A 461,373-nucleotide genomic window follows, 5' to 3' on the forward strand; every position below is an offset into this window, starting at 1 on the left:
CCGCGATGACCGTCGTCCCCCTGGTTCCGCCCGACGATTCGTTCGAGCCGAGCGCCGTTCCGTTTGCACTGCCGTTCGTCGCCATGAGTACCTCGCAGCGAGAGATCTGAGAGGGGCAAACCAGATGTGGCAGATGATTCCGCCACTCGTGCCCCCTTCCACCGTGCTCCAAGATCCCCACGTACGCCATTCGAGTGTCCCGGCGGCGCAGCGCATTCGGGCCGGCCTCCCCGGGCTCCGCCCTCAGACACGCGGCAGGAGGGAGCCCAGGGGCCCGAGGTCGAGGTTGAGGTCCTCCGGCCGTACGCCGTGCTGCTCGCAGAGCTCTGCCATGCGCTGATCGAGCATCATCAGGGTCGTGCCGATCCCATCGGTCTGTTCGTCGGTCAGGTCACCTTCGTCGATGCGCCGCGGGGCCTGCCGCTCCATCAGCTGCCTCAGCAGTTCGACCACCGTGAGGACCAGGGTGACCAGATCGCGCCCCATCTTCTCGAAATCCAGGTCCACCCGTGAGCTCGTCACAGCGGCCCGCTGTCGGCCCAGGGGGCGGGAACACGCTCGTTGACCGACGACAGCAGCGCATGGAGTGAGACCCGTACGAGGGGTACGTCGGCGATCGCGATGACCAGGTCACCGATCACGACCACCCTGTACCCAGGACACGGTCCAGCAGATCGACCAGTGGCACGCCGATCGGACCGCTCAAGCCGCCGGGGGTGTCCCACGGAACTGCTTCGTGCGTCACGGACTTACACCTCTCCCACGAAGGAATAAGGCACCCAGGGCCCCGAGACCTCGATGTGCGCACCGGTGCGTTCTCGCAGGCCGGCCACCAGCAGGTCCAGCTCTGCGGCCCGGTCCCCCTCGACCAGGTAGGTGGCGTTCAGGACCTGCACGCGGTGGTCGTCACGGGCTCCGTCGCCGTGCGGACGCAGGCGACGGGATTCCGTGGCGAGGCGGCTCACGTCCGCGTCCACGGCATCCGCGAGCCGCAAGGAGTCCACCTGTCGCCGCTCACGCCGCGACTGCAGGTTGCGCTTGCGCTCCAGGTACGCCCTGCCCGCTCCGGGGGCCGGACCCGTCCCGTCCGCCGGCACAGCCGTCCGTTCCCCGGCGGAGTCATCGCCCGCGCTCCGCGAGAGGGGCGCGTAGACCTTGATTCCCCATTCGGCGTGATGTGCGATACGCGTCAACGCCCTGCGGAAGCGTGTCGACTCATGGGCGAGTGCGAGCGCGGCCCTCTCGTCCCCGTTGTACAACGTGGCCAGCGGCAACGGGACCGTGGGAAAGCGTGCGGCGACCGACGAGACGACCTCATGGTGGGCACGCGCGTACCGTTCGAGTTCGGCCTCGTCGGTCAGCCGGGTCTGCCAGGCCTCGTCCGTGAAGTCAGCCCCTCGAACGGTCTGCACGATCGCCGTGAGCGAGCCGGTGCGGAGACAGCGCACCGGTCCGTCCCGCGAGACCCCGGCGAGACCGTCCACGTCGGGGTTCCCCTCCGTGTGGCAGACCGCGAACACGTAGGTGGCGTTCGTCTCCGATGTCCCTGTGCTGCACTCCGTCATGAGCCCCTGTTCTTCCTCTCCGTGGCCCGTCGCGGCTCCAACGATGTTTCTTCGCTGCGCGATTCAAGTGCCTCAAGCCGCGCCCGCAGCTCGCGGTTCTCGTCTTTCAGCGCGTCCCTCGCCGCGTGGGAGCTGAGCGCGGGGTCGGTCTCCCACCAGTCGATTCCGGCCTTCTTCACCGTGTCCACGGACGCCACGAAGAGCCGCAGGCGGATGGTGAGCAGTTCGATGTCGAGAAGGTCGATCTTGATGTCCCCGGCGATCACGATGCCCTTTTCGAGAACGCGCTCCAGGATGTCCGCCAGGTTCGTGTTCTGCGGTCCGGCTACGGGATAGGAAGCATCCTGTCGGAAGTCGAGATCAGTCACTTCGTGCTCTCCGTGATCGCTGCTTCGCGGACCCGGTCCGCCTTCTACGCGGTGCCTCTTCTTCCTCGTCGTCCTCGTCGGTCAGTGGTTCCTCGTCCTCGCCGTCGTCCTCTTCATCCCACTCGTCTTCGTCCTCGTCTTCGTACTCCTCTCCCTCCGGGTCTTCCTCCTCGCCCTCTTCTTCCTCGTTCTCCGCCTCTTCCTCTTCCATGGCCTCTTCGTGAGATACGACTACTTCTCCGTCGCGGATCTCACCCCGCCACCCGTCGGGCTCCTCTTCCGTGAGCGTGACGTATCGCTGGAAGTGCTTGAAGTCGAGACGGATCCGGCGTCCCTGCACACGCCAGAGGTTGCCGGTCTTCTCGAAGAAGCCGGACGGGTAGTACTCGATGACCAGCACGATGCGCGTGAGGGACGGTGCCAGTTCGTGGAAGCTCACCGCGCCTCGCGTCGTTCCCTTGGCGCCCTCCGATGTCCAGACGATGCGATCGTCAGGGACCTGCTCCTGGACCGTTGCCTTGAAGCTGCGCGAGGAGAGCCCCACCTTGACCTTCCAGTCACTCGACATCTCCTCGTCCATCGAGACATCGCGCACGCCCTTGGCGAAGCTGCTGAACTGGTCGTACTGGGTCCAGTGGTCGTACGCGGTGCGGAGCGGCACTCCCACATCGAGGACCTCGATGATGTTCATGACCTTTCCGCCGCTCGCCTTACGGTTGCCCTTGCCACCGCCGCCACCGAAGGTCTCCTTGGCCTTGTCCACGACGTTGTCCTTGACACCCTTGGCCTTCTCCGAGACGAACGTCTTCACCGGGGAGTCGCCCTGGAGAATGCGGGAACCGATGGCCGGCAAAGAGCCGCCGTTCTCAGCTACATCTGTCAACTGACCGGTGACATCGGTCAGTTTGTCCCCCGCCTTCTCCGCGAGTTTCTCCACCTGCGTGCTGAGGAAGTGGGACAGCTCACCGCTGAGTTTGCCCATTCCGGACTCTTTGGTCTCTTCTGCCTCTTCGGTCTCTTCCGAATCAGGGGCTGCCTTTTCCGTCCTGGCCATGACTCGCTACCTCCGACCGCTGGTGCGCTTGGATGCGGCCCGCTTCGGCGATGACTTGCCCGCTGCCGTCTTCTTGGCCGCCGCCTTCTTCGCCGGAGCGGTCCGCTTCGCCGAGGACTTGTCGGTCCGAGAACACCTTCTCGGCTGCTCCTCCTCCGGCTCCTCCTCGGGTTCTTCCTCCGCCTCTTCTTCGTCCTCGTCCTCGTCCTCTTCTTCGTCTTCGTCCTCTACTGGCTGCTCACCCTCGTCGTCGTCCTCCTCCGGTTCCTCCTCGTACTCTTCGTCCTCGTACTCCTCGTCCTCTTCTGCGGGTTCCTCGTCGTCCTGGTCCTCGTACTCGTCTCCCTCGTCCTCGTCGCTCGGGGGTTCAAGGAGACGGGCCGTGCGCTCGCTGATCGAGCCGGCCAATGTGCTCATGCTCCGGTTGGCGGCGGCGGTCACGGCCTTGCGGCCCGCATCGAGAACCTCGCCCCTGAGCTGTTCCTGAAGTTCAGCGACCTGGGAGACCTCGCCGAGTCGGCGCATGCCCTCTGCGGCGAGTTGGCGGGGTTCCAGACCGAAACGCCGGCCGGCGAGATAGGTCGCGACGCTGAGAGCCACTCGCCCTTTTTTGGTCCGGCCCAGCACATAGCCGCCGACTACTGCGACCGCGAGGGTCAACTTCGTCTGGTCTTCCATCAGATCGTCACCTTCGATCGCTCTGTGCCGGGCCGACCCGTACGGCGTGCAGGCGGTCAAGCAAGCGTTCCTCTTCGCGTTCGAACTCCTCCAGACCGATGTCTCCGAATTCCAGTTCCTGGTTGAGTACCGCCAACTGCGTACGCAACACGGCAGGGTCGTGCAGCTCGCGCTCGGCAGCGTCGTTGAGCTTCTCCGCCACCCAGACCACGCCTCGCACCGGCGCGATCGGGAGCGTGAGCAAACCGGTGATCAGCCCCATGTCAGCTGCCGCCCACGAGCGCGGGTCGGGCCTCCGCCGAAACGAAGCTGTAGCAGGGAAGCGGGCCGACAGGCCGGATCTCCGCATGCTCCCGAAAGGCCTCACCGAGACTCCGGGCCCGCGAGAGGAAGGCCTCGCTCTCGGAGCGGTCGACGAGGAAGGACTCGTTCAGCACGCATCCCTGGACTTCCTGTCCCGGGACGGACGCCAGAGCAACAGGTGCGAGCTCGCGCAGGATCCGCTGCCCCGCGGCGGCTGCGCGCCTGGTGAGAGCGCCGGCGATGGCCTCGCCCAGCCGGAGGCTGGCCTCAGCGAGCCGCATCAGCAGGTTCTGGTGTGCCAGCAGATCGCGCCGACGGGCGCGTAGTCGCGGCGGCGCGTCGCTGACGACCGCTGCGAGCAGACCCTGACGGACGACCCTTAGGGCCATCGGTGGCGATCCGACACCGGCCGCGTCCTTCGGCAGCGCCGTCGCGGCCGGCACGATCGCGTAGACGTACACACCCTCGGTTGACGCGCTCACGCTCATGCCTCCGCGCGCCGTCGTCGGCTCTCACTGCTGCGGGCAGGTGCACGCCGCTTCTTCGGACGCTCCTGCGGCTCGTCCTCTTCCTCGGACGAGTCGTCGCCGCCCACCGCTTTGCGTACGGTGTTGCCCACGGTCTCCACCGCGTTTCGCGCCTTGCGCTTCCCGACCGACTTGGCCACACCGCCGCCCAGAAGCTCGGGAATGGTGGTGCTGCCGGAATCGCGCTCAAGGTCGAGCCGGTTGCACGCCTCCGCGAAGCGCAGATACGTATCCACACTCGCGACGACGATGCGCGCGTCGATCTTCAGGATCTCGATACCGACCAGCGAAACCCGGATGAACACGTCGATGACCATGCCACGGTCAAGAATGAGCTCCAGTACGTCGTACAACGTTCCAGCGCGGGGCGGGCAGGCCACTACTTCGTCCGAGTAGGTGGTCGCGGTCATGGACAGTCCTTCCAACAGGGAGCAAAGCGCCTCGCGATGCTCGTCAAGGCCCTCCCGCCCGGCCCGCGCCCTCAAGGACAGGTCCGAGCGGAGTCTCCGCACCATTTCGCGTGCGTCGTCCTGCGGCGCCGCCCCCTCGACGTACTCCAGAAATCCCAGCAGTGCCTGCAACTCACAGCTGCGCAGAGCCACTTCGACGATTTCTTGCTTCTCGGCGGTCAGGGCCCTCACCACACGCCTCTGACAGGCATCGATCCGCAAGGACTCGAACCGGCTGTCGTAGGACGATGATTCCGTACCGCCGCTGTCGGCGTCGAATACGGAGAGCCGCTGAAGAAGCGATCTCGGGTCCCCGTGCGGAGCGCGATAGAAGGGTCGTTCGTCGCTACCCGAGAATTCGGGGTCCAGCTGGACCTCGGAGAGGAACGCAGCCACTCGACCAGGATCCGGCGTCAGCCCGCCCCCCATCCATCGGGCCGACTCCATCAGCGTCAGACCGGACCCCTCGGGCATGCGGAAGAAGCACCACCCCGAGACGCCGCACCAAAGAAGCCCCGCGTCCCGGCTCGCACCGAACGCCTCTCGCCGGAAGAAAGGAGCGAACTCCACGCTTCCTTCCATATCAGCGCCGAACGCGTCCTGACTGGGGTCGCCATAGACCCCGTACGAGGAAATGGAGGAGACCGGAAGGCCTTCGTCGAGAAGCCTTTCCGGCGACGGCCACCATGTAGTGACCTATGGCAGCTTCGAGGTCGTCCCTCATATGCTGCGCGCCATTTTCCTTGTACCCCACGAGGGTTCTCCTGATTCGGCTCCGGCTGCGCGTCCTTCCATCTAGCGGTGGTTTGTTAAACCGGGCGGTAGAGATCAAGCGGGTGGCCTGCGCCGACAGCGTTGATCAGTGCTTGGAGTTCGGGTGGTGGCGGCTCGTTGGTCCAGGCTCGCCAGCAGCGTTGGAGGGTGGTCCAGGGGTCGAGCCAGGCCCGGACGGCGCGGATCGCGCGGGGCCAGCTGGCCGGTTGGGGCTGGTGGGGTCTGTTCGTTCCCCCTCTCAGTGGGTCCTGCTGGGGTGGAGGCCGGTGGGACTGCTGGGACGACGGCGGGCTCCTGGTCTGGCAGTCGGGCGAACCAGGTGTTCCAGCAGAAGGAGAACGCGCAGGTGACCAGGGTCTGGTGGCGGCGGATAGCGGTGTCGGAGCGGACCTGGAAGTCGGCCCATCCGAGTTCGTCCTTGATCTGTTTGTAGCTTTGCTCGATCCAGTGTCGAATGCCGTAGATCCGGACGACTTCGTGCAGGTCAGCGGCGGGTTCGGGACGTCGGCCTCGCGGGGGCCGCCGGGGCGGGGCAGGTCGCCAGGTACCAGGTGGACTGCGAGGGCAGCGTAGCCGGATCGGTGGTGGCCACGACCAGGCGGACGTTCCCGTCGGGCCCCCAGAAGCCGAGGGTGGCGTCGGCGGCCCACCAGGTCTCGGTGCGCCCGTCGCGGAAGGTCCGCTCGATCTGGGTCCAGTCTCCGGGATTCTCGGGGTCTGTCCAGGTCAGGGCCCGGGCGGCGTGGAGGGGGGTGTAGGCGTCCTTGCCGTAGGCCCAGCTGCCGTGGCTCGGTTTGAGGGCCATGACGAATGGCAGGCCCGCCGCGTAGAGCTCTCGGCGGAAGCCGTCCTGGTCGCCGTAGGCGCAGTCGGCGGCCACGGCGCGGAAGGCCGTTCCGGCCACCTTGGCGGCGCGGGCGAGTTCGACGGCGATCTGCAGCTTCGTGCGGAATCCGGGGTCCTTCTTGCCTGTCGGGAAGTGGTGAGCGGGGCTGTAGGGCACGGCGTGGAGCGGGTAGTAGAGGTTCTCGTCGGCCCAGCAGGTGGTCACGGTGACGATGCCGTTGTCGGTCTTGCCCAGCCGGCCCAGCCACTGCCGACCGATGTGCGCGGTCGCCTTCCCGTCCTTGCGGTCTCCCGAGTCGTCGATCACCAGTACCCCGCCCGCGTGCGGCGCGGTCGTCGGGTCGGCCAGCAGCAGTTCCACCCGGCGGGCGTTGACCTGTTCGTGGTCCCACGTCGACTCGGACAGAAAGAACTGCAGCCGCTGGACCGCAGCGTGCTGGGCTCCGGCCACCGGCTCGGTGCCGGCCAGGCAGGTCAGAGTCTTGTTGCGGTCCCGCGGCAGCAGCAGTCCCGCGAGGTACTCCCGGAACCCGCGGCGCTGTGCCAGTGTGGAGAAAGGGTCATCGAAGCGGGCGGCGTAGGCTTCTGAGGTTCCCCCGCTGCGCGGGAGTGGCTGACTAGCTGGTCAGGGCGGGTTGACGTGGTTTCAGGTTCACTGGCTCGGTTGCTGCCTGGTTGGCGTAGTGCTTCTCTTCGAACTCGATGGGGCTGAGGTATCCGAGTCGTTTCTGGATGCGGCGGGGGTTGTAGAAGCCGTCGATGTATTCGAAGAGTGCGAGGTTGGCCTCGGCTCTGGTGTTGAAGGTCCCGCCGCGGATGCACTCGGTCTTGATCAGCATCCAAAGGTTCTCCGCGAGGGCGTTGTCGTAGGAGTCGCCGACCGAGCCCATGGACGCCTGGATTCCCGCTCTGACCAGGCGTGTTGTGAGCTTGATGGAGGTATATTGCGTGCCGTGGTCGGCGTGGTGGACGAGTTCGCCGGGAGCGACTTCGCGGCTGGCCAGCGCGTACTCCAGCGAGGTGAGGACCAGGTCGGCGTCCGCGCGGGCGGAGGTCTCCCAGGCGACGATTCTGCGGGAGAAGGCATCTCGGATCGCCGACAGCCAGAGTGGTCCCTCCAGGGTGGAGATCATGGTCAGGTCGGTGACCCACAATCGGTTCGGTGCGGACGCCGTGAAGTCGCGTTGTACCAGGTCAGGAGCAAGGTCTGCGTCCGGGTCCCGGCGAGTGAAGCCCTTGTTCCTGCGGGGGCTGATCCCGGCCAGGCCGGCCTGACGCATGAGCCGTTCGACCCGTTTGCGGCCGACGTGGACGCCCTCTCGTTTGAGGGCGGCGTGGATCCTGGGCGATCCGTAGATGCCGCCCGAGTCCTGGTGGATCTGCCGGATCTGGCCGGTCAGCTCGGTGTCCTGGCGGCTCCGTTCGCAGGGCTCCTTTTCGGCCTGGCGCCAGCGGTAGTAGGTGGAGGAGGGGATGTGCAGTTCCCGGAGCACGGGCTCGACCCCCAGGTGCGGGTGCTCGTCGAGGAGCGCGGTCACCTGGGCCGGGTCGGGTCGAGCTGTGCGGCGAAAAAAGCCGAGGCCGTCCGCAGGACCTCGTTCGCCCGGCGTAGTTCCCGCACCTCGCGCCGCAGCTGGGCGAGCTCTTCCCTCTCCTCGGTGGTGGGCAGATCATCGCGCTCGCCGGTGTCGGCCTCGGCCTGCCGGATCCAGTTACGCAGGGCCTCGTGATGGACCCCGAGATCCTCGGCCATACGACGGATCACAGGCTTCGGCTCTGCAGTCCGGTACATCCGTACCGCACGCTCTCGCAACTCCAGCGGGTACTTCCTCGGCGCAGGCATCGTCTGGGCTCCTCTCATGAGACCCATCTGACCTGCTGTCACCATTCCCCGCATCTCGGGGGAACCTCACTTCCAGCGGGCCCGGAGCGGGCGGACACGGCAGACGACGGGTCATCACAAGCTCCCAGGCAGCGAGGCAACGTTCCTCTGCTACCGGCCTACCGCAGCCCTGACCCGCCGTCAACAAACCACCGCTAGCCGTTTCCCAGAAAACCGCAGTTCACACGGGGTGTGGCACGCCTGGCTGCGCGTCGCCGGCCGTGTCCGGACCGAGGCGGGGCCCGTTCTGCAGATCCCCCGGCTTGTGCGCATGCTGGAAGAACGACGCTGTTTCGCTCGCCCTCGGGCCGGCACCGGTTCGAGGTGGTGCACACCAACAGATGAGGCGGTGAGCCCTGTGAAGGCACTCGTCTACCAGGGACCGCGGGATGTTGCGGTTGCCGATGTTCCCGATGCCAGGATCGAACGACCGACAGACGTGCTCGTCAAGGTCACCTCGACCAATATCTGTGGGTCCGACCTCCACATGTACGAGGGCCGGACCACCATGGAGACCGGGCGGATACTCGGCCACGAGAACCTCGGAGAGGTGATCGAGGCCGGCGCCGGGGTGGACCGCGTGAAGGTGGGTGACCGCGTCTGCCTGCCGTTCAACGTCGGCTGCGGATTCTGCGCCAACTGTGAGCGCGGTTTCACCGGCTTCTGTCTCTCGGTCGACTCCGACACACCCGGCGGGGCCTACGGCTTCGCTGCGATGGGCACCTACGCCGGGGGCCAGGCGGAATACCTTCGGGTTCCCTGGGCCGACTTCAACTGCCTGGTCCTCCCGGAGGACGCGGCGGAGAAGGAGAACGACTACGTGATGCTGGCGGACATCTTCCCCACCGGCTACCACGCCACGGAACTGGCCGATGTCTCGCCGGGTGAGTCCGTCGTCGTCTACGGGGGCGGGCCCGTCGGTCTCATGGCGGCCTACTCAGCCCGTCTGCGCGGCGCGAGTCAGGTTTTCGTCGTGGACCGGCAGGCCGACCGGCTCCGACTCGCCGAGCAGGCCGGAGCCACCGCGGTCGATGATTCCGATGGCGATCACGTGGAGCGGATACTCGACCTGACCGACGGTGGGGCCGACAAGGGCTGCGAATGCGTCGGCTACCAGGCCCATGACCCGCAGGGCGAGGAAAGGCCGGAGGCGACCATGAACGACCTGGTCGCCTCCGTGAGGGCGACCGGCGCCATTGGAGTCGTCGGAGTGTTCCTCCCCCAGGACGACGGCGCTCCGACCGAGCTGACGCGCGAGGGCAAGCTTTCCTTCGACTTCGGCCAGTTCTGGTTCAAGGGACAACGGATCGGGACCGGTCAGGCCAGTGTGAAGGCGTACAACCGCTTCCTCGGCCGGCTCATCCAGCACGACAGGGCGAAGCCGTCGTTCATCGTCTCGCACGAACTGCCTCTGGACGAGGCCGCGAACGCGTACCGCCACTTCGACGACCGCGACGCGGGATGGACGAAGGTCGTCCTCAAGCCCTGACCCCACCACGCGGGGGTGCCTCTATGTCCTTCGTCAAGGCGGCCCTGTCGGGTTTGGTGTGGTTCGGGGTGCTGGGGTTATGCGGCGAGCTCGACGTCCTTCGGTGTCCGGGATTCGTAGAAGGTGCCGTCGCGGAGCATGGCGAACAGGACGCTGATGCGTTGGCGGGCGAGGCGGAGGAGAGCTTGGGTGTGGGTCTTGCCGCGGGCTCGTTGCTTGTCGTAGTAGGCGCGGGAGGAGGGGTCGGCGTTCATGCAGGCGAAGGCGGACAGGAACATGGCCCGCTTGAGCTGGCGGTTGCCGCCGCGGGGTGCGTGTTCGCCGTGGATCGAGGTCCCGGACTGCCGGGTGGTGGGTGCGAGTCCGGCGTAGGAGGCGAGGTGGGCGGCGGTGGGGAAGCCGGTGCCGTCGCCGACAGTGACCAGCAGGACGGCGGCGGTCCTGACGCCGACGCCGGGCATCGACGTCAGGACCGGGGAAAGAGGGTGGGCCTCCAGAAGCGTGCGGGTGGCCTCGGCGGCGAGGTCCTGGTCGAAGCCGACGAGCACGGTGAGTTCGGCCGTGATCTCGTCGGTCAGTTCCAGGGATCGCAGGGTGTGCGGCATGGTGCGGGCAGCGTCCGCGATCACGGCCGCGTCGCGGGCGTCGGTCTTGGCCTCGCCGGGGTAGAGGTCGGCGATCCGCCGCATCGCCAGGCCGGGCAGGTAGGCGACGCGGCAGCCGGCATCGCGGGCGACGGTCAGCGGCAGGGCACCGATCGAGGCGGGCTGGTCCACGATGACCAGGACGGTGCCGAACTTCGCGGCAAGCCTGTCGAAGACGGCTCGCAGCTTCGGCTCGCTGTTGGGCAGCGGCTTGTCGAAGACCTTCTTCCCGGCCGGAGTAAGCCCGTGCCCGTGATGAGTCGATTTGCCGACGTCCAGGCCGAGGAACACACCCACGTCTTCGATCTCGAACATCTTTCCCCTCCCAGGGGTGTTGACGGTGCCGGCCTCGGCTCGGGTGTCGCGCTCGCGCATCCACGTTATGCAGACCTGCCGCCCGCGAACCGCCCGGCGTTGCGCCGGACCGGACGGTGGCCGGACCTCTGATCAGCGTCTCCGACGAACACCCCCGAGCCCGGTGAACACCACCCCCCAGGTCATCTCGGACAGGGGGACCAAGTCATGCCGGGCCCGGAGGCCAGCGGCCCCGTTGCGGAGCCGTGGAAAACATAACGGGGGCCGGGCCCGGAAGGGCATCAGGGGTCAGGGCGGGATCGAGTCCACGTAGCCGCCGTCCACCCGCAGGGCGCCGCCCGTGGTCGCGGAGGCGAACGATGAGGCCAGGTAGACCACCATGTGGGCGATCTCCTCGGGCTCGATGAGGCGCTGGAGCAGCGACTGCGGCCGGTGCGTGCGCATGAACTCGCGCTGTGCCTCGTCCCACGGAAGGTCCTTGTCGACCAGCTCGTAGACGAAGTCCTCGACCCCGCTCGTGTGTGTCGGGCCGGCGATGACGGAGTTGACCGTGACTCCCGTGCCCGCGGCGTCCTTGGCGAAGCCGCGTGCGACGGCGAGCAGAGCCGTCTTGGACACGCCGTAGTGGATCATCTCAGCCGGGATGGCCACGCCGAGTCGCTGGCGATGTACTGCACCCGGCCCCAGCCGTTCTCCTTCATCCCCGGCAGATAGGCCCGGGTCATGCGGATCGCGGCCAGCACATTGACCTCGAAGTAGCGACGCCAGTCGTCGTCGCTGATCTCAAGCAGCCGAGAATCGTCGATTTATCACCCCACCGGCCCCTTGCGTCTCCCCCGTGGCTCCACCGCCGCCCCATGCCTCCCGCAGGCCGCAGTAGTGCACGGCCAGGACGGTGAAGCACACGGCCGTCACCTCCAGCGGGCTCAAGTAGAGGTGTTCATAAGGGCGTTCGGGGCAACCGAGGTTCAAGCCGGTCATCACCGGACCTGGCCTCAGGCCGATCACGAAGGAGTGGGTCATGACGACGCAGTACGGCAATCACCAGACCGGCCAGCAGTCCCACGGCGCACCGGGACCCGCGGCGACCGGCAACGTACTGAGCATCATCGCGATGGTGCTGGGAGTCATCTCGCTCATCTTCCTGCCGATCGTCTTCGGCGTGGTCGCCCTGGTCCTGGCCATAGTCGCCAAGACCGTCCGGCACGAGCGGCTCGCGGTGATCGCCATCGTGGTCAGCGTCGTGGGCCTGGTCGGCGGCATGGTGCTCGGAGCACTGCTGGCCTCATGACGGTCCGGACCGCGCCGGCCTCATGTCGGTCCGGACCCGCGCCGGCCTCACGACGATCCGGGAACGTGCCTCGGGCCCGCCCCGAGCCATGCCGTCCCCGGCGCGGGGGCGTGGGTCCGGTCCGCCGAGTCGGACCGGACCCACGCCCTGTGTCGGCTACCAGCCCGCCTTCACCCCGTTGTAGGCCGTGCGGCAGTCGGCGTTGGTGGCCTCCGCGGCGAGCTTCTCCATGGCGGCCTTCCAGACCTTCTTGGCCAGCGCCTCCAGGTCACGGGTCGCGGCGGGTACGTTCGGGGCGAACTTCTTGATCGACCCGATCGAGGCCTTGGCGAACTTGTTGCAGGCGGGCGCGGCGGCGTTCCGGTAGCGGGTGTCCAGGTCCGCGGCGACCGCCTGGCCGTTGTTGGTCGCCCAGGTGTTCCAGGCCGCGCACCCCGCCTCGGTGAAGGCCGCCTGGTCGGCCTCGCTCAGCCCCAGCACTTCGGCCAGCAGAGCGTTCTTGGCCTTGTCGGGGACCGTGAAGTCCACGACAGGGAACTTGTCCAGGGTTTCGAGCAGCGCCTCCTGACACGCGGGCGGCAGCGGGGCCGCCTGTGCGGCGGCCGGGGCGGCGGCGCGGGCGGCGGGCTCGGCCACGGCGCTGGAGGAGACGGTCAGCGCGGAGGCGGACAGCAGAGCGGCGGTCAGGACGGTGCGCCGGACGGTACGCGAAAGAGTCATGGAGTTGTGCTCCTTGCTCGGAAGGATCTGTCGGTCCGGGCACCGCGTCGGCGCCCGGCGGCTACAGAACGATCACCGCGCCCCGCAGGTCACAGCTCCTTTCCGCGGACCGGACGGTGGCACAAAGAGGCGTCGGGCGTCCGTGCGACAGGGACAACCAGGGCCGTGCCGGTGGTCCGGCGTTCAGGTGGGCCGTACGTGCTCCGCGGACGGTCCGGGCTCCGCCGAGGGCAGTGGCGCGGGGGTGTCCCCGGCCGTTCCGGGCCCGTGGGGAGCCGGGACCCATGGCCGCCTTTCCGGCGGCAGCGCGTTTCCGGTCCGCCGGCGGAAGACCAGGAACCCGGCCGACGCGGCAGCGACGAGCCAGAGGCACTGGATCACCAGGCCCTGGACGGCAGAGGCGTCGGAGAACGCCGCCGACATGCCGGCCTGCACAGCTCCGTACGTCGGCAGGAAGCGCACCACCGCGCTGTCGGACCCGGAGCTGGAGAGGGGGTTCTGCAGTGCGACGTCGAGGATGCTGATCATCAGAATGGCGAACATGCCCTCCACCTCGCGGCGGAGTACCGATCCGAAGACCACACCGAGCGCACCGTACGTCAGTGCCGCGCAGAACAGCGCGGCGGCGAGCATGAGGGGCTGCCGCGGCGGCCAGGAGAATCCGACGGCGACCGTGGCGTACCCGGCGATGGCGGCACAGACCAGCGTGAGCGCGGAGAGCTTGGCGAGGACGAGGTGGTAGCGGGGGTAGCCGGCCATCGCGAGCCGGCGGTCGAAGGCGCCTCCGGTGAAGGTGGCCGCGAACATCATGAAACCGGCGATCAGCGTGACCGCGTTCAGCGCGCCGGTGATCTGGGTCAGATGGTTGCCGGGCGGGGACAGCACCTCTCCGGTTGCCCGCAGCCGGAACGGGGCCGGCCGGTCGGGGATGGTCACATAGGCGAGGGCGATCCATACGGGGATGTACACGACCACCAGCAGCATCGCGAAGCGGTTGCGGGTGTGCCCGGTCAACGCGTACCGCGACGCCGTGACGAACAGGGACCAGTGCCGCCTCATGCAACCGCCTCCGCGCGCGGCTCCTGGCAGTGCAGGCGCCCGTTCTCCAGGCGCCAGAGCACGTCGAGCCGGTTGATGTCGTACGCCAGGTGCGAGACGACCAGCACCGAGCGCCCGGCGTCACGCAGCCTGGTCGCCAGCTCCCAGAAGCGCAGATACGTCTCCCAGTCGAAACCCTGGTAGGGCTCGTCCAGCAGCAGGACGTCCGGATCGTGCATGAGCGCGAGGGTCAGATTCAGCTTCTGCCGAGAGCCCCCGCTGAGCAGGCCCGCACGCTGGTCGAGGTACTCGGTGAAGGCCAGGACCTCCATCACCTCCTCGGCCAGCCGCAGGTCCGGGAGTCCGAACGCGCTCTTGAAGAAGTCGAGGTGCTGGCGGACGGTGAAGGAGTCGTCCAGGACCACGGACTGCGGGCAGTAGCCGAACCTGCCCCGGTGACGCACCGAACCCCGGTCCGGCCTGAGTTCACCGGAGACGATCTTCAGCAGAGTGGTCTTGCCCGAGCCGTTCTCCCCGACGATGCCGGCGAGGGTGCCGGGTCGCAGCCGGAGGTCGACGCCCCGGAGAACGGCGTGCCGGCGGTAGGAGTGGTGCACATCTATGACGTCCATGGTGTCGCTCCGTCGTGCCGGGTACGGCTGTTGGCCGCGGGAGTGGTCCGCGTCCTGCCGGTGTACGGGATTACGTGGGCCGGATGTTGGGTGGCGCGTCCGGCCCGCCCGTGCCCAACGAGCAGGCCGGGCAGCGGAAACGGTGCCGGAAGGAGCGCCCGCCCCGCTGCCGTCAACCCCGTGCACGACGTGTTCATCCGCGCGACGGGTCCACCGCCCAAGACCGGTTCCGGGGGCCCCGGGATGGATAACGTGACCCGCTCCGGAGCGAAGGGGCGGTCAGTCATGCGGAGAACGTGTGTGATTGGAGCGGGTCCGTCGGGTCTGGCCGCGAGCAAGGTCTTCGCGTCGCACGGTGTTCCGTTCGACTGCTTCGAGGCCGGTTCGGGCCTCGGCGGGCTCTGGCGGTACGGCAACGACAACGGCATGTCGGGGGTGTACGCGTCGCTGCACGCGAACATCTCGAAGGAGAGCATGTCCTTCTCCTCGCTCCCGATGCCGGAAACCTGTCCGGTCTTCTCGCACCACACCAGAGTCCTCGCCTACTTGGAGGACTACGCCGCGAGATTCGGTCTGCACCGCCACATCACGTTCGGCACGGAGGTCACCTCGGTGCGGCCCCTGGAAGACGGCGGCTGGGAGGTCGGTCGCCGGCGCCGCGGGGACACGGCGGCGGAGGTGACGACGCGGCGGTACACCGACGTGGTGGTGGCCAACGGGCACCACTGGGACCCGCGCCTGCCCGCCCCCGCCGTACCGGGGGCCGAGGAGTTCGAGGGGTCCGCGCTCCACTCGCACGAGTACCGCACCCCCGAGCCGTACGCCGGCCGGCGGGTCCTGGTGATCGGCATGGGCAACTCCGCGTGCGAGATCGCGGCGGAGATCTCGCGAACGGCGGCCCGGACCTTCCTCTCCGCACGCGAGGCGACACACGTGTTCCCCAAGATGCTGCTCGGCCGGCCGGCGGACCACCTGGTACGGAGCCCCCTGTCCCGTATCCCGCGATTCCTCAAGGGCCCGGCGATGGCGCTTCTCCTGAGCCTGACGCGAGGCGCCCCGGCCCAGTACGGGCTGGCCGCTCCGGTACGCGGCCCCCTCGCCGCCCACCCGTCCACCTCGGACGAGCTCCTCGTCCAGCTGGCCCGGGGCGCGGTGACGCCCAAGCCCGGCGTCAGCTCCTTCGGCCGGGACACGGCGGCCTTCACGGACGGCAGCCGCGAACCCGTGGACGCCGTGGTGTACGCCACCGGATACTCCCTTTCCTTCCCCTTCCTCGACCTCGCCGTCTTCGCGGCCCGGGGCGGCCGCACGGAGCTCTATCTGCGTACCGTGCCGCCGAGGCTCCCCGGCCTCTACTTCATGGGGCTGGCTCAACCCGCCGGCGCAGCCTTCCCGTTGCTCGAACCGCAGGCGGAGTGGGTCGCCGGACTGATCACGGGAGCGTTCGCCCTGCCGTCGCCGCAGGACATGACGCGGGCGATCAGCCGCGAGCGGCGGTCCCATGAACGGACCTACGCGCCCAGCTACCGCCACGGGATCGAGATCGACGTCCGCTCCTACCAGCGGGCCCTTCGCCGGGAGCTCCGGGCGGGCCGGCGCCGGGCACGCGGTGGCGTACCGCCCGTGCCGGTGTCGGCCGCCGCCCGGCCCGGTCCGGCAGCCGAGGTCCCGTGAACCGCTCCGCACGACGACCGGCCGCGAACGCCCTGTCCGGCTCAGACGGGCGGGGCGTTCTCCTCCAGCTCCCCCACGGCCCGCTCCCACAGCTCCGGCAGCGACTCCCCGAGCGGAAGGGCGCCATCGGCCACGAACGACACCTCTGCCCAGTCACCGAAGAACGACAGCCCCACCCCGAAGAGATGTCCGGGAACGACCAGGGGCAACAGGGCGGTGCCCGTCACCTGCGTCTCGCCCAGGCTCCCCTTCTCGGCGAGCGGCATGGAAGTGGCCATGACGTTGGTGACGCGCGGCGAGAGGACCCGTCGCAGATACCACTCGGTGGGGCGGCCCGGCATGAAGCGGACCAGGTCCTGGATGGCCTGCCGCCATGACTCGCCCCGCAACTTCCGGGTCTCCGCCATGACATGGTCCAGTCGCCGCAGTGCGGCTTCACCCCCGCCGGTCCCCTCCGGATCCTTGGTGACGGTCCGCACCGGCAGCTCCAGCGGCACGGCGAAGCAGCGGTTGCCCCACGTCTGGTCCTCGTCGGGACGGCGTGCGTCGATGGGCAGCACGGCCGTCACCCGGGGCAAGGACACGCCGGACCGGGCCGACCAGGCGGACAACGCCCCGGCGAGAGCGGCCAGATGCACGTCATGGGCGGAGCCGCCGCGTGCCGCGCCGATCCGGCGCAGGGTGTCCGCCGGTACCCGCCCGCGCCACAGCCGCCGCTCCCCGGAGGGGGCGAAGACGGCATCCGGCCGGTGGCCCCGGACGGCGAGGGTGCCCGCCATGAACTTCGTGGCCAGCCCGACGGCCGCGCCCACCCGCCGGGGCACCCCCGCCCGACGGCTCCGGCCCGGCACCGGGCGCGCCGACGGCTCCCCCTCGCCCAGCATGGCGCGGAAGGTCATGGCGGCGGCCGAACCGTCCTGGCAGGCATGACGGAAGCGGTAGCACACGGCGTACGCGTCGGGTCGGTGCCCGTGGACCAGCCACACCCCCCACAGGGCACCGGACGCGAACGGGGCGTTGAGCGCGGTGTGCAGGGCGGAGTCCCACCCGGCGGCGCCGTCGGCGACCACCTCGTGGACATGCCGGTCGATGTCGAACTCCGCGTCCGGCTGCCACCGGGACCGCCGGCCGCCCTCGACCCGGCTGGTGTGCAGGGGCAGCCCGCCCAAGCGGAAGGCCACGTACGCGCGAAGGTCCGGCAGGGCCGGGGGCGGACCGCTGAGGTACGCGACACCGCCGGCGTCCCAGCGGACGTCGGGCCGCCGCCGCTCCATGCTGAGGAACGCACGGTCGACCGAGTGCGTCGGGTGGCGGGGCGAAGGAATGAACGGAGCTGAACGCTCGGGGGACGCGGGCTCAACGGGCGGCTCGGACTGAACCGAATCGGGCTGAACCGGCTCGGGCTGAACCGACTCGGCGGATTCGGCGGATTCGGCGGACTCGGCGGACTCGGCGGACTCGGCGGACTCGGCGGACTGTTCAAGATCAGGCATGGGGATTCGGGGCTCCGATTCTGGCCGAAGGCCATGGCAGGGCGACCGCGGCGTCGCAGGTGGGCGACAGCACCAGCGGCAGAGAGGCAGAGAGACGGGGCGGGCGGGACAGGCGGGCAGACAGACACGAGCGGACGTACGGCAGGAGGGCAGCGATGCCGGGCCGTCCGCCCCCGGCCGGCCGCAGCACGACGCTCGCCCCGGACCGGCCGGACAACAGGATGGGCACCGGCCGGAGCCGGTCCGTCCGACACCCGCACGCCACGACGCCCTCGGCGCCCCGGTTCGGCTCGGCGCCCGGGGCTGTCGGCCGCAGCCGCCCCGCAGGCGTCGGTGGCCCGTGTTCCCGTGCCGTGGCTGGCCTGCCGCCCCGCGCCACCGGCAGCCGCAGCGGACACGGCAGGCCTCGCGGCAGGACCGTCCAGGACCCCCGGTCGTTCCAGGACCCTCACCGGCAGGTTCCCCCGAAAGGAGGACGACGCCGGGCGGCTCCGCCCGCGTCCTGCCGTCGCGCTCACCGGGCCGCCCGGCCAGGGGGCGAAATCCCTCCGGACCGGGCGGCGCGCACGGTTCGCCGTGTGGCGTACTTCGTTCGGGTGAGCAGGGGGAATCGGGGCTCTCGGTCCGCCCCACCGTCTGACATTGTGTGCCGTGCGCCGGAGGTCACCGGCCTGGGGAAGGCCCCGGGAAGCCCTGCCGGACGGGGCAGTCGGACCACCCACGAGCGCCGAACCGCACCGCGCGATGCCTCCGCCAGTGGCACTCCGCCTCGCAGGACGACCAGCGGCATCCCGCTCCGCCGCACCGGCGGCACCCCGCCTCCGCACCCGGTCCCGGGATCGCCCTCTCACCGCCCTTGGAGCCACACCCGTGCACGTCGCCCTCACCGGCGCCACCGGATTTCTCGGACTGCGCCTGTTACGCCGCCTGCTCGGCACGCACCCGTCCGTGACGGTTCTGGCCCACGCGGGATCGGCCGACGCGCTGCACCGCATCACCCGGTTCTTCGAACTGACCGGCTCGCCTGAGGCGTTCACCGCCGAGCTCCCCGGCCGGCTGCGGGTGGTGGAGACCGATCTGGCACAGCCCCGGCTGGGACTCTCCGGGCGGAACTTCCAGAAGCTGGCCGACGGTCTGGGCACGATCTGGCACAGCGCGGGCTCCATCAACCTGGAGGGGGACCTCCCCGAGCTGCGCCGGATCAACGTCGAAGGCACCCGGCAGGTGCTGGAGCTGGCGGCCGCGGGCCGCCGGGCGCCCCTGCTCCGTCACGTGAGCACCGCCTTCGTCGCCGGGGCGCGGCGGGACGGAGTGGCGTACGAGGACGAGCTTGACGACACCTGCGGCTTCGAGAACGCCTACGAGCGGTCCAAGTACGAGGCGGAGCTGCTGGTGCACGCGTGGTCCCGGAAACACGGCCGCCCGGCCCTGGTCCTGCGGCCGAGCATCCTCGTCACGGATCTGGCGCCGCACCCCGAACTGCCCTCCCACCCGCTGCAGGTCATCGAACGGATCCTGCGGGACGCTCGGTGTACCGCCGGTCCCGGCACGCCCGGCGGTCCGGCCGGCCGGCCGCTCGTCCGGACGGTGGGGCATCGGAACGGGCGGCTGAATCTGCTGCAGGTGGAGCACGCGGCCGAGGTCATGGTGCGGCTGGCCGGTCTGACTCCCTCGGGCGGCGTCGACACGTACCACGTCGTGCACGACCGCGATGTGCCCGTTCCCACGGTCGTGACCCTGCTGGAGCGGCTGGTCCCGCTCTCGATCGACCTGGTCGCCGCCAAGCCGGACACCCCGTCCTCGCTGGAGGCCCTGCTTGAGTTCTATCCGGGCATGACGGCCTACCTCGCCCACCGGCGGCGGTTCGACGACACCCGGGTCAGGACCCGGCTGGGGCCGTCGGCGGCCTCCGCCCCGGTCGGCCTGGACTACCTCTGGTCCGGTCTGGCCCCGAGAGGCCGGCCCCTCGCCCCGGCGCCGGGCGCTTCCCCGGCCGCCCTTCCGTCCGCCTGAGCAGCAGACCCGTACGCCTGACCGCCTGACGTCCTCTCCCGTTGGAGCCCTTGCGTGTCCGTCCTCACCGTTCCCGGCGCCTCCGCCGCGTCCCCGCCGGTCTCCTCGCCCGTCTCCTTGCCCGTCTTCTCGCCCGAGGAGATCACGGCCCGCGCCCGGCAGATCCGGAGACCCGTCCACGTCGTCAGTGCGCCGGACGGCCGGGAGCTGGGGATCGCGACCGGGCCGGTACCCGACGGCCCGGTGCTCGGGACGCTGCCGCCGCTGTACCCGGAGTGGCTCGGCGGCCGTACCTTCTGCGAGGCGCACGGCGTCCGCTTCCCCTATGTCGCCGGGGAGATGGCGAACGGCATCGCGACCACCCGGATGGTCGCGGCGATGGCACGCGCGGAGATGCTCGGCTTCTTCGGCGCAGGGGGGCTGGCCTATCCCGACGTGGAACGGGCCGTGCACACGCTCGCGCGGGAGCTGGACACCCGCGGCAACTGGGGTGTCAACCTCATCCACTCACCGGCGGAGCCGGAACTGGAGTTCCGCGTGGCCGAGTTGCTGCTGGCCGCCGCAGTCCCCCGGATCTCCGCTTCCGCGTTCATGGAGCTGACCCCGGCCGTCGTGCTGTGCTCCGCGCACGGGCTGCGCCGGGACCCGGACGGCTCCATCGTCCGGCGCACCCGGCTGCTCGCCAAGGTCTCCCGGCCCGAGGTGGCCGAGCGGTTCATCTCCCCCGCTCCGCCCGTGCTGCTGGACCAGCTCGTCGCGCGGGGGAAGCTGACCCGGCAGGAGGCGGATCTCGCGGCTCTGGTGCCGGTGGCAGAAGACATCACCGTGGAGGCGGACAGCGGCGGCCACACCGACAACCGGCCGCTGCAAGCCCTGCTGCCGAGGATCGCGGCCCTGCGCGACACCTTGTGCCGCCGGTTCGGTTACCCCCGGCCGGTCAGGCTCGGCGCGGCCGGCGGCCTCGGCACACCGGACGCGGTGGCCGCCGCCTTCGCCCTCGGTGCGTCCTACGTCGTCATCGGTTCCGTGAACCAGACGGCCACGGAGGCGGGTCTGTCGGTCGAGGCCAAGACGATGCTCTGCGACGCGGACATCTCCGATGTGACCATGGCGCCGGCGGCCGACATGTTCGAACTGGGCGTGAAGCTCCAAGTGCTCTCCCGGGGAACGATGTTCGCGCAGCGGGCCGGGCGGCTCCACTCCGCGTACCGGGCCCACGGTTCGCTGGAGGAGCTCCCGGCCGCGCTGCGGTCCTCGATCGAACGGGACGTGCTGCAAGCCCCGTTCGAGGAAGTCTGGCAGCACACCCGCGCGTTCTGGGCCCGGCGCGATCCTGCGGAGATCGCCCGCGCGGAGGCCGATCCGAAGCACCGGATGGCCCTGGTCTTCCGCTGGTACCTGGGGAGTTCCAGCCAGTGGGCGATCACTGGTGAGGCGTCGCGGCAGGCCGACTACCAGATCTGGTGCGGTCCCGCGATGGGCGCATTCAACCGGTGGGTGGCGGGCACGTTCCTGGCCGCCCCGGCGAACCGGTCCGTGGTGCAGATCGCGCTCAACCTGCTCGAAGGGGCCGCGGTCGTCACCCGCGCCCATCAACTGCGCACCTACGGCGTCCCCCTGACGGCCGGGGCGTTCAGCTTCCCGCCGCGCGAGCTGGCGTGAGCGGGACCGGCGCCGCCCCGGCGTCAGCAACGACAGACCGACCCGGAGGAGAGACCGTGCCCGGCCCACCCCACCACCAGGTCCCCGTCGCCGTGGTCGGCGTCGGGGCCCTGGTGCCCGGCGCGACGGACGCGGCCGGCTACTGGCGGATCGTGACCGGCGGCCGCGACCTGATGACCGAGGTGCCCGCCTCGCGCTGGAGCGTGGCGGACCACTACGACCCGGACCCGGCCGCTCCCGACAAGACGTACGCCCGGCGGGGCGCCTTCCTGCCGGAGGTCGACTTCGATCCGATGGCCTACGGGGTGCCGCCCACCAGCCTGCCGACGACGGACACCTCCCAGCTGCTCGCCCTGATGGTCGCCGACCAGGTACTGAGGGACGCGGGCGGGCCGGGCCGGGTGGACCGGGACCGGACCGGTGTGGTCCTCGGCGCCGCCGCCCTGGAGCTGCTCCCGCACATGTACGGGCGCGCCCAGCGCCCGGTGTGGCTCGCGGCGTTGCGGGAGAGCGGGCTCGGAGAGACCGAGGCACAGGCCGTGTGCGACCGCATCTCGGCCAGTTTCGCACCGTGGCGGGAATCGACCTTCCCCGGGCTGCTCGGCAATGTCGTCGCGGGCCGGATCGCCAACCGGTTCGACCTGCACGGCATCAACCACACCACCGACGCCGCCTGCGCCAGTTCGCTGGCGGCCCTGTCGACCTCGGTCGGTGAGCTGTCCCTCGGCCGGGCCGACCTGGTGATCAGCGGAGGCGTGGACACCGGGAACGACATCGGCATGTTCCTGTGCTTCTCCAAGACGCCCGCCCTGTCTCCCAGCGGCGACTGCCGGCCGTTCTCGGCCTCGGCCGACGGCACCATGCTGGGCGAAGCGGTCGTCATGTACGCCTTGAAGCGGCTGGCCGACGCCGAGCGGGACGGCGACCGGATCCACGCCGTGATCCGGGGCATCGGCACGTCCTCCGACGGCAGGAGCACGGCGATCTACGCCCCGCTCCCCGACGGCCAGGCACGGGCCCTGCGCCGCGCCTACGAGGAGGCGGGCTACGGGCCGGAGACAGTGGAGCTGGTGGAGGCGCACGGGACCGGCACGAAGGCCGGGGACACCGCCGAACTGGCCGCGCTCAGCGAGGTGTTCGGCGGGACGGGCCGTACCGATGGCCAGTGGTGCGCCATCGGCTCGGTCAAGTCGCAGATCGGCCACACCAAGTGCGCGGCGGGCGCGGCGGGGCTGCTGAAGGCCGTCATGGCACTGCACCACAAGGTGCTGCCGCCGACTGTGAAGGTCGACCGGCCGAACCCGGCGGCCGCCGCCGCGGACGGCCCGTTCTACGTCAACACCGAGACCCGCCCGTGGGTGCGGCCCGCCGGGCATCCACGCCGGGCAGCGGTGTCGAGCTTCGGTTTCGGCGGCAGCAACTTCCACGTCACGCTTGAGGAGTACACGCCCCGGGCCACCGGGGGCCGTACGGCTCTGCGCCACCGCTCCGCCCCGAGCGAGCTCGTCCTGTTCAGCGGCGAAGCCCCGGCGGACCTCGCGGCGCCGGGGGCCGACGACGGCCGCCCGCTGGCCGCACTGGCGCGGGAGAGCCACAGCTCCTTCTCACCGGCCGCCCGGATGCGGCTGGCCGTCGTCGCCACCGATGCCGAGGACCTGCGGGAGAAGCACGCGCAGGCCCTCGCGCTGATCCGGCGCAGCCCCGGCGACCCGTTCTCCACCCCTGCCGGTGTCCGGTACGCCTGCGGGGACGCCGGACCCGGCCGCATCGGCTTCCTGTTCCCGGGGCAGGGGTCCCAGTACGTCGGGATGGGCGCCGATCTCGCGATGCTGGCGCCGGCCGCCCAGTCCGTGTGGGACCGGCTGGGCGGTACCCGCTTCGACGGACGCCCCCTGCACCGGGTCGTGTTCCCGCCGCCCGCCTTCACCGACGGGGAGCGGGCCGCCCGGCGGGACCTGCTGGATGCCACCGAGTGGGCGCAGCCCGCGTTGGCGGTGCACGCGCTCGCGCTGCTGGAGGTGGTGGGCGAGCTGGGTCTGCAGCCGGACTGCGTGGCGGGGCACAGCTTCGGTGAGCTGGTGGCGCTGCACTGCGCGGGAGTTCTGGACGCCGGCTCGCTGGTGGAACTGGCCCGGCGCCGCGGCGAGCTGATGCGCGACGCGGCGGTCACCCCGGGCGGGATGCTGGCGGTGGCGGCGGACCGCGCGCACGTGGCTCGGGTGCTGGCCGGTGGCGGGTTCGGTGACATCTGGCCGGCCAACCACAACTCGCCGCGCCAGGTGGTGCTTTCGGGATCCTCGGAGGCGATCGCGCGGGCCGAGAAGGCGTTCTCGGCCGACGGGGCCGGCACTCGTCGGCTGGCGGCGTCGACCGCGTTCCACAGTCCGTTGGTCGGGCCGGCCGTCGAGCCGCTCGCGGAGTACCTGCGCACGGTGTCTCTCACCGGGCCCCGGACCGAGGTCTACGGCAACGCGGACGCGGCGCCGTACCCGTCGTCGCCCGAGGAGGTACGCCGCCGGATCGCCCGCCATGTCGCTTCCCCGGTGCTGTTTCAGGACCAGATCGAGGCCATGTACGCGGCCGGGGTGCGGACCTTCGTCGAGGTCGGCGCGGGCGCGGCGCTGACCGGTCTGGTCGGACAGATCCTCGGTGACCGCGAGCACGTGGCCGTCCCCCTGGACCGGCCGGCCCGGCCCGGCGCCGACACCCTGCACGCCGCGCTCGGGGAACTTGCCGTACGCGGCGTCCCCCTCGATCTCGACACCCTCTGGGCGCCGTACGCCCACGAGGGACCAGCGAAGGAGCACGAACCCCGAATGACCGTGAAGATCAGCGGAGCCAACTACGGTCAGTTCCCGCCGCCCCGCACCGCGCCCGCCGAACCGCCGCCCGCTCCGGAACAGGAGCCGGAACACCGGCCCCGGCCCGCCCCGGCCCCAGCCCCCGTATCCGCGTCCGACACCCCGGCGGTCCCCATGCCCGCGTACGTCCCCTCCCCGGTCCAGCCCGCACAGCCGTCGGAGTACGGGACGGCATCCGCGCAGTGGCAGCCGGAGCTCGAACCGGTGCCCGGGGCCGAGGCCGCCGCCGACGGCAGCTGGTACGCCGCCGTCGAGAGTGTCCAGCGGCAGACGGCGCAGGCGCACGCGGCGTGCCAACGCATGCTGACGGACAGCCACATCGCCTTCCTCCGGATGACCGAGACGACCCTGGCGGCCATGCTCGGGCAACCGCACCCCGGCGGAGCCGCGGACGTACCCGTGGGCGGGGCCGCGGAAGTACCCGTGGGCGGTGCTCCGGACGTGTACGCCGGGGGAGATCTGGACGTGTCCGTCCCCGCGCCGCCGCTGCCGCTCCCCCGCTCCTCCTCGCCGCGAACCGCACCGGCCCCGGCACCGGCACCCGTGGCTCCTTCGGCACCGGCTGTGAGCGCTGTACCGGTAACCGTCCCCGCACCTGCCCCCGCCGATGGCGATGGCGATGGCGCGATGCCCCTGTCGCCGTCCGAGCTGGAGGAGTTGCTCCTGTCCGTGGTGGCCCGGCTGACCGGCTATCCCACCACCATGCTCAACATGGACATGGAGCTGGAGGCAGATCTGGGCGTCGACTCGATCAAGCGCGTCGAGATCCTCTCCGTCATGCGCCGAGAGGTGCGCGACGTGGGAGCGGGCGACATCGGCCGGCTCGGCAAGCTCCGTACGCTGCGCGAGATCGTCGACGCGCTCACCGACGGCGCCCCGCCTCCCGGGACCACGGTGCCGGAAGCCGTAGAGCCTCCCGGATCCCCCGAAGTCACCGCGGTCGCCGCGACGCCCGCGCAGCCCGCCCCGCGCACCGGACCCGCCGAGCGGGCGCCGCTCACCAGGCTGGTCCCGCGCACCGTGGAGTCGCCGCCGTCCGGGCTGGCCACGGCGGGCCTGCTCGACGGACCTGTCGTGGTGACCGGCGGCGGGCCGTCCGGGTCCGCGACGGCCGGCCTCATCGCGCGGAAACTGGCGGAACACGGTGTGGACGCCACTGCCATGACGGAGGTGCCCTCGGACGCGCGCGCGGTGATCCATCTCGGCGCGCTCACCTCCGACGCCACACCCGACGGGGCGCGGGAGGTCCACCGCTCTGCGCTGCGCGCGGCGCGTGCGGTCTCCGCGGCACGAACGGCCGGGGGCGGCGGGCTGTTCGTGACCGTCCAGGACACCGGGGGCGACTTCGGGCTCGGGGGCGGCGAACCCGGCCGTGCGTGGCTGGGCGGGGTCGCCGGCCTGGCCAGGACCGCGGCGAAGGAGTGGCCGGACGCCTCGGTCAAGGTCATCGACTGCCGGCGCGGCGGCCGGGGCGACGAGGAGGTCGCCACCGCGATCGTGCGGGAACTGCTGGAAGGCGGAACAGATCGGGAGGTGGGCCTGCTCGCGGACGGCACCCGCACCCTGATGCGGCTGGTACCCGAGCGGGTGACGCCCGGCGGCACGCCGCGGATCTCCTCCGATTCGGTGATCGTGGCCACCGGAGGAGCCCGCGGGGTGACCGCCGCGGCCCTGCTCGACCTGGCCAGGACCCACCGCCCTCGGATCGTGCTGCTCGGCAGGACCGAGCCGGCCGCCGAGCCCTCCGGCCTGGCCTCCGCGACCGACGAACCGGCCCTCACCCGGCTGCTCGCGGAACGCTCAGGACCGGACGCGGCGGACACCTCGCCCGCCCGGATCGCGGAGCGGGCCCGGTCGATCCTGGCCGCGCGCGAGGTGCGTGCGACGGTGGCGGGGCTGGAGGCCGCCGGGTCACCCGTCCGGTACATCCGGGTGGACGCCCGCGACGGTGACGCCCTGGCGGCCGCCCTGCGCGACGTACGCGAGACGTGGGGGCCGGTCACCGGCATCGTGCATGGCGCGGGGGTACTGGCCGACAGCCGGATCGCCGACAAGACCGACGCGCAGGCCGAGCTGGTGATGTCGAGCAAGGTGGACAGTCTGCGGGCGCTCCTGGCAGCGACGGCCGACGACCCCCTGGACACGATCTGCCTCTTCTCCTCCGTGGCCGCCGTGTTCGGCAATCCGGGCCAGGGCGACTACGCGATGGCCAATGAGGTGCTCCACCAGGTCGCGTCGGCCGAGCAGTCCGCCCGCCCCGGCTCTCTGGTGCGGTGTGTGGCCTGGGGGCCCTGGCAGGGCGGCATGGTCACCCCGGCCCTGGCCGCGCACTTCGACCGGTCCGGGGTTCCGCTCATCCCCCTGGACCAGGGCGCCGCGGCCTTCACGGCCGAGCTGGACGGCACCGCCGGAGAGGCCCGCGTCGTACTGGCCGCCGGGGACGACCCGGCCGCCCTGTCCCCGGCGGGTGATCCACGTCGCGCACAGCTGCTGCTCCGCTCCGACACCCTTCCGCAGCTGGCCGACCACGCGCCCGCCGGGGTTCCCGTGCTGCCGGTGGCCATGGTCCTGAACTGGTTCGCGGCCGCGGCCTGGCTGCCGGATGCCGGACAGCTGGTTCTGCGCGATCTGCGGGTGTACAGGACGTACGCCCTGCCCGAACTGCGGGGCGCGGGCCACCGGATCACCGTGGTCTGCGGCCGGGCGCCCGGTTCGTTCCCGGAGCTGGAGGCGGAGCTGCTGGGCGAGGACGGCTCGGCACACTTCCGGGCGGTCCTGGACGCCGGGGAGGGCAGCCCCGACGCGGCCGCCTGGGAGATCCCGGACGGCCTGGAGCCGCTCGCTCGGGCCGAGTCGTACGACGGGAAGGTCCTCTTCCACGGGCCCCGCTTCCAGGCACTGCGCTCGGTGCGCGGCGTCTCCGGGCACGGCGCGGAGGCGACCGTCGCGGGACTGCGCGCCCTGGACTGGGCGGGTGAACACCACTGGCCGCTCGATCCGGCCGCGGTGGACGGCGCGCTGCAACTCGCCCTGCTCTGGGGCGAGGAGGTGCTCGGCGGGGCGACGCTGCCGATGGCCGTCTCCGAGTGCAGGGTGTACCGGCGCGGCCCGGTGGACGGCACCGTGCGGTGTGTGGTGCGGGGGCGGAAGGTCCATGACACGGGGGCGCGCTGCGACGCGGCACTGATCGACGCGGACGGGTCCGTCCGGCTGGAACTGATCGGTGTCGAACTCGTCCGCCGTCCCTCCTGACCCCTCTCCTCCTGCCCCCTCCCCTCATGACCTCTTCCCTCATGACCTCTTCCCTCATGACCCGCTCTCCCTGATCCCGTCCCCGGCCTCCGCCCTGCCGTGAAGTGAGACCCGCATGCCTGTCGAACCCATCGCCGTCGTAGGCCGGGGCTGTGTGCTGCCCCGCGCGCTCGACCCGGACACGTTCTGGGAGAACATCGCCGGCGGGCGCCTGAGCCTGTCGGCCGCCCCCGCCGACCGGTGGCGGCTGCCGCGCCAATGGGCCATGGGTTCGGTGGACGACCATCTCGACCGCACCTGGACCGATGTCGGCGGATACGTCCACGGGTTCGAATCCGTCTTCGATCCGACCGGCTTCCGGATCGCCCCGGAGCGGATCGCGTCGCTGGACCCGCTCTTCCACTGGGTCCTGTACGGGGTGCGGCAGGCGCTCACGGAGGCGGGGCGCACCGGGTCGCTGCCGCGCGGCGGCCTGGTGCTGGGGAACCTGTCGTATCCGACGCCCGCAGGGGCGGCTTTCGCCGAGCACGTCTGGCTTTCCGCGCAGCAACCGTCGCTCCGCGAAGCCCTGTTGACGGATGAGCGCGGCGCGCGCCCCGACGCCCGCAACCGCTTCTCGTCCGGGCTGCCCGCCCGGCTCGCGGCTGAGGCGCTCGGCCTCGGTGCCGGGGCGTGGTCGCTCGACGCCGCCTGTGCATCCTCCTTGTACGCGATCAAGCTGGCGTGCGACCGGCTGCACGACGGCACGGCAGACCTGATGGTCGCGGGCGCGGTGAGCCGCCCCGATCCCCTCTACCTCCACGTGGGGTTCTGCGGCCTTTCCGCGACCAGCCGCACCGGGCGCAGCCGCCCGTTCCACCGGGACGCGGACGGGCTGGTGCACGGCGAGGGCGCCGGGTTCGTCGCCCTGATGCGGCTGTCCGAGGCCCGCGCCGCCGGCCTGCCGGTGTTCGGTGTGATCCGAGGGGTGGGGCTGTCCAACGACGGTCGTGGCTCCGGGCTGATCAGCCCCTCGCAGGAGGGCCAGGTACGGGCCATGCGGCTGGCGTACGAGGTGGCGGGGGTACCGGCGGAGTCGGTGTCGCTCGTCGAGTGCCATGCGACGGGGACACCGGTCGGTGACGCGGTGGAGGCGCGCGGCATGGCGCGGGTCTTCGGGGCGGCGGACGACATGCCCATCGGGTCTGCCAAGTCGAACGTCGGGCATCTGCTGGCCGCTGCGGGCGTGGCGGGGCTGCTGAAGGTGCTCGGCGCGATGCGGGCGGGGGTCCGCCCGGCGACGCTCGGCGCACAGCGGCCACTGGACGCGCTGGCGGGCACCCCCTTGCGGGTGCTGTCCGCCGCGGAGGAGTGGTCGGGGCCCCGGCGGGCGGCGGTGAGCGCGTTCGGGTTCGGCGGCACCAACGCCCACCTGATCGTCGACCCGCCGGACGCCGTTCCCGCGTCCACCGTGCGGCGCGCGAAACCGGCCACCCCGGCCCCGGCACAGGTGGCGATCGTGGCCATCGGTGCCAGGGTCGGCGAGGGTACGTCCGCCGAGAACCTGCGCCGGGCGGTGCTGGGTGGTGAACGGCGCGGTCCCGTCACGGAGATCGCCGTGGCGCTGACGGACCTGTGCTTCCCGCCGCTGGCCCTGGAACGGGCCGTACCCCATCAGCTCCTGGTGCTGGAGGCGGCCCGGGAGGCCGTACGGAAGGTGAACCTGCCCCGCGAGCGGACCATGGTGGTCATCGGGACCGGGGTGGACCCGCAGGTGGCCCGCGCGGGGGCCCGTTGGCGGGTGCCGTTCTGGCTGGAGCGGGCGGGGGCGCCCGTCACGGGCTCTTCCGCGGATGCCGCCCGGGAGGCGTTCACTCCCCCGATGACGGCGGAAGGGGTGGTGGGTAGTATGCCGAACCTCGCGGCGAACCGCATCAGCACCCAACTCGACCTGGCCGGGCCCAGTTTCACGGTGTCCGCGGAGGAGGCGTCCGGTCCGGTCGCGCTGGAACTCGCGGTCCGGGCCATCCGTTCCGGGGAGGCCGACGCCGCTCTCGTCGGTGCCACCGACCTGTCCTGCGAGGTGGTCCACCGGGCCGCCCTGCGGGAGCTCGGCCGCGAGGACGAGCCCGGGGACGCGGCCGTCGTCCTGGTCCTCAAGCCCCTGGAGGCGGCGCGCAGGGACGGCGACACCGTCGTGGCCCTGCTGGACGATGGGGCCGTCGGGGAACCCGACATGGTCATCGGGGACGGACCGGACGCGGTGTTCGATCCGTCGTCGGTGTTCGGGCGCGCCCATGCCGCGTCCGGGCTGGTCTCCGTCGCGGTCGCGGCGCTCTCGCTCCAGCACCGCGCGGTGCCCCGCCCCGGCGGGCCTGCGGACGCCGCGGCCGTCGCCCGCACGGCGCTGGCCGTGGCCGTACCCCTGGAGGGGCCGGCCGTGAGCGTGCGGCTGCGCGCGGGGGACGCCCTGCCGTGGCTGCGGGGCACGGCGCCGCGTCTGCACGTCTTCTCCGGGGCGGACCGTCAGGAGGTGCTGGCCGCGCTGGACTCCGGTACGCGGTCCGCCGCGGGTCCGGCCCGCCTGGCGCTCGTGGCCGACGGGGACACCGTGCCGGCCGGCCGAATGGAAGCCGCCCGCCGTTGGCTGACGGAGGGCGGGGTCCGCCCCGCCGACCTGCTGTACCGGGACGGGCCGGTCACCGGGCAGACCGCCTTCGTGTACACGAACGGCTCGGCCGCGTACCCCGGGATGGGCCATGAGCTGATGCTCGCCCTGCCCGCGCTGGGCGAGGCCGTACGGGAGAGGCACCGGGAGATGACGGCCCGGCTGCGGTCACGGCCGGAGCCGGGAGTCCTCGGCCAGATCTGGGCCGCGGCCGAACTGGCGGTCTTCCACACCGTTCTCAGCCGCGACCTGCTCGGGCTGCGCCCGGACGCCGCGCTGGGATACTCCTCGGGCGAGTCGACGGCGCTGGTCGCTCTGGGGGCCTGGCCGGACGCCTCCGGGCTGTTCGAGGCCGTACGGGACAGCGGTCTGTTCACGACCGAACTCACGGGTGAGCTGCGGGCGGTCCGGCGCTACTGGCGGCAGCGGGGCATCCAGGGCTCCCGGTGGTCGAGTTACCTCCTCGGCGCACCGCTGGAAGCGGTCCGCGCGGAGCTGGCCGCGGACGCCTCGGTTCACCTGATGGCGGTGAACGCGCCCGGAGTCTGTGTCATCGGCGGCGAGTCCCGGGCATGCGCGGCCGCCGTGGCCAGGATCGGCGCCGACCGGGCCATCGAGCTGGACTACGACCTGGCGGCCCACGCACCGGAGCTGGCCGAGGTCTCCGAGGTGTGGCGCGAGGTACACCGCCGTCCCACGGTCGACGTGCCCGGGGTGCGGTTCTACAGCGGGGCCACCGGGCGGGCGTACCGGCCGACCGCCGAGCGGGCCGCGGAGGCGATCACCGCGCAGGGGGTCGGCATGATCGACTTCGCGGCCACCGTCGAGCAGGCGTGGGCGGACGGCGTACGGGTGTTCGTGGAACACGGCCCCCGGGGACTGTGCACCGGCTGGATCAAACGGGTGCTCGGCGACCGGGAGCATGTGGCCGTCGCGCTGGACGCCTCCGGGGACACCGGGCTGCGGCAACTGTGCCTCGCGGTCGGTGAACTCGTCGTCGCCGGAGTGCCGGTGCGGGCCGACGAGGTGTTCGCCCGGCTCGCCGGGGCCTCGGCGCAGCTCCCGCCGCCCGGCCCCGCCGTCACCGTTCCCGTACCACCGACGCCGTGCCTGCCACCCCTGGAGCGTGTTGTGACCGTTCTGCCGCGGGCCCCCGAGCTGGCCCCCGTGCCGGACCGGCGTCCTGTCCTGCCCACCGGTTCCCCCACCGAGGCCGACAGGACAGCCTCGCCTACCGCGATCGCCGCGCCCGCCGTCGTCGTACCCGCACCCCCCGCCCCGGCGCGCGCCGGGGTGTCCCCGCAGCCGGGGACGGCAGGAGGGGCCGGCGCCGTGGCCGCCCGGCACGGTCTCCGGGTCGCCGCGCTGCACCAGGAGGTCATGGCCGCGCACACCGAGGCCCACCAGCGGTTCCTGCGGGTGTCCGCGCTCGCCGTCAGGGCGCTGACCGCCGCCGGCACGAGGGGAGCCGGGCCCGGCTCCCCTCCGGTACGGCCACCCGTGCCACCGCCTGCGCGCGTCCCGGTGCCGGCGCCCGCGCCCTCTCCCTCGCCCTCGCCCTCGCGAGTCCACAGGCCGGGGCCGCAGTTCGACCGTGCCCAGCTGGAGCACCTCGCCTCCGGCGAGATCTCCGTCCTGTTCGGTCCGCGCTTCGCCGAACAGGACGGCTACGCGGTACAGACCCGGATGCCGGGGCCGCCCATGCTGTTCGCCGACCGGGTCACCGGCCTCGACGCGGTACCCGCGGCGCTGACGCTGCCGGGTCCGGTGCGCACGGACGGGCGGATCTGGACGGAGACCGATGTCCTGCCCGGGAGCTGGTACCTGGACCCCACCGGCCGGATGCCGGCCGGCCTGCTCATCGAGGCGGGCCAGGCCGATCTGCTCCTGCTCAGCTGGCTCGGGGTCGACCTCCTGAACCGGGGCGAGCGCGCGTACCGGCTGCTCGGCTGCGAGGTGACGTTCCACGGCACCCCGCCGAAGGCGGGCGACACCCTGTGCTTCGAGATCCATGTCGACGGCCACGCGGAGGCCGAAGGCGTCCGGCTGGCCTTCTTCCACTACGACTGCTACGTGGACGGCGAACTGCGGCTCAGTGTCCGCGAGGGCCAGGCCGGGTTCTTCACCCCGGCGGAGCTCGCCGGCAGCGGCGGTGTCCGCTGGGATCCCGCGGAGCACGCACCCGGTGACGACCTGCCGCTCGACCCGCCGGCCGTGCGCTGCGAACGGACCCGTTTCGACGCGGACCGGATGCGGGCCCTGGCTGAGGGGAGGCCCGCCGACTGCTTCGGGCCCGGCTGGGAGGCGACGGCGGCCCACGTGCGTACGCCCATGCTCGACGAGGGCCGGATGCGGCTGCTGGACGAGATCGTCGCGTTCGACCCGGCCGGAGGGCCGTGGGGGCGGGGGTATCTGCGCGCGGAGACCGCGCTGTCGCCGGACGACTGGTTCTTCACCGGACATTTCAAGAACGACCCCTGTATGCCGGGCACTCTGATGCTCCAGGGCGGACTCCAGGCGATGGCGTTCTACCTGACGGCCATGGGCTTCACCGTCGACCGGGACGGCTGGCGCTTCGAACCGGTCACCGAACACCCCTCCAGCGCGATGTGCCGGGGCCAGGCGACCCCGGAGGGCCGGCGGGTGGTCTACGAGGTCTTCGTGTCCGGTGTCTCCGGCGGACCGGTCCCGACGCTGTACGCCGATGTCCTCGGCTCGGTGGACGGGGCGAAGGCGTTCCTGGGCCGTGGCATGGCGCTCCGGCTGGTCCCCGACTGGCCGCTGTCGCACTGGCGGCACTCGGGCCCGCCCGCCGTGCAGACCGGCGGCACCCCGGTGCCGCTGCCGAGGCTCGCCGGGCTGGCCGGGCACCGGGAGGAGAAGCCGGTGGCCGTGGCCGCCGACGGGTTCCCCTTCGACTACGCCTCACTGCTGGCCTGCGCGTGGGGCAGGCCGAGCGAGGCGTTCGGCGCCATGTACGAGCCGTTCGACGGCGCCCGCAAGGTGGCCAGGCTGCCCGGCCCGCCGTACCACTTCATGAGCCGCGTCGTCTCGGTTGACGGGCCGCAGGGCGGTATGCGGGAGGGCAGCGTCGTCGTCGCCGAGTACGACGTGCCCGCCCTGGCCTGGTACTTCGAGCAGAACGGTGGCCGCGCCATGCCGTTCGCCGTCCTGCTGGAGATCGCGCTCCAGCCCTGCGGCTGGCTCGCCTCCTACGTGGGCAGCGCGCTGACCGGCGAGGCGGACCTGCTGTTCCGCAACCTCGACGGCACGGGAACGGTCACCGGCGAGGTCACCCCGGCGACGCGCACGGTCCGTACCAGAGCCGAGCTGACGCGTGTCTCGTCCGGCGGAGACATGATCATCGAGTCGTTCCGGGTGGAGTGCACGGCCGACGGTGTACCGGTGTACGAACTCTCCACGGCCTTCGGCTACTTCCCGCGATCGGCCTTCGACGAGCAGCAGGGCCTCCCGGTCTCGGCGGATGAGCGGGCCCGGCTCGACGAGCCCTGCGGCCGTACCGTCGATCTGACCGCCCGTCCCGCCCGGTACTGCGCCGGGGAGCCGAGGCTGCCGGGACCGATGCTGCTGATGCTGGACCGGATCACGGGCTACTGGCCGGACGGGGGAAGCGCGGGGCTCGGCCGGTTGCGGTCGGAGAAGGATGTACGCCCGGACGCCTGGTTCTTCCGGGCCCACTTCTTCCAGGACCCGGTTCAGCCGGGCTCGTTGGGCATCGAGGCCATGTGCCAGCTCCTCCGGTTCCATCTGCTGGAGAGCGGCGCGGCCGACCGCGTTCCCGGCGCCGTGTTCGAACCGGTGCTGCCCGGCCGCGAGTCCGTCTGGACGTATCGCGGGCAGATCACCCCGGCGAACCGGCTGATCAGGGTGGACATGGACATCGTGGCGAGCGGCACGGACACCCGGGGGCCCTACGCCGTGGCGGACGCGTCGTTGTGGGGCGACGACACGTGCATCTACCGGGTAAAGGGCCTGGGCCTGCGGGTGGTGCCGGGCGTGGAGCGCACGCCGTAACGGGTTCTGCGGGCGCGGAAGTTCCGTACCGCGGGCGGCGCGATCCGGCGTGGACGGCGGAATGCGGCGCGTGGCCGGGTCGGGGCGGTGAACCGTTCTGACTCCGCACGCCCTGCCGGTGGCCACGGCCCGCCGCCATGATGAGCGGACGGCAAGTGATCCAAGTGATCCAGATCCGACCGCCCCCGGGCAGGCGGGTCTGCGGTGGAAGGAATTCACATTGTTGCTTCTCATCTCCCCGGACGGCGTCGAGGAAGCCCTCGACTGCGCGAAGGCGGCGGAGCACCTCGACATCGTCGACGTCAAGAAGCCCGATGAGGGGTCGCTCGGCGCGAACTACCCTTGGGTCATCAGGGAGATCCGGGACGCGGTCCCGGCAGACAAGCCGGTGTCCGCCACCGTGGGGGACGTACCGTTCAAGCCCGGCACGGTGGCCCAGGCGGCGCTGGGCGCGGCTGTCTCCGGGGCCACGTACATCAAGGTCGGCCTCTACGGTTGCACGACGCCCGAGCAGGCCGTCGAGGTCATGCGAGGGGTGGTCCGGGCGGTGAAGGACTACCGGCCGGACGCGTTCGTCGTCGCCTCCGGGTATGCCGACGCGCACCGGATCGGCTGCGTCAATCCACTCGCGCTGCCCGACATCGCCCGGCGCTCCGGCTCCGACGCGGCCATGCTGGACACCGCGATCAAGGACGGGACGCGGCTGTTCGACCATGTGCCGCCCGATATCTGCGCGGAGTTCGTCCGGCGGGCCCACGAGTCCGGTCTGCTCGCCGCCCTCGCGGGCAGTGTCAAGGCGGCCGACCTCGGGGCACTGACTCGTATCGGCACCGACATCGTGGGGGTGCGCGGGGCGGTCTGCGAGGGGGGAGACCGCAACACCGGGCGGATTCGGCCGGTGCTGGTGGCCGCCTTCCGGGCGGAGATGGACCGGCACGCCCGGGAGCACGCCGCCACCGCTGCCGCCGGCGCAGCCACCGCGAGCTGACCGCCGGCATGCCGAACTGCCGGCCCCGCCGCGGGCCCGGTGCCCGCGGCGGGCGTTTCGCCGTCGTCGATCCGGCGACGGGCGAGGCCTTCGACGACTCCCCCGACCAGCAGGCGGACGAGCTGGACGCCGTCGTCGGCCGGGCCCAGGACGCCTGGCGTGACTGGCGGGCCGATGACGGCGCCCGCGCCGCCGCCCTGCTCGCGGCCGCCGACGCCGTGGAGGCGGCCGGCCCCGGTCTCGCCCCGCTGCTCACCCGCGAACAGGGCAAACCCCTCACCGAGTCGTACGCCGAGGTCGCCCGCACGGCGGCCCGCCTGCGCTACTTCGCGGGGTCCGCTCCCGGGCCGCTGCCGATCACGGACGGCCGTCCGGTGCGCAGCGAGATCCGCTGGCGGCCGCTCGGCCCGGTCGCCGCGATCGTCCCGTGGAACTTTCCGCTCCAGCTCGCCTCTGCGAAGTTCGCCCCCGCGCTCGCCGCGGGCAACACGGTGGTGCTCAAACCGTCCCCGTTCACCCCTCTCGCCACCCGGCTGATGGTGTCCGTGATCTCCGCCGCCCTGCCCGAGGACGTGCTGACGGTCGTCACGGGCCGTGAACCGCTGGGCGCTCGTCTCGCGTGCCATCCGGGGATCCGCCATGTGACCTTCACCGGTTCGGTTCCCACCGGGCGGGCGGTCGCCGAGGGCGCGGCGGCCTCGCTCGCCCGGGTCACGCTGGAGCTGGGCGGGAACGATGCCGCGATCCTGCTGGATGACGTGGACGTGGAACGGATCGCCGAACGGCTGTTCTGGTCGGCGTTCCGCAACTGCGGGCAGGTCTGCATGGCGGTCAAGCGCGTCTACGTCCCGGCCCGGCTCCACTCCGGCGTGGTGGAGGCCCTCGCGCAGTACGCGAAGTCCGTGGTGGTCGGAGCCGGGCTCGACCCGGGCACGCGGCTGGGGCCGGTCAACAACGCCCAGCAGCTGGCCCGGGTGGCGGACCGCACGGCCGAGGCCCTGGCGGACGGTGCCCGCGCCGCTGCCGGTGGCCAGCGGCTGGACCGGCCGGGCTACTTCTTCGCGCCGACGGTCCTCACCGATGTGCCGTCCGACAGTGCGGTGGTGACGGAGGAGCAGTTCGGTCCGGTGCTCCCGGTGCTGCCTTACGGAAACCTCGACGAAGCGGTCGAGGCGGCCAACGACACCCGCTTCGGGCTGGGCGGCTCTGTGTGGGGAACCGACCTCGACCGGGCGGAGGCGGTCGCCGGCCGGCTGGAATGCGGAACGGCGTGGATCAACCACCATGCCGAACTGTCCCTCGCCCAGCCCTTCGCGGGCATCAAGGAGAGCGGGGTCGGCGTCGCGGGCGGCCCGTGGGGGCTGTACGGGAACCTCAGGCCGTTCGTCGTGCACCGGCCGCAGGAGGAGGGGTGAGGATGAGGTTCGACGCGGCGGTACTGCGCTCGTACGGGGACCCGTTCACCGTCGAGGAGGTGGTCCTGGAGGAGGGGCCGGCGCGGGGCGAGATCCTGGTCAGGATCGCGGGCTGCGGGATGTGCCGGACCGATCTCGCGGTACGGCACTCGGCGGGCCGCTCACCGCTTCCGGCGGTGCTCGGCCACGAGGGGGCCGGGGTGGTGGTGGAGACGGGCGGCCCGGACACCGGCCTGAGCACCGGGGACCACGTCGTCCTTGGCTTCGACTCCTGCGGACACTGCCGGACCTGTCTGAGCGCCGCCCCCGCCTACTGTGACTCGTTCGCCTCGCTCAACCTCTTCGGAGGGCGGGCGGAGCACGCGGCGCGGTTCAGGGACGCGGCCGGTGGCGGGCTGGCTCCCCGGTGGTTCGGACAGTCGTCGTTCGCCGGGTACGCGATGGTCCCGGCCCGCAATGCCGTGCGGGTCGATGCCTCGCTGCCGGTCGAACTGCTCGGCCCCCTCGGCTGCGGCTTCCTGACCGGCGCCGGAGCCGTCCTCAATTCCTTCGGCGTCGGTCCCGGTGACACCCTCGCGGTCTTCGGTGCGGGGGCGGTGGGTCTGGCCGCGGTGATGGCGGCCACCGCCGCCGGGGCGGTGACCGTGGCCGTCGACCGGTTCCCGGAACGGCTGGCCCTGGCCGAGCGGTTCGGCGCGATCGCGCTGCGTGCCGGATCGTCCGGGCTGGCCGCCCGGATCCGGGCCCGGACCGACGGCGGCGCCCAGTACGCGCTGGACACCACGGGCTCCGCCCCGTTGATCAACGACGCGCTCCGGGCCCTGCGCCCGGCCGGTCATCTCGGGCTGGTGGCACGGCTCCGCGGCGCCCTGCCGCTCGAACCGGGCTCGCTCGACCGGGGCCGGCGGATCTCCCACATCTGCGAGGGGGACGCGGTGCCGCGGCTGTTCGTCCCGAGGCTGACCGCGCTGTGGCAGGCGGGCCGGTTCCCCTTCGATCAGCTGATCCGTATGTACCCGCTCACCGACATCAACGAGGCCGAACGCGACTGCGAGGCGGGCCGCGTGGTCAAACCGGTGCTGGTTCCGTAGACGCAGCACCGGTCTCGCGGGCGCAGGGCCGCTTTCGCGGGCGCGGGGCCGAGGGGGTATACCGGTCCACCGGCCGGCAACAGGGTTATGACCGTGGTTTGTTCGCGAAGACCCAGCGGTTGCCCGCCAGGGCGTCGTTCTCCTCGGGCAGCGGGCCGCGTCCGTGGTGGCGGGTGTAGTCGAAGGGCGTGTGGACCGATGCGGACCAGCCCTTGGCGGTCAGATTGCCGGCGGAGTCGGGTCTCGTCTCCCTGTTGAAGAGGGTGAGGAGGTCGATGCCGATCTGCTGGGTCGTCGAGGTGTAGAGGGGACTGTCGCGGTATTCCAGCAGGTCCTTGTCGAGTTTGACCTCGAACGCGAGGGCGCTTCCTGCGGCGCTCAGCCGGTCGACCGTGTCGATGAGGTGGGTCTCGGTGGCGCTGGGCAGGTAGAACAGCAGCCCCTCGGCCAACCAGACACTCGGTGCGGCCGGGTCGAAGCCGGCGGCGGTCAGTGCTCCGGACCAGTCGGCGCGCAGGTCGATCGGGACCGGTATGCGCGTCGCCTTGGGAGCGGCCGACAGCCCGTCGAGCACCTCGTGCTTGAAGGCCAGCACGCCCGCCCGGTCGACCTCGAAGATCACACAGTCCGCAGGCCAGTCGAGCCGGAACGCCCGGGAGTCCAACCCTGCTCCGAGCAGCACCACTTGGCGGGCGTCCGCGTGCACCGACCGGAGGAGGAAGTCGTCTAGGACTCTCGTCCGCAGACCGAAGTAGCGCGCGAATCGCCCCCACAGGGGGTTCGCGTCCCCGTCGGGAACCTGCTGGATGCGCACCGGCCAGCCCGCGCATGCCGGTGCGGCGAGCACGAAGTGCTCCGCGAAGACGTCCCGTGCCAGGGGGTCGTGGCGGTGGGTCTCGATCGCGCGTGCCGCGGCGACCAGAAGAGCGGTCAGACCGACACCTCCCGCCACCCCTTCCGCTTCTCCCGCCCCTTCGGATATTGCCGCCCCATTCACGCCTTCCATCCCTTCTCTCCCACTGATCCGATACTCCGCGCCGGCCAAGAACACCCTGAGACACAGGGGGCCACAGGCAGCGGCACGTTGGAGTGACACGTTGGAGTGACACGTTGGAGTGACACGTTGGAGTGACACATTGAAATAACGGGTCCGATTCCATTCGGAACGGGACCGCGATTTCAGACTGACGCACTCCCGACAAGGCAGTCACCGGGAATACCTGCTTTTTCCGGACTGTAGTAGTCCTTGATGCCGACCACCCAGGACGTGACCTCGATCCGATCGGAATCCGAAGGCCCGAAGGCATCGAAAAGGGCGTCGATGTTCGGGGGCTCGAAACCGATCGCGGTCATCAGCGCCATGAAGAGTGGCCGCTCGATGAGACCGTCGCCGTCAGGGTCGCCCAGCGCGGCGAGCGACTCGGCGAAGTCGCTGACCGCCAGGTCGAAACGCTCAGGTGACAGTACGCAGGCCGCGTACTCGTCGAAGGTGATCAGGCCGTCCCCGTCAGCGTCCAGCTCAGCGCTGAGGGTCGACCAGTACCGCCGGAACGCGGCCACCATGGCGCTCTTCGCCGTGTCGTCGGAATCGGGTGCCGCCTCGATGACACGACTCGCCATGAGCTCGAAGTCGTCCGCTTCGAGAACGCCATTGACGTTGGCGTCGAACAGCGAGAAAACAAGCCTGACCCGATTGGTTGCCTCTACACGCACAGCCCAGCCACCTTTCTTCTGACCGAACCGCTCCGGCGGCCGGAAGGAATCAACGAATGATCTGTCACCGCACTTACCGGCCTCGCCCGGATGCCCGGACTTCGGCCGCCCCTTTACTATCCAACCGGCGATCGCCCCTGCTTGAAAAATCCCCATTGATTCACCTGAACGGGTGCATTTCATCCGGATGATGTGTACCGCGGAAAATCAGGCTTTCGGAACGCGAAGAAGGCGTGAGCATCCCGCTCCGGCCCTCCGGTCAGACGCCGGCCCGACACCCCCTCAGCCGGGGTCCCCGCCGGACTCTCCGCCGGGCGGAGTTGCGGCCGGGACGCCGACGAGCCGTGGAGAGACCGTACGAATGTGCCGCACAGGGGTAGGCCGACGCCCGCTCTTGTTATACCTTCCGTCCAACAGCTTGCTAGACGCCACGTCTAATAAGCGAGGACGGTGTCCGGCGGCCGGCTGTCTCATCGAGTGGGCAGGGATGAGGCTCCGGTCGGGTGCCGTCGGGTCGATCTCCCTCGATTCAAGGAGCCGCTCCATGGCAAGCAGCACTGTTCAGCCGGAGGACCACCACCAGGACCGGTCCGCCGGGCAGGACGTCGCCCGGCGTCTGCTCGACTCGGCCGCGAAGCTGTCGTACGACCCGGCCGCCGAGGTGGACTGGGACACCCCCCTGGACCCGGACCACCACGGAGCGAGCCCCGAGTGGAGCACGCTCTACGGGACCGCTTACTGGCAGGAGTTGACCGACGCCCAGCGCAAGGCCCTGACCCGCCAGGAGGCCGCGTCCGTCGCCAGCACGGGCATCTGGTTCGAGATGATCCTGCAGCAGATGGTGCTGCGCGACATGTACGCGAAGGACCCGACCGACCTGCGGTTCCAGTGGGCACTCACCGAAGTGGCCGACGAGTGCCGGCACTCCATCATGTTCGCCCGGGGCGCGGCGAAGCTCGGCGCACCGGCCTACCGGCCGCACCGCGCGGTGGTCGAACTGGGCAGGGCTTTCAAGACACTTGCCTTCGGAGAGGCCGCCTACGCCGCGATCCTCGTCGCCGAGGAGGTGCTCGACGTGATGCAGCGCGACTGGATGCGGGACGAACGGGTCGCGCCGTTCGTCCGCACCATCAACAACATCCACGTGGTCGAGGAGTCACGGCACATGAAGTTCGCCCGCGACGAGACCCGCAGGCGGCTGCGGAACGCGGGTCCGGTGCGCCGCCACATCAACTCCCTCGTGGTCGCGATCGCCTCGTACTACATCGTCACCAGCATGGTGAACCGGGACGTCTACGCGAACGCCGGGCTGGACAGCGAGCGCGCCCGCAGCGAGGCGGGGGCCAACGAGCATCACAAGTCGCTGATGAGGTCGAGCTGTTCGGGCCTGATGGAGTTCCTGGCCTCGGCGCGGCTCCTCACCAAACCGGCCCTCTTCTTCTACAAGCGCGCCTCCCTGATCTGACCGGCGCGCGCCGACCGAACCGACCGAGCGACCGAGCCGACGAGATGCCGAGATGACCTACGCCATCACCCAGACCTGCTGCAGCGACGCCACCTGTGTCGCCGTGTGCCCCGTCAACTGCATTCACCCGACACCGGAGGAACAGGCCTTCGGCAGCACCGAGATGCTCTACGTCGATCCGGCGACCTGCATCGACTGCGGCGCCTGTGCGGATGCCTGCCCGGTCGACGCGGTCTTCCCGGTGGACAGCCTCTTCGGGGCGCGCAAGGAGTACGCCGCTATCAACGCCGCCTACTTCGAGGACCGGGAGCCGGAGCCGGTCGCCGGGCCGAACTTCCACGTCTGGGGCGCGCCGTCGTTCCCGCGCAGCCTGCCGTCCGGCTTCGCGCCGATCCGGGTGGCGGTCGTCGGCACCGGACCGGCCGGAATGTACGCCGCGGAGGACCTGCTGCTGCACACCAACGCCGAGGTCACACTGGTGGACCGGCTGCCGGTGGCAGGCGGCCTCGTCCGCTACGGAGTCGCGCCCGACCACCCCGCGACGAAGAAGGCGGGCGAGACGTTCGCGCGCTTCCACTCGCACCCCCGGGTACGGATGGCCCTGGGCGTCGAGGTGGGCCGGGACGTCACCGTGGAGGAACTCGCCGAGCACCACGACGCGGTGATCTACGCGGTCGGCGCCTCCACCGGCCGGCGGCTCGGCATCCCGGGCGAGGATCTGCCGGGCAGCATCTCGGCCACCTCGTTCGTGTCCTGGTACAACGCCCACCCTGAGACGCCGCCGGAGAGCGTCGCCCTGACGGCGGAACGGGTGGTCGTCGCCGGGAACGGCAACGTCGCGCTCGACGTCGCGCGCATCCTCGTCACGGATCCGGCCGCCCTGGCGGACACGGACATCGCCGGTCACGCGCTGACGGCCCTGCGGGACTCAAGGGTGCGCGAGGTGGTGCTGCTGGGGCGGCGCGGCCCGGAGCACACGGCCTGCACCGCCTCCGAACTGCTCGCCCTCAAGCACCTGCCGGGCGTGGAGCTGGTCGTCGACGACAGCGACCCGAGGACGGGCGAGGCGATCGACACCGCCGCGCCGGGCGAGAAGGCGGCGCTGTTCCGGGACGTGCCACGGGAGAAGGCCGGCCGGCCGCGTACGCCGGCCGCCGCACGGCGCATCGTCTTCCGCTTCCACGCGGCCCCGGCGGAAGTGCTCGGCCGGGACCAGGTCGAAGCGGTGCGGGTGACGGCCGCGGAGGGGCGGCGGGAGATACCCGCGGGGCTGTTTCTGCGGGCGATCGGATACCGGGGTCTGCCGGTGCCGGGGCTGCCCTTCGACGAGACGACCGGGACCGTTCCGCACGAGGGCGGCCGGGTCACCGGCCTGCCGGGGACGTACGTCGTCGGCTGGATCAAGCGGGGCCCGTCCGGCGGCATCGGGGCCAATCGCACCTGCGCCGCCGAGACCGTCGGCGCTCTCCTGGCCGACGCCGTCGCGGGCGTACTGCCCTCCCCCGCTCTCCCGCCCCGGGCGTTCCACCGCCTCGCCCGGAGCCGGGGCCGCGATGTCATAGACGCCAGGGGGCTGGCGGCCATCGAACGGGCCGAGCTGGCGGGCGGCCGCGAGCAGGGCCGCCCCCGGGTCAAACTCGCCACGGTGCCCGCGCTGGTCGCGGCGGCGAAGCGCGGCCGCCGCCGCAGACCACCGAACTGACCGGACGGCACGGGACCCGGCCGGCCGACGCTGGAACCCCGGGCTCAGGTCTCCCGCCGGATCAGAACTCCTCCGGAGTCGGCGCCGGGGCCGGGACCTGTCCCCTGGCCCGCTTGCCGACGACGGCGGCAGCCGCCACCGCGCCGCCCGCGAAGGCCAGGGCCACCGTCCAGGGCCGGTTGAACACGTGGCAGGTGGCCTGGTCCACGGAGTAGCGGCCGGGGCCGATCAGCCCGATCGCGGCAGCCGTGAACCCGAGGAAGGCCGGGTACTCGTAACCGCCGCCCTGCGCGAAGAACCCGGCGGGCGCGTGGACGGCCACGGCACCGGCCATGGCACCGGCGGCCGCCGCCCCCGCCGCGGGCGTGGCCAGCCCCAGGGCCAGCAGCGCGCCGCCGCCGGCCTCCCCCAGTCCGGCCGCGACCGCGCTGTGCTTCGGCGGGTGGAAGCCCATCGCCTCCATCGCGGCGGTGGTGCCCTCGATGCCTCCGCCGCCGAACCAACCCACCAGTTTCTGGCTGCCGTGCGCGGCCAGTACCGCGCCGGTGCCGACGCGCAGGAGGAGGAGGCCGAAGTCACGACGGTTCACGCTGCCCATGGGGTTCTCCGGAAGGGTTCGGGGGCCCCGGCCGGACGGAAGAGGGGCCCCGGGTGCGGTACGGATCCACTCTCCGCGCCTCGGCGCCCCGACGGGTCACGTTGTTAGGCCGTCCGGGCACCGGCCGAGGGACGGGTGACCCATGGCACAGTGCGATGTACGCCATTATGCAACTTGTTGCACAATGGCGTGCCGGTGCTCTAGAACTGGTGCGACGACACTGCGCGAGGAGCCGCCGCATGAGCCCGTACCCGCATCTGCTGAGCCCGCTCGACCTCGGGTTCACCACTCTCCCGAACCGGGTCCTGATGGGATCGATGCACATCGGTCTGGAGGAGGTCGAGCACGGCTTCGAGCGCATGGCCGCGTTCTACGCCGCCCGTGCGCGCGGCGGCGTGGGCCTCATGGTCACCGGTGGCATCGCGCCGAACGACGCCGGCTGCACCTTTCCCGGCGGCGCGAAGATGACCACGGAGGCGGAGGCGGCAGAACACGCGCGGGTGACCTCGGCCGTGCATGCCGCGGGCGGCCGGATCGCCATGCAGATCCTGCACTTCGGGCGCTACGCCCATCACCCCGGTCTGGTGGCACCGAGCGCGGTCAAGGCGCCGATCAGCGCGTTCACCCCGCACGCGCTCAGCGACGACGAGGTCGAGTCGACCATCGAGGACTTCGTCACGGCGGCCGCGCTGGCGCGGCGCGCGGGTTACGACGGCGTCGAGATCATGGGCTCCGAGGGCTACTTGATCAATGAGTTCATCGCCGCCGCGACCAATCACCGCGACGACCGCTGGGGCGGCTCGTACGAGAACCGCATCCGCTTCCCGGTGGAGATCGTGCGCCGGGTCCGTGAGCGGGTCGGCCGCGACTTCATCCTCATCTACCGGCTCTCCATGCTGGACCTGGTGCCCGGCGGTTCTTCGCTGGAGGAGGTCGTGCTGCTCGCCAGGGAGATCGAGGCGGCCGGGGCGACGATCATGAACACCGGTATCGGCTGGCACGAGGCGCGGATCCCGACCATCGCGACGTCGGTGCCGCGCGGCGCGTTCACCTGGGTCACGGAGAAGGTGCGCGGCGCCGTCTCCGTACCGCTGGTGACGAGCAACCGGATCAACACCCCGGAGGTCGCGGAGGGGATCCTCGCGGCGGGGCGCGCGGACATGGTGTCGATGGCCAGGCCGTTCCTCGCCGACCCCGACTTCGTGGTGAAGGCGAGCGAGGGCCGCGCGGACGCGATCAACACCTGCATCGGCTGCAACCAGGCCTGTCTGGACCACATCTTCAGCGGTCAGGTCACCTCCTGTCTGGTCAATCCGCGGGCCTGTCACGAGACGGAGCTCACGCTGTCACCGACCAGGACCCGCAAGCGGGTCGCGGTCGTCGGCGCCGGCCCCGCCGGGCTCGCGTGTGCCGTGACGGCGGCCGAGCGCGGCCACGAGGTGACGCTGTTCGACGCGGCGGAGGAGATCGGCGGGCAGCTCAACGTGGCGCGCCGGGTGCCCGGCAAGGAGGAGTTCGACGAGACGCTGCGCTACTTCCGTACCCGGCTGGCGGAGGAGAAGGTCGGGGTCCGGCTCGGTGCCGCGGTCGCCGCGGAGCAGCTCGACGGCTTCGACGAGATCGTGCTGGCCACCGGGGTCACGCCGCGCACCCCCGCGATTCCGGGCGTCGACCACCCCAGCGTGGTCAGCTACCTCGACGTCCTGCGCCACGGGGCGCCGGTGGGCGACCGCGTCGCGCTCGTCGGGGCGGGCGGGATCGGGTTCGACGTGGCCGAGTTCCTGACCGACGGCGGGGACGCGGCGAGCCTGGACCCGGAGGCGTTCTTCCGGCAGTGGGGTGTGGACACGGAGTACCGGGAACGGGGCGGGCTGGGCACCGCAGAGCGCCCGAAGGCGCCGCGTACGGTCCATCTGCTCCAGCGCAAGGCGAGCAAGGTCGGCGCGGGGCTCGGGAAGACGACGGGGTGGATCCACCGCACCGAGCTCCGGCACCGAGGCGTGACCATGCTGGCGGGCGTGGGCTACGAGCGGATCGACGACGACGGGCTGCACGTCACGGTCGACGGCGAGCAGCGGCTGCTGCCGGTCGACACGGTGGTGCTGTGCGCGGGCCAGAAGCCCCGGCGGGAGCTGTACGAGGAGCTGCTCGCCGCGGGCCGGCCGGCGCATCTGATCGGCGGCGCGGACGTCGCGGCCGAGCTGGACGCCAAGCGGGCGATCCGTCAGGGCACGGAGCTCGCGGCCGCGCTCTGACCGCGCGTGTCCGGGGCCGGGTGTCCGAACGCCCGGCGCCCGGCCGTCTTTAGGATGCACCCCATGTCACTCCCGCACGCGATCCTCACCGCCCTGCTCGAAAAGCCTTCTTCGGGGCTGGAGCTGACCCGCAGGTTCGACCGTTCGATCGGCTACTTCTGGCCGTCCACCCACCAGCAGATCTACCGGGAGCTGGGAAAGCTGGAGCGGGCCGGGCAGATCAGGGCGCTCGTCCCGGAGCAGCCGGCCAGGGGACAGAAGAAGGAGTACGAGGTGCTGCCGGCGGGCCGCGAGGCGCTGTCCGAGTGGGTGGCCCGTCCGGAGGACCCGAAGCAGGTCCGCGACCCCCTGCTGCTGCGGATGCGGGCGGCGGCGGTCGTCGGGGCGCCGGGGCTCGACGCGGAGCTGCGCCGGCATCTGGCGCTGCACCGGCAGCAGCTCGCGGAGTATCTGGCGATCGAGGAGCGGGACTTCCCGCCGGAGCGCACGGCGGCGGAGGACCGGCTGCGCCATCTGGTGCTGCGGGGCGGCATCGACCTGGAGAACTTCTGGATCGGCTGGCTGACCCGCGCACTGGCCGATGACGCCGCCGTCGCCCCGGCGGAACCCGGCCCGCGGTAGCCGGACCCGGGCGGGGCCTTCACCGCACGCTCGGGCCCTTCACCGCACGGTCAGGACCGGCCGGCCCTGATCCTGCGGAGGTGTCCGTGTTCCGGGCGGAGCGCGCGCGGGCTCCTGATGACCACCCGCGACGGTACGGGGGCGTCCGGCACGGCCACGGGTGCGGCGACGGGCGGCGGTCCGGCCTGTGCGCGGCTGAGCAGGAACACTCCGCGTATGGCGGCGGCCGAGCCCAGCAGCGCCGCGATCAGGCTGATCGTCCCGCCCTGGAGGCGCTCCCCGAGCAGCGCGAGGCCGATGGCCGCCGCGGCGACGGGGTTGGCGAGGGTGACCACGGCGAGCGGTGCGCCGAGGCCGCCCCGGTAGGCCGTCTGGGAGAGCAGCAGCCCGCCCATCGCGAACGCCGAGACGAGGAGCGCGACGACCACCAGGCGCCAGCTGAACAGCGGGCCCGTGGTGTGGTCGGTGACGGCGACCGTGAGCGTCTGGGTGAGCGCGGAGGCGACACCGGAGGTGATGCCGGAGGCCGCCGCGTGCCGCAGCCCTGGGCGGGCGCCCGGACGGCTGAGGCCGGCCACGACCGCCATGGTTCCGGCGCCCACGGCGAGCGCCTCGACCAGGCTGAGGGTCTGATGCGGGGCGGAGCCCCCCGCGGTCGTCAGCAGGGCCCCGAGGCCGAGCAGGGTGAGCAGGGTGCCGCGCCACTCGGTCGTGGAGACGCGGCGTCCGGCCGCGCGGGCGCCCAGCGGGACAGCGGCGACCAGGGTGAGGGCGCCGAGCGGCTGGACCAGGGTGAGCGGGCCGTACTTCAGCGCGGCCACGTGCAGCAGCGCGCCGCCCGCGTTCAGCCCGACGGCCGACCACCACGCCCCGTGCCCGAGCAGCCGGAGCGTCCCGGTCCCGGCTGCGGTGCGGCCGGCGAGCCGTGCCTGGGCGACCGCGGCCGACGCGTAGGCGGCAGCGGAGACCAAGGAGAGCGCGACGGCGATCAGGGTGGCGTTCATCGTCCGGCTCCGGACGTGGCGTAGGACGGGGAGCGGTCGCCGGACTGCGCGGGGACAGCAGCGGGGACGGCATAGGGACCGGTGGCGTACGGGCCCGCCGCGGCGGCCGGCCAGGGCTTGTGCCTGACCGGTTCCGTGCCCGGCAGGCGCAGGGCCGCCAGGGCCACGGAGAGCAGTGCGGCGACCACGATCGAGTCGAGCCAGTAGTGGTTGGCGGTGCCGACTATGACGAACAGGGTGATCGCCGGGTGCAGCAGCCACAGCCAGCGCCACCGGGAGCGGGTCGCGACGACGAGGCCGACCCCGACCATGACCGCCCAGCCGAAGTGCAGTGAGGGCATCGCCGCGAACTGGTTCGCCATCGAGTCGGTGGCGGGCGTCGCCCCGTAGACCGTCGGCCCGTACACCTGCCCGGTGTCGACGAGGCCGGTGGCGGCGAGCAACCGAGGCGGGGCGAGCGGGAAGACCAGGTGCAGGGCGAGTGCGGCGCCGGTGAGGACGGCGAGGACGCGCCGCGACCAGACGTAGTGGCGCGGGCGGCGCCAGTACAGCCAGCCGAGGAAGAGCAGGGTGGCCGGGAAGTGCACGGTGGCGTAGTAGGTGTTCGCCAGGTGGATCAGCGTCTCGTTGTGGAGCAGCAGCCTCTGCACGGTTCCCTCGCCGGGCAGGTGCACGGCGCGTTCGACGTCCCAGACGTGTCCGGCGTTGTGGAACGCCTCATCGACGTGGCCGTTGGCGGCCTGGCGGCCGAACTTGTAGATCGCGAAAAGCCCCACGACGAGAAGAAGCTCGCGGACGAGGGGCGGTCGGGCAGCGCTGTCCGGCTCCCTATCTGCGGGCCTGCTGCCGGCGAACATCACCCGGTGCCCCTTTGCTGACGAAGCGGTGTTACGGCGGCATGGAACAGCCCATGCCGTATCGATACGCCAGTGTACCGATACGCTGCCGTATCGGTACACTGGCGTATCGATGGACCTCGTCGCAGAGTCGCAGAGTCGCAGAGAGGGAACGCGCATGTCGTCGCAGGAAACCGGGCAGAAGACGGCCCCCGCGCCACGCCGCTCGAAAATCACACCGGAACGGGCCCAGGAGCTCTACACGGCCGTCCTCGACACACTCAGGGAGAGCGGCTACGAGTCACTCACCATGGAGGGCGTCGCCTCCCGGTCCCGCTGCGGCAAGTCCACGCTCTACCGACAGTGGGGCTCCAAACCGGAGCTGGTCGTCGCCGCCCTGCACGGCACCCGGCGCGGACTGCTGCCGAGGATCGACACGGGCACACTGGCGGGAGACCTGCGCGAGGCGGCGAAGGCCATCGGCGAGGGCTCGGGCCGCGACACCACGCTGATGCTGGCGCTGAGTCACGCCGCACTCCAGAGCCCCGAGCTGCTGTGCGCCCTGCGCGAGTCGCTGATCCTGCCGGAGATGGCGGCCCTCGACGCCATGGTCAGGCGCGGCGTGGAACGCGGCGAGGTGGCGGCGGACAACCCCGCCACGGAGTTCGTCTCGGCGCAGCTGCTGGGCGTGATGCGCGCCCGGCCCCTGCTGGAGGAGACCTGCGCGGACGAGAACTTCCTGGTCCGCTTCGTGGAGGGCGCCGTCCTTCCCGCACTCGGCCTGGGCGCCCCCGCGTCCGGGCCCTGACAGACGTGGGCCGTCGCCCCAGCGGATGACGGCGGCCCGCCCGCGCCGCACCGTGGGGACGGGGGCGGCGCACCGTCCGGGCGGCCGGTGACTTCTTCGGAGGTCACCGGCCGCCCGTCTTCGTATGCGCTCGCGCCACCCCACCCCCTTCTCGTCCTCTTGACGATATGACACGCCGCCCGTTATCGTCTCCATGACGAAAACAAGGGGGTCCCACCATGGCCGACATCACCAGGCGCTTCGGCTGGCGCCATCTGCGCTCCGCACCCACGGCTCACATCCGCCACCACAAGCGCGGGGTACTCGCCCACGACGGAGCGGGGCTGAGCTTCTGGTACCGGTCACTCAGCGCCGCGCTCTCCGAAGTGCCGGTCAACGACCGCGAACTGGCCATGGCCTTCCACGCCCGCACCGCCGACTTCCAGGACGTCACCGTGCAGGCCACCGTGACGTACCGGATCAGCGATCCGGCAGAGGCCGCCGCGCGCCTCGACTTCTCCGTCGACCCCGACACCGGCGTCTGGCGCGGCGCACCGCTGGAGCAGATCGCCACGCTGCTCACCGAGACGGCCCAGCAGCACACCCTGGACGTACTGGCCCGCACCCCGCTGGCCGGCGCACTGGTCGACGGCGTCGCCGCCGTGCGCGAACGGGTCGCCGCCGGGCTGGCCGACGAGCCCCGGCTGCCGGCCACCGGGATCGAGGTGGTGGCCGTGCGCGTCGTCGCCATCCGGCCCGAGGCCGAGGTGGAGCGGGCCCTGCGCACTCCCGCCCGGGAGCAGATCCAGCAGGAGGCCGACCGCGCGACGTACGAACGGCGGGCCGTAGCCGTCGAGCGCGAGCGGACCATCGCGGAGAACGAGCTGGCCAGCCAGATCGAGCTGGCCCGCCGCGAGGAGCAGCTCGTCGAGCAACGCGGCACCAACACCCGGCGCGAGGCGGAGGAGAACGCCGCGGCCGACGGTGTGCGCGCCGAGGCCGAGGCGGCGCGCAAGGTGCGCCTCGCCCGCGCAGAGGCGGAGTCGGCGCGTGAGGTCGGGGCGGCCCGCGCCGAGTCCCAGGCCGCCTGGCTGCGGGTGCACGGAGAGGTGGAGGCCGCGACCCTGCACGCGCTGGCCGCCACCCGGCTCGCGGAGAACCTGCCGCGCATCGACAGCCTCACCCTCTCGCCCGACGTCCTCACCGGCCTGCTCACCAAGCTCGGCCGGCCCGCTCCGGAGAGCCGGGCATGAGCCTGGCGCCGAGAGCGGTGCTGGTCCATCGCACCACCGAGTACGAGGAGTTGCTCGCCCGGCACGGCACGCACGGTCAGGCGGCGTTCTTCCTGTCGAGCCGGGGCCGGTCCATCGAGGAGGTCGCCCGGCGGCACGAGCGGACCCGGCAGGCGCTCAGCGATGTGGCGGCGGCCGTTCCGTTGCAGTGGCGGCAGTCCCGGGTGGAGCGCCAGGATCTGGACCGGTTCCTGTTCGCGCCCGAGGACGTGGTGGTCGTGGTCGGCCAGGACGGTCTGGTCGCCAACGCCGCCAAGTACCTCTCCGGACAGCCGGTCGTGGGCATCGACACCGATCCCGGACGCAATCCGGGGGTCCTGGTCCGCCACCGGCCCGCCGACGCGGCGGCGCTGCTGCGGGCGGCCGTGGCGCCGGGCGGCACGGCGGACGAGCTGACGATGGTCGAGGCGGTGGCCGACGACACCCAGCGGCTGGTGGCGCTCAACGAGATCTATCTCGGCCCGCCGGGGCACCAGACTGCCCGCTACCGGCTCGGCCCGGACACGGCGGACTCCCCCGCGGAACCGCAGGCGTCCTCCGGTGTCCTGGTCGGCACCGGCACCGGCGCCACCGGCTGGCTGCGCTCGCTGTGGCAGGAGCGCCGCAGCCCGCTCGCGCTGCCGGCGCCCACCGACCCCCGGCTGCTCTGGTTCGTCCGGGAGGCCTGGCCGTCACCCGTCACCGGCACCTCGCTGGTCTCGGGCGAGCTGGGGCACGGGCAGGGGCTGCGGCTGACCGTGGAGTCCGACCGGGTGGTGGTCTTCGGTGACGGCATGGAGTCGGACGCGCTGGAGCTGGCGTGGGGGCAGACGGTGCGGCTCGGCATCGCGCCCACGTCATTGCGGCTGGCCGGATGACCGAGGGCGCCCGCGCCGCCCGCCCTTAGGCTCGATGCCTTGTGGCGGTCACCGGCCGCCGATGAGTCGGAGGAGCAGACATGGACGGCGAAACGGCGCGGATCCCGGACCGCAACTCCCGGCCGCCGCAGGCCCAGGCCGCGCTGGGGGTGGGCGTGATCGTGCGGGACGACCGGGGGCGCGTCCTGCTCGGCCGGCACCACAGCGGCAGCTGGGAGCTGCCCGGCGGGAAGGTCGATCCGACGGGCGAGTCCATCGCGGCGGCCGCGGTGCGGGAGCTGCGCGAGGAGACCGGGCTTGAGGTCGCCGAGCACGGCATGAGCGTCTTCGCGATGCTGCACGACGTGGCCGGCGGCATCAACCGGGTGACGATGGCCGCCCTGGTCACCGTGGAGTCGGGCAGCCCGCAGGTGACCGAACCCCATCTGATCAGTGCCTGGCGGTGGACCCGGCCCGAGGAACTGCCGACGCCGCTGTTCGACCCCTCGGCGCAGATCCTCGCGGCCTGGCGCCCCGATCTCGGCATCGAGCACCCGCCCGCCCACCGGCTGGCCGTACTGCCCGAGGGTTCACAGGTGAACCCCTAATTCATTATTCATTTGCCTAGGGGTCGTAGGCACAGTTAGCGTCGATGTCATGAAAGCCGTGACCGAGCAGGACATCCGCACATCGTTCGTCAACTGCTCCAAGGGGGAGGCCAAGCGTCTGCCGCTCCCGCGCGATTTCGAGGAGCTGCCGTGGGAGGATCTGGACTTCCTCGGCTGGCGTGACCTGTCCGCTCCCGGGCGCAGCTACATCGTCACCGAGTACGACGGCCGGACGGCGGGCATCACGCTCCGCTTCCCCTCCCAGCAGCGCGGCTTCCTGCACCGGAGCATGTGCTCGCTCTGTCTGACCACACACCCCGGCAGCGGGGTCTCCCTGATGACCGCCCGCAAGACCGGGCAGTCCGGGCGCGAGGGCAATTCGGTCGGCCTGTACATGTGCACCGACCTGGCCTGTTCGCTCTACGTCCGGGGGAAGAAGGCCGTCCCCTCCGGCGCCCGGTTCAAGGAGTCGCTGACGGTGGAGGAACAGATCGCCCGCACCTCGGCCAACCTCACCGCGTTCGTGGCCAAGCTCTTCAGCTGAACCGGGGACCGGCCGGGCCCTGTCGGCCTGCCGGAACTCCGGCGTGATCGGGTGCGCACCGCCTCCCGTCGCGCTCCGCGCACACGCACCCGGCTATCCTGGCCGCCACACCGGACACGGGGTGCCCCGCACAGGGGCTGAGAACACACCCGTCGAACCTGAACCAGTTAGCACTGGCGGAGGGATGTCTTCATGTCATTGCCGTATGCCCAGGACGAGCGCGCGGCCACGGACCCGCGGCCCGCGTTCGACGGGCGGATGCCCACCGCCCCCGGCGATCTGCGCGTCGAGGCGCACGGGATAGCGCCCGTCCCCGAGGACCGCCGCTACGGCGGGCCCGGCCGGCTGTTCACCGTCTGGTTCGCCCCCAACCTGACCATGACCGGGGTCTTCACCGGCACCGTCGGGATCGCGCTGGGCCTGGACTTCGCCACGGCGCTCACCGCCGTCGTGCTCGGCACCCTCGTGGGCGCCGTGCCCACCGCGTATCTGGGCACCTGGGGCAGTCAGACAGGTGCCGGGCAACTCCCGCTCGCCCGGCTGGCGTTCGGCCGGGGTGTGGTGCTGCCGGGCACGCTCCAGTGGCTGTCGTCCATCGCCTGGGACGCGCTGATCGGGCTGTTCGGCGGGGAGGCGCTGGCCCAGTTGTGCGGCTGGCCCTTCTGGCTGGGAGTGCTGGTCATGATGGCGGCCCAGGGCGCGCTCGGCGTCCTGGGATACGAGGTGATCCACCGGCTCCAGACCGTGATGACCTTCGTCCTGGCCGCCGCCTTCGCGGTACTCGCCACGAAGCTCCTGGACGGGGTGCACCCCGCCGCGACCGGCAGCGCGCACGGCGCGGACCGGGCGGGCGCGTTCGTCCTGACGTGCACCATCGCCCTGAGCCTGGCACTGTCCTGGGCGCCGTACGCCAGCGACTTCAGCCGCTATCTGCCGCGCACCACGTCGCGGCCCCGGATGTTCTGGTGCACGCTGCTCGGCATCAGCGTCTCGTTCGTGGCGGTCCAGACGCTCGGCCTGTGGGGTGCGTCCGTCTTCACCGACCAGACCGCGCACGGCATCGACACCCTGCTGGGCGGGGGCGCGCTCGGAGCGTTCGGGCTGCTTGCCGTGGCGCTCGCCGCGCTGTGCAGCAACGCCATGAACGACTACAGCGGATCGCTGGCACTGCAGACCATGGGCGTCCGCCTGCCGCGCCCCGTCGCCGCCGCACTGGCCGCCGCCCTCGGCTTCCCGCTCGTCCTGTGGATGCACGCGGCAGACACCACGGCCCGCTTCCAGAACGTGCTGCTGCTCGTCGGCTACTGGATCCCCGGGTTCGTCGCGATCGTGGCCGTCGACTGGATCGTCCGGGCCAGGGCCCGCGGCGGCTCCCCCGTCGACCTGGCCGCCGAGAGCGCCCGCCCCCAGCCGTGGTGGCCGGCCCTCACCGCCTTCGCCGTCGCCTTCGCCGCGGCGGTGCCGTTCATGAGCACCGGCCTGTACGTGGGCCCGGTGGCGCGGGCGCTGCACGGGGCGGACCTCGCCTACGGGGTGGCGTTCCTCGCGGCCCTCGCCGTGTACGCCCCGCTGCGGCTGCGCCGCCGCGCCTGACGGCCTTGGCAGGGCGCGTCACGCCTTCGCGGTCTCCGTCTCGCCGTGCACGTAGCGGCCGCCGCGCAGCAGCGAGACGACCGCGGCCACCAGGCACGCCGCGATGGCGAAGTCGAAGGCCACGGAGAGGCCCTGCTCGAAGGGTCCGGAGATCAGCGTCGGGAAGAAGGCCCGCCCGGTGAGGTAGTCGGCGTGGCTGGTGGGCAGCTGTGCCAGGGCCTCCGGGCCGAGCAGGCTGCGTACCGGGTTGTATCCGAGGAGCGCCGCGAACAGCACGCCGACCGGTGGCAGGGCCGCGACGCGTGCCGCGTCGGCGGACGGCACGCTCTGCTCGGTGAGTCCGTGGGCCAGCGTGTCCGGAAGTGTACTCGCGAGCCCGGCGATCATCAGCGAGAAGAAGATGCCGATCGACAGCACCGTGGCGGAGTTCTGGAAGGTGGTGCTGATTCCCGCGCCCACCCCTCGCTGGTCCGGCGGCAGACTGTTTATGATCGCCGCCCGGTTGGGCGAGGCGAAGAGCCGCATGGCCAGACCGTTGACGAGCAGGATCAGGGCGAAGAGCCAGTAGTCGAAATCGACCGGCAGGGCCTTGAGCGCCACGAAGGTGGCGGCCGCCAGGAGCATGCCTCCGGTCGTGAACAGCCGGGCGCCGTAGCGGTCCGAGGCCCACCCGGAGAACGGACCGGCGATCAGGAAACCGATCGTCAGCGGCAGCATGTAGATACCGGCCCACAGCGGGGTCTGCTCGAAGCCGTAGCCGTGCCGGGGCAGCCAGATCCCCTGGAGCCAGATGATCAGGATGAACATCAGGCCGCCGCGCCCAAGGGACGCCAGGAGACTCGCCACGTTCCCCGCTGTGAAGGCGCGGATGCGTAACAGCGCCAGATGGAACATCGGCTGGGCGACCCGGGTCTCGATCAGACAGAAGAGCCCCAGCACGGCCAGCCCGCCGACGATAGCGGTGATCACCCCTCCGCCCACGCCCTGGAGCACCCGCATCCCGATCAGCCACAGCGCGCCGGCTGTGCCGTGCATCCAGGTCACCGAGAGCAGTACGGAGAAGAGCGTGAAGACCGCGAATGCCAGGTTGTACATCCGGACCCGGCCGTACATGTCACCCAGCCGGCCGAAGCTCACCACCAGGACCGCGGTGACGACCATGTAGCTCATGATCAGCCAGAGCAGCAGGCTCGTGTTGCCCGGCTGGAGGGGGTCCGCTCCGATGCCGCGGAAGATGTCCGGCAGCGCGATGAGGATGATCGACAGGTTGATCGTCGCGATCAGCACACCCAGCGTGGTGTTCGACAGCGCGATCCACTTATAGCCCGGACCCAGTGGGTCCTCGGCGCCGCCGAGGCGTACGGCTGTGCTCTGCATCGGACCATCCCGCCCGTCGGAGGTACCTCGGCCGCCTACGGGAGCCAAGCTATTCCCGGGCCCCGGCACAGCCAGTCCTGATACTCCGGTGAAGCACCCGCCGGATACCTCAAGGTACGAGCGGCCCGGGAGGCGTGTACTCCGCGGCCGGGGGATCGAGACCGCCGTGAGCGCCCACAACTCCGGCTGGTGGTGGGGTCCGGGCAACCCGGACGCCACCACCGTGGTGGCCATCACCCCTGGCCCCGAGCGCGGGCCCCCGCCGCCCCTGGGGAGAGATGTGGCCGGAGCTGCGCACCTACGTGTGAGAGTCCGCGACCCCCGGTGGCCTCGCGCCGCCCGAGGGCTGGTTGCGGTCCGCCGCCATCAGCACCATCAGGATCAGCCTGCGAACCGCGAGCATGGGCTTCCTCGGCATCGGAAACGGCCCCCGTGGGCTCGGGTCCGGGCGACGGCGGCCCCGACGCCGACGACGTCCGCCGTCTTGACGGCCCGCGCGCTCAGCCCCAGCCGCACATGCCGGCATCGCCTGCTCCGGGGGTCGGGGTCCAAACGACGTGTCACCAGGCAGCGGCGCCGCGAGGACCTGTTCCGCAGGCCCCTGCTCGATGAGGCGGCCGGCGTCCAGTACGGCGATCCGGGCGGCGGTCGCCGCGGTGGCGAGGTCGTGGGTGATCAGGACCAGGGCCAGTTCGGGGCGCTCGCGCAGCAGGGCCGCGAGCAGGTCGAGGAGGCGGCGCCGGGTGATCGCGTCCAGGCCGGAGGTGATCTCGTCGCAGATCAGCACTTGCGGCCGGGCGAGCAGGGCGCGGGCGAGCGCGGTCCGTTGGAGTTCGCCGCCGGACAGCAGGCCGGGTCTGCGCCGCACCAGTTCCTCGGTGAGCCCGAGGCCGGTCAGGGTGTCCAGGGCTTGTGCGAGGGCCTTCTCCCGGCCCGCCCCGCGCAGCCTTTCCGCCGTGCGCGCGACCTGGTCCAGGACCGGCCGGTATTCGTCGAAGGCGGCTTTCGCGTCCTGGAACACGTACTGGACGGCGGCCAGTTGTTCCCTGGTCCGGCCGCGCAGGCTGCGCGGCAGCGGTACGCCGTCGAGCAGGACGTCACCCGTATGGTCGCGGTGGAGACCGGCCAGGCAGCGGGCGAACGTGGTCTTGCCACTGCCGGAGCGGCCGACGACAGCCAGGCACTCGCCCGCGCGGAGGGCGAGTTCGGGGACGTGCACCACCTCGCTGACTCCGGTGCCGTCGCGGTGCCGGGCGCGGAGACCGCGCACGCGGAGGGCCACGGCACCCCCGTCACCAGTGGCACGGTCGCGTATCGTCCCTCTGTCCGCCGCCAGGAGCTCGGCCGTCCACGGATGCCGCGGTGCGAGCCAGATGTCCTCCGTGGACGCCGCCTCCACCACCCGGCCGGCACGCAGGACCAGCACCTCGTCGGCCAGGGCCCGTACGACGTCCAGGTCGTGGCTGAGCAGCACCACGGCGATGCCCTGCCGGGCCACGGCCGCGAGCTGGTCGACGATGCGCCGCTTCGTCAGCGGGTCCTGCCCCGTGGTCGGTTCGTCCGCGATGACCACCCGGGCGCCGAGGAGCAGCGCCTGCGCCAGGACGACGCGCTGCTGTTGGCCGCCCGACAGCTGATGCGGGTAGCGCCGCAACAGCATTGCCGCCTCCGGTAGTTCGGCCATGGAGAGAGCGTGCAGGACGCGGCTGCGGGCGGCGGCGCGGCGCTCGGCGCGGGGTTGAGCACCGCACCTGCTCGCGCGCGATGTCGCCCAGCAGGGCGCCGACCCGCCGCGCGGGGTTAGCACCGCGCCGGGGTGCTGGGGCACGTATCCGGCACGGCCGACGCCGAGTACGTCGCCGCTGACCCGAGCGCCCGCCGGGTACTCGCCGAGCAGGGCGAGGCCCGTGGTCGTCTTCCCGCTGCCGGAGGCACCGACCAGTGCCGTGACCTTCCCAGGCCGGACCCGGAAACTGACTCCGTCGACGATCGCGCGGCCGCCGACCTCGACACGCAGGTCCTTGATCTCAGCGATCGCGGTCACGGTGGGTCCTCCTTTCCAGTACGCCGTCGAAGAGCAGGTTGCCGCCCATGGTCAGGGCGATGATCAGCAGCGCGGGGACGATCACGGCCCAGGGCTGGACGAACAGGCCCGTGCGGTTGCGGTCCACCATCACAGCCCAGTCGGAGGCGTCCGGCGCGACGCCCACTCCGAGGAAGGCCGCCGTGGACACCAGGTAGAGCACCCCGGTGAGCCGTACGCCCGCGTCGGCGGCGAGCGTCCGCGCGATCGACCTGCCGACATGGCCGACGGCCGTGCGCCACCAGGTCTCGCCCTGCATGCGCAGCGCTTCGACGGCGGGGCGTGCGGCCGCCGCGGTCGCGGCCGCGCGGACGATCCGCGCGGCGTCGGGGACGTTGACCAGGGCCACCAGCAGGCAGAGCCCCACGGCTCCCGGCGAGAAGACGGCGGCCACCAGAAGGATGAGGAGCAGCGAGGGCACGGCGAGCAGCACGTCCAGGGGGCGCATCAGCAGTTCCTCGATCCAGCTGCGCCGGGTGAGCGCGCTGATCAGGCCGAGCGGCAGTGCCGCCAGGTAGGCCAGGGCGGTCGCGGTGAGCGCCACGAGGACCACGGACCGTCCGCCGAGCAGCACCTGCCGCCAGACATCCCGTCCGACGAAGTCGGTGCCGAGCCCATGTCCGCCGCCGAGCGTGAAGGAGGCGGACCGCGGGCCGGGAGGCCCGGCGACCAGCGGGCCGAGGACGGCGAGGACGAGGGGTACGCCGACGATCAGCGCACCGAGCACGAAGCGCTGCCTCACGCGGCCATCCCCGCCCTGGGCGCGAAGCGGTGGGCGACCAGGTCCGCACCCAGGTTGAGGACGACGGCGGTCAGCCCGAAGACCACCGCGAGGCCCTGCACCACGGGGGCGTCCCGTTCCGCGACGGCGTTCATCAGCACGGTGCCGAGCCCGGGGATCACGTACAGCGCCTCCACGACGATGACACCGCACAGCAGCCAGTCGACGGTGCGGGCAAGTTGCTGGGCGGCGGGCGCGACGGCGTTGGGCAGCGCGTGCGTGTAGCAGACGCGGGTGCCGGAGACTCCGCAGCGCAGGGCCTGGGCGACGTACGGCGAGGCCAGCGCGTCGATCATGCCCGCACGGACCAGCCGGGCCAGTGAGCACACCGGCCGCGACAGCAGTACGAGCACAGGCAGGACCAGCGCGGCGGGATGGGCGAGCAGATCGTCGCCGTAGCCGACGGCGGTCGGGGGCAGCCAGCCGAGTCGCAGGGCGAACACGGTGACGAGCAGCACGCCGAGGGTGAACTCCGGTACCGCGTACACGCCGAGCGTCACCGAACTGACGAGCCGGTCCGCGAGCCGCCCCTCGTGTCGGGCGGCCAGCACTCCGAGGCCGACCCCGACGGGCACCAGCAGCACCAGGGTGAGCGCGGCGAGCAACGCGGTGGGCCCGAAGCCGTCCGCGAGGTAGGAGCCGACCGGGCGTCCGGAGGTCAGGGACGTACCGAAGTCGCCGTGCGGGAGCCCTGCCGCCCAGTCCGCCAGGCGCTCGTGGGCCGGACGGTCCAGCCGCATCGCCTCGCGGATGGCCGCGATCCGCTCCGGGTCCGGCTGGTCCCCGGCGAGTGCCACGGCGGCGTCGCCCGGCGGCGCCTCGGTGAGCGTGAAGACGAGCAGCACGACGGCTGCCGTCTGCGCCACGCCGAGCAGCAGCCGCCGGGCGATCCAGGACCGGAGGCCGCTCACGCCAGCCAGACCTTGTCGAAGCGGGCCCAGTCCAGGGAGTTGGCGGGTGCGTTCTGCTCGATGCCCCGGACGTGGCGGGCGGTGCCGAGGATCCAGTCGGCGAATCCCCAGATCAGGAAGCCGCCCTCGGTGTGCAGGCGGCGCTGCATGCGTGTGTAGACGGCGGTGCGGTCCTCCTTGTCCTTGGTGGACTGTGCCTGTTGGTACAGGGCGTCGAAGTCGCTGTGCCGCCAGTGGGTGGCGTTGGTCGTGGACCCGGTGAGCAGGCGCTGGGAGATGTGGGTCTCGATGGGCATGGCGCCCGAGCGGTAGGACGCCAGGGTCCCGGAATCGAGGATGTCCTTCCAGTAGCTGTCCTTGCTACCGGTCCTGATCTCGATGCGCACTCCGGCCCCGGCGGCCTGGTCGCGGAAGATCGCCGCGGCCTCTGTGAACCCGGCCGCGACGGGCGAGGTGTCGAGGGTGACCGTGAGCTTCTCTGCGCCGGCCTCCTTCAGCAGCCCGCGGGCCCGGTCGAGGTCCTGTTCGCGCTGCGGCAGGCTGTCGGCGTAGTACTCGTAGCCCTTGCCGAACAGGTCGTTGCCGATCTGTCCGGCGCCGGACAGTGCGCCGTCGACCAGTTCCCGGCGGTCGGCTATCAGGAAGAACGCCTCACGGATCCGCCGGTCGTCGAACGGCGGCCGGTCGGTCTTCATGACGAAGCCCTGCATGGCGCTGTTGCGGAGCCGGACGATCTGGATCCGCCCCTTGTTCTCGTGGGCGCGGGCGGTGGCCGGGTTGAGTTCGTGGGCGTACTCGACCTGACCGCCGAGCAGGGCGTTGACGCGGGCCGATTCCTCGTTGGCGACGAGGAATTCGAGCTCGTCGAGGTGCGGGGCGCCGTCCCAGTGGGCGTCGTAGCGTGCGAGGACGGCGGAGTTGCCGGGCGCGAAGGACACGAAGCGGAAGGGGCCGCTGCCCACCGGCTCGCGGTCGAAGTCCTGAGCGCCCTCGGGGACGATGAACGCGCCGAACGCGGCCAGTACGTCGGGGAATTCGGCGGTGGGGCGCCGCAGGACGAACTCGACGGTCCGCTCGTCCAGCGCGCGGCTGGACTTCAGGTCGATGGGCTCCAGCGACGCCTTGGCCCGGAACGCCTTCGCCGGGTCGGTGATGCGGCGGTAGCTGTAGAGGACGTCCCGGGCGGTCACCGGCCTGCTGTCGTGGAAGGTGGCCTCGCGCAGGGTGACCTTCCAGCGGTCCAGGCCCCTGTTCGCCTCCCAGGCCGAGGCGAGCCGGGGCTGTGCCGAGAGGTCGGATCCGTAGTCGGCGAGCTTGTCGAAGAGGGCCTTGGCGCGGGCCGCGTCGGCGAAGAGGTTGGCCAGGTGCGGGTCGAGGGTCTCGCTCGCACCGCCGCCGGCGAAGGCGGCGCGCAGCCGCCCGCCGCGTCGGGGTCTGCCGCCCGCCGCGTCGGGGTCTGCCGTCCGCCGCGGCGGGATCGGCTGCCGTGCCGGAGCCGGCGCAGCCCGCCAGGGCGAGGGCGCCGAGTCCGGCCGCGGCGAGGAGGCCGCGGCGGCGCAGGCCGGCTGGGCGGGAGTCGTGGGCAGGGGCGTCGTTCATGAGGGATTCCTCGGTGTGTGAAGGGGTGTCTGCGGGGAGGGCGCCTGTTTCAGCGGGCGGGGGTGAGGCGGGCGACGAGGTGGAGCCGGTCGGCGTCGGCCGTGGTGTTCGGCAGGTCGCCCTCCCGCCATGGCGGCTCCGTACGGGGGCCGGGCCCGTCGTGCAGGGCGAGTGTTTCGAAGCCGTGGGCGGCGAGGACATGGCGCAGTTCCTGGGGGAAGAACAGCCGCCAGGCGGAGTGCTGTTCGACGGGTGGCGATCCGTCGTCGGCGGTCCATACCCGGGTGCGCCGCAGCAGTCGAGCGGTCCGGTCCACACGCAGCTCCGTGGTGGAGCGGTACGTGGTGCCCTGCCGGCTGAAGCCGTTGAAGGACGGCCGGTCCAGGAGTTCCGTACGGCCGAGGAAGAAGGCCCCGTTGCGCATCTCGGCGACGAGCAGCCCGCCGGGTGCCAGACAGCGGCGGCAGGAGCTCAGGAAGCCGTCGACCTCGTCGTTGGTGTGGCAGTACAGCAGGGCGCTGTCCAGGCACACCACCGCATCGAAGGGCGGTTCCGCGACATCGAATCCGCGCAGGTCCGCCCGGACGTACCGCGGACCGGGGTGGTGCTCGCGCGCATGGTCCAGCATCGCCTGCGAGAGATCCGCGCCGACGACGGTGCGGCCGGCCGCGTGCAGGTGCGCGGCGTCCCGGCCGGTACCGCATCCGAGGTCCAGGACGCGCGCACCGGCGCCGTGCCGCCTCAGGCAGTCCTCGGCCCAACGCCCCGCCAGACGCTCCTCGTCGGGGAACCGGGCTTCGTACAGGGCCGGGTTGTCGGTCAGCAGGTTCGTGCTGCTCATCCCGTCTCCTCAGGCCGGCGCCGGCAGCGGCGTCACTCGGGCGGGAAGCACACGTCGGTGGTGCAGCCATGCGACGCCGGTGGCGGAGGCCAGTCCGAGGGCCAGGCAGCAGGTCCAGGGCAGCCACGGCATTCCCGCGCCACGACCCGCGTCCATGGCCCAGCCGACCATCGCGTTGCCGACCGCCGCGGCGGTGCCGGAGAACGCGTAGAACAGACCGAAGTAGGTGCCGGAGAGCTCTGGGCGGCCGAAGTGGGCGATCAGCTCCATGACGAACGGCTGGGCGATCATGAGGCCCAGGTAGAGCAGCAGCGCCCCGGCCAGCACCGGCAGGGCGCCGAGCACCGCGTCACCCGCGCCGCCCCGGGCCGTGCCCCTCACCGTCATCGGCGGAATAAAGGCCAGCCCCATCAGCGTGAGCCCCACGCCGACCCATCTCGCCCGGCTGCCCGTGTTCTTCAGCGCCCGTGTGATGCGCAGTTGCAGCCCGAGGCCGGTGAGGGTGCCGACGAGGAGGACGAGACCGGCCGCGCCGTCCCAGCCGGTGGCCCGGCGGGCGCTGTCCGGCAGCAGCAGATACAGCTGGTTCTCCATGGTGAACATGCCGACCATGGCGAGGGAGAAGGCCACGAAGCCGCGGTTGCCGATCACCTCGTGCCAGTCCCCCAGGACGCTGTTCGTGGACGGTGTGATCGCTCGGGCGGGAAGCACGAGGGCCTGGGCGAGGGTGAGTACGGCGAAGATCGCGGCCGCGGTGAGCGCGGAGGTGCGGAAGTCGACCAGCAGCAGGGCGCTGCCGATCAGCGGGCCGATCAGGGCGCCGGTGGTCGCGAAGACGTTGAACAGGGCGAACGCCTCGGCCTTGCGCTCCCCCGCCTCCAGGGTGAGATACGCCCGTACGGCCGGGTTGAACAGCGCCCCGGCCAGACCGCTGAGCACGGACGCGGTCAGCAGCACGGTCAGTCCGTCGCCGAGGGCGAAGAGCCCGAAGCCGACGGTGCGCAGCGCGCATCCGGCGATGATGACGCCTCGCGCGCCCAGCCGGTCGGCCGCGGATCCGCCGATCAGGAACAGGCCCTGCTGGCTGAGGTTGCGTACGCCGAGCACGATACCGACGACGGTGGCCGACAGTCCGAGATCCTCGCTCAGGTGCACAGCGATATACGGGATGAGCAGGTAGAACCCGGTGTTGACGCCGAGTTGGTTGATCAGGAGCAGCCGTATCGCGAGGGGGACGCCGCGTATTTCGCGCCATGTCCTCACCGGGGGGCCTCCTCGGTGCGCGGGCGCACGCCGAGGCCGGGGCGGCTGCTGGTGCGTACGGTGCCGTCGGCGCCGCCGATGCCGGTCCACGGGTCGTGGGCGAGCAGCAGGTGTCCGTCGAGGTCGGTCCAGCGGGCCCGGCCGGCGAGGTGCACGGCGGGGGCGATCCCGAGCGTGCTGGCGGTCAGGCAGCCGAGCATCAGCTCCGTGCCGGTTCCCTCGATCAGTTCGGCGATCCGCAGTGCCGAGGTGACGCCGCCGCACTTGGCGAGCTTCACGTTGATGCCCTGGACCCGCCCGGCGAGGCGGCGGGCGTCCTCGTATCCGATCGCGTCCTCGTCGGCGATGACCGGCAGCGGTGAGCGTTGCGCGAGCCGGGCCAGCGCCTCGGGGTCGCCGGGTGGGACCGGCTGCTCCACGGCCTCGATCCCCAGTTCCGCGAGGCGGGGCAGGAGCCGCTCCGCGGTGTCGGGGGACCAGGCTCCGTTGGGGTCCAGAAGCAGCCGGGCGCGGGAGGCGGCGGCCCGTACGGCACGTACGCGGGTGAGGTCGTCCTCGGGGTCCGGGGCCCCGGCCTTGATCTTGAGGACCGTGAATCCGTCCCTTACGAGCCGGGCCGCCTCGGCCGCGGCCCGGTCCGGCGGCACGATGCCGATGGTGCGGCAGGTCGCGGCGGACTGCGGCCCGGGGGTGCCCAGCAGTTCGTGGACCGGGAGGCCCGCGCGCTTGCCCGTCAGATCGAGCAGCGCGCTCTCGACGGCGGCGCGCACGGCGGGCGGGGTGGGGCGGCTCGCGGTGCGCAGTTCCGCCAGGGCGCTCTCCGGTTCGGCGAAACGTGTCAGCCACAGGGACCCGGCGTGCAGCAGCCGCATCAGTGTGCCGGTGTCGAGGCCGTAGTACACGCTGCTGACGGCTTCTCCGCGGCCGGTCCGGCCTTCGTGTTCGATGAACAGCCAGACCGCGTCGCGGGCCGCCATCGTCGAGCGGGATATCCGCAGTGGCTCGGTGAGCTGGAGGCGCACGGTGCGCTGGGTGACCTTCACGGGCTCTCTTCCGGGCAGGGGGTCCGGCTGTGCGGCGGGGCGGTGACGGTGCGGCACCGGGTCCATCCGGTGGCCTCCACGGCCCGCGGATGGGCGATCTCGACGGGTCGCCTCGCCGCGGCGGCCAGGTCGATCCCGTGGGCGACGGCGAAGTCGTCGTCGTAGACGCTGCCGAGATAGCGGTGCGGACCGTCGGGGAAGACGGTGGCGACAACGGCTCCCGGATGGACGCGCGCGGCCCATGCGGCCACCAGCGCAACCGCTCCGGTGCTCCAGCCGCCGCTGACGAAGGCGCCCGCGGCCAGTCGGCGGCAGGCGTCCGCGGCTTCGGCCGGGCCGACCCAGTGGACTTCGTCGAACGCGTCGTGGACGACGTTGCGCGGGTGGATGCTGCTGCCCAGGCCGCGCATCACGCGCGGCCTGGCAGGCTGGCCGAAGATGGTCGAGCCGATGGCGTCCACGCCGATCAGCCGGACCCCGGGCCAGTGACGGCGCAGTGGACCGATGACTCCGGCGCTGTGGCCGCCGGTGCCGACGCTGCACACCAGGACGTCCAGATGGTCGAGCTGTACGGCCAGTTCGGCGGCGAGCGAGGCGTAACCAGCGATGTTGTCGGGGTTGTTGTACTGATCCGGCCAGTAGGCGTCCGGCAGCGAGGCCAGCAGTCCGCGCAGCCGGGTCAGCCGGGCGGCCTGCCAGCCCCCTTCGGCTGCCGGGCGGTCGACCAGCTCAAGCCGGGCGCCGTGGGCGTGCAGCAGCCGGCGCATCGAGGGCTCCAGCTCGGTGTCACCGACCAGCACGACCGGGTGGCCCAGGGCCTGCCCGGCGAAGGCCAGCCCGATGCCGAGGGTTCCTGATGTGGACTCCACCACCGGTGCTCCGGGCCGCAGTTCACCGCGCTCCTTGGCACCGAGCAGCATCGAGACGGCGGCGCGGGCCTTCATCCCGCCGACGCCGAGACCTTCGAGTTTGGCCCAGAATCCGGGCTGCGGGCAGGGCAGATCGACGGCGACGCGGGCGAGCGGGGTCCGGCCGACCAGGGCGAGCAGTTCCCTGTTGCCGACGGGGCTGAGGACGGCTGTGGTCACAGGGCGCCTCCCGGACGCTCGCCGCGGTACTGGTGGATGACGCCGGGCCCGCCGTCGAGCCAGAAGAAGGGGTACGGCTCCGCGGACACCGCGCTGACTCCGGCGCCGATGAGGCGCGGCAGCACCGCGCTGCCGGTCTGGGCGAACATCACCAGCGGTTTGCCGTGGCGCAGTGCGTGCTCGCGCAACGGCTCGAAGGTGCCGTTGCCGAGCGTCATGCCCGAGGCGAGGACGGCGTCACAGCGTTCCAGTTCTGCGAGTGCGTCGGTGCGTACCGGCTCGCCCCACTCGGTCGTGCCGCCCTTGAGGTCGCAGGGTATGCAGGTGAACCCGCGGTGCCGCAGTGCTTCCAGCAGCGAGTTGACCACGCCGACGACGAGCACGACCCGTCCCGGCGGGAGGTCGAGCAGACCGGTGACGGCCTTCGCCCGCGCCCGGGACTTCTCCAGCGACGTCCCGGCGGGAAGCGGACACGGTACGGAGCCGCTCGCCGGGCCGTGGGGAAGCACGTGCATCAGGTAGGCGTCCAGGGCGGCCACCCGTACCGCCGGCAGTTCGTGCGCCAGCAGCCGGGCCACATCCGATCCGACACAGTCGTCTACGGCACCGTCGGGAAGGGCGCCGGGCTCGACCGCGCACGAGCCGAGTGCCTCCGCCAGGCGCAGACTGAGCACTTCGTTGCGGTAGCCGAAGCTGCGCCCGTGGTGCCGCACGGCCTGGCGCGTGGTGAACGCCACGGCGATCCGCCGTGTCCTCGGGTCGGGGCCGAAGCGCCCGCAGAGCACGTCGTCGACGAGCTCCTGGTACGAGGCCGCGGTGGTGTGCGCGTGAGCGAGGGCGGTCATCGGCCGACCACCTTCGGGAGCAGAGCCGCGAGCAGCTTCTCGACCCGGTCGCGGGCCCCGAGGCCCGCGGCGTCGGAGACCATGACATGGCCCAGGTACTCGTTGTTGCTGGCCGCCGCCCTGACGGCCTTGCCGGGGCCGTCGAGCTGGAGTTCCAGCAGGCCCTCTGCCGTGCGGACGTCGTCGGCGCCGTCGATGGCGTCGAGCACTCCCTCGTTCTCCGGCAGCAGGAAGCCGATGGCCGCGCTGCGCAGTCCGGTGTCCCGGCGGCGCAGGTCCGGCTCGCGGCCGAGGGCCACGTCGACGCAGGCGGCGGCGAGGTCGATGCCCGTCACGTGGCGGACCAGTTCGGTGATGCGGTTTCCGGCGGGACGGGGGTTGACCTCCACCACCCGTGGCCCGGCGGCCGTCAGCTTGATCTCGGTGTGTGCCACGACCCCGTCGAGGCCGAGGGCGTTCAGCGCCTGAACGGCCGTCCGCTCAGCCGCCCGGCAGTCAGCCGCGTCGAGCGCGGCGGGGAACATATGACCCGTCTCGATGAACGCCGGGGCCCCACCGGTGCTCTTGTCGGTTACCCCGACCACCTGGGCCGTTCCGCCGGACGACACCGTCTCGACGCTGACTTCCGGACCCCGCAGCAACTCTTCGAGCAGAACCGCCGGTTCGCGGCGCTGGCCCCGTGCGTTGACCGGGAAGCCCGCGAGCGCCCGGTGTGCCTCCGCGAGCGCCGCCTCGTCGTCGACGCGTCGTACGAACATCCCGGCGCACAGGTCCACGGGCTTGAGCACGAGCGGGTAGCCGATCTCCCGCGCCGCGCCGACGGTCGCGGCCCAGTCCGCGCAGACCGCGAAGCGGGGCCCCGGCACACCGGCGGCGGCCAGGACACGACGGGTCGCGTCCTTCCGGCAGGCGTTCTCCACCGCCGCCGGGGAGGGGCCGGGCAGCCCGAGCCGTCCGGCGATACGCGCGGCCGCCGGGAGGTAGTAGTCGCAGGAGGTGATCACCCCGTCGAAGCGCAGCGCACCGTGGGCGCGCTCGATCAGCGGCAGCAGTGTCTCGGTCTCGTTGGTGTCGGCGGTCAGTACGTTGCGTGCCGCGAGCAGCGGGTGCACGGTGCCCTCGGGAGCGGCACGCAGGTAGTGGTGCAGATCGCGGGTGATGAAGGTGAAGTCGTGCCCGCCCTCGCGGATCGCTCTGGGCAACAGCCTGCTCATCGACCCGACCCAGCTCTCGACCATCAGCAGATGGGCCACGGATTCCTCGTCTCCATAGGCGGGTTGGACTCATGACGCCTCAGCGGCTCCCGACACGGGCCCGCTCGACTTGACGCGACCATACGCTATCGACAATCGTTTTCATTGTCATCTGAGTCCCCCTCGAAATCCCGGACGCGAGACCCCCGACATTCCCGATATCCCCCCCACAGGAGTCATCCCATGACCGAGACCCCGCAGGACGCCCCTCGCTCCCCCTTCAGCGTGCGTCCCGCCACCGCCGCCGACGCGGAAGGAGCGCGCCGGGTCATGCTCGACACGTTCTACCGGGAGTTCGGCTACGGCTACGTGCCCGAATGGCACCGCGACGTCGTCGACATCGAAGGCACCTACCTGGACGACACGCGGCATCTGCTGCTGGTCGCCGCGCTCGGTGACGAGGTGGTGGCCACGACCGGCGTGCGGTCGGCCGGCCCCGCTCATCCGCCGCACCCGCGCTGGCTCGCCGAGCGCTATCCGTCGGGCACGACCGCACAGATCGTCCGCGTCTACGTCGCACCGGAGCATCGGCGGCACGGCCTGGCACGCACCATGGTGCGCAGGGCCTGCGCCTTCGCCGCCGGCCAGGCGGGCTACGACAGCATCTACCTGCACACGAACGCACACGTGGAGGGAGCCGAAGCGTTCTGGCGGAGCATGGCCAAGGAGGTCTTCGACGCCCGGACCACCGGCGAGCACGGGCCCGGTGTGGGCACCGTGCACTTCGAGATCCCGATGCCGCGGTGACGCGACAGCCCCCCGGTCATCGGCACGGAGGTCCCCAGAAATGATCAAAGGCCGGTTTCGGATTACTCCGAAACCGGCCCTGAGCTGCGACTGTCTCCAGTCGGGACGACAGGATTTGAACCTGCGACCCCTTGACCCCCAGTCAAGTGCGCTACCAAGCTGCGCCACGTCCCGCTGCGGTTCCTCCCGGTGTTCCGGGCGGCCGCGCAGGACAAACATTACCTCACTCGGTGGACCGCATCGACGCCCGTGCCTGCTGGGCGCGGGTCGCCAGGGATTCCGCGCCGCAGGCCGTCGCCAGCTGGTACGCCCGCGCGAGCTCTCCCGGGGAGCGGGCCGCGATGCCGTGCTCGACGAGGGCGAGCGCGAACTCGTAGCCGGACGGGGACGCCTCCAGATGGCGGACCGCCTCGGCCAGCAGCTGTTCGGCCTCCTCCGGGCGGGCGAACAGCGCGACGCAGCGCAGTGCCTCACCGATCGCGGTCTCCGTTCCGAAGCGCTCGGCGTGCACCCGCGCGGAGTTGGCGATCCGGGCCGCACGGCCCGGGTCCTCCTCCGCCAGCGCGCGTGCCAGGTCGCCGGCCCAGGGTCCCCAGATGCCGTTGAACCTGCCGCGCGGTTCGAGGGCCCGGCCGGCCGCCTCCAGCTCGGTGACCGCTTCTTTCGTACGCCCCTCGGCCAGCAGCAGACGGCCCCGGACGCACGGGCCGTCGGGCAGCACCATGGCACTGGGATAGGGCGTACCGAAGTCGTACCGGTCCGCGATCTTGCGGGCCTCCGTGACCCGGCCGCGGGCCAGCAGCGTGTCGATGAGCAGACAGGCGGCGTCCCAGTGGACGGGCAGTCCGCTGCCGACCCGGTCGGCCAGGCGCAGGCCCTCGCGCAGGAATCCCTCGGCCTCCGCGAGACGCCCGCGACGGCGGTTGACCAGGCCGAGGAGGGTATGGGCGAAGGCCAGGTGGGCGCCGCTCCAGCCGGAGATCTCGAAGGCGCGCACCGCTTCACCGAAGAGCTCCTCCGCGCGGTCGAGCCGGTCGGTGAAGGCGTAGGTGATGCCGAGCAGGGTGGGGAGTTCGAAGCCCCATTCCGTGTCGGTCCAGCCGAGGCCCCGGGCCGGATGGCCGTTGACCAGGGCGCGTTCGCACAGGTCGACGATCAGCTGGGAGTTCTCGCCGCGCAGCATGGCGTCGAAGGCCCGCAGGGTGAGCAGGGCCCGCTCCGCGTTGTCCCGGCCGGTGAGGTGGTCGGCGTTGGCGGCGAGCCGGCGGGAGCGGCCCGGACCGTCGTCCTCGGTCGCCTGCATGCCCTCCCAGAGGAAGTGCGCCGCCTGGAGCCGCATCAGGCCGGGTCCCGGCGCGGTCCGCTCGGCCTCGGCCGCGAGGGCGAGCGCGGCTTCCTTCAGCTGGTTGTTGTGGGACAGCGCGGCGGCGAGCCGGAACGTGGCGTCGACCCGCAGATTGTCGGCGAGTCCCGGGAGGTCGAGCGCGGCACGCAGATGCCGCACCGTGGTGGGCGGCGAGCTGAGCAGCGTGGCACAGCCCAGCTCGTAGAGCAGGGTGGCGTGCACGTCCTGCCGCGGCGGTTCCTCAAGGGCCCGTTCAAGACAGCGGCGGGCCGCCTCCGGGGCACCGACGGCCAGGTGCTGTGCCGCGGCTGCCCGGAGTTGCTCGACGAGCTCGTGATCGTCGTCCGGATGGACTTCGAGCAGATGCCGGGAGGCAGCGGCGGGGCCGAGACCGGCCCGGGTGATGGCCCAGGCCGCCCGGCCGTGCATGGCGGTGCGGGTGGCCGGCGGAATCGAGCGGTACACGGCGGTGGCGATCAGCGGGTGGACGAACTCCAGCGGGTCGAAGCCGCTGACGATGCGGGCCTCGCGCAGCCGGGCCGTGCAGTCCGCCGCCTCCGCGGGGCTCATTCCGGCCAGCGTCGCGGCGAGGTCCTGGGAGATGTCGGTGCCGAGGACCGCGGCGGCCCAGGCGAAGCGGTTGGCGTTGGTGCCGAGCCGTTCGAGCCGGGCGACCAGTCCGCTGCCGCGGGCGGACGCGCCGAGTTCGCGCAGCAGCCCTGCGGACTCCTCCAGCGGGGCCAGCTCGCGGTCCTGGACCTTGGCGACGAGTTCGACCGCCTCGTACGGGTTGCCGCCGGTGACGGCCCAGACCTCACGGCAGAACGGGTCGTCCGCGTGTTCACCGAGGCCCGCGCGGACCAGTTCCGCGGTGGCGTCCGGGGTGAGGGCCCGCAGGGCGACCCGCACCTGCGCCGGATGCCCGCCCGCCGCGGTGCGCGCGGACTCCCGGGCGGCGAGCTCCTCGGGGCGGTGCGCCTGGACGACCAGGACGCGCAGTTCACCGAGCCGGGCGGTGAACGAGGCGAGCCAGGCGAGGGATTCGCCGTCGGCCCAGTGCGCGTCGTCGATGAGGAGCAGCAGCGGGCGGTGGCTCAGCCGGGAGGCGAGCCGTGAGACGACCCAGTCGAGGCCGTCGCGCACACCCTGCGGATCCGGCTGCGGGCCGGTCGGCTCGACGAGTCCGAGGGCGGGCGCGGTGATCTCGTACCAGGACCCGAAGAGGGCGCGTACGTCGTCGGCGGGGAGCTGTTCCAGTGCGGGCTGGAGCAGTTGGCGTACGACGTGGAACGGTACGGAGGTGACGGTCTCGCCGCCGCGTGCCGACCAGACGGTGCACCGGTCGGCCGCCATGGCCTGGATCTCGGCCAGCAGCGCTGTCTTGCCGATGCCGGCCTCGCCGCTGAAGATCAGCAGTCCGCCGGACGCCTGCGCGCCGCAGAGTGCGTCGACGGCGTGCGCGGCAGCGGCGATCTCCGGTTCGCGCTCGTACAGCGGCCGGGACGGTTGCATGCCTACCCTCCCCCAAAGTGGTACGGACAACTGTCGAGAGTAGTCGTGCGCGGGTGCCCACCGACAGTGCTTCGGGGAGTTCGCCGCAGGTGCGGGGCACAATCGAGGGGTGGACGAGACACGCAGGGACCGCGACACGGAAGGCAGGGCGCACAACGCGCGCCCCCGCGACGGGCTGGGGCGCCCCTTGCCGTACGGCTCACCGGGGGTGGAGCGGCAGCCGGAGGGAGTGGTCCGCTCCCCGCGGGAGACCGTGCGGGAGGCGCAGCGGCTGCTGGACGCCGGGATGCCGTTCCACGCCCATGAGGTCTTCGAGGACGCGTGGAAGTCGGGTCCGGTGGCCGAACGGGAGTTGTGGCGCGGGCTGGCCCAGCTGGCGGTCGGGCTGACCCATGCCGCCCGGGGCAATGTGACGGGCGGTGCGCGGCTGCTGCGGCGGGGCGCGGCGGCGCTCACGGAGTTCATGGACGGGTCGGAGTCCGTGGCGTCCGTGGACTCCGCCGACGGTGGTGCTCCGGCGCACGGGATCGAGGTCGGCGCGCTCACCGGCTGGGCGCGGGAGCTTGCCGGACGGGTGGAGGGGCCGGGTGCGGAGCCCGTCGATGCCGCTGCCGAGGCGCCACGGCTGCGGGGCGGCGGCCGGTAGCCCGGACGGTGGCGGGCACCGGGGGCGCGCGTCCTTTCCCTCCCCTTGACCGAGAGCGGTGAACAGGGCCGCGCGAAGCTATTACCATCCCGCGTCATGAGCACTTCTGACCAGGACCAGTCCGTCGACACCCCGATAGCCGCACCCGACGCCGAGGAGCGTCGGCTGACACCACGTCAGGCGAGACGGCTGCGCATCGTCCTGTCCTCGGTCGGCATGGCCGCGATGGCGGTTGTCCTGGGGCTGCGGATCGCGAGCCGGTCCTCCGTCCTGGTGGTCGGGGTGTACGGGCTGGCGCTGATCCTGTGCGGGATCGTGATCGAGCTCAGCCGGAACGGCCGTACTCGGCTGGGAAGTTGGCTGCTGGGGATCGGGCTTCTCGCGGCGATCGGTTCGGACTGGCTGCTGATTCCCTGACCCCGGGAGCGCCGCCGGCCCCCGCGCCCGGTCAGCGCATGCGGATCCGTACGGTGTCGCCGTGCGGGTCCGCCCGGTCCAGCCAGTCCGCGGACAGATGGAGGGGGACGCCGGGCCGGGCGGGAAGCAGCAGCCGCTGCCGGTGCAGCAGCCGCCCGCCCTGGCGGACCTCGAACAGCGGGGCGGCCCGGCGCCGCCCGGCGCGCAGGACGAAGCGGTTGTTCAGCGGCGGGTCCCCGTCGGGTCCGATGAGATTGGGCGCGATCCACATCAGCGGGGCCTCGACCGCGAGCGCCGTACGCCCGGTGGGCCAGGTTTCGGTGGCCAGGTAGCGCAGTACGGGGGCGGCGGCCGCCCGCCCCTCGGCCGCCGCGGTGGACGCGCTCTCCACCGCGTGCAGCAGATTCCCGATGGCGAAGACTCCGGGCTCGCCGGTCCGGTACGAGGCGTCGTGGGCGGGTCCGCGGGTCCCCGGATCCAGCGCGACCGCGCCGCGCCGGGCCAGTTCGTGGTCGGGGATCCAGTCGCCCGTGAAGACCACGGTGTCGCAGCGGAGCGTCGTGGTCCGACCGTCCTCGTGCCGCACCGTGACTCCGGTGAGCCGGCCGCGACCGGTCAGGCCGGTCACGGTGGTGCGGCTGAGCAAGGGTGCGGCTGGGCCCCGGCGCAGCGGGGCGAGGGGTCGCGGTGGACGGGCGGTCACCAGGGCGGCGACCTCGGCTCCGGCGACGCGCAGGGTGTCGGCCGCCGCGTGGGCGACGGGTTCGTCGCCGACGACCACCGCGCGGGTGCCGATGTGCTGGTGGTGGAGGTGGACGGCCTGCTGGAGCTCTCCGGTGGTGTAGACCCCCGCGGGGCGGCTGCCGGGGACGAGCCGGGCGCTGCGGGGGCGTTCCCTGGCGCCGGTGGCGAGGAGGACGGCGCGGGCGGTGATCCGTTCCAGTCCGCCGGGTCCGGTGACGTCGAGGGTGCGGGGTCCGGCCCAGCCGGTGACGGTGGTGCCGGTACGCAGGGTGGCGCCGGCCCGTTCGGCGGCGGCCACGCACCGCAGGGCGTACTCGGGGCCGCTCAGACCGCCGCCGCTGGTGGTGGTCCGGCGGCTGCCGAAGCCGCCGTGGTGGCAGTGGCGGGGGATGCCGCCCGCGCTCTGCTCGCGCTCCAGGGCCTCCACCGGTACCCCGGACGCGGCGAGTTCGGCCGCCGCGCCGAGTCCGGCCGGGCCCGCTCCGACGACCAGCACGTCGGCCGTCCGCTCGCGGCGGGTCATGTCCGCGTCCCCCCGGTCAGTGCGCGGAGCCGGGCTCCGCAGTAGAAGCCCTGGCAGCGGCCGTTGCCGGCCCGGGTCCTGCGCGCGAGTCCTTCGGCGGAGCGGGGCGGCAGTACGGAGTCCAGTGCGTCGCGGATCTCGCCCTCCGTGACGCGTTCGCAGTGGCAGACCACGGTGCCGTAGGCGGGATCCGCCGCGATGAGACCGGCGTCCAGGTAGGGGCGCTCTGTCGCCTCCCCCAGGCTCGGCATGGTGATGGGCGGCAGCTCGGCGGGGGCGCCCAGGTCGAGGCCGGCCCGTGCGAGCAGATCGGTGACGTGTGCGGCGATGGCCATGGAGGCGGTCAGCCCGGTGGACCTGATGCCGCCCACGGCGACGTAGCGCAGCTCGGGGTACTCCTTGATCCGGTAGTCCTCGTGGCCGGTGGCCGCCCGCAGCCCCGCGTAGACGGCGGTGACCTCCTCGTCGGTCAACTGAGGCAGGATGCGGCGGCCCTTCGCCCGCAGCAGCGCGAGTCCGTCCTCCGTCGACTCGGTGGCGGCCTTGTCGTCGAGCTCCTCCGCGGTGGGGCCGAGCAGCACGTTGCCGAAGACGGTCGGTGCCACCAGGACACCCTTGCCTGCGGCGGTGGGGACGGGGAGCAGGATGTGGCGGACGAGATCGCGGGCGAGCTTGTCGTAGACGATGAGCTGTCCGCGGCGCGGTGTGACGGTGAAGGCGTCGTGCCCGAGGAGGCGGTCGATCTCGTCGGCGTGCAGTCCGGCGGCGTTGATCAGCGCCCGGGTGCGGAGCGGGCCGCGGGTGGTGGTCAGGGTGTGGATGCCGGTGCCGGGTCCGCTGCGGGGCTCAGTGCCGGGCTCGATGGCCGTGACGCGGCAGTCCAGGTGGAGGTGGACGCCGGCCAGGACCGCCTGGGTGGCGAAGGCGAGCGGGGTGGTCCACGGGCAGATGACGGATTCGTCGGGAATCTCCAGCGCACCGAGCGCGCCCGGCCCCAGGTGCGGTTCGAGCGCGGCGAGCCGGTTCGCGTCCAGCAGCCGGGCCGCGTGGTAGCCGTTGCTCTCGGCCTTGGCCAACAGGCCCGGGAGTGCGTCGAGTTGTTCCTGGTCCCAGGCGACGAGGAGGGCGCCGACGCGTTCGACGGGGATGCCGGTCTCGGCCGCGTACGCGGCGAGCCGGCGCTGGCCCTCGCGGACCAGCCGGGCCTCCAGTGAACCGGGCACGGCGTCGAACCCGGTGTGCAGGATCGCGGTATTGGCCTTGGACGTGCCGTTGCCGATGTCGTCCGAGGCCTCGACGAGCGCGGTGCGGACGCGGTGGCGGGCCAGTTCACGGGCGATGGCGGTGCCGACCACTCCGGCGCCGATGACCGTGACGTCGTAGTCCTGGCCGTCGGGCAGCGGCTGCCCGGCCCTGGTGACGGTCCGGCTCATCGGCCGGTCCGGGAAGCGGTCACGACCGCTCCAGCAGGGTGCCGACAGCCGCCCGGAATCCGGCGAGCCGCTCTGCGGCCTCCTCGGGGCCGATCCTCGGCTCGTACACCGCGGCCGGCTCCCAGTCGGGCACCGCCCGGCGCAGCGATAGCCCGGGATCGAGGCCGAGCCGGGCCACGGCGCCCACGCCGAGCGCGGTGACGTCGGGCAGCGCGGACACCTCGACGGGCCGTTGCAGCAGATCGGCCTGGGTCTGCATGAGCAGTGCGGAGCGGGTCAGCCCGCCGTCGACGCGCAGTACCCCGGGCCGCTCCCCCAGATCGGCCGCCACCGCTTCGGTCAGTTCGGCCACCTGCGCGGCGATGCCCTCGCACAGCGCCCGCACCAGGTGTCCCGCGGTGGTGTCCAGGCTCAGTCCGGTCACCGAACCCCGGAGGTCTCCGCGCCACCAGGGGGCGGCGAGTCCGGCGAGTGCCGGGACGAAGGTGACGCCTCCGGAGTCGGGGACGGAGCCGCCGACCGGGTCGAGGTCCGCGGCGCCGGAGATCACCTTGAGGTCGGTGAGCCAGCGCACGGCGGAGGCCGCCGTGTAGACCTGCCCGTCCAGGCAGTAGCTGGTCCGCCCGCCGAGCCGCCAGGCCACGCAGCTGACCAGCCCGGTGGAGCTGCGGCGCGGCACCGGGCCCGTCTGGGCCAGCAGGAACGCGCCGGTGCCGTAGGTGCACTTGGCGGTGCCGGGCTCCAGCGCGCTCTGGGCCAGCAAGGCGGCCTGCTGATCGACGAGGAGGCCGGTCAGCGGCAGCTCGGGCCCGAACGCGGTCGTCGTCCCGAACGCTCCGGCGGCGTCGACCACCGACGGCAGCCGTTCGTCCCCGAGACCGAAGATGTCCAGTGCGGCGGGTGACCAGCCGACCCGGTCGAGGTCGAGCAGCTGGGTGCGTCCGGCAGTCGCGGCGTCCGTGACGAACGCACCGGTGAGCCGGTGGACGAGCCAGGAGTCGCTGGTGGTGACGGCTCCCTCGCGGGTCAGTTCGCGACGGATCCAGGCCATCTTCGGCGCGGCGAAGTAGGGATCGAGGGGCAGTCCGGTGAGCTCTCTCAACTCCTCCTCATGTTCCGCGAGTTCCGCACACAGACCGGCGGAACGGCGGTCCTGCCAGACGATCGCCTCGGTGAGCGGTCTGCCGGTCACCGGGTCCCAGGCGAGCACGGTCTCGCCCTGATTGGCGAGGCCGACGGCGACGGCCGGTTCGCCCGCCTCGGCCAGGGCCCGCCGTCCGGCTTCGACGACCGAATCGAACAGCTCGGCCGGGTCCGTCTCGACCACTCCGCCGGAACCGAACCGGGGGCGTACCGGCGCCGAAGCGGAACCGATCACGCCCCGCTCCGGACAGATCACCAGCGCCTTGGTGCCGGAGGTCCCCTGGTCCACGGCGAGTACCGGCCCTGTCATCGGCTCTCCAGCGGTACGCAAGCTCCGGCGCTTGAACGGAATCGTGATCTTCGGTGGCGGGACCCCAGAGTGGTGCAGCCCAGCGGTTGAGTCAAGCACCCCGAATACGTATGTCCGGAACCGCCCTTTGAAGCCCAAGCTCCCCTTTGCTGACGTGACTTGAAGAAGATCCACGATTCATTCGGGGGTTCGGCGCAATGGGCTCTACACTCACCGCCGAACAACAACTGGACGCTTTACAGCAGTTCATATTTCAACAGCTGCTTCACCCCCACATCCTTGAGGATCGATGAGAACGACACCATGCCCAGAGCACGTCCATGGCCAACAGTGATTTCCGGCCGGTCTACCATCCGGCCGGCCACGACAACGAACTCCGTTCCGCGTTACAGGACTTACGGACGGGACGCTGGCTCTCCATGCGCGATCTGCTGGAGAGCACCCCGGACTGGACCCTGTGGACCCAGCGCACCCAGGTGCTCGGAGCCGTCGCCGCGGGCTCGGACGCGGTACAGGCCTGGCTGACCGAGGAGCCCCGCAGCGTCGCGGCCACCGTGATGCACGCCCGGGTCGTCGTGGAACGGGCCGTCCGGGCCCACCGCGAAGGGCACGGCCGCGCACAGGAGCTGTGGCAGCAGGCCTGGGAGGCCTGCCGCTCTGCCGCCCACGCCTCGCCCGCCGACCCGGTCCCCTGGGTGTGCCTGCTGGCCCTCTCCCAGCTGGACGAGCGCCAAAGGCTGGAGGAGCACCGGCTGCGTCCGCCGGGGCCCATGCTCTTCCCCGGCCCCTGGGGCCTGCTGGCGGAGGCGGACAGACGCGATCCGTACAACCGCGAGGCGTACCACCGGATGCTCCAGTTCGTATACGCGCGCAAGGCAGGCGGTTCCCTCTCCGAAGCGGTCAACTTCGTTCAGTGGGCGGCCTCCTCCGCGCCGGAAGGGTCCGCGCTCCATGTGCTTCCGCTGTATGTGCGGGTCGAGCGCTACCGGCGCGAACGCGGCCACGAGAAGGCCCTGGACCTGCACTGGGTGACCGAGGACGCGGAGCGCGACGCCGTCCGCGCTCTGGAGATCTGGTTCCTGCGCACGCCCGCGGCCGGCCATACGCTGCTCGACCTCAACCATCTGGCGCACGCCCTGTGGGGGGCGCTCAAGTTCGCCGACGCGGCACCGGTGTTCAGGGAGCTGGGCCCCTACTTCACCTCGGTGCCCTGGGCGTACCGCACCCGCGGCCCCAAGGACCCCGGCGGCGCCGAGGAAGTCTTCCTGCGCGCCCGCGGCCGCGCCCTGGCCGCGGTCCGCGACCCCGGCAGAGGACCGCACGGCTGAGCGGGCACCCGCACCGCCCTTCCGCGCGCCCGCGCCGTCCCTTCCCTGTCCCCCGCACACCGTCCCCCGCACCATCACCGCTCACGGAGGTCCCTCCCATGTCCATATCCACCTCGCCCCACACGGGTTCCGAGGCCAACACGCCGAAGGACGAGGAGCAGCGGCTGCGCGAGCTGGGCTACCAGCCGGTGCTCGCACGCCGGATGGGCGGCTTCGGCAACTTCGCCATCAGCTTCTCCGTCATCTCGATCCTGTCCGGCTGCATGACGCTGTACGGCTTCGGCATGTCGACGGGCGGGCCCGCGGTGATGCTGTGGGGCTGGGCCGGTGTCGGCCTGTTCGTGCTCTGCGTGGGCATGGCGCTCGCCGAGGTCACCAGCGCGTACCCGACCTCCGGAGCGCTGTACTACATGGCGGACCGGCTCGGCGGCCGCAAGTGGGGCTGGTACACGGGCTGGCTGAATCTGCTCGGACTGCTCGGCGCGATCGCCGGCATCGACTACGGTGCCGCGCTGTTCACCGGGGCACTGATAAATCTCCAGTGGGGGTTCGCCCCCACTCCGGGCAAGACGATGGTCATCTTCCTCTGCATCCTGCTGCTGCACGCCGTGCTGAACCTCTTCGGTGTGCGGCTCGTCAGCGTGCTCAACTCGATCAGCGTGTGGTGGCACCTGGCCGGTGTCGCGGTGATCGTCTCGGTGCTGGCGATCGTGCCCTCGCACCACCAGTCGCCGTCCTTCGTCTTCACCGAGTTCGTCAATGACACCGGCTGGGAGAACCCGCTCTACGTGGCGGCGATCGGCCTGCTGCTGGCCCAGTACACCTTCTGCGGCTACGACGCCTCGGCCCACCTGTCGGAGGAGACCTCGAACGCCTCGGTCTCCGCGGCCCGCGGCATCGTCCGCTCGATCTGGGTCTCCTGGGTGGCCGGCTTCGTCCTGCTCGCCGGGCTGACCTTCGCGATCCAGGACTACGCGGGCACCCAGGACAGCGCCACCGGGGTGCCGCCCGCCCAGATCCTGATCGACGCGCTGGGCACCTCGGGCGCCACGGCCATGCTGCTGATCGTGATCGCGGCGCAGCTGTTCTGCGGCAACGCCGAGGTCGCCGCCGCCAGCCGGATGGTGTTCGCCTTCAGCCGGGACAACGCGCTGCCCGGCTCCGCGCTGTGGCGCAAGGTGAGTGCCCGCACCCAGACACCGGTGAACGCGGTGTGGCTGTCGGTCGTCGTTGCCGGACTGCTCGCCGTTCCGTCGCTGTACTCCGCAACCGCGTACGGCGCGGTGACCGCGATCAACGTCATCGGCATCACACCCGCCTACGCCATCCCGATCTTCCTGAAGCTGCGTGCCGGTGACCGCTTCGAGCGCGGGCCGTGGCACCTGGGCCGCTGGTCGAAGCCGGTCGGCTGGATCGCCGTGGTGTGGGTCTCGATCGTCACCGTGCTGTTCCTGCTGCCGCAGTCGTCCCCGGTGACGATCGACTCGATGAACTACGCCTCGATCGCGCTGGTCGCCGTGCTGGTACTGGCCACCGTGTGGTGGTTCGTCGCTCGGCGTTCGTACAGCACGCCGTCGGCGTACGGCAACGCCCGTGAGCAGGCGGAGATCGAGGAAGGCATCATCTGACGCCTCGGCGCGTCGCTGAACTGACGGCGACCCTTGCGGATCACCACGATCCGGAAGGGCCGCCGTCAGTTCAGCAGCAGTTGCAGGCCGCCCAGCACGGTCGCGCCGATGACCAGGCGTTCGAAGAGCGTCTGGTTGATCCGGTCCACACACGTGCGGCCGATCCAGGCGCCGGGCAGCACGAACAGCAGCATGCAGGCGTCGAGCAGCAGCGAGCGCCCGTCGATCAGTCCGAGGCCCACGCTGAACGGCACCTTGGACGTGTTGACGATCAGGAAGAACCACGCGGAGGTGCCGAGGAAGCCGAGCTTGCGGAATCCGGCGGAGAGCAGATAGAGCGACATGACCGGGCCACCCGCGTTGGCGACCATGGTGGTGAAGCCGCCGAGCACCCCGTACGAGCGGGCCTTCAGCCGCTCCGCCGTGTCCGGCGGGCCCGCGTCCGCCGAGGGCTCCCCGCTCCCGGCGGCGGTGCGGCGGCGGCGCCAGATCGTGACGCCCGCCATGAAGAGCAGGATCGCCCCGATCGAGGTGCGTACGGCGGCGTCGCCCGCCCACATCATGAACAGCGTGCCCGCCACCACGCCGACGGCGACGGCGGGAAAGAGCCGCAGCAGCGTCGGCCAGTGCGCGTGGCGGCGATAGGTGAGCACGGCGAGCACATCGCCGGCGATGAGGATCGGGAGCAGCACTCCGGTGGACTCGCGGGCGGGGAGTACCGCCGCGAAGACCGCGAGACTGATCGTGTTGGCACCGCTGACGGCCGTCTTGGAGAAGCCGACGAGCGCGGATGCCGCGGCCAGTGCCGCCAGTTGCCAGAGAGTGAGAGTGTCCATGCCGAAAACAGATCGTAATCTGTGATGATTTTCGGCCTTTACCCAGCTGGGGAGGCGGCATGGCTATGCTGCGCTCCAAGCGCTCACTGGAAGCGTTCAAACGAACAACGCGCAGCGGTACGGCAGGGGGCCAGCAGCATGCGGGAGCCGGTTGAGCTCAGGCGTCAGCGGATCATGTCGGTGGTGGAGTCGCGGGGACCGGTCAAGGTCAGCGTGCTCGCCGCGGAACTGGACGTCTCGGTGGTCACGGTCCGGCGTGACGTCGAGGAGCTGACCCGGGCCGGGCGGCTGCGGCGCGGTCACGGCGTGGCCAGGCCGCTGCGGGAACCGGCGGGCGCCGCGCCCGCACCGGCCGTGCGGGGCGACGGGCCGGCCGCTGAGGGCGGGGCGGTCGCGCTGGTCGTGCCGGAGCGGCATTCGTACCTGTACGAGACGCTGCACGGCGCTCGGAGCGTGCTGGAGGAGGCCGGGATCCGGATCGCGCTGCACATCGCACCGCAGTCGGCGGGAGCCGAACGGCCGCTGGTGGAACGGGCGCTGGCGGACGGGGCGCGCGGGCTGCTGATCGCCCCGCGATGGCGCCACGCGCTCTCCGAGGAGCTGGACTACGGCTGGCTGGCGGACGTGGGGGTGCCGACCGTGCTGATGGAGCGACGGCCCCGGCCGGGCAGCGCGCTGCACGCCCTGGACTCCGTCTGCTCCGACCACTGGTACGGGGTGCACCTGGCCGTGGAGCACCTGGTGGCGCTGGGCCATCGCCGGATCGTGCTGGCCGCCCGCGACGACAGCCCGACGGCCCGCACGGTGCGTGCCGCGTTCGCCGGGATCGCGGCCGGGCGCCCCGAGGTGGAGGACTGGACGGTCGTGCTCAGCTCATCGAACGCGGTGCCGGGCCCGGGTCCGGACGAGGCGGGGCAGGCGCCGCCCGTCTCCCCCGGGAGCGCGGGCCACGCGCCCGACCTGGCCGCCCTGCTGCGCGAGCGCGGGGCCACGGCGGCGGTGCTGCACGGCGACGTGGACGCGCTGATGCTGGTGCAGCGCCTGGCCGAGAACGGCGTGCGCGTGCCCGGGGACTGCTCGGTGGTGGCGTACGACGATGTGGTCGCGGCCCTCGGCAGCACGCCGCTGACCGCGGTGTCGCCGCCCAAGGCGGAGATCGGCAGGGCGGCCGCCGAGCTGCTGCTCCACCGGCTCTCCGGCGCGGCCGGGGCGGCCGGACCGGTGCGCCGGACGGAGCTGCTGCCGGAGTTGAAGGTCCGCGGATCGGCCCAGGCGGTCACTCTCACCACAGAGTGAGCGTTTGACCGCTTTAATTTTCTTCTGAGCGATCTATTGACCGTTACCGATCAGCCGAACAGGATTCCCCGTGTCCTCATTCAGGAGCCGCGGGAGGCGCCCATGCCCGGTCGACAGAGCCGTCGATCCATGCTCGCCACGATGGCCGCAGTACCGCTGGCGGGCGCCCTGGGCGCCTGCAGCGGTGGCGCATCGGGGTCGAAGAGCACGAGCAGGACCAGCAAGGCCGGCGGGACCGGCGGCAACGCCACGCACATCACCTTCTGGTCCGCGCTGCGCGGCAGCAAGGAGGTGGTGGACGCGTTCAACCGGACGCACCGGACGATCCAGGTCGACTTCCAGCAGATACCCTCCGGTCCCCAGGGCGGTTACGCGAAACTCAGCAACGCCTCCCGGGCCGGGAACGCCCCGGACGTCGCGACGATCGAGTACCCCCAGATCCCCGGTTTCGCCATCGACGGGGTCGCCCTGGACGTCACGGACATGCTGAGCGATGGCCTGCGCGCCAAGCTGCTGCCGCAGGCGCTGGGGCTCACCACGTTCGAGAAGCGCGTCTTCAGCCTGCCGCTCGACGTCGAACCGATGGTGATGCACTACCGCAGCGACCTTTTCGCGGAGTACGGCATCGAAGTCCCGCGCACCTGGGAGGCGTTCGAGGAGGCGTCCCGCACCGTTCGGGACAAGGCGCCCGGCCGCAGGCTGTCGGCGTTCGCCACCGACGGCGCCTTCCAGTTCGCCTCCTTCGCCTGGCAGGCCGGTGGCCAGTGGTTCGACACCCGCGGCGGCGCCTGGAACGTCTCGCTGGCCGACGCACCGACCCGCCGGGTGGCGGCGTACTGGCAGCGGATGATCGACGACGACCTGGTCGTCATGAGCCCGGTCGACAGCAGGGCCTACGACGCCCAGGTCAGCTCCGGCGAGGTCCTGGTCCGGTTCACCGGCGCCTGGGACGCCGGGGCGCAGATGAACGCCAGGCCCGGCCAGAAGGGCAAGTGGGCCATCGCGCCGCTCCCCCAGTGGGCCGGAGCGGAGCCGGCGCTCGGCACCCACGGCGGATCGACGTTCGCGGTCACCAGCAGCAGCGACCACCCGGAAGCCGCGCTGGAGTTCATCGACTGGCAGGTAGCGCACCCCGACGCGCTGCTGGCCCGGCTCTCCAGCGGAGCCAGCAGCCAGTACCCGGCCGCCCCCGGCCTCGTCGCCGTCGGCCGCAAGGCCTTCGACCGCGCCTACTACAGCGGCCAGGACATCTACACGCTCTTCGACCGGGAGGCCCACAAGATCCGGGACGGCTGGACGTGGGGACCCAGGATGACCGCCACCCAGAAGGTCATGCAGGACGGCTTCGCCCGGGTCGGCGGCGGCCAGGGCTCGGTGATCGAGTCCGTGCGCGCCGCCCAGCGGGGCACGATGCCCGACCTCAGGGCGCTTGGCCTGTCCACCACAGAAAACAGCAGCTGAGCAGCTGATCCGCGGCCCCTCCCCGTACCCGGCAGCAGACCAGCAGCCCGTACCCGGCAGCAGATCCGCGGCCCGTCCCCGATCCCAGCAGCAGAGAGGCAGGTGACACCGATGACCAGCCCGCTCACCACGCAGGCTTCCGCCCCCGTGGACGCGACCGGTTCCGCCGCGTCGCCGAATCCCACCACACCCCCGGGCAGCCCCCGCAAGTCCGCCCGGCGCCGTGAACTCGGCGCGGCCGGGGCCCTGATGACCCCCTTCTTCATCCTCCTGGTGACGGTCTTCCTGATCCCGGTCGCCACCGCCGTCTGGCTCAGCTTCTTCGCCGACGACCAGCCAGGACTCGGCTTCGGCCCCGAGCGCAGGGTCTTCGTCGGGATGCGCAGCTACACCGCCGTGCTGACCGACCCGACGTTCCTCAGCGGCCTGGGCACCGTCGTCCTCTACTGCCTCATCTACATCCCGGTCATGGTGATCGGCGCACTCGCGCTGGCGCTGCTGCTGGACTCCGGAGTGGTGCGGCTGCGCTCCTGGGCGCAGCTCGGGCTCTTCCTGCCGCACGCCGTGCCCGGCATCATCGCCGCCGTCATCTGGCTCTACCTCTACACGCCCGGACTGAGCCCGGTGGTCGACCTGCTCGGCAAGGCCGACATCACGATCGACTTCCTCGGCGTGCACACGATCGTCCCGTCGATCGTGAACATCGCCCTGTGGAGCAACCTCGGCTACAACATGGTGGTCTTCTACGCGGCGTTGCAGGCCGTACCGCGCGAGGTCATCGAGGCGTCCGTCGTCGACGGTGCCGGGCCGGTCCGGACCGCCCTCCAGGTCAAGACGCCGCTGGTGCGCTCCTCGATCGTGATGGTCGCGATGTTCACCCTGATCTTCGCGCTCCAGCTCTTCACCGAGCCGATGCTGCTGAGCCAGTCGACGCCGATGATCAGCTCCCGGTTCTCGCCCAGTATGTACATCTACGACGCCGCGTTCACCCGTAACAACTACGGCCTGGCTGCCGCCGCGTCGGTCGTCCTGCTGGTCCTCACGATCGCGCTCTCCTACGGCGTGACCCGCTGGACCAACCGCTCCAACGCCCCAGAGGAGGATGTCCGATGAGCGCGACGAGTCCCGCCCGCACCGCCGCCACCCTGCGCCCCCGGCTGCTCGGCCGCTCCGTCGTCAACCTGGTCGTCGGCATATCCGTGCTGTACACCCTGCTGCCGGTGCTGTGGCTGGTGCTCGCCTCCTCGAAGGACCGCGACGCCCTGTTCGGCAGCGATGTGCTCTCGCTCGACCACTTCTCCTTCGCGCAGAACCTCAAGGACCTGTTCGCGATGGACGGCGGTGTGTACGGGCGCTGGTACGGCAACAGCCTGCTGTACGCGGTCCTGGGCGCGGCGCTCGGCGCGCTGATCAGCATCGCCTGCGGGTACGCCTTCGACAAGTACCGCTTCCCGCACAAGGAGAAGCTGTTCGGCCTGGTCCTCGCGGCGGTGATGGTGCCGCAGACCGTGCTGGCGCTGCCGCTGTATCTGATGGCGTCCGGCACCGGCCTGGTCAACACCTTCTGGTCGGTGTTCATCCCGGTGCTCTTCAACCCGTTCGGCGTGTACCTGGGGCGGATATTCAGCCAGGGTTACGTGCCCAACGAGGTGCTCGAAGCGGCCCGGGTGGACGGGGCCGGGGAACTCACCACGTACTTCCGGGTCGCGCTGCGGATGCTCGGCCCGGGGCTGGTCACGGTGTTCCTCTTCCAGCTCACCGCGATCTGGAACAACTTCTTCCTGCCCATGGTGATGCTGTCCGACCAGGACCTGTATCCGGTCAGTCTCGGTCTGTACACCTGGAACAGCTCCGCCACCGTCTCACCCGAGTACTACCCCGTGGTCATCATGGGTTCGCTGCTCGCGGTCCTGCCGTTGATCCTCGCCTTCGCGCTGCTCCAGCGCTTCTGGAAGTCGGGGCTCACCGCGGGCGCCGTCAAGTAGCCGTACCGGTCCGCACCTCATCCCCGTACCAGGAGAAAGATGCCAAGCACCGCCGTTCCCACCCCCGCCGCCCGGCGCAGGCCGCGTGCCGCCGTCGCGATGAAGCCGGACGCCGCGGCCGCCCTGCTGGACGCTCCGTCGCTGGACGCGCTCTCGCGGGTGTGCGACCTCGCGCCGCTGCCCGTGCTCGACGACTTCACCACGGACCGGGCCCGTGCCGTCCTCGCGGAGACGGAGCTGCTGGTCACCGGCTGGGGCTGTCCGCCGCTCGACGAGGCGGCGCTGGCCGCCGCGCCCCGGCTGCGCGCGGTCGCGCACACGGCCGGAAGTGTGCGCGGACACATCACAGAGGCCTGCTGGGATCGCGGGATCGAGGTGTCGTCGGCCGCCGCGGCGAACGCCCTGCCGGTCGCGGAGTACACCGTCGCGATGATCCTGCTCTCCGGCAAGCGGGCGCTGGAACGGGCCCGCGACTACCGCGCCGAGCGCCACCGGGGCAACTGGCTGGCCACCTCACCGCAGGTGGGCAACTACGGCCGGACCGTGGGCATCCTGTCCGCCTCGCTCATCGGCCGGCGGGTCATCGAGCTGCTGCGCCCCTACGACCTGCGGGTGCTGCTGCACGATCCGTACGTCTCCGAGGAGGAGGCGGCCGCGCTCGGTGTCCGGCCGGTGGACCTCGGTGAACTGTTCGCGCGCAGCGACGTGGTGAGCGTCCACACCCCGCTGCTGCCCGCCACCCGCAAGCTCGTCAGCCGTGAACTGCTCATGTCCATGCGGCCGGACGGGGTGCTCGTCAACACCGCGCGCGGCGCCGTCGTCGATCAGGACGCGCTGACCGACGTACTGCTGCAACACCGCATCCGGGCGGTCCTCGACGTCACGGACCCCGACACGCTGCCGGCCGAACACCCCCTGTGGGACTGCGAGAACGCCCTGATCACCCCGCACCTCGCGGGTTCCCAGGGCAACGAGTGGCGGCGGCTCGTCGATCTGGCCGTGGGCGAGAGCGAACGCTGGGCCGCGGGCGACGGATTCGCCCATCCCGTACGACGCGAAAGGCTGGCTTTCCTCGCATGAACCGACCGCACCCCGACTCCCCGCTGGAACTCCCCGCCGGTGACCGGGCGAAGAGCCCGGTCACCGGCTACACCCGCGCGCACTGGGAGGCCGCCGCGGACGGACTGCTCAAGGCCGCCTGGCAGTGGGCCACCCCCGGCAGCGCGATGCTCGACCTGCCGGGGCGCCCGTCCGCGTCCGGGGTCCGCTCCGACGGGCTGGAGGGATACGCGCGCACGTTCCTCGCCGCCGCCTTCCGGGTCGCGGGCGCGGGCGGCAAGGACCCGCACGGCTGGCTGGAGCGGTACGCGGACGGACTCGCGGCCGGTACCCGTACGCCGGGCCGGGACGACGCCGAGTCCTGGCCGCTGATCCGTGACCACACCGTCTTCGGCCAGCCCATGGTGGAGTCCGCCTCGGTCGCCATCGGACTGCGGCTCACCCGGCCCTGGCTCTGGGACCGGCTGGAGCCGGCCGTCCAGGACCGCGCGGAGGAGTGGCTGCGCGGCGCCCTGCGGCACACCCCCGCGGCGAACAACTGGTACCTCTTCCCTTACTCGGTGGCCGGGTTCCTGGAGTCGGTGGGCCGGGGCGACGCGGAGACCGCGCGGGCCCGGGAGCGGGCCCGCGATCTGATGGAGGTCTGGTACCGGGGGCAGGGCTGGTACGCGGACGGCGACGGCCGCGCCTTCGACCACTACAACGGCTGGGCGCTGCACCTCTACCCGGTGCTCGACGCCCATCTCTCCGGCGACGCGGAGTTCGCCGCGCACTACGGGGCGCGCCTGAGCGAACACCTGGAGAGCTTCGGGCTGCTGTTCGGCGGCGACGGGGCACCGATCCACTTCGGCCGCTCGCTGACCTACCGTTTCGCGGCCGGTGCGGCGGTCGGGCTCGGTGCGCTGACCGGGCACACCCCGCTGACGCCGGGTACGTCGCGGCGGGTGATCAGCGGGGCGCTGCGGTACTTCCTGGACCGGGGCGCGACCGGCACCGACGGGCTGCTGAGCCTGGGCTGGCACGGTCCGCACGAGGCGACGCTCCAGCCCTACTCGGGTCCGGCGTCCCCCTACTGGGCGTCCAAGGCCTTCGTGTCCCTGCTGGCTCCCGAGGACCATCCGCTGTGGACGGCCACCGAGGAGCCGGCGCCGAGCGAGGGGCCGGACCGGGTGCTCGCGCTGCCCGCGCCTGGGCTGCTCGTCCAGTCGACCCGGGCGGACGGGATCGTCCGGCTGCACAACCACGGCAGCGACCATGTCAGGCCGCACGAGGGCGAGTCGGCGGCGCAGGACGATCCGCTGTACAGCCGTCAGGCGTACTCGACGGTCACCGGGCCCACGGCGCGGGCCAACGCCGCGGACAACCACCTGGCCGTGGTCGTGGGTGGAACCCGCAGCCGCCGCCGGGCCATCCGCCCGCTCGGCGCGGGCGGCGGCGACGGCTGGGGCTGGGCCGCCTCCTGGCACCGCCCGGTCTTCGCGAGCGGCGCCGTCACGGAGCCGGGGCTGCGGGTGGAGAGCGTGACGGTGGTCCGCGGCCGCTACGAGCTCCGGGTGCACCGGGTGCTCGGCGCGCCTCCCGGCGCCCGGGTCGAGGAGACGGGCTGGGCGACCGGCCCCGGTTCCGAGGTCACGTCCGCGCTGTACGGCCTGCACGGCTGGGAGTCACGGGACGAGATACGCGCCCCGCAGGGCACCGCGTACACGCCCTGGGCGGTGCTGCCCCGGCTGAGCGCCGGCGCGGAGGGCACGGTGGTGCTGGTCGCGCTCGCCTCGCTCACCGCGGAGCCCGGCGCGGCCGCGCTCGACGCGGTGGTCAGCGGGGTGAACGTCGACGGGGACACGGTCGAGGTGTGCTGGGCCGAGGACGCGGCGACGACCCGGATCGCCTTCGGGCCGGTGACCGTCACCCACGGCTGACGACGGACGGAAGGGGGTACGCGGCCGGTGGCCGCGTACCCCCTTTCCTTACGCGTCCGTGCGGATGACGACGGCCAGGGTGCGCGGGCCGTGCACTCCCTCCACCCGTTCGAGTTCGATGTCGGAGGTGGCCGAAGGGCCGCTGATCAGGGTCGTCGGCCGCTCGGGCACCAGCCGGGCCACCGCCTCCGGTACGCCCACCTCCACGGCCGACAGGTCGACGACGCAGACATGGAGGTCGGGCACCAGGGACAGCGCCCGCCGGCCCTGGTCGGGCGAACCGTCCAGGAAGATCGTGCCGGTCTCCGCGCAGCCGGCGGCGGACGCGGTGACGACGCCGTCGAGGGCGTCGAGCGTGGGCGCGGGAATGTCGGCCGCGTCCTGCTGGACCTGCCCGTCGTACGCGGCGAGCCACCGCGGGTCGAGCCCGGCGGGCACCCCGATCCGGCGGGCTCCCCGCTCCCGCAGCACCTCGGCAACGACCTCGGCCGTGCGCTCAGCGGTGCAGGGATGGACCTGGGCCTTGTAGTCGACGAGCCGATCGGTGAACAGGGCCAGGCGCTCCGCGTCGGGGAGCGTGCGCCCGGTGCGGTAGTCGCGTGGGATCGGGGTCTGCGCGGCGGGTGCGAGGGCCAGGGCATCCCGGACGCGGCCGAGCACCGTTTCGCGAGCGGTCGTCACTTCTCCTCCTCCTGCTGCTGGTTGCGCGTGTGTTCGTCGGCGGCCGCCCGCATCGTCGCCGCGCCCTCGGCGGAGGCCAGCCAGGAGCGGAAGGTCCGACCGGGCGGGGCCGGGGTGTCGCGGCTGTCGCTCCAGCCGTTGAACGGCGGCGGCAGGTGGGAGATCTTCCTGTCCCGTCCGGCGATGACGCGGCCGAGACCGGACGCCTTCTGCGCGGCGGTGAACAGTTTCGGCCTGCCCATCACCGCGGCCGCCGCCTTCATGGCGAGCTGTTCGGGAGTGGTGCCGGCCTGCTCGGTGTGCTGATGGCGCAGTTCGACCAGCAGCGAAGGGATGTCGATCTTGACCGGGCAGGCGTCGAAACAGGCCCCGCAGAGGCTGGAGGCGTACGGCAGCGAGCTGTTGGGGTCGTCCTTCGCGGCGTGCATACCGGCGAGCTGCGGGGTGAGCACGGCCCCGATCGGTCCGGGGTACGTCGATCCGTAGGCGTGGCCGCCGGCCCGTTCGTACACCGGGCAGACGTTGAGACAGGCCGAGCAGCGGATGCAGTTGAGCGCCTCGCGGCCGATGCTGTCCGCGAGCGCCGCGGTGCGTCCGTTGTCGAGGAGCACCAGGTGGAAGGTCTGCGGCCCGTCGCCCGGGGTGACCCCGGTCCACATCGAGGTGTACGGGTTCATCCGCTCGCCGGTGGAGGAACGTGGCAGCAGCTGGAGGAAGACCTCCAGGTCCTGGTAGCGCGGCAGCACCTTCTCGATGCCCATGACGGTGATCAGGGTGTCGGGCAGGGTCAGGCACATGCGGCCGTTGCCCTCCGACTCGACGACGGACAGGGTGCCGGTCTCGGCGATGCCGAAGTTGGCCCCGGAGACGGCGACCTTGGTCGTCATGAACTTCTCGCGCAGGTACGCGCGTGCCGCGGCGGCCAGGTGGGCCGGGACGTTGTCCAGCGAGGGGTCGACGCCCGGGATCTCCTTGAGGAAGATCTCCCGGATCTCGTCGCGGTTGCGGTGGATCGCGGGCACCAGGATGTGCGAGGGCTTGTCGTGGGCGAGCTGCACGATGAGCTCGGCGAGGTCGGTCTCGTACGGGGTGATGCCGATGGATTCGAGGTGCTCGTTGAGGCCGATCTCCTGGGTGGCCATCGACTTGACCTTGATGACCTCCTTGCTCCCGGTCTCCTTGACCAGTCGCGCGACGATCTCGTTGGCCTCGCCGCCGTCCCGGGCCCAGTGGACGGTGCCGCCGCGCTCCGTGACCTTGCGCTCCAGCTCCTCCAGCAGCTCGGGGAGGCGGTTCATGGTGTCGGTCTTGATGGCCGCGCCCGCGTCGCGCAGCTCCTCCCAGTCGGGCAGTTCGCCGGTGACGTTGAGGCGTTTGGCGCGGATGGTGTGGGTGGCCTTGCCGAGGTTGCGGCGCAGCTGTCCGTTGCCCAGGTCGTCGTGGGCCGCCGCGGGGAACTTCCGGTCGCCGCGCAGATTGCCCGTCCCGTACGGGGAGCGGGGCGGCGTCGCGGGCATGCCGAGAAAGGTGCTGCTCATCGGGCGGCCTCCGTCGGGACGTACGGCGAGGTGCGGGTGGCGGAGAGGATCTGGGCCAGGTGCAGGGTGCGGGTGCCGGAGCTGATCCGGGAGAGCCCGCCGCCGATGTGCATCAGACAGGACGAGTCGCCTGCGGTGCACACCTCGGCCCCGGTGGTGGCGATGTGGCGCATCTTGTCCTGGAGCATCGCGGTCGACGTGTCGGCGTTCTTCAGCGCGAAGGTGCCGCCGAACCCGCAGCAGGCGTCGGCCTCCGGCAGCTCGACGAGATCGATCGAGTCGACGGCCCGCAGCAGCCGCAGCGGCTTCTCACCGACCCGCAACATGCGCAGCGAGTGACAGGTGGGGTGGTAGGTGACCCGGTGCGGGAAGTAGGCGCCGACATCGGTGGCATCCAGCACGTCGACGAGGAACTCCGACAGTTCGTACGTCTTCGCCTTGACCGTGGCAACGCCCGCGCGCAGTGCCGCGTCGCCGTACCGCTCTGCGACGATCTCGTGCTGGTGGCGGACGGACCCGGCGCACGATCCGGAGGGCATGACGACGGCCTCGATGGAGGCGTCACCGAACTGCTCGGCGAAATTGCGCACCAGCGGGACGGGCTCGCGCTGGTAGCCGGTGTTGACGTGCATCTGGCCGCAGCAGGTCTGCCCCGGCGGGAACACCACGTCGTGACCCAGGCGGGCGAGCAGCACCGCGGTGGATTTCACCGCCTCCGGGAAGAGCGTGTCTCCCAGACAGGTGGCGAAGAGTCCGATGCGCATGGGTCTCCCCGATCGTTTCTCTGCACGTGATCGTCATGATCCTTTGCATGATCCCGAACGGAACCATGAACCATTGTATGGTCGGACCATAGTACGCGCGGTCTGCCGACGGAAGGGCGCGGGCACGCCCGGGTCGGCCCGGTGAGGGCAGCCACGGTCAGAACAGTTCCGCTCAGGACAGTTCCGGTCAGGGCAGTACCGGTCAGGACACCGGCTTCTCGTCGACGAGCGTTCCGTGCAGCCCCCGGATGTGCGCCTCCACCAGATCGGCGGCGCGCGCCCCCTCGCCCGCGCGCACCAGCCGCAGCAGTTCGGTGTGGTCGGCATTGAGCGCGGCGGCGGTGGCCCGCCAGTCCGCCGCGGCCTCCAGGGCGCGCAGGATGAGCGGCCGGACGGACTCCCGGACGGCGGAGGTGAGCGTGGAGGTCAGCTCGTTGCCGGAACTGCGCGCGATCTGTACGTGGAACCTGGTGTCCAGATCGTTGAACTCGGGCACGCCGACGTCCGGCGCCCCCATCCGTACGAGCAGCGCACCGGCCTCGTCCAGGTCCTCCGCGGAGGCGTGGTGCGCGGCGGCCTCGAAGCTGGACCGCTCCAGTACGACTCGCGCCTCCAGCACGTCCTCCAGGCTGTAGCTGCCGAGGGCGAAGTGGAGCCGGAGCAGGCGCCCGAGCGCGTCGTCGGGGTGGCGCACGATCCGCGCCCCTGCGTCCGGCCCCCGGCCCGGCTGCGCCACCAGCACGCCGATGGTCTCCAGCACCCGCAGCGCCTCGCGCAGGGCGGACCGGCTGACGCCGAGGACCGGCGCGAGCTCCCGTTCGGGCGGCAGCCGGTCGCCTGCCTTGAGCTCACCGGCGAACACCCGCTGCTCGATGCTCTGGAGCACCAGCTCATGGGTGCGCGACTGCCGTACGGGCTGCCATTCGACGGGCATCCGCCACTCCCTGCCCCGGCCGGAGCCGTTCCGCTGCCGACCGGTCCGGTCCGGACCGCCCACTATGTCACACACCATGTGTGGTCGGACCATAATTGACCGGCCCCGAGCCCCGCCCGTTCCGGCGCGTCCGGTGCGGCTGCGCGGACTCCATCAGCTCCCGGAGCCGGTTCAGTACGTCACCACGATGCGCCGGGCCACTCCGTCCACCCGCACCCGACCGCCGTACGGGATGATCACCTGCGGGTCCGTGTGGCCGAGGTCGACAACGAAGACGGCCATGGTGTCGGGGGCGTACTCGCTCAGGGCACGCAGCACCGCCTCACACTGCCGCTCGCGGTACCGCTGTCCGGCCCCGGGGTCGAGGGGCTGCTCGAAGGACCAGTGCTTGGCGCGCCCCATCAGCAGCGCGGGGAACCGGCTCAGCGGCCCGCGCTCCCCCATGTTCCGCAGGATCCGGTGCACCTGATCGGCGCCGGGCATCTCCTCGGACGTTTCGAGGAACAGGACCCGGCCCGCGTACTCGGCCACCGGCCGTATCTCCCGGTCCGCCATCAGCAGCCAGGACAGGATCTCCAGCTCGCCGCCCCAGCTCGCGCCCTCGACCACCCGGCCCGCGTTGTGCCAGGTCCAGCCGTCGACGGGCATCATGGCGGGTTCGTCCTCGAAGGTCCGCGGGTCCTCCCAGCGGCCGTTCACGCGGCCGCTCTCCTTCGCCGGGACGAGCTCATGGGCATCATGGGTGAACAGCGCCGCCCGCAACGATTCGGCGGTCAGCGGGTGCATCGCCCCCGGGCGTCCCAGCTCGACCATCACCGACCCACCGTGGTAACCGACGATGCCCAGGTGTTCCAGGAACACCAGGAGGTTGGTGTTGTCGCTGTAGCCGAAGAACGGCTTGGGGTTGGCCCGCAGCAGCTCCCGGTCCAGATACGGCAGCAAGGTGATCTGGTCGTCCCCGCCGATGCTGGCGATGACGGCCTTGACCGTGGGGTCGGAGAACGCCGCGTGGAGGTCGGCGGCCCCTCCTGGGGCGTGGAGCCCATCCTCCGGGTGCTCGGGTACTTCACGGGCTCCAGCCCGAACTCCTCGCGGAGCCTGCGCAGCCCCAGCTCGTACGGGAGCGGGAGGATGCCGGGAAGCCCGGACGAGGGGTACACCACGGCGACGCGGTCACCGGGCCGGGGCTTGGCAGGACAGCTGGCGTTCGTCATTCCCGGAGCGTAAGGGCTGCCCCGCTCACCGTCCCGTCAATTCTGTTCGGCCTAGGCGGCGTTGACCGGTGTGCCCTGGTGGAAGTACAGCCGCCAGCGCGACTCCGTACGCCGCCAGATCGAATTGCGCCGCACTCTGCGCCCGTCCCGCTCCGTCATGAACGTCAGGTGGACGAGGTCCGGGGCCAGCAGCCTGCCGGACATGCCGGTGACGGTGGCCGCGACGGGCGTCCCCTCGGCGTCGGCGGAGGTGATGGCGAGGATCGACGTCCTGTCGTACCGCCGCCCGGACGCGCCGAACTCGGTGAACTCCGGGTCCAGGAGCTCGGTCACCGCGTCGGGCAGGGCCCGGACCACCGGATCCAGCAGCCGCAGCTCGCCCTCGACAGCGGCCCGCACGGACCGCTCCTCCTCATCGTCATCGTTTCCGCGCATGCGAGCACCCTAGGTGCTGCCCCATTTCGATCAGGCCAGGACCAGCAGATCCATCCAGCTGACGGCCGGCCGGTCCGGCTCCTGCGCCGCGGCCCGCCGCAACCGCCGCATCCCGGACGCGAACTCCTCGTCCGTGAGGGACCGGAGCTTCGCGTCGGTGTCCCGCCGGATCCGGTCCGCGAAGCCGGACAGGCTCGGCGCGCTCTCCTGCGGTACGGCGTGCAGCGCGACCCGGGCGAAGCCGACGGCGGCGAACGCCTCGCAGGTCTGCTCGACGGTCGGGTACGTGTCGACGATGCGCGCGGTCCCGGGGAAGAACCGCACCCGCAGGTCACGCGTGCACCGGCCGGGGAAGGAGTTACGGATCAGCACCGGCGCCCCCGGCTTCAGCGCCCTGCGTATCTCCCGTGCCGCGGCGGGCAGATCCTCGATGTGGTGGACGACAGAGCCGAGCCAGGCCGCGTCCGCGCACCCGTCCGGCACCGGCAGCGCCTCGGCCCGGCCGTCCAGCGCCTCGATGTCCGCGGTCCGGGGGATCAGCGCGCGCATGGCGGCGGCCGGCTCCACCGCCAGCACCCGCGCCCCGAACCAGTCCGCGAACGCGGCCGCGAAGGCCCCGGTCCCGGCGCCGACGTCCAGCACGACCGCCCCCGGCGCCAACGGCACCTCGGCCGCTACGGCCGCGCGCCAGGCGGTGAGCCCGTCGCGCGGAATCTCCCGGGCGGTCCGGTAGTCCTCCGCGAACCGACGGTCCGGAGCGGTCGCTTCCATGTGCCCTCTCCCCTGCCGTGGCCGACGGACCGGGCGAACCGCTGCCGCCGGGCCACCGCGCTCCGTCGCGGATGCTAGCGAGCGGGCTCATCAATTGTCTAGACCACAATCGGCTTCCGGACGGGCCGAGCGGGACCGGGACCGATCGCCCAATTCATCTGGTTCATCTGATTCATAGGATTCTCACGCAACCCGGCTACGGTGGCTGCCGTGACGCAGACGAGCCCGCCCGGCTGGCATCCAGACCCCGGGTACACAGGATTTGGCCCCATCCAGGAACGCTGGTGGGACGGCAGCCAGTGGACCGATCACCTCCGTGTGCCACCGGCGGCCGTCCGCAGCCGCCGGATACGCATCGGCGCCGGCATAACCGCCGGTGTGGTGGTGCTCGCCGCCATCGGCGGTGGCGTGTACCTGCTGAACGATGACTCCGGCAAGAAGTCGGAGAACACGGCCACCGCACCGTCCAGCCCGCCCTCCCACGCACCCAGCCACCAGCCCGGCGCGCCGGATGGCAGCGATGGCGGAGGCGGCAACAGCGGCGGGGACCAGAACCCGGAGCAGCAGTTGCCGCAGACCGAGGACGGCTACGCGACGGACCTGGCGAGCGGAATCAGCATCCCGGTCCCGGACGGCTGGAAGGGCGAGTCGGGCATGGGGGCCGGGGTGACCACGGGTTCGTACGCCTGCCCCGGGGACACCAAGGAGAAGTGCGTGCGCGGCGGAGTGTTCTCCGTACCGGCAGAGGCGCTGAAGCTGAGCACCAAGACCGCGAAGGCCACCGCCCAGAAGGACATCGCCGCCAACGCGAAGGAATCGTACGGCGAGAAGATCTACGGCGGCATCACCTCGCACCAGGAGCTGAAGTCCGAGGCGGTCACGGTGGCCGGCCAGCAGGGCTACCGGGTGCGCTGGAAGGTCGTGACGAAGAACGGCGACGACGGGTACGTCGAGTCGCTGGCCTTCCCCTCCCCCCGGGCCGAGAACATGCTGATCGTCGTCCGTTCGGGCTTCGACATCAACAGCAAGGCACCCGCCCTGTCCGTCCTTGAGGACATCACCAAGGGCATCAAGGCCGCCTCGGGCGCCGGCGCCGGTTCCTCCGGCCCCGGCACGACGGCGTAGCCACTCCCCCGAGCGGCGCCGGGCGGCCCGGGTGAGTACCCGAGCCGCCCGGACTGAGTACGCCGGCCGATCCCGCACCGGTCCTCCGCTGCTCGAATGGGACCATGGCTCCCGACGCACCGCGCCCCCGCATCAAGCACGTCACCAGTGCCGGCACCACGCTGGCCGTCACCCTGGCCCCGCTGGTGATCGGCGTACTGCTGGCCCGGACGATGGCCCTGGACCCGCACAGCCCGGTCAACGCGCTGATCACCCGGGGCGGCCGGGGAGCGGGCGTCTCCCCCGCCGAATGGCGCCGCTGCGGCCGAGGAACGCTGCGACGGTGCCGCAGGGCATGCCGTTCCCGCACCCGGTTCGCCGGGCGCGGCTCCCTTCCGATGTGACACGGTCCCTGTCGCACGGTCCCTGTGACACGGCCCCGTCCCCGGACGGCCACGGACCGGCACCAGCGCGGTGTCAGCCGGAAATCCGGTTCCCCCGCCGCGCCCAACTGCCTAGACTCACAACGAAATCGCGCGCCACGCCGACGTCGGGGCGCGCACCGTGACCAGTGAGGGGAGACCTGCCGTGCGCTACCGCACCGCTGTCGTCGTTCCCCTGTCGCGGTACGAGGTGATCCTGGTGTCTACCTCCGCCCGGCGCCGGCTGCGCGGCCGGCCCCGGACACCCGAGACGAACGCCTGAACCCCACACCCTCATTGCCGAACCGTCAGAGCGGTCGCGCCCTGCGCGGCGGGCCGAGGCCGGGGGTTCCGCGGGCCTGATCACAGGCCTCCTCGTCCGGGGATCGCGCCGTCTTCTTCCGGATCACCCCGAAGGGCCACGGACCGTGCGCACCCAACTGAACCGCCGACTCACCAGCACACTCAACGGCGTTCGCAATCTGGGCATCCTCGCCCATGTCGACGCCGGCAAGACCACCGTCACCGAACGGATCCTCTACGCCACCGGAACCACCCACAAACGCGGCGAGGTGCACGACGGGACGACCATCACCGACTTCGACCCGCAGGAACGCGACCGGGGGCATCACCATCTTCGCCGCCGCGGTGAGCTGTACGTGGGCGGGCCACCGGATCAACCTGATCGACACCCCGGGGCACGTCGACTTCGCCGACGAGGTGGAGCGTTCGCTGCGGGTGCTCGACGGTGCGATCGCGGTGTTCGACGCGGTCGCGGGTGTGGAGCCGCAGAGCGAGTCGGTGTGGCGGCAGGCCGACCGGCACGGGGTGCCGCGCATCGCCTTCGTCAACAAGCTCGACCGGGTCGGCGCCCGCCTCGACGCCGCGGTCGCGTCGATCCGGGAACGGCTGCACACGGTCCCCCTGGTGGTCCAGCTGCCGATCGGGGACGAGGAGCGGTTCACCGGAGTGGTGGTCCTGCTGCGCATGCGGGCACTGGTCTGGGCCGACGGCTGTGAGACGTACGAGGAAGGGGAGGTGCCCGATGAGCTGCGGGAGGAGGCGTCACGGCGCCGGCGGCTGCTGGAGGAGGCGGTGGCGGAGCTCCACCCGGTCGCACTGGAGGAGTTCTGCGCGCGGTCCACGCTCTCCGCACAGACACTGGCCGAGGCGCTGCGCGATCTGACCCGTACCGGCGAGGGCGTCGTGGTGCTGTGCGGTTCGGCCTACCGCAACCGAGGTGTCGAGCCGCTCCTGGAGGCCGTCGTGGCCTATCTGCCCTCTCCGCTGGATGTGCCCCCCGTGCGCGGCGCGCTCGGCGGCGAGGTGGAGGAACGGAACGCGGACCCGGCGGCTCCGCTCGCCGCGCTGGCGTTCAAGGTGACCGCGACCCCGACGGGCCGGCTGACGTATCTGCGGCTGTACTCGGGCATGCTCAGGAAGGGGGACACGGTGCTGGACGCGGGTGCGCGGCGCGGCGAGCGGGTCGGCCGGATCCTGCGGGTCCAGGCGGACCGCCATGTCGATGTGGACGAGGCGGTGGCCGGTGACATCGTCGCGGTGATCGGCCTCAAGGCAGCCCGTGCCGGTGCCACCCTGTGCGCGCCTGGTGCACCGCTGGTCCTCGAACCGCCCACGGTGGCCGATCCGGTCGTCTCCGTGGCGGTCGAGGCGGGCCGGAACACCGACACGGAGCGGCTGATGTCCGCCCTGGCGCGGCTGGCCGAGGAGGACCCCTCCTTGGCGGTGCGGACGGACCCCGAGACGGGTCAGACGGTGCTCTCCGGCATGGGCGAACTCCATCTGGAGGTGGCGGCCGAGAAGATCCGCCGGGCCCATGGCCTTGAGGTCCGGGTCGGCCGGCCGCAGGTCGCCCTCAGGGAGACGGTCGTACGCGGTGTGACGGGCCTGGTGTACCGGCACGTCAAGCAGGACGGCGGGGCCGGGCAGTTCGCCCATGTCGTGCTCACCGTCGAGCCGTTGGGGGACCCCGGTGGCGAGGGCGGCGGGGGTGGGGCGGAGTTCGAGTACCACTCGTCCGTCGTCGGCGGCCGGGTTCCGCAGGAGTACGTCCGCGCGGTGGCGGCCGGCTGCCGGGACGCCCTGGCCGAGGGCCCGCTCGGCGGGCATCCGGTGACCGGGCTGCGGGTGACGCTGACCGATGGCGCCACGCATCCCAAGGACTCCTCGGAGATGGCGTTCCGCACGGCCGGGCGGTTCGCGCTCCGGGAGGCGCTGCGCGCCTGCGCGATGGTGCTGCTGGAGCCGGTGGCCGAGGTGACGGTCACCGTGCCCGACGACGCGGTCGGCGGGGTGCTCGGTGACCTGGCGGCACGGCGTGGCCAGGTGTCCGGCTCGACCGCACGGCCAGGTACGGCGGTGGTCACGGCGACCGTGCCGCTGGCCGAGCTGTTCGGCTGCGCGACCCGGCTGCGCAGCCGGACCCAGGGCCGGGGGACGTTCACCACCCGGGCCACGGGCTACGCCCCGGCGCCGAACACGGTGCCGGGCCGGTAGCGACCGGTCCCTCCCCGTGTGCGGGCTGCCCGCACACGGGGAGGGAGGGGGCCGGCCTGTCGGTTCCGCGTTTCGCCGGTGCGACCGCTCGCCGTGCTCGGTACAGCTCAGCCGCCACGAGTCGGGCCCCGGAGCGCCCTGCCCTGACCTTGCCCGCCGGCGGTCAGCGGGCGTCGGGGGCGGCGGTGTGCTGTTCGAGGCCGCCGAGGATGAGCGCGAGGCCCGCCTCGAACGCCGCTTCGTGATCGAGCGCGGGAACGTCGTCCGGCAGGTCCCCGGCGTCCGGCGCGTCCACGTCCGCCTGCTCCTCCAGTACGCAGCCGACGGTGAAGCGGCCGGCGGCCAGCATGGCCATCTGCGCCTGCCGCTCGGGCACGCCGGAGGCAACCAGGAAGGCCATCTTGCGGCAGATCCGGTCCAGATCGCCGGTCGGGGTGGTGCCGGCGTGCAGGCGGGCGCCGTCGCGGCGCATCAGCAGAGTGCGGCGGAAACTGCGGGAGTTGTCCAGGAACCAGCCCCGCCAGTCGTCCTCGGGCCCCGGCAGGGGGGCGTGGGCGTGCGGGGCCATGGCCGCCTCCGCCATCGCGGCCAGCAGGTCCTTCTTGGTCTTGAAGTGGTAGTAGAGCGACGGCTGCTCCACACCCAGGCGCTTGGCCAGCCGCCGGGTGCTGACATTTTCCAGGCCCACTTCGTCCAGCAGGTCCAGCGCCTCGGTGACGACGGTCGCACGGTTCATCTTGGTCACATTGGCAATCTATCGCTGATAGAAGAATCTGGAAAGAAATCAATCACCGATAGATTCTGGAGTGAGCCATGACGGACAAGATCGCGAAGCGTTCCCTGCGGATCCTGGTGGCCGGCGGCGGTGTCGCGGGGCAGGCGCTGGCCTTCTGGCTCACGCGCGGTGGTCACGAGGTGACCGTCGTCGAGCGGTTCCCGGCACCGCGCGCCTCGGGGGCGCAGGTGGACCTACGCGGGCAGGGCATCGACGCGGTGGCGCGGATGGGGCTGCTGGAGGAGGTGCGTGGTCAGCTGGTGGACGAGGCGGGCGTGGCCTTCGTCGACTCCCGCGGGAAGCCGAAGGCGACGATCATGGCGAACACCTCCGGCAAGGGCCGGCAGACGCTGACCTCGGAGTACGAGATCATGCGCGTCGACCTCGTGCGCATCCTGCACGAGGCGACGAAGGACGACGCCGCGTACGTCTTCGGCAAGAGCGTCGACGGCTTCGACCAGGACGCCGACCGGGTCACCGCGCACTTCTCGGACGGGACCTCGGGCGACTTCGACCTGCTGATCGGCGCCGACGGGCAGGGCTCCCGTACCCGGCGGGCGCTGCTGCCGGAGGGCTTCGACCCGTACTGGCGTGTAGGCATCCACATGGCCTACTGGTTCGTCCCGCGCATCGCCTCCGACACCAACATCCGTGACACCTACATGGTTCCGGGCGGTCGGCAGATCATGCGGCGCAGCCACAACGCGACCGAGACCCAGGCGTACTTCGTGTTGCGCGAGGAGTCCGCGGAAGCCTCCGCGATCCACCGGGCTCCCGTCGAGGAGCAGCGGAAGTTCTGGGCCGGGCGGTTCAGGGATGCCGGCCGGCAGACGGAACGGTTCGTCGAGGGCATGGAGGACAGCCCGTTCCTCTACTCCCAGGAGGTCGTCCAGGTGCGGAGCGACACCTGGTCCGAGGGCCGGGTGGTGCTGGCCGGTGACGCCGCGCACTGCGCCTCCCCCTACAGCGGCATGGGGATCTCCGGCGGCCTGGTCGGCGCCCACGTCCTGGCCGGTGAGATCAACCGGGCTCCGGACGACCTGCCGGCCGCGCCGGCGAACTACGAGCGCGTCCTGCGGCCCTTCGTCGACAAGATCCCGGGCGAGGTCAGTCCGCGCATCCTGCGCGTGGGCATGCCCCTGACCAAGCACGCCATCAGCGCCTTCCAGAACGCCACCGCGCTGGCCTGCTTCCTGCGCATCCCCGACCTGGTCGCGCGGCTGTCCAAGGAGGACCGCGGCGGCGACTGGCAGCTTCCCGCCTACGCCGACGCCGCCTGAGCGTCCGTCCGGGTCTCGGCGACCAGGGGCGGAAGCGGCCGTCACCGGCACCGCCCGGCGTATCACGGATCTGCCCGCGCGCTCATTCCACACTTTCCTCGAACGAGCGAGGGAATGGAGCAGCTCGGCATCGGCCGCGTTCCCCTCTCGCCCCTCGATCGCGACTTCCGGGCCTGTCCGCACATGGGACAGCACGACGCCTGGTGCGCGACGCCCCCGTTGCGGATGACGGTCACGGCGGAATTCCCCCACAGCGTAGGTACATGAGCAAGCGAACCACGGAAATCGTGGCGGTCGATTCGGTCGCAGGCCGGCCGGCGCAGGCCGCCGGTACCGCCTCGAACTGCGTTCACCAGGTCGCGCGTTCGGGCTCGGCGCACAAGATTCCGGAAGCGGAGCGGCGCCCCCGTCGAGCGTGGCGCGCGCCCGTCCCGGGGCCCGCACCAGCCGCCGACGCGACACACCGGCTCACCGCGACCGCTCATTTCGCGTTTGATGCGAGAATTTCGTGAGCCCGCGTACGCCGGTGGCAAATAACCGGTTCTTTCGCCGTATTGTTATGTACTTTCGAGCGTGCACGCCCAAGAGTGAAGTTGCCCGAATTTTTGGCGACCTGCTTGCCATTCGGGTGAATCAATTCACGCCGGATCCCGAGCGACGGCTCCCGTGCGCTCATTCATCAACTCACCTTCTGCCATGCGGCATTGACGTGAAAATCAGCGCTTTTCGCGAAAGACATTCGAGTGATCCCTTACACCTCGGATCCGGCGCGGTCGAGCACGCAAAGCAGTGATTGCCCCACACAACAACACCTCCATAGCGTGGCCGCGGTGACGTTTCACGATTCGGACGGAAATGCGCCTTCGCACCCCCGGAAATCGACGGGGCCGACGGACGCAGCAAGCCATCCGAGCTGTCTCAGGGAAACGCACAACCACGAATCCGCGGTCCCGCCACGAGCCTGACCGCCTCCCTCCTTCAGGAGCGGCACACCATGACCGACACAACCCACACCTTGACCGGCTGGTCTCCCGAAGCCGTCGTCTTCGACTGCGACGGCACCTTGATGGACACCGAAAGCCACTGGCAGGACGCACGCAGCCAGGTCTTCCGGGACTTCGGCATCCACCCCGCGCCGGGCTTCGCCGAGCGGGCCAAGGGCGTCCATTACATCGACTGCGGCCGACTGATGGCCCAGGAGGCGGACAAGCCCAAGCTGGCAGCGGAAATGACCCGCTCGCTGCTGCGCCACTTCATGGTTCAGGTCGCCAAGGACCCGGTCACGATGCCCGGAGCCGCCGACTTCGTACGCCGGCTCTCCGGCCGACTGCCACTCGCCGTGGCGAGCAACTGCCCTTTGCAGGTCGTGGAGTCGAGCCTCGACCGGGCCGGGCTGCTCGGCCACTTCGAGCACGTCGTGGTCCCGAGCGAAGAGAGCCCCGGGGGCGAGGACGGCAAGCACGTACGCCCGAAGCCCTGGCCGGACGTCTACGCGACGGCCGCCCGTCTCTGCGGTGCCGCACCGCAACGGGCCCTCGCCGTCGAGGACTCGATGACGGGCATCGAATCGGCCCTGCGGGCCGGGCTGCGCGTGGTCGGGGTCGGCCCGCGCCCGCGGCCCGAGGACGCGGACCGAGCCGACCTGTGGGTGCCGGTCCTGAACGCACCGGAGCTGTCGGCCTGGGTGGAGTCCTGGCCGGCTCGCGAGGCGCGGGAGTAGGCAGGCAGCCCCTCAGTCCAGCCGCGTGCTGAGATCTTCCACGACCGCTCGGGCGGAGGCGAAGAGCAGCCCGATCCCCACCGCGCCCGGATCGGGAACGCCTTCGGCGCGCTCGCCGAGGTAGCTGGAGCGTCCCATCCGGGCGCGCAGGCGCGCGGTCTCGGACACACCGGCCCAGGCGGCGTCGGCGGCCCGAGCCAGGGCTTCCGCCGGCGGGGTGTCCGCCGGGGCGGTCCGGAGGGCCTCAGCCGCCGGGCCCAGTGCGTCGACGAGGGTCTTGTCGCCCGGCGCCGCGTCCCCCACTCTGCGGATGGCCGCCAGTCCCTCCTCCGCTCCGGCTGCGAGAGCCGGCGTGGTGGCGGCCGCCGCGTCGGCCACGGCGACGGCCAGCGACTGGAACAGCAGGCCGAACAACGGCCCGCTGGTGCCGCCGACCTCGTCCAGGAAGGCGGTGGCCGCGGCGTGGAGAGGTGCGGCGGGATCGCTGCGGGACGCGGAGTTAGCGTCGAGATGGCGAAGCGTTGAATGTGCTCCGGTGCTGAGGTTGATGCCGAAGTCACCGTCGCCCACCTCTTGGTCCAATGAGGTGAGGCGGTCCTTCGTGGTCTGGACGGTCTGCACGAACCGGCGCATCCAGGCGTCGGTGGAGAACGCGTCGGGGGACGTGCTGGTCGTCATGGGGTGCCTCCCGTGCTCGGAAGAACTCTGTCGGGGACGGCAGGGTTGCCGCCGCCTCCTCACCAGTGCAGGGCGGCGGTCCGCACGGGCGCGTCGTACAGGCGCAGGATCTCGTGGTCGGCGGCGAGCAGGGTGATGGAGAAGCCGCGCATGTCCAGGGCGGTGATGTACTCGCCGACGAGGGAACGGGCAAGTTCGATACGGCGGTCGTCGAGCAGGCCGCCGAGCTCGGCGTGGACCGCGTACAGCTCCAGCGGGGTGACGGCCCCGAGACCGTTGACCAGGGCGATGACGGAGGAATCCCGGGCCGGGGAGAGCGCGTCCAGGAGCGCCAGGGCCATGCGCTCGACAAGAGGGCCGAGGGGCCCGCGGGGGACGGTCTCCCGGGCGCGCTCGCCGTGGATGCCGACGCCGTACTCCAGTTCCTCCGGATCGAGGAGGAAGGCGGGCCTGCCGGTCGTGGGCGCGGTATGGGCGGCCGAGGCGACGGCCAGGGTGCGACAGTTTGCCGCGAGGCGGGTGCCGAGCTCCTGAAGTTCGTGGAGGCCGAGGCCGGTGTCGGCCGCCGCTCCGAGTATCTTCTCGATCAGGACGGTTCCGCCCGTGCCCCGGCGGCCCGCGGCGATGTCCTCGGAGTCGGTGGCGAGGTCGTCGTCCACCAGGACGCGGGCGCAGGGCACGTCGCGGTGGGCGAGCCTTTCTGCGGCGATGCCGAAGTTGATCCGGTCGCCGGTGTAGTTCTTCACGATGTGCAGCACGCCCTGGGACCGGGCGGCGGCGAGGGATCCTTCGTACACCTGCCGGTTGTGCGGTGAGGCGAAGACGAGCCCCGGGCAGGCGACGTCCAGCATGCCCCGGCCGACGTATCCGGCGTGCAGGGGTTCGTGACCCGAGCCACCACCCGAGAGGAGGCCGACCCTCCGCGTGGGTGCCGGGTCGCGGGCCAGGAGGAAACCGTGGCCGGGGTCGAGCGTGAGCAGATCCGCGTGGCCGCGGGCGAAGCCCCGCAGGGCATCCGGCACCAGGGTGTCGTCACCGTTCTCGAAATACGATGCCATCCAGGTCCTCCGTCGTCGAGGGCCGCGAGCGGCTGGGCCGGGCCCCTCCCGCCGAGGTGATTTACATGTTGCGTCCCAGGCCATCGCAGGGCAATTCGTAGGACAGTCGGTCATTCATTCGTATGCCCCCCGGCCCCTCCGGCGGCGACTGCCCTCCGCGGGGCCGGCCGGGAGGCGGTCAGGTCCGCCGCCGGAGGTGTCCACGGGGTCACGGAGCCCGCAGCCGGGGTCAGAGCACGGGGACGGGGAAGGTCGGGTACTCCACCCCGGAGACGTGCTGGACGACCCGGACGACCTGGCAGGAGTAGCCGAACTCGTTGTCGTACCAGAGGTAGAGGATCGCGTTGTCGCCGTCGACCTGGGTGGGCCCCGCGTCCACGATGGAGGCGTGGCGGGAGCCGATGAAGTCGCTGGAGACCGCGTCCGGGGCGGTGGTGAAGTCGATCTGGCGCTTGAGCGGCGAGGTCAGCGACACCTCGCGGAGGTGGTCGAGGACCTCCGTCCGGGTGGTCTCACGGCCGAGTTTCAGGCTGAGGATCGCGATCGAGACGTCCGGCACCGGGACCCGGATGGAGCTTCCGGTGATCGTCGCGTCGAGGTCCGGCAGCGCCTTGGCCACGGCGGACGCCGCACCGGTCTCGGTGATGACCATGTTGAGCGGCGCCGAGCGCCCGCGCCGGTCGGAGCTGTGGTAGTTGTCCAGCAGGTTCTGGTCGTTGGTGAACGAGTGGATCGTCTCCACGTGCCCGCGCAGGACGCCGTACTCGTCCGCCATCGCCTTCAGCGGCGGGACGATCGCGTTGGTGGTGCAGGAGGCGCAGGAGATGATCTGCTCGTCCGGCTTGATCATGTCGTGGTTGACACCGTGGACGACGTTGGGGACGTCGCCCTTGCCGGGCGCGGTGAGGACGACCTTGGCGATACCGGGGCGCAGGTGCTGGGACAGCCCCTCGCGGTCGCGCCACCTGCCGGTGTTGTCGATGAGGACGGCGTCCTTGATGCCGTACGCCGTGTAGTCCACCGTCGTCGGGTCGTCGGAGTAGATGACCCTGATCTCGTTGCCGTTGGCGATGATCTTGTTGTTCGCCTCGTCGACGGTGATCGTGCCCTGGAACTGGCCGTGGATCGAGTCGCGCCGCAGCAGCGAGGCGCGCTTGACGATGTCCTGGCCGGCGGCCTTGCGGACGACGATGGCACGCAGCCGGAGGCCGTTGCCGGAGCCCGCCTTCTCGATGAGCAGCCGGGCCAGGAGGCGGCCGATGCGGCCGAATCCGTAGAGGACGACATCGCGCGGCTCGCGGCGCTCGATCTTGTCGGCCCCGGTGGCGCCGGCGACCGCCCCGGCGGTGAACTCCGCCTCCGAGAGGCCGCGGTCGTCGGTCCGGTACGTCGCGGCGAGCATGCCGATGTCGATCTGGGAAGGGCCGAGATCGAGGGTGGTGAGCGCCTTCAGGAACGGCAGTGTCTCGGTGACCGAGAGCTCCTCACCGGCGATCTGCCGGGCGAACCGGTGGGTCTTGAGGATGCTGACCACCGACTTGTTCACCAGGGAGCGGCTGTGCAGCAGGACGGTGACGTCCCGCTCCCGGTGCAGCTTCCCGATGATCGGGATCATCGACTCCGCGATCTCCTCGCGGTTCTTCCAGTTGGTGAACGAGTCGTCATTGACAGTCACAGGTTTATCTTTCGAGCTAGGAGGCGCTCATATGGTAACCCGCTGGTTTTCTGATCATTCAGACGGTTCCCCCGCAGGCGCCGCCCGGCCCCGTCCGCGTACACACGGCGGACACGAAGTCGTCATGAAGGAAGCGGAATGCGAGTCCAACTCGCCTGGTTCTGAACTGACATGACTGTTGGAGTAGCCATCGGTGCGACCGGCACCGGCAACCAGATCGATGCCAGCGTGCGCCTTGCCGCGGAGGCGGCGGCCGCGGGGCTGCGGTCCGCCTGGTTCGGGCAGACCTTCGGGGCCGACTCGCCCCAGCTCGCGGCGATCGTCGGCCGGGAGGTGCCCGGCATCGACGTGGGCACGTCCGCGATCCCCGTCTTCGGCCGCCACCCGCTGACCGTGTCCAGCCAGGCCCTGACCGCACAGGCGGCCACGCACGGCCGCTACCACCTGGGGCTGGCGCTCGGCACCAGACTGCTGACCGAGGGGGGCTTCGGCATCCCGTTCGAGCGGCCCATCGCCCGTCTGCGGGAGTTCCTGACCGCGCTGCGGCAGCTCACCGAGACGGGCACCGCCGACTTCCACGGCGAACTGCTCACCGCGAACACGCCGGTCCCCGCGCACGTGCCCGGGGCCGAGGCGGGCGTGCCGTTGCTCGTCGCCGCGATGGGCCCGCAGGCGCTGCGTGTCAGCGGCGAGCTGGCGGACGGGATTTTGCCCTATCTCGCCGGGCCCCGCGCCCTGGCCGAGCACATCGTGCCGGCCGTCACCGAGGCAGCGCGGAACGCGGGCCGTCCGGCGCCCCGGATCGTGGCGCTGGTGCACGGCGTGGTCACGAGTGACCCCGACGCCGCGCGCGCGACGGCCACCGAGCAGCTCGCCTTCTACGAGCAGATCCCCTCCTACGCACGGGTGGTGGAACTGTCCGGCGGGAAACGGGCCGCCGATGTGGCCGTGATCGGCGACGAGCGGACGGTCGCCGCCGAGGTCCAGCGCTACCGGGACGCCGGGGCCACCGAGGTGGTGTTCTCGGGTACGGACCTGGCCGGGGAGGCCGACCGGCACCGGACGTGGGCGCTGCTGGGAGAGCTGGCCGGCTGAGCCACCCGCGCCACACGGGGATCCCGCGAGAGGGGAGGGGCCGCGTCCGGCCCCTCCCCTCTCCGCCGCGCCACCGCGGGCACCGGTACGGGGCGGGCGGCAGGGGCCGGGCCGTACAGTCAGGACTGTATTTGTTCTGACATATATACGTACAGAGCTAGAGTCGAACGTGCGGCATACTGAGTTCGTGGCGGAACGTTCTGAGGAGCCCGACGTGGAGTCGATCACCAGGCTGATCACCATCGACCGGAGCAGCCCGGTGCCGCTGTACTTCCAGGTCGCACAGCAGCTTCAACAGCTGATCGAGTCAGGCACATTGGCACCGGGGACGCGGCTCGAGAACGAGATCGCCCTCGCCGACCAGTTCGGGCTCTCCCGGCCGACCATGCGCCAGGCCATGCAGCATCTGGTGGACAAGGGACTGCTCGCCCGCAAGCGCGGAGTCGGCACCCAGGTCGTCAACAACCGGGTACGCAGGCAGATCGAGCTCACCAGTCTGTTCGAGGATCTCAGACGGGACGGCCGGCGGCCGCGCACCGAGCTGCTGTCGATGCTGACCGTGCCCGCCTCCGACCGGATCGCCGCCGCCCTCAAGGTCGAACCCGGCGCCCCCACCGTGGCCCTGCGCCGACTGCGATACGCGGACGACGAGCCCATAGCGGTCATGGAGAACCACCTGCCGGCCGGCGTACAGGGCCTGACGGAGGAGGAGCTCACCGGACACGGCCTCTACGAGCTGCTCCGCCGGGCGGGCGTCGCGCTGCGCACCGCGGAGCAGACCATCGGGGCACGCCGGGCCACCGCGCCGGAGGCCCGGCTGCTGGGCGAGCCCCGCGGCGGCACCCTGCTCACCATGGAGCGCACGGTCCTCGGGGACGCGGGGCGCCCGGTGGAGTTCGGCTCGCACCTGTACCGGGCGTCCCGGTACTCGTTCGAGATGACCCTGACCGCACAGTGAACCGTGCACTCCGGTGCCGGGCGGCCTGGCGCATCAGGTGGTCGCGCTCCGCCAGGTCGGACGCCTTCAGGGCCGCCTCCGCGTACAGCCGTGCCGCCCTCGCGCGGTCGCCGTGGCGCTCGTGGAGGTACGCGGCCGCCGCGGTGTACCGGGGCAGCGATTCGTCCAGCTGCGCGAGCTCCGCCAGTCCGGCCCTCGGCCCGTCGGCCTGGCCCACGGCCACCGCACGGTTGAGCCGGACGACCGGGCTGTCGGTGAGTCGGGCGAGCTCGTCGTACCACTCGACGATCTGCACCCAGTCGGTCTCCCCCGCGGTGGGCGCGTCGGCGTGGAGGGCCGCGACCGCGGCCTGGGCCTGGAACTCACCCAGCCGGTCACGGGCGAGGGCCGTCTGCAGGATCCCGACCCCCTCCGCGATCGACGTGGTGTCCCAGAGCCCGCGGTCCTGCTCGGCCAGCGGCACCAGGCTGCCGTCGGACGCGGTCCGGGCAGCGCGCCGGGCGTGGTGGAGCAGCATCAGGGCGAGCAGCCCCGCCACCTCCGGGTGGTCGATCGCGGCCGCGAGCTGCCGGGTGAGCCGGATGGCCTCGGCCGCCAGGTCTATGTCGCCGGAGTACCCCTCGTCGAAGACCAGGTAGAGGACGCGCAGCACGGTGGCGACATCGCCCGGCCGGTCGAACCTCTCGCCGGAGACGGTGCGTTTGGCCCGGCTGATGCGCTGGGCCATGGTCGCCTCGGGCACCAGGTAGGCCTGGGCGATCTGGCGGGTGGTCAGTCCGCCGACGGCGCGCAGGGTGAGGGCGACGGCGGACGACGGTGTCAGGGACGGGTGGGCGCACAGGAAGTAGAGCTGGAGCGTGTCGTCCACCGCGGTCGCGGGTCCGGGCGCCGGCTGCTCCTCGACGAGGTCCTCGCGCCGCATGCGGGCGGCGTCCGCCCGGGTGGCGTCGAGGAACCGCCGCCAGGCGACGGTGACCAGCCAGCCCTTCGGGTCCCTCGGCCGGTCGGCCGGCCAGACCCGGACCGCCTCCGCCAGCGCGTCCTGGACGGCGTCCTCGTCCGCCGCGAAGTCGGCTCCGCGGCGGACGAGGATCCCGAGCACGCTCGGCGTGAGGCTCCGGAGCATGACGTCATCCATCGACGAGGTCACTCCGTGATGGTCGGCGGCTCGGTCAGGAACGGGCGCAGCTCCAGCCACTCGTGGATCGGGTTGCCGCCCGCCCCGGGCGCGGCCGACAGTTCCCCGGCCAGTTCGACGGCGCGCTCGTAGCTGTCGACGTCGATCACCATCCAGCCGGCGATGAGGTCCTTGGTCTCCGCGAAGGGGCCGTCGGTGACCGGCGGGCGGCCCTCACCGTCGTACCGGACGAACGTTCCCTCCGGTGCGAGGGCCTGGCCGTCGACGAACTCGCCGGTCCCCTCCAGCCGGGCCGCGAAGTCGTGCATGTACTTCATGTGGGCCGAGATCTCCTCCGGCGTCCACTGATCCATGCTGACGTCGTTGACGGCTGCCGGGGCGCCTCGGTAGTGCTTGAGAAGCAGGTACTTCGCCACGGTGTTCTCCTCGACACTGTGCGAGCCATTGTGGTCGCGTTCACTACGGGGACGGAGCCGGTTCCGGGTTCTCGACATCATCGGCGTCATCGGCCGGAAAAATTTTCCCACCCCTCAGCACCACGATCATCCTGAACCTCATCGGTGCTTCACCGGGTCCCGCGAGCCCCCCTCGCACTGTCCGGCGCCGGGCTCCGGCGCCCGCTGGTAAAATGGGGCTGACGCTTGCGACATCGCCGGGGCCCGTGCCGAGGAGCACGGGCCCCGGCGCGTTACGGAGGCCCCCAGCTGAGGAAGGTTCCCCATGAACGCGAAGCCGCCCGCCTCTGCCTCCGGACGCCCCGGCGGCCGCAGGAACCAGCGGGCCGAACCGGCCCGGGGCGCGCTCGGCACGCCCTCGGCGGCGGGCGCGAGCCCGGGACTGCCGCCCGCCGGATCCTTCGCGGAGCTGGGACTGCCCGAGGCACTGCTGACGGCGATGACCGGTCTCAAGGTCACCGAGCCCTTCCCCATCCAGGCGGCGACCCTGCCCGACGCGCTGGCCGGCCGGGACGTGCTGGGGCGGGCGCGGACCGGTTCGGGCAAGACGCTGGCCTTCGGGCTGGCCCTGCTGGTCCGGACCGCCGGGCGGCGCGCGGAGGCGAAGCGCCCCCTCGCCCTGGTGCTCGTCCCGACGCGGGAGCTCGCCCAGCAGGTGGGTGACGCGCTGGAGCCGTACGCGCGCGTCCTCGGGCTGGGGATGACGACGGTGGTCGGCGGGCTGTCGATGAACCGGCAGGCGGCCGCGCTGAAGGCGGGTACCGAGGTGGTCGTCGCGACCCCGGGACGGCTCTGCGACCTGATCTCGCGGCGCCACCTCCAGCTGGACCGGGTGGGGATCGCCGTGCTCGACGAGGCGGACCAGATGTGCGACATGGGCTTCCTGCCGCAGGTCTCGGAGATCCTGAACCAGGTTCGCCCCGACGGCCAGCGACTGCTCTTCTCGGCCACGCTCGACCGGAACGTCGACCAGCTGGTGGAGCGCTACCTCCACGAGCCGGTGCTCGTCTCGGTCGACCCGGCCCGCGCCTCGGTCACCACGATGGAGCACCACGTCCTCAACGTGCACGCCGCCGACAAGTACGCGGCGGCGACCGAGATCGCCGCCCGCGAGGGGCGGGTACTGATGTTCCTGGACACCAAGGCGGGCGTGGACACCTTCACCCGCCATCTGAAGAGCAGCGGAATCCCGGCGGCCGCCCTGCACAGCGGGAAGTCGCAGCCGCAGCGCACACACACGCTGGACCAGTTCAGGAGCGGCGCCGTCACCGCCCTGGTGGCCACGAACGTGGCGGCCCGCGGCATCCACATCGACGAGCTGGACCTGGTGGTGAACGTGGATGCGCCCACGGATGCCAAGGACTACCTGCACCGCAGCGGCCGCACCGCGCGGGCCGGCCAGTCGGGCAAGGCCGTCACCCTCGTCACACCGGGCCAGCGGCGGGACGTGAGCAAGCTGATGTCCGAGGCCGGCATTCGGCCGACGGTCACTCAGGTGCGCTCCGGCGAGGCCGAGTTGACGCGCATCACCGGCGCCAAGCGGCCGCCGACGACCAAACCCGCACAGACCGGCAGGCGGCCGTTCCGAGGGATGGGGGCCCAGGCCCCGAAGGAGAGCCGCCGCGCCGCCCAGTCCCGCCAGGAGGCGGAGGCCCGCAGGGCGTCCCAGGTACGCAAGGGCCGCTGACCGCCGCGAGCCCGGCCCGGCCCGTCGCCGATCCGGCCGGGCCGGGCAGGGCCCCGAGCGTCTCCGGAAACGGATCAGGGCCGGTTTCGGATTGCTCCGAAACCGGCCCTGATCTGCGACTGTCTCCAGTCGGGACGACAGGATTTGAACCTGCGACCCCTTGACCCCCAGTCAAGTGCGCTACCAAGCTGCGCCACGTCCCGATGCCCGCCTGACCTGGGGTTTCCCCCTGGCCGAACGCGCATGAGAACAATACCGCACTTCAACGGGTGGTTACGAACACCTTTGGGCGCTTGACCTCAACCATGCTTGATGTTGAACGCTGTGGCACATGACGCACACCACTGCTGCCCCCACCCACGCCTGTCGCGATCTGCACCGGCTGATGAGCCGGATGACCGGCGACGAGAAGCACGACTCCGCCGCCACCTCGACGCTCGACACCCTGTGGGTGCTCTACGACCGGGTGCTCCGGGTGTCACCGGGGACCATGGACGCCCCTGACCGCGACCGCTTCCTGCTCTCGAAGGGACACGGGCCGATGGCGTACTACGCCGTCCTCGCCGCGCACGGGTTCTTCGGTGAGGAGCTGCTGGCGGGCTTCGGCTCGTACGACTCGCCGCTCGGCCACCATCCGGACCGGGTGCTGGTGCCCGGCGCCGAGATCGGCAGCGGTTCGCTGGGGCACGGGCTGCCGCTGGCCGTGGGCACCGCGCTGGGGCTGCGGGCCCAGGGGCTGACCGGCCCTCGCGTGTGGGTGCTGACCGGGGACGCGGAGCTGGACGAGGGCAGCAACCACGAGGCGATCGCCTACGCGGCCCCGGCGGGCCTCGACCGGCTGCACACCGTGGTGATCGACAACGCCTCGGCTACGTACGGGCGCCCCGGCGGCATCGCCGGCCGGTTCGCTACCGCGGGCTGGTCGGTGGCCTCCGTGGACGGGCGGGACCACGAGGAGCTGTACGCCGCCTTCACCGCACCGCACCCCGGACAGCCGCGTGCCGTGGTCGCACGGGTCGCCCCCAAGGGCTGAGCTCCCGCGTCAGCCATCCACCGGACCGACGGACAGAAAGAAGAGGAAGACCTCCCATGGACACGATGCGGGACCGTTTCATCTCGACCACCTCACGCCTGCTCGACGAGGACCCGCGGCTGGCGCTCGTGCTGGCCGAGATCAGCCGGGACGGCTTCAGCCGGGCCGAGCGCGCCCATCCGCACCGGGTCGTCAACGTCGGCATCCGGGAACAGCTGCTCGTCGGCGCCGGGGCCGGAATGGCGCTCACCGGGATGCGGCCGATCGTGCACACCTTCGCCAGCTTCCTGGTGGAGCGCCCCTTCGAACAGGTGAAGCTGGACTTCGGCCACCAGGGCGTGGGCGGGGTACTGGTCAGCGCCGGAGCCTCCTACGACTGGCCGGCCGGCGGTTTCACCCATATGGCGCCCGGCGACGTCGCACTCCTGGACACCCTCGACGGCTGGACGGTGCACGTTCCGGGGCACCCCGACGAGGCCGAGACACTACTGCGGGAAGCCGTCACCGGGGACGACCGGGTGTATGTGCGGCTGTCGATGCAGTCCAACGAGCGGGGGCGCCCGGTCGGCGGACCCGGCGGGTTCACCACGGTGCGCGAGGGGACGGGCGGCGTGGTGATCGCCGTCGGCCCGATGCTCGACAACGTCCTCGCGGCCACCGAGGGGCTCGACGTGACCGTGCTGTACGCGACGACGGTGCGGCCGTTCGACGGGGACGGCCTGCGCGGGGCGGTGGGCGACCGACCGGCCGCCGACGTGGTCATCGTCGAGCCGTACCTCGCGGGCACGTCCACGGCAGCGGCCAATGACGCGCTCGCCGCCCGCCCGCACCGGATCCTGGGGCTCGGCGTCGCCCGCGAGGAACTGCGCCGGTACGGGCAGATGGACGAGCACCTCGCCGCTCACGGCCTGGACCCGCGAGGCCTGCGGCAGCGGATCGGCGCGTTTCTCGACCGGTGAGCGGCGCGACGGGGACAGCCGCGCTCAGTGGGCCGCCAGCAGCTCCCCGTACCACGCGAGCGTGGCGTCGACGGTCGCGGAGAGCGGGTTCGGTGCCAGGCCGAACGCCTTCTCGATGGCGGAGGAGTCGACGATCTGCGCCTCCGTGTGCTGGTAGAACATCTCGGCGTACGAGGTCATGAACTGCTCGTCGAACGGCCCGAACGGGCGGGGTTCCGAGACGACGGTGAGAGTCAGCGGACGGCCGACGCGCTCCTCGATCATCTCCAGGATCCGGCGGGTGGTGAGCGCCGGGGCGGTGGGCAGGTGCCAGACCCGGCCGTCACCGTCCGGGTTCTCCCCCAGCGTCGCGAGGCCCGCGGCCACGTCACCGATGTACGTGTAGCTGTGCGGGAGGTCGATGTCGCCGAACGCCGGTACCTCTTCCCCGGTCAGCGCGGCGGGGAACACCGCGCCGCCCAGCGTGGAGTTGAGGACACCGGGCCCCACGAAGTCGGCGGACCGGCCCAGTACGACCCGCAGCCGGCCCTCGGCGTGTGCGGCGAGGTAGCGGGCGTCGAGCTCGGCGCGCATCACACCCTTGCCGGTCGTGGCGTTCCACGGGGGTGTCCTCCGTCATGACCGCACCGTGCGTCTCGCCGTACGGGTAGAGCGTGTCGAGCACCATGAGGCGGGCGCCCTCGGCTTCGACCGCTGCGAGTACGGCCTGCTGGATGCGCGGCATGGCCTCGACCTGGAGGTGGTACGCCACGTTGACGCAGTGGTAGACGACGGCCGCGCCACCGACCGCCGCACGGGCGCCCTCCGGGGTGGCGACATCGGCGGCGAACCGGTCGATGCCTTCGAGCGCCGGGCCGTTGGCCGCCCGGTCGACGAGCCGGACCGGGTGGCCCCGGCGCACGAGTTCGACGGCGAGTGCGGTACCGGCGGGGCCCGAGCCGAGGACTACCTGAAGATCACGTGCTGCGGTCATGACGTACTCCCCGTGATGCGGACGACGATCGCTACGGCTTTTCACTTCTGTTAGACACTGTAACTCTCGCAATGACGCCTCGCAAGGCTGACTGTTAGACTCCGTAACTGAAGTGAGCTTGCCTAGCGGAAGGGGCCGGGGATGGCCGAGGCGCAACAGGGGCCGCGGGCCCGCTACCGGGAGCAGACCCGGGCGGAGATCAAGGAAGCGGCCCTGCGACAGCTGGCCGACGGGGGTGTGGCGGCGCTCGCGCTCACCCGGATCGCCAAGGACATGGGTCTGTCCGGGCCCGCGCTCTACCGCTACTTCGCCAGCCGGGACGATCTGCTGCACGCGCTGATCAGGGACGCGTACGACGATGCCGCCTCGGCCATCGGCGCGGCGGCCGCGCGTTCGGTGGACGCCGCGCAGAGCCCGCGCGAGCGGCTGCGCGCGCTGGCGGTGGCGTACCGGGCCTCGGCGGTCGGGGAGCCACACCGGTATCTCCTGATCCAGGGCGCGCCTGTGCCGGGGTATGTCGCGCTCGCCGACACGCTGGACCGGGCCCGCGCGGTGCTCGGGCCGTTCCTTCCGGTGTTCGCGGGCGGGACGCCCGGGGCGGTTGTGGCGCCGGTGGTGGCGCAGATGGCGGCCTGGCTGGACGGGGATCCGGCCGTGGGCGGCTGGGTGGCCGAGTACGCGGCGGACGCCGCCGGCCCGGCGGGCGCTGCCGGGGCGCTGGCCGGCGCTCTCCTCGCCTGGGCGCAGCTGCACGGATCCGTGGGTTTGGAGGCCGCGGGCCAGTTCGAGGGGATGGGACACACCGGGGACACCCTGCTGGACGCGCAGGTCGGAATGCTGGCGGACACCTTCGGGCTGGAGTGAGCACCCCGGGGGCCCGGGGTGCTCACTCCAGCCCGTCCCCCCGGGCGCACGACGCCGATCGCCGGACGGGCCCAGGGGCCGGTCCGGCGATCGGTGTGCGCGGTGGTGGCGGGTGTCAGGGGTGGATGAGCACCTGGGCCAGGGCCACCCGGCCCGTACCGGACTTCACGATCTTCACCGTGCGGGTCCGGCTGTCCAGGTTCACCAGCGTGGGACGCAGCGCCTTCCCGCTGACGTGCACCGTGCCGTCGTCCGTGACGACGTCGAAGTCGGCCGTCGTGGAAGAGGCGTCGTTCCAGATCTCGACCTGCCGGACGTGCCGGACGGCGCCGAGGTTTGCCTGCCACCAGGCTCCCGCCTCGGACAGCGTGCGGGTGTCGGTGTCGGTGTCGGCGTCCAGGGCGAGCTCCGCCGTCGCCGCTCCGTCGGTCGAGGACTGGGTGGCCGTGCCGGTGCGGGCCAGGTCGGTGCGGAGCTGCTCGACCGGGCCGCCGTGGGCGCCCGCCCGTGCGGCGACGGCGAGCGCCTGGGTGGGCAGCCGGTCGAGGCCGGTCAGGTTGTCCGTCATGACCGAGCCGGTTCCGCCGAGGGCGGGGCGGCGGTGTCGGTCCAGTTGCCGCGCGCGGTGTTCTGGATTCCGTAGTCCGCCCAGTTGGAGACCCACTTGTAGCCGATGCGGGTGATGACGTTGCGCTCGACGGTGATGTGCGAGGACTGCTCGTCGAGGTAGATGCCGTTCCCGTCACGTTCGGTGTTGCCGTACGCGGAGCGGTTGAGGTAGTTGCCGCTGAGGACGGTGCCGGGCTGGGCGCCCTGGGTGTAGATCGCGCCGCCGTCGTGCTGCTGCTGCGCGACCTCCATGACATCGGTGATGCGGTTGCCCGTCACCTTGTTGTCACGCAGTACGGACTTCTGGGCCTCGGGCTGGTTCCAGCCCCAGCCGACCGAGATCGCGGAGTACGGGAGGTGGTCCAGGCTGTTGTGGTCGATGCTCAGACCCGCCTCGTAACCGGCCCAGATACCCACCGAGTCGGTGTACTCGACGCCGGAGCGGCTGATGGTGTTGTACGCGACGGTGTTCCGCTCCCCCGTCAGTGACGCCTCAGGCATCGGTTCGGTGTCTCCGACGTAGACGGCGCCCGAGGACAGGTCGGTGAAGGACGAGCGGGTCAGTGAGCTGTCCTTGGTGCCGGCCTCCAGGATCGCTCCGGCCCCGCCGAGATGGCTGAACCGGCTGCTGTCGATGCGCACCTGCCGGCCACCGCGGACGGTGACCGCGGCGGCCGGCTTGGTGTAGTAGCGGCCCGCGTGGTCGACGGGGCCGGTGGCGCCGGTCAGGGTGAGACCGGCCTGCATTCCCGCGTAGCCCTCATCGGTGCCGGGCTGCCGGTACGCCGCGTACGCGAAGCCGATCCCGCTGACGGTGACGTCATGGGAGCCGTCGATGACGAGCAGCTGTTCGGTGTGCGGGGTGACGGTCCGCGCGCGGCGCATGTCCTCGCCCTTGCGCGGCAGGTAGGTGACGGTGCGGCCCTTCGAGTCCCAGACGAACTCGCCGGGCTGGTCCAGGAGTTCGGGGGCGTTCTCGAAGAAGGCGACACCGCTGTAGCGGGTGGAGTCGACTGCGGTGGAGTCCCAGGCGGGGCCGGTGCGGTCCGTGCCGCTCGCCGAGTTGGTCCAGCAGGGCTGGACGAACGTCATGGTGTCGCCGCTGACGCCGGCGATCCGGCAGTGGTAGTTCCGCCAGCGGACCCGGATGACGGCTTCGGCGTCGGTGGGGCGCTGCCAGTGGTCGATCCCGGTCGCGGTGGCGCCGGTCATGCCGGTGGCGGAGGCGCCGCAGGTGCTCGTCGCGCAGGCCTCGCCCCGGGCGCGGGTGGCGCGCTCGCCGTCGACGAAGAGCTGGCGCGGGGTGACCCCGGCGGGGACGGCGGCGCTCCAGGTGCCGTCGCCGTTGCGGTGCCAGCCGGTGATGTCCTGTCCGCCGGAGAGGACGGGGCGGGCGCCGGGAGCGGCGGCCCAGGTGGTGCCGGAGTCGTCCGGGCCGAGCTTCAGGGGCGCGTCGAGCCGGTACGTGCCGTCCTTGAGGAGGACGCGGACATCGCGCCCCTTCTCGGTGCGGGCCTGGTCGCGGGCGCCCTCCGGAGTACAGGGGCGGCTGACGGTGCAGGAGGTGCCACGGCCGTCGGGGGCGGCGTACAGGGTGCGGGCGCCGGGTGCGGCCTGGGCGGCCGGAGCGGTGAGGAGCGCCGCCAGGAACGCGGCGGTCGCGGCGGCGGCGGTTCCTCGTACGGCGTTCAGGGTGCGGTTCACGCGGTGGCCTTCCAGTCGGGGTGGCCGGGCATGGGCGGGTTGACGGCCCCGAAGAGCCAGTCGCGCAGGAACGGGTCCAGGCTCCGGTCGCCGGTCACGTCGACGGTGTGCCGGATGAACTGTTCCGTGGTGTAGGTGGAGTCCTTGAAACGCCTGACCCACTCGCGCATCACGGTGTCGAACTTCCGCCGGCCGGCCCGCAGGCTCAGGGCGTACAGCACGAGTGCGCCGCCGTCGTAGATGTTGGTGCCGCCGAGCGCCTTCGGCAGTCCGGGCGGGCCGTCGGCCGCGCGGACGGCGTCGAGCTTCTCGTACGTCGTCCTCATCTTGTCCTCGAAGACGGACCAGCCGCGCTCCTCGCCGTACAGACCGGCGTAGTACACGGCGGGACCCTCGTTGAGCCAGGCCTGCTGCCAGTCGTTCGGGGTGACGGAGTCCCCGAACCACTGGTGGACGAGCTCGTGGACCATGGTGGTCTCGTAGCCGGGCTGTCCGTCGGCGTTGAGCTTGAACCAGTTGGTGGAGAACAGCGACAGGGTCTGGTTCTCCAGGGCGTCGGTGTAGCCGTCGTAGATGTGGAGGCCGTAGACGGAGAACGGGTAGCGGCCGAACTTCGCCTCCAGCCAAGCGAGATGGTCCGGGGTGCGGGCCACGATCGGGCCGTACTTCTCCTCCTGCCCCTGGGGCACGATGTGCCGCAGCGGGAGGCCGCGGTTGCTGGTGCCGTAGAGGTAGGTGCCCTTGACTACGGCGATGCCGATGAGTTCGGTCGCCATCCGCTCGCGCAGGGCGAAGTGCCGGACGGAGGAGCCGTCGGCGCGCCGGGTGCGGTGGGTGAGTTCGCCGTTGGCGGTGGCGACGAAGCCCTTGGGCGCGCTGATGTGGAAGGTCCACGTCGCCTTGTCGGACGGGGTGTCGTTGCACGGCAGGAAGGTGTCGGCGCGCGAGGACTGGGCGGCCGAGGCGAATCCGCCGTCGGTGCCGAAGTTCCAGCCGGTGAGGCCGAGCCGGGGCGCCTTGCCGTTGCCCCGGTAGACGGTCTCGACGGTGAACGCCTGCCCGTCGCGGAGCGGGCGCGCCGGGGTGACCGTGAGCTCCTCGCCGCTCTGACCGGGCGTGAGCTCCCAGCGGGCGGGGCGGCCGGAGACGGTCACCGTGTCGATGGTGTGTCCGTCGGTGTCGAGGTTGAACGCGGAGAGGTCCTGGGTGGCCCTGGCGTTGATCTTCACGGTGCCGGAGAAGTCGTACGTGACCGGGGTGAAGTCGAAGGTCAGGTCATAGTGGAGGACCTGGTAGCCGCCGTTGCCGAGGGTCGGGAAGAGCGGGTCCCCGACTCCGTCGGCACCGGGCTTGGGGTCGAAGCGGTGCGGTCCCGCCGCGGCGGGCGAGCCGAGGGCGGGGATCGCGGCGGCCGCGGCGACCGCCGCGCCGCCGAGTCTCAGTGCCGTACGCCTGCTGGTGGGAGCGGTCATCACTTCTTGCCCTTCTGGAAGGCGTCCTCGAACTCGCCGCGGGCCTGCTCGCCGCCCTTGGCCAGGTAGTCCTTGACCAGCTGGTCGTAGGCCGACATCGGCTTGCGGCCGGAGATGATGTCCTTGAGGGCATCGCCCTTCAACGTGTTGAGACTGCCGGAGCCCTTGGAGTCCCAGGTGGGCGAGGAGTACTGGAGCGTCGGATCCTGTTCCATGATCGGGATCATCTTGGTGAACGTGTCGTGGACGTGGCGTACGCCCGGCTCCGAGTCGGCGCTGAAGATCGCGGGGACGGCCGAGGCCACGAACTTCCAGGGCACGGTGACGTCCTGGGTGCCCTGCTTGGTCAGCGCCGGGTTGCCCTGCGCGTCGCGGGTGAAGTCCTTGCCCTCGACCCCGTAGTTGATGAGGGTGTACTCCAGGCTGCCGAACGGCGAGGCCGCGAAGTCCGCGAACGCCAGGATCTCCTTGACGCGGTCACCGGACGCCTGCTTGATGTGCGTGTTCTGGAGCTCCACGTTGTCCATCCACGCGATGGCGTCCTTGCCTACCGGTACGAACGGGCGCGGGTCGTACTTCTTGTCGACCGCCTTCATCGCGGCGACGTAACCGACACCGGGTACCAGGTAGGTGGGCATGCCGTCGTAGACGTAGGCGCCCTTGCCGTTCTTGAACATGTCCGTGTACTGGGCCTTCTGCGCCCCGGACATCTGGAGCGTGCCCGGGTAGAAGCAGCCCGCCTTGTACAGCAGCCGGGCGGTCTCCACCGCCTTGCGGAACTCCGGAGTCTCCAGATCGGTGGTGAACTTGCCGGTCTTCTCGTCCAGCCGCCAGTAGTACGGCGCACCCGCGGACATGGCGAGCATGCCGGTGGCACCCGCGATGATCGCGTACTGGTCCTTCTTGGGGCGGGTGAGCTCCTTGCAGATCTCGACGAAGCGGTCGAGGTCGGTGATCTGGTCGAGACTGGTGACGCCGGCCTCTTCGAAGAGGTCGTGTCGGTAGACACCGGCACCGCCCGTACCGGTGCGCGCGATCGGGATGCCGTAGAGCTTCCCGCCGAAGATGGCCGACTGCCAGGCGCCCTTCGGTATCGCGGCCAGGTTGGGATAGTCCTTGACCTTGCCCCCGGTGAGGAACGGAGTCAGGTCGGCGCACTTGGCCTGGAGGAACGCGGACTTGTTGTCGACGCCTCCGGTCTCCGGGTACATGAACAGGTCCGGCAGGCTGTCGCTCGCGACCATGGTGGAGAACTTGGTGCCGTAGTCGTCGGCGGGGACGGCGGTGATGTTCACCTGGCCGCCGAGCAGCTTCTCGATCTCCTGCCAGGCGGCGTTCCGGCCGCGCGAGGGCGGCGGCGGTGAGAACGTCTCCATCGTCGCGCTGATCGGCTTCGCCCCCTTGAGCGGGGTGCCCTTGGTGGCTCGCAGCGGCTTGGCCGGGTAGCTGAAGAAGCCCTGCGGGACGCCGGCGGCGGTGCCGGCCAGATCGGGCTTGACACCGATGTTGCGGATCGCGGTGTCGGGGAGCAGCGAGGCGCTCTTGGCCTCGGCCTTGGCAGTCGTGCCGCCGTCGCCGCAGGCGGCGAGCAGCGGGGCGGCGGCCAGTCCCAGACCGATGCCCGCACCCATGCGGAACAGCGCTCTGCGGTTGACGGGAGTGGAGCTCGACACCTGAATCTCCTTGTGAGAGGGGGCGGAAGGAGTGGGGGGCGGGGGCTGCGCTCAGCCCTTGACGGCGCCCGTGAGCACGCCCTTGGTGAAGTAGCGCTGGAGGAACGGGTAGACGCAGAGGATCGGTACGACGGCGATCACCAGGACCGCCATCTGGACGGCCTGCTGCGGGGCGAGCACCTCGCCGGCCGAGGCCGAGTTCAGGCTCTGGCCCTGGAGGACGTAGGTCCGCAGCACCATCGGCAGCGGCCATTTGTCGGAGTCGTTGAGGTACAGGAGCGAGTTGAAGAAGGCGTTCCAGTACGTCACCGCGTAGAAGAGGCTGATCACCGCGAGGACCGCTTTGGAGAGCGGGAGGACGATCCGCACCAGGATGCTGATGTCGCCGGCGCCGTCGACCTTCGCAGCGTCGTACAGCTCGTCCGGCAGGCCCATGAAGAAGGACCGCAGGACGACCAGGTTGAAGGCGCTGACCAGGGTGGGCATGACGAGCGCCGCGTAGGTGTCGTACAGCCCGAGCCCCTTGACCAGCAGGAAGTTCGGGATGATGCCCGCGTTGAACAGCATGGTGAACAGGGCGATCATCAGGATGGGGCGGGAGCCGGTGACCTCGCGGCGGGAGAGTCCGTACGCCATGCCGATCGTGACGAGCAGGCTGGCCAGGGTGCCGAACACGGTGATGCCCACGGAGACGAGCAGCGCCCGGGTGACGACGCCGCCCGTGAAGATCGTCCGGTAGGCGTCGAGGTTGGGGTGGTCGGGCCACAGGACGAGTCCGGAGGCCTTGATGATGTCGGTCTGCGAGGCGAAGCTCGTTCCGATGACGCCGACCAGCGGGTAGGCGACGGCGAGGACGACCACGACGACGGCCACCGCCTTGGCGGTCTGTCCCATCCGGGTCGGGCGTTCCATCCACGGCGGTCTGCCGTCGGTCCTGGGCTTCCGGGCCGGGCGGGGCGCGGGCGTCGTGGTCGCGGACGTGGCGCGGGTCTTCTCAGCGGTCAGCACCGCGGTACACCCCTTCGTGGCCGAGTCGGTGGGCGAGCTTGTTCGCGCCCAGCACGAGTACGGTGCCGATGACGGCCTTGACGAGTCCGACGGCGGCGGCGACGCCCCAGTCGTTGTCCTTGATGCCGTGGTAGTAGACGTACGTGTCTAGGACCTCACCGGCGTCCGGGCCGACCGCGTCGCGCTGGAGCAGGATCTGCTCGAAGCCGACGGAGAGGATCTGCCCGAGGTTGAGGATCAGCAGCAGGATGAGCACGGGGGCGATGCCCGGCAGGGTCACGTGCCAGAGCCTGCGCCGGGGGCCCGCGCCGTCGATCGCGGCGGCCTCGTAGCTCTGCCGGTCGATGTTCAGGAGCGCGGCCAGGATGATGATCGTGCCCCAGCCGGCGTCCTTCCAGGCCACCTGGAGGGTCAGCAGCCAGGGGAAGGCGTCGGGGTCGCTCATCATGTCGTAGCGGGGCAGCCCCAGACCGCCCAGCACATCGGGCAGCAGCCCGGCGCCGCCCAGGATCTGCTGGAAGATCGAGACGATGATGACCCAGCCGATGAAGTGCGGCAGATAGACGACGCTCTGCACGAACCGCCTGATGCGGTCGCTGGCGATGCTGTTGAGCAGCAGGGCCAGGGCGACCGGGATCGGGAAGAAGAACACCAGCTGGATGAGGGCGATCTCCAGGGTGTTGAACGTCGCGCTCCAGAAGGCGGGTTCACCGAACGCCGAGGAGAAGTTGGCGAAGCCGACCCAGACGCTGTGCATGTAGCCGAGGTACGGCTGGTAGTCCTGGAACGCCACCACGTACCCGAGCAGCGGCACGTAGTGGAAGACGACGAAGTAGAGCAGTCCGGGCAGGGTGAGCAGCAGCATCACCCGGTCGCGCTTGATCCGCTGTCCGAGCGTCAGCCGGCGTGGCGCGGCAGCGGTCCGGGCTTCGGGCGGGGCGGGTTCATCGGCCCGCTGCCGCCGTTTTTCCCGCGGCAGCGGGGGTGCTGTGTCAGCCATGGTGCGTCCTGTTCGGCCGGGTGGCGCGTGGTGAGCCTTCTGCGGCCGCAAGTTAGTAAGCGGTTAACCCAAGCGTCAAGAGATCCGAGCGAACGTCTTTGTTTCGCAGTGCTCTTCGAAGAAAATCCGGGCCCGGAAATCGTCGTATACCGTCGGAATCGGGTCAGTTGCAGACGGAGACAGCTTGACGGTCGGGTGTCACGCTCCCTAGCGTGCCGGTCATTCCATAGAACGCGATTACTGTCCGGAGGCAGGGTGCGAACCACCGAAGAGGCACCGGCTCAATCCGGTACCGATGCCGCGACCCCGCCGGGAAGGCGGCCGCGCACGGTTCTGGTCATGAGCCCCGGACTGCTGGACGAGGTCTTCCCGCCTCCTGTCCGGGCCCGGCTGGAGGAGACGGCGGACCTCCTCGACCCGTCCGTGATCAGCGAGTTCGACTCCCCCGCCGCCACCGCGGCGCTGTCCGCCGCCGAGGTGCTGCTGACCGGCTGGGGCTGCCCGCCCGTGGACGCGGCGCTGCTGGAGAGAGCGCCCGCGCTACGAGCTGTGATCCACGCGGCCGGCACGGTGAAGACGTTTCTGTCCCTGGAGGCCTTCGACCGGGGGATCGTCGTCTCTTCCGCCGCCTCCGCCAACGCCGTGCCGGTGGCGGAGTTCACTCTGGCCGCGATCATCATGGGCGCGAAGCGGGTGTTCCCGCTGGCGGGGCTCTACCGGGAGCGCCGCACCCACCGCACGGGCGCCGACCTCGACCGGCAGCACTGGCTCGGCACGCACGGGCTGCGGGTCGGTGTGGTCGGGGCCTCCAGGATCGGCCGCCGGGTCATCGAGCTGCTGCGGGTCCTGGACGCGGAGGTGCTGCTGTACGACCCGTACGTGGGCACCGCGGAGGCCGCGCTCCTCGGTGTCACCCCGGCGGACCTGGACACCCTGGTCGCGACCAGTGACGTGGTGACCGTGCACGCCCCTGACACGCCCGAGACCCGGGGGATCATCGACGCCCGCCGGATCGGCCTGATGCGCCCCGGCACCCTGCTCGTCAACACCGCCCGGGGCCCGCTGGTGGACACCGAGGCGCTGACCGGGCACCTGGTCAGCGGGCGGCTCGACGCGGTCCTGGACGTGACCTCCCCGGAGCCGCTGCCGGCCGGCCACCCGCTGTGGGACCTGCCCAACGTCTTCCTGACCCCGCACCTCGCCGGCGCCCAGGGCAACGAGGTGGGCCGCCTCGGCGCACTCGCCGTCGACGAGCTGGCCCGGTACGCGCGGGGCGAGCCCTTCGGGCACCCGGTGCACCGGGCGGACCTGGGGAGGATCGCATGAACCCCGTCCCGCCGCAGGCTCTAGGCTCGGCGTCACACAACAGCCACCAGGGGGTGAGCCGGATGCGCCGGCAGAGCACGGCCGCGGACGGACAGCGGCGGGCGACGGTCACCGACGTCGCACGGCGCGCAGGGGTCTCGACGGCCACCGTCTCACGCGTCCTGAACCGCAACTACCCCGTCGCGGAGGCCACCCGGGAGCGCGTCGAGTCGGCCATGCGCGAGCTCGGTTACGTCGTCAACGCGCACGCCCGCGCGCTGGCCGGGGTCTCCAACCGCACCGTCGGCATCATCGTCAACGAGGTCATCGACCCCTTCTACGCGTACATCGCGCGGGGCGTGGAGCGCGAGGCCGCGCTCGGCGGCCGGCTCTGCCTGGTGTGCTGCACCCAGGGCGACCCGCAGCGCGAGCTGGCCTTCATCGACCTGATGCACGAGCGCAGGGCCGACGCGGTGGTGGTGGTCGGCGGCTCCATCGCCGATCGCGGCTACACCTCCGAGCTGGCCCGCCGGGCGCGCGAGCTGGACGCGGGCGGCTCCAAGCTGGTGCTGTGCGGCAGGCCGCCGCTGGACGAGGCGGCGCCGACCGCCTCCGTCGAGTACGACAACGAGGGCGGCGCCTTCGCGGTCACCGACCACCTGCTGATGCAGGGCCACGAGCGCATCCTCTACCTCGGCGGCCCGCCCAAGCTCTCCACCACCCGCGAGCGCCTCGCCGGCCACCGCCGCGCCCTGGAGCTGCGCGGGCTGCCCGCCGATCCCGGCCTGGTGCAGTCGGGCGCCTTCAGCCGCAACTTCGGCTACCGGCGGATGGCCGAACTGATCCGGGACGGGCTGGACTTCACCGCCGTGTTCGCGGCCAACGACATGGTCGCCGCAGGCGCCGCACAGGCCCTGGAAGAGGCCGGTCTGCACGTGCCGAAGGACATCTCGCTGGTGGGCTACGACGACATCCCCGTCGCCCAGGAGCTGCGCCCCCGGCTGACCACCGTCCACATTCCGCTGGAGGAGATGGGCCGCCAGGCCGTGCGGCTGGCCGTCTCCGGCGGCGACGAGGACGACTGGCGGGAGCCGACCACGGGCGCGCTGCGGCTCGGCACCCACATCGTGGTACGCGATTCCGTCGGTCCCCGGGCCGGCAGGCCCGCGCGCGGTTGACCGGTTACCTCCTGCCTGTCCGCAGTTGGCCATAGAAAATGACAGTAACTTTCCGACTCCCCTTGCGGCTCGACAGCAACCGCTTACATGCTGACGGCACGTCCTACCCCGTTCCGCACGCTTCCGCCCCTCGTTCGTTTCTGCAGGGAGAGTTCCGCATGCGTCAGCACACCCCCTCCGCCCCGTCCGCCACCCCGGTCGCCCGCCGCTCCGTACTCGCCGCCGCGGCCGGCGCCGGGGCGGTGGCCGCACTCGGCGCCGCCGTCCCCGCCGCTCAGGCCGCCCCCCGCCGGCCGGCCACCCGCCCCGCCACCCTGACCGTCACCGCCCGCCCCGCCGCGGAGGCCGAACGGCTGCGGCTCGCACAGGCGCTGCGCGGCTCGGAGTTCCAGCCGACCGGCCTGTACGTTCCCGCCGGCACCCCGCTCTCGCTGACCCTCCGGCCTGACGACGGCCTGTTGCCCACGCTCTGGATCGGCGCCTGGGACTACTACGGCGAGGTCACAGAGCCACGCTCCTATCCGCTGACCGCCGGCGACAACACCGTGACGGACCCGCACGGCGGCCCGGTCTATCTGACGCTCACCGGAAACGGCGAACGGGCCTCCGTGCTCATCCGCTCCGGAGCCGTCCCCATGCCGGTCTTCACGCTGGGGCACACCACGGAGGCGGACTACCAGCGCCAGCTGGACAGCCTCACAGAGTCGCCCTGGGTCGAACTCCACGGGCCGGACACGATCATGACGCTGACCAGGGACGGCGCGCTGCAGTACCGGGACGAGGACCACGCCGCACTGCTCCGGCTGGTCGGGACGATCATCGACTCGCACGCCCGGATCAGCGGCCTCGACGGCTCGCGCCCGGTGCACCGGCGCAAGGCCGGCCCGTACCACTTCACCGAGGTCAGCAAGGTGCCGACCGGTGTCGGCGCGTACGCCACGCACGGCTACAACGGCTTCCCGCGCGCCTATCTCGACCGGGCCACCACCGTCGAGGGGCTGCGGACGCGCGGCTGGGGGCTCTACCACGAACTGGGCCACCTGCATCAGCAGATGGCCTACAAGCCCGGCGGCCTCACCGAGGTGACGGTGAACATCTACTCGCTGGCCGCGCAGCGCACCCTGGACCAGCCGTCCAACCTGCTCACCGTCGACCCGGCGACCGGGCTGACCGCCTTCCAGACCGCACGGGCCAAGTTCGGCACCGACGGGCTGAGTTACGAGAAGTCGTTCGGCGCCTACGAGAAGCTCGTGCCGCTGCGTCAGCTGGAGCTGGCCTTCGGGGACGACTTCTGGCCCCGGCTGCACAAGCTGGTGCGCGAGGAGAACCCGCAGTCCGACTCCACGGAGAACGACAAGCGCTACCGGGCACTGGCCACCTACTCCAGCCGCGTCGCGGACCGCGACCTCACCGACTTCTTCGTCAACACCTGGGCCTTCCCCATCGACGCCGTCGGCAGGGCGGAACTCGCCGCGCTGAACCTGCCCCGGCCGGACGTCGACCCGAGCACGCTCTCCGACTGAGCGGCACAGGACATGGACGACGCAGCCGCACAGGACAGGGAGTCATCGTGCAACTGAGCAGAAGGACCCTTCTCGCCGCGAGCGGCGCCGCGGCCGTCGGCGCGACGCTCGCCCCGACGGCGGGTACCGCGCAGGCGGCGGACAGCCCGCCGGACACCGCGACCGGCGCGGACCAGGACTTCGACGGACTCCTCCTGCGGGCGGAGACCCTGATCACCGGAGGCGGGTCAGACCCGTCGGACCCCGACGTCGCCACCGCCCTCGCGGCCCTGGACAGCACGGCGAAGGAGCTGTGGGACACCCTGGACCGCGACACCGGACGGACCGCGCTGTGGGCCGACCTCTCCCCCGTCACGGATCCGGGCAACTTCGGGCAGAGCTACACCCGGCTGCGCACCCTCGCCACCGCGTGGGCCACGCCCGGGGCCGCCCTGCACGGCGACGCGGCGACCGCACAGGCCCTGCTCGGCGCGCTGCGCTTCACGTACGACACCGCCTACCATCCGCAGGCGAAGGAGAGCGGCAACTGGTGGTTCTGGGAGATCGGCGCTCCCCGCGCGCTGATGGACTGCTGTGTGCTGCTGCGCGGTCAGCTGCCCGAGGATGACCTGACGGACTATCTGGCCGTCGTCGACCGGTTCTGCCCGGACGCGGACCGCCGGACCAACTCCCCCACGCTGTCGGAGACCGGCGCCAACCGCACCGACAAGGCGGTGACCGTGGCGCTGCGCGGGCTGCTCGGCAGGGACGCGGACAAGCTGGCATCGGCCCGTGACGCCCTCTCCGACGTACGCGACTCCGGCCGCAACAGCCTCTTCCGGTACGCGAGTTCGGGTGACGGCTTCTACCAGGACGGCTCGTTCGTCCAGCACGACGTGGTCGCGTACACCGGCTCGTACGGCACCGTGCTGCTCGGCGGCGCGGCCTGGCTCATCGCCCTCCTCGCGGACTCGCCGTGGGCGGTCGCGGACCCGGAGGTCTCCGTGATGTACGAGGCCGTGGAGCGGAGCTTCGCGCCGGTGGTCTTCGACGGGCTGATGATGGACTCGGTGCGCGGGCGGGCCGTCTCGCGGGAGCGCGCGGGCGACCACCGGGACGGCGCCTCGGCCGTCGCGGCGATCCTCCTCCTCGCGTCCGGTGCACCCGCCTCCTACGCGGACAGCTGGCGGTCACTGGCCAAGGGCTGGCTGACCCGCAACCGCACCACACCGTTCGCGGCTCTCGCCACCCTCCCCCAACTGGCCCTGGCCAAGGCCGTGCTCGACGACCGCTCCGTCCGCGCCGGGGCGCGCACGACGGGCAGCTTCGTCCTCGCGGACATGGACCGGGTGGTACACCGCCGCCCCGGCTGGGCCTGCGCCCTGTCGCTGTCGTCGAAGCGGATCTCCGCGTACGAGGCGGGCAACGGCGAGAACCTGCACGGTTGGTACACCGGCGACGGCATGACGTATCTGTACGACGGCGAAGACCTCGGCCAGTACAACGACGGCTTCTGGCCGACCGTCGACCCGTACCGGCTCCCCGGCACCACCGTCGACACCCGCCACCGCGAAGACCTCGGCACCGGCGCGGGCACCTCCACCTACCTGCCGTCGAACAGCGTCGCGGGCGGGGCCGTACTGGACGACCGGTACACGGTGGCCGCGATGGAGGTGACCGGCGCCCCCGACAGCACGCTGCGGACCAGGAAAGCGTGGTTCCTGCTGGACAACGCGGTCGTCGCGCTCGGCGCGGGCATCACCGCGAGCGACGGCCGGGCGGTCGAGACGATCGTGGAGAACCGCAACCTCGGCGCGCGTGGCCGCAACCGGCTCCTGGTCGACGGTGTCCCGCTCCCCGTGGAGCAGGGCCGGGCCGATGAGTTCCGTCGGGCCCGGTGGGCGCATCTCGACGGGACCGGCGGCTACGTCTTCCCCGAAGGGGCCGCGCTGCGCACCCTGCGCGAGGAGCGCACCGGAACGTGGCACGCCATCAACACGGGCGCCGACACCGGTGGCAGCGCCCGTCCGATCACCCGCCGCTACCTCACGCTCCGGGTCGACCACGGCATCTCGCCCGACGACGCCGGCTACGCCTACGTACTGCTGCCCGGGGCGTCGGCCGCCGCCACCGCGGTCTGGTCGCACTCCCGGCCGGTCCGGATCGTCGCCAACGACGCCACCGCCCAGGCCGTGGAGGACCGCAGGGCCGGACTGACCGCCGCGCACTTCTGGGACGCCGGGTCCGCGGCCGGGATCACCTCGTCGGGGCCGGCCTCCGTGCTCGTGCGCCGGAGAGGAGCGCGGGTGTCGTTCGCGGTGGCGGACCCGGGCCGGACACAGGCCTCACTTACGGTCGAACTGCCCTTCCGGGTGCGGTCGGTGGCGCGGGCCGATGCCACCGTGAGCATCGCCCCCGGCCGCAGGACCGTCCTCACCATCGCGGCCGGCGGCTCGCGCGGCCACAGCCACCGCGCCGAACTCGTCCTGTAACCCAACCCTTCCGAGCATCGCCCCCGAGGAGCAGCGCCACCATGTCCGTCGCCCCGCATCTGCAACTGCCTCCGACCGACCGGGTCCTGTCGTCACGTACCGGCTGGACCCGGGCGCACTGGGAGGCGACCGCCGACCGGATGCTGGACGCACTGACGCCGTACGCCACACCCGGCTTCGCGCAGTACCGGCTGCCCGGCCGGGGCAGCTGGTCGGGGGTCGTCTCGGACGGTCTTGAGGGCTTCGCCCGGTCGTTCCTGCTCGCCGCCTGCCGGATCGCGGGCGCGGGCGGGGCGGTCGGCCCCTCGCTGACCGAGCGCTACGCGGCCGGTCTCGCCGCCGGGACCGATCCCGGCAGCGGTGAGGCCTGGCCGCGCCTGACGGACTGTTCGCAGCAGATGGTGGAGGCGGCGTCCATCGCGGTCGCGCTGCACGAGACCCGGCCGTGGATCTGGGACCGGCTCGACGCCGGGGTACAGGAGCGGGTCGTCGACTGGTTCTCCGGATTCGTCGGCGGCCGCACCTGGGACAACAACTGGCGGCTGTTCCAGGTGGTGTCCGAGCAGTTCCTCGCCTCTGTGGGCGCCCCCTACAGCAGGTCGGACATCGAGGGCGGACTCGACAGGATCGAGGACTGGTACGTCGGTGACGGCTGGTACACCGACGGGGACGGCCGCAATTTCGACTACTACATCGGCTGGGCGATGCATCTGTACCCGCTGCTGTGGGCGCGGATCGCCGGGCCGGACGGAGACGGCGGCCGGGCCGCGGTGTACCGGGAGCGGCTCAGCCGGTTCCTGGAGGACTACCCGCACTTCTTCGGCGCCGACGGCGCCCCGGTCCACCAGGGCCGTTCGCTCGCGTACCGGTTCGCCTCGCTGGCCCCGGTGTGGATGGGCGCGCTCGCGGACTGCACGCCGCTGGCTCCCGGACTCACCCGCCGGCTCGCCTCCGGCACGCTGCGGCACTTCGCGGAGCGCGGGGTGCCGGACGAGCGGGGGCTGCTGACGCTCGGCTGGTACGACACCTTCCTGCCGTCCACCCAGCCGTACTCGGGTCCGGCCTCGCCATACTGGGCGAGCAAGGGTTTCCTCGGGCTGCTGCTCCCGGCGGACCACGCGGTGTGGACCGCGCGGGAACTCCCGCTGCCCGTCGAGGAGTCCGACACCTGCACCGCGCTGCCCGCACCGGGCTGGCTGCTGCACGGCACCCGGCACGACGGGATCGTCCGGCTCGTCAACCACGGCAGCGACCACAACCCGCCCGCGCCCGAAGCCGATTCGGCCGATTCTTCCGAAGCCGATCCGGACCGGGGCGCGGGCGAGGACGACCCGCACTACGCGAAGCTCGCGTACTCGACGGCGACCGCACCGGAGTCCGCGCCGCACGCCCTGGCCCGCAACATCGACAACCAGCTGTCCCTGATCGCCCCGGACGGCACCCCGTCCCGCCGTCGCCGGATCCATCCCGTGAGCTGCGAGGGCCGTGTCGCCGCGTCCTGGTCGGCGGCGCGGCTGCCGGGCGACGAGCGCGCGTACCGGATCGGAACGACGAGCGTGCTGCACGGGCCGTGGGAGATCCGGGTGCACCGGGTCGATTCGCCGGAGGGCGCGGTGATCCGGGAGGGCGGCCACGCGGTCGCCGGTCCGACCGGCCCGTTCGCCTCTTCCGGTCCCGACTGGGCGCTCGCCCGCACGGCCGACGGGCTGACCAGTGCGGTGGTCGCGCTGTACGGGTGGGACGGCGGCGCCGACGGGGCGGCGGTGGCGCGCGACGTCGAGTCCAACGCGTACGGACCGCACTCGGCGGTTCCGTATCTGCGCAGCGCGCCCCGTCCGGGCGGCCGGATCGTGCAGGTGTCGCTCGTCGTGCTCTCCCGCGACAGCGTCCATCCGGAGGCGCTGCGGACGGCGGTGCGGGTACGGGTGGACGGCGACGCGGTGGTCCTGACCTTCCTGGACGGGAGCCGCGTCGAGGTCTGACCTTCCGAAGGGGCCAGGTCGGGGTCTGACCGGCGCCGGCCGGCCGGATCGACCGGCCGACGGGAGCGGGTCAGATCCCGATGCTGTTGTCCTGCCGGCTGTGGATGTGCCCGATCAGCTCCTGCGCGAGGGACTTGATCGTGTCGAGCCCGGCCCTCCCCCACGGGCGGGGGACGGTATCCACCGCGCAGACGGCGCCCAGGGCGATCCCCGTGCGGTCGATGAGCGGCGCCCCGAGGTAGGAGCGGATGCCTATGTCGTCGACGACCGGGTTCCCGGCGAACCGCGGATAGTCGCAGACGTCCTCCAGGACCAGCGCTCTTCGCCGGACCACGACGTGCGGGCAGTAGCCGTGGTCAAGGGCGACATAGCGCCCGCTGCGGCCGCTGCCCGCCGCCGTGGCACCCAGGTCGGCGCCCTTGCGGGTGCCCGCGGGGGTGTGCAGTCCGGCGTAGAACTGTCGGTTGCCGTCGATGAAGTTGACCATCGAGAAGGGCACTTCGGTCACTTCGGCCACCCGGTCCGCGAAGGCGTCGAAGTTGTCGAACGAGGCGTCGCTCCGCTCTCCCAGGTCAAGGCTGCGCAGCCGCTGGGTCCGGACGGGGGCGTCGCTGTCGACGGGGGTCAGCAGCATCCGTCCGATGGCGTGCGGGATCACGTATGGACTCCGAAACTGCCGTGGCCGGAGAGCGGGGCCGGCTCCGCGGTGGCGTTGATGAGGTGCTGGAGGAGGGTGACCAGCGCGCCGGTTCCCGAACTGGCGATCCTGGCGTCGCAGAGGACGACGGGTACCGCGGGTGCCAGGTCGAGCGCGGCCCGCACCTCCTCGGGGCCGTAGCGGAAGGCGCCGTCGAACTCGTTGACCGCGACGATGAACCCGATGCCGCGCCGCTCGAAGAAGTCGACGGCCGCGAAGCACTCCTCCAGCCTGCGGGTGTCCGCGATGACCACGGCTCCGAGCGCGCCCTGCGAGAGTTCGTCCCACATGAACCAGAACCGTTCCTGCCCGGGTGTTCCGAACAGATAGAGCACGTGGCTCTCGTCCAGCGTGATGCGGCCGAAGTCCATGGCCACCGTGGTCGAGGTCTTCGACTCGATGCCTTCGAGGCTGTCGGTCGCCGCGCTGACCTGGGTCAGCAGTTCCTCCGTACTCAGCGGCGCGATCTCGCTGACCGCGCCGACGAACGTCGTCTTGCCGACCCCGAAACCACCCGCGACCAGCACCTTGAGCGCGACGGGGAAGCCCTCCGGGCTGCTGGGCTCCTGCGCGTAGCCGACGGGTCCGGGGCTCCCTGACCCCGGGTACGGGGCGGAGCCGTCGAAACCGTCAGAGCTGTCGTCGTAAGCCATCGAGCACTGCCTCCAGCAGGGATCGGTCGGTGGGCATGTCATGGAAGGCGGGCGGGTGCGCGGTGACCGCTCCGCAGTCGACCAGGTCGGAGAGGAGCACCTTGGTGACGACCGCGGGCAGCCGCAGGTGCGCGGCGATCTCGGCCACCGAGGTGGGCCCGCCGCACAGTCCCAGCGCCACCGAGTGCTCGGGACCGAGGTGGACCTGCGGGACGGTTCCGGTGGCCATCACCAGGGAGAGCAGGTCGAGCACGGTGGTGGGGCGGGTGCGGCCGCCGCTCACCGTGTAGGGGCGGATGAGGCGGCCCGCCGCATCGTCGAGCAACGGCGCGTCCTGGGTGGCCGACACGCTCACAGCCCCGTGGCGCCCGGCACCCCGGCCGCTTGTCTGTTCGGGGTCATCAGATAGGGCCGGACGCTCTTGACCAGCATGGCCATCTCGTAGCCCAGCACGGCGGCGTCGGCGCTCCGCCCGGCGAGGACGGCCAGACAGGTGCCGGAACCGGCGGTGGCGACGAAGAGCAGGGTCGAGTCGAGCTCCACCACCACCTGGCGCACCTCCCCGTTGTCCCCGAACCTCGCCCCGGCGCTGCGGCCGAGGGAGTACAGCCCGGCCGCCAGCGCCGCCATGTGGTCGGCGCTGTCGGCGTCCATGCCGTGGAGGGATTTCACCAGCCCGTCGGCGGAGAGCAGGACCGCGCTGCGGGTGTACGGCACGCGCTGTACCAGCCCGCTCAGCAGCCAGTCGAGGTCCGAGACCTGACCGGACGGCATATCGGTCGCCATGGTGCATCTACTCCTTGGAGGTGTTCGCGTCGAGTGGGTCTTGATCGCTGTGGTACGAGCCGGTCCGAAGGAGCTGTCCCGGTGCCGGGGCGCCCCGGACCGGAAGCGGGTCCAGTGGTGTCCCGGCGGCCGGCACCGCCGCCGGATCCGTCCCGAGGCCGGGCTCCGGTACGGACTCGGTCCCCGGCTCCGCCTCCGCTCGGGCCTCCCCGAGGTCGATGCCGCGCCGGAAAGCCGCCACCAGGCCCGGGTCGTGCAGGGTGGGCTCCTCCTCGGTGCGCGGGGCCGGTGCCTCCCTGAGCTGGGGGACCAGGTGTTCCTGGTTCGCGCGGCGGGGAAGCTGCGGGCGGTCCATCGTGCCGCGTACGCCCCCGGTCTCCGGAGCGAGCGCCGGGACCGCCTCGTCGGCCGGCCGGATGCCGGGGCGGGCCTCGGGGGGCGTGGGCCGGTCGAGGCGTTCGGCGCGCAGCGGGAGCGGCGGGCCCTCGCCCTGACGCCGGGTCTGCTGCGTCGGCTGGTGCATCCGCAGCTGCTGCTGTTGCGGCACGTAGGGCCGGCGCTCCGGCTCGGGGGCGGGCGCCGGGGCCGGGCCGAGGTCGCGGGGGGCCGCGGCCTCGTCCAGCGGGGGCGGGCGGTGCACGGGGCCGGGGTGCGGGGCGGGCGCCTCGCCGGCCGCGGTGTCGTCCTCCGCCCCGAGCAGGGACTGCGGAAGCACCAGTACGGCCTGCGTGCCGCCGTAGATGTTGCTCTGCAGCCGTACGGCGATGCCGTGCCTGCGGGCCAGCGAGGCCACCACGAACAGCCCGATCCGGCCGTCCTGGAGCAGCCGGGCGACATTGACCTGGTCGGGGTCGGCGAGCAGGGCGTTCATCCGCTTCTGCTCGTTGCCCGGCATGCCGAGCCCCCGGTCCTCCACCTCCAGGGCGAGGCCCGCCGTGACGTGCTGGGCGCGCAGCAGCACCTGGGTCTGGGGGGCGGAGAACACCGTGGCGTTCTCGACCAGTTCGGCCAGGAGGTGGATCACGTCGGCCACGGCGTGCCCGCGCAGGGTGCCGTCGATCGGAGGCACGAGCTTGACCCGCGGATACTGCTCGACCTCGGCGATCGCGGAGCGCAGCACCTCGGTCATGGTGACCGGGTTGCTCCACTGCCGCCTGGAGACGGCGCCGCCGAGGACCGCGAGGTTCTCGGCGTGCCGGCGGATCCGGGTGGCCAGATGGTCGACCTGGAAGAGGCCCTTGAGGAGATCGGGGTCCTCGACCTCGTGCTCCAGCTCGTCGAGCAGCTGGATCTCCCGGTGCACGAGTGACTGCAGCCGACGGGCGAGGTTGACGAAGACCTCGACCTTCTGGTCCTCGCCGGTGTGCTCCGAGAGCCGGGAGGCCTGTACGACGGCGGCCACGGCTGCTTCCTGCTGGCGGCCGAGCTCCTGTGCCAGCAGTTCGAAGGCGTCGCTGCCGGGGACGGTGGGCCGCGGGGCCCGGCGAGTGGGTACGGGTTCGCCGTTGCGGAGCTGTTCCACCACCTGCTGCAGTTCGGCCTGGCCCTGTGCGCTGGCCCGGCGCAGGGCGAAGCACCGGCCGAGGACGGTGGTGGCGACGCGGTTGGCGGCGAGGAAGGCCGCCGCCACGGCGGCGACCGCCAGTGCCGCGGCCGCGCCGAGCGCGGTCCACAGCTCGGTGGACGGCGCGGTGCCGGTGGAGCGGACCGTGAGGATGACGGCCGCGGCGCCGGTCAGCATGACGGCTACGGTCGGCAGCACGGCGGTGCGCAGGAGTTGGGGGCGTATACGCGCCTCGGGGGACGGCTGGGCAGCGCGCGGTCTGGCCGCGGCCGAGTGGGAACGGGCGCCCGGTCGGCCGTGCCGCCCGCCCTCTCGGCGTTCCGGTCGCGCGTCGGGTGCGCGAAGTTGAGACATCAGCGTCCTCGGTACGTGGGGCCCCAGGAATCGGTATCCATGTGGTGGCACCTACGGTGGTCGGTCATTCCTGGATCATCGGCCGGACGGGCTGCGGGATATGAGCCCACCGTTGATCACCGGACACACACGGTAGTCGCCCTTGACGAGGGCGCGGCGGGCAGTTGCGGAACTTGCCCGCCATCCGTCCCGCTCTGGTATGACCTCTCGCACGAGTGACCGATTAAGTACGTACGCCCATGCGGCTGTTACCGGCCAAGTCCCCGGCCGCACGCGAGAAGCCCCCTCGACGACTTGGGGTCGAGGGGGCTTTCCGACGTAACCGCTCAGGCCTTGCGGAGCCGGGCCACGATGCCGTCGAGGTCGCGGCGGACCATGGCGGCGCGGATCATGTGTCCGCCCGGCTCCTCGTGCCATTCGTGCGGGATGCCGGCGGCGCCGAGGAGGGCCCGGAACTCCCGCTGGCCGGCCAGCACCTGGGTCTCGTTGGCCGTGTCGAACCAGTTGACCGGGTCGGGGCTGGTGCCGGCCACCAGGAAGACCCGTTTGTTCCGGTAGCTCCCGATCCGCTCGACCGGGTTGTCGGCGCTGACCCTGGCCTCGTCCCACAGCGGTATGCCGTAGACCGTGCCGCCTCCCAGGTCCAGGGCGGCCGAGGACACGTTCGCCCAGTGGGTGACCAGTCCGGCGTCGCGGCGCAGGCTGGCCGGGCCCGAGTGGGAGCTCACCGAGGCGAAGTGGCCGTAGTACTTGGCCGCGTACTTCAGGGCGCCGAAGCCGCCCATCGAGAATCCGGCGACGGCACGGCCGTCGTACTCGGCGTAGGTACGGAAGTTCGCGTCGATCCAGGGAAGCAGCTGGCCGATGTGGAAGGTCTCCCAGTTCCGGGGGCCGGTGTTGGAGCTGACCGGGTTGGAGTACCAGCCCGCGTGCCCGCCGTCGGGCATCACGACGATGAGGGGCTTCCCGGCTGTCCAGTCCCGGATGCCCGCACGGTCGAAGGTGATGAAGTCCTGGTCCGTACCGCCCCCGTGGAAGAGGTAGAGGACCGGGTAGGTGCGTGCGCCGGTGTGGTAGTCGTCGGGGAGCAGGACGTTGACGCCCGGACTCCAGCCGATCGCGTCGGTCGCGAACCGGTAGTACCACATGCGCGGATCGGCCTCGTTGCGCTCCACGACGCGCAGTCCGAAGCCGTCGCCCGACGCACCGGCCGGGGACGCGGCCGCGAGGATACCCCCGGTGCCCAGCGCCATCGCTGCGGAGATGCCGCCGGCGGCCCTGAGGACGCTTCTGCGGGTGGGACGGTAGCTGCTCAACACGGCCTCCTGGTGGTAATGGAACGGGTCACGCCGAGTAGCCCTTCGGCGGGATCAGCGTGGCGAGCTGATCGAAGGAGATCCAGTAGATCTGGTTGCCGCCGAAGGAGGCGGGGTCGGCTATGAGGACGGTGCGGTCCACGTCGTCATAGCCGAACACGGTGAAGTAGTGGTAGATCGTCTGGTCCGAGGGGTAGCCGGGCGGCTGGTTGCCGGGCGGGGCCACGATGTTGGCCACCAGCGGGTAGTCGCGGTCGATGTCGAAGACGATGTCGTTCCACAGCAGGTCCCGCTGGGCCTGGGTGGGCGGGTCGTTCGGCATCTCCTTGGTCTCGTACCAGCCGCCGCCGAGGTTGGCGTTGAGTACGCCGGTGACCTGGCCGATGTGGTCGGTGCCGGCCTCGGTCGTGCCGAGCTGCCCGGCCAGGACGCCCTGGCTGGGCGGGGCCGTCCGGGCCGAGAGGGCGATGCGGGTGGCCGCCGGACCGCACCAGTAGCCGGTCTCCTGGACCTGGTAGTCGATCTCCAGCCAGTGCCCGCTGCTGGTGCGCCCGGCGTCGACCTCCAGCCGGGTGCCGGGCTCGTTCTGCCCGCTGACGACGGCCGTACCGGCCTTCGTCCCGTGGGCGAGCACGGATACCGGCGGAGTGTGCGGTACGGGCGATGCCTGGGCCATGCCGGGTTGGAGGAGGGCACCGACGGCGGCGACGGCGATCGCGGAGGATACAAGTCTCCTGCGCATTAAGGCTCCTGAGGGTGGGGGGACGGGCCTTGCGGGAGGAACACCCGCCGGGAAGGCACTCGGCCGGTGAACGCCACGGCTCCGCGCGGCACGGCCGGATCCGGCAGCAGGGGCCAGCGTCGTGCCCGGCCGACGGACGGCGCAAGGAACGAAAGTTCAGGCTTACGGCCCCGTCTCGCCTCCGGCTACCGCTTCGCCCGCCCGGCGGCGGCGGCCAGCAGGGCCCGCCCTTCCGCCGTCGCGACGTGGATGGACCGGCCGGCCTCGCGCACGGTGGCGACCAGACCCGCCGCGCGCAGCACGTTGAGGTGCTGGCTGACGGCGGGGTGGGTCACGTCCAGGAGCCGGGCGGCCTCGACGGTGGAGCATCCGGTACAGGTCGCGCGCAGGAGGCGCGCCCTGGTGCGGCCGAGCAGCGGGCCCAGCGGCCCGGCGTCCCCGGCCGGCCGGGCGGGGGCGGGACCGGCCCAGTCCTCGGCGTGGTGGATGGGGTAGACCAGAACGGGCGGCAGGTCCCCGTCGGCCAGGGTGATCGGCGTGGGCCAGCAGAAGAACGACGGTTGCAGCACGATTCCCCGCCCCCGTAACCGGAGTTGCTGGTCGACGGGGTATGCCGCCTCCAGTACGGGCGGGCGCCAGCGGAACTGCGGCCCGAGCCCGGCCAGCAGCCCCTCGGTGCCGCCGTCGAGGAGGCTGCGCAGGCGCAGGGCACGGTCGGCGTCGATGTGCGCGTGGACGCGTTGCCAGTACGGGGCGAGCGCCTCCTGCTGGTAGGTGCGCAGCGCCTCACCGAGCTGCCGGAGGGCGTCGGCGTCCCCGCCGGCCAGGGAGTTCACCCAGCCGGGGAGTCGGAGCGTGGCCGCCAGGTGCGTCAGATCGGTGCGCAGCCGTGGGCGCGGAGTGCTCATCAGGGTGTCGACGGCCGCCTGCAGGGTCGCGCGGTCGCCGGCGGTGGGGGTGAGGAAGTCCGGCGAGTACCCGCGCGGCGGCAGCAGCGGGGAGAGCAGCCGGGGGCTCGCGGAGAGCCGGGGGCGGACCCAGCGGCGCCACGTGCCGAACACCCTTTCGCCGTCGCGGCGTTGCAGGGTCTGCACGCTGTTGCTGATCTCCCAGAGGAAGTCCGGCCCGGGTGCCACCCGGATCCGCCCCAGGTCCTCGGGGGTGAAGTGCACCCGCAGCATGGCCGCTCCCTCGAAGGCGCAGGCGCACCGACGCCGTACCCGCTTCCCGACGGCAGCGTACCGCCGTTCGACCCGCGTCCGGCTGTGCGAGCGCCGACGGCCGACGGGCGGTCAAGGGCGGCGGCCCACCCAGGTGGTCCGGGTGGTCCGGACCGTGAGGTCGTCGCGGCGCAGGACGCCGTGCGGGCTCTCCTCATCGGTGACGGCGTCGAGTGCGGCGAGGTCTTCGGCGGGGAGCTGCCCGTCGAGGTGGGAGCGCAGCTTCCGCAGGCACGCCTGGGCGTAGCGGGCGGTGGCGCCCGGCAGTGGGGCGGGCAGGTCGATCACGAAGGCGCGTTCGGCCTCCGGCGTGAAGCCCGCGCGGACCAGGTGGTCCATCCAGCCGGCGGCGGGCGCCCACATCAGGGCGGCGTGGAGGCGGGCCTCCAGACCCGGCCGGCCCACCCCGATGTCCTCGGGCAGGAAGCGCGGGAAGAAGTCCATCTCGGTGACGGCCGGCAGGCCGCCCGGCCGCAGGGCGTCGAACACGTGGGACAGCACCCTGTCCGGGTCGGCCAGGTGGTGGAGTGCGGCGGCCGCCCAGACGAGGTCGCTGGTGCCGAGGGCCGGCCATTCCTGGTCCAGGTCGGCCTGTACGCCGCGGACCCGGTCCGCGAGTCCCCGCCCGGACGCCTTCACCGAGAGTCGCTGGAGCATCTGCGGGGAGACGTCCACCGCCGAGACCCCGGCCTGCGGAAAGCGCCGCGCCAGGGCGATCGCACCGGTCCCGGTTCCGCTGCCCAGGTCGACGACGCGGACCGGTTCCCGGTCGGACAGTTCACCCAGCCAGGTGGTCAGCTCCGAGAGGTACGTTCCCAGGATTTCCGCGTCGAGCTCCAGGATCTCGGCCATGGCCGCGGTGGTGACTGTATTCGTGGCGGCTGTCGGCGTGGCGGCAGTGTTCTTGGCGGGGGTGTTCATATCCCGACGATATCCCCGGCTTGCGCAGGGCGCTTATGCTCTTGCGTATGACGCAAGAAAGCGATCTGGACAGCACGGTGCGCATGCGGATCAGGAGCCTGCGGCGGGCCCGCGGCTGGTCACTCGACAACCTCGCGGAGCGCGCCTTCCTGAGCCCCTCCACCCTGAGCCGGATCGAGACCGGCCGCCGGCGCATCGGCCTCGACCAGCTCACGGCGCTGGCCCGTGCCCTGGGAATCTCGCTGGACCAGCTGGTGGAGAGCGCCGACGACGAGGATGTCGTGATCAGGCCGCAGCGCGACGAGCAGCGCGGGCTGACCACCTGGGTGCTGAACCGAGGCTCCGGACCGGCCGGCGCCACCGTCGCCAAGATGCGCATCACCGACGAGGCCGGAGGCCCCGGGGCCGATCGGCTGGGAGTGCATCCGGGCAAGGACTGGTTCACGGTCCTGTCGGGGACCGTCACGCTGCTCCTCGGCGAGCGCGCCATCCGGGTCGAAACGGGTCAGGCCGCCGAGTTCTCCACCATGATCCCGCACGCCGTGAAAGCGCACGGCGGGCCGGCCGAGATCCTGTGCATCCTCGACCACGACGGGCAGCGCACGCACCTCCACCCCTCGGGGTGAGCCCCGCCGCCGGTCACCCGGCACGTCGAGGTGTCCGCGGCACGCGCGCCTCGCGCCGCGGACACCTCACCGCTCAGGCCTGGGCCGCCGGGTCGCGGTCGCGGCCGGGGGCGGGCGTCACGGCTCCGCCGGGCAGCGGTACGTGGACCGGGGGCCAGTTGCCCCAGCCCGCCACGGGTTCAGCCGCCACCCCGCGCCACCAGGGTTCGACGGCCGGCGGATCGGCGGGCTCGAAGGGGCGGCCCGGGTGCGGAGCCACCATCGTGACTCCCGCGACCTGGGTGGCACGCATCGACCATTCCGCGGGCTCGGCCCACGGGTGCAGCGCGAGGTTGAACGTCCCCCAGTGGATCGGCAGCATGACGCCGGCCGCCGGATCGCCGCCCTGAAGGTCCAGATGGGCCTGGACCCCCTCGTCGGGGCTCATGTGGATGTCCGGCCAGGCACCGGGCTCCGGCTTGCCGCCCGTGTGGTCCTTGGGCCAGTACTGGCTGTACGCACCGATCTGGATCATGGTGGCGTCGAACGGGCCGTGTTCGGCGCCGATCTCCTCGAAGCCGGGGAAATAGCCGGTGTCGCCGCTGTGGTAGATCCGGTGCTCGGGTCCCGCGACGGCCCACGAGGCCCACAGGGTGTGCTGCTGGTTGCGCAGGCCCCGGCCGCAGAAGTGCCTGGCCGGGGTGGCTGTCAGGGTGATCCCGGCGACCTGGGTGTCCTCGTTCCAGTCGAGCTCGCGGATGCGCTCGTGGGACACGCCCCAGCGCTCCAGGTGCGCCCCGACCCCGAGCGGCACCGCGAAGACCGTGTCCGTGCGGGCCAGCGCCTGGATGGTCGGCAGGTCGAGGTGGTCGTAGTGGTCGTGCGAGATCACCACGACATCGACCGGACCGAGCACGCCGAGCGGCAGCGGTGCGGGATGCAGGCGCTTGGGGCCCGCGAAGGCGAAGGGCGAGCAGCGGTCGCCCCAGACCGGGTCGAACAGCACCCGCCGGCCGTCGATCTCCGCGAGCACGCTGGAATGCCCCATCCAGGTGAGCCGCAACCCGGAGACGGGAGGCCTGGCGAGATCGGCCAGGGTGGTGGCATGGACCGGTACATCACCGGTCGGCGATCTGAGGACCCGCTCCTCCTTGCGGAAGTACGTCTTCGCGAACTCCAGGGCGGACCCCGACGGCCTGATCCGCGCCCCCACCGGGTTCTGGAAGGACCCGTCGACGAAATTCGGGGAACGCCGAATGCGCTCCATACGGGGGCCGCCCGGGTCGGCCCCGAAGTCGGCGGGCCGCAGCGCACGCAGTCTGGTACGGAGCGAGAACGTGGAGTCAGCGCCGGTCACAAGATCTCCTGAGGGAGTCGGTGTCATCTCATTATGGACAGGGGGTACGACAGTGCGAGAGCAGAACACCCAACAGGATGGTGGCCCGCGGGGCCCGCCTCAGCCACGCGGCTGCCCGTAAGCGTGCTCCACGTGGAGACGGAGCACGACCCGCCGGTCCCTGACCATGGCCCGGCGGTAGTCGTCCCAGTCCGGGTGCTCGCCCTGGACGTCGCGGTAGAGCGCGATCAGCTCCGCCACGGTGGCGTCCTCCGGGTCCGCGGCCGGCGGGGTGAGGTCCGCGGTGCCGTCCGCGACCGTCCAGGCCCAGCGGTCCTCGCTGGTGACGTGGTAGCTCGCCCTCGGGTCCCGGCGCAGGTTCCGGGTCTTCGCGCGGTCCTCGGTGACCGAGACCCGGACGATGCGCTCGTCGGGGTAGTAGAAGTGGTTGACATTGGACAGCTGGGGCCTGCCGTCCCGCTTCAGCGTGACCAGTACACCGCTGTTCCCTTCGGAGAACAGCCGAAGGAGCGCATCTTGATGTGCGTCGATTCCCGTCATGCCGAATCCAACGTCCGGACCCCGCGCAGGATTCCGCATTACGCGTCCGGCCTACGTCCCGCAGCCCGCGCGACCGCATCCGGCCGGCGGGCCCCGCTTCGGCGCGGGCCGCGTTGACAGCGGCGCCTGACCGTCTCGATACTGACTCGCGATTCAGTAAAGATCGCGGGCCCGACGCCCACCCGGTCCGTACGGCCCCGGGTCCACCGCACCGTCGCCGGGCCCGCCCCGATCGCAGTGACCCAAGGAGAACTCCGATGACGATGCCCGCGGTGTCCACGCCCGCCCCGCTGATCTCACTGACCTGGACGGACCACGTCACCGGTCACCGGGGACATCTGGTCGTCGACCGGCTGGTGCGCGGGGTCTCCAGCGGCGGGCTGCGGATGCGCGCGGGCTGCACGCTCGAAGAGGTGGCGGGACTGGCCCGCGGCATGACGATGAAGGAAGCCCTCCACTTCGACGCGGACCGCACCGGAGCCCGCTATGTGCCCCTCGGCGGCGCCAAGGGCGGCATCGACTGCGACCCCCGCGATCCGGCCGCCTACGGCGTCCTGGTCCGCTACCTGCGCGCCGTGCGCCCGTACGTCGAGACGATCTGGACGACCGGCGAGGACCTGGGCCTCAGCCAGGACCTGGTCGACCGGGCGGCCGCAGAGGCCGGGCTCGTCTCCTCCATCGAGGCCGTCTATCCGCTGCTCGACGACGAGCCGGCCGCCCGGCAGCGGCTGGCCGACGCCTTCGCCGTCGAGGTGGACGGCATCGGCCTCGACGAGCTGGTCGGCGGCTGCGGGGTCGCCGAGTCGGCGCTCGCCGCCCTGGACCGGGACGGGATCGCGTACGGCGGGGCGCGGGTCGCCGTGCAGGGGCTCGGCACCATGGGCGGCGCTACGGCCCGGTTCCTGTCGCGCGCCGGGCTCCGGGTGGTCGCCGTGGCCGACGTCGAGGGCACCATCGCCAACCCGGCCGGCCTCGACGTCGAGGCCCTGCTGTCCGCCCGGGACGCCCACGGGACCGTCGACCGGGGCGCCCTGCGCGCGGCCGACCGCGAGCTGCCCGCCGGGGCCTGGCTGGAACAGGACGTGGAGGTGCTCGTTCCGGCCGCCGTCTCCTACGCCGTCGACGCCCGGAACCAGGCGATGATCAGGGCCCGTTGGGTGGTCGAGGCGGCCAATATGCCGGTGCTTCCGGAGGCCGAGGCGCTGCTCGCCGAGCGCGGGATCACGGTGCTGCCCGATGTCGTCGTCAACTCCGGGACCAACGCCTGGTGGTGGTGGACGCTGTTCGGTGACATAGGCGCCGACGCGGACGAGGCCTTCGCGCACACCCGGAGTTCGATGCGCGCGCTTGTCGAGCTGGTGATGAGCCGGGCCGCCGCGGACGGCTGCACCCCCCGGGCCGCGGCCCACGCCGTCGTCGCGGACCGGCTGCCGGTGATGGCGGAACGCTTCGGCTGGTACCGCTGACCCGGCACGCGACCGCCGCACGTACGGACACCGCACGGCTCTGCGCCACCGGGCGGATCGCGGTCCTGGCCTTCCCCGGCAAGGCCGTTGTTAGGGTGGCGCCGTGGGCAGAGTGCGGTTGAGTGTGGCGGAGCGACGCGAGGAGCTGCTGCGCGCTGCCGTGGAACAGATCGAGGTGCGGGGCGTCGCGGCGGTACGGATCGCCGATGTGGCCTCCGTCCTCGGCGTGAGCAACGCACTCGTGCTCTACCACTTCTCCACCAAGGAGAAGCTGGTCGCCGCCGCTTTCGCGCACGCGGCCGAGGCCGATCTCGCCCATCTGCGCAAGCTGCTGACCCGCCGAACCACCGCGGTGCGCAGGCTGCGCGCCGCCGTCCGCTGGTACGCACCGACGGGTCAGGCCAAGGGCTGGCGGCTGTGGATCGAGGGCTGGGCGGCATCGATCCGCGATCCCGCGCTGCGCACGGTCGCGGGCGACCTCGACCAGCAGTGGAAGGCGGAGCTGGCCGAGGTCATCGACGAAGGCGCGGCAGCGGGCGAGTTCCGCTGCGACGACCCGATGTCCGTGGCCTGGCGGCTCACCGCTCTGCTGGACGGCCTGGCCGTGCAGATGACCTCGTACGCGGGCCCGCTCTCCCGGGCCACCATGCTGGAGTGGGCAGAACAGGCTCTGGCCCGTGAACTCGGCATCGACCACGCGACGCTGACGGCCTGACCACCGGCCGGGCCCTCGCCCGGCGGCCGCCCGTCCGCCCGCCGGTCCGTCAGGTCTGGCGCAGAGGTGCGTAGGACTCACCCCGCAGCCCGAACGTCCAGGCGACACCGTCCTTCGCGGTCCGGACCGAGGGCGGCACCCGCAGCCAGTAGGTGCGGTGCGTGCCGTCCGGCTCCGGGGTGGAGTTGACCACCTCGACCATGACCACGTCCTCGTCGCCGTCCAGCGCGATCCGCCAGAGGATGCCCGTCTCGTCCCGGTGGACCGGCTCGGCGCCGGATTCGGTGAGGTAGCGGTCGTATCCGTAGAACTCCAGCATCACGCGCCGCAGTTCCGCGTTCTCCTCGGCCCGGATCCGTTCGGGGGTGAGCACGGTCAGCTCCGCCAGGAAGGCGGCGGGCACCGGCATGCCGCGCCAGGCGTACAGCCCGAACCCGTCCCGGTAGGAGAGGGCGGGGCCGTCGCCTCGGTCGAGCCTGCCCGCCTCGTCGCGGTACAGCTCCTCGGGACGCTCACTGATCACCACCGTGCGCTCGTAGGGCCACCACCAGCCCGCGTTCCTGGCCACTGCCGCCAGTCCGTCGAGCCGGTCGCCCCGGCCGTCGAACGCGGCGAGCCAGGCCGCGTCGTGCTGGCCCAGGACCGCGTCGAGGAGGAGCATCCGCACATCCGGCTCGTCCTCCGGCCGCTCGGCCGCCTCCGTGACGACTGCGGCCCGTATCCGGTCGGCGAGCGCCGCCGTGGTCTCCCACAGCTGGGCGCCGGTGGCGGACCAGAGCGCGGACCAGCCGGCCGGGCCCAACTCGTCGTACATCCGGCGCCGTTCGTCCGCCCAGGGCCGGGTCCTGATCTCCTCGCGGACCGAGCGTCCCGCGCCGGCCAGCTTCCGCACGAGCCCGACGGCTTCCCTGGGCGAATCGGCCCAGACGAACTCCGCCGGCTCTGCGAGACCCGCGCTGCGGTAGGCGAGCCGCACCCCGTCCTCCGCCGCCGACCGGTCCGCCGCACCGGTCGCCGCCGCCACGGCCCGCCATGAGTCCACGTACTGCATGTTCTCCCCGTCCCCTGTCTTCCCTGTTCCGGTTTCCCTGTTCCGGACGTTCTCCGGCCACTCCTCGCCGCCCTGCTCCCGCAGGCCCAGTCGGCGGGGCGGCTCAGTCCGCAACGACGCGGACCGCCCCCGGTGCGTACTCCCGCTGGCGCACCACGCGGAACCAGCCCTTCGGCAGCGGGATCACCGCGTGCTCCTCGTGCACCACCCGTCCCCCGTCGGGGAGGTGGAGCAGCATCGGGCCGAACACCCCGGCCTCCCGAATCAGCCGCCCCGGCCCAGGCACCGCGTGGGCGTGGCCGGTGACCTCACCGAGCGCGAGCACCAGCCGGCCCCGCCCGTCGCGCAGTTCGCCCGGCGCGTCCAGCAGGTTCGGCGGTACCTCGGACACCTCCAGCGCCATGATCAGCACATCGCCCTGCCGGTACACAGACGTCTCCCCTCCGGACCGGCACCCGCTGTGCCGGCCACGTGGAAAACGCTACGGCGGGGGTCTGACAATCGGCGGTGGAGCACCCGGCGGCGGGGCCGGTGCGCCCGTTGTCAGTGGCTGTTGATAGACCTTGCGGGCATCATTCCGTCACCGTCATCAGGAGCCCAGGGCCATGTCCGATGTGGACCACCTGCACGAGCTGCTCGGCCTTCCGGCCGTCGACTTCCAGCACGACGCGAGCGAAGGGAGCCGGCCGGCCGCCGGTGCGGCGGCCTGGCGCGTCTTCGTCGAGCCGTACGAGGACGACCGCACCTGGGAGCAGGAGTTCGCCTCGTTCCTGAAGGCGGTCGATCCGGCCGGGGTGCGGGCGCTGGTCATCGGGCAGTGGGGCGAGTCGTACGAGGAGGACTCGTCCTATCCGATCGGTCTCGTGACGGCCGCCGCCGACCGGCTGACGTCGCTGGAGGCGGTGTTCGTCGGGGATCTGACGATGGAGGAGTCGGAGATCTCCTGGATCCAGCAGAGCGATGTGACCGCCCTGCTCGCCGCCTACCCCGCGCTGGTGGAGCTCGGAGTGCGCGGCGGAACCGATCTCGTCTTCCCGCCCACCCGGCACGAGCGCCTGCGTTCGCTCACCATCGAGACGGGCGGGCTGCCGGTCGAGGTGGTCCGCGGGGTGCTGGACAGCGAGTTGCCCGCGCTGGAGCGGCTCGACCTCTGGCTGGGTGTGTCCGCCTACGGCGGCGACGCGGATGTGGCGGATCTGGCGCCGCTGCTGTCCGGCACCAGGTTCCCGGCCCTGCGCCATCTCGGTCTGCGCAACAGCGAGGTGGAGAACGAGATCGCGGCGGCCGTCGCCTCGGCCCCGCTGGTGGCCCGCCTGCGCACGCTCGACCTCTCGTGCGGCACCCTCGGGGACGAGGGCGCGGCCGCGCTGCTGGAAGGCCAGCCGCTGACCCACCTCGAAGTGCTGGATCTGCACCACCACTTCCTCGGTGAGCGGATGGAGCGCCGGGTCTCCGAAGCCCTGGAACCGCACGGGGTGCGGGTCGATCTGTCGAACCGCTGCGAGCCGTGGGACGACGGCGGGCCCGAGGGCCGCTACACCACCGTGTCGGAGTGATACGGCCATATGTCGCGGTCAGTTCATAGCGCGCCTCCGCGTTTCGCGGTCGTGGGCAATCCGGGCAACCGCCGCGTCGGCCTCTTCCAGGAGGCCGTGCGCGCCGCCGGGCTGTCCCCGGCCCGTGTCGTGTCCTGGCTCGATGTGCTCAACGGTGCGGCGGTCTTCCTGTCCGGGGAGACCGTGCGCATCGACTCCCCCGGTGAGGACGCCGAGGTCGAGCGGCTGCTGCGGGGCGTCGAGGACCCGACCCGGGTGGAGGGTTCGTCCCGCTGGTACGCGCGGTTCGTCTCCGCCGTACGAGAGGTAGCGCGGGCGGTGGCCGGGGCGGGCGCGGTGCTGCTGGACGACCCCGGCGACATCGCGGTGCTGTTCGACAAGCGCCTGTGTCACGGCGTGCTGGCCGCCGCGGGCGTGCCGGTGCCGGCCTCGCCCACCTCGGGCCCCGGCGCACCGGCCGTGCGTGGCTGGGCCGATGTGCGCGGGCTGATGGCGGACGGCGGGATGCCGAGGGTGTTCGTGAAGCCCGCACACGGGTCGTCCGCCTCCGGGGTGCTGGCCGTGGAGACGGCCGGACCCGGCCGGGTGAGGGCGACCACCTCGGTCGAGCGGGACGGGACCGGCCGGCTCCACAACTCGCTCCGGGTCCGGCGGCTCACGACGGAGGGCGAGGTCGCGGCGATCGTCGACGCGCTCGCACCGGACGGTCTGCATGTCGAACGCTGGCTGCCGAAGGCCTCCCAGCGCGGCCGGGCCTCGGATCTGCGGGTCGTGGTGGTGGACGGTCGCGCCACCCACGCCGTCGTGCGCACCAGCCGCTCCCCCATGACCAATCTGCACCTGGGCGGGGCTCGCGGCGATCTGGACGAGGCGCGGGCGGCCGTCGCGGCGGCGGGCGGCAGCTGGCGTGCGGCCCTGGCGGTGTGCGAGCGGGCGGGCGACGCCTTCCCGGACACGCTGTGCGTGGGCGTCGACCTGCTGCCCTCGACCGGCTGGCGGCGGTTCGCCGTCGGTGAGGTCAACGCCTTCGGCGATCTGCTGCCGCGCCTGACCGGTCTGCCCGGCAGCGGCGCCGAGGGCCTGGACACCTATGCGGCGCAGGTCGCCGCCGTACTGAACAGAGCAGGGAACCACCGTGTCGACGCAGCATCCTGAACCCCCGTCCGGTGCCGGGGACGACGTCCAGAACCCGGACATGAGCGAGGTCGTCGGCCACGACGATCTGCTGCTCGTCACCCTGGACACCCTCCGCTACGACGTCGCGGCGGAGCTGGCCGCCGCCGGCCGTATCCCGAACCTCGCCCGGCATCTGCCGGCCGGGGGCTGGGAGCGGCGGCACGCCCCGGGAAGTTTCACGTACGCCTCGCACCAGGCGATCTTCGCGGGCTTCCTGCCCACGCCGGCCGCACCCGGCCCGCATCCCCGGCTGTTCGCCGCCCGGTTCGCGGGCAGCGAGACGACCGGGGAGCGCACCTTCGTCTTCGACACCCCCGACCTGGTCTCGGGCCTGGCCGGGGCCGGGTACCGCACGGTGTGCGTCGGCGGGGTGGGGTTCTTCAACCAGCGGGCACCGCTGGGCTCGGTGCTCCCCGGGATGTTCCACGAGGCGCACTGGGAGCCGGAGTTCGGCGTCGCCTCGCCCACCTCGTTCGAGGCGCAGGTGAGCCGTGCCGAGCAGGTCGTCGCCGGGCTGCCGCACGGACAGCGGCTGTTCCTCTTCGTCAACGTCTCCGCGCTGCACCAGCCGAACTGGTTCCACCGGCCCGGCGCGACCCGGGACGCGGGTGACAGCCGTGCGACGCACGCCGCCGCGCTGGAGTACGTCGACGCCTATATCGGCCGGCTCTTCGCCGCCGTGAGCAGCCGCCGCCGCGCCTTCGCCATCGTCTGCTCCGACCACGGCACGGCGTACGGCGACGACGGCTACACCGGTCACCGGCTCGGGCACGAGTCCGTCTGGACCGTTCCCTACGCCCACTTCTTCCTGGAACCGGGGACCGCACGATGACCATTCCGCACACCGTCCGCCCGTACCGGAGCTATGTGTACGCCTATCCGCACAAGACCGCGTACGAGCCGCTCGACCGGCTGCCCGGCGGGCGGCCGGCCCTGAGGGACCTGTGGGCCGGGGAAGGCAAGGACGCCCTCTCGCTCTATCTCCACATACCGTTCTGCGAGGTCCGCTGCGGCTTCTGCAACCTCTTCACCCGCGTCGGCGCCCCGGACGAGCTGACCGGCCGCTACCTCGACGCGCTGGACCGCCAGGCGACAGCGGTGCGGGAGGCCTTGGGCGACACGGCGCCGGTGCGTTTCGCCGCGGCGGCCTTCGGCGGTGGCACCCCGACCTTCCTGACGGCGGGCGAGCTGGAGCGTCTGTGCGACATAGCGGAGAAGCGCATGGGCGCCGATCTCCGCTCCGTGCCCCTGTCGGTCGAGACGTCACCGTCGACCGCAACCGCCGACCGGCTGGCCGTCCTGGCGGAGCGGGGGGCGACCAGGGTCAGCATCGGTGTGCAGAGCTTCGTGGAGGCCGAGGCGCGGGCGGCGGTGCGTCCGCAGCGCCGGGCGGATGTGGAGGCCGCCCTGGGGCTGATCAGGGACGCCCGCATACCGGTCCTCAACATCGACCTGATCTACGGCATCGACGGACAGGACGAGGCGAGCTGGCGCACCTCCCTCGACGCGGCGCTCCAGTGGCGGCCGGAAGAGCTGTACCTCTACCCGCTGTACGTCCGTCCGCTGACCGGCCTCGGCCGGACCGGCGCCGCCGCGGCGGACGCGGAGTCCGCCTGGGACGGACAGCGGCTGCGGCTCTACCGCGCGGGCCGCGATCACCTCCTGGCGCACGGCTACGAGCAGGTGTCGATGCGGATGTTCCGGCGGGCCGGTGCCCCGCCCGCCGAGGGCCCCGACGACTACGCCTGCCAGACCGACGGCATGGTCGGTCTCGGCTGCGGAGCCCGCTCCTACACCTCCCGCCTGCACTACTCCTTCGACTACGCCGTGGAGATGCGGGAGGTACGGACGATCATCGACGGCTACACGGCGACCGAGGACTTCTCGCACGCCGAGGTGGGCCGTTACACCGACGGCGAAGAGGCGCGCCGCCGCCATCTCCTGCAGTCGGTCCTGCAGGCCGGGGGTATGCGGCTGTCGGAGTACCGCGAGCGGTTCGGCAGCGGCCCGGAGGAGGACTTCCCGGCGGAGCTGGCCCTGTTCGAGAGGCGGGGCTGGCTCGATCCGGACGGACCGGCCGCCGGGCTGCTGCGCCTGTCGTCCGAGGGGCTCGCGTACTCCGACGCGCTGGGCCCCGAGCTCTTCTCCCCCGCCGTGCGGGCCGCGATGGCCTCGTACGAGCTGAAGTGAGGCCCGCATGGACCTGACGATTCTCTACCGGGGTCCGCTCGCGTCGTGCGATTACGACTGCCCGTACTGCCCGTTCGCGAAGCGGCGCGACAGCCGGGAGCAACTGCTCACCGACCGGGCCGCGCTGGAGCGGTTCACGGCGTGGGCGGCGGCGCGGGAGGACGACCGGATCTCGGTGCTGTTCACCCCGTGGGGCGAGGGGCTGGTCCGCTCCTGGTACCGCCGGGCGATGGTCGAGCTGGCCCGGCTGCCGCACATCCGCCGGGTGGCGATCCAGACGAACCTGAGCGGACGTACGCGGTGGCTGGCCGAGGCGGGCGCCGCCGGCCGGGACAAGATCGCGCTCTGGTGCACGTACCACCCGGGCCAGACGGCGTACGAGCGTTTCCTGGACCGGTGCGGGGAGCTGACGTCCCTGGGGATCCGGCACAGCGTCGGTGTGGTGGGTCTGGACGATCACCTCGACGAGGCCCGGCGGCTGCGGGCGGCGCTCCCGGAGGAGGTGTACCTCTGGGTCAACGCCGCGGAGGGGCACACCTACACGGACGCGGAGGCCGGCCGGTGGACGGAGATCGACCCGCTGTTCCCGTACAGCCGCCATCCGCACCGCTCGGCCGGGCTGCCCTGCCGGACCGGGGAGTCGGTCATCTCGGTGGACGGGGAGGGCACGGTGCGCCGCTGCCATTTCGTCCGGGCCGAGCTCGGCAATCTCTACGACGGCAGCTACCGGGCGGCGTTGGGCCCCCGGGCCTGCCCGCTCGCCGTCTGCGACTGCCATATCGGCTACGTCCATCTGGAGACGCTGCCGCTGTACGACGTGTTCGCGGGCGGCGTGCTGGAACGTATCCCGGCCCGGCCGCTGTACGACATCGGGCGGGCCGGTCCGTAAACCCCCGGACGGATCGCCGGGCTCCCGGAGCCGGGCCGGGAGCCGGCCGGCCTCAGAGCGGCAGCAGGTCCGGCCGCTTCGCCGCCACGTGGTCCCCCGACGACTCGCCGCGCAGCCGGCGCCCGATCCACGGCACCAGGTACTCGCGGGCCCAGTGGATGTCGTCGCGCCGGACCTCCAGCGTTCCCCGGTGCACCTGCGGCGGCCACTCCTGGTCCGGGTCGGCCGGCACGTCGAGGCCGAGGACCTGGGCGGCGCGCAGCGCGACGCGAGTGTGTCCCTCGGGCGACAGGTGCAGCCGGTCGCCGTCCCAGGCGCGCCGGTCCTGCACGGAGCGCAGGGACCACAGGTCGAGCACCGGGCAACCGTAGCGGTCCGCGATGGACCGCACATGGGCGGTGTAGGTGGCGATCTTGCCGCGCAGATGGCGGAGCACCGGAACGCCTCGGGTGTCGAAGCCGGTGGTGACCATGACGGTGCCGACCGACTGGGTCAGTTCCGCCACCGCGCGCTCGAAGCGCTCGGCCACGTCGTCGGGGTCGGTGCCCGGCCGGATGATGTCGTTGCCGCCCGCGCAGAAGCTCACCAGGTCCGGGGCGAGTTCCTTGGCGCGGGGTACCTGCTCCTCGACTATCTGGTCGAGGAGGCGTCCTCGTACCGCGAGATTGGCGTACCGGAAGTGTCCGTGCGCGGCGGCTGTGCCGCTCCGCGCCGTCTCCGGGTCCGGGAGCTGGTCCGCGAGGATTACCGCGAACCGGTCGGCCCAGCCGACGAATGTCCCGTCCGGGCCCGGGTCACCGACCCCCTCGGTGAAACTGTCGCCAATCGCCGCGTACGACTCGATGGCCCCCTGTCGGTTGATGACGCCCTGTCGGATGTTTCTCGAATCGTCTGCCACAAGCGCATATCCTGCACCGTCGATTGTGACCTACGCGACCGTAATAAGGGGTTGACGGGTGGTGAGATAGACCACCCGGTCAGGTTTTGGTAAAGGGGGAATAAGGACGGTCACCGCAAAGCAGAGGGACGGTGCGCCGCCGCGCACCGTCCCTCTGTATCGCTCCGGTCCGTCACCGGACCGCTGCTGTCTGGATCAGACGTTGATCCCGTGCGACGCCAGGTAGGCGATCGGGTCGATGTCGGAGCCGTACGCCGGGCCGGTGCGGACCTCGAAGTGGAGGTGCGGGCCGGTGGCGTTGCCGGTGGCGCCGGAGAGGCCGACCTGCTGGCCCGCGGTCACGGTCTGGCCCGCCGAGACGGAGAGCGAGGACATGTGGCCGTACTGCGAGTAGTGGCCGTCGGCGTGCTTGATGACGACCTCGTTGCCGTACGCGCCGCCCCAGCCCGCGGTGACGACGGTGCCGGAGGTGATCGCCTTCACGCTGGTGCCGCTGGCGACGGGGAAGTCGATGCCGGTGTGGCTGCCGCTGGACCAGCTGGCGCCGGAGGCGCGGTAGGCGGTGGTGTGGTTACCGGGGACCGGGTGGACGTAGCCGGAGGCGCTGCCCTGGTCAGACGACGACGTGTTGGACGCCTGGGTGTCGGAGGAGGACGTGGTGCCGGAGGACGCGGGGGCCTTCGACTCGGTCTTGGCCGGGGCCTTCGAGGGGGCATCCGACGGGGTGGAGTCGCCCGTGGAGGTGTGCGAGCCGGTGGCCGGGGCGTGGCCCCAGGCCTTGCCGCCGAGAGTCAGCTTCATGCCCGGGAAGATCAGGCTCGGGTTGTCGCCGACGAGCTCGCGGTTGTCCTGGTACAGCTTCTCCCAGCCGCCCTTGACGTTGTGCTCGGCGGCGATCTTCGACAGGTAGTCGCCGGAGACCACGGAGTACGTCTTGGTGCCGGACTGCTTGTCCGCGACCGGCTTGGCCGGGGTGGCGTGCGTGGCGGCGGCCGACTTCGCGGTGGCGGGAGCGGCCTGCTCCGCGGCGTTGGCACCGGTGGCGCCGAGCAGCGGAAGCGCGATGACGGCTCCGCCGGCGCTCGCGACGACGACGCCGCGGGCGATGGTGCTGGACTTGGGACGGCGGTGCTTACCCGGGATGGGCATGAAGAATTTCCTCTCCGGCGCCTACGAGGTGAGCTGTCGGGTTCGGGCTGGAGATGCCCGGCCGCGCCTGGCGCGACTTCACCCCGAGCCGGCCGGATCACTCCGGTCGGCGGCTTACCTGGGTCCCCCGCTCCTGCCACACGGTGAGTGGGTGCGGAATTCCGGACGGCGGCAGGATTAGGCGTTCCATCCGGATTGACATGGAACGTAAGCGAGCCGGGACGGCGGAAACAAGCCACGGGTTCCGCACCGGATTCCGCACCGGGAATTCGGCGCGGAATTCCGGTCACACTCCGTGGATTATGGATCTTGGCATTCCGCTTGGCGTACGGATTACCCGACCGGCGCACCGCCACACACCGTCACGGATATGATCCCGCTCACGAGAGGGTGACCATCTCCCGCATAAGCAGGGCATGTTCGACTAAAAGCCCTAATACGGACATGTCACGCGCATCGTCCACCCCGGCACCCCGCGGCGGGCCGGGACAAGAGGGAGAACCGCGGCTGTCGCCGGGGTGATTGTCCGAGTATCCGATGTCGTATCGTCACGGGAGTGGACCCGTCGGCGACACGCGTCGGCGGCAGAGCCCCCAGGAGTGACCGTGACGCAGCAGTTGCCGCAGACCCCGTCGACGGCACCCGAGCTGGCGGGGGTGCGTAACTTCCGCGACGTGGGCGGACTGCCGACGTCGGACGGCCGCCGGGTGCGGTACGGGCGGCTCTACCGCAGCGGTCACCTCGCGGGCGCCACGCCCGAGGACGCGGCGTTCCTCGGCGGCCTCGGCCTGCACACCGTCTTCGACTTCCGCAACGCCGCCGACCTCAAGCTGGACGGACCCGACGTCGAGCTGCCCGGCGTACGCAATGTGAACATCCCGCTCACCGACCCGGCAGACGGCAGCGAGTTCTGGCGGATGGTGCGCGACGGCGAGATGGACGAGCTGCGCGGAATCCTCGGCGGCAGCAAGGGCACCGACCGCATGGTCGCCTCCTACCGCTCGATCATCCTGGACCGCACCGCCGAGCACAGCCGGGTACTGCACGCCCTGGCCGAGGACAGCGTCCCGGCCCTGATGCACTGCGCGGCGGGCAAGGACCGGGCCGGGCTCTCCATCGCCATCTCGCTGCTCGCGGTGGGCGTCGGGCGCGAGACGATCGAGGCCGACTACCTCAAGTCCAACGACACCCACCGCCGCTACCGGGTGCGCCGCAGCGACACCTCCGCGGCCGGGATGTCGCCCGAGGTGATGGAGCTCCTCAGCCCGCTCTTCGGCGCCCACAGCGAATACCTCGCGGCGGCCTTCGCCACGATCGACGAGACCTGGGGCGACACGGACCGCTACCTCTCCGAGGGACTGAAGGTCACACCCGAGACCCGGGAGCGGCTGCGCGAGCGGCTCCTCGAAGACTTCTGACCGACCCGGGGAGGGGACGCCGCCGGCTACTGGTTGTGCATCCCCACCGCGAACAGCAGGTAGAGGAAGCCCGCGATGACGTGCCCGGCCACCAGGTAGGCGAACAGCCTGATGACGAGTCCGCGCGGCATCTTGCGCTCCTGGGAGTCGGAGCCCTTGCGCCTGGCCGGGGTCAGCGGGTCGTAGTTCTCGGAATCGGACATGACGGTCCTCTCTGGTGACCGGACGGGCCGGCGGGACGGCGCCTCAGCGACGGTGGATCCCGATGCCGAGACACAGTTCGGCGGCGGGGCTCTGCAGCAGGGTGTGAACGAAGAGCAGCTCGGCACCCTCGCGGTCCAGCGCCGCGATCCGGTGCGGGGTGAGCGAGTCGAAGTGCGCGCTGTCTCCGGGGCCGAGGTCGTGCACGGTGTCCCCGAGGGTCACCCGGAGCTTTCCGGCCAGGACGTAGAGCCATTCCTCGCCGGGGTGGATTCGCACCAGGTCGCCCTGCGCGCCGTACGGCACCCGGACGCGCAGCGCCTGCATCGCCCGGCCGGGCCCACCGGCCGGCTGGTACATCCAGCCGTCCGCCTCCGCCCCCTCGAACTTCCGGGCGCGGACGATCGCGTCACGTTCCGGCGGGATCTCGCCGAGCAGCTCGGAGACCGTCGTACCGTAGATCCTGGCGAGTCCGAGCAGCATCGGCAGCGAGGGCTGGCGGCGGCCCGTTTCGAGCCGGGACAGATGGGCGGGCGAGAGCCCGGCGCGCTGGGCGGCGGTCTCCAGGGTGAGCCCACGGCCGCGGCGCAGATCGCGCAGTCGGGGCGCGACACCGGGCAGCTCTTCGGCCGCCCCTGGTTCTGCGGGATTCATATGTCCATTGGACCAGGATCTTTCCTGGGAGGCGAATTTCTTGCCTCCCAGGCAAAAACCCCGCTGATCAGCGGTTGGCCACGGCCTGCTTCACCAGGGTCCGGCCGAAGTCCCACATCAGCCCGCCGTTGTGCGCGTCGTCCATCACCGCTGTGAACGCGGCCACGAACCGGTCCACGTCCGCCTCGTCGATGACGAGCGGCGGAATCAGCTTGATCACTTCGAGGTGGTCGCCGGAGACCTGGGTGAGGATCCGGTGCTTCTGGAGCAGCGGAACGACGACCATCTGCGCGAAGAGCCCCTTGCGGGCCGCCTGGAGCATCGTCCAGCGGCTGCGCAGCTTCAGCGAGGACGGCCGGCCGAACTCGATGCCGATCATCAGCCCGCGTCCCCGCACCTCGTGCAGCAGCTCGTAGCGGTCGACCAGCGCGGCCAGCCGTTCGCGCAGCAGATCACCGGTGCGGCGCGCGTTGGCCACGGTCTCCTCGTCCTCCATCACCGCGAGGACCGCGAGCCCGGCGGCCATGGCCTGGGCGTTGGAGCCGAAGCTGGCCGAGTGCACCAGCACCCGGTCCATCGAGGAGTAGACGCGCTTGAAGATCCAGTCCTTGCCGAGCGTCGCGCCGACCGGCACATAGCCGCCGGAGAGCGCCTTGGCGACGCAGACCAGATCCGGTTCGACGCCCTCCTCGTGCTGGTACGCGTAGAAGTCGCCGGTCCGGCCCAGGCCGGTCTGCACCTCGTCGGCGATGAGCAGGGCCTTGTGCTTGCGCAGCAGGTCCTGGGCGGCGCGCAGGAAGTCGGGCGGCGAGGCGTGCACGCCCTTGCCCTGGATCGGCTCGACGACCAGGCCGGCCACGTCTCCGCGCTTCAGCTCGCGCCGCAGCGCGTCCAGGTCCCCGAGCTCGATGGCGGTGTCGGGCAGCAGGGGCGCGAAGCCGTCCCGGAAGCCGTCCTCGCCGTTGACCGAGAGCGAGCCGGTGGTCAGTCCGTGGAAGGCGTGCGTGCAGTACAGGATCCTCGGCTTCCCGGTCGCGTACCGGGCGAACTTGAGCGCCGTCTCGACGGCCTCGGTACCGCTGTTGCCGAAGAACACCCGGTCCAGGTGGGGGCTGTGCGTGAGCAGCTTCTCGGCCAGCAGCCCCGGCAGTGGCTGGCAGTCGAAGCGGGTGAGGTCGGCGAGCGAGGCGTCCAGGACGTCGTGCACCGCCTTGCGTACGACCGGGTGGTGCCGGCCGAGCCCCATCACGCCGAATCCGGCCAGCATGTCCAGGTAGTCGTTGCCCTCCGCGTCCCAGAAGTGCGCGCCCTCGGCCCGTTCGTAGACCTTGTCGAAGCCGATGGTGCGCAGCATCCGCGGGAGCTGGTGGTTGAGGTACTTGGTGTGCAGCTCGTAGCGTTCGGCGCCGCGCTCCGCGAGGAGCTGTGCCAGATCGAAGCCCTTGGGCCCGTCGTCCTTCATGCCCCGCTCTCCTTGTGCCCGTCGTTCAGGGCGTCGCGCTCGTGGTGGCCGTCGTCGGCGGCCTTGGGCCGCACGGCCAGGGTCGCGCTGATCCGGCCGGCGATCTCGACCGGTGTGAGTCCGATGTCGGCCAGCACCTCGGCGCGCTTGCCGTGGGCGAGGAACTGCCCGGGAATGCCGAACGTGCGCAGCGGTACGTCGACGTCGGCGTCCCGCAGCGCCTGCCCGACCGCCGAGCCGACGCCGCCGGCCCGGCTGTTGTCCTCGACGACGGCGACGAGCCGGTGCCGTGCGGCGAGCGGGGCCAGCTGCCCGTCGACCGGCTTGACCCAGCGGGGGTCGATCACGGTGCAGCGGATGCCGGCGCCCGCGAGCAGATCGGCGGCCCGCAGGCAGACGGGGGCCATGACGCCGACCGCGACGAGCAGCACATCGGCGTCCTCGTCGCGGTGCAGTACGTCCATGGAGCCGATCCGGCCGTCGGCGGGGACCGGCTCCCCCACCGACTCCTTGGGGAACCGGATCACGGTCGGGGCGTCATCGACGTCGACGGCCTCGCGCAGCTGGGCCCGCAACTGGCCGGCGTCGCGCGGTGCCGCGATCCGCAGCCCCGGTACGACCTGGAGCATGGACATGTCCCACATGCCGTTGTGGGACGCGCCGTCGGGCCCGGTGACACCGGCCCGGTCCAGGACGAAGGTCACACCGCACCTGTGCAGCGCGACGTCCATCAGCAGCTGGTCGAAGGCCCGGTTGAGGAAGGTGGCGTAGACGGCGACGACGGGATGGAGTCCGCCGGTGGCCAGTCCCGCCGCGGAGACCGCCGCGTGCTGTTCCGCGATGCCCACGTCCCAGACCCGGTCGGGGAAGGCCTCGGCGAACTTCGTCAGCCCCACCGGGTGCAGCATCGCGGCCGTGATGGCGACGACGTCGGGCCGCTCCGCCCCGATCGCGGCGATCTCGTCCCCGAACACCGAGGTCCAGGACGGGCCGGCCGCCGGGGTGAGCGGGGCGCAGGTCAGCGGGTCCATCGCGCCGACGGTGTGGAAGCGGTCGGCCTCGTCCTGGAGGGCAGGCTGGTAGCCGCGGCCCTTCTCGGTGAGGCAGTGCACGAGTACCGGGCCGTGGAAGCGTTTCGCCCGTTGCAGGGCGGACTCGACGGCGGCGGTGTCGTGGCCGTCGATGGGCCCGACGTACTTGAGGCCGAGATCGTCGAACATGCCCTGCGGGGCGAAGGCGTCCTTGAACCCCTTCTTGGCGCCGTGCAGCGACTCGTAGAGCGGCTGCCCGACGACGGGGGTCTGCTGGAGGACGCCCTTGCCCCAGGAGAGGAAGCGTTCGTAGCCGTCGGTGGTGCGCAGGGTGGCGAGGTGGTTGGCGAGGCCGCCGATGGTCGGCGCGTAGGAGCGCTCGTTGTCGTTGACGACGATGATCAGCGGGCGGTCCCTGGCGGCGGCGATGTTGTTCAGCGCCTCCCAGGCCATGCCGCCGGTGAGTGCCCCGTCACCGATGACCGCGACGACGTGGTCGGGGCGGCCCAGTACCTGGTTGGCCTTGGCGAGGCCGTCGGCCCAGCCGAGCACCGTGGAGGCGTGGCTGTTCTCGATGACGTCGTGCTCGGACTCCTCGCGGGAGGGGTAGCCGGAGAGGCCGCCCTTGCCGCGCAGCTTGGAGAAGTCCTGCCGTCCGGTGAGCAGTTTGTGTACGTAGCTCTGGTGGCCGGTGTCCCACAGAACGCGGTCCGCGGGTGATTCGAACACCCGGTGCAGGGCGATGGACAGCTCCACGACGCCGAGGTTGGGTCCCAGATGTCCGCCGGTTCTGGCCACGGCCTCGATCAGGAACTTCCTGATGTCCTCGGCCAGTTCACCGAGCTGTGGTTCGTTGAGCGTCTTGAGATCGTGCGGCCCCCGGATGCTCCGCAGTAGCGACATGCCGGGCCCCCTCTCTAATCCTGTCTCAGCTCACGGTGACGGCGGGGACCCCCGGTGGTGACGTCTCGGTCCTCGTCATCGGCTGCACCGGAACCGGTACGTCCCGGCCGACCGCCGCCGGCCCGGCCTGGACGCGCCGCGCACGGCGGCGCGTCGCGAGCGGCCGGGCCGGCGGCTCGCGGAGAGCCAGTACCACTGGTTCTCCGATGGTCATCACCTCACCGGTTCCCGCCGATGGTCTCCCGCGCGGCACGCAGGGATTCCTTCAGCGACCCCATGGTGGCCAGTACGGCGGTGGGCTCGTAGCCGCAGTGCGCCATGCAGTTGGCGCAGCGCGGGTCCTTGCCCCGGCCGTACTTGTCCCAGTCGGTCTCCTCGATGAGCTCCCGGTACGTCGGCACGTAGCCGTCGCTCATCAGGTAGCAGGGCCGCTGCCAGCCGAAGAGCGAGTAGTTGGGAATGGCCCACGCCGTGCAGGAGAAATCGGCCTTGCCCTCCAGGAAGTCCAGGAAGAGCGGCGAGTGGTTCAGCCGCCACCTGGCCCGGTTGCCGCCCGCGAAGGACTTCTTGAACAGCTCGCGGGTCTGCTCGACTCCCAGGAAGTGCTCCTGGTCGGGCGCCTTCTCGTATGCGTAGGCGGGCGAGATCATCATCTCGTCGACCTTCAGCTCGTCATTGAGGTAGTTCAGGACCTCGATGATCGTCTGCGGGGTGTCGGTGTTGAAGAAGGTGGAATTGGTGGTGACCCGGAAACCTCGGCGCTTGGCCTCCTTGATCGCGGCCACCGCCTCGTCGAATACTCCTTCCTTGGCAACCGATTCGTCGTGCCGCTCCCGCAGCCCGTCGATGTGCACGGCGAACGCGAAGTAGGGCGACGGCGTGAACTTCTCCATCTTCTTCCGCATCAACATCGCGTTGGTGCAGAGGAAGACGTACTTTTTCTTCGCCACCAGCTGCCGGACGATTTCGTCGATCTGCGGATGCATCAGCGGCTCACCGCCCGCGATGGAGACCATCGGGGCGCCGGATTCGAGCACCGCGCCGACGGCCTGGGCCACCGGCATCCGCTGCTTGAGAACTCCGGCCGGATGCTGAATCTTCCCGCAGCCTTCGCAGGCGAGATTGCAGGCGAACAGCGGCTCCAGCTCGACAATCAGCGGAAACTTCTCCCGCTTGCGAAGCTTCTGTTCAGCAAGGTACGTCGCAATCTTGATGGTCTGACGGAGTGGCATGGCCATCTAGCTCACCTCCTGGGGAGCAGCAAAGATCGGTGCCATTCATAGAAAGCCGGTAGGACGGCACGGAGAACGCGGAATGCCGATATTCCACCGCGGACCGTGCCGATGCGGACGAGCTCATGCTGTGGAGCGTCCACGACCACCCGTACGGCCGCAACCGGGCGTGGCCCGGCGCGCAGGGCGGTGCGCAGAGTGACGACGGACTCCATGTCCACCGCGATCGCTCCGGTGGTCCGCAGCTCGGCCCGCTCATGCCCGCGTACGACATGGTCGGAGCCGGTCAGCGGACCGGTGTGGACGGTGCGTCCCGGTACTGCTCTGGCCAGTGCCTCGGCAAGGAGTTCGGTGCCGGTGCAGGCAACCGACTCCCCGGCGAGCCGGGTCTCGTCGGCCACCACCAGATCTCCGGGGTGCATGCCTGGCGTCAGCCCGGCACAGAACCCCGAGGCGATGACCGCGGCGCCGAACGCCCGGCCCTCGCCGAGCGCCCGTGCCACGGCGGATTCGGCCGCCTTGGGTCCCATGCCCGTACGGATCACGGTCACGGGTCCCGGCGCCTTGTCCGCCCTGCTCCTGCCGGTGCGCAGGGCAAGGTGTTCGATGCCGAGCGCACAGGCGATCAGCAGCGGGGCGGCGGGGCCGGGCGGCCCCGCGGGTTCGCCCATCAGGCCCCCTCACGGAGGTCCGTGCGGCCGGCGAAGGGATCGCCGTGCACGTACCGGCCGAGCGCGGTCAGCGGGAAGACCTGCCGGTAGAGGTGGTAGTTGATGGAGAAGTCCCAGGGGAAGCCGGTACCGGTGAAGTACGGCTCGTCCCAGGATCCGTCGGCCTGCTGGGTCTCGGTGAGCCAGGCGACGCCACGGGCCACCGCCGCGGTGTCCCGCCGCTCCGCGGCCAGGAGCGCGAGCAGCGCCCAGGCCGTCTGGGACGCGGTCGAGGCCCCGTGGCCGATCCACTTGTCCTCCTTGTAGGAGCGCAGGTCCTCGCCCCAGCCGCCGTCGTCGTTCTGGACGGACTCCAGCCAGTCGGCCGCGCGCCGGATCGAGGGATGCGCGGCGGGCAGTCCGGCGGCGACCAGGGCGGGCACCACGGACCCTGTTCCGTATACGTAGTTGACGCCCCATCGGCCGAACCAGCCTCCGGCGGCCTCCTGTTCGGAGAGCAGCCACTCGATACCACGCCGGGTGACGGGGTGCGCGGAGTGGCCCTCGATGGCGAGCATCTCCACCACATGTCCGGTGACGTCGGCGGACGGCGGGTCGATGACCTCACCGAAGTCGCAGAACGGCAGCCGGTTGGGGAACGGGCTGGTGTTGTCGGCGTCGAACGCTCCCCAGGCGCCGTTGCGGGACTGCATGCCGACGTTCCAGCGCACCCCCCGGGCGATGGCCGCTTCGACCCGTGCCGGATCCGGGTGACGGACCCGGCGCAGCGCGAGGACCACTTCCGCGGTGTCGTCGATATCCGGGTAGTTGTCATTATGGAACTCGAACGCCCAGCCTCCCGGCGGGAGTTGCGGCCTGCGTACCGACCAGTCACCCGGCCGGTCGATCTCCTCGTCGAGCATCCAGTCGGCCGCCTTCACGAGCGCCGGATGATCGGGGCGCAGGCCTGCGTCGGCGAGCGCGATGGTGGCGAGGCAGGTGTCCCAGACCGGGGACTGGCAGGCCTCGATCATGCGGGCGCCGTCCTCGCGCCAGACCGCGAACCGGTCCAGCGAGGCGAGTCCGGCCCGCATCACCGGGTGGTCGAGGTCGTAGCCCAGCAGGTGCAGCGCGATGACGGAGTAGACGGCGGGCGGCTGGATGCCGCCCCAGCAGCCGTCGTTCTCCTGGCGTTCGATGATCCAGCGGGCGGCCGCGTTCATCGCGAGGCGGCGCACCCGGCGCGGGGCGATCCGGTGATAGAGGTGCAGTGCCTTGTCGAGGCGCTGGAAGACACCGTCCCAACTGGCCGCCGGTGCGGGGCGCCTGGGTGGGTTCGGTTCGCCGGGGTCGGTGTGCAGCTCGTCCAGTGCGAAGGGGGCGGGCCGGACCGGCCGCTTCGCGGAGACGACGGTGAGCGGCACGATGGTCTGGCGGGCCCAGCAGCCGAAGTCGTAGATATTGAGCGGGACCCACTTCGGGAAGAACATCAGCTCGGGCGGGAGTTCCGGCAGGTCGTCCCATTTCCACCAGCCGAACAGGGCCAGCCAGATCCGGGTGAACACCCGGCTCGCCGCGATCCCGCCCTGTTCCCTGACCCACCCCGAGGCGCGGAGCATGTGCGGGTCTTCCGGCCGGTCCCCGGCCAGCCGCAGTGCCACGTACGCCTCGATGGTGGCGGACAGGTCCCCCGGCCCGCCGTGGAACGTGGCCCAGGTGCCGTCACCGAGCTGCTCGCCGCGGATGAAGCGGCCGGCCGCCTGTACCGTGGCGGAATCCTGGATTCCGAGGAACTGGCGGAGCAGGAGGTCCTCGGCGTCCATGGTGACGTTGGTGGCGAGGTCGCCCTTCCACCAGCCCTGTTCGTCCTGCTGGCCGAGGAGGTGCTCCACCGAGCGTTCCGCGGCCCGCCGCGCGGCGGCCAGTACGTCGTCCGCGGCAATGGTTGATTCGGTTGTCGGTCTACTGGCCGAGGCTGCGCGGGGATCCACAGCCCCGGTGCTTCCGTCGGTCGTCGCTGTCATGGCTTCCCCTTCGTGCAGTTGTTCCTCTGCTGTGCTGGGGCCTCCGTCGGCCGGCACCCGTGACGGGCACCGGCCGGCGACTGCGAGTCATATGGAACAGATGGCGATCATCTCTTTCGTACGACGACGAAGTCAGCGAGCGCCGTGAGCTGCGCCCGCACGGTTTCGGGCATGTCGACACCGTGCAGCGCCTCGATGGCGACCGCATGCTGACGACGCGCCTCCTGAGCGGTCCATTCACGGCCGCCCGCCTCCTCGATGAGCGCCGCACGGGCGGCGAACTCCTCTTCGGAGAAGCTGTCGAAGTCGCTGCTCTTCGCGTCGGCGGCGAGCAGCTCGCCCAGGCGCTCCGAGGCCGGTCCGCCCGCGGCGAGCGCGGCGACGACCGGCAGGGACTTCTTGCGCTGGCGCAGATCGCTCCACGTCTGCTTGCCCGTGGACTCCGGGTCGCCCCAGATCCCGAGCAGGTCGTCGACCGCCTGGAAGGCGAGGCCGAGGTGGTAGCCGTACGCCTCCAGGACGTCGGCGGTACGGTCGTCGGCGCCGCCGAGCACCGCGCCGATGGAGCAGGCGCAGGCGAGCAGGGCGCCCGTCTTGTTGCCCTCCATCTCCAGGCACTCCTCGACGGTGACCCGCTCGCGGTGCTCGTAGGAGATGTCCTGGGCCTGCCCGTCGATCAGCTTGCGAGTGGCCGAGGTCAGCCGCCTGGCCGCGCGGCCCGCCTCGACCGTCCCGAGCTCCAGGAGGACCTCGTTGGCCAGCGCGAAGAGCGCGTCACCGACCAGGATCGCCTGGGCGGGGCCGTGCACCTTCCACACCGTGTCGCGGTGGCGCCGCTGCTCGTCGCCGTCCATCAGGTCGTCGTGCAGCAGCGAGAAGTTGTGCACGAGTTCGACGGCCACGGCGCCGGGGACGCCGGCCTGGGCGGCGGCGCCGGCCGCTTCCGCGGACAGCAGGGCCAGCGCCGGGCGCACGGCCTTGCCGCCGTCGCCGTCGGCGGGCCTGCCCTGGGCATCGATCCAGCCGAAGTGATAGGCGGCCACGGTGTCCATGGGCGGTGCGAGCCGGTCAACGGCGGCCCGGAGCACCGGCGTGGAAAGGGCCCGTCCGCGCTCCAGAAGCGCGGTGACGTCCGTGGTGTCCGCCACGGTGTCGGAAGCCGGATTCGCCGGGGTCACTGACTCTCCTCTTGTTCCGGTGGTACTGCTCATGCCGCCTCCTGCAGCGGATGTTCGTGGGGGCGGCCGAGTGCCAGGAGTGCGGCGTCCGCTGCGCCGGCACCGCTGCGGACGGCGCCCTCCATCGTGGCGGGCCAGCCGGTGGCGGTCCATGCACCGGCCAGGAAGAGGCCGGGGGCCCCGGTACGTGTCCCGGGCCGCAGCCGGCCGACTCCGGGGGCGGGCGCGAAGGTCGCCGTCCGCTCTCGGGTGACGAAGAAGTCCCTGATCCCGGCACCGCGTGCGGCCGGCAGCAGCCGCTCCAGCTCGGGCAGGTAGCGCGCGCGCAGTTCGGAGACGGGCAGGTCGATCTCCTCGCCGGCCGCCGACTGGGAGACCGCGAGGTACTGACCGGGTCCGGTGAGGCCCGAGGCCTCCGTGCGGTCGAAGACCCACTGGACCGGCGAGCCGAGCGCGGTGAAGAACGGCCGCCGCAGCACCTTGCGGTCGTAGACGACGTGCACGTTGAGGATGGGTGAGCTGCCGATCTCCAGCAGCTTCTCCGGGGCGTCGAGCGCACCCTCGGGCAGCAGGTCGTGGGTCTCGCGCTGCGGCACGGCCAGCACGACGGTGTCCGCCTCGATCCGCTCGGCCCCGGTCTCGACCACCCAGCGTCCGTCGTCGGTACGGGTGAGCGCGGAGGCCTTCGTCCGGAGCTCGGTGCGGACACCGGCGGCGTCCAGGGCCTTGCGGCTCAGCGTGTCGTGGATGTCGCCGAGCGGCACGCTCGCCCAGCCGATGTCGGCGGCGCCGGGCTCGGAGAGGAGGCCGGTCTTGAAGACCTTCGCAGCGAGCGCCAGCGAGGAGTTCGGCGCGGTGGCGTTGAGCGTGGCGACGCCGACCAGGTCCCAGAGGGCCTCGACGGTGCGCGGCGACTGGCCGTGCCGGGCGAGCCAGCTGCCGAAGTCGATGTCGTCCAGCGCCGGATCGTCCGGGTCGAGCCGGCCGAGGGCCAGCGCGGCGCGCCCGACGCTCGCCCGTTCGGTGAGCGAGAGGTGCGGGTATCCGGCGAGACCGGCGGCGAGGTGGAAGGGGACCGGCAGGCCGTTGCGGCGCAGCCGTCCGAGCCGGGGCCCGGCAGGCCGTCCGACGTCGAGAACGGGCACGTCCAAACGGTTTTGCAACGGGGCCAGACGGGCGCCCTCGACCCGGTCGAGGAACCAGCGGTACGCGGTGCAGCAGCGCAGGTAGACGTGCTGGCCGTTGTCGACCGTCAGTTCGCCGCGCCGGAAGGAGAAGGCGAGGCCGCCGAGCCGGGGCCGACCTTCGAGCAGGGTCACGTCAAGCCCGGCGTCGGCCAGGCGCAGGGCCGAGGTGATGCCGGCGAGCCCGCCGCCGATCACCACCGCCCGGGAGGAGCGCAGCCTGTCATCCGTCATGAATCCCCCTCTCGCCAGGTCTTTCCCGTCAGGGACGCAGCGGTACGGCCGGAGGTTGCCCGCCGTCCGCACTGATCATCCATGGTGCTCATGGTGCGCGAGATGTGCCTGCGGTGCATTCAGACACGCCCCCTGGCCGTCCGGCGCGAAATGTAGCGGGCGTCCAGACCGGACAGGCCGCGCACCGCCACGTATGCCTTCTCGTGGCCCGGCAGCGAGACCCGGCCGCGCAGCACCGCCTCGGGGTCGCGCTCGATCCGGTCCAGGAGTCTGCGGTAGATCCCGGCCATCGCCGCCACGCAGGCACCGCTGCGCCGGTCCAGCATCGGCAGCAGCCGGTAGCCCTCGGCGAACAGGGCGCGGGCGCGCCGGACCTCGAAGTGGATCAGCCCGGCGAAGTCGGAGCCGGGCGGCGGGGTGGCCCGGTGGAAGCCCTCGGAGCAGCCGAACTTGGCGAGGTCGTCGGCGGGCAGATAGGTGCGCCCGTTGCCCGCGTCCTCGCGGACGTCGCGCAGGATGTTGGTCAGCTGGAGTGCGAGGCCGAGCGTGTCGGCGTACTCCGCGGCGCGTTCCGAGCCGGGCGCGCCCGGCTCCGTACCGAAGACGCCCAGGCTGAGCCGGCCGATGGCGCCCGCGACGCACCGGCAGTAGATCTTGAGGTCGTCCCACGTCTCGTAGGTCGCGCCGCGCACGTCCATCAGCACACCGTCGATGAGCTCGTCGAGCCCCTCCAGCGGCAGCGGGAACCTGCGGGCGGCGTCCGCGAGCGCGACGGCGACCGGATCGGTGTCGTCCTCGTCCACCGCGCCGTCCCGTACCCGGTCCAGGAGTGTGCGGGTGCCCTCCAGGCGGACGCGCTTGGTCTCCGGCTCCAGCTCACCGTCACCGATGTCGTCGACACGACGGGAGAAGGCGTACAGCGCCGACATGGCCTGTCGCTTCTCGGCCGGCAGCAGCCTGATGCCGTACGCGAAGTTCCGCGCCTGCTGTCCGGTGACCGCCTCGCAGTAACTGTACGCGGCCTGTACCGGTGCCGACATGTACGTCGTCTGTCCCTCCACGGTCCGGCTCACCCCTCTCTACGCGCTCTTCGCAAGACAACTCCCACCTCGCGCAGCAGGCTGGGCTTGGTGGGCTTGGGCGGTCCGGGCAGTACGTCGAACCCGGCGGCCGCGATCGCGGTGAGGGCGGCACGCCCCCCGCCGACGAATCCGGCGAGAAGCAGCTTGAGCCTGCCGTGGACGCTACCCACCAGGGGGGTGCCTTCATTCAGCAGATCCCCGGCGCGTTCCGCCTCGTACGCGACCAGTGCCCGCACCGACGCGCCCCCCTTGGGGGCCGCCAGATCGGATTCGGCCACGTGGAACCTTGCCATGTCGTCGGCCGGCAGGTAGATCCGGTCCCGGCCGAGGTCCTCGGTGACGTCCTGGAGGTGCTCGACGATCTGCAGTGCGGTGCAGACGGCATCGGAGCGGCGGACGCGTTCCGGGCTCGCGGTTCCGGTGAGTTGGAGGACCAGGCGGCCGACGGGGTTGGCGGAGAGTTCGCAGTAGGCGAGCAGCTCCTCGTACGTCCCGTAGCGGCGGATCTTCTGGTCCTGCCGGTTGGCCTCGATGAGGCCGAGGAAGGGTTCCGGGGTGAGCGCGCGGCGGCGCACGGTGGGGCGGAGTGCCCGCATGAGGGGGTGGTGCGGAGTCTCGCCCGTGGTGGCGAAGATCCTGCGCAGGTCGGTCTCCAGCGCGTCGAGCATGGCGAGCCGGTCGTCGCTCTGTGCCGGGTCCAGGCCGAGGTGGCGGGCGTCGGCGCCGCCGGGAGCGAGGTCGCCGTCACCGATGTCGTCGACGAGCCGGGCGTAGCCGTAGACGGCCATCAGATCGTCGCGCCAGGCGCGCGGCAGGAAGAACGGAGCCACCGGGAAATTCTCGTCGGCGGCCTTCTCGAGGGTCCCGGGTACGGCGGAATCAAGCCGCGTCGGGCGGGCTCGCGTCACTGCGTACCGCCCTGCACGGGGACGGCGTGAGCACCTCGGAGCTGGAGATTATCCGTCATAGCCGTCACATCTCCCGTTCTACACTGCCGACCCAAAACAACCCATTCCGGACACGCCGCCCGCCCTTCCCAGTGCGGAGGACCCCATGGGCCTTCCGCTCAGGCGGTATCGCCCCACTTGCAACGAATCAGCACCGGTACAGCTTACGTTGTACAACGCTCATCGATACGCCGGGGTGCGGGACACCTGTGGAGTGTGCGCCGTGCCGTGCCAACTTTCCCCGCGCGTCATTGAATTGACGTCATCCGGCGGGAGGAGATCTTGGCGGATGACGTACGACGAGCCGTGGAGGTGCGGCGTCCGGTCCGCGGTCCGGACACGCGCCGCGGCCCCCGCCGGAGAGGTCGACGCTGTTGGTTAATTCGGGGGCTGGTCCTACTTCGCCCTGCCGAGCATGGGCTCGGCGGGGCGAAGTGCTGCGAAGTAGCTGGTGCGGGTGCGGGCCCGGGGTGTGTCGGTGAGGTGGGCATCGATGCGGGCGAGGTTGGTCGCGGCGCCGGTGAGCTGGTGCTGGAGGCTGGTTTTCGCGAGGCCACGGTAGCGGGATCTGCGCAGGCCGCAGCGCTGGACGCCCTGGGAGATGGTGCCCTCGACTCCTGCGCGGGTCTTGTAGCGGTCCTTCCAGGTGTCGGTGTCCTGTTCGGCGCGGGCCTGGCGGAGCGCTTGGTGTTCTTCGCGGGGCCGCAGGGTCAGGCGGCGGCCGGCGCTGGAGGTGGTGCACTGCTCGCGGACCGGGCAGGGACGGCACTGGCCGCCGTTGAAGCGGACGCGGATCACCGGGGTGCCCTCGGGCGAGCGGTCGGGGTTCCAACGGGTGGTGGTCTGACCGCTGGGGCAGGTGACCTGCTCGTGGTCCCAGTCGATGGTGAAGTCGTCGCCGGTGAAGCCGCTGTTCGCGGTGGTCTGGTGGCTGACGACTCCAGCGACCGGCCCGGTGAGCGTGATGCCGTACTCGCGGCGGGCCTGCACGAGCAGATGTGCGTCGACATATCCGGCGTCGACCGAGTGCTCGCCGGGCAGGCGCCCGTCCTGGGCGAGCTGGGCGTGCACGGTATCGGTCATCGAGATGTCGGGAACCGTCGCCACGGTGGTGGCCATGTTCGTGATCAGGTTCGGGATGTCCGGCTCGCAGGTCTCGGTGAGGTGGACCTTGTATCCGTCCCACATGGTGTCGCGTTTGACGCTGCCGCGTGCCTCGGTGTCATAGGGCGTGACCAGGCGCGTCGCGCCCGGCGGCCGGTCTTCTGGGCCCCACCGCCTCACCTCGCCCTCCACCTGCTGGAAGTGCTGGACCCAGACCTGGCGCAGGGTTTCCACCTGCTCCAGCGTGCGTAGTTCTCCGGGTGCCCCGGGTGAGAAGACGGCTTCGAGCAGTCGTGTCCCGTCCCGCCCGATCCGCAGGCCCATCTCGTCCCGTTTGGTGCGGGACCTGGGGAAACGTGAGTCCTCGGCCCGGGTGGCGTAGTGCTTGAACCAGTCCGGTTCCGCCATAGTCAGCAGCCAGCCGGGGGCGGCCTGGGCGATCTCGTTGAGCGCCGCCCTCAGGGTCTCGGCGACCTGTTCCAGCCAGCACAGCTGGCAGGCCGCGGATTGCACATGGGTGGAGTCGGTCCGTGCCCGGCCGGCGGTCTTCAGCAGCCCGCTTTCCCCGGCCGCGGCCAGGACGCCATCCAGCACCCGCCGCCCGGCCTCCGCTTCCACCAGGCGGTCCCGGAACTCCGACAGCACCGAGAAGTCGAAACCAGGATCGCCCAGTTCCAGCGCGAGCGCGTACTTGAAGTCGATCCGTGCCCTCACCGCCTCCGCCGCCTGCCGGTCGGTGAGCCCCTCCACGAACTGCAACACCAGCACGAGCGCCAACCTGCCCGGTGACCAAGCAGGCTTCCCCCGCGCAGGGAACAGATCCGCGAACTCCTCGTCACGAAACAGCGGCCCCAGCTCGTCCCGGACCCGGATCGCCAGACTCCCCTTCGGGAACGCGGCCCGCGCTACCCGCACCGTTTCCGCCGGAATCTCCCCCGACTCCCTCGGCTGCATCGACATCGACATCGACATCCACCCCACACAACAACGTCGGCCTTCAAGACCACAACCGAGTCTTCAAGGCCGACGTCACGCGAACCCCCGAATCAACCAACAGCGTCGAGAGGTCCGGCGGGGGCCGCGGCGGTGCGCGGGGCGGGGCGGCGCTACTTGCCGGTCTCCCGCTCGTACGCCTTCAGCACCTCTTCGGTCGGGCCGTCCATCAGCAGTTCGCCCTTCTCCAGCCACAGCACCCGGTCGCAGGTGTCCCTGATCGACTTGTTGCTGTGACTGACCAGGAAGACGGTGCCGGCCTCCTTACGGAGCTCACGGATACGCGCCTCCGAGCGGATCTGGAACTTGCGGTCACCGGTCGCCAGCGCCTCGTCGATCATGAGGACGTCGTGGTTCTTGGCGGCCGCGATCGAGAACCGCAGCCGGGCCGCCATGCCGGAGGAGTACGTCCGCATCGGCAGGGTGATGAAGTCGCCCTTCTCGTTGATGCCGGAGAAGTCGACGATGTCCTGGTACCGCTCCCGGATCTCCTCGCGGCTCATCCCCATGGCGAGTCCGCCCAGGACGACATTGCGCTCGCCGGTCAGATCGCTCATCAGTGCCGCGTTCACCCCGAGCAGCGAGGGCTGTCCGTCGGTGTAGACCTTGCCGCGCTCGGTCGGCAGCAGCCCCGCGATGGCCCGCAGCAAGGTCGATTTACCGGAGCCGTTGGTCCCGATGAGACCGATCGCCTCACCCCGGTAGGAGGTGAAGGACACGCCGCGCACGGCGTGCACCTTGCGGATCCCGCGCTCCTCGCCCTTGCCGCGGCGCAGTATCCGGCTCAGTGCCGCGGTGGCGCCGCCCTTGCCACCGCCGCCGCCGTTGACGCGGTACACGATGTGCACATCGTCGGCGATCACGGTGGGGACGCGCCCCCCGGTGTTGTCCTCAGCCACGGCCGTACCGTTCCTCTGCCTTCCAGAAGTACACGAATCCCGCGATGCCCACCAGGAGCGCCCAGGCGAGCCCGACCAGCCAGACGTGCGACGGCAGGTTCTCGGAGCCGTAGCCGTCGATCATCGCGAACCGGACCAGGTCCATGTAGATGGCCGCGGGGTTGTACTGCAGCACATCAGCGATCCAGGACGGCTTGTCCGCGAGCATCACCGGGATGGAGAACATGACGCCCGACGCGTACATCCAGGTTCGCATGATGAACGGCATCAGCTGCGCCAGGTCGGGGGTCTTGGCACCGAGCCTCGCCATGATCAGCGCCAGGCCGGTGTTGAAGAAGAACTGCATCACCAGAGCGGGAACCACCAGCAGCCACGAGAGCCGCGGGTAGCTGCCGAACGCGACGGTCACCGCGACCAGCACGATCATCGAGTACAGCAGCTGCTGGAGCTGCTGCAGCGAGAAGGAGATGGGCAGCGAGGCACGGGGGAAGTGCAGCGCGCGGACCAGGCCGAGGTTGCCGGCGATGGCCCGGACGCCCGCCATCACGGAGCTCTGCGTGAACGTGAAGACAAAGACCCCGGTCACCAGGAACGGGATGAAGACGTCCTGCGGAATCCCCCTCTTCGTGCCGAGGATCAGTCCGAAGATGATGAAGTAGACCGCGGCGTTCAGGAGCGGGGTCGCCACCTGCCACAGCTGGCCGAGCTTCGCCTGACTGTACTGGGCGGTCAGCTTCGCCCGGGAGAACGCCATGATGAAGTGGCGTCGCCCGTGGAGCTGGCGCATGTACTCGAAGAGCCCCGGCCGGGCTCCGCTCACCGTCAGACCGTGCTTCGCGGCCAGCTCGGCCGAGCTCAGGCCGTCATCTGCCGATGGCGGGGTGCTCAGGGCGACCGCACCATCATGGGTTGTGTCACTCACCAGATAAGACTCTCGTATTCAAAATGCGCAGCCAGTCGCGGGCGCGGCTCAGGGCGGACAGGTCCCGAATAGAAAAATACGCCTCATGCTCCCAGAGGCGAGCCTCTCAGATGACCGGAGGGCGGCCTAGTCGCGTCAGCCGCCACACCGTACGCCACTTCATGGGGCGTCGCGGTCCGCAGGGCTTCGACCAGCCCTCACGGAAGCCGCCGAACCACGCCTTGAGCGCCGGTCCGGACGGCCTGCGGAGCAGGGTCAGCAGCAGCCACACGCCGAGGTACACGGGGACCAGGGGCGCGGGCAGGTTGCGGCGGGCCAGCCAGACCCGGTTGCGGGCCACCATGCGGTGGTAGACGGCGTGCCGGGACGGGGCGGTGGTGGGGTGGTTCAGCACCATGTCGGCGCGGTAGTCGATCAGCCAGCCGGCGTCCAGCGCCCGCCAGGCCAGATCGGTCTCCTCGTGCGCGTAGAAGAAGTCGCCCGGCAGCGGGCCGACCTCCGCGATGACCCGGGTGCGTACGGCGTTGGCGCCGCCGAGGAACGTCGTCACCCGGGACGAGCGCAGCGGGTCGGCCGCCCGCAGCCTCGGCACATGGCGGCGCTGGGTCTCGCCGGTGTCCGGGTCGGCGATGCGGAAGCTGATGATGCCGAGCTTGGGATCGGCCTCGAACGCCTGCCGGCACAGCTCGGCGGTATCGGTGAGCGGCAGCAGCCCGTCGTCGTCCAGGAACAGCAGGGCGTCCACGTCGGCGCCGGACGGCCCGAAGGCCTCGATGCCGACGTTGCGGCCGCCGGGGATGCCCAGGTTCTCGGGCAGCTCGACGGTGCGCACGCCCGCGGGGACGTCCGGTACGGGCGAACCGTTGCCGACGACGACCACCTCGATCCGGTCGCCCTTCTGCGCGGCGACCGAATCGAGCAGGGCACGCAGCTCGGCCGGGCGGTTGCCCATCGTGATGATGACCGCGCCGAGTTTCATGGGGGTGCTCACTTCAGTCTGCTCGATGCCAGGACCGACACGAGGTGGAGGAGGGTCTGCAGCAGGGCGATGCCGGCCAGCACCGCGACCGCGAGGCGGCTGAAGAAGAGGTCGTCCCGGACGGCGTCCAGGACGGCCGCGGCCAGGATCACCAGCGAGGCCTCGACGCAGAGGATCAGCCGGTGGAACTTGAGCGCACCGGCCGCCCGGCGGGCGAACGCCATGCCGGAGGAGCGCGGCTCGGACGCCGCCTCCTTGACCGGCGGCAGCCCGCCCTGGTGGCGTGCGACCCCGACCAGGTCGGTCTCGGCCTTGATCAGGATGGCGCCCAGCGCCGCGAGCGTCCCGAGGAAGGCCCAGAGCCAGTCGATCCGTCCGTTGCCCCACAGGTCGGCGGCGCGCAGGCCGAAGCCGACCAGCACGGCGGCGTCGCAGAGGTAGGCGCCCACCCGGTCCAGGTAGACCCCGCCCAGCGAGAACTGCTTCTTCCAGCGGGCCAGCTCGCCGTCGACGCAGTCGAGCAGCAGGTAGAGCTGGACCATGACCACGCCGAGCAGCGCGCCGGTGATGCCCGGAACGAGCAGGGCCGGGGCGGCGAGCACACCCGCGATGGTCATCAGGTACGTCAGCTGGTTGGGCGTGATCCTGGTGTTCACCAGGTACCGGTCCACACGCAGCGAGACCTCGCGCATGTATATCCGGCCCGCCCAGTGTTCGCCGCTGCGCCGGTCCTTGACGCCCGGGGGGTGAACGACAGGACGGAGTTCAGCTACTGATGGTCTTGGCATAGTCGGCGTACGCGTCCCTGATCTGGTCGGTGGACAGGCTGAGGTGTTCCAGGACCGTGAAGCGTCCCGGACGGGTCTGCGGGGCGTAGCCGACGGCCTGGACGAACTCGTCGGCGGTGAAGCCGATCTCCGTGGGCAGGACCGGAAGGCCGTGCCGGCGCAGGACCTCCGCGAAGAGGCCCGACTCCTCGCGGGCTCCGCGCAGGTGCATGGCGAAGGCCGCGCCGAGGCCGACCTGCTCGCCGTGGCTCGCGGCCCGCTTGGGGAAGAGCAGATCGAAGGCGTGGCTGATCTCGTGGCAGGCGCCGGACGAGGGGCGGGTGTCGCCGCTGATCGAGATGGCGATGCCGGAGAGCACCAGCGACTCCGCGAGAACGGTGAGGAACTCGTCGTCCGCGACGGTGCCCGGGTGGCGCAGCACCGCCTCGCCCGCGGTACGGGCCATGGCCGCGGCCAGCCCGTCGATCTGCTCGTCGTTGACCTGGTGCGAGAGTTCCCAGTCGGCGATAGCGGAGATGTTGGAGATCGCGTCACCGATGCCGGAGCGCACGAAGCGGTCCGGGGCCTCCCGGATCACCGAGAGGTCGATGACCATGGCGATCGGCATCGGGACGCCGTAGGAGCCGCGTCCGTTGTCGTTGTCCAGGGTCGCGACGGGTGAGCAGAGGCCGTCGTGGGCGAGGTTCGTGGCGACGGAGACCAGTGGCAGGCCGACCCGGGCCGCGGCGTACTTCGCCACGTCGATGATCTTGCCGCCGCCGAGACCGACGACCGCGTCGTACCGCTTGCCCTTGATGTCGTCGGCCAGCTGGACGGCGGCGTCGATGTTGCCGGCCGGCACGCAGTACCAGTCGGCGCCCGGCAGGGCGGGGGCGAGCTTCTCGCGCAGGGCCTGCCCCGAGCCGCCGCTGATCGCGATCGCGAGCTTGCCGGAGGCGGAGATCCGCTGGTCCGCGAGGAGGCCGGCCAGGTCGTCCATCGCGCCCCGGCTGATGTCGACGAAGACCGGGGAGGGGATGAGCCGGGTCAGTACTGGCACGCGATCTCCCGGCCCTTCGCGAGGTCGTCGTGGTTGTCGATCTCGACCCAGGTGACCTCACCGATGGGGGCGACGTCGACGGTGAAGCCCCGGTTGACGAGCTCCTGGTAGCCGTCCTCGTAGTACAGGTCCGGGTCGCGCTCGAAGGTCGCCTTCAGCGCGTCGGCCAGTTCCTCCGCGGCCTCGGCCTCGATGAGGGTGACACCGATGTACTCGCCGGTCGCGGTGGCCGGGTCCATCAGCTTGGTGATCCGCCGGACGCCCCTGCCCTCCTCGGTGATGACCTTCATCTCCTCGTCGGCGAGCTTCTTCACCGTGTCGAGGGCGAGGATGATCTTCTGGCCCTTGCCGCGCGCGTCCAGCAGCGTCCGCTCCACGGACACCGGGTGCACGGTGTCGCCGTTGGCGAGGATCACGCCGCGCTTGAGGACCTCGCGGGCACACCACAGGGAGTAGGCGTTGTTCCACTCCTCGGCCTTGTCGTTGTCGACGAGGACGATCTTGAGGCCGTACTTCGCCTCCAGCTCCTCCTTGCGGTCGTAGACGGCTTCCTTGCGGTAGCCGACGACGATCGCGACCTCGGTGAGGCCGATCTCCGCGAAGTTGGCCAGGGTGAGATCGAGGACGGTCTTCTCGCCGTCCACCGGCACGAGGGCCTTGGGGAGCGTGTCGGTGTAGGGACGCAGACGCCGTCCCGCGCCCGCTGCCAGTACGAGGCCGATCATGCGGGTTCTCCTTCGTCGTGAACGGCGGGCGCCCCGGAGGACACCCAGAAGCGGATGGACTCCACCAGCACGACCAGTGCCACGGCCACCGCGAGAGCGGTGAGCGCCACGGTGAATCCGGAGTCCCGGGTGAATACGGCCGCGAGTACGGCCACCGCCAGGACCCGGCCTTCGTGCCCGCCGATCGTGCGCACCAGCCACTGGGGCGGCGCGCCCGTGTCGCCTCGGATGCGGTACACCGTGTCGTAGTGATGGTAGGCGACCGCCGAGACGAGCCCGAAGGCCGCGGGAAGCGCTCCGTCTATGTCACTGCGGGCGGCCAGCGCGAGGATCGTGCAGTACTCGGCCGCCCTGAAGACCGGGGGTACGAGCCAGTCGAGTGTGCCCAGGAGCGGGCGGGCGACGGCCATTCCGGAGCAGACCGCGTAGAAGACCGCGGCGACGATCATCTGGCGGCTGCCGAACGGCTGCTGGAGCGCGGCCGCGATCAGCGCGCCGGCGCCGACGACCGCCAGCACCGGGGCGGTCCAGGCGCCCGGGATCCTGGGGCTGACCGCCGCCACCAGCTGGGCGAACGGGCCGGAGTCCGCGAGGTCCGCGAGTGCCTGCGCGGCCCGGGGTGTGCGCCGGGCCCTGCGGGTCAGCGAGCGCAGCAGCCGACCGGCCGTGGTGTAGCAGGCCGCGAAGGCGCAGCCGACGAGCAGCGCGTAGAAGACGATCCGGGGCGTGGTGAACGCGGTCAGTACGGCGATCATCGCCCAGCGCTCACCGATCGGGAGCACGATCATCCGGCGTATCCACACCGTCCAGGAGACGCTGTCGAGTTTGTCGGAGAGGGCCGCCGTGGGGCTGGAGTTCGCCACCGCGTCGTGGTTGGCCTCGGTGAACGAGAAGTCGACGACGTGCCGGCAGGACTGGAGCACCATCGCGCCGAGCGCCAGTACCCAGACGTCGTCGCCGCCCTGGGCCGCGCCGAGTGCGAGGCCCGCGTAGTAGGCGTACTCCTTGGCGCGGTCGAAGGTGGCGTCGAGCCAGGCGCCCAGCGTCGAGTACTGGAGCGAGTAGCGGGCGAGCTGCCCGTCGGTGCAGTCCAGGACGAAGGAGAAGAGGAGCAGCAGCCCGGCGGCGACGTATCCGCCGCGGGTGCCGGTGGCCGCGCAGCCGGCCGCGATCAGTGCGGCCAGCAGCGATGCGGTCGTGACCTGGTTCGGGGTGAATCCGCGGCGCGCGCACCAGCGGGCGATGTAGCGAGAGTACGGGCTGATGCAGTACGTGGTGAAGAAGCCGTCGCGGGCCTTCACGGCGCTGCGCAGCCGGATCGCCTCGTCGTCGACTGCGGCGACCGAGGCGAGCGCGGCGGCGCGGCCGGCCTCGTCGGCCGGGACGGCCGCGACGAGCGAGCCGAGCTCCGGCCGCTGCACCGCGGTGCCCTCGGTGTCTATCATCACGGCGAGCCGGCCGGGCACGGTGCGGTCGGTGGCCGTGACGGTGTCGCCGGTGGGGGCGCCGGCGCCGACCGCCTCGCCGGCGCTGCTCATGGCGTCGTCCAGGGCGGCACGCGCCTCGGGCCGCACGGTGAGCGCGCCGGGCACGGTGACGGCGGGGTAGCGGGGGTCGGTCAGTCCGAGCCGCAGGGCGTGGAGATGGCCGACGAAACGGGGGTCGACGAGCGCGACCCGAGTGTCGGCGGGGACGACGGACAGCAGCCGCGCGGCCTCACTGACATCGGCGGCGGCCTGTACGTCGAAGCCCAGTGACCGCAGATCGTCCTCGATGGACGATCCGGGCACCGGAGCACCTGTGAGAATGGCGGTCGACAGACGAACTCACTCCTTGGTGCTGACACGGGTCGGCGCCCGACGGTACGGCCCCGAAGCGGGCCGGCGGCATGTCGGCAGAGGCTATCGGATGAACGGAAGCGTAAGTTCACTGCCCGTTTGTGCTCCGTTCCGGGCAGGCCGGGATGATGCGGCGCCGCCCGCGATCATCATCGTCGATGGCGGCCTCGACTGACAAAACGCGGTGGGCGGCCCTGCCGTGCCGGTGCGCGGGGGCGAGCGGGCCGGGTCGTTAGGGTGGCGCGCATGACATGGCTGATCACCGGCGGAGCGGGATATATCGGAGCACATGTGGTGCGGGCCATGAAGGAGGCCGGTGAGCGGGTGGTCGTTCTCGACGACCTCTCGTCCGGCAACCCGGACCGGCTGCCGGACGACGTCCCGCTGGTCCGGGGCGCGACGGCCGACCGCGCGCTGCTGGACCGGGTGCTGGCGGAGCACGGAGTGAGCGGTGTGGTGCATCTCGCGGCGAAGAAGCAGGTCGGCGAGTCCGTCGAGAAGCCGCTGCTGTACTACCGGGAGAACATCGGCGCGCTGACCGTCCTGCTGGAGGCCGTCGCGGCCGCCGGGGTGCGGCGCTTCCTGTTCTCCTCCTCGGCCGCGGTGTACGGCGTACCGGAGGCGGAGCTGATCACGGAGGAGGCTCCCCGCGTCCCGATCAACCCGTACGGGGAGACCAAGCTCGCCGGGGAGTGGCTGGTGCGGGCCGCCGGGCGGGCGCACGGGCTGTCCACCGGCTGCCTGCGCTACTTCAACGTGGCGGGCGCGGCCGCGCCGGAGCTCTCGGACACCGGCGTCTTCAACGTGATCCCGATGTTCTTCGACCGGCTGACCCGTGGCGAGGCCCCGCTGATCTTCGGTGACGACTACGCGACCCCGGACGGCACCTGCATCCGCGACTACATCCACGTGGCCGACCTGGCCGACGCGCACCTGACCGTCGCCCGGCGGCTCACCGCCCAGGACGGCCCCGGGGACCTGACCGTCAACATCGGTCGCGGCGAGGGCGTCTCGGTGCGCGAGCTGGCCGCTCTGGTGGCGGAGGTCACCGGCCTTGACCGGAAGCCCGAGTTCGGACCCCGGCGGCCCGGGGACGCCTCGAAGGCGGTCGCGTCCTGCGACCGGATCTCCGGGGAACTGGGCTGGGCGGCCCGTCGCGGGGTCCGCGAGATGGTCGAGTCGGCCTGGCGGGGCTGGCTGCTGCACCACCCCGCCCCGACTGCGTCCTGAGTCGTTCCGCCGGCCGTCCGCCGCTCTGACCTGCGAGCATTTTCGCAGGTCAGACTAGTTGGCAACGATGTTCACTGCCGTGTTGCCCGATACCCCCCGCCCGTAGTTCACTGGCATTGCCCGGGGCGAAACGCCTCCGGGTCCGCGCGACGACCGGGAGGCGTCCCCATGGGGGCTGGGCACGATCACGGACATACGCACGGCGGCCCCGTACCGACCGGCACGGCGGCCGCCGCGTACCGGGGGCGGCTGCGGATCGCGCTGGGCATCACGCTCACCGTGACGGTCATGGAGATCGCCGGCGGTCTGTTCTCCGGTTCCCTGGCGCTGATCGCCGACGCCGCCCACATGGCGACCGACGCCCTCGGTCTGGGCATGGCACTGCTGGCGATCCACTTCGCCAACAGACCGGCCGGCCCCAACCGAACCTTCGGCTACGCCCGCGCCGAGATCCTCGCCGCGCTGGCCAACTGTCTGCTGCTGCTCGGGGTCGGCGGCTACCTCCTGTTCGAGGCGGTGGAGCGCTTCGTCAGCCCGGCCGAGACCAGGGGCGGGCTCACGATCGCCTTCGCCCTGGTCGGCCTGGTGGCGAACATGGTGTCGCTGTCGCTGCTGATGCGCGGGCAGAAGGACAGCCTCAATGTCCGGGGCGCCTATCTGGAGGTGCTCGCGGACACCCTCGGCTCGGTGACCGTGCTGATCTCCGCGGGCGTCATCCTGGCCACCGGCTGGCAGGCCGCCGACCCGATCGCCTCGCTGCTCATCGGCCTCATGATCGTCCCGCGTACGGTGAAGCTGCTCAGGGAGACGCTGAACGTCCTGCTGGAGTCGGCGCCCAAGGGTGTCGACATGGGTGAGGTGCGCGACCACATCACGGCGCTGCCCGGGGTGCTGGACGTCCACGACCTCCATGCCTGGACGATCACCTCCGGCATGCCGGTGCTCTCCGCCCATGTGGTGGTGCACCAGGAGCTGCTCGACTCGATCGGGCACGAGAAGCTCCTGCACGAGCTCCAGGGCTGCCTCGGCGACCACTTCGACGTCGAGCACTGCACCTTCCAGCTGGAGCCGAGCGGGCACGCGGAGCACGAGGCGAAGCTGTGCCGCTGAGCGGCTGAAGGCCCGTGAGCCCAAGCGGGGCGGCGGCCGCCAGAAGGCCGCCGGAAGCGCCGATGTACGGTGGAATCCACTCTCGATCAAAGATTCCTCACCTTGTCCCGCACCGACGACACACGGCTCTGGACGACCCGCCCGGAGACGCCCTCGGACATCGCCGCCGTGCACGCGGTGAACGCCGCCGCGTTCGAGACGCGCGCTAAGGCCGATCTGGTCGACGCCCTGCGCCAGGACCCGGCGGCCTGGCTGCCCGGTCCCTCCTTCGTCGCCCAGGCGGCCGACGGATCCGTGGCCGCCCACGCCCTGCTGACCCGCTGCCTGGTCGGGGGCGCTCCGGCGCTGGCCCTCGCCCCGGTGGCCACGGCGCCCGAGTGGCAGCGCCGGGGCGCCGGGCAGGCCGTGGTGCGCGCCGCGCTCGACGCGGCACGGGCGCGGGCGGAGTCGCTGGTCCTGGTGCTCGGACACCCCGAGTACTCCCCGAGGTTCGGCTTCGTGCCCGCCTCGCGGTACGGCATCCGGCCGGGCTTCGAGGTGCCGGACGAGGCGATGATGGCACTGGTTCTCGATGATTCCGGGCCGGTGCCCCGGGGCATGATCCATTATCCGGCGGCCTTCGGGGTCTGACGTGCGGTCCGGACCCGTGGGGCGCCCGCGTGGCGCCGCCGGACTGGACATGCGGGGACCGAAGTGCGGACAAGCCACGTTTGTACGGCAGACTTGCGCAGACTCGACGGGACCGGCGCACGGGGCCGGGACCACAGCGAAGGATGGGTATGCCGACCACACCAGCCACCGCGGCGAACAGCTCGTCGAACGGCACAGCAGAAGCGATCATGCTCGAACTGGTCGACGAGAACGGCACCACCATCGGCACGGCGGAGAAGCTCGCTGCCCACCAGGCACCCGGCCAACTGCACCGCGCCTTCTCGGTGTTCCTCTTCGACGAGCAGGGCCGGATGCTGTTGCAGCGGCGCGCACCGGGGAAGTACCACTCCCCCGGTGTCTGGTCCAACACCTGTTGCGGTCACCCGTATCCGGGCGAGGCGCCCTTCGCCGCCGCCGCCCGGCGGACGTACGAGGAGCTGGGCATCTCCCCCTCGCTGCTGGCCGAGGCGGGCACCGTCCGCTACAACCACCCGGACCCCGCCTCCGGGCTGGTGGAGCAGGAGTTCAACCACCTCTTCGTGGGCATGGCGCAGGAGCGGCTGCGGCCGGATCCGGAGGAGGTGGGCGAGACGGCCTTCGTATCGGCCGGGGAGCTGGCCGAACGGCATGCGGCGGCGCCGTTCTCGGCGTGGTTCATGACGGTGCTGGACGCCGCCCGTCCCGCGATCCGTGAGCTGACCGGCCCGGCGGCCGGCTGGTAGACGGGGAGGACCGCCGGGAGGCGGAGGGGCCGGTCAGAGGCGCGTTGTGAGCGGCAGCACCGCCCAGATGACCTTTCCGCCGCCCGCGGTGTGCTCCACGTCGCAGGCTCCGCCCGCCTCCCTGGTGATCTCCCGTACCAGCAGCAGCCCGCGCCCGCCTGTCTGCGCGTAGTCGGTCTCCAGCGCCGTCGGGCGGTACGGGTGGTTGTCCTCGACGGACACCCGGACCCAGTCGGCGCCCACGGCCACCTCCACGGCGAGCTCGGGGGAGAGCAGCGCCGCGTGCTTCACGGCGTTGGTGACCAGCTCGGAGGCGATGAGCAGCAGCCCCTGGGCGATGTCGTCGTCCAGGGGCACGCCCTGGCGGTCCAGCAGATCGCGTACGGCGTGCCTGGCCCGGGGTACGGAGACATCCGTGGCCGGGGCGGTGAACCGCCACACCCCTTCGTACGACACGGGCCCGGCGGGGACACTCCCGCGGCTCTCCATAGACCGGTACCCGCTCTCCACTCGATGGTGACTGCACGTCGAGTACAGGGTGCGGGGCGTAGTCGGTCCGGTCCGTACCACTGAACAGAAGTCGACTTCTATCGACAGTATTTGGCCGGACTGCTTTGGATATATCAGCTGTCGGACCGCTTTTGCTCATTCTCTGCGGGCTGCTCCTGCCCTGACTGGTCCGGCCCCAGCTGGTCCGAGACCATCGAGACGATCCGGCGGCCGCCCACACCGATCGCGATGAGCCCGAGTCCGTCGAAGAGCAGCGCGAGCGAGAAGAAGCAGCCGAGCACATAGAGGCTGCTGTGCGGCCAGTCGAAGAGGACCAGCAGGCCCAGCAGCAGCCCGAAGGCGCCCTGCAGCAGCGTCCAGCCGAACTGCGGGCCGCGCACCACGACACTGCCGACGAGGCGGAACACGCCACCGGTCAGGAAGAGCAGCGCGGCGAACATCGTCAGCGCCTCCGCCGTGCCGTGCGGATGGCGGATGACCACGACCCCGGCGGCGATGTTCAGGGCGGCGACCACCACGCCCAGCCAGAAGTAGTTGGTGCCGCGCGACTGGATCGCGTGGAGCAGCCCGACCAGGCCGCCGACCAGCAGCAGCCAGCCGAAGAGGATCATCGAGGTGAGCGTCGCGACGCCGGTGTAGACGAGGCCGACCAGACCGGCGACGACGAGAACTGCTCCGAGCAGGGCCAGGCCGCTGAAACTGCGGCTGAGCCTCCTGCCCTCTTTCGCGGGATCGGCCACCGGAAGCTCCTCGGGGTGCGTGCCTGCTGCGTGACCCCTTCTTGATCATAGGTTCGAACGGTACGGATAGCATCCGGCGCATGGACCGTACGGAACCCCGGCTGGAGCTCGCCGTCGCGGACGGCGTCGCCACCCTCGTCATCAGCAATCCCGCCAAGCGCAACGCCATGACGGCCGCGATGTGGCGCTCTGTGCCCGTACTGCTGGCGGAGCTGGCCGCCGACGCCTCGGTGCGGGTCCTGGTGCTGACGGGCGCCGGGGATACCTTCTGTGCCGGAGCCGACATCTCCTCCCTGCGCGATCCGGCGGGCGCCCCGCAGGGGCTCGCGGTGGCGGCGGAGGAGGCGCTGGCCGCCTTCCCCCGGCCGACGCTCGCCTCTGTGCGCGGCTACTGCGTGGGCGGCGGAAGCCAGCTGGCGGCGGCCTGCGATCTGCGGTTCGCCGAGGAGGGCGCGTCGTTCGGTGTCACCCCGGCCAGGCTCGGGATCGTCTATCCCGCGTCGTCGACCCGCCGGCTGGTCGCGCTGACGGGCCCCGCCACGGCGAAGCACCTGCTGTTCTCCGGTGAGCTGATCGGTACGGACCGCGCGCTCAGGACCGGCCTGGTCGACGAGGTGCTGCCTGCCGGCGAGCTGGACAAGCGGGTCGAGGCCTACGCCCGGGTGCTGGTGTCCCGTTCGCAGCTGACCCAGGCGGCCGCGAAGGAGTTCGCCTCCGGGCGCGAGGAGCGGGACGCCCACTGGGCGGACCAGGCGCGCCGCAGCGGCGACACCGCGGAGGGGGTCGCCGCCTTCCTGGAACGGCGCGCGCCCCGTTTCACCTGGCCGTCCCGGGCGTGAGCGCTCCCCGCCGCCGCGGGACCGCTACCGAAGGACGTGGCGGCTCCGGGCCCGCCACTCCTCGACGACATCGGCCGGGGCCTTCTGCGGGGATCCGGCGTCGTAGGGCGGCTGCGGGTCGTACTCGGTCAGCAGCTGGACGGACTGGGCGTACCGGTCGCCGGCGATACGGCCGAGCAGGGTGAGGCCCATGTCGATGCCGGAGGAGACGCCCGCGGCGGTGACGTACTTGCCGTCGGTGACGACGCGTTCGCCGGTCGGCTCGGCCCCGTAGCGCTTCAGCGTGTCGAGGGCGAGCCAGTGCGAGGTGGCCCGCCGCCCCCTGAGGAGTCCGGCGGCCGCGAGCAGCAGTGAGCCGGTGCACACAGAGGTCGTCCAGATACTGGTGGCGTCGGCGGCGCGCAGCCAGTCGAGCAGGGTCTCGTTGGCCATCTGGGCGCTCTGCCCCGGACCGCCGGGAACGATCACCAGATCGGGCGCCGGCACCTCGTCGAGCGTCCGGTCCGCGACCAGCGACAGGCTGCCGGAGTCGTTGCGCACGGGACCGGTGCGCTCGGCGACGAAGACGGTCTCGGCGCCCGGGGCACGGGAGAGGATCTCGTACGGTCCGACGGCGTCGAGCGCGGTGAAGCGGTCGAAGAGGACGATGGCGATCTGCATGGGACTGCCTTCCTTCCGGTCAGAGACCGTTGGTGACGGGTCGGGTGGGTCCGGCCGGCGGCCGGGGAGCGAACCGCCTGCGGTATTCGGCGGGTGCGGTGCCCAGCGCCTTGACGAACGCGCGGCGCATCGCCTCCGGCGTGCCGTATCCGCACCTCCGCGAGATGCCGGCGACACCGTCCGAGGTGTCCTCCAGCAGCCTGCGGGCCTCTTCGAGGCGGACGCGGTCGACGTACCGGCCGGGTGTCATGCCGGTCTCGACCTGGAACGCGCGGGCGAAGTGGCGCGGCGAGAGCCGGGCGCGGGTGGCGAGGGCCTCGACGGACAGGTCCTCGCCGGGGTGTCCGGTGATCCAGTGCTGGACCTCGCGCAGCGGTTCGCGGCGGGCTGTCTGGGCGGTGAGCTGGGCGCTGAACTGGGACTGGTTCCCCGGCCTGCGCAGGAAGACCACCAGATGCCGGGCGACGGTGAGCGCCACGTCCCGGCCGTGGTCCTCCTCGACGAGTGCGAGGGCGAGGTCGATGCCCGCGGTGACCCCGGCGGAGGTGGCCAGCCTGCCGTCCCGCACGAAGATCGGTTCCGGGTCGACCTCGACGGCCGGATACCCGCGGGCCAGGTGGTCGCAGAGCGTCCAGTGCGTGGTCACCCGGTGCCCGTCCAGCTGTCCGGCCTCGGCGAGCAGCAGGGCGCCGCTGCAGACGGAGACGAGCCGTTCCGCGTGCGGGGCGTGCTCGCGCAGCCAGTCGACGAGGGCGGGCTCCGGGGCGCGGGTGCCCTGGCCGCCGGGGACGAGCAGGGTGTGCGCGGGTCCGGCGTCCGCGAGCCCGGTGTCGGGGACGAGGGTGAGGCCGCTCGACGAGCGGACCGGGGCGCCGTCCAGCGAGGCGGTGCGCAGTTCGTACGAGACCTCCGGGAACCGGGCGGCTCCGGAGAAGACCTCCATCGGGCCGCTGACATCGAGGCTCTGGACGCCGTCGAAGAGCACGACGAGTACGGATCGCTGCTTCATGTCCGTCATCCTGGGCCGCCTCCCGGATGGCCGCAATGACGTGTTACCCACCTTTCCTGCCATGGCGGGCCGCGATACAGGTCACTGGTGCCCCGGGGTTCCGACACGTACCGACCAGTCGGTAACGTGCGGGCATGAGTACTCTGCCTCCCCGTGCCGGACGCCGCTGCCACAACGTCGTCAACCCGGTCCACTCCTCGCTGTACTTCTCCCCCGACCTCGGCAAGGAGCTCGGCGCGATCGGGGTCACCGACTCCCCCGCCGCGTACTTCGCCTCCCGCGCGGCCGCCATGGGCGCCGTCGGCCCGGGAACGGTCACCGCGACCTTCTACAACTTCAACCACGAGCTCGTGGCCGCGCACCTGCCCGCCGTCTGGGACACCGCCTCGCCGGAGGCCGTTCTCGCGGCGCGGCTGCGTGCCGCCGACTCGACGCTGCGGCGCCTGCTGGGCGAGGAGGTCATCGCCTCCCCCGAACTGGCCGAGGCCGCACAGCTGGCCCTGCGCGCCGCCGAGGGCTGCACGCGACACGCCCGGCCGCTGTACGCGGCGCACGCCGACCTCCCGGTGCCGGAGCAGCCGCACCTGGCGTACTGGCACGCCGCGACACTGCTGCGCGAGCACCGCGGTGACGCCCATCTCGCGGCCCTCCTCGCCGCCGGGCTCGACCCGGTCGAGGCCCTCGTCAGCCACACCGCCACCGGCAAGGGCATGGCGCCGCGCTGGGTGCTGGCCACCCGAGGCTGGCACCGCAGCGACTGGGAGGACGCCTCCGCACGGCTGCGGGCGCGTGGACTGCTCACCGCGGAGGGCGAGTTGACGGAGGCCGGCACCGCGCTCCGGACCGGGCTCGAAGAGACCACGGACCGGATGGACCTCGCGCCGTACGAGCACCTCGGCGGTGCGGGGGTGGCCCGGCTGACCGAGCTGGGAGGCGGGATTCTCCAGAAGGCGATGGCGGCGGGCGCGTTCCCGGCGGATCTCAGGGGATAGCCGGCCGGGCCGACGGCGGCCCGTATGTGGAGTGGCCGGGCGACACGGCGCCCGGCCACCCGGCAGAATGCAGGCGAGTGGCCCGGGACCGGTCCGAACCGCGGACCCCGGGGCCCGACCAGCACAGCCAGTACGAGAAGGCGAGTCGGTAAAACCGTGACGACGTCCATCGAAGGCAGGATCGCCGAGGAGCTCGGCGTACGGGAGCGACAGGTGAAGGCGGCCGTCGAGTTGCTCGACGGCGGATCGACCGTGCCGTTCATCGCGCGCTACCGCAAGGAAGCGACCGAGATGCTCGACGACGCGCAGCTGCGCACGCTTGAGGAGCGGTTGCGGTATCTGCGGGAGCTGGAGGACCGCCGTGCCGCGATCCTCGAATCCGTACGGGAACAGGGCAAGCTCGACAGCGCGCTGGAGGCGCGGATCCGGGCCGCCGACACGAAGGCGCGCCTTGAGGACATCTATCTGCCGTTCAAGCCGAAGCGGCGCACGAAGGCGCAGATCGCCCGGGAGGCCGGGCTCGAACCGCTCGCCTCCGGCCTGCTGGACGATCCCTCGGTGGATCCGCTCGTCGCGGCCTCGCCGTTCGTCGACGCGGACAAGGGCGTCGCGGACCCGGCGGCGGCGCTGGAGGGCGCGCGGGCCATCCTCGCCGAACGGTTCTCAGAGGACGCCGACCTCACCGGCGAACTGCGCGAGCGCATGTGGACCCGGGGCCGGCTGGTGGCGAAGGTGCGGGACGGCAAGGAGGAGGCGGGCGCCAAGTTCGCGGACTACTTCGACTTCACCGAGCCGTTCACCGCACTGCCCTCGCACCGGGTGCTGGCGATGCTGCGGGGTGAGAAGGAGGACGTGCTCGACCTCGTCCTGGAGCCGGAGGAGCCCTCTCAGACGCCCGGCCCCTCGTCGTACGAGAACATGGTCGCCCGGCGCTTCGGGGTGAACGACCGGGGCCGCCCCGGGGACAAGTGGCTGGCCGACACGGTGCGCTGGGCCTGGCGCACCCGGATCCTGGTCCACCTCGGCATCGATCTGCGCCTGCGGCTGCGCACGGCGGCGGAGGACGAGGCGGTACGCGTCTTCGCGTCGAACCTGCGCGATCTGCTGCTCGCCGCGCCGGCCGGCACGCGGGCGACGCTCGGGCTCGACCCGGGGTTCCGTACCGGGGTGAAGGTCGCCGTCGTCGACGCGACCGGCAAGGTCGTCGCGACCGATGTGATCCACCCGCACGTGCCCGCCAACAAGTGGGACCAGTCGCTGGCGAAGCTGGAGCAGCTGGCGAAGGCGCACGACGTCGATCTGATCGCGATCGGCAACGGCACGGCATCGCGCGAGACGGACAAGCTCGCCGGTGAACTGTGCGACAAGCACCCGGAGTTGAAGCTCACCAAGGTGATGGTCTCGGAGGCCGGCGCCTCCGTGTACTCGGCGTCCGCCTTCGCCTCGCAGGAACTCCCCGACATGGACGTCTCGTTGCGCGGCGCGGTCTCGATCGCGCGCCGTCTCCAGGACCCCCTGGCGGAGCTGGTGAAGATCGACCCGAAGTCGATCGGGGTCGGGCAGTACCAGCACGACCTGTCGGAGGTGAAGCTGTCGCGCTCGCTCGACGCGGTCGTCGAGGACTGCGTGAACGGGGTCGGGGTCGACGTCAACACCGCCTCCGCGCCGTTGCTTTCACGGGTCTCCGGCATCGGTTCCGGGCTCGCGGAGAACATCGTGGCGCACCGCGACACCAACGGCCCGTTCCGCTCCCGCAAGGGGCTCAAGGACGTGGCCAGGCTCGGCCCGAAGGCGTACGAGCAGTGCGCGGGCTTCCTGCGGATCCGGGGTGACGACCCGCTGGACGCGTCCAGCGTGCACCCGGAGGCGTACCCGGTGGTCCGGGCGATGGTGAAGCGGACGGGCGGCGACGTCGCGTCCCTGGTCGGCAACACTGATGTGCTGCGGTCGCTGCGGGCCGATGACTTCGTGGACGAGAAGTTCGGGCTGCCGACCGTCACCGACATCCTCAAGGAACTGGAGAAGCCGGGGCGCGACCCGCGTCCGGCGTTCAAGACGGCCACCTTCAAGGAGGGCGTCGAGAAGATCGGCGACCTGGCGTCCGGGATGGTGCTGGAGGGGGTCGTGACGAACGTCGCGGCGTTCGGCGCGTTCGTGGACGTCGGGGTGCACCAGGACGGCCTGGTGCACGTGTCCGCGATGTCGAGGACGTTCGTCAAGGACCCGCGTGACGTCGTGAAGCCGGGTGACGTCGTCAAGGTCAAGGTCATGGAGGTCGATATCCCGCGCAAGCGGATCTCGTTGACGCTGCGGCTGGACGACGAGGCCGGTGCGGGTCCGGGTGCACGGGCCGGCTCCGGTACCGGCCGTCCGGGCGGACCGGGCGGACCGGCCGGCTCGGGCGGCGAGCGGGGCGGACGCCCGCCGCGCCAGCGTCAGGGCCAGGGCGGTCAGAGCGGTCAGAGCGGTCAGAGCCAGGGCGGCCAGGGGCGCGACCGGCGCGGCGGCGGCAACGGCGGCGGCAGGCAGGCTCCGGCCGCCGCTCCGGCCAACGGGGCGATGGCCGACGCGCTTCGGCGGGCCGGGCTGCTGGACCCGAAGCAGGGCGGCAAGAAGCGGTAGCGGCAGCCCGTCCGGGGCATCGGGGCGGGGTGGGGAGAGGTTCGCCGGAGGCGGCTCTCTCCCCACCCCGCCCTTTCGTATACCCAGGGGCAGTTTCCGGCCGCCGGTCCGCCCACACCGGCCGACGCTGACGCACGCCCCCTCATCCATCGACTGCCCCGTGCTCCGGCAGACCCGCTTTCACGTCGGTATACCAAGTCGGTCTCAAGTGGCGAATCCGTAGAAAATTTGTGTCGGCCGACTTGCCCCATTCATACGCCAAATCCCCCTGCAAATCAGGCAAACGCGGTCGTGGACAACTCGATGGCTCGAAAGCCCGCTGGTATACCGTTCGGCCCAACGAGTGCCCACGTACACCCACGTCGGTACTCGTTGCTCCGTCCTGCCCCCCTGCCGTCCCCAAGGAGGCTTGATCCCATGCGTCGAATTCCGGCCGCTCTGTCGGTGGCCGCACTGCTGGCGATCACCACCGCATGCAGCTCGCTCTCGCCGCTCGGCAAGGAGACCACCACCCAGCCGCGCCTGACTGATATGCGTCCGGTGCGCGACGGCGGCACGGTCACGATCGGGCTGAAGTCCGATCCCGACAGGCTCGACCCGGGCCTGACCACGACGCTGGTCGCCCGCACCGTGTTCACGTCCATGTGCGAACAGCTCTACGACGTGGACCAGGACAACATGTTCGTCCCGCAGCTCGCCGCCACCCTGCCGAAGATCACCGACGGCGGCCGCACCTTCACCGTCCGCAAGGGCGCCAGGTTCAGTGACGGTGCCCGGCTGGACGCCGCCGCGGTGAAGGCCTCGCTCGACCGTCATCTGCATCTGCGGGGCTCCGGCCGGGCCTCCGAGATCGACTCCGTGGAGAAGGTCACCGCGACCGGCCCGTACACCGTGCGGCTCTCGCTGAGCCACCTGGACGTACCGCTGCTGGGCCGGCTGGCGAACACCGCCGGGCTGATCATGTCCCCGAAGGCGATCAAGAAGTACGGCGCCGACTTCGCCACCCATCCGTCCTGCGTCGGCCCGTTCAAGTACGTCAAGCGGGTCGTCGGGGACCGGATCGAGCTGGAGAAGGACCCGCTGTACTACGACGCGGACAAGGTCCACCTCGACGGCGTCATCTACAAGACGATCACCGACGGCTCCATCCGGATGGCCAACATCCGCTCCGGTGACGTCCAGATCGGCGACCAGATGGGCCCGGTCGAGGTCCGCAACTCGATGGGCGAGAAGGGGCTCCAGCTCCTGAACACTCCGTCGCTCGGCTACATGGCGCTGACCCTGAACGTCGCCAACTCGCACGGCATCGACGCGGACCCCAGCCCCGTCGACAGCCCCTTCGGCCGCGATGTGCGGGTCCGGGAGGCCTTCGACCTGTCGCTGGACCGGGCGCTGATCAACAAGCTGGTCTTCCAGGGCATGTACGAACCGGCCTGCGGCCCGGTGCCGCCGGGAACGCCCCTCAGCTCCCCGGTCACCTGCCCCGGACGGGACGTGGCGAAGGCGAAGCGGCTGCTGAAGGCGGCCGGGGTGAAAACGCCGGTGCCGCTGGAGCTGATGATCAACACCACCCCGGAGGACAGCCGCCTCGGCCAGGTCGTGCAGGCCATGGCCGCCGACGCCGGCTTCGACGTCAAGCTCCGCCCCACCGAGTTCGCGACCGGGCTGACCCGGACCCTGGCGGGCGACTTCCAGGCGAGGACCGGCGGCTGGGGCGGTCAGCCCGACCCCGCGGGCAACATCGACAGCCTCGTCGGCACGACGGGCAGCAACAACCAGGGCAAGCTCTCCGACCCGACGATCGACCGGCTGATCGTGGAGGGGCGCAGCACCTCCGACGTGGCGAAGCGCCGCGAGATCTACCGCGAGCTCACCGCCGCGATCAACAAGCAGCACGGGGTCATCTACCTCTACCGCAACATCAGTTACGTCTCCGCCTCGCAGGACGTGAGCGGCATCAAGCTCTCCGGTGACGGCCTGATCAGGGTCAAGGAAGCCGGATACACGAAGGGGAGCCGGTGACCATCCTCCGCAGACTGCTCACGTCGTACGTGAGCCGCCGCATCGGCCAGTCGCTGGTGACGATGGTGCTCGTCAGCATCACCGTGTTCCTCGGGGTCCGCGCGATGCCCGGCGACACCGCTCAGGCGCTCGCCGGTGAACAGACCTCCCCCGAGGTGCTGGCCGCGATCCGCTCCGAGTACGGGCTCAACGACAACATCGCCGTCCAGTACTGGCGTTACGTCTCCAACGCGGCCACGGGCGACTTCGGCACCTCGGCCCGCACCGGCCTGCCGGTGCTCGACTCCATCACCCTGGAGCTGGCCGCGCTGTCCCTGCTGATGGCAGTCGTCGTCGGCATCGGGGCCGGGGTCATGGCCGCCGTGCGGCGCGGCAAGCCGGAGGAGTGGCTGGCCAACGGCATCGCCCTGCTCGGCATGTCGATCCCCGCCTTCTGGCTGGGCATCGTGCTGGTGCTGGTGTTCGCCATCGCCATGCCGGTGTTCGCGGCCTCCGGCTTCGTACCGTTCAGCACCGACCCGCTGGAGAACCTGCGGCGGCTGGTACTGCCCGCCATCGTGCTCGGCTCCGGCCTCGCCGCCGTGGTGATGCGCCAGACCAGAGCCGCGATGATCGACGCGATGTCCTCCGACTACGTGCGCACCGCACGTGCCAAGGGGCTGTCCCCGGCCGCGGTGATCGGCCGACACGGGCTGCGCAACTCGCTCGTCACCGTGATCACCGTGCTGGGTCTGCAGCTCGGCCACCTGATCTCCGGCGCCGTCGTGACCGAGCAGGTCTTCGTGCTGCCCGGCTTCGGCAAGCTCACCATCGACGCGGTCTTCACCCGTGACTACGCCATGGTCCAGGGCGTCGTGCTGTTCACCTCGGCCGCCTACATCCTGATCAATCTGCTGGTCGACTTCCTGTACTCGGTCGTCGACCCGCGCATCCGGCTCGGAGGTTCCCGATGACCCTCTCCCCGTCGACGGCGGCGGCGCCCGCGCCGGCCGCCACGGCACCTCCCGCGTCCCGGCCGCCCACCCGCGCGGCACGCCTCGCCACCTCGCTGCGCCGGCTGCGGCGCAACCGGCTGGCGCTCGTGGGCGCGGTGCTCTCCGCCGTGTTCGTCCTCGTCGCCATGGTCGCCCCGCTCATCGCCCCGTACGACCCGGCGCTGCCGGACTTCGACGCGGCGCTGCGGGAGCCCAGCTGGTCTCACTGGCTGGGCACCGACGACCTGGGCCGCGACCAGCTGTCCCGGGTGCTGGTCGGTGTCACCGCGTCCATGCAGGTCGGGGTGCTGGCCGTGCTGCTGGCCTTCGTCGTCGCCGTGCCGCTCGGACTGGTGGCCGGTTACTACGGGAAGTTCGCGGACACGGCGGTCTCCCGGCTGGCCGACACCATGCTGGCGTTCCCGTTCCTGGTGCTGGCCGTGGGACTCGCCGCGGTGATGGGCCCGTCCCTGGAGAACGCGACCATCGCGATCGGCATCTCACAGATCCCCGGCATCGTCCGCGTCACCCGTGCGGAGACCCTGCGGCTCAAGCACCTGGACTACGTCGGTGCCGCGACGGCCAACGGCGGCGGTGACGGCGTGATCCTGTTCCGCCACATCCTGCCGAACGCCACCTCGACCCTCATCGTGCAGGCCACCGTGGGCATCCCGTCCGCGATCATCGGTGAGGCGGTGCTCAGCTTCCTCGGCCTCGGGGTGCAGCCGCCCTCGCCGTCGCTCGGCGTGATGCTCTCCAGCGCCCAGCCGTTCATCGCGGACGCGCCCTGGATGGCGGTCTTCCCCGGCCTCGTCATCGTGCTCGCCACTCTGGCGTTCAACCTGCTCGGTGACGGTGTGCGCGACATCCTCGACCCCCGTGGAGGTTCCCGGTGACCGAAGTCGAAACGTCCACCGCGACAGCCGCCGCGCGGAGCTCGGAGCCGGTTCTGCGGGTCCGCGATCTCACGGTCTCCTTCCACGGCGCGGAGCGCACCGTGCACGCCGTGGACGGTGTCTCCTACGACCTGTCGCCCGGCGAGGTGCTGGCCGTGGTCGGCGAGTCCGGCTGCGGCAAGTCCGTCACCTCCATGGCGGTGATGGGGCTGCTCCCGCCGACCGCCCGGATCGGCGGGTCCATCACCCTGGACGGCCAGGAGCTGGTCGGCGCGCCGGAGAAGAAGCTGCGCTCGCTGCGCGGCCGCCGGCTGTCGATGATCTTCCAGGAGCCGATGACCTCGCTCAACCCGGTGCTCACCATCGGCCGGCAGATCACCGAGGTGCTCCGCCGCCACCAGGGGCTCGGCCGGAGCGAGGCCAGGGAGCGGGCCGTCGAACTGCTCGGCATCGTCGGCATCCCCGCCCCGCACAAGCGGGTGGACGAGTACCCGCACCAGCTGTCCGGCGGGATGCGGCAGCGCGTGATGATCGCGATCGCCGTCGCGTGCGACCCCGCGGTCCTGATCGCCGACGAACCGACGACCGCCCTCGACGTGACCGTGCAGGCGGGCATCCTCGATGTGCTCCGCTCGCTCCGGGACCGGCTCGGTACCGCGATCGTGCTGATCACGCACGACCTCGGGGTCGTCGCGGACACCGCCGACCGGGTCCTGGTGATGTACGCGGGCCGCCCGGTCGAACAGGCCTCGGTGGACGAGCTGTTCGCCGCCCCGCAGCACCCCTACACCCGGGGCCTGCTCGGGGCCGTACTGCGCCCCGGCAGCCGGGGTGCGAACGGGCGGGACCGGCTCAACGAGATCCCCGGACTGGTGCCCGATCTGCGCGAACAGCCCGCGGGGTGCAGCTTCGCCCCGCGCTGCGCCTCCGCGGACGCGGACTGTCTGACGGACCGCATCGCGGTGATGTATCTGGGCCGGATCGTCGAACAGGCCCCGGCCGCCGAGCTGTTCGCCTCTCCGAAGCACCCGTACACACAGGCGTTGCTCTCCGCGGCGCCGGTGCCCGACCCGGCCGAGCAGCGCGGCCGCAGCCGGATCGTGCTCGGCGGCGATCTGCCCAGCCCGCTGGACCCGCCGCCCGGCTGTCACTTCCACACGCGGTGCCCGCTGGCCACCGAGCGGTGCCGTACGGAGTCACCCGCGCTGCGGACCCTGCCGGTGGCGGCGGACCCGTCGGTCACCCGCGAGGTGGCGTGCCACCTCGCGGCGGACGACGGCACCGTGCCGGACGCCGCGGAGCCGGCCGCGTAGCAGCGCTGCCGGACACCGAAGGAGCCCGTCCACCTCGTGGTGGACGGGCTCCGGCGTTTCGTGGCCGGGGTCAGCCGACGAGCTCCAGGCCGTCGGCGACGACGCGGCCCGCGTGCAGGACCGTGCGGTCGTCGCTGCGGTCCATCACGGCGGAGGCGACGGTCTCGCCCTCGACCAGCAGCAGATCGGCGGGGTCACCCACGGCGACGCCCGGCCGGTCCGCGACGGACGTCAGACGCTCCGGGCCGCCCTGGAGGATCGAGTGGCCGCCCCGGGTGGCGACGGCCACGCAGTGCTCGATCAGCTCGTCGGCCCGGTAGCGGTTGGTGAAGGCCAGCTGCCAGGTGCGGTCCAGCATGTCGCCGTTGCCGTACGGGGACCAGAAGTCGCGCTGGCCGTCCTCGCCCAGGCCGACCCGCACCCCGGCGGCGGTCAGCCCGGCCAGCGGAAGGGCGTGCTGCTGCTGGGCCGGGGCGATGGTCGCCATCGCGATGTCCAGCTCCGCGAACTCCTCGGTGAGGCGCCGCGTCGTCGCCTCGTCCACGGTGCCGAGTTCGTACGCGTGCGAGAGCGTGACCTGCCCGGCCATGCCGAGGGCGCGCACCCGCTCCAGGATGAGGTCGACGCTGAACACGCCGAGCGCGCCGGGCTCGTGGAGGTGGATGTCGATCGGTGCCTGGTGGCGCTCGGCCAGACCGAAGACGACGTCGAGGTGGCGGACGGGGTCGCGGTCCAGGGTGCACGGGTCGATGCCGCCGACCACGGCGGCGCCGGAGGCCAGCGCCTGGTCCATCAGCTCCGGCACGCCCCTCTCCTTGAAGAGGCCGGCCTGCGGGAAGGCCATGATCTCGACCTCGCACCGGTCCGCGTGCGCCTCCTTGGCCGCGAGGACGCCCTCGAAGCGCTCCAGTCCGCAGTCCGCGTCGATCTGCGCGAAGCTGCGCACCCGGGTCGTGCCGCGCTCGATCATGCGGCCGAGGGTGTACGTGGCCCGCTCGGCGACGGTCCACTCGTCCTCGCGCCAGTGCGCGCGGTCGTTCATCGTCATGCCCCAGACGCCCGGCTTGCCGGTGTGGGGGCGGAAGGGCAGCCCTATGCGGGTGGAGTCGAGGTGGCAGTGGACGTCCGAGAACGAGGGCAGCGCGAGCCGTCCCCGGCCGGCCACGGTGTCGCCCGTGCCGGTGCGGGCGGGGTCGTGCGGGGTGATCGCCGCTATCACGCCGTCCTTGATCTCGATGTCGCGGGGCTCGCCGCCCCAGGGACGGACGTCTGTGATCAGCATGTGGTGCATCTCCTCGGTTGGCCGCCGGGTGCCGGCGGTCGGGGTGGGTCGGGGCCCGGACCGGACGGCGCCGGCCGGGCGGGTCACTCGGCGGGCAGCACCTCGGCCAGGGTCGCCAGGGACGGGCCCCGGCCGCGCTCGATGTGCGCGTAGGCGAGGGCGTCGGCCAGGTCGGGTTTGCCCGCGCAGATCGCCGCGCAGATGTCCTGGTGCTCGGTGCACTGGACGCGCGGGTCGAGGTTGCCGGTGAGGGTGAACAGCCACTGCACCAGGCCGAGCGAGGGCTGGAGCGCGTCCTGGAGCAGCCGGTTTCCGGTCATCGCGACGATCTCGGCGTGCAGAGCGGTGTTGGCGGCGGGGATCTCGTGGACGTCGCCGCGCCGGGTGGCGTCCTCGGCCGCCTCCATGAGGGCGCGCAGCCGGTCGCCGCGGTGCCCGGCGGCGCAGGCCTCCGCGGCCCTGCGGGCGGCGAACACCTCCAGACTCAGGCGCAGGTCGAAGAGTTCCGCGACGTCGCGCAGCGAGAGGTTGCGCACGGACGCGCCGCGCCGCGGGGAGATCACGACGAGGCCCTCGCCGGTCAGCCGGGTGAGCGCCTCGCGGACGGGGATACGGGAGAAGCCCAGGGCCTCAGAGAGCTCGCGTTCCCGCAGCCGGGACCCGGGCGGGTAGGCGCCGGACAGGATGCCGGCCCGGATCGTGCGCTCGGCGTGGTCGGCGTGGGACTCACTGGCGTCGGGCGATTCGGTCGTCGTCATCGTGATGTCGTCTCCTCGAACGGCGGGAAGGTCGGCGGGAACAGCGCGTCGGCACCCCGGCGGTGCACGTCGCGCTCGGCGTAGCCCTCACGCATCCTCTCGAAGAGTTCCTGCGCGCGGCGGCGCAGGTTGGCCAGGTCGGTGCCGGGGATGCGGCCGTCGGTCATGACGGGGCGTCCCGCCACGACGGAGTGGGTGGCCTGCCGGGCGGTGCCGTGGAGCAGGAAGGTGCGGACGGGGTCGTCCCGGACGCCGTCGCGGATGTCGTCGAGCCGGAACGCGACCAGGTCGGCCTGCGCGCCGCGCTCCAGCCGTCCGAGGTCGGCGCGGCCCAGTGCGCGGGCCCCGCCGAGGGTGGCCGCCTCTACGTAGTGCTCGGCGGGTGCGGCGTCCGCCCGGCCGTCGGCGGTCTTCGCGAGGTGGACGCCCGTGTCCATGCCCCGGATCAGGTCGGGCGGGAAGGAGTCGGTGCCCAGGCAGAGGTTGATGCCCGCGCGCCGGTATGCGCCGAAGGAGTGCAGCACCTGGCCGTAGCGCAGTGAGGTCTGCGGGCAGTGGATGACGGAGACGCCGGCCGCGGCGAGGGTGGCCAGGTCGCCCCTGTCCTCGCCGTGGACCGAGGGATGGCGGTCGGTGAAGACTCCGTGCGGGACGAGCAGCCGGGTGTCCAGAAGGCCGGTGCGGCCCCGCTCCTCTTCGAAGGCGACGTGGCGGCCGCCGTCGGGGCGGGCCACGTTGACGCCGGATCGGTAGGCGGGGCCCAGGTAGCCGCGCAGTCCGATGCGCCGGGAGGTCTCGGCCATGGTGACGAGTTCGTCGTACGGCTCGGCCCAGGCGCTGTGCACCTCTGAGGCGATGGGCATGTACGTGGTGATGCCGTGCAGGGCCAGCTGGACCAGGGCGTATTCGCGGACGGTGGCCCGTTCCGCCGGGGTGAAGACGTCGCGCCGGCGGTGGTCGAAGTACTCCTGCGACCAGAGGAGTCCGGCGGCGCGGGCGGGCGGCGCCCAGGAGTCCAGGACGAGGTGGTCGATGTCGGTGAGCGCGTCGAGGTCGATGAGTCCGGGCATCACCAGGGCCTCGCCCAGGTCCAGTTCGACGTCGACGGGGCCCTCGTAGCCGCGTCCGACGTAGCTGATCGTGTCGCCCTCCCACACGATCTCGCCGTCCCGCAGAAGCGCGTGACCGCCGTCGCGGTGGGCGAGGACGTGGGTGGCACGCCAGCGGGTTCGCACGGGGCCTCCTGCGGGTGCGGGTATACCGGTCGCGTTCCGGCCGGGCGACGGGAACGGCGGCTCCCCGGCCGGAACAAGGCGACAGTAACACTTGGCATACCAAGCGCCCGCACCTTCAGGAGTTATGAGAAGTAAGTCGGAATTCGTCCCTCAATCGACGTACGGGGGATTCCCATGCACCACATTTGGCATACGAAGAAGGCCGAACCGGGCCCTGGCGGCTCAGCTCTCGGTGAGCCGTCCCGCCGCCACCTCGACGCGGCGCGTCGTGCGGACCGCCTCCAGCATCCGGCGGTCGTGCGTGACCAGCAGCAGCGTCCCCTTGTACGAGTCGAGCGCCGATTCCAGCTGCTCGATCGCCGGCAGGTCGAGGTGGTTCGTGGGCTCGTCCAGGACGAGGAGGTTGACGCCGCGGCCCTGGAGCAGGGCGAGTGCGGAACGGGTCCGCTCGCCCGGGGAGAGGGTGGTCGCGGGGCGCATCACGTGATCGGCGCGCAGGCCGAATTTGGCGAGGAGCGTGCGGACCTCGGCCGGTTCGGTGTCGGGGACGGCCGCGCAGAACGCCTCCAGCAGCGATTCCGTACCGTGGAACAGCTTCCGCGCCTGGTCCACCTCCCCCACCACCACACCGGAGCCCAGGCTCGCGTGCCCCGAGTCCAGCGGGAGGCGGCCGAGCAGGGCGGCGAGCAGCGTCGACTTCCCGGCGCCGTTGGCTCCGGTGATGGCGATCCGGTCCGCCCAGTCGATCTGGAGCGAGACCGGGCCGAACGCGAAGTCCCCGCGCGTGACCCGCGCCTCCCGCAGGGTCGCCACGACGGAGCCGGAGCGCGGCGCGGAGGCGATCTCCATCCGCAGCTCCCACTCCTTGCGCGGCTCCTCCACGACATCGAGCCGCTCGATCATGCGCTGGGTCTGGCGGGCCTTCGCGGCCTGCTTCTCGCTCGACTCGCTACGGAATTTCCGGGCCATCTTGTCGGAATCGCCGGCCTTGCGGCGCGCGTTCCTGACGCCCTTGTCCATCCAGGAGCGCTGCATGAGGGCGCGGCCTTCGAGCGCGGAGCGCTTGTCCGCGAACTCCTCGAACTCCTCCCTGGCGTGCCTGCGGGCCCGCTCGCGCTCCTCAAGGTAGGCGGCGTAGCCACCGCCGTAGAGGTTGATCTGCTGCTGGGCGAGGTCGAGTTCGAGGACCTTGGTGACCGTGCGCATCAGGAACTCGCGGTCGTGACTGATGACGACCGTGCCCGCGCGGAGCCCGGAGACGTACCGTTCGAGCCGTTCCAGGCCGTCGAGGTCGAGGTCGTTGGTGGGTTCGTCGAGCAGGAAGACGTCGTAGCGGGAGAGCAGCAGCGAGGCGAGGCCGACGCGGGCCGCCTGGCCGCCGGAGAGGGTGGTCATCGGCAGGTCGAGGCCGACGGTCAGCCCGAGCTCCGCTGCGACCTCCTCCGCCCGTTCGTCCAGGTCGGCGCCGCCGAGGGCGAGCCAGCGTTCCAGCGACTCGGAGTACGCGTCGTCGGAGCCGGGCGCGCCGTCCACGAGGGCCTGGGTGGCGGCGTCCATCGTCGCCTGGGCCTCTGCGACTCCGGTCCGGCGGGCCAGGAACTCCCGCACCGTCTCCTCCGGGCGCCGCTCCGGTTCCTGCGGGAGGTGGCCGACGGTGGCGGTGGGCGGGGAGAGCCGCAGCTCGCCCTCCTCCGGCTGGTCGAGCCCGGCGAGCAACCGCAGGAGCGACGATTTTCCGGCGCCGTTGACTCCGACGAGACCGATCACATCGCCGGGAGCGACCACGAGGTCGAGTTCGGCGAAGAGAGTGCGGTCGCCGTGTCCGGCGGCGAGGTCCTTGGCGACGAGGGTGGCAGTCATCAGGAGGTCGATCCTAATCGGCGCCCGGGGGCGCCGGTCGCCCGGAGCATCGCCAGGCCCGTTCGCCTCGGCTAGGGTCCTTCCCCTGAATCGGGTGGGCCGGGCAGAGACGAGCGGCGGTGCGGCAGTGTCGGAAGTGATCGTGGTGGGCGGTGGGGTCAGCGGCCTCACCACAGCGGTGGTGCTGGCCGGACGTGGTCACCGGGTGCGGGTCTGGTCCAGGCAGCCCGCCGCGGCAACGACCTCCGCGGTGGCGGGGGCCCTGTGGTGGCCGTACCGGATCGAGCCGCGGGACCGGGTCGGGGACTGGTCACTGACTTCGCTGAGCTGGTACGAGGAGCTGGCCGCCCGGCCTTCGGAGACCGGGGTACGGCTGGTCAGCGGCCTGCACCGGGGCGAGCGGCTCGCGGCGCTCGGGGCGTGGGCCGGGAAGCTGAGGGATGTGGCGGAGAGCGCGGAGGGGCTGCGCTGCCGGCTGCCGCTGATCGACATGCCGGTGCACCTCGACTGGCTGGAGGAACAGGTCAGGACCGCCGGGGGCTCGGTCGAGCGGCGCACGGTCAGCTCCTTCGACGAGGCCGCCGCCGAAGCGTCGACGGTGGTGAACTGCACGGGGCTCGGTGCCCGTGAGCTGGTCCCTGACCCCGGTATGCGGCCCGTACGCGGTCAGCTGGTCATGGTGGAGAACCCGGGGATCGAGGAGTGGTTCACCGAGGCGGACCCGGCGTCCGACGCGACGACGTACTTCTTCCCGCAGCCGGGCCGGCTGGTGCTCGGCGGCACCGCCGGCACGGACGACTGGCGCACCGTGCCCGATCCCCGTGTGGCCGAGGAGATCGTGGCACGGTGCGCCCGGGTCCGGCCCGAGATCGCCGGCGCGCGGATCATCGGGCACCGGGTGGGGCTGCGGCCGGCCCGGGATGCGGGGGTCCGCATCGAGGCCGAGCCGCTGCCCGGCGGCGGGCGCCTGGTGCACAACTACGGGCACGGGGGCGCGGGGGTGACCGTGGCCCTGGGCTGCGCGGAGGCGGCGGCCCTGCTGGTGGACTGAAGGGGCGGGCGCACGGAGCCGCAGGGCGGCCCCGCTCAGTCGGCGGCCGGGCTCGAACCGCCGGGCTTGTCGCCGTCGCGTTCGGTGCTGATCTGACTGCCGCCGGGACCGATCCGGATCTCGAAGTCGCCGTCGTACTTCGCGTGCCCCTCGATGACGGCGGACTCGACCGCCTCCACCCCGAACTCGCGTCGGACGATGAGCGGGTCCTCGCGCAGGTCCCGCATCAGCGCCACGCACATCCCGATCATGACGATGGTGAAGGGCGCGGCCACCAGGATGGTCAGGTTCTGCAGGCCGGCCAGCGCGTCGCCCTTGCCGTTCCCGATCAGCAGCATGACCGCCGCCACCGCACCGGTGGTGACGCCCCAGAAGACGACGACCCACTTGGCCGGTTCGAGGATGCCCTTCTGGGACAGCGTGCCCATCACGATGGACGCGGCGTCGGCGCCCGACACGAAGAAGATGCCGACCAGGATCATCACGAGCAGGCTCATCACCGTGGGGATGGGGAACTGCTGGAGTACGCCGAAGAGCTGGGCCTCCTGGGTGTCGGCGCCATCGAGCTTCCCGGCCTCCTGGAGCTTGATCGCGGTGCCGCCGAAGATCGCGAACCAGATCAGGCTGACCGTGCTGGGAACCAGGATGACCCCGCCGATGAACTGACGGATGGTCCGGCCGCGGCTGATCCTGGCGATGAACATGCCGACGAAGGGGGTCCAGGAGATCCACCAGGCCCAGTAGAAGACGGTCCAGCTGCTGAGCCAGTCGGCGACCTCGCCCTCGCCGGTCGCCTCCGTGCGGCCGGCGAGCTGGGGCAGATCACCGATGTAGGCGGCGATCGAGGTGGGCAGCAGGTCGAGCACGATGATGGTGGGGCCCGCGATGAACACGAACACGGCGAGGATCAGGGCGAGCACCATATTGATGTTGGACAGCCACTGGACGCCCTTTTCCACGCCGGAGATCGCCGAGGCGACGAAGGCCACGGTCAGCACGGCGATGATCAGGACGAGCAGCCCGGTACCGGTCTTCTCCTTCCAGTTCAGCTCGTGGAATCCGCTGCCGATCTGGAGTGCGCCCAGGCCGAGCGAGGCGGCCGAGCCGAAGAGCGTGGCGAAGATGGCGAGGATGTCGATCAGCCTGCCGACGCCGCCGTGGGCGTGCCGGGCGCCGATGAGCGGTTCGAAGACGGCGCTGATGGTCTGCCGCCTGCGGCGCCGGAAGGTGCTGTACGCGATGGCGAGGCCGACCACCGCGTAGATCGCCCAGGGATGGAGCGTCCAGTGGAAGAGGGTGGTGGCCATCGCGGTCTGCATCGCTTCCGCGGCGTCCGCGGGATGGGTGCCGGGCGGATGGTGGACGAAGTGCGCCAAGGGCTCGCTCACTCCGTAGAACATCAGGCCGATGCCCATGCCTGCGCTGAACATCATGGCGACCCACGACACGGTCCGGAATTCCGGCTCCTCGCCCTCCTGGCCGAGGGTGATCCTTCCGTAGCGGCTGATGGCGAGCCAGAGCGCGAAGACCACGAACCCGGAGGCGGCCAGCATGAAGGCCCAACCGCCGTTGTGCATGAGTCCGTTGAGCAGTGTGCTGGAGACGTCCTCCAGCGAGTCGGTGGCGGTGGCCCCCCAGACCACGAAGGCGAGGGTGAGGACGGCGGTGACGCCGAACACCACCCGGTCGGTCGTGGGGCGCCGGCCATGGGTCGGGTCGCCGGGCAGATCCGCCGTCACCGACAGATCTCCCCTGCCGCCCGTTCTCTGATCGTCCTGCGACACGAAAGGCACCTTTCACGGAAGCTGAAGTTTCGCTCTCCGTAGGCAGTACCACACGCGGCGCACATCTTCCGGGATCAACAAGCGGTATCGGCTTGACCGTTTATGAGGTGGTATGACGCACGTGCGTCCAGCAGGAGCGGGATCAGCTTCCGGGCAGGCTGGTCCAGCGGTACGTACACACCGTCACCGTCGGGCCGGGAGGTGACGCCGTGCAGGGCGAGTTCGTCCCCGGCCGCGGCGGACCCGTGTGCCGTGAGCCGGTAACCGCAGGGCGGTCGTGCGAGGACGTCGCCGGGCTCCGGGTCCTCGTTGTCGGCCCCGCCCAGCAGGACCGGGCCCCGGCCGGACGCTCCGGACGCCCGGGACGCGGCCGTGGCTGCGGCGATCTCACCGCGCCGTTCCTCGACGTAGGAGAACAGCCCTCTGAGTGCGGCGAGTTGGGAGTGCACCCTGCGCCGGTCGTTGACCGCTGGATCGGTGCGCTCGGCGTCGGTGAGCGGGTCCACCCGGGATTCGACGAGCAGGGCCACCGCGTGTTTGAGACCCGCCGCGTTGCGCAGGATGCGCTCCTGTCCGTCGCCCGCCGTCTGCTTGACCGGCCGGCCGGTGACCGGGTCCGTCCAGATGCCGTAGAGCCCGCTGTCGTGTCCGGCGGACCTGGCGGCCGGGCGCACATAGCGTGCGGCCAGGAGCCTGGACTCGTCGCGCACCCGGTCGTCGACGTTGGGGTTGCGGGGCCACAGGACGGTCAGGTCCTTGTCGTAGTACGGCGGGCTGGCGCCGTATTCGTGCAGGTCGTACACCACATCGGGCGCGTGGTCGCGGAGCACCGCCGCGATGGCGCGGCTCTCGGCGGTGTGCAGCGCGATGTGGTCACGGTTGATGTCCACGTCGTCCGAGTTGCCCCGGGTACCGGCGGCACTGCCGTCGGGGTTGGCGGTGGGAATGACGAGGATCTCGGTGCGGGCGAGGAAGTCACGGGTGGCCCGGTCCCTGGCGTGTCCGAGGTCGCGGACCATCGTCAGACAGGCCTCACGGGCCGCCGGTTCGTCGCCGTGCTGGCTGCATACGAGGAGCACGGTCAGCGCGCCCGGACGCCGGCCGCCGATCCGGACGAGCCGCAACGGGCGGCCCTGCTCCGTCGTGCCGATCCGCTCCACGGAGGCCCCGTCGCCGCGCCCGCCGACGGCCGCGAGCAGTGAGCGTTCCCCGGCCGGGGAGGTCCAGCGAGCCCCGTCGGCGGTCTCGAATCCGGTATGCGGCGCGGTCCGCGCGGCCTCGGCGGAGCCCGTGAGCAGCGCACCGGCCAGCGCGGTGGCGACGGCCGCGTGCACGAGAGCGCGGATCCGGCGAGGGCCGGCCCGCCGGCTGCGGCCGTCCGGCGCGTGGCCACCCCGTGCACGTCTCGGCATGGCCGGAAGGTACCGTGCCGGGCGCCCGCGCGACAGGGCCTGGGGCGGAGCCGCGCGGCCGTGCGACGGGGCCCGGGGCCGAGCCGGGCGGCCGCGCGACCGGATACCCCGGTCGCCTCCCCGCGCCAGGTCGTAGGCTGGCGGGGTCCGTGCTGTTCGGCCGGGACCCGGCCGGATCCCGCCCCCTCCCGCGCCTCCGAGGAGCGTCCCTTGCCCCGTTCCGCCCCCGATGCCTCTCACGCACGCCCCACACTGGAAGCCGTGGCGGCCCGCGCCGGGGTGTCCCGGGCGACGGCCTCCCGGGTGGTCAACGGCGGTGCGGGGGTGCGGCAGCCGCTGGTGGACCAGGTGCGCAAGGCGGTCGACGAGCTCGGCTATGTGCCGAACCACGCCGCCCGGACCCTGGTGACCCGGCGCAACGGGGCGGTCGCCGTCATCATCGACGAGCCCGAGATCCGGATCTTCTCCGACCCCTTCTTCTCCCAGCACATCCGTGGCATAAGCCGCGAACTCATCATCTACGACGCCCAGTTGGTGCTGCTCCTGGTGGAGGGGAGCGGGGATTTCGAAAGGGTCACCCGCTATCTGGCCGGTGGCCATGTGGACGGTGTGCTGGCCTTCTCGCTGCACACGGACGACGAACTGTCCTCGGTCATACGCCGGTTTCGGGTGCCGACGGTCTACGGCGGGCGCCCCGGACGGCCGGGCGCCTCCGGCCCCCCGGTCCCCTACGTCGACTGCGACAACCGGGGCGGCGCCCGCGAGGCGGTACGCCATCTGGCCTCGCTCGGCCGCCGGCACATCGCGCACATCGCGGGCCCGCGCGACCAGACCTCGGCCCTGGACCGCATCGAGGGCTACTTCGACGTGCTGCCGGACGGTGATCCCGCGCTGGTCGCGGACGGTGACTTCACGGCGGAGGGCGGCGCCCGCGCGATGGCCGGGCTGCTGGCGAGGCGGCCGGACCTGGACGGTGTCTTCGCCGCCAACGACCTGATGGCCTCCGGCGCCCTGCGGGTGCTGCGGGAGCACGGCCGCCGGGTACCGCAGGACGTGGCGCTGGTCGGCTTCGACGACCTGGAGTCGGTCGCGGAGACGACCGATCCCCCACTGACGACGGTCCGTCAGGACGTGGTGAGCATGGGCAGGCTGATGGTCAGGCTGTTGATGGACCGGCTCAACGACGGCACCGGGGACGCCGGCCCGGTCATCATGCCGACGCAGCTGATCCGGCGCGCTTCCGCCTGATCCCGGCCTCCCGACGGTCCGCCCGCGCCCGGCGCGCCCTCGGCAGATACCGCAGCCGCTCCGGCAGCACCGGCACCACCAGCCGCACCACTCCGCAGAACCGCCGCAGCGCCCGCTCCTGCCCGTCCGTCCACTCCAGCCCGATCGCCTCGCGCGCGTCCGGAGGCATCAGCCCGACGGTGAGGAAGCTCCGGAACCGGGCCAGCGGCGGACGGAGCACCGGCCACAGCACCCTCAGCACCAGTCGCGGGAGCAGCGGCCCCCGGTCCGGCGGCGGCACCGGGGTACCGGGGTCGACGAGTTCGTCGACGACGACGGTCCGCTCGATCTCACCGGCCAGCATGCCCCGGTAGTACGGCCAGAACTCCTCGATGGACCGAGGCATGTCCCGGTCGCGGATCCCGAGCACCCGGCCCACCTGGAGCCACTCCCGGTACAGCGCCCGCTCCTGCTCCGCGTCGAGCGGGCGGACCAGGTATCGCGCCGCGTGCTGGTACACGGGGAATCCGGTGGCGTACACCCATGCGTAGTTCGCCGGTGACAGGGCGTGGTAGGGGCGCCCCCGGGTGTCGGTGCCCCGAATGGTGCGGTGCAGCCGGCGGAGCCTGCGCCCCTCCTCCACCGCCTCCGCTCCCCCGTACACCCAGAGCTGGAGCGAGCGCAGGGACCGTTCACCCCTCCCCCACGGGTCCGTACGGAAGACGGAGTGCTCGTCGACACCTGCGCCGACCGCGGGATGGGCGACCTGGAGGGTGAGGGCGGCGGGCAGCATCAGCAGGGCCCGGATGTCGCCGGACAGGCTCCACAGCACACCTCCTGGCGGGGGCGGTACGGGGTCCTGCTCGCTGCTCATTCGGTGCTCCCGGCGGTCGGTACGGGCGCCCGGCCCGGCGGCCGGCCCCGCCTCATCCAGTATGCGAGCGCTTCGGACGTCACGCGCACCGGCCCCCGCCGCACCCCGTCACACGACCGCCCGTCGGCACTGTTGACGGGACCCATGAAACAAGTCAATAGTATTTGTAACTTTGACTCTCAAAGCAGATGGCCCATCACATCCCTTGCTCATCAAGCGAGTTGAAGCATGACACCCAGGCATCACACCCCCGCATCACACACCGGAGCGGTCCCGCAGGGAACCGGTACACGGACAGGAGGGCGCACCATGGGCCGATACAGCCGCCTGCGCGAGATTCGCCGGATGGATCCGGCGCGCGACTACGCCGAGATCCTTCGGCTGATCTCTCAGTACGAGTTCCCCTGGGACTACCGGCAGGGGGTGAGCGTCGCCTTCCTCCGCGACTACGGGGTCCCCCGGATCTCCGTGCTGCTGGACCGGACCCAGGAGTTCGAACGGGCCGGGCAGAAGCGGTACGACGACACGGTGCTGATCGGGTACGAGATGGCCGCCGAGGGCTTCGACTCGGAGCGCGGGCGGGCGGCGGCCCGGCACCTCAACCGGATCCACGGGAAGTACCGGATACCCAACGAGGACTTCCTGTACGTCCTGGCGACCACCGTCGTCGGGCCGAAGCGCTGGATCGACCGGTTCGGCTGGCGGCCCCTGTGCCGGGTGGAGACACAGGCGCTGACCGAGGTGGGCCGGAAGATGGCCGCGATGATGGGTATCGAAGGCGCACCGGACACCTACGAGGGATTCGAACGGCTGCTGGACGCCTACGAGGAGCGGATGTTCGCGTACGACCCGGCGAACCGGCGGGTCGCCAACGCCACGTTCCGGACCATGGCCGGCTGGTACCCGCGCCCGCTGCGTCCGCTGATCGCGCGCTTCTCGCTCGCCCTGCTGGACGAACCGCTGCTGCGCGCCCTGGGGTTCCGGGCACAGCCCCGCTGGGTCCGGTCCGCGGCCGCCGGGTCGCTGCGCGCCCGCTCGCACTGTGTCCGCCTCCTCCCGGCGCGGCCCCGCCGGCTGCCCTCGCGTCCGCAGCCGCGCTCCTATCCCTTCGGCTGGCGGCTGGACGACCTCGGGCCGCACTGGGCCGGCAGCCGCCCCCTGGAGCCGCTGCCCGACGAGACGGCCGCCGCCTGAGCCGCCCCGGGCGGTGAGCGGACCCCGCACCGCGGCGGCGAAGACCGGACCCGGTCCCGGCGCCTCAGCGACCGGGCGGGCGCTCCGCGGAACGGGTCGCAAGCAGCGGCACCAGATAGCGCCGGGCGAACTCCCGCACCTGGGTGTCGTCGTCCAGCTCGAAGCAGCTGACGGGGTTGAGGAGGAAGGAGACGGTGATCCGCACCATCAGTTCGGCGACCGGTGTCGGATCACTGGCCGGGCGGCCCTCCGCGCGCCGGGCGTCACGCAGCCGGTCCGCCAGGTACCCGCGGATGGCGAGGAGGGCCGGTCCGCTCTCCACGGTCAGGAACGGCAGCATGGTCTCGGGTTCCAGCCTCAGCAGACCGCCGATGAGCGGATGCTCGCGGATGTGCCGGAGCACCGCGGTGAAGCCCTCGACGAGCCGGTCCTCCGTCGTGGGCAGGGCGGCCACCACGTCGTCCACCTCCACGAGGAAGCGGCGGTACTCACGCAGCAGGCAGGCGGAGACGAGGCTGTCCTTGTTGCCGATCCGCCGGTAGACGGTCACGCGCGAGACCCCGGCCCGTTTGGCGACGTCGTCGACGGTGGAGCGGCGCAGCCCGAAGGTCATGAACTGCTCACGCGCGGCGTCGAGGATCTGCTCGCTCAGGGCGTCGGAGGGCGGCGGCCCGTCCAGCGCACGGGCCAGCAGCGCCTCGTCCGTGCTCCGTGCGGCCATGGGACCTCCCCGTTCCGTGCCGGTTCGGGTCCACCATAGTGGCGTCGCAACAGAGAGCTCCGTCCTGTCACTCTGTCACTTCCGCGTCAGTCGAAGTCGTACACCGTCACCTCGACCCCCCGGCTCAACAGCCGCTGTTCCAGCAGGGGTTCGACGCGTGACCACTTCCCGCCCGCCAGCCCGCAGCCGATCCGCGGCATATGGACGGAGGCCCCCAGCTCAAGGGCCCTGTCGGCAACCGCGCCCAGCGCCGTGTCGATCGCCTCGTAGCGCACCGGCACCCCCTGGCTGCCGGTGCGCATTCCCCGCTGGCCCACCATGTTCGCCATCCAGATGTACGGGCTCACATGGACGAACTGGACGGCGCCGAGACCGAAGTCGTTGCCTGCCCGTTCGCGGTGCCAGCTTCGGTAGCGGGCCTCCGGTTCCGGCCAGCGGCGCGAGACCGCGAGGACGAAACCCTTGCCCCAGCCGCCCAGATCGTTGCAGACGTGGGCGATCAGCTTGACACCCTTGCCCCGCGGAGCGGTGGCGTCCCCCCGTACGTAAACGATCTCGGTCATCGCACCAGCGTACGAGCGCGCGCTGACAACGGGTGGGCGGCGCACCCGTCCTGCCGGGGGCCGCGGGGCCGGGGGCCGGAGTGCGTGGCGAGGCCTGTCGGGGCCGCTTCACCGCTCGTCGGCCGTCTCCAGGATCGCGCGGAGCCGCGACAGGCACTCGCGGGCGAAGGCGGGAAAGGTGTGCCAGTAGTACGGCACCCCGCTGATACCGACCCCGACGGCCCAGGCGCGGGCGCGCGACCACGTCACGTCGTCCAGGTCCATCGCGTCCCAGTACGCCTGTCGGGCCGAGGGCGGAAAATCCCACAGGGGCGCGTGTTCGGCATCGGGGAAGCCGACCGAGAGGGCTCCGAAGTCGATGACCGCGTGCAGCCTGCCCCGGTGGACCAGGAGGTTGGTGGGTTTGAGGTCGCCGTGCAGCCACACCTGCCGGCCGGACGGCTCGGGCAGTTCGAGCGCGCCGCGCCACAGGTCCCGCAGGCGTGCGAGGTCGAGGTCGAGGCCCTGGATCGACCGGCAGTCGTCGAAGTACGCGCTGACCGACCGGTCGCACTCCCGCAAGCCGCCGCCGCGGTACCAGCTGAGCGCGCCCTCACGAGCGGCTCCCATGAGGGGGATGGAGTGCAGCCTCCGCACGACCGCCGCCAGATCCGCGCCGAAGCGGGGCCAGTCGGTGACCGATCCGGGGCCGGTCTCCTCGCCCTCGATCCAGCGGTAGACCGACCAGTCGAGCGGGAAGGAGGAGTCCGGCGAGCCGGCGTACACCGGCTCCGGGATGCGGCAGGGAAGATGCGGCGCCAGCCGAGGCAGCCACGTCTGTTCCTTCCGTACCGCCTTCGCGTTGTCCGCGGTGCGTGGCAGCCGTACGAGCAGCTGGTCGCCGAGCCGGTACATCGTGTTGTCCGAGCCCGCACCGGCCGGCGTGATGGGGAGGGCGGCCCAATCGGGGCGCTGCTCCCGCAGCAGCTCCCGGACGACGGCCTCGTCCGCATCGATCTCGTTCTCATGAAGTGTCACGGCGAAAGCCTGGTGCCCGCGCCTCGCCGCCGCCAGTGAATTCCCTCGCGCTCCGCCGCCGCCGGGCACTTTCACAACAGTGGTGAGACAGCAATACTGTTGAACCTGATCGACGCACACGCCCGGCAGTTCATCCGCGGGGTCGGACACGAGGAGCAGAGATGGCGACCGGGACAGAGGAGCCGAGGCTCACGGTCGACGAGCTGGCCGCTCGCGCCGGGGTGACGGTGCGCACGGTGCGCTTCTACAGCACCCGGGGGCTGCTGCCGCCGCCGGTCATCGGACCGCGCCGGGTGGGGCACTACGGACACGACCACCTCTCGCGCCTCGCGCTGATCGAGGAGCTCCAGCACCAGGGCATGACGCTCGCCGCGATCGAACGCTACCTGGAGCAGCTGCCGCCCGATCTGAGCGCCCAGGACCTGGCGATCCACCGGGCGCTGGTGGCCTCCTGGGCGCCGGACTCGGCGGAGGACGTGAGCCGGGCGGAGCTGGAGCGCCGCGCGGGGCGGGCGCTGACCGGGCAGGATCTCGACCGGCTGGCCGCGATGGGGGTGCTGGAGCGGGCCGATCCGGGCGAGGCCCCCTACCGGGTGGATCCGGGGCTGCTGCGGCTCGGGGTGGAGCTGCTCGACGTGCCGATCGCGCACGAGACGATCCTGGCCGCCCGTACGGTCCTGCTGGAGCACACCCGCTCGGCCGCCCAGGAGCTGACCCGGCTCTTCCGGGACGAGGTGTGGAGTCCGTACCGGGAGCGGGAGTCGGACCCGGAGCACGTCAAGGCGATGAAGTCGCTGTCGGCGCACATGCAGCCGATGGTGCTCCAGGCGCTCGTGACCGCCTTCCAGCGGTCGCTGAAGGAGGAGCTGCGGGCCGCGTTCACCGCCGAGTGACGGTGAACGCGGCGCGCGGCGGCCTCAGTCGTGGTCAGTCGTGGAAGGTCTCGCCCTTCTCCGCCTTCGACACGAGCAGCGCGGGCGGCAGGAACCGGTCCCCGTACCGTCCGGCGAGTTCCCGGGCGCGGGCCACGAAGCCGGGCAGGCCGCCCTCGTACCCGTTGATGTACTGGAGCACGCCGCCGGTCCACGGCGGGAAGCCGATGCCCATGATGGAGCCGATGTTGGCGTCCGCGACGGTGATCAGGACGTTCTCCTCCAGGCAGCGGACGCTGTCCAGGGCCTCGGAGAAGAGCATCCGCTCCTGCATGTCGGTGAAGGAGATGTCCGTGCCGGGTCGCGTGAAGTGTTCGCGCAGTCCGGGCCAGAGGCGGGTGCGCTTGCCGTTCTCGTCGTACTCGTAGAAGCCCGCGCCGCCGCTGCGGCCGGGGCGGCCGAACTCGTCGACCATCCGGTCGATGACCGAGTCCGAGGGGTGGCCGGCCCAGCTGCCGCCCGCCTCCTCGACGGCCCTGCGGGTCTCGTCGCGGATCTTGCGAGGCAGGGTGAGGGTCAGCTCGTCCATCAGGGAGAGCACCTTGGCCGGGTATCCGGCCTGGGCGGCGGCCTGTTCGACGGAGGCGGGCTCGACGCCCTCGCCGACCATCGCGACGCCCTCGTTGATGAACTGGCCGATGACGCGCGAGGTGAAGAAGCCGCGCGAGTCGTTGACGACGATCGGGGTCTTCCTGATCCGGCGGACCAGGTCGAAGGCGCGGGCCAGGGCCTCGTCGCCGGTCTTCTCGCCCTTGATGATCTCGACGAGCGGCATCTTGTCGACGGGCGAGAAGAAGTGCAGCCCGATGAAGTCGGCCGGGCGCGTGACCCCTTCGGCCAGGGCCGTGATGGGGAGTGTGGAGGTGTTGGAGCAGAGCAGCGCGTCGGGCTCGATGATGTCCTGGATCTCCTGGAACACCTGGTGCTTGAGCTCGGTGTTCTCGAAGACGGCCTCGATGACTGCGTCGCAGCCCGCGAGGTCTGCCGGGTCGCCGGTCGGGGTGATCCGGGCCAGCAGCTCGTCGCGCTTCGCCTCGGTGGTGCGGCCCCGGGACAGCGCCTTGTCGAGCAGCTTCTCGCTGTACGCCTTGCCCTTGGCGGCGGCCCCCGCGGAGACGTCCTTGAGGACGACGTCGATGCCGGCCTTGGCGCAGGAGTACGCGATGCCCGCGCCCATCATCCCGGCGCCGAGCACGGCCACCTTGCGGACCTGGCGCTCCTCGATGTCCTTGGGGCGGCTGGCGCCGGAGTTGACGGCCTGGAGGTCGAAGAAGAACGCCTGGATCATGTTCTTGGAGACCTGGCCGGTGACCAGCTCGGTGAAGTACCGGGCCTCGATGGTCAGGGCGGTCTCGAAGTCGACCTGGGAGCCCTCGACGGCCGCGGCCAGGATGTTGCGCGGCGCGGGCATCGGCGCGCCGTTCAGCTGCTTCTTCAGGTTGGACGGGAAGGCCGGCAGGTTCGCGGCGAACTTGGGGTTCGACGGGGTGCCGCCGGGGATCCGGTAGCCCTTGACGTCCCAGGGCTGCTGGGACTCGGGGTTGGCGTCGATGAAGGCGCGGGCCTTGCTGAGCATCTCTTCCGGCGTCGCGGCGACCTCGTGGATCAGGCCGTTCTCCAGGGCGCGCCGGGGGGTGTACTGGGTGCCCTGGAGGAGCACCTTGAGCAGCGCGTCCGCGATGCCCATGAGGCGTACGGTGCGGGTGACGCCGCCGCCCGCGGGGAGCAGGCCGAGGGTGACCTCTGGCAGGCCGATCCGGGAGCCGGGCGCGTCGAGGGCGACGCGGTGGTGGGAGGCGAGGGCGATCTCGTAACCGCCGCCGAGGGCGGCCCCGTTGATGGCCGCGACGACGGGCTTGCCGAGGGTCTCGATGCGGCGCAGCGAGCTCTTGATGGCGGTGCCGGTGTCGAACGCCTGCTGGGCGTTCTCGGGGCCGACCTTGATCATGTCCTTGAGGTCGCCGCCGGCGAAGAAGGTCTTCTTCGCGGAGGTGTAGATGATGCCTCGGATGGTGTCCTTCTCGGCCTCCGCGCGGTCCGCGATCGCCGCGATGGAGTCCTTGAAGGCCTGGTTCATCGTGTTGGCGGACTGGTTGGGGTCGTCGAGTACGAGGGTGACGACGCCGGTCTCGTCCTGTTCCCAGCGGATGGTCGTGCTCTCGGTCATGTGTCTGTCTTCTCCGTAGGAAGGGGGACGGTCAGAGACGCTCGATGACGGTGGCGACGCCCATGCCGCCGCCGACGCACAGGGTGGCCAGTCCGTAGCGCTTGTCGCGCCGCTCCAGTTCGTCGATGAGGGTGCCGAGGATCATCGCGCCGGTGGCGCCGAGCGGGTGGCCGAGCGCGATGGCGCCGCCGTTGACGTTGATCTTGTCGAGGGAGAGCCCCATGTCCCTGGCGAAGCGCAGGACGACGCCGGCGAAGGCCTCGTTGATCTCGACGAGGTCGATGTCGTCGATGGTGAGCCCGGCCTTGGCTAGTGCCTTGCGGGTGGCGGGCGCCGGTCCGGTGAGCATGATGGTGGGCTCGGAGCCGGAGACGGCCGCGGCGACGATCCGGGCGCGCGGGGTGAGGCCGTACCGCTCCCCGATCTCCTTCGAGCCGATCGCGACCAGGGCCGCGCCGTCGACGATGCCGGAGGAGTTGCCGGCGTGGTGGACGTGGTCGATCTTCTCCACCCAGTGGTACTTCTGGAGCGCCACGGCGTCGAAGCCGCCCATCTCACCGATGCCCGCGAACGACGGCTTGAGCGCGGCGAGGGAGTCGGCCGTGGTGCCGGGCCGCATGTGCTCGTCGTGGTCGAGGACGACGAGACCGTTGCGGTCCTTGACGGGGACGACGGAGCGGGCGAAGCGGTTGTCCTTCCACGCCTCCGCGGCCCGTTCCTGCGACAGCGCGGCGAACTCGTCGACGTCGCGGCGCGAGAAGCCCTCGATCGTCGCGATGAGGTCGGCGCCGACGCCCTGCGGAGCGAAGCCGGTCTCGTAGTTGGTCATCGGGTCCATCGCCCACGCGCCGCCGTCCGAGCCCATCGGCACCCGGGACATCGACTCGACGCCGCCCGCGAGGATGAGGTCCTCCCAGCCCGAACGGACCTTGGCGGCGGCCAAGTTGACGGCTTCGAGGCCCGAGGCACAGAAGCGGTTCTCCTGGACGCCCGCGACGGTGTCCGGGAGGCCGGCCGCGATGGCGGCGATGCGGGCGATGTCGGAGCCCTGGTCCCCGAGCGGGCTGACGACGCCGAGGACGATGTCGTCGATGGCCGCCGGGTCCAGTCCGGGGAAGCGGCCGCGGAGCTCGTGGATCAGGCCGACGACCAGGTCGATCGGCTTGGTGCCGTGCAGGGCGCCGTTGGCCTTGCCTCGGCCGCGCGGGGTGCGGATCGCGTCGTAGACGAATGCTTCGGTACTCAAGACAGCTGCCTTTCGGGGGTGGTTTCGGCCCGGTGCGGGGGTCGGGCGAGCGGGGGTCAGGCGAGCAGCGAGCGGCCGATGATCTCCTTCATGATCTCGGTCGTGCCGCCGTAGATGGTCTGAATGCGGCCGTCGGTGAACGCCTTGGCCACCCGGTACTCCGTCATGTAGCCGTAGCCGCCGTGCAGTTGGAGGCAGCGGTCGGCCACCCGCTTCTGCAGTTCGGTGGCCCACCACTTGGCCATCGAAGCGTGCACGGCGTCGAGCGTGCCCTCGGAGTGGTCGACGATGCACCGGTCGAGGAAGGCACGGGTCACGGCGCACTCGGTGGCCATCTCCGCGATCTCGAACCGGATGTGCTGGAGCTTGGACAGCGGCCGTCCGAAGGCCTCACGCTCCTTGACGTACTCGGTGGTGATCTCCAGCAGGTGCTCGGCGGCGGCGATGCCGGCGACGGCTATGCCCATGCGCTCCTGGGCCAGGTTGGTCATCAGGTGGATGAAGGCGCCGTCCAGCTCACCGAGGAGGTTCTCCTTGGGCACGCGGACGTCGTTGAAGAACAGCTCGGCGGTGTCCTGGGACTTCTGGCCGATCTTGTCGAGGTTGCAGCCACGCTCGAAGCCCTCCGTACCGCGCTCGACGACGATGAGCGAGAGCCCCTTCGCGCCGCCCTCCGGGGTGGTCTTCGCCACGACGACGACCAGGTCGGCCAGGATGCCGTTGGAGATGAAGGTCTTGGAACCGTTGAGCAGCCAGTGGTCGCCGTTGTCCTCCGCCGTGGTGCGGATGGCCTGGAGGTCGGATCCCGCGCCCGGTTCGGTCATGGCGATGGCGGTGATCGTCTCGCCGCTGCAGAAGCCGGGCAGCCAGCGCCGCTTCTGCTCCTGTGTGCCGAGGCCGGTGAGGTAGGGGCCGATGATGTCGTTGTGCAGGCCGAGCGCGAGCCCGGGGGCGCCGGCGCGGGTGAATTCCTCTGCGAGGACGGCGCTGAAGCGGAAGTCGGTGTTGCCGCCGCCCCCGTACTCCTCGGGCACCGCGAGGCCGAGGAGCCCCTGCCGGCCGGCCGCGCGCCAGGCCTCGCGCGAGACGATGCCGTCCTTCTCCCACTGCTCGTAGTGCGGAAGGACCTCCTTGGCCAGGAAGGTGCGGACGACCTCGCGGAACGCGTCGTGCTCTTCGGTGAAGATCTGCCGCTGCATCAGTCGGTGGTGTCCTTCCGGGTGGTCCGCAGGGCCGGTACGTCCCAGTCGGCGGCGACGGCCTCCGTGTCGGCGCCCGGCCGGGCCGGGCCGCTGTGCACGGAGGCGGGCGTGGCCGAGAACCGGGGCGCGGGTGCGGGCTGGGTGAGTCCGCCGTACTCGACGAAGGTGGCGCGGGCGGCGAGGTGCGGGTGGTGCGGTGCCTCACGGAGCGAGAGGACCGGCGCCACGCAGGCGTCGGAGCCGTCGAAGACCTCGGTCCACTCGGCGCGGGTGCGGGTGCGGAAGCGGGCGGCGACGACCTCGCGCAGTTCGTCCCAGCGGGAGAGGTCACCGCGGTCCGGCGCCGTCTCCGCGATGCCGAGGAGCTCGGTGAACTCGGCGTAGAACCGCTGCTCCAGCGGGCCGACCGCCATGTACTCGCCGTCGGCGGTCTCGTACGAGCCGTAGAACGGGCAGCCGCCGTCGAGCAGGTTGGAGCCGCGCCGGTCCTGCCAGCCGCCGGCCGCGAGCATCCCGTGGACCATCATGGCGAGGTGGGCGGCGCCGTCGACGATCGCCGCGTCCACGACCTGGCCGGAGCCGCCGGGGGTGCGGGCGTGCTGGAGGGCGGCGAGGACGCCGACGACGAGGTAGAGCGAGCCGCCCGCGTAGTCCCCGAGCAGGTTGGCCGGGACGGTGGGCGGCTCGTCCGGCTTCCCGATCATGGAGAGGGTGCCGGTGAGGGCGATGTAGGCGATGTCGTGCCCGGCCCGCTCGGCCAGCGGCCCGTCCTGGCCCCAGCCGGTCATCCGCCCGTAGACGAGGCGTGGATTGCGCGCCAGGCAGGCCCCGGGGCCGACCCCCAGCCGCTCGGCGACGCCCGGCCGGTAGCCCTCGATCAGGATGTCCGCCCGTCCGGCCAGGTCCAGGACCGTATCCGGGCCGTCCTCGGCCTTGAGGTCGACGAGAACGGAGCGCTTGTTGCGGTTGGTGAGGTCGTGGGCCGGATCGATGCCGAGCCCGGCGCCGCCGGGGCGGTCGACCCGCACCACGTCGGCGCCCAGATCGGCCAGGAGCATCGCGGCGAACGGACCGGGCCCGATGCCCGCCAGCTCGACCACCCGTACTCCGGCGAGCGGGCCCCGGGGGGCGTGCGCACTGTTCCCTGCTGTTGCCATCGAGCCCCCAGCGGTATGACACAACTGATGTAACACCGGTGATGCTAAGAACGGACCGCGCTCCGCACAACCCTTTCGGCCGAGCAAGCGCTTAGTTCTTTTCGGCCGATCTTCCCCCACGAAACCCTCCCGGCCGCACACCGCCACGTCCGCCTCCGCTAGCCTCTGGCTGCTACATCGGCGCCGGCCCGTGCGGAGGCACTCGTGAACAGGCAGAGCGGGGCACAACGCCCCTATGACGTAGTCCTCTTCGGCGCCACGGGATTCGTGGGAGTCCTCACCGCCGAATACCTGGCGTCACACGCGCCACAGGGCTGCCGGTGGGCCCTGGCCGGTCGTAATCGCGCCAAACTGGAGCAGTTGCGCAATCACCTCGCCGCCCTCGATCCCGCCTGTGCGGACATCCCCCTGCTGCACGCGGACGCGGACGACGCCGGATCGCTGCGCGAACTGGCCGAGTCCACCCACGTGGTGGCCACGACGGTCGGCCCGTACATCTGGTACGGCAAGAAGCTGGTCGCGGCCTGCGCGGAGGCGGGGACGGACTACACGGACCTCTCCGGCGAGCCGGAGTTCATCGACGGGGTCTACCTGGAGCACGACGCACGGGCGCGCGAGACCGGCGCCCGGATCGTGCACGCGTGCGGCTTCGACTCCGTACCGCACGACCTCGGCGTGTACTTCACGGTGCAGCAGCTGCCCGAAGGCGTTCCGCTGCGCATCGACGGTTTCGTCCGCAGCAACGCGGCCTTCTCCGGCGGTACGTTCGCCTCCGCGCTCAACACGATGAGCCGAGGCCCGCAGATGGCGCGCGCCGCGCGGGAGCGCCGGCTGCACGAGCCGCGGCTGGTCGGCCGCCGCGCCGCCGCACCGCTCGGCGGACCGCGCTTCAGCACGGAGACCGGCACCTGGGCACTGCCGCTGCCGACGATCGACGGACAGCTCGTGAAGCGCTCCGCCCGCGCGCTGCCCCGCTACGGCCCCGACTTCCGCTACCGCCACTACGCCTCGGTCAAGCACCTTCCGGTGGCCCTGGGCGGCACGGCGGCGATGGGTGTCCTACTGGGCGCGGCGCAGGTCCCGGCCGCGCGGGCGTGGCTGATGAGCCGGTACGAGCCGGGCGCGGGCCCGGACGCGGAGCGCAGGCACCGCAGCTGGTTCACGGTCAGGTTCGTCGGCGAGGGCGGCGGCCGGCGGGTGTTCACCGAGGTGTCGGGCGGCGATCCCGGCTACGGGGAGACGGCCCGGATGCTCGCGGAGGCCTCGCTGTGCCTGGCGCTGGACGAGCTGCCGGCGGTGTCGGGGCAGGTCACGACGGCCGTCGCGATGGGCGACGCGCTGGGGGATCGTCTTCGGGCGTCCGGTCTGCGCTTCCGGGTGGCGGCGGTCCGCTGACGCGCCGCGGCCGTCGGGAGGGGGCGGCACTAGAAGATCCAGGAGGCCAGCGTGTAGAGCATCGCCCCGGCCCAGACGAACGCCACCGCACCCCCGATCAGCATGCCCGCCTCGGCTCGGCGCCGGATGGGTTGAAGGGGTGCGGTTCGGGTGGGTGTGCGAGGTACGTTCATGTGTCCAGAGTGCCGACCATGATCGTCGAACGCTATCCGTACGGATACTCAGACGCCCTCGCCCCCGCCCGCACCACCCTCAGCCGGTCGCCTCGCGCAGCGCCCGCCGGCAGAGCGCGTCCGCCCGGCGGGTGGTCTCCGGCTGACGGAAGTCCCGGGCGAGCAGCAGGGTGTGCGCGCAGGCGTTGTCGAGGCCGGTGCGGTGGCCGACGGAGACGAACACCGGTTTGGTGCCGTCCTGGGTGCGCAGCGCCCGGCCCACCTCCTCGTCCCCGTCGAGCAGCGGCGAGCGGTCGCCACGACGCGGGCCGGGCTGTTCGTACGAGAAGGTGAACGGGTTCTTCGCCACGCCGATGACCGGCAGCCCGGTGAGCACCCCCAGATGGCTGGCGAGCCCGAAGCGGCGCGGGTGCGCCTGCCCGTATCCGTCGCAGACGACGAGGCCCGGGTCGACCGGCAGGGACTCCAGCGCGGACAGCACCGTGGGGATCTCGCGGAAGGCCAGGAGTCCGGGCACGTACGGAAAGGTGACCCGGCCGACGGCGGTGGACTCGGCCACCACGTCCAGGGTGGCCGCGTCGAGCACGACGGCCGCGGCGACGACGGTATCGCGCTCGTCGTCGTAGGCGACGTCGACACCGGTCACCCGGCCGGTGCCGGGCGGCGGCCCCGGTTCGTCGAGCACCACCCGGGCGCGCAGGGAGTCCTGGAGGGCGCGGGCGGCGGCCTCGTCGGCGGGCATCTGAAGACTTGTCATGGTGGCGACCAGCTTAGAAGCCGTTGTCCAGTCCTCGCTGGATCAGCTTCGGCGCATGACGGCCGGGGGCGGGGTACCTGACCTCCCGTAGCCACCCCGCCGCTCCCGTAGCCTGGAGATCATGTTCGTACTTGAGCTTTCCTACGCCGCCCCGCTGGACCGGGTCGACGCGTTGATGAAGGACCACGCCGGCTGGCTCGACACGCAGTACGCGGCCGGGGTGTTCATCGCCTCGGGGCGCAAGAACCCGAGGGACGGCGGAGTGATTCTCGCGGTCGGGGAGGACCGGGCCGAGATCGAGCGGCTCGCGGCGACCGATCCGTTCGCCGTGCACGGTGTCTGCGTGTACCGGATCACGGAGTTCATCGCGAGCAGGACGTCGGACGCCCTCGCGCCCCACCGTCAGGAGGTGTGACCGCACCCCGGTCCGGTGAACGGTGGGTGGCGGGCGGTGACGCAGCTCACGCGGTGTCCCGGTGCACGGATCTGCGGCATCCGTCGTCTGTATCAGTGCCGGGAACCCGTTCATCCGGTCGCGAGAGGGAGCAGGTCTTGTCCATCGTTATCGAGCAGTCCGTACAGGCCCGCATGGTGGCGTCCGCACCTCAGATGGAGACGCTTCCCGCCCTCCTGAGTTACGACCGCACGGACCCCTTCGCGATCCGCATGTCCTTCCCCGCGCCCGCGACGCTGGAGGGCACCGAGGTGTCCTGGGAGTTCTCCCGGGAGCTGCTCGCGGAGGGCATGGACGCACCGGCAGGGCTGGGCGACGTACGGATCAGGCCCTTCGGGTACGACCGTACGGTGCTGGAGTTCCACGCCCCGGAGGGCATCGCGATGGTGCACGTGCGCACCGCGGAGCTGCGCCGGTTCCTGCGGCGGACCGAGCAGCTGGTGCCCGTCGGCGCGGAGCGCCGGTTCCTTGACCTGGACCGGAGCCTGACGGATCTGCTCGACGGCTCCTGCTGATTCGGCTGCCGGTCATTCGGCTGTCGGCATTCGGCTGCCGGTAATTCGTTTGCCGCTCCCCCGGAGCCGGGCGTAGCGTCTTCGGTGTCCTTGTCGTCGCCGATCGGAGTAGGACCTTGCTCGTCTGAGGTCTTGAGACACCGTGTCGCACGCCGTGCCATGTCCGTACATGCCCGCGTGCCCGAGTGTGACCTCAGCTCTTCGAGCCGTCCTCCGTGACCAGGGCCTTCCTCCACACCCCCGGAAATCCTTCCGTGGAACGCCAGTGACCGGTGTCTCATCCCGTTGCCCCTGACCTTCCTCGCAACCGGGAGATTCCCTTATGTCAGCTCCGCTCGCCCACATCACCTGCTCGTCGCTCTCCTTCGCCTGGCCGGACGGCAGCGAGGTGTTCGACGACTTCCACCTGACCGTGGGGCCGGGCCGTACGGGCCTCATCGGCGTCAACGGCGCCGGCAAGTCGACCCTGCTGCGGCTGATCGCAGGCGACCTCACCCCGGCCGGGGGCCGGATCAGGGCCACGGGCGAGGTCGGGTACCTGCCGCAGAACCTGGTCCTGGACACCGAGCTGCGGGTCGACGCGGCCCTCGGCATCGCCGGGGCCCGTGAGGCGCTGCACGCCATCGAGGCGGGCGACGTCGGCGAGGAGCGGTTCGCGGCCGTCGGCGACGACTGGGACGTGGAGGAACGGGCCCGCGCCACGCTCGACCAGCTCGGCCTCGGACACATCGGGCTCGACCGGACCATAGGTGAGGTGTCCGGCGGGGAGTGCGTGCTGCTGCGGCTGGCCGCGCTGCTGCTGGCCCGGCCTGACGTGCTGCTGCTCGACGAGCCGACGAACAACCTGGACCTGTACGCCCGGCAGCGCCTGTACGCCGCGGTCGAGGCGTGGAGCGGGGTCCTGGTCATCGTCAGTCACGACCGGGAACTCCTGGAACGCGTCGATCAGATCGCGGATCTGCGGGGTTCCGAGGTCACCTGGTACGGCGGAAACCTCTCGGCGTACGAGGCTGCGCTCGCCGTGGAGCAGGAGGCCGCCGAGCGCATGGTGCGGGTCGCGGAGGCCGATGTGCACCGGCAGAAGCGCGAACTCGCGGACGCTCAGGTCAAGCTGGCCCGGCGCAAGCGCTACGGGCAGAAGATGAACGACCAGAAGCGCGAACCGAAGATCGTCATGGGAGCCCGCAAGCGCGCCGCGCAGGAGTCCGCGGGCAAGCACCGCATCATGCACACCGAGCGGCTGGCCGAGGCGAGGGAACGCCTGGACGCCGCGGAGGAGGCGGTGCGTGACGACGACGAGATCCGGGTCGAGCTCCCGCACACCAAGGTCCATCCGGGCCGCGGGGTGCTGGTGCTGCGCGATCTGGAACTGGCCTACGGGGCCCGGGTCCAGGGCTCGTTCGAGGTGCGCGGTCCGGAGCGCATCGCGCTGGTGGGGCGTAACGGGGCGGGCAAGACCACGCTGCTGCGGACGCTCGCCGGTGAGCTGGCTCCGGTGTCCGGAGAAGCCGCGGTGGAGGTTCCGGCACGGTTCCTGCCGCAGCGGCTGGACGTGCTCGACGACGGGCTGAGCGTGGTGGAGAACGTAGCGCGGTTCGCACCGGATGCCACGGACAACGCCATCAGGGCGCGGCTGGCACGCTTTCTGTTCAAGGGGGCGCGCTCGGACCGGCCCGCGGGAACGCTGTCGGGCGGGGAGCGGTTCCGTGCGGCTCTGGCCGCGCTGCTGCTCGCGGAACCGGCTCCTCAGCTGCTGATGCTGGACGAACCGACGAACAACCTGGACCTGGCGAGCGTGCGCCGTCTGACGGCGGCGCTGGACGCGTACGAGGGAGCGCTCATCGTGGCGAGTCACGACGTGCCGTTCCTGGAGTCACTCGGAATCACGCGCTGGCTGTCGCTCGACGGCGAGCTCCGGAACACCACGGCGGACGAGGTGCGCGCGGGCATGTGAGGTGCGGGGCAGGGCTGTGCAGGGCTAGGGGTGGAGTAACGCCCAGGTCTTCGAACCGCCGGTGGCCGCCAGTGCGGGGGCGAGCCCCCAGTCTCCGCCCTGCGCTTCGACGGCGGCCGCCAGCAGCCACATGTCCGCGCTGCGGCGCTCCCTGCACTCCTCGGCCCTCTCGGGCGTTCCGTGGCACGGGTGCTGGTCGTAGAGGACGATCCGCAGCGCGTCGAACTGCCAGTGGATCCGCAGCAGCATCTCCCGGTCCGGAGTGAACCGGTAGGCGGCGGCGACCAGTTCGGACGTGGCGAGCACCGCGGTGTCGCGGAGTTCGGTGAGTTCGTGCCGGGTGAGCAGGTCACCGACGACGCGGCGGGCAAGGCCGGCGCAGAAGGCGCCACCGGGCAGAGCGAACGAATAGCTCAGATTGCCCGCTCCGGGCGGATGCGGATGGGGCCCGGCGGGGGCGAGGGCGGGGAGGCAACGCAGTGCGCCCTTCATCAAGGTACTCACAATTCCCGGTTCATGTGGCGACGGTCACACAGAGGCATGGTCGCCCCGTGTGAGACTTACGCTACCGACCGTAGCCCACAAGTGGAGCACAGTGCTACTACTTGTGTGGTTCCGGTCATTTCACTGACTCCCCACACCCGGAAGGACACGTACCGTGCCTCCCAGGAGCACCCCGACCGCTCGGCAGCAACGGCTCGGGTACGAACTGCGCAAGCTGCGCGAGCAGTCCGGAATGACGGCGCAGCAGGCCGCCGCACTGCTCGGCGTCGACCGGACCCGGATCCCCAACATCGAGTCGGGCCGGTTCGGCATCAGCGCCGAGCGGGTCCGCACCCTCGCCTTCAACTACGGCTGCCCCGACACGGGTCTCGTGGACCTGCTGGCCGAGATGGCGCAGGAGCGGGCCAGGGGGTGGTGGGAGGAGCATCGCGGACTCCTGCTGCCCAGCCTGCTGGACATCGCCGAACTGGAGTTCCACGCGGTGGAGTTGAACACCGCGACCACCACGCACATCCCCGGCCTGCTGCAGACAGAGGAGCATGCGCGGGCGGTCTTCGACACCGCCGACCCCCAGCTGCCGCGCCCCGACCTGATGGCCCGCCTCTCCCTGCGGCTGCGCCGCCAGGAGGTGCTCGAACGGGACCGGCCGCCCCTGTACGAGGCGGTGGTCCACGAGGCCGCCCTCCGCATGCAGTTCGGCGGACCGAAGGTCACGCAGGCGCAGCTGGCACACATCCTCGGCCAGTCCGAACGGGACCGGACGACCGTCCGGGTCATCCCGTTCGCGGCCGGCGGATTCCCCGGCGCCGGACAGTCCTTCACCTATGTCGGCGCTGCGGTGCCTCAGCTCGATACCGTACAGCTCGATTCCTCGCACGGCTCGACGCTGCTCGACGCCGATATGCAACTGCGGCGCTATCGAGGGCTGTTGGGGCGGCTTCGTACGCTCGCACTGCCCGTCGCGGAATCACGCGATTTCATCCGGTGCATAGCCAAGGACCTCTGAGGAGAGACCATGAACGACATCTGCTGGGACGAGGCGTTCTGCAGCGAGGGGGCGAACTGCTTCCGCTTCGGACTGGACGGCCAGGGCCGCGCCTACATCGGCTCCACCACCGACACCGCCACCTACGTCAGTGACTCCGTGGAGGCGCTGCGGGCACTGATCTTCGCGGTGAAGTCCGGCGCGGCGGACCATCTGCTCTGACCCCGACCGACCGGCCGTGTCCCCCGTGCCGCCGCGCTCCGAGTACGCCGACAGTTCAGAGCGCGTCGCCACCGGGGACCGGGCCCGGCCGTTTCACCATCTGAGACCCCTCATGAGCCCCTCCCCCACGGCCGCCCTGACCCTCCGTACACCCACTTGACCTGCGAACATGACATAAAGTGACGGAATATTGCCCGGACGGGCTTGGCTCCGGCCTTACTGCCGCTTTAACCTACGGTCTCGTAACCTACGAAGCCGTAGGTAATTCTCCCGTCCCCAGGAGCCCCCGTGACTATCAACTCTCCCCACCTCGGCAGTTCACAGACATGGACTGACGCGCAACTGCTGTACGCGCTGGAAGAGGTGGTGGAGAAGGAACTCAACCGGCATCTCAAGGTCGCCAAAAACTGGATGCCGCACGAGTACGTGCCGTTCTCCGACGGCCGGAACTTCCCCGGCGTCTTCGAGGACGGCCAGGCCTGGGAGTCCGAGCAGTCCAAGGTCACCGACATCGGCAAGACCGCCCTGGTCGTGAACCTGCTGACCGAGGACAACCTCCCCAGCTACCACCACGAGATCGCCTCGCTCTTCGGCCGCGACGGCGCCTGGGGCACCTGGGTGCACCGCTGGACGGCCGAGGAGGGCCGGCACGGCATCGTGATGCGCGACTACCTGCTCACGTCGCGCGCGGTGGACCCGGACAAGCTGGAGCAGTTCCGGATGGCGCACATGGCGGAGGGCTTCGAGTCCGACAACGGCCACTCGATGCTGCACTCCGTGGCCTATGTCGCCTTCCAGGAGCTGGCCACCCGGGTCTCCCACCGGAACACCGGCCACCAGTCGGGCGACCCGGTCTGTGACCGGATGCTGGCCCGGATCGCGACAGACGAGAACCTGCACATGGTGTTCTACCGCAACCTCCTGGGCGCGGCCTTCGAGCTCGCACCGGACCTGACCATGCAGTCCGTGCGCGACGTCGTCGTGAACTTCCGGATGCCCGGCCACGGCATGCCCGGCTTCGAGCGGGCCGCCGCGCAGATGGCGATCGGCGAGATCTACAACATGCGCATCCACCACGACGACGTCATCCAGCCGGTGCTGCGCTACCTGAAGGTGCTGGACATCGACGGGCTGGGCCCGGAGGGTCTGAAGGCGCAGGAGGAGCTCGGCCTGTACATGAACGGGCTGGACAGCGAGGCGTCGAAGTTCGACGCGAAGCTGGCCGCCCGCAAGGAGCGGATGGCGGCCCGCGCCCAGGCCTGACGGCCCTGCCCCGCCCCGCTGCGACCCGTCACGGCGGGGCGGGTCGCAGCGGGGCGGGTTCAGCCCTCATCACCGGCGCACGGACCGTACTCTGTGCCGGTGAAACCTGTGACGCGTTTCGTTCTCTTCGCCGCGCCGATAGCCATCGCCGCCTCCATCGTCTTCAACGGTGGCGGCGACGACCCCGAACCGCCCGACGACTCCCCCGCCGCCGCGGCAGCGGACCCGGCCGACTCCGCCGTGGGCCCCGACCCGTACGCCGCCGCGGACGAAGAGGGACGACGGCAGCTGGACGAGCGTGTCGAGGCGATGCCTGCCGGGCTGGCCGCACCGGCCGAACGCGAACTGGCCTGGAAGCTGCTGGCCACCTCGGAGAGCTCGACGCTGGACTGGCGCAGCCAGTACGGCATGATCGACGACAACGGCGACGGCACCGGCTACACCGCCGGGATCGTCGGATTCTGCTCCGGAACGCACGACATGCTCACGTTCGTCGAGGCGTTCACCAAGGACCATCCGGACAGCCCGCTGAAGCCGTACGTCCCCGCGCTGCGCAAGGTGGACGGCACCGGTTCGCACGAGGGTCTGGACCCCGGCTTCACCACGGCGTGGAAGAAGTCGGCCGAGGATCCGGTGTTCCGTGCCGCTCAGGACCGGGTCAGGGACAAGCAGTACTTCGAGCCGGCCGTACGGCTGGCCAAACTGGACGGGCTCGGCACCCTGGGCCAGTTCATCTACTTCGACGCCATGGTGCTGCAGGGCCCCGGAACAGAGCCGGACGCCTTCTACGGAATCCGGAAGGCAGCACTCTCCGAGGCCGACACGGTCGACGAGGGCGGGGACGAGAAGGTCTATCTGGACGCGTTCCTGGACGCCGCGCGAGCCGTGATGAAGTCGAAGAAGAACCAGCACGACACCTCGCGCATCGACACGGCGCAGCGGGAGTTCCTGTACGACGGAAACCTGGCGCTGAAACCACCGCTGACCTGGAAGATGTACGGCGAAACCTTCCACGTCGCGTCCTGACGCGGACGCCCTGACGCGGACGCCCTGACGCGGACGCCCCGCCGGCTGGCAGGCCGGGCCGGCCGGCCCGGCGCCCGCGGTCACGCCCGGTCGCGCCCCGCTCTGCGCAGTCGGTCCCGCTCCTTCTCCGAGAGGCCGCCCCACACGCCGAACCGCTCGTCGTTGTCGAGGGCGTACTCAAGGCAGGCCACACGCCCTTCGCAGGCGTTGCAGAGCTGCTTGGCCTCCCGGGTGGAGCTGCCGGGGGCGGGGAAGAAGAACTCGGGCCCCGCTTGCGCGCACAGCGCTGTCTCCTGCCAGGCGAGAGCGGGGTCGGTCGGGGTGTTGATCAGCATGCCGCACACAGTGCCCTGCCGCGATAAACGACTGATCAACGATGCATCAACCCCCCGCCCCGTCCGCCGGGGCCCGGCCCGCGCGGGTGCGGGCGGCTACGCGCTCTTGATCACGGCGAACGGCGCGCCGTAGGGATCGGTGACGTTGGCGAACCTGCCCACGCCGTCCATCTCCAGCGCCTCCAGCGTCAGCTTGCCGCCCAGCCGCTCCACCTCCGTCACCGTGGCATCGCAGTCATCGACCTCGATGTACGGCAGCCAGTGCGGGCCCACGACCGCCCTGGCCGGTACGGCGTCGAGCGGCACGAGCCCGCCGAAGCCGGCCTCCTCGCCGCCGCCCCCGGTCCGGACCAGTGTGTACGATCCGCCGCCTTCCGGAAAGGGCACCTGGCTGCTCTCCCAGCCGAAGACCGCGCCGTAGAACGCCGCGGCGGCCGGGACGTCCGGGGTGTACAGCTCGGCCCAGCACAGGCTTCCGGCGTCCCCCACGGCTCCGAGTCCCGGCAGTTGCTTCGGCTGCCAGACGCCGAAGTACGCCCCGCCCCGGTCGGTGAACCCGCCCATCCGGCCGAACTCCAGCACGTCCATCGGCGCGAACGGCACCGAGCCGCCGGACTTCTCCACGAGACGCGCGGTGGCGTCGGTGTCCGACGACTGGAAGTACACCGACCAGGATGTCTTCGCCTGCTCCTCCGGCACGGTCATCACACCCCCGACCGACTTCCCGTCGAGCGTGAACATGCCGTAGCCACCGGTCTCCGGCCCCCCGGCCTCGTACTCCCAGCCGAGGAGAGCGGTGTAGAAGGCCGCGGCCCCATCGATATCCGGGGTGCCGAGATCCAGCCAAGTGGGGGGCTCCGTCGACACATCGGGTGGTGAGCATGGTGCGCTCCTTCAGTGGTCCCGTTCTCGTGCGAACAAGGTTTCTCCTGATGTGTCCGAGTCTGGCACCGGGCACTGACAACCGCAGTCCGTCGGCCCCTTGTCAGCAGCGCATGGGACGATACGAATCGCTCCGGCCGCGCTGCCGGGCGGAGCGGCGGTGAGGCTTGCGGGGACAGAGGACGTACATGACTGAGGCCGGGTCCACGGAGGGCGGGGCGACGAGCGGGCGGGCGGCCAGGGAGCTGCTCGCGCGGGCCGAGGAGCTGCTGGGCGCGGCACGCGCGGTGCTGGCCGATCACGGCCGCGCCGTCGATGCCGTACGCAGCGCCCTGGACCCCCTGCTCGACGCGCTTGTCCGGGACGAGCTGTCGGCCATCCCGGCGTCCCGGCTCAAGGACGTCACCGAGGGCCGGCTCCGCATCGGCGCGATCGAGCAGGCCGGTTTCACCACCGTCGGGCAGGTGCACGGAGCCAGCCGCTACGAGCTCCGCCAGATCCCCGGCGTCGGTGCGCAGACCGCCGACCAGGCGCTCGCCGCGGCGGGCCAGATCGCCCACGCCGTACGGGACACGGTCACGGTGCGGCTAGCCGTCGAATCCCCGGACGATGCCACGACGGCCCTGGTCACGGCGTTGTACCGGCTGGTCGAGGCGGGGCCGGACGTCCGGCGGGCGGTGGACGGCGCCCGCGGGCTGGCCGAGCGGCTGGATCCGCTGCTGGTCACGGCGGCGCCCGCGCGGGGGCGGCTGCGGATGGTCTTCACGCGGCGGCCGGCCCGGACGCGGGCAGTGGCCGCCGTCGCCGCCGCCCGCGCGGTGCTGGCCGATGCGCGGGAACGTGAACTCCCACTGCTGTTCGGGCAGGTCTCGGCCGATCTGCTGCGCGATCCGGACTCCCCGATCGCGGCCTGGGTCGACTTCGAGGTGCGCTCCGCCGAGTACTACAGCCTGCTCGCCGAGATGTCCGGCACCGGACCGGACCGGGACGCGGCCGAGGGGTTCCTGCCGTCCGGGATCGCCGACCGGGTGCGCGGTCTGCGGCTGGACGACGCCCGGCTGCGGGTGTCGTTGCGCGGCTACCAGTCCTTCGGCGCCCGTTTCGCGCTCGCGCAGAAGCGGGTGATCCTCGGTGACGAGATGGGGCTCGGCAAGACGGTCCAGGCCATCGCCGCGCTGGCCCACCTCGCGGCCGGGGGCGAGACCCACTTCCTGGTGGTCTGCCCGGCGAGCGTGCTGATCAACTGGACCCGGGAGGTCAGGGCCCGCTCGACGCTGCGGGTGCTGCCGGTGCACGGTCCGGACCGGCAGGGCGCGTTCGCGGAGTGGCGCGAGAGCGGCGGGGTCGCCCTCACCACGTACGACGCCCTGCACACCCTGCCCGACGCGGCCGACTGCGGCGTACGGCCCGGCATGCTCGTGGTCGACGAGGCGCACTACGTCAAGAACCCCGCCACCCGGCGTTCCCGGGCGGTGTCCGGCTGGGCGCGCCGGACCGAGCGGGTGCTGTTCCTGACCGGCACGCCGATGGAGAACCGGGTGGCGGAGTTCCGCAGCCTCGTCAGCCAGCTCCAGCCCGAGCTGGCCCCGTTGATCAGCATCAGCCACGGCGCCGCCGGGTCGCAGGCGTTCCGCCGGGCCGTCGCCCCCGCCTATCTGCGCCGCAACCAGAGGGACGTCCTCACCGAACTCCCGGCGCTGGTGCAGGTCGACGAGTGGGAGGAGTTCAGCGAGGACGATCTGCTGGCCTACCGGGAGGCGGTGGCCGCCGGGCAGTTCATGCGGATGCGCCGGGCCGCGTACGCCGGTCCGGCCACCTCCGCGAAGCTGAACCGGCTGCGCGAGCTGGTCGCGGAGGCGGCGGGCAACGGGCTGAAGGTCGTGGTGTTCTCGTACTTCCGTGAGGTGCTGGAGACGGTCCGGCAGGCTTTGGGCGAGGAGGTGTTCGGCCCGGTGTCCGGGAGGGTGCCGGCCGCCCGGCGTCAGGAGATGATCGACGCCTTCACGGCGGCCGACGGCCACGCGGTGCTGCTGAGCCAGATCCAGGCCGGCGGGATCGGGCTCAACATGCAGGCCGCTTCGGTCGTCATCCTCTGCGAGCCGCAGATCAAGCCGACGATGGAGCACCAGGCGGTGGCCCGCGCCCATCGGATGGGCCAGATACGCACGGTCCAGGTGCACCGGCTGCTCGTCGCGGACAGCGTCGACGAACGCATGCTGGACATCCTGGCCCGCAAGGAACGGCTGTTCGACGCGTACGCGCGGCGCAGCGATGTCGCGGAGACGACGCCGGACGCCGTGGACGTGTCTGACGGCTCGCTGGCCCGCCGCATCGTCGAGGAGGAACAGCGGCGCCTCGCCGTGGAGTCGAGGGCGAAGGCGGCAGCGGCGGTGGAGGCCGGGGTCGACGCGGGGGACGGTTCCTGACGACTGCGGCGATTCGGCCAGGGCATCGTTTTACTGCCAATCACCGGCGACCCGGTCACGGCACCGGCCGGACCCGGCTAAACAGGAGGGGGCTCGGACCGGTGTCCGCTGCCCTCCTGGAGACGGCCGTGTTCTGGTGGGAGGTCCGGCAGTTGCTGTTGATCACGCGGGCAGAGCGGTGAGCCCCCGGTCGCGCGGAGGCCGGGCGACGAGCAGGCGCCCGCCGGTACGGCGCCGTACCGGCAGGCCCGGAAGGCGGAGACGGCGCACGGACGACCGGCTGACCGGCCGCCTCGTGGCCGTGGTCCTGGCCGCCGTCGCGGCGGTGGCCCTGGTCAACTGGCTGCTGGCCCACTGGTGGGTCCTGCTTGTCCTCGGCTCGGTCGCGGCGCTGGCCGGCGGCGGCCTGCTCCACCAGCAGCGACAGAACGCACGGTGGGAAGCGGTCCGCGTGCGGGGCCTGCGGTACGAACTGGCCCAGCTGGACGCCCTGCACCACACCCGGTTCGAGGACGCCGTACGGGACCTGATGCACCGCGACGGCTGCCAGGACGCGCTCCGTGTCGGCGGCGGCGGAGACCTGGGTGCCGATGTGAAGGCCACCGATCCCTTCGGGCGGCGCTGGGTGATCCAGTGCAAGCACCGGCGCGCCGGGCCGGCCGGCTCCGCGGTGGGAACACCGGATCTCCAGGTCCTCAACGGCACCGCCCGCCAGGTGCACGGCGCCGACATCGCGGTGATCGTGACGAACGGCAGGGTGACCGCACCGGCCGTGGTCTTCGCCGAACAGCAGCGGCTGCACGTCGTCGACCGGCACACCCTCGAAAGCTGGGCGTCCGGCTCCCGTCCGCTCTGGAAGCTGCTCCGGGCCGTCCCGCCGCCACGCAGGCCGACCACCTTGTCCTGAGCGGTCCGCGGCGCCCGGGAGGCGCGCGGCCCGGCTCCCCACCCGTCAGTGGCTGTCGTGCGACGCCGCCTTCTCCGATGTCTTGGCGCCGGACGTCTTGGCGTCCGGGCTCTTGGCGTCGGGGCTCTTCGCGTCCGGCGATTTCGCATCCGGAGTCTTCGCGCCGTGCGAGGACATCGAATGCGCCTCGCGCCCCGGCACCGTCCCGTCGGCCTTGGCGACCAGCAGCATCCCGGCCATGCCCATGTCGGAGTGGCTCTGCACATGGCAGTGGTACATCCACGCGCCCGCGCCCACGTGTTCGCCGGCGATGACCTGGAAGCCGAACGAGTCCGCCGGCCCGACGATCTTCGTGTCGATGACCCGGGTGGGGTCGTCGGGGCCGGTGAGCAGGCCCGTGCGGTTGTCCGCCCAGCGGTGACCGTGGACATGGAACGTGTGGTAGTACTCGCCGTGCGTGATCATGACGACTTCGAGCCGGTCGCCCACCGTGGCCTCGAAGTCGGGGCTCTTGTCGGCGGGCTTGTTGTTGATCAGCATGTCGTTGAAGACGATCGTGATCGTCTTGTCCGGCAGGATGTCGCCCTTGCGCCGGACGATCACCGGACCGTACAGCCCCTTGCGGATGCCGCCCGTGCCGTGATCGGTGCCGACGACGTGGTCGTGGTAGTGCCAGTAACCCGCGCTGCCCGCCTGCCAGGTGCCGTCCTTCCTGCGGCCCGGGGCATGGGTGCGCCAGGTGTAGGTACGGGTCTCGCCCGGTTCGACGATGCTCTTGTTCATCCGGGTGCCGTCGCTCGCGATGTCGTAGTCGACGCCGTGCGCGTGGAGGCTGGCCGCCACGTCCATCGTGTTCTCGAACTCGATGTGCAGGGTGTCGCCCTCGTTGATCTCGATGAGGGGGCCGGGGATCGACGCCTTGCCCTTCTCGAAGCCGTACCCCATCTGCCCGTCCGGCAGCTTCTCCGCGTACATCTTGAGGTGGCGGACGACTCCTCCCGCCGGCGCGGTGCGGGGCGGGTTCTCGGCGGAGGTGGCCTCGATCGCACCGAGGGACAACGATGTCACCCCGGTCGCCGCCGCCACCCCGCCGCCCATCAGAATCCGCCGGTTGAAGCTACGTCGATTCATGTCGAACTCCCCACTTTCAGACGGGTGTTGCGGAGAAACCCAAGGCAACTACGGCACACGGCACAGAGGTACGCAGGTCATGGCGGTCAACGCCGCCGGGCACGGGTGGGCCTCGGGGACGGGCCATACCGTAGCCCGGGGATCTTCGTTTATCCACACTAAGGACAAAGTTCGTGCGATTGCTGCCATAGCTATTGGCGAGTCGCGAAAAGAGGTCTAGCTTCATGCGCTGTTGAAGTGACCAACGAGGGGTGGGTGACCACATGCAGCGCACACCACATCACAGGTCCAGATCGCGACGCGGAATTGCGGCGGCCGTAGCGGCCGGCGCACTGACCGCATCCCTGCTCGGCGGCAATGCCGCCAGTGCCAGGCCGTATCCCGGACCGAACGAGTCCATGGCGACAACGTTGTCCCTGCCTACGCCGCCCGGCGGCGCGAACGTGAAGGTGCTGGTCTTCCACGCCTCCGCGTCCGACGAGTCCCCGACGGTCGACGCCGGTATCGCGGCGATCGAGAAGATCGGGCTCACGGGTCCGGAGGCGGGCCGCTTCAAGACCGTGGCCAGTGACGACCCTGCCGTCTTCACCAACGGCAAACAGCTCGGCAAGTACAACGCCGTCGTCTTCCTGACGGGCGGCGGCGACGTCCTGGATCCGGAGCAGGAGGCCGGTCTTGAGGCGTACATGGAGGCCGGAGGCGGCTTCCTCGGCATCCACGACGCGGCTCGCACCGAGCCGTACTCCGACTGGTTCACCGGGCTGGTCGGTGCCCGTCCGGCGGCCGACAGCCCCACCGCCGTCCAGCGTGCGACGGTGGAGATCGGGGACCGGCAGCACCCGGCCACCAAGAACCTTCCGCTGGAGTGGAAGCGTCCCGACAAGTGGCTGAACTGGAAGGAGAACCCGTCCGGCGACGTGCACACCGTGGCACGCGTCCGGGAGATCACGTACAAGCCGGGGGCCAGTGCCAACGGCTGGGACCACCCGGTCTCCTGGTGCCGTGACTACGACGGCGGCCGGTCCTTCTACACCGCGATGGGCGGTACGGTCGACAGCTTCGCGGAGGCCGACTTCCGCGACCACCTGCGCGGCGCGCTCGACTGGACGACCCGGATCTCGCAGGCCGACTGCAAGGCGACGATCACCTCCAACTACAAGGCGGAGCGGGTCACCGAGCCCAACCAGCCCGGCAAGAACGACCAGATCGGTGAACCGCACGGCCTGGTGACCGCCCCCGACGGACGCGTGCTGTACATCGGCCGCGGCGGCGCCGACAGCAGCGTGCCGGTCGTCACCGACTGGAAGGACCCGAACGTCGGCAAGGGTCTGGGCCAGATCCACGTCTACGACCCGAAGACCAAGAAGGTCACCCTCGCCGGAGAGCTGACGGTCTTCGGCAACAAGGGCGGCGGCGACGAACTGGTCAAGGTCGAGGAGGGTCTGCTCGGTATCGAACTCGACCCGGACTTCGAGAAGAACGGCTGGGTGTACCTGCACTACACACCCCACGACAAGATCGACCGCGACAAGCAGATGGCGGTCCGTCAGGTCTCCAGGTTCACGATGGACCTGGCCACGAACAAGCTGGACCTCTCCTCGGAGAAGGTGCTGCTGCACTGGCCGGTCCAGATCCACAGCTGCTGCCACGCGGGCGGCGGCATGGCCTGGGACTCCAAGGGCAACCTGTACATCGCGGTCGGTGACAACAACTCCTCGCAGTTCAGCGACGGTTACTCGGGCAACAACCCGGAGCCGAACTACAAGGGCGTCTCGTTCGCCGATGCCCGGCGCACCGCGGGCAACACGAACAACCTCAACGGCAAGATCCTGCGGATCCACCCCGAGGACGACGGCACCTACACCCTGCCCGCCGGCAACCTCTTCACCGGCAAGGAGTCCGACGAGGGCGGCGGCAAGACCCGCGGCGAGATCTACGTGATGGGGGTACGCAACCCGGCGCGGATCTCGGTCGATAAGTCGACCGACACGCTGTACGCGGGCTGGGTCGGCCCCGACGCGGGCGAGCCGAGCACCACCTGGGGCCCGGCCAAGTACGACACGTTCGCCGCGATCACCCAGGCGAGCAACCGCGGCTGGCCGTACTGCATGGGCAACAAGCAGCCCTACCGGGACCGCAATCTGCCCGATCCGAGCAAGCCGCTCGGCTGGTACGACTGCGACCACCCCAAGAACGAGTCGCCCAACAACGACGGTCTGGTGAACCTGCCGCCGGTCACCGGCAACAACATCTGGTACTCGCCGCAGGGCGGTGGCGTGGACTACCCGCGCGACGAGAACGGCATCCCGAGCTACAAGGTCGAGGACCAGAAGGAACTGCTGCCCTGGCTCAAGGGCGGCGGCCAGGCCACGATGAACGGCCCGGTCTACCGGTACGACGAGAAGGCCGGCGCCGACAAGTGGCCGTCCTACTGGGACGGCAAGTGGTTCGTCGGTGACTTCTACGACGACACCCAGCCCAGGCACGCCGTGCTCACCGACCCGAAGACGGTCGGCAAGGGCGGACTGCCCACGCACGCCGAGTCCCTCAAGGAGATCATCCCGGTCGGCGCGGACGGCATCCGCAACCTGATGGACTGGAAGTTCGCCCCGGACGGCTCGCTGTACGTCCTGGACTACGGGCGCGGCTTCTTCACCTCCGACTCCAAGTCCGCCCTGTGGCGCGTGACGTACAAGGGCGGCGCACCGACCCCTGCCGTCAAGGACCTGGCCAGGAAGGCGGCAGTGAAGTGAGACACCGTTCGATCTTCTTCCGAAGGCGGTCACGGCCCGCCCGGCTGTGGCTCGCCCTGCTGGGGTCGTTCCTGATGGTGCTGGGACTGACCTCCACGGCGGCCTACGGGCGTACCACCGCCCCGGCCGGCGCGGCGGCGGCCGACCAGGTGCTCACCTGGACGGCCGGCAACCCCATCGACCACTACCTGTCCGCACCGAAGACGGCGGTGGCCGGCAAGGCGACCATCGTCTTCGAGAACAGTGAGGGGACCGGGAACACCAGCGGGATGCCGCACACGCTGACCTTCAGCGTCTCGGACCCGGAGTTCAACAACGACGTCCCGCTGAACCTGCTGGCCAACCCGGGCGACGACAAGGGCGGCAAGCAGACCGCCGAGGTCACGCTCACCCCCGGCCGGTACTTCTACCACTGCACGATGCCGGGGCACGAGGCGATGCAGGGCATCCTGACCGTGACCGACGGGGGCGGCGGCGAGGACGACACCACCGCACCCGAGACCTCGGTCAAGGTCGACGGTGACAAGAACGCCGACGGCGCCTACATCGGCTCCGCCACGGTCACCGTCGCGGCCACCGACGAGGGCTCGGGCGTCGACACCGTCGAGTTCGCGGTCGGGGCCGACGGCGAGTGGCAGCCCTACAGCGCGCCCGTCGTCGTGGACGAGGTCGGCGCGCACGCCATCCGCTACCGCGCGACCGACAAGGCGGGCAACGCCGCCGAGGAGAAGACGGCGGAGTTCACCGTCGCCGCTCCGCCGACGGACGACACCACCCCGCCGGAGACCTCCGCGACCGTCTCCGGTGAGAAGGACGACCAGGGTCAGTACCTGGGCATGGCGACGGTCACCGTGACCGCCTCCGACACCGGGTCCGGCGTCAACACCATCGAGTACGCGGTCGGCGCGGACGGCGAGTGGCAGCCCTACACCGGCCCCGTGATGGTGCACGAGACCGGCGCGCAGAAGATCCGTTACCGCGCCACCGACAAGGCGGGCAACGCCGCGGAGGAGCAGGCGGTGGAGTTCACCGTCGTCGAACCGCCGACCGAGGACACCACGCCGCCGGAGACGTCCGCGAAGGTCGCGGGCGACAAGAACTCCGACGGCGCCTACCTCACCAGCGCCAAGGTGACGGTCACCGCGACCGACGCCGACACCGGGGTGGACAAGGTCGAGTACTCCCTCGACGGCGGCCCCTACCTCGCCTACACCGATGCGGTCATCGTCGACCGCGTCGGCTACCACACCGTCGCCCACCGGGCCACGGACAAGGCGGGCAACACCTCGGAGGCGAAGCAGACGTCGTTCACCGTCGCGCAGAGCGGCGGTGTACCGGCGCCGAACTGCCCGGAGTTCGACGAACGCCTCACCGTCATCGTGGGCACCGTCGACACCGGGATCCCCAACCGGATCACCGGCAACCGCTGCACGATCAACGAGCTGATCGAGGACGAGAAGGACTGGTCGTCGCACGCGCTGTTCCTCAAGCACGTCGACAAGGTTCTCGACCGGCTGCTCACCGCCGGGGTGGTCGACGCCCGCGAGGTGAAGAAGATCTACAAGGCGGCCAAGCAGTCGGGGATCGGCAAGCCGGGCCAGGACGAGGGCTACCACAAGCTCTTCGACGGCACGGCGGCCTCCTTCGCCAAGTGGCAGCAGGTCGGCGGCGGGCAGTTCTCGCTGAACGAGGAGGACGGCTCGCTCAACAGCTCCACCACGGTGGACGGCATGGGCATGCTGTGGTTCCCGGGCCGGCAGTACGGGGACTTCTCGCTGAAGCTCCAGTTCCGGGACGACGCCCCGGGCACGGGCAACGCCAACGGCGGTGTGTTCGTGCGGTTCCCGAACGTCCACGACAACCCGGAGGAGTCCGCTCCGGAGTGGGTCGCCATCAAGTACGGCCATGAGATCCAGATCAACGACCGGCCGGACGGCGACATGTACAAGACCGGTTCCGTCTACGGATTCGACCGGGTCGGCCTCGGCGGCGCCGGGGTCACCCCCAAGGGCACCTGGAACGACTACGAGATCCGGGTGGTGGACCAGCACTACTCGATCTACCGCAACGGTGTCCTGCTCAATGAGTTCGACAACAACGGCGGTCAGTCCTTCGAGCCGCCGCGGGACGGCGACCCGGGCACCGACGGCCGGCGGTACGCCTCCGGCTACATCGGCCTCCAGGTCCACAGCACCTCGGACGTGATCTCCTACCGGGACATCCGGATCCAGGAGCTCTAGCACCACTGCGGAAAGGGTTCAACCGGCCGCGGCCGCATGCTGAGGCATGTGGTCGCGGCCTCCCGGGTGCCGGTGGCGCCATACCCAGAAGACGGTGCAGGAGACCAGCGACCAGGCCGCGAGCACCAGGAACGGGAAGAGCCGCTGGTGTCCCTGGTAGTAGACGGCGGTGTGCTGGGCGTTGACGGAGGCGCCCGGCGGCAGCCAGCGCCCGATGTGGCCGAGCAGCGAGGGCAGCAGCGGCCAGGACACGGCTCCGCCGGAGGACGGGTTCCCCAGAATCACCATCAGGCCCCAGGTCGGGAGCATGGCCCAGCGCCCCATCAGGGTGTTGAACATGGTGAAGACCATGCCGGAGGTGAACATCGTGAACGCCAGGATCGCCCAGGACTCGGCGAAGGGCAGATCGACGGCGCCCAGCAGCCAGTCCACCACCGCGGCGATGGAGAAGGCTCCCAGCAGGGAGTAGGCGATCGTGAACGCGATCCGTTCCAGCGGGATCAGGCTTCTGGCGTGCACGCTCAGCTGGATGGAGCCGACGAAGCCGATGATCACGGCTGCGAGCGAGATGTAGAAGAGCGCGAGCCCGCGCGGGTCGCCCTTCTGGAGCGGTTTGACGTCCGTGACGGAGATGGGCACTCCGAGCTTGCCCCCCACCTTCACCGCGGACTCCGCGAGCACCTGGGCGACGGCGGCGCCCGAGGCACCGGCCACGTCGAGGGCCACCCCCGCCCTGCTGGGCCGCACGATCGCGAAGACCTCCTGCTCCTCCAGGGCCTCGCGCGCCCCGGCGGCGGTGTCGTAGCGGTGGACGTCGAGGGAGGCGTCGAGCGCCTCGTCCATCGCGGTGACGAACGCCTTGCCGCGGGCCGTCTCCTGGAGGCTGACCACGGCGGCCGGGATCCGGTGCGAGGTCGGATTGGCCATCGCGTACGTGTAGGAGCCGGCGAAGAGCCCGGCGGCGGCCGCGAGGATGAAGAGGAGGACGGTCGCCGGGAAGTAGGGCGAGTCCTTGTACTTCGTCCACTTCTGGCCCCGGGTCAGCGGTCGGCCGTGTGCTCCGTGCGGCGGCGCCGGCTCCGGTCCGGGCGCGCCGGGGACGGACTCCGCCGGGGTCGGCTCGTCGGGGGTGCTCATGCGTCCCCGGCCTCGTCGTGGCGGGCGCGGCTCGGCTGGACCCGCTTGGGTTCGCCGGGCATCTTCGGGTACTCCGGCGGGTACGGCATGTCACCCAGCCCGCGCTCCTTCTCGTCGCGGTCCGCGAGCTCCAGCAGCCGGTCGAGCCGGAAGGCGTGCTCGTCCATGTCCGCGTGCACGTCGCCCGCTTCCGCGTACCGCACCGGCATCGTCCGGATGTCGAAGTCGCGCGGCTCCGCGTCGTCGATCTCCTCCCAGCGCAGCGGCGCCGAGACCGGGGCGTGCGGGCGGGGGCGGACGGAGTAGGCGGAGGCGATCGTGCGGTCCCGGGCGGTCTGGTTGAAGTCGACGAAGATCCGCTCGCCGCGCTCCTCCTTCCACCAGGCGGTGGTGACCCGGTCCGGCATCCGGCGTTCCAGCTCGCGGCCGGCCGCGATGGTCGCCCGGCGGACCTCGGTGAACGTCCAGCGGGCCTCGATGGGGACGAAGACGTGGATGCCCCGGCCGCCGGAGGTCTTGGGCCAGCCGCGCAGTCCGTGGTCGTCCAGTACGGAGCGCAGCTCGTGGGCGGCCCGTACCGCGTCGGCGTAGTCGGTGCCGGGCTGGAGGTCGAGGTCGATGCGCATCTCGTCGGGGTGGTCGGTGTCACCGGCCCGGACCGGCCAGGGGTGGAAGGTGAGCGTGCCGAGGTTGGCGGCCCAGATGACGGCGGCCACCTCCGTGGGGCAGATCTCGTCGGCCGGGCGGCCGCTGGGGAAGGCGATGCGGGCCGTGGGGATCCATTCGGGAAGGTTCTTCGGGGCCCGCTTCTGGTAGAAGAACTCGCCCTCGACCCCGTCCACGAAGCGCTGGAGGGTGGTCGGCCGGTCGCGCAGGGCGCGGGTGATGCCGGGTCCGACGGCCAGGAAGTACTCGGCCACGTCCCTCTTGGTGTAGCCCTTCTCCGGGAAGTAGACCTTGTCCGGACTGGACAGCCGGACAGGCCGTCCGCCCGCGTCCAGCTCCACCGCTTTGCGCGCTGCTGCCATGTCGGCCACGGTAGGCCGGGCGCACATATGCCGCATATCGGGAGACTCCAGTCGCTGGACGGTCCACAATCGATCCATGGATCTGCCGGTGATGCCGCCCGTGAAGCCGATGCTCGCCAAGTCCGTGTCCCGGATCCCGCCGGGCATGCAGTACGAGGCCAAATGGGACGGCTTCCGGGCGATCGTGCACCGGGACGGCGAGGAGGTGGTGATCGGCAGCCGCACCGGGAAGCCGCTCACCCGCTACTTCCCCGAGCTGGTCACGGCGGTCCGGGACAACCTGCCGGAGCGCTGTGTGATCGACGGCGAGATCGTGATCGCGCACGGGGGCCGGCTCGACTTCGAGCGGCTCAGCGAGCGCATCCACCCCGCGGACTCCCGGGTGCGGCTGCTGGCCGAGCAGACCCCGGCCTCCCTGGTCGCCTTCGACGTCCTCGCGGTGGGCGACGACTCGCTGATGGGCACGCGGCAGTCGGACCGGAGAAGGGTGCTGGAGGCCGCGCTGTCCGCCGCCTCCGCCCCCGTCCACCTCGCCCCCGCGACCACCGATCCGGCCGTCGCCCAGGAGTGGTTCGACCGGTACGAGGGGGCGGGTCTCGACGGGGTCGTCGCCAAACCGCTCGACCTGCCCTACCGGCCGGACACCCGGGCGATGTACAAGATCAAGCACGAGCGGACCGCCGACTGCGTGGTGGCGGGCTACCGCCACCACAAGAGCGGCCCGGTCGTCGGATCGCTGCTGCTCGGCCTGTACGACGGGGCGGGCGCCCTCCAGCACGTGGGGGTGTGCGCGGCCTTCCCGATGAAGCGCCGCGCGGAGCTCGTCGCCGAACTGGAGCCGCTGGTCACGGACTTCGCCGGCCACCCCTGGGGGGCCTGGGAGGACGCGGAGGCGCACGAGCACGCCCGGCTGCCCGGCACCCCGAGCCGGTGGTCCGGCAAGAAGGACCAGTCGTGGGTGCCGGTGCGCCCGGAGCGGGTCTGCGAGGTGAGTTACGACCACATGGAGGGCGACCGGTTCCGGCACACCGCCCAGTTCCGCCGGTGGCGGCCGGACCGCGACCCCGGCAGCTGCACGTACGAGCAGCTGGAGGAGGTGGTGCGGTACGACCTCGCCTCCGTGCTGTCGGCCGGTGGCGGCTGAGCGGACCGCCGGGTCTCAGCCGGCGGCCCGCACCGTGGGCGTGGTGCAGGGATCGGGGGTCGTGCTCGGCTCTGGAGACGGCGACTCGGTGGCCCCGGCCGTGTCGCTCGGGTCCGGCGACGGGGCGTCCGTCGTGCAGCCAGGAGCGGGCTCCGTGGTGCTCGGGTCCGGATCCGGAGTGGTGGACGGGTCGGGGCTGGTGCCGGGGTCCGGGGTGGCGGACCCGCTGTCCGTCGGATCGGGCGAAGAGCCCGGCCCTGTGGAGCCGCCGGGGTCAGGGGAGCCGGAGCCGCCGGGTGAGGGATCCGGGGACGCCGATGCCGGCGGGGTCTTCGTGTGGCCCGGCTGGGGGCCGACCTCGATGCCCCCGTTGTCGCCGTCCTTCCCGCTGCCGGGCCCGCCCACGGGGTGCTTGGGCGCGTTCGGGCTCCCGGCGCCGGGGCTCTTCGGGACGGGGCCCTTGCCGTCGGCGACCGGATGGGTGCCCTTGCGGTAGAACTCCAGCCACGACAGGACGGTGCGCAGATACGTGTCCGAGTGGTTGTAGCTCAGGATCGCCGCGTCGAGACCGGCCCGTACCGTCAGATCGCGCGATCCGGCACAGAGGTAGGCCCCCGCCGCCAGGGCCGCGTCGTAGACGTTGCCCGGGTCGCCGCGTCCGTCGCCGTTGCCGTCCCGCTTCCAGTGCGCCCAGGTCGAGGGGATGAACTGCATCGGGCCGACCGCCCGGTCGAAGGTCCTGTCGCCGTCGTACGCCCCGCCGTCGGTGTCGGGGATGTTGGCGAAGCCCGCGCCGTTGAGCACCGGTCCGAGGATCGGGGAGAGCGTCGTGCCATGGGCGTCGACCCTGCCGCCGCCCGCGTGTCCGGACTCGACCTTGCCGATGGCGGCCAGTAACTGCCACGGCAGCCCGCAGCCGGGATCGCCGCGCCGCATGGCGGCCTCCGCCTTGCGGTAGGCGTCGAGCACGGTGGCCGGAATCCCCGCCTCGGCCCACGAAGCGACGACGACCGGGCTCCGTCTCACCCCCGGTTTCGGCGGCTCGGGGCTTTTCAGCGGCGGCAGTTCGGTGTGGTACGAGTCGTCGTTGGGGACCTCCGACCACCTGACCTCGTCGGTCTCCTGGCGCTGCTTCGGCGTCTCCTGGTGCGCCACGAGCCCCGGTCCCTGGGAGGCGGTGAGCGCTGCCATCGCGGCGACGGCGGCCGCGGTGCCGCCGAGACCGCGGCGCATGGTGCCGTTGAACCTCATGCGTGCTCTCCTCTCCCCCGGGTCACCGGGAGAACGTGTCGATGGCCGATATCCGCCAGCTGCCGCCCCGGCGGACCGCGTCCACGGCGAACATCGCCGCGGCGTAGGTCGTCTCCTCCGACTTGCCGGTACGGGTGTTGCTCTGGTCGGCGAAGATCAGCAGCCGGGCCCGGTCGCCGTCGAGCAGCTCCACACCGCTCTCGGTGACGGTCGTGGTGAGGACGAGCTTCTGCTTGGGCGCCTGGGCCCGTACCTCCGCGAGCATGTCCTTGTGCTGCTGGACCGCCTTGCCCACCAGATAGCTTTTCACCGCGGTGTCGGCCTTGGCCGGCGAGGCGTAGTTGTACGAGAACACCGCGCCCACCGCCTCGGTGATCTGCCCCTTCACCTCACTGGTGCGGCTGATGTCGGTGAGGGCGGTGTTCTGCCGGCCGGGTTCGTCGCGCAGGCTGCCCGCCGAGGTGAACGACCAGGCGGCGAAGGAACCGAGGAGCACGGTCAGGACGCACAGCACGGCGGGCAGCGAGACCCGCAGCCGCACCGGCCCAACGGACCGGGGCGCCTTCTCCTTCTCCTTCTCCTCCCCCGGTTCGCCCGCCGGTTCGTCCTCGGACCGGGGCTCGGCCTCGGACTCGGTGTCCGGTCCGGCGGGCTCGGGCGCGGTGGTGGTCGCGGCGGTGCGTTCCGCGGCGGCGACGGTGGCCAGGCGGCGCTGTCGGTTGACGAGGTGACGGGTCGTCGACATGTCCGGGGTCCTCTCGGTGCGGGGTGGGAGTCGGTGGCGTCAGCCGGCGGTGTTGCCGACGGGCGCCTGGCCGAGGGCGCTGAGCTTCCACCCCTCGGAGGTACGGGTGAGCTGCCCGAGCATCCGGCTCTCCTTCACCGCGGGCTTTCCTTTCGGCGCGGTCACGGTCACCCGCAGCGCCACCATGACCCCGGCCCGGCCGGCCCGGTCGTCGAGCTCGGTGACGGCGCCGGACAGCACCTTGGCCGTGCTGACGGTCTTGGCCTCCTTGATCTGCTTCACGAACGCGTCCCGCCCGTCCACGAGTTGCTGGTGCAGGTCGCCCGTGGTGGAGTCCTCCCAGCTGTCGAGCCCCTGGACGAGCTTCTGGTGGTCGAGCGTGTTCATGTTCTGCACGGCCTGCTCGCCCGCGGCCAGCGCGTCGTCGCGGGTCTGCGCGTACGCCGCCGAGTCGTCGTGCGACGCCTGGTACCGGGACACCCCGCCCCAGCCCGCCGCGCCCGCCGCCGCGACCGTCAGCACGATCGCCGCCGCCACCAGCGGATTCCCCGTCATCCGTACCCGTGCCATTGCTGCCTCTCCCTGCCGGCCGGCCTGTGCTGTTCTGTTCGGTGTTCCGTACCGCTGCGCTATCTGGAGGTGATCTCGACGATCGTCCAGCGGCCGTCCCGCAGTTGGGCGGTGACGGAGAGCTGGGCGGCCGCCGTGCTGGCGGTCTTGCCCCGGCGTTCGTAGACCTGGTCGAGGAAGACGAGCAGATGGGCGCTGTCGTCGGTCAGCCGGGTCACCCCGGCCCGTACGACGTGGGTGGTGAGGGTGAGCTTCTGATCGGCGGCCTGCTTCTCGACCTGGCCGAACAGTGCCGCGTACTGCTGGAGCGCCTTGCCCGCCAGCAGCTGCTTCGCGGACTCCTTGGTGACGGCGGTGGCCGAGGGACTGTAGGAGAAGACCTTTCCGAGCGCGTTGGTGACGTCTCCCGCAACCCGGGTGGTCGACTCGCTGTCGGTGAGCGCCGCGTTGGAGGTGGCGGGTGTGTCGCGCAGCTGGCGGCCCATGACGAAGAGCCCGCCCCCGGCGAGGAGCAGCGCCACGACCAGTGTCCAGACCACAAGGCGCAGCCTGCGGCCCCCCGCAGCGGAGGGCGCCTCGTCCGGCGCCGGGTCCTCTGCCTCGGCTTCCTCCGCCGTGGGTTCGTCCACCGTGTCTGCCGCGGCCGGTTCCTCACTGGTGCGGTCCTCCGTTCCGGTGGTCACGGCCGTCGCCCCGCCCTGTCGCCTCATGTGCCGCTCCCGACCGGTATCGCCGTCAGTGCCTTGACCTTCCAGCCGTCCGGGGTCCGGGCGAGGGCGGCCTCGAAACGCTTGCGTTCCGTGCCGCCCTTTCCGGTGCGCGGAGTGACCTGGACATCGACCGTCGCGATCATCTGTGCCGTTCCGGTCCGTTCGTCGAGCGCGGTGAGCGCCGCGTCGGTGACCTTGCCGCGCGCCGTCGAGCCGGACTTCGTCAGCTCGCTCGCGTCCTTGGTCCGGGTGCTCTTCAGCTGTTCGTGCAGGGGGCCGGTCGAGGAGCCGAGCCAGCCGGCGAGTCCGGCGTCCACGCTCTTGGCGTCCTTGCTGTCCAGGCTGTTGAGCCGGGCGAGGTGGGCCTTCCCGTCGGCCAGCGCGGTGTCCCGGGCCTTGGCGTAGGCCAGGTCGTCGTCACCGCGCACCTGGGCGTACGACCAGCCGCCGAGTGCGCAGACGAGTACGGCGGCGAGCAGCGCGGCCCAGCCGACCGAGGTTCTCGTACGCGCGGTCATGAGCCGTCTCCCTGACCGAGGCCCAGCAGTCCGGCCATGCCGTCGGCGGCCGGGGCGGTGTCGGGGGTGACACCGAGCGCCCCCGGCAGCCGGCCCGCCGCCTTGCCGCCGCCCAGGAGCATCGAGCCGGGCTTGGCGGGCGGGGGCAGGGCGCCGCCCTTCGGGGCGTTCGCGCTGCCCCGGACGTTGATGCCCGTTCCGGGCGAAGAGGCGCAGCGGGCCTTGGTGTTGAGTGCCGGACCGGCCGTGACGTCGAGTCCGTTGCGGTAGGTCGTACCGCCGTAGCCGGAGGTACAGGGCAGCGGCTCGAAGAAGGTGACGGACATGCCGAACCTGGCCCCGTTCTCGTCGACCGCGCTGGAGCCCGCGGCAGCGACCTCCGGGAGCCTCACCAGCAGTTCCTCCAGTCCGCGCTGCCGGGTGACGGCCACGTCAGAGGTGGTGAGGAGGTTGGCGACCACGACTCCGAAGCTCGGGTCGACGTCCCGCAGCAGTCCGCTGATCTGGCCGGTGGCGTCCGGGGCGACGGCGATCAGCTTGCGCAGATCGGTATCGGATCCCTTGAGCTCGGCGGCCAGTTCCTTGGCGCCGGACGCGAAGCCCTTGAGCGCGTCGCCCTGTTCGGCCTGGGTACGCAGCACGGTCTCTCCGTCGATCATCAGCCGGGTGTTGACCGGGAGCGCGTCGTCGGCCGCCCGGACGAAGTCGCTGCTGGTGTCCAGCAGGACCTGGAGGTCGTCGCCGCGCCCCTCGAAGGCGGTGCCGAATTCGTCGACGACGGTGCGCAGGGACTCCAGGTCGACGGAGCCGGCGAGGTCGTTGACGCTGGTGAGCACGTCGGTGACGGGCGCCGGGACCGTGGTGTCGGCCTGGTCGATCACCGAGCCGTTCGCCAGGTACGGGCCCTCGGAGCGGGTCGGCCGCAGGTCGACGTACTGCTCGCCCACCGAGGAGAGGTTGGCGACGACGGCCTTCAGGGCGTCCGGGATGCGCGGGGCGTCCTTCTCGATGCGGAGTTCGGCCTCCACGCCGTCGTCGGTGAGCTCGATCGGACCGACCCGGCCCACGGACACGCCCCGGTAGGTGACGTTGGAGTGGGTGAACAGGCCGCCGGTGCGCGGGAGCTGGACCTTGACGGTGTAGTAGCCGCGCATGCCGACGTAGTGGCCGAGGTCGGCGTAGCGCACCCCGAGGTAGCCGAGGACGAGCACCGCGATGATCAGGAAGGCGATGTTCTTGAGCCGGATGGCCAGGGTGATCATCGGTTGCTCCCCTTCGTGGCCTGGCCCGTCACCGAGGGAAGGGGCAGCGGCAGTGCCGCGGCGGACTTCTGGGCGGTGGCGCCCTGGACGGCCGGGGGTGTGGCGTCGCCGGGCGGGATGATCGGCGGAACGATCTGGGTGCCGGGCAGTGCGGTGATGTCCAGGTAGACGTTGAGGTAGTCGCCCTTGACGCCGCGCAGCACCTCGTCGGTGAACGGGTAGGTGAGCAGCACCTGGAGGGAGTCGGGCAGGTCCTGGCCGGAGTCCGCGAGTGCCTGGAGGGTGGGAGCGAGGGCCTTGAGGTCCGCGACGATGTCGGCCTTGCTCTTGTTCACGGTGTCGACGGCGACGGTGGAGAGCGTGTCGAGCGAGTGCAGCATGGTCATGAGCGAGCCGCGCTGCTTCTCCAGGACCTTCATGCCGGGGCTGAGCTTGGTGAGGACCGTGCCGACGTCCTGTTTGCGGGTGGCGAGGGTGGCGGACAGCCGGTTGACGCCGTCGAGGGCGTCGGTGATGTCCGCCCGGTGGTCGTCCAGGTTGGTGACGAGGGTGTTGACCCGCTTGAGCATGGAGCGGACCTGGGGTTCCTGTCCGGCCAGGGCTTTGTTGAGCTCGGTGGTGATGGTCTTGAGCTGGTTGATGCCGCCGCCGTTGAGGAGCATCGAGAGTGCACCGAACACCTCCTCGACCTCCGGGTTCCGGTTGGTCCGGGTGAGCGGGATGCGGTCCCCGTCCGCGAGGGCACCCTTGGCGGTGCCGGTGGCGGGGGGTGAGAGCTGGATGTACTTCTCACCGAGCAGGCTGGACTGTTCCAGGTGCGCGTACGCGTTCGCGGGGAGTCTGATCCCTCCGTCGACCCGCATGGTCACCTTGGCGTTCCAGCTGCCGGAGGCGAGCGAGATCTTGGTGACCCGGCCGACGGCCACGTCGTTGACCTTCACCGAGGACTGCGGGGCGAGGCTGAGTACGTCCCCGAACTCGGCGGTGATCTCGTACGGGTGGTCGCCGAGGTCCGCGCCGCCGGGCAGCGGCACCTGGTCGATGCCGGTGAACGTCGGCAGGTCGACCGTGGTGGCGATCAGGGCCAGGCCGACGCCGACCGCCAGCACGGCGGCGACGCCGGTCGCGCGGGCGCCGGGCCGGCGCGGGAAGCGGCTCATCGCTTCGCCCCCTTCTTCTGCGTGGCGGACTTCTCCGGGGTGCCGTAGACGGTGCCCACAGCGGGCAGTGGCAGGGAGGGCAGCGCCTTCTGCCGGGTGGCGTCCACCGGCGTGAGCCCGCTGAGGTCTGCGGATTCCTCGGTGAGCGGTCCGCCCATGGAGAGTTCGTTGAGGTTGGTGCGGCCGTTGATGGTGCGGTTCAAGGGGTCGTAGGCCTTGATCACGTTGTCCGCGGCGAGCGGCAGGGTGTCCATCGACTCGGCCAGCGAGGCCCGCTGGTCCACCAAGGCCTGGGTGATCGGCACCAGGGCGTCCACGTTCGCCTTCAGGACGCCTCGGTTGTCCTTGATGAAGGTCTTGACCTGGCCGAGTGCGGTGCCCAGTTCCTTCAGGGCCGCGCTGAGGTTCTCCTTGTCGTCGGCCAGGAATCCGGTGACCGAGTTGAGCTGCTGTTCGGCCTTGCGGACGTTGCCGTCGTTGTCCTTCAGCATGGTGGTGAAGGTCTGCAGGTAGGACAGGGTGTCGAAGAGGTTTCCGCTGCTCTTGTCGAGGGTCTTCGTCGCCTTGCCGAACTGCTCGATGGAGTTCCCGATCGCCTTTCCGTTGCCGTCCAGGTTCTTCGCTCCGGTGTCCAGGAGCCTGGCCAGCGCGCCGTCCGAATTGGCCCCGTCGGGGCCGAGGGCGGTGGAGAGCTCCGTGATGGAGGCGTACAGCTGGTCGACCTCGACCGGGGTGGCGTTGTGTGACGCGGGCAGTTCGGCCTCGTCCGCGAGCAGCGGTCCCCCGTGGTAGGCGGGGGCGAGCTGGATGTACCGGTCGGCCACCAGGCTGGGGGCCACGACGACGGCGTGCGCGTCCTTGGGCACCTTGACGCCCTTGTCGACGCGGAGCCTGACCTCGACCTCCTCGCCCTTGGGCCGCACGGACTCGACCGTGCCGACCTTCACTCCGAGGATCCGCAGGTCCGATCCGGCGTACACGCCGGTGGCCTGGTCGAAGTAGGCGGTGACCGTCGTCTTGCCCTCGTCGTCCATGGCCATCACCCCGGAGGTGGCCGCGACGGCCACGACGACGAGTCCGGCGCCGATGCCGACGATGCGCGTGATTCTCATGTCAGCGGCCGCCTTGCTGCTTGGGTGGCATGCATCCGGTCGCCGGGGGCGTGCCGGCGGGGAGGTAGTCCCTGGGCACGACTCCGCAGACGTAGTTGTCGAGCCAGCGGCCGTTGCCGAGGGTGTTGCCGACGAGCCGGTTGTAGGAGCCCGTCAGGGACAGCACCTTGTCGAGGCTCTTGCGGTTCTTGACCAGGACGGCGGTGACCCGGCCGAGCGACTCCAGGGTGGGCTTGAGCTGCTTGTTGTTGTCCGCGACCAGTCCGGTGAGCTGGATGCCGAGGTTCTGGGTGCCGGTGAGCAGCAGATGGATGGAGTCGCGGCGGGCCTGGATCTCGCCGAGGAGCAGGTTGCCGTCCTCCAGCAGGGTCTCGAAGCTGCTCTTCTTGTGGGCGAGGGTCTTCGTCAGCTGTTTGCTGCCCTTGAGGAGGGTGGCCAGCTGGGCGTCCCGCTGGGAGACCGTCCTGGAGAGTGCGGAGAGCCCGTCGGCGGCGCTCTTCACGTCGGGCGGTGAGTCCTTGAAGGTGGCGGAGATCGTCTCGAAGCTCTTGGCGAGCTGCTTGGTGTCGATCTCCCCGATGGTCTCGCCCAGTCCGTTGAACGCCTGGGTGACGTCGTACGGGGAGGTGGTGCGGTTCGCGGCGATGCGCAGGTCCGGGTCCTGGGGGCCGGTGCCGAGCGGGTCGACGGCGAGGTACTTGTCGCCCAGCAGGGTCTTGATGGCGATGCCCACGGTGGAGGAGTTGCCGATCCAGGCGTCCTTGACCCGGAAGCTGACCTTGACCTTGTCGCCGTCGAGCGAGACGCCGGTGACCTCTCCGACCTTGACGCCGGCGATCCGTACTTCGTCGCCGGAGCCGAGCCCGGCGGATTCGGTGAAGTCGGCGGTGTAGGTGGTGCCGCCGCCGATGAAGGGCAGTGAGTCGGCGCGGTAGGCGCCGAAGCCGATGAGGGCCAGGACGAGCAGTCCGGCGATGCCGATGGCGACGGGGTTGCGTTCCCGAAGGGGTTTGATTCTCATGCCAGGCACCTCGGCTGGGTGATCGCGATGCCGGTGGGCGGCGCGCTGCCGTCCTCTGTGCTCACGCCGCTGACCTTGGCTTCGCAGAGGTAGAGGTTGAGCCAGGAGCCGTAGGAGGCGAGCCGGCTGATCGCCTCCATCTTGGCGGGGGTCTTCCGGAGAAAGTTCTCGATCTGCGGGGTGCCCTTGCCCAGCTGGTCGGAGAAGCGGCCGAGTTGCTTGATGTCGTCCTTGAGGGGCGCCCGGCCGTCCTGGAGCAGGCCTGCGGTGACGGTGGTCAGCGCGCCCATCGCGGTGACCGCCTGTCCGAGGGGTTTGCGGTCGCCGGAGAAGCCGGTGACGAGCTTCTGGAGCGTGTCGACGAGGTCGTTGAAGCCGGCCTCCCGATCGTTCACGGTCTTCAGGACCGTGTTGAGGTTCTTGATCACCTCGCCGATCACCTTGTCCTTGGCCGCGACCGTGGAGGTCAGTGAGCCGACGTGCTGGAGGATGCTGTCGACGGTGCCGCCCTCGCCCTGGAGCACCTGGACGATGGAGCCCGCGAGCTGGTTGACGTCGGGCGGGGAGAGCCCTTCGAAGAGCGGCTGGAAGCCGTTGAAGAGCTGGGTGAGGTCGAGGGCCGGTGTGGTGCGCGAGAGCGGGATGGTCGCTCCGGCCTGGAAGTTCCGGCCGACCGGTCCGGCGCCCCGGTCGAGGTCGATGTAGCGCTGGCCGACCATGTTCAGGTACTTGATCGAGGCGGTCACGGAGGCGGGGAGGCTGCGCCCCTTGCGGACGGCGAAGCCGACCTCCGCGAGCCGCTTGTCCGCGACCTCGATCGACTCGACCTGTCCCACCTTGACCCCGGCGATCCGTACGCTGTCACCGACGATCAGCCCGGTGGCGTCGGTGAACCTCGCCTTGTACGAGGTGGTGTCACCGACCCCGGTGTTGGCGATGGACAGCCCCAGGACGGTGGTGGCCAGGACGGTCACCAGGATGAAGACGATCGATTTCGCGAGCGGTCCCGCGAGGGAGCGGCGCTTCACTTGAGCTTCACCTCCGCACCGCGGAAGGCCGGGCCGATGAGCACGCTGCTCCAGTCGGGCAGGCTCTGCGGCTGGACTTTCAGTGAGGGAGCGACCAGCTCGTTGACGAGCCGGCTCTCCTGCAAGGAGTTGGGCATGCCGAGGGAGGTGTCCGTCGCCTTCTGCCCGGTGTCGGCGGGCGGGTCCGCGGCCGCCTTGTCGCCGGGGGCCGGGGAGGCCGCGGCCCGTCCGGCCGCCGTCGGCTCCGTCGTGCCGACGTAGGGGACGGAGTAGCAGTGCGGTCCGCCGCTCGCGTCGTAGACCGGGGTGTCCTTGCCGGCCACGTACTTCCCCTTGGACTTCACGGGCTTGAGGGTGACGTGGAGGCCGGGCTGTCCGGTGCCCTTGCCGAGCGCCTTGTCCATCGCCGGGACGAATCCGGCCACGGTCCGCAGGGTGCAGGGGAACTCGTCGGAGTACTTCGCGAGGAGTTCAAGCGTGGGCCGGCCGGTGGCGGAGAGCCGGATCAGGTTGTCCTTGTTCTCCTGGAGGAACGTCGTGAGGTCCTGCGCGGAGGCGTTGGTGGAACCGTAGAGGCCGGCCAGCTGTGCCTGCTGGTCCGCGAGCGTCCCGCTGGTGGTGGTGAAGTCGGTGAGCGCGTCCAGGACGTCGGGGGCGGCGTCCCCGTACACCCTGCTCACCTTGACGAGTTCCTTGATGTCGGCGTTGAGCGTGGGGAGTTGGGGGTTGAACTTCTGGAGATGGGCGTCGAGCCTGACGAGGGTGTCACCCAGCTTCTCGCCGCGTCCCCTGAGCGCCTGGGAGACCGCGTTGAGCGTGGCGGAGAGTTTCTGCGGCTGGACGGCGGTCAGCAGCGGCAGGACGTTGTCGAGGACCTCTTCCAGCTCGATGGCGTTGCCGGAGCGGTCCTGCGGGATGACGGCTCCGGCCCGGAGCGTGTCCGCGGAGGGTACGGCGGGCGGTACGAGTGCCACGAACCGTTCCCCGAACAGGGTGGTGGGCAGCATCTGGGCGGTGACGTCGGCGGGGATCCGGTCGAGCTTGCCGGGCTGGATGGCGAGGGTGAGGCGGGCGCCCTCGCCGTCGGCGGAGATGTCGCGGACCTGCCCGACGACGACTCCGCGCAGCTTCACATCGGCGTTGTCGTGCATCTCGTTGCCGACGCTTCCGGTGCGTACCGTCACGGTCGCGTCGTCGGTGAAGTCCTTGTTGTACACCGCTATCGACACCCAGATGAGTACGGCGGGCACGAGCAGGAGGGCCACTCCGGAGACTCTGCGGCGGGTGTTGCGCGTGGTCCGGGTGTTCATCAGCCGGCCACCTTCACCGTCGTCGTGGCGCCCCAGATGGCGAGCGAGAGGAAGAAGTCGGTGACGCTGATCAGCACGATCGCGTTGCGCACGGAGCGGCCCACCGCCACCCCCACACCGGCGGGTCCGCCGGTCGCGTGGAAGCCGTAGTAGCAGTGCGCGAGGATCACCATCACGCTGAAGATCAGCACTTTGAGCACCGACAGCAGTACGTCCTGCGGAGACAGGAAGAGGTTGAAGTAGTGGTCGTAGGTGCCGGCCGACTGCCCGTTGAACAGGACGGTGACGTAGCGGGAGGAGACGTAGGAGGAGAGCAGCCCGATCGCGTAGAGCGGGATGATGGCGACGACCCCGGCGATGATGCGGGTGGTGACGAGGTAGGGCATGGACCGCACGCCCATCGCCTCCAGGCCGTCGATCTCCTCGTTGATCCGCATGGCGCCGAGCTGGGCGGTGAAGCCGGCGCCGACGGTCGCGGAGAGCGCGAGTCCGGCGACGAGCGGGGCGATCTCCCGGGTGTTGAAGTAGGCGGAGATGAAGCCGGTGAACGCGGCGGTGCCGATCTGGTTGAGCGCCGCGTACCCCTGGAGGCCGACGACCGTGCCGGTGGCCAGCGTCATCGCGATCATCACGCCGATGGTGCCGCCGACGACGCCGAGGCCGCCGCTGCCGAAGGCGACTTCGGCCAGCAGCCGCTGCACCTCCTTGAGATAGCGCCGAAGGGTCCGCGGGATCCAGAGCAGTGCCCGTACGTAGAAGGTGAGTTGGTCGCCGGATCGGTCGAGCCAGCTGAGCATCGACATCGGTCAGCTCCCCTTCGCGGGGACGATCTGGAGGTAGATCGCCGTGAGGATCATGTTCACGAAGAACAGCAGCATGAAGGTGATGACGACGGACTGGTTGACCGCGTCCCCGACCCCCTTCGGGCCGCCGCGCGGGTTGAGGCCCCGGTAGGCGGCGACGATGCCCGCGATGAAGCCGAAGATCAGGGCCTTGATCTCGCTGATGTACAGGTCGGGCAGCTGGGCCAGGGCGGAGAAGCTGGACAGGTAGGCGCCTGGGGTGCCGTGCTGGAGGATCACGTTAAAGAAGTAGCCGCCGAGGGTGCCGACGACGGAGACCAGTCCGTTCAGCAACACGGCCACCAGCATGGTCGCCAGCACCCGGGGGACGACGAGGCGCTGTACGGGCGAGACGCCCATGACCTCCATCGCGTCGAGCTCCTCGCGGATCTTGCGGGATCCGAGGTCGGCGCAGATCGCGGAACCGGCGGCGCCGGAGACCAGCAGCGCCACGATGATCGGGCTGGCCTGCTGGATGACGGCGAGGACGCTGGCGCCGCCGGTGAACGACTGGGCGCCGAGCTGCTGGGTGAGGGAGCCGACCTGGAGGGCGATGACCGCGCCGAACGGGATGGAGACGAGGGCGGCGGGCAGGATCGTGACACTGGCGACGAACCAGAACTGCTCGATGAACTCCCGCACCTGGAAGGGCCGGCGGAAGGTCTCGCGGCACACGGTCCCGGCGAGGGTGAAGAGCCTGCCCGTCTCGCGCAGCGGCGCGAACAGCCGGCTCGGCCGTCTCTGCTCCGGCGCCTTCTCCGGCACCCGGTCCGAGGGCGGCCCGGGGGGCTCCGGGGGCCGCACCGGCATCGGGGCGGTCACGGGCGTCCACCGCCCGCCGCCGGGCTGTAGCTGTTCAGGATGGCCGTACGGGCGGCCTCCGGCAGCTGCCCCATCATCGACATGACCCGCTCCCGGCGGCGCAGCGCGCCCTGCCGTACGGGCAGCCCCGGCGAGGGCTCCAGCTGCGGGACCACGGTGCGGGTGGCGTTGGCCGAACTGATGCCCTGCCCGTAGCCGTTGACCTCCTCCGCGGCGAGCGTGGCGGCGTCCTTCTCCTCCGACATGCCGATGGGTCCCTCGCGGCGGCCGGAGAGGAACTGGGAGACGACGGGCAGATCGCTGGTCAGCAGCACCTCGCGCGGCCCGAAGGTGACGAGGTTGCGGCAGAAGAGCATGCCCATGTTGTCCGGGACGGTGGCCGCGATGTCGAGGTTGTGGGTGACGATCAGCATCGTCGCGTCGATCTGCGCGTTGAGGTCGATGAGCAGCTGCGAGATGTAGGCGGTGCGGACCGGGTCGAGGCCGGAGTCCGGCTCGTCGCAGAGGATGATCTGCGGGTCCAGGACGAGGGCGCGGGCCAGCCCGGCCCGCTTGCGCATACCGCCGGATATCTCGCCGGGCAGTTTGTCCTCGTCGCCGAGAAGTCCGACGATGTCGATCCGCTCCATGACGATCCGGCGGATTTCGGATTCCTTTTTGCGGGTGTGCTCACGCAGCGGAAAGGCGATGTTGTCGAAGAGGGACATCGACCCGAAGAGCGCACCGTCCTGGAACATGAGACCGAAGAGCTTCCGGGTCTCCATGATCTTCCGCTCCGGGCTGTTCACCATGTCGACGCCGTTGATGAGCACGCGTCCCTGCTCGGGCTTGAGCAGACCGATGAGCGACTTCAGGAAGACGGTCTTTCCGGTACCGGAAGGACCGAGCATCACGCTCACTTCACCGGCGGGCAGGGTGAGGCTGACGTCCTGCCAGATGTTCTGCTTACCGAAGGATTTCGTTAGGCCTTCAACGACTACTTCGATTCCCATCGGCCCTCCCTCGACGTATAGGTGAACGTGGTCATCTGTCAGCGCTCCGGCTCCGAGAAATCCAATGGCGGCTCGTCACACATGCACCAGGAGGCGCACGTTATGTCCGCAGAAACCGCCAGGACAAGCTGTTGAACAGCGGAAATCGACGAACAAGGTGCTCGTTGTGGATCACTTGTCACCGAATGACAAAGCCATGCGGCGGCTTTGTCGGAATCTGCGCAAGATCTCCGGCGTGCGAGTCGGGGCCCCGGCCGGCGGAGGCCGGAGCGGCAAGCCCCGACAGCGGGATCGCCACCACCGGACGGAGGGTTCGGGGGCTGATCGTTCCCGGTGCGAAATCCTGGACAAGGGGGGCGCGACCTGGACTCCATGTGCGTCGAGCGAACGACTACGGACGCGTTTCCGTACCGCCCACCTGGGACGCTACGGCCCAGTAACCTGCCTTCGCAATAGCGGTTCCTGAACTTTTTGGCCGCCCGTTGACGGCTGTGTCGTTTCTGTACGGAGGTGAGTAAAGACCCGAATTCACTTATCACCAAGTGAGTCGTTCCGAGTCACCGGAACCGGTTCACCGGAGTCGTTCCGGCATGCCTGCGCCCCGCCCGGAGCGGAATTCCGGGCGGGGCGCGGAAAGAGAGAAGTACCGACTACTTGGCGACCCCTGCGTGCCAGCTGTCCGAGAGCGCCCGGCCGGCATTGGGCGCGGCGCTGCCCGGAAGAGCGAGCCCCGCCGTGTAGGTGGCGGCGTCATTGAGCACCAGGTGGTTGTTGCCGGCCGCAGAGGGCAGCGCGGTCTTCAGGTTCACCGCCCAGTTGAGCTCGCCGAGGGTCAGGGGGCCGCAGCCGCTCACCCCGGGAACGGCGAACCCGCTGTCGCCCTGGTCGTTTCCGGTCAGCGAGAGGCGGTTCAGCAGCCCTGCGGTGTTCGGGGTGCCGGAGGCGTCGAAGCGCTGGCTGCCCAACGCCGGAACCGTGAGGTTCTGCGGACGCAGCACGACCGGTTTGGACGTGGTCCCGATGTAGCACTTGGACCCGAGGAACGTGTTCTGCAGGTGGATCCGGACCGGAATGTCGACGATCGTCTTTCCGCTCTGCATCCCCGCGGTCAGGTCGAAGTTGGTGGGTGTGCCCGCCGACTCCACCGTTGCCACGACCCGGTTGAGGCTGCTGTCGGCCAGCTGACCGCAGATACTGGAGACCACCGGAATGCCGCTGGGGCACATGAGCCCGAGGAGGCCGCCGGGGATGTTCGTGGGATCCCCGACGATCGCGCCGCCGGCCGGCGCCACGATCCTGGAGACGCCGGTGTCCGCGTTGCGGACCACGCCGAACTGGAGGTCGTTCGCGCCGGTCGTCGCCTCGGTGTTGCCGAGCTTGATGGAGCCGCTCGCGGAGTGCGAGGACACACATATCGCGATGTCCGTCGTGCCGTCCGCGGCGAGCATGGCCGGGTCGTCGACCGGACACCGGTCGAAGGGGCTCCAGTTGCCGTTCATGGCCTGGGCCGAGGCGGCGCTCGCCGGAGAGGTGCTCAGCGGTATGCCGACGGCCACCGCCACAAGAGCGGCGAGCAGAGCGGGTCTGACACGTTTTTGGACAGCGCTCATTGATGGTCCAGCCTTTCTTGGAAGCGGGGTGGCAGCGCCCTCAGCGTTCGGGAGTGGGCTTCGGGGGCTCCGGGCAGTTCGCCGGAACATCCTCGACACACAGAGGGGACTGCATCATCTTGGTGAAGTTTCCCTTCCCGGACACCGACGCCGTGAGGAGGTTGTCGAGGTCCTCCGTGACCCCGCATCCGGCGAACGGCGGTATGTCCGAGGTGCCGGTCAGCGGCCCTCCGGTCTTCACGGTGTACCCGACGGGACCGTTCGTACCGGTGCTGCCCTTGCCGACGAGTTCGAGCTCCATCGGCCTCACGGCGCGGCAGTTGGCTCCGACGTCCAGCGGCTCGCCGTTGACGTCGACGTCGTAGAGCCGTATCCGCAGGAGCGCGACGGCGGTCGTCGTCTCCTTGTACTGCTTGGTCTCAGGATCGGGGGCGGAGTCGCCCAGGGTCCCGATGCCGACGCGGCCCTCAAGGGTGAGCTCCATCTTCGCCGTCGTCGGCATGAAGCCGAAGGTGACGAAGGTGGCCTTGGCCGGCGGCATCTGCGGCTTGCCGTGGTAGTCGAGCGTGCCGTCGGTGGTCAGCCAGCTCTTCACCCCCGTCGGGCAGCTGAGGAAGGAGACCGAGGTGTTCAGGTTGAGGCGGAGCAGCCCGGGGTCGCTGAACTTCGCCGCTCCGTGCAGCTTGTTGACGTTGGAGTACCCCGCCATGTAGCCGTGCGCGTTCTTCGGCACCTGCGGGATCGGCCCCGTCATCACCGTGCAGTCGGCGGGCACGCTCACCTTCCCCGGCTCGGGCTCCGGGACGTCCTGTGCCTTCGGTTCGGCGCTGAGGCCGGTGCTGTTCCTGGACGTGCCGGGTACGCCGGGAGAGTCCTCGGATCCCGGCGCCGGGGTCCCGGCCAGCTGGGGCACGTCCACGGCGGCCAGCTCCGCGCTCCGGTCGGGGTCGATGGTGCACGAGAGGGAGACGGGAGACGGGATGGGAGTGGGCGCGGGAGACGGCGCGGTCGCCTCGCCCTCCGCGGCCCGGAAGGCGAGGCCGATGTCGAGGTGCCCCAGGGCGAAGCCGATGGATCCGCTGGATCTCGGAGTGATCGTCGGCACGTCCCCGGTGGCCGTGAGCTCAAGGTCGCCCTCGGCGGGAGCCGGCCCCTCCGGAATCTCCAGCCCCTGCCAGGGCACCGACGTCGTCTCCCCCCGCTGCGAGACGTCGGCCACCACGCTCGCGGATCCCGAGACGAGGGCGGAGTCGATGCCCGGCAGATCCGAGACGGCTGAACGCGGCAGTGTGAGGGAGACCTTCACGTCGGTGGCCCGGACCGGAGTCCCGATGTTCGCGGTGAGGGGCAGCTCCGCCGCGACCTTCACGGCGACCGGCACCGGGCCCGAGGGCGATTCACAGGTGTAGCCGAGGTCCGCCTCCGCGACCCGGGTGTCGTTGGCTTCCCCGGTGCCCGTCATCAAGCCGGTCATCAGGGCCAGCGCGCCGACCGTCGCGATCCGTGCCGCACGCCGCGGATCGCTCGTCCTGAATCTCATCTCGACCCAACCTGCCGTCGTCTCGGTGCTCAGCACTCGTCCATGGGAATCGGATGGCGGACGGGTCCGCCGCCGGGAGAGGGCCGCGGGACAGAGACGAGCTCTGCTCCGCAACCCTCTCCCGGTACGAAGGCCCCGGTCCGGTTACGGCGAGGTGATGGTGATCGGCGTGACGAGCTTGTACGTCGCGTCGAAGGTGGCCGCGTCGCCGGTGTTGAGCAGCCCGCTGCAGTTGGTGGCGCTCTCCACCTTCAGGCCGGTCCCCTTGGCGATCTTGAGTTCGCCGGTGGAGTTGGTGTAGCTCGCGTTGCTCGCACTGCCGGTGATCACGGCCTTGCAGGTGCCCAGGATGGTGTCACCCGTCAGGTTGACGCGGATGCCGGACAGCGTTCCCTTGGTGACGCCGCCGCTGTAGGTGCTCCCGTTGACGCTGATGGTGGAGCCCGAGGCGAGCACCGCCGTGAAGGAGGAGCCGAGCGGTCCGGGGCACGGGCTGGCGGCCGAACCGAAGGTGGCGGCCGTGATCTTGGCGAGGCCCGTACCGGTGGCGTACGTCCCGCTCGTCGAGGTTCCACTGGCGGACGCCGTCGAGCAGTCCACCTGCTGGCTGGTGGCGGTGTCGACCAGGGTGGCCACGGTGCCGGACTTGAGCGACGCCGAGAAGGTGCCACTGGGGTTGGTCACGGTCCACGTCGCGAGTGCGGTGGCCGAGGCCGACGTCGTGGCAAAGCCGAGTGCCGCCGCGGCGACGGTGGTCGCGAACAGCGCTCGCTTGAGGGTGCTTCTCACGGAACTTACCTCCGGAATGTGGAGTTGGACGTACCCGATTGCCTTGCACCGCGCCCGGCGAAGGGTTCGGTGCGAGGGCGGCTCAACATCATGGAACGCAGAAGTCGATGGACTCGACTGCGTGATCGAACTCCGTGCGGATCGAACGTTACGAGCCAGTAGCCCAACGCTGCAATACCCGGCACCGAAATTCCCCGAGCCTCTCGATAAAGACATTCCGTCTTAGCGATAACTCAGCAGATCGCCACGATTTTCTATCCGAAAGTGAGTAGTTGTACGCGGGCCGGGGGCCGGTGCCGCCTCCGCACACTCACCTGAGGCGTAGCCACAGAAGCGGCGAACTCCCCTCGCCCGACCAGCTACCCGCCGGTAAGATCGTCGATCACGCCACCGGGTGCGGCCCGACCGTCTTCCGGTACAGCGTCGCTGAACTGGGCGGAGCCGCCCACGGAGTCCGTACGGGTGGCTCGGCGGGCGGGCCGGACAAGCTCCGGCACTGGGCCCAAAACTCCGGCACGGACGACTCGGAATTCGTCCGGACCTCGGCCCCGAATCTTTCTTCCGGAACGAACGATGGATTTCTCACCGAAATTCGAATTACTCTTCGCGCGAGGCACTTTCGCACCACCGGACCTCCGGGCTCCGCAGACCGGGCGCGAGGATGCCCGCCGCCCCGTGACGCGTCCCGCCGCCGTGGCAGCCGGCCCGGCCGCCCGACAGGCCGTCACGGACGCCGCAGGCACACTTTCTTGTCGCCACGGCGGTAAATGTCCGAAAAATATTGTCCGGAAGTGAGCAGTCGCTTCCGACCTGCACCGGAGCACCACAACGGGGCCGAGATGTGCGCCCCCTGCACTTCGATCTTGTGCAAGTGGTGTGCATGGTCGTTGACTTGGTCTATCTTCATCGCGGACTTGGTACGCACCTGTCGGTTTGTGGGAGCGCTTTCCCCCACTGCCTCACCCCCCACCGGGCGCCGGAGAGCAAGGGGACACGTCATGCGAGAAGTCATTTCGCCATTGGACACGGGGGATCCGCTGGGACCGCTTCCCCAGGAGTTCGCCGCGATCATGCGGCCCGAACTCCCCAGCCTCATCAAGGAGATCGGCGTCGAGGTCACCCGGGCCTATCCGGAATACGCGCGACTGCTCAGCGGACCCAACGGCCAGGCCATTCGCGTCGGTGTCGAGCAGAGCCTTTCCTCGTTCGTCGATCTGGTCGCGGAACCGTCCACATCGACCTCGTTACGGGACGACATGTGCCGCCGGTTCGGACGGTTCGAGGCCTACGAGGGCCGCACCATGGAAACGCTCCAGGGCGCCTACCGGCTCGGCGCCCGTGTCGCACTGCGACGGGCGAAGAAGGTCGGCCGCAGTTACAACTTCTCACCGACCCTGATGCTCAGTTTCGCGGACGCCCTCTTCGCCTACATAGACGAGCTCGAATCGCTCTCCCGCGAGGGCTTCCTGGAGGTGCAGTCGCAGTCGGGCGAGCAGAGCGAGGCCATGCGCCGGCGCCTGCTCCACCTGATCCTGGCCGGCCGCCCCGTGCCCCGTACCGCCATCGCCGAGCTGTGCGAGCAGACCGGGTGGACACTCCCCGAGGAGGTCACCCTGGTCGCGGTCCGCACCCCCGCCGGGCTCGACCGGGTCAGCGCCGACCGCGACATCCTGGCCGATCTCAGCGATCCGCAGCCGCACTTACTGATCCCGGGGCCCCTCGACGACGCGCGAAGATCCATGCTCGACCAGTCACTCCTGGGCAGTCGCGCCGCGATCGGCCTGACCGTCCCCACCGCGCTGGCCTCGGACTCGATCCGCTGGGCCAGGCGGGTCCTCGAACTCGTCGACGCCGGTGTCATCGAGGACGCGCCGTTCGTCCTGTGCGAGGACCACCTCATCACCCTGTGGCTGCTGTCCGACCCGGTCCTGCTCGACCAGCTCGCCCAGCGGGAGCTCGCGCCCATCGCCAAGATCAGCGCCACCCGCCGGGAACGCCTCGTCGAGACCCTGCGCATCTGGCTCGACACCCGCGGCACCGCGGCCCACATGGGCGAGCTCCTCGATGTCCACCCGCAGACCGTCCGCTACCGCATGCGCAACCTGGAGTCCATCTTCGGTCAACAACTGATCGACCCCGAGAGCAGGTTCTCCACCGAGGCAGTCCTGCGGGCACTCCAGCTGCGCGCCCGCAGCGAGGAATCCGCCCTGTAGTGCACCGCGCGGCGGGACGGCCTCCAGCCGGATCACGCCCCTCACCGCGAGTCAACTTACTTACAGGTAAGGCGAAATACCCGGTCACTCCCAAACGGTTGCCACACGGAGACGTTCTGAACGAGAAACCCGGAACTGCGTCCCGTTGTATGGAGGAGTCGACCGCCCACCCGGCGGCCGCACCGTTCGACCTCCTGGCCACCATTCGAGAGGGAACCCCCATGACCGCCTCACACCTGCTCGTCCCCGTGCCGATCCCGGACCGGGTCGCCGCACTGATCGGCTCCTGCATCCCGCAGCACATCCTGGAGGCGGAGTTCGACGGCGAGTGCGCCGCGCGCGAGGTCCGCAGGTTCCGCGGTCCGCGGCTCGGCATCGAGGACCAGGCCGACCGCGAGCAGGCCCTGTCGGAGCTGGCCCGCGCCAACAAGGTCCTGGCCGCCCACCACCCCCTGCTGACGGTGCGCCCCGGCAGCGCCTGGTGACTTCCCCGCGCCGCCCCGCCTCCGTCTTGCGGAGGGACGGCCCGGCACTTACCTTACTCAAAAGTAAGTTTACTTCAGAGTAAGGAACCGGCGTGGCCGACAACAGCAGCGGCAACCTCACCGGTGAACTGGCCGCACTCGACTTCGCGGCCGTCTCCCCGCCGGAGTTCGCGCGGATCGTGAAGGGCCTGTCCGCCAGGCAGCTCGGCGAGGTCATGCACGGCGAACTGCGCGCCCGGGTGCTCGGCGAGGTCTTCGGCCGGATGAGGCAGCAGTTCCGCCCGGAGGCGGCCGGACAGCTCAAGGCGCTGATCCGCTGGAAGATCACCGGGGACACCGACGAGGTGTACGAGACCGCGATAGCCGACGGCGCCTGCACCGTCAGCGCGGGCCGCTCCGACGCCGAACCGCGCACGACGCTGGTGATGGGCGACGCGGAGTTCCTCAAGCTGGTCTCCGGCAACGGCAATCCCGTGACGATGTTCATGATGCGCAAGCTGAAGGTGGCCGGCGATGTCGGTCTGGCCTCGGGCCTCACCCGCTACTTCGATATCCCCAAGGCCTGAGCCGATGAGCTACTTCTCCCTCGCCCTCACCGAGGAACAGCAGGACCTGCGCAACTGGGTGCACGGCTTCGCCGCCCAGGTGGTGCGCCCGGCGGCCGCCGAATGGGACGCCCGCGAGGAGACCCCGTGGCCGGTCATCCAGGAAGCGGCCCGGATCGGTCTGTACGGGTTCGAGTCACTGGCCGACATGTACGGCGACCCGACGGGGCTCTCCCTCCAGATAGCCAACGAGGAGCTGTTCTGGGGCGACGCCGGAATCGGCATGGCGCTCTTCGGCACCTCCCTCGCCGTCGCCGGGATCTTCGCCTCCGGCACGCCTGACCAGCTCGCGGAGTGGGTTCCGCAGTGCTACGGCGACGAGGACGAGCCGAAGGTGGCGGCGTTCTGCGTCTCCGAACCGCAGGCCGGCTCCGACGTCTCCGCGATGGCCACGAAGGCCCGGTATGACGAGGCCAAGGACGAGTGGGTGCTCTCCGGCCAGAAGGCGTGGATCACCAACGGGGGGATCGCGGAGGTCCATGTGGTCGTCGCCTCTGTCGACCCGGCGCTCGGCGCCCGCGGACAGGCCGCGTTCATCGTGCCGCCCGCCACGAAGGGCCTGGAGGCGGGCCGCACCGTCAAGAAGCTCGGCCTGCGCGCCTCGCACACCGCGGACGTCTTCCTGGACGACGTCCGGGTCCCCGGGCACTGTCTGCTCGGGGGCAAGGAGAAGCTGGACGCCCGCCTCGCCCGCGCCCGCGCCCGCGAGGGCTCGGGCGGCAAGGGGCAGGCGGCGATGGCGACCTTCGAGGTCAGCCGCCCCACCGTCGGCGCGCAGGCGCTCGGCATCGCGCGAGCGGCGTACGAGTACGCGCTGGAGTACGCCGGTCAGCGCGAGGCGTTCGGCCGCCCCATCATCGAGAACCAGTCGATCGCCTTCGCGCTCGCCGACATCCGTACCGAGATCGAGGCCGTACGGCTGCTGATCTGGCAGGCCGCGTGGATGGCCCGCAACGACCGCACCTTCGACGCGGGGCAGGGCTCCATGTCCAAGCTCCGGGCGGGCGAACTCGCCGTCACCGCCACCGAGAAGGCCGTGCAGATCCTCGGCGGCGCGGGGTACAGCCGCGAGCATCCCGTCGAGCGGATGTACCGGGACGCCAAGATCTACACCATCTTCGAAGGAACCAGCGAGATCCAGCGCCTGGTCATCGCGCGGGCGATCTCGGGACGCCACATCCGCTGAGCCGGCACCGGGCAGCCGCCGTCCGCGAGCCGTACATCGGGCATCGCGTCCAGCAACTGGTTCACCCCGGTCTCTGTCGCGCATGATCCGGTAGGCCCCGCAGGGATCGGCGGCTAAGGCGGGCGAGAGAATGTCGGGCACCGGCGGCTCTCGCGGGGCGAGCGGCTCTCGCGGGGCAGACGTCATGACGCTCCAGGGTCGTTGACGGGCGACGCCGTCCAGGTTATTGACCACCCGTCCGCTCACACACCCCTTGGGGAACATCATGGCCACCGGCCCGCGCCCGTCCCTCCTCTTCGTCACCGACCTGGCCTACGAGGCACGCGGGCGCCGCTACTGCGACGAGGACATCTTCCTGACCGCACGGCTGCGCGAGGACTTCGACACGGCGCTGTGCCATCCGCGCGACGCCGCCGCGCTGCTGGCCGGATTCGACATGGCCGTCATACGCAACAGCGGCCCGGTGCTGCACTACCAGCAGGCGTACGACGCGTTCCGCGCACGCGCCCGCGAACTGGACGCCCGGGTCTACAACCCGCTGACCGGCCGGGGCGACATGGCGGGCAAGCAGTACCTGGTCGACCTGAGCCGGGCCGGGTATCCGGTGATCCCGACCGTGGACCGGGTCGCGGACCTGGGACTGCTGCCGGAGGCCGACGGATACGTGATCAAGCCGAAGCTGGGCGCGGACTCGGCCGGTCTGCGCTTCGTACGGAGTCCCGACGTGGGCCCGGAGGCGGACGGGACACAGCTCGTCCAGCCCCGGATCGACCTCCGCTACGAGGTGTCCTTCTACTTCGTGGACCATGACTTCCAGTACGCGCTGCACGCGCCGCACCCGGAGCGGCGGTGGGTGCTGGAGCCGTACGGGGCGAGTGCGGCGGACCTGGAGTTCGCCCGGTCCTTCGTGGCTTGGAACACCCTCGATCACGGGATCCAGCGGGTCGACGCGTGCCGGACGGCGGACGGTGAGCTGCTCCTCGTCGAGCTGGAGGACCTGAACCCGTACCTCTCGCTGGACCGGGTGGCGGAGCCGGTGCGGGAGGCGTTCGTCACGCGGCTGAAGGCCTCGCTCAGGGACCTGCCGGCCTGACACATCCGGCGGCGCCCGGCATGCGGGTGACGGGGCGCGGTGTGAGGGTGCAAACGTGACCACTGCCAGCGAGACCGCCCCCGCCGCGCAGAGTGCCGCCGCGCCGCCCCTGCTCGATCCGCGCCGCAGGAACATCGTCTTCGCCACGATCGTGCTGGGTATTCTGCTGGCCGCGCTCGACCAGACGATCGTGGGTACCGCGCTGCCCACGATCGTCTCGGATGTGGGCGGCGCGGCCCATATGTCATGGGTCGTCACGGCCTATCTGCTCGCCGAGACGGTGGCGACGGTCCTGGTCGGAAAGTTCGGCGACCTGTTCGGCCGGAAGGTCGTCTTCCAGCTGTCCGCGATCATCTTCATCACCGGTTCCTTCCTGTGCGGCCTCGCGACGAACATGACGCTGCTGATCGTGTGGCGCGGTCTCCAGGGGATCGGCGCCGGCGGGCTCATGGTCACGGCGATGGCGCTGATCGCGGACGTCATCCCGCTGCGCGACCGGGGCAAGTACCAGGGTGCGATCGGTGCGGTGTTCGGTGTCTCCACCGTCATCGGACCCCTGCTGGGCGGGCTCTTCACCGACCATCTGACCTGGCGCTGGGCGTTCTACGTCAATGTGCCGATCGCGATCGTGGTGGTCATCGCCGCGGCCCGCACCATCCCCTCCGTGAAGGCCGCGGGGCGTCCGGTCATCGACTATCTGGGCATCGCCATGGTCACGGTCGGGGCGAGCTCGCTCATTCTGGCGACGAGCTGGGGCGGCAACCAGTACGCCTGGGGCTCCCCCGTCATCATCGGCCTGTTCGCGCTCGGAGTGATCGCGCTGGCGCTCTTCTGCCTCGTGGAGTTCCGGGCGAAGGAGCCGATGCTGCCGATGCGGCTGTTCGCGAACCCGGTCTTCACGGTCTGCTCGATCCTCAGCTTCATCGTGGGGTTCGCGATGCTCGGCGCGATGATCTTCCTGCCGACCTATCTGCAGTACGTGGACGGGGACTCCGCGACCCTCTCCGGCGTCCGGACGCTGCCGATGGTCATCGGGCTGCTGGTCGCCTCGATCTTCAGCGGCAACGTGGTCAGCAAGACCGGCCGCTACCGGATCTTCCCGATCATCGGTTCGCTGGTCATGGCGGTCGGCCTCTTCCTGCTCTCCCGGATGGGCCCGGACAGCGGGGTGTGGCTGGAGTCGCTGTACATGCTGGTGCTCGGTGTCGGCATCGGTCTGTCCATGCAGGTACTGACGATCGCGGTGCAGAACACCGTCGACTACTCGGACCTGGGCACGGCGACCTCTGGCGTGACCTTCTTCCGTACGCTGGGCAGCGCCTTCGGCACCGCGGTCTTCGGCACGATCTACGCCAACACGCTCGGCCCCAACCTCAAGGACGGGATCGCCGCCGCGGCGCGGGCGGGGGGCGATCCGGCGGTGCTGGTGAAGGCCTCGCAGAGCCCGGAGGGCCTGCACTCACTGCCCGGCGCGCAGACGGCGGCGCTGGCCCAGGCCTACGCCGACACCCTGCACACGGTGTTCCTGTGGACGGTGCCGGTCGCGGTGCTCGGATTCCTCGTGGCGCTCTTCCTGAAGGAGGTGAAGCTGCGGGACACGGTGCGGGCTGGCTCGACCGACATGGGCGAGGGCTTCGCCTCACCGAACACCGGGGACCCGGCCCGGCTGCTCGAATTCTCGGTGGCCAAGGTGCTGCGCCGGGTCGACCCGGACACGGCCCGGCGGATCATCGCGGAGTCGGACACCCGGCTCGACATGGCGGGAGCCTGGGCGGTGATGCAGGTCGAGCTGTTCACGCGGATGGTCGGCCACGCCGGGCTCCGGCTGATCGCGGCCCGGCACCGGCTTCCGCCGGAGGTACTGGTGCCCGTCTTCGACCGGATGATCGAGGAGGGCTACCTCACCGGGGACGGTCACCTGTTCGCCCACACGGCGGCGGGCAGCCGGGAGGCCGCGACCATCACGAACGCCTGGGCGGCCTGGCTCAACGACCAGCTGGGCCACGACGGCGAACGCCCGGACGACGCCCACCTGCGCGCCGCGGTCGACGTCATCGCCAAGCGGCTGCTGGCGGAGGACCTCACCCAGGAACTGTCCCCGGCGGCCCCGGCCGGCGCCCCGGTCTGAGCGGGATCCGGCCGTCGGACGGCTCGTACGTCCTGCGGGCTTCGAGGAGCGCGGGAAGGTGATCCCCGCACCGGACACGGGTGTCCGTCTTCAACTGACATCGGCCGTCCGGGCGCCCGCGGTCAGTCCGCGAAGACCGCCGACTCGTAGACCCAGGCCCCCTGGTGCCGGACGAAGCGGCTCTTCTCGTGCAGCGAGTCGGCGCGGCCGCGGTCCTTGAAGTGCGCCCGGAAGGTGACCGTGCCCGTGGTGTGGAAGGCGCTGCCCTCCGTCGTCCCCAGGATCTCCAGCCGCTCCCAGCGCACCCCCGGATCGAGGTCGAGGGTGTCCGGCCGGGTGCCGGGATGCCAGGTGCGCAGCAGATACCCGGCGTCCCGGACGACGAAGGCCGCGTACCGCGAACGCATCAGCACCTCGCAGGTCTGCGCGGCGGCCCCGGCATGCAGCCTCCCGCAGCACGCGCCGTACTCGGCGGGCAGCCCGCACGGGCAGGGCGACGCCGCGGTGATCTCAGCGACTGGAGCGGTACGGGCGCGAGCGGCGGAGGGCCGCCGGGGGTGGGAGGTGCGTCGGGACATGGGTCCATTGTGGCCTACGGCGGCTCCCGGCCGGCAACCGGACCGCCGCCCGTCACCTCACGTCAGCAGGAAATCCGCCTGGCCGGCCTTGGCTCCCTGGATGAAGGCGGCGATCTCGCGGTGGGTGTAGATCAGGGCGGGGCCGTCCGGGTCCGCGGACTGGCGCATGGCGATTCTTCCGTCGGACAGCTTCATCGCCTCGACACAGTTGCCGCCGTTGCCCCCGCTCCACGGCTTGTACCAGCCCTCGGAGCCGAGTTCGGCGGCCGGCATGCCGTTGTATATGGGTGTCATCACAGCTCCTTGCGGAAGCCCCGGAGGATTTCCTTCGTGCGTTGTGCAGTCGCGGCCTGAGCCGCCATTCGGTCCATGACCTCCAGGTAGGAGGCCACCTCGGGGCGGGCGTCGAAGTAGACGGCCCCGGTCAGGTATTCGCTGTAGACCATGTCGGGGAGCTCCGGGACGGCGAACCGGAAGAGCACGAAGGGCCCATAGGTGCCCGGGTGATGGCCGGTGGAGAACTCGGCGATCTGGACGGTCACATTGGGCATCGCGGTCGCTTCGAGCAGCTTGTCGATCTGGGCGCGCATGGTCTCCGGGGCGCCCACCGGGCGGCGCAGCACCGTCTCGTCCATCACGACCCACAGCCGCGGGGCATCCGGCCGGGTCAGCAGGGACTGGCGCTCCATCCGCAGCGCCACATGGCGCTCGATGTCCTCCGGCCTGGTCTGGCCGACGGCTCCGGTGCGCATCACCGAGCGCGCGTAGTCCTCGGTCTGCAGCAGCCCGGGGACGAAGTGCGGCTCGTACATGCGCAGCAGGCTCGCCGCGCCCTCCAGGCTGACGTACATGCTGAACCAGTCGGGCAGCACGCCGTGGAAACGCTGCCACCAGCCCGGCTTGTTGGCCTCCTCCGCGAGGACGACGAAGGCGTCGGCCTCCTCCTCGGAGATCCCGTAGGCCTTCAGGAGAAGTTGCACATAGGCGATCTTGAGGGCGACCTCGGCCGTCTCCAGCCTGCGTATCGTCGCGGGCGCGACACGCAGCACCTTGGCAGCCTGGTCACGGCTCAGGCCGACACGTTCCCGCAGATCCTGCAGGCGCTTGCCGAGAACGACCTGACCCACGGTCGGGGCGGACCGCGGTTCACTCACTTCAGACCTCCCCATGCGCTGTTTGCGAGCAGTGTGCCATGCGCGTGCCAGCAAAGACACAGCCACTCTGGAAATTTCAGAGTGCCCCTTGCCAAGTGTTCGCGACAGGGGGAGAGTTGGTGAGTGAACCAGTTCACTAGTCGCGCTCAGCTGTTTTCACCAAGATCGCGAAGCGTGACACAGCCCCCACTGTGAGGATTCGGTCGTGGCACCTGGCAGTGCGCTCATCTCCCGGCTCGTCGACCTCAGTCCCGGGACCGAAGCGCTCCGGTACTGCTTCGCGCTGCCCGCGCACCCGGAGTCGGTGGCCGGTGCCCGTCGGCTCACGCGGGCCCGGCTGGACGAGTGGCGGCTGGACGACGACGCACACGACGCGGCGATCCTCATCGTGTCCGAGCTGGTGACCAACGCGGTGGTGCACACCTCAAGCTCTCGCGTCGTGTGCGAGCTGCGCTGCCTCGACCACCGGCTGCGCATAGCCGTACAGGACCAAGGAAACCAGCCCGGCGGACCTCGGTTGCGCCGCAACGCCGACGACGAGCACGGACGCGGCCTGCTGCTCGTGGACGCGATGTGCAGTGCCTGGGGGTCCCGCGACGCGGGGGACGGCTCGGGCCGCATCGTCTGGGCAGAACTGCCGCACGGCTCGGAGCACTCATGTTGAAGAACGCCATGTCCCATCTCCTGGGAACCCGTCGCCCCCGTGAGCCGGGCCGCCCCGGTGGCGGCCGGGTGCAGCTCCCGCTCCCCTCGGCCCTCACGGCGACCCTGGGCTGCGACGCGGTGGGGGTGCCGGCCCGGTACGGTTTCCGGCTGATGTCTCATCTGCCGCGCACCGGCTGCGTCTTCGACGACGGGGAGCGCTGGTGGTGGATCGTCCCGTCGGGTTCCGATCTCGAACTGGACTGGCCGGCTCAGGCCGCGTACGCGCGCGGCGCCTACGTACCGGCGGTGCGGCCCCGGCTGATCCACCAGCCCGACAGCCGCACGCCCTACACGCCGCCCATCCCGCTCTACCTGATGGTCTGCCAGGTGACCGGGGTGACGCCCTCGTGGACGTCCGCGGGCGGCCCGCGGGTCTCCTCCGCCCCCTGACCGCGCGGCCGCCCGGTGAGCGGTGCTACGTCAGGTACGAGAGGCCCGGGTGGACCCGGGTGTAGCCGTCGACCAGGCGGCGGGCGACCGAGACCGAGTCGACCAGCGGGTGCAGGGCGAAGGCCCGGACGGCGTCGGCCCGCTCACCGCTCGCCGCCGCGTCCAGCACCGCGCGCTCGACGGCCTTCACCGCGGTGACCAGCCCGACCGCGTGGTACGGCAGCGGGTCGACGGCGACCGGATGGGCGCCGTTCGCGTCCACCAGGCACGGCACCTCGATGACGGCGTCCGCGTCGAGCACGGAGAGCGTGGTGCGGTTGCGGACGTTGAGGATCAGGGAGGTCCGTTCGTCGCGGGCCACGGCCCGCATCAGGGCCAGTGCGACCTGCTCGTAGCCGCCGGAGCCGAGGTCGCTCTCCTCGCGCTCGCCGGCCCCCGCCACCTCGCGGTTCTCCGACATGTAGGTGGCCTCGCGCTCCGCGCGGGTGCGGTCCCAGGTGGCCAGGGCGGGGGTGCCCGGGTTCTTCATGCGGCCGTAGAAGCCCTCCTGCTGCTCCCGGAGGAAGGCGCCCCGGGTCTGCTCCGCCTCCTGGTAGGCGCGGACCGCCTCGCGGTTGAAGTAGTAGTAGTGCAGGTACTCGTTGGGGATCGCGCCCAGGGACCGCAGCCAGTCGGTGCCGAAGAGCCGGCCCTCCTCGAACGAGCCGAGCAGCTCCGGGTCCTCGAACAGCCTCGGCAGTTCGTCCCGGCCGTCTACGTACAGGCCCCGCACCCAGCCGAGGTGGTTGAGGCCGACGTAGTCGATCCGGGCCCGGTCCGGCTCCGCGCCGAGCACCCGGGCGATCCGGCGGCCGAGCCCGACCGGTGAGTCGCAGATGCCGATGACCCGGTCACCGAGGTGGGCGGACATCGCCTCGGTCACCAGCCCGGCCGGGTTGGTGAAGTTGATGACCCAGGCGTGCGGGGCGAGCCGGGCGATGCGCCGGGCCAGGTCGACCGCGACCGGCACGGTGCGCAGTCCGTAGGCGATCCCGCCCGCGCCGACGGTCTCCTGTCCGAGTACGCCTTCGTCGAGGGCCACCCGTTCGTCGGCGGCCCGGCCCGCGAGCCCGCCGACCCGGATCGCGGAGAAGACGAAGTCGGCGCCGCGCAGCGCCTCGTCGAGTTCGGTGGTGGCGATGACGGCCGGGGCGTCCGCGATGCCCTCGGCCTGCTCGGTGAGCACCCGGGCGACGGCGGTGAGCCGGTCGGGGTCGGTGTCGTAGAGGGTGACCGAGGAGACCCGCCCCTCGGCGTGGTCGGCGAGCAGCGCCCCGTACACCAGAGGAACCCGGAACCCGCCGCCACCCAGAATTGTCAGCTTCACGCTTCCGCATGGTACGTGGGGGCGTGGCGAGGGGCTCGGTGCGACGGGCCGGCGCTGCCGCCCGATGGTGACGACGGCCCGGCGGGAGGGAGCCTGATGGTTCCGTTCCGCCGGGCCGTCGTCACTGTTCTCCGCCGGTCAGCTGCCGCTCCACCAGCGGGTCACGACGCGCCACAGGCGGGCCGGGGCCGCGGGCCTGCGCTGCTGCGGGATGAGGCCGGAGGCATCACCGGGCGCGGCCGCCGAGCCGTCGGTCGCGGCGGTCGCCCCGGTCGGACCGGGGCCGGCCGGGTCGGAGGACACGGAGGCCCGGACCGGGATCGGCGCCGTGTGACGGACCGCCGACTGCACCTCCCAGTCCTGGCGGGCCGGGTTCGGCTTGCCCATGGACGGCGGTTCCCGGTCGTCCTGGGGCGGGCGTGAGGCGAACTCGGCGGGGAGCTGCACCAGATGGCGGCCCATGATGTTGCCGACCCACTGGAGTTCGCTCTCGTCCACGGCGAGTTCGAGATCGGGCAGCCGCATCAGCAGCGCGTCCACGCCGACGTCCGCGATGGCGCGCCCGATGTCCTGCCCCGGGCATTCGTGCGGGCCGCCGCTGAACGCGAGGTGGGCCCGGTTGCCCTCCATGTTGGCGGTGAGATCGGGCCGCACCACCGGGTCGGTGTTGGCCGGGGCGATGCCGACGATCAGGGCGTCGCCCGCCTTGATGCGCTGGCCGCCCAGCTCGGTGTCCCCGACCGCCCAGCGGCCGAAGACCGCAGTGAACGGCGGCTCGTCCCACAGGGTCTGCTCGACCGCCTCCGGGACGGTCATGTGGCCGCCGCTGAGCCTGGCCCGGAACCGCGGGTCGGTGAGGACCATGCGGAGCACGTTGGCGATCAGGTTGGCGGTCGACTCGTAGGAGGCGATCAGGATGAGCCGCAGATGCTCGGCGACCTCCTGGTCGTTCATGTCCGCGGGGTGCTCGACGAGCCAGGTGGCGAAGTCGTCCGCGGGTTCGCGGCGGCGCCGCTCGACCAGGCGGCTCAGCGCGCCGAGCACGTAGGCGTTGCTCTCGACGGCGGTGGCGGTGCCGCGGATCATGTCCCGGGCGGCCCCCACCATCCGGTCGTTGTACTCCTCCGGCATCCCGAGGATCGCGCACATCACCATCATCGGCAGCCGCTCGGCGAACTCGCTGACCAGGTCGGTGCGGCCCTCCCGGCAGAAGTCGTTGACGAGCCGGTTGCTGTAGCGGTTGACGTGACGGCGGACGCCGCGGGTGTCGATCCGGTTCATGGAGTCGGTGACGGCACCGCGCTGGCGCTCGTGGGTGGCGCCGTCGGCGAAGGCGCAGATCGGCTGCCAGGTGAAGATCGGGGCCAGCGGGTGGTCGGGCGCGACGGTGCCGTCCTGCAGGGCACGCCAGCGGCGGGAGTCGCGGGAGAACTGCGAGGGCGTACGGGTCATGTGCAGGTTCTCGCTGTGCCCGAGGACCAGCCAGGCCGGTACGTCGCCGTACAGCAGCACGGGCGCGACCGTGCCGTGTTCGGCACGCAGCTTGTCGTACAGGCCGTGCGGGTCCTGTTCTGCCTCGGGGCCGTAGAGCCGTCGCAGGCCGCCGGGGCCGATACCGAGGCCGTGGGCCGGGCACTCGGGGGGTGGAACCGGCCCCGTGGCCGCTCCGGGCTCGTAGTGAAATGGGGTTGTCACGATCGCTCCAGGGATCAGACTGCCAAGGGCGGACGAATGGGATACGCGGTGGGGGCGCGCGGAACGGATGCGCAGGACGCGTGGACGTCAGCCGAGCGGGACAGCCGCACTGTGCAGATACCTCATCAGGGTCATCAGCACATCGCGGCTGGAGGTGCGCAGTCGGGCGTCGCAGTCGACCATCGGGACCTCGTCCGGCAGGTCCAGCGCGCTGCGCAGGGCCTCGACGGGGTGCTTCGGGGCGTCGGGGAAGGTGTTGACGGCGACGACGAACGGTACGCCGCGCTCCTCCAGCCGCCCGATGACGTCGAAGCTGACCTCCAGCCGGCGGGTGTCGATGAGGACGACGGCGCCCAGCGCTCCCTCGAACAGGCCGTTCCAGAGGAACCAGAAGCGTTCCTGTCCGGGGGTGCCGAACAGATAGAGGATCAGTTCCTCACTGATGCTGATCCGGCCGAAGTCCATGGCCACGGTGGTGGCGGTCTTGCTCTCCACGCCGTAGTTGTCGTCCACGCCGACGCCGGCCTGGGTCATGGTCTCTTCGGTGGTCAGGGGCCGGATCTCGCTGACGGAGCCGACCATCGTCGTCTTGCCGACCCCGAACCCGCCGACGATCACGACCTTCACCGCGGCGGTGGCCGTGGTCGGCAGGACGTCCTCGCTCCGGGGGCCCGTGATCGTGTCAGAGTTTCTGAAGTCCATGCATCACCGCTTCGAGGAGGGACCTGTCCGGGAGGGTCGCGCGGATGATCGGCGCTCGCGATTCGATCAGTTGGGTCGCGAGGAGATCGGTGAGGAGCGAGGTCACCACGCTGAACGGCAGGCTGAGGTAGGCGGAGATCTCCGCGACGGACAAGGGGGCCTGGCAGAGCCGCAGGATCACGGCCTGTTCGGGCTGGACCGTCGGTGTCGGCTGCGACTTGGACACCACCATCGTGACCAGGTCGAGTGAGGCCCGCTCGCCGCCGTCGGGATCGCCGGTGATCACGTAGAGCCGCTCCGGATCGCTCAGCGCCGGATCGACCGTGCGGCGTTCTCGTCGGATCGAACTCATCCGGCCTGCCCGTCGTGCCGGGGCGGGCTCGTCAGATGGGCGCCGATCCGTACGACCATGTCGCGCATCCGCGATCCGACGAGCCCCGCGTCCACCGTCTCACCGGCGAGCACGGCGAGATACGCACCGGCTCCGGCGGCCATCAGGTAGAAGAACCCGCCGGTGACCTCGATGACGACGAGCCGCATCCGGCCGTCGCTGTACGGGATCTCGGAGGCGACGGCCGCGGCCAGGCTCTGCAGCCCGGCGCAGGCCGCCGCGAGCCGGTCGGCGACATCGGGGTCACCGCCGTGCCGGGCGATGCGCAGCCCGTCCGCGGAGAGCACCACGATCTGGTGGATGTCCGGAACGTCGTCGGCCAGCTCTTTGAGCATCCAGTCCATGTTGCCCCGCTGCTGGATCACTTGAGGTCCCCCTTGTCCCACGCGTCATCGGAGTCTTCGTCGGGCCCGGGTTCCCGCGGAACGCCGTTGGCGCCCTTGGTGAACGCCTCCAGCCAGATCCCGGGAGGCGGTTCCTTGCCGTTCTCATAACCGTTTCCGTGGCCGTTGGTCCGGCCCGCGGTGGGGTCTGCGGGCTGCGCGGGGAGGTTGTGGGAACCCAGGGGTGCGCGGCCGCGGCTGCGGCGTTGCGGGAGTCCGCCGGCGGTCCACTCCGTCACCACGGGGAGGTCGTCCTCCATGGCGACCGGGGCGGCGGCGGGGGCGGCCGGGCGGGTGGCGGGGGCCACCGGACCGGTGGCCGGACGGGCGCCCAGCGGGCTGGGCTTGCGGTGGGTGCTGCGTGCCGGGACGACGTGCTTCATGTCCGCGAGGTCGATGTCGCTGGTCGGCCGCGAGGTGGCGCCGATGCCGTGGGCGATGCCGGGCGCGGGACCGGTGGTGATCATGGAGCGGGGCACGATGAGTACCGCGCGGACACCGCCGTACGCGGACTGCCGCAGCGAGACCTGGAGGTCGTACATCCGCGACAGCCGGCCGACGACCGCCATGCCGAGCCGCGGGGACTCACCGAGGTCGTTCATGCTGGAGCCGGCCTGGGCCCTGGCGAGCATGTTCTCGGCCCGCGCGCGGGCCTCCTCGCTGAGGCTGACGCCGCCGTCCTCGATCTCGATGGCGATGCCGGTCTGCACCTCGACGGCGGTGACGTGCACCCGGGTCTGCGGCGGCGAGTACCGGGTCGCGTTGTCGAGGAGTTCGGCGCAGGCGTGGATGAGCGGTTCGACCGCGGTGCCGATGATGGCGACCTTGGCGATCGAGTGCAGATCGACGCGCGGGTACTCCAGGATCCGCGACATGGCACCGCGCAACACGCTGAACAGCGGTACGGGCTTGGGCCACTGGCGGCTGGGGCGGGCGCCGCCGAGGACGGCGATGGAGTCCGCGAGCCGGCCGATCAGCGCGGTGCCGTGGTCGATGCGGAGCAGGTCGTCGAAGACGTCGGGGTTGCGCCCGTGGTGCTCCTCCATCTCCCGCAGCTCACTGGCCTGCCGGTGGACGATCGCCTGGACGCGGCGGGCGACGTTGACGAAGGCGCGCTGCGCGGAGTCGCGCGTCGCCTCCTCGTTGTCGATGATGTCCAGCACCGTGTAGACGAGGGAGCGCTGGGCATCGGGCAGATGCCGGTAGACGGGGTCGGCGTCCACGACGTCGCGCAGCACCTCGTCCGGGGAGTTGCCCACCCGCAGCCGGTGGATCGCGGCGGGCAGGAGCTCCTTGCTGATCCGTACGGTCTCTTCGTCATGGTTGGCCAGCCGGCGTTCCAGGCCGGCGCAGCGGTGCTCGTACTCGGCGCGCTGCCGGCGGATCGTCCGTGCGCGGCGGGCGAGTTCGGCGGTGAGCACGGCGACCACGACAGTGGCGAAGGCGCCGCACCAGACGACTGGTATCCGCGCGGCCCCGGAAACCAGCGCTACGGCTGCGGCGGTCGCGCCCGCCATCGCGACAACGGGCAGCAACACGGCGCGGACGACAGGTGTTTCTCGGTCGATCGGCGGTGATTCAACACGAACCATCTAAAACCTCTGGCGGTTGACTCGGGGGATTATTCAGGAAGTACAGCGCTTACAGGGCAGTTGGGAACAAGCGCTCGAATTGACATCAACTCGACTTCACTGCGCGTGAGCTTAGTCAGATCGAAACAGTGCTTCGGCACATTCACCCAACCCCCTGCGCGAGCACTCCGGCGGTAATACACTCGCGGGTTTTGCACGCAACGCCTCCGGGCATGCGCGGGGAGTGATGGGAGGGCGGATTTCGGAGAAATCGCCCCTCCACGTCCCGCCCTACGGGACACATCTGCCCGCCTGCCGCATCCCGAGCATCCTCAACGCCCTTACGAACTAGGGTCACTGGCATACCCGGCGACACCAGTAACTCCGGATCGATGCATTCCGTACCGGACAGCGGTACAGGGGCACATGTGATCGAAGCGGATCGAAAGGAACAGATTTCTGACCGACACGTGAGTGGAGCGCGTGGTCGCCATCCGAACGAACAGAGGAACGGACATCTCATGGAGCCGACACGGGACTACACCATCGAGTCACTCGACACCGGGCTCCGGCTGCTGCGGCTGTTCCTCACACATGACTCGCTCACCGTCTCCGGGGCGGCCGCACTGCTCTCCGTCGGCCGCTCCACCGCCCACCGCGTGCTCAGCACACTGGAGGGACGCGGTTTCGCGGTCCGGGACGCCTCGGGCCGCGGCTACTCCCCCGGTCCCGAACTCATGAGGCTGGGGCGGCCCGCCGGCTTCCGTGCGGAGGACCGCGAACAGATCGGTGCGGTACTGGACGACGCGGTGCGGCGCACCGGCGAGACCGTGCAGAGCGTCACCCTCGTCGGGGACCGGATCGTCGTCACCGACGGCCGCGAGTCCGGGCAGCCGGTGCGGGTGGTGCTGGAGACGGGGCGCACCTGCCCCGCGTACGCCACGTCGGGCGGCCGGATGCTGCTCTCCCGGATGACCCCGGAACAGGTCTGCGCCCTGTATCCGCGGGAGCTGCCGGACGAGGGCGCCCACCCGGCCGGCTCACGGCAGGCGCTGCTCGACGCGTTGACGGAGATCCGGGCGTGCGGATACGCGCTGGGCCGCGGCGAGCCGGTGCCGGGCATGAACACGGTCGCCGTACCGCTGGCCGGTTCCGGCCGCCGGGAGCTGCTCGCGCTGATGGTCTGCGCGCCCGCGGACCGGGGTGACGACGCCACGCTGGTGCGCCGCGCGGAGGAGCTGCGGCGGTCCGCCGCGCTCCGGGCGGTCAGCGGCGGGCCCCGCCGATCCGCCCCTCCAGCTGTACCAGCAGCTCGCTGAGCTGCGCGCTGAGCCGGTCCCTGAACTCCGCGTCGAGGCCGGAGAGCACCGCGCCCTCGTAGGCCAGTTGCTGCGGAAGCAGTCCGTCGACGAGCGCGCGGCCCTCTTCGGTGAGCCGCACGTGCGCGACCCGGCGGTCGCGGGCGTCGCCGCGGCGGTCCGTGAGTCCGCGCTCCTGGAGGACGCGCAGGCGTTTGGTCACGGCCGCGCCGGAGGAGAACGTCTCCCTGGCCAGTTCGCCGGGGGTGAGTTCGCGGTCGGTACGGCGTACCGCACCGAGCAGGTCGAACTCGGCACGGGTCAGTCCGGCGGCCCGCAGCGGGGCGTCCTCGGCCTGTTGGAGCAGGGCAGCACAGCGGTTGATCCGGCCGATGAGCTCCATGGGTCCGGTGTCCAGCTCCGGGTTGACTGCCTGCCACTGCCGTACCACCGAGGCGACGATGTCGTCGGTCACACCGCTCCGTTCTCCGGGGCCGGGGCGATCAGCCCCTGCCGTATTGCTGTCGCCGCGAGCGTACGGTGTCCGGCCTGCTCGGCGGCGAGTACCTCCTCCTGGGGCAGGTCGCGCTGCCACCATTCGCCGGCCGCCGTGTCGTCCGCGTCGCGCAGTTCGACCAGGCAGCCGGTGAGGCCGCGGCGGGCGGCTTCGAGTGCGGCGGGGCTCGGACCCCGGGCCGCGAGGGTCTGTACGGCGTGGGCGCGGGCCAGTTCGGCGGCGGCGAGTGCCGCCGCCACCCGCCCTGCGGCGCGCCGGTTGGTGACGAGCATCGCGGTGAGGATCCCGGCCGCGGCGCCGATGACGGTGTCCAGGACCCGGTCGCCGATGAGTTCACCGGCCGGGTGACTGCCGGCGTACTCCAGGACGAGCAGCGCCATCGGGGTCACCGCGACGGAGCCGAGCCAGTAGTTGCGGGTGATCAGGGCCTCCGCGGCGAAGCTGAAGAAGAGGCAGAAGCCGATCAGGGCCAGCGGGCCGGTCCGGGTGACCGGGAGGACGGCGGCGAAGACCAGGACCCCGACGAGGTTGCCGAGGGTGCGCTGGAGGGTCCGGTTCCAGGAGAGCGTGACGTTGGCCTGGTAGAGGGAGGCCGCGGTGACGATGGCCCAGTAGGGGCGGCCGACGCCGACGGCCGACGAGAGGTAGCCGGCCAGGGCGCAGCCGATGAGGGCGCGGGCCGCGATCGGCAGCAGCGGGGATCCGGGGCCGAGGCGGCGCAGCAGTGCGCGGCGCGCTTCGCGGGGGTCGGCGGGCCGCAGGGCCGTGCGTTCGGCTTCGATGCCGAAGAGTTCGGCGGCCGTTCCGGGGACGGCCGGCGGGGTGGGCACCGGTCCCCGGGCCCGGGTCCGGGCGGCCCAGTCGCGCAGCAGGGCAGGGTCGGCGACCTCGGAGACTCCCCCGTCGGCGGCGGGCGTGCCGGCGGCGAGTGCCGTCTCCGCTTGCACGACGAGGTGCTCCAGCGCACGGCGTACGGGAGTGGGGCGCCCGGCCGCGAGAAGGGTCTGCCACGCACCGTGCACCGCGGCGACCGCCGCGCGCCGGGTGTGGTGGCCGGGGTCCGCGGCGTGGGCCGCCGCCGCGTTCAGGGCGCGGGCCGTCGCGAGGCGCTCCGGCCCCTCGCGGCGGATGAGCGCGGGACCGGCGACGGTGACCAGCCAGGAGACCGCGCCCGCGCCGAGGGTCAGGGCGAGGTGCCCGGGTATCTGGCCCAGGTGCTGCGGGGCGAACAGGGACGCCGAGCTGACGAACGTGAAGATCAGCGGTCCGGGGGGTCCGATCCGGGTGGCGTCGCAGAGCAGCTTCTGCCCGGCCGCCAGGAGGGCGCCGACGGCGATCAGGACGGCGGTCGAATCGGTCAGCGACGCGGTGACGAGCGATACCGCCAGTCCGGCGAGCATCCCGAGGACGACTCCGACGATGCTGCGGGCGCGTCGCGCGTACGGGAGGTTGTGGCCGTACAGCGCGCAGAGGGAGCCGGCCATCGTGTACATCACGAGGTCGAGGCGGTCGAGGGAGAACAGCACCAGGTTGGGTATCGCCGTGGCCACGACCACGCTGGACGCCGGTTTGAGCCAGATGTCCGAGGGCCGGGCCAGCCGCAGCGGTCCCGCCAGCGGGAGCCGGTGGACGGAGGGCTGTCGGCGCGGCCGGGGAGTTGTATCGCTCACCCAAATACGTTAACAGGTATTACACATATAAAACACTTCGATCGAGATCTCCGCCCCGATGGCCCGGAACCGCCCACGGCCGGGCGTTCGAACAGCGGGAAAGTCACACGGAAAGACGCATGTGCGGAGGAAACAGCGACACTCACGGCACCGGTACCCCGGCGGTCTGTTCAACGAGCCGGGCGCCGGCGGCGATCTGCTGATGCCGCCCACGAGCATTCCGCAGGATCCCAGGATCGCCGTGGTCCGGGACCCCCAGGGCGCCGTTTTCGGAGTCCACCGCACGGACGGACAGCAGCGGAGGAACCCGGCAACGCCCCGGTCACCCGGTCACCCGGCCTGCTCGTCCGTCGCCTGGACGTGGTCCGCGATGCCGACCACCAGGACCCTGGTGCCCGGTTCCGTCGGGCGCCAGCGGTGGACGAGGCCGCCGGCGCAGTAGAGGGTGTCGCCCCGCTCCAGCCGGTAGAAGTTGCCGTCCGCCTCGACCTCGGCCCCGCCGTCCGCGACGTAGAGGATCTCGTCGTTGCGGTGCCTGAACTCCCGGCCCCAGTCGTGGTCCCCGGTGAACTCAAGGGCGTGCAGGCGCTGATGGCCGCGTACCAGCGGGCGCATCCGGCCGTCGCCGCCCTCCGCGCCGGTCTCCCGCACGGACGCGGAGGTCCGGCGCACCACATCGACGGGGCGGGGCGCCTCCGCCGCGGCCAGCAGCTGGACGGCGGTCGTGTCGAGCGCGTCCGCGATGCGCTGGAGCGATCCCATGCTCGGCCGGGAGCGGCCGTTCTCGATCTGGCTGAGGAAGGGGGTGGAGAGACCGGCCCGGCGCGCGACCTCCGCGAGGGTCAACTCAAGGGCGCGGCGCCGTCGGCGAATTCCCGGGCCGACCAGTGGGGTGTCCGCCTCGCTCATCTCACTCATTCCGTGTCCCGCGTGCCGCACACCACAGCCGGCGGGGCAGTGGGCAGCCTACCGGGCCGGTTAATCTTTTAAGTCTCACCTAATAAAGTTAACCGGGAGGACCGATCCATGCCCCTCGTGGACCAGAACCAGCGACGGCGCCGCGGCACCGGACTCATAGCCCTGGACGAGGAGGCCTCCTACGGCGGGTACACCCTCTTCGCCCCGCTGACCGGCGGCGGCGAGGTGTATCTCATCGACATGCGCGGTGAGGTCGTCCACCGGTGGGACCTCCCGCACCGCCCCGGTCGGCACGCCAGGATCCTGCCCAACGGCAACCTCGCGTACAGCGGCGTCCTCCCGGACGAGCCGGCGCTCTTCCCGATGTGGCACAAGTACCGCGGCGGGATCATGCAGGAGATCACCCCCGACGGCACCGTCGTGCGCGAGCACCGCGACCGCTACCAGCACCACGACGCCTACCACTACGGCGACGGCCGGCTGCTGTACGCCGCGCTGGAGCCGCTGACCGGCGAGGCCGCGGCCGCCGTCCGGGGCGGGGTCCCCGGCTCGGAGCCGGACGGCACGGTCTGGGCGGACACCATCGTCGAGGTGGACGCCGAGGGCCGCACGGTCTGGGAGTGGAAGGTCTCGGAGCACCTGGACCGCGAGGCCTTCCCGCTGCATCCCGACTACTCGCGCGAGCACTACCCGCTGATCAACAGCGTGCTGCCGACCAGCGACGGCAACATCCTGGCGAGCCTCCGCTCCGTCTCCGCGGTGATCGTCATCAGCCGGGAGACCGGCGAGATCATCTGGCGCAGCGAGCCCGGCGTCGTATCGCAGCAGCACTGCCCGACCGAGCTGGAGAACGGCAACTTCCTGGTCTTCGACAACGGCGTCTTCCGCCCGCACTGGGATGTGCCGTTCAGCCGGGTCATCGAGATCGAGCGGTCGAGTGGCACCGTTGTCTGGGAGTACCACGACCCGGCGCGCGAGTCGTTCTTCGCGCCGTTCATGGGCAGCGCCCAGCGGCTGCCGAACGGGAACACGCTCGTGACGGACTCCCCGGCCGGACGGCTCTTCGAGGTCACCCGGGACGGCTACCTGTGCTGGGAGTGCATCGTGCCGTTCTTCGGCGGTTACCAGGAAGAAGAAGTGCGCAAGCTGTTCCCGTCCGAGCCCAACGCCGTGTTCCGCTCCTACCGCTACTCGGCCGGGGAGCTCCCCTGGCTCGACGTCCCGAAGGGCTGAGCCGGACCATGGCCTCCCCCGCCCCCGGCACGGCCGCCACCGACGCGGCCGCCGCCGACGGACCGGTTCCGTCCGTCGCACCGGTCGACGAGCGGCTCCCCCTCCCCCGGCTGGTCCCGCTGGCCTTCCAGCACCTGCTCGCCGGGGTCGCCGCCCCCGTCTCCTCGGTGATCCTGATCGGTACGACACTGTCGCTGACCGCGTCCCAGACGGCGTCGCTGCTCAGCGCCACGCTCGTGCTGTGCGGTATCGGGGCCCTGCTCCAGTCGCTGGGTGTGCGGGCGCTGCGGGTCGGCGCCCGGCTGCCGTTCCTGATGCTGCCGGGCGGTGCGGCGGTGGCGATCTTCCTCCAGGTCGCCAAGGAGCACGGGCCCGCCACCGCCTCGGGCTCCGTGCTGATCGCGGCGGTCTTCCTGATCGCCGTACTGCCGCTCTACGGCCGGCTGGTGCGGTTCTTCCCGCCGCTGGTGATGGGCACCACGGTGGTCCTGATCGGGATCAACATGATCAAGATCACCGCGCCGGTGATCGCCTCCGGCCCCGGGCTCGGCTTCGCCACGCTCGGCATCATCGCCCTGTTCTTCCTCTTCATGCGCGGTGTCTGGCGGCAGATGTCGGTGCTCTTCGGGCTGGTGGGAGGCACCGCATTTCGATCTGCTGGCCGCCGTGCCGCTGCTGGTCTTCGCGCTCGCGTCGCTGGCCGAGGCGACCGGGCAGACCGTCCTGAACAGTGAGGCGGTGGGGCGGACTCCGGACCCGGCCCGGGACGTCCCGCGGATCTCCCGCGCGGACGCCGTGACCTCACTGGGCGCCGGGATCTTCGGTACGTCGCTGATGGTGACCAGCGCGGAGAACATCGGCATCGTCCAGCTGACCCGGGTGCGCAGCCGGTTCGCCACGGCGGGCGCGGGGGTGCTGCTGATCCTGTGCGGTCTCATCACGCCGCTCACCCGGTTGCTCGCCGCCAAACCGGCGCCGGTGGCCGGCGCCGCGGGGCTGATCATCTCCGCGGTGATCGCGACGATGGGGTTCGGCATGCTCAGCCGGGAGGACCTCACGCACGGCACCAACGGCATCGTGGTCGCGCTCGCGCTCTGCGTCGGGCTGCCGGTCTTCGCCCCCGAGATGTACGCGGGGATGCCGGTGTGGGCCCGGACCGTCTTCGGCAGCGGTGTGGCCGCCGGGGCGCTGGCCGCGGTGATCCTCGCGGCGGTGTTCGCCAAGCTGGGGCCGCCGGACCGTACGGCTGACTGAACAGGGCGACCCCCCGCGTCCCTGCGGAACGGGACCCAGACGACCGCCCGCGCCCCTCACCGTGTCAGGTGGGGGGGCGCGGGCGGTTTCGCGTACGGGCCGCGCGCGGCTCAGCCGAGGCCGCGGGAGTCCTGCTTGAGGGCGGTGTCCACGGTCAGCGCCGTGGCGACCACCAGGCTCAGCAGCGGCTCGGGCAGCTGGTAGTGGATCTGCAGCACGTAGTTGTCCGCCGTGGTGAACAGCGTCTTGGCGAGGCCTTCCCAGGTCTTGGTGATCCGGGCGATCTCGGCGTCGTTGTGGTCCACGATCGCGAAGTTCCAGGCGCGCCAGTTCTCCGCCTTGATCGCGCCGACCTGCTGCCCGTCGACCATGATCGCGAAGTTGATCTTGCCGATGGCGTTCTGCTGGACGATCTCGCCGACCGGCTGCCCGTCGGGGCGCTGGACGATGACCTTGGACTTGATGAACTTCGCCGGGCGGGTGAGCAGCAGCTGCGGCTGACCGTAGGCGTCACGGATCTCAAGACGGTGGGTCATGTACTGGTCGATGCTGCTGAGGAACCGCACGACCTTGCGGAGCGCGCTCTGACCGACCTCGACGACCGAGCCGACGGTGTTGCCGTGCTGGTCGAAGACGCTGTACTCGTTGGTGACCTCGATCAGCTTGGCCTTCTGGTTCACCACCAGGACCTGCTGGTTGAAGAGCGAACCCGCACCCGGACCGCCGCCCTGTTGGGGATGGACACCCTGCTGCGGCATCGCGGCCGGCTGCTGGGCGGGAGCCTGCTGCTGGTGCTGCGGGGCCGCCTGCTGCTGGTACTGCTGCTGCGGCACCTGCGCCTGAGCGGGGGCCTGGCCCTGGGCCGGAGCCTGCTGCTGGCCGCCCGCCGGGTTGGTGTGCTCGGTCCACTGGGAGCCGTCCCAGTAGCGCAGCAGCTGGGGCGCGCCGTGCGGATCCGGATACCATCCCGCAGATACGTTCGAGTGCGTTGTCACCGGGGCACACTATCCCGCCACGCCGTCGGCGGAACCCCCCTCCCCGCACATCCACAGGTTCGGAACAGCCCTCCGCACTCATTGAAAGTTCACACACCGCTACGATGTCCGGGATGAACAGGCTGAGTGGACGGACCGTCCGGGTGTGCGACGCCCGCGTCCCCGTGCTGCTCGGCTGGCTGCTGGTGCTGCTCTCCGTGGTGTCGTGCTGCTCGTTCAACTCCGCGGGACCCGCCGCTGCCCCGCATCACGGCGCCGTCCCCCTCAGCGCCTTTCACTCCTTCACCCCGGCAGCGGTGGCGGACGAGGCACGCATGGTGGTGGCCGACGCCCCGCGGAACCGAGGGAGTTCCTGCCACGTCGCGCCCGACGACGCCACGCCGGTCGTGCTGCCCGCTCCGCCCGCACCGGCCGCGCTCCCCTCCGCACCGGCCGTCCTCCCGGCCGGCTCCCTCACCGGGGCCGCCGGCATCAGGGGCCCCTCCAACGACGCCGTCGGAGACGTCGACCATCTGCGCCTCCAGGTTCAACGGATCTAGCAGCAGCGCCTGCCCCCCTCCCGAGGGGGCGCATCCGTCTGCCCGCGAACCATCCGGCTCACCGAACCAGAGGACCCACCATGGCCTCCGCCAAGAAGCACACACCCGCCAACGCCCGCCGCGCCAAGCTGGAGGAGGCCCGCCGCAAGGAGCGGGCCCGCGAGCGCCGCAGCCGCATCATCACGATCACCGCCGCCGTCGCCGTCGTGGCCGGCCTCGTCGCGGGTGGCGGCTACCTGATGAACAGCGCCGACAAGAAGGACAAGGCCGAGACCGCCGCCAAGTCCTCGCCCGTCCAGGGCGAGAAGAGCTGGGACAAGCTCGGGCGCGAGCACGTCGACAAGAAGGTCGACTACCCGATGAACCCGCCGGTCGGCGGCGACCACAACCCGGCGTGGATGAACTGCGACGCCGACGTCTACACCGAGGCGATACCGAAGGAGAACGCGGTCCACTCGCTGGAGCACGGCGCCGTCTGGGTCACGTACAACGGCAAGGCGGCGCCCGCCGACGTCAAGAAGCTGGGTGAACGGGTCTCGGCCACCCCGTACTCCCTGATGAGCCCCGTCGAGGACCAGGCCGCCCCGCTGATGCTCAGCGCCTGGGGAAAGCAGGTGACAGTGAAGAGCGCCTCCGATGCCAGGGTGGCGCAGTTCTTCACGAAGTACGTCCAGGGCCCGCAGACCCCCGAGCCCGGTGCCGCGTGCGGCGGCGGGATCGCCAAGTGACCTCCCCGGCCGGGTCCGCGGCCCGTGCGTCCCGTCCGCTGGTGCTGGCCGGCGGCGCACTGCTGCTGCTCGCGCTGGCCCTGGTCGCGCTCATGCTGGCCCGCCCCTCCGCCTCTGCCCCGGCACCGGGCGCGAAGGCGGCGGCCTCCGCGCCCGCCGAGTCCTCCGCGGACGTGGGATTCGCCCGTGACATGGCCGTCCACCACCAGCAGGCGGTCGAAATGGCGTTCATCGTCCGGGACCGGACCGCCGATGTGGCGGTGCGCCGGCTCGCGTTCGACATCATCAACACCCAGGCCAACCAGCGCGGCATGATGCTGGGCTGGCTGGAGATGTGGGGCCGTGCCAAGAGTTCGCCCGGACCGCCCATGGAGTGGATGGGCCACGCCTTCACCCCGCGCGGCGACGAGGCGCTGATGCCCGGTATGGCGACCGGCACCGAGCTGGACGCGCTGCGCGAGGCGAAGGGCAGGGACGCGGAGGTGCGGTTCCTGCGGCTGATGACGGCGCATCACCGGGCCGGTGCGGACATGGCACAGGCGGCCTCGGCCGCCGCGGGCACCGACGAGGTCAGGAACCTGGCATCGGGCATGGTGACGGCCCAGCGCTCGGAGATCGCGCTCATGGCGGACATGCTCAAGGAGCGTGGGGCCACCGGCTGAGCCCGCCGGCCCGGACACGCCCTTGAACTGGGCGTGTCCGGGCGGGCGGCAACCGCATCCGGACCGTACCGGTGTACGAGATCGCATAGGCTCGGCACCGATATGAAGAGCAACCTCACGCCGCTGGGGCCCAAGGCCGACAAGGACACCGTCCGGCGCAGCAACCTCAGCCTCGTGCTGCGGGCCGTCCGTGACGAGGGCGAGGGCGAGGCGACCCGGGCCGGGGTCGCCGCGCGGGTAGGGCTGACCCGGGCCGCCGTCTCCTCGCTCGTCGAGCAGCTGCTCGACAGCGGGTTCCTGACGGAGTCCGGCAAGACGTTCAGCGGGCAGGCGGGGAGGCCCGGCACCGCGCTCAAGATGGCCAGGACCGGTCCGGCCGGGCTCGGCGTCGAGGTCAACATCGACTATGCGTCGGTGTGCGTCGTCGACCTGGCGGGCACCGGCCGGGTCCGGCTCACCGAGCACCTCGACAACCGGGGCGCGCCGCCCGCGGAGGTACTGGCGCGGGCGGCCAGGATCGCCGCGCGCACCCTGGACTCCGCGGGCGAGCAGGAGCTGTTCCCGGTGGGCGTCGCGCTGGCGCTGCCCGGACTGGTCTCGGACGGCGCGGTGCGCCAGGCCCCGAACCTGGGCTGGAACCAGGTCCCCGCGCAGGAGCTGTTCGCTGCCGCGCTGGCCGAGGAGCGGCCCGGTCGCGAGGCGCTGACCGTGAGTTCGGAGAACGAGGCCAATCTGGCGGCGCTGGCCGAGCTGTGGTTCGGCGGACTGGACCGGATCCGGAGCTTCCTGTACCTGACCGGTGAGATCGGTGTCGGGGGCGCCCTGGTCATCAACGGCGAGCTGCTGCGCGGGGCGCACGGCTTCGCCGGGGAGATCGGGCACGTGGTGGTGGATTCGCAAGGGCCGCAGTGCCGCTGCGGTTCGCGCGGCTGTTTGGAGCAGTACGCGGGCCAGGCGGCGCTCCTGCGGGCCGCCGGTATCGAGGAGACCGGCAGCGGCATCGCGGTCGCCGAGCTGGAGCGGCGTACCCGGGCGGGCGACGAACGGGCGGTCGCCGCCGTCGCCGGGGCGGGCCGGATGCTGGGCCGGGTGCTGTCCGGGGCGGTGAACCTGCTGGACCCGGACGCAGTGGTGCTCGGCGGGATCTACCGGAACCTGATGCCGTGGCTGTCGCCGCCCGTGGACGAGGAGCTGACGGACCGGGTCGTGTCTGGGCTGTGGTCCCCGGGCAGCGGCCGGCTCCGCGCCTCGTCCGTCGCGGGTGACGCGGCACGGGGTGCGGCGGCCCTGGTCATGACGGACGTGCTCGCGGACCCGGTGGCGTACGCGGGCCGCGGCACGGCCTGAGGCGGTCTGCGGACACGGCCCGCGTCGCCGGGGCGGCCTGCGTCGCGGGGGGGTGCCTCTATGTCCTTCGTCTAGGCGGTCCTGTCGGGTTTGGTGTGGTTCGGGGTGCTGGGGTTATGCGGCGAGCTCGATGTCCTTCGGTGTCCGGGATTCGTAGAAGGTGCCGTCGCGGAGCATGGCGGACAGGACGCTGATGCGTTGGCGGGCGAGGCGGAGGAGGGCTTGGGTGTGGGTTTTGCCGCGGGCTCGTTGCTTGTCGTAGTAGGCGCGGGAGGAGGGGTCGGCGTTCATGCAGGCGAAGGCGGACAGGAACATGGCCCGCTTGAGCTGGCGGTTGCCGCCGCGGGGTGCGTGTTCGCCGTGGATCGAGGTCCCGGACTGCCGGGTGGTGGGTGCGAGTCCGGCGTAGGAGGCGAGGTGGGCGGCGGTGGGGAAGCTGGTGCTGTCGCCGACAGTGACCAGCAGGACGGCGGCGGTCCTGACGCCGACGCCGGGCATCGACGTCAGGACCGGGGAAAGAGGGTGGGTCTCCAGAAGCGTGTTGATCTGGGTTTCCATCGCCCGTCGCTGGGTGTGGACGGCGGCCAGGGACGCGGCCAGGGAGGGGATGACGATGTCCAGGGTGCCGGTGCCCGGGACGACGACGGTCTGCTCGTCGAGCGCGTCGAAGACGTCGTCGATCAGCCGCTGGGCCATGCGTGGGGCTCTGGGGCGGATCAGCTCGACGAGTCGGCGGCGGCCGGCCTTGCGCAGGGCGCCTGGGGAGCCGTAGCGCTCCAGGAGCCAGGTGATGGCCTGGTGGTCGAGTCGGGGGCCGAGGACACGTTCGAGGCTGGGGTGGAACTGGGTGAGCAGGCCGCGTATCCGGTTGGAGGTGCGGGTGGCCTCGGCGGCGAGGTCCTGGTCGAAGCCGACGAGCACGGTGAGTTCGGCCGTGATCTCGTCGGTCAGTTCCAGGGATCGCAGGGTGTGCGGCATGGTGCGGGCAGCGTCCGCGATCACGGCCGCGTCGCGGGCGTCGGTCTTGGCCTCGCCGGGGTAGAGGTCGGCGATCCGCCGCATCGCCAGGCCGGGCAGGTAGGCGACGCGGCAGCCGGCATCGCGGGCGACGGTCAGCGGCAGGGCACCGATCGAGGCGGGCTGGTCCACGATGACCAGGACGGTGCCGAACTTCGCGGCAAGCCTGTCGAAGACGGCTCGCAGCTTCGGCTCGCTGTTGGGCAGCGGCTTGTCGAAGACCTTCTTCCCGGCCGGAGTAAGCCCGTGCCCGTGATGAGTCGATTTGCCGACGTCCAGGCCGAGGAACACACCCACGTCTTCGATCTCGAACATCTTTCCCCTCCCAGGGGTTTTGACGGTGCCGGCCTCGGCTCGGGTGTCGCGCTCGCGCATCCACGTTATGCAGACCTGCCGCCCGCGAACCGCCCGGCGTTGCGCCGGACCGGACGGTGGCCGGACCTCTGATCAGCGTCTCCGACGAACACCCCCGAGCCCGGTGAACACCACCCCCCAGGTCATCTCGGACAGGGGGACCAAGTCATGCCGGGCCCGGAGGCCAGCGGCCCCGTTGCGGAGCCGTGGAAAACATAACGGGGGCTCGGGCACTGCGGCCGGCAGGTCGCGCACGTGCGCGGCGCTGACCACCGCGTGCCAGGCGGCTGTCTCGGTGGCCGTGGGCGGGCTTCCCAGAGTGATCAGCATGGACCGAACCTACGCAAACGAGGGTGGTGACGCCCCCGAGTTGCCGGGACGTCCGGGCGTCCGGGCGGTCGGGCGGTCGGGCGGTGGGCGGTCGGGCGGTGGGCGGTCGGGCGGTGGGCGGTGGGGCGGTCTGGCGGAACAGCGCGGACAGAGACGTACAGCAGGGGTCGAACAGGACGAGCGGTGTTCCCGCCCCCGGCACCGGGCCGGGGACGGGAACACCGCGAGGACTCAGGCCGCCGCGTTCTCGGTGACCGTGACGCGTCCCTTGCGGATCGTCGCCAGCCGCGGCGCGCGGCGGGCGATGGAGCTGTCGTGAGTGACCATGATGAAGGTCAGGCCGTGCTCTTTCCAGAGCCCCTCAAGCAGTTCCATGATTTCGTCACGCATGGATTCGTCGAGATTTCCGGTCGGTTCGTCGGCCAGCAGCACCTTCGGCCGCTTGACCAGCGCACGGGCGATGGCGACCCGTTGCTGCTGGCCGCCGGACAACTCGCCCGGCAGATGGCCGAATCGCTCGCCGAGTCCGACGGATTCCAGCGCCTGCGCGGCTTGTTCACGCCTGGCCGCCCCCTTGAGGCCGAGCCGCACCAGGGCCGTCTCGACGTTCTCCTGCGCCGTGAGCGTCGGGATGAGGTTGAAGCTCTGGAAGACGAAGCCGATGCTCTCGGCCCTGACCCTGGTCAGCCGCGCCTCGGGCAGCTTCGCCAGGTTCACCCCGTCGAACTCGACGGTGCCCCCGGTCGGCCGGTCGAGGCCGCCGAGCATCTGCAGCAGCGTCGACTTGCCGCCGCCCGTGGGTCCTTGGATGACGAGCCTGCCGCCGTCCTCGATGGTCAGGTCGACGCCCGCGAGGGCGTCGACGGTCTTCTTGCCGCGCTGATAGCGCTTGGTGACGCCGGTGAGCTGGTACACGGTGCAACTCCTGCGGTACGGGTCTGCGTGGGGGCCGGAAGACCCCGGGGACTGGGGACGGTCACTCGACGCGGCTCAGCGCGTCGGCCGGCCGCAGCCGGGAGGCGCGCCAGCCGCCGAACCCGCCGGCGATCAGACCGCCGGCGACCGCGAGACCGACCGCGAGGGCGATGGTGGCCAGGGAGACCGGCGCCGACAGCGCCACATCGACGACTTTGGACGTGGACTGTTGGGCGAACCCGCCACCGCCACCGCCGCCGCCGAAGCCGCCGGGAGCGCCGCCCGCAGGACCGCCGGCGCCGCCGCCACTGCCACCGCCGAGCTGCGCGGTGAGCGAGGGGCTGATGGCGGTGACGGCGTACGCGCCCGCGAGACCCACGGCGATCCCGAGCACCCCACCGATCAGACCGTTGACGACGGCCTCACCGACCACCTGCCGGGTGACCCGGCCGCTCTTCCAGCCGAGCGCCTTGAGCGTGCCGAACTCCCGCACCCGGCGGCTGACCGCCGACGAGGTCAGCAGCCCCGCCACCACGAAGGCGGCGATCAGCACCACCAGCGAGAGCCACTTGCCGACGTTCGACGCCAAGTCCGAGGCGGTGGAGAGCGATCCGGAGACGGTGTCGGCGAGATCGGCCGACGTGGTGACCGTCGTACCCGGCACGTTCTTCTGCACGGCCGACTTGACGCCGTCGATCCGCTGCGAGTCGGTGGCCTTCACATAGACCGTGGTGACCTTGTTCTTGGCGTCGGCCAGCGTCTGCGCCTGGGTCAGCGGCAGATACACGTTGGCGGCCGGATCGCCGCTGTCCGCCGTCGCTATTCCGACAACCTGGAACTTCGTGCCGGAGACGGTGACGGTCGAACCGACCTTCAGCTTCTTCTGCTTGGCGTAGGCGCTGTCGACGACGGCGACCTTCGCGTTGGTCTCGGACGCCTTGAACGTACGCCCCGACGTGAGCTTCGACGACGTCAGCGGGCCGAGCGCCAGGTGCGCCACGTCGGTCCCGTACACACTGAACGAGTCGACGTCGAAGTTGGCACCGCCGCCCTCGACCCGGCCCTGGGTCCTGCCGCCGCTGCCCTGACCGGGTCCCGCGCCGCCGCCCTGTTGCTCGTCCTGCTTGAACTGCCCCCTGGTGAACTGGCCGTTGACCTTCAGTACGGTCAGATTGAGACCGCCGACCGCCGAGGCCACGCCGTCCTGCGCTGCGACCTTGGTGACGGTGGACGAGGCGAGGGTCTGGAAGCCCTGCACCATGACCCGGTCGCTGCTCTGCTTCGAGGTGTCGCCCTCGCCCTTGGCACCGAACTTGAAGCTGGGGCGCTGCCCGCCACTGGTCGAACTCGGCGGCGGTGCGGCCTTGGTGACCGTCATGTCCGTACCGAGGCCGTAGAGGGACTGCAGGACCTTGTCCTGCGCCTTGCCCATCCCCGCGGAGACCGAGCTGACAACAATCACCAGCGCAATGCCGAGGGCGAGCCCGGAGGCGACGACGAGCGCCGCCTTCTGCGTCGGCGCAGCTCGCGCCGGAGGTAGATGAAGAACATGTGGCGAAGCTAGGCCCGGCTCGTGACGAAGAGGTGAGGCCACCGTAAGAGCTGGATGAGAACAGAAGAAGGCGGCGGCACCTTTCGGTGCCGCCGCCGTTCCGAGGACCAATCAGGGTCAGACCGCCGAACCGGCCTCCAGTCCGCCCAGTTCATGTTCCAGCCGTTGAGGCCGTTGTCCGGGGCAATGGTCTTGTCGTTCGAGTTCTTGACGACGACCACGTCACCGATGAGCGAGTGGTCGAAGAACCAGCGCGCCGGCATCTTCGGGTCGCCCGCGCCCTTCACGTCCTGCAGGCCCACACAGCCGTGGCTGGTGTTGGCGCTGCCGAACACCGAGGGGGCGCCCCAGTAGTTGCCGTGCACGAACGTGCCCGAGCTGGACAGCCGCATGGCGTCGGGGACGTCCTTGATGTCGTACTCGCCCTTGCCGTCGGAGTCCGTGAAGCCGACCGTCGCACCGTCCATGCGGGTCTTCTTGTACTTCTCGGAGATCACCATCTGGCCGTTGTACGTGGTGTTCTCGGGCGAGCCCGCCGAGATCGGGATGGTCTTGATTGTCTTGCCGTTCTGCTGCACCTTCATGGTGTGCGCCTTGGCGTCGACGGTGCTGACCTGGTTACGGCCGATGGTGAAGCTGACGGTCTTCTGCTGGACGCCGTAGAGACCCTTCGCGCCCTGCACACCGTCCAGTTGCAGCTTCAGCGTGACCTTGGAGCCGGCCTGCCAGTACTGGTCGGGCCGGAAGTCGAGACGCTGCGAGTTGAACCAGTGCCCGACGACCTCCTGGCCGCTGCTCGACGAGACCTGGATCCCGGTCTGCACGGCCTTCTTGTCGGTGATGGCCTTGTCGAAGTTGATCGACACGGGCATCCCGACGCCGACGGTCGAACCGTCCTCGGGGGTGAAGGTGCCGATGAAGCTGTTCGCGGGCGAGACGGTGGTGAAGGAGGAGTTCTCGTTGGCCGAGCGGCCCTTCGAGTCCTTCGCCGTCGCGGCGATCTTGTACGAGGTGGAGCGGTCGAGCTGGCCGTCCGGCTTCCAGCTCGTACCGTCGGCGGACAGCGAGCCCTTGACCGGGTCGCCGGCGGCGGTCGTCATCGTGACTTCGGTCAGCTTGCCTTTACTGACCGTGACCTTCGCGTCGTCGTTGATGCCCGCGTTGTCGGCGCCGTTCTTCGGGAGGATGGCTATCTGGGCCTCGGAGGTGTTCTTGGCCGCCGCCTCGTCCACCTGGGCCTGTGAGGATGACTTGGTCGGGTCCCCGGCGCCGCTGGTGTCGTCCTTGCCGTCACCACCGCTACAGGCCGAGAGCACCAGAACACCGCCAAGCAGTGCGGACGCGGCCGTGAGGCCCTTGCGCCGCTTGCCTTTCGTCATCACACGCTTCTCTATACATCGCCGATTGCAGTGCCGATAACCTTCAAGAACACCCGGTCCGGTTCGTCCGGTTCCACTTGGGCCGAAGATGTGGCGTAAGCCACTCGCCCGGTCCGTGGCGCGGCCCCGGTCCCACGTCTGCCGTCGGATTGGGGCCTTCCAGGGTGTCACGCCCGCGCGCTACTCCCGACCAGCGTCGTCCTCGTCGGGGTAAAGCTCCAACGAGTCGGGGTCGTAATCGATCCACTCGCTCGTCCACGACGCCTGGGCCAGCCCGATACCCGGGATGTCGTAGATCAGGTCGACGGGCTGTACGAGATACAACAGCGCCTCGGCGCCGTCCTCCCGCGCGGCGATCCGGGCGAGCGTACTCTCGTCCGCCGGCCTCGATATACCGGTCCCGATCCGCATGAGCGCCGCTACGCACAGCGCATCCTGGTTTTCGATCTCCAGTACCAAATCAACCCGTAGCCGTACATATCGCGATGTCTCAGAAGTGGTCATACGACGGAGTGTAGAGCTGATGCCCGCTACGGCTTTCCTCCGACCCGCTGCTTTCACTAACATCAGCGCACCCCGCCATTCGGGCGTCCTCATGAGGGGGGATCGTTCCGTGTCTGTCGCACGCCGACCGCTGCTGACGGCGACCGCCGCCGGAATCCTGCTCTGCGCCCTCTGGTTCGTCCCTTCCGCCAGAGGCGGCGACGACCACCACAGCACCCCGCACCAGCAGTCCACCGGCTACTCCCGGGGCGTCGGCTCCCAGCAGCTCGCCCTCGGCGACACGGACGGCGTCGACGCGACGCCCTACCTGATCGCCGGCGCCGCCGTCCTCGCGGCGGCCGCGGGCTACGGCGTCCGCGTGGCCCGCCGCGCCCGCCCCGCGTAGGTCTCGCCGCCCGGTTTACGCCAGCGGCCCGGTTACCGCTTGAACCGCCGCCACCAGCTGCCCCTCCCGTACGAACTTGTCCGCCGCCGCCAGGTCCGGCGCGAGAAAGCGGTCAGGCCCCGGGCCCGCGGCCCCGGCCGCCCGCAGCGCGTCGATCGCCGCCTGCGAGGCGGGCGCCGGCGTCAGCCCCGTACGCAGCTCGATCGCCCGGGTCGCCGCGTACAGCTCGACGGCGATGATCCGCGACAGGTTGTCGACGGCGGTCCGCAGCTTACGCGCCGCCGACCAGCCCATCGACACGTGGTCCTCCTGCATCGCGGACGACGGGATCGAGTCGACCGACGCCGGGACCGCGAGCCGCTTCATCTCGCTGACCAGCGCCGCCTGCGTGTACTGAGCGATCATCAGCCCCGAGTCGACGCCCGGGTCACCGGCAAGGAACGGCGGCAGCCCGTGCGACCGGTTCTTGTCGAGCAGCCGGTCCGTACGGCGCTCGGCGATCGACCCCAGGTCGGCCGCGGCAATGGCCAGGAAGTCCAGTACGTACGCGACCGGCGCGCCGTGGAAGTTGCCGTTCGACTCGACCCGCCCGTCGGACAGCACCACCGGGTTGTCGACGGCGGCGGCCAGCTCCCGGTCCGCCACCAGCCGCGCGTACCCGAGCGTGTCCCGCCCGGCCCCGGCCACCTGCGGCGCGCACCGCACCGAGTACGCGTCCTGCACGCGCGGCGCCGCGTCCTCCTGAAAGTGCCCGGTCAGCCCGGACCCGGCGAGCACCCGCAGCATGTTGTCGGCGCTGGCCCCCTGCCCGGGGTGCGGCCGGATCGCGTGCAGCTCGGGCGCGAGCACCTTGGCCGTGCCCAGCAGGGCCTCCAGGCTCAGCGCCGCCGTGATGTCGGCGGAGGTGTAGAGCCGGTGCAGATCGGCGAGGGCCATGACCAGCATGCCGAGCATGCCGTCGGTGCCGTTCAGCAGCGCGAGCCCCTCCTTCTCCCGCAGCTCGACCGGCAGGATGCCGTGCGCGGCGAGCAACTCGCCGGCCGGCCGTACGACCCCGTCGGGGCCCCCGGCGTCGCCCTCGCCCATGAGCGTCAGGGCGCAGTGCGACAGCGGCGCGAGGTCGCCTGAGCAGCCGAGGGAACCGAACTCGTGGACGACGGGCGTGATCCCCGCGTTCAGCACGTCCGCCATGGTCTGCGCGACCTCGGGCCGTACGCCGGTGTGGCCCGAAGCGACGGTCTTGAGCCGCAGGAACATCAGCGCGCGCACGACGTCCCGCTCGACGGCCGGGCCCATGCCCGCGGCATGGCTGCGCACGATGTTGCGCTGCAACTGCGCGCGCAGGTCCGGGCTGATGTGCCGCGTGGCGAGCGCCCCGAACCCGGTGGAGACCCCGTACACCGGCTCAGGCTTGGCGGCGAGCGCCTCGACGATCTCCCGGGCGGCGGCGAGCGCGTCGAGCGCGGAGCCGTCGAGCTGAACTTTCGCGCGGCCACGGGCGACGGCGATGACATCCTCGGCGGTGGTCCCGGCGGTGCCGACCACGACAGTGTGCATATTCATATTCACGAGCGTACGGATTGAATCCACGCGTGTCACCGTCGGGGGTTTCGCCTTCCGGCGTGGTTCGGTTGGCGGTCTGGGTTGCGGTGGTTGCCGGGGGCGGTGTCGCCGTCCGGCGCGGTTCCGAATGCGGGTTCTTGGTTGCGGTAGTCGCCGGGTGTCGTTCCGGGGTCGTGTCCTGCGCTGCATGATTTACGGCGCGTACTCCCGAGACGCGGAGCCACCGCCTAGACGCGCCACAAATCACGCTCTACGCTCCGGACACCACCCCTGCACGACCCCCTTCACCCCAACCGTCCCGGACACGTGTGTCCGACCGCCAAGGGACGGCGGCCGGGCGTTCACGCCAGGGATGTTCCCTCGCCCCGCAGGGCACCGCTCACCCGCGCTGACGCGGGCGGGTGTGGCCGACCACCGAGGGACTGTAAAACGTTCGGTGTAACTCCCGATCATGGAAGATGCATCGATGACCAGCAACAACGTGACCGAGGCCGAGACTGTCGAGCCGTCTGAGCCGGTGCCGCCGAAGTCTGTGGATGACCGGCTGATCGACGAGCTCGTGGGCCGGGCTCAGGCCGAGGGCCTGCAGCTGACCGGCGAGGGCGGGCTGCTCCAGCAGCTGACGAAGCGACTCCTGGAGTCCGCTCTCGAGGGTGAGATCACCGACCACCTCGGCTATGACAAGCACGATCCTGCCGGGAAGAACGGCGGCAACAGCCGCAACGGGACCCGAGCCAAGACCGTGCTGACCGACGTCGGCCCGGTGGAGATAACCGTGCCCCGCGACCGCGAGGGTTCCTTCGAGCCGAAGATCGTCAAGAAGCGCCAGAAGCGCCTTTCCGGCGTCGACGAGATGGTCATCTCGCTCGCCGCGAAGGGCCTGACGACCGGTGAGGTCCAGGCCCACCTGTCCGAGGTCTATGGCGCCGAGGTGTCCCGTCAGACGATCTCCACGATCACCGACAAGGTCCTCGAAGGCATGGCCGAATGGCAGAACCGGCCCCTGGACTCGGTCCATCCGGTGGTCTTCATCGACGCTATCCACGTGAAGATCCGCGACGGCGCCGTGGCGAACCGGCCCATCTACGTTGCCCTGGCCGTCACGGCCGAGGGCCGGCGGGACATTCTCGGGCTGTGGGCCGGCGACGGCGGCGAGGGTGCCAAGCACTGGATGCACATCCTCACCGAGATCAAGAACCGCGGAGTGAACGACGTCCTCATGCCCGTCTGCGACGGGCTCAAGGGCCTGCCCGAGGCAGTCGAGGCCGTCTGGCCCCGCACCACCGTCCAGACCTGCGTGGTCCACCTGCTGCGGAACTCCTTCCGCTATGCAGCCCGCCAGGACCGGGACAAGATCGCCAAGGTACTCAAGCCCGTCTACACCGCGGCGACCGAGGAGGCCGCACTCGAGCGGTTCGCGGAGTTCGCCGACACGTGGGGCAAGAAGTATCCAGCGATCGTCCGGCTCTGGGAGAACGCCTGGGAGGAGTTCACTCCCTTCCTCCGCTTCGACACCGAGATCCGACGCATCGTCTGCACCACCGACGCGATCGAGTCCGTGAACGCGCGGATCCGACGGGCGGTGAAAGCCCGCGGCCACTTCCCGAACGAGCAGGCCGCCCTGAAGTGCGTCTACATGGCGATCATGTCGCTGGACCCGACCGGCAGGGGCCAGGCCCGCTGGACCATGCGCTGGAAGACAGCCTTGAACGCCTTCGACATCACCTTCGACGGCCGACTCTCCGCAGCACGCCAGTAACCCTCAACAACCCGAGTTACACCGCTCGTTTGACAGACCCTGGCCTGGCCCGACCCCGCGCGAACCTCATCGACCATGTCCTGCACTGGTCACACTGGCGCCGCCGACGACAGTTCCAAGCCCGGATGAGCCACTACAAACGACGCGGCCACACACCACCAGAAACTGCCCACACATCAGAACAAAGACCGTTGCAGTACTAGGCGCGTCCGCCCCCGCGACGGGTCAGCGGACGCCGAGCAGGTGGTCCATCGCCAGCTGGTCCAGGGCCTCGAACGCCATGCCGCGCTCGGCCGCGGCCGTCACGTCGAAGTCCTCGTACGCGGAACGGTCGGCCAGCAGCCCGGCCACGCCGTCGGCGGCGGTGGGCTGCGCCAGCTCGTCCAGCCGGGAGGCGCGCAGCGCGTCCTGGACCGCCGGATCGGCGCGGAAGGCGGCGGCCCGGTCCTTGAGGATCAGGTAGTTGCGCATGCAGCCCGCGGCCGAGGCCCAGACGCCGTCGTAGTCCTCGGTCCGCGGCGGCTTGAAGTCGAAGTGGCGCGGGCCCCGGTAGCCGGCCGTCTCCAGCAGGTCGACGAGCCAGAAGGCCTGGCGCAGGTCACCGGCGCCGAAGCGGAGGTCCTGGTCGTACTTGATGCCGGACTGCCCGTTCAGGTCAAGGTGGAAGAGCTTGCCCGCCCAGATCGCCTGCGCGATGCCGTGCGCGAAGTTCAGCCCGGCCATCTGCTCGTGGCCGACCTCCGGGTTCACGCCGTACATCTCCGGGCGCTCCAGGCGCTCGATGAAGGCAAGGGCGTGGCCGACCGTCGGCAGCAGGATGTCACCGCGCGGCTCGTTCGGCTTGGGCTCGATGGCGAACCTCAGGTCGTAGCCCTGCTCGACGACGTACTCCCCGAGCAGGTCGAACGCCTCCTTCATCCGGTCCAGCGCGAGACGGATGTCCTTCGCACCCCCGGACTCCGCCCCCTCACGGCCGCCCCAAGCCACATAGGTCTCCGCACCCAGCTCGACGGCCAGATCGATGTTGCGGATGACCTTGCGCAGCGCGAACCGGCGCACATCTCGGTCGTTCGAGGTGAACCCGCCGTCCTTGAACACCGGGTGCGTGAACAGGTTCGTCGTGGCCATCGGAACCTTGAGACCGGCCGCGTCCAGCGACTGGCGGAACCGCTTCACAATGCCCTCGCGCTCGGAGTCCGTCGAGCCGAACGGGATCAGGTCGTCATCGTGGAACGTCACACCGTACGCGCCGAGCTCAGCGAGGCGCTGCACGGAGTCGACCGGGTCGATCGCCTCCCGGGTCGCGTCACCGAACGGGTCGCGCCCCTGCCAGCCCACGGTCCACAGGCCGAAGGTGAACTTGTCCTGCGGGGTGGGGGTGAAACGTTCGGTCATGGTCCAACCGCCTTCGGTGCCATGGGTCCGCAGCCGGTCGGGCCGCCGAACCTCAATTTGTTCAGTGTCATGACTAATCATGCACGGACCACCCCGGCGACGTAACCCCCCGACCCGATCCCATACCCAACCCCTGACACGGACACCCGTCCGACGATCTACTCCACCCCACGTCCATCCCGCGTCCACCCCAGGACGGAAATCCGCCCCGCCCCCTGTTCCCCGCCGGTTCGATCACCTAATTTGTTCTCCGTACGATCAAATACCCGCAGGGCGATGTCCCACGGCATCCCGCTACGCAGGACCGACCCCTGAGACCCCAGAGCCAGAGAATGAGGCCAGCCATGCCGCCGCATACCGTCGTCATCGGTGTGGACAGCTCCACCCAGTCCACCAAAGCGGCGTTCGTCGACATCGCGACCGGCCGGCTGCTCGCCGTCGGCCGCGCCCCCCATGTCGTCACCGGGGAGGCCGGAGCCCGCGAGACGGACCCCGAGGTGTGGTGGCAGGCCCTGTGCGACGCGGTCGCCGCCGGGCTCAAGGAGTCGAGCGTCCCCGCCTCGGCCGTCGCCGGGATCGCCGTGGCGGGCCAGCAGCACGGCCTCGTCGTACTGGACGCGGACGGCGCCCCGCTGCGCCCGGCGCTGCTGTGGAACGACACCCGCTCCGCCCCGCAGGCCGCCGCCCTCACCGCGGCGCTGGGCGGTGCCGACGCCTGGACCGCGCGCACCGGCTCCGTGCCGGTGGCCGCGATGACCGCGTCGAAGTGGCAGTGGCTGCGGGAGAACGAGCCCGCCACCGCCGCGGCGGCCGCGGCGATCCGGCTGCCCCACGACTTCCTCACCGAGCGGCTGTCCGGCCGCGCCGTCACCGACCCCGGCGACGCGTCCGGCACCTGCTGGTACTCCACCGCCACCGGGACCTATGACCCCGAGCTGCTCGAACTCCTCTCCATCGAGCCCGCGTTGCTGCCCGAGGTGGCCGCGAGCGGCGCGGCCCGCATCGGCTCTCTGACCGCCCGCGCGGCCGAGGCGCTCGGCCTGTCCGCCGGTATCGCCGTCGCGGCGGGCACCGGGGACAACATGAGCGCCGCCGTCGGTCTCGGGCTCGGCGGCGCCGGGCTCCTGGACCATCCGGTGCTGAGCCTCGGCACCTCCGGCACGGCCTTCGCCGCCTCCCGGACCAGGCCCGCCTCCCCCGCGCTCTCCGGCTTCGCCGCGGCCGACGGCACGTACCTCCCGCTGGCCTGCACCCTCAACTGCACGCTCGCCGTCGACAAGGTCGCGGCCCTGCTCGGCCTGGACCGCGCCGACGCCGCACCCGGCGGCGGGACGGTGGTCCTGCCCTACCTGGACGGCGAGCGCACCCCGGACCTGCCCACCGCCTCCGGCCTCCTCACCGGGCTGCGGCACGACACCACCCCCCAGCAGATCCTCGGCGCCGCCTACGAGGGCGCGGTCTTCACCGTGCTGCGGGCGCTCGACGAACTGCTCCGGGCCTGCGGGCTCGACCCGGCGGACCCCGAAGTGGCGGCCCGGCCGCTGCTGCTGATCGGCGGCGGCGCCCAGGGGCACCAATGGGTGGAGACCGTCAGGCGGCTGTCGGGGCGCCCGGTGACGGTACCGGCGAGCGGCGAACTCGTCGCGGTGGGCGCGGCGGCCCTCGCCGCATCGGCCGCCACGGGCACGGACCCGGTCGCGGTCGCCACCGGCTGGCGGACCGACGGGGGCCGGCAACTGGGCGCGGTGGAAAGGGACCTGGCCACCTGGGACCGGATCGGCTCGGTACTGGACCGGGCGGCCGGGCCGCTGCTGGGCGGGGACCGCCCGCAGGACTGAACGCGGGCGGTGGCGCCGGGAGCGACGGCCGACGTCCCGTCAGCGACCCGTTTTGGATAGCGAACTGATGTTCACTACTATCCGGCGATGATCATAAGAAGAAGGCTGACGGTCGGGGTGGGTATTCTGCTCGCCACCCTGACCGCCGGGCTCGGCTCGGCCCTCCCCGCCGCGGCCGATGAAACCCCCACCAAAGCATCTCCCAAGGTCGAGCTGGTGCTCGATGTCAGTGGCTCCATGCGGACCCGTGACATCGACGGCCAGTCCCGGATGACCGCGGCGAAGCAGGCGTTCAACGAGGTCCTGGACGCGGTGCCCGAGCAGGTGCAGCTCGGCATCCGCACCCTCGGCGCCGACTACCCGGGCGACGACCGGAAGGTCGGCTGCAAGGACACCAAGGCACTCTACCCGGTCGGCCCGCTCGACCGCACAGAGGCCAAGACCGCGGTCGCCACCCTCGCCCCCACCGGCTGGACCCCGATCGGACCCGCCCTGCTGGGCGCCGCCGACGATCTGGAGGGCGGCGACTCCACCCGCCGGATCGTGCTGATCAGCGACGGCGAGGACACCTGCGGCCCGCTCGACCCGTGCGAGGTGGCCCGGGACATCGCCGCGCGCGGCATCCACCTGGTCATCGACACCCTCGGCCTGGTGCCGAACGAGAAGATCCGCAAGCAGCTGACCTGCATCGCGGAGGCCACCGGCGGCACGTACACCGCCGTCCAGCACACCGATGAACTCTCCGGCCGGGTAAAGCAGTTGGTCGACCGGGCGGCAGAGCCCGTCGTCACCCCCGTGGCGACGGAGGGCGCGGACAGCTGCACCGACGCCCCGAAGCTCAAGGCGGGCCTCTACACCGACCGCGAGAAGATCGGTGAGCACCGCTGGTACCGGGTGGAGGTGCTGCCCGGCCAGGAACTGCGCGCCTCGGTCAGCGTCTTCGCGGACCGGGCCGTGAACAACGACTACGGGACGCTGCTGCGCGCGGTGACCGTGCACGGCCGGGAGATCGTCAGGGGTTCCGAGTCCGGCACCGGGCGCACGGACGCCATCTCGTCCGGGCTGCGCTACCCGAGGCCCGAACAGGACGATGACGACGAGGAGCCGGTCCCGGAGACTGTCTGCCTCCAGGTCAGCAACTCCTTCTCGGCGCCCGCCTCGGTGAAGACCTCGCCCGGTATGCCGGTCGAGGTGACCGTCGATGTGGTGGACGGTCCCGACAACGCGGCCGACGTCGCCGCGTTCGGCCTGGGCCGCGGCTGGTGGCTGCTCGGCGTGCTCGTCCTCACCGGACTGGTCGCCGGCCTGCTGACCGGCTGGATCTCGCGCTGGCGCATCGCCGTCTGGAGGACCAACCGATGATCCGTACGACACGTGTGCTCGCGGGCGCGCTGCTGACCGGCCTCGCCCTGCTGACCGGGACGGGAGCCGCCGCCGCGGACGACCCGTCACCGAGCCCCAGCGCCTCCGGCGACGGCTCCGGACCCACGGAGGCGGGCACCGCCTTCCGCACCGCCACCGCGATCCAGCAGAACCAGACCGCCACCGCCGGAGGCTCCACCGGCGACTACCTGTACTGGGTGTTCCCGGCCGACGCGGGCCGGCGGCCCACCGTCAGGGCGAAGGTCACCCTGCCCGAGGCAGCCACCCGGCACGGCGTCTCGACGTGGCAGATCGACGTGTACGACGGGCTGCGCCGCCGCCAGGCGTGCATGTACGGCAAGCAGACCGGCAAGGCCGCGGCCGACGCCGCCACGGTCGAGCTCACCTGCGTCCTGCGGACCGTCAGGGCCTGGTCGGAGCCGTGGGCCAACGACCCACTGCCCGGCAGCTATTACGTCCGCCTCACCGTCGTCGATCTGCCCTCGTCGGATCTCGGTCTGCCGGTACAGACCGAGGTCGAGGTCACGTCGGCCGGGAAGGGCGGTGCCGGGGACGTCGACGGCACGCTCTCCAAGCCGCTGGTGCCCGGGGTGTCCTCCGCCGAGCAGGCCTCCGACGACGGTGCCTCGGCCGCCCCGGTCCCGCTGGCCGGTGAGCCCGAGGACGGCTGGGCCTCCGGCTGGTGGACCGACCGCTGGCTGTGGACCGTCGGCGGCGGGGTGCTGGGCGCGCTCGCGGCCGTCTTCGGCTACTCGCTGACCCGCGGCAACGGCCGCCCGTCCCGGGTTCCGCCGGGCATGTGACGTACGCCCGTCGGCCGGACCGGACCCCGGACCGGCCGACGGGCGTACTGACGGACCGACGGGTTGATCAGGACTGGCGTTCGGCGGCGAACGGGCCGTCGGGGGCGAAAGCGAGCGCGGCGAAGCGGTCGCCCATGCGCCGGTGAGTCGCCGCGTCCGGGTGGAGCTGGTCCGGCAGCGGCAGTTCGGCGAAGTCCCGCTCTCCGTACAGACCGCGGCCGTCGAGGTAGTACAGGCTCGGGTCGTCGGCGGAGCGCTGCTCGACGAGGCCGCTCAGGGCCTCCCGGATGACGTTGAGCGTCAGCTTTCCGGCGGCCCTCTCCGCAGGGTCACCCAGCGCCTTGAACTGAAGCCTTCCCTCACTGAGGTTGCTGAAGTCGGGCATGCTCGGACCCGGAGTGTCCTCGTGGATGGGGCACAGGACCGGCGAGACGACCAGCAGCGGCGCCGTGGGGTGCCCCTCGCGGATGGTGTCGAGGAAGCCGTGCACCGCCGGGGTGAAGGCCCGCAGCCGCATCAGGTCGACGTTGACGAGGTTGAGGCCGATCTTGACGCTGATCAGGTCCGCCGGTGTGTCGCGCATCGCCCGCGCCGTGAACGGGTCGAGCAGGGCGCTGCCGCCCAGGCCCAGGTTGACCAGCTCCACCCCGCCGAGGGAGGCCGCCAGCGCGGGCCAGGTGGTGGTGGGGCTCGCGGCGTCGGAGCCGTGGCTGATCGAACTGCCGTGGTGCAGCCACACCTTGCGGCCCCGGTCGGGGGCGGGTTCGACGGGGGCGTCGGTGCGCAGGGCGACGAGTTCGGTGTTCTCGTTGTACGGCAGCCAGATCTCGACGTCCTTCCCGCCTTCGGGCAGCCCGGCGAACCGTACGGTGCCGACCGGCCCCGCCTGCGTCTGCGCGGTCCCGGCGGTCATGTCGACCAGGAGGACGTTGCCGTCCGTCACGCTCTCCTGTCCCGCGAGGCGGCCGTCGACGAGCAGGTCGTAGACGCCGTCGGGACGGGGCGGCGCGCCCTGATAGGCCGTCCTGGTGCGGAGTGCGTCCAGCTCGATCACGGTGGCGGCGGTACGGAACACCAGCCGCACGCCGGACGGCTGGGCCTCCGCCATCGCCAACTGCGCGTCGGCGCACTGTGCGCGGGCGCGGGCGGGCAGCCGGTGCGGGCGCACTCCGTGCTCGGTGCGCTCCAGGTCGAGCGCACCGCGCAGGAGCTCCGCGGTGATCGGTGTGGTGATCCAGTCGGTTTCGGTCTGCATGTCTCTACCTGATGTCTCTACCTGTTGCTTGCAACGTTGAGGTGCTGCTCGGAACGCTGAGGTGTCGCTCGGAACGCTGAGGTGCCCGGAAACTCCGGTCAGGGCGCGGGCCAGTTCCGCAGCAGGGCGTCCAGTGCGTCCAAGGACCGCGACCAGCTCTCCTGCGAGTCGGGGGCGCTGTGGCTGAATCCGCCCTGCATCTCCAGGCTGACGTAGCCGTGGAAGACGCTGCCCAGCAGCCGGACGGCATGTGTCCGGTCGGGCTCGGTCAGGGCGTAGCCGCGCAGGATGGCCCTGGTCATCTGCGAGTGCCTGCGGCCGGCGCTGGCAGCAGCCGCTTCGGGGTCGAGTCTCAGTTGGGCCGCGGCGTAACGACCGGGGTGCTCGCGGGCGTAGTCGCGGTACACGTCCGCGAAGGCCTTGAGGGCGTCCTTGCCCGCCCGGCCGGCGAGTGCGGCGGCACCGCGGTCGGCCAGCTCCTCCAGAGCGAGCAGGGCGATCCTGGTCTTGAGGTCGTGGGAGTTCTTCAGATGCGAGTACAGGCTCGCGACCTTGACGTCGAACCGCCGGGCGAGCGCCGAGACGGTCACCTGGTCGAAGCCGACCTCATCGGCCAGCTCCGCCCCGGCCTGAGTCAGGCGGTCAGCCGTCAGCCCCGCGCGCACCATGCTCTTCCTTCCGTCAGCCTTCACCCACAACCCTACACCTATTAAGGATTTACCTAATAGATGTAGGCATTATTCAGATGCCCAGCCGCCTCAACGGTGGATATTGAACCGATATGTTCCATCTATCGCCAGGAGCGTCGCATACCGCCCAGAATGTCCCTGTCGGTTGTACCGGTCGCCGGGTCCTCCGGCCACGACCGTAGGCTGTCGATCCAAGGGGAGAAACATCATGCGCCCGTCCTCCGCTCTCACCGCCGCGCTCACCACGACGGCCGCCGCGGCCCTGACCGTCACCGGCGCGGCCGCCGCCCCTGCGGCCGGCACGTCGGCCGGTGCGTCGGCCCGCCCGAGCGTCTGCCAGGAGCAGTCCCTCAGCGTCTCGGCCTCGTCCGGCGGGCAGCGGAACATGGCGCGGATCGCCGTCACCAACCGGGGCGGGGTCACCTGCGTGGTGGACCGCGTCCCCACGGTCACCTTCCGGGGGCTGGACGGCTCGGCCGCGGCCGTACCGCCGGCCACCAGCGGACCGTACGTGCTCTCGCCGGGCGAGCGCGGGTACGCCGCCGTGCGCACGGCGGCCCCGGGCGCCACCGAGGGCCATGTCGTCCGCAGCCTGTCCGTGGCGGCGGACCCCTCGCACCACGGCGTCACGTTCGGCGCCGCGACGGTGGGCATGGGCCGGGGAATCCAGGTGTGGGAACCGGTCACCACCCTCTGGCACCCTTCCCGCGCCGCGGCCGACCGGGCTCTGGAGAACGCGACACGCTGAGCTCGGGACGGGGCCGGCCCTGCTCCCGGCCCCTCACCGCCATGTGCGGCGTCACCTCGGGGCGGGGCCGGTGCTCTCCCGCACCGTCAGCTCCGGTGCCAGCAGCTCCGTTCCGTCCGTGCCCCGGCCGGAGAGTTTGGCGACGACCTGCTCGACCGAGCGGCGCCCCATCTCCTGCGCGGGAATGGCCACAGAGGTGAGCCGCACCGAGGCCTGGGAGGCCACCTGCTGGGGGCAGATGGCGACCACCGAAACATCCTCGGGCACGGCCCGGCCCTGCTGGCGCAACAGGTTGAGCAGCGGTTCCACCGCGGACTCGTTCTGCACGATGAAGCCCGTGGTGCCGGGGCGCTCGTCGAATATCCGCGAGAGGGTCTGGGCCATCGCGGGGTAGCCGCCCTCGCAGGGCCGGTGCAGGACCCGCACGCCGGTCTCCCGCGCCCTGGCCCGTACTCCGTCGACGGTCCGCTCGGCGAATCCGGTGTGCCGCTCGTACACCGCGGCCGCCTCGCCGATCACCGCGATCTCATGGTGCCCGAGTTCCGCGAGGTGCTCGACGCAGAGCGCCCCGGTCGCCTCGAAGTCGAGGTCCACGCAGGTGAGACCGGCGGTGTCGGCGGGCAGTCCGATCAGCACGGCGGCGCGGTCTGTCTCGCGCAGCAGCGGAAGCCGTTCGTCGTGCAGTTCGACGTCCATCAGGATCATGGCGTCCGCGAGCGAGCTGCCGGTGATCCGGCGCACCGCGGCCGGGCCCTCCTCACCGGTCAGCAACAGGACGTCGTAGCCGTGGACGCGGGCCGTCGTGGCGACGGCGATGGCGATCTCCATCATCACGGGGACGTACATGTCGGTACGCAGCGGCACCATGAGCGCGATGATGTTCGACCGGCTGCTGGCGAGCGCCCGCGCACCCGCGTTGGGGTGGTAGCCGAGCTCCTTGATGCTCCGTTCCACCCGTTCCCGGGTGGGGACCGAGATGGACCGCTTCCCGCTGAGGACGTAGCTCACCGTGCTGGCGGAGACTCCGGCGTGCTGTGCGACCTCGGCAAGGGTGACCATTCAGCTCTCCATCACGGAACGACGTCGGACACCGGCACGCGGAGGGGCGGCTTCAGTCGGACACCACTGCGGCGAAGCGCTTCCACTCCCCACCCATCACCTTGTGCGTGTACGGATGGTGTGAGCCTAGACGTGCTGCTAAAGCGTGTCCATAGCGTTGTCGAAGCGCTTCGACACACGTGCGTCGACGGATGTCTGCGGAGACGGCGGCCCGTGGCGGTCGCCCGTACGGCCACCGCCACGCTATGCCGTCCGGCCCGATTCAGGCGTCGAGCAGTACGAGGAAGGCCTCCATGTCGTTCTGGGTCATCACCGGGAGCTTGCGGAGGTCCGTGTCCGGCACCGCGAGCCGCAGTCCGGGGAACCGGGCGAAGAGGGCGGGCAGCGCTATCCCCGCCTCGACCCGGGAGAGCGCGGCGCCGGGGCAGATGTGCGGACCGTGGCCGAACGTCATGTGCCGGATGGGGGCGGGGCGGGTGATGTCGAAGGCGTCCGCGTCTGCGCCGTGCTGCTCGAAGTCCCGGCCGATGGCCCGGTACGAGATGACCACGCCCTCGCCCTTGGCTATGACGTCGTCACCCACCTGGATGTCCTCGGTCGCGAACCGCATCAGCAGATGGGTGGTCGGGGTGTCCCACCGCAGCGTCTCCTCGATCACCGCCTCCCAGGAGGCCTCCCCTTCGAGGACCATCCGCAGCTGTTCCGGGTGGGACAGGAGGGCTCGTACCGCGTTGAGGATGAGCCCGATGGTGGTCTCGTGGCCGGCCGCGACCATCGCCTTGAGGTTGCCCACCACCTCTTCTTCCGTGAGCGGCTCGCCGCCCTCGTCGGCGAGGATGAGCGCGGAGGTCAGGTCGTCGGTGGGCCGGGCGGCCTTCTCGCGGACCAGCCCGGCGTAGAAGACGTCCAACTCGGCCAGCAGGGCCAGCCGTTCGTCCTGCGGGGTGAGCATCGAGAAGAAGGCCTTGTACTGTCTGGTCAGCATGGCGTTCTCGGCGGGGTCCACGCCCATGAGCATGCCGACGACCCGCATCGGCAGCGGCTGCGCGAACACCGATTTGAGGTCGACGACGGCCCCGTCCCTGCCGCCGTCCGCGAGCGCGTCCAGCAGTTCCTCGGTGAACTTCTCGATGTCGGGCCTGAGGGCCTCCAGCCGGCGGGGGGTGAGCGCCTGGGAGGTCTTGGTGCGCAGCCGCCGGTGCTCGGCGCCGTCCACGGTGAACATGGACGGCCCGGCGTCGATCATGCCGATGAGCGGCCACGCGTGCGTCACCTCGCCGCTCTTCCACAGTCCCCAGGCGTCGAGATCCTTCACCAGCCTCGGGTCGACCAGGAGTTGACGGGCGTCGGCGTGCCGGGTGATCGTCCGGGCGGGTACGCCGAGCAGCTCGATCCTGGCCAGCCGGCCGGCCTCACGCAGCCTCGCGGTCTCACCGTCCAGGTCCTGGACCATGGGGTCGATGACGACGGTCCCGCCGTCCGGGGCAGCAGCGTGCGCAGCGGCGTGAGGGCAGTTCACGAGAGGTCTCCTGTCGTACGAACGGGGGTGAACCGAACGGGCAGCGCGGTGGTACCGCGCAGGAACGCGGAGGGCCGTCGCACCAGATCCGCGACGGGGACCCGGAGCTCCAGGTCGGGCAGGCGGTCGAGCAGCACCTCGATGCCGGTACGCGCGATGGTCTCCGCGATCTCCTGGGCGGGGAAGGGGCACCGGTACTCGCCGTGGCTGAAGGCGAGATGCGCGCCGTTGCCGCCCTGGCCCGAGGAGCCGCCGCCGGTCAGGCTCTGCCGGATCAGCGGATCGGTGTTGGCGGCGCCGAGCCCGAGCAGCAGCATGTCCCCCGCCCTGATCGGCCGTCCGCCGAGCCGGGTGTCGCGGGCGGCCCAGCGTCCGGCGAGGATCTGCGTCGGCCCGTCCTCCCAGAGCACCTCGTTCATGGCCTCGGCCACGCTGCGCCGGCCGCCCGCCATGGACTGCGCGAACTCGTCCTCCGTGAGCATCAGCCGCAGTGAGTTGCTGATCCAGTCGGCGGTGGTCAGGTGCCCGGCGGCCGTGATGGCCATCAGGTCGAGCATGTACTCCTCATCGGTGAAGGCCTCGGGGAACGCGAGCATCCGGGAGGTCACGTCGTCGCCGGGTGCGGCACGCTTCGCGGCGACGAGTCGCGCCATGTGTTCCCCGAACCGCAGATGGGCCTCCTGCGCGCCCGGACCGCCGTCGGCCAGGTCCTTGAGCACGTGGGCGATGGCGCCGCCCTCGTCGTCGGGGAATCCGACCAGCCTCGCGAGGACCAGGACCGGAAGGGGCTCGCAGAAGTCGGCGACGAGATCGGCCGTGCCCCGGCTGCACACGGCGTCGATCAGCCGGTCGGCCAACTGCTCGCAGTGGCTGCGGATCTCGAACGGGTCGGCTCCTTCGAGGGCGGGTCCGACCATCCGGGCGTGCCGCCGGTGCTCGTCGCCCGCGCTGAAGTAGATGGACGGCAGCGGCCGCCCGACCATGGGCAGCAACGGCCAGTCCTGCGGGATGTGCTCCCACTGGTTCCAGAGGCCGACGTCGCGCGGGAACAGCTCACCGTCACTGGTGACCTGATGGAGTTCCCGGTAGCCGATGACCAGCCAGGCGGGGAACCCGCCCGGCAGCTCGACGGGGACGACCGGCCCGTGGTCCCGCCGCATGGCGCGATAGACGGCTCGCGGCTCGGTCTGGAACGAGGGCCCGCTGAGGGGTACGGGGCCGGGACCCGCGTGCGCGGGGCACTCCGAAGGAGGTGAGACGGACTCGGGCTCTGCGGAGGAAGGGCGCGTCATCGTCCTGACTTCTGTGGCGGCAGTGTCACGCGTCACGATCGTGCGGTCAACGCACGCCCACTATAAGGATTTTATGTGACACCACAGCAGCCAATGACGATCAAATATGCACCCAACACAGAGCAACCGGTCGACATCTCACGACAATTGACGACCGAATCCGGCACCGCCTCCAGGTGCCGACGCGGTACGGCGACGCGGCTACGAGCGCACGGGACCCGGGCCGCCGCACAGCTCCCCTGCCTCGAAGGCGACGTTGACGAGTCCGGCGACCCGGTCGGCACCGGTCACGAGCTTCAGCGCATGCCACTTGGAGAGCCAGTACACGCGTCCCCGGTGACCGGCGAGGGTCTCCCGCAGCCCGTCCGGAGCATGCGTCCACACCCTCGGAAGGGCGCCCGCGTAGTCGAACGCGGCCCGCAGACCGACCCAGCCGTCGTCCCGGACATCGTCCGCGGTCAGCAGTATCTCGACGGCCTGACCAGGCTCCTGCCGGCACTTCTTGGCGTGGATCCAGTGCACTTGGTGGCCTGCGGCGTACCGCTCGCAGTTCCCGCTCCGCACGGAGCCGTGCTCGGGGAGATGACGCAGCATGGTGAGTCCCGCCTTCCGGGGATGATGGACCCCGAGCGCTCTGCACCGCGGTCCGCTGTTCCCCGCACCTCGCGCACGGGGCAGGTCGTCACCCGGAGCACCCGCAGCGGAGCGGGGTGCCGTCCAGCAAGCCGGGGCTGCGCACTGGAACTCATGACCCGGCAAAAACCCTAACGCACCGAGCGGGCGCGCCCGGACACGCGGGACCGCTCAACCGACGGGCGGTCAGGGACGCACAGGAACGGGCCGGACCCGACCCCGTGCGCCCCCGCCTCTCCCCCGACGGCGGTCCGGCTTCCGTTCAGCCGCCCGTGCCGCCCCGTGCCGCCCCGTCAGCCGGTGACCAGGCCCGGGTCACTCGTTCCGGCCTCACCCGTCTCGACGTGTCCGGCGAACCGGCGGAGGAACGTGGCGTCCGCGTCCGAGACCACCTCGATGTCGTACCAGCGCTTGCTTCCGCGCAGGTCAACGGTGTGCTGCACGGTCGCGCCGGACCGCACCGCGAAGGTCTGCGTACCGCCGCCGTAGGCGTCCGCGTTGCGCACGGTCAGCTGGACCGTCTCCGTACCGGCATGGCTGAGAGTCAGGTCGAGAGCTCCGCTCACCGCGTGATGACGCGCCGTCACCTCCGGACCGGCCGCCTTGCCGGGCCCCCTGAAGGTCCGCAGGAAACCGTTCGGACCGTGCACGGTGAGGTCGGTCACGCCGCTGGAGTAGGCCGTGTTCCAGCTGTCGGAGAGCGACTTGCCCGCCTCTGTGGTGTAGGTCCAGGGCCCGTCACCGCGGTTGGCGGACGTCACCAGGAACTGCGCTCCGGCCTCGTCCCCGCCACTGAAGGTGAGCTGGTACTTCCCGGTGCCCGGGTCTGCCGCCCCGTCCACGAGCGGCGCGTACCGCAGTGGCCGGGTGGGCCGCGTCCCGGACTCCTGCTTCGGCACGCTGCCGGAGACCGGCGGCACCGGAACGTAGTCGGGGTGCCGGTCCCCGTCCGGCGGCGCGTATCCGTCCGTGGAGGGCAGCGAGGCGGGCGCGGTGTCCGTCGTACGGAAGTCGAAGGCCGAGGTGAGATCGCCGCAGACAGCGCGCCGCCAGGGCGAGATGTTGGGCTCGTGCACACCGAAGCGCTCTTCCATGAACCGGATGACGGAGGTGTGGTCGAAGACCTCCGAACACGCGAACCCGCCGGTGCTCCACGGGGACACGACCGTCATGGGCACGCGCTGACCGAGCCCGTACGGACCGGCCGCGTACCGGGTGTCGCCGGGGAAGTGGTCGGCGGAGGTGTCCACGGTGGACAGCCCCTGCGCCGCGCCGGACGGCACGAACGGCGGCACGACGTGGTCGAAGAAGCCGTCGTTCTCGTCGTAGGTGACGAAGAGGGCGGTCCGGCCCCAGACCTCGGGGTCCGAGGTCAGTGCGTCGAGCACCTGCGAGATGTACCAGGCACCGTAGTTGGCGGGCCAGTTGGGGTGCTCGCTGTAGGCCTCGGGCGAGACGACCCAGGAGATCTTGGGGAGCGTCCCGGCCCGGACATCGGCCCTCAGGTCGTCGAGGAGCCCGTCCCCGTTCTTGACGTCGGTCCCGGTGCGCGCCTTGTCGAAGAGGGGATCGCCGGGCTTGGCGTCACGGTAACTGTTGAAGTAGAGAAGCGAGTTGTCGCCGTACGTCCCCCGGTAAGCGTCGTCGATCCACCCCCAGGAACCGGCGGCGTCGAGCCCGTCACCGATGTCCTGGTAGACCTTCCACGACACCCCGGCCTCCTCCAGCCGCTCGGGGTAGGTCTTCCAGCCGTACCCCGCCTCGTCGTTGCCGAGCACGGGACCGCCGCCGGTGCCGTCGTTTCCGGTGTACCCGCTCCACAGGTAGTAGCGGTTCGGGTCGGTCGAGCCGAGGAACGAGCAGTGGTAGGCATCGCAGACGGTGAACGCGTCGGCGAGGGCGTAGTGGAACGGGATGTCCTCACGTGTCAGGTGGGCCATCGTCGTGGCGGTCTTGGCGGGCACCCACTGGTCGTACGCGCCCTTGTTCAGCGCCCGGTGCCCACCGGCCCAGTCGTGGTTCAGGTCCTGGAGGAACTGCAGCCCGAGGTCGTCGGCGGGCGGCCTGAACGGCAGCACCTCCTTGCCGGCCAGATCCTTCTGGTGCCAGACCGGCTTTCCGCCGGGCAGCGTGACCGGACGCGGGTCACCGAAGCCGCGCACACCCTTCATCGTGCCGAAGTAGTGGTCGAAGGAACGGTTCTCCTGCATCAGTACGACGATGTGCTCGACGTCCTGGAGCGTGCCCGTACGACCCTTCGCGGGCAGTGAGGCGGCGCGGGCGATGCTGCTCGACAGCGTACTGAAGGCAACCGTGCCTCCGGCGAGTTGCAGGAGGCGGCGACGGTTGAGATCTGCCATGAGTGGGGGCCTCTGTGGGGTGAGGAAACATAAGGGCGAAAACGACAGGAGTGTTCCAGAACCGACGGTCCGGTGGAAGACCCGTGCGGTGTGCACACGGTGTCCTTCGGCCGAACACCCGGCGACGAGGCGTGTCACTACCCGGGCGGGACGCGGCGGACGCCCCCTACGCGGCCCGGAATCCCGCACCGTCGAAACCGCGCCGCCCTGGGGGTTGTCCCCCGGGGTCCCCTGGGGGACAACCCCCAGGAAGGGCGGTGAGAAACCGGGTCGTGGGGAGGACGCCGGGTCCGTAGGTTCTGGGTTGAGATATTCGTACCGCACCACACAGTCCCCGGAGGAATCCCGTGACCGCCGCCCCACCCCGTCAGCCGACGCGCACGACCCACGCCCTTGTCGCGGCATTCGTGCGCTTCGTGGTCTGCGGCGGCGGGGTCGGGGTCGCCTCCAGCGGTGTGCTGGTGCTGCTCGACGACCGGATGCCGCTGGCCCTGGCGAACGCGCTGGTGACCGTGGTGTCCACGGTGATAGCCACCGAGCTGCACAGCCGGGTGTCGTTCCGCAGCGAACGCCGGGGGTGGGGCGTGCACCTCCAGTCCGGGCTGACCGTCGCCGTCAGCTACGCCTTCACGACCGGGGCGCTGCTCTGTCTGTACGCGTTCCGCTCCGAGCCGTCGGCCCTGGTCGAGCAGACTGTGTACCTTTCGGCGTCGGCGCTGGCCGGGGTCGGGCGGTTCGCCCTGCTGCGGGTGGTGGTCTTCGGGGACCGGAAGGCCGGCACGGCCCCCGGCCCGGTGCTCGGGAAGACGTCCGTGGCGATGGCCGCCTGACCGGGCGCCGGCCGGGCCGATTGGATATCGTGACTGGTCGGCCGGGCAGTCGCGCGGCCCATGGGCCGAGTGGGGGCGCGGGTGACACAAGGGCGGGCCGGATGGCTGCGAGTGCCGGTCGGGGACGGTGCCGTGCGGTGGGCCACCCGCGGGAAGTGCCTGCGGGTGCTGGTCGTCGTGCACAACGTGACCTCCGCCACCCGGCTCCTGGACGTGCTGCCGCTCTTCGACGGCGATCTGCGGATCCAGCTCCTCGCCACCTGCCCGGAGTCCTCGGCGTTCTCGGCCGGCACGGCCGAGCTCCTCGCCGGGACCGGAGTGCCGGTGCTGCCGTGGGAACAGGCCCTCGAAACACCGGTGGACCTGGCCGTCTCCGCCAGCTTCGGTGGCCAACTGGAGCGCCTGGCAAGCAAGTTGGCCATTCTCTCGCATGGTGTCGGATACACTAAGAAGCTGGCGACACCGAACACCGAACACCGAACACCGAACACCGAACACCGGCGCAGGAGCGGAGCCCGGCCCCGTGCCCGTATTCGGACAGGCTCCGCAGTGGGTCCTGGCGGACGGTGTACCCATCGCGGACGCTCTCGTCCTCTCCCATCCCGAGCAGTGCGACCGGCTGCGCGCCTCGTGTCCCGAGGCAGCGCCGACCGCTGTGCTCGCCGGTGACCCCTGCTTCGACCGCGCACTCGCCGCCCGCCCCTACCGCGAGCGTTTCCGCCGGGCTCTCGGGGTACGGGCCGGGCAACGGCTGATCGTCCTCAACTCCACGTGGAATCCGGCGTCGTTCTTCGGGGACGGCGGCGCGGGCGGCGACGACCTCCTGCCCGCGTTGCTGCCCCGGCTCGCAGGCGAGTTCCCCGTGGACGAGTACCGCTTCGCCGCCGTCCTGCACCCCAATATCTGGCACGGGCACGGCCCCGGCCAGGTCCGGGCCTGGCTCGACCGGGCGCGGCGCTGCGGGCTGGTGCTGATCGATCCGCTGGAGGGGTGGCGGCAGGCGCTGGTGGCGGCCGACGCGGTGGTCGGGGACCACGGGTCCGTCACCTTCTACGCGGCGGCGCTCGGCACTCCGGTGCTGCTGGCCGCTGCTCCGCTGGACGAACTCGATCCCGGGGCACCGATCTCCGACTTCATGCGGGTGGCGCCCCGGCTGGACCCCGGTGCGCCGCTGCGCGGGCAGATCGACCGGCTCGTGAAGCACCACCGGCCGCTGCCGGGGCCCGCCGAGTACACGACCTCCGTACCGGGTGAGGCCGCGGTCCGGCTGCGGTCCCTCTTCTATTCGATGATGGGTGCGGCGGAGCCGGAGTGGGCCGCCTCGCTGGAGCCGTTGCCGCTGCCCGGCCACGAGCCGGTGTCCGTCACGGCACCCCTCCACGTGCAGACCCGGGTGACGCGGCCGGGCGAGGTCTCGATGACCCGTTGGGCGGGGTCACCGCCCTCGGCCGAGTACGCGGGCGGCGACGCGCACGTCGCCGTGCACGAGGACACCCGCGACGTGGACGGGCTGGAGCTGGCCGACGTCGTCTTCCGGGACGGCCGGCCCGGCGATCCCCGGTTCGGGTCTCCGGCGGTCTGGACGGCCGAGGTGCTGCACCGCCACCCCGGCTGTGCGCTGGCCGCCTTCACCGTCGGCCCGTCCGAGTGTGTCGTCCGGCCGAGGGGCGGCCGGCTGCTCAGCCTGACGTGCCCGCCGGAGGCCTCGGTGGACCCCGCTGCCGCCGCCAGCGCCCTCCATGCGCTGCTGGGGGCCGGGGGCGGCGGCGACGTCATGGCGGAGCGGCTCGCGAGCCTGCTGGATGACGGCGGGTTCACCGTGCGGGCCGGGGTCGGGAGCGTGCGGGTGCGGGTCACCGGCCTGTCCGCCGGGTGACCCGCCTCAGCCGGTGCCGTACTCCCCGGCCGTGCAGCGCTCGCGCATGGACCGCAGATACGCCACGTGGTACTCGGCGCTCTGCCCGCTGAGCGTCGTGATCGCCGCCTCGACCAGGGGGCGCGCGGCGGCCGTGTCCGACTGGTCCAGCCAGGTCTCGGCCAGGTCGGTCAGCGTCCGGGCCGTGTTGTATGTGTCACCGTCCGCGCGGAAGTGACGCAGCGCCGTTTCCAGCCGTTCCCTGGACTCCCCGTACCTGCCGAGGCCGCGCAGGGCACGGCCCCGGTGGCGTTCCAGCAGGGCACGTGCGCGGGGGACGTCGGCGGTTCCTTCGTCCGCTGCTCGGATCGTGACCAGCACGGCGTCAGCCTCTTCGAAGCACTCGTAGGCCTCCTGGAACCGCCATTGCCGAAGCCTCAGCAGTCCGAGGAACTCCGTCGCCGACGCATGGCCCCGCTTGTGCCCCGCCGCCTCCTCGGCCCGCGCGGCCGCGAGCGCTTCCGCCTCGGCCTCGTCCCAGAGGCGCAGCTCGGTGAGCGTGTGCGCGAGTTGGGCGTGCAGTGCTCCCGCGTCCGCGCTCCCCGGCAGGTGGGCGTCGGCGAGCCGTGCTCCGGCGCGCAGGGCGGGCAGCAGCGTCTCGTGGCGGCCGGCCTTGAGCTGCAGCGGCCACAGGGAGCGGCACAGCCGTACGGCCGAGGCCGGGTCGCCGGACTCCTCCGCGCAGTGGACTGCCTGAATCAGGTTGCCGGACTCGGCGATCAGTGTGTCGAGCGCCTTGCCCCGGCTTTCGAAGGCCGGGGTTTCGCGGGTGCCCGTGGGCGCGGGGACCCGCCAGCTCTCGGGCAGCGCCTGATGCGCCGCGGATGTCGACAGATCGACGTACCAGCGCAGGGCTCGCGCCATCGCGGCCGAACAGCCGGCGATGCCGTCCTCCCGCACGGCGACGGACTCGGCATGTCCGCGGACCGCCGCGCGGTAGTGGTAGCGGGTCCGGCCGTCGGCAGTGGTGTTGCGCTCCAGCAGGAGCCCGTCCGCCAGTTCCTCCAGCCGCCGCTCGGCGTCCTCCGGCGTCACCCCGGCGACACGGGCGGCCACCGCGGCGTCCAAGGCGGGCCATTCGCGTACCGCCAGCAGGCGGTACAGCCTCGCCGTCCCCGGGTCCAGCGTGCCGTAGGTGTCCTGCGCCGCCGCCCGTACCGGGTCGCCCCCGGCCGGTGTGCCGGAGACGGCCCCGGTGAGGCGGGGCGCCGCCGCGCGCAGGGCGTACGGCGATCCGCCGCACCGGGCGAGGACGGAGGGCAGGGTGGCGCGGGCCGCGGCGATCGCCGGCTTGTCCAGGAGCTGGGTCAGCAGCCGTACCGCGTCCTTGTCCGCCAGCGGGCCGACGGGAACGCGCACCGCGTCAAGGCCGGGAAACGGGCTGCGGGCCACCACGATCGTGAACACGGCGGGCGCGGAGGTGAGAAGCGGCCGGATCTGGGCGGCCGAGTGGACGTGGTCGAGGACGATCAGCAGCCTCAGGTCCGCCACACAGCCTCGGAAGAACTCGTTCAGCTGGTCGGCGGCGGTCGGCATTTCCTCGTCCGGCACGCCGAGTTGGCGCAGCAGGCCACGCAACACGGCCCCCGTGCCGCGCGCGGCGGTCGTGCCGCCCGCCAGATCCGCGTAGAGCTGGCCGTCCGGGAACAGGCCGGCCTGGCGGACCCCCCAGTGCACCGCCAGCGTGCTGGTGCCCATGCCCTCAGCGCCGTGCACCAGGGCCAGCCTCGGGGTGCCGTCCGCGCGCCGCGACGCCTCGCGGTCGAGGCTCTTCAGCGCCTCCTTGCGGTCGGTGAAGAACCTTGTGGAGGCGGGGAGACCGGGCTGCCCGGCTCGCGGCGTGAAGCCCGCTGCCCCGCCCCGGCCCGTACCGCTCACCCGGCTCGCGAACGCCGTCCAGGAGGAGGCGAGCCCTGGGTCCTGGCGGAGTCGCTCCGACACCATGAGGGCGACCGCGTCGAGTTCGCCGGGTGCGACGGGCGCCGGGGTCTCTCGGCCGACGATGCGGCGGACGTATCCGCCGGTCGACTCCCACGCCCATCTTCCGGCCTCGTTGGCCATTCCCGAGCCGACCGCACCGAGCACCGCCGAGACGGCTGTCAGCGAAATGGGATCCAGCATGTGGCGCACTCCCCGTTCCCGGTGTTCCGCGCGATGCGCCCTCCCCGGCACCGCCGCTGCCACCGTGCAGACGCAATCTACCGAGTGGGACGGCGAGCCGTGTGCTCACCGCGCCCCCAGGACGGGGAGTTGGCCGGTCCGACGCGCACCACGAGCTCATGGAGTCGCACGGCGGTCGGGGCCGAGAGCTGTCTGTCCCGGGGTCACGGCGCCGTGAAGTACTCCGGGAAGCGGGGGCCCATCCACGGCTTGCGCCTCCAGGCCAGGACCCGTCCCCTGGCCATGGCGCCCGCCGGGTTGCTGCGGCCGAGTGCCATCAGCGGGAACGTGACCGGCTCGATGGAAATCGTGCAGTCCGGGTGGTCCGGCGGCCGGTGGTCCACCGCCACCGCGCCGTCGGTGAACATCACCCCGAAGCGGCCGCCGCCCCACAGCCGGACCGTGTAGCGGGCGGTGAGACCCGCCGTGGCCCGGTCGTCGGTCACCCGGGGCATGGCCTCGACTAAGAAGGGCAGGGCGAGCCCGGCCCTGACCCGGTCGGCCATGTGCGGGCGCCGCAGTGCCCGCGCCAGGTCGTAGCCGTGGCCCAGCATGTGCGTCAGGAGGTACGGGCCGAGGACGGCGCGGTTCATCGGGCCCATCGGCGTCATCAGTGTCCCGTCCGAGGAGTGCTCGGCCGCCGCGTCGAGGAACGCGGCGGTCTGCGACACGATCATCGCGGCCAACGGCTCCGCCGCCCGTTCGCCGAACGCCGCGAGGGCCCGTTCGTTGGCCTCGGCCAGACCCTGCGGGGTGCCGTCCCCGTAGTCGCGCGGGCGTCCGGCGGCCACGTCGGCCATCAGCTGGTTGGCCTGCGCCAGATGTGCCGCCGCCTCCCCCACGGTCCACTCGGACCTGGGCACCGGCAGCCCGATGCCGGGGGCGGCGCGCAGCAGCGCGGCGATCTCGGCGGCCGTCTCCCGTATCGCGTCGGCCAGTCCTTCGGGCAGTCTGCCCCGTGCCTCGTGCCCCGCCACCGGCTCCACCCTGCTACCCGCCCTCGTGAACGCCGTGCCCGTCACGTACGCCTCGTCCGGCACACGCAGCGCACGGCTGTCGCACGTGTACGAACGTCGCGCATGTCAGTTACCTGCGGGTACACGAGAGCAGTACAAGGCCACCTCGGGCAAGAGGCCGAGGTGCACTGTTCGAACCCCTCTACGATCGAGCACGTGTGCGCAAACGTGATCGTCGCTGAAGACGACGAGAAACAGGCCGAACTCCTCCGCCGTTACCTGGAACGGGAGGGCCACTCCGTCACGCTCGTCGGCGACGGTCTCGCGGCCCTCGACCTGGTCCGGCAACGGGAGCCCGACCTGCTGGTCCTCGATGTGATGATGCCTCGTGCCGACGGTCTGGACGTGGTGCGTGTCCTGCGCGCCGAGTGCCGGGAGTTGCCGGTGCTGATGCTGACGGCCCGCACGACCGAGGACGATCTGCTGCTCGGGCTCGATCTGGGCGCGGACGACTACGTGACCAAGCCGTACAGCCCGCGTGAGCTGATGGCCCGGGTCCGTACGCTGTTGCGACGCAGCCGTCGCGTCACGGGCGCAGAGCCGGACGACGACCCGACTCTGACGGTCGGTTCGCTCGTCGTCGATCCGGCCCGGCATCTGGTTTCGATCGGCGGTGAACCCGTCGAATGCACCCCCGGTGAGTTCAGGATCCTCGCGGCGCTCGCGGCCGAGCCCGACCGGGTCTTCTCCCGGCAGCAACTGCTCGCGGAACTGCACGGATTCGACCGGTACATCAGCGACCGAACGGTCGACGTGCACATCATGAACCTGCGCAAGAAGATAGAACCCGCCCCGCGCCGGCCGACCCGGCTGCTCACCGTCTTCGGTGTCGGGTACAAGCTGACGGACCCGGCGAAGGCGGCGGCACGTGCGTCGTCGTAGCGGCGGGGGACGGGCGCCCGGCTCCGTCCAGCAGGCGGCGGACGCCGGACAGCGGGCGCGGCTGCCGCTGCGCAAGAGCCTCTTCGCCCGGCTGCTGGCCGTCTCGGCGCTCGTGGCGGCATGTTCGGTGGCTGCCACCGCCTGGCTGGCCGTGCAGACGACGTCCGGCGCGATCCGGCAGGAGCAGGGGCAGAACCTCACCGCCGACGCCCGGATCTACCACAGCCTGCTCGGATACGCGGCGGCTCATCCCACCTGGGTCGGCGTCGGGAAGACCGTGCGCGACCTGGCGAAGCAGTCCGGCCGGCGGATCGCCCTGACGACGGAACGGCGCGCTCCGCTCGCTGACTCGGCCGATCCGAAGTCGGCGGCGGCGCTGCCGGCGCAGGCCTCGGCGATCGTCGATCCGCTGTCGGTGGACACGGCGCTGGCGGCCGAGACCGCGGGCGCCTCAGGCGCTCCGGCCGACCGGGTCGATCCGCGAGCGGTCGGGCCGTTCCGGCTGCCCGCCTCCGAGCGGGCGGCGCTGCAGAAGACCGCGGACCGGAAGGTGTCCTGCCTCAGCGCGACCGGGATCGCCTCCGACGTGGTCCGCAGCGCGAGCGGGCGCCCCGGGATCCAGGTGGTGGGCAACGACCCCGACCGCGTCCAGGGCACGCGCTGCGCCACCGATGAACTGGACAGCCCGACCCCGACCGAGAGGAAGGCGCTCAAGGCCCTCAACCAGCTGGCCGACGCCTGCCTGAAGCGCCAGGGCCGGGCCGGCGTCCAGCTGAAGCTGGATCTGTCCTGGGGCCAGCCCATGGAACCCAGGCCGACCGTGGCGATTCCCACCGAGCAGCCGCGGGCGTCGCCCAGCCCGGCAGCGACCTATGCCCCCACAGACGCGCCCAGCCCCGCTCCGGACCCCTCGAAGGCGGCCGGGAACAGCGAGGACGACCGGGCGATCGCCTCCTGTGTCGGCACGGCCCGCCGCGAACAGCTCGGTTCGTACGTCGCCTCGCCCGCCCTGCTGTTCATCGGTGACACCGGCGGCGCGACGGTGCCCGGTTTCGATCTCTCACCGGCCAACACCGCGAAGATCGCGGGGGCGGCGGCGCTCGTCCTCGCTCTCACCGTAGGCGCGTCGGTCCTGGTGGGCGCACGGCTCGTACGCCCCCTGCGCGCGCTGACGGGCGCCGCACAGCGGATGCGGGACGGCGAGGACAGCGTGCCGGTGCTGGTCGCCTCGGACACCGAGATCGGGCGGCTCGCCGTCACGTTCAACGACATGTCCGCCCACCGCGCGCGGCTGGAGGCCCAGCGCAAGGCCATGGTCAGCGATGTCGCCCATGAACTGCGCACCCCGCTCAGCAACATCCGCGGCTGGCTGGAGGCGGCGCAGGACGGGGTGGCGGAGCCGGACCCGGCGTTCATCGCCTCGCTGCACGAGGAGGCGGTGCAGTTGCAGCACATCATCGACGACCTCCAGGATCTGGCCCAGGCCGACGCGGGCGCGCTCAGACTGCACGCAGAGCCGGTACGGATCGAGGAGTTGCTGGGCCAGGTCGCCGCCGCGCACCAGGCCCGCGCCGAGACGTCCGGGGTGGCGCTGACCGTGCTGCCCGTGGCCCCGGACCACCCGGTCCCGGGGCTGACGGCCGACCCCGTCCGGCTGCGCCAGGCCATCGGCAACCTGGTCTCGAACGCGGTACGCCACACCCCGTCCGGCGGAAGCGTCACCCTGCGCGCGTACGGCTCCGAGCCCGGCGACGCGGTTCTGGTGGACGTCGCGGACACGGGCAGCGGCATATCCCCGGAGGACCTCGCCCATGTCTTCGACCGCTTCTGGCGCGGCGAGAAGTCCCGCAGCCGGCGCACGGGAGGCAGCGGACTGGGGCTGGCGATCGTACGGAAGCTCGCCGAGGCGCACGACGGCACCGTCACCGCGGTGAGCGTGCCGGGGCAGGGGTCGGTGTTCACGCTCCGCCTCCCGGCCGACCGCGTCCCGGCTCACGACCTGAACGGGTCCGGGCACGAGTCCGAGCACGGGCCCGAGCATGGTTCCGAGGGCGGGCCGGAGCGTGGTTCCGAGCGCGGGCCCGAGCATGGTTCCGAGCACGAGTCCGAGCTGCCCTGATGCGATGAACACAGCGTCCTGACAGCTTCTTCATAACTCCGGGACAGCCTGTCAGCACGCCTCGCGCCGCGGTGCGATTCCGCACCGCGGCGCCTTCGGGGCCGTCCTGAACGGAGCCATATACATGTCCCTGCGCTCGTCCTTGCGTACCACCGTCCTGGCCGCTGTGGTGGTCGGTGCGGTAAGCGTCCCCGCCGCCTCGGCCTTCGCCGACTCCTCCCCCACCCCCTCGCCCGCGCGGCCGACCAAGGCGGCCACTCCCTCCGAAGCGCCCTCGGCCGCCCCCGCCACCGCGGCACCGACCAGGGCCCCGCGCGGCGGAGTCGCGGCGGGCGAGCGCCCGGCCGGCACGTCCGGTGACAACACCGCCGCCGTCACGGGGTCCGCCGTGGCGGCCCTCCTGGTCGCGGGCGCCGGAACGGTCGTCCTGCGCCGCCGCTCCACCGGCCGTCGCAACGGCTGACCAACCCTCAGCCGATAGAGCCGGCAGTGGCGCCGTCCTGCATCAGGACGGCGCCACTGTCGTCGGCCGATCACTTCTGGAGTCCGTCCTCATGTCCCGCACGCCCCAGATATCCCGCACGCCCCAGTTCCTCCGGCGTACCGCACTGCCGGTGTACGCCTGCCTCGCGCTGACCGCACTGACCGCGTTGACCGGCTGCTCCGACGACTCGCCGTCGAAGTCCTCGGCCGCGGCCCGGAGCGCCGAGTCGCCCGCTGCGACCGGAACTCCCGCGCCCGGAAAGGGAACCGCGTCCGGGAAGGGAACCGCGTCCGATTCCGCGCCGCCGTCCCCGTCCACATCCGCGAAGTCCGCCGCGCCGCCCGTCCATGTCTCCATCCCCTCCCTCGGCATCAACAGCGCGGTCATGCGCCTCGGGCTCAACCCCGACGGCACGGTCGAGGTGCCGCCCGCTGACAAGGGCATGACGACCGGCTGGTACACCGGCGGCTCCGTACCCGGTCAGCCGGGCCCCGCCGTACTGATCGGCCACAACGACACCCGCTTCGGCCGAGCCGTGTTCCACGACCTCAAGAAGATCGCGAAGGGTGCGGACATCAGCGTCCGCGACGACCGTGGCGCCGAGATCCACTTCGAGGTCACCGGCCGGGAGACGGCGAGCAAGAAGGCGTTCCCGACCGCGCGGGTCTACGGACACACCAAGGCCCGTGCACTGCGGCTGATCACCTGCGACGGCGCGTTCGACGCCGAGGGGCACCCCGTGGACAACCTCATCGTGTACGCCGAGCGGAAGTGACGGGCGGCGGAGACCGGGGGTGACGAGTGTCCGGGGCGCGGCAGGTGTCCGGGGCGGGACCGGTGTCGGGGACGCGGCGGGCACCTGTTGGACGGCTGCGGTCAGGGCTCCCGGCATCTGCCGTCTACCCACGGGTAACTCCTGCTGCTTTCATGGGTTCCAGCATTCACCCGCCCCCCATGCAGCAGCAGACTCAGGAGTACCCCGTGCCGCACTCCGCGCTCCGCCGAATCTCCGGCGTGACCCTGTCCGCCACGCTCACCGCCGCCGCACTGGTGGCCGTCGCGCCGCGGGCATCGGCGGCCGACACCCCACCGCTCCGGGTGCTCACGTACAACACGTTCCTGATGAGCACCGGCCTCTACCCCAACTGGGGGCAGGCGCACCGGGCCGCCGGGATACCGAAGGCCGGCTTCTTCCAGGGCAATGACGTCGTCGTACTGGAGGAGGCGTTCGACAACACCGCCTCCGACGCCCTGACCCGCAACGCCTCCGGCCAATACCCTTACCACACACCGGTGGTGGGCCGGAGCCGGAGTGGCTGGGACGCCACCAGCGGCGCCTACTCGGCCACCACGCCCGAGGACGGCGGCGTCACGATCCTGAGCAAGTGGCCGGTCATCCGCCAGGAGCAGCACATCTACAAGGACGCCTGCGGCAGTGACTGGTGGTCCAACAAGGGTTTCGCGTATGCCGAGTTGAATGTCAACGGCGTACGTGTGCACGTGGTGGGCACCCACACCCAGTCGACCGACCCGGGGTGTGCGTCGGGCGAGGCGGCCGCGATCCGGGCGGCGCAGTTCCAGCAGATCGACGCGTTCCTCGACGCGAAGGACATCCCCGACTCGGAACAGGTCATCGTGGCAGGTGACCTCAACGTGGACTCCCGCTCCCCCGAGTACGCCACCATGCTCGCGAACGCCGGGCTCACCGCTGCGGACGCCCGCACCGGGCACCCCTACTCCTTCGACACCCGGGACAACTCGATCGCCTCGGAGCGCTACCCCGACGACCCCCGCGAGGACCTGGACCACGTGCTGCACCGCACGGGGCACGCGAAGCCGGCGGGGTGGACGAACGAGGTGGTCAAGGAGGAGAGCGCGCCGTGGACGGTGTCGAGCTGGGGGACGGACTACACGTACACGGACCTCTCCGATCACTACCCGGTCGTGGCATCGGACCAATAACCGGCGTCCAGACCCCGGTCCTTGCCGGGATCAGGCAGGTACCGGGGCCCGGGGCTGCCGGTCTCGCTTCTTGTTGCCCGGCCGGGCACGGCGCAAGCTGGGCGGGCAGGGGGATGGCGGTCGCGACGCGAGGGGGACCGGATCAGGGGTCATGTGCCCGTGTTCCGGTGGGTGCTGGCGGTCGGCCTGGTCCTGATCGGGTGTTCGCTGGGCGTGTATCTGGCCGCGCCCGGCTACCCCGAGCTACGGCAGGTGGAGCTGACGGTGCTCAACGAGTCGGCCGACGGGACGTGCACCGTGCGGTGGGCCGATCCGTTCGGGCAGGGCGAGCGCGAGGGCCCGTACCGGTGTGATCCGGAACGCGATCCGATCCTCAAGGCGCCGTACTACGACGAGGGTTCCGGGCTCGGCCGGGACAGCGGCTTCGTGCTAACCGAAGGCGCGGACCGAGGTGATCTGTACGAGCTGGACCAGGACGGCGGACCGGGCGACAAGCTGATCCGGATCTCCGACGCGCTGGTGGCGGTCGGCCTGCTCGTGACGATCGTCGGTCTCGTGGGCGGGAACATCCGGGCGGTGGCACGGGCGAGCGGGGTGAGTCCGCGGGTGATGCGGCGGGCCCGGCTGCTCAGTGACGCCGCCGAGGCGGTCGCCGTCGATCACCAGCGGGCCGTGGAGGCCGTACGGGCGGCCTGGGCGCCGTTGCACAGGGAGCTGGTGGACGACCGGCTGGCCCGGCTGCCGGTGGCGCGGCTGCGCTGGGCGGTCAGGGGGCGGCCCGGCGCCGGTGAGTGGGAGCAGGTTGGCATCCGGAGCGTGCGGGACGTGCTCGGCGCCGGGGCGTGGGAGCTGGGCCGGTTACCGGGGGTGGGGCCCCGGGCGGCCGGGCGCGCGGTGGCCGCCGCGCGGCGGATCTCCGACCGGCTGGACGCCACCGCCGCCGTACGGGTCGACCCCGACCGGCCCGAGCCCCGGACGACGGCTCTGCTGGTCGCTCTCCAGGTGCTGGTGGAAGGCGGAGCGGCCGCCCGGCGCACGGCGGTGGCGGGACGGGCCCTGGCCGAGCGGCTCGAACCGCTGCTGGCCGACGCCGAACCGTGCGGCGGGTACCGGGAGATGCTGCGTGCCGGGCCTGACCGTCGCCGCCTCGCCCGGGAATCCGTGGCGCTGCTGCGCGCGGAGCTGGCCGAGGCCGCGCGGGGCGGCCTCGCGGACCGGTTCACGCAGACGTCGGTGGACCTGTTGCGGGGGCAGAACAGCGACGCCGCCGGGCTGGCCGCGCGGGTGGACTTCGATGCCCGCCCCGCGGAGTACCGCCGGGTGCTCGTGGCCGTCACGGGCCATGGAATCGTGACGGCGGACTGACCGCGCGGGGCCCGCCCGTGCGCGGTGGCCGGACATGCAGGGCCAGCCGGCGTGCCGTGGCCGGACGCCCGGGGCCCGCCGTGCGCCGGGGGCCGATGCGCGGGGCCCGCCCGTGCGCCGCGCGCCGTGGCCGGACGCGCCGGGCCAGCCCGTGCCCCGCGCGCCCTGGGCCGATGCGCAGGACCAGCCCGTGCGCCGTCGGCAGGCTGCTCAGAAGAAGACCCCGCAGCGCAGCAGCACATTCGCGTACGGCCGCGCCTCGCCCGTGCGCACCACCAGGCGCGCATGGGCCGTGAGCGCCTTGAGTGCGTCGTGGGAGACGTGGGTGAGGTCCGGGAGGCGTTCGGCCAGCAGGCGGGACGCCGCCGGATTGGCGTCCCGGATCTCCTCGGCCGCCGTCGCGCCCTCCACCACGAGTTCGCCCAGCAGCCCGTCGAGCACCTCCGCGAACGAGGGGACGCCCGCCCGGAAGGCCAGGTCGACGACGCGGGGGCCCGGGGGGATGGGCATGCCGATGTCGCAGATCAGGACGGTGTCGCCGTGGCCCAACTCGGCCAGGGCGCCCGCGAGATGACGGTTGAGGATGCCTGACTTCTTCACAGTGCGCCGATCTCTTCCTCGGTGGGGAACGAAGCCTGGGCGCCCTGCCTGGTGACGGCTGCCGCGCCGACCCTGACGGCGAGCGCCGTCGCCACGAGGAGCGTCTCCCCCAGGCCGAGCCGCCAGGCCAGGGCCGCGGTGAACGCGTCGCCCGCACCGGTCGTGTCCACCGCGTCGACCTCGGGGCTCGGCACCCGTACGCACTCCCCGGTACGGGTGTCGGCGGCCAGTGCGCCGCCGGCGCCCAGGGTGATCACCACCGAGCGGGGGCCGAGCGCGGTGAGGGCCCGTGCCCAGGATTCGGGGGTGGTGCCCGCGTCCCGGCCCAGGATGAAGCGGGCCTCGTGCTCGTTGACCACCAAGGGGTCGCAGGCCGCCAGCACTTCGGCGGGGAGCGGGGCGGGCGGGGACGGGTTGAGGACGAGCCGGGTCCCCGCGGGGAGCACGCGCGCCGTCTCAGCGACCGTGTCCAGCGGGATCTCCAGCTGGACGGAGACGACCCGGGCGGCGGAGAGGAGGGGGCCCGCCGCCCGGATGTCCGCCGGGGTGAGCCGTGCGTTGGCGCCCGGCGAGACGACGATGCTGTTGTCGCCCGTCGGGTCGACCGTGATCAGGGCGACGCCCGTCGGCGCTCCGCCCACGAGGACTCCGGTGGTGTCGACGCCCGCGGACCGCTGCGATTCCAGCAGCAGCCTGCCGTGCGCGTCGTCACCGACCCGGGCGAGCAGCGCCGTTCGGGCGCCGAGCCGGGCGGCGGCGACCGCCTGGTTGGCGCCCTTGCCGCCCGGGTGGACGGCCAGGTCGGAGCCGAGCACCGTCTCCCCCGCCGCCGGGCGCCGGTCGACGCCGATGACCAGGTCGGCGTTGGCCGAACCGACGACCAGGAGGTCGTACCGGGCGGGGCCGGAGTCCTCGTTCTCGTACATCTGCTGCTACTGCCTTCCTTCCGTGGAGCGGGTGGCCGGGGTGGTGTGTCGCCCGGTCAGGAGAAGTCGGCCACGTTCTGCCGGGTGACGACCTTGACGGGCACCTTGACCGTGCCGGCGACCTTCTTGTCCTCGGCCGCCCGGACCGCGTTCCGCACGGCGATCTTCCCGAGCTCCTTGGGCTGCTGGGCGACGGACGCGTACAGCGTGCCGGCGCCGACCGCCTTCAGGCCGTCCGGTGTGCCGTCGAAGCCGACCACGGAGACCGACTTTCCGGCCTTGCTGCCGAGCGCCTTGACCGCGCCGAGCGCCATCTCGTCGTTCTCCGCGAAGACACCGGTGATTCCGGGGTGGCCCTGGAGGAGGTTGGTCATGACGTCCAGGCCCTTGGTGCGGTCGAAGTCCGCGGGCTGGGTGGCGACGACCTTGATGCCCGGGTACGCCTTGATGCCTGCGGCGAAGCCCGCTCCGCGCTCGCGGCTGGCGGAGGTGCCCGCGGTGCCCTGGAGGACGACGATGCCGCCCTTGCCGCCGAGCTTGTCCGCGAGGGCCTTGGCGGCGAGCTTGCCACCGGCCACGTTGTCGGAGGCCACCAGTGTCGCGGTGTCCGCCTTGTTGACGCCCCGGTCGGCGGCGACCACGGGGATGCCCGCGTCGTTGGCGCCGCGCACGGCCGGTCCGACCGCGTCGGAGTCCACCGGGTTGACGATGACCGAGTCGACCCCGGAACTGGTGAAGTTCTGGAGCTGGTTGGCCTGCTGCGAGGCGTCGTTCTGCGCGTCGGTGACGGTGAGGTCGATCCCGGCGGCCTTGGCCTCGGCCTGCGCACCCGCCTTCATCTGGACGAAGAAGGGGTTGTTGAGCGTGGAGAGGGACATCCCGATCCGGGTGTTGCCGCCGGAGGAACCGGAGTTGAAGAACGTCACGGCGGCGATGACGGCCGCCACGCAGACCAGTGCGAGACCGGCCTTCATCGCTCCTCCGCGCCCCGATCCCGGTGATCCGGGCCCGGCGGCGGAGGAGCCGGCCGAGGACGCGGCCCCGGGACCGGCCTTGCGGCGCAGCGTGTCGAGCAGCACGGCGAGCGCGATGACGACCCCGATGACGACCTGCTGCCAGAAGGCGGACACGGACATCAGGTTGAGGCCGTTGCGCAGCACCGCCAGGATCAGTGCGCCGATCAGGGTGCCGGAGGCCTTGCCGACACCGCCCGCGAGGCTGGCGCCGCCGATGACGACGGCGGCGATCGCGTCGAGCTCGTACCCCTGCGCGGCCTGCGGCTGGGCGGAGGTCAGCCGGGAGGCGAGGACGATGCCCGCGACGGCGGCGAAGAGGCCGGACAGCGCGTAGATGGCCAGCTTCTGCTTCTTGACCCGGAGCCCGGAGAGCCGGGCCGCTTCCTCGTTGCCGCCGATCGCGTACATCGAGCGGCCGAGGTAGGTGCGGGCGAGGACGAGGGCGGTGATCAGCCCCATGGCGATCATGACGAGGACCGGTACGGGCAGCCAGCCGCCGAGCGTGTCACCGAGGGTGGAGACGGAGTCGGGGAACGCGATCGGGCTGCCCTGGGAGATCACCAGGGACAGTCCGCGGGCGATCGACAGCATGGCCAGTGTCGCGATGAACGAGGGCAGCTTCCCGTACGCGACGAGGGCGCCGTTGACGAAGCCGCAGGCGATGCCGGTGGCGACGGCGAGGAGGACCGCGAGCACGACGGGCATTCCCGCCGACTTAGCCGACCAGGCGAGGACCGTCGCGGAGAGCGCGGCGACCGAGCCGACGGAGAGGTCGATGCCGGCGGAGACGATGACGAAGGTGACGCCGAACGCGAGGATCGCGGTGACGGCGGCCTGTACGCCGACGTTCAGCAGGTTCTGGGTGGTGAGGAAGTCGCCCGAGAGCAGGGACATCGCCAGCAGCAGGACGACCAGGGCGGTGAGGGCTCCGTTGTCGAGCAGCAGACGGCGCAGGCCCGGCCCGGCGGCTCCCGCGCCCGCCTTGCGCGGATGGGTGTCAGTGGCCACGGGGGCCCTCCTCGTCGTTCTCGATGCGTTCGGTGGGTTCGATGCGTTCGTTGCGTTCGTTGCGTTCGTTGCGTTCGGTTGCGGGGGCGGAGCCGACGGCGAGGGCCATCACGGCGTCCTGGGTGGCCCGCTCCGCGGGGAGTTCCCCGGCGATCCGGCCCTGGGCCATGACCAGCACCCGGTCGCTCATGCCGAGGACCTCCGGCAGATCGCTGGAGATCATCAGTACGGCGTGCCCGGAGGCGGTCAGCTCGTTGATGAGCTGGTAGATCTCGACCTTGGCGCCGACGTCGATGCCCCGGGTAGGTTCGTCGAGGATCAGCACCCGGGTGTCCGCGAGCAGCCACTTCCCGATGACGACCTTCTGCTGGTTGCCGCCGGAGAGGGTGCGGACGTGCTGGCCGAGGCCCGCCATCCGTACGCCGAGCTGTTCCGCGATCCGGGCGGCGGCCGTGCGCTGGCCCTTGAGATCGACCAGCCCGGAGCGGCTCGCCGCGCGCAGGGTGACCAGGCCGAGGTTCTCCTGCACGGAGGCGTCGAGCACCAGGCCCTGGCCCTTCCGGTCCTCGGGGACGAGGCCGAGCCCGGCGTTCATGGCGGCGGTGACGTCGTGCTTGCCGAGCCGCTCGCCGCGCACCTGGACGGTGCCCGCGTCGTACGGGTCGGCGCCGAAGACGGCGCGGGCGACCTCGGTGCGGCCGGCCCCGACGAGTCCGGCGAGGCCGACGACCTCACCGGCCCGCACCTCGAAGCTGATGTCGTGGAAGACGCCGCCCCGGCTGAGGCCGCGCACGGACAGCAACGGCTCCCCGGCATCGGTACGTTCACGGGGGTACTGCTGGTCGATACTGCGGCCGACCATCAGCTGGACGAGTTCCGCCTCCGGCGTCGAGGCGGGCACCTGGTCGATGCTGCGGCCGTCGCGCAGGACGGTGACGCGGTCACCGAGGGCGGCGATCTCGTCCAGGTGGTGGGTGATGAAGACGATGCCGACACCGTCCTCGCGCAGTCTGCGCACGATCCGGAAGAGTTTGTCGACCTCCTCCGAGGTGAGGACCGCGGTCGGCTCGTCCATGATCAGGACGCGCGCCTCCAGACTGAGGGCCTTGGCGATCTCGACCATCTGGAGCCGGGCGATGCCCAGTTCGCGGATCTTCGCCCGGGGCGACACATGCAGGCCGACGCGGTGCAGCAGCACCTCGGCATCGGCCTCCATCCGGCGCCGGTCGATGAGCCCGTACCGGCGCGGCTGGCGGCCGAGGAAGATGTTCTCGGCGACCGTGAGATCGGGGACCAGGTTGAACTCCTGGTAGATCGTGGCGATCCCGAGCTTCTCCGCGTCCTGCGCCCCGTTGATGCGGACTTCCTGTCCCCGGGCGAAGATTCGGCCGCTGTCGGGCCGGTAGGCGCCGGAGAGCATCTTGATGAGGGTGCTCTTGCCGGCGCCGTTCTCACCGAGCAGGACATGTACCTCACCGCTGCGCAGATCGAAGTCGACGCTGTCCAGGGCGACCACCCCGGGGAAGGTCTTGCGCACGCCTTCGACGCGCAGCAGTTCGACCGACTCGTCGGCGCGCGGCAACTCGACTGACTCGCTCACGCGTTGCTCCTCGGCTCGGTGGCGGACGGTTCCGGTTCGCTGGTGCGCTCGCCGCAGGAGCCGCGTACGACGAGGCGGGCGGGCAGGGTGACGGACTGCGGGGGCCTGCCCTCGACGATGTCGACCAGGGCGCGTACGGCCGCGCGGCCGAGTTCGCCGGTCGGCTGGGCGATCGCGGTGATCGGGGGCCCGGTGTGGACGAACCAGGGGATGTCGTCGAAGGCGGCGAGCCCGATGTCCTCGGGCACCCGGAGGCCGTGGGCGCGGATGGCGTCCAGGGCGCCGAGCGCCATCAGGTTGTCCGCCGCGAACACGATCTCGGGCGGTTCGGGAAGGGCGAGGAAGTGCTCGGTGGCGCGCCGGCCGCTGGCAGCCTGGAAGTCGCCCTGGCCGATGTAGGCGTCCGGCAGGGCGAGTCCGTGGGCGCTCATCGCGGCCCGGAAGGCCTCGACGCGTTCGTCGCCGGTGGTGGTGGCCGCGGGCCCGGCGATGATGGCGAGCCTGCGGTGGCCGAGCGCGTGCAGGTGGGCGACCAGGTCCTGGATGGCCCGGTGTCCGTCGGCGCGTACGACGGGGACGTCCACACCCGGCATCCAGCGGTCCACGAAGACCATCGGCGTACCGGCGCGTGCGACGTCGTGCAGCAGCGGGGAGTCGCCATCGGCCGGCGAGACGAGGAGCCCGTCGATCCTGCGGTCCAGCAGGGTGCGGACGTGGTCGTCCTGCTGCTCGGGCCGCTCGTCGGCGTTGCCGATGATCACGCTGTAGCCCAGGGCGCGGGCCTCCTCCTCGACGGAGCGGGCCAGCGCGGTGAAGTACGGGTTGAGCACGTCGCTGATGACCAGTCCGAGCGTGCGGGTCTGATCGGTGCGCAGCGAGCGGGCCAGCGTGTTGGGCCGGTAGCCGAGGGCTTCGACGGCGGCGAGGACGCGTCTGCGCGCGTCCGGGCTGACGGAGGGATGGCTGTTGAGGACGCGGGAGACCGTGGCGACAGAGACTCCTGCCTGGGCCGCGACATCCTTGATGCTCGCCATTTCCGGGACCACCTCCTTGTGGTTTCCGTACGCCTCGAAACCAGCGACCCAAGGTCGTGGAATCGATTACATGGATGATTGGAATCGATTACATGACCGAACACAAGCCCCCTCCCGTCCTCCGAGACCGGATCGTGACGCGCGGGGGCCAGGCGTGACGGGTGAGAGTGGCCGTGCGGCCCGCGCCAACGCGCGGGCGGCCGGGGAAGGGGCCCGGCGGTCGTGCACCGGGCCCGGAAAAGCAGAAGACCCCTGATCAACAGGGGTCTGAGCTGGTGTCCGAGGGGGGACTTGAACCCCCACGCCCGATAAAGGGCACTAGCACCTCAAGCTAGCGCGTCTGCCATTCCGCCACCCGGACTGGGTGATCAGCCGCGGTCTCTCGCGGCGACAAAGAAAACAATACCAGGGGTTTGGGGTCCGCCTCACCTGCATATTCGGTGGTCAGCGGGGTGCGGGCCGATCGGCCGGACGCCCGGGGCGGTGCGCCCCCCCACCGATACGCACGTTGCGTCGCCGGACACGTACGGACGGTGTGCCCGGAGGGTCGGCGGCGGGGTCCACGAGGGGGCGGGCGGGGCGGGTTACGTTCGCCGGCATGAGTGATCGCGGCTATCGGCCACCCCGCGCCCTGTCACCGCTGCGCGAGCACCTGCGCGAGACCTTCTGGTTCGCTCCGAGCCTGACGCTGGTCTGCGCCATCGTGCTCTGGTTCGCCGCCTCGGCACTCGACGAGCAGCTCGTCGGCTACCTGAAGGACGAGCGCGCGTACGACGAGATCAAGGATCTGGTCTCGGTCGCGGACGACACCAAGCAGATCGTCATCACCGTCAGCTCGGCGATGATGACCTTCATCGGTGTGGTCTTCAGCATCTCGCTGGTGGCCGTGCAGATGGCGAGCGGACAGCTCACGCCCCGGGTGGTGCGGATCTTCGTACGGAGCCGGATCAGCAAGCTCACGCTGTCGGTGTTCCTGGCCACGTTCGTCTTCTCGCTGCTGGTCCTCAGCTCGTACGAGAGCGAGACGGATCCGCGTCTGATCACGTCCGTGCCGTTCGTGCAGAGTGTGCTGACCGCCGCGCTCGTCGGGCTCAGCCTGCTGCTCTTCATCGCCTATGTGAGCTCCACCCTGCGCCTGATGCAGGTGGGCCCCGTCGTCGACCGCATCACCCGGGACTCGTTCCGGGTACTGGGGCGGATGCCGGCCGGCCGCCCGCAGGAGGAGCCGCTCGGCGCCGAGAGCGGGCAGCTCGTGCGGGAGGGGCGGGCCGGGGTGCTGCGGGACGTGAACGTGGCACGGCTGGTGCGGGCCGCGCGGCACCAGGACGTCGTTCTGCGGCTGATCCCCCGGCTCGGGGACTTCGTCGTGCCGGGGACCCCGGTGCTGGCGGTGCACGGCGGGGCCGCGCCGCCCCGGCGCGCGCTGCGGTACACGGTGTCCGTCGGGGTCGAGCGCACGCTCCACCAGGACCTGGCTTTCGGGCTGCGCCAGTTGTCGGACATCGCGCTGCGGGCCCTGTCCACGTCGGTGAACGATCCGACCACCGCCGTGCAGTGCCTGGACCGGATCGTGCAGTTCCTCGCGGCCGTCGTGAACCTGCCCCTCGGCGCCGTCCACCACCGGGACCGCAAGGGAGTCGTGCGGCTGGTGCAGGACGTACCGGGGTGGGCGGATCTGGTGGATCTCGGGTTCGAGGAGGTCCGGCGGTGCGCGGCGGACACTCCGCAGGTCACCCGGCGGCTGCTGGCCGGGATCGATGATCTCCTGCTGCTGGCGCCGCCGGACCGGCGGCAGCCGCTGGTCCGGCACCGGGCGCTGCTGACCCAGGCGGTGGAGCGGACGGTGCGGGGCGCGGCCGAGCGGGAGTTCGCGCTGCTTCCCGACCGGCAGGGCATCGGGTGAGCCCGCCCCGTACGGGACGCGGGAGGGGAACGCGCCGGACCGGGCTACCGCTCGATGGCCGACAGCAGCGTGTCGCGCTCAGGCTGCTCGAAGTGCTGCACGACGGCCGCGCGGACCGCCGCCGGGGCGACCTCGGCCATGTCCGCCAGCAGCTTTCCCCTGAGCGCGGCAGGGGCCCACGCCGAGGTGTAGACGAGCGTGTCGACCCACTTCTCGTTCGCGCGGATCAGCGCACCGCCCTGGCCCCAGAGCCAGTCCGGGTCGTAGTCGCGAAACGTCAGGGGGCTGTCGCCGGGCCCGAGACCGGCGAGCGCGAGTTCCTCGGCCAGTCCGAGAGCCGGGCCGTCGACAGGGGCGCCGGTGTCGTCGACGACCAGCAGCCGCTGGTGCAGAAGGAGGGCCGCGCTGTGGAGCAGTGAGGACGAGGGCAGGCGCGGGTCCGGCGTCGCACTCAGCCACTCCCGGCGCCCGGCCACCGATGCCGTCACGCGTTCGGCTCCGACGGCCTTCCTCTCGGTGGTGAAGAAGTCGTAGGCCGCCCGCACCAGGCGCGGGTCCTCGGAGTCCAGCAGGCCGGCGACCGCCCGGCTCAGCAGTGTCCGTTCGTCGCCGAGAATGCGGTAGAGCCGGGTGATCCACGGTACGTACAGCTCCACGCCCGGCGGGGTGAACGGCGGACGGAGGACTGCCCCGGCGGACAGCGCGTCCCAATCGGTGGCGTCCCCCAGCTCCACCCCGTCCAGTACGGCCGGGAGGTCGAAGTCGGGGTGCCCGCCGCACACCCACTGCGTGAACGCCGGGTACAGATCATCGGATTCGGCCCCGATGCGGTGGCTCCAGACGGTGTCCCGCCGGTGGCACCCGCAGGCATAACGCCGATGCTCGCCATCCGGCAGCACTTCCGAGCGCACCGGCTCACCGCAGCTCGTGCAGCGAAGGGCGTTGCAGCCCACGAGTGCGGCCCAGCCGAACTCGAACGGCTCCGTCGGCAGCCAGAAGCGCGCGCCCACGAGCTCGGGAAAGGGACTGCACCACTTCGTCATGCCACGCTCCCTGTCCCGGCGGACGCCGTCTCACCGGGGAACTTGCCGTCCTTGCCGCAGGATCGCAGCTCCGCCTCCGTGAGAGGCTTGATGTCCCGGTAGATCCCCTGCGTCGGATCGTACTCGCAGCCGAACGGCTCGGCCGCGGCCATGATCTCGACCAGGGTGTGGTGGCTGGCCCCGATGAGGAACCCGATGGAAGCCAGCCTGGCACCGTAGTTGTCCGCGCCGAGCAACTTGGCGGCGCTCATCATCGTGTTGGTCGTGCCCGACGGCCCGCCGCCGAGCGGCAGGCTCAGCTTGCGCCGCGCCTCCACCCAGCTGTTCTCCTCTTTGATCATCCAGACCCTCGCACCGGCTACCCACTTCAGAGCGTCCTGCTCCTTGTCCCACGCCGGGTCGTCCTTCGTGTGCATCGCGTTCTGCCGGTCGCTGAACTCCAGACCCGTCTGCGCGACCGTGTGGCCGCTGAGCCCGATGTCCTCGGTATCCACGTCCGGGTCGATTTTCTTCATCACCTCGTCCCGACGGACTCGCGCGTCCGCCTGGTGTTCCACCGCCGAACCCTTCGGAACCGGTGCGATGTGACGGGTGACGACCTTCTCCGGAGTGATGTCGGCCTGCTCCATCGCCCGGCGTCGCTCCTGGAGCAGGGGCACGTTCAACTGGGCCTGCCTCATCTGCTCGTCGATTTGCTCCCGCTTGTCGGAGCCGGCGAGATCCCTGGCCAGCACTTCGGTGAAGAAGCGCACGATGTGGGTGTAGCGCTCGCTGAGGGTTCCCTCGTCGAAGACGGCCATCACGTCGGAGACCGCTGTGCCGACGAAGCCCGACTTCCCGACACCATCCTGACCAACGATCTTGAAGACCTCGGCCAGCCGCTGATCGGCATGGTCCCACGCGCCACCCACCCCGCTCCGGATGTACGCCTTGGCCTTCGCCGCCATGACGGCCAGGGCATCGTTGGCGGACGCGTGCGCGGACGCCTTGGCCGCGAGCTTGCGCTCGAACGCTTCCGCCTCCGCTTCGAACTCCGGATCGGCGGCTCGCGAGACCCCGCTGGTGTTGGCCCCGAGTGTCAGTCCCTCGGCCACACGCTGGACCATCGGCGGGGCCGTCGCACGGTCGCCCGCGGCGGCCGGCATCCGCTGCACGGCGTGCGCGGGCTGCGGGTGGCCGGCGGTCTCCCCGTCGTCCGTGGCCAGGTCGGGGGCCGGCCCGGCCATGACGCGCCGTGCGTTGCTCTCGGCTTCCCGCTCGAACCGGTCGGACGGGTCGGAGACGTTCAGGCCCGCACCGTTGTCGGTGCCTGCGACGGGCCCGCTGCGCTGCTGGAGGACATGGGTCAGTTCATGGGCCAGGGTCAACCGGTCGGCGCCTCCGGCACCGATCACCACATGGCTGCCGGAGGTGTAGGCACGTGCTCCCAGCTCGGTGGCGGAAGCCCTGGCCGCGCTGTCGTCGTGCACGCGGACGTCGGAGAGGTCGGCGCCCAGCCGGGCCTCCATGCTGGTGCGGGTCGAATCGTCCAGCGGCCGCCCGCCGGAGTTCAGCACCTTGTGGACGGTGGATCGCTGCACCGCCGACGGCAGCGCCTCCGGGGTCTCCCCGTCGCCGTTCCGCTCCTGCGCCTTCGCGTGCCCGGAGCGCCGGAGCGTCTCCACCACGGCTCTGTTGCCTATGCCCCTCTGCAGGGACATCAGCCCGAGCAGGCGCTGGTCGCCCCGCTGCGCCGATGGATGAACCGATGGGCGCTCCGTCTCGGCGCGACCGGTCCGGTCCTTGTCCCTCCTGAATCCCATGGGCTCCCCTTCTCACAGGCCAGTACGCGGAAACGGCCCGTTGGCGCGGCCCGATCAGCCTATTTCCGGAACACGCCCGGGGCTACGTCCCAAAGGGCAGAGTCCGGTGGCTCCATGGGCAGGGCCAGAGGCTTCCGACGGCAGGACGGGCGCTGGAGGCGGCACCTTCCCGTCACGTACCCGGGCCTCCCCGCACGGTGTGCGGGGAGGCCCGGGTAATAGGCGCGACGGGGCGGACCCCGCAGGTGGTGCTACTTGCGCAGAGCTGCCATGCCCTGGTAGCTGATCCGCGCCTGCTTCAGGGACTGCGCGAGGTCCGTCGAGCTGGGTGCGGTGTCCTGCTCGATCATCGGGTTGCGGTAGTTCGTCTCCCCCACGCGGCGGAAGAACGTCCGGTAGTCGATGACCCCGGTGCCGAAGGGGACCATCTCGTAGCCGTCGCCGTTGGTCGTGCTCACCACACCGTCCTTGGCGTGGAAGAGCGGGTAGCGCTTGTTGTAGCGGCTGACCAGTGCCGCAGGGTCGAAGATGTTCTCCCGCTGCGATCCGTCACGCGTGGTGTAGGTGTGGAACTTGTACTGGGCGACATGCGCCCAGAAGATGTCCATCTCCAGCCATACGGTCTTCGGGTCGGTGACCTTGAGGAAGTATTCGAGCTTGCGGACGCCGGAGCTGCGGGTGGGCCGCCCCTGGTCGTCCAGCGGACCGCTGTCGAGCAGGAAGCCGTAGGCCGCGTCGTGGTTGTGGGTGTACAGCTTGATGCCCGCGCGGTGAGCGATCTTCCCCAGTGCGTTCCACTTGTCGGCGGCCACGTCCCAGTCGGCGCGGTAGTCGCTGCCGGTGGGGTCGCCACCGGTGCCCATGTGGTCCATGCCGAGGATGTTCGCTATTTCGAGGTGCCGCTTGAACTCGTCCTGGTCGCTCTGGCTCAGCGGCCAGGAGCCCGGGATGAAGCCGTGGTTGCCCTGGGCACGCAGACCGTACTCGTCCAGCCAGGAGCGCAGCAGCTTCGCGCCCTCCACCGTTTCGAGGTTGCTGCCGCCGGGTGCGTTGGCGTGCTGGCTGTACCCGGCGAACTCGACCTGCTTGTAGCCGTAGCGGGCCAGCTCCTTGAAGACCGCGCGGAAGCCGGAGGGAAGGCTGGTGCTGAGCGGGTCCCGGGCCGTGGCGTCGCGCACGGTGTACAGGATGATTCCCCGCTTCGACGCCGGAACCAGATCCTGGCCGTGGCCGTGCCCGTGGTCATGGCCGTGGCCCCGGTGGGAGGACTGGGCGAAGGCCGGCGACGCGCCGATTACGGGCGCGGCGATGGCCGTCGCCGCGGCGGCGGTGCAGGTGCTGAGGAAGCGGCGGCGGTCGACACCGAGGGTGCGGCGCAGGGCGTTGTCGGTTCCGGATTCGTCGTTGTACTCGGTCACGGTCTCTCTCTTTCTCGAAGAAGCGCACAGGGCTGCTGTGCACGGACCGATCTCATGCGAGGCCGGCAAGCGTGAGGAGCAGGGACTTCACTTCGGTGGCCCGGACCGGGCCGCTGAACGCGTGGGGGGTGGAGCAGAGGATGAGCGGCCCTTCTTCGTCGCTCAGGGGGAGGCGGCCGTGGCTGCCCCGGATCGGTGACGGGTCCAGCGGGACGACCGCCATCCGGTAGCGCATGCCGAGTTTCTTGCGGGCGACCGCCGTGACCGCCTTGACCCGCACGTACGGGTCCTCGGGATCCATGAAGAGCTCGACGGGGTCGTAGCCGGGCTTGCGGTGGATCTCGACGAGCTGGGCGAAGTCGGGCGCGCGGGCGTCGTCGAGCCAGTAGTAGTAGGTGAACCAGGCGTCCGGTTCCGCGACGGCGACCAGTTCGCCGGAGCGCGGATGGTCGAGGCCCTGGGCCTTCTTGCCCTCGTCGTCGAGGAGTTGCTCGATGCCCGGGAGGTCCGCGAGCGCTTCGCGGGCCGCTTCGAGGTCCTCGGGGCGGCGTACGTAGACGTGCGCGATCTGGTGGTCGGCGACGGCGAAGGCCCGGGAGGCCATCGGGTCCAGGTACTCCATGCCGTCCTGGGTGTGGACCTCCAGCAGTCCGGCCCTGCGCAGGGCGCGGTTGATGTCGACGGGCCGCTCCACCCGGGTGATCCCGTACTCGGAGAGGGCGACGACGGTGCGGCCCTCGCGACGGGCGTCCTCCAGGAGCGGGGCGACGGCCCGGTCGAGGTCTGCCGCGGCCTTGAAGGCGCGCGGGTCGTCGGGGCCGTAGCGCTGGAGGTCGTAGTCGAGGTGCGGGAGGTAGCAGAGGGCGAGGTCGGGGTGGCGGGTGTCGATGATGTGCCGGGTGGCGTCGATGATCCACTGCGAGGAGACGAGGTCGGCGCCGGGTCCCCAGAAGTGGAAGAGGGGGAAGGTGCCGAGTTTCCCGGTGAGTTCGTCGTGGAGGGCCGGCGGCCGGGTGTAGCAGTCGGGCTCCTTGCGGCCGTCGGCGTAGTAGACGGGCCTCGGGGTGACGGTGTAGTCGGTGTCGGCGCCCATCGCGTACCACCAGCAGATGTTGGCGACGGTGTAGCCGGGGTGGGCGCGGCGGGCGGCGTCCCAGAGCTTGTCGCCCGCGACGAGTCCGTTGTGCTGGCGCCACAGGAGGACGTCCCCGAGCTCGCGGAAGTACCAGCCGTTGGCGACGATGCCGTGCTCTGCGGGGGCGGTGCCGGTGAGGAAGGTGGACTGGGCGGCGCACGTCACGGCGGGGAGCACGGTGCCGAGCGGGGCGTGGGTGCCGGTCCCGCCGAGGGCCTTGAGGTTCGGCATGTGTTCGAGGAGGCGGGGGGTGAGCCCGACGACGTCGAGGACGAGGAGGGGCGTGGGTGAGCCGGTCGTCCCTGCGGTGGTCATGGCAGCTCCTTGAGGCCGAGGTCGACCAGGAGGTCGCGGGCGAGGGTGAGTTCGGCGGCGATGCCGTCCGCGAGCTGGACACGGGTCCTGGGGCGCAGCTCCACCGGGAGCGCCTGCCAGGTGTACGTCTCCACCTCCAGGTGCCGGGTGAGCGGCTGTGCCCCGCCGACCAGTCGGGTCAGCGTGGACCGGAGCACGGGGAGGGTGGAGGTGAGCGGTGGCGCGGGCGGCGCGTGCAGGGGGACGTGGAAGTGGGCGCGCCAGGGGGCGCTGTCGGGCAGGGTCTCGCCGCTGAGCGCCTCGTCGAGGTCGTCGGTGCCGCGCAGCCCGGCGGCGGTGGCGACGCGGGTCTGGTGGAGGAAGCGGGGTTCGGCGAAGGCGGCGAGCGCGGTGCGTACTTCGGGGAGGTGGGGGTGTTCGGCGTGCAGGGCGGCGGAGAGCTGTGCCTTGACGGCGGGGATGCCCGCGGCGGTGAGCGCGTCGAGTGCGGTGTCCGGGTCCTCGAAGGAGGTGGCGAGGTGGCAGGTGTCGACGCAGATGCCGATGCGCGGGTGACCGATGGCGGTGAGGGGGGCGATGGCGTCGGCGGTGGTCTCGACGGTGCAGCCGGGTTCGGGTTCGAGGCCGATCCGGATGGACTTCTCCGTGAGTTCGGCCAGCGCGTCGAGGCGTTCCCCGAGTGTGGTGAGCGCGGCCAGTGCGGTGCGGGCCGCCTCCGGGTCATCGGTGTACGGGGTGCGCCAGGCGAGCGGCAGGGTGGAGATGGTGCCGTCGGTGACGTCGTCGGGGAGGAGCGTGGCGAGGAGCCGGGCGAGGTCGGTGGTGTGGGCGAGACGTTCGGGGTCCGTCCAGTCCGGCTTGTACACCCGGTACTTGACCTCTTCGGCGCCGAATCCCTCGTACGGGAAGCCGTTGAGCGTGACGACTTCGAGTCCTCTGTGGTCGAGTTCGGCGCGCAGGGAGCGCAGTTGCGCGGGGTCGTTGATCAGGGTGCGGGCGGCGTCCCTGGCGAGCCAGAGGCCGATGCCGAGGCGGTCGCGGCCGAGCCGTTTGCGTACCGGTTCGCAGTGGTCGCGCAGTTGGGCGCGGACGCCTTCGAGGTTCTCGGCCGGGTGGACGTTGGTGCAGTACGCGAGGTGGACGACGGAGCCGTCGGGGTGGCGGAAGCGCATGACCTCACTCCCCGCCGCGGAGGATGGAGTTGCCCTCGTGGAGCGCTTCGGGGGCCGCGGTGTCCAGGTGGAGGCGGCCGCTCTGGCCGTAGAAGGCGACGGGGTTGCGCCACAGCACCTGGTCGACTTCGTCCTCGGTGAACCCCGCGGCCAGCATCGCGTCGGCCACGCTGCGGGTCTTCAGCGGATCGCTCTTGCCCCAGTCGGCGGCGGAGTTGACGAGGACCCGCTCGGTGCCGTGCAGCTTGAGGACGGCGATCATGCGGTCCTCGTCCATCTTGGTGTCGGGGTAGATGGAGAAGCCGGCCCAGCAGCCGCTGTCCAGGGCGTCCTTCACCGTCGTCTCGTTGAGGTGGTCGAGCACCACCAGCTCCGGGGCCAGGTGGGATTCGCGTACGACGTCGATGGTGCGGCGCAGTCCGGCGAGCTTGTCGCGGTGCGGGGTGTGGACGAGTGCGGGCAGCCCGTGGTCCGCGGCGAGCTGGAGCTGGGCGGCCAGCGCGTGGTCCTCCGCCGGAGTCATGGAGTCGTAGCCGATCTCACCGACGGCGACGACGGAGTCCTTGACGAGGTAGCGCGGCAAGGCGTCCAGGACGGGGGCGCAGCGCGGGTCGTTCGCCTCTTTGGGGTTGAGGGCGAGCGTGCAGTGGTGGGCGATGCCGTACTGGGCGGCGCGGAACGGCTCCCAGCCGAGCAGCGCGTCGAAGTAGTCGAAGAAGCTGCTCGGCGAGGTGCGGGGCTGGCCGAGCCAGAAGGAGGGTTCGACGAGCGCCCGGACCCCGGCGTCGTACATCGCCTGATAGTCGTCCGTGGTGCGGGACGTCATGTGGATGTGGGGGTCGAAGATGCGCATCAGGACTCCTCCGATGGGGCCGTTGAGGCCGTGGGGGCGGCGGGACCGGGGGCTTCGGGGCCGGGGGCCGTGAGGGCGAGTACGCGGTGCAGGTCGGCGGGGACGGGGCGGCCGGCCGCGATGCGTTCGGCCGCGTAGTCGCCCAGCATCCGGGCGAGTTCCGCGTCACCGCGGGCGCGCCGGGCCAGCTGGTCGACGGCGTCGGCGGGGACGCCCGTGAAGAGGCATTTGAGGACGGCGTGGCGCCAGTTGTGCGGATCGAGGTGCTCGCCGGCGTACGGGCCGACGGCGGCGGCGATCAGCGTGGTGTCGTTGGCGCGCAGGGCGTCCTCGACGAGGGCCACGGCGGTGGCGCCGAGGTCCAGCGCGGGCAGGGTGAGCAGCACGGCGCGCCGTTCGGCGGCGGTGCCCTGTTCGTAGAGCCGGGTCACCGCGTCGAGCCCGGCGCGGGCCTCGGTGAGCAGCAGGGAGCGTACGGAGTCGGCGCGTTCGAGTCCGCAGTGCCGGCCCGCGGCGGCGAAGCGCAGCTCCCACGGGGAGACGGCGTAGGCGTTGGTGGAGGGTTGGGCGTCCGGGTGGGCGGCGGCGTGGGCGGCCTCCGCGAGGGCTTCGTCGAGCCAGGCGCGGGCGCCGCCGCCGAGTTGTGCGTCGAGTTCGCCGCGGCTCAGCAGCGGGGCGTCCGGTGAGGTCATCGGCACGGTGTGGCTCCCTTCCGCGCGCTGTGGGCCGACGGTGCGTGCTTGCGCAGGAACTCGATCGAGGACTGGGCGAGTTCGGGTCCCGCGTGGGAGTGGCGGGGCAGTTCGACGACGGTGAGCCCCTGGTATCCGCTGTCGCCCAGGGCGTCGAGGGCGGCGAGCACGGGCGGGAAGTCGATCTCGCCGTCACCGAAGGGCAGGTGTTCGTGGACGCCCCGGCGCATGTCCTCGATCTGGACGTGCCGCAGCCAGGGGGCCGCCTCGCGTACGCAGTCGACGGGCGCCTCTGTCTCCAGGCACTGGCAGTGGCCGATATCGAGGGTGAGGCCTAGTGGGTCCGGGTCTCCGCACAGGGCGCGCAGGTGGTGGAAGTCGGAGAGGTGGCTGAGGAGGTGTCCGGGTTCGGGCTCGATGGCCAGCGGCACCCCCGCTCGTGCGGCCGCCTCGATGACCGGGGCGAGGGCGCCGGTCAGCCGGTCCCAGCCGGTCCCGCCATCGGTGCCCGGCGGCATGACCCCGCTGAAGCAGTGCACGGCGTGGGCGCCCAGTTCGGCGGCGACGTCGACGGCCCGCACGAGCAGCCCGGTCCTGGCCGCCCTGGCTTCGGGGTCGGGGTCGAGCAGGGAGGGGCCGTGCTTGCGGCGCGGGTCGAGGACGTAGCGGGCCCCGGTCTCCACGGTGACACCGAGCCCCAGCTCCTGGAGGCGTGCGGCGACCCGGCGGGTGCGGACGAGGAGGTCCGGGCCGATGGGGTCGAGGTGCATGTGGTCGAGGGTGAGGCCGACCCCGTCGTAGCCGAGGTCCGAGAGGAGGCCGAGGGCGTCGCCCAGGCGGAGGTCGGTGAGTCCGTTGGTGCCGTAGCCGAGGCGGATCGTCATGTCGGGCTCACCTTCCGGGAGAGGCTGCGGGCGAGCGGGACGAGGCCCATGACGGCGAGCGCGGTGCCGGAGGCTCCGGCGCGGGCGGCGAGGGCGGCCTGGAGCGGGATCATCGCCCGGATGCCGCCGCCGACGGCGCGCTGGGTGAGCGGTGGCGACGGGTTGAGCGCGGCGTGCGCGAGCGGGCGGCCCGCGGTGCGGAGGTAGGCGCCGGTGAGCGCGGTGACCAGCAGCCGGGCGGGGGCGGTCGCGCGCTTCACCTCGCCCGCGCGCTTCGTCTCCCCCGCGCGCGCCGTCTCCCCCGGCCGCTCCCGTACCACCGCACCGCCGAGCGCGGCGACCGCCGTGAGGGCGGCGAGGGGCGCCGTGGTGGAGCCGCCCTGTGCCTCGTGGCGCGAGACGGCGGTGACCGCGTAGGTGTGCGCCGTGAGCAGGGCGGCGGCGGGGAGCGCGGCCGGCACGGCGGAACGGGGCGGGGGCGCGAGGGCCGTCGCGGCGGCAGCGGCCGACGCCTTCGCTGGGGCCGTCGCTGGGGCCGTCGCGGTGGCCGTCGCGCCCAGGAGCAGGTCCAGGCCGCGGGCCGCCGCCATCGCCGCCGGGCCCGCCGGGGTGTGCTTCAGCCGCAGGTCGTACGCCCAGACGGTGGCCGCGAGGCCGGTGGCCACCGTCAGGGCCGGGCGGCCCGCCCGTGCCGCGAGGGCCAGGCCCGCCGCGGTCAGCGCACCGGCCGCGGTGAGCGCGGCGCGGGGCGTGATCCGGCCGGAGGGGATCGGGCGGTGCGGGCGGTCCACGGCGTCCTCTTCGCGGTCGGCCCAGTCGTTGAGGGCCATGCCCGCCTCGTACAGGCAGAGCGAGGCGCCGGCGGCGAGGGCGGTGGAGCGGTTGGGGCGCCGCCCGGCCGCTGCCGCGCCCGCGAGCGCGTCGCCGGGCACGGTGAAGAGCGCGGAGATCCTGAGCAGCTCCGCCCAGGCGCGTGCCGTCACTTCTCGCCCCGCAGCCGCTCCGCGAAGGAGAGCAGCGCCAGGTACTGGTCGGACAGGGCTGCGGGGCCGCCGTCCGGGTCCTTGAAGTAGAAGCCGAGTTCGGGGCGCGGGCCGGTGAGGCCCACCTCGTGGGCGCGGGCCAGCAGCCGTGCCAGGTCCAGCACCAGGGGCGCGGCCAGTGCCGAGTCGCAGCCCTGCCAGGTGGTCTGGAGCACCATGCGGGCGCCGAGGAACCCGTCGAACGCGATGTGGTCCCAGGCCGTCTTCCAGTCCCCGAGCGCCGGTACGTCGTCGATGTGGACCTCGCCCTCGGGGGCGGCGCCGAGCGTGTCGGCCAGGACGCGTTCCTTGCCGGCGTTCTTCGCGGCGGCCGCCGCCGGGTCGGCCAGTGCCGCCCCGTCGCCGCCGCCGAGCAGGTTGGTGCCGGACCAGGCCCGTACCGGCAGGGCCCGCTGCACGAACATCGGGGCGAGCACGGAGCGCAGCAGGGTCTGGCCGGTCTTGCCGTCGCGGCCCGCGTGAGGAAGGGCCGAGGCCGCGACGGCGGCCTGGAGGGCGGGGGTGCGCAGTCCGGTGGAGGGGGTGAAGTTGACGTGCGGACAGCCGGCTCGCAGGGCCGCCGCGGCATAGAGGGAGCTGGCGGGCAGCCGCGGCGCGCCGGGCTCCGGGGCAGGCTCCGTGGAGGCGACGTTGACGACGACGGTCCTGGCCAGGCCGTTGCGGCGGGTGAAGTCTGTGAGGTCGGCGGCGAACGCGGTGACGAGTTCCTCGTCCGTCCGGGTGTCGCCGGGGAGCGGTCCGCCGGGGCGGATCTCCGCGTCGGCCGCGGCGAGTTCGGAGCTGACCGCGGAGGGGAGGCCGTGCGGCAGCACTCCCCCGGCGGCGAGTACTTCGGCCCGTTTGGGGAGCGGGCAGTCCAGGGTGTCGTGCCCGCCGAAGACGAGCGAGCCCACGGGTGGCAGACCGCTCCCGGCGAACGGCTCGGTCTCGGTGACCATGCCGGCGGCCGGGTGGAGGCCTGCCGCGAGCGCCGCGCACCCCGCCGTGGCGGTGGTGGCGACGGAGCCGCGTGCTCCGATGAACCAGACTCCGGTACGAACGGCGGGTGCTGACACGGGCTGCCTCCCTGGCTGGGGGTCCTGGCGGTGCGGATCTGGTGGCGCTGTGCCTGAGGGGAAGGGCTGCGGGGGCCTGACCGCGGACGGCGGGGCCCGGGGGTCCGGACGGCGGGCGGGTGTGACGCCCGCCCGCCGTCCGGACGTGTCCCTATGCGGAGGGCAGTTCCTTCAGCTGGATGTTGCGGAAGGACACCTGGTCGTCGGCCCCGTGGTTCTGGAGGCCGATGTAGCCGTCCTTGAGGCTGCGGGCCGGGTCGGTGTTGGTGAAGTCGTTGATCTTCACTCCGTTGAGGAAGATCTGGAGCCGTTCACCCTGGACCTTGATCTCGTAGCTGTTCCACTGGCCGGGCGGCCTCAGGACCTGGTCGCGGGCCTTGATGTTGGCCGATTTGAAGGTGTAGACGGCCCCGGTGGTGCGGTCGGGGGCGTCGGTGGCGTCGATCTGGACCTCGTAGCCGTTGTCCACCGCGGACCACGGGTCGTCGGACTCCGGGAAGCCGACGAAGACGCCGGAGTTGTCATCGCCCGCCAGCTTCCAGTCGAGCTTCAGCGAGTACGACTTCAGCTCCTTGGCCTGGTAGGTGAGCAGGCCCATGCCGCCTTCGGAGCGCAGCTCGCCGTCGACGACGTTGAACTTGCCGGGGCCCGCCTGCTTCCAGCCTTCGAGCGTGCTGCCGTTGAAGATCGAGCGGTAGCCGGTGTCGGGCTTGCAGTCGGCCTTCACCTGGCCGGCCGCGTAGCGCAGCCCGCCGGAGAGGACCTTGCGGAAGTCCGGGTCCGCGTAGGACTCCTTGGTGTGGCCGAGGCCGGTGTAGAAGGAGCGGCCGCCCTGGTAGGTCTGGCACCAGGTGATCGGGTGGTCGCCCTTCATGTTGCCGCCGGTGTAGGTCGTCTCGTCCAGGGTGGCGAGGACCTTGACCTTGCCGCGCGGGTTGGTGCGGTAGTTGTACAGCTCGTCGGTGCGGTCCCAGGCTGCGGCCAGGTGTGCGGTCGCCGGGTTCTTGTGGTCCTCGACCCGGACGGTGACGGGCTGGATGGCGGGGTGGCTGTCGAAGTACGCGCCGACGAGTCCGCCGTAGAACGGCCAGTCGTACTCGGTGTCGGCCGCGGCGTGCACGCCGACGTAACCGCCGCCCGTGGTCACGAAGTTCTCGAACGCCTTCTGCTGGTCGGCGTTGAGGACGTCACCCGTGGTCGACATGAAGACCACGGCGTCGTAGCGGGCCAGGTTGGAGGTGGTGAACTGGCCGGCCTCCTCGGTCGCGTCGACCGTGATGTTGCTGTCCTTGCCGAGTTCCTTCAGTGCGGCGATGCCCTCGGGGATCGCGTCGTGGCGGAAGCCGGCGGTCTTGGAGAAGACCAGGACGCGCTTGGCGGTCTTGTCGGGCGGGGTGTTGGAGAGCTCGAAGTCGTCGATGTCGTAGAGCGCGCCGTCGCCTCCCTTGAAGACCAGGAAGAGTTCGGTCGGCTTCTTCGGAACGCCGCGCAGGGGGACGTCGATGTCCTGGAAGGTCTCCCAGCCGCCGGTCACCGGTACGGGTGCGGAGCCGAGGATCTTCCCGTCCGCCGAGCCCGTGCGGACTTCGAGGAAGCCGCCCGCGCCGCCGGAGGAGATCCGGGCGGTGAGCTTGGTGGAGTCACCGAGCAGGTACGGCTTGAAGGAGATCCAGTCGCCGTTCTCGATGTCGCCGACGGTCTTGCCGCCCTCGGCGTTCGCCTTGTCGTAGGTCTTGATGCCGGACGAGTCGCTGAAGTGCTCGGCCTGGCGGTGGCGCGGCTGCAGCTCGGACTGGTCGTGACCGGACAGGGCCGCCTGGCCGCCGCCTCCGCCGTCCGTGTACGAGGCGTCGATGACTCCGAAGATGTTGGCGTTCGGGTCGTGCCCGCCGTCCATCTCGGTCTTGATGGTGCCTTCGCAGCCGTGCGCCGAGGTGATCGGGTGGCCGTGGGCGTCGTGGCCGAGGATGAAGCGGACCTCGATCTTGGAGCAGTCGATCGTGCCGTCCTCGGGATCGGTGACGGTCACCTTGAACGGGATCTCGTCGCCGAAGGAGAACAGCTGCCCGTCACCGGGCAGTTCCAGCTTCACCAGCGGAGCGGTGTTGCCGACCGTCACATGGACGTTGGCCGAGCCGGTGCGGCCTGTGGGGTCCGTGGCGGTGACGGTCGCGGTGTAGGTGCCGTTCTTCTTGTACGTGTACGTGGGGTTGGCCGCGGTCGACGTTCCGCCGTCACCGAAGTCCCAGCTGTAGGTGAGCTCGTCCCCGTCGCCGTCGGTGGTGCCGGCGGAGGAGAAGGCGACCTTGAGCGGTGCGGTGCCCGAGGTCTTGTTGGCGGTCGCCTCCGCGATCGGTGAGCGTCCGCCGGTGGCATTCTCGATGCGGTAGAGGGCGGAGTTCTCGTCGCCGCCGAAGTAGCCGGTGCCGTAGTCGAGGACGTACAGCGCACCGTCGGGACCGAAGGCCATGTCCATGATCTGGGTGCCGGACCACGGCACGTCGTTGATGGACTCCACCTTGCCGTCGGCGTCCTGCTCGATCCGCTTGATCCACGCGCGGCCGAACTCGCCGGCGAAGAAGTCGCCGTCGTACTCCTCGGGGAACTTCACGGGCGAGTCGAGGTCGGCGTCGTAGTGGTAGACGGGTCCGCCCATCGGGGACTCGGAGCCGGTGCCGAACTCGGGCACGGACCCGTTGTCGTACGGGATCCAGGCGGGCTGGGCCGGGGGCAGGTCGACCAGACCGGTGTTGTACCGGGAGGTGTTCTTGGGAGCGGCGCAGTCGAAGGCCTCACCGGAGGTCTTCGTCGCGAAGTCGTAGTCGATGAACGGGTCGTTGTCGCCCGTGCAGAACGGCCAGCCGAAGTTGCCGGGCTTGGTGACGCGGGCGAACTCCACCTGTCCGGCGGGGCCGCGCTTCGGGTCGGCCGCACCTGCGTCGGGACCGTAGTCGCCGACGTACAGGATGCCGGTGGTCTTGTCGACGGTGAAGCGGAAGGGGTTGCGGAAGCCCATCGCGTAGATCTCGGGACGGGTCTTGTCCGTGCCCGGCGCGAAGAGGTTCCCGTCGGGAATGGTGTACGAGCCGTCCTCCGCGACCTTGATGCGGATGATCTTTCCGCGCAGGTCGTTGGTGTTCCCGGCGGAGCGGCGGGCGTCGAACGCGGGGTTGCGGTCCGGGCGCTCGTCGATCGGGGTGTAGCCGTCGGAGGCGAACGGGTTGGAGTCGTCGCCGGTCGACATGTACAGGTTGCCCTGCGCGTCGAAGTCGATGTCGCCGCCGACGTGGCAGCACATGCCGCGCGAGGTCGGGATGTCCAGGACCTTCTTCTCGCTGGCCATGTCCAGCGTGCCGTCCTCCTTGAGGACGAAGCGCGAGAGCCGGTTGACTCCGTCGAACTTGGCCAACTCGGCGGCGGTGCCGTTCTCGGGGGCGTCACCGGCCGGGGTGTCCAGCGGGGGCGCGTAGTAGAGGTAGATCGCCCGGTTCTTGCTGAAGTCCGGGTCGACTCCGACGCCCTGGAGGCCCTCCTCGTCGTGCGAGTAGACGGGGATGGTGCCGGCGAGCGTGGTGTCGCCGCCGTTGTCGGTGAGCCACAGCTCGCCGCCGCGAGCGGTGTGCAGGACGCTGCGGTCCGGGAGCACCGCCAGTGTCATGGGTTCGCCGGTCTCCGCGACCCCCTTGGCGAGGGTGACCTGCTGGAAGTCCCCGGCGGCCGGGGCCGGTGCGGGTTCCTCATGGGCGGCGGCGGTGCCGGCACCGAGGCTGAGGGTGGCGGCGGCGAGCAGGGCGCCGGTGAAGAGGGCGAGGGATTTGCGGACGCGGAGCCTGGACCTGGTCCGGCTTCGGGTTCTGTGCACGAGTGTCCTCCGGAGAGTGCCGGTTGTACGGGCGGGTGCGGGTGCTGCCGTGCCGTTCCGCGCGGGGACTGCCGCGCAGGTCAGTCGGGGCCTGTGCGGCTCCGGTGACGAGAGTCATGTCGTGTACACGTTCTGGACGGTAGACCTGTTCGTCCTGGCTGGAAAGCCCTTGTGCAGGGGTCTTGTTGAGCTTTTTCCTTGGTCAGGACAAAGGGTGTTCTGGGCAGGGCAATCCGCCCGGCGGCATATGTGGCCTGCCGCCGGGCAGGTAGCTCTTGAGCCCCTCCGGCGATTGAGGAGCGGGGGTCCGGGGCAGAGCCCCGGGGCGGTCAGTCGTTGCCGCCGAACGCCGCGTCGAACGACGAGCTCGGCGGGTCGAAGTCGAACCGCTTGAGCGAGGAAAGCGCTTCCGGCGCGCCCGTCAGCCGGTCCATGCCCGCGTCCTCCCACTCCACGGAGACCGGCCCGGTGTACTCGATGGACCGCAGCATCCGGAACACGTCCTCCCACGGCACATCGCCGTGCCCCGCCGAGACGAAGTCCCAGCCGCGCCGCGGGTCGCCCCACGGCAGATGGGAGCCGAGCCGCCCGTTGCGGCCGTCCAGCCGCTTGTGCGCCTCCTTGCAGTCCACGTGGTAGATCCGGTCCCGGAAGTCGTACAGGAAGCCGACCGGGTCCAGGTCCTGCCAGACGAAGTGGCTGGGGTCGAAGTTCAGCCCGAAGGCCGGCCGGTGGCCGACGGCCTCCAGCGCGCGGTGCGTCGTCCAGTAGTCGTACGCGATCTCGCTCGGATGCACCTCGTGGGCGAACCGCACCCCCTCCGCGTCGAACACGTCGAGGATCGGGTTCCAGCGCTCGGCGAAGTCCTCGTAGCCGCGCTCGATCATGTGCGGCGGGACCGGCGGGAACATCGCCACCAGATGCCAGATCGACGAACCGGTGAACCCGATGACCGTGTCGACCCCGAAGGCGGCGGCCGCCCGCGCGGTGTTCTTGATCTCCTCGGCGGCCCGGCGGCGCACCCCTTCGGGCTCCCCGTCGCCCCAGATCCGGGCGGGCAGGATGCCCTGGTGACGCTCGTCGATCGGGTTGTCGCAGACGGCCTGGCCCACCAGGTGGTTGGAGACCGCCCAGCACTTCAGCCCGTACTTGTCGAGCAGCTGATGACGCCCGTCCAGGTACCCCGGATCCGCGAGGGCCTTGTCGACCTCGAAGTGGTCTCCCCAGCAGGCGAGTTCGAGCCCGTCGTAACCGAAGTCGCGGGCGTACCGGCAGACATCCTCCAGCGGCAGATCGGCCCACTGACCGGTGAAGAGAGTGAAGGGACGGGGCATGCGCAGAACCTCCTAGAGCTGTGCGGTCGAGTGGACGGGGGTGTGCACGGAGTTCTTCGCGGCGCTCTCCTCCACCGCCGCCAGCACCCGCTGCACCTGGAGTCCGTCCGCGAACGACGGGGTGGGCGCGGTCTTGTCCGCGATCGTCCGCACCACGTCACGGGCCTGGTGGATGAACGTGTGCTCGTACCCGAGGGCGTGCCCCGGCGGCCACCAGGCCTCCAGGTAGGGATGCTCGGGCTCGGTGACCAGGATGCGCCGGAAGCCGGCCGTGGTGGCGGGCTCCGTGTGGTCGTGGAAGGACAGCTCGTTGAGCCGTTCCAGGTCGAAGGCGAGCGAGCCCATCTCCCCGTTGATCTCCAGCCGCAGCGCGTTCTTGCGGCCGGCCGCCATCCGCGTCGCCTCGAAGGAGGCGACCGCGCCGGAGGCGAGCCGGCCGGTGAAGATCGCCGCGTCGTCCACCGTGACCGCCCCTCGCGCCCCGGTGTCCGCCACCCCGGCCAGGCCGTTCGACGAGCCCGACTGCAGGGGCCGTTCGCGTACGAAGGTCTCGGTGACCGCGGACACTCCGACCAGCAGCTCCCCCGCGAGGAACTGGGCGAGGTCCACGATGTGCGCCCCGAGGTCACCGAGCGCGCCGGAGCCGGCGTGTTCCCGTTCCAGCCGCCAGGTGAGCGGCGATCCGGGGTCGACCAGCCAGTCCTGGAGGTAGGTGGCGCGCACGTGCCGCAGGGTGCCGAGCCGCCCCTGCGCGATCAGCTTCCGGGCGTAGGTGATGGCGGGGACCTTGCGGTAGTTGAAACCGACCACCGCCACCTGGCCCCGGGCGGCGGCGCGCGCCGCCGCCTCGGTCATGGCCTCCGCCTCCGCGACCGTGTTGGCGAGCGGCTTCTCGCACAGCACGTGCTTGCCCGCCTCCAGGGCCGCGATGGCGATCTCCGCATGGCTGTCGCCCGGGGTGCAGATGTCGACGAGCTGCACATCGTCCCGGGCGATCAGGGCCCGCCAGTCGGTCTCCGCCGCCGCCCAGCCGTGCCGGTCGGCGGCGGCCTCGACCGCCCTGCGGTCGCGTCCGCAGATCGCGGCGAGAGCCGGCCGCATCGGCAGCTCGAAGACATGGCCGGCGGTGCGCCACCCCTGCGAGTGGGCGGCGCCCATGAACGCGTATCCGACCATGCCGACCCCGAGCGTGGGTGCGCTCGCCATCGGCCGGTACGTCGGCGGCGCCGCCGCCTCCTGCTCCGTGTCTTCCCTACGGGCCATCCGGGCTTCCTCCTCATCGGTGGTTCGGTGGGTGCGGCGGGAGGGTAAGTACCCTCCCGCGGGGCTTCTCAGTTGAAGCCCGTCGGCAGGTACTGGTCGACGTTCTCCTTGGTGACCACCGCGGAGAAGAGTGTGAGGTTGGTCGGGATCTCCACCTCGGAGAGGCCGGCGAGCCCCTTGCTCTGGCCGAGGGCGCGGGCCAGGTCGACGGCCGACGCCGCCATGCTCGGCGGGTACAGGACGGTGGCCTTGAGCACGCTGTTGTCGGCCTTGATGGCGTCCATCGCGGACTTGGCACCGGCCCCGCCGACCATCAGGAACTCGTCCCGGCCGGCCTGCTGGATGGCGCGCAGCGCGCCCACGCCCTGGTCGTCGTCGTGGTTCCACAGCGCGTCGATCTTCTTCTGCGCCTGGAGGAGCTGGGACATCTTCGCCTGGCCGGACTCGACGGTGAAGTCGGCCGCCTGACGGGCCACCAGCTTGATGTTGGAGTAGTTCTTCAGCGCGTCGGCGAAGCCCTGGCTGCGCTGCTTGGTGAGCTCCAGGCCGTCGATGCCGGCCAGCTCGACGACCTTGGCGTTCGGCTTGTCCTTGAGCTGTTCGCCGATGTACGTACCGGCGTTGAGACCCATGCCGTAGCTGTCGCCGCCGACGTAGCAGCGGTACGCCTGCGGGGAGGCGAAGACGCGGTCCAGGTTGATCACGGGGATGCCCGCCCGCATGGCCTCCAGACCGACCTGGGTGAGCGCCTTGCCGTCGGCCGGGAGGATGATGAGGACATCGACCTTCTTGTTGATGAGGGTCTTGACCTGGCCGATCTGGGCGGCGGTGTCGTTGGAGCCCTCGGTGGTCTCCAGGGTCACCTCGGAGTACTTCTCCGCCCGCGACTTGGCGTTCTCGTTGATGGCGTTGAGCCAGCCGTGGTCGGCCTGCGGACCCGCGAAGCCGATGGTGAGGGCCTTGCCCGGCTTGTCGTCCGCGGCGGGCGCGTTGCTCTGCGCCGCGGTGTCCTTCTCCTTGGGGTCGTTGCTGGTGCAGGCGGTCAGGAAGGCGCCCGCGGAGACTGCTGCGGTACCGAAGAGCAGTCCTCTGCGGCTGGTTTCTGGCATGACTGTCAAACCCTTCATCCGGTGCGTGGGCATGCGGAACAGGCTGGGGATGTACGGAAGGTGACCGGTGGTCAGCTGTCGCGGTTGACCGACGTGCGACCCTGGACCAGAACGGCGGCGACGATGATCGCGCCCTTGGCGATCTGCTGGACGTCGCTCTGCAGATTGTTGAGCGCGAAGATGTTGGTGATCGTGGTGAAGACGAGGACACCCAGCACGGAGCCGACGATGGTGCCCCGGCCACCGGTGAGCAGGGTGCCGCCGATGATCGCGGCGGCGATGGCGTCGAGCTCGTACAGATTGCCGTTGGTGTTCTGACCCGAGCCGGACAGGATGATCAGCATGAAGGCGGCGATGCCGCAGCAGAGTCCGGACAGCAGGTAGAGGTAGAGGCGCTGGCGCCGTACGTCGATGCCCGCCAGCCGGGCCGCTTCCGCGTTGCCGCCGACGGCGACGGTGCGGCGGCCGAAGGTCGTACGGTTCAGCAGCAGCCAGCCGATGACGGTGACCACCGCGAACATCATGACCAGCGGCGGTATGCCGAGGACGTAGGAGCCGGGCAGACCCAGGTCCAGGACGGACTTGACCGTGACGATCTGGGTCTTGCCGTCGGTGATCAGGAGGGCCATGCCCCGGGCGGAGGCGAGCATCGCCAGGGTCGCGATGAACGGCACCAGCCGGCCGTACGCGATGAGCACCCCGTTGATCAGTCCGGCACCGAGGCCGACGAGCATCGCGGTGAACAGGATGCCGACGAAGCCGTACTCCTGGGTGGCGAGTGTGGTGGCCCAGACCGAGGCGAGGGCGACCATGGCGCCGACGGACAGATCGATGCCGCCGCTGGTGATGACGAAGGTCACCCCGACGGTGACGACGCCGATGACGGACGCCTGGGTCAGGATCAGCTGGAGGTTCCCGGTGTCCAGGAAGGCGTCGGGCTCGGTGATGGCGCCGACCACCACCAGTGCGGCGAGGACGCCGAGCAGCGAGAGGCTGCGCAGGTCCAGGCGGAGCCCGAGGGCTCGGGGGGACCTGTCCTTCTGCGGGGAGGCGGGGACGGACGCGGGCGCGGCGCCCTTGTCCGGCCCGGTCTGCTGTGCCGAGGAGACGGGCTGCGTCATGACGTCGGGCTCCCTTCCATCACGAGGTCGAGTACGCGGTGCTCATCGAGCTCCGTGGCGTCCGCCGTATGCACGACATGACCCTCACGGAGCACCAGCACCCGGTCGGCGAGGCCCAGTACTTCGGGCACTTCGCTGGAGACGAGCAGTACGGCGAGGCCTTCGTCGGCCAGCCGGCGGATCACGGCGTAGAGCTCGGCGCGAGCGCCGACGTCCACTCCGCGGGTCGGTTCGTCCAGCAGCAGCACCCGGCAGCCGCGCAGCAGCCAGCGGGCCAGGACCGCCTTCTGCTGGTTGCCTCCGGAGAGCGTGCGGACGGGGGTGTCCGGGTTGTCGGGGCGCAGCGAGAGCTCGCGGGTGGCGGCGCGGGCCGCCTTGCGCTCGGCGCCCCGGTCCAGCCAACCACCCCTGGAGAAACGGGACATGGTGGAGACCGAGACATTGCGGGTGACGGATTCGAGCATCAGCAGGGCTTGCGCCTTGCGTTCCTCCGGGGCGAGGCCGATACCGGCCGCGACGGCGGCGCGGACGCTGCCGGGCCGCAGCGGTTTGCCGGCGACGGTGACCTGTCCGGCGGTGGCGCGGCGGGCTCCGTAGATGGTCTCCAGGATCTCGGAGCGCCCGGAGCCGACGAGTCCGGCCAGCCCGACGATCTCGCCGGGCCTGAGTTCCAGGTCGACCGGGGCGAACTCGCCCCTCCTGGTGAGGCCTTCGACCTTGAGCACCGGCTCCGCACCGGTGCTCGCGGGGACCTCTTGTGGCCTCGGCGGGAAGACGTACTCGACATTGCGGCCGGTCATCATGGCAACGATGTCGCGCGTGGGGGTGGACTCGGCGGGGAGGCCGACGGCGACGGTCCGGCCGTCCTTGATCACGGTCACCCGGTCACCGATCCGGCGGATCTCCTCCAGCCGGTGGGAGATGTAGACGACGGCGACCCCGTCGGCGGTCAGCGAGGCGACGATACGGAAGAGGTTGGCGACCTCGTCCGGGTCGAGGGCGGCGGACGGTTCGTCCATCACGATGAGCCGTACGTCGTGGGAGAGCGCACGGGCCATCGAGACGATCTGCTGCTGGGCCGCGGAGAGTTCACCGACCGGGCGGGCCGGGTCGATCTCCGGGTGGCCGAGCCGCTTCAGCAGCGCGGCGGCCGCGGTCCGGCCGTCACGGGTGCGGACGACGAAGCCCGCGGTGGTCGGCTCGTGGCCGAGGAACACGTTCTCCGCGACCGACAGCCCCTCCACCAGGTCGAGTTCCTGGTAGATGGTCGCGATCCCGAGACGCATGGCGGCGATGGGTGTCTTGAGCACGGCCGGTGAGCCGTGCCAGGTGATCTCGCCGTCGTCGGGCTGGTGGGCCCCGGCGAGCACCTTGATGAGGGTGGATTTGCCCGCCCCGTTCTGGCCGAGCAGACAGTGGACCTCGCCGGTCTGGACCTCCAGGTCGACGCCGTCCAGGGCGCGCACGCCGGGGAAGGTCTTGGTGATGCCGGACATGGTGAGCAGGGGTGGTTCTGGAGCCATGACAAATCCCCTCGGCGGGTGCCGGTGAGCGGGCAGGGCGAACTACGGTCCCGGGTTTCACCCGGACCCCGGCCGCTGGCGCGGGGGCGGTGCCTTTGTTGCCGGCCGGCCGGGAATCGGTCCGGCGGGAAGCGGATCGGACGGGAGAGCGATCAGGCGGGTGGTGCGCGGCTCTTGCACGTGCTGCGGCCCGGTGGGTGCGGGGTCGGGCCGGTGGTGCTGGGTCAGGCTGGTGAGAAGAGGTGGTCGCTGATGAGCCTGGCCGCGCCGATCACTCCGGCGGCGGGTCCCAGCTCACCCAGCACGATGGGAAGGTTGCCGGTGGCCAGCGGCAGGGACTGCCGGTAGACCTGGGTCCGGACGCTGGCCAGCAGCGTGTGACCCAGTCCGGTCACCCCGCCGCCGATCACCACCAGACCGGGGTTGAAGAAGCTGACGAGTCCCGCGATGACCTGCCCGACCCGGTTTCCGCCTTCGCGGATCAGGTCGAGCGCGGTGGCGTCGCCGGCGGCCGCGGCGGCGGCGACGTCGACGGCGGTGAGTTTCCCGGACACCGACAGCCGGGCCGCGAGCTCCGAGGACTGCCCGGCACGGGCGGCGTCCTCGGCGTCGCGGGCCAGTGCGGCGCCGCTGAAGTGCGCTTCCAGACAGCCCCGGTTGCCACAGGCGCAGGGGCGCCCGTCCGGTTCGACCTGGATGTGGCCGATGTCGCCCGCACTGCCCGTCGTACCGCGGTGGACCTCTCCGCCGACGACGATGCCGCAGCCGATACCGGTACCGATCTTGACGCAGAGGAAGTCGCCCACGGAGCGCGCGACGCCCGCGTGCTGCTCCCCCATCGCCATCAGGTTCACGTCGTTGTCGACCATCACGGGGCAGCCCAGCTCCTGGCTGAGCGCCTCGCGGACCGGGAAGCCGTCCCAGCCGGGCATGATCGGCGGTGCGACCGGAATCCCCTCGGGGAAACGGACCGGTCCCGGTACGCCGATGCCCGCGCCGTCGAACCCCTCGGCGAGCCCGGAGGCCCGGAGCTTGGCCGCCATGGACAGCACCTGCTCGAAGATGGCGACGGGGCCTTCGCGTACGTCCATGGGGTGGTTGAGGTGGCCCAGGACCTCCAGCTCCGCGTTGGTGACCGCCACATCGACCGAGGTGGCGCCGATGTCGACGCCGAGGAAGCGCAGCGCCGGGGCGAGCCGGATGTTGTGCGAGCGACGCCCGCCGCGGGATGCGGCGAGTCCGTCGGCCACCACAAGGCCGGTCTCCAGCAGTCTGTCCACCTCGACGGCGAGCTTGGAGCGGGAGAGATCGACCTGATCCCCCAGCTGTGCCCGTGAGTTGGGTCCGCCGTCGCGCAACAGCCGAAGCAGTCGCGCCTGATGTGCATTCGCGGGTCGTGCCGTCATACGTCTCACGCGCCCCTCCCCGCCACATCGGCCTGTCCGTCGGGCTTTGGAGGGGAACGTAGCAGCGCTTTCCCGGAGTGGGAAGAAGTTGCGCAGGAATCCACCGCAACTTTCTCCACCCTGAGGACAAAGATGGGAGGAGCGCCGGGCCCGGTCACCGGACCGGCCTGCTCCTCGGCCGGCGTCCGAGGGCCTTTAGGACGCGAGCGATCGCCCGCCGTCCAGGGGCTGCCGAGCACCGTTGCCCCCTCAGGGACAGCGGATCACCTGACCCGCGTAACTGAGGTTCCCGCCGAAGCCGAAGAGCAGCGCCGGGGCCCCGGTGGCGACCTCGCCCCGTTCCACCAGCTTGGACAGGGCCATCGGGATCGAGGCGGCGGACGTGTTGCCGGAATCCACCACGTCCCTGGCGATGACCGCGTTGACCGCGCCGATCTTCCTGGCGACCGGTTCGATGATCCGCAGGTTGGCCTGGTGCAGCACCACCGCGGCGAGGTCCTCCGGGGTGAGTCCGGCCTTCTCGCACACCTTGCGCGCGATGGGCGGCAGCTGGGTGGTCGCCCAGCGGTAGACCGACTGGCCCTCCTGGGCGAAGCGCGGCGGCGTCCCCTCGATCCGTACCGCGTCCCCCATACCGGGAACGGAACCCCACAGCACCGGCCCGATCCCCGGCCGCGCGGCCGGGCCGGAGTCCGCGACCACGACCGCGGCCCCGGCGCCGTCCCCCATCAGCACGCAGCTGGAGCGGTCGGTCCAGTCGACGATGTCGCCCATCTTGTCGGCGCCGATCACCAGCGCGCGGGTGGCCGCCCCGGCGCGTACGGCATGGTCGGCGGTGGCGAGAGCGTGGGTGAAACCGGAACAGACCACGTTGATGTCCATCACCGCGGGCGACGTCATGCCGAGGCGGGCGGCGACCCTGGCCGACATGCTCGGTGACCGGTCGATCGCGGTGGAGGTGGCGACGAGAACCAGATCGATGGCCGAGGGCTGGAGCCCGGCAGCGGCGAGCGCCTTGGCCGCCGCGTGCGCGGCCAGCTCGTCCACCGGCTCTTCGGGGCCGCCGAGGTGACGGGTCTTGATGCCGACGCGGCTGGTGATCCACTCGTCACTGGTGTCGACCATGGCCGCGAGGTCATGGTTGGTGAGCACCTTGGCGGGCTGATAGTGGCCGAGCGCCACGACACGTGAGCCGGTCATATTCAGGTTCCCCTCGCTACATATGGCAGGAACCATCCAGTCTTGGTCGCTACTGACCGGTACAGAGGCACGTGATCCCACAGGATTACCGCTCAACGATTGGAGGCTTGACAACAGCCCCGCCCAGGCGGGCCGCATACTGCAGACAATATGTCCGCCGCCCGGCGCGCACGCCGGGACCAGCGTCGGCCTCGCCCCTCACGTGCAGCACAATGGGACCGTGGGGGGCCGCCTCGCCGCAGCCGGTGGTCCATGGGCAACCTCCGCGCCAAGGGCCGCTTCGGCTTCCACCACGTACAGAAATCGGGTCTGACGGTCATGGGACGGGTCACCGAGCGCCGCCGCACCATCCGCATCCGGGACGGGGTCGTGTCCACCCGCCCCGACACGCTCGTCGCGGAGGAGCCCCTGGAGATCCGGCTGAACGGCAAGCCGCTCGCCATCACGATGCGCACCCCCGGCGACGACTTCGCGCTGGCGGCGGGCTTCCTGGTCAGCGAGGGCGTGATCGGTGAGGGCCATGAGGTGCAGTCGATCGTGTACTGCGCCGGGGCGACGGCCGACGGGGTCAATACGTACAACGTGGTGGACGTGCGGCTCGCGCCCGGTGTCGTGGTCCCGGACATCACGCTGGAGCGCAACGTCTACACGACGTCGTCCTGCGGGCTGTGCGGCAAGGCCAGTCTGGACGCGGTCCGCACCACGACCCGGCATCCGGTCGCCGACACTCCCCCGCTCCGGGTGGAGCCCTCGCTGCTGTCCGCCCTCCCCGACCGGCTGCGCGCCTCGCAGCAGGTGTTCGACCGGACCGGAGGCCTGCACGCGGCGGCGCTGTTCTCCGAGACGGGCGAGCTGATGGACATCCGGGAGGACGTGGGCCGGCACAACGCGGTCGACAAGCTGGTCGGGCGGGCCCTCACGGATCACCGGCTGCCGCTGTCCCGGACGATCCTGCTGGTCTCCGGCCGGGCCTCCTTCGAGCTGGCGCAGAAGGCGGTGATGGCAGGCATCCCGATGCTGGCGGCCGTCTCCGCGCCGTCCTCCCTCGCCGTCGACCTGGCGGCGGAGACCGGCCTGACCCTGGTCGGCTTCCTGCGGGGGCCTTCCATGAACGTGTACGCGGGTGAGCACCGCATCGCACTGGAGGCGGAAGCGGAAGCGGAAGCGGCGGCCGGGCGGGGCTGAGGCCCCCGCGCCGTCAGCTCACGGTGACGGGCGCCGCCTGCGGCGCCCCGCCGTCCGCAGGCGTCTCCCGCAGGTCACGGGCGCGCCGCTTCGCGAGCACCGCGCACACCATCAGCTGCATCTGGTGGAAGAGCATCAGCGGCAGCACGGCCAGGCTCGCCTGCGCGCCGAACAGGACGCTGGCCATGGGCAGGCCGGAGGCCAGGCTCTTCTTCGAGCCGGCGAACTGGATGGCGATGCGGTCCTCCCGGCCGAAGCCGAGCCGCTTGGCCCCGTACCAGCTGAGCGCGAGCATCAGCGCGAGCAGCACCGCCTCCGCGGCGAGCAGCGCTCCGAGCCTGGCCGGGGTGACCTGGTGCCAGATGCCGGCGACCATGCCCTCGCTGAACGCGGTGTAGACGACGAGCAGGATCGAGCCCCGGTCGACCAGGCCGAGGATCCTCTTGTGCCGGGCGATGAAGCCGCCGATCCAGCGGCGCAGCAGATGTCCCGCGACGAACGGCAGCAGCAACTGAACGCCGATCTTCATCAGCGCGTCCCCGGAGAATCCGCCGCCGCTGTTGCCGAGCAGCGCGGCCGCGAGCAGCGGGGTGACGAAGATTCCGGCGATCGAGGAGAAGGAGCCCGCGCAGATCGCGGCGGGCACGTTGCCCCGGGCGATCGAGGTGAAGGCGATCGACGACTGGATGGTCGAGGGGACCAGGCAGAGGAAGAGGAAGCCGCTCTGGAGCTGGGGTGTCAGCACGTACGGGACCAGCCCCCTGCTCGCCAGCCCCAGCAGCGGGAAAGCGACGAACGTGCAGGCCAGGACGGTGAGGTGGAGCCGCCAGTGCCGGACGCCGTCGAGCGCCTCCGCGGTGGAGAGCCGCGCGCCGTAGAGGAAGAAGAGGAAGGCGACCGCTCCGGTGGAGGCCCCGCCCGCGACATCGGCGGCAGTGCCCGAGGCCGGCAGCAGCGCCGCGAGTACGACGGTACCGATCAGCGCCAGGATGTACGGGTCGATCGGCAGCCAGGACGGCAGCTGCGGCTTGCGGCGGCTCATGTGCTCCACGTGTTCTCTCGTTCAGGGGTCTTGCCCCGGGGCTGTCCCGTAGCCATCGTGCCCCTGACCACCGAAATCGGGAATCCCGTATACCGCTCTGACTGTGATCACGGTTCGCGATAACGTGGCTCCATGTACGAGCCCGCGCAGTTGCGAACCTTTCTCGCGGTCGCCCAGACGCTGAGCTTCACCCGGGCCGCCCGCCGGCTCGGGGTGCGGCAGTCCACGGTGAGCCAGCACGTGCGGCGGCTGGAGGAGGCGGCCGGACGGCAGCTGTTCACCCGTGACACGCACCGGGTCGACCTCACCGTGGACGGGGAGGCGATGCTTGGTTTCGCCCGGACGATCCTGGCTGCCCACGAGCGGGCGTCGGCGTTCTTCACCGGCACCCGGCTGCGCGGCCGACTGCGGTTCGGGGCCTCGGAGGACTTCGTGCTGACCCGGCTGCCGGAGATCCTCCAGGCGTTCCGCGGCGACCACCCCGACGTCGAGCTGGAGCTCACGGTGGAGTTGTCGGGGACGCTGCACCAGCAGCTGGCGGCGGGCCGGCTGGATCTGGTGCTGGCCAAGCGGCGGACCGGTGACACACACGGGGAGCTCGTCCGGCAGGACGCGCTGACCTGGATCGGTGCACCGGCGCTGCGGATCGACCCGGACCGGCCGGTGCCGCTGGTCCTCTTCCCGCCGCCGGCCATCACCCGGGCCCGCGCCCTTGAGGTGCTGGAGGGGCAGGGCCGTTCCTGGCGAGTGGCGTGCACCAGCGGCAGCCTCAGCGGGCTGACCGCCGCCACCCACGCGGGGCTCGGCGTGATGGCGCACAGCCGGGGCCTGATCCCGCCCGGCCTGGTCCCGCTGCCGGCCAGGGCGGGGCTGCCGGATCTGGGCGAGGTGGATTTCGTCCTGCTGCACGGCCGCCGCCGGGACGGTGCGCAGCAGGCGGCGGACGCGCTCGCGGCGGCGATCCTGGCGGGCGGCGACCGGCTGATCCGTCCACCGGGGATTGCGGGACGGTCCTGAGGGGGAGAATGAGCGGAACGCGGCGGCCGGTTCCGGGGCGGCTCAATCCGGTCAGGCCCGGCAGCTGCGGAGCAAACCCCCGTATCCGCACGGAACGGCAGTGATCGCGGCGTACAGATTCGGTGGAGATTCCCGCGCGAGCCACTTACTCCTTGGCCGGAAGCGCGCCCGAGCCTTGCCCATCTGGCCGGATTTCAGCCCCTGACCAGTGCAGACGCCATGTTTCACCGGCCGTTGCGGGCTCTCCCGCGGCGGCGTCCGGTGGGGTAGCGTCACGGCGCTGTGCGGAGCGCCACAAGGAGCAGGTCATTGCGCGAGTTCACTGTCCCACCCATGGCGGCCGCGCCCCACGTGGGCGGGCTCGCTGATGTGGTTTTCGACTACGCCGAGGAGGATCCGCACCGGATCGCCCTCGGCCGCAAGGACGCGTCCGGGCACTGGCTGGATGTCACCTCCGGCACGTTCCGCGACGAGGTGCTCGCCCTGGCCAAGGGGCTGATCGCACACGGCGTGCGGTTCGGGGACCGGGTCGCCCTCATGTCGCGCACCCGCTACGAGTGGACGCTCTTCGACTTCGCCCTGTGGGCGGTCGGCGCACAGTCCGTTCCGGTCTATCCGACGTCCTCGGCCGAGCAGGTCCTGTGGATGCTCCATGACGCCGAGGTCTCGGCGGTGATGGTCGAACACGAGGACCACGCGATGACGGTCGCCTCGGTCATCGACCAGCTGCCCCAGTTGAAGCGGCTGTGGCAGCTGGACACCGACGCGGTGTCCGAACTGATCGCCGCGGGCGCCCATGTCGAGGACGAGGTGGTGCACAGGCACCGGCGCGCCGTCACGCCCGACTCGGTCGCGACCGTCATCTACACGTCGGGCACGACGGGCCGGCCCAAGGGCTGTGTGATCACGCACGCCAACTTCATGTTCGAGACGGAGACGATGGCTTCGCGGTGGGAGTCGGTCTTCCACTCCCGGCCGGGCGACGAGGCCGCGACCCTGCTCTTCCTGCCGCTGGCACACGTCTTCGGACGGATGGTGGAGGTCACGGCGATCCGGGGCCGGGTGAAGCTGGGCCACCAGCCGGAGCTGTCGGCGAAGGCGCTGATGCCGGACCTGGTGACGTTCCGCCCCACGTTCATCCTGGCGGTCCCGTACATCTTCGAAAAGGCCTTCAACGGAGCCCGCCGCAAGGCCGAGACGGAGGGCAGGCTCGGCCCCTTCGACAAGGCCGTGGACATCGCGGTGAAGTACGCGGAGGCGATGGAGGCCCGCGCGTTCGGCACCGGCCCCGGGCCGTCCGCCGGGCTGCGGATGCAGCACCAGTTCTTCGACAAGGTCGTGTACAAGAAAGTGCGCGAGGCGATGGGCGGCCGGATCCGGCACGTCATGTCCGGCGGCTCGGGGATGGAGCGGCAGCTCGGGCTGTTCTTCGCGGGCGCCGGCGTCACGGTGTACGAGGGGTACGGGCTGACCGAGACGACCGCGGCGGCCACCGCCAATCCGCCGGAGCGCACCCGGTACGGCACGGTCGGGCAGCCGATCCCCGGCACCACGGTGCACATCGCGGCCGACGGCGAGATCTGGGTGTACGGCCGCAATGTGTTCTCCGGGTACCTGGGCGACCCGAAGTCCACCGACGCGGTGCTGAACGACGGCTGGCTGGCCACCGGGGATCTGGGCGCGCTGGACGAGGACGGCTATCTGACGATCACCGGGCGCAAGAAGGAGATCCTGGTGACGTCCGGCGGCAAGAGCGTCTCGCCGGCCGGTCTGGAGGAGCGGGTGCGGGCGCATCCGCTGGTGGCGCAGTGCATCGTGGTCGGCAACGACCGGCCGTACATCGCGGCCCTGGTCACCGTGGACCAGGAGTCGGTGGAGCACTGGCTCGCCATGCAGGGCCGGCAGCGGCTGTCACCGGGCGAACTGGTGCGGGACCCGGATCTGGAGATGGAGGTCCGGCGGGCCGTGGTGGCCGCGAACACGGCGGTGTCACAGGCCGAGTCGATCCGGACATTCCGGATTCTGGCCCATCAGTTCACCGAGGAGCACGGGCTGCTGACCCCGTCGCTGAAGCTGAAGCGCAAGGCGATCGAGACGGCCTACGCGGCCGAGGTGGACGCGCTGTACCGCTGAGCCGGAAAGAACGGGTCCGCAAACGGGAATGTGCGGGCTGTCTTGATCGTTGATCTTTCGAGTCCCACCTCCCAACGTAAGGATCGACCGCTCGTGAGCCAGGTCCCCTCCCTCACCCTCAACAACGGCGTCGAGATGCCCCAGCTCGGTTTCGGAGTCTGGCAGGTGCCGGACGACGAGGCCGCGAAGGCGGTCGCCACAGCCATCGAGTCCGGGTACCGCAGCATCGACACCGCCGCGATCTACCGGAACGAGGGGGGCACCGGCAAGGCCATCGCCGCCTCCGGTGTCGCCCGCGACGAGCTCTTCGTGACCACCAAGCTGTGGAACAGCGAACAGGGCTACGACTCGACGCTGCGCGCGTTCGACGCCTCGCTGGACAAGCTCGGTCTCGACTACGTCGACCTGTACCTGATCCACTGGCCGGTTCCCGCCAAGGACGCGTACGTGGACACCTACCGGGCGTTCGAGAAGATCTACGCGGACGGCCGCGCGAAGGCCATCGGCGTGTCGAACTTCCTTCCCGAGCACCTGGAGCGGCTGCTCGGCGAGACCTCGGTCGTACCCGCGCTCAACCAGATCGAGCTGCACCCGCAGCTTCAGCAGGCCGAGTCCCGCGCTCTGCACGCCAAGCACGGCATCCTCACCGAGGCCTGGTCGCCGCTGGGTTCCGGCAAGGGCCTCCTGGAGGTCCCGACGGTGGTCGCGGTCGCGCAGAAGCACGGCCGCACGCCCGCTCAGGCGGTGCTCCGCTGGCACCTCCAGACCGGCCATGTGGTGATCCCGAAGTCCGTGACCCCGTCGCGGATCGCGGAGAACATCGATGTGTTCGGCTTCGAGCTGGACGAGGACGACCTGGCCGCGTTCGCGGCGCTGGACGAGGGCAAGCGGCTCGGCTCGCACCCGGGTGAGTTCAACCTCGGCGCCTGAGCCGGAAGGTCAGCGGTGACGTTTCGTCGCTGAGGTGACAGGAAGGGAGTCCGCCGGTCCGGCGGACTCCCTTCGTCGCGCTCAGGCCTTGCGGCCGAGATGGAACGTCCGGGCCAGCAGCAGGAAGGTATCGGGGCGCCGGTGCAGTCCGGCCGGGTCCTCGGGGTCGGCCAGCCGGTCTAGCACCGCGTTGTCCTCGGCGTCGAGCCGCTCGCCCAGGCTCTCGCGGCGGCGGGTGAAGTTCTCGATGACGTGATTCCGAGCCACCTCGCTGAGGGGCGCGGGCAGGTCGAGCAGGAAGCTCCGGGTGCCCTGCGGGTCGAGGCCCACGGCGGTGAAGAGGGCGGCCCAGTTCTCGGTCTCCCGCTTGGTGCCGGGCAGCTCCGCCCGCATCTGCTCGAAGGTCTCGGCCTGGATCACATCGAGCCGCTCCTCCAGACCGGGCCGGCCGAAGCCGATGTCGCGCGGGAGCTGGCGGGGCTGCAGCCCGCCCTCCACGAGGGCGACGGTGCCGCCGGGGCGCAGCAGCCCGGCGAATCCGGCGAGTGCGGCGCGCTGGTCGCCCATGTGGTGCAGCGCGTTGCCCGCCCAGATGAGGTCCGCCTCTCCGGCGCGGTCCAGTTCGGCGGGCAGGTCCGCGTGCAGGGTGGTGACGCGGTCACCGAGCCCGAGCCGCTTCGCGCGGTCGCGGGTGCGCTCCAGCAGGGCCGGGGTGCCGTCCACGGCGACGACCTCGGCCTCCGGGAACACCTCGGCGAGCAGGCAGGCGACGACGCCCGGCCCGCTGCCGATGTCCAGGACCCGGCGGACCTCCGGAGCGCCGGGCAGACCGGCGATCCAGCGGGCCGCCTCCGTGTACTGGCCGGTGCTGAGTTCGGCGTTCTTCTCCAGCAGCGGGCCGATGGCGTCCCAGTCGAGATCGGAGCCGTGATGGTGGGCATGGCCGCTCTCGTGCCGGTGGCCGTGGCTGCTGTCGCGGTGGCGACCGTGACCGGTGTCGTTGCTCATGGGGACAGCCTCACCACACATCAGGCCATGGGCAAATCTTGTTGCCGGTCCGGCAAGCCCCGTCCGTTCCGGTATTCCTGCGGACCGACCCCGCGCACCCGCTTGAACGCGGTACTGAAGGCGAACGCCTGGCTGTAGCCGACCTTCCGGGCCACCGCCTCGACCGTCGCGTCCGTCTCCCGCAGCAGATCCGCCGCGACGGCGAGGCGCCAGCCCGTCAGGTACGCCATCGGCGGCTCCCCCACCAGTTCGGTGAAGCGGCGGGCGAGTCCGGCCCGGGAGACTCCGGTCCGGTCGGCCAGGGCGGCGACCGTCCAGGGGTGGGCCGGCTCGTTCTGGAGCAGCCGCACCGCCTGCCCGACGACGGGGTCACCCAAGGCCCTGTACCAGGCGGGGGCCTCTGCTCCGGGCCGGGAGAACCAGGTGCGCAGGGCGTCGATCAGCAACAGGTCGAGCAGCCGGTCCAGCACCACGCTCTGCCCCGGTTCGTCCCTGGCGATCTCACGGTCGAGCAGCGTCAGCAGCGGGCTGCCGCGATCATCGCCGGGGAGGAGGACCAAGGCGGGCAGGGCGTTCAGGAGGCGTCTGCTGATCTCGCCGTCCAGCAGGTAGGTGCCGACGAGCATGGACGCCTCGCCGTCCGGGGCGTTGCCCCAGGTGCGTACGCCCAAGTGCATGGACTGGGCGAGTGGTTCGCCGCGCAGGGTGGTGCAGATGCCGCCCGGACCGATCCGGGTCTGCGGCCGGGTGCCCGGCCGGTTCGCGACGGTGTACGGCTCGGGGCCGCGCGCGATGGCCAGGTCGCCGGGGCGCAGCAGCACGGGTTCGGTGTCGTCGGCGGGCACGATCCAGGCCTCGCCCTCGGTCATCGACATCAGGCAGAGCGGAGCCCGGTCCTCGATCCGTACGGACCACGGGGGCTCCATCACCATCCGCAGCAGGAAGGCCCCTCTTGCCCGCGGCCCGTCCAGAAGTCCGGCAAGTGCGTCCATGGGCAGCAGCGTAGACGTTCACGAAGGGAGCTGAGCGGCTGAGGGATGGAGGGGGCGGAGCCGCGCGGCGAACCTTGAGTCATGACAAACGACATGGCGAAGCAGCGGCAGGAATCGCGTACGGCCGGCCCGGTGCTGGTGACGAGCGGGACGGGCAAGACGGGCCGCCGGGTGGTGGAGCGTCTCGCGGCGCGCGGGGTGCCGGTACGGTCCGGATCGCGCGGGGGCGAGGTGGTGTTCGACTGGGCGGACGAGTCGGGCTGGGAGGCGGCGCTGCGGGGTGCGGACGCGGCGTACATCGCGTACTACCCCGACCTGGCGGCGCCCGGAGCCCCGGAGGCGATGACGGCCTTCGGGCGGATCGCGCGGGGCTGCGGGGCGCGGCGGCTCGTGCTGCTGTCTGGGCGGGGCGAGCCGCAGGCGGTGGTCGCGGAGGAGGCGCTGCGGGCGGCGGCCGGGGATGCCGAACTCACCGTGGTGCGCTCGGCGTTCTTCGCGCAGAACTTCAGCGAGGGCGCGCTGCTCGACGGGGTGCTGGCCGGCGAGCTGGTGTTCCCGGCCGGCTCCACCGCCGAGCCGTTCGTGGACGCCGGGGACCTCGCCGACGTGGTGGTCGCGGCGCTGTGCGGGGAGGACGGTGCGGGGCAGGTGCACGAACTGACCGGTCCCCGGCTGCTGACCTTCGCGGAGGCGGCCGCCGAGATCACCCGGGCGACCGGCCGCGAGGTGCGCTACCTCGCGGTGACGGCACCTCAGTACGCTTCGATGCTTGAGGAGTTCGGCGTGCCGGAGGCCGAAGCGGACTTCCTGGCGGAGTTGTTCGCGATGCTGCTGGACGGGCACAACGCCACGGTCACGGAGGGCGTCAAGCACACGCTTGAGCGTGACGCGACGTCGTTCACCGACTTCGCCGCAGAGGCCGCGCGGAGCGGAGCCTGGGACGCGTCGGAGGCGTAGGACGCGTAGGAGGCGTCAGGCGCTGCCCGGCCGGGGCCCGCGTCACACCCGGGCCGGGCCCGCGCCGCGGCGTCCCAGGATTCCAAAGACCCCCGTGTCCTCTTGCGTGTGCGGGCAGCCCGTCCTACCATCCTGAACGCGTTCAGTCGCGCGCGGAGAAGCGGAAGGCGACCCGGCTCAGGGTGCTGTCATCGGCCGAACGGCTCTTCCGCGAGCAGGGGTTCGGCTCCAGCACGATCCGCCAGATCGCGACCGACGCCGAGGTGAGCACCGGGACCGTCATGTCGGTCGGTGACAAGGACGCGCTGCTCATCGCCATCTTCGACACCTGGATCGCCGCCGTGCACCACGGCCGGGAGGCCGAGCACGGGCGGGGCGACGGTACGCCGCTGTCCCCCGCCTCCGCGGCCCGGGAGATCCTGGATCTCGTCGAACCCTTCATCAGCTACTTCGCACTCGACATCGAGCTGTCCCGGGAGTACGCCGCGGTCATCGTCCGGGGCACCCATGAGTCGGAGGTCTTCCAGACCCTCGCCCGAGCCCTGCTCAACGAACTCGAATCCCTCCTGGCCCACACACCGCTCACCGCCACCGCCGCGGGCACCGGCGCGCGCACCCTCTACTTCGCCTACCTGGGCATCCTCATGACCGTCGGCAACGGCGCCCTGGACCATCGGGGCGCGATCGACCGGTTCCAGGAAGTCATCCATTTCGTCGTCGACCGCGAAGGAACACAACGATGATCAGCACTCCCGACCCGTGGTGGCCGACCGCCCTGCTCGCCCTGGTGCTCCTCTGCGACGCGGCCATGTCCGTACGCCCCCCGGCGTTCATCCAGCAGTGCCTGGAAGGCGTGCGCTTCCCCCGCGACTGGTGGTGGGTGCTGGTGGTCGTCAAGTTCCTGGCGGCGGCCGGACTTGCCGCCGGACTCCGGTACGAGGGTGTCGCCGTGACGACCAACGCCGCGGTCATCGCCTACTTCCTGTGCGCCGCCTACGCCCACTACCGGGCCCGGTTCCTCAAGCAGGAGTTCTGGCTGAACTGCCTGGGGATGCTCGTGCTGTCGACAGCGGTCCTGTTCGTCTCCCACCTGTCCACGCTCTGACCGGCCCCCGGCCCCGCCGCCGCCCGGTCACGATTGCCAGCAGCGGTACGGGGCCATAACTTGCCGTAAGGGAGCTTGAGTTGCGCCATCTGCGTACCGTCCGTGCCATCGCCGACACCGGAAGTCTCACCAAGGCCGCCGCCGCGCTCGGCCTCGCGCAGCCCGCACTGAGCGCACAGCTGCGCCGGATCGAGAGGGCACTCGGGGGCCCGCTGTTCGACCGGGACCACACGGGTGCGCGGCCGACACCGCTGGGTGAGCTGGTGCTCGACCGGGCCCGAGTGGTGCTGCCTGCCGTCAGTGAACTCCAGGCGGAGGCGGTGCGGTTCGCCAACGCGCGCGGGACCATGGAGCGCTTCCGGCTGGGCGGCACGCACGGCCCGCTGCTCGGCGGGCTCGTGGACCGGCTGGCGACGGCGCACCCGGCCGCGCCGGTATCCACGTACACCAGCTGGTCGGTGGCCGAGATCGCCGCCCAACTGGTCGACGGACGGCTCGACTTCGCGCTCATCGGCGCCTGCGGAGAGAGCCCGCCGCCGGTCGCGGACCGGCTGACGTGGCAGCTCGTCGGGGTCGATCCGGTCTTCGTGATGCTGCCCGAGGACCATCCGCTGGCCGGGGCGCCCGAGCTGGAGCTCTCCGCGCTGGCGGACGAGTGCTGGGCCGATGTGCCGGGCGACGGCTGTTTCGCGGACTGCTTCGTGGCGGCCTGTGCGCGGGCGGGATTCAGCCCGGTGTCGGTGTACGAGACGGACACCGTGTCGGTGGTCCATCTGGTACGGGTGGGGCGTGCCGTCGGGCTGTGCCGGGCGACGTTCCCGCCGACGCCCGGCGTGGTGACCCGCCCGATCACCGGTTCACCGCTGAGCTGGCGCCATCTGCTGGGCTGGCATCCGCGCTCGGCGGCGGCCTCAGCGGCGGCCGCCTCGGTGAGCGGGCACACCCGCGCGGCCTACGCGGAGGCGGTAAGGCGCAGCGAGAGCTGCGCGCGGTGGCTGGCCGCGCATCCCCGGTTCGGCGCGACCACCTGACGGGCCGTTGGCTGCCGCTACCGTGCGCCGTGGCCCGGAGCGACGGCCGCCACCCTGGCGGCGAGGGACAGGTCCTTCTCTGTGACCTTCCCGCCCGCGTCGTGGGAGTTCACCGAGAGCGTGACGGAGTCGTACCCGAGCGTCAGGTCGGAGTGGTGGTTCAGCTCGTCCTGGATCTGGGCGATGTGGACGGTGAGCCCGGTGGCGGCGAAGTGCGAGGGGAGCCGGTAGGTGCGGGTGATTCGGTCCCCCTCCAGCGTCCAGCCGGGCAGCTCGCGCAGCCGGTTCTCGATCTCGTTCCGGGGCAGCGGTTCGACGGGCATACGGGCTCCCTCGCTCGGTGGTCGGTGCCCGCGACGTTACGGTCTCGGTATGACAACTGTCGCGCTTGACACGGGGGTAGGGCCGCTGCTGCGCAGTTGGCGGGAGCGGAGCCGGATCAGCCAGCTGGAGCTCGCGCTGCGGGCCGACTCCTCCGCCCGGCACATCTCCTTCATCGAGACGGGCCGTGCCCGCCCCAGCGAGGAGATGGTCCTGCGGCTGGCGGAGCACCTGGGCGTCCCCGTGCGGGAACGCAACGCCCTGCTGGTGGTCGCCGGTTACGCCCCTCGCTACACGGAGACCGCGCTCGACGACCCGGCAATGGGCGCGCTGCGCGAGGGGATGGACCGGCTGCTCCAGGGGTACGACCCGTATCCGGCGCTCGTCGTGGACGGCATGTACAACGTGGTGGCGGCCAATCAGGGGATCGCCCGGATGACGGCCGGCGTCGCGGAGCACCTGCTCGCCCCGCCGCTGAACGCGATGCGGCTCACCCTGCACCCGGAGGGCCTGGCTCCCAGGATCCGCAATCTGCGCGAGTGGCGGGCCGATCTGCTGGCGCAGATGGAGCGTCAGATCGCCCTGGTCCGTTCGGCGGAGCTGCGTGAGCTGTACGAGGAGGTCGCGGGCTATCCGGTGGAGCCGGGGCCGGGTGGTGAGGAGTGGGACGGGCCCTCGTCGTCGGTGCCGTTCGCGCTGCCGCTGGTGATCGAGCAGGACGGCCGGCTTCTCTCGTTCGTCGCGTCCATCGCCACGTTCAACACACCGATGGACGTGACGGTCGCGGAGCTGGCCATCGAGACGTTCCTGCCCGCCGACCCCGGCACCGCGTCGTATCTTCGGTCGCTCGCCTCCTGACGGTCATTTCTTGACGACGGGCCGGGTCCACGGTCCGTCATCCCGCGCCAGGACCCGCGCGGCCAGGCACACCACCGCGAGGATCGCCACGGCCAGGACCAGCGGCAGCACCGGATGCCCGTGCAGCACGGCCACGGCTCCGGCCAGGGCGCCTGCCAGCATGGCGGCGGCCGAGAGGATCCGGCGGCCGGCCCGGCTGCCGCCGCCCCCGGCCAGCCGTCCGTCGGAGGCGATGCCGGTGATGGTCAGCGTCAGGACGGTGGTGGTGAGGTCGGGTACGGCGAGCGACCGCGAGACGGCGTTCTGCACGCCGAGGCCGAGCGCGAGCAGCACGATGAGGGCGAACCGCACGCCGCCGGCGTACGGGCTGCCGGAGATCAGCGTGACGACCAGGGCGGCCAGTACGCACACGGTCTCGACGCACAGCGCGTGCAGCAGCATGCGGCCGCGGTGGGCGTGGGAGTGGTGGACGAGCAGCCCGCCGGTCAGCGCCCCGGCCGCGAAGGCGGCGAGCGCGACGAGCGAGGCGGCCAGCGAGAAGCCGGGGGCGCCGGCGAACGCGAAGCCGGAGAAGACCACGTTGCCGGTCATGTTCGCGACGAAGACCCGGCCCAGTTGCAGGTAACTGACGGCGTCGACCAGCCCGGTGACGACGGTGAGGGCGAGCATCAGCGGCGGCAGCGGCCCGTGCCGGTCGTTCATGTCCGGAACGAGGGTGCTCCATGCCTCACGCAGTACGACGGGCACGGGCACGCTCCGATCACGACGATCACGGGGTGGTCGACCAGGATTGTGCCGTTGTGTCCGGTACGAATGCCACGACCGACGCGCCTTGCCCCCGTGCCGCCGGTCCGGCGGCACGGGGGCAAGGCGGGTCGGTGCGGGGCGGGGGCGGGGCGCAGCTTCGCTACACGCGCGCCCCGTTGTCGAGCGGGTCCCGTCTCCCGGCCCCTGAGCGGCCGCGCGGGGCGCCCATCCGGACGGGCGGCGGCGCCTTGCTGCCGCGTTCCAGGAGCAGCGCGGCCGGCACGGCGGTCATGACGGAGGAGTACGTGCCGACGACGATGCCGATCAGCAGGGCGAGGGCGAAGTCCGCGAGCGAGTCACCGCCCAGGACGGCCAGCGCGACGAGGATGAACAGGGCGCCCATCCCGGTGTTCACGGTTCTGGGGACCGTCTGCAGGACGGCCCGGTTCGCCACGGTCCCGAGCGGCTCCCGGCGGGCCTCGGCCCACAGCTCCCGCACCCGGTCGAAGACCACCACCGAGTCGTTGACGGAGTAGCCGATGACGGTGAGGAGCGCCGCCAGGAAGATGCCGTCCACGGTGCGTCCCAGCCAGGCGAAGGCGCCGACCAGGACGATCACGTCGTGTACGAGTGCGCCGACCGAGGCCACCGCGAACGTCCAGCGGAACCGGACGGCCAGATAGCCGAGCTGGACGAGTACGGCGATGGCCAGTGCGATCAGCGCGTTGCGCCGCAGCTCGTCGCCCAGGCTGGGGCCGATGAGTTCGTCCCTGACCTTGGTGGTCGCGCCGCCCTCCTCCGCCAGCGCGGCGCGCAGCGCGTGTTCGCCCGCGTTGTCCAGCTCGCCGGTCCGCACCGAGATGTCGCCCGCGCCCGCCGTGGTGACCTCCGCCTCGCCGAAGCCCGCGCCGGCCAGCGCGGAACGGGCCGTCCCGACGTCGACCGGACGGCTGGTCGCGTACTCGACGAGGCGGCCTCCGGTGAACTCGACGCCGAGGTTGACCCCGCGCACCAGGATGCCGGTGACCGCGACGGCGACCAGCACCGCGGAGACGAGCAGCCAGCGGCGCGGGGACCGCATCAGCTGGGGATCGCGGCGGTTGAGCCAGGTCCGGACCCGGCCGGGGCTCGCGATTCCGTTGACGCCCCGGTAGGTACCGACGAACGTGGAGCCCGCGGCGATCTCGGTGAGGGCGCGGGCGATGACCAGTGCGGAGAACATCGACGCGAGTACGCCGATGCCGAGGGTGACGCCGAAGCCCTTGACCGGTCCCGAGCCGAGGAAGAAGAGCAGGCCCGCCGCGATCAGGGTCGTCACGTTGGAGTCCGCGACGGCGCTCCAGGCGTGCCGGAATCCGGCGGTCAGCGAGGTGCGCAGGGAGCGGCCCGGACGCTGGGCGTGCTCCTCCCTGGCCCGTTCGAAGACCAGCACGTTGGCGTCGACCGCCATGCCGATGGCCAGGACGAATCCGGCGAGTCCGGGCAGGGTGAGCGTGACGCCGAGCGCGACGAGCGCCGCGTACGAGATCACTCCGTAGGCGCCGAGCGCGACGGCGGCGAGCGCGCCGAAGAGCCGGTAGACGACGGTGATGAACAGGGCCGTGGCGGCGGCGCCGATGAGGGCGGCGCGTGCGCTGGCGTCGATGGCGGCGGCGCCGAGCGTCGGGCCGACGGTCCGCTGCTCGACGATCTCGACGGGCACCGGCAGGGCGCCGCCCTGGATCAGCAGGGCGAGTTCGCGGGCCTCGTCGGCGCTGAAGGAGCCGGTGATCTGGGTGGAGCCGGAGGGCAGGCCCGTGCCGCAGCCGACCGTCGGGGAGACCTGTGGCGAGGAGATGACCTGCTTGTCCAGGACGATGGCGACCCGGCGCCGCTCGTCCTGGACCGGGTGGCAGGCGGCCTCCCCCGTGAGCCGGGTCCAGTCCCGGCCGGCGTCCTTGTGGAAGTCCAGCGAGACGGACCAGCCGGCGCCCTGCTGGGCGTCGAAGGAGGCGGAGGCGTCCTTGACGCCCGCGCCGGACAGCTCGGCGGGCCCCAGGGCGAGGCGGCGGCCCTGTTCGTCGGGGAGCGTCGTCCCTTCCTCGGCACCGGAGCCGTCGGGGCTGCCGGGTCCCTGGATGGCGTGGAAGGTCAGCTGGGCGGTTCTGCCGATGACCTCGGCGGCCTTGCGGGGGTCCTGGACGTCCGGGAGTTCGACGATGATCCGGTCCTCGCCGGAGCGGGTCAGGGTCGGTTCCGCGACACCGAGTGAGTCGATGCGTTTGCGCAGTACCTCCAGGGTGCGGTCTGTGCTCTCCCGGTCCGCCTTCGCGGTGGTGGAGTCCTTGGCCTGGAGCACCATTCTGGTGCCGCCCTGGAGATCGAGGCCGAGTCTGGGGGACATGGTCAGCGTGATGAGCACGGCGACGAGCAGGACGGCCGCAGCCAGAACCGCCCGCACCGTGGTGGCGCGAGTCATGGGTTTCCTCCGAGGGGGGCGCCGGGGCCCTCGGGCTCTCGCCTTGGATCAGGGCGCCACGGCAGGGGTGCGGGACGGGACCGGTGACAGGTCCCACGGCCGGTGAACGGCAGCGCCCGGAGGCCCGCGCACACCCGGGAGTGCGGCGCGGAAGCGGTCGGCGGCGGCCGGGGGTGCGGCCGGGGCGGATGCGGGGGCGGGGAGCGGCGGCAGCAGGCCGGGCGGGCGCGGGAGCGGGGCACCGGGTCCCGGCGGCGGGAGGTGCTGAGGGGTACGGGGGTGTTCGGCGGCGGCCCAGGGCTGGGGCGTGGTCACCGGTGCCGGCCGCAGCCCCTCGAAGGCGGCGCGCGTACGGGGACCGGGACCGGGGCCGGGGATGGCACGGGGGGTGGCAGTGACACCGGACCTGAGCGGGTCCTTGCCGGACTGCCGGGTTCCGGCCGGGTGGCCGACGGGGGACACCGGTCCGGCCGTCGTCGGGGCGGACGGCCCGGCTCCGGTGGCGACCGCACCGCCCGCGCCGGTGGCCGTGGCCGTGGCCGTGACGGTCAGGACGGCGAGGAGCAGCGCGGCGAGGTACTGCCGCAGCCGAGCCGCGCGTGGGAGGTGCGCCGGGGCGTCCGGCCGGTCCCGTGGCCGCGCGTCGCCCCGGGGCGCCCCCGGGAAGGGGGTCACCCGGCTCGGCCGGGCAGGGCCGGTGCGACGGTGGCGCGGCGGAGCGCGGAGCTGAGGAACAGCCCGGCACCGCGTACGACGGTGGTCGCCGGATCGTCCGGGAGCCGGACCGGGACGCCGAGGCGGACCGCGATCCGGTTGGTGACGTCCGGCCGCAGCGCACCGCCTCCGGCGAGCAGCGGGCCCCTGCGCAGGGCGCCGAGCACCGCGCCATGGCGGTCCTGCTGCCACATCGCTGTGATCATGTCCAGCACGGCGCGGACCACGACGGTGGGCGGGTCGCCCGGGTCCAGATCGCTGAGCCCGGTCTCGGCCAGCCGCGCGTCGCGGACCAGACCACCCACCAGGAGCGTCGCCTCTGTCAGTTCGGCACCGATGTCGACGACGAGCAGCGGGCCGCCGTCCTGCGGCCCGGCGCACGCGGCGGCGGCCCTGGCGCTGTCCAGGACGATGACGCTCGACGGGCCGAGTGCGCCGAGGATCTCCCGTGCTGCGGCGCGGTGTTCGGGGCCCGCGAGTACGGGGTGGCTCAGGACGATCACGGTGTCGCTGCGGTCGGCGCCGAGTGCCGCGTCCGCGACACGGCCGAGCATCCGCCCGCAGGACTCGGCGTCGACGATGCGTCCGCGCCGGACCGGACCGCCCCGGCCGTACTCACCGCCGGGGCCGTTCCCGGTGTCGGACACAACGCCCCGACCGGGAAGCCAGGCACGGGTACGGGAGCTGCCGAGGTCGAGCGCGAGCCCCCGGGTCGCTCCCCGGTGCTGCCGGTGAACGGAGCGGACGTGCCGCTGTCCGTCGCGCAGAGAACGCATCGCCCCTCACCCTTGGCCTGCTCTCGCAGCCGTTCACACACCCATCGACCCGCTGATAGCGAGGCATGACCGAACCCTCACTATGCAATAGGCAGGCAAAGAAAGCCACTCTTTCGCAAAATCCAAGGAATGATCCTCTCTGGCCCCCTGGTCCCCTCACACCTCGGACGGCAGGAACGCGCCGATCAGTTCGGCGAACTCCTCGGGCGCGGCGATCCGGACACCCAGATCCTCCGCCTTGGTGCGCTTGGACCCGGCCTTCTCGCCGGCCACCAGCAGCGTGGTGCGCTTGGAGACACTGGAGGAGGCCTTCCCGCCCGCCCGCTCGATGAGCTCGTTCATCTCGTTGCGCGAGAGCTTCTCCAGGGCGCCCGTCATGGACCCGGTGACCACGACGGTCATCCCGCTGAGCGGCCGCCCCTCCGCATCGGCGCCGCCCGCGCTGTTGCCCTCGGCGCCCTTGCCCTCCGCGTCCGCCTCGGTCTCCTGGCCCGGCTCAGGGGGCGGGGTCGCGCCCGGCTCCGTCATGTTCACCCCGGCGGCGACGAGCTTCTCGATCAGCGGTGCCAGCTCCACCAGCTCCGCGACGACTCCCCCGGCCTTCTCCTTGCCGATTCCGTCGACGAGCTGGAGCGTCTCGGCGTCGGCGGCTCTGATGCGGTCCATGTCCGCGAAGTACCGGGCGATCCGGCGCGACATGGAGCGTCCGGTGCCACGCACCCCCAGGGCGCAGAACACCCGCGAGAGCGGCTGGGCGCGCGCCGCGTCGATCGCGGCCAGCAGGTTGTCCGTGCTGGTGTCGCCCATCCGCTCCAGCCCGAGCAACTGCTCACGCTCCAGGGCGAACAGGTCCGCGAAGTCCGCGACCAGCCCGGCATCGACGAGCTGGACGACCCGGGTGGCGCCGAGCCCCTCGATGTCGAGCTGGTCGCGCCCGGCCGCGTAAGAGATGGAGGCGACGAGGCGGCAGTTCCGGCCTCGGACGCAACGCCAGCGCTGCTCGCTCGTATCGATCTCGGAGCCGCACTGCGGGCAGGCCTCCGGGAACTCGACCGGCTGCTCACCGCCGGTCCGCAGATGGGCGACGGGGGCCTCGATCCGGGGAATGATGTCGCCCGCCTTGTAGACCATCACATGGTCGCCCAGGCGCAGATCGCGGCGGGTGATGTCGGCCGGGTTGTGCAGGGTGGCGTAGCTGACGGTCGATCCGTCGATCTCGACCGGCTCCAGCACCGCACGCGGGGCGATGATGCCGGTCCGGCCCACGTTCCACTCGACGCCGAGGAGCCGGGTGACCTTCTCGACGGCCGGCAGTTTGTACGCGATCGCCCAGCGCGGTGCGCGGGTGCCGGAGCCGGCGTCGCGCTGGTCCGCCGCCAGGTCGGCCTTGATCACGATGCCGTCGATCCCGAAGGGCAACGAGGCGCGCAGCGCGGCGATCTCCTCGACCCGCGACTGGACGTCCTCGACCGAGGTGACGGTGTGCGGTGCCACCTCCGTGTCCGCCGCGGTGTGTACGCCGAGCCGCGCGGCATATTCGAGGACCTCGCTGTGCGGCAGCTCGGCCAGGGTGCCGGTCAGCTCGCCGGATCCGGGGAGCGGCAGGGCGCCGTACGCGAAGAACGTCATCTCCACGGTGTAGGGGCGGTCCTTGGCGCGCAGAGTGCCCGCCGCGCCGTTGCGTGCGTTGGCGAAGGGGGCGGCGCCGTGTCCGGTACGGATCGCGTTGGCCTGTTCGAACTGCTCGGCCGTCATCAGGATCTCGCCGCGCATCTCGATCGTGACCGGCTCTCCGAGCTGCCCGGGAAGACCGGCGACGGTGCCGATCGCATGCGAGACGTCCTCACCGGCCGTGCCGTCGCCACGGGTGACCAGCTGCTCCAGCCTGCCCTCGCGGTAACGGGCGGCGACCGCCAGCCCGTCGAGCTTCGGCTCGACGCTCCAGGTGGTGACCGGCCTGCCTATCCGGCGCTCCAGCGACGCGGTCCAGGTGACGAACTGCTCGGCCGAGAAGACGTTGTCCAGGGAGAGCATCGGGACGGTGTGCGGCACGTCCCCGACGGCCGCGCCGCCCGCCACCTTGCCGGTCGGCGAGTCGGCGAGCACCTCCTGCGGATGGGCCTGCTCGTAGGCGGCGATCCCGCGCGCCAGCCGGTCGTACGCGTCGTCGTCGAGCATGCTCTCCCCCGTGGCGTAGTACGCGGCGGCGGCCTGCGACGCCTCTTCGACCGCGACGGCGTATGCGGCGGTGTCGGCGAGCACAACAGCTGAGTTCGTCATGCCCTCCATACTGCCGCCCACCACTGACAACGCCCCGGCGGCGGAGTCCCGGCGAGGTTCCCGCGACCCCCTCGGCCCGCCGCCTCCCGACTTCCGTCGAAACCGAATCCTGGACGATATTGAGAGAGCGCTCTCTCGCACCATCAAGGAACCCCCACTTCCTCCGAACAGGAGTGCCGTGCTCTTCTTCCGTCAGATTCGCCCGTCACCGGCCCACCGCCGACCACGGCCCGCCGGCGGTACCGCGTCGCGGGGCTCGTCGCCGCCGTGCTCACCGTCTCCTTCCTCCAGTCCGCCACCGGCAACGCGTCCGCCGGTCCGGACGCGGGCACGAACGCCGCTCCGGCCGCCAGGGCCCCGGACGTCGTCCGGGTGGCCGAGTTCCTCGCTGAATGCCCCTACACCCACCGGGCGCCCGACGACCCGATCGTCTTCCCGGGCCTGCCCGGCGCCTCGCACATGCACAGCTTCTTCGGCAACGACTCGACGAACGGCAACTCCGACCTCGCCTCGCTGGAGAAGGCCAGGAGCAGCTGCTCCCCCGACACGGACCTGTCGTCGTACTGGGTGCCGACCCTGTACGACGGCGACAAGGAGGTCGAACCCACCGGCACCACGTTCTACTACCTGGGCGAAGGCGTCCGCGACGACGTCATCCAGCGGATCCAGCCCTTCCCGCGCGGACTGCGCATCGTCGCGGGGAACGCGAAGGCGACCGGTCCCGACGACAACACGATCTCGCGCTGGTCGTGCCTCCACCACGGGGAGGTCAACCCCTCGCACGACTTCGTGAACTGCCCGGCGGACGGGATGCTGGAGTCGTACCTGGACTTCCCGCAGTGCTGGAACGGCAGGGACCTCGACTCCGCCGACCACAAGAGCCACATGGCGTATCCGGTCAACGGCGAATGCCCCTCGACCCACCCCGTTCCGATTCCCAAGCTGCGCCAGGTGCTCCGCTACCCGGTCAACGGCGACCCGGCCCGGTTCAGGCTGGCGTCCGGTCCCGGCTACACGATGCACGGTGACTTCTTCAACGTGTGGCCCGAGGCCGAGATGGCCCAGCGCGTCCGCGACTGCATCAACGCCATCGTGAAGTGCGGTGCCGACGGCACCCCCTGACGTGTCGACACTCATCACCCGCCGGCCGCCCGCCACGGGCTGAGCCGCCACCGTCCGTCCGACGCCCGCCCGGGGCCCCGCGCCCCGGGCGCGCCCTTCCCCCCGAGGACTCGTCATGAAGGCGGCCCGCAGCACCGCAGCGCTGTCCCTGCTCCTGCTCCTCCTGGCCGGATGCGCGGCCCCCACCGACGCGAAGCACCCGGCCGGACCGGCCCCCTCGGTCTCCGCCGCACCGTCCGCAGCCGCTTCCGCCGCCACCGGGGGCGGGGCCCCGGCCGATCCGACGGACGCCGCCTGGGCCCAGCTGATGACCCCGATGAACGAGCAGGCGGTGGCCCTGCTCTCGCTCGCCGGGCAGCGCGCCGCCGATCCGCGGGTGCGCGGCTGGGCGGTCGGGCTCCGTACCGCGCAGAACGGCGAACTCGCCCGGCTGCGCCCGCTGCTGGCCCGGATGGGGCTGCCCGACACCAATGTGCACGAGGGGCACGACATGCCGGGGATGGTGACGGAACGCGATCTCGAACAGGCCCGAGCCGTCGAGGGCCGGGCGTTCGACCGCCTCGTCACGGCGCTGATCCGTGACCATCTGCGCCAGTCCGCCCAGGTGTCGCGCTCCGAGACGGAGTCCGGGACCAGGCCCGATGCCAAGCGGCTGGCCACCGCCCTGGTCTCCGCGCGCAAGGCGGAACTCGCCGAACTCGATCAGCTTCCGGGCCCGCCCGGGGAAGCCGGCTGACGCCCGGCTCCGTGCCACCGCAGGGCCCCTTACCCGTTTCCGGACCGGCCGTACCCCCCGGTATAAAGAGCTGCATGACTGCCGACCCACCGCTGCCCGCGCGCCCCGCCACCCTGGAGGACGTGGCCGCCGTGGCAGGGGTGTCACGGGCCACCGTCTCCCGGGTGATCAACGGCGCGACGACCGTGGACCCGGCGCTGCGCCGGATGGTCGAAGAGTCCGTGGACGCCACCGGATACGTGCCCAACCGTGCCGCCCGCTCGCTGGTCACCCGGCGCACGGACTCGGTCGCGCTCGTCGTCTCGGAACGTGAACGGCGCCCGGTCTCCGAGCCCTTCATAGGCCGGATGTTCTCCGATCCGTATTTCGGGCGGGTGGTCAGCGGGCTGCTCGAAGTGCTGCGCCCGGCCGGTATCCAGCTGGTGCTGATGCTGGCCGACGACCAGTCCTCCCGCGACCAGCTGCTGTCCTACCTGCGCCACGGCCACGTCGACGGGGTGGTCCTCATCTCCTCGCACGCGGACGACCCGCTGCCGGGGCTGCTGCACGACACCCGGCTGCCCGCCGTGCTCGCGGGTGAGCCGCGCCGGCCGACCCCGCTCACCTATGTCGAGGCCGACCAGCGGGCGGGGGCGCAACTGGCCGCCGAACACCTGGTCTCGCTGGGCCGCCGCCGGATCGGTACGGTGTCGGGCCCGCAGGACATGCCGGCCGGTCAGGCGCGGCTGACGGGTTTCCTGGACGCGCTCTCGGCGCACGGCATCCGGGACGTGACGGCCGTGGAGGGCGATTTCACGCATACGGGCGGCGCCGCCGCGATGAAACGGCTGCTTGAGGACCGTGCGGACCTGGACGCGGTGTTCATCGCGTCGGACCTGATGGCGCTGGGCGCGCTTCCGGTGCTGCTGCGGGCCGGCAAGGAGATCCCCGACGACATCGCCCTGGTCGGGTTCGACGACAGCAGTGCGGCCACGGCCTGCGATCCGCCGCTGACGACGGTCCGGCAGCCGGTGGAGGAGATGTCCGCCGAGATGGCCCGGCTGCTGCTCAAGCAGATCGGCAGCCCCGGTGAGCCGGTGCCGTCGGCGATCTTCCACCCGACCCTGGTGCGGCGCCGCTCCGCCTGACGCCGCGGGCGGTCAGCCCCGCGCGCCGGTGCCCGCGCCGGCGTCACCGGCCCGCTCCGGCCGCCCCACCGGCACCTGCGGCCCCGAGACCTCGTTCAGCCAGCGCCGCAGGACCCGGTGCACGGTCTCCGCGCCGACCAGCTCGGCCGGCCGCTCCCCGCCCTCCGCGGCCGCCGCGTCGAGCGGGTCCGTCATCCCGCGCGGCCAGAGCAGGAAGGGCCGGGACTGTTCGCCGCCCAGGCCCCCGTGCGAGCCGATCTGCTCCTCGAAGGCGTGCACGGTGCCCGTCTCCGGGTCGTACATCGAGTTGACCATCACGTCCGCGACGTGCGGGAAGGTGTCGGTGCGCCGGACCGCGGCCGCCGCTCCCGGGCCGAAGGGGGCCAGCGGCCCGTCCCCGTCCCGCAGCTCCGCCACCGGGATCCGGATGCCGCCGCGCGCCAGCACCACGGAGCCGTGGGCCTCGCTGCGCACCAGCAGGAAGCCGATACCGGGGTGGTTGGCGAGCGTGCTGAGCAGCGCGGGGTGGCGGCGGTCGAGCTGCTCCATGGAGGCGCGTCCGGGCAGGTCGGGGAAGGAGATCAGGCCGAGGTTGCCGGAGGCGAGGACGACCGGGTCCGAGGGGTTGGCCAGGTTCTCCTGCCGGTCCCCGTCGACCGGCCGGTGCAGCGCGATCCGTACCGCGTCACGGGCCTCGGAACCGCTCCGGGTGCGCTGCGCCCGGCGGGGCACCGGCAGTCCGCTGCCCGCCCGCACCAGGTCCTTCAGCGTCAGCCCGTACACCCCCGCGAAGGTCTCCCCTGGGCTCTGGCCGTGGTCGGACAGGAGCACGATCCGGTATGTGCGCGGGGTGTGTTCCGCGACCTTGACGATCAGCGCGAGCGAGCGGTCCAGCCGGGCGAGGACCTTCTCGGCGTCCCGGCTGCGCGGCCCGGAGTGGTGGGCGACCTCGTCGTAGGCGACCAGGTCGGCGTAGACCGCCGTCCGTCCGGCGAACATGTCGCCTATGACGGCGGCGACCACCACGTCGCGTTCGACGACGGTCGCGAAGGCCCGGATGAAGGGGTAGAGCCCGCCGCGCTTGATCCGGGGGGTCTCCTTGCGGAGGCGGGCCCGGGTCGACTGGCCGATCTCCCTGCCGACCTCGGCGACGAACGAGAGCGCGGTACGGACCGCGTTGGCCGGGTCCGCGAAGTAGGCGAAGTACCCGGCCCGTGAGCGGCGGCCCTTGCCGCGTCGGGCGGCCATCGACAGGACGAGCGCGAGCTGGTCGGCGCCGCCGCTGAAGAGGTTGCCCCGGCCTGCCCCGTCGAGGGTGAGCAGTCCGCCGTCATGGGTGCGGATGACGGCCCTGCGCTGCATTTCGAGGGCGCTGGCCGGTCTGCTGGAGACCATGACGTCGCCGGTCTCCTTCTCGTACCAGCGGAAGGCCGGGACGTCGAAGTTGGTGCCGTGCAGGATGCCGAGCTGGCTGGCGCCGGTCTGGCTGGACCAGTCGGTGCGCCACGGGGTCAGCCGGTGGCCCGTCCCGTCGGCCAGCCAGTGCGCGACGGTCGGCATCAGGCCGTCGGCGGTGGCCTGCGCGAGGACGTCGTGGCCGACTCCGTCGAGCTGGATGAAGACCGTGCCGGGCGGCCCCCCGTCCGCGCCGGCCCCGCTGCCGCTGCGGCGGCGCCGCCGGTCCGCGAGGCGCGAGAGCCGGCGGCGGTAGGCGTTGTCGTCACGGACGGCGAGGGCGGTGGAGGTCGCGGAGGCGACGGCGGACATCACGGCCGCGACGACGACCGCCATCTGCGGGTCGGCCGCGCCGCGCCCGTCCGGGATGAGCCGCAGCGCTATCAGCAGCAGCGAGCCGTTGAGGAAGAACACCAGCATGCCCAGGACCAGGGCCGGCACGATGAGCAGGGCCCGTACCAGCACCGGCCAGACCAGTGCGGAGAGCAGACCGAACGCGCCCGCGCCCCACGCCGCGGTGAACGCGGTCTTGGTGATGCTGTCGCCGTCGTCCGACTGGAGCTGGAAGTCCGGCAGAATCCCCGCGAGCACCAGCATCGTGAGCGTCGAGACGGCCCACACCACAATCACTCGCATCAGGGCGCTTCCGGCTGTCCGCCATCGCCCGTCACCCACGCCGCCGCCACCTCACGTCCGGGTCCCGCTCTTCCGGGCCCCGGTCCAGCTTTTCACAGCGGGACGGCCCACTGGGCCGGCGCTCCCGGCCGGGCCGCTCAGGAGCCGTCGTATCCGGCGGTCGGCATGGAGAGCCTGCGGTGCACGCCGGCTTTGGTCCGGGAGCTGTAGAGCGGCTCGTCGAGACCGGCGATCTCCAGGCGTACGCCGCGCCGCTCGCACTCCTGTGTGAACCGCGGGACCGAGGCGACGGCCCGCGCGAGCACCCGGTCGTTGGGGGCGACGAAGAGTTCGATCTCGCCGTCCTCCACGTCGGCCCAGAGGGCCTGGTGGTCGGGGCGCAGTCCGTACAGGCGCAGCTGCCGGGTGACGACGTAGCCCTTGTCGGCCGCCCAGCGGGCGCACATCTCGTGCTGGCTGCGGGTGTCCACGAGGAACGGGTCGCTGTCGAGCTCCTCCAGCGGTGTGAGACTGGCGATGGCCGCCACCCGTACGTCCCCCATGGCCGTTCTCCCCGTGCTAGGTCTCCTGCGACCCTACGCCCCGGGGTCCTTGTACAAGAAGGCGCGTGGCGGGAGAGCAGGGGGCGCACGGGAGCGGGAGCACCGGGGCTCACGGACTGAGCGGAGCTGCTACCCGTAGGCTCGACGGCAGGTCCGGGGAACAGGAGGCGGCGCGTGCCGGTGGAAGTCACCTGGTGGGGTCATGCCACCTGCACGATCGAGGACTCCGGGGTCCGGGTCCTGACCGACCCCCTCTTCGTACGGCGCATCGCGCATCTGCGCCGTCGGCGCGGCGAGCTGCCCGGTCCGGCGGCCGCCGTCGCCGATGTCGTCCTGATCTCGCATCTGCACTCCGATCATCTGCATCTGCCGTCGCTGGCCCGCATCGCACCGGGCGGCCGGCTGATCGTGCCGCTGGGCGCGGTCCGGGCGGTTCCGGGGCTGCGGCTGCTGCGCAGGATGCGCGGGCTGCGGATCACCGAGGTCGTGCCCGGCGACGAGGTACGGGTCGGTGCGGTGCTGATCCGCGCGGTTCCGGCCCTGCACGACGGGCGGCGGCTGCCGGTGGGCCCGCATCGCTCCCCCGCGCTCGGTTACGTCGTCCAGGGCGCGGCGCGCACCTACTTCGCCGGGGACACCGGTCTGTTCGACGACATGGCCGAGGAGGTCGGCCCGGTGGACGTGGCGCTGCTGCCGGTCGGCGGCTGGGGGCCCTACCTGGGCCACAGCCATCTCGACGCCGGGCGGGCCGCCGAGGCGCTGGCCCGGCTGTCGCCGCGCTCGGCCGTGCCGGTGCACTACGGCACGTACTGGCCGATCGGGATGGACGGGATCCGGCCGCACGAGTTCCATTCGCCGGGTGACGAGTTCGTCCGCCAGGCGGCGCTGCTGGCACCCGGGGTGGCGGTGCACCGTCTGGAGCACGGCGAACATGTCCGGCCGGAGGCCGACGGGTGATACACGAGGTGGTGAGCCGGCTCCCTGCGGAGTCGACGCAGCAGGCGGTCGGCTATCCGTCGCTGTTCCTGCTGGTGGCGCTGGGCGCACTGGTGCCGGTGGTACCGACGGGTGCGCTGGTCAGCTCGGCGGCGGTGGTGGCGTTCCACCAGTCGTCGCCGTTCGCGCTGCTGTACGTCTTCGCGGTGGCGTCGGGCGCCGCGTTCCTCGGGGACATCTGCCTGTACTGGCTGGGTCAGCGCGGGGTGCGCTCGAAGAACGGTTCCAAGTGGCTGCGGGTGATCACCGAACGGGCCGCTCCGGAGCGGCTCGCGCAGGCGCGGCAGAAGCTGGACGAGCACGGTGCGATGGTGCTGGTGCTGTCCCGGCTGGTGCCGGCCGGGCGGATTCCGGTGATGCTGGCGTGCCTGCTGGGCCGGATGCCGATGCGGCGGTTCGCCCGAGGGGATGTGCCGGCCTGTCTGGCCTGGGCCACCACGTACCAGCTGATCGGCATTCTGGGCGGTTCGCTGTTCCCCGAGCCGTGGCAGGGGGTGGTGGCCGCGGTGGGTCTGACGCTGCTGATCAGCGGGGCGCCCGCGCTGTGGCGCCGGGTGCGGTTCGGCCGCTGACGGCCGGGGTGCTCCGTCGGGCCGGCCGGTTGGCCGTCAGCGGAGTTCGTCGAGTGCTGAGCGGAAGTTGCTGAGGGCTGCCGCGACGTGCGGCAGCTCCAGGGGCTGCGGCGCGTCCAGTGACTCCAGCTGCTGCCGCGGGGTCGACCCGAGCAGCGTCCCGGTGCCCAGCCGCACCCGCAGGGCCCCCAGCTCGTCGCCGAACCGGTGGCCGCCGGGGGCCGGCGCGCCGAGCCGCTCCGTCAGGTACTCCTCCAGCTCCAGCGAGTCCGTGACGCCCCGGGTGGCGAGCCGAGACCTGAGCGGGCCGAGGTCCGCGTACAGGTGGCGGCCGGCCTGCGGGGGCCGGGCCAGCGCGCCGGAGGCGAGGACCGCCCGGTGGGCGGCGGCGGCGACCTGCGCCTGCATGACCGCCGCCCGGCGGACCCGCTCCGTGACGGCGTCCGGTTCACGCAGCGCGTGCGCGGCGGCGGCCGCGACCGGACCGGCGACGAAGGCGCCGAGCGCGGTGAGGATGTCGAGCGTCCGGGCGTGACGGACCGCCGCCCGGCCGGTGCCGGGGAACCGGGCGACCGCGACCGGCCAGGCGGCCGGGGTCAGCGCACCGGCCAGGTCGGAGATCACCGTCACGTCGTCGGGGCACATCTCGGCCGGGCTCAGCAGCACCGTGTCGCGCGGCCGGTGCAGGGTGTCGCGCCAGGTCTCGTCGCTGACGATGTGCAGCCCCTCCGCGACGGCGGCCTCGCAGGCCTCGCGGACGAGTTCCGGCGGCGCGACGGTGGCGGTGGGGTCGTCGACGACGGAGATCAGCAGCAGCCGGGGCCTGCCGCCCTCGGCCCGCACCCTGCGCACGGTCTCCAGCAGTGCGTACGGGTCGGGCACGCCGCCGCACTCGGCGGGGGTCGGCACGTGGTAGGCGGGTCGCCCCAGCAGCCGGGCCTGCGGGATCCAGGCGGCGGGGCAGGGGCGCGGCATCAGCACGTCGCCGCCGTGCGCGGCGATCAGGGCGAGCAGCAGCGAAGAGGTGCCAGGGGCGGCCGCGACGTGCTCGGGGCCGCCGCGCAGTCCGCGCCGGTCCCAGTAGGCGCAGGCCGCCTCGCGCAGCGCCGCCGAGCCCCCGGCCGGCTCCGGCACGCCGCTGCCGGCCGCCGCCGCCAGGACCTCGGCCAGTTCGGGCAGGACCGGCAGCCCGGGGCCGGGCGCGGGCGGTCCGTACCGCACGGGGCCGCGGTCCTCCCGGACCCCCGGGCCGCCGCGCCCGGTCCGCCCGCGCCCCTGCCGCCCGGTCCGTTCCCGGCCCATTCGGGCCTCCTTCGCCGCCGCTCGGTCAGCCGCCCGCCGACCGGGCCGTGTGAGCCCCTTTATACGAGGGAATGGCGCGGGCCGCCCGGTGGGCCGGGAACCTCGACCGCCGTGACGTCCCGTCCGAGCCGGCCGGAGAGCGCCTCGGCCCCCTCGGCGGCGAGGGAAGCCAGCTCCTGTTCGCGCTCGTCGCTCCAGCGGATCATCGGGACGGAGATGGAGAGCGCCGCGACGACCCGGCCGCGCCGGTCGCGTACGGGCGCGGCCACACAGCTCACATCGGGGTTGGACTCGCGGTGCTCCACCGCGATGCCCCGCTCCCGGACGGCGTCGAGCGCGGTACGCAGCTCCGCCTCGTCGGTGATGCTGTCCGGGGTCATGCCGGTGAGTTCGAGGCCTTCGAGACGGTCGTCGAGCTCCTGGCCGGACAGGGCCGCGAGCAGCATCTTACCGACGGACGTGCAGTGGGCGGGCAGCTTGCGGCCGGCGGCCGAGACCGTCCGGACCGCGTGGGTGGAGTCCACCTTGGCGATGTAGATGACGTCGGTCTCCTCCAGGATCGCCACGTGGACGGTCTCCCCACAGGTCTCGGCCACCCGCTGGGCCACCTGCCGGCCCTCGGCGGCGAGGTCGAGCTGATCGGCGTACCGGCTGCCGAGCTGGTAGGTGCGGACGCCGAGGCAGTAGCGGCCGGGCTGGTCCGGGGTTGTGACCAGGTAGGAGCGGGCGGCCAGCGTGGTGAGCAGTTCGTGGACGGTGGTGCGGGGCAGCTGGAGCTTGCGGGTGACCTCGGGAGCCGAGAGCGTACCGTCGCCGTCGAGGAACAGTTCGAGCACGTCCAGCGCCCTGGTCACCGCCGGGACGAGTCGCCCCATGGTCGTGCACCGCCCTCTCGCGTTCGGTATTCCGGTCAATGATCGGAATACCGAACACAGGCTAGGGGCGTCGCGCTTGTCCGGGCAATGACGCAGTGATGTCCGACACCGGACCGTGCGGGCTTTCGCGGCGATTATCCGCTTATGTCATCGAATGGGGAGCGGCCGGAGCCGTCCGGCGGGTGGGCGGGACCGCACCGTCCGGGCGTGCCCCTTGATTCGGAGCGGCCCGGCAGGGTATTCGCTGTCCCATGTCGTCACCGAGCAACCCTTCACATCTGCCGAGCCCCGCCGGGCTGCGGGACCTGCTGCACCGATGCGATCTCGCCGTGTTCCAGGGCCTGGCCCGGCGGCACTGGCCTGCCGCCGCACCCGTGCTGCCCCGGCTCAGCCGCAGCGCCAATCACGGGCTGCTGTGGGCCGGTGCCGCGGCGGGCATGGCCGCGTTCGGCGGAAGCGCCCGTGCGCGGAGGGCCGCGTTCCGGGGAATCGCCTCGCTGGCCGTGGCCTCGGCCGCGATCAACACGGTCGGCAAGGGAGCCGTCCGCAGGGAGCGGCCGATACTGGACGCCGTTCCGGTGATACGACAGCTCAAGCGCCAGCCGGTCACCACCTCGTTCCCGTCCGGGCACGCCGCGTCCGCCGCCGCCTTCGCCACCGGGGTGGCCCTGGAGTCGAAGGGCTGGGGAGCGGTCATCGCGCCGGTCGCGCTGTCCGTGGCGGCCTCCCGCGTCTACACCGGGGTCCACTATCCGAGCGATGTGCTGGCCGGTGCGGCGCTCGGCATAGGGGCGGCGTTCGCCCTGCGCGGTGTCGTACCCACCCGGGGGCAGTTGCCCGCACCGGGCAGGCCGCCCGCCCACGCGCCCGCGCTGCCCGACGGCCAGAACCTGGTCGTCGTGGTGAACGAGGCCTCAGGGACGGCAACGGCGACGGCCGCGCTGGTCCGGGACGCGCTGCCGAACGCGGAGGTGGTCGAGTGCCCTCCCGAGGAGGTCTCGGCCGAGCTGGAGAAGGCGGCGGGCCGGGGCCTGGCGCTGGGTGTCTGCGGCGGCGACGGCACGGTCAACCGGGCGGCGGCGGTGGCTTCCGTCCACGGCCTGCCGCTCGCGGTGTTCCCCGGCGGGACGCTGAACCACTTCGCGTACGACCTGGGCATCGAGACCGTGGCCGACGCCTGTGCCGCGATCGCCGCGGGTGACGCGGTCCGGGTGGACCTGGGCCGCTTCCGGCCGGGCCCCGACGGACCCGGCGGCGCCCACGGCTACTTCCTCAACGCCTTCAGCATGGGCGTCTATCCCGAGCTGGTGCGGACCCGTGAGCACTGGTCCCCCCGGATCGGCGGCTGGCCGGCCGGCGTGCTCGCCGCGTTGCAGGTGCTGCGCGGCAGGCGTCCGCTGGAGGCCGAACTCCAGGGGCGGCGGCGCCCCTTGTGGCTGCTGTTCGTCGGCAACGGGCTGTTCCAGCGGGTGGGTCCGGCACCCGGCCGGCGGCACAACCTCGCGGACGGGCTGCTGGACGTACGGGTGGTGCACGGCGGACGGACCCCGGGGCTCCGGCTGCTCGCGGCGGCCGTCGCGGGGCCGCTGACCCGCTCCCCCATGCATGCCGCCGTCCGCCGTCACCGGGTCCGGGTCGCCGGGCTGAAGCCGGGTACACCGTACGCGTACGACGGCGAAGTGGCGCACAGCGGACGCGAGCTGATGATCGACAAGCTGCCGGAGGCGCTGACGGTGTACTGCCCGATGCAGCTGTGACCCGTCCGCGGATGTGAGACCGGCCCGGGAACGGGCGAACGAGGGGCGGCCGACGCCGAGTCGGCCGCCCCTTCGCGCGTTCCGGACCCCGGCCACCCTGTCTCACATCGCAAGATAGCCATCTCATTATTCGGCGTGCGAGCGTACCGTAGCCGTACCGATCAGCACTCCGCGGCTCACGTTTCGCGCGCTTCACGTCCCGCGTTTCGCATGTCGCACTTCGAGAGAGGACGCACGGCCATGCCGAAGGAGACCGCCGTCTACACCCACGGCCACCACGAGTCGGTACTGCGCTCGCACCGCTGGCGCACGGCCGCCAATTCCGCGGGGTACCTCCTCGGTGAACTGCGCCCCGGTATGACCGTGCTGGACGTGGGCTGTGGCCCCGGCACCATCACCGCGGACATCGCCGCGCTGGTCTCCCCCGGCCGGGTCACCGCCGTCGACACCACCCGCGAGATCCTGGACCAGGCCGCCGAGGTCGCGGCGGAACGCGGTCTGGACAACCTGGAGTTCACCACCGCCGACGTGCACGCCCTGGACTTCCCCGACGACACCTTCGACGTGGTCCACGCCCACCAGGTGCTCCAGCACGTCGGGGACCCGGTGCAGGCACTGCGCGAGATGCGCCGGGTCTGCCGCCCCGGTGGTGTGGTCGCGGCCCGTGACAGCGACTACGCGGCGATGACCTGGTTCCCCGAGGTGCCCGCCATGGACGCCTGGCAGGATCTGTACGGCCGGGTGGCCCGCGCCAACGGCGGAGAGCCGGACGCGGGGCGCCGGCTGCTCTCCTGGGCCCGGCAGGCCGGCTTCACCGACATCATCCCGACGGCCGCCGCCTGGTGTTTCGGCACCCCGGAGAGCCGGGACTGGTGGAGCGGGCTGTGGGCGGACCGCACCGTCGGCTCGGTCTACGCGAAGCTGGCGGTCGAGGGCGGGCACGCGACGCCCGGACAGCTGACCGAGATCGCCGACGCGTGGCGCACCTGGGGTGCCCAGGACGACGGCTGGTTCATGGTCCCGCACGGCGAGGTGCTCTGCCGCGCATGAGCGCCACCGAACCGATCACACACCGCTGACCGGCCAACTACCCTGTTCCGCATGGAAATCCTGGGAACCACGCTGCGGATCTGCGTCGACGACCTGGAGGCCGCGGTGGCCTTCTACGAGAACCTCACGGGCAGTTCGGCGCTGCGCTTCGAGCGCGGCGGTGTCTCGGTGGCCGCCATCAGCTGCTTCCTGCTGATGGCCGGCCCCGAATCCGAGCTGGAGATCCTGCGCAAGGTGACGGCGACGATCGCGGTCAAGGACGTGGACGAGGCCAACGCCTCGCTGACCAGGGTGGGCGCCCGCGTCATCGCGGGCCCGGTCCACACCCCCGTCGGCCGCAACCTGATCGCCGTGCACCCGGACGGTTCGGTGTTCGAGTACGTCGACCGGAACCTGTCCGCCGGCACCCCCTGACGCGGCTGGCCGCCCGTCAGGCGCGGGGGCGCATGCGGTAGTTGTACCGGTCCGGCAGCGGCTCGTCCGTCAGCTCGGCCCACACCTCGTCCAGGATCTCCGCACCCTCGCGCAGATCGGCGACCTCGAAGCCCTCGTCGAACAGCGCGCGGGCGGCCTCGCGTTCGCCCTCCGCGAGCAGCAGCCGCGCCTCCAGCAGGCGGAAGCGGCCGCGGCTGCGGATCGCCGGGAGCAGCCCGTCCAGGACGGTGCGGGCCGGCCCCGGACGGCCCGCCGTCAGCAGTGCCTCGATCGCCTCCCGGCCGAGGGCGGCGGTGGCGGCCTCCGAGGTGTCGCCGTCGTCGCCGCGCTGGGCGCACAGCTCGTCGAACGCCTCCGCGTAGTGGTCGGCCGCCCGCTCCCACTGGCCGCTCTCCTGGGCGGCGACGGCGAGGCAGCGCAGCAGCGGCCAGCGGGACGGGGCCAGGGCCAGTCCGCGTTCCCAGCTGCGGACCGCCTGGGCGCGGTCGCCGGCGTGCCACTGGGCGATCCCCAGGTGGTATTCGGTGAGCGGTTCCGCAGCGGCCGTCTCCAGCATGTCGCGCCAGTGCGGGGAGACGAGCGAGGGGCCGGGCGGCGTCGCCCCTGGCGGTTCAGGGAAGGTCCCCTGCTCCAGCAACTCCAGCCAGGGCGCCTGCTGTTCACCGAGCGTGGACTCGGCGAAGGGGGTGCCCGGCAGCTTGTACCCGGCGCGCCGGACTTCGAGGGCGCCCCAGCCGGACCCGGTGGCGAGGACCTCGCCCGGCTCGGTGTCGGCGCAGCGGCGCCAGGCCTCGTACGCGGCATCCACATCGGCGCGCGGCAGGGCGGCGGCGAGCCGCTGCTCGGCCTCCGCGCGGGCGGCCGGCCAGTCGTCGCCGTGCACCGCGGCGGGGTCCGCCGACAGGGGCCCGTACGACTCCAGCCAGCTGAACTCGGCGCCGGGCTCCAACGGCACGTGTTCCAGCTGGGTGCGGGCCAGCCCGGCCTGGATCTCCGCGTAGCCGGCGGTACCGGGTTCGGTGAGCCACTCCTGCCAGCGGCGGCCGCCGGGCCCGCTGCCCCAGAGGAACAGCTTGCGGCCGCGCAGCAGATCGGTGGAGGTCTGGACGAGCCCGTGGCCGTTCTCGTCGAGGGAGGCGATCCAGCGGCGGGCGCCGTCGGGCACCTCGTAGAAGTAGTCGGCGGGGAAGTCGCTGCGCAGCGGGTACGTCCGGTCGACCGAGCCGCTCTCGGGGACCGGGACCAGGTTCAGCGTGCGTTCGTACCCGAAGTGCCAGGCCCTCTCGGCCGGGGCCACCACGCGGGTGCGCTCGCCCTCCGGTACCGCGATGTTGGACCACCAGTAGACCGGTGCGGGGTGCTCGTGCGGATTGCGTATCCGTACGCCGACGTGCAGGAAGTCGGAGCCGTCGGGCAGCCACAGGTCCACCTGGAACGGCAGGTCGCGCAGCCTTTCCCACTCCCAGAGCCGGACCATCTCACCGCCGTCGGGTGCGGTGACCCGGGCGGCGTGCACGGGGGCGCAGGACAGGGTGGTGTGGCCGGTCGCGCCGATGTTCCACTCGATGCCGCCGGAGAACCAGGCCCCGTTGAGCGCGAAGTCGGCGGGCTGGAGGACGGGGTTGGTGTAGACGAGATCCCGGCCGGTGGGCTTGTGGAAGAGGGAGTGGATACGGCCGCCGAAGCCGGGCAGCACGGTGGCCCGGATCCGGTCGTTCTCGATCACGATCACATCGAGGTCCGTGGGCGTGCGCTCGCGCCCGTACCCGTCGAGGACGGCCACGGGCAGGTGGGTGGCCAGCGGCTCGTGGCCGATCTGGCGGGCCATGTCACGGGGCAGACCGGCCCGGTCGCGGTCGTCGACGACATGCGTCTCGTCGAGGGGCCGCAACGCGGGCAGCGGATTCTCCGGTCCCACCGCAGCCGCGGGCAGGGTCAGTACGTCACGTCGTACGGTGGTGGCCAAGGCAACCTCGCTCCCTCACGCGGGCCGCCGCAGGTCCGGGCGCCCCCCGATGACCATGGAACACGCTGCGGGCCGCCCGGACCAGGGGATCGGCCGTCCTTCTTCGGCAAAAGCCGCGACCACCAGGTCTCCACGCACACCGGACACCGGGACAATATTCCGCGTGCGCGCCGTCCTCCTCGCCATAGGGTTGCCGCTCAAGCGGTTTGCGGGACGTTATGGAGACGGTGGATCACGATGAGCACGCAGCACACCTACCGAGTGATCGTGCGCGGCACCTGGGAGGGGCTGACGGACGCGGCACGGGAGCGGATGCTGGCCGAGGCGGAGCAGCACGGCCTGGCGTCGATGGCGTTCAGCGAGGAGGGTTCGCTCACCTACGACCGCGTCCTCAAGCACTTCAGCTTCCGCTACGTGGTGGTGTCGGACGCCGGGGACGGGGCGGAGATGGCGTGCGCCATCGCCGAGGACCGCGCGGAGACGGAGCTGCGCGGGCGCGGGTACGGGCATGGCGAACTGCGCTCCACAGCGACGGACATGGACACCATGAAGATCAATTACAAGGGGCGCCGGAGCCCGGGGGCGGCGTAACGGCCCCTGTCGCGCGGGTTGGCAGGCGCGCCGTTCCGGGGCGTCCTCACAGATTTCGAAGCGCGGGCAGCAGCTTCCGCTCCGCCCAGCCGAGATACGGCTCCTGGTGGTCGCCGCCGACCTGGACGAGTGCGACCTCGGTGAACCCGGCATCGACGTAGGGCCGGACCGCGTCGACGACCGCCCCGACGTCGTCGCCGCACGGGATGGACTCCGCGACATCCTCGGGCCGTACGAACTGGGTGGCGCCCGCGAACCCCGCCGGGCTCGGCAGCTCCGAGTTGACGGGCCAGCCGCTGCCGAACCAGCGGAACTGGTCGTGGGCGCGGGCTATCGCCGTATCGCGGTCGGTGTCGTAGCAGATCGGCAGCTGCCCGACCTTGGGCTTGCCGCCACCACCGTGACGTTCGAACGAGGAGATCAGCTCCTGCCTGGGCTCGGTCGCGATCAGCAGGTCCGCATGGTGCCCGGCGACTTCGCAGGAGCGGTCACCGGACACGGCGACGCCGATGGGCGGGGGCGAATCCGGGAGGTCCCAGAGCTTGGCGTGCTCCACGTCGAAATGCGTGCCGTGATGGGTCAGCGTCTCCCCGGAGAGCAGGGCGCGGATGATCCTCACGGCCTCTTCCAGCATCTCCAGGCGGACCTGGGCGGCGGGCCAGCCGCCGCCCACGACATGTTCGTTGAGGTTCTCCCCCGAGCCCAGTCCGAGCCGGAAGCGCCCCTGCGAGAGGAGTTGCATCGTGGCGGCCTTCTGCGCGACGACCGCCGGATGGTAGCGACGGGTCGGACACGTCACATAGGTCATCAGCGGGATGCGCTCCGTGGCCTGTGCGGCGGCGCCGAGCACGCTCCAGGCGTACGGGGCGTGCCCCTGGGCGTCCAGCCAGGGGAAATAGTGGTCCGACGTGACGGAGAAGTCGAATCCGGCGCGCTCCGCGCCGACCACATGCCCGACGAGCTCCCTCGGGCCGGCCTGCTCGGTCATCATCGTGTATCCGATGTCCACCATGTCGTCTTCTCCAGGGTGAGGGGTCAGCCGGTCAAACGTTCCGGGTCGGGCCCGGTCCGCTCGCCACGGTTCAGCGCGGAGATCTCGCCGATGTCGCCCTCGCTGAGATCGAAGTCGAAGAGGGCGAAGTTCTCCTCGACGCGCTTCCGCGTCACCGACTTGGGGAAGATGATGTCCCCTCGTTGGATGTGCCAGCGCAGGGTCACCTGGGCCGGCGTCCTGCCCACCCGGTCCGCGATGCGGTTGATGGCCGGGTCGTCCAGCACCTTGCCCTGCGCGATGGGCGACCAGGCCTCCGTGGCGATCTCGTGCTCCGCGCCGAATGCCCTGACGTCGTCCTGCGTGAGGTAGGGGTGCACCTCGATCTGGTTGACCACGGGCACCACCTCGCTGTTCTCCAGCAGCCGGCGCAGGTGGTGGTTCTGGAAGTTGGAGACCCCGATCGCCTTGGTCCGGCCGGAGCGGTAGATCTCCTCCAGGGCCTTCCAGGTCTCCACGAAGTCGCCCTTGCCGGGCAGCGGCCAGTGGATGAGAAAGAGGTCCAGGTAGTCGAGACCGATCTCCTCCATGGTGCGGTCGAACGCCCGGAGGGCGTCGTCGTGCCCGTGGGCGTCGTTGTTGAGCTTGCTGGTCACGAAGACGTCGGCACGGTCCAGGCCGGAGTCCAGGACCGCCTGGCCGACCTCCTTCTCGTTGCCGTACATCTCCGCCGTGTCGATGTGCCGGTAGCCGGTCTCCAGCGCGGCCAGCGTCGCCTCCCGGGTCTCGTCGGGCGGGATCTGGAACGTGCCGAAGCCCAGTTGGGGGATCCGCACCGCGTTGTTGAGGGTGATGGTCGGTACTGAGGTCACAGTCACTCCTCCCTGACAGGGTTCTCCGTGTGATGTTGCGGTCCTCCCGAAGCCTTTGGCCGGGAAAGTCTCAGCCGCCGCCGGACTGCAGGTCGGGGGCGTCCGGATGGACTTGCCGGGCTTGACGGAGGTGTCGGCCTTCTCGTCCGACGTACCGGCGGGCCTGTCGACCGGTCCGCCGGAGGGCTTGTCCGAGCCCGTGTCGCGAGACCCCATGGCCCCACGCTCCTCGTGCGGCTCTTCGTGGACCTCGGCGCGTGTTCTGTCCGTCATCGGAACCCACTTCCCTGCTCGCATCGCACATCCGCGGATACCCCCGGACAGTCGCTGACATTCGCGGGTGACATTCGCGGGTGAGCTGCCCCCCTGCTGGCTGGAGCGTCGCCCGAGCCGAGAGCGCGGCACAGGGAAGCCCTGTCGGACCATCTTTCACCCTTTTGCCGCTTCCCCGCATCCGGAGCACGACCTGTCGGACGGCCCGGGTACATCGCTCCCGTCTCACACGACCGCGTCGTCCGCGCGACTCCTCCGGGCCCGCGGGTGCGGGGGATTCCGGGCCTTTGCGCAGGTGCGGGCACCTGCCGCCAAAGAGCGCGGTCTGTCAATGTTTGGCACCATCCAGTCAGGGCTAGGCGCGTACTCGCGAGACGCCCATCGCATGCGTGATCCGACCAACGTCGCGCACCTGACAACGCAGCAGGAGGACAGCCCGATGACCGACACCTCACGCGAGGCGACCACCACGGATTCCGGCGCTCCGGTGGAGAGTGACGAACACTCGCTCACCGTCGGCCCCGGTGGACCGGTCCTGTTGCAGGACGCCTACCTGATCGAGCAGATGGCGCAGTTCAATCGGGAGCGGATTCCCGAGCGTCAGCCCCACGCCAAGGGGAGCGGTGCCTTCGGGCACTTCGAGGTGACCAACGACGTCAGCGCCTACACCAAGGCCGCGGTCTTCCAGCCCGGCACCAGGACCGATCTCGTGGCCCGGTTCTCGACCGTCGCCGGCGAGCGCGGCAGCCCGGACACCTGGCGGGACCCGCGCGGCTTCGCGGTGAAGTTCTACACCAGCGAGGGCAACTACGACATGGTGGGCAACGACACCCCCGTGTTCTTCATCAAGGATCCGATGAAGTTCCAGCACTTCATCCGGTCCCAGAAGCGCCGCGCGGACAACAACCTGCGCGACCATGACATGCAGTGGGACTTCTGGACCCTCTCGCCCGAGTCGGCCCACCAGGTCGCATGGCTGATGGGCGACCGGGGCATCCCGCGTAGCTGGCGGCACATGAACGGCTACACCTCGCACACCTACATGTGGATCAACGCGCAGGGCGAGCGCTTCTGGGTGAAGTACCACTTCAAGACGGACCAGGGCATCGAGTGCTTCACCCAGGACGAGGGCGACCAGATGGCCTCGGCCGACACCGATTACCACACGCGGGATCTCTTCGAGCACATCCGTGACGGTGAGTACCCGAGCTGGACGCTGCACGTACAGGTGATGCCGTACGAGGACGCCGCCGGGTACCGCTTCAACCCGTTCGACCTGACCAAGGTGTGGCCGCACGGCGACTACCCGCTGATCGAGGTCGGCCGGATGACGCTGGACCGCAACCCCACCGACAACCACGCCGAGATCGAGCAGGCGGCCTTCCAGCCGAACAACCTGGTCCCCGGCATCGGTCCGAGCCCCGACCGGATGCTGCTGGCCCGGCTGTTCTCGTACGCGGACGCGCACCGCTACCGCATCGGGGCCAACTACCAGCAGCTGCCCGTCAACGCGCCTGTCGTTCCGGTGAACACGTACTCGAAGGACGGGGCGATGGCGTACCGGAAGACCAGCGACCCCGTGTACGCCCCGAACTCCAAGGGCGGGCCCGCCGCCGACACCGCACGGTACGGCTCTCCGCCGAGCTGGTACGCCGACGGGGAGATCACCCGGGCGGCCTATGTGGACCACGCCGAGGACGACGACTGGGGTCAGCCCGGCACCCTGGTACGCGAGGTCCTGGACGACGCGGCCCGCGACCGGCTGGTGGACAACGTCGTCGGCCATCTGCTCAACGGGGTCACCGAGCCCGTTCTGCGACGGGCCTTCCAGTACTGGTCGAACATCGACAAGTCGATCGGGGAGCGCATCGAGCAGGGTGTGCGCGCCAAGGCGGACGAGAAGGACCCGAAGGCCGAGCAGCAGGGCAACCCCGCCCGGCGGAACATGCAGGCAAAGGCCTGATCGCGGAGATCCGGAGATCGCGGAGGGAGGGCCGGTCGGTCTCCGGTCGGTCTCCACGTGTGCGGATCGGGCTGTCAGGTCGTCGGTGTTGCCGGGGGCGGACCGTACCCCGGCAACACGACGGGTTCACCTGCGCGCCCGAAGGTCCGCGACGATGTCCTTGTCCAGGGCCGCGCGTACCAGCGACGCCGCGAGGACCTCGGGCCCGTGGGGGCCGGACGGGCGGGCCTGTTCCGCCAGCCCGGTCAGCTTCTCCGGTGAGGTCGGCAGCCCCAGCTTCTCCGCACCCTGCAGGGCCTTCTTGTCGAGGTACGGCGCCGTCTCGGGCCACACCGCCTGGGCCTCGCGCAGGAAGATGTCCGCGCCGGCCGGGCCCACGCCCGGTGTGCGGCGAAGGCCGCTCCGCAAGGCGTCGAGATCACCGTCGGCCGACCGGCGAAGGCGCCGCAGGTCACCGCCGTACTCTTCGAGCAGCAGCTCGGCTCCGTCGGCCAGTTGGGTAGCGGTCTTCTCGTCGTAGCGGCGGTAGCCGCCCTCCCCGAGAGCGTCCACACGCTGCTGCCAGGTCGATTCGAGCATATGGCGGGGCGAGCGCATGTCATGCGCGAAGAGAGCCTGTGCGGCGGCCACCGCGACGGAGCCTCTGATCCTGGCGCTCAGGAGGTGGCTGAGCACCAGCAGTTGGTACAGCGGCTGTGGAGTGTCACGCAGCCGGATACCCGCCTCGTCGGCGAACGTCCGGCCGTGCTCGGTGAGCAGCGCCTCCATGGTCCTGCGGTTGTTCACAGCCGGTCATCTCCTCCGGTACGGGTGTCGGGCACCCGTGGCGGGAACGAATCCACTGTCCTCCCAAGCTAGTCCGCATCCACCGGGTGGACGCCTGGGGAGGGCCACCCCCGGGTGGTCGCGCTCACGTCGCGGAGAGCACGTTTCGGAAGTGGACTGGGGGAAACCCGAGTCCGAGTCGGAAGACGGAGACACAGCGAAACGAGGAGAGTCCCATGCCCGCAGGATCCAGCCCGAAGCGTGAGCGTCAGTACGAGCACGTCAAGGAGAGCGCCGAGAAGCGCGGTACGTCCGAGAAGCGGGCGAAGGAGATCGCGGCCCGCACCGTGAACAAGGAGCGCGCCCGCTCGGGCGAGGCGGAGACGGCGAGCAAGTCGTCGACGCGTGACCCGAAGTCCGCCTCCCAGCGTGGCGGACAGCGCTCCCACAGCGGCGCCCAGGGACGCACCAGGGACCAGCTGTACGAGGACGCCAAGAGGAAGAACATCGAAGGCCGCTCGAAGATGAACAAGGAGCAGCTGCTCAAGGCCGTCGGCCGTTGATCAGCTCCCAGGGAAAGAGGTAGCGACGATGACCGCGAATGACGGAAGCAAGCGCAGGGTACTGGCCGTCGTGACGAACTACGGCGTCGAGCAGGACGAACTCGTGGTGCCGGTCGAGCATCTGCGCGGCTGGGGCGCCCACGTGGACATCGCGGCCCTGTCCACGGACGACATCCGGACGCTGGTCGGTGACAAGGACCCCGGAAGGACCGTGCGGCCCGACCTCACGCTCGACGCGGCCGATGCCGCCGCGTACGACCTGCTGCTCATTCCGGGCGGGACTCTGAACGCGGACAAGCTGCGCTGTCAGGGCCCGGGAGTGGAACTCGTCCGTGCCTTCACGGTGGCCGGGCGCCCCATCGCGGCGATCTGCCACGGGCCGTGGGCCCTGGTCGAGGCGGATGCCGTCGCGGGCAAGCGGCTCACGTCGTACCCCTCGCTGGCCACGGACATCCGCAACGCCGGCGGCACCTGGGCCGACGAGCCTGTGGTCGTCGACGACATGGGCGGCTGGACGCTGATCACCTCCCGCAACCCCGGAGACCTGGACCCCTTCCTCCACGAGATCGATGCCGCCCTCGCTGTCGTATGAGCCGGCATGCCTGAGACGACTCCGCCCGCGCCGGAGGCGGCCGGTTTCCCGGCCGCGGCGGCTTCGGAGGCCCGTTCCGTGGCCGAGCTGGACGCGGCACTGACCACGTGCCGGGCCTGCCCGCGGCTGGTGGCCTGGCGGGAGGAGACCGCCCGGGTCAAGCGCCCGGCGTTCCTGGACCAGGAGTACTGGGCGCGACCGGTACCGGGCTTCGGTCCCCCGGACGCCCCGCTGGCACTCGTCGGCCTGGCGCCCGCCGCGCACGGCGGCAATCGCACGGGCCGGATCTTCACCGGCGACGCCTCGGGGGACGCTCTGTTCGCCGCCCTGTACGACGTCGGGCTCGCCTCTCAGCCGACCGCAACGCACCGCGGGGACGGCCTGCGGCTGCACGGAGTACGCGTCACGATGCCGGTGCACTGCGCACCGCCCGGCAACCGGCCCACCACCACCGAGCGCGACACCTGCCACCCCTGGCTCGCCCGCGAGCTGGCACTGCTGAGCCCGGCGCTGCGCGCCGTCGTGGTGCTCGGCGGCTTCGCCTGGCAGACCCTGCTCCCGGTGCTGGCCGACGCCGGCTGGCAGCTGCCCCGCCCCCGTCCCGCCTTCGGACACGGCGCAGAGGCAACCCTCACCAGCCGTGACGGACAACGGACGCTGCACCTGGTCGGCGGCTACCACCCCAGCCAACGCAACATGTCCACCCGCACGCTGACCCCCGTACAGCTGCGGGAGGTGCTGCTCCGGGGTGCCGTACTGGCCCGGCTGCCGGCCACCCGCCCGTGAGAAGCGACCCGGGGCCCAGCCCTCACGCCTCCAGGTGGGCCAGCACCGCGCGCATCCCACGGTGCACCGCGTCGCGGGACTCCTGGGTCAGGTCGATGGTCTCGAAGGCGTGGTGGGCGTTCGGTACGTCGATCACCTCCACCGCCGCCCCGCAGTCCCGGGACGCGGTGAGGAAATCCTCCACCGTGGCGGCGAACTCCTGCCGCTCGCGGCCACCCGGGTGATCACGAGCGGCAGGGCGCCGGCCTTCGGCACCACGTCCGCCGGGCGGAATCGGGCGTCGCGGGCCGGGGCGGGCAGCACCCCGTGGGCCCCGTCGGTAGCCGCGCGCTCGGCCAGCTCCTCGCGCAGGGCCGGGTCGGGTACGGCGGCCAGGGCGGGGACGCCGTCCTGGGGCAGCCCGGAGTCCAGGTAGACGATGCGGCCGACGCGCTCCGCCCTGCGGTCGGCGGCGCCCAGCACCGGGTGGATGCCGTAGTCGTGGCCGACCAGCACGATCTCCCGGCCGGGCGCGGCGCCGACCGAGTCGATCACCGCGAGTGCGTCCGCGATGTGGGTCTCCAGGTCGACGGTGTCCGTCGCGGCGGGGCGGGGGCCACCGGTCCCGCTGAGGGCCACCGCGTGCACCTCGTCGCCCTCGGCGGTCAGCCGCTCGGCGGTCTCCCGCCACACGTGTGTATCGGTGAACATGCCCGGTACCAGGATGAATGCGGTCATCGGTCTCTCCCCAGCGCTCCTCGTCCGCGACGCCGCCACGACTCTGCGGCAGCGCCCGCCGGTACGGTAGAAGCTCCCCCGGAGGGAGGTTCAAGTGTTCCCGTCCCACGACGGCCTGTACGGCATCGGTGAACTCGCCGAGCGTGCGGGCGTCACCGTCAAGACCGTCCGTTTCTACTCGGACAGCGGCCTGCTGCCGGAGGCCTGCCGCAGCGCCGGCGGGCACCGCCGGTACGGTCCGGAGGCACTCGGCCGGCTGCGGCTGGTCCGCTCGCTGCGTGCCCTGGGCCTTCCGGTGCGCGAGGTGCACCGGGTCCTCGACGAGGAGGAGACCGGGGCGGGCAGCGTGCTGGAGGACGCCGTCGCGGGGCAGCTGCGCGAACTCGGCTCCCAGCTCCGGGCGCTGCGCTGGCGGGAGGCCGGGCTGCGGCTGGTGCAGGAGTGCCGGCCGGTTGAGCGGGCGGACCGGCTCCGCCTGATCGGGGCGGTGTCCGCGCCTCCGGACACCGCGCCGCTGGCCCGCTTCTGGCGGGGCTGGCTGCCGCCCCGGATGCCGGCCGGGGCGACCGCCGCGTTCCTGGAGGCTGTGGTGCCGCAGCTGCCCGAAGACCCGGAGCCCGCCCAGGTTCTCGCCTTCGCCCGGCTGTACGCCCTCGTGACCCGCCCGTGCACCGGCACCGAGCGGCCTCAGCCGGCGGCACACCGGGGCGAGGGGGCCGCCCGGCCGGCTGTGCTGTACGCCGGTCTGGCCGAGGCGTATGGCTGTTCGCGGCGCTGGACGCGCAGGTGTTCACCGGGACGGTGTGAGGCCCCGGCCCTGCCGGGTCAGCGCATCTCCGCGGTGATCGCCCAGCGCTCGTGGTCGCGCCAGGCCCCGTCGATGAACAGGAAGTCGGGCGAGAAGCCCTCCAGCCGGAATCCGGCCCGGCGCACCAGGGCGATCGAGGCCTCGTTGCCCGGCTGGATGTTGGCTTCGAGCCGGTGCAGGCCGAGGGGCCCGAAGGCGTGCCGCAGCACCAGCCCGAGCCCCTCGGCCATCAGTCCGCGCCCGGCCGCGTGGGCGAAGACGCCGTATCCGAGCGCGCCGCAGCGGAAGCCGCCGATGACGATGTTGTTGATGTTGATGAAGCCGGCCACGGCACCGTCGGCGCCGCCCCCGTCGCCGTGCCGCTCGCACACGAGGAAGCCCGCCTTCGACGGGTCCTCGATGAGTACGGTCGCGTAGGCGGCGTAGGTGTCCGGGTCGGTCGGCGGGAACAGCCAGGGCCGGTGCAGTTCGCGGCTCTCCCGGGCACATGCGGTGAACTCGTCGGAATCCGCGGAGGTGAAGGCGCGGATCGCGGTGCGCGGCCCCTCGGCCAGATAGGTGCTGTCGGACATCGGCCCAGCGTAGGCGGCCTACGGGACACCTGTGCTACTTGGCCCGCCTGCGGAAGAAGTAGGCGCCGCAGGCCATCCCGGCCAGGAACATCACGGCCAGCGCCGCGTAGAGCGGCATCGTCACCAGCGGAATCAGCAGGCGGACCTGCACGTCGTCGGTGTTCTCCGCGATGAACACCACCGAGAGGACCGCGATGACGAGGATCAGAATGCGGGTCGGGGTGAAGGGACCGGTGCTGCGCGTACCACTGCTCGACACGTCTTTCGGGCTCATGAACGGCCCCTTCCCTGCTCCTGGTACGCCTCGGCCCCCGGGGCACCAGGATGACTCCGTCCGGGTGCCGGAGGGCCGTTCTGTACGCCCATCCGGGCGGCGGCGCCGTTGTGCGCGAGTGCCGGTTCCGCCCGCTCAGAGCAGCGCCGCGGCCTCGACCGTGAGCGTGGCCGGGCCGCCGTCCGCAGGCGCGTCGAGCACGGCCGGGACGCCGAGCGGGATCGTCAGCCCGGTGGGGCCGTGGCCGAAGCCCAGCTCCTCGACGACGGGGACACCGAGGCCGCCGAGCCGGTCCGCGAGCACCGCCCGCACCTTCTCGTACGGCCCGCAGCCCGCCCAGGAACCGCAGGCCACCCCGGCGACGCCGTCAAGCGCCCCGGCCCGCAGCAGCTGGGTGAGCATGCGGTCGATGGCGTACGGGGCCTCTTCGATGTCCTCGATGACCAGCAGCCCGCCCCGGGCCGACCGTCTGGCGTGCGGGGTGCCCAGTTCGGCGGTCAGCAGTTTCAGGCAGCCGCCATAGGTGATCCCCCTGGCCCGGCCGGGCGCCAGCACCCCCGCCCCGTCGAGACCCAGCGTCCGCACGCTCTCCGGTTCGAACAGGGTGGCTCGCAGGGATTCCTGGGTGCGCGGGTCCTTGCGGAAGGTCTCCGCTCCCGCCATGGGGCCGTGCAGGGTGGCGAAGCCCGTCCGCAGGGCGAACGCCTCGTGGAGCACGGTGACGTCGCTGTAGCCGACGAACGCCTTGGGTCCGGCGGCCCGGATCGCCGCCCAGTCGACCAGGTCGACCATGCGCTGCGCCCCGTACCCGCCCCGGGCGCAGATCACCGCGTCGACCGAGGGATCGCACCAGGCGTCCTGGAGATCCTGGGCGCGTGCCTCGTCCGCACCGGCCAGATAGTCCAGATCCTGGTGCACGTCCAGGACATGAGGCATCGTCACGGTTTCCAGGCCCCAGCCGCGCAGGATGTCCAGGCCGGGCTCCAGCCGGTCGACGGGCACGGGCCCGCTCGGAGAGACGACGGCGACCCTGGCGCCCGCGCGCAGCCGGGCGGGGCGGACCAGCGGGGCGAGGGGTACGGAAGGCGCGAGCGTCACTTCTCCAGCTCCAGCCGAGGCACGTCGGGCCGCTCGATGCCGAAGGTCTGGGCATAGAGGGAGAGTTCGGCCTCCAGCGCGCTGATCATGGTGTCCGCACGGCGGAAGCCGTGGCCCTCGCCCGGGTAGGTGAGGTAGGCGTGCGGGATGCCGCGCCCCTCCAGGGCGGCCAGGAATCGCTCGCACTGCACGGGCGGGCAGATCGGGTCGTCCTCGCCCTGGAGCAGCAGGAACGGTGTGGTGAGCCGGTCGGTACGGGTGCTCGGGGAGCGTTCGCGGTAGCGCTCGGGGACCTCGGCCAGCGGGCCCACCAGCGATTCCAGGTACTGCGATTCAAAGTCGTGGGTCTCGCCGCTGCCCCAGCCGGTCAGGTCGAGGATGGGGTAGATGATGGTGCCGCAGGCGTAGACGTCGGTGCCGGTCAGCGAGGCGGCCGTGGTCCAGCCGCCGGCGCTGCCGCCGCGGACGGCCAGCCGGTCCGGGTCCGCGGTGCCCTCGGCGGCGAGCGCGCCGGCCACGGCCGCGCAGTCCTCCACGTCGACGACGCCCCACTGTTCGCGCAGCCGGTTGCGGTACTCCCGTCCGTAACCGGTCGAGCCGCCGTAGTTGACCTCGGCCACCCCGATGCCGCGCGAGGTGAAGTAGGCGATCTCCAGGTCGAGGACGAGGGCGGCGTGCCCGGTGGGGCCGCCGTGCGCCCATATGACGTACGGCGGCAGTTCGCCGGCCGGTCCGGTCCGGTCGGGGCTGTGCGGCGGGTGGATGTGGGCGTGGATCTCCCGGCCGCCGGGGCCGGCGAAGGTGCGCTCCGCGGGCTCGGGGTAGTACGCGGGATCGACCGCGTCCTCGTGCTCGGCCGCGATGATCCGGGTGTGCCCGGTCGCCGTGTCCAGCTCCACGATCTCGTACGCGCTGCGCGGGCTCGCGGCGATGCCGATGACCCGGCTGCCCTGTACGGCGAGCGTCCCGGCCCATTCGGTCCAGGGCCCGGCGATGCCGACGAGCGTTCCGGTCTCCGGGTCGAGGATGGAGAGCGTGGTGGCGCCCCTGCCGTGCAGGGTGGCGATCAGCCCGTTCTCCAGCGGCCGGAACCAGCTGAGCCCGATCTTCCACAGCGGTCCGGCGAACTCCTCCTGCCTGGGGCAGAGTTCGACCGCGCTGCCGTCCGGTTCCGCCCGGTACAGGTTCCACCAGCCGCTGCGGTCACTGGCGAAGAGCAGCCGTCCGTCGTCGGTCCACTGGATCTGCGGTACGGATTCCTCCGGGCCGCCCAGCAGGGTCCGGGGGTCGTGGAACGTTCCGTCGTCTCCGATGTCCGCGAGGATCACGTCTGTGCCGTCCCACGGCATCCGCGGGTGGTCCCAGGCGATCCAGGCCGCCCGGCGTCCGTCGGGCGAGAGTTCGGGCCCGGTGACGAACCGGTGCCGGTCGTCGGAGAGTTCGCGTACCGAGGAGCGGTCACCGGCCGCCGATCCGTCCAGCGGTACGGCGGCGATCAGCCTGCGCAGTTCGCCCGGCCCCTCGCCGGTGAACTCCTCCAGGACGCACCAGACCTCGCCACAGGCGCCCCGCTCCGGGTGGAGTCGCGGGTCGGCCCAGCGCAGTCCGCCGCCGACCGTCGAGACGGGGGTGAGCGGCCAGGGCTCGCCGGGGCCGTCCGGCTCGTAGGCGTACAGCCGCTGGTCGTCGAAGTGGACGAAGACGATCAGCGGGCCGCCCTCGGCGCGTTCCGTTCCGGTCCAGGGCCGTCCGCCGTACTCGATGACCCGGCTGCGGACGTTCCAGGGGGCGGGCAGCTCCGCGGTGGTGCCGTCGGCCAGCCGTCGCACCAGGGCGCGCCGGCCGGCCTGGGCCGGGCGGGGTTCCGTCCACCACAGCTCTTCGCCGACCGCTTCGACGTACTCCGGCCGGCCGTCCCGCGAGGCGGCCAGCGCGGCGTCGATCGGGGACGGCCAGCTTCCGTAGGCCTGCGTGGTTGCCATGTTCGAATTCCCCCGAGTGGTTCAGGCGGTGCGGAGATAGTGGTCCAGGACCCGGACGCCGAAGTGCAGCGCCTCGACGGGGACGCGTTCGTCCACGCCGTGGAAGAGGGCCTGGTAGTCGAAGCCGACCGGCAGCTTCAGCGGGGAGAAGCCGTAGCCGGTGATGCCGAGCCGGGAGAACTGCTTGGCGTCGGTGCCGCCGGACATGGAGTACGGCACCACATGGCCGTCCGGGTCGAACCGCTCTACGGCGGCCCGGAGTTTGGCGTACGTGGGCGAGTCGACCGGGGCCTGGAGGGCCACCTCGCGGTGGTGGTACTCCCAGTCGACCGAGGGTCCGGTCAGCCGGTCCATGGTGGTGCGGAACTCGTCCTCGCCGCCGGGCACCGTCCGGCCGTCGATGAACGCGGTGGCGTGGCCCGGGATGACATTGACCTTGTACCCGGCGTCCAGCATCGTCGGGTTGGCGCTGTTGCGGACGGTCGGCTCGATGAGGGCGGCGGCCGGCCCGATCTTGCCGAGGAGTTCGTCCACGTCGAAGCCGGGGGCGTCGAGGTCGGGGTGGATGCCGTGCAGTGCGGCGATCTCGGTGAGCGCGGCGCGGACCGTCGGGGTGAGGCGCACCGGCCATTCATGGGCGCCGATCCGGGCGACGGCGGCGGCCAGCGTGCTGACCGCGTTGGCCTTGTTGACCTTGGATCCGTGCCCCGCCTTGCCGTGCGCGGTCAGCTTGAGCCATCCGGTGCCGCGCTCGCCCGCCGCGATGGGGTAGAGCGGCATGTTCGGTCCGGCGTGGAAGGTGAAGGCGCCGGATTCGCTGATGCCCTCCGTACAGCCCTCGAAGAGTCCGGGGTGCTGGTCGGCGAGGAAGCCCGAGCCGTCGTCGGCGCTGGCCTCCTCGTCAGCGGTGTACGCGATCACGATGTCGCGGCGGGGCCGGATGCCTGCCCTGGCCCAGTGCCGGACGACGGCGAGGACCATCGCGTCCATGTTCTTCATGTCGATGGCGCCCCGGCCCCAGACGACACCGTCGCGGACCTCACCGGAGAAGGGGTGCACGGACCAGTCGTCGGCCTCCGCGGGCACCACGTCCAGGTGCCCGTGGACCAGCAGGGCGTCGGCGGACCGGTCTGTACCAGCGATCCTGGCGACCACGTTGGTGCGGCCGGGGGTGCGCTCCAGGAGCGTCGGTTCGAGTCCGACGGCGGCCAGCCGCTCGGCCACGTACTCGGCCGCCGGGCGTTCGCGGCAGTCGCCGCCGCCCCGGTTGGTGGTGTCGATGCGGATCAGTTCGGAGGTGAACGTCACCGATTCGTCGAGCGCGAGTGCGTCGACGCCGCTCCTGGGGTTGGTCACCTCAGCCATACTGTTCCTCCACGGCGGACGACACGATGGTCGTCACCGCCTTGAACGTGCGGATACCTTCGTACATCGTCTCGCTCGTATAGGCGACACGCCTCTCGCCGGAGACCGCCACGCCCGGTACGACGGTGGCCGCCGCCGCCAGGTGCTCGGCGTCGAACTCCAGCTCCACGGTGAACGGTCCGCCGTCGACAGGCGTGTACCGGCCCGCCAGCGAGACCGCCTCCTTGGCCGCCGCACGGATGTCGGCGGCGGTACGCGCGGGGGTGCGGCAGACCGCGGCGTAGCGCGAGACGTAGTCCTTGACGGCGACGGTGCGGGCGTCGGGCGCGTAGCCCGCCGCGTCGGCACAGGTCAGGTCGTCCCCGGTGACCAGCACGACGGGGACTCCGTACTCGGCGGCGACATGCGCGTTGAGCAGCCCCTCACTGGCCCTGGCCCCGTTCAGCCAGACCCCGGTGATGGAGTTGGCCAGATAGGTGTGGGCCAGCACCCCTTCCGTACCGGCGCCAGTGTGGTAGCCGACGAAGGCGACCGCGTCGACGTCCCCGTGCTGGATGCCCTCCACCATGCTGAGCGACTTGTGCTTGCCGGTGAGCATCTGGACCCGGTCGTCGAGCCGCTCCAGGAGCAGGTTGCGCATGGTCCAATGGGCCTCGTTGACGAGCACCTCTTCGGCGCCTCCGTCGTAGAACCCGAGGGCCGCGGCGTTGACGTCGGAGGTGAACAGGGAACGGCATCGCTCCCACTGCGGCGTGCCGGGCAGCACATCGGCCGGCCAGGTCACACCGGTGGCGCCCTCCATGTCGGCACTCACGAGGATCTTCATGCGGCCACACGGTACGCGCCGGGGAACGCGCAGGCCAGGGCTGTCCGGACCTCCATTGGTCCATTCCACTGAAGGTCGCCGCGCGGCTCAGTCCCGTGGACAGTTCCTCGTCGAGGTCCCGGCCCGAGCCGGGACCGTACGCGTGAGGCGGGGCACCCGCGTGCCGGGCCGCCTCAGCCGCGCTTCGCGCCCTTCAGCAGCTTCTCGATCCGCTTGAGTTCCTTGTCGCTGAACTCCAGGTTGTGGACCGCCCGGACGCTGTTCTCCAGCTGGGCGACGCTGCTCGCGCCGATGACGGCGGAGGTGACCCGGCCGCCGCGCAGCACCCAGGCCAGCGCCAGCTGGGCCAGCGACTGGCCGCGCTCCGAGGCCAGTTCGTCGAGCTCGCGCAGGCGTGCGAGCAGCTCCGGGGTGACGGAGTCGGCCGACAGGAACGGGCTGCTGCCCGCCGCCCGTGAGCCCTCCGGGATGCCGCGGAGGTAGCGGTCGGAGAGGATGCCCTGTTCCAGCGGCGAGTACGCGATGGAGCCGGCGCCCAGCTCGTCGAGGGCGGTGAGCAGGCCGTCCTCGACCCAGCGGTCCAGCATCGAGTAGCGCGGCTGGTGGATGAGCAGCGGGGTGCCGAGGTCCTTCAGGATCCGGGCGGCCTCCCGGGTCTGCTCGGCGGAGTAGTTGGAGACGCCCGCGTAGAGCGCCTTGCCCTGCTGGACCGCCGAGTGGAGGGCGCCCATCGTCTCTTCGAGCGGGGTCTCGGGGTCGGGGCGGTGGGAGTAGAAGATGTCGACGTAATCGAGCCCGAGGCGGCCGAGGCTCTGGTCGAGCGAGGAGAGCAGGTTCTTGCGTGAGCCCCACTCCCCGTACGGGCCGTCCCACATCAGGTAGCCGGCCTTGGTGGAGACGATGATCTCGTCCCGGTGCCGGGCGAAGTCCGTCGCCAGCGCGCGGCCCATCGCGATCTCGGCGGAGCCGGGCGGCGGGCCGTAGTTGTTCGCCAGGTCGAAGTGGGTGATGCCGAGGTCGAAGGCCCGGCGGAGGATCTGCCCCTGGGTCTCCGGAGTCCGGTCCCCGCCGAAGTTGTGCCACAGGCCGAGCGAGAGGGCCGGCAGCTTCAGACCGCTGCGCCCGGTGCGCCGGTAGGGCATGTCCTGGTAGCGGTCTGCGGACGGGATGTACATGCGGGCTCCACGGGAGAGATCGTTCCGGTCCACGACGGGGTACGCCGTGCGGGCTCCAGGCTCGCGCAGATCGATCCAGCAGTCCAACAGGAGATTCCGCTTGGATTCAGCGTCTATATTTCTCAATCATGGAGTTGCGCCAGCTGGAACATTTCGTCGCGGTCGCCGAGGAACAGCACTTCACCCGGGCCGCCGAGCGCCTCGCCGTGTCGCAGTCCGGGCTCTCCGCCTCCGTCCGGGCGCTGGAGCAGGAGCTGCGGACCCCGCTGTTCAGCCGGACCACCCGCAGCGTCCGGCTGACCGAGGCCGGGCGCGCCCTGCTGGTGGAGGCCGAGCGCACCCTGGCCGGCGCGCGGGCGGCGAAGGACGCCGTGGACGCCGTACGGGGGCTGCTGCGCGGCACCCTGTCGGTGGGGGTCGAGCAGTGCGTGGCCGGGGTGAGCCTGCCCCGGCTGCTGGCCGCCTTCCACCGTGAGCATCCGCACATGGAGATCCGGCTCCGCCAGGAGGGGACGACGAGCCTGGTGGACGGGGTGGCCGGCGGGCGGCTCGACATCGCCTTCGCCGCCGCGGTCAGCTCCGTGGAGTGGCGCGGCGAGCTGGTTCCGCTGGCCCGTGAGCCCATGGTCCTGCTGTGCGCCCCCGGCCACCGGCTGGCCGAGCGGGACCGGGCCGGGTGGGACGAGCTGCCGGGCGAGCCGTTCATCGACTTCCATCCGGACTGGGGTCCGCGCCGGGCGGCCGACGAGGCGTTCGCGGCCGCCCGGGTCCGCCGCACCGTGGCGCTTGAGGTGAACGACGTGCACAGCCTGCTTGAGCTGGTGCAGGAAGGGCTTGGCATCGCGGTGGTGCCGCACCACTTCACCCGCAAGCCCGAGGCCCGGGGCCTGGCGACGGTACGGCTGGACGGGCCGGTCCAGCCGTACTACGAGAGCGTCGTGGTGCTTCCGGAGGCGCGGGTCATGAGCCCCGGGGCACGGGCGCTCATGACCCTGGTGCGGGGTCAGGACGCGCGCTGAGGTCTCTCCGCGCGGGCCCGTTCAGCCGACGGCCAGCACGAACCACCTGGCCGGCAGGTCGATCCGGGTCCCGTCGGGCAGCCGCTCGGTCTGCGGCAGGGCCGTGTCACCGCTGTCGAGCGTGGTCAGTCCGGCCGCCCCCAGGAGGTCCGGCACCTCCTCCTCCGCGGCGTCCGCCGGTTTGAGCCCGTGGTCGTAGACCCGGCGCAGCTTCTTGGGCGGACCGTCCGGACCCTGTGCCGCCAGCCGGAGCACGTCCTTGGAGGCCGGGGTCAGCTCCGCGACGAAGGCCCGGCCGCGCGCGCCGAGCAGCGTCGCCACGGCAGCGGCCACCGCGGGCCTGGCCTCGGCCTCGCTCTGGTGGATCACCGCCCGCATATAGACGTTGGCGTCCCCGATCCGCTCGTGGAGGGCGCGTACCGCGTCGCCGTCGGTCAGGTCGAGCTGGGCGAACTCGGCGACGCCCTCGGTGTCCGCCCGGCGGGCATGGCCGATCGCGGCGTGCGAGAGGTCCACTCCGATGGCGTGGGCGAACCGGGTGGCGAGGTAGCGGGTCTGGGTGCCGTTGCCGCAGCCGAGGTCGACGACGGGCAGCGAGGCATCGGCGTACGGCAGGAGCAGTTCGCAGTGCGGTACGGCGCTCAGTGAGGGATCGGAGTCCCAGATCGCCTCGCCGGGCGCGTCCGAGGTCGCTTCCCAGAAGCCTTCCCACGCCTCGCGGTACCGCTGTGGATCATTCATGCGCACTCCCAAGTCCCGTCACACCGAGCCACCTTGCACCACAAGGGACTACCGCCCGCAGCGGATCGGGGCAAGTGCGCGGACGCGACCGGCGGCCGCCTCTCCCCCGGCCGGGGTTACCGCTCGTTCAGCCGTAGGCCGGACGGGCGACGGCCGGGCAGCCGGGAGAGCGCCAGCTCGAACCAGACTGTCTTGCCGCGCGCCGTCGTACTGCTGCCCCATTCCCGGGCGAGGCCGGCCACCAGGACGAGGCCTCGCCCGAACTCGTCCTGCGCGGTGGCGTCGAGAAGCGCGGCGGGGGCTGGCTCGTCGTCGCTGACCTCGCAGAGCAGGGCGCCGGTACGCACCAGCCGGAGCCCGATGTGATGGGTACGTCCGTGCTTCACCGCGTTGGTGACGAGTTCGCTGACCATCAGTTCGGCCGACTCCACGGCGTCGGGCAGCTCCCAGTCGATCAGCTTGCCCCGGACCATCCGGCGGGCGCGCGCCACCTCGCGGGGGTCCAGAGCGAGTTGCCACTCCGCGACGTCGTCCTCCGGGATGCCGTTGAGCCGGGCCATCAGCAGAGCGACATCGTCCTTGCGGCCGTCGCGGGGGTTGAGTGCCCGGATGATCGTGTCGCAGGCGTCGTCCATGGACGCGGCGGGATGCGCGGCGGAGGCGCAGAGCGCGGCGAGACCGGCGCCGATGTCCTGGCCGCGCACCTCGACCAGTCCGTCGGTGCAGAGCACCAGCCGGTCGCCCGGCAGGACGCGCACGGTCGCCGTCGCGAAGGCCACCCCGCCGACCCCGATCGGGGCGCCCGTCGGCAGATCGAGCAGCTCGGCCCGGCCGTCCTCGGCATGGACCAGCACCGGCGGGATGTGACCGGCGTTGGCGATCTGGAGTTCGGAACGGATCGGGTCGTACACCGCGTAGAGACAGGTGGCCAGATACTGCTCGCCGAGCCGCTGGGCCAGGTCGTCCAGATTGCGCAGCAGCTGCGCGGGCTCCATCTCCATGGTGGCCATGGTCAGCACGGCGGTACGTAACTGGCCCATCATCGCCGCCGAGTTGAGGCCGTGCCCCATCACGTCGCCCACGACGAGCGCGGTCCTGGAGCCGGGGAGCTTCACCGAGTCGAACCAGTCGCCGCCGACCCGGCCGAGCCGGGCGCCGGGCAGGTAGCGGGTGGCGATGTCGCAGCCGGCCATGCGCGGCTCGACCTGGGGCAGCATGCTGTCCTGGAGGGTCTCCGCGACGTTCTCCTGGTAGGTGTACATGCGGGCGTTGTCGAGGACGAGCCCGGCCCTGGCGGCGAGTTCGGCGCCGGTGGTGCGGTCCATGTCGTCGAAGGGCTCCCGCCCCGGGCGCCGCATCAGGACCATGAAGCCGAGCACCACGTCGCGGGCCTTGAGCGGCACGATGAGCAGGGACCGGTGGGTGATCAGCGGACGCAGGTCGCGCTTCTCGAACTCGCCGGAAATCCGGTTACTCAACTCCTCACTGACATAAGGGATGATGACCGGTTCTCCGGTGACCATGCACTGGAAGAAGGGGGTGTGCTCCGGGAAGGCGATGGACTCCCCCACCGGCACGGTGTCGTCCCAGCGGCCGGGTTCGTCGTTGTGCTCGACCCAGACCCGGTGCCAGACGGTCGTGACGTCGGGCGGCCCGTCCGGGAAGCCCTCCCCGGCGAGGACGGCGGCGCGCAGATGCGTACCCGCGAAGTCGGTGAAGCGGGGCACCGCGGCGCTGGTGACCTCGCGGATGGTGCGTTCCAGGTCGAGGGAGGAACCGATTCGGCCGCTGACCTCGTTGAGGAACTCCAGCCGCTCACGGACCGCCGCGTATTCGAGGTCCAGCTCGGGGCGGGGCACCGCGCGGGGCGCGAGCCGCCCGTCGTCGATGTGCGGCGAGGCCGCCGGGCCCGGGTGTCCGACACGCTGCGGCACTCCCCAGTCGGGGGTCACCGGGATCCGGTCGTGGTGGCTGAACTCCAGCACCGGGTAGCCGAGTTCGAGTACCTGGGAGACGATCCGGGTGGCCTCGTGGACGCTCATGCTGGGCAGGATCTCGGGCAGCCGCCCGGACAGTTCCCGGTAGCCGGGGAAATCGGTGTGCTGGGCGAATCCGGGTGCGATCGTATCCGCGCCCCGCCCCTGCCCCGCCTCGCCGCCGCGTACCTGCGCGGAGTCCGCGGCGAGCACGAGCAGCCGCTCCGGGCCGGGTCCGACGAGCGGGTAGGCCCACCACAGGACCTCGATCCGGCCTCGATCCGGTTCGCCCACCCTGGCCCGGCCCGCTATGGGATAGGCGGCGGCGCCGCTCAGGGAGCTGTCCAGCCCCGGGCCGAACCCGGCGTACATCGCGTCCCGCACCGGTTCCCCCAGGTCCCGCAACGCCCCTGTGAACGGGAGCAGTTCACCGGCCGGGCAGCCGACCGCGTCCTCCCGGGCGACACCGAAGAGTCTTCTGGCACCGGACGACCAGTGCGACACGCGTCCGTCCGTGTCGACGACGACCACGGCGAGCGGCACACGGCCCGCCGCGGCGTCTCGCGGTTGTGGTGCCCTGTGCTCCGGCACACCGGGTTCCATGGGTGGAAGGCTCCTTCCCCACCGCAAGGTTCTGCGGTACGTGGCTCCATCGTACGGGGCCGTGACCGGCGCCCGCCGGTCATCGACGGAATCACCCGCGAAGGTGGTGCGCCCCGCGCATTCGGGGGGCGCACTGCCCTCGGCGCCGCTGTCGCGGGGTCAGTCCTCGTGGCCCAGCTGGAGGTCCCGTTCGGTGCGGCCGCCGCCCGCGACCTGGAGGACCGTGGCCACCGGCGGGTAGCCGGCGGCGATCACGGTGTACTCGCCGGTGGACAGGTCGACGAACCGGAAGGCTCCGTCGGGACCGGTGGTCACGGTGTCGATCACGTTGCCGGCCGCGTCCAGGAGCGTGACCCGTGCGTCCTCGACGAGCCGCCCGCCGCTGGCGCGCACGACGCCGCGCAGCACGGCGCCGCCGGCCAGTTCGATGTCCTGCCGGGTCTCCCGGGCCGCCTGCACACTGACCGGCAGCGCGGCGGGCCGGAACGCGGGGGCGTTGGCCGCGAGGGTGTACTCCCCCGCCACCAGCTCCGAGATCACGTAGCCGCCCTCGCGGCCGCTGCGGGTGGAGGAGACGACCTCGCCACGTACGTCGGTGAGTGTCACGGCGGCGTCCCGCACCGGAGCGCCGTCCGGCGTCAGGACGGTCCCGGCCAGCCGGCCGGCTCCGCCGAGCACCACGTCGAGCTCCACCGGCCGCTCGCCCACGGTGACGCTGACCGCCTGCGGCTGGTGGCCCCCGGCGGCAGCGATGAGGACGTACGAACCGGCGCCGGGGACGCTCAGCGCGTACCGGCCCCCCTCACCGCTGGCTCCCCTGCCGACCTGCTGCCCCTGGACGTCGATGAGGGTGAGGGCGGCACGCGGGACCTTGGTGCCGTCGGGGTGCTGGACGCTGCCGCTGACGGGCACCCCGGCGAGGTGCCCGGCGGGCTGGGGGCCGGGGTCGAGGCGGGCGGTGGGGATCGTCGCGGGCTCGGCTGCGGTTTCCGGGTTGTGGTGGGACACCAGCGGTTTCTCCTTGAGGAAGAAGGCGAGGAACAGGCCGAGCACGAGGACCGGCACCAGGTAGAGGAAGATCCGGGGCATCGCGTCGGCGTACGCCTGGATATAGCTGTCGCGCAGCGCCGGCTCCATGGCGTGGACCAGCTGCGGGGTGATCGACTCGGGGTCGGGCAGACCGGCCCCGGCCGGCAGGCGCACTTCGAGCGCCTCGGCGAGTCGCCCGGCGAAGAGCGTGCCGAACACGGCCGCGCCGACGCTGCCGCCGATCTGCCGGAAGTAGTTGTTGGCACTGGTGGCGGTGCCGAGGTCGGCGGAGCGTACGGAGTTCTGCACGGCGAGCACCAGCACCGGCATGATCAGTCCGATGCCGAGACCGAGCACCGCCTGCGAGATGCTGTACTCCAGCCGAGGGGTGTCCGTTTCGAGCCGGGACAGCAGCCACATGCCGATCGCCGCCAGCGCGCTGCCGGCGATCGGGTAGACACGGTATTTGCCGGTACGGGAGATCAGCTGGCCGGAGATGACCGAAGCGGCGACGATGCCGCCCATCATCGGCAGCATCAGCAGGCCGGACTCGGTGGCGGTGGCCCCGTCGACCATCTGCAGGAAGGTCGGCAGGTAGCTGGCCGCACCGAACAGGGCGACCCCGACCACCGCGCCGACGAGTGCGCTGATGTTGAAGATCGAGTCGCGGAACAGCCGCAGCGGGATGATCGGTTCGGGCGCGCGGTGCTCGACGACGACGAAGAGCAGGGTCGTTACGGCGGCTCCCGCGGCCAGTCCCAGGATGGTGCCGGAGCCCCAGGCGTACTCCGTACCGCCCCAGCTGGTCACCAGCACCACGCAGGTGGAGGCGGCGGCCAGCAGCACGGCGCCGAGGATGTCCAGCCGGGGCCGGACGGCCGGCTTCGGCAGCTTCAGCACGACGGTGATGACGGCGAAGGTGACCAGGCCGAACGGGATGTTGATGTAGAAGCACCAGCGCCAGGAGGCGTGGTCGGTGAAGAAGCCGCCGAGCAACGGGCCCGCCACGGAGGCGAGTCCGAAGGCCGCGCCGATGAGCCCCATGAACCGGCCGCGCTCCCGGGGCGGCACGACGTCCGCGATGATCGCCTGGACGCCGATCATCAGCCCGCCGCCCCCGACGCCCTGGAGGGCGCGGAAGGCGATCAGTTCGTCCATGGTGCGCGACCAGCCGGCCAGCGCGGAGCCGATGACGAACACGACGATCGCGAACTGGAAGACGCCCTTGCGCCCGAAGAGGTCGCCGAGCTTTCCGTAGACCGGGAGCCCGATGGTGGAGGCGAGCAGATAGGCGGTGACCGCCCAGGACATCTTCTCCAGGCCGTGCAGCTCACCGACGATCTTCGGGAGCGCGGTGGCGACGATCATCTGGTCGAGCGCCGCGAGCAGCAGCGTGAGCATCAGCCCGATGAAGATGAGCCGGATGCGGCGCGGGTCCGTCTCGAAGCCGGGGGCCGTGACCGCGGCCGGCACCTTCGCGGGAGGAGCGGGTGGAGCGGGTGGAGCGGGTGGAGCGGGTGGAGCGGGCGGCCACGGGGGCGGTTCGGACGTCCGCACCGTCGCGGTGTCGCCCGGATCGTCGGGCTCGTCCTTCACCAGAGTGATCCCACCCACCACGTGCCGCTCCCCTCGTCGCATCTGCGCCGCCCATTTCTCGCATCGCGATACAAGGGAGGGCAAACGCGGCGGGGGGGCGCTGACGGCGCACTCGGAGGGCTTAGCCCCCGGTGGGAGCCACTACGGCGCACAACCGGGCGGGCGGAAAGACCACCCGAACCGGTGAGGCGGGAAACGCGGACCGGGGGTTACTTCTCGACCTCTGTGGCGAGATTTCGCAGCAGCTCGTCGTAGATGCGGCCGAGTCCCTTGGGCGCGAAGGTGCGCTCGAAGAATCCGCCGATGCCGCCGGCGCCGTTCCAGACGGTCGAGACGACGGCCCTGGACTTGCCCTCGCCGGACGGGGTGACGGTCCAGGTCGTGACCATCGAGGAGTTGCGGTCCTTCTCCACGAGCTGACCGCCCCCATAGCCTGCGGCATGGGAGGGGCCCCCTGTCGGCTCGCTGACCTCCAGCAGGCAGTCGCGCACCCGCTTGCTGGTGGCCTGGAGCTTCCAGTGGACGAGGGTGCCCTCTCCGTCGCCGCCCTCACGCACCTCGTACTCGCTGAACTGGCCGGGCAGCACCTTGCCGCGGACGTCCTTGTAGTCGGCCAGCGCGTCGAACACCGCTTCCGGGTCCGCCGCGATGATCCGCTCTGTCGTGGCCTCGACCTGCGCCATGGCTGTTCCTCCAGCACTCGGTTGTTCGGGGTGTGCTGAGCCAACCACCTCCGGCACCCGGCTCAAAATCCGGTCGGGGACGAAGGGGAGGAAACAATCAAGGGAACAAGTGTTCTATTCTCGGGTCAGTGCTACCTAGGAGGCGTCCATGCGCTGGGACAATCTGGCAGATAACCCCGCCAAGACCACCAAGAGCGGGAAGGCCGCGCTCTTCGCCGCGGACGCGGTGACGACTCGTACCTTCGACATTCCGGAGTTCCGGGGCATCACCTTCCACGAGGTCCGGGCCCGCTCGGCGCTGAACCGGGTGCCCGGCGCGTCCCGGATGCCCTTCGAATGGACGGTGAACCCCTACCGAGGCTGTTCGCACGCCTGCTTGCACTTCACTGCATGACCCTATTGAGCCCCGGGAGGGCCGATGCTCAGCACTCCGAAAGCGGACAGGGCCTGGAAAGTCATGACAAAGTCATTCGCGGCTCCGGAGGCGCCAGGCCAGCATGCCGCCCCGAGCGAGGCGGAGAGGACGGCTTACATCGTGCTGCTGCGTGAACCGACTGCGCGCTCAGGCGGCGCCGACGCGAGTCAGTGGCTGCTGCTGCGCGACCGCACAGCGAAGCGCTTGTAACGACGCACCAGCAGCAGCCGCTTCGGGAACACATCAGTCGCCCAAGACGCCGTCGAGGCAGTCCTGCACCGGCCTGTGCAGGCCGGTGCCGAACCAGCCCGCGGACCATCACCCCGCGAGCCCCGGACAGCCCCTGCGGCTCCCGTGATGCTCACCGCGGCGCCTCCGTGTGGACGCTCAGGTCAGCGTTGGCCGCCTGTGCCGTCGTGCTCTTCGTCGACTGGGAGTGGCCGCCGGGCGCCCCCGGGGTTCTCGCTACAGATGACCGCGGAGGACGCTTCTCGGAAGTTGCACCTGAGCCGCTGTTCTGACGGCGCATCATATCGTGGGAAGGCCGGGTGACCGGCCCTCCCACCCGCAGATACGTCGGCGTCACCGGCGGGGTCAGCCCATCCCCGGGAGCGGCTCGATCCGTACCGAATGTGGATCGAACGGCGCCCTGCCCGGACGGCCGGGCAGAAGCGTTACCGTGGCCAGCGTCACGACGACCGCGCGCTGCCGGTCCAGCACCAGATCCTTCCAGGCCTTGGCGGGGTCTTCGGCGGTCACGATGTCCACCAGGATGCGCGACCGCTGCGGGTGCGCCATCTGCGTCTCGACGTCAGCCAGCCGGTCCTTGATCCTACGGGTAGCGGCCTTGAATTCGGCGGGGTCCGCATCGTCGTCATCCGCGAACTCGTCGGTCAGGGAGCTGATCCGGGACCGCAGGGCAACGGCCTTCGCCCGCAGCTCCTCCGTCCCCGGTGCGCTCTCGTCGACGAGGAGATCGACGGCGTCGGGGCGTGACAGGCGCCGGATCACGTACTCCTCGACGGTGAGGTCGATCGGTTCCGTACCGCGCGCCAGGTGCTTTGTCGTCCGGCACCGGTACAGCGGCGTCGTGATGCCCCGCGTGCCTTTCGGGCCACCCCGCGACCCGGACGTCACGGTCGTCCCGTCGTCGCAGACACCGCACCGGGCGATGCCTGACAGCAGCCACCGCCTTCCCGGTCCCGGGCTCGTCGCCCGGCTCTCGTCCTCAAGGACGTGTTTCGCCTCCCGCCATATGGCCTCGTCCACGATGACCGGCCACTTCCCCGGGTGCAGCTCGCCGCGGTACTGACGCAGCCCTGCCTAGCGCTCGTTCAGGAGTACGCCGCGGATGGCGTTGTATGACCAGGGTTTGCCGTTGCGGTTGAGGACGCCCCGCCCGTTGAGGCCGGCGGCCATGCCGGAGAGGGTCGCTCCGGCGAGCAGAGCGCGAAAGCAGTCCTTGACCTCGGCGGCCTCGTCTTCGACGAGTTCCGTGCCGTCTGCGGTGTAACCGAAGCAGCGCGGCCCGCTCGGCGGCAGACCACGCTCGACGCGCTGGCGCATCTCCCGCTGCTCCCGCTCCGACATCTGCTCGACCTCGAACGTGTCGACCTCGTCGAGAAGGCCGGCGAGGAGGCGGCCAGCGGCCGTCGTGAGGTCCAACTCGGGTCCCTTGACGCACAGCACGGACACCTCGTGCTTGCGGAGAATCTCAATTCCCTCGGCCCGTTCGCGCCGGTTCCGCCAGAGCCGGCCGAGCATGTAGACGATGATGACGTCGACTTCGTCGCGCCGTACGGCAGCCATGAGCAGCTCGTACTGGGGGCGGTGCTTGCCGTGGGTGGCCGACTTGTCGTTGCCCCGGAAGCGGCGCCCCTGCAGGGGGATTCCGCGCCGTTCGGCCAACTCTGCGGTGTCCTCGCCTTGACGGATGACACCGTCCTTATCGCCCTCATCCGCCTTACTGATGCGCTCGTATGACGCACCCTTACTAAACGGGGTCATAGATTGAAGTATAGGTACAGGTCGGGGCATCCAGGGTGCGCCCGCCCCACCCCCAGAACTCCGTGCCCGGCTCCACCTGGACGTCCGGGGCCTTCGCGGCGTGCGCGTGGTGGGCGCGCATGCTCCGTTCTGTGTACGGGTCAAGGGGGGGCGAGTACCTCGGTGATCGCCAGCAACTGGGTGGCGACCGCGTCGGGTTGGGCGACGGCGCTGGCCGCCTCCTTCCAGAGTGGCGCACCGGAGGCGGCGAAAGGGACGTTTGTCACCCCTCGGCAGGACGCGACGGCGAGGATGCACGCCTGTGCGGGGACGCGACGAGGCCGGGCTGACGGCTGCTGTACTCGCTCGATGCCTACACTCAGGCGCATGAGCTTCACAGCGCTCCATCGCGCCGTCGGAGCGACACCAGGCCCACTGACCGACGATCTCCTCGACGCGGCCGTTGCTGCTGGTACGACGGAGGCAAACGACCTGGATTGGAAGGGCAAGCTGCCTCCGGCGAAGGGGCTGACGCAAACAGATTTCCCCAAGGACGTCGCGGCGATGGCGAACAGCGGCGGTGGCCTGATCGTCTACGGCGTGGAAGAGTCGCAGAAGGCAGCGACCGGGCGCGTCGACGCCGGCGAGTTCGATGAGACCTACGAACGGACGCTGCGCAGCGCCGCCATTACCGCCATCTCCCCGCCCGTGTTCGGCCTGAACGTGCACCGCCTCGTAGCTGACGGCAAGCGGGCCATCGCCGTGGAAGTCCCCGCAAGCATCGATGGGCCCCACCTGATCTACAGGAACGACTACTTCGGCGCGCCCATCCGGAATGACTCCGACACCGTGTGGATGAAGGAACGGCAGATCGAAGCCATGTACCGCGCCCGGTTCGAGGAACGCCGACACGCGAGCGAGGCGCTGGACGCACTGTTCAGTGAAGCGTCCGCTGGACGGGACTCCGACACGCGACATGGCACGCTATGTGCTGTCCGAAACGGTGCCCCTGGCTCTGACCTACGCCTCGCGGAATGGCGGCGTGCACCCCCTGGAAAACGTCGACCGGAATAGCCCCCGCCCAGGTTTGCGCCGCTGGGTTGCCGTCAGCATGGCCATAGGCGATCGCTCGTCCTGGAAAGAAGCCTGGATGAGCATCCACCATGACGGCTCGGTCACCCTCGCCGCTGTGGTCGGCGGGCACCGCAAGAGCCACGACACCTACTTCGAGGGCTGGGAAGTCGCCTCCTCCGCCATCGAGTGCGCCGTCGCGGATGTCATGGCACTCCTCCGCACCACTGCGGAAGTAACCGACAACGAGGAGTACGACGTTCGTGTAGGGATCGAATGGGCCGGCCAGGAACCGCTCACGATCCTCACTACGGATAATTTCGGGCGTACTTATGACGGCGCCTCAACCCCGCTGCATCGCTACACGCCTGTTGAGACCACTGTGAACGCGATGGAGCCCCCATTGGACTACCACTGGCACGTTCACGATCTCGCTCAAGACTGCGTGAATCAGGGCGGCATCTCGAACGTGCAGGTTAACCGGCCCCCGGCCCGCAGCGACCCGCAGTAACCGGGCCAGCATTGGGCTCCGCAGGGTCGGCCGTCCGATGGTGTCTGCGGGCGGGAATAGGCTCCGTGGAGTGAGTGACTACTACAACCTGCTCCTGGCGGTGGACCTGCCGCCGGATCTGCCTGAGCCGGTGCTTCAGGAGTTGAGGTGGCTCGTGGGACAGGACGAGATGCCGGCGGAGCTCGAATCCGAACGCGTCTCCCTGGAGATCGCTCCCGCCCTCGCGGCCATCCGCACCCTCGACCTCAAGGTGGTCCGCGCTGGACTGAACGGGGCCACCGCCCAGCGTTACCTGTCCCCGCAGGAGACCGGCCCGCAGGGACAGCTCGTCCTCGGCCTGGTGCTGGCGCGCAACGCCGACATCCACCTCCCGCCACCCTCGACCTCCACGTCGACCGCGTCGTCGGCGAAGGCGATGGCTACCGAGTGCTGCCCACCTGGCAGCCGTACGACCAGTTGCCCGCCGTCGTCCGCGGCAACAGAAGGGGCCACGGCACCGGCACGAACGAACGCTCCCACAACGCCTACCGGGACACGGTCGGCAGCCACCTCGTCATCTCCTAGCCTCGGCGTTTCAGTTGGGGTGAGGGCGGTCACCGTGCCGTAAACGTGAAAGTGCCTTCTGAGCAGGGACGATGAGACTTGTCGAGGGTCTCTGTCGGTCCAAGCGGAAGGCACTTTCTGCGTGCAGGCTATCCGTTCACGTCCCCGGATTCATGTCTCTACCGACGGCATGGGGGTGGTCGGGCATGCCGGAGCGCGTCTGCTGGCGGATCTCGCCGAGGCCACGGGCCTGACGGCGGAGTTCTCCGCCGCGCTGGGCCCGCAGCGCACGCGTGGCACGGGGCATGTTCCCGGCCGGATCGCCGCGGACCTGGCGGTGATGATCGCCGACGGCGGCGAGACCATCACGGACCTGGCCGTGCTGCGCGACCAGAATGAAGTGTTCGGCCCGGTGGCGTCCACGCCCACCGCCTGGCGACTGCTCGCCCAAATCGACGACGTGATGCTCGCTTCTCTGCGCACCGCACGGGCCCAGGCCCGTGAAGTGGCCTGTCTGCAGGCCGCCGACCGAGGTGAGGGTGTCCCCGCGGTGAGGGCCGCCGGGTGCGAGGTACCCGGCCTGGTCCTGGACCTCGACGCCACGCTGGTGACCTGCCATTCCGATAAGCAGGAGCTGCCCGGGCCACCGGCCTGCGGAACCTTCCCCTGCACCGCACCGCCCAGAACCGGATCTGGCTGGAGATCGTGCAGATCGCCCTCGACCTGCTGGCCTGGATGCCGATGCTCGCCCTGACCGGCAAGGCCCGCCTCTGGGAACCCCGCCGCCTGCGGCTCCGCCTGTTCACCGCGGCCGGGCAGCTCGTGACCACCGGCCGTCGACGAATCCTCCGCCTGGCCCGGCACTGGCCCTGGTCCACTCACATCACCGCCACACTCGAACGGCTCGCACTCCTGCCGAACCCCGGCTGACCAGCAACTTTCCCGTCCCTACGACAGCAGCCGGCACCGGAGCAGTGGAATCCGGCGCCTCCCCGAGACGACACTCGGGCCCTCAACCTGTCCACTCTCCGCCCACGGCACGAAAACGGCCCACCGACTTCGTCGGCGGACCGTCATGAAACTTCGAGGCTAATGGGCCTATGTTCGCGGGTGGCTGGTGTCAGAGAGGTTCTTCGGGGTGCCAGAACACTGGCGTGCCGCGTCTGTCTCTCCCTGCGGTTCGGTGTCAGTACGTTCCCGGTCCGGGCCCATCGCCGAGGCCACGGACAGGCATCCGCGCTGCTGAAGTTCACGGGTGGCCTCCTCCAGGTCGGCAGCGGCGAAGGCGTCGCGGATGTCCCGCGAAGTCCCAAGGAGGCTGACATTCCCGCCACCACCGGCGGCGTCCGGGAGCGCAACCGCGTACAGCGGGGCAGGGTTGGCCCGGGCGACGTCCAGAACTGGCGTGACTCAGAAACCGTCGTGATGGACGTTCCAGCCGCCGTCCGCGGCGGCCTTGGTGATCTCCTCCGGCGAGCGGGTGACCGTGTCCGACGTTCCACCGCTGGCACGAACGAAGTGATCATGGAAAGCGATCACCAGCTGCGTGCCTTGCCGCACGACGTCCTGGTGTGGCTGGCTTCGCCCGCCCCGGCGGGCATGTCGCGTGGCGGGGCCGGAACGGATTACCCGCATGCTGCTTCGAGAGCGACCGGAGTGGGAGCTTCTCCTGGCGCGACTACCGCGACCTGCTGATCGCTGCCACCAGTCACTCGGCGGCCCGATCGTGCCCATCCGGGACAACCGCAACGTCCACAGAGCCGCCGGACTGCGGGAGTTCGCCGGCCCCAGGACTGGCCGATCCTCTACTGCCTGCCACCCTACGCACCCGATCTCAGCTCCGTCGAAGGGATCTGGTCCCTCCCGCGACGCAGCCCGCTCTCCAACGTCGCCTTCAGCGCGCCCGAACACCTCATCCGAGGCGGCCTACGGCACATCCGGTACCGCAGCGACCTCATAGCGGCCGCCTCGCCGAGACCGGCCCGACCATCCGACCTGCCTGGCTGGACGCCCTACGCCGGGTCCCGTGTCCGCGGCGCCGTCAGAGTGGGTTCGGCGTAGACGTACTCCTCGATCCGGTCGATGAGACCGCCCTGGAACCGGAAGTAGACCGCGGCGTGGACATCGCTGCGGGACCCGTCGTTGCCGACTACGTGGAGCACGTGCTGCTGGAGCACCTCGTCGGGGTCGCGAAACCGGCGGATCACGTCGTACCTCAGCGAGCAGACGTCCACGGTGAAGGACCTCAGCCGGTCCAGGCTGTCCTCGATCGGCTGTTCGCCCTGGCCGTCGTTCTGCCGCACCGTGGCGGCCTCGGTGCACATCGTCCGAGCGGCGGTGAAGTCGAACGCCTCCAGACTCCGCAGAAACAGATTCACTTGGTCGTCGATGTCGTGTGCCATGGCGGTTCCCCTTCCTGATGTGGTGACGTAGGACGCTGCCGGCAGCCGGTCGAGACCCGGTCAGGGGCTGAAGAGGAGGCCCAGTGCGTGCAGGTCGGTGACGTACTTGCGGATGAGGTCCGGCGACACCCGGGGAATGTCCTGCTCGGGGCCGACCCTCGCCTCCCGCACGGCGGCGTGGAAGCGCCCGGCGGGGAGCAGCGCCCCCGGGGCGCCTCCCTCGGGTTCCGCGTAGGCGCCGAGCAGCGGGAGCAGCGAGTGTTGTCGTTGGTTCTCCGGCAGGGCGCGGAGCGCAGCGGTGAAGCGGGTGACCCAGGCACCGTGGTCGTCGATCCGCCGGATCGGGTGTCCGGCATCGATGAGCCAGTCGACGAAGGTGTCCAGGGAGATGCCGTCGTCGTGCGGGTTGAGGACGTTGAAGGTCCGGTGGCCCTCGGTGGTCGGTGCGCCCAGCGCGACGATGGCCTCTGCGGTGAAGTCGACCGGTAGGCCGTCGTAGTGCGCACGGGCACCCGCCCGGTAGAACGAGCCGGGCGCGATGCCGGTGGCGACCAGGCTGAGCAGCAGGCGGGTGAGGACGTCAGGCACGTTGACCTGCCCGGAGTACGTAGTGTGTGCCAGGACCATGTCGGACCGGAAGACGGCGACCGGCAGACCGAAGCGTTCGTGTGCCTCCCGGAGCAGGACTTCCCCGGCCCATTTGCTGGTCGCGTACCCGTCGGCGTACCCCTGGCCGATGGTCCGTACCGGACTGGTGGCGCGGATGTCTGCGTTCTCGTCGGCGGTCTCGGCGGGGGTTCCGAGGCAGACGGCGACGGTCGAGACGTGGTTGACGGGCTTCAGCCGCGTGGTGAGTGCCAACCGGATCACTTCGGCGGTGCCGACGACATTGGGGCCGAACAGTTCGCTGTACGGCAGCAGGTGGTTGACCAGCGCGGCCGGGTGGACGATCAGGTCCACGGTGTCGGCCAGTTCCCGCCAGGCGTCCTGCGCCAAGCCCAGCCGGGGTTCACCGATGTCGCCGGCAAGCACCTGCAGGGTCTTCCCGGCCGCTTTCCGGTAGCGGCGGAGCAGGGCGGCGTCGCCGCCGTCGAAGGCTTCTTCAAGCCGCCTCGCCGCGACGGCCGCGTCGCTGCCCCTGACGAGGCAGACCAGGCGTCCGTCCGAAGCCGCCAGACGCTCCAGCCACTCCAGGCAGAGGAACCGGCCGAGGTAGCCGGTGGCCCCGGTCAGCAGGACCGTCCGTACGTCATCGTCGGGGCGGGGCCGCGGCGGAGCGTCGGCAAGCGTGGGCGCGTCGAGGAACTTCTGCAGGGTGAGGTCACTGGCGCGGACTTCGGTGCGGTGCTCCCCGTGAACGGAGGCGAACGTGGGGCGGCGGATCCTGGCCGGCCGGCGGGCCGCCGCGATGTACCGCGCGATCTCCGCCAGGTCGTTGGCGGGACTGATGATCACACCGACCGGGACGTCGACGTGGAAGACCTCCTTCATCAGCTCGGAGAACGACAGGGCGGAGAGGGAGTCCCCGCCGAGGTCGGTGAAGCGCGTGCCGGGGCGGACATCGGCTCCAGGGGTTCCTAGCAGTGCCTGGGCGGCTCGGGTGACCGTCTCCTCCAACGGCCCGTCCGTGCCGGTGCGCCGTAGTTTGCGCAGCCGGCGGTCCTGCCCGTCGGCGAGCTGGTCGTACAGCAGTTCCAGAGCGGGTCCGTAGCGCTCCTTGAGGCGGGGGCGCAGCAGTTTGTGGCTCTCGGTGAAGAGGCCGTTCTCGGGGCTGAAAGGCTCGGTCTCGATGAGGATGCCGCGGGGGATCTCGTACGAGTTGAGTCCGGCTTTCCCGGCAACGCTCCGGAGAGATTCCATGAGCAGCGGCCTGAGCGCTTCGGTGTCCCCGCCGCATCCGGCCAGCGCGGCGGGGGTGGGCACCACCACCGCGAGCAGGTAGGCGCGCTCGCTGTTGCCGTACAGGTAGAGGTGCTGGACGAGGGGGCTGCCGAGGAGAACGGTCTCCAGGCGGGACACGGCCACGAACTCGCCCTGGGACAGCTTGAGGGTGTCCTTCGTGCGGTCGACGTAGACCAGCCGGTCGGGCCCGGTTTCGGCGAAGACGTCACCAGTGCGGTAGTAGCCGTCGGCGTCGAAGATCGTGGCGGTGAGGTCGGGGCGCCGGTAGTAGCCGGGGATGAGCGTGTGGGACTTCAGAAGCAGTTCGCCTCGTGGATAGGGCAGGTCGGTCTCGTAGTAGCCCAGTTCGGGGACGTCCACCAGCTTGTAGTCGGTGACCGGGGGGCGCTGGACCACGGTGTCCAGCAGCACTCCGCCAGCTTCGGTGGAGCCGTAGCCGGTGTAGAGGTGGAAACCAAGGATGGACTCTACGAACGCCGCGAGCTCGGCGGAGAGCGGGGCGGTGCCGACGAACGCCTTGGCCACCCGGCCGCCCAGGAATTCCTCCCGCAGCTCCTTCCTGACCGCTGCCTCGATGTGGCCCGGCTCGCCGGCCCGGCGGTCCACCTCGCTGCGGTAGTGCTGGAGGAGCATGTCGCACAGGCGCGGCACCATGGTCAGCTCCGTGGGGCGGACCAGGGCGATGTCCTCGAACAGGGTGGACAGGTCTCCGGCGGCCGTGAAGTAGCCGGTGCCTCCCTTCACGAGCGAGCCCATCACCGCGTAGCGGCCCGCGAGATGGCTCTGCGGCAGGTAGAGGACGCTGATCGCGGGGGTGTCGGCCGCCCCGTAGCTGAACCCGTACCACGCGGTGCTCAGGAGGCTTTGGGTGTACATGGCCCCCTTGGGCGCGCCGGTGCTGCCGGAGGTGTAGATCAGCAGGGAGAGCGGGTCCTCCCCCGGGGCCGCGGTGTACAGGGGCGGGGGCGGCAGAGCGCTGCCCCGGTCGATCAGCTCGGCCAGTGTGTCGACGGTGACCGAGCTCCGGGCCCCGGCCAGGCGCTCCTGGGCCCATGCCAGGGCCTCGCGCGGGCCGGTGGTTCCCGGGCCGTGGTCGAGGACGACGAGGCGCCGGATCGTGCTCGACGCGATGACCACGTCGACGGCGATGTCCAGGCGGTCAATGCTCGCGGCCAGCACCGTCGGCTCGGACTCTGCGACGATCGGCGCAAGTTGGGACAGCGGTGCGTTGGACTGCAGGGGCACGGGCACGGCCCCTAGGTGGATGCAGGCCAGGTCGAGCGTCGCGTAGTCGGTGCTGGTGAAGCCGAGGGTGCAGATCCGGTCGCCGGGGCCCAGGGGGTACTCCGGGTCGTGGTGCCACCGGCCGGCCAGTGCGCGCACGCGGGACCACAGTTCGCGGTAGCTGATGGTGTCGAAGCGCGGGAGGAGACGCCCGGTCGCCGGGTCCCGGGCGCGTTCGCCGAGGGCGGGCCGGTCCCCGTGGCTCTCCAGGACGGACGCCATGACCTCGGCGAGCGCCCGGCCGGGGTCGACGGCGGCCAGGGCCTCGGCAAGCCCGTGGCCCGGATCGTGCGCCGACGCGGTGATGGCGTCCAGCGGTTCGGCCATGGTGGATCCTCCGGTGGCGGTTCCGTAGTGGGGCGGGCGCGCTGGGCGGTTTCCGTGTGCGGCGGCCCGGTCGTCAGCCCTCGGCGGGTGCGGGCGTCACCAGCGGACCGGGAGCGCGGCCACACCGCGGATGAGGCGTTCGGTCCGCCACGCGAGCTGGTCGGCGGGGACGGCGAGGTGCAGACCGGGCAGGCGGGTGACGAGGGTTTCGAGGACGACGCGCAGTTCGACCCTGGCCAGTTGCGCGCCGAGGCAGTGGTGGATGCCGTACCCGAAAGCGACGTGCGGGACCTGCTCGCGGTGGAAGTCGATCTCCTCGGGCCGGTCGAACACCTCGGAGTCGCGGTTGGCCATCCCGAGTTCGGCCACCACCGCGTCCCCGGCGCGGATGAGCTGCCCGCCCAGTTCGAGGTCCTCGGTCGCGACACGGGTGAACCCGGCGGTGGCGCTGATCGGGATGAAACGGGAGAGTTCCTCGACCGCGCGGGGGATGAGCGAGGGATCGGCGACGAGCTGCCGCCAGAGGGCGGGCCGGGTCAGCAGGGTGTAGACGAAGTTGCCGATCTGGTTGGCGGTGGCCTCCTGGCCGGCGGAGAGGAGGCTGACGCCCAGGCTGACCAGCTCCTCCTTGCTGAGCGGGTCCTTACCGCTGTCGGCGGCCAGCTCGCCCAGGAGGTCGTCGGTGGGCTCGGCCCGGCGCTGCTCGATCAGCTCCGCGAGGTAGTCCCCGAGCTGCCGGCGGGCGTGTGCGGACTGCTCGGGGTCGTCGAGGATCAGCAGGCCGTCCACCCACTCGGTGAACCGGTCCTGGTCGGTGGATGGCACTCCGAGCATCTCGCAGATCACCGTGATCGGCAGCGGCCACGTGAGGACCGCCGCCAGGTCGGCGGGGCCGTCCGCTTGCGTCATCGTGTCGACCAGGCCGTTCACGATCTCCTCGATGCGCGGGCGGAAAGCGTCGATGCTGCGTACGGTGAACGCGCTCATCACCCGGCGTCGCAGTCGGCTGTGGTCCGGCGGGTCCATGCCCATGATGGAGGTCGGCGGCGGGGCGACGGCGACGGTGCGGGGCACATGGTCGCCCGCGGCGGCGGCGCGGCTGAAGCGGGGGTCCGACAGGACGGTCCTGACGTCGGCGTACCGGGTGACGAGCCAGCCGTCGCCACCGAAGGGCAGGCGCACCCGGAGCACGGGGTGTTCGCCGCAGACCTCGAACAGTGTGGGGTCCAGGTCGAGCCGGTCCACCGGGCCGAAGGGGTAGGCCCGTATCTCGTGTCCTGCGGCGGTCATCGTGTCCGTCCTTCCGGGCTGCCGAGCGGTCGGCTGCGCGTGTTGGGTGGTGTGCCGTCAGGTGCCTGGGGGCTTCACGGGCGGCGGTGCCGGGTCTCAGCACAGGCTCGCGGTCTTTCCGCCGTCGACGACGATGTTGCTCCCGGTGATCCAGGAGGCGCGGGGAGAGACCAGGAAGCTCACCGCGTCGGCGATGTCCTGGGGCTCGCCGAGCCGCCCGAGCGGGATCTCGGCGGCCCACTGTCCGGTGAGGTCGTCGGGATCTCCGCCGTGCAGTTCGACGATCCGGGTGCGGGCGATCTCCGACGCCGGTGTCTCGACGTTACCGAGGCACACGGAGAGGACCCGGATGCCGTCCGGAGCCAGTTCGGCGGAGAGGCCCTTGCTGTACGTCTCCAGCGCAGATTTGGCAGCGGCGTAGTGCAAGAGGTTCGGGTAGGCCGCGACGGTGGCGATCGACGACACGTGGACGATGGCGCCGCCGCTCTCGCGCATCGAGGGCACGAGGGCCGCGTTGAGCCGGACGGCGGCGAGGAAGTTGATGTCCATCGTGTACTGCCAGTCGTTCTCCAGCTCCAGCACGCTCTGGAACGAGCGGCAGCCGCCGGCGTTGTTGACGACGATGTCCACGCCGCCCAGCAGTTCCAGCGCGGTGTCGGCGAAGTCCCGCACGCCGTCGGAGGTGCTGAGGTCGGCCGTGACGAACGCGGCGCCGGGCGGTGTGTCCGGGGTCTCGCTGCGGGCCGAGGTGACGACGGTCGCGCCGGCGTCGAGCAAGTTGCGCGCGATGGCGGCGCCGATCCCGCGGCTGCCACCGGTGACCACGGCCCGTCGGCCCGCCAGCTCACCCGACGATGTGGGGATGCGGATGTTCTCCGTCGCCATGGGGCTCCACCACTCTCCCTGACGTGCCGTCATACGACCGAAATGGCGGGGTATTGCGCTTCACTTCCCGCGTGGCGCTGTTCCGCTGGCCCAAATATCCATGGTTCGCTCGGCACGGTCAAATTCATTGTGCCGATGTAATGGATCGCCTTCCGCGATTCAGGGGCACTGTGGCCAATCACGGTGATGTTCGTGCACAATCGTCGGGCGGCCGAACCAGCCCCGCATCGCCTGAGAATCACCCGTCGAAAAGGCAACCAATAAACGCCCGGGAAGCCGTTTGAGCGGCTCCCGACTCGGGAGGACATCATGGCCAGTCTGGATGAACCGTTCACCGTGGGCGGCCTCACGCTCCCCAACCGGATCGTGATGGCCCCGATGACGAGGACGGCGTCTCCCGGCGGCGTGCCCGGTCCGGACGTGGCGGAGTACTACGCGCGGCGGGCGGCCCACCGCCTCGGGCTGATCATCACCGAGGGCACCTACATCGGCCATCCTGCCGCCCCCGCCTACGACGGCGTGCCCGAGTTCCACGGCGAACAGGCCCTCGCCGGCTGGGCCCATGTGCTACGCCGGGTGCACGAGGAGGGCGGCCGGATCATTCCACAGCTGTGGCACACGGGCGCGGCGCGCACCGCGACCGATCCGCCCGCCGAGGGCCCGTCCGGGATCGGGCTGGACGGCACCCCGGCGGGACGGGCCATGACGCGGAAGGACATCGGCGCCGCGGTGGAAGCGTTCGCGGAGGCCGCCGAGCACGCCGCACGGCTGGGGTTCGACGGGGTCGAGCTGCACGGTGCGCACGGCTATCTCATCGATGACTTTCTGTGGACCGGGACCAACCGGCGCACCGACCGCTACGGCGGCGACCCGGCCTCCCGAGCCCGATTCGGTGCCGAGGTCGTGCGGGCGGTCCGCGCGGCCGTCGGTCCGGAGTTCCCCGTCTTCTTCCGTTTCTCCCAGTGGAAGCTCGGCGAGTACGGGGCCCGCACCGCGGCGAGCCCGGATGAGTTGCGCCTGCTGCTGGAGCCTCTGGCCTCGGCCGGTGTCGACGTGTTCCACGCCTCGACCCGGCGCTACTGGCTGCCGGAGTTCGAGGACAGCGACAGCACCCTCAACCTGGCCGGCTGGATACGCAAGCTCACCGGCAGGCCGACCGTGGCGGTCGGCTCGGTCGGTATGGACCAGCAGTACGGCGAGGGCGAGTTCGCCCAAGGCTTCACGGGACCGTCCGGCGTGACCGGCATCGACGAGTTGGTGGCCCGCCTGGAACGCGACGAGTTCGACCTGGTCGCCGTGGGCCGGTCTTTGCTGGCCAACCCGGACTGGGCGGCGCTGGCGCTCCGAGGCGAGCTGGACCGGGCCGTCCCCTACGACCCGTCCGTCCTGCGGACCCTGACCTGAGGGACCGTGGCGCCGAAGGTCCCGGGGGAGAACTGCCCACCGGGCCCGAGGCACGGCGGCAGGGTGCGGTTAGCGCTGCCCACCGTGCCCGCACCTCCTCATCTCCCCGGGACGCGTACCGATTGACTGCGTCCCAGTTGTCCGCCGTACTTCCCGCGGCGGCCCGGTCGAATACATTTGTAGCGGGCTTGAGAAAAGAAGTTTCCTTTACCCCTCGCCCGCCCGGCATACCTCCCCAGGGTGAATTCACAGGCGTACGGAAGGGCATCGAAGGCCTCACTTTCCAGGTGCCCCTATCAGCCCGGGCTTCCTGGGTGAGGATTCCGCGCCTTCGAAGCTCTGGAAGAGGCAGTCCGTCGTGACCGGTGGCTCATCCTCCTCTCCGAGCGCCCCGGAAATTTCCGGCGGGCGAAACGCTCCGTGCTCGATTCCCACGGCCCCGCCGGGAGACGCTCTGCTCGGCGCCGTCGGTGCCGCAGTGAGCCCTTCTCGGTAACGTCTCGTGACGGTTCGTGATCTTGGGTTAAGTGGTGCGGCCGTGCTCCAGCTGGAGCAGGACGAGGGCGGCTCGGGCGATCCGGGTGATGCTGCCGGGGTCGAGGCTGACCCGGCGCAGAGCCTTGAAGGTGACCTTGAGCAGGGCGTTGGCCCGCTCGGAAACACCGTGGATGCCACGGATCACCTTGCTGAACGCCTGCTGCTGGGTGGTGAGCTGGCTGCCCTGGGGCTTCTTGACCGGGTGACGGAAGCCGTCCCCGGCGTCTTCATAGCCCAGGTCCGTCAGGGTGGGCACGCCCAAGGTGGTCGAGAGTCGATCGAGGGCGGCGTTCAGGCCGTGGGTGCGGGCGCAGGTGGTGTCGTGCTCACGGCCAGGGCGGACCGGAGAGACCCACAACGGCCAGCCGTCGGGGGCGGAGACGACCTGTACGTTCCCGCCGTGGTGCCTGTGCTTTCCGGACCACCAGAGGGCGGCCCCGTTCGGTCCTGGGGCGGCGACGCGGTCGGTGCGGATGACGGTGCCGTCCAGGTTGAGGTGGGTGCAGCCGGCTGCGGCCGCGCGCTCCAGCGCGGTGGACAAATCCGGGGCGTGGCCCGGGAGCACGGTCAGCCCTTCGTGCGGGTAGCGGTAGGCGGTGGGGACCCAGATGCCGTTGTCGCGGGCGTAGTTGGGCCAGCCGGGCCCCATCGACGAACCACCGCAGCACCAGCACCGCCTGCTTGAAGGCGCCCAGGGCGCGGGTGTTCTTGCGGGTGCCGAGCCGGTCGCGATGTGCTCGCAGGAGTCGGGCCAGGGGTCTCAGCGGTCCCCCGGCGGACATTGAGCACAGCGGTGTAGGCAATGGTCAACGTGTGGAGCCTCTTGGTGTCCTGAACATGGTCTAGGTCCTGGCTGTGCACGTCACTTCGCCGATTCCCATCCGTCTCCGACGATCAGTTCGTTCACGGGGTCTCAGCTCAGGGGTTCCGTTGGCTCCGGGATGTACCGGACGTCCTTGAGAGGCGCTGTGGGCTGTGCGCCGAACTTTTCCTCGACGGTGCCGCTGGTGCCGACGTGCACGACCTGGAGGGCGACGCGGGTGTCCCATTCGCGCAGGTCGATCCGCACGCGGGGGGACCCGCTTTCGGGCTTCATATCCACGATCTGCTCGTCGAAGTATCCGGCGCGCTTGAGTGCGGCTCGCACCTCGGCGGCGTTCTCGCCCGTGCCCTTGAGGGCAGTGGTGATGTGCGCGGCGAACTTGTCCGCGTAGCAAACCTCGGGCTTGGTGAGCGGGACCGGCTCCAGGAGGTTCCCGTCGGGCACGGCCGGTACGGGTTCATCGGTGGGGGGCGGATCGGCAGGCAGGGGAAGGCGGTCGCCGGGCTTGCCGGCGGGCTTGATGAAGGGGTCTTGGGCGACGGTGGGAATGTCGCTGGGACCCAGGGGCTTGCCGGTCTTGGTGCCGTCCAGCGGCGGGCAGCCGTCGATGGTCTCGAGGGACAGCTTCATGAAGTCAAGCTGCGGACGCCGGCGTCCCTCCCCTCGGGTACGGAGACGACCTTGTCCGTCTCAATGGTGGCGGCCGAGGGAGTGCTGGAGCAGGCGGTGAGGGCGAACGCGCCCAGAGCGAGGGCGGCTGCGGTGTGTGCTATTCGGGACATGACGTTAACTTAGAGCCGCGCGCTGCCACCGCCATGAGTACACGTACTCATCTCGAAGCGGAAGAGTCGACCCGCGCCGCAAGGTGGCCAACTCGCCACCGACCAGCAGACGTTCAACAAGGCCGCCCTCGTCCTGCTCCAGCTGAAGAACGGCCGCACCACCTGGCCGAAGATCACCAACCGTCACGAGACGTTACCGAGAAGGGCTCAGTGGGTCGTCCCCACCGACACTGCCTGGCCGTCACAGGTTCGCTCGGCCCACGGCCAGGCGCGCGGGTTCGGCGGGTCCGTTCCGGACCGCCGGCACCGTCGATCCGAGCACGTCCAGGAAGGCCATGCCGCGGGCGCTCATCGCCAAGCCGGGCATCATGGCCACGCCGAGGAAGACGGGAGGCAGGTCTCCGCCGACCCCGACCGTCCGGACCGTCCCACCGTCGAGGGTCGTCGTCGCCTCGGTTCGCTGGTACATCAGCGCGAATCCGGAGCCGGCCGCCACGAGACCGCGCATCGTCTCCACGCTCGCTGCCCCGATCACGCGCGGCAGGGGGACGCCCGCGTTGGCGAACAGCTTCTCGGCGTGGCGGATGTCCTCGGGCGTGTTCAGGGTGACCAGCGGGCGGGCGGCCAGCTCGGCCAGCTCGACCGGTCCGCTCCTGCCCAGGGGATCGCCGTCGGCCAGCACGGCGTGGACGGGCAGCTCGGCCAGAGCGTGGAACCGGGCATCCCCGGCCTGGAAGTCGTACGTGACCGCCAGTTCGCACCGCCCTTCCCTCAGGAGCGCCGCGAGCCGGCCGGCCGGCCCCTCGTGGACGGTCAACCGGATGTCCGCGAAACGCTGCCGCATGAGCCTGTGGACGCCGGGCAGCAGGAACGGGGCGAGTGACGGGAGGAAGCCGACATCGAGCAAGCCGGCGGCGTCCCCCGCCAGGGCGTCGCCCCGCGCCTTGAGACTCCTGGCCAGCCCCAGCAGGTCCCGGGCCTCCCGCAGCAGATGGCGGCCGCTCGGGGTGAGAGAGACCCCCCGGGCGTGATGCCGCAGGAGGAGCTGTACGCCGAGTTGGCGTTCCAGTCTCATCACGGCCGAGGAGACCGTCGACTGCGAGGCGCACAACTGCTCCGCCGCCTCCGATATGTTGCCCGCTTCGGCGGAGACGACGAAGTACCGCAGTTGCGCAAGGCTGAAGCCCAGGCCGTCGCTCATCGCGCGCCTCCGGCCCGGCCCCGCAGGGTGTTCAGCCATCGGTCGACCGTGCGCGCGGTCGCCCCGGCGTGCTCCTCCAGCAGCGAGAAGTGGTCCCCCGCCACGTCGGCCCGCCGGTGCTCCAGGGGCCAGCCGGACCGCGCGTCATCGCCCAGCAGGTCCAGCAGGGGCCCTTCCTGCGCGGCTCCCGCCAGCAGGGTCGGGGTAGTCACCTGCAGCGGGCGCCAGCCGACGAGCAGTTCCCCGTACCAGGCCATCGCCGTCACCTGCTCGTCGGCGAGAGGCAGACGTGGGAACCGGTCGAGCAGCCGCCGCGTGATCACGGTCATGCCCCCGACCATCGCCGCTCCGGTCGTCCGCGGGGTGTCGAGCAGCACCAGCCCGGCGGGGGGCGCGCCGGCCGCCTCCAGTCGGCGCACCACCTCGTGGGCCAGCCAGCCGCCGGAGGAGTAGCCGACGAGCGCGAACTCACCGCCTCCGAACCGTCGGAGCAGCGTGCCGGACAGCTGCTCCGCCGCCGCCTCCAGATCCACGGGCAGCGGCTCCCCGGGACGGTAGCCGGGTATGGAGACCGCCCAGACCTGGCGGCGGCCCCGCAGCGCGCCCGCGAAGTTCACGTACTGGTGGGCGCCGGTGGGGGCGATCAGCGACGGCAGGCAGACGAGGTCGGGTTCCCGTCGGCCGTCCGACAGCCTCAGCAACTCCGGCTCGACGCCCCCTCCGGCCGCGAAGACCGGCCGGAGCCGGGCGGCCATCGACAGCAGGTCACCGGCCTGCTGCGGGGTGCCGGTCTCCAGCACCGTACGGAACAGGGCAGCCACTGAGCGGGGGGAGTCCGCCGACAGCCGCGGGGCGGGCCTGTCCCCCGCAGCCAGCTGCAGACGCGCCACAAGGGCGTCCACGTGCGGGCCGCCGCTCGTGACGAAGTGATCGGCGAGTTCGGCGACGGTCTCGGCGTCGAAGAGCAGCGTGGACGAGACCTCTCCGAGGTCCTCCCGCAGGGCGGTCGTCAACTGGAGCAAGAGGATGGAGTCCATGCCGTAGTCGCTGAGCGGTGTGGAGAGGGCGATCCGGTCCGCCGGAATACCGAGGGTCTCCGCCGCTCGGTCACGGAGGTACCCCGCCAGGGCCTCGGCCCGGCTCACGGGTTCGGTGTCGGAAGGGGCGACCGCTCCCCCGGCGTCCAAGGGTTGTGCAGGGACCTGGACGAAGGCGGGGGCGGGGCTCCGCGGGACGGCGGCCGCGGCAGGCAAGGGTAGGAGGTCCACCGCCACCGAGGCCGCCGGTTCCAAGTCCGCCGGTTGCCTGCGTCCGGGCTTCCGGGCCGCGGGCATGCGGTCGGTCCGCCGGGCCACCGACTGCCGGGAGACACCGTCGCTCTCGGCGGCGATGATCTGCTGCCCGAGCTCCCGTGCTTCCGGCAGTACGGGGACGACCGCCGCGAACCCTTCGCTCTCCAGCACCTTCCGCCAGTTCTCGGGCGAGAGTGCCGGCGAGCCCGGTACGCGCAGGGCGTCGTCCTCGAAGAGCCACCAACCTTCCAGCAGGCCGAACGTGAGGTGGCTGGAGACGTCGAAGGCCGCGAGTTCGTTGAGCAGGAGCCACCCTCCGTCGCGCAGGGCCGCCTTCGCGTTGCGGATCGTGTTCCGGGTGTCGCGCGTCGCGTGCAGCACGTTGGCCGCCACGACCAGGTCGTAGCTCCCGCTCTCCACCCGCTGCTGCCCGGCCAGCGGCTGCTCGGCGTCGAAACGGGCGTAGGAGAGGTACGGCACGTCGGGTCCGTACGCGGTACGGGCGTGGTTCAGGAACGCCTTCGACAGGTCGGTGTAGGTGTAGGTCTCGATGTGTTCCTGGTAGGGGCGCAGCGCGGCGAACATGCCGACGCTGGTTCCGCCCGTGCCCGCTCCGATCTCCAGGATGCGGAGTCGTGCCGAGGGGTCCTGGCGCAGCCGTTCCGCGACGACGGAGACCGCGGCGTCGGCCATGGCGCGGTTGTACAGGTCGGCGACCCGGTTGTCGCGGTAGGTGCCTTCGACGAGTTCGACGGAGCCCCGCGGAAACAGGACGTCGGTTGGCCTGGTCACACCGGTGAGAATGCCGGGCAGGGCCCGGAGCGTGGCGTCCAGCAGGGCGAGTTCGGCCGCCTTGTCGGGGTCGGTGGACCACCGGGCGCGGCACTCGTCCCACTCGCGGACGAGGGCGTCCAGCGACGGGGCCGTGTCCGGCACGATGCGGAGCGCGTGGTCGAGCCAGGTCGCGTACCTCTCCAGGATCTCGGCGCGCCGGCGGAGCCGGTCGATGTCGCCGGGGGACGTGGGAGTTCCGGGGCCGCGCAGCCCGCCGAGCGCTTCCAGATGGCCGCGGACCATCCTCGCCAGGAGTGGATCGCGCTCCTCCGCGCGCCACGCCGCGATCGCACGCATCGCCTCCCAGTCGGCGGGCAGGGACGCGGCCGACGCGACGCGGGCGGGCGCGACACGGGTCCGCGCCCTGGGGTGGACGGTGAGCCGTGTCGTCGGGTCAAGCGCCTCGATGGCGTCGAGGTCCTTCACCTTGATGAAGCTCAACTGGCGCTGGCGGCCACCGAGCAGTGTGTCGAGCGCGTCCATCGCCTCCGGCGCCTCGATCGAGAGGAGGCCCCAGCGTGCCATGTGCTCCTTGTGCCGGTCGGTCGAAGCACTGCCGACGCTCCCCCACCACCCCCAGTTCATCACCTTGACCGGGCACGGCCAGTGCCGGTCGAGGAAGTGTGCGTAGGCGTCGCCGAAGGTGCAGCCCGCCGCGTAGTTGCTCTGGCCCGCCGCGGTCGTGAACGACTGGACGGACGAGAAGAAAAGGGCGAAATCCAGCGCCTCGTCTGCGAAGACCTCAGCCATGGCCACCCCGACGTCGACCTTCGCGGCGAGGCCCGCCCGCAAGGTCGCCTCGTCCATCCGCGCCAGGCTCTGGTCCCGCAGGTCGAGCGCCGCCTGGACGACGCCGTTGATGCGCGAGTGGCGACGCTTGACCTCCTTGTGGGCGAAGCGCAGTGACGCGGGGTCGGCGGCGTCGGCCGACAGGTAACTCACCCGGGCGCCGCCGGCCTCGGCGAGCCGCGCGTCGATCGACGCGTCCCTCGGTCGTCGGCCGATCCAGATCACGTGGGCGTCGTGGTTCCGCACGACATGCCGGGTCCACTCGGTGCCGAGTCCGCCCGCGCCGCCGATCACGACGTAGACACCGCCCTGTCGATACGGGGCGTGCTGTGGGTCGCCGGGCTCGTTCGGCGCCCAGCGACGTGCCAGCCACTGGCCGGCGCGGTGCGCCAGGGGGTCGTCGCCCGTACGGCCGGGGAGAGCCAGGAGGTCGTCGGGCAGCTCGGCGGTGTCGAGGTCGGCCCGGCGGACGGACCAGTTCGCATACTCCTGTGCGAGCGATCCGAAGAAGCCGTGCAGCCCGGCGTGGGCGGGTGCGGTCGGCTCGTCGTCGTACGTGGCCAGGGCGCGTCGCGTGACGAGGGTGATGCGCAGGCCGCGGGCGTCGTGTCCGGTGCGGACGAGGGCCTTGGCCATACGGAAGGCCGCGACGACACCGTCCTCCTGCGCCGCGGTGAAACCGGCGGTGTCGGTCGGCAGGAGCGCCGAGCGGTCATCCGGCGCGGGGCCGGGCGCGATCCAGACGAGGTGGCCGACCGGCCCAGTGGACAGGAGCCGGTCGGCGATCTCGTCGGTCGTGACGCCGGGGGCGAGGCCCCACGTGGTGGCGCCCAGGTGCCGTCCGACCAGTGCGGCCCGCTGTTCGGCCGTGCCTCCCACCACGAACAGGTGATCCGCGGGATCCGGGGCGTGTTCGCCCGGGGTGTATGTGGCCACGGGTTCCCAGACGGGTGCGAACAGGGAGGGCACCGGCTCCTTGAGGCGGCGCGAGGTGTAGCCGGTCATCCGTACGCAGACACGGCCGTGCACGTCGGTGACGTCCACGTCGAGCCGGCTCAGCGCGGTCGCGGGCCCGCCCCCGTCCGCGACGCGGACGACGGCCCGTGCCGAGGACGGGCACGGGGCGAGGAGTTCGAGCCGGTCGAGCGCGAACGGCACCGCAGTCTCCGGGTCGGCGGGTCCGTCGGCGAGGCGCAGCGCGATGGACGCCTGGATGGCGGAGTCCAGCAGCGCCGGGGGAAGGACAGATCCGCCGTCGGCGGGGTCCGTCCCGGCCGGGAGTTCCAGCTCGGCCAGAACGGTCCCGGTGCCGGTGTCGACATACGCCTCACGGATGGCCCGGAGCGACGGCCCGTGGACGATCCCCATCGACGCGAGCGCCTCGCGGACGCGTTCGGCCGACACGGTCGCCGTGCAGGCCGCGCGAAGCGCCGTGAGGTCGACACTGTCGGGGCGAGTCGTGCCGGTGCGGGACAAGCTTCCGGTGGAGAGGAACGCCGGTTCGACGCCCCGGTCCGCCCGCGCGGTGATCTCAAAGGTGAACCGGTCGTCGCCGGCGGGCCTCACCAGGACGTCGACGTCCAACTGTCCTCCTGCGTCGGCGGTGGCCGGCCGTACCCAGGTGATGTCGCGCATCAGCAGGGGGGCCGCGGGATCCGCGCCCCAGAGCCGCACGGCGGTCTCGTGTGCCAGTTTGAGGTGGACGACCCCGGGAAGGACGCGCTGTCCGCGCACCGTGTGGTCGCGCAGGACGGGCTCGGCGCCCGTGAACAGCCTGGAGACGCGCAGCGCGCCGGGAGATTCCGGTGCCTCAGACGTCCGGTGGATCGGCCGACGGCCCGCCGCCGGGCGTTCCCCGCGGACGGCGGGAACGGGCCGGGGCGCGGCGGGCGGCCGACCGGTCCAGTGGCTCTCCCGGGCGAACGGGTAGGTGGGCAGGGAAACCCGCCGGTGGGCTCCGGCCGGGAAGAGGGCACCGTAGTCGAGTGGGGTGCCCCGGACGAAGCACCCGGCGAGGACGGTGAGGTCCGCACGGTAGGCCTCGGCGTCCGCGCGGCGGTTCTCGGCTTCGGCACGATAGGTGTCAGCGCCCGCCCGGACGTCACCTGCTTCCGCACCGTACGTCACCGCGTCCGTTCCGGTGGCGATGAACCGCGAGCAACGCTCCAGGCATGCTTCGCCGCGGCTCATGTCCGCGCCCGGTCGGCCCTCTCCCTCGGGCGCCGACCGGCCAGTGAGCGCCTCGGTTCCGTCGAGCCCTTCGTCGAGGATCCGCAGCAGCGCGGCCCGGTCCTCCGCCACGCAGGCGAACCGGTGGGGGAAACAGTCCCTTCCGGCCGCGAGCGTGTACGCCAGGTCGCCGAGGTCCGGGGCGTCCTCGTGGCGGATGCGCTCGGCCAACCGAGCTACCTGCTGGGCCAGTTGTTCCCGCGAGTGCGCCGAGAGGACGACCATTCGTGTGGTCGCGGGTGTACGGGCTCGGGTCCGCGCGATGTCGGGCGCCTCCTCGATGACGAGGTGGGCGTTGGTGCCGCTCGCGCCGAAGGAACTGACGGCGCCCCGGCGTGGCCCGCCGTCGGACGGAGGCTCCCACACGTGGGCGCTGGTGCTCACGTAGAAGGGGCTGTTGTCGAGGTCGATGGCGCCGACCGGCTTCTCGAAGTGCAGCGAAGCCGGGATCTGCCGGTGCCTCATCGCGAGGAGGACCTTGAAGACCCCCGCGACGCCGGCGGCGAACTGGGTGTGTCCGAGGTTCGACTTGATAGAGCCCAGCGCGCAGAAGCCGGTTCTCTCCGTGTCGGCCCGGAACACCCGGCTGAGCGCCGAGAACTCGATGGGATCACCGAGCGGGGTGCCGGTTCCGTGCGCCTCCAGGAGCTGGATGGACCCGGCGTCAATGCCGCTGGACGCGTGGACGGCACGGAGCAGTGCCTCCTGCGAAACGGAGCTGGGGGCGGTGATGCCGTTGGTCGCACCGTCGTGGTTGCTGCCCGTGGCGCGGATGACGCCGTGGATGTGGTCCCCGTCTGCGATCGCGTCGCCCAGCCGCTTGAGCACGAGGACGCCGACGCCCTCACCTGGGACGAATCCGTCGGCGCGGTGGTCGAAGGTGTGGCAGCGGCCCGTCGGCGAGAGCATCCCGGCCCGCCCGGCCAGCTCGTAGAGGCGGGGAGTGGTCTGGACGAAGACGCCGCCCGCCAGTGCCATGTCCGTCTCGCCCGACCGGAGACCCCGGCAGGCGAGGTCGATCGCGATCAGCGAGCTGGAGCACGCCGTGTCGACCGCCAGCGCGGGGCCCTTCAGGTTGAGGAGGTAGGAGACGCGGGCCGGGATCAGGGACGCCATGTTGCCCCAGAAGGCTTGGGCCGGAGCGTTCTCCCCGACCAGTTCGTGGTAGTCGCCGTTCCAGCAGCCCACGTACACACCACAGCGGACCCCGCTCAGCTCCCGTCCGGCGTGGCCCGCGTCCTCCAGGGCCTTCCACGCCTCTTCCAGGAGCAGTCGCTGCTGGGGGTCCATGAGTGCAGCTTCCACGCCCGAGATCCCGAAGAAGAGCGGGTCGAACCGGTCGATGCCGTCGAGGAAACCGCCCCGCGTGCAGCGTGCCGATCCGTCGGGCCCGGTGGCCGGGAGGTCCCAGCGGGTCGCTTCCGTGATGAGGTCGTCGCCGTTCGCCAGATGGGTCCACAGCTCGTCGAGGGTGTCGGCACCGGCGAACCGTCCGCTCATCCCGACCACGGCGATCGGCTCGGGGCCAGTCGCCGGCCCTTCGGGAACGGAGCCGTCGGCGGTCTCCGGGCGGGCGGGGGTGACGCCGCTCGGCGTCCGGGCCGGGCCGGGGGCCGGGGTCGGGGGGGCCGGGGGGAGGGGGGCGGGGGCCGCCACGGGCCCGTGCTCCGCGAGCAGATGCGCGGCGAGGCGGTCGGCGGAGCTGTGGTCGAAGACGACATCGGTCGAGAGGTCGGTACCCAGCTCCTCGTTGAGCACATGGACGAGACGGACGGCGAGGATGGAGTCGAGTCCGTAGTCGGCGAACGCGAGCCCGCCCTCAATCTCGTCCGGCGACATGACCAGGACGTCCGCGATCTTCGCGCGCACCAGCCGTGCGACACGTTCGCCGGGCGTGGCACCGGCCAGGTCCTCGGGTGACGTCCCAGGTGCGGTGCGCGGAGCGAAGGCGGCGGGATCGTCGGTCGGTGCGCTGGTGGACGCACCCGTGCGGACACCGGTGTTGATCGCCTCCCCGGCCGGCTCCAGGTCCCCGATCCAGAACCGGTCCCTCGCGAACGGGTACGTCGGCAGGGAGATCCGGCGGGGTGGCGGCACCACACCGGGGAGTGCCCGCCAGTCCAGGTCCAGCCCGTCGGCCCAGAGCGCGGCCAGCTTGTCCTGCTTGCCCTCGCGGCCCCACCGTTCGACAAGAAGTTCCCGGAGGTCGTCGTCGGCCCAGATCCCGGCAGCAGCGCCCCGGTCGTTTCCGGCGCTGCCCCGGTACAGTCCCCGCACCGTCATCCCGTCGCCGGTCTCCGCGAACGCGCGCAGCATCCGCCGGAGTTCGGGCAGCGAGTGCACCGTCACCGCCAGGCGCTCCGTCATCGCCTCGCGTCCGGACCGCAGGGTGAACGCGAGATCCGCCAAGCGGACCGTCCGCCCGTGCGCCTCCTCTTGTTCCACGAACGCCACCAGGCGCCCGGCGGCATGCCGCAGCCGCTCCGATGTCCGTGCCGACAGGACGACGAGTTGCTCGCCGTCGTCGTGGGCGCGCTCGGCGGGCGTGGCGTCCGCCACGTACTCCTCGATGATCACGTGCGCGTTCGAGCCGCCGGCCCCGAAGGACGACACCGCCGTGACGCGCGGCCGTGCGGACTCCCAGGGCGCGAGGGTCCGCTGGAGACGGAACGGCGTCTCCTCGAACCTGATGTTGGGGTTCGGTTCCTCGGCGTGCAAGCTGGGGACGAGTGTCCGGTGCCGGAGCTGGAGTACAGCCTTGGTGACGCCGGCGATGCCCGCGGCGGCCTCCAGGTGCCCGATCACCGACTTCACGGAGCCGATAGCGCAGAACTGCCGGTCTCCGGTGAACTTCTCGAAGGCGAGCGAGAGCCCCTTCACCTCGATCGGATCGCCCAGATCCGTACCGGTGCCGTGCGCCTCCACATAGCCGACCTCGCGTGCCGAGATCCCGGCCCGGCTCAGCGCGTCGCCGATCAGGTCCGCCTGGGCGGCCGGGCTGGGCACCGTGTAGCCGTTGGACCGGCCGCCGTGGTTGATGCTCGTCCCCCGGACGACGGCGAGGACCCGGTCCCCGTCCGCCAGAGCACGCGCCAGCGGCTTCAGCAGCACCGCGCCGACGCCCTCACCGGGGACGAAACCGTCGGCGCCACTGCCGAAGCTCCGTACCCGGGACTGGGAGGACAACATGCCGGAACGGCAGAGTTCGACGTAGTCGGAGGGGTGCAGATACAGATTCACGCCACCGGCGATGGCCAGCTCGCAGGAGCCATGGCGCAGGTGCTCGCAGGCTTCGTGGATCGCCGTGAGCGAGGACGAGCACATCGTGTCGATCGTCAGACTGGGGCCCCGGAGGTCCAGGAGGTAAGAGGTGCGGGCGCTGAGCGAGGCGAACGAGAGCGCGGGCGCGATCCGCTCACCGGACGGTAACCTGGCCTCGCCGTGCCGTGCGTGGCCGGACTTGGTCACACCGGCGAAGACACCGACGCGGCGCTGATGGCGACGGGCCAGCTCCTCCCGGGTGTAGCCCGCGTCCTCGATCACTTCCCAGGAGGCCTGGAGGAACAGGCGCTCCTGCGGGTCCATGGCGTAGGCATCGCGCGGCGCGATCCGGAAGAAGTGCGGGTCGAACGCGTCGAAGTTCTCCAGGAATCCCCCCCACTTGCTGTAGCTGCGTCCGGTGGCGACGGCGGTGGCGCGGTCCGGCTCGTAGAAACCCTCCAGCGGCCACCGGTCCCGGGGGATCTCGGTGATGCGGTCGCGTCCGGTCGTGAGGTTCTGCCAGAACTCGTCGGTGTTCTGCGCGCCCGGATACCGTCCGCTCATCCCGATGATCGCGATGGCGTCGTCCTGGGCGGGCGCATCGGGCGGTCCGGCCGCGGGCCGAGGAGCTTCGGCGATCTCGGGATCCGAGGAGGTCTCCTCGCCGGTCCGGTTCCGCGGGCCCGTAAGGTGCTCGGCGACGGCGCGCAGGGTGGGGGCTTCGTAGAAGAGCGTCGTCGAGGTCTCCCCGAACACGGTGTGCAGCTCCCTGTTGAGCTGGACGACCATGACCGAGTCGAGGGCCAGCTCGTCGAGCGGCCGATCCGGGTCGATGGCGTGCGGCGGCAGCTTCGTGACCTGCGCGAAGATCCCGAGGACCGACCGGAGCGTCTCCCGGTCCGGGGCCACAGCGTCGACCGTGTCCGGCACGGAGACCGGTGTGGGTGCCGCCGTCGGTACGGGCGTGGTCTCCTTCGGCTCGCCGTGGTGCACCCAGATCTGGTCCTCGCCCGCCTCACCGAGGCGCCAGGCGCCCAGAAGGGCGTCGAGCCCCGTGTCCGACTCCATGGGAACGAGAGCGCGGTGACGCCGGAGGTACGCGCGGGTCGCGTCGTCGACCGTCATCCCGCCGTCCTTCCAGAGCGGCCACGCGATCGAGACCGTGCGGCCCGATCGCTCTCCCGCCGCGACGCGTACGTTGCGGCGGGAGGCGAACGCCCCGAGGTGGGCGTTGGCCGTGGCGTAGTCGGACTGGCCGGGATTGCCCGTGACGGCAGCGCCGGATGAGAAGAGGAGGAAGGATTCGAGCGGCAGGTCCGCCGTGGCCCGGTCCAGGTGGACCGCGCCGTCGACCTTCGGGGCCAGGACCAGCTCCCATTCCTCGGGGCTCTTGTCCTTGACGTACGCGTCGTGGATCACGCCCGCGGCGTGGATGACGCCGTGGATCGCGCCGCTCCGCTCCCGCACCTCCGCGACGAGATGACGTACCTCCTCCCAGCGGGAGACGTCCGCGACGGCGTACCGGGCCTCCGCTCCCGCCGCCCGAAGTTCGGCGAGGAGCCGGTCGGTTCGGAGGCTTGGTGCGGACCGGCCGACGAGGACGAGCCCCGAGCGGGCGGTGTCCCGTGCGATCCGGCGGGCGACGATGGCGCCGATGCCGCCGGCGCCGCCGGTGATCAGGTACGTGCCTCCCGAACGCCAGGGCGTACCGGCGCCGGTGGCCGTGCCGGGTGCCCAGGTCCGGACATGGCGTTCGGCGCCCCGGTGGAGAACGAGGACGTCGTCGGCGTGCCGTGCGTTCTCCAGGACCGCGCCCGCGATCCGGTCCCGGTCGCTCGCCCCGTCGAGGACGAGGATCTGCCCTGAGACGCGCGGGTTCTCCAGTGCCGTCGTGCGCAGGAGCGCGGAGAGGGCCGGACCGGTCTCCTCGTCCTCGGTGGCCGATGTCACCACCTGCACCAGCGTGGTCCCTTCAGACGCCTCCCCGGCGAGCGTCCGGACGAGCTCGAAGACCTGTCGTGAGAGGTCGGTGAAGCGGGTCTCCGGGCGCTGTCTGGCCGTCGTGACGGCGTGGCAGCGCACTCCCGGCAGCAGTCGCTCGACGTCGTCCAGCAGGGATGCGGGTGTTCCGCACAGGATGACCGCGTGATGCCGGAACGAGGAGCCGCCGGCAGGACCCGGGGCCCCGGCGGCGGACTTCGGCGTCCACCGGGGCACGAACAGCGTCGTCGCGGAGGCGGGAACGAGCCCGGGTTCCCGCGCGGGCTCGGAGGCGGAGGGACGCCCCTGGCCGCGGGCGTAGGCGGGCATGGGTGCCTGTTCGGAGGCGGACGCTACCGCGCTCCCAGGAATCCAGTACCGTTCGCGTGCGAAGGGATAAGCCGGGAGGTGCACGCGCCTCGGCGTTCCGGCACCGTCGGGCCCGTACAGCTGTCGCCACTCGACCTCGCCCCCGCCGCACCAGCGGGCGATCAACTCGGTGAGGCCTTCCGGATCCTGGCCGGGACCCGCATCCGTTCCGTCCCCCGGGTCGCTGATGAACTCCCTGAGCCGGGAGATGAGTGCGTCGCGGGAGGAGACGACCCAGCCGGCACGTTCGGCCATGGCCTCCCGTCCGGTCTGGAGCGTCCACGCGATCGAACGGAGTGAATCGGTGTGCCGGGTGTCCTCCAGGTGTGCGAGCAGATCCCGCGCCCGCTCGCGCAGTTCCCGCTCCGTACGCGCCGAGAGGGGCACGGCGACGCGGCGGCCCTCGGGGACGTCCAGGTCCCGTGCCGAAGTCGCTCCCTGGTCCTCGTCCGGGTACTCCTCCAGGACGACGTGGCAGTTCGTACCGCCGAAGCCGAAGCTGCTGACCCCCGCCCGCCGGGGAACGGGTGCACCGTGCCGGTCGCTCTCCCGCTTCCAGGGCTCGCTCTCGCGCACGATGCGGAACGGGCCGCCGTCGAGTTGTATGTACGGGTTGATCTCGTCGCAGTTGCGGGAGGGCGGCAGGGTGGCGTGCTTCATCGCGAGGACCGTCTTGAGCAGACCCGCGATGCCCGCGGCGGCTTCCAGATGGCCGATGCTGGCCTTCACGGAGCCGAGTGCGCAGGTTCCTCCGCCGTCGCTCCCCAACCGCCGGAAGGCGTTCCGGAGCGCCTGCACCTCTACGGGGTCGCCCAGGGCCGTGCCGGTGCCATGGGCCTCCAGATAGCCGATGGTGCGGGGGTCGATGCCGTCCATCGCCCGCACCACGAGGTCCGCCTGGGCGGCCCCGTTCGGCGCAGTGAGGGAGTTCGCCCGCCCGCCGTGGTTCTCGGCGCTCCCCAGGACGACGGCGAGGATCGCGTCTCCGTCACGCTCGGCGTCGGCGAGCGGCTTCAGTACGACTGCGCCGACGCCCTCGCCGCGTACGTAGCCGTTCGCGTCGCTCGCGAACGTCTTGCACCGCCCGTCCGGGCTCAGCATGCCGGCCCGTGCTGCGCTGACGAACGTGTCGACGCTGAGGAGGAGGTTCACCCCGCCCGCTATCGCGGCGTCGCACACCCCGGAACGGAGGGCTTCGACGGCCCGGTGGACGGCGACGAGCGAGCTGGAGCAGGCCGTGTCGACCGGCTCGCTCGGACCGTGGATGTCGAGGACGTACGAGATCCGGTTGGCGAGCATGGAGTGGGCGTTGCCCGTGGAGGTGAAGGCGTCCGGCGGGGTGCCGTGGGCGGCGAGCAGCGTGGCGTAGTCGGTGCCCGAGACGCCGAAGAACAGCCCGGTGCTCTCCGGCAGGCCCGCGGGGGCGTAGCCGCTGTTCTCCACCGCGTTCCACACGGTCTGAAGCGCCAGCCGGTGCTGGGGGTCCATCAGTTCGGCCTCGCGCGGCAGGATACGGAAGAAGGCCGCGTCGAAGGCGTCCACCGCGTCGAGGACGCCCGCGTGGCGCGGGAAGTCGGACGCCTCCACGATCCGCGCGTAGTTCGTGTCGTACCGGTCGGCGGGGTACGCCGTCACGTGGTCGGTCCCGGCGGCCAGGTTGGCCCAGTACGCGTCCAGGTCGGGGGCGCCGGGGAAACGACCCGCGGCTCCGATGACGGCGATCGGAAAGGCGGCGTTCGCGGCGGCCGGGCGTGGGGCGGCGGGTCGCGGGGCGGCGTCGGGGACCCCGTCCTTCTGCCGGGCGGCCCGGTGCCCGGCTTCCGGGGTGGGCCGCGGTGGGGTCCCGGGGGTCCGGGCGGAGGTCTCGGTGAGGTCCGGGGTCCCGGTCGACCGCCCGTACGCGGTGCGCAGGGCGGCTGGGTGTTCGGCGACGAGGTGTTCCCCCAGCGACGCAAAGGTGCTGCGGTCGAAGAAGACCGCGGGGGTCAACTCGATGCCGAACCGCTCACTCGCCTGCTGCGCCAGGGCGACGAGCGAGATCGAGTCGAAGCCGAAGGCGTCGAAGCCGGTGCGCGCGTCGAGTTCGTCGGGGTCGAACTTGAGGATGCCGGACGCCAGGACACGGAGTTCGTCGACCGCGAAGGCCAGGAGTCCCTCGCCCTCCACGGACTCCCCAGGTATCCCGTCGAGCTCCCCTCCGCTCCGGCCGCCAGCGTCTGATCCGGTCGCGCCCGCTGTGCATGCGTTCACCGACGGACCCTCCCTCGGTCCTTCGTCGTCGCCGCACCACAGGCCGGCGAGTACGCCGACCACGTCGCCGTTCCGGTCCAGCAACCCGACCGAGCCTCCGATCCCCTCCCCTTGCGCGATCACGTCGAAGACGGCGTACGCCACGGAGGCCCGGCCGCCCGCCCCGTCCGCGAAGAGCCGGATCTCGTCGATCCGGTGCGGTGCGCTCCGCGCCCACCGGGGGTCGCCCGTCCGCTTCGCCTCAAACTGCAGGCCTTGCGCCACTGCGGAGAGCACCTGCGGAGCGAGCGTGACATGGGGCTTCACATGGTCACGCTGGAGCTCGGGCGCGCCGAGCCGTAGTGCGAGGCGTCCGTCCCGCAGGCGGAAAACGCCCTTGACACCCGCGAGTTCGGGCGCGTATCCGACTCCGCCCTCGGCCAGTTCGGCGAGGAAACCGGCCGGGGAGAGCGATTCGGCCAGGTCCGGCGCGAGGGCTCCGGGAAGCAGGCCGACGAACGGCTCGGCATGGGGGTGCGCGGACGGCCGCATCACGCCGCCCTCGTCCGCCCGCAGGTCGAACTCCGCCACGGCGGTCCGTCGCCCCGACACGTCCTCGGTGTGCACGGCTCCCGCCGCCGTCATCCCCCCGGAGGTGTCCAGGACCGTCACCAGGCGCGTCGCGGCCGCCCAGTCGACCGGGCCGAGGAGACGAAGACCGCGCACGACCGATCCGTCGGAGAAACCGGAGACCTTCGCGGCCGCGATCGCGAGGTCGACGGCGAAGGTGGGGACGATGCTGCGGGTCCTGGCCTTCCGCTCGCCCTGGGTGCGGCCGTAGTCCAGGAGATCGTCCAGGTGCACGTCGAGGACGTACTGCAGCCCGGTGGCGTCCGACGCGTTCCTGCCGAGGAATGGGTGGAGCTTCTCGCGCAGGGCGAGCGGCGCGGTCACGGACGGCGCGCCGTCCTCCCGGGCGACCCAGCACCGTACGCGCTCGAAGGGGTACGCGGGGAGGGAGACGCGGCGGGGCCTGGGCGCGTCCTGTGCGTCGGCCCGCTCCCAGTCGACGCTCTTGCCATGCACCCAGGTGGTCGCGAGGTCGCGCAGGTCCGCGACACGGGCGCCGCCGCCCGCGAGCGCGGCGGCGAGGTCTCGATCACCCGCCAGTCGGCGGTCGACGGCGGCCAGCGCCTCGTCCGGGGTCCGTGCCAGGAACGCCCACCGGTGCGGGAGTTCGTTCTTTCCGACGCGCAGGGTGTGGGCGACCGACGCAAGGTCCGGCGCCGCCGAACGGCCGAGGAAGGCACGGAATCGGGTGAGGTAAGCCAACAGCGCGGCGTCGTTCATGGCGGAGAAGACGAGGAGTTCCTCGCGACCACCGGGTACGCCACCGGGCGCGCCGCCGTTCTGCCGCGGGTACTCCTCCAGGATCATGTGGGAGTTCATCCCGCCCGCGCCGATCGAGGTGATCCCGGCGCGGCGCGGATGGGTGACCTCGCGCCCGTCGACGGTGGTCACCGCCGGCTTCCAGGCGGTGAGTTCCTGCTGCACCCGGAAGGGAGTGCGGGAGAAGTCGATGTCCGGGTTGATCACCGAGCTGTGCAGCGAGGGGACCAGCTGTTCCCGCTGGAACTGGAGGATGACCTTGGCGAGGCCGATCATTCCGGCGGCGTGCAGCAGGTGGCCCATGTTGGACTTCACCGAGCCGATCGCGCAGAACCCGGTCTCCGGGGTGTACTTCTGGTAGGCGGTGGTCAGCGCCTTGACCTCGATCGGGTCACCCAGGGACGTCCCCGATCCATGCGCCTCCACGTAGCTGATGGTCCGCGGGTCGACCCCCGCGTCGTCAATCGCCTTCTCGATCGCACGCGCCTGCATCCGGGGGCTGGGGACGGTGAACCCGTTGCGCACGCCGGCGTTGGCGAGGGCGGTTCCCTTGATGACGGCGTACACGTGGTCTCCGTCGCGCTCGGCCTCGACGAGCGGCTTGAGGACCAGGGCGCCGACGCCCTCCCCGAGGATCGTCCCGTCCGCCCCCAGACCGAAGCTCCGGATCACGTCCGAGGTCGCCGTCGTGAAGTGCTCCTGCGACGAGCTGATGAGGTTGTACGGGTGCAGCAGCAGGTTCACCCCGCCCGCGACCACCATCGGGCACTCGCGCGCCCGGAGCATCTGCACGGCCTGGTGGACACAGGTGGAGGACCCCGAGCACATGGTGTCCACGAAGAGCGAGGGCCCGGTGAAGCCGTAGAAGTACGACAACATGTTGGGCAGCGTCCCCGTGTAGCTGCCGCTGGCCGGGGACCCCCGCGTGAGGCCGTTCTCGAAGCCGTAGAGGCCGTAGTGGTTGCTCATGGAACCGGCGAGGACACCGACGTCCCCGTCGTACTTCCGGCGGATCGTCTCGCGTGAGTAGCCCGCGTCCTCCAGCGCCTCGACCCCCGTCTGCAGGAACAGCCGGACCTCGGGCGACATGTTCTCGGCCTCGCGCTTGGAGATACGGAAGTAGCGGGGGTCGAACGTGTCGATGTCCTGGAGGAACGTTCCGGTGCGGATGGAACTCTTGCCGAGGACACTGCGGTCGCGGCTGTAGATCGCGTCGTGGTCCCAGCGTTCGCGCGGCACCTCGGAGAACTGGTGGCGGCCCTCTTGGAGTACCGACCAGAGTTCGTCCATGGTGCCGGCGCCGGGGTAGCTGCCGGAGACGCCGATGATCGCGATGTCGTGGTAGTCGTGGCGCCCGCCCGGGGCCTTTTGCCGCACCGGGGCGGACGCGGAGGCCGCCTCCGCGGCCGGAAGGCCGGCTGTGGCCGGGGCAACTGTCGTGTCCACGGGGCGGCCCGGGGCCGTGGCGTCGGCAGCTTCCTCGACGGCGGTTCGGTGCGGGGCTTCGGCGCCGACGACCGTTCGCAGCACCCCGGCGTGTTCCGCCACGAAGTACCCGGCGACGCCCGCGATGTCGGTGTGCTCGAAGAAGATCGTCTTGGGGAGCGGGCCGAAGAGTTCTTCAAGCGCCACGGTCGTATCGAGGATGGCGAGCGAGTCGATACCGTACTCGATGAGGTCGACCGTCTCCTCCAGCGTCCCGGGATCACGGTGGAGCGCCTCGCCCACGACCCGGCGCAGCAACACCGTCGCACGTTCCGTCAGCTCTTCGTCGGTGACGGCGGAAGCCTCATCGGCGCTGGCCTTGCCCACGGGGGCGGCGACCGGCGCTTCAGTGGGTGTCGGAGCCGCCGTGAGCGTCGCGGCAGAGCCGTGCGCCACCACGACGTGCGGAGGTGCGTCGCCCAGGACGCGGCCCAGGAGCCTCAGGCCATCCTCGGTGGGGAGGGGCTCCCAGCCCCGGTCCCGTCGCATCATCCTCAACGTGACGGCGTCCACGGACATCCCGCCGTCTGCCCACAGCGGCCAGCTCACCGCGCGGGTCCTGCCGGTCCGCTCGCCGATGTCGACGAGCGCCTGGCGGTGGTGGGCGAAGGCGTCCAGGAAGGCGTTGGCCGCCGCGTAGTCCGACTGGCCCGCGTTGCCGAACACCCCGGCCACCGAGGAGAAGGCGACGAAGAAGTCGAGCGTGAGGCCGCGCGAGGCGGCATCGAGGTGGAGGACCCCGTCGACCTTCGGTGCCAGCACCGTCCGCAGCTCGGAGGCGTCCTTGGTGAAGACGTACGCGTCGCGGAGGACGCCCGCCGCGTGCACGATGCCGTCGATGGTTCCGTGGGCCTCGGTGATGGCGCGGACCGCTCGGTCCACGTCGGTGCGCGACCCCACGTCGACGGGGACGTGGTGGGCATCGACTCCCGCGTCCCGCAGTTCCCGCAAGGCGGCCTCGCTGCCGGCTCCCTGCGCCGACCGGCCGCTCAGGACGACGGTGACCCCGGCGTACCTGCCGAAATAGCGGGCGACATGCCGTCCGAGCCCGCCGAGGCCGCCCGTGATCCAGTAGACCCCGCCCTCCTTCAGCGGCGGTACCTCGGCCCCGGCGCCCAGATCCAGTTCCCCCGGCCGTGACGCGTGGCGTGTGCCGTCCGCGCCGAGCCTGATCTCGCAGTCGGCCGACCGCTCCGCGGCCTCCACCCGGAGGGTCGCGGCGATCCGATCCGGCGGCGCGGTGTCGAGTTCCGCGACGCGCACGACCCGGCCCGAGACGCGCGGGTTCTCCAGGGCGACAGTGCGGAACAGGCCGGTGAGGGCAGCGTGGTAGTGCCGGGGCAGCCGGTCGTCCACGAACACGACGAATCGCTGCGGCCCTCCGGGCTTCGACCGCACGACGTCCGCGACGTCCCGGAAGACATGGTCCAGCGCGGCCCCTACACCGTCGGCGACCTGGCCGGGTTCGACGTCGGGCAGCCGTGCGACGGTGAATCCGGTGAGTTCCGCCACGGCTTCGGTGTGCCGGGCGGCACGTCCGCCGAGGTACCCCCGTACGACAGGAGCGGGACCGGTCTCGTCCTCGGCCGCGGCGGGGGGAGCCGACAACCAGGAGACGGCGGCGGTCACGGTGTTCCCACCCGTCTCCGGGCCGGGTCCGGGGACCGCCCCGGCCGGTTCCGTCCGCTGGACCAGTCCGCGCAAACTGACGCTTATGGTGCCCTTCCCGTCGCAGAGGTCGATGTCGAACATGTCGAGCGCGCCGCGGCCCTCGCGCCGTCGGACCCATGCCCAGGTCTCGGGCGCACAGGGACCGTAGACCGTGAGTTCCTCGAACGCGAAGGGCAGCACCGGAACCAACCGGCCGCCGTCCGCCGACGGCGAGGTATCCGCCAGGAGGACGACCGAAGCCTGGAAGGCCGCGTCCAGCACGCTCGGCGGAAGGGCACATCCGGTGTCCCCGGACCCACCCGCGTCGGGATCGACGATGCGCGCAACCAGTTCTCTCTCCCCCAGCCGCAGTTCCCTCAGCCCCCGCATGGCCGGACCGTAGTCGAGCCCCCGGTCGCAGAACTCCGCGTAGACCTCCGCGTGCCCGCGCTCGCGGGGGCAGGCCGCCAGCAGTGTGGCGAGATCGAGCCGGTCTGCCTCAACCGCACCGGCGGTCTCGGCCAGACCCGAGCTGTGCACGGTGCCGGGGGCCGGTCCCGTGGATATCTCGAAGGCGAACGCGCCGCCGTCCCTCGGGGTGAGCCCCATCCGGACCTCGGTCGGCGCGCCCCGCACGACCAGCGGGCGCGACCACCCCATGGAGCGGAGCCGGACTGCCGGTGGCACCCCGGTGTCCCGCCCGGTCGCCACACGGGCCACCGCTGCACGGACCATCTCCACCTGTGCCGCCGCCGGCAGCACGGGCGTGCCGCGCACCTGGTGCGCTGCGAGGAACGGCTCCTCCCCGGTGAAGATCGAGGTGAAGCCCCGTCCGTCGGAGCCGGGGACAACGGCGTGGAGGAGGGGGTGCGGCACCGCGGTACGGGACCCTCCTCCTGACTGCGCCGCACCCCTCCGTGCCCTCTCCGTACGGTTCGCCCTCGTCCGTGCCGGCTCTGTACTCACCGGCTCGGTTCGCCCTGAAGACCTCTCCGTACGCTGTGTCTCCGCGAGCGTCCCGTCCGCCGCCGCTCTCCCCGCCTCGTCGTCCTTCGGCGGAACCCTGAACCAGTGGCGCTCACGGGCGAACGGATACCCGGGGAGACGCACGCGGCGCGCGTGTGCCGTGGGACCTCGCTCCCCGAGCCGCTCAGCCCAGTCCACCGTCTCGCCTCCTGCCCAGAGCGTCCCGGTCGCCCTCAGCTCGGCGGCGGCCGCGTCGGCGCGCACCGCCGCGCCCAGATGGACCTCGCCACCGGCCAGCTCATCGTCCGCGAATCCAGCCAGCAGGCTCGTGAGTTCGTCACGGTCCCCGACGATGAACGCGACCCGCGCCCGCATTGGGTCACGGCCGGTCCGGAGCGTGTGCGCGATGTCGGCGAGTGCCTGTGCGGGCTGCTCCCGCAGATGGGAGAGCAGGGTGCGCGCGACCACGCGCAGCCGTTCCGGTGTCCTCGCCGAGAGGGGTACGAGATGCGGCCCCGGCGAGTCCGTCCGGCGCGGCTCGTCGGCGGAATACTCCTCCAGCACGATGTGTGCGTTCGTGCCGCCGAACCCGAAGGAACTCACCCCGGCCCGGCGTGGCGGGACTCCGCCGTCCGGTCCTGCGGGCGGCGCCTCCCAGGGCCGGGTATCCCGCACGACGTGGAACGGACTGTCGTCGAAGCTGATGAGTCGGTTCTGCTTCCGGAAGTTGACGGTGGCGGGCAGCGCCCGGTGTGCCAGGGAAACGATCACCTTGGCGATCCCCGCGATCCCGGCGGCCCCTTCCAGATGTCCGATGTTGGTCTTGACCGACCCGATCCCGCAGCTCGACGGCTGGGCGACGGTCCCCTGCGCCGCGTGCAGGTTCCGGAAGGCGGTCTTGAGGGCCATGACCTCGATCGGATCTCCGACGGGCGTCCCCGGACCGTGCGCCTCGATGTAGCTGACCGTCTCCGGGCGGATTCCGGCGCGAGTGTAGAGCCCTTCGATGAGGTTCGCCTGCGCGGTCGGGCTGGTGACGGTCAGGGAGGTGGTCCGGCCGCCGTGGTTCGTAGCGACCCCCTTGATGACCGCGTGGACGGGATCACCGTCCGCGACGGCCGACGCCAGGGGTTTTAGCAAGAGCACCGCTCCACCCTCGCCGCGTACGTAGCCGTCGGCACTCTGATCGAAGGCGCTCGCACGGCCGGTCCGCGACAGCATGCTCGCCTGGCTGAAGGCGACGAAGTGCTTGGGCGACCAGATCAGGTTGACCCCGCCCGCCAGGGCGAGGCCGCACTCTCCGTGGCTCAGTGCGCGGACCGCTTCGTACACCGCCACCAGCGAACTCGAACAGGCAGTGTCGTTGGTGATACTCGGGCCCTGGAGGTCCAACTGGTACGAGATGCGGTTTGCGATGATCGAGTAGGCCGTACCGGTGGGAAAGTAGGCGTCCGTCCTCACCCCTTCGCGCTCCATCATCTCCGCGTAGTCCGCGTGGCAGACACCCATGAAGACGCCGGTTGCCGTACCGGCGACGTCGCCCACCGCGTATCCCGCGTTCTCCACGGCCCGCCAGGCGAGTTCGAGCGCCATCCGCTGCTGCGGGTCCATGCTCTCGGCCTCACGCGGCGAGATGGCGAAGAAGTCGGCGTCGAAACGGTCAGCGTGCTCGACGAAGCCGCCCCAGACGCTGTTGGTCCGTTGCGCCCCCCGCCGGGGATCCCCGAAGTACTTCTCCTTGGACCAACGCTCGGGCGGGACCTCGGAGATGAGGGAGCGGCCCGCGAGAAGGTGTTCGCCGAACTCCTCCAGCGTCTCGGCACCGGGAAAGCGCAGGGCGATGCCGATGATCGCGACATCGTCCGCTGCGGGAGCCTGTACGTCCGTGCTCATCGCGGGCCTCCCGCCCCGGGTCCGTGGCCGGCCGGCCTCGGCCCCGGGAGAGTCCGGAGATCGACGATCGTGTCCACCTTCAGCTCCGCTTCCGGACGAGTGTCCCCGTCCCGCATCCGTCCGCCGACGAACTGCTCGTGGAGAACGGCGGTCGACAACAGGAAGACGAAGGCCTGGTCCTCCTTCGTACTGATCCCCTCACTAGGGGTGGCCATGATCTTCGCCACGAGCTTCCTCGCGAACACGGGGTCGATGCCGTCGATCCTCCTCAGCTCCGTGTCCGAGAGGACCAGGTCCAAGTAGTCGGGCTGCTGATCCTTGAAGACGGCAGCTCCGGGGGCGCGGTACGGCTGTTTGCGACGGGCGAGGCTCGACTCCGGCAGTCGGTCCCGGAATGCCTCCTTGAGGAGGACCTTTTCCTCGGAGCCGTCGTCGAATCGCAGATTGACCGAGGCCGCCGCACGCACCACCGCGGGATCGAGGAAGGGGCAGCGGTTCTCGACGCCATGGGCGAGGCTCATGCGCTCCCCCTGGGTGGAGAGGAGATAGCCAGGCAGCAGGGTCTTGAACTCGAGCCACTGGGCCTTCTGCACGGGACTCAGCGCGGCGTATCCGGGGGTCGACGCCGTCAGGGCCAGCATCTCCGCGAACGGATCCCCGCGTTCCTTCAGCAGCCGTGCGGCAAATCGGCCGTTCTGGTAACGGAGTTCGTGCGAGAAGAGGCCCGGGAGCCGTTCGACGGCGAACTGCTCGAACAGGCCCTTCAGCCGGGCCCGGTTCGCGGGGCCGAAGTGGCTCAGCTCCGGGTGGAGGCCGCCGATCCGGGCCATACGTTCGTCGTCGGAGAGGTCGTGCCACGCGGCGCGCAGCAGGGTTTCGCGGAAGAGCGAATAGCCGAGGAACGCCTCGTCGGCGCCCTCGCCGCTGAGGATCACCTTGATGCCTGCGTCGCTCACATGGCGGGAGAGCAGGTACATGGGCACGAACGCGGTACGAAACGCCGGGACTTCGGCGTGGTACACGGCGGACGGAAAGCTCGCGGCGATGTCGGCGCCGCCGACGGCGATGGACGAGTGCAGCGTACCGAGGTGCGAGGCGACGACCTGCTGGCTGCCCGATTCGTCGAAGGCCGCCTCGTCGAACTCGACGGAGAAGGTGCGGACCTCGTGGGAGGAGAGTTCGGTCGCCAGCGCGGTGACGATGGAGGAGTCGAGACCGCCGCTCAGGTAGACGCCGACCTCCACGTCGCTCCGCAGCCGCATCTCGACGCTTTCGCGAAGGGTGTTACGGACGAATGAGATCGCTTCCCCGGCGGAACCGGTGAACGGTTCAACATCGATTTCCAGTTCGGCGTACGTGGTCAGGTCCAGGGTTCCGCCACGCACGGTCAGGCAGCTTCCCATGGGCAGTTGTCGGATGTGCCTGAAAGGGGTCCGGTCGGGCAACGGGGTCCACACCGCGAAAGCGGAGGCGAGTTCACCGGGATCCAGTTCGAAACGGAATCCGGGGAATGCCTGGAACGCCTTCATCTCCGAGGCGAAGAGGAATTTCTCACTCCGGCCCTCGCAGGACTCGTAACCGCTGTAGAAGAGCGGGCGCTTGCCGTACCTGTCCCGGGCCAGGAAGAGGTCTCCGGACACCGCGTCCCGGATGGCGAACGCGAACGCGCCGTTAAAGCGCGGCAGGCAGGCGGCTCCCCACTGGGCCCACGCCTGGAGGACAACTTCGGTGTCCGATCGTGTGCGGAAGCGCCGGCCGAGCGATCGCAGCTCCTGGCGTAGTTCGATGTGGTTGTACAACTCGCCGTTGAAACAGATCCAGTAGCGGTCCGACGGATCCGCCATGGGCTGTGCGCCCATGGAGAGGTCGATGACCGACAGTCGGACCATGCCCATGGCCACGCCGTCGTCCAGGTAGTAGCCCGCCTCGTCCGGGCCGCGGTGCCGTATGAGCGACAGCATCGAGGCCATCACCTCGGGCGTGGACCCGGCGTCGACCGAGGGCGAGACGAAGCCTGCGATTCCGCACATGCGGGATCTCCTTCCTTCAGCGGTCGTCGCGTTCGGCGATCTTCTTCGCCACGAAGGCGTCGATGGATTCGAGCGAGGTGAGAATGTTTTTGAGGAAGTCCTCGTCCTTCAGCTGGATCGAAAACTCCTGCTCGATGGAGCTGAGAAGCTGAACGTATCCGAAAGAGTCGATCACTCCGGCCTTGAAGAGGTCACTCCGGCCGGTCAGTTCGTCATCGAATTCGATGAGAAACTGCTCTTCGAGCATTTCCCTTATGCGCCAAGTTCGCTCCATGTCTCACACCTCGCTTTTCGTCAGCGTTTCCTGAGGAATGGCCTTGGCGATACTTCTCACCATGCGGAGCAACGACGTGCCACCTATCTCTTCGCATTCCAACCCGGCGTCACGGTCAAATAGATAACGGATACTTTCCACCCAGCGGACGGGCTCGACCATCTGTCGGCTCAGCATCTCCGCGATCGCACCGCCCTCGTGGGGACGCGCACTGACATTCGAAATCACGGGCACCGAGGGTTTCGCGAAGTGGAATCCACGAAGAAATCTCTCGAAATCGGTGCGCGCGGATTCCATGGCCCTCGAATGGAAGGCGGCACCGACCCTGAGTGGGGCGAAGCGGATGCCTCTGTCCCGCAGGGACGCATGAGCGGCCCGGAGCGCACCGTCGGAACCGGCGATGACGACCTGGGAGTCGGTGTTGTGGGCCGCGACGTCCACTCCCTCGACCTCGTCGGCACCGAGCACTTTCAGGAGGCTCTCGATGGGGGTGTTCATGACTGCGGTCATGCCGCCACCCGAGGCCGCGGCCATGAGCTCGCCACGCTTCTGCACGATCCGGAGACCCGTTTCGAAATCGAAGACCCCGGCGGCGAGAAGTGCGTTGTACTCCCCCAGGCTGTGTCCCAGGTAGCAGTCGGCGGGTCGGCCCTCCCGGCGCTCCCGCTCGAAGGCGTGCAGAGCATTGACGGTGTAGAGAGCCGGCTGCGTGCACTCCGTACGGGCGAGGACGTCGTCCTGGTTGTCGCGGCAGCGTGCCACGAGGTCGTACCCGAGGAGATCGCAGGCGTAATGCACGACACCCGGATAATGGCCGAAAACATCTGCGCCCATGCCTCGGAACTGCGATCCCTGACCAGGGAAAACAATCGCGAGCACCCTGTGATGCCTCCTCGATCTGCTCCGATTGGCTGGCTCTGACCACTCGAAGAATAGCGATTTCGATTATGCTGCCCCACGCCCCTTGCTGAGTGCTTGCCGGTTCGCTGTCACCCCGGCACGAGACCTTGTCCGAATCCCTGCCGTCCGCTTGCCGATGCCCGGTAACGGGCGTTCACCGAAGGATGCACCAAAAGGCCCGTAGCAGGGGGATCCGGGCGCGCAGGGCTCTCTCCGCGTGCCTATATGGAATGCACAGCACGCATGGCCGGTTTCGCCTCACGCGGCGAATCTGCGCCGTTGACATCGACGCAGGCAGAGCTCTATGAGTCCAGTGTCCATGGTCATCAGGAAAATCCCCACGGATGAGACCGCTGTTCTATGGTGTATTCAACGATGAGGTCTCAAGCGTGAGAACGAATGGGGCAAGAGAATATGTCCGTGCATCAGGCTGAGGGGGCGTCGCCGCCCTCACCACCGTCCGCCCTTTCCGGGCCGGCGCTTCAGGTGCTGGGGCCTATGTCGGCCGGGTACCAGTGCCGCGACATCCCGCTCGGACCACCACGCCGCCGCGCGCTCCTGGCCCTCCTCCTCATCAGGCTGGGCCGCGTCGTGCCCACCACAGTGCTCATCGAGGAGCTGTGGCGGGACGCTCGTCCCCAGCATGCCGTCGCCACACTGCAGAGTCACATCTCCCACCTGCGCAAGGCTCTAGCTCCCGCGGCCGGCCCGGACAGGTCCGCGCTCCTGCGCTACCAGGCGCCGGGATACATCCTCCGGCTCGCGCCCGACCAGGTGGACGCGTACCGGTTCGAGCAACTCTTCTCCACCGGACGCCGACTTCTCGCGGATCAAAACCCGTTGGCCGCCCGGGACCGTCTCACCCGGGCACTCAAGCTGTGGCACGGCGCCCCGTACGCGGAGTTCCTCACCCATCCGTCGCTCGCCGACGAGAGCGCCCGGCTGGAGCAGATGCGGCTCACCGCCCTCGAATCCTCCGCCGAGGCCGGGCTCCTCCTGGGGCGGACCGCCGAGGTGGTCACCGAACTGGAACGCGAGGTCCGTCAGCACCCGGCCAGGGAACGCATGGTGGGCCACCTCATGACCGCGCTGTTCCGATCGGGCAGACAGGCCGAAGCGCTGGAGATGTACGCGTGGACACGGAGCTATCTGGCCGAGGAGTTCGGAGTGGACACGAGCGCCGATCTCCAGCGGCTCCACACCGCCCTTCTCCGGCAGGAGTTGGGCGGCCAGCGTGCGCACGGCACAACGGGCGGTCCTGTCCGCCGCGGAGCGACCGCTTTCCCGCGGCAGGTCCGGACAACGATGTCCAGCGCGGCCGCAGGCACCGCAGCACCTCGTCCCCCGGCCGAACTGGCCGTGCGCGCTCAGGAGGCTCCGGACGGCGCAGACAAGTCGCTCCCCCGTTCCGCGACTCCTTCCCCCTCACCGGGTGAACCCGGCATGGCATCTCCCTTGATAGGCCGTGAACGGGAGGTGGGTCTTCTGGTCGCCGCAATGGCCGGAACAGCGGCCGGTCGTGGACATCTCGCATGCGTACTCGGCTTCTCCGGACTCGGGAAAACCCATCTCGTGATGGAACTGGTCCAACGCCTTCGGGCACTGAACGAGAACATCGAGACAATTCAGAGCAGCAGTTTCTCCGGCGAGGGAGTTCCGCCCTACTGGCTGTGGACCCAGGTGGTGCGCCGGCTCTCGGTTGAGCGGCCGGAGGCCTTCCGGGCCGCAGCCGCACCGTTCGGCTCGCTGCTGGCACCGCTGCTGCCCGGGTGGCTGCCGGACCAGGACGGCGGCACGGTGCAGGGCGACCCGCAGAACCCCTTCCGGACCCATGACGCGCTCTGCGAGGTCCTGCTCGCCTTGGCGGCGCAGCAGCCTCTGGTGCTCGTCCTGGAGGACCTGCACCGTGCGGACGCGGCGTCGCTGGACCTGCTCCGCCTGCTGGCCAACCGCCGCCAGGGGCATCCGCTCGGCATCGTGCTGACCGGCTGGGACCTGGAGACCTGGCCCGACAGCTCCCGGTACGGGGCGATGACAGAGATGCTCAGGGGTCCCAACACGCAGATCCTGCGGCTCGGGGCGCTGACGCTCCCCGACGTGACCGCCCTGGTCGAAGCGCATGCCGGACCGGGTATCGACCGGCGCATCGTGGAAGTGATCCACCAGCAGTCTGTGGGCAGCCCTTCCTTCGTCCTCCAGATGCTCTCCCTCCTCGGCGAGGAAGGCGACCTCCAGAGCCCCCGCACCGCGAACGAGCTGCTGGGCCTCGTCGTCCCGTGCGCTCGCAAAGTCCTCCGCCGGGAGCTGGCCGAACTGCCGGTGCCGGTCCTGCGGCTTCTGCGGCTGTGCGCCATCGCCGCGCCCGACATCGAACTGAATTCACTGTGCCGCGCCGCCGGCGGCGACGCCGCCGCCGCGGTGATCGTGGAGTCGGCGGTCCGGCACGGACTACTCGCCTCCGGTCGGCAGCACGGCGGCCGACTCCGGCTCACCCCGCCGCGCGCCCGGGAGATACTCGTGGGCGAGCTCACCGGCGAGGAGAACCAACAGCTGCACGCCGCGTACGCGGACGCCCTGCCCCCGTGCACCGGCGAAGAGATCCCCCCGGAGCGGAGCGACCGCATCGCCCACCACGCCTGGTGCGCCAAGGGTGCCATGCCCCCGGAGCGGGCGCTGCCCTGGTTCCTGGCAGCGGCCGAGAACGCGGGCGCGCGACTTGCCTCCGACGACCGGCTCATGTGGCTACGCCGCGCCGTCGCCCTCACCGGCTCCCTGCCTGACGGATCGGATGCCCGCGGCCTCGCGTCCCAGCTCCACTGGGAACTGGCCCATCTGCTGTGCCACGTACGCGGGTTCGGCGACACCGAGGCCGAGACGGAGATCCTCCGGGGGCAAGTCCCGGGCACTTTCCTGCACAGGTCCGACGACCCGGAGGTCCTGTCGATGCTGAGCGCGTCACTCCTCGTCCGCGGGCGTTACGACGAGTCGGGACAGCTGACCGCCCGGTTGAAGGCAATCGCCTCGCGCACCGGCGATCCCGCGGCTCGGCTCGGCGCGGTGTACGGCGAAGGCATGGCGCTGTTCATCCGCGACCGGCTGCCCGACGCGCTGCGGTCGTTCGAGCACGGTGTGGAGCTGTCCGAACGGCTCGCACGCGAGGGCCAGGTGCCGGACGGAATGTACCGGTCCGATCCGCGCGTCTACTTCCGCACCCACGACGTCTTCGCCCGCTGGCTCATGGGCGAACGCTCGGCCGCCGCCGAGCAGTGCCGCCGCCTCCTGAGACTGACGCAGTGGGGCGACAAGCCCTGGGATCGGGTCCACGCCCTCTACGTCAACGCGATGGTGGCCGCGTGGGAGGACGATCCGGACTCGGCCAGGGCCTTCGGGACGGAGGGCGTCGGACTCTCCGTCAAGCACGGCCTCTCACCCTGGGCAGCGATGCTGCATGTCCCGCTGGGATGGGCCCTCACGCACGCCGGACAACGGGAGGGCATCCCGAAGATGGTGAACGCGCTGACCGAGATGCGGCTGTCCCGGACGAGAATCCACCTCCCCCTCCACCTGGGTCTGCTGGCTCAGGCTCAGCATCACGCCGGACAACGGGAGGGGGCCGTGGACACGCTGCGCACCCTGCTCGCAGTCGTCGAGCACCACCGCGAGTACGTGTACCTCAACTCCGCGCTCCCCGCCACGCTCCTTCTCGACAAGCTTCTGGGCAAGGGGACACGGAAAGCCTCGGGTGCGGTCGACCAGAGCGTTTCCTTCGGATCATCCGATCGTCCCGCACCGTAGAAGAGCCGGACGCCCACTCCTGCGGGGCGAGGACGAGGACAACGCCGAACACCGGTGCGTCGGCGCCCGCGCCTCCGCGACTGCCGCCTCGAAGGGGACGGCCTCCACCACGCCGTCCAAGCCGTCGCCACCACACAGCGAAGAGAGGGCCTGGATGGCCGACCTTCGGCTGGACGGTAGTACCCGTTGCGTGATCTGAACTTCGTGGCCCGGATGGTCGCCGACGGATCAAAGCGGCTGTGATTGTGCAACGTCGACAACAACGGCACGACCAAGGAGCGCACCTTCTTGGGTCGTGGTGTGGCGTCTGTCGGACACACGAGCACACCGAGTGCCTGGAGGCACGCTTCCCGGCCCCTACTTCGAGCTGATGCGACGCCACCTGGCCAAAGGCGTCGGCGCGCGGAGCTGGGAGAGGACTACCTTGCCCGCAGGATCGGTGCAGACAGGGGCCTGTACGGGCTCCTCCTGGCGGTAGCCTGGTACGGAGGCTGGGTCGCCGACAGCGAGGGCAACCGTCCGCCGAACGCCTCCGACCGCGACTACACCGTCCACTTCGCCGCCGACCAGCCCCCCAGAGCGCAGCTCTTCTGGTCGGCCACCCCTTACCGGCTCTCCGAGCGCCTCCCGGTGGACAACCCGATCAACCGGTACTCAATGAGCGACCGCACCCCAGGCCTCGTCTACAGCGCCGACGCGGCGGACTGACTCTCTACGTCCAGCACACCCGCCCAACAGCCCGCACCAGGCAGCGAAATGGCTGCCCGCCCCCGACGGCCCCGTCTCCGTCATCATCGGGGTCTACGGCCCGGAGCCCTTCGTGCTCGGCGGCACCCGGCAGCTGCCACCCCTGGCCGCGGCAAGATGGTCATGGAACCGTCCATCGCGGTGAGGAAGTCCTCGGGTGAGAGGTCGGCGGTGACGCCGAGGTCGGCCATCTTGGTGAGGTAGGCGTCGCGCAGCCGCTGATACCAGCCGTCCAGGTAGCGGCCGTTGTCGTACCGCACCCACGCCTCGGTCGTTGCGACGTCGTAGCCCAGCTCGACCGCGTACGCCACGGTGGGCGTCGCGTACCAGGCCGGTCCTTCCGGGTGGTCGCCCTTCGGCGTGAACGGGGAGGGCGGCAGCGATCCGTCCAGCTCCACCCACTCCTTGCCGGCCTTCACGCGCGACAGGTCGACGTGGGAGAGGTCAACCAGCCACGATCCGGGCGGCTTCGGGTCGAACGCCGGGTTCTTGACGTGTGTCGGCTCACCGAGGCCGACGGTCAGCCCGTTCGCGCCGGCGGCGAAGGCCATGTTCACGTCCAGGCCGACCAGGTAGCGCAGGGTGCACTCCTCGTCGGTCATCGGCTGCGCCCAGTCGTAGGCCTCCTCGAACAGCTTCTCCGACGGGCCGCGCACGTGGAAGCGCGGCAGGTTCAGCGCGTTGAGCACCGGGTGTCCGTCGGGGGCCTCAGGCGGTGCGCAGTCCACCGGGCGGGTGCCGAGCGAGCCGGGTGTCTTGGTGTCGGCCTGCCGCGGGGCGCCGGTCTCCTCGTCTCGTACGGCGTGGGTCGGCGGGTGCAGGGCGGTCATCAGTTCCAGGCTGGTGACGGCGGTCGACCCGGGGGCGTCATCACCCGGGTTGCGTAGGTGCCCAGGACACGGGCGAGCTCCGCCGGGGGCAGCTGCGCGGCGTGATCCCAGAACCGGGGGTCCAGCGCGTTCCAGGATGGGATGCACAGCTGCGTCTACTGCTTCGCCCGCAAGACCCACAGCTATCTGGACCTCGACACCGGCCTCGGCTTCGACTCCCAGATCGTCGTCAAGGTCAACGCCCCGGAGCTGGTACGCCGCGAACTCGCCTCCCCGCGCTGGCACGGCGCGCACATAGCGATGGGGACCAATGTCGACTGCTACCAGCGGGCCGAGGGCCGCTACCGGCTGATGCCCGGCATCCTCGCGGCCCTGCGCGACCACGCGAACCCCTTCTCGATCCTGACCAAGGGCACCCTGATCCTGCGCGATCTGGAACTGCTGCGGCAGGCCGCAGAGGTCACGGAGGTCGGCGTCTCGGTCTCCGTCGGCTTCGTCGACCCCGAGCTGTGGCGCACCGTGGAGCCTGGCACCCCCTCCCCCGAGCGCCGCCTCGACGTCGTACGCACCCTCAGCGGGCACGGCATCGGCTGCGGGGTGCTGATGGCGCCCGTCATCCCGTTCCTCGGGGACCGGCCGGAGCAGCTGCGGGCGACCGTCCGCGCGATCGCCGCCGCCGGTGCGAACTCGGTGACCCCGCTCGTCCTGCATCTGCGCCCCGGTGCCCGGGAGTGGTTCATGGAGTGGCTCGGCCACCACCACCCGGGGCTGGTGGGCCGTTACGAGCGCCTGTACGCGGACGGGGCGTACGCGCCCACCTGGTATCAGCGCCGGATCACGCGTCATGTGCACGAGCTGGCGACCGAGTACGGCATCGGGCCCTCGCGCCGGGGCGCCTCCCGCGCGCTCCCCGCGCGGGACGAGCCGCGGCCCCCGCTGGACGGCTCCGAGCCGACCCAGCTGACCCTGCTCTGACCGGGCCGCCGCGCGGCCGCGATGACCGCGACGGCTGCGGCGCGCCGGGGTCCCGCGGGCAAACGGGTCATCTCTCACCACAACAGGTCCTTCCGGTCCCGAATACGGGGAGCATCCCGCGGGGGCTGCCGCCACGCGCAGCCGTGTTCCCCCATCACGGGAGGCCATATGACGAAACGTTCGGGAATTCTGTTCGCCGTCGGGGCGACGGTCGCCGGTCTGGTGACCGCCGCCCCGTCCCCGGCGACCGCCGACACGGGCGCGCAGCGCGTCGCGGCGCTCAAGTGGGCCGACTGCGCCACCAAGGCGTCCCCGACGCTCCAGTGCGCGTCGGTGAGTGCCCCGCTCGACCATGACGACCCGTCGGGCCGCAAAGTCACCCTCGCCCTGACCCGGGTGCCCCACACCTCCAAGACCTTCCAGGGCCCGCTGCTGGTCAACCCCGGCGGTCCCGGCGGCAGCGGACTGTCGATGGCCGGTTTCGTCGCCGCCTCGCTGCCGAAGGCGGTGGCCGCCCAGTACGACGTGATCGGCTTCGACCCGCGCGGCGTGGGCAAGAGCCGGCCGGCCCTGGACTGCGTGCCGAAGTACTCCGCTCCGGTGCGGCCGGACTCGGTGCCGAACTCGCTCGGGGGCGAGCGGGTCAACCGGGACCGCGCCCGGTCCTTCGCGGCCGCCTGCGGCGAGAAGCACCCGGACCTGCTGCCGTACATGGACACGGTCAGCGCGGCCAAGGACCTCGACGTGATCCGGCGGGCGACGGGCGCCGCGAAGCTCAACTACCTCGGGTACTCCTACGGCACCTACCTGGGTTCGGTGTACGCCAAGCTCTTCCCGGACCGCGTGCGGCGTCTGGTGCTCGACTCGAACGTCGACCCGGACGGCGTCTGGTACGACGACAACATCAGCCAGGACTACGCGTTCGACACCCGCCACAAGGCGTTCATGGCCTGGGTGGCGAAGTACGACAGCACGTACGGGCTGGGCAGCGACCCCGCGAAGGTCGAGGCCGTCTGGTACCGGATGCGGAACGCCGTCAAGAAGCATCCCGCGGGCGAGAAGGTGGGCGCGAGCGAGCTGGACGACACGTTCCTGCCGGGCGGCTACTACAACGGCTACTGGCCCGTACTGGCCGAGGCGTTCGCCGGTTACGTGAACCACAAGGACGAGAAGAAGCTGGTCGAGGCGTACGAGCGGTTCGGCGCGGTCGACGCGGAGGGCGACAACGGGTACTCGGTCTACACCGCCGTGCAGTGCCGTGACGCCCAGTGGCCGCGCGACTGGAACACCTGGCGCAACGACGCCTGGCGCGTGCACGGCAAGGCGCCCTTCATGGCCTGGAGCAACACCTGGTACAACGCGCCGTGCGCCGACTGGCCGGTGGAGCCGCTGAACCCGGTCCGGGTCTCCAACCACGCCCTGCCGCCCGCGCTGCTCTTCCAGGCCACGGACGACGCGGCCACACCGTACGAGGGCGGGGTCACCCTGCACCGCAAGCTCCGCGGCTCCAGCCTGGTCGTCGAGCAGGGCGGCGGCAACCACGGCGTGACCCTGAGCGGCAACGACTGCCTGGACACGTATCTGGCGGACTATCTCGCCAAGGGCACCGTGCCGCGCGGAAAGGGCGGCGACGTGGACGCGGTCTGCGCCAAGTCGCCGGACCCGAAGCCCGCGACCGGCAAGACCGCGAAGACCCCGAAGGCGGCAACCCGCGCGGGCACCGGGGACCGGGGCAGCGCGCTGCACGGGATCCTCGGCTTCCGGGGCTGACGGGCGGAAACCGCGTTCCGGCCGGACGGCGCCGAGGAATCCTTCGAGGTGGACGGGGTGCCGGTGCCCGAGGTGCGTTACGTACGCCCGCTCGGCGCGCCCTGAAGCGCGCGGGTGTACGCGCCTCAGGGCGCCGGCAGCCTGCCGAGCGCCTCCCCCGCCGCGCCGCCCAGCCGGGGGTGCGGCAGGGCCGCCTCCAGCAGCGGGCGGGCCCGTACGTCACCGAGCAGCCCGAGCTCCTCGACGCAGGCGAGCGCCACCCGCCAGTACGGCTCGTCCGGCCCGAGCAGTCCGCGCAGGGTGGTCATCAGGGCCGGTACGGACTCAGGGGCTCGCAGTGCGCCGAGCAGCCGGACCGGGTACAACGCGTAGGCGGTGCGCAGGGAGTTGGTGGCGAGCGCGGCGGCGGCGCGCGGGGTGCGCGGGTCACCGAGGCGGGCCAGCGCGTGCGCGGCGCCCGCGCAGCGCTCCGGGTCGCGGTGGTTGAGCAGCAGCACCAGGGTCTCGAATGCCCGGCGGTCGCCGCCGCAGCCCAGCCGGAACGCCGCGATCTCGCGGGCCCACAGCGGGCGTTCGCGCTCGATGAGGACCTGCGCCAGCTCCTCGTCATCCTCGGTGGTGATCAGCCGGTGGCAGGCTCCCGCCTCTCCGGCGGCTCCCGCCTCTTCGGCCAGCCGGTGCGTCAGCGACCGCAGCTCCTCATCCATGACGGTCAGCTTATCGGTGAGCACACAGCGTACCGAAGGGCGTCTCGAATGTGAGGGGGCCCACAACGATCCAGGGCTGGCGCGCTCGTTACTCGCCGGTTAACCTCATGTGAGCGGGACACTCCCCCCGCTGGCTCCGGTGGCCTGGTGACGCAGCCACCCGGAGTGGATGTCGGTTCGGCAGCTTTGCGAGGCGTGACTCCGGGACAGAGTCCGCCACCCCTTCCCGGTCCGGGCGTGCCCTTCGCACCCGGACGCGAGCACCACGACAGGCAACTCCCGCACACCGTGCGGCGGTCCGGGCCATCGGCCCCTCTCATCGGCCGCGCGCGCCGTGCGTCCCTCAGTCGTCACTCATCCCTGGAGTCCCGTGATGGACACCCCGCTCAGCACCATCGCCGTCGTCGGCCTCGGCACGATGGGCACCGGCATCGCCGAGGTACTCGCCCGCTCCGGCCGCGAGGTCATCGGTATCGACATCAGCGACGTGGCGGCCCGCCAGGCCGTCGCCGCTCTGGAGGCCTCCACCGCGCGGGCCGTGCGGCGCGAGCGGATCACCGAGGAGGAGCGGCGCGACATCCTCGCCCGGTTCCGTACCTTCTCCGACGTCCAGGCCGCCGCGGAGGCGGAGCTGGTCATCGAGGTCGTGCCCGAGTCGTACGAGCTCAAGCAGCAGGTGTTCCGGGAGCTCGACGCGGTCGTCTCACCCACGACGATCCTGGCGACGGGCACCAACGCGCTGTCCGTGACCCGGCTCGCCGCGGAGTCGCAGCACCCGGAGCGCGTGCTCGGCCTGCACTTCTTCAACCCGGCGCCCGCGATGAAGCTGGTCGAGGTGGTCTCCTCCGTGCTGACCGCGCCGCCGGCCGTGGAGGCCGTCACCGCGCTCGCCCGGCAGTTGGGCAAGGAGCCGGTCGCGGTCGGTGACCGGCCGGGGTTCGTGGCCGACGGACTGCTGTTCGGCTACCTCAACCAGGCCGCGGCGATGTACGAGGCGAACTACGCGTCGCGCGAGGACATCGACGCGGCGATGAAGCTGGGCTGCGGGCTGCCGATGGGGCCGCTCGCCCTGCTGGACCTGATCGGCGTCGACACCGCCCGCACCGTCCTGGAGGCGATGTACAGCGCCTCGCACGACCGGCTGCACGCCCCCGCGCCGGTCCTCGGCCAGCTCAGCGAGGCCGGGCTGACCGGCCGCAAGGCCGGCCGCGGCTTCTACACGTACGCGGAGCCGGGCAGCCAGGACGTCGTCCCGGACGCGCTGACGCCGTCGCCGGAGAGCGGCACGGGCGCCGGGCGGACCGTGCGCTCCGTGGGCGTCGCCGGCTCCGGGACGATGGCCTCGGGGATCGCGGAGGTGTTCGCGAAGGCCGGTTACGACGTGGTGCTCGCCGCACGGGGCCAGGAGAAGGCGGAGACCGCGAAGGGCCGGATCGCGAAGTCGCTCGAACGGTCGGTCGCCAAGGGACGGCTGACGGCCGGGGAACGGGACGAGACGCTGGCCCGGATCACCGCGGCCGGCTCGCTGGACGCCTTCGCGGAGGTCGATCTCGCCGTCGAGGCCGTGGCCGAGGACCTGCTGGTGAAGCAGCAACTGTTCGCCACCCTGGACAAGGTGTGCAGGCCGGGCGCGGTCCTCGCCACCACCACGTCCTCGCTGCCGGTCGTGTCGGTCGCGCGGGCCACCTCGCGGCCCCAGGACGTCATCGGGATGCACTTCTTCAACCCGGCTCCCGCGATGAAGCTGGTCGAGGTGGTCCGCACGGTGCTGACGGCCGACGACGTGCACGCCACGGTCCGCGAGGTCTGTGTGAAGGTGCGCAAGCACCCGGTGGACTGCGGGGACCGGGCCGGGTTCATCGTGAACGCGCTGCTGTTCCCGTATCTGAACAACGCGATCAAGATGGTCGAGGAGCACTACGCGACGCTGGACGACATCGACGCCGCGATGAAGCTGGGCGGCGGCTATCCGATGGGCCCGTTCGAACTGCTGGACGTCGTGGGCCTCGACGTCTCGCTCGCCATCGAGAAGGTGCTGCACAGCGAGTTCCGCGACCCGGGACTCGCCCCGGCGCCGCTGCTGGAGCATCTGGTGGCCGCCGGCTGCCTCGGCCGCAAGACAGGGCGCGGCTTCCGCGAATATGCCCGTCGCTGACGGGGGCGGCGGCTGGGGCGGGCTGCTCGGTCCTGCGGGCGGCCCGCCCCCACAGGCGCACTCCCCCGCACCGATGCAGTACGTTCACACCATGCCCCAGCCCGCCAGGTCCCCCCGTGTGTCCGCCGCGCCCGACGCCCCGGAAAGTGCCGCGGGCACGCGTGCCGCCGCCCAACGGCTCAAAATGCGCCGTGAACTGGCCGCCGCGGCGATGGAACTCTTCGCCACGAAGGGGTACGAGGCGACGACGGTCGACGAGATCGCGGGCGCCGCGGGCGTCGCCAGGCGCACCTTCTTCCGGCACTTCCGCTCCAAGGAAGAGGCCATCTTCCCGGACCACGACGACACTCTCGTACGCGCGGAGGCGGTCCTCAACGCCGCTCCCGCGCACGAGCACCCGCTCGACACGGTCTGCCGGGGCATCAAGGAAGTCATGAAGATG

At 71.3% G+C, this 461,373-nt stretch carries 372 protein-coding genes, 3 tRNA genes, 20 pseudogenes and 3 riboswitches (2 of these 398 running past the window's edge); of the genes and pseudogenes, 156 read left to right on the forward strand and 239 right to left on the reverse strand.

The genetic code is table 11. The annotated features are described in order from the left end of the window. Nucleotides 1-110: the 3' portion of a hypothetical protein gene (locus RLT59_RS02720; protein WP_311301859.1), read on the forward strand. Its footprint begins 16 nt before the window's first position; 110 of the gene's 126 nt are visible here — the last part of the coding sequence; its start codon lies off the left edge, out of view; its stop codon occupies nt 108-110. Between the two features lie 133 nt (nt 111-243). Here RLT59_RS02720 and RLT59_RS02725 read toward each other — a convergent pair whose 3' ends face one another. From RLT59_RS02725 to RLT59_RS02780, 12 genes and pseudogenes are all read right to left on the reverse strand, one after another. Further along, a complete protein-coding gene (locus RLT59_RS02725; protein ID WP_311301860.1) occupies nt 244-522 on the reverse strand; it encodes a gas vesicle protein K in 279 nt (92 codons plus the stop codon). After that, nucleotides 519-745: pseudogene (locus RLT59_RS02730) on the reverse strand (gas vesicle protein). The gene RLT59_RS02725 and the pseudogene RLT59_RS02730 overlap by 4 nt, the downstream one beginning before the upstream one ends. A gap of 4 nt (nt 746-749) precedes the next feature. After that, the gene (locus RLT59_RS02735; RefSeq protein WP_311301861.1) at nt 750-1,565 is read right to left on the reverse strand and encodes a GvpL/GvpF family gas vesicle protein; all 816 of its coding nucleotides are present in this window, start codon (nt 1,563-1,565) and stop codon (nt 750-752) included. Then, nucleotides 1,562-1,933, reverse strand: coding sequence for a gas vesicle protein (locus RLT59_RS02740; RefSeq protein ID WP_311301862.1), 372 nt, complete (start codon nt 1,931-1,933; stop codon nt 1,562-1,564). Before RLT59_RS02740 ends, RLT59_RS02735 begins: the two co-directional genes overlap by 4 nt. Next, nucleotides 1,926-2,987: an SRPBCC family protein gene (locus RLT59_RS02745; RefSeq protein ID WP_311301863.1), complete on the reverse strand. Its 1,062-nt coding sequence runs from the start codon at nt 2,985-2,987 to the stop codon at nt 1,926-1,928. Before RLT59_RS02745 ends, RLT59_RS02740 begins: the two co-directional genes overlap by 8 nt. A 6-nt stretch (nt 2,988-2,993) precedes the next feature. After that, complete coding sequence (locus tag RLT59_RS02750; protein WP_311301864.1) at nt 2,994-3,665, reverse strand: histone protein; 672 nt, start codon at nt 3,663-3,665, stop codon at nt 2,994-2,996. A gap of 7 nt (nt 3,666-3,672) precedes the next feature. Next, complete coding sequence (locus RLT59_RS02755) at nt 3,673-3,927, reverse strand: gas vesicle protein GvpG (RefSeq protein ID WP_311301865.1); 255 nt, start codon at nt 3,925-3,927, stop codon at nt 3,673-3,675. A 1-nt stretch (nt 3,928) separates the two neighbouring features. After that, entirely contained in the window at nt 3,929-4,456 is a 528-nt protein-coding gene (locus RLT59_RS02760) for a GvpL/GvpF family gas vesicle protein (RefSeq protein ID WP_399124700.1), read from the reverse strand. Then, a complete protein-coding gene (locus RLT59_RS02765; RefSeq protein ID WP_311307593.1) occupies nt 4,453-4,905 on the reverse strand; it encodes a gas vesicle structural protein GvpA in 453 nt (150 codons plus the stop codon). Before RLT59_RS02765 ends, RLT59_RS02760 begins: the two co-directional genes overlap by 4 nt. Before the next feature lie 1,297 nt (nt 4,906-6,202). Then, nucleotides 6,203-7,111, reverse strand: coding sequence for an IS701 family transposase (locus RLT59_RS02770; RefSeq protein ID WP_311307594.1), 909 nt, complete (start codon nt 7,109-7,111; stop codon nt 6,203-6,205). A 70-nt stretch (nt 7,112-7,181) separates the two neighbouring features. Next, nucleotides 7,182-8,102: an IS3 family transposase gene (locus tag RLT59_RS02775; protein WP_311301867.1), complete on the reverse strand. Its 921-nt coding sequence runs from the start codon at nt 8,100-8,102 to the stop codon at nt 7,182-7,184. Then, nucleotides 8,099-8,461, reverse strand: coding sequence for a transposase (locus RLT59_RS02780; protein WP_311301868.1), 363 nt, complete (start codon nt 8,459-8,461; stop codon nt 8,099-8,101). Before RLT59_RS02780 ends, RLT59_RS02775 begins: the two co-directional genes overlap by 4 nt. 343 nt (nt 8,462-8,804) lie before the next feature. On the opposite strand from RLT59_RS02780, the gene RLT59_RS02785 reads away from it, so the two are divergent. After that, nucleotides 8,805-9,935, forward strand: a complete 1,131-nt coding sequence (locus tag RLT59_RS02785; RefSeq protein WP_311307595.1) for a glutathione-independent formaldehyde dehydrogenase — start codon at nt 8,805-8,807, stop codon at nt 9,933-9,935. Nucleotides 9,936-10,012: 77 nt separating this feature from the next. Here the strand turns inward: RLT59_RS02785 and RLT59_RS02790 are convergent, their stop codons facing one another. Beyond that, entirely contained in the window at nt 10,013-10,894 is an 882-nt protein-coding gene (locus RLT59_RS02790) for an IS110 family transposase (RefSeq protein ID WP_311301869.1), read from the reverse strand. Between the two features lie 288 nt (nt 10,895-11,182). Next, a pseudogene (locus RLT59_RS02795) lies at nt 11,183-11,682 on the reverse strand (SDR family NAD(P)-dependent oxidoreductase); the annotation flags it as partial. A 233-nt stretch (nt 11,683-11,915) separates the two neighbouring features. Here RLT59_RS02795 and RLT59_RS02800 point away from each other — a divergent pair. After that, on the forward strand, nt 11,916-12,185 hold the full coding sequence (locus RLT59_RS02800) for a hypothetical protein (protein ID WP_311301870.1): 270 nt from the start codon (nt 11,916-11,918) through the stop codon (nt 12,183-12,185). Nucleotides 12,186-12,341: 156 nt separating this feature from the next. Here the strand turns inward: RLT59_RS02800 and RLT59_RS02805 are convergent, their stop codons facing one another. From RLT59_RS02805 to RLT59_RS02815, 3 genes are all read right to left on the reverse strand, one after another. Continuing rightward, on the reverse strand, nt 12,342-12,905 hold the full coding sequence (locus RLT59_RS02805) for a hypothetical protein (RefSeq protein WP_311301871.1): 564 nt from the start codon (nt 12,903-12,905) through the stop codon (nt 12,342-12,344). A 183-nt stretch (nt 12,906-13,088) separates the two neighbouring features. Further along, nucleotides 13,089-13,964 carry an ABC transporter permease gene (locus RLT59_RS02810; RefSeq protein WP_311301872.1) on the reverse strand — a complete coding sequence of 292 codons (876 nt, stop codon included), beginning with the start codon at nt 13,962-13,964 and terminating at the stop codon, nt 13,089-13,091. Further along, nucleotides 13,961-14,575, reverse strand: coding sequence for an ABC transporter ATP-binding protein (locus RLT59_RS02815; protein ID WP_311301873.1), 615 nt, complete (start codon nt 14,573-14,575; stop codon nt 13,961-13,963). The genes RLT59_RS02810 and RLT59_RS02815 overlap by 4 nt, the downstream gene beginning before the upstream one ends. A gap of 300 nt (nt 14,576-14,875) precedes the next feature. On the opposite strand from RLT59_RS02815, the gene RLT59_RS02820 reads away from it, so the two are divergent. Next, nucleotides 14,876-16,249, forward strand: coding sequence for a flavin-containing monooxygenase (locus tag RLT59_RS02820; protein WP_311301874.1), 1,374 nt, complete (start codon nt 14,876-14,878; stop codon nt 16,247-16,249). A 41-nt stretch (nt 16,250-16,290) separates the two neighbouring features. On the opposite strand, the gene RLT59_RS02825 is transcribed toward RLT59_RS02820, so the two are convergent. Then, nucleotides 16,291-17,742 carry a wax ester/triacylglycerol synthase domain-containing protein gene (locus RLT59_RS02825; RefSeq protein ID WP_311301875.1) on the reverse strand — a complete coding sequence of 484 codons (1,452 nt, stop codon included), beginning with the start codon at nt 17,740-17,742 and terminating at the stop codon, nt 16,291-16,293. An 870-nt stretch (nt 17,743-18,612) separates the two neighbouring features. Here RLT59_RS02825 and RLT59_RS02830 point away from each other — a divergent pair. The 7 genes from RLT59_RS02830 (at nt 18,613) to RLT59_RS02860 (ending at nt 37,706) form a co-directional block, all read left to right on the forward strand. After that, the gene (locus RLT59_RS02830) at nt 18,613-19,755 is read left to right on the forward strand and encodes an SDR family oxidoreductase (RefSeq protein ID WP_311301876.1); all 1,143 of its coding nucleotides are present in this window, start codon (nt 18,613-18,615) and stop codon (nt 19,753-19,755) included. Between the two features lie 54 nt (nt 19,756-19,809). Then, on the forward strand, nt 19,810-21,417 hold the full coding sequence (locus tag RLT59_RS02835) for a PfaD family polyunsaturated fatty acid/polyketide biosynthesis protein (protein WP_311301877.1): 1,608 nt from the start codon (nt 19,810-19,812) through the stop codon (nt 21,415-21,417). 56 nt (nt 21,418-21,473) lie between these two features. After that, nucleotides 21,474-27,530 carry an SDR family oxidoreductase gene (locus RLT59_RS02840; protein WP_311301878.1) on the forward strand — a complete coding sequence of 2,019 codons (6,057 nt, stop codon included), beginning with the start codon at nt 21,474-21,476 and terminating at the stop codon, nt 27,528-27,530. Between the two features lie 115 nt (nt 27,531-27,645). Continuing rightward, on the forward strand, nt 27,646-34,212 hold the full coding sequence (locus tag RLT59_RS02845) for a beta-ketoacyl synthase N-terminal-like domain-containing protein (protein ID WP_311301879.1): 6,567 nt from the start codon (nt 27,646-27,648) through the stop codon (nt 34,210-34,212). 220 nt (nt 34,213-34,432) lie between these two features. Continuing rightward, the gene (locus RLT59_RS02850) at nt 34,433-35,200 is read left to right on the forward strand and encodes a (5-formylfuran-3-yl)methyl phosphate synthase (RefSeq protein ID WP_311301880.1); all 768 of its coding nucleotides are present in this window, start codon (nt 34,433-34,435) and stop codon (nt 35,198-35,200) included. 8 nt (nt 35,201-35,208) lie between these two features. Beyond that, a complete protein-coding gene (locus tag RLT59_RS02855) occupies nt 35,209-36,615 on the forward strand; it encodes an aldehyde dehydrogenase family protein (RefSeq protein WP_311301881.1) in 1,407 nt (468 codons plus the stop codon). Nucleotides 36,616-36,617: 2 nt separating this feature from the next. Further along, the gene (locus RLT59_RS02860; RefSeq protein ID WP_311301882.1) at nt 36,618-37,706 is read left to right on the forward strand and encodes an NAD(P)-dependent alcohol dehydrogenase; all 1,089 of its coding nucleotides are present in this window, start codon (nt 36,618-36,620) and stop codon (nt 37,704-37,706) included. 85 nt (nt 37,707-37,791) lie between these two features. Here RLT59_RS02860 and RLT59_RS02865 read toward each other — a convergent pair whose 3' ends face one another. After that, entirely contained in the window at nt 37,792-38,712 is a 921-nt protein-coding gene (locus RLT59_RS02865) for a class I SAM-dependent methyltransferase (RefSeq protein WP_311301883.1), read from the reverse strand. Nucleotides 38,713-38,885: 173 nt separating this feature from the next. Beyond that, nucleotides 38,886-39,419, reverse strand: a complete 534-nt coding sequence (locus RLT59_RS02870) for an EF-hand domain-containing protein (RefSeq protein WP_311307596.1) — start codon at nt 39,417-39,419, stop codon at nt 38,886-38,888. 544 nt (nt 39,420-39,963) lie between these two features. Here RLT59_RS02870 and RLT59_RS02875 point away from each other — a divergent pair. Together RLT59_RS02875 and RLT59_RS02880 are read left to right on the forward strand one after the other, a co-directional pair. After that, entirely contained in the window at nt 39,964-40,884 is a 921-nt protein-coding gene (locus tag RLT59_RS02875; RefSeq protein ID WP_311301884.1) for an AurF N-oxygenase family protein, read from the forward strand. A 52-nt stretch (nt 40,885-40,936) separates the two neighbouring features. Further along, nucleotides 40,937-42,586, forward strand: coding sequence for an FAD-dependent oxidoreductase (locus RLT59_RS02880; protein ID WP_311301885.1), 1,650 nt, complete (start codon nt 40,937-40,939; stop codon nt 42,584-42,586). A gap of 61 nt (nt 42,587-42,647) precedes the next feature. On the opposite strand, the gene RLT59_RS02885 is transcribed toward RLT59_RS02880, so the two are convergent. Beyond that, nucleotides 42,648-43,184 carry a DoxX family membrane protein gene (locus RLT59_RS02885; RefSeq protein WP_311301886.1) on the reverse strand — a complete coding sequence of 179 codons (537 nt, stop codon included), beginning with the start codon at nt 43,182-43,184 and terminating at the stop codon, nt 42,648-42,650. A 239-nt stretch (nt 43,185-43,423) separates the two neighbouring features. On the opposite strand from RLT59_RS02885, the gene RLT59_RS02890 reads away from it, so the two are divergent. Then, complete coding sequence (locus RLT59_RS02890; RefSeq protein ID WP_311301887.1) at nt 43,424-45,439, forward strand: FAD-dependent oxidoreductase; 2,016 nt, start codon at nt 43,424-43,426, stop codon at nt 45,437-45,439. A gap of 63 nt (nt 45,440-45,502) precedes the next feature. Further along, on the forward strand, nt 45,503-46,060 hold the full coding sequence (locus RLT59_RS02895; protein WP_311301888.1) for a PadR family transcriptional regulator: 558 nt from the start codon (nt 45,503-45,505) through the stop codon (nt 46,058-46,060). Between the two features lie 50 nt (nt 46,061-46,110). On the opposite strand, the gene RLT59_RS02900 is transcribed toward RLT59_RS02895, so the two are convergent. Together RLT59_RS02900 and RLT59_RS02905 are read right to left on the reverse strand one after the other, a co-directional pair. Continuing rightward, entirely contained in the window at nt 46,111-47,064 is a 954-nt protein-coding gene (locus RLT59_RS02900; RefSeq protein WP_311301889.1) for a DMT family protein, read from the reverse strand. Next, entirely contained in the window at nt 47,061-47,921 is an 861-nt protein-coding gene (locus RLT59_RS02905) for a phosphatase PAP2 family protein (RefSeq protein WP_399124709.1), read from the reverse strand. Before RLT59_RS02905 ends, RLT59_RS02900 begins: the two co-directional genes overlap by 4 nt. A 157-nt stretch (nt 47,922-48,078) precedes the next feature. Between RLT59_RS02905 and RLT59_RS02910 the strand changes: the two genes are divergently transcribed. The 6 genes from RLT59_RS02910 (at nt 48,079) to RLT59_RS02935 (ending at nt 53,560) form a co-directional block, all read left to right on the forward strand. Further along, nucleotides 48,079-48,708 carry a TetR/AcrR family transcriptional regulator gene (locus RLT59_RS02910; RefSeq protein ID WP_311301891.1) on the forward strand — a complete coding sequence of 210 codons (630 nt, stop codon included), beginning with the start codon at nt 48,079-48,081 and terminating at the stop codon, nt 48,706-48,708. Between the two features lie 218 nt (nt 48,709-48,926). Further along, entirely contained in the window at nt 48,927-49,940 is a 1,014-nt protein-coding gene (locus tag RLT59_RS02915; RefSeq protein ID WP_311301892.1) for an SPFH domain-containing protein, read from the forward strand. Beyond that, nucleotides 49,937-50,836, forward strand: a complete 900-nt coding sequence (locus RLT59_RS02920) for a hypothetical protein (protein WP_311301893.1) — start codon at nt 49,937-49,939, stop codon at nt 50,834-50,836. The genes RLT59_RS02915 and RLT59_RS02920 overlap by 4 nt, the downstream gene beginning before the upstream one ends. A gap of 80 nt (nt 50,837-50,916) precedes the next feature. Continuing rightward, a complete protein-coding gene (locus RLT59_RS02925; RefSeq protein WP_311301894.1) occupies nt 50,917-51,423 on the forward strand; it encodes a nucleotide triphosphate diphosphatase NUDT15 in 507 nt (168 codons plus the stop codon). Nucleotides 51,424-51,472: 49 nt separating this feature from the next. Further along, the gene (locus RLT59_RS02930) at nt 51,473-51,967 is read left to right on the forward strand and encodes an FBP domain-containing protein (RefSeq protein ID WP_311301895.1); all 495 of its coding nucleotides are present in this window, start codon (nt 51,473-51,475) and stop codon (nt 51,965-51,967) included. 107 nt (nt 51,968-52,074) lie between these two features. Next, a riboswitch (TPP riboswitch) is annotated at nt 52,075-52,169 on the forward strand. Then, a complete protein-coding gene (locus RLT59_RS02935) occupies nt 52,160-53,560 on the forward strand; it encodes a purine-cytosine permease family protein (protein WP_311301896.1) in 1,401 nt (466 codons plus the stop codon). (Overlaps the previous riboswitch by 10 nt.) An 18-nt stretch (nt 53,561-53,578) precedes the next feature. On the opposite strand, the gene RLT59_RS02940 is transcribed toward RLT59_RS02935, so the two are convergent. The 12 genes and pseudogenes from RLT59_RS02940 to RLT59_RS02990 all read right to left on the reverse strand — a co-directional run bounded on the left by RLT59_RS02940 (nt 53,579) and on the right by RLT59_RS02990 (nt 66,644). Then, a complete protein-coding gene (locus RLT59_RS02940; RefSeq protein ID WP_311301897.1) occupies nt 53,579-54,937 on the reverse strand; it encodes an MFS transporter in 1,359 nt (452 codons plus the stop codon). Between the two features lie 381 nt (nt 54,938-55,318). Next, on the reverse strand, nt 55,319-55,534 hold the full coding sequence (locus RLT59_RS39280; protein ID WP_399126822.1) for a 50S ribosomal protein L28: 216 nt from the start codon (nt 55,532-55,534) through the stop codon (nt 55,319-55,321). A 223-nt stretch (nt 55,535-55,757) separates the two neighbouring features. After that, nucleotides 55,758-56,981, reverse strand: a pseudogene (locus RLT59_RS02945) (ABC transporter ATP-binding protein); the annotation flags it as partial. Continuing rightward, entirely contained in the window at nt 56,965-57,762 is a 798-nt protein-coding gene (locus RLT59_RS02950; protein ID WP_311301898.1) for an ABC transporter permease subunit, read from the reverse strand. The pseudogene RLT59_RS02945 and the gene RLT59_RS02950, both read right to left, overlap by 17 nt. Beyond that, nucleotides 57,759-58,712, reverse strand: a complete 954-nt coding sequence (locus tag RLT59_RS02955; RefSeq protein ID WP_311301899.1) for an ABC transporter permease — start codon at nt 58,710-58,712, stop codon at nt 57,759-57,761. Before RLT59_RS02955 ends, RLT59_RS02950 begins: the two co-directional genes overlap by 4 nt. After that, a pseudogene (locus RLT59_RS02960) lies at nt 58,709-60,311 on the reverse strand (ABC transporter substrate-binding protein). Before RLT59_RS02960 ends, RLT59_RS02955 begins: the two are co-directional and overlap by 4 nt. A 49-nt stretch (nt 60,312-60,360) precedes the next feature. Beyond that, complete coding sequence (locus RLT59_RS02965) at nt 60,361-61,152, reverse strand: class I SAM-dependent DNA methyltransferase (RefSeq protein WP_311301900.1); 792 nt, start codon at nt 61,150-61,152, stop codon at nt 60,361-60,363. A 9-nt stretch (nt 61,153-61,161) separates the two neighbouring features. Further along, on the reverse strand, nt 61,162-62,415 hold the full coding sequence (locus RLT59_RS02970; protein ID WP_311301901.1) for an MFS transporter: 1,254 nt from the start codon (nt 62,413-62,415) through the stop codon (nt 61,162-61,164). Beyond that, on the reverse strand, nt 62,412-63,458 hold the full coding sequence (locus RLT59_RS02975; RefSeq protein WP_311301902.1) for a dipeptide epimerase: 1,047 nt from the start codon (nt 63,456-63,458) through the stop codon (nt 62,412-62,414). Before RLT59_RS02975 ends, RLT59_RS02970 begins: the two co-directional genes overlap by 4 nt. Further along, complete coding sequence (locus RLT59_RS02980) at nt 63,455-64,546, reverse strand: PLP-dependent cysteine synthase family protein (protein ID WP_311301903.1); 1,092 nt, start codon at nt 64,544-64,546, stop codon at nt 63,455-63,457. Before RLT59_RS02980 ends, RLT59_RS02975 begins: the two co-directional genes overlap by 4 nt. After that, nucleotides 64,543-65,391: a Rossmann-like domain-containing protein gene (locus RLT59_RS02985; protein WP_311301904.1), complete on the reverse strand. Its 849-nt coding sequence runs from the start codon at nt 65,389-65,391 to the stop codon at nt 64,543-64,545. Before RLT59_RS02985 ends, RLT59_RS02980 begins: the two co-directional genes overlap by 4 nt. Further along, nucleotides 65,388-66,644 (reverse strand): ATP-grasp domain-containing protein, encoded by a 1,257-nt coding sequence (locus RLT59_RS02990; protein ID WP_311301905.1) that lies wholly within the window; start codon nt 66,642-66,644, stop codon nt 65,388-65,390. The genes RLT59_RS02985 and RLT59_RS02990 overlap by 4 nt, the downstream gene beginning before the upstream one ends. 183 nt (nt 66,645-66,827) lie before the next feature. On the opposite strand from RLT59_RS02990, the gene RLT59_RS02995 reads away from it, so the two are divergent. Then, complete coding sequence (locus tag RLT59_RS02995; RefSeq protein ID WP_311301906.1) at nt 66,828-67,391, forward strand: GNAT family N-acetyltransferase; 564 nt, start codon at nt 66,828-66,830, stop codon at nt 67,389-67,391. 100 nt (nt 67,392-67,491) lie between these two features. Here RLT59_RS02995 and RLT59_RS03000 read toward each other — a convergent pair. Continuing rightward, nucleotides 67,492-67,565: transfer RNA gene (locus RLT59_RS03000), tRNA-Pro, on the reverse strand. Nucleotides 67,566-67,614: 49 nt separating this feature from the next. Beyond that, the gene (locus RLT59_RS03005; protein WP_311301907.1) at nt 67,615-70,248 is read right to left on the reverse strand and encodes an ATP-binding protein; all 2,634 of its coding nucleotides are present in this window, start codon (nt 70,246-70,248) and stop codon (nt 67,615-67,617) included. A 109-nt stretch (nt 70,249-70,357) separates the two neighbouring features. On the opposite strand from RLT59_RS03005, the gene RLT59_RS03010 reads away from it, so the two are divergent. Both RLT59_RS03010 and RLT59_RS03015 read left to right on the forward strand, forming a co-directional pair. Then, entirely contained in the window at nt 70,358-70,894 is a 537-nt protein-coding gene (locus tag RLT59_RS03010; protein WP_311301908.1) for a DUF309 domain-containing protein, read from the forward strand. Between the two features lie 96 nt (nt 70,895-70,990). Beyond that, nucleotides 70,991-71,311 carry a hypothetical protein gene (locus RLT59_RS03015; RefSeq protein ID WP_311301909.1) on the forward strand — a complete coding sequence of 107 codons (321 nt, stop codon included), beginning with the start codon at nt 70,991-70,993 and terminating at the stop codon, nt 71,309-71,311. A gap of 31 nt (nt 71,312-71,342) precedes the next feature. On the opposite strand, the gene RLT59_RS03020 is transcribed toward RLT59_RS03015, so the two are convergent. Genes RLT59_RS03020 through RLT59_RS03030 form a run of 3 tightly spaced genes read right to left on the reverse strand, consistent with a single transcriptional unit; the run spans nt 71,343 to nt 75,464 of the window. Beyond that, nucleotides 71,343-72,578, reverse strand: a complete 1,236-nt coding sequence (locus RLT59_RS03020) for an NAD(P)/FAD-dependent oxidoreductase (protein ID WP_311301910.1) — start codon at nt 72,576-72,578, stop codon at nt 71,343-71,345. Further along, nucleotides 72,575-74,011, reverse strand: a complete 1,437-nt coding sequence (locus RLT59_RS03025) for an NAD(P)/FAD-dependent oxidoreductase (protein WP_311301911.1) — start codon at nt 74,009-74,011, stop codon at nt 72,575-72,577. The genes RLT59_RS03020 and RLT59_RS03025 overlap by 4 nt, the downstream gene beginning before the upstream one ends. Nucleotides 74,012-74,030: 19 nt before the next feature. Further along, nucleotides 74,031-75,464: an FGGY family carbohydrate kinase gene (locus RLT59_RS03030; RefSeq protein WP_311301912.1), complete on the reverse strand. Its 1,434-nt coding sequence runs from the start codon at nt 75,462-75,464 to the stop codon at nt 74,031-74,033. Nucleotides 75,465-75,784: 320 nt separating this feature from the next. Here RLT59_RS03030 and RLT59_RS03035 point away from each other — a divergent pair, with 320 nt between their 5' ends. After that, nucleotides 75,785-76,792 (forward strand): hypothetical protein, encoded by a 1,008-nt coding sequence (locus RLT59_RS03035; RefSeq protein ID WP_311301913.1) that lies wholly within the window; start codon nt 75,785-75,787, stop codon nt 76,790-76,792. A 98-nt stretch (nt 76,793-76,890) separates the two neighbouring features. Then, entirely contained in the window at nt 76,891-78,420 is a 1,530-nt protein-coding gene (locus RLT59_RS03040; protein ID WP_311301914.1) for an amino acid permease, read from the forward strand. Nucleotides 78,421-78,485: 65 nt separating this feature from the next. Here RLT59_RS03040 and RLT59_RS03045 read toward each other — a convergent pair whose 3' ends face one another. Further along, a complete protein-coding gene (locus tag RLT59_RS03045) occupies nt 78,486-79,256 on the reverse strand; it encodes a sulfite exporter TauE/SafE family protein (RefSeq protein WP_311301915.1) in 771 nt (256 codons plus the stop codon). 138 nt (nt 79,257-79,394) lie between these two features. Between RLT59_RS03045 and RLT59_RS03050 the strand changes: the two genes are divergently transcribed. The 6 genes from RLT59_RS03050 (at nt 79,395) to RLT59_RS03075 (ending at nt 86,976) form a co-directional block, all read left to right on the forward strand. Then, entirely contained in the window at nt 79,395-80,552 is a 1,158-nt protein-coding gene (locus RLT59_RS03050; RefSeq protein WP_311301916.1) for a substrate-binding domain-containing protein, read from the forward strand. A 102-nt stretch (nt 80,553-80,654) separates the two neighbouring features. Next, nucleotides 80,655-82,013, forward strand: coding sequence for an ABC transporter substrate-binding protein (locus RLT59_RS03055; RefSeq protein ID WP_311301917.1), 1,359 nt, complete (start codon nt 80,655-80,657; stop codon nt 82,011-82,013). Nucleotides 82,014-82,124: 111 nt separating this feature from the next. Further along, the gene (locus RLT59_RS03060; protein ID WP_311301918.1) at nt 82,125-83,126 is read left to right on the forward strand and encodes a carbohydrate ABC transporter permease; all 1,002 of its coding nucleotides are present in this window, start codon (nt 82,125-82,127) and stop codon (nt 83,124-83,126) included. Next, nucleotides 83,123-83,998 (forward strand): carbohydrate ABC transporter permease, encoded by an 876-nt coding sequence (locus RLT59_RS03065; RefSeq protein ID WP_311301919.1) that lies wholly within the window; start codon nt 83,123-83,125, stop codon nt 83,996-83,998. The genes RLT59_RS03060 and RLT59_RS03065 overlap by 4 nt, the downstream gene beginning before the upstream one ends. A gap of 39 nt (nt 83,999-84,037) precedes the next feature. Next, nucleotides 84,038-85,078 carry a hydroxyacid dehydrogenase gene (locus RLT59_RS03070; protein ID WP_311301920.1) on the forward strand — a complete coding sequence of 347 codons (1,041 nt, stop codon included), beginning with the start codon at nt 84,038-84,040 and terminating at the stop codon, nt 85,076-85,078. Next, nucleotides 85,075-86,976 (forward strand): DUF2264 domain-containing protein, encoded by a 1,902-nt coding sequence (locus RLT59_RS03075; protein WP_311301921.1) that lies wholly within the window; start codon nt 85,075-85,077, stop codon nt 86,974-86,976. The genes RLT59_RS03070 and RLT59_RS03075 overlap by 4 nt, the downstream gene beginning before the upstream one ends. A gap of 48 nt (nt 86,977-87,024) precedes the next feature. Here RLT59_RS03075 and RLT59_RS03080 read toward each other — a convergent pair whose 3' ends face one another. The 7 genes and pseudogenes from RLT59_RS03080 to RLT59_RS03110 all read right to left on the reverse strand — a co-directional run bounded on the left by RLT59_RS03080 (nt 87,025) and on the right by RLT59_RS03110 (nt 93,313). Continuing rightward, complete coding sequence (locus RLT59_RS03080; protein WP_311301922.1) at nt 87,025-87,657, reverse strand: LutC/YkgG family protein; 633 nt, start codon at nt 87,655-87,657, stop codon at nt 87,025-87,027. After that, the gene (locus tag RLT59_RS03085; RefSeq protein ID WP_311301923.1) at nt 87,654-89,195 is read right to left on the reverse strand and encodes a LutB/LldF family L-lactate oxidation iron-sulfur protein; all 1,542 of its coding nucleotides are present in this window, start codon (nt 89,193-89,195) and stop codon (nt 87,654-87,656) included. The genes RLT59_RS03080 and RLT59_RS03085 overlap by 4 nt, the downstream gene beginning before the upstream one ends. After that, entirely contained in the window at nt 89,192-89,959 is a 768-nt protein-coding gene (locus RLT59_RS03090; protein ID WP_073734490.1) for a (Fe-S)-binding protein, read from the reverse strand. The genes RLT59_RS03085 and RLT59_RS03090 overlap by 4 nt, the downstream gene beginning before the upstream one ends. A 202-nt stretch (nt 89,960-90,161) precedes the next feature. After that, on the reverse strand, nt 90,162-90,893 hold the full coding sequence (locus RLT59_RS03095; RefSeq protein ID WP_311301924.1) for a FadR/GntR family transcriptional regulator: 732 nt from the start codon (nt 90,891-90,893) through the stop codon (nt 90,162-90,164). 171 nt (nt 90,894-91,064) lie between these two features. Beyond that, nucleotides 91,065-92,107, reverse strand: a pseudogene (locus RLT59_RS03100) (S66 peptidase family protein). A 51-nt stretch (nt 92,108-92,158) separates the two neighbouring features. After that, a complete protein-coding gene (locus tag RLT59_RS03105) occupies nt 92,159-92,542 on the reverse strand; it encodes a nuclear transport factor 2 family protein (RefSeq protein ID WP_311301925.1) in 384 nt (127 codons plus the stop codon). A gap of 30 nt (nt 92,543-92,572) precedes the next feature. Further along, nucleotides 92,573-93,313, reverse strand: coding sequence for a class I SAM-dependent methyltransferase (locus RLT59_RS03110; protein ID WP_311301926.1), 741 nt, complete (start codon nt 93,311-93,313; stop codon nt 92,573-92,575). Between the two features lie 210 nt (nt 93,314-93,523). Here RLT59_RS03110 and RLT59_RS03115 point away from each other — a divergent pair, with 210 nt between their 5' ends. From RLT59_RS03115 to fusA, 3 genes and pseudogenes are all read left to right on the forward strand, one after another. Beyond that, nucleotides 93,524-94,438 carry a DUF2510 domain-containing protein gene (locus RLT59_RS03115; RefSeq protein WP_311301927.1) on the forward strand — a complete coding sequence of 305 codons (915 nt, stop codon included), beginning with the start codon at nt 93,524-93,526 and terminating at the stop codon, nt 94,436-94,438. A gap of 104 nt (nt 94,439-94,542) precedes the next feature. After that, nucleotides 94,543-94,821 carry a hypothetical protein gene (locus tag RLT59_RS03120; protein ID WP_311301928.1) on the forward strand — a complete coding sequence of 93 codons (279 nt, stop codon included), beginning with the start codon at nt 94,543-94,545 and terminating at the stop codon, nt 94,819-94,821. A 458-nt stretch (nt 94,822-95,279) separates the two neighbouring features. Next, nucleotides 95,280-97,356: pseudogene (gene fusA, locus RLT59_RS03125) on the forward strand (elongation factor G). 163 nt (nt 97,357-97,519) lie between these two features. Here the strand turns inward: fusA and RLT59_RS03130 are convergent. Further along, nucleotides 97,520-98,092, reverse strand: a complete 573-nt coding sequence (locus RLT59_RS03130) for a TetR/AcrR family transcriptional regulator C-terminal domain-containing protein (protein WP_311307597.1) — start codon at nt 98,090-98,092, stop codon at nt 97,520-97,522. 77 nt (nt 98,093-98,169) lie between these two features. On the opposite strand from RLT59_RS03130, the gene RLT59_RS03135 reads away from it, so the two are divergent. The 3 genes from RLT59_RS03135 to RLT59_RS03145 all read left to right on the forward strand — a co-directional run bounded on the left by RLT59_RS03135 (nt 98,170) and on the right by RLT59_RS03145 (nt 101,131). Further along, nucleotides 98,170-99,411: an FAD-dependent monooxygenase gene (locus RLT59_RS03135; RefSeq protein WP_311301929.1), complete on the forward strand. Its 1,242-nt coding sequence runs from the start codon at nt 98,170-98,172 to the stop codon at nt 99,409-99,411. A gap of 263 nt (nt 99,412-99,674) precedes the next feature. Continuing rightward, entirely contained in the window at nt 99,675-99,923 is a 249-nt protein-coding gene (locus RLT59_RS03140; protein WP_311301930.1) for a hypothetical protein, read from the forward strand. A 482-nt stretch (nt 99,924-100,405) separates the two neighbouring features. Further along, nucleotides 100,406-101,131, forward strand: a complete 726-nt coding sequence (locus tag RLT59_RS03145; RefSeq protein ID WP_311301931.1) for an HAD family hydrolase — start codon at nt 100,406-100,408, stop codon at nt 101,129-101,131. Between the two features lie 12 nt (nt 101,132-101,143). Here RLT59_RS03145 and dhaL read toward each other — a convergent pair whose 3' ends face one another. From dhaL to RLT59_RS03160, 3 genes are all read right to left on the reverse strand, one after another. Then, nucleotides 101,144-101,809: a dihydroxyacetone kinase subunit DhaL gene (gene dhaL / locus RLT59_RS03150; RefSeq protein WP_311301932.1), complete on the reverse strand. Its 666-nt coding sequence runs from the start codon at nt 101,807-101,809 to the stop codon at nt 101,144-101,146. A gap of 59 nt (nt 101,810-101,868) precedes the next feature. Then, nucleotides 101,869-102,867, reverse strand: a complete 999-nt coding sequence (locus RLT59_RS03155; RefSeq protein ID WP_311301933.1) for a dihydroxyacetone kinase subunit DhaK — start codon at nt 102,865-102,867, stop codon at nt 101,869-101,871. Nucleotides 102,868-103,096: 229 nt separating this feature from the next. Beyond that, nucleotides 103,097-104,542 (reverse strand): glyceraldehyde-3-phosphate dehydrogenase, encoded by a 1,446-nt coding sequence (locus RLT59_RS03160; RefSeq protein ID WP_311301934.1) that lies wholly within the window; start codon nt 104,540-104,542, stop codon nt 103,097-103,099. Nucleotides 104,543-104,713: 171 nt separating this feature from the next. Here RLT59_RS03160 and RLT59_RS03165 point away from each other — a divergent pair, with 171 nt between their 5' ends. Beyond that, the gene (locus RLT59_RS03165; RefSeq protein ID WP_311301935.1) at nt 104,714-105,637 is read left to right on the forward strand and encodes an LLM class F420-dependent oxidoreductase; all 924 of its coding nucleotides are present in this window, start codon (nt 104,714-104,716) and stop codon (nt 105,635-105,637) included. A gap of 214 nt (nt 105,638-105,851) precedes the next feature. Further along, complete coding sequence (locus tag RLT59_RS03170; RefSeq protein WP_311307598.1) at nt 105,852-106,595, forward strand: GntR family transcriptional regulator; 744 nt, start codon at nt 105,852-105,854, stop codon at nt 106,593-106,595. On the opposite strand, the gene RLT59_RS03175 is transcribed toward RLT59_RS03170, so the two are convergent. After that, on the reverse strand, nt 106,486-107,733 hold the full coding sequence (locus RLT59_RS03175) for an RNA polymerase sigma factor (RefSeq protein WP_311307599.1): 1,248 nt from the start codon (nt 107,731-107,733) through the stop codon (nt 106,486-106,488). The genes RLT59_RS03170 and RLT59_RS03175 overlap by 110 nt on opposite strands. Nucleotides 107,734-107,741: 8 nt before the next feature. Continuing rightward, nucleotides 107,742-108,149, reverse strand: a complete 408-nt coding sequence (locus RLT59_RS03180; protein WP_311301936.1) for a YciI family protein — start codon at nt 108,147-108,149, stop codon at nt 107,742-107,744. 304 nt (nt 108,150-108,453) lie between these two features. On the opposite strand from RLT59_RS03180, the gene RLT59_RS03185 reads away from it, so the two are divergent. Further along, nucleotides 108,454-109,875, forward strand: a complete 1,422-nt coding sequence (locus RLT59_RS03185; protein ID WP_311301937.1) for a DEAD/DEAH box helicase — start codon at nt 108,454-108,456, stop codon at nt 109,873-109,875. 129 nt (nt 109,876-110,004) lie between these two features. Here RLT59_RS03185 and RLT59_RS03190 read toward each other — a convergent pair. Next, a tRNA-Pro gene (locus RLT59_RS03190) sits at nt 110,005-110,078 on the reverse strand. Nucleotides 110,079-110,206: 128 nt separating this feature from the next. Here RLT59_RS03190 and RLT59_RS03195 point away from each other — a divergent pair. Further along, complete coding sequence (locus RLT59_RS03195) at nt 110,207-110,908, forward strand: thiamine pyrophosphate-binding protein (protein ID WP_311301938.1); 702 nt, start codon at nt 110,207-110,209, stop codon at nt 110,906-110,908. A gap of 56 nt (nt 110,909-110,964) precedes the next feature. Beyond that, entirely contained in the window at nt 110,965-111,867 is a 903-nt protein-coding gene (locus tag RLT59_RS03200; RefSeq protein WP_311301939.1) for a transketolase family protein, read from the forward strand. A 24-nt stretch (nt 111,868-111,891) separates the two neighbouring features. On the opposite strand, the pseudogene RLT59_RS03205 reads toward RLT59_RS03200, so the two are convergent. Further along, a pseudogene (locus RLT59_RS03205) lies at nt 111,892-112,840 on the reverse strand (NAD-dependent epimerase/dehydratase family protein). A gap of 141 nt (nt 112,841-112,981) precedes the next feature. On the opposite strand from RLT59_RS03205, the gene RLT59_RS03210 reads away from it, so the two are divergent. Next, nucleotides 112,982-113,704, forward strand: coding sequence for a TetR/AcrR family transcriptional regulator (locus RLT59_RS03210; RefSeq protein WP_311301940.1), 723 nt, complete (start codon nt 112,982-112,984; stop codon nt 113,702-113,704). A gap of 115 nt (nt 113,705-113,819) precedes the next feature. On the opposite strand, the gene RLT59_RS03215 is transcribed toward RLT59_RS03210, so the two are convergent. The 6 genes from RLT59_RS03215 to RLT59_RS03240 all read right to left on the reverse strand — a co-directional run bounded on the left by RLT59_RS03215 (nt 113,820) and on the right by RLT59_RS03240 (nt 121,170). Continuing rightward, nucleotides 113,820-114,272 (reverse strand): hypothetical protein, encoded by a 453-nt coding sequence (locus RLT59_RS03215; RefSeq protein ID WP_311301941.1) that lies wholly within the window; start codon nt 114,270-114,272, stop codon nt 113,820-113,822. After that, entirely contained in the window at nt 114,269-116,017 is a 1,749-nt protein-coding gene (locus tag RLT59_RS03220; RefSeq protein ID WP_311301942.1) for a right-handed parallel beta-helix repeat-containing protein, read from the reverse strand. The genes RLT59_RS03215 and RLT59_RS03220 overlap by 4 nt, the downstream gene beginning before the upstream one ends. Continuing rightward, entirely contained in the window at nt 116,014-117,489 is a 1,476-nt protein-coding gene (locus RLT59_RS03225) for a M1 family metallopeptidase (protein WP_311301943.1), read from the reverse strand. Before RLT59_RS03225 ends, RLT59_RS03220 begins: the two co-directional genes overlap by 4 nt. Then, nucleotides 117,489-119,162 carry an extracellular solute-binding protein gene (locus tag RLT59_RS03230; protein ID WP_311301944.1) on the reverse strand — a complete coding sequence of 558 codons (1,674 nt, stop codon included), beginning with the start codon at nt 119,160-119,162 and terminating at the stop codon, nt 117,489-117,491. The genes RLT59_RS03225 and RLT59_RS03230 overlap by 1 nt, the downstream gene beginning before the upstream one ends. Before the next feature lie 51 nt (nt 119,163-119,213). Then, nucleotides 119,214-120,074, reverse strand: coding sequence for a carbohydrate ABC transporter permease (locus RLT59_RS03235; protein ID WP_311307600.1), 861 nt, complete (start codon nt 120,072-120,074; stop codon nt 119,214-119,216). Between the two features lie 82 nt (nt 120,075-120,156). After that, nucleotides 120,157-121,170, reverse strand: coding sequence for an ABC transporter permease (locus RLT59_RS03240; protein ID WP_073734464.1), 1,014 nt, complete (start codon nt 121,168-121,170; stop codon nt 120,157-120,159). A gap of 339 nt (nt 121,171-121,509) precedes the next feature. On the opposite strand from RLT59_RS03240, the gene RLT59_RS03245 reads away from it, so the two are divergent. From RLT59_RS03245 to RLT59_RS03265, 5 genes are all read left to right on the forward strand, one after another. Then, nucleotides 121,510-122,496, forward strand: coding sequence for a hydroxyacid dehydrogenase (locus RLT59_RS03245; RefSeq protein ID WP_311301945.1), 987 nt, complete (start codon nt 121,510-121,512; stop codon nt 122,494-122,496). Nucleotides 122,497-122,558: 62 nt separating this feature from the next. Continuing rightward, the gene (locus RLT59_RS03250; protein ID WP_311301946.1) at nt 122,559-123,653 is read left to right on the forward strand and encodes a LacI family DNA-binding transcriptional regulator; all 1,095 of its coding nucleotides are present in this window, start codon (nt 122,559-122,561) and stop codon (nt 123,651-123,653) included. A gap of 158 nt (nt 123,654-123,811) precedes the next feature. Next, nucleotides 123,812-125,176: a M60 family metallopeptidase gene (locus RLT59_RS03255; protein ID WP_311301947.1), complete on the forward strand. Its 1,365-nt coding sequence runs from the start codon at nt 123,812-123,814 to the stop codon at nt 125,174-125,176. A gap of 47 nt (nt 125,177-125,223) precedes the next feature. Next, the gene (locus RLT59_RS03260) at nt 125,224-127,647 is read left to right on the forward strand and encodes a polysaccharide lyase 8 family protein (protein WP_311301948.1); all 2,424 of its coding nucleotides are present in this window, start codon (nt 125,224-125,226) and stop codon (nt 127,645-127,647) included. Nucleotides 127,648-127,688: 41 nt separating this feature from the next. Then, the gene (locus RLT59_RS03265) at nt 127,689-129,629 is read left to right on the forward strand and encodes a DUF2264 domain-containing protein (RefSeq protein WP_311301949.1); all 1,941 of its coding nucleotides are present in this window, start codon (nt 127,689-127,691) and stop codon (nt 129,627-129,629) included. Between the two features lie 70 nt (nt 129,630-129,699). Here the strand turns inward: RLT59_RS03265 and RLT59_RS03270 are convergent, their stop codons facing one another. From RLT59_RS03270 to RLT59_RS03310, 9 genes are all read right to left on the reverse strand, one after another. Beyond that, nucleotides 129,700-130,263, reverse strand: coding sequence for a GAF domain-containing protein (locus RLT59_RS03270; RefSeq protein ID WP_399126825.1), 564 nt, complete (start codon nt 130,261-130,263; stop codon nt 129,700-129,702). A gap of 20 nt (nt 130,264-130,283) precedes the next feature. Continuing rightward, nucleotides 130,284-130,979 carry a GTP-binding protein gene (locus tag RLT59_RS03275; protein ID WP_311301951.1) on the reverse strand — a complete coding sequence of 232 codons (696 nt, stop codon included), beginning with the start codon at nt 130,977-130,979 and terminating at the stop codon, nt 130,284-130,286. After that, nucleotides 130,957-131,328: a DUF742 domain-containing protein gene (locus tag RLT59_RS03280; RefSeq protein ID WP_185092623.1), complete on the reverse strand. Its 372-nt coding sequence runs from the start codon at nt 131,326-131,328 to the stop codon at nt 130,957-130,959. The genes RLT59_RS03275 and RLT59_RS03280 overlap by 23 nt, the downstream gene beginning before the upstream one ends. Before the next feature lie 2 nt (nt 131,329-131,330). Further along, nucleotides 131,331-131,765 (reverse strand): roadblock/LC7 domain-containing protein, encoded by a 435-nt coding sequence (locus RLT59_RS03285; protein ID WP_311301952.1) that lies wholly within the window; start codon nt 131,763-131,765, stop codon nt 131,331-131,333. Nucleotides 131,766-131,772: 7 nt separating this feature from the next. Next, on the reverse strand, nt 131,773-133,683 hold the full coding sequence (locus tag RLT59_RS03290; protein WP_311301953.1) for a sensor histidine kinase: 1,911 nt from the start codon (nt 133,681-133,683) through the stop codon (nt 131,773-131,775). Between the two features lie 326 nt (nt 133,684-134,009). Beyond that, complete coding sequence (locus RLT59_RS03295; RefSeq protein ID WP_311301954.1) at nt 134,010-134,999, reverse strand: alpha/beta hydrolase; 990 nt, start codon at nt 134,997-134,999, stop codon at nt 134,010-134,012. Nucleotides 135,000-135,027: 28 nt separating this feature from the next. Further along, nucleotides 135,028-135,741: a C39 family peptidase gene (locus RLT59_RS03300; RefSeq protein WP_311301955.1), complete on the reverse strand. Its 714-nt coding sequence runs from the start codon at nt 135,739-135,741 to the stop codon at nt 135,028-135,030. A gap of 185 nt (nt 135,742-135,926) precedes the next feature. Next, complete coding sequence (locus RLT59_RS03305; protein ID WP_311301956.1) at nt 135,927-136,922, reverse strand: ArsR/SmtB family transcription factor; 996 nt, start codon at nt 136,920-136,922, stop codon at nt 135,927-135,929. Between the two features lie 111 nt (nt 136,923-137,033). Beyond that, on the reverse strand, nt 137,034-137,882 hold the full coding sequence (locus RLT59_RS03310) for a class I SAM-dependent methyltransferase (protein ID WP_311301957.1): 849 nt from the start codon (nt 137,880-137,882) through the stop codon (nt 137,034-137,036). A gap of 47 nt (nt 137,883-137,929) precedes the next feature. Between RLT59_RS03310 and RLT59_RS03315 the strand changes: the two genes are divergently transcribed. Then, nucleotides 137,930-138,508 carry a type II toxin-antitoxin system RelB family anti-toxin gene (locus RLT59_RS03315; protein ID WP_311301958.1) on the forward strand — a complete coding sequence of 193 codons (579 nt, stop codon included), beginning with the start codon at nt 137,930-137,932 and terminating at the stop codon, nt 138,506-138,508. 73 nt (nt 138,509-138,581) lie between these two features. Here RLT59_RS03315 and RLT59_RS03320 read toward each other — a convergent pair whose 3' ends face one another. Next, nucleotides 138,582-139,844 (reverse strand): MBL fold metallo-hydrolase, encoded by a 1,263-nt coding sequence (locus RLT59_RS03320; protein ID WP_311301959.1) that lies wholly within the window; start codon nt 139,842-139,844, stop codon nt 138,582-138,584. 99 nt (nt 139,845-139,943) lie between these two features. After that, entirely contained in the window at nt 139,944-140,384 is a 441-nt protein-coding gene (locus RLT59_RS03325) for a PPOX class F420-dependent oxidoreductase (protein ID WP_311301960.1), read from the reverse strand. 257 nt (nt 140,385-140,641) lie between these two features. Here RLT59_RS03325 and RLT59_RS03330 point away from each other — a divergent pair, with 257 nt between their 5' ends. Together RLT59_RS03330 and RLT59_RS03335 are read left to right on the forward strand one after the other, a co-directional pair. Continuing rightward, complete coding sequence (locus tag RLT59_RS03330; RefSeq protein WP_311301961.1) at nt 140,642-141,850, forward strand: glutamate dehydrogenase; 1,209 nt, start codon at nt 140,642-140,644, stop codon at nt 141,848-141,850. Nucleotides 141,851-141,974: 124 nt separating this feature from the next. After that, a complete protein-coding gene (locus RLT59_RS03335) occupies nt 141,975-142,565 on the forward strand; it encodes a TetR/AcrR family transcriptional regulator (RefSeq protein ID WP_311307601.1) in 591 nt (196 codons plus the stop codon). A gap of 49 nt (nt 142,566-142,614) precedes the next feature. Here the strand turns inward: RLT59_RS03335 and RLT59_RS03340 are convergent, their stop codons facing one another. Both RLT59_RS03340 and RLT59_RS03345 read right to left on the reverse strand, forming a co-directional pair. After that, nucleotides 142,615-143,616 (reverse strand): DUF6745 domain-containing protein, encoded by a 1,002-nt coding sequence (locus RLT59_RS03340; protein WP_311301962.1) that lies wholly within the window; start codon nt 143,614-143,616, stop codon nt 142,615-142,617. Between the two features lie 103 nt (nt 143,617-143,719). Next, on the reverse strand, nt 143,720-144,046 hold the full coding sequence (locus tag RLT59_RS03345; RefSeq protein WP_311301963.1) for a DUF8820 family protein: 327 nt from the start codon (nt 144,044-144,046) through the stop codon (nt 143,720-143,722). A gap of 175 nt (nt 144,047-144,221) precedes the next feature. Here RLT59_RS03345 and RLT59_RS03350 point away from each other — a divergent pair, with 175 nt between their 5' ends. From RLT59_RS03350 to RLT59_RS03370, 5 genes are read left to right on the forward strand one after another with little or no spacing between them, the layout of a single operon-like run. After that, on the forward strand, nt 144,222-145,172 hold the full coding sequence (locus RLT59_RS03350; protein WP_311301964.1) for an STM4015 family protein: 951 nt from the start codon (nt 144,222-144,224) through the stop codon (nt 145,170-145,172). Nucleotides 145,173-145,181: 9 nt separating this feature from the next. Next, nucleotides 145,182-146,327, forward strand: a complete 1,146-nt coding sequence (locus tag RLT59_RS03355; protein WP_311301965.1) for an STM4014 family protein — start codon at nt 145,182-145,184, stop codon at nt 146,325-146,327. Between the two features lie 40 nt (nt 146,328-146,367). Beyond that, the gene (locus tag RLT59_RS03360) at nt 146,368-147,180 is read left to right on the forward strand and encodes an STM4013/SEN3800 family hydrolase (protein WP_311307602.1); all 813 of its coding nucleotides are present in this window, start codon (nt 146,368-146,370) and stop codon (nt 147,178-147,180) included. Further along, complete coding sequence (locus RLT59_RS03365) at nt 147,177-148,538, forward strand: STM4012 family radical SAM protein (protein WP_311301966.1); 1,362 nt, start codon at nt 147,177-147,179, stop codon at nt 148,536-148,538. The genes RLT59_RS03360 and RLT59_RS03365 overlap by 4 nt, the downstream gene beginning before the upstream one ends. A 7-nt stretch (nt 148,539-148,545) precedes the next feature. After that, the gene (locus RLT59_RS03370) at nt 148,546-149,427 is read left to right on the forward strand and encodes an STM4011 family radical SAM protein (RefSeq protein WP_311301967.1); all 882 of its coding nucleotides are present in this window, start codon (nt 148,546-148,548) and stop codon (nt 149,425-149,427) included. A gap of 52 nt (nt 149,428-149,479) precedes the next feature. Here the strand turns inward: RLT59_RS03370 and RLT59_RS03375 are convergent, their stop codons facing one another. Together RLT59_RS03375 and RLT59_RS03380 are read right to left on the reverse strand one after the other, a co-directional pair. Next, entirely contained in the window at nt 149,480-150,325 is an 846-nt protein-coding gene (locus RLT59_RS03375; RefSeq protein WP_311301968.1) for an SGNH/GDSL hydrolase family protein, read from the reverse strand. Nucleotides 150,326-150,520: 195 nt separating this feature from the next. Continuing rightward, nucleotides 150,521-151,474, reverse strand: a complete 954-nt coding sequence (locus tag RLT59_RS03380) for a M23 family metallopeptidase (RefSeq protein WP_311301969.1) — start codon at nt 151,472-151,474, stop codon at nt 150,521-150,523. Between the two features lie 3 nt (nt 151,475-151,477). Further along, a riboswitch (cyclic di-AMP (ydaO/yuaA leader) is annotated at nt 151,478-151,668 on the reverse strand. A gap of 411 nt (nt 151,669-152,079) precedes the next feature. Here RLT59_RS03380 and RLT59_RS03385 point away from each other — a divergent pair. Next, the gene (locus tag RLT59_RS03385) at nt 152,080-152,892 is read left to right on the forward strand and encodes a tyrosine-protein phosphatase (RefSeq protein WP_311301970.1); all 813 of its coding nucleotides are present in this window, start codon (nt 152,080-152,082) and stop codon (nt 152,890-152,892) included. Nucleotides 152,893-152,918: 26 nt separating this feature from the next. Here the strand turns inward: RLT59_RS03385 and RLT59_RS03390 are convergent, their stop codons facing one another. The 19 genes from RLT59_RS03390 to RLT59_RS03480 form a co-directional block, all read right to left on the reverse strand. Beyond that, the gene (locus RLT59_RS03390; RefSeq protein WP_311301971.1) at nt 152,919-153,095 is read right to left on the reverse strand and encodes a DUF6126 family protein; all 177 of its coding nucleotides are present in this window, start codon (nt 153,093-153,095) and stop codon (nt 152,919-152,921) included. A gap of 43 nt (nt 153,096-153,138) precedes the next feature. Continuing rightward, nucleotides 153,139-153,747: a helix-turn-helix domain-containing protein gene (locus RLT59_RS03395; RefSeq protein ID WP_311301972.1), complete on the reverse strand. Its 609-nt coding sequence runs from the start codon at nt 153,745-153,747 to the stop codon at nt 153,139-153,141. 67 nt (nt 153,748-153,814) lie between these two features. Beyond that, nucleotides 153,815-155,209, reverse strand: coding sequence for an aspartate aminotransferase family protein (locus tag RLT59_RS03400; protein ID WP_311301973.1), 1,395 nt, complete (start codon nt 155,207-155,209; stop codon nt 153,815-153,817). Continuing rightward, nucleotides 155,206-157,143 (reverse strand): 1-deoxy-D-xylulose-5-phosphate synthase, encoded by a 1,938-nt coding sequence (dxs, locus tag RLT59_RS03405; RefSeq protein ID WP_311301974.1) that lies wholly within the window; start codon nt 157,141-157,143, stop codon nt 155,206-155,208. Before dxs ends, RLT59_RS03400 begins: the two co-directional genes overlap by 4 nt. 218 nt (nt 157,144-157,361) lie before the next feature. Then, nucleotides 157,362-158,381: an adenosyl-hopene transferase HpnH gene (gene hpnH, locus RLT59_RS03410; RefSeq protein WP_311301975.1), complete on the reverse strand. Its 1,020-nt coding sequence runs from the start codon at nt 158,379-158,381 to the stop codon at nt 157,362-157,364. 5 nt (nt 158,382-158,386) lie between these two features. Continuing rightward, the gene (locus RLT59_RS03415; RefSeq protein ID WP_311301976.1) at nt 158,387-159,046 is read right to left on the reverse strand and encodes a phosphorylase family protein; all 660 of its coding nucleotides are present in this window, start codon (nt 159,044-159,046) and stop codon (nt 158,387-158,389) included. Then, entirely contained in the window at nt 159,046-161,049 is a 2,004-nt protein-coding gene (gene shc / locus RLT59_RS03420; protein ID WP_311301977.1) for a squalene--hopene cyclase, read from the reverse strand. The genes RLT59_RS03415 and shc overlap by 1 nt, the downstream gene beginning before the upstream one ends. Nucleotides 161,050-161,156: 107 nt before the next feature. Then, the gene (locus RLT59_RS03425; protein WP_311301978.1) at nt 161,157-162,260 is read right to left on the reverse strand and encodes a polyprenyl synthetase family protein; all 1,104 of its coding nucleotides are present in this window, start codon (nt 162,258-162,260) and stop codon (nt 161,157-161,159) included. Beyond that, nucleotides 162,257-163,645, reverse strand: coding sequence for a hydroxysqualene dehydroxylase HpnE (gene hpnE, locus RLT59_RS03430; protein WP_311301979.1), 1,389 nt, complete (start codon nt 163,643-163,645; stop codon nt 162,257-162,259). The genes RLT59_RS03425 and hpnE overlap by 4 nt, the downstream gene beginning before the upstream one ends. Nucleotides 163,646-163,764: 119 nt before the next feature. After that, nucleotides 163,765-164,685 (reverse strand): presqualene diphosphate synthase HpnD, encoded by a 921-nt coding sequence (gene hpnD / locus RLT59_RS03435; RefSeq protein ID WP_199884343.1) that lies wholly within the window; start codon nt 164,683-164,685, stop codon nt 163,765-163,767. 29 nt (nt 164,686-164,714) lie between these two features. Next, on the reverse strand, nt 164,715-165,635 hold the full coding sequence (hpnC, locus tag RLT59_RS03440; RefSeq protein WP_311301980.1) for a squalene synthase HpnC: 921 nt from the start codon (nt 165,633-165,635) through the stop codon (nt 164,715-164,717). Nucleotides 165,636-166,070: 435 nt separating this feature from the next. Further along, nucleotides 166,071-167,738, reverse strand: coding sequence for an IS1182 family transposase (locus RLT59_RS03445; protein ID WP_311307603.1), 1,668 nt, complete (start codon nt 167,736-167,738; stop codon nt 166,071-166,073). 146 nt (nt 167,739-167,884) lie between these two features. Next, on the reverse strand, nt 167,885-168,670 hold the full coding sequence (locus RLT59_RS03450; RefSeq protein ID WP_123530546.1) for an ABC transporter ATP-binding protein: 786 nt from the start codon (nt 168,668-168,670) through the stop codon (nt 167,885-167,887). Then, complete coding sequence (locus RLT59_RS03455; protein WP_311301981.1) at nt 168,663-169,592, reverse strand: ABC transporter permease; 930 nt, start codon at nt 169,590-169,592, stop codon at nt 168,663-168,665. The genes RLT59_RS03450 and RLT59_RS03455 overlap by 8 nt, the downstream gene beginning before the upstream one ends. A gap of 106 nt (nt 169,593-169,698) precedes the next feature. Next, nucleotides 169,699-170,571: a glycosyltransferase family 2 protein gene (locus tag RLT59_RS03460; protein WP_311307604.1), complete on the reverse strand. Its 873-nt coding sequence runs from the start codon at nt 170,569-170,571 to the stop codon at nt 169,699-169,701. 8 nt (nt 170,572-170,579) lie between these two features. After that, nucleotides 170,580-171,359 carry a CDP-alcohol phosphatidyltransferase family protein gene (locus RLT59_RS03465; RefSeq protein ID WP_311301982.1) on the reverse strand — a complete coding sequence of 260 codons (780 nt, stop codon included), beginning with the start codon at nt 171,357-171,359 and terminating at the stop codon, nt 170,580-170,582. Further along, nucleotides 171,337-172,398 (reverse strand): iron-containing alcohol dehydrogenase family protein, encoded by a 1,062-nt coding sequence (locus RLT59_RS03470; protein WP_311301983.1) that lies wholly within the window; start codon nt 172,396-172,398, stop codon nt 171,337-171,339. The genes RLT59_RS03465 and RLT59_RS03470 overlap by 23 nt, the downstream gene beginning before the upstream one ends. Then, nucleotides 172,386-173,123 (reverse strand): phosphocholine cytidylyltransferase family protein, encoded by a 738-nt coding sequence (locus tag RLT59_RS03475; protein ID WP_311301984.1) that lies wholly within the window; start codon nt 173,121-173,123, stop codon nt 172,386-172,388. Before RLT59_RS03475 ends, RLT59_RS03470 begins: the two co-directional genes overlap by 13 nt. Next, nucleotides 173,120-174,943, reverse strand: coding sequence for a DUF5941 domain-containing protein (locus RLT59_RS03480; RefSeq protein ID WP_311307605.1), 1,824 nt, complete (start codon nt 174,941-174,943; stop codon nt 173,120-173,122). The genes RLT59_RS03475 and RLT59_RS03480 overlap by 4 nt, the downstream gene beginning before the upstream one ends. A gap of 264 nt (nt 174,944-175,207) precedes the next feature. Between RLT59_RS03480 and galE the strand changes: the two genes are divergently transcribed. From galE to idi, 4 genes are all read left to right on the forward strand, one after another. Next, on the forward strand, nt 175,208-176,191 hold the full coding sequence (galE, locus tag RLT59_RS03485; protein WP_311301985.1) for a UDP-glucose 4-epimerase GalE: 984 nt from the start codon (nt 175,208-175,210) through the stop codon (nt 176,189-176,191). A 168-nt stretch (nt 176,192-176,359) separates the two neighbouring features. Beyond that, nucleotides 176,360-177,301 carry a cation diffusion facilitator family transporter gene (locus tag RLT59_RS03490; protein WP_311301986.1) on the forward strand — a complete coding sequence of 314 codons (942 nt, stop codon included), beginning with the start codon at nt 176,360-176,362 and terminating at the stop codon, nt 177,299-177,301. Between the two features lie 102 nt (nt 177,302-177,403). Further along, nucleotides 177,404-177,931, forward strand: a complete 528-nt coding sequence (locus tag RLT59_RS03495; protein ID WP_311301987.1) for a GNAT family N-acetyltransferase — start codon at nt 177,404-177,406, stop codon at nt 177,929-177,931. Between the two features lie 149 nt (nt 177,932-178,080). Beyond that, entirely contained in the window at nt 178,081-178,674 is a 594-nt protein-coding gene (idi, locus tag RLT59_RS03500) for an isopentenyl-diphosphate Delta-isomerase (protein ID WP_311301988.1), read from the forward strand. A gap of 33 nt (nt 178,675-178,707) precedes the next feature. On the opposite strand, the gene RLT59_RS03505 is transcribed toward idi, so the two are convergent. After that, complete coding sequence (locus tag RLT59_RS03505) at nt 178,708-179,163, reverse strand: ATP-binding protein (protein WP_311301989.1); 456 nt, start codon at nt 179,161-179,163, stop codon at nt 178,708-178,710. A gap of 134 nt (nt 179,164-179,297) precedes the next feature. After that, entirely contained in the window at nt 179,298-179,924 is a 627-nt protein-coding gene (locus RLT59_RS03510) for an HdeD family acid-resistance protein (RefSeq protein ID WP_311301990.1), read from the reverse strand. Between the two features lie 80 nt (nt 179,925-180,004). Here RLT59_RS03510 and RLT59_RS03515 point away from each other — a divergent pair, with 80 nt between their 5' ends. Then, a complete protein-coding gene (locus tag RLT59_RS03515; protein WP_311301991.1) occupies nt 180,005-180,763 on the forward strand; it encodes an enoyl-CoA hydratase/isomerase family protein in 759 nt (252 codons plus the stop codon). A 24-nt stretch (nt 180,764-180,787) separates the two neighbouring features. Here RLT59_RS03515 and RLT59_RS03520 read toward each other — a convergent pair whose 3' ends face one another. Together RLT59_RS03520 and RLT59_RS03525 are read right to left on the reverse strand one after the other, a co-directional pair. After that, nucleotides 180,788-181,423: a DJ-1/PfpI family protein gene (locus RLT59_RS03520; RefSeq protein WP_311301992.1), complete on the reverse strand. Its 636-nt coding sequence runs from the start codon at nt 181,421-181,423 to the stop codon at nt 180,788-180,790. Nucleotides 181,424-181,442: 19 nt separating this feature from the next. Then, the gene (locus RLT59_RS03525) at nt 181,443-182,432 is read right to left on the reverse strand and encodes a GlxA family transcriptional regulator (RefSeq protein WP_311301993.1); all 990 of its coding nucleotides are present in this window, start codon (nt 182,430-182,432) and stop codon (nt 181,443-181,445) included. Between the two features lie 134 nt (nt 182,433-182,566). On the opposite strand from RLT59_RS03525, the gene RLT59_RS03530 reads away from it, so the two are divergent. The 6 genes from RLT59_RS03530 (at nt 182,567) to RLT59_RS03555 (ending at nt 191,251) form a co-directional block, all read left to right on the forward strand. Next, entirely contained in the window at nt 182,567-183,424 is an 858-nt protein-coding gene (locus RLT59_RS03530) for an SCO6745 family protein (protein WP_311301994.1), read from the forward strand. A 156-nt stretch (nt 183,425-183,580) separates the two neighbouring features. Next, nucleotides 183,581-186,046 (forward strand): Tex family protein, encoded by a 2,466-nt coding sequence (locus tag RLT59_RS03535; protein ID WP_311301995.1) that lies wholly within the window; start codon nt 183,581-183,583, stop codon nt 186,044-186,046. A gap of 417 nt (nt 186,047-186,463) precedes the next feature. Continuing rightward, on the forward strand, nt 186,464-188,068 hold the full coding sequence (locus RLT59_RS03540; RefSeq protein ID WP_311301996.1) for an ABC transporter substrate-binding protein: 1,605 nt from the start codon (nt 186,464-186,466) through the stop codon (nt 188,066-188,068). Then, nucleotides 188,065-189,021 carry an ABC transporter permease gene (locus tag RLT59_RS03545; protein WP_311301997.1) on the forward strand — a complete coding sequence of 319 codons (957 nt, stop codon included), beginning with the start codon at nt 188,065-188,067 and terminating at the stop codon, nt 189,019-189,021. Before RLT59_RS03540 ends, RLT59_RS03545 begins: the two co-directional genes overlap by 4 nt. Next, nucleotides 189,018-189,938, forward strand: coding sequence for an ABC transporter permease (locus RLT59_RS03550; protein WP_311301998.1), 921 nt, complete (start codon nt 189,018-189,020; stop codon nt 189,936-189,938). Before RLT59_RS03545 ends, RLT59_RS03550 begins: the two co-directional genes overlap by 4 nt. Further along, a complete protein-coding gene (locus RLT59_RS03555; protein ID WP_399124746.1) occupies nt 189,935-191,251 on the forward strand; it encodes an ABC transporter ATP-binding protein in 1,317 nt (438 codons plus the stop codon). The genes RLT59_RS03550 and RLT59_RS03555 overlap by 4 nt, the downstream gene beginning before the upstream one ends. A 70-nt stretch (nt 191,252-191,321) precedes the next feature. On the opposite strand, the gene RLT59_RS03560 is transcribed toward RLT59_RS03555, so the two are convergent. The 4 genes from RLT59_RS03560 to RLT59_RS03575 all read right to left on the reverse strand — a co-directional run bounded on the left by RLT59_RS03560 (nt 191,322) and on the right by RLT59_RS03575 (nt 196,386). After that, nucleotides 191,322-192,533 carry an amidohydrolase family protein gene (locus tag RLT59_RS03560; RefSeq protein ID WP_311301999.1) on the reverse strand — a complete coding sequence of 404 codons (1,212 nt, stop codon included), beginning with the start codon at nt 192,531-192,533 and terminating at the stop codon, nt 191,322-191,324. 83 nt (nt 192,534-192,616) lie between these two features. Then, the gene (locus RLT59_RS03565; RefSeq protein ID WP_311302000.1) at nt 192,617-193,291 is read right to left on the reverse strand and encodes a GntR family transcriptional regulator; all 675 of its coding nucleotides are present in this window, start codon (nt 193,289-193,291) and stop codon (nt 192,617-192,619) included. Then, entirely contained in the window at nt 193,288-194,526 is a 1,239-nt protein-coding gene (locus RLT59_RS03570; RefSeq protein ID WP_311302001.1) for an amidohydrolase family protein, read from the reverse strand. Before RLT59_RS03570 ends, RLT59_RS03565 begins: the two co-directional genes overlap by 4 nt. 222 nt (nt 194,527-194,748) lie before the next feature. After that, nucleotides 194,749-196,386 (reverse strand): ABC-F family ATP-binding cassette domain-containing protein, encoded by a 1,638-nt coding sequence (locus RLT59_RS03575; RefSeq protein ID WP_311302002.1) that lies wholly within the window; start codon nt 196,384-196,386, stop codon nt 194,749-194,751. Between the two features lie 127 nt (nt 196,387-196,513). Here RLT59_RS03575 and RLT59_RS03580 point away from each other — a divergent pair, with 127 nt between their 5' ends. Continuing rightward, nucleotides 196,514-197,437 carry an FAD-dependent oxidoreductase gene (locus RLT59_RS03580; RefSeq protein ID WP_311302003.1) on the forward strand — a complete coding sequence of 308 codons (924 nt, stop codon included), beginning with the start codon at nt 196,514-196,516 and terminating at the stop codon, nt 197,435-197,437. A 35-nt stretch (nt 197,438-197,472) separates the two neighbouring features. On the opposite strand, the gene RLT59_RS03585 is transcribed toward RLT59_RS03580, so the two are convergent. Then, nucleotides 197,473-199,221, reverse strand: a complete 1,749-nt coding sequence (locus RLT59_RS03585; RefSeq protein ID WP_311302004.1) for a BCCT family transporter — start codon at nt 199,219-199,221, stop codon at nt 197,473-197,475. A 74-nt stretch (nt 199,222-199,295) separates the two neighbouring features. Continuing rightward, on the reverse strand, nt 199,296-200,633 hold the full coding sequence (locus RLT59_RS03590) for a M14 family metallopeptidase (protein WP_311302005.1): 1,338 nt from the start codon (nt 200,631-200,633) through the stop codon (nt 199,296-199,298). 210 nt (nt 200,634-200,843) lie between these two features. Between RLT59_RS03590 and RLT59_RS03595 the strand changes: the two genes are divergently transcribed. Then, on the forward strand, nt 200,844-201,881 hold the full coding sequence (locus RLT59_RS03595) for a LacI family DNA-binding transcriptional regulator (protein ID WP_311302006.1): 1,038 nt from the start codon (nt 200,844-200,846) through the stop codon (nt 201,879-201,881). Here RLT59_RS03595 and RLT59_RS03600 read toward each other — a convergent pair. Further along, the gene (locus RLT59_RS03600; protein WP_311302007.1) at nt 201,844-202,734 is read right to left on the reverse strand and encodes an oxygenase MpaB family protein; all 891 of its coding nucleotides are present in this window, start codon (nt 202,732-202,734) and stop codon (nt 201,844-201,846) included. The two genes, RLT59_RS03595 and RLT59_RS03600, sit on opposite strands and share 38 nt — an antisense overlap. A gap of 309 nt (nt 202,735-203,043) precedes the next feature. On the opposite strand from RLT59_RS03600, the gene RLT59_RS03605 reads away from it, so the two are divergent. Continuing rightward, entirely contained in the window at nt 203,044-203,928 is an 885-nt protein-coding gene (locus RLT59_RS03605; RefSeq protein ID WP_311302008.1) for an oxygenase MpaB family protein, read from the forward strand. 64 nt (nt 203,929-203,992) lie between these two features. On the opposite strand, the gene RLT59_RS03610 is transcribed toward RLT59_RS03605, so the two are convergent. From RLT59_RS03610 to RLT59_RS03620, 3 genes are all read right to left on the reverse strand, one after another. Next, the gene (locus RLT59_RS03610; protein WP_311302009.1) at nt 203,993-204,649 is read right to left on the reverse strand and encodes a TetR/AcrR family transcriptional regulator; all 657 of its coding nucleotides are present in this window, start codon (nt 204,647-204,649) and stop codon (nt 203,993-203,995) included. A gap of 86 nt (nt 204,650-204,735) precedes the next feature. Beyond that, complete coding sequence (locus RLT59_RS03615; protein ID WP_311302010.1) at nt 204,736-205,212, reverse strand: macro domain-containing protein; 477 nt, start codon at nt 205,210-205,212, stop codon at nt 204,736-204,738. 108 nt (nt 205,213-205,320) lie between these two features. Continuing rightward, complete coding sequence (locus RLT59_RS03620; RefSeq protein ID WP_311302011.1) at nt 205,321-206,229, reverse strand: aminoglycoside phosphotransferase family protein; 909 nt, start codon at nt 206,227-206,229, stop codon at nt 205,321-205,323. Nucleotides 206,230-206,390: 161 nt separating this feature from the next. Here RLT59_RS03620 and RLT59_RS03625 point away from each other — a divergent pair, with 161 nt between their 5' ends. Further along, on the forward strand, nt 206,391-207,122 hold the full coding sequence (locus tag RLT59_RS03625) for a MerR family transcriptional regulator (RefSeq protein WP_311302012.1): 732 nt from the start codon (nt 206,391-206,393) through the stop codon (nt 207,120-207,122). A 34-nt stretch (nt 207,123-207,156) separates the two neighbouring features. Here the strand turns inward: RLT59_RS03625 and RLT59_RS03630 are convergent, their stop codons facing one another. Genes RLT59_RS03630 through RLT59_RS03645 form a run of 4 tightly spaced genes read right to left on the reverse strand, consistent with a single transcriptional unit; the run spans nt 207,157 to nt 212,933 of the window. Continuing rightward, nucleotides 207,157-209,328, reverse strand: a complete 2,172-nt coding sequence (locus RLT59_RS03630) for a 3-hydroxyacyl-CoA dehydrogenase NAD-binding domain-containing protein (RefSeq protein ID WP_311302013.1) — start codon at nt 209,326-209,328, stop codon at nt 207,157-207,159. A gap of 31 nt (nt 209,329-209,359) precedes the next feature. Further along, nucleotides 209,360-210,574, reverse strand: coding sequence for an acetyl-CoA C-acetyltransferase (locus tag RLT59_RS03635; RefSeq protein WP_311302014.1), 1,215 nt, complete (start codon nt 210,572-210,574; stop codon nt 209,360-209,362). Between the two features lie 56 nt (nt 210,575-210,630). Then, nucleotides 210,631-211,773: an acyl-CoA dehydrogenase family protein gene (locus RLT59_RS03640; protein ID WP_311302015.1), complete on the reverse strand. Its 1,143-nt coding sequence runs from the start codon at nt 211,771-211,773 to the stop codon at nt 210,631-210,633. Further along, nucleotides 211,773-212,933: a CaiB/BaiF CoA transferase family protein gene (locus RLT59_RS03645; protein ID WP_311302016.1), complete on the reverse strand. Its 1,161-nt coding sequence runs from the start codon at nt 212,931-212,933 to the stop codon at nt 211,773-211,775. Before RLT59_RS03645 ends, RLT59_RS03640 begins: the two co-directional genes overlap by 1 nt. Before the next feature lie 204 nt (nt 212,934-213,137). Here RLT59_RS03645 and RLT59_RS03650 point away from each other — a divergent pair, with 204 nt between their 5' ends. After that, the gene (locus tag RLT59_RS03650; RefSeq protein WP_311302017.1) at nt 213,138-214,328 is read left to right on the forward strand and encodes a saccharopine dehydrogenase family protein; all 1,191 of its coding nucleotides are present in this window, start codon (nt 213,138-213,140) and stop codon (nt 214,326-214,328) included. Nucleotides 214,329-214,357: 29 nt separating this feature from the next. Here RLT59_RS03650 and mmpA read toward each other — a convergent pair whose 3' ends face one another. Together mmpA and RLT59_RS03660 are read right to left on the reverse strand one after the other, a co-directional pair. Then, nucleotides 214,358-214,501, reverse strand: a complete 144-nt coding sequence (mmpA, locus tag RLT59_RS03655) for a morphogenic membrane protein MmpA (RefSeq protein WP_311302018.1) — start codon at nt 214,499-214,501, stop codon at nt 214,358-214,360. Nucleotides 214,502-214,580: 79 nt separating this feature from the next. Beyond that, nucleotides 214,581-215,258 (reverse strand): endonuclease V, encoded by a 678-nt coding sequence (locus RLT59_RS03660; RefSeq protein ID WP_311302019.1) that lies wholly within the window; start codon nt 215,256-215,258, stop codon nt 214,581-214,583. A 121-nt stretch (nt 215,259-215,379) separates the two neighbouring features. Here RLT59_RS03660 and RLT59_RS03665 point away from each other — a divergent pair, with 121 nt between their 5' ends. The 3 genes from RLT59_RS03665 to RLT59_RS03675 all read left to right on the forward strand — a co-directional run bounded on the left by RLT59_RS03665 (nt 215,380) and on the right by RLT59_RS03675 (nt 218,181). Further along, nucleotides 215,380-215,673 (forward strand): YciI family protein, encoded by a 294-nt coding sequence (locus tag RLT59_RS03665; protein ID WP_311302020.1) that lies wholly within the window; start codon nt 215,380-215,382, stop codon nt 215,671-215,673. A gap of 137 nt (nt 215,674-215,810) precedes the next feature. Then, entirely contained in the window at nt 215,811-216,227 is a 417-nt protein-coding gene (locus RLT59_RS03670; RefSeq protein ID WP_311302021.1) for a spore wall synthesis regulator SsgD, read from the forward strand. Between the two features lie 322 nt (nt 216,228-216,549). After that, nucleotides 216,550-218,181 carry an ABC-F family ATP-binding cassette domain-containing protein gene (locus RLT59_RS03675; protein ID WP_311302022.1) on the forward strand — a complete coding sequence of 544 codons (1,632 nt, stop codon included), beginning with the start codon at nt 216,550-216,552 and terminating at the stop codon, nt 218,179-218,181. Between the two features lie 24 nt (nt 218,182-218,205). Here RLT59_RS03675 and RLT59_RS03680 read toward each other — a convergent pair whose 3' ends face one another. Further along, nucleotides 218,206-218,685 (reverse strand): ATP-binding protein, encoded by a 480-nt coding sequence (locus RLT59_RS03680; protein ID WP_311302023.1) that lies wholly within the window; start codon nt 218,683-218,685, stop codon nt 218,206-218,208. Nucleotides 218,686-218,839: 154 nt separating this feature from the next. On the opposite strand from RLT59_RS03680, the gene RLT59_RS03685 reads away from it, so the two are divergent. From RLT59_RS03685 to RLT59_RS03700, 4 genes are all read left to right on the forward strand, one after another. Continuing rightward, complete coding sequence (locus tag RLT59_RS03685; protein WP_311302024.1) at nt 218,840-219,691, forward strand: Scr1 family TA system antitoxin-like transcriptional regulator; 852 nt, start codon at nt 218,840-218,842, stop codon at nt 219,689-219,691. 9 nt (nt 219,692-219,700) lie between these two features. Then, nucleotides 219,701-219,892: a hypothetical protein gene (locus RLT59_RS03690; RefSeq protein ID WP_311302025.1), complete on the forward strand. Its 192-nt coding sequence runs from the start codon at nt 219,701-219,703 to the stop codon at nt 219,890-219,892. A gap of 288 nt (nt 219,893-220,180) precedes the next feature. After that, nucleotides 220,181-221,155 carry an acyl-ACP desaturase gene (locus RLT59_RS03695; RefSeq protein WP_311302026.1) on the forward strand — a complete coding sequence of 325 codons (975 nt, stop codon included), beginning with the start codon at nt 220,181-220,183 and terminating at the stop codon, nt 221,153-221,155. 108 nt (nt 221,156-221,263) lie between these two features. Next, nucleotides 221,264-222,181 carry a chitosanase gene (locus RLT59_RS03700; RefSeq protein WP_311302027.1) on the forward strand — a complete coding sequence of 306 codons (918 nt, stop codon included), beginning with the start codon at nt 221,264-221,266 and terminating at the stop codon, nt 222,179-222,181. Nucleotides 222,182-222,261: 80 nt separating this feature from the next. Here RLT59_RS03700 and RLT59_RS03705 read toward each other — a convergent pair whose 3' ends face one another. Both RLT59_RS03705 and RLT59_RS03710 read right to left on the reverse strand, forming a co-directional pair. Beyond that, nucleotides 222,262-222,516 (reverse strand): WhiB family transcriptional regulator, encoded by a 255-nt coding sequence (locus RLT59_RS03705; protein ID WP_024490309.1) that lies wholly within the window; start codon nt 222,514-222,516, stop codon nt 222,262-222,264. A gap of 96 nt (nt 222,517-222,612) precedes the next feature. Then, on the reverse strand, nt 222,613-223,383 hold the full coding sequence (locus RLT59_RS03710) for a VOC family protein (RefSeq protein WP_311302028.1): 771 nt from the start codon (nt 223,381-223,383) through the stop codon (nt 222,613-222,615). A gap of 203 nt (nt 223,384-223,586) precedes the next feature. On the opposite strand from RLT59_RS03710, the gene RLT59_RS03715 reads away from it, so the two are divergent. After that, nucleotides 223,587-225,824 carry a DEAD/DEAH box helicase gene (locus RLT59_RS03715; protein WP_311302029.1) on the forward strand — a complete coding sequence of 746 codons (2,238 nt, stop codon included), beginning with the start codon at nt 223,587-223,589 and terminating at the stop codon, nt 225,822-225,824. Nucleotides 225,825-226,119: 295 nt separating this feature from the next. Continuing rightward, nucleotides 226,120-226,731 (forward strand): restriction endonuclease, encoded by a 612-nt coding sequence (locus RLT59_RS03720; protein WP_311302030.1) that lies wholly within the window; start codon nt 226,120-226,122, stop codon nt 226,729-226,731. 45 nt (nt 226,732-226,776) lie between these two features. Here RLT59_RS03720 and RLT59_RS03725 read toward each other — a convergent pair whose 3' ends face one another. Next, nucleotides 226,777-227,862 carry a multicopper oxidase domain-containing protein gene (locus RLT59_RS03725; RefSeq protein WP_311302031.1) on the reverse strand — a complete coding sequence of 362 codons (1,086 nt, stop codon included), beginning with the start codon at nt 227,860-227,862 and terminating at the stop codon, nt 226,777-226,779. 263 nt (nt 227,863-228,125) lie between these two features. Here RLT59_RS03725 and RLT59_RS03730 point away from each other — a divergent pair, with 263 nt between their 5' ends. Together RLT59_RS03730 and RLT59_RS03735 are read left to right on the forward strand one after the other, a co-directional pair. Then, nucleotides 228,126-230,615, forward strand: coding sequence for a ThuA domain-containing protein (locus RLT59_RS03730; RefSeq protein WP_311302032.1), 2,490 nt, complete (start codon nt 228,126-228,128; stop codon nt 230,613-230,615). Continuing rightward, nucleotides 230,612-232,855: an OmpL47-type beta-barrel domain-containing protein gene (locus RLT59_RS03735; protein ID WP_311302033.1), complete on the forward strand. Its 2,244-nt coding sequence runs from the start codon at nt 230,612-230,614 to the stop codon at nt 232,853-232,855. Before RLT59_RS03730 ends, RLT59_RS03735 begins: the two co-directional genes overlap by 4 nt. Before the next feature lie 18 nt (nt 232,856-232,873). Here the strand turns inward: RLT59_RS03735 and RLT59_RS03740 are convergent, their stop codons facing one another. After that, entirely contained in the window at nt 232,874-233,992 is a 1,119-nt protein-coding gene (locus tag RLT59_RS03740) for an ABC-2 transporter permease (RefSeq protein ID WP_311302034.1), read from the reverse strand. Continuing rightward, nucleotides 233,989-234,999 carry a non-homologous end-joining DNA ligase gene (ligD, locus tag RLT59_RS03745; protein ID WP_311307607.1) on the reverse strand — a complete coding sequence of 337 codons (1,011 nt, stop codon included), beginning with the start codon at nt 234,997-234,999 and terminating at the stop codon, nt 233,989-233,991. Before ligD ends, RLT59_RS03740 begins: the two co-directional genes overlap by 4 nt. 97 nt (nt 235,000-235,096) lie before the next feature. Between ligD and RLT59_RS03750 the strand changes: the two genes are divergently transcribed. Continuing rightward, nucleotides 235,097-236,164 carry an ATP-dependent DNA ligase gene (locus tag RLT59_RS03750; protein ID WP_311302035.1) on the forward strand — a complete coding sequence of 356 codons (1,068 nt, stop codon included), beginning with the start codon at nt 235,097-235,099 and terminating at the stop codon, nt 236,162-236,164. 15 nt (nt 236,165-236,179) lie between these two features. Here RLT59_RS03750 and RLT59_RS03755 read toward each other — a convergent pair whose 3' ends face one another. The 17 genes from RLT59_RS03755 to RLT59_RS03835 form a co-directional block, all read right to left on the reverse strand. Further along, the gene (locus RLT59_RS03755) at nt 236,180-237,415 is read right to left on the reverse strand and encodes a lytic transglycosylase domain-containing protein (RefSeq protein ID WP_311302036.1); all 1,236 of its coding nucleotides are present in this window, start codon (nt 237,413-237,415) and stop codon (nt 236,180-236,182) included. Between the two features lie 22 nt (nt 237,416-237,437). Continuing rightward, nucleotides 237,438-238,160, reverse strand: coding sequence for a hypothetical protein (locus RLT59_RS03760; RefSeq protein WP_311302037.1), 723 nt, complete (start codon nt 238,158-238,160; stop codon nt 237,438-237,440). Between the two features lie 39 nt (nt 238,161-238,199). Continuing rightward, the gene (locus RLT59_RS03765) at nt 238,200-238,730 is read right to left on the reverse strand and encodes an Rv1363c family protein (protein ID WP_311302038.1); all 531 of its coding nucleotides are present in this window, start codon (nt 238,728-238,730) and stop codon (nt 238,200-238,202) included. 59 nt (nt 238,731-238,789) lie between these two features. Then, nucleotides 238,790-239,440, reverse strand: a complete 651-nt coding sequence (locus RLT59_RS03770; RefSeq protein ID WP_311302039.1) for a hypothetical protein — start codon at nt 239,438-239,440, stop codon at nt 238,790-238,792. Continuing rightward, the gene (locus tag RLT59_RS03775; protein ID WP_311302040.1) at nt 239,437-239,958 is read right to left on the reverse strand and encodes a hypothetical protein; all 522 of its coding nucleotides are present in this window, start codon (nt 239,956-239,958) and stop codon (nt 239,437-239,439) included. Before RLT59_RS03775 ends, RLT59_RS03770 begins: the two co-directional genes overlap by 4 nt. After that, nucleotides 239,955-241,220, reverse strand: coding sequence for an MCE family protein (locus RLT59_RS03780; RefSeq protein ID WP_311302041.1), 1,266 nt, complete (start codon nt 241,218-241,220; stop codon nt 239,955-239,957). The genes RLT59_RS03775 and RLT59_RS03780 overlap by 4 nt, the downstream gene beginning before the upstream one ends. Further along, nucleotides 241,217-242,380 (reverse strand): MCE family protein, encoded by a 1,164-nt coding sequence (locus tag RLT59_RS03785; protein WP_311302042.1) that lies wholly within the window; start codon nt 242,378-242,380, stop codon nt 241,217-241,219. The genes RLT59_RS03780 and RLT59_RS03785 overlap by 4 nt, the downstream gene beginning before the upstream one ends. After that, a complete protein-coding gene (locus RLT59_RS03790) occupies nt 242,377-243,492 on the reverse strand; it encodes an MCE family protein (RefSeq protein WP_311302043.1) in 1,116 nt (371 codons plus the stop codon). Before RLT59_RS03790 ends, RLT59_RS03785 begins: the two co-directional genes overlap by 4 nt. Nucleotide 243,493: 1 nt before the next feature. Then, a complete protein-coding gene (locus tag RLT59_RS03795; protein WP_311302044.1) occupies nt 243,494-244,513 on the reverse strand; it encodes an MCE family protein in 1,020 nt (339 codons plus the stop codon). Further along, the gene (locus RLT59_RS03800; RefSeq protein WP_311302045.1) at nt 244,510-245,541 is read right to left on the reverse strand and encodes an MCE family protein; all 1,032 of its coding nucleotides are present in this window, start codon (nt 245,539-245,541) and stop codon (nt 244,510-244,512) included. Before RLT59_RS03800 ends, RLT59_RS03795 begins: the two co-directional genes overlap by 4 nt. After that, a complete protein-coding gene (locus RLT59_RS03805) occupies nt 245,538-246,851 on the reverse strand; it encodes an MCE family protein (RefSeq protein ID WP_311302046.1) in 1,314 nt (437 codons plus the stop codon). Before RLT59_RS03805 ends, RLT59_RS03800 begins: the two co-directional genes overlap by 4 nt. Continuing rightward, on the reverse strand, nt 246,851-247,654 hold the full coding sequence (locus RLT59_RS03810; protein WP_073734361.1) for an MlaE family ABC transporter permease: 804 nt from the start codon (nt 247,652-247,654) through the stop codon (nt 246,851-246,853). Before RLT59_RS03810 ends, RLT59_RS03805 begins: the two co-directional genes overlap by 1 nt. Before the next feature lie 3 nt (nt 247,655-247,657). Beyond that, nucleotides 247,658-248,515 carry an MlaE family ABC transporter permease gene (locus RLT59_RS03815; protein ID WP_073734360.1) on the reverse strand — a complete coding sequence of 286 codons (858 nt, stop codon included), beginning with the start codon at nt 248,513-248,515 and terminating at the stop codon, nt 247,658-247,660. Continuing rightward, the gene (locus RLT59_RS03820) at nt 248,512-249,507 is read right to left on the reverse strand and encodes an ABC transporter ATP-binding protein (RefSeq protein ID WP_311302047.1); all 996 of its coding nucleotides are present in this window, start codon (nt 249,505-249,507) and stop codon (nt 248,512-248,514) included. Before RLT59_RS03820 ends, RLT59_RS03815 begins: the two co-directional genes overlap by 4 nt. Before the next feature lie 650 nt (nt 249,508-250,157). Continuing rightward, the gene (locus RLT59_RS03825; RefSeq protein ID WP_311302048.1) at nt 250,158-251,117 is read right to left on the reverse strand and encodes a hypothetical protein; all 960 of its coding nucleotides are present in this window, start codon (nt 251,115-251,117) and stop codon (nt 250,158-250,160) included. Nucleotides 251,118-251,157: 40 nt separating this feature from the next. Further along, nucleotides 251,158-252,657 (reverse strand): DUF6801 domain-containing protein, encoded by a 1,500-nt coding sequence (locus RLT59_RS03830; protein ID WP_311302049.1) that lies wholly within the window; start codon nt 252,655-252,657, stop codon nt 251,158-251,160. 144 nt (nt 252,658-252,801) lie between these two features. Further along, nucleotides 252,802-253,446 carry a hypothetical protein gene (locus tag RLT59_RS03835; protein WP_311302050.1) on the reverse strand — a complete coding sequence of 215 codons (645 nt, stop codon included), beginning with the start codon at nt 253,444-253,446 and terminating at the stop codon, nt 252,802-252,804. Between the two features lie 998 nt (nt 253,447-254,444). Here RLT59_RS03835 and RLT59_RS03840 point away from each other — a divergent pair. From RLT59_RS03840 to RLT59_RS03865, 6 genes are all read left to right on the forward strand, one after another. After that, nucleotides 254,445-255,659: a PucR family transcriptional regulator gene (locus tag RLT59_RS03840; RefSeq protein ID WP_311302051.1), complete on the forward strand. Its 1,215-nt coding sequence runs from the start codon at nt 254,445-254,447 to the stop codon at nt 255,657-255,659. Between the two features lie 221 nt (nt 255,660-255,880). Beyond that, nucleotides 255,881-256,144 carry a hypothetical protein gene (locus RLT59_RS03845; protein ID WP_311302052.1) on the forward strand — a complete coding sequence of 88 codons (264 nt, stop codon included), beginning with the start codon at nt 255,881-255,883 and terminating at the stop codon, nt 256,142-256,144. 92 nt (nt 256,145-256,236) lie between these two features. Then, nucleotides 256,237-256,710 (forward strand): SCP2 sterol-binding domain-containing protein, encoded by a 474-nt coding sequence (locus tag RLT59_RS03850; RefSeq protein ID WP_311302053.1) that lies wholly within the window; start codon nt 256,237-256,239, stop codon nt 256,708-256,710. Between the two features lie 4 nt (nt 256,711-256,714). Further along, nucleotides 256,715-257,935 carry an acyl-CoA dehydrogenase family protein gene (locus RLT59_RS03855; protein WP_311302054.1) on the forward strand — a complete coding sequence of 407 codons (1,221 nt, stop codon included), beginning with the start codon at nt 256,715-256,717 and terminating at the stop codon, nt 257,933-257,935. Between the two features lie 265 nt (nt 257,936-258,200). Beyond that, on the forward strand, nt 258,201-259,028 hold the full coding sequence (locus RLT59_RS03860) for an ATP-grasp domain-containing protein (RefSeq protein ID WP_311302055.1): 828 nt from the start codon (nt 258,201-258,203) through the stop codon (nt 259,026-259,028). A gap of 55 nt (nt 259,029-259,083) precedes the next feature. Further along, nucleotides 259,084-261,156: an MDR family MFS transporter gene (locus RLT59_RS03865; RefSeq protein WP_311302056.1), complete on the forward strand. Its 2,073-nt coding sequence runs from the start codon at nt 259,084-259,086 to the stop codon at nt 261,154-261,156. A gap of 122 nt (nt 261,157-261,278) precedes the next feature. Here the strand turns inward: RLT59_RS03865 and RLT59_RS03870 are convergent, their stop codons facing one another. Genes RLT59_RS03870 through RLT59_RS03880 form a run of 3 tightly spaced genes read right to left on the reverse strand, consistent with a single transcriptional unit; the run spans nt 261,279 to nt 262,888 of the window. Beyond that, nucleotides 261,279-261,734 (reverse strand): YchJ family protein, encoded by a 456-nt coding sequence (locus RLT59_RS03870; RefSeq protein WP_311302057.1) that lies wholly within the window; start codon nt 261,732-261,734, stop codon nt 261,279-261,281. Nucleotides 261,735-261,791: 57 nt separating this feature from the next. After that, nucleotides 261,792-262,028 carry a DUF397 domain-containing protein gene (locus RLT59_RS03875; RefSeq protein WP_024490276.1) on the reverse strand — a complete coding sequence of 79 codons (237 nt, stop codon included), beginning with the start codon at nt 262,026-262,028 and terminating at the stop codon, nt 261,792-261,794. Next, the gene (locus RLT59_RS03880) at nt 262,028-262,888 is read right to left on the reverse strand and encodes a Sco1979 family transcriptional regulator (RefSeq protein WP_311302058.1); all 861 of its coding nucleotides are present in this window, start codon (nt 262,886-262,888) and stop codon (nt 262,028-262,030) included. The genes RLT59_RS03875 and RLT59_RS03880 overlap by 1 nt, the downstream gene beginning before the upstream one ends. A 205-nt stretch (nt 262,889-263,093) precedes the next feature. On the opposite strand from RLT59_RS03880, the gene RLT59_RS03885 reads away from it, so the two are divergent. Both RLT59_RS03885 and RLT59_RS03890 read left to right on the forward strand, forming a co-directional pair. Beyond that, nucleotides 263,094-263,552 carry an ATP-binding protein gene (locus RLT59_RS03885; protein WP_311302059.1) on the forward strand — a complete coding sequence of 153 codons (459 nt, stop codon included), beginning with the start codon at nt 263,094-263,096 and terminating at the stop codon, nt 263,550-263,552. Beyond that, a complete protein-coding gene (locus RLT59_RS03890) occupies nt 263,546-263,983 on the forward strand; it encodes a hypothetical protein (protein WP_073734345.1) in 438 nt (145 codons plus the stop codon). Before RLT59_RS03885 ends, RLT59_RS03890 begins: the two co-directional genes overlap by 7 nt. Before the next feature lie 25 nt (nt 263,984-264,008). On the opposite strand, the gene RLT59_RS03895 is transcribed toward RLT59_RS03890, so the two are convergent. The 6 genes from RLT59_RS03895 to RLT59_RS03920 all read right to left on the reverse strand — a co-directional run bounded on the left by RLT59_RS03895 (nt 264,009) and on the right by RLT59_RS03920 (nt 270,112). Then, nucleotides 264,009-265,349, reverse strand: coding sequence for a 6-phospho-beta-glucosidase (locus tag RLT59_RS03895; RefSeq protein ID WP_311302060.1), 1,341 nt, complete (start codon nt 265,347-265,349; stop codon nt 264,009-264,011). Nucleotides 265,350-265,487: 138 nt separating this feature from the next. Beyond that, nucleotides 265,488-267,044: a cytochrome P450 gene (locus tag RLT59_RS03900; RefSeq protein WP_311302061.1), complete on the reverse strand. Its 1,557-nt coding sequence runs from the start codon at nt 267,042-267,044 to the stop codon at nt 265,488-265,490. Nucleotides 267,045-267,131: 87 nt separating this feature from the next. Then, complete coding sequence (locus RLT59_RS03905; RefSeq protein WP_311302062.1) at nt 267,132-267,746, reverse strand: GTP-binding protein; 615 nt, start codon at nt 267,744-267,746, stop codon at nt 267,132-267,134. Continuing rightward, nucleotides 267,727-268,098 carry a DUF742 domain-containing protein gene (locus tag RLT59_RS03910; RefSeq protein ID WP_311302063.1) on the reverse strand — a complete coding sequence of 124 codons (372 nt, stop codon included), beginning with the start codon at nt 268,096-268,098 and terminating at the stop codon, nt 267,727-267,729. Before RLT59_RS03910 ends, RLT59_RS03905 begins: the two co-directional genes overlap by 20 nt. Next, a complete protein-coding gene (locus RLT59_RS03915) occupies nt 268,095-268,502 on the reverse strand; it encodes a roadblock/LC7 domain-containing protein (protein WP_024494673.1) in 408 nt (135 codons plus the stop codon). The genes RLT59_RS03910 and RLT59_RS03915 overlap by 4 nt, the downstream gene beginning before the upstream one ends. Then, nucleotides 268,499-270,112 carry a sensor histidine kinase gene (locus RLT59_RS03920; RefSeq protein WP_311302064.1) on the reverse strand — a complete coding sequence of 538 codons (1,614 nt, stop codon included), beginning with the start codon at nt 270,110-270,112 and terminating at the stop codon, nt 268,499-268,501. Before RLT59_RS03920 ends, RLT59_RS03915 begins: the two co-directional genes overlap by 4 nt. 500 nt (nt 270,113-270,612) lie before the next feature. On the opposite strand from RLT59_RS03920, the gene RLT59_RS03925 reads away from it, so the two are divergent. Continuing rightward, nucleotides 270,613-271,410 (forward strand): IclR family transcriptional regulator, encoded by a 798-nt coding sequence (locus RLT59_RS03925; protein WP_311302065.1) that lies wholly within the window; start codon nt 270,613-270,615, stop codon nt 271,408-271,410. On the opposite strand, the gene RLT59_RS03930 is transcribed toward RLT59_RS03925, so the two are convergent. Next, nucleotides 271,358-271,864 carry a MarR family winged helix-turn-helix transcriptional regulator gene (locus RLT59_RS03930; protein ID WP_311302066.1) on the reverse strand — a complete coding sequence of 169 codons (507 nt, stop codon included), beginning with the start codon at nt 271,862-271,864 and terminating at the stop codon, nt 271,358-271,360. The genes RLT59_RS03925 and RLT59_RS03930 overlap by 53 nt on opposite strands. Further along, the gene (locus RLT59_RS03935; protein WP_311302067.1) at nt 271,861-273,576 is read right to left on the reverse strand and encodes an FUSC family protein; all 1,716 of its coding nucleotides are present in this window, start codon (nt 273,574-273,576) and stop codon (nt 271,861-271,863) included. Before RLT59_RS03935 ends, RLT59_RS03930 begins: the two co-directional genes overlap by 4 nt. A gap of 187 nt (nt 273,577-273,763) precedes the next feature. Here RLT59_RS03935 and RLT59_RS03940 point away from each other — a divergent pair. Next, a pseudogene (locus RLT59_RS03940) lies at nt 273,764-273,859 on the forward strand (VOC family protein); the annotation flags it as partial. A 47-nt stretch (nt 273,860-273,906) separates the two neighbouring features. On the opposite strand, the gene RLT59_RS03945 reads toward RLT59_RS03940, so the two are convergent. Further along, nucleotides 273,907-274,494 (reverse strand): type II toxin-antitoxin system RelB family anti-toxin, encoded by a 588-nt coding sequence (locus RLT59_RS03945; protein ID WP_399124769.1) that lies wholly within the window; start codon nt 274,492-274,494, stop codon nt 273,907-273,909. A gap of 108 nt (nt 274,495-274,602) precedes the next feature. Between RLT59_RS03945 and RLT59_RS03950 the strand changes: the two genes are divergently transcribed. After that, nucleotides 274,603-275,727, forward strand: a complete 1,125-nt coding sequence (locus tag RLT59_RS03950) for an aryl-sulfate sulfotransferase (protein ID WP_311302068.1) — start codon at nt 274,603-274,605, stop codon at nt 275,725-275,727. A gap of 8 nt (nt 275,728-275,735) precedes the next feature. Next, nucleotides 275,736-276,981: pseudogene (locus RLT59_RS03955) on the forward strand (uracil-xanthine permease family protein). A gap of 110 nt (nt 276,982-277,091) precedes the next feature. Here RLT59_RS03955 and RLT59_RS03960 read toward each other — a convergent pair. After that, on the reverse strand, nt 277,092-277,976 hold the full coding sequence (locus tag RLT59_RS03960) for an LURP-one-related family protein (RefSeq protein ID WP_311302069.1): 885 nt from the start codon (nt 277,974-277,976) through the stop codon (nt 277,092-277,094). A 113-nt stretch (nt 277,977-278,089) separates the two neighbouring features. Between RLT59_RS03960 and RLT59_RS03965 the strand changes: the two genes are divergently transcribed. The 4 genes from RLT59_RS03965 (at nt 278,090) to RLT59_RS03980 (ending at nt 281,252) form a co-directional block, all read left to right on the forward strand. Further along, nucleotides 278,090-278,515 (forward strand): hypothetical protein, encoded by a 426-nt coding sequence (locus RLT59_RS03965; protein WP_311302070.1) that lies wholly within the window; start codon nt 278,090-278,092, stop codon nt 278,513-278,515. An 80-nt stretch (nt 278,516-278,595) separates the two neighbouring features. Further along, nucleotides 278,596-279,243 carry a thioredoxin-like domain-containing protein gene (locus RLT59_RS03970; RefSeq protein WP_311302071.1) on the forward strand — a complete coding sequence of 216 codons (648 nt, stop codon included), beginning with the start codon at nt 278,596-278,598 and terminating at the stop codon, nt 279,241-279,243. Next, entirely contained in the window at nt 279,240-279,905 is a 666-nt protein-coding gene (locus RLT59_RS03975; protein ID WP_311302072.1) for a DUF305 domain-containing protein, read from the forward strand. Before RLT59_RS03970 ends, RLT59_RS03975 begins: the two co-directional genes overlap by 4 nt. Nucleotides 279,906-280,007: 102 nt before the next feature. Then, nucleotides 280,008-281,252, forward strand: a complete 1,245-nt coding sequence (locus RLT59_RS03980) for an ROK family protein (RefSeq protein WP_311302073.1) — start codon at nt 280,008-280,010, stop codon at nt 281,250-281,252. A 114-nt stretch (nt 281,253-281,366) separates the two neighbouring features. Here the strand turns inward: RLT59_RS03980 and RLT59_RS03985 are convergent, their stop codons facing one another. The 5 genes and pseudogenes from RLT59_RS03985 to RLT59_RS04005 form a co-directional block, all read right to left on the reverse strand. Then, a complete protein-coding gene (locus tag RLT59_RS03985) occupies nt 281,367-282,584 on the reverse strand; it encodes an IS110 family RNA-guided transposase (RefSeq protein ID WP_311302074.1) in 1,218 nt (405 codons plus the stop codon). A 600-nt stretch (nt 282,585-283,184) separates the two neighbouring features. Next, the gene (locus RLT59_RS03990) at nt 283,185-283,868 is read right to left on the reverse strand and encodes an ABC transporter ATP-binding protein (protein ID WP_311302075.1); all 684 of its coding nucleotides are present in this window, start codon (nt 283,866-283,868) and stop codon (nt 283,185-283,187) included. 61 nt (nt 283,869-283,929) lie between these two features. Beyond that, nucleotides 283,930-285,419: pseudogene (locus RLT59_RS03995) on the reverse strand (ABC transporter permease). Between the two features lie 9 nt (nt 285,420-285,428). Continuing rightward, the gene (locus tag RLT59_RS04000) at nt 285,429-286,799 is read right to left on the reverse strand and encodes a L,D-transpeptidase (protein WP_399124774.1); all 1,371 of its coding nucleotides are present in this window, start codon (nt 286,797-286,799) and stop codon (nt 285,429-285,431) included. 180 nt (nt 286,800-286,979) lie between these two features. Next, the gene (locus RLT59_RS04005) at nt 286,980-287,303 is read right to left on the reverse strand and encodes a hypothetical protein (RefSeq protein WP_311302076.1); all 324 of its coding nucleotides are present in this window, start codon (nt 287,301-287,303) and stop codon (nt 286,980-286,982) included. A 109-nt stretch (nt 287,304-287,412) separates the two neighbouring features. Here RLT59_RS04005 and RLT59_RS04010 point away from each other — a divergent pair, with 109 nt between their 5' ends. Continuing rightward, nucleotides 287,413-287,688 (forward strand): hypothetical protein, encoded by a 276-nt coding sequence (locus RLT59_RS04010; RefSeq protein ID WP_311302077.1) that lies wholly within the window; start codon nt 287,413-287,415, stop codon nt 287,686-287,688. Nucleotides 287,689-287,703: 15 nt separating this feature from the next. Here RLT59_RS04010 and hutH read toward each other — a convergent pair whose 3' ends face one another. Further along, nucleotides 287,704-289,251 carry a histidine ammonia-lyase gene (gene hutH / locus RLT59_RS04015; protein ID WP_311302078.1) on the reverse strand — a complete coding sequence of 516 codons (1,548 nt, stop codon included), beginning with the start codon at nt 289,249-289,251 and terminating at the stop codon, nt 287,704-287,706. 466 nt (nt 289,252-289,717) lie between these two features. Between hutH and RLT59_RS04020 the strand changes: the two genes are divergently transcribed. Then, the gene (locus tag RLT59_RS04020) at nt 289,718-291,010 is read left to right on the forward strand and encodes an IS256 family transposase (RefSeq protein ID WP_311302079.1); all 1,293 of its coding nucleotides are present in this window, start codon (nt 289,718-289,720) and stop codon (nt 291,008-291,010) included. A 225-nt stretch (nt 291,011-291,235) separates the two neighbouring features. Here RLT59_RS04020 and xylA read toward each other — a convergent pair whose 3' ends face one another. After that, nucleotides 291,236-292,405, reverse strand: a complete 1,170-nt coding sequence (xylA, locus tag RLT59_RS04025) for a xylose isomerase (RefSeq protein WP_311302080.1) — start codon at nt 292,403-292,405, stop codon at nt 291,236-291,238. A 344-nt stretch (nt 292,406-292,749) separates the two neighbouring features. On the opposite strand from xylA, the gene xylB reads away from it, so the two are divergent. The 3 genes from xylB (at nt 292,750) to RLT59_RS04040 (ending at nt 296,429) form a co-directional block, all read left to right on the forward strand. Further along, nucleotides 292,750-294,243: a xylulokinase gene (gene xylB, locus RLT59_RS04030; RefSeq protein WP_311302081.1), complete on the forward strand. Its 1,494-nt coding sequence runs from the start codon at nt 292,750-292,752 to the stop codon at nt 294,241-294,243. Nucleotides 294,244-294,330: 87 nt separating this feature from the next. Then, nucleotides 294,331-295,605: a VWA domain-containing protein gene (locus RLT59_RS04035; protein ID WP_311302082.1), complete on the forward strand. Its 1,275-nt coding sequence runs from the start codon at nt 294,331-294,333 to the stop codon at nt 295,603-295,605. Next, nucleotides 295,602-296,429 (forward strand): hypothetical protein, encoded by an 828-nt coding sequence (locus RLT59_RS04040; protein WP_311302083.1) that lies wholly within the window; start codon nt 295,602-295,604, stop codon nt 296,427-296,429. The genes RLT59_RS04035 and RLT59_RS04040 overlap by 4 nt, the downstream gene beginning before the upstream one ends. A gap of 67 nt (nt 296,430-296,496) precedes the next feature. Here the strand turns inward: RLT59_RS04040 and RLT59_RS04045 are convergent, their stop codons facing one another. Beyond that, the gene (locus RLT59_RS04045) at nt 296,497-297,684 is read right to left on the reverse strand and encodes an SGNH/GDSL hydrolase family protein (protein WP_311302084.1); all 1,188 of its coding nucleotides are present in this window, start codon (nt 297,682-297,684) and stop codon (nt 296,497-296,499) included. Between the two features lie 98 nt (nt 297,685-297,782). Further along, entirely contained in the window at nt 297,783-298,352 is a 570-nt protein-coding gene (locus tag RLT59_RS04050; RefSeq protein ID WP_311302085.1) for a TetR/AcrR family transcriptional regulator, read from the reverse strand. A gap of 229 nt (nt 298,353-298,581) precedes the next feature. On the opposite strand from RLT59_RS04050, the gene RLT59_RS04055 reads away from it, so the two are divergent. Then, nucleotides 298,582-299,121, forward strand: coding sequence for a DUF4232 domain-containing protein (locus RLT59_RS04055; RefSeq protein WP_311302086.1), 540 nt, complete (start codon nt 298,582-298,584; stop codon nt 299,119-299,121). Nucleotides 299,122-299,172: 51 nt separating this feature from the next. On the opposite strand, the gene RLT59_RS04060 is transcribed toward RLT59_RS04055, so the two are convergent. From RLT59_RS04060 to RLT59_RS04080, 5 genes are all read right to left on the reverse strand, one after another. Beyond that, nucleotides 299,173-300,180, reverse strand: a complete 1,008-nt coding sequence (locus RLT59_RS04060; RefSeq protein ID WP_311302087.1) for a LacI family DNA-binding transcriptional regulator — start codon at nt 300,178-300,180, stop codon at nt 299,173-299,175. Between the two features lie 262 nt (nt 300,181-300,442). Then, nucleotides 300,443-301,699, reverse strand: coding sequence for a cytochrome P450 family protein (locus RLT59_RS04065; RefSeq protein ID WP_311302088.1), 1,257 nt, complete (start codon nt 301,697-301,699; stop codon nt 300,443-300,445). Beyond that, nucleotides 301,696-302,991 (reverse strand): cytochrome P450, encoded by a 1,296-nt coding sequence (locus RLT59_RS04070; protein ID WP_311302089.1) that lies wholly within the window; start codon nt 302,989-302,991, stop codon nt 301,696-301,698. Before RLT59_RS04070 ends, RLT59_RS04065 begins: the two co-directional genes overlap by 4 nt. 201 nt (nt 302,992-303,192) lie before the next feature. Then, entirely contained in the window at nt 303,193-303,585 is a 393-nt protein-coding gene (locus RLT59_RS04075) for a hypothetical protein (RefSeq protein ID WP_311302090.1), read from the reverse strand. Nucleotides 303,586-303,634: 49 nt separating this feature from the next. Then, nucleotides 303,635-303,744, reverse strand: a riboswitch (SAM riboswitch). 173 nt (nt 303,745-303,917) lie between these two features. Next, the gene (locus RLT59_RS04080) at nt 303,918-305,984 is read right to left on the reverse strand and encodes a phosphocholine-specific phospholipase C (protein ID WP_311302091.1); all 2,067 of its coding nucleotides are present in this window, start codon (nt 305,982-305,984) and stop codon (nt 303,918-303,920) included. 347 nt (nt 305,985-306,331) lie between these two features. Here RLT59_RS04080 and RLT59_RS04085 point away from each other — a divergent pair, with 347 nt between their 5' ends. Next, on the forward strand, nt 306,332-306,814 hold the full coding sequence (locus RLT59_RS04085; RefSeq protein ID WP_311302092.1) for a GtrA domain-containing protein: 483 nt from the start codon (nt 306,332-306,334) through the stop codon (nt 306,812-306,814). A 523-nt stretch (nt 306,815-307,337) separates the two neighbouring features. After that, nucleotides 307,338-308,690 (forward strand): hypothetical protein, encoded by a 1,353-nt coding sequence (locus tag RLT59_RS04090; protein ID WP_311302093.1) that lies wholly within the window; start codon nt 307,338-307,340, stop codon nt 308,688-308,690. Between the two features lie 6 nt (nt 308,691-308,696). Here RLT59_RS04090 and RLT59_RS04095 read toward each other — a convergent pair whose 3' ends face one another. After that, on the reverse strand, nt 308,697-310,850 hold the full coding sequence (locus RLT59_RS04095; RefSeq protein WP_311302094.1) for a tetratricopeptide repeat protein: 2,154 nt from the start codon (nt 310,848-310,850) through the stop codon (nt 308,697-308,699). Nucleotides 310,851-311,053: 203 nt separating this feature from the next. Continuing rightward, a complete protein-coding gene (locus tag RLT59_RS04100) occupies nt 311,054-311,875 on the reverse strand; it encodes a maleylpyruvate isomerase family mycothiol-dependent enzyme (protein WP_399126828.1) in 822 nt (273 codons plus the stop codon). Between the two features lie 186 nt (nt 311,876-312,061). On the opposite strand from RLT59_RS04100, the gene RLT59_RS04105 reads away from it, so the two are divergent. From RLT59_RS04105 to RLT59_RS04130, 6 genes are all read left to right on the forward strand, one after another. Next, complete coding sequence (locus RLT59_RS04105) at nt 312,062-312,787, forward strand: response regulator transcription factor (RefSeq protein WP_311302096.1); 726 nt, start codon at nt 312,062-312,064, stop codon at nt 312,785-312,787. Then, entirely contained in the window at nt 312,774-314,906 is a 2,133-nt protein-coding gene (locus RLT59_RS04110) for a sensor histidine kinase (protein ID WP_399124781.1), read from the forward strand. The genes RLT59_RS04105 and RLT59_RS04110 overlap by 14 nt, the downstream gene beginning before the upstream one ends. A 124-nt stretch (nt 314,907-315,030) precedes the next feature. Further along, nucleotides 315,031-315,369: a sortase-dependent protein gene (locus RLT59_RS04115; protein WP_311302097.1), complete on the forward strand. Its 339-nt coding sequence runs from the start codon at nt 315,031-315,033 to the stop codon at nt 315,367-315,369. Nucleotides 315,370-315,460: 91 nt separating this feature from the next. Next, nucleotides 315,461-316,165 carry a class F sortase gene (locus tag RLT59_RS04120; protein ID WP_311302098.1) on the forward strand — a complete coding sequence of 235 codons (705 nt, stop codon included), beginning with the start codon at nt 315,461-315,463 and terminating at the stop codon, nt 316,163-316,165. A 206-nt stretch (nt 316,166-316,371) separates the two neighbouring features. After that, nucleotides 316,372-317,352, forward strand: a complete 981-nt coding sequence (gene sph, locus RLT59_RS04125; protein ID WP_311307611.1) for a sphingomyelin phosphodiesterase — start codon at nt 316,372-316,374, stop codon at nt 317,350-317,352. Between the two features lie 153 nt (nt 317,353-317,505). Beyond that, nucleotides 317,506-318,717, forward strand: a complete 1,212-nt coding sequence (locus tag RLT59_RS04130; RefSeq protein ID WP_311302099.1) for a hypothetical protein — start codon at nt 317,506-317,508, stop codon at nt 318,715-318,717. A 210-nt stretch (nt 318,718-318,927) separates the two neighbouring features. Here RLT59_RS04130 and rbsD read toward each other — a convergent pair whose 3' ends face one another. The 6 genes from rbsD to RLT59_RS04160 all read right to left on the reverse strand — a co-directional run bounded on the left by rbsD (nt 318,928) and on the right by RLT59_RS04160 (nt 325,262). Next, nucleotides 318,928-319,317: a D-ribose pyranase gene (gene rbsD / locus RLT59_RS04135; RefSeq protein WP_311302100.1), complete on the reverse strand. Its 390-nt coding sequence runs from the start codon at nt 319,315-319,317 to the stop codon at nt 318,928-318,930. After that, nucleotides 319,314-320,243, reverse strand: a complete 930-nt coding sequence (locus tag RLT59_RS04140; protein WP_311302101.1) for a ribokinase — start codon at nt 320,241-320,243, stop codon at nt 319,314-319,316. The genes rbsD and RLT59_RS04140 overlap by 4 nt, the downstream gene beginning before the upstream one ends. Nucleotides 320,244-320,299: 56 nt before the next feature. After that, nucleotides 320,300-322,267, reverse strand: a complete 1,968-nt coding sequence (locus RLT59_RS04145) for an ABC transporter permease/substrate-binding protein (protein WP_311302102.1) — start codon at nt 322,265-322,267, stop codon at nt 320,300-320,302. Beyond that, nucleotides 322,257-323,867 (reverse strand): sugar ABC transporter ATP-binding protein, encoded by a 1,611-nt coding sequence (locus RLT59_RS04150; protein WP_311302103.1) that lies wholly within the window; start codon nt 323,865-323,867, stop codon nt 322,257-322,259. Before RLT59_RS04150 ends, RLT59_RS04145 begins: the two co-directional genes overlap by 11 nt. Then, nucleotides 323,864-324,901 (reverse strand): LacI family DNA-binding transcriptional regulator, encoded by a 1,038-nt coding sequence (locus tag RLT59_RS04155; protein ID WP_311302104.1) that lies wholly within the window; start codon nt 324,899-324,901, stop codon nt 323,864-323,866. The genes RLT59_RS04150 and RLT59_RS04155 overlap by 4 nt, the downstream gene beginning before the upstream one ends. 273 nt (nt 324,902-325,174) lie before the next feature. Next, nucleotides 325,175-325,262 (reverse strand) — tRNA-Leu (locus RLT59_RS04160). A gap of 237 nt (nt 325,263-325,499) precedes the next feature. On the opposite strand from RLT59_RS04160, the gene RLT59_RS04165 reads away from it, so the two are divergent. Then, the gene (locus RLT59_RS04165) at nt 325,500-326,804 is read left to right on the forward strand and encodes a DUF2254 domain-containing protein (protein ID WP_311302105.1); all 1,305 of its coding nucleotides are present in this window, start codon (nt 325,500-325,502) and stop codon (nt 326,802-326,804) included. A 44-nt stretch (nt 326,805-326,848) separates the two neighbouring features. Here the strand turns inward: RLT59_RS04165 and RLT59_RS04170 are convergent, their stop codons facing one another. From RLT59_RS04170 to RLT59_RS04255, 18 genes are all read right to left on the reverse strand, one after another. Next, entirely contained in the window at nt 326,849-327,847 is a 999-nt protein-coding gene (locus RLT59_RS04170; RefSeq protein WP_311302106.1) for a hypothetical protein, read from the reverse strand. Next, nucleotides 327,844-329,547, reverse strand: a complete 1,704-nt coding sequence (locus tag RLT59_RS04175) for an eCIS core domain-containing protein (protein WP_311302107.1) — start codon at nt 329,545-329,547, stop codon at nt 327,844-327,846. The genes RLT59_RS04170 and RLT59_RS04175 overlap by 4 nt, the downstream gene beginning before the upstream one ends. A gap of 353 nt (nt 329,548-329,900) precedes the next feature. After that, nucleotides 329,901-331,067, reverse strand: a complete 1,167-nt coding sequence (locus RLT59_RS04180; protein WP_311302108.1) for a sugar phosphate isomerase/epimerase family protein — start codon at nt 331,065-331,067, stop codon at nt 329,901-329,903. 52 nt (nt 331,068-331,119) lie between these two features. Then, nucleotides 331,120-332,517: an alkaline phosphatase family protein gene (locus RLT59_RS04185; RefSeq protein WP_311302109.1), complete on the reverse strand. Its 1,398-nt coding sequence runs from the start codon at nt 332,515-332,517 to the stop codon at nt 331,120-331,122. Then, on the reverse strand, nt 332,514-333,689 hold the full coding sequence (gene eboE, locus RLT59_RS04190; protein WP_311302110.1) for a metabolite traffic protein EboE: 1,176 nt from the start codon (nt 333,687-333,689) through the stop codon (nt 332,514-332,516). The genes RLT59_RS04185 and eboE overlap by 4 nt, the downstream gene beginning before the upstream one ends. Nucleotides 333,690-333,693: 4 nt before the next feature. Next, nucleotides 333,694-334,542 carry a TatD family hydrolase gene (locus tag RLT59_RS04195; protein WP_311302111.1) on the reverse strand — a complete coding sequence of 283 codons (849 nt, stop codon included), beginning with the start codon at nt 334,540-334,542 and terminating at the stop codon, nt 333,694-333,696. Continuing rightward, nucleotides 334,542-335,234, reverse strand: a complete 693-nt coding sequence (locus RLT59_RS04200; RefSeq protein WP_311307612.1) for an EboA domain-containing protein — start codon at nt 335,232-335,234, stop codon at nt 334,542-334,544. The genes RLT59_RS04195 and RLT59_RS04200 overlap by 1 nt, the downstream gene beginning before the upstream one ends. After that, nucleotides 335,231-336,118: a sugar phosphate isomerase/epimerase family protein gene (locus RLT59_RS04205; protein WP_311302112.1), complete on the reverse strand. Its 888-nt coding sequence runs from the start codon at nt 336,116-336,118 to the stop codon at nt 335,231-335,233. Before RLT59_RS04205 ends, RLT59_RS04200 begins: the two co-directional genes overlap by 4 nt. After that, nucleotides 336,115-337,101 carry an SCO3242 family prenyltransferase gene (locus tag RLT59_RS04210; protein WP_311302113.1) on the reverse strand — a complete coding sequence of 329 codons (987 nt, stop codon included), beginning with the start codon at nt 337,099-337,101 and terminating at the stop codon, nt 336,115-336,117. The genes RLT59_RS04205 and RLT59_RS04210 overlap by 4 nt, the downstream gene beginning before the upstream one ends. Beyond that, the gene (locus tag RLT59_RS04215) at nt 337,098-338,216 is read right to left on the reverse strand and encodes an inositol-3-phosphate synthase (RefSeq protein ID WP_311302114.1); all 1,119 of its coding nucleotides are present in this window, start codon (nt 338,214-338,216) and stop codon (nt 337,098-337,100) included. Before RLT59_RS04215 ends, RLT59_RS04210 begins: the two co-directional genes overlap by 4 nt. Nucleotides 338,217-338,367: 151 nt before the next feature. Beyond that, nucleotides 338,368-342,078, reverse strand: coding sequence for a ThuA domain-containing protein (locus RLT59_RS04220; RefSeq protein ID WP_311302115.1), 3,711 nt, complete (start codon nt 342,076-342,078; stop codon nt 338,368-338,370). Nucleotides 342,079-342,407: 329 nt separating this feature from the next. Further along, nucleotides 342,408-343,412, reverse strand: a complete 1,005-nt coding sequence (locus RLT59_RS04225; protein WP_311302116.1) for a sugar phosphate isomerase/epimerase family protein — start codon at nt 343,410-343,412, stop codon at nt 342,408-342,410. Nucleotides 343,413-343,424: 12 nt separating this feature from the next. Then, nucleotides 343,425-344,675, reverse strand: coding sequence for a Gfo/Idh/MocA family protein (locus RLT59_RS04230; protein ID WP_311302117.1), 1,251 nt, complete (start codon nt 344,673-344,675; stop codon nt 343,425-343,427). 68 nt (nt 344,676-344,743) lie between these two features. Continuing rightward, nucleotides 344,744-345,784: a substrate-binding domain-containing protein gene (locus RLT59_RS04235; protein WP_073734278.1), complete on the reverse strand. Its 1,041-nt coding sequence runs from the start codon at nt 345,782-345,784 to the stop codon at nt 344,744-344,746. Between the two features lie 71 nt (nt 345,785-345,855). Beyond that, a complete protein-coding gene (locus RLT59_RS04240) occupies nt 345,856-346,905 on the reverse strand; it encodes an ABC transporter permease (protein WP_311302118.1) in 1,050 nt (349 codons plus the stop codon). Next, nucleotides 346,902-348,428, reverse strand: a complete 1,527-nt coding sequence (locus RLT59_RS04245) for a sugar ABC transporter ATP-binding protein (RefSeq protein ID WP_311302119.1) — start codon at nt 348,426-348,428, stop codon at nt 346,902-346,904. Before RLT59_RS04245 ends, RLT59_RS04240 begins: the two co-directional genes overlap by 4 nt. A gap of 224 nt (nt 348,429-348,652) precedes the next feature. Continuing rightward, on the reverse strand, nt 348,653-349,834 hold the full coding sequence (locus RLT59_RS04250) for an ROK family transcriptional regulator (protein WP_311302120.1): 1,182 nt from the start codon (nt 349,832-349,834) through the stop codon (nt 348,653-348,655). 249 nt (nt 349,835-350,083) lie between these two features. Further along, nucleotides 350,084-351,034 (reverse strand): beta-ketoacyl-ACP synthase III, encoded by a 951-nt coding sequence (locus RLT59_RS04255; RefSeq protein ID WP_311302121.1) that lies wholly within the window; start codon nt 351,032-351,034, stop codon nt 350,084-350,086. Nucleotides 351,035-351,352: 318 nt separating this feature from the next. On the opposite strand from RLT59_RS04255, the gene fdhD reads away from it, so the two are divergent. Further along, nucleotides 351,353-352,219, forward strand: coding sequence for a formate dehydrogenase accessory sulfurtransferase FdhD (fdhD, locus tag RLT59_RS04260; protein ID WP_311307613.1), 867 nt, complete (start codon nt 351,353-351,355; stop codon nt 352,217-352,219). A 13-nt stretch (nt 352,220-352,232) separates the two neighbouring features. On the opposite strand, the gene RLT59_RS04265 is transcribed toward fdhD, so the two are convergent. After that, the gene (locus tag RLT59_RS04265) at nt 352,233-353,261 is read right to left on the reverse strand and encodes a bile acid:sodium symporter family protein (protein WP_311302122.1); all 1,029 of its coding nucleotides are present in this window, start codon (nt 353,259-353,261) and stop codon (nt 352,233-352,235) included. 132 nt (nt 353,262-353,393) lie between these two features. Here RLT59_RS04265 and RLT59_RS04270 point away from each other — a divergent pair, with 132 nt between their 5' ends. The 3 genes from RLT59_RS04270 (at nt 353,394) to RLT59_RS04280 (ending at nt 357,341) form a co-directional block, all read left to right on the forward strand. Beyond that, nucleotides 353,394-354,278 (forward strand): LysR family transcriptional regulator, encoded by an 885-nt coding sequence (locus RLT59_RS04270; protein WP_311302123.1) that lies wholly within the window; start codon nt 353,394-353,396, stop codon nt 354,276-354,278. A gap of 333 nt (nt 354,279-354,611) precedes the next feature. Further along, the gene (locus RLT59_RS04275; protein ID WP_311302124.1) at nt 354,612-356,411 is read left to right on the forward strand and encodes an AMP-dependent synthetase/ligase; all 1,800 of its coding nucleotides are present in this window, start codon (nt 354,612-354,614) and stop codon (nt 356,409-356,411) included. A 93-nt stretch (nt 356,412-356,504) separates the two neighbouring features. Continuing rightward, entirely contained in the window at nt 356,505-357,341 is an 837-nt protein-coding gene (locus tag RLT59_RS04280; RefSeq protein WP_311302125.1) for an aldo/keto reductase, read from the forward strand. 81 nt (nt 357,342-357,422) lie between these two features. Here RLT59_RS04280 and RLT59_RS04285 read toward each other — a convergent pair whose 3' ends face one another. Both RLT59_RS04285 and RLT59_RS04290 read right to left on the reverse strand, forming a co-directional pair. After that, the gene (locus RLT59_RS04285) at nt 357,423-358,349 is read right to left on the reverse strand and encodes a class I SAM-dependent methyltransferase (RefSeq protein WP_311302126.1); all 927 of its coding nucleotides are present in this window, start codon (nt 358,347-358,349) and stop codon (nt 357,423-357,425) included. Nucleotides 358,350-358,369: 20 nt separating this feature from the next. After that, the gene (locus RLT59_RS04290) at nt 358,370-359,341 is read right to left on the reverse strand and encodes an AraC family transcriptional regulator (protein WP_311302127.1); all 972 of its coding nucleotides are present in this window, start codon (nt 359,339-359,341) and stop codon (nt 358,370-358,372) included. Between the two features lie 81 nt (nt 359,342-359,422). Between RLT59_RS04290 and RLT59_RS04295 the strand changes: the two genes are divergently transcribed. The 4 genes from RLT59_RS04295 (at nt 359,423) to RLT59_RS04310 (ending at nt 362,434) form a co-directional block, all read left to right on the forward strand. After that, complete coding sequence (locus tag RLT59_RS04295) at nt 359,423-360,298, forward strand: Rossmann-fold NAD(P)-binding domain-containing protein (RefSeq protein ID WP_311302128.1); 876 nt, start codon at nt 359,423-359,425, stop codon at nt 360,296-360,298. A gap of 182 nt (nt 360,299-360,480) precedes the next feature. Beyond that, on the forward strand, nt 360,481-361,041 hold the full coding sequence (locus RLT59_RS04300) for a TetR/AcrR family transcriptional regulator (protein ID WP_311302129.1): 561 nt from the start codon (nt 360,481-360,483) through the stop codon (nt 361,039-361,041). After that, complete coding sequence (locus RLT59_RS04305; protein WP_311302130.1) at nt 361,038-361,403, forward strand: DoxX family protein; 366 nt, start codon at nt 361,038-361,040, stop codon at nt 361,401-361,403. The genes RLT59_RS04300 and RLT59_RS04305 overlap by 4 nt, the downstream gene beginning before the upstream one ends. 80 nt (nt 361,404-361,483) lie before the next feature. Beyond that, the gene (locus RLT59_RS04310; RefSeq protein ID WP_311302131.1) at nt 361,484-362,434 is read left to right on the forward strand and encodes a LysR family transcriptional regulator; all 951 of its coding nucleotides are present in this window, start codon (nt 361,484-361,486) and stop codon (nt 362,432-362,434) included. 17 nt (nt 362,435-362,451) lie between these two features. Here the strand turns inward: RLT59_RS04310 and RLT59_RS04315 are convergent, their stop codons facing one another. After that, the gene (locus tag RLT59_RS04315) at nt 362,452-362,757 is read right to left on the reverse strand and encodes a 4a-hydroxytetrahydrobiopterin dehydratase (protein ID WP_311302132.1); all 306 of its coding nucleotides are present in this window, start codon (nt 362,755-362,757) and stop codon (nt 362,452-362,454) included. 49 nt (nt 362,758-362,806) lie between these two features. Here RLT59_RS04315 and RLT59_RS04320 point away from each other — a divergent pair, with 49 nt between their 5' ends. Continuing rightward, nucleotides 362,807-363,613, forward strand: coding sequence for a helix-turn-helix domain-containing protein (locus RLT59_RS04320; RefSeq protein ID WP_311302133.1), 807 nt, complete (start codon nt 362,807-362,809; stop codon nt 363,611-363,613). 3 nt (nt 363,614-363,616) lie between these two features. Here RLT59_RS04320 and RLT59_RS04325 read toward each other — a convergent pair whose 3' ends face one another. The 5 genes from RLT59_RS04325 to ligA form a co-directional block, all read right to left on the reverse strand. Beyond that, a complete protein-coding gene (locus tag RLT59_RS04325) occupies nt 363,617-364,360 on the reverse strand; it encodes a DUF1275 family protein (RefSeq protein ID WP_311302134.1) in 744 nt (247 codons plus the stop codon). A 160-nt stretch (nt 364,361-364,520) separates the two neighbouring features. Further along, nucleotides 364,521-366,818, reverse strand: coding sequence for a protein translocase subunit SecD (gene secD / locus RLT59_RS04330; protein ID WP_311302135.1), 2,298 nt, complete (start codon nt 366,816-366,818; stop codon nt 364,521-364,523). Between the two features lie 48 nt (nt 366,819-366,866). Continuing rightward, nucleotides 366,867-367,493: a hypothetical protein gene (locus RLT59_RS04335; RefSeq protein WP_311302136.1), complete on the reverse strand. Its 627-nt coding sequence runs from the start codon at nt 367,491-367,493 to the stop codon at nt 366,867-366,869. Beyond that, the gene (locus RLT59_RS04340) at nt 367,490-368,308 is read right to left on the reverse strand and encodes a rod shape-determining protein MreC (RefSeq protein WP_311302137.1); all 819 of its coding nucleotides are present in this window, start codon (nt 368,306-368,308) and stop codon (nt 367,490-367,492) included. Before RLT59_RS04340 ends, RLT59_RS04335 begins: the two co-directional genes overlap by 4 nt. A gap of 156 nt (nt 368,309-368,464) precedes the next feature. After that, on the reverse strand, nt 368,465-370,597 hold the full coding sequence (gene ligA, locus RLT59_RS04345; RefSeq protein WP_311302138.1) for an NAD-dependent DNA ligase LigA: 2,133 nt from the start codon (nt 370,595-370,597) through the stop codon (nt 368,465-368,467). Nucleotides 370,598-370,766: 169 nt separating this feature from the next. Between ligA and RLT59_RS04350 the strand changes: the two are divergent. The 3 genes and pseudogenes from RLT59_RS04350 to RLT59_RS04360 all read left to right on the forward strand — a co-directional run bounded on the left by RLT59_RS04350 (nt 370,767) and on the right by RLT59_RS04360 (nt 373,573). Further along, nucleotides 370,767-371,710: pseudogene (locus tag RLT59_RS04350) on the forward strand (DUF1996 domain-containing protein). Between the two features lie 115 nt (nt 371,711-371,825). Next, a complete protein-coding gene (locus tag RLT59_RS04355; RefSeq protein WP_311302139.1) occupies nt 371,826-372,446 on the forward strand; it encodes a DUF305 domain-containing protein in 621 nt (206 codons plus the stop codon). Between the two features lie 74 nt (nt 372,447-372,520). Then, on the forward strand, nt 372,521-373,573 hold the full coding sequence (locus RLT59_RS04360) for a LacI family DNA-binding transcriptional regulator (RefSeq protein WP_311302140.1): 1,053 nt from the start codon (nt 372,521-372,523) through the stop codon (nt 373,571-373,573). A 12-nt stretch (nt 373,574-373,585) separates the two neighbouring features. Here RLT59_RS04360 and RLT59_RS04365 read toward each other — a convergent pair whose 3' ends face one another. Continuing rightward, nucleotides 373,586-375,703 carry a phage holin family protein gene (locus RLT59_RS04365; RefSeq protein ID WP_399124796.1) on the reverse strand — a complete coding sequence of 706 codons (2,118 nt, stop codon included), beginning with the start codon at nt 375,701-375,703 and terminating at the stop codon, nt 373,586-373,588. A 98-nt stretch (nt 375,704-375,801) separates the two neighbouring features. Beyond that, entirely contained in the window at nt 375,802-376,206 is a 405-nt protein-coding gene (locus RLT59_RS04370; protein ID WP_311302142.1) for a recombinase family protein, read from the reverse strand. 174 nt (nt 376,207-376,380) lie between these two features. Between RLT59_RS04370 and RLT59_RS04375 the strand changes: the two genes are divergently transcribed. Both RLT59_RS04375 and RLT59_RS04380 read left to right on the forward strand, forming a co-directional pair. Then, on the forward strand, nt 376,381-377,163 hold the full coding sequence (locus tag RLT59_RS04375) for an MBL fold metallo-hydrolase (RefSeq protein WP_311302143.1): 783 nt from the start codon (nt 376,381-376,383) through the stop codon (nt 377,161-377,163). Then, nucleotides 377,160-377,774 carry a DedA family protein gene (locus RLT59_RS04380; RefSeq protein ID WP_311302144.1) on the forward strand — a complete coding sequence of 205 codons (615 nt, stop codon included), beginning with the start codon at nt 377,160-377,162 and terminating at the stop codon, nt 377,772-377,774. The genes RLT59_RS04375 and RLT59_RS04380 overlap by 4 nt, the downstream gene beginning before the upstream one ends. A gap of 36 nt (nt 377,775-377,810) precedes the next feature. Here RLT59_RS04380 and RLT59_RS04385 read toward each other — a convergent pair whose 3' ends face one another. Then, nucleotides 377,811-379,076: an aminotransferase class I/II-fold pyridoxal phosphate-dependent enzyme gene (locus tag RLT59_RS04385; RefSeq protein WP_311302145.1), complete on the reverse strand. Its 1,266-nt coding sequence runs from the start codon at nt 379,074-379,076 to the stop codon at nt 377,811-377,813. 59 nt (nt 379,077-379,135) lie between these two features. Then, nucleotides 379,136-379,951: an IclR family transcriptional regulator gene (locus RLT59_RS04390; protein ID WP_311302146.1), complete on the reverse strand. Its 816-nt coding sequence runs from the start codon at nt 379,949-379,951 to the stop codon at nt 379,136-379,138. Between the two features lie 251 nt (nt 379,952-380,202). Here RLT59_RS04390 and RLT59_RS04395 point away from each other — a divergent pair, with 251 nt between their 5' ends. The 3 genes from RLT59_RS04395 (at nt 380,203) to RLT59_RS04405 (ending at nt 383,172) form a co-directional block, all read left to right on the forward strand. Further along, the gene (locus RLT59_RS04395; protein ID WP_311302147.1) at nt 380,203-381,708 is read left to right on the forward strand and encodes a bifunctional phosphatase PAP2/diacylglycerol kinase family protein; all 1,506 of its coding nucleotides are present in this window, start codon (nt 380,203-380,205) and stop codon (nt 381,706-381,708) included. A gap of 240 nt (nt 381,709-381,948) precedes the next feature. Beyond that, nucleotides 381,949-382,758 (forward strand): methyltransferase domain-containing protein, encoded by an 810-nt coding sequence (locus RLT59_RS04400; protein ID WP_311302148.1) that lies wholly within the window; start codon nt 381,949-381,951, stop codon nt 382,756-382,758. A 51-nt stretch (nt 382,759-382,809) separates the two neighbouring features. Continuing rightward, nucleotides 382,810-383,172 carry a VOC family protein gene (locus RLT59_RS04405; RefSeq protein ID WP_311302149.1) on the forward strand — a complete coding sequence of 121 codons (363 nt, stop codon included), beginning with the start codon at nt 382,810-382,812 and terminating at the stop codon, nt 383,170-383,172. A 16-nt stretch (nt 383,173-383,188) separates the two neighbouring features. Here RLT59_RS04405 and RLT59_RS04410 read toward each other — a convergent pair whose 3' ends face one another. After that, a complete protein-coding gene (locus RLT59_RS04410; RefSeq protein ID WP_311302150.1) occupies nt 383,189-385,159 on the reverse strand; it encodes a DUF5107 domain-containing protein in 1,971 nt (656 codons plus the stop codon). A gap of 237 nt (nt 385,160-385,396) precedes the next feature. On the opposite strand from RLT59_RS04410, the gene RLT59_RS04415 reads away from it, so the two are divergent. Continuing rightward, nucleotides 385,397-385,750 (forward strand): DUF6204 family protein, encoded by a 354-nt coding sequence (locus tag RLT59_RS04415; RefSeq protein WP_311302151.1) that lies wholly within the window; start codon nt 385,397-385,399, stop codon nt 385,748-385,750. Between the two features lie 46 nt (nt 385,751-385,796). Here the strand turns inward: RLT59_RS04415 and RLT59_RS04420 are convergent, their stop codons facing one another. Both RLT59_RS04420 and RLT59_RS04425 read right to left on the reverse strand, forming a co-directional pair. Beyond that, complete coding sequence (locus RLT59_RS04420; RefSeq protein ID WP_311302152.1) at nt 385,797-386,762, reverse strand: LLM class F420-dependent oxidoreductase; 966 nt, start codon at nt 386,760-386,762, stop codon at nt 385,797-385,799. A 23-nt stretch (nt 386,763-386,785) separates the two neighbouring features. Then, entirely contained in the window at nt 386,786-387,613 is an 828-nt protein-coding gene (locus tag RLT59_RS04425) for an aldo/keto reductase (protein WP_311302153.1), read from the reverse strand. 712 nt (nt 387,614-388,325) lie between these two features. Here RLT59_RS04425 and RLT59_RS04430 point away from each other — a divergent pair. Next, a complete protein-coding gene (locus RLT59_RS04430; RefSeq protein ID WP_311307614.1) occupies nt 388,326-389,849 on the forward strand; it encodes a catalase in 1,524 nt (507 codons plus the stop codon). A 126-nt stretch (nt 389,850-389,975) separates the two neighbouring features. Here the strand turns inward: RLT59_RS04430 and RLT59_RS04435 are convergent, their stop codons facing one another. Next, nucleotides 389,976-390,617 carry an endonuclease gene (locus RLT59_RS04435; protein WP_399126832.1) on the reverse strand — a complete coding sequence of 214 codons (642 nt, stop codon included), beginning with the start codon at nt 390,615-390,617 and terminating at the stop codon, nt 389,976-389,978. Between the two features lie 233 nt (nt 390,618-390,850). Between RLT59_RS04435 and RLT59_RS04440 the strand changes: the two genes are divergently transcribed. The 3 genes from RLT59_RS04440 to RLT59_RS04450 are packed head-to-tail and all read left to right on the forward strand — an operon-like array spanning nt 390,851 to nt 392,555. Beyond that, a complete protein-coding gene (locus RLT59_RS04440) occupies nt 390,851-391,177 on the forward strand; it encodes a hypothetical protein (protein ID WP_024489858.1) in 327 nt (108 codons plus the stop codon). A gap of 28 nt (nt 391,178-391,205) precedes the next feature. Beyond that, nucleotides 391,206-391,769, forward strand: coding sequence for a DJ-1/PfpI/YhbO family deglycase/protease (locus RLT59_RS04445; protein WP_311302155.1), 564 nt, complete (start codon nt 391,206-391,208; stop codon nt 391,767-391,769). A gap of 6 nt (nt 391,770-391,775) precedes the next feature. Continuing rightward, nucleotides 391,776-392,555: a uracil-DNA glycosylase gene (locus RLT59_RS04450; RefSeq protein WP_311302156.1), complete on the forward strand. Its 780-nt coding sequence runs from the start codon at nt 391,776-391,778 to the stop codon at nt 392,553-392,555. 276 nt (nt 392,556-392,831) lie between these two features. Here RLT59_RS04450 and RLT59_RS04455 read toward each other — a convergent pair. Then, nucleotides 392,832-393,272: pseudogene (locus tag RLT59_RS04455) on the reverse strand (alpha/beta hydrolase); the annotation flags it as partial. A gap of 94 nt (nt 393,273-393,366) precedes the next feature. On the opposite strand from RLT59_RS04455, the pseudogene RLT59_RS04460 reads away from it, so the two are divergent. Next, nucleotides 393,367-394,059, forward strand: a pseudogene (locus RLT59_RS04460) (MerR family transcriptional regulator); the annotation flags it as partial. Nucleotides 394,060-394,097: 38 nt separating this feature from the next. Here RLT59_RS04460 and RLT59_RS04465 read toward each other — a convergent pair. The 7 genes from RLT59_RS04465 to RLT59_RS04495 form a co-directional block, all read right to left on the reverse strand. Beyond that, nucleotides 394,098-394,652, reverse strand: coding sequence for a GNAT family N-acetyltransferase (locus RLT59_RS04465; RefSeq protein ID WP_311302157.1), 555 nt, complete (start codon nt 394,650-394,652; stop codon nt 394,098-394,100). Nucleotides 394,653-394,686: 34 nt separating this feature from the next. Then, nucleotides 394,687-394,926 (reverse strand): LapA family protein, encoded by a 240-nt coding sequence (locus RLT59_RS04470; protein WP_311302158.1) that lies wholly within the window; start codon nt 394,924-394,926, stop codon nt 394,687-394,689. 135 nt (nt 394,927-395,061) lie between these two features. Further along, nucleotides 395,062-396,024, reverse strand: coding sequence for a S66 peptidase family protein (locus RLT59_RS04475; protein ID WP_311302159.1), 963 nt, complete (start codon nt 396,022-396,024; stop codon nt 395,062-395,064). Then, the gene (locus RLT59_RS04480; RefSeq protein WP_311302160.1) at nt 396,021-398,006 is read right to left on the reverse strand and encodes a dipeptidyl-peptidase 5; all 1,986 of its coding nucleotides are present in this window, start codon (nt 398,004-398,006) and stop codon (nt 396,021-396,023) included. Before RLT59_RS04480 ends, RLT59_RS04475 begins: the two co-directional genes overlap by 4 nt. 21 nt (nt 398,007-398,027) lie before the next feature. Beyond that, on the reverse strand, nt 398,028-399,371 hold the full coding sequence (locus RLT59_RS04485) for a M20/M25/M40 family metallo-hydrolase (RefSeq protein ID WP_311302161.1): 1,344 nt from the start codon (nt 399,369-399,371) through the stop codon (nt 398,028-398,030). Further along, nucleotides 399,364-400,197, reverse strand: a complete 834-nt coding sequence (locus RLT59_RS04490) for a M55 family metallopeptidase (RefSeq protein ID WP_311302162.1) — start codon at nt 400,195-400,197, stop codon at nt 399,364-399,366. Before RLT59_RS04490 ends, RLT59_RS04485 begins: the two co-directional genes overlap by 8 nt. Before the next feature lie 173 nt (nt 400,198-400,370). Next, entirely contained in the window at nt 400,371-401,372 is a 1,002-nt protein-coding gene (locus RLT59_RS04495) for an aldo/keto reductase (RefSeq protein ID WP_311302163.1), read from the reverse strand. A 128-nt stretch (nt 401,373-401,500) separates the two neighbouring features. Between RLT59_RS04495 and RLT59_RS04500 the strand changes: the two genes are divergently transcribed. Then, a complete protein-coding gene (locus RLT59_RS04500) occupies nt 401,501-402,391 on the forward strand; it encodes a LysR family transcriptional regulator (RefSeq protein WP_311302164.1) in 891 nt (296 codons plus the stop codon). A gap of 21 nt (nt 402,392-402,412) precedes the next feature. Here RLT59_RS04500 and RLT59_RS04505 read toward each other — a convergent pair whose 3' ends face one another. From RLT59_RS04505 to RLT59_RS04520, 4 genes are all read right to left on the reverse strand, one after another. After that, complete coding sequence (locus tag RLT59_RS04505; RefSeq protein WP_311302165.1) at nt 402,413-403,132, reverse strand: class I SAM-dependent methyltransferase; 720 nt, start codon at nt 403,130-403,132, stop codon at nt 402,413-402,415. 116 nt (nt 403,133-403,248) lie between these two features. After that, nucleotides 403,249-405,711, reverse strand: coding sequence for an ATP-binding SpoIIE family protein phosphatase (locus RLT59_RS04510; RefSeq protein WP_311302166.1), 2,463 nt, complete (start codon nt 405,709-405,711; stop codon nt 403,249-403,251). Between the two features lie 159 nt (nt 405,712-405,870). After that, nucleotides 405,871-408,357: an MFS transporter gene (locus RLT59_RS04515; protein ID WP_311302167.1), complete on the reverse strand. Its 2,487-nt coding sequence runs from the start codon at nt 408,355-408,357 to the stop codon at nt 405,871-405,873. 188 nt (nt 408,358-408,545) lie between these two features. Next, nucleotides 408,546-409,019 (reverse strand): SRPBCC family protein, encoded by a 474-nt coding sequence (locus RLT59_RS04520; RefSeq protein ID WP_311302168.1) that lies wholly within the window; start codon nt 409,017-409,019, stop codon nt 408,546-408,548. A 148-nt stretch (nt 409,020-409,167) separates the two neighbouring features. Between RLT59_RS04520 and RLT59_RS04525 the strand changes: the two are divergent. Continuing rightward, nucleotides 409,168-409,401 (forward strand): annotated as a pseudogene (locus tag RLT59_RS04525) (radical SAM protein); the annotation flags it as partial. 627 nt (nt 409,402-410,028) lie between these two features. Here the strand turns inward: RLT59_RS04525 and RLT59_RS04530 are convergent. The 3 genes from RLT59_RS04530 to RLT59_RS04540 form a co-directional block, all read right to left on the reverse strand. Beyond that, a complete protein-coding gene (locus RLT59_RS04530; RefSeq protein WP_311302170.1) occupies nt 410,029-410,703 on the reverse strand; it encodes a hypothetical protein in 675 nt (224 codons plus the stop codon). Nucleotides 410,704-410,757: 54 nt separating this feature from the next. Continuing rightward, entirely contained in the window at nt 410,758-411,441 is a 684-nt protein-coding gene (locus RLT59_RS04535; protein WP_311302171.1) for a recombinase family protein, read from the reverse strand. A 140-nt stretch (nt 411,442-411,581) separates the two neighbouring features. Then, on the reverse strand, nt 411,582-411,707 hold the full coding sequence (locus RLT59_RS04540; protein WP_311302172.1) for a hypothetical protein: 126 nt from the start codon (nt 411,705-411,707) through the stop codon (nt 411,582-411,584). 100 nt (nt 411,708-411,807) lie between these two features. Here RLT59_RS04540 and RLT59_RS04545 point away from each other — a divergent pair, with 100 nt between their 5' ends. The 4 genes and pseudogenes from RLT59_RS04545 to RLT59_RS39285 all read left to right on the forward strand — a co-directional run bounded on the left by RLT59_RS04545 (nt 411,808) and on the right by RLT59_RS39285 (nt 414,475). Continuing rightward, nucleotides 411,808-412,494, forward strand: coding sequence for an AlbA family DNA-binding domain-containing protein (locus tag RLT59_RS04545; protein WP_311302173.1), 687 nt, complete (start codon nt 411,808-411,810; stop codon nt 412,492-412,494). Between the two features lie 76 nt (nt 412,495-412,570). Then, nucleotides 412,571-413,002: a hypothetical protein gene (locus RLT59_RS04550; protein ID WP_311302174.1), complete on the forward strand. Its 432-nt coding sequence runs from the start codon at nt 412,571-412,573 to the stop codon at nt 413,000-413,002. Between the two features lie 70 nt (nt 413,003-413,072). Continuing rightward, nucleotides 413,073-413,609: a hypothetical protein gene (locus RLT59_RS04555; RefSeq protein ID WP_311302175.1), complete on the forward strand. Its 537-nt coding sequence runs from the start codon at nt 413,073-413,075 to the stop codon at nt 413,607-413,609. A 126-nt stretch (nt 413,610-413,735) separates the two neighbouring features. Further along, nucleotides 413,736-414,475: pseudogene (locus tag RLT59_RS39285) on the forward strand (transposase). A 480-nt stretch (nt 414,476-414,955) separates the two neighbouring features. Here RLT59_RS39285 and RLT59_RS04570 read toward each other — a convergent pair. Next, complete coding sequence (locus tag RLT59_RS04570) at nt 414,956-415,105, reverse strand: hypothetical protein (RefSeq protein ID WP_311302176.1); 150 nt, start codon at nt 415,103-415,105, stop codon at nt 414,956-414,958. Nucleotides 415,106-415,116: 11 nt separating this feature from the next. Between RLT59_RS04570 and RLT59_RS04575 the strand changes: the two are divergent. Beyond that, nucleotides 415,117-415,545 (forward strand): annotated as a pseudogene (locus RLT59_RS04575) (transposase); the annotation flags it as partial. Between the two features lie 12 nt (nt 415,546-415,557). Here RLT59_RS04575 and RLT59_RS04580 read toward each other — a convergent pair. From RLT59_RS04580 to RLT59_RS04595, 4 genes are all read right to left on the reverse strand, one after another. Further along, nucleotides 415,558-415,947, reverse strand: a complete 390-nt coding sequence (locus tag RLT59_RS04580; protein ID WP_311302177.1) for a nuclear transport factor 2-like protein — start codon at nt 415,945-415,947, stop codon at nt 415,558-415,560. A 60-nt stretch (nt 415,948-416,007) separates the two neighbouring features. Next, nucleotides 416,008-419,460: a carboxylic acid reductase gene (car, locus tag RLT59_RS04585; RefSeq protein ID WP_311302178.1), complete on the reverse strand. Its 3,453-nt coding sequence runs from the start codon at nt 419,458-419,460 to the stop codon at nt 416,008-416,010. Between the two features lie 96 nt (nt 419,461-419,556). Continuing rightward, on the reverse strand, nt 419,557-420,750 hold the full coding sequence (locus RLT59_RS04590; RefSeq protein WP_311302179.1) for a cytochrome P450: 1,194 nt from the start codon (nt 420,748-420,750) through the stop codon (nt 419,557-419,559). Nucleotides 420,751-420,846: 96 nt separating this feature from the next. Continuing rightward, the gene (locus tag RLT59_RS04595; RefSeq protein ID WP_311302180.1) at nt 420,847-421,635 is read right to left on the reverse strand and encodes an oxidoreductase; all 789 of its coding nucleotides are present in this window, start codon (nt 421,633-421,635) and stop codon (nt 420,847-420,849) included. A gap of 309 nt (nt 421,636-421,944) precedes the next feature. Between RLT59_RS04595 and RLT59_RS04600 the strand changes: the two genes are divergently transcribed. Next, a complete protein-coding gene (locus RLT59_RS04600) occupies nt 421,945-423,039 on the forward strand; it encodes an NADH:flavin oxidoreductase (protein ID WP_311302181.1) in 1,095 nt (364 codons plus the stop codon). Between the two features lie 523 nt (nt 423,040-423,562). On the opposite strand, the pseudogene RLT59_RS04605 reads toward RLT59_RS04600, so the two are convergent. The 8 genes and pseudogenes from RLT59_RS04605 to RLT59_RS04640 form a co-directional block, all read right to left on the reverse strand. After that, a pseudogene (locus tag RLT59_RS04605) lies at nt 423,563-424,380 on the reverse strand (transposase family protein). A gap of 109 nt (nt 424,381-424,489) precedes the next feature. Continuing rightward, the gene (locus RLT59_RS04610) at nt 424,490-425,029 is read right to left on the reverse strand and encodes a hypothetical protein (RefSeq protein ID WP_311302182.1); all 540 of its coding nucleotides are present in this window, start codon (nt 425,027-425,029) and stop codon (nt 424,490-424,492) included. Next, complete coding sequence (locus RLT59_RS04615) at nt 425,026-425,181, reverse strand: hypothetical protein (RefSeq protein ID WP_311302183.1); 156 nt, start codon at nt 425,179-425,181, stop codon at nt 425,026-425,028. The genes RLT59_RS04610 and RLT59_RS04615 overlap by 4 nt, the downstream gene beginning before the upstream one ends. A gap of 241 nt (nt 425,182-425,422) precedes the next feature. Next, complete coding sequence (locus RLT59_RS04620; RefSeq protein WP_311302184.1) at nt 425,423-426,382, reverse strand: LysR family transcriptional regulator; 960 nt, start codon at nt 426,380-426,382, stop codon at nt 425,423-425,425. After that, nucleotides 426,379-446,748, reverse strand: a complete 20,370-nt coding sequence (locus RLT59_RS04625) for an SDR family NAD(P)-dependent oxidoreductase (RefSeq protein WP_311302185.1) — start codon at nt 446,746-446,748, stop codon at nt 426,379-426,381. Before RLT59_RS04625 ends, RLT59_RS04620 begins: the two co-directional genes overlap by 4 nt. Continuing rightward, nucleotides 446,745-448,778 (reverse strand): asparagine synthase (glutamine-hydrolyzing), encoded by a 2,034-nt coding sequence (gene asnB / locus RLT59_RS04630; RefSeq protein WP_311302186.1) that lies wholly within the window; start codon nt 448,776-448,778, stop codon nt 446,745-446,747. Before asnB ends, RLT59_RS04625 begins: the two co-directional genes overlap by 4 nt. 16 nt (nt 448,779-448,794) lie before the next feature. Then, nucleotides 448,795-449,052, reverse strand: a complete 258-nt coding sequence (locus tag RLT59_RS04635) for an acyl carrier protein (RefSeq protein WP_311302187.1) — start codon at nt 449,050-449,052, stop codon at nt 448,795-448,797. Nucleotides 449,053-449,055: 3 nt separating this feature from the next. Continuing rightward, nucleotides 449,056-449,931, reverse strand: coding sequence for an ACP S-malonyltransferase (locus tag RLT59_RS04640; RefSeq protein WP_311302188.1), 876 nt, complete (start codon nt 449,929-449,931; stop codon nt 449,056-449,058). Between the two features lie 519 nt (nt 449,932-450,450). Between RLT59_RS04640 and RLT59_RS04645 the strand changes: the two genes are divergently transcribed. The 3 genes and pseudogenes from RLT59_RS04645 to RLT59_RS04655 all read left to right on the forward strand — a co-directional run bounded on the left by RLT59_RS04645 (nt 450,451) and on the right by RLT59_RS04655 (nt 454,455). Further along, nucleotides 450,451-453,747, forward strand: coding sequence for an ATP-binding protein (locus RLT59_RS04645; RefSeq protein ID WP_311302189.1), 3,297 nt, complete (start codon nt 450,451-450,453; stop codon nt 453,745-453,747). Further along, nucleotides 453,731-453,927 (forward strand): annotated as a pseudogene (locus RLT59_RS04650) (hypothetical protein); the annotation flags it as partial. The gene RLT59_RS04645 and the pseudogene RLT59_RS04650, both read left to right, overlap by 17 nt. 120 nt (nt 453,928-454,047) lie before the next feature. Then, a complete protein-coding gene (locus RLT59_RS04655; RefSeq protein WP_311302190.1) occupies nt 454,048-454,455 on the forward strand; it encodes a DUF1214 domain-containing protein in 408 nt (135 codons plus the stop codon). A 167-nt stretch (nt 454,456-454,622) separates the two neighbouring features. Here RLT59_RS04655 and RLT59_RS04660 read toward each other — a convergent pair. Further along, a pseudogene (locus tag RLT59_RS04660) lies at nt 454,623-455,476 on the reverse strand (transcriptional regulator); the annotation flags it as partial. On the opposite strand from RLT59_RS04660, the gene RLT59_RS04665 reads away from it, so the two are divergent. The 3 genes and pseudogenes from RLT59_RS04665 to RLT59_RS04675 all read left to right on the forward strand — a co-directional run. After that, on the forward strand, nt 455,466-456,299 hold the full coding sequence (locus RLT59_RS04665) for a radical SAM protein (RefSeq protein ID WP_311302191.1): 834 nt from the start codon (nt 455,466-455,468) through the stop codon (nt 456,297-456,299). The pseudogene RLT59_RS04660 and the gene RLT59_RS04665 overlap by 11 nt on opposite strands. A 168-nt stretch (nt 456,300-456,467) precedes the next feature. Continuing rightward, nucleotides 456,468-458,069 (forward strand): alpha/beta hydrolase, encoded by a 1,602-nt coding sequence (locus tag RLT59_RS04670; RefSeq protein WP_311302192.1) that lies wholly within the window; start codon nt 456,468-456,470, stop codon nt 458,067-458,069. A 15-nt stretch (nt 458,070-458,084) separates the two neighbouring features. Beyond that, nucleotides 458,085-458,174: pseudogene (locus RLT59_RS04675) on the forward strand (GNAT family N-acetyltransferase); the annotation flags it as partial. A gap of 20 nt (nt 458,175-458,194) precedes the next feature. Here RLT59_RS04675 and RLT59_RS04680 read toward each other — a convergent pair. Further along, nucleotides 458,195-458,776, reverse strand: coding sequence for a HEAT repeat domain-containing protein (locus RLT59_RS04680; protein ID WP_311302193.1), 582 nt, complete (start codon nt 458,774-458,776; stop codon nt 458,195-458,197). Between the two features lie 373 nt (nt 458,777-459,149). Here RLT59_RS04680 and RLT59_RS04685 point away from each other — a divergent pair, with 373 nt between their 5' ends. Together RLT59_RS04685 and RLT59_RS04690 are read left to right on the forward strand one after the other, a co-directional pair. Further along, nucleotides 459,150-460,931, forward strand: a complete 1,782-nt coding sequence (locus RLT59_RS04685; protein WP_311302194.1) for a 3-hydroxyacyl-CoA dehydrogenase family protein — start codon at nt 459,150-459,152, stop codon at nt 460,929-460,931. A 91-nt stretch (nt 460,932-461,022) separates the two neighbouring features. Continuing rightward, on the forward strand, nt 461,023-461,373 hold the start of the coding sequence (locus RLT59_RS04690; protein ID WP_311302195.1) for a TetR family transcriptional regulator. The gene runs 465 nt beyond the window's last position; 351 of the gene's 816 nt are visible here — the first part of the coding sequence; the start codon lies at nt 461,023-461,025; its stop codon lies off the right edge, out of view.

Origin of the sequence: Streptomyces sp. ITFR-6, assembly GCF_031844725.1 — a bacterium.
GTDB lineage: Bacteria > Actinomycetota > Actinomycetes > Streptomycetales > Streptomycetaceae > Streptomyces.

Excerpts from the sequence above, each read along its gene's own strand:
- RLT59_RS02735 (WP_311301861.1), bottom strand. The coding sequence starts at position 1,565 with ATGACGGAGTGCAGCACAGGGACATCGGAGACGAACGCCACCTACGTG.
- RLT59_RS02745 (WP_311301863.1), bottom strand. The coding sequence starts at position 2,987 with ATGGCCAGGACGGAAAAGGCAGCCCCTGATTCGGAAGAGACCGAAGAG.
- RLT59_RS02750 (WP_311301864.1), bottom strand. The coding sequence starts at position 3,665 with ATGGAAGACCAGACGAAGTTGACCCTCGCGGTCGCAGTAGTCGGCGGC.
- RLT59_RS02755 (WP_311301865.1), bottom strand. The coding sequence starts at position 3,927 with ATGGGGCTGATCACCGGTTTGCTCACGCTCCCGATCGCGCCGGTGCGA.
- RLT59_RS02760 (WP_399124700.1), bottom strand. The coding sequence starts at position 4,456 with ATGAGCGTGAGCGCGTCAACCGAGGGTGTGTACGTCTACGCGATCGTG.
- RLT59_RS02765 (WP_311307593.1), bottom strand. The coding sequence starts at position 4,905 with ATGACCGCGACCACCTACTCGGACGAAGTAGTGGCCTGCCCGCCCCGC.
- RLT59_RS02780 (WP_311301868.1), bottom strand. The coding sequence starts at position 8,461 with ATGCGGGGAATGGTGACAGCAGGTCAGATGGGTCTCATGAGAGGAGCC.
- RLT59_RS02790 (WP_311301869.1), bottom strand. The coding sequence starts at position 10,894 with ATGTTCGAGATCGAAGACGTGGGTGTGTTCCTCGGCCTGGACGTCGGC.
- RLT59_RS02800 (WP_311301870.1), top strand. The coding sequence starts at position 11,916 with ATGACGACGCAGTACGGCAATCACCAGACCGGCCAGCAGTCCCACGGC.
- RLT59_RS02805 (WP_311301871.1), bottom strand. The coding sequence starts at position 12,905 with ATGACTCTTTCGCGTACCGTCCGGCGCACCGTCCTGACCGCCGCTCTG.
- RLT59_RS02810 (WP_311301872.1), bottom strand. The coding sequence starts at position 13,964 with ATGAGGCGGCACTGGTCCCTGTTCGTCACGGCGTCGCGGTACGCGTTG.
- RLT59_RS02815 (WP_311301873.1), bottom strand. The coding sequence starts at position 14,575 with ATGGACGTCATAGATGTGCACCACTCCTACCGCCGGCACGCCGTTCTC.
- RLT59_RS02825 (WP_311301875.1), bottom strand. The coding sequence starts at position 17,742 with ATGCCTGATCTTGAACAGTCCGCCGAGTCCGCCGAGTCCGCCGAGTCC.
- RLT59_RS02845 (WP_311301879.1), top strand. The coding sequence starts at position 27,646 with ATGCCTGTCGAACCCATCGCCGTCGTAGGCCGGGGCTGTGTGCTGCCC.
- RLT59_RS02855 (WP_311301881.1), top strand. The coding sequence starts at position 35,209 with ATGCCGAACTGCCGGCCCCGCCGCGGGCCCGGTGCCCGCGGCGGGCGT.
- RLT59_RS02860 (WP_311301882.1), top strand. The coding sequence starts at position 36,618 with ATGAGGTTCGACGCGGCGGTACTGCGCTCGTACGGGGACCCGTTCACC.
- RLT59_RS02865 (WP_311301883.1), bottom strand. The coding sequence starts at position 38,712 with ATGGAAGGCGTGAATGGGGCGGCAATATCCGAAGGGGCGGGAGAAGCG.
- RLT59_RS02875 (WP_311301884.1), top strand. The coding sequence starts at position 39,964 with ATGGCAAGCAGCACTGTTCAGCCGGAGGACCACCACCAGGACCGGTCC.
- RLT59_RS02880 (WP_311301885.1), top strand. The coding sequence starts at position 40,937 with ATGACCTACGCCATCACCCAGACCTGCTGCAGCGACGCCACCTGTGTC.
- RLT59_RS02885 (WP_311301886.1), bottom strand. The coding sequence starts at position 43,184 with ATGGGCAGCGTGAACCGTCGTGACTTCGGCCTCCTCCTCCTGCGCGTC.
- RLT59_RS02890 (WP_311301887.1), top strand. The coding sequence starts at position 43,424 with ATGAGCCCGTACCCGCATCTGCTGAGCCCGCTCGACCTCGGGTTCACC.
- RLT59_RS02895 (WP_311301888.1), top strand. The coding sequence starts at position 45,503 with ATGTCACTCCCGCACGCGATCCTCACCGCCCTGCTCGAAAAGCCTTCT.
- RLT59_RS02900 (WP_311301889.1), bottom strand. The coding sequence starts at position 47,064 with ATGAACGCCACCCTGATCGCCGTCGCGCTCTCCTTGGTCTCCGCTGCC.
- RLT59_RS02905 (WP_399124709.1), bottom strand. The coding sequence starts at position 47,921 with ATGTTCGCCGGCAGCAGGCCCGCAGATAGGGAGCCGGACAGCGCTGCC.
- RLT59_RS02910 (WP_311301891.1), top strand. The coding sequence starts at position 48,079 with ATGTCGTCGCAGGAAACCGGGCAGAAGACGGCCCCCGCGCCACGCCGC.
- RLT59_RS02915 (WP_311301892.1), top strand. The coding sequence starts at position 48,927 with ATGGCCGACATCACCAGGCGCTTCGGCTGGCGCCATCTGCGCTCCGCA.
- RLT59_RS02920 (WP_311301893.1), top strand. The coding sequence starts at position 49,937 with ATGAGCCTGGCGCCGAGAGCGGTGCTGGTCCATCGCACCACCGAGTAC.
- RLT59_RS02925 (WP_311301894.1), top strand. The coding sequence starts at position 50,917 with ATGGACGGCGAAACGGCGCGGATCCCGGACCGCAACTCCCGGCCGCCG.
- RLT59_RS02930 (WP_311301895.1), top strand. The coding sequence starts at position 51,473 with ATGAAAGCCGTGACCGAGCAGGACATCCGCACATCGTTCGTCAACTGC.
- RLT59_RS02935 (WP_311301896.1), top strand. The coding sequence starts at position 52,160 with ATGTCATTGCCGTATGCCCAGGACGAGCGCGCGGCCACGGACCCGCGG.
- RLT59_RS02940 (WP_311301897.1), bottom strand. The coding sequence starts at position 54,937 with ATGCAGAGCACAGCCGTACGCCTCGGCGGCGCCGAGGACCCACTGGGT.
- RLT59_RS02965 (WP_311301900.1), bottom strand. The coding sequence starts at position 61,152 with ATGAGCAGCACGAACCTGCTGACCGACAACCCGGCCCTGTACGAAGCC.
- RLT59_RS02985 (WP_311301904.1), bottom strand. The coding sequence starts at position 65,391 with ATGACCGCCCTCGCTCACGCGCACACCACCGCGGCCTCGTACCAGGAG.
- RLT59_RS02995 (WP_311301906.1), top strand. The coding sequence starts at position 66,828 with ATGACCGAGACCCCGCAGGACGCCCCTCGCTCCCCCTTCAGCGTGCGT.
- RLT59_RS03005 (WP_311301907.1), bottom strand. The coding sequence starts at position 70,248 with ATGCAACCGTCCCGGCCGCTGTACGAGCGCGAACCGGAGATCGCCGCT.
- RLT59_RS03015 (WP_311301909.1), top strand. The coding sequence starts at position 70,991 with ATGAGCACTTCTGACCAGGACCAGTCCGTCGACACCCCGATAGCCGCA.
- RLT59_RS03020 (WP_311301910.1), bottom strand. The coding sequence starts at position 72,578 with ATGACCCGCCGCGAGCGGACGGCCGACGTGCTGGTCGTCGGAGCGGGC.
- RLT59_RS03025 (WP_311301911.1), bottom strand. The coding sequence starts at position 74,011 with ATGAGCCGGACCGTCACCAGGGCCGGGCAGCCGCTGCCCGACGGCCAG.
- RLT59_RS03030 (WP_311301912.1), bottom strand. The coding sequence starts at position 75,464 with ATGACAGGGCCGGTACTCGCCGTGGACCAGGGGACCTCCGGCACCAAG.
- RLT59_RS03035 (WP_311301913.1), top strand. The coding sequence starts at position 75,785 with ATGGCCAACAGTGATTTCCGGCCGGTCTACCATCCGGCCGGCCACGAC.
- RLT59_RS03040 (WP_311301914.1), top strand. The coding sequence starts at position 76,891 with ATGTCCATATCCACCTCGCCCCACACGGGTTCCGAGGCCAACACGCCG.
- RLT59_RS03045 (WP_311301915.1), bottom strand. The coding sequence starts at position 79,256 with ATGGACACTCTCACTCTCTGGCAACTGGCGGCACTGGCCGCGGCATCC.
- RLT59_RS03050 (WP_311301916.1), top strand. The coding sequence starts at position 79,395 with ATGCGGGAGCCGGTTGAGCTCAGGCGTCAGCGGATCATGTCGGTGGTG.
- RLT59_RS03055 (WP_311301917.1), top strand. The coding sequence starts at position 80,655 with ATGCCCGGTCGACAGAGCCGTCGATCCATGCTCGCCACGATGGCCGCA.
- RLT59_RS03060 (WP_311301918.1), top strand. The coding sequence starts at position 82,125 with ATGACCAGCCCGCTCACCACGCAGGCTTCCGCCCCCGTGGACGCGACC.
- RLT59_RS03065 (WP_311301919.1), top strand. The coding sequence starts at position 83,123 with ATGAGCGCGACGAGTCCCGCCCGCACCGCCGCCACCCTGCGCCCCCGG.
- RLT59_RS03070 (WP_311301920.1), top strand. The coding sequence starts at position 84,038 with ATGCCAAGCACCGCCGTTCCCACCCCCGCCGCCCGGCGCAGGCCGCGT.
- RLT59_RS03075 (WP_311301921.1), top strand. The coding sequence starts at position 85,075 with ATGAACCGACCGCACCCCGACTCCCCGCTGGAACTCCCCGCCGGTGAC.
- RLT59_RS03085 (WP_311301923.1), bottom strand. The coding sequence starts at position 89,195 with ATGAGCAGCACCTTTCTCGGCATGCCCGCGACGCCGCCCCGCTCCCCG.
- RLT59_RS03090 (WP_073734490.1), bottom strand. The coding sequence starts at position 89,959 with ATGCGCATCGGACTCTTCGCCACCTGTCTGGGAGACACGCTCTTCCCG.
- RLT59_RS03095 (WP_311301924.1), bottom strand. The coding sequence starts at position 90,893 with ATGCCCGTCGAATGGCAGCCCGTACGGCAGTCGCGCACCCATGAGCTG.
- RLT59_RS03105 (WP_311301925.1), bottom strand. The coding sequence starts at position 92,542 with ATGCGCGGAAACGATGACGATGAGGAGGAGCGGTCCGTGCGGGCCGCT.
- RLT59_RS03110 (WP_311301926.1), bottom strand. The coding sequence starts at position 93,313 with ATGGAAGCGACCGCTCCGGACCGTCGGTTCGCGGAGGACTACCGGACC.
- RLT59_RS03120 (WP_311301928.1), top strand. The coding sequence starts at position 94,543 with ATGGCTCCCGACGCACCGCGCCCCCGCATCAAGCACGTCACCAGTGCC.
- RLT59_RS03130 (WP_311307597.1), bottom strand. The coding sequence starts at position 98,092 with ATGAACCGTGCGACCGTCGTCACCGAGGCGCTGGACCTGCTGGACGAA.
- RLT59_RS03135 (WP_311301929.1), top strand. The coding sequence starts at position 98,170 with ATGACGGACAAGATCGCGAAGCGTTCCCTGCGGATCCTGGTGGCCGGC.
- RLT59_RS03140 (WP_311301930.1), top strand. The coding sequence starts at position 99,675 with ATGAGCAAGCGAACCACGGAAATCGTGGCGGTCGATTCGGTCGCAGGC.
- RLT59_RS03145 (WP_311301931.1), top strand. The coding sequence starts at position 100,406 with ATGACCGACACAACCCACACCTTGACCGGCTGGTCTCCCGAAGCCGTC.
- dhaL (WP_311301932.1), bottom strand. The coding sequence starts at position 101,809 with ATGACGACCAGCACGTCCCCCGACGCGTTCTCCACCGACGCCTGGATG.
- RLT59_RS03155 (WP_311301933.1), bottom strand. The coding sequence starts at position 102,867 with ATGGCATCGTATTTCGAGAACGGTGACGACACCCTGGTGCCGGATGCC.
- RLT59_RS03165 (WP_311301935.1), top strand. The coding sequence starts at position 104,714 with ATGACTGTTGGAGTAGCCATCGGTGCGACCGGCACCGGCAACCAGATC.
- RLT59_RS03175 (WP_311307599.1), bottom strand. The coding sequence starts at position 107,733 with ATGGATGACGTCATGCTCCGGAGCCTCACGCCGAGCGTGCTCGGGATC.
- RLT59_RS03185 (WP_311301937.1), top strand. The coding sequence starts at position 108,454 with ATGAACGCGAAGCCGCCCGCCTCTGCCTCCGGACGCCCCGGCGGCCGC.
- RLT59_RS03195 (WP_311301938.1), top strand. The coding sequence starts at position 110,207 with ATGACGCACACCACTGCTGCCCCCACCCACGCCTGTCGCGATCTGCAC.
- RLT59_RS03200 (WP_311301939.1), top strand. The coding sequence starts at position 110,965 with ATGGACACGATGCGGGACCGTTTCATCTCGACCACCTCACGCCTGCTC.
- RLT59_RS03210 (WP_311301940.1), top strand. The coding sequence starts at position 112,982 with ATGGCCGAGGCGCAACAGGGGCCGCGGGCCCGCTACCGGGAGCAGACC.
- RLT59_RS03215 (WP_311301941.1), bottom strand. The coding sequence starts at position 114,272 with ATGACGGACAACCTGACCGGCCTCGACCGGCTGCCCACCCAGGCGCTC.
- RLT59_RS03225 (WP_311301943.1), bottom strand. The coding sequence starts at position 117,489 with ATGACCGCTCCCACCAGCAGGCGTACGGCACTGAGACTCGGCGGCGCG.
- RLT59_RS03235 (WP_311307600.1), bottom strand. The coding sequence starts at position 120,074 with ATGGAACGCCCGACCCGGATGGGACAGACCGCCAAGGCGGTGGCCGTC.
- RLT59_RS03240 (WP_073734464.1), bottom strand. The coding sequence starts at position 121,170 with ATGGCTGACACAGCACCCCCGCTGCCGCGGGAAAAACGGCGGCAGCGG.
- RLT59_RS03245 (WP_311301945.1), top strand. The coding sequence starts at position 121,510 with ATGAGCCCCGGACTGCTGGACGAGGTCTTCCCGCCTCCTGTCCGGGCC.
- RLT59_RS03250 (WP_311301946.1), top strand. The coding sequence starts at position 122,559 with ATGCGCCGGCAGAGCACGGCCGCGGACGGACAGCGGCGGGCGACGGTC.
- RLT59_RS03255 (WP_311301947.1), top strand. The coding sequence starts at position 123,812 with ATGCGTCAGCACACCCCCTCCGCCCCGTCCGCCACCCCGGTCGCCCGC.
- RLT59_RS03265 (WP_311301949.1), top strand. The coding sequence starts at position 127,689 with ATGTCCGTCGCCCCGCATCTGCAACTGCCTCCGACCGACCGGGTCCTG.
- RLT59_RS03270 (WP_399126825.1), bottom strand. The coding sequence starts at position 130,263 with ATGCTGCTGACCCCCGTCGACAGCGACGCCCCCGTCCGGACCCAGCGG.
- RLT59_RS03275 (WP_311301951.1), bottom strand. The coding sequence starts at position 130,979 with ATGGCTTACGACGACAGCTCTGACGGTTTCGACGGCTCCGCCCCGTAC.
- RLT59_RS03285 (WP_311301952.1), bottom strand. The coding sequence starts at position 131,765 with ATGGCGACCGATATGCCGTCCGGTCAGGTCTCGGACCTCGACTGGCTG.
- RLT59_RS03290 (WP_311301953.1), bottom strand. The coding sequence starts at position 133,683 with ATGTCTCAACTTCGCGCACCCGACGCGCGACCGGAACGCCGAGAGGGC.
- RLT59_RS03300 (WP_311301955.1), bottom strand. The coding sequence starts at position 135,741 with ATGCGCAGGAGACTTGTATCCTCCGCGATCGCCGTCGCCGCCGTCGGT.
- RLT59_RS03305 (WP_311301956.1), bottom strand. The coding sequence starts at position 136,922 with ATGCTGCGGGTGCACTTCACCCCCGAGGACCTGGGGCGGATCCGGGTG.
- RLT59_RS03310 (WP_311301957.1), bottom strand. The coding sequence starts at position 137,882 with ATGAACACCCCCGCCAAGAACACTGCCGCCACGCCGACAGCCGCCACG.
- RLT59_RS03315 (WP_311301958.1), top strand. The coding sequence starts at position 137,930 with ATGACGCAAGAAAGCGATCTGGACAGCACGGTGCGCATGCGGATCAGG.
- RLT59_RS03325 (WP_311301960.1), bottom strand. The coding sequence starts at position 140,384 with ATGACGGGAATCGACGCACATCAAGATGCGCTCCTTCGGCTGTTCTCC.
- RLT59_RS03330 (WP_311301961.1), top strand. The coding sequence starts at position 140,642 with ATGACGATGCCCGCGGTGTCCACGCCCGCCCCGCTGATCTCACTGACC.
- RLT59_RS03340 (WP_311301962.1), bottom strand. The coding sequence starts at position 143,616 with ATGCAGTACGTGGACTCATGGCGGGCCGTGGCGGCGGCGACCGGTGCG.
- RLT59_RS03350 (WP_311301964.1), top strand. The coding sequence starts at position 144,222 with ATGTCCGATGTGGACCACCTGCACGAGCTGCTCGGCCTTCCGGCCGTC.
- RLT59_RS03355 (WP_311301965.1), top strand. The coding sequence starts at position 145,182 with ATGTCGCGGTCAGTTCATAGCGCGCCTCCGCGTTTCGCGGTCGTGGGC.
- RLT59_RS03360 (WP_311307602.1), top strand. The coding sequence starts at position 146,368 with ATGAGCGAGGTCGTCGGCCACGACGATCTGCTGCTCGTCACCCTGGAC.
- RLT59_RS03365 (WP_311301966.1), top strand. The coding sequence starts at position 147,177 with ATGACCATTCCGCACACCGTCCGCCCGTACCGGAGCTATGTGTACGCC.
- RLT59_RS03370 (WP_311301967.1), top strand. The coding sequence starts at position 148,546 with ATGGACCTGACGATTCTCTACCGGGGTCCGCTCGCGTCGTGCGATTAC.
- RLT59_RS03380 (WP_311301969.1), bottom strand. The coding sequence starts at position 151,474 with ATGCCCATCCCGGGTAAGCACCGCCGTCCCAAGTCCAGCACCATCGCC.
- RLT59_RS03390 (WP_311301971.1), bottom strand. The coding sequence starts at position 153,095 with ATGTCCGATTCCGAGAACTACGACCCGCTGACCCCGGCCAGGCGCAAG.
- RLT59_RS03395 (WP_311301972.1), bottom strand. The coding sequence starts at position 153,747 with ATGAATCCCGCAGAACCAGGGGCGGCCGAAGAGCTGCCCGGTGTCGCG.
- RLT59_RS03400 (WP_311301973.1), bottom strand. The coding sequence starts at position 155,209 with ATGAAGGACGACGGGCCCAAGGGCTTCGATCTGGCACAGCTCCTCGCG.
- dxs (WP_311301974.1), bottom strand. The coding sequence starts at position 157,143 with ATGTCGCTACTGCGGAGCATCCGGGGGCCGCACGATCTCAAGACGCTC.
- hpnH (WP_311301975.1), bottom strand. The coding sequence starts at position 158,381 with ATGGCCATGCCACTCCGTCAGACCATCAAGATTGCGACGTACCTTGCT.
- RLT59_RS03415 (WP_311301976.1), bottom strand. The coding sequence starts at position 159,046 with ATGGGCGAACCCGCGGGGCCGCCCGGCCCCGCCGCCCCGCTGCTGATC.
- shc (WP_311301977.1), bottom strand. The coding sequence starts at position 161,049 with ATGACAGCGACGACCGACGGAAGCACCGGGGCTGTGGATCCCCGCGCA.
- RLT59_RS03425 (WP_311301978.1), bottom strand. The coding sequence starts at position 162,260 with ATGAGCAGTACCACCGGAACAAGAGGAGAGTCAGTGACCCCGGCGAAT.
- hpnE (WP_311301979.1), bottom strand. The coding sequence starts at position 163,645 with ATGACGGATGACAGGCTGCGCTCCTCCCGGGCGGTGGTGATCGGCGGC.
- hpnD (WP_199884343.1), bottom strand. The coding sequence starts at position 164,685 with ATGTCGGCACCGGTACAGGCCGCGTACAGTTACTGCGAGGCGGTCACC.
- RLT59_RS03445 (WP_311307603.1), bottom strand. The coding sequence starts at position 167,738 with ATGTCGATGCAGCCGAGGGAGTCGGGGGAGATTCCGGCGGAAACGGTG.
- RLT59_RS03460 (WP_311307604.1), bottom strand. The coding sequence starts at position 170,571 with ATGAAACTCGGCGCGGTCATCATCACGATGGGCAACCGCCCGGCCGAG.
- RLT59_RS03465 (WP_311301982.1), bottom strand. The coding sequence starts at position 171,359 with ATGCCAAGACCATCAGTAGCTGAACTCCGTCCTGTCGTTCACCCCCCG.
- RLT59_RS03475 (WP_311301984.1), bottom strand. The coding sequence starts at position 173,123 with ATGATCGGCCTCGTACTGGCAGCGGGCGCGGGACGGCGTCTGCGTCCC.
- galE (WP_311301985.1), top strand. The coding sequence starts at position 175,208 with ATGACATGGCTGATCACCGGCGGAGCGGGATATATCGGAGCACATGTG.
- RLT59_RS03490 (WP_311301986.1), top strand. The coding sequence starts at position 176,360 with ATGGGGGCTGGGCACGATCACGGACATACGCACGGCGGCCCCGTACCG.
- idi (WP_311301988.1), top strand. The coding sequence starts at position 178,081 with ATGCCGACCACACCAGCCACCGCGGCGAACAGCTCGTCGAACGGCACA.
- RLT59_RS03505 (WP_311301989.1), bottom strand. The coding sequence starts at position 179,163 with ATGGAGAGCCGCGGGAGTGTCCCCGCCGGGCCCGTGTCGTACGAAGGG.
- RLT59_RS03515 (WP_311301991.1), top strand. The coding sequence starts at position 180,005 with ATGGACCGTACGGAACCCCGGCTGGAGCTCGCCGTCGCGGACGGCGTC.
- RLT59_RS03520 (WP_311301992.1), bottom strand. The coding sequence starts at position 181,423 with ATGCAGATCGCCATCGTCCTCTTCGACCGCTTCACCGCGCTCGACGCC.
- RLT59_RS03525 (WP_311301993.1), bottom strand. The coding sequence starts at position 182,432 with ATGAAGCAGCGATCCGTACTCGTCGTGCTCTTCGACGGCGTCCAGAGC.
- RLT59_RS03530 (WP_311301994.1), top strand. The coding sequence starts at position 182,567 with ATGAGTACTCTGCCTCCCCGTGCCGGACGCCGCTGCCACAACGTCGTC.
- RLT59_RS03540 (WP_311301996.1), top strand. The coding sequence starts at position 186,464 with ATGCGTCGAATTCCGGCCGCTCTGTCGGTGGCCGCACTGCTGGCGATC.
- RLT59_RS03550 (WP_311301998.1), top strand. The coding sequence starts at position 189,018 with ATGACCCTCTCCCCGTCGACGGCGGCGGCGCCCGCGCCGGCCGCCACG.
- RLT59_RS03560 (WP_311301999.1), bottom strand. The coding sequence starts at position 192,533 with ATGCTGATCACAGACGTCCGTCCCTGGGGCGGCGAGCCCCGCGACATC.
- RLT59_RS03565 (WP_311302000.1), bottom strand. The coding sequence starts at position 193,291 with ATGACGACGACCGAATCGCCCGACGCCAGTGAGTCCCACGCCGACCAC.
- RLT59_RS03575 (WP_311302002.1), bottom strand. The coding sequence starts at position 196,386 with ATGACTGCCACCCTCGTCGCCAAGGACCTCGCCGCCGGACACGGCGAC.
- RLT59_RS03590 (WP_311302005.1), bottom strand. The coding sequence starts at position 200,633 with ATGCCGAGACGTGCACGGGGTGGCCACGCGCCGGACGGCCGCAGCCGG.
- RLT59_RS03600 (WP_311302007.1), bottom strand. The coding sequence starts at position 202,734 with ATGAGCAGCGAGCAGGACCCCGTACCGCCCCCGCCAGGAGGTGTGCTG.
- RLT59_RS03605 (WP_311302008.1), top strand. The coding sequence starts at position 203,044 with ATGGGCCGATACAGCCGCCTGCGCGAGATTCGCCGGATGGATCCGGCG.
- RLT59_RS03610 (WP_311302009.1), bottom strand. The coding sequence starts at position 204,649 with ATGGCCGCACGGAGCACGGACGAGGCGCTGCTGGCCCGTGCGCTGGAC.
- RLT59_RS03615 (WP_311302010.1), bottom strand. The coding sequence starts at position 205,212 with ATGACCGAGATCGTTTACGTACGGGGGGACGCCACCGCTCCGCGGGGC.
- RLT59_RS03625 (WP_311302012.1), top strand. The coding sequence starts at position 206,391 with ATGGCGACCGGGACAGAGGAGCCGAGGCTCACGGTCGACGAGCTGGCC.
- RLT59_RS03630 (WP_311302013.1), bottom strand. The coding sequence starts at position 209,328 with ATGACCGAGAGCACGACCATCCGCTGGGAACAGGACGAGACCGGCGTC.
- RLT59_RS03640 (WP_311302015.1), bottom strand. The coding sequence starts at position 211,773 with ATGCAGCGGCAGATCTTCACCGAAGAGCACGACGCGTTCCGCGAGGTC.
- RLT59_RS03645 (WP_311302016.1), bottom strand. The coding sequence starts at position 212,933 with ATGGCAACAGCAGGGAACAGTGCGCACGCCCCCCGGGGCCCGCTCGCC.
- mmpA (WP_311302018.1), bottom strand. The coding sequence starts at position 214,501 with ATGAACGTACCTCGCACACCCACCCGAACCGCACCCCTTCAACCCATC.
- RLT59_RS03660 (WP_311302019.1), bottom strand. The coding sequence starts at position 215,258 with ATGACAAGTCTTCAGATGCCCGCCGACGAGGCCGCCGCCCGCGCCCTC.
- RLT59_RS03665 (WP_311302020.1), top strand. The coding sequence starts at position 215,380 with ATGTTCGTACTTGAGCTTTCCTACGCCGCCCCGCTGGACCGGGTCGAC.
- RLT59_RS03675 (WP_311302022.1), top strand. The coding sequence starts at position 216,550 with ATGTCAGCTCCGCTCGCCCACATCACCTGCTCGTCGCTCTCCTTCGCC.
- RLT59_RS03690 (WP_311302025.1), top strand. The coding sequence starts at position 219,701 with ATGAACGACATCTGCTGGGACGAGGCGTTCTGCAGCGAGGGGGCGAAC.
- RLT59_RS03705 (WP_024490309.1), bottom strand. The coding sequence starts at position 222,516 with ATGCTGATCAACACCCCGACCGACCCCGCTCTCGCCTGGCAGGAGACA.
- RLT59_RS03715 (WP_311302029.1), top strand. The coding sequence starts at position 223,587 with ATGACTGAGGCCGGGTCCACGGAGGGCGGGGCGACGAGCGGGCGGGCG.
- RLT59_RS03725 (WP_311302031.1), bottom strand. The coding sequence starts at position 227,862 with ATGAATCGACGTAGCTTCAACCGGCGGATTCTGATGGGCGGCGGGGTG.
- RLT59_RS03730 (WP_311302032.1), top strand. The coding sequence starts at position 228,126 with ATGCAGCGCACACCACATCACAGGTCCAGATCGCGACGCGGAATTGCG.
- RLT59_RS03740 (WP_311302034.1), bottom strand. The coding sequence starts at position 233,992 with ATGAGCACCCCCGACGAGCCGACCCCGGCGGAGTCCGTCCCCGGCGCG.
- RLT59_RS03750 (WP_311302035.1), top strand. The coding sequence starts at position 235,097 with ATGGATCTGCCGGTGATGCCGCCCGTGAAGCCGATGCTCGCCAAGTCC.
- RLT59_RS03755 (WP_311302036.1), bottom strand. The coding sequence starts at position 237,415 with ATGAGGTTCAACGGCACCATGCGCCGCGGTCTCGGCGGCACCGCGGCC.
- RLT59_RS03760 (WP_311302037.1), bottom strand. The coding sequence starts at position 238,160 with ATGTCGACGACCCGTCACCTCGTCAACCGACAGCGCCGCCTGGCCACC.
- RLT59_RS03765 (WP_311302038.1), bottom strand. The coding sequence starts at position 238,730 with ATGGCACGGGTACGGATGACGGGGAATCCGCTGGTGGCGGCGGCGATC.
- RLT59_RS03770 (WP_311302039.1), bottom strand. The coding sequence starts at position 239,440 with ATGAGGCGACAGGGCGGGGCGACGGCCGTGACCACCGGAACGGAGGAC.
- RLT59_RS03775 (WP_311302040.1), bottom strand. The coding sequence starts at position 239,958 with ATGACCGCGCGTACGAGAACCTCGGTCGGCTGGGCCGCGCTGCTCGCC.
- RLT59_RS03780 (WP_311302041.1), bottom strand. The coding sequence starts at position 241,220 with ATGATCACCCTGGCCATCCGGCTCAAGAACATCGCCTTCCTGATCATC.
- RLT59_RS03785 (WP_311302042.1), bottom strand. The coding sequence starts at position 242,380 with ATGAGCCGCTTCCCGCGCCGGCCCGGCGCCCGCGCGACCGGCGTCGCC.
- RLT59_RS03790 (WP_311302043.1), bottom strand. The coding sequence starts at position 243,492 with ATGAGAATCACGCGCATCGTCGGCATCGGCGCCGGACTCGTCGTCGTG.
- RLT59_RS03795 (WP_311302044.1), bottom strand. The coding sequence starts at position 244,513 with ATGAGAATCAAACCCCTTCGGGAACGCAACCCCGTCGCCATCGGCATC.
- RLT59_RS03805 (WP_311302046.1), bottom strand. The coding sequence starts at position 246,851 with ATGAACACCCGGACCACGCGCAACACCCGCCGCAGAGTCTCCGGAGTG.
- RLT59_RS03810 (WP_073734361.1), bottom strand. The coding sequence starts at position 247,654 with ATGTCGATGCTCAGCTGGCTCGACCGATCCGGCGACCAACTCACCTTC.
- RLT59_RS03820 (WP_311302047.1), bottom strand. The coding sequence starts at position 249,507 with ATGGGAATCGAAGTAGTCGTTGAAGGCCTAACGAAATCCTTCGGTAAG.
- RLT59_RS03825 (WP_311302048.1), bottom strand. The coding sequence starts at position 251,117 with ATGAGCGCTGTCCAAAAACGTGTCAGACCCGCTCTGCTCGCCGCTCTT.
- RLT59_RS03830 (WP_311302049.1), bottom strand. The coding sequence starts at position 252,657 with ATGAGATTCAGGACGAGCGATCCGCGGCGTGCGGCACGGATCGCGACG.
- RLT59_RS03840 (WP_311302051.1), top strand. The coding sequence starts at position 254,445 with ATGCGAGAAGTCATTTCGCCATTGGACACGGGGGATCCGCTGGGACCG.
- RLT59_RS03845 (WP_311302052.1), top strand. The coding sequence starts at position 255,881 with ATGACCGCCTCACACCTGCTCGTCCCCGTGCCGATCCCGGACCGGGTC.
- RLT59_RS03855 (WP_311302054.1), top strand. The coding sequence starts at position 256,715 with ATGAGCTACTTCTCCCTCGCCCTCACCGAGGAACAGCAGGACCTGCGC.
- RLT59_RS03860 (WP_311302055.1), top strand. The coding sequence starts at position 258,201 with ATGGCCACCGGCCCGCGCCCGTCCCTCCTCTTCGTCACCGACCTGGCC.
- RLT59_RS03870 (WP_311302057.1), bottom strand. The coding sequence starts at position 261,734 with ATGTCCCGACGCACCTCCCACCCCCGGCGGCCCTCCGCCGCTCGCGCC.
- RLT59_RS03875 (WP_024490276.1), bottom strand. The coding sequence starts at position 262,028 with ATGACACCCATATACAACGGCATGCCGGCCGCCGAACTCGGCTCCGAG.
- RLT59_RS03890 (WP_073734345.1), top strand. The coding sequence starts at position 263,546 with ATGTTGAAGAACGCCATGTCCCATCTCCTGGGAACCCGTCGCCCCCGT.
- RLT59_RS03905 (WP_311302062.1), bottom strand. The coding sequence starts at position 267,746 with ATGGACTTCAGAAACTCTGACACGATCACGGGCCCCCGGAGCGAGGAC.
- RLT59_RS03910 (WP_311302063.1), bottom strand. The coding sequence starts at position 268,098 with ATGAGTTCGATCCGACGAGAACGCCGCACGGTCGATCCGGCGCTGAGC.
- RLT59_RS03920 (WP_311302064.1), bottom strand. The coding sequence starts at position 270,112 with ATGGTTCGTGTTGAATCACCGCCGATCGACCGAGAAACACCTGTCGTC.
- RLT59_RS03925 (WP_311302065.1), top strand. The coding sequence starts at position 270,613 with ATGGAGCCGACACGGGACTACACCATCGAGTCACTCGACACCGGGCTC.
- RLT59_RS03945 (WP_399124769.1), bottom strand. The coding sequence starts at position 274,494 with ATGAGTGAGATGAGCGAGGCGGACACCCCACTGGTCGGCCCGGGAATT.
- RLT59_RS03950 (WP_311302068.1), top strand. The coding sequence starts at position 274,603 with ATGCCCCTCGTGGACCAGAACCAGCGACGGCGCCGCGGCACCGGACTC.
- RLT59_RS03965 (WP_311302070.1), top strand. The coding sequence starts at position 278,090 with ATGAACAGGCTGAGTGGACGGACCGTCCGGGTGTGCGACGCCCGCGTC.
- RLT59_RS03970 (WP_311302071.1), top strand. The coding sequence starts at position 278,596 with ATGGCCTCCGCCAAGAAGCACACACCCGCCAACGCCCGCCGCGCCAAG.
- RLT59_RS03980 (WP_311302073.1), top strand. The coding sequence starts at position 280,008 with ATGAAGAGCAACCTCACGCCGCTGGGGCCCAAGGCCGACAAGGACACC.
- RLT59_RS03985 (WP_311302074.1), bottom strand. The coding sequence starts at position 282,584 with ATGTTCGAGATCGAAGACGTGGGTGTGTTCCTCGGCCTGGACGTCGGC.
- RLT59_RS04000 (WP_399124774.1), bottom strand. The coding sequence starts at position 286,799 with ATGACGAAAGGCAAGCGGCGCAAGGGCCTCACGGCCGCGTCCGCACTG.
- RLT59_RS04005 (WP_311302076.1), bottom strand. The coding sequence starts at position 287,303 with ATGACCACTTCTGAGACATCGCGATATGTACGGCTACGGGTTGATTTG.
- hutH (WP_311302078.1), bottom strand. The coding sequence starts at position 289,251 with ATGAATATGCACACTGTCGTGGTCGGCACCGCCGGGACCACCGCCGAG.
- RLT59_RS04020 (WP_311302079.1), top strand. The coding sequence starts at position 289,718 with ATGACCAGCAACAACGTGACCGAGGCCGAGACTGTCGAGCCGTCTGAG.
- xylA (WP_311302080.1), bottom strand. The coding sequence starts at position 292,405 with ATGACCGAACGTTTCACCCCCACCCCGCAGGACAAGTTCACCTTCGGC.
- xylB (WP_311302081.1), top strand. The coding sequence starts at position 292,750 with ATGCCGCCGCATACCGTCGTCATCGGTGTGGACAGCTCCACCCAGTCC.
- RLT59_RS04035 (WP_311302082.1), top strand. The coding sequence starts at position 294,331 with ATGATCATAAGAAGAAGGCTGACGGTCGGGGTGGGTATTCTGCTCGCC.
- RLT59_RS04040 (WP_311302083.1), top strand. The coding sequence starts at position 295,602 with ATGATCCGTACGACACGTGTGCTCGCGGGCGCGCTGCTGACCGGCCTC.
- RLT59_RS04045 (WP_311302084.1), bottom strand. The coding sequence starts at position 297,684 with ATGCAGACCGAAACCGACTGGATCACCACACCGATCACCGCGGAGCTC.
- RLT59_RS04050 (WP_311302085.1), bottom strand. The coding sequence starts at position 298,352 with ATGGTGCGCGCGGGGCTGACGGCTGACCGCCTGACTCAGGCCGGGGCG.
- RLT59_RS04055 (WP_311302086.1), top strand. The coding sequence starts at position 298,582 with ATGCGCCCGTCCTCCGCTCTCACCGCCGCGCTCACCACGACGGCCGCC.
- RLT59_RS04060 (WP_311302087.1), bottom strand. The coding sequence starts at position 300,180 with ATGGTCACCCTTGCCGAGGTCGCACAGCACGCCGGAGTCTCCGCCAGC.
- RLT59_RS04070 (WP_311302089.1), bottom strand. The coding sequence starts at position 302,991 with ATGACGCGCCCTTCCTCCGCAGAGCCCGAGTCCGTCTCACCTCCTTCG.
- RLT59_RS04075 (WP_311302090.1), bottom strand. The coding sequence starts at position 303,585 with ATGCTGCGTCATCTCCCCGAGCACGGCTCCGTGCGGAGCGGGAACTGC.
- RLT59_RS04080 (WP_311302091.1), bottom strand. The coding sequence starts at position 305,984 with ATGGCAGATCTCAACCGTCGCCGCCTCCTGCAACTCGCCGGAGGCACG.
- RLT59_RS04095 (WP_311302094.1), bottom strand. The coding sequence starts at position 310,850 with ATGCTGGATCCCATTTCGCTGACAGCCGTCTCGGCGGTGCTCGGTGCG.
- RLT59_RS04115 (WP_311302097.1), top strand. The coding sequence starts at position 315,031 with ATGTCCCTGCGCTCGTCCTTGCGTACCACCGTCCTGGCCGCTGTGGTG.
- RLT59_RS04120 (WP_311302098.1), top strand. The coding sequence starts at position 315,461 with ATGTCCCGCACGCCCCAGATATCCCGCACGCCCCAGTTCCTCCGGCGT.
- RLT59_RS04140 (WP_311302101.1), bottom strand. The coding sequence starts at position 320,243 with ATGTACGAGAACGAGGACTCCGGCCCCGCCCGGTACGACCTCCTGGTC.
- RLT59_RS04155 (WP_311302104.1), bottom strand. The coding sequence starts at position 324,901 with ATGGCGAGCATCAAGGATGTCGCGGCCCAGGCAGGAGTCTCTGTCGCC.
- RLT59_RS04165 (WP_311302105.1), top strand. The coding sequence starts at position 325,500 with ATGAGTGATCGCGGCTATCGGCCACCCCGCGCCCTGTCACCGCTGCGC.
- RLT59_RS04170 (WP_311302106.1), bottom strand. The coding sequence starts at position 327,847 with ATGACGAAGTGGTGCAGTCCCTTTCCCGAGCTCGTGGGCGCGCGCTTC.
- RLT59_RS04175 (WP_311302107.1), bottom strand. The coding sequence starts at position 329,547 with ATGTCCCTGCAGAGGGGCATAGGCAACAGAGCCGTGGTGGAGACGCTC.
- RLT59_RS04185 (WP_311302109.1), bottom strand. The coding sequence starts at position 332,517 with ATGACCACCGCAGGGACGACCGGCTCACCCACGCCCCTCCTCGTCCTC.
- eboE (WP_311302110.1), bottom strand. The coding sequence starts at position 333,689 with ATGCGCTTCCGCCACCCCGACGGCTCCGTCGTCCACCTCGCGTACTGC.
- RLT59_RS04195 (WP_311302111.1), bottom strand. The coding sequence starts at position 334,542 with ATGCGCATCTTCGACCCCCACATCCACATGACGTCCCGCACCACGGAC.
- RLT59_RS04200 (WP_311307612.1), bottom strand. The coding sequence starts at position 335,234 with ATGACCTCACCGGACGCCCCGCTGCTGAGCCGCGGCGAACTCGACGCA.
- RLT59_RS04205 (WP_311302112.1), bottom strand. The coding sequence starts at position 336,118 with ATGACGATCCGCCTCGGCTACGGCACCAACGGACTCACCGACCTCCGC.
- RLT59_RS04225 (WP_311302116.1), bottom strand. The coding sequence starts at position 343,412 with ATGCCCCGTCCCTTCACTCTCTTCACCGGTCAGTGGGCCGATCTGCCG.
- RLT59_RS04230 (WP_311302117.1), bottom strand. The coding sequence starts at position 344,675 with ATGGCCCGTAGGGAAGACACGGAGCAGGAGGCGGCGGCGCCGCCGACG.
- RLT59_RS04235 (WP_073734278.1), bottom strand. The coding sequence starts at position 345,784 with ATGCCAGAAACCAGCCGCAGAGGACTGCTCTTCGGTACCGCAGCAGTC.
- RLT59_RS04240 (WP_311302118.1), bottom strand. The coding sequence starts at position 346,905 with ATGACGCAGCCCGTCTCCTCGGCACAGCAGACCGGGCCGGACAAGGGC.
- RLT59_RS04245 (WP_311302119.1), bottom strand. The coding sequence starts at position 348,428 with ATGGCTCCAGAACCACCCCTGCTCACCATGTCCGGCATCACCAAGACC.
- RLT59_RS04250 (WP_311302120.1), bottom strand. The coding sequence starts at position 349,834 with ATGACGGCACGACCCGCGAATGCACATCAGGCGCGACTGCTTCGGCTG.
- RLT59_RS04255 (WP_311302121.1), bottom strand. The coding sequence starts at position 351,034 with ATGACCGGCTCACGTGTCGTGGCGCTCGGCCACTATCAGCCCGCCAAG.
- fdhD (WP_311307613.1), top strand. The coding sequence starts at position 351,353 with ATGGGACGGGTCACCGAGCGCCGCCGCACCATCCGCATCCGGGACGGG.
- RLT59_RS04265 (WP_311302122.1), bottom strand. The coding sequence starts at position 353,261 with ATGAGCCGCCGCAAGCCGCAGCTGCCGTCCTGGCTGCCGATCGACCCG.
- RLT59_RS04270 (WP_311302123.1), top strand. The coding sequence starts at position 353,394 with ATGTACGAGCCCGCGCAGTTGCGAACCTTTCTCGCGGTCGCCCAGACG.
- RLT59_RS04275 (WP_311302124.1), top strand. The coding sequence starts at position 354,612 with ATGGCGGCCGCGCCCCACGTGGGCGGGCTCGCTGATGTGGTTTTCGAC.
- RLT59_RS04285 (WP_311302126.1), bottom strand. The coding sequence starts at position 358,349 with ATGAGCAACGACACCGGTCACGGTCGCCACCGCGACAGCAGCCACGGC.
- RLT59_RS04290 (WP_311302127.1), bottom strand. The coding sequence starts at position 359,341 with ATGGACGCACTTGCCGGACTTCTGGACGGGCCGCGGGCAAGAGGGGCC.
- RLT59_RS04295 (WP_311302128.1), top strand. The coding sequence starts at position 359,423 with ATGACAAACGACATGGCGAAGCAGCGGCAGGAATCGCGTACGGCCGGC.
- RLT59_RS04305 (WP_311302130.1), top strand. The coding sequence starts at position 361,038 with ATGATCAGCACTCCCGACCCGTGGTGGCCGACCGCCCTGCTCGCCCTG.
- RLT59_RS04315 (WP_311302132.1), bottom strand. The coding sequence starts at position 362,757 with ATGCCCGTCGAACCGCTGCCCCGGAACGAGATCGAGAACCGGCTGCGC.
- RLT59_RS04320 (WP_311302133.1), top strand. The coding sequence starts at position 362,807 with ATGACAACTGTCGCGCTTGACACGGGGGTAGGGCCGCTGCTGCGCAGT.
- secD (WP_311302135.1), bottom strand. The coding sequence starts at position 366,818 with ATGACTCGCGCCACCACGGTGCGGGCGGTTCTGGCTGCGGCCGTCCTG.
- RLT59_RS04340 (WP_311302137.1), bottom strand. The coding sequence starts at position 368,308 with ATGCGTTCTCTGCGCGACGGACAGCGGCACGTCCGCTCCGTTCACCGG.
- ligA (WP_311302138.1), bottom strand. The coding sequence starts at position 370,597 with ATGGAGGGCATGACGAACTCAGCTGTTGTGCTCGCCGACACCGCCGCA.
- RLT59_RS04355 (WP_311302139.1), top strand. The coding sequence starts at position 371,826 with ATGAAGGCGGCCCGCAGCACCGCAGCGCTGTCCCTGCTCCTGCTCCTC.
- RLT59_RS04360 (WP_311302140.1), top strand. The coding sequence starts at position 372,521 with ATGACTGCCGACCCACCGCTGCCCGCGCGCCCCGCCACCCTGGAGGAC.
- RLT59_RS04370 (WP_311302142.1), bottom strand. The coding sequence starts at position 376,206 with ATGGGGGACGTACGGGTGGCGGCCATCGCCAGTCTCACACCGCTGGAG.
- RLT59_RS04385 (WP_311302145.1), bottom strand. The coding sequence starts at position 379,076 with ATGGGCCGGGAACGGACCGGGCGGCAGGGGCGCGGGCGGACCGGGCGC.
- RLT59_RS04390 (WP_311302146.1), bottom strand. The coding sequence starts at position 379,951 with ATGGGGCGACTCGTCCCGGCGGTGACCAGGGCGCTGGACGTGCTCGAA.
- RLT59_RS04395 (WP_311302147.1), top strand. The coding sequence starts at position 380,203 with ATGTCGTCACCGAGCAACCCTTCACATCTGCCGAGCCCCGCCGGGCTG.
- RLT59_RS04400 (WP_311302148.1), top strand. The coding sequence starts at position 381,949 with ATGCCGAAGGAGACCGCCGTCTACACCCACGGCCACCACGAGTCGGTA.
- RLT59_RS04405 (WP_311302149.1), top strand. The coding sequence starts at position 382,810 with ATGGAAATCCTGGGAACCACGCTGCGGATCTGCGTCGACGACCTGGAG.
- RLT59_RS04415 (WP_311302151.1), top strand. The coding sequence starts at position 385,397 with ATGAGCACGCAGCACACCTACCGAGTGATCGTGCGCGGCACCTGGGAG.
- RLT59_RS04420 (WP_311302152.1), bottom strand. The coding sequence starts at position 386,762 with ATGGTGGACATCGGATACACGATGATGACCGAGCAGGCCGGCCCGAGG.
- RLT59_RS04430 (WP_311307614.1), top strand. The coding sequence starts at position 388,326 with ATGACCGACACCTCACGCGAGGCGACCACCACGGATTCCGGCGCTCCG.
- RLT59_RS04435 (WP_399126832.1), bottom strand. The coding sequence starts at position 390,617 with ATGGAGGCGCTGCTCACCGAGCACGGCCGGACGTTCGCCGACGAGGCG.
- RLT59_RS04440 (WP_024489858.1), top strand. The coding sequence starts at position 390,851 with ATGCCCGCAGGATCCAGCCCGAAGCGTGAGCGTCAGTACGAGCACGTC.
- RLT59_RS04445 (WP_311302155.1), top strand. The coding sequence starts at position 391,206 with ATGACCGCGAATGACGGAAGCAAGCGCAGGGTACTGGCCGTCGTGACG.
- RLT59_RS04450 (WP_311302156.1), top strand. The coding sequence starts at position 391,776 with ATGCCTGAGACGACTCCGCCCGCGCCGGAGGCGGCCGGTTTCCCGGCC.
- RLT59_RS04465 (WP_311302157.1), bottom strand. The coding sequence starts at position 394,652 with ATGTCCGACAGCACCTATCTGGCCGAGGGGCCGCGCACCGCGATCCGC.
- RLT59_RS04470 (WP_311302158.1), bottom strand. The coding sequence starts at position 394,926 with ATGAGCCCGAAAGACGTGTCGAGCAGTGGTACGCGCAGCACCGGTCCC.
- RLT59_RS04480 (WP_311302160.1), bottom strand. The coding sequence starts at position 398,006 with ATGGCAACCACGCAGGCCTACGGAAGCTGGCCGTCCCCGATCGACGCC.
- RLT59_RS04485 (WP_311302161.1), bottom strand. The coding sequence starts at position 399,371 with ATGGCTGAGGTGACCAACCCCAGGAGCGGCGTCGACGCACTCGCGCTC.
- RLT59_RS04490 (WP_311302162.1), bottom strand. The coding sequence starts at position 400,197 with ATGAAGATCCTCGTGAGTGCCGACATGGAGGGCGCCACCGGTGTGACC.
- RLT59_RS04495 (WP_311302163.1), bottom strand. The coding sequence starts at position 401,372 with ATGTACATCCCGTCCGCAGACCGCTACCAGGACATGCCCTACCGGCGC.
- RLT59_RS04500 (WP_311302164.1), top strand. The coding sequence starts at position 401,501 with ATGGAGTTGCGCCAGCTGGAACATTTCGTCGCGGTCGCCGAGGAACAG.
- RLT59_RS04505 (WP_311302165.1), bottom strand. The coding sequence starts at position 403,132 with ATGAATGATCCACAGCGGTACCGCGAGGCGTGGGAAGGCTTCTGGGAA.
- RLT59_RS04510 (WP_311302166.1), bottom strand. The coding sequence starts at position 405,711 with ATGGAACCCGGTGTGCCGGAGCACAGGGCACCACAACCGCGAGACGCC.
- RLT59_RS04520 (WP_311302168.1), bottom strand. The coding sequence starts at position 409,019 with ATGGCGCAGGTCGAGGCCACGACAGAGCGGATCATCGCGGCGGACCCG.
- RLT59_RS04535 (WP_311302171.1), bottom strand. The coding sequence starts at position 411,441 with ATGACCCCGTTTAGTAAGGGTGCGTCATACGAGCGCATCAGTAAGGCG.
- RLT59_RS04545 (WP_311302173.1), top strand. The coding sequence starts at position 411,808 with ATGAGCTTCACAGCGCTCCATCGCGCCGTCGGAGCGACACCAGGCCCA.
- RLT59_RS04550 (WP_311302174.1), top strand. The coding sequence starts at position 412,571 with ATGAGCATCCACCATGACGGCTCGGTCACCCTCGCCGCTGTGGTCGGC.
- RLT59_RS04580 (WP_311302177.1), bottom strand. The coding sequence starts at position 415,947 with ATGGCACACGACATCGACGACCAAGTGAATCTGTTTCTGCGGAGTCTG.
- car (WP_311302178.1), bottom strand. The coding sequence starts at position 419,460 with ATGGCCGAACCGCTGGACGCCATCACCGCGTCGGCGCACGATCCGGGC.
- RLT59_RS04590 (WP_311302179.1), bottom strand. The coding sequence starts at position 420,750 with ATGACCGCCGCAGGACACGAGATACGGGCCTACCCCTTCGGCCCGGTG.
- RLT59_RS04595 (WP_311302180.1), bottom strand. The coding sequence starts at position 421,635 with ATGGCGACGGAGAACATCCGCATCCCCACATCGTCGGGTGAGCTGGCG.
- RLT59_RS04600 (WP_311302181.1), top strand. The coding sequence starts at position 421,945 with ATGGCCAGTCTGGATGAACCGTTCACCGTGGGCGGCCTCACGCTCCCC.
- RLT59_RS04610 (WP_311302182.1), bottom strand. The coding sequence starts at position 425,029 with ATGAAGCTGTCCCTCGAGACCATCGACGGCTGCCCGCCGCTGGACGGC.
- RLT59_RS04615 (WP_311302183.1), bottom strand. The coding sequence starts at position 425,181 with ATGTCCCGAATAGCACACACCGCAGCCGCCCTCGCTCTGGGCGCGTTC.
- RLT59_RS04620 (WP_311302184.1), bottom strand. The coding sequence starts at position 426,382 with ATGAGCGACGGCCTGGGCTTCAGCCTTGCGCAACTGCGGTACTTCGTC.
- RLT59_RS04625 (WP_311302185.1), bottom strand. The coding sequence starts at position 446,748 with ATGAGCACGGACGTACAGGCTCCCGCAGCGGACGATGTCGCGATCATC.
- asnB (WP_311302186.1), bottom strand. The coding sequence starts at position 448,778 with ATGTGCGGAATCGCAGGCTTCGTCTCGCCCTCGGTCGACGCCGGGTCC.
- RLT59_RS04635 (WP_311302187.1), bottom strand. The coding sequence starts at position 449,052 with ATGGAGCGAACTTGGCGCATAAGGGAAATGCTCGAAGAGCAGTTTCTC.
- RLT59_RS04645 (WP_311302189.1), top strand. The coding sequence starts at position 450,451 with ATGTCGGCCGGGTACCAGTGCCGCGACATCCCGCTCGGACCACCACGC.
- RLT59_RS04665 (WP_311302191.1), top strand. The coding sequence starts at position 455,466 with ATGCACAGCTGCGTCTACTGCTTCGCCCGCAAGACCCACAGCTATCTG.
- RLT59_RS04670 (WP_311302192.1), top strand. The coding sequence starts at position 456,468 with ATGACGAAACGTTCGGGAATTCTGTTCGCCGTCGGGGCGACGGTCGCC.
- RLT59_RS04680 (WP_311302193.1), bottom strand. The coding sequence starts at position 458,776 with ATGGATGAGGAGCTGCGGTCGCTGACGCACCGGCTGGCCGAAGAGGCG.
- RLT59_RS04685 (WP_311302194.1), top strand. The coding sequence starts at position 459,150 with ATGGACACCCCGCTCAGCACCATCGCCGTCGTCGGCCTCGGCACGATG.